This is a genomic window from Kaistella treverensis (assembly GCF_900114045.1).
GTDB lineage: Bacteria > Bacteroidota > Bacteroidia > Flavobacteriales > Weeksellaceae > Kaistella > Kaistella treverensis.
This window is the reverse complement of the sequence record NZ_FORQ01000001.1, coordinates 746,742-1,155,661: the sequence shown is the minus strand read 5'-3', so window position 1 is coordinate 1,155,661 and position 408,920 is coordinate 746,742. Positions and strand designations below refer to the sequence as shown.

Sequence of the window (408,920 nt, the reverse complement as noted above, 5' to 3'; positions counted from 1 at the left end):
CACTCAAGCCCATAACCCTGTAAAGTCTTTCCACACGCTTTTTGTTGATGGCATAGCCCATGTCCTTTTGGAGCCAGTTCGTCATTCTGGGAACGCCTTTCCAGGGACGGTTCAGGAACTCCTCATCGATCAGACGCATCAGATTTAGGTTCAGATTGCTTTGCGGAACTTTCCTGTAATAATGGGAGCTGCGCGAAATCTGCAACACTTCGCACTGCTTCTTGACGCTAAGTGCATTGGCCTTGTCAATATGAGCTTTACGGGCTCTGCGGGACTGTTTCATGACAAGGCTTTTTTTTAAAAATCGATCTCCATTTTCTGCTGACCGATCACTTTATAAAGCTTGTCCACATCCTCTTTTTTCTCTTCCGCAGGAGTTTCCTTGCCGAAAACATCGGCACCTTTCTGCAGGAATTCCTTCTTCCAGCTAGAAATCTGGTTGGGGTGCAGTTCGTGCTTGCGGGCAAGTTCCTGCACGGTGTAACGCTCGCTTAAAGCTTCCACCACTACTTTAAATTTGAATCCTGAATTGAATTTTCTTCGCTGTGACATATCGTAAATTTAATTGTTTTTTTTAACTAAACTTACTGTCCGATTTTCGGGGGTAACTATAAACGTCATCTGCAAGCATCAGTCTTTTATAGTTGTACTTTTTTATGTTTATGTACGTTCTATGTACGATTCCCTTATACTGCCTATGATTTCTATTATCAGGAAAGCTATATCACTCCACATTTTACCCCGAATAATATTCAAAATAAATTTGATTACTATCTAAGAAATTTGTGAATAGATCGAACGCAGTCTTCTGATCTTTTAACATCAACATTAGATGGGATTCCAAACTGTCATACGAAGTATTAAGGGCTTCACACAATGCTGATACATTTTTCACAGTTGCACATCTTTCATATTCGAAATTGGGACCTAGATCTTGTAAATCCATTCTAACTTCCGAATGACTAATCATAAGCCAAATGCACCTTCCGAAGTTATCCTTATAAATTTCCAAATGAGTGGTTTTAATAATTTTTATATAGACTTTATTGCTACCAACTTAATTAACTCTTCCTTAGAAATGCCTAAAACTACACTCCAGGAAATGTAATTAAGTTCAAATCTTTCATCTTCTTTTAGCAACCTAAAGAGTGAAATTATATCATTTCGATAGTCTTTGGCTACAAAGTGAGGGTATAGTTTGTACAAGTAAGGTTTATCCAGTCTCAGTTTCATGAGTGACTCCCAAAATGTATATGATATTTCCGATTTTCTACAAGTTGGAGGGATATCTTCTTCTTCGAAACCCATATCATTTACTTCAAAATAATAAAAAGGAGTACGAGACTCTTTATTCTCTGAAAAAATTGAGATAGAACCACCCTCACCACCGACCTCAAAAACCTTAAGTCGATCTTCGATCTTCGATTTTTCAAATTGTATAAGAGCTTCTTCATCTACGATATTTCCTTGTCCATATGCTATTTTTTCAAAGCATTTAGGACAGTCATATTCTACAATAGCTGAGTCCATGAAAACTTCACCCAGGCCAAGCTCGGAACCTAAACCCTTCCATCCACAGTTTTCGCATGTAAAATCCTTGTCTTTGTAATTGTATAAATCTATTTGCATGTGAAACGTTTACTTTTAACCGCCTTAAAACTCAACTACTAATATAGTTAATAACAGTTAAATAACATCGACTGTTAGACATAGTAAGTAAGAGATTATAACATTTAGTAGATCGTATAATTCATTCTCATATTTGATTACAATTCTCACTTTTTAGAACAGGATGGGTAAAGCTTATAATCATTACAGTTAGGTAATAAATTGAATAAAACATCCTGTGCAATAAGCTATGTTGACATGGTTTGAGGTATGCAACCGCATATAATGATGCTATAATATGACAATTTTAAATGGTAACAGTTAACAACGATCTTGATAGTGGTGCAAATTAACAGTTGGTCTTTTCAAGTATCTCTCCCAAAACTATTGTAAAATTGCAGTTATCGGAAGTTAACATCTCAGCATTTCCATCGTCCACCTCAATAACCACCTCTTTTACTTCAACAATCATCTGAGGTGCAGCCTTGGTGTATCCCAGTTGGAATTTAACGGTTTCGTACTGTCTGCATCCTACAAATGCTCCATCTTTTATAATACCCAACCGACTTATGTTGTGATCCGTGAAAGCACGGTACTCTTCCGTCTTTTTTCCTTCAAGGATTTCATTAAACCATTCTTTCGCCAAAACCAAATACAGTTGCTTATTATCTTTCCCTTTGGAAGTTTTGGCTTTCATCTTTTTAGAAGTATCTTCTAAGTTTGGGGTACTATCTTTTTTTTTTACAAAAGTAACCTCGCATGCTTTGCAAAGTCTTTTTTCCTGCACATACTCATTAATATCAAACCAACCACCTGTCTTCTGCCAAATATCCAATCCCCGACCTAACACGATTTTCCATCCGTTATTTAAGTCGATGGAACGGTCATGAATGAAGTTATCGAATTCATAGGTAAATAAGATTCCAACGGATTCCAAGGACATCGTCATCTGCTCAAAAGCATCTTTCGAATCCTGAACAAAATCTTCATTATTTGTAGTGGTGAGATGAACCTTTACTTCTTCATCCTGGGTTTTTTTCTCAGCGATAAGTTTGAGTAGTTCCATAAGGTTTCTCAACTGATAAGGTAATCTTACGTATGGATCGGTGATCTTAATCTCCGTAGCACCAGCTAAATAATTCCCAAACAAATTGCTGTAGGAAATTCCTGTTTGATTATCCCTCAGTATTTTCTGTCCTTCGGTCAGCTCGATTTGCGGTTGTACCGTAAAACCTGTATTATCTGTAGATTCATTATTCTGAAATAAACTTGCAGATGGTTCAGGTGTTAAATGTTCCAACACTTCTAACGTATCCACCGTCACTACTGTACCTGATTCTTTAACTATATAACTGAAATCCACTTCCTCGAAAGTTTCATCCATGCTTTGAAGCTGAAGTTTTACCCGTTTCCTACACTCAATTGCAAATTCTAACAGTTCCCGAATTTCCTCTTCGGTATAAACCCCATCTGGGTAAATTACTTTTAATAATCCTCCAAGGGTTTTTGTAATACCGTCTTTATCCCGAGTTGTTATACTATTAGAAAGTTGGAAGTATTTTGAATATTCATTGTTACGGTCCTCTTTCCTGAGTTCCTTTAAAATTTCCGCCAAATAATCTACTATAAAACCATAATCGGAAGAAAACATCTCATTTCGGAGTTTCTGAATTTCCCACCCAGGTAAGTATGCATGAATTCTGTCTAAGAATGCGGTATCATAATAATCCTTGGGAAGTGCATCAAATAGGTTGGAATGTTTCAACATGTATGGAACACTATGATCAGTATTTCCAACAAAAACCATGGATGCAGATGCACCGTATACATTGGTTCCTCTTGAAAAAGATTTATTAGCCATGTAGTTCTTCATGATATCGACCAAACCACGATTGGTATTTTTCGATTTCCCTGCAAATTCATCATAAGCGACCACATCCCAATAACCTACCAATCCGATCTCTCCAGAACTGTTGTTCACAAATAGTTTGGCTGCGGTCACTTCTCCCCCAGAAATTAAAATTCCATGAGGGGAAAGTTCTGAAAAGATATGAGACTTCCCAGTACCTTTCGGTCCAAGTTCAATCAGATTATAATTGTTTTCAACAAAAGGAACAAGACGGGTTAACTGAAGCAGTTTAGATCTAAAGGTAAACTCCTCGGGATTCAGTCCCATCGTTTGTAGTAAAACATCAATCCACTCCTCCTTGGTGAAATGGGATCTACCTTCTTTGTATTCTTCGAGATTAATATTAGAAATTTGGATGGGTTTCAGTGATTCAATTACCCAAGGGGTAGAACCTTTCTCATCGGTAGAAACATATCCCAATGTAAGAATACACCAAACCCCATGGGTCAATAATTTTTGATATTGTGTCACCAACTCCCCCGAAATGGGAATTTTGTTAAGTCCTAAGTTAGCGAATGATGCTTCGTACTGATCCTTATTGTCATTTAATTTAACAGAAACCTTATCGATAATACGGTGTGACCCTTTTTCTTTTACAGTAGATTTCACGATCTGTGCTTCATCTCGGTGAACAAAATGTTTTGAGATTACTGACTTTACTGTTTCTACACCTTCTATAATCGTTTGATCATCATCAGTTGCACAGTATTGTCCCAGAAGATATTCCAAGACATACATGGGAACAATCGCATTACCCTTTACCAATTTGGTAAGGTCTTTACGAACTACTTTCCCTCCGAAATATTGATTTAATTTAATATCTAATTCCTTCATATCATCTGTGTATTAATCGTAGTTATTTAGTCGTCAAAATCGTTTGTAAAGGAAATGTTCAGAGTGTAATAGAACTCTTTATACAGTTTCCATTTAGTTGAACCGTCTACAGGTTCTTCAATGATGAGTTTTACGCGTTGGTTCTTGTATTTTCCACTTGCTTTTGAACTGAGTTGGAATCTGTGTTTTACTTCTCTTTGTCTTTCACTACCTTCTCCAATATCGAATTTAAATTTAAACTGATCACTCAGATCTTCTCCGTCCTCGGCCCGTATAACTGCTCGGATTGTTAGTGGTAAAACCTGATTACTTACCAAATCGGTCTGAATGAATGATACGGCCAACAGGTTGGTAGTGATCTTATCTGTTGATTTAATAATATCGATATCAACCTGAGTGGTGGTATCCTGTCTTCTTTTAGAAATCTTAATAACAGGTATTACAATCTCCTGTAAGGTAGAACCTCCGTGAACAAATCTTGATCCTGCACCTTTAACTCTTAATCTGTTTATCGATTTTGGAATCAGTACGTCAACTCCTTCCTGTAAACCAATGTTTTCTCCATTAAACTTCTTCGTAACCTCGTCATTGGACAGATTCTTACCAATAATAAACCTTCTGTTTTCCTTCCATATTTCTCCTGAATGCTTAGAGGTGCTGAAATCACTTTCATCAAGTTCATGATGTTGGTATATGAAGCCATGATCAGAAGTTATGAACATGTTATAGCCGTTCATATTGTTAATTTTTTTCAACATGTCCATCAAGAATACCATTTCTTCTTCAACGGCTTCAAAAACTTTGGTCTCTGAAACTTTATCATCTCCCGTTTTATCAATTCGGTTATGGTAAATATAAATGAGGTCATACTGTTTTACAAATTCCCTTCCTTCTTTTGCGGAATTCATTCTCATGAAATCTTCTGCTTTTATTGCAGTTGCACGGGACCCAGCATTAGTTTCGAGAACTTTTGTTCGGCTTTGCACTCCCTGTGTAGACATTCCGTCAGCAAAAACCGCATCGGTATCTTCCTGTATCGTCAATTTACGGTGGGGTAGCAGTGATGCCATTCCTAAATTTGTGTATGACGGTAAACTGGAAACCATGGGGGTTATCGTCGCTTCATAACGGTTTTCGGTTTGAAGTCTTCTTGTAAATTCTTCTGCACATTCGTATCGGAATGCATCTGAAATAATAACAAAAAGTCTTTGCTGTTTTTGAAAAGAAGATTTCAGGTGCGTATTATAAAACTGGGACTGAATATGAGGTGACTCCCATTTGGTCATTTTATCGATAACCGATTGCCAATTATTACCGTAAACCATCAACCAATCGTTAGAATACACTTTCTCGATCTTTGCAGAAAGTTCTGAAAGTACTTTATTTTGGTTGGTTTTTCTGTAACTCCAAACGAACTTTCGGTACGTTTGATCTACTTCATACAAACGCTTTGCATAATCTGCAACTCCCTCCGCAAAACTATCGTATTTGGAGTTTCCGTATTTGCGAATTAATGAGATCAGTTGTGCTGCATATAAGGTAGACTGATAGAAGTTTTCATATTCACGATACCAAAACTTATTTTCTCTTTCCTTCACAATCTGTCCTACTTTCTCAACTGAAATTTCTTCGATTGAAATTAAATGTACCAACTCATGAATGATCTTTAGGTCTATGAGTTTAAAGGAATCATCGCTCAGAATGTCTTCGATCTTTGCACTATTTAGTTTGGCTTCTACATCGGTATCCGCTGCAATTTGGTCAGAGATTTTCCCAAAATATTCGCGGAACTGGAAAGTGTCTTTCCAAAGCGATAATAAGAGTCGGGATTCTTTTGATAATTTGCTGTTCTGACCTAAAGTGAAATTGTTTGCAAACACCTCTAACAAAAAATCATAAATGGACGGTGTGCTGTTGAAATATTTATACTTCCTTTCTATTTCTTTCCAAAAGAACTCCTTTAGGTTGAACCTATCCAAATCTTTTTCGTATCGGTCACTCTGATCAATAAATGATGATGCAAAAGTATGGACAAACGTTGGGAGACTGATGTTCTCGGTGCCAAACAAAATAGCCAACATCTTATATTGGATGTTAAAGAAATCATCGTCTCTATCGATGTATTCCTTCAATTTTTGGCGCCTGTCTTTTGCTTTGAAGAATTCAAGATGATTGCCAACCAATTCTTTCAGGTGGTAACCCAATCCCATTTCCTGTAAGAACATCGCTTCCTGATCGGTTTGGAAAAGATAATGTGCAAGTTCCAAATCCAATAACCAATTCTCTTCATTTACAGGTCTTTTTGTATTGAAATACAGTAGGAACTTTTCTGTGGGGAACTGTTTAACCACGATATGCTTAACCTCGAATTCATTTCCCTGTACATGGATTTTCCTCACCTGTTCCAATGAAAGTTCATCGTACTGATCCATGAGTTCGTTGTTCTCATCGTACCAGAAGATGATGCGGTGTTTCCCGAAAAGTTTAATCAGTGCTTCTTCTATCTTGTTCATCGTATTTCCTCAGTATTTATCCAATCGAATTCACGTACTTTCTTCTTGGTTTTGACATCGTTAAGTCCTGCAACTTCTTTTATTGCTTTACCAAACTTATTATAGTTCACTAAAACTCCCTCATCCAAATCTAAAGGAATTCGGTCTATTGCAAGTGGACGTAAAATCTCCCTCTCATAATCCACCAGTTCCATAATGATGAGTTTATAACGGTCTTTTTCTTTCTGTGCTTTGGTCTGTTCTGCGGATGATCCTGATACAATCACATGATCCAAATGCTCAATTCTTGTATTGAGTTTTTCACGGTACTGAATTAGGTAACCGTTCAGGATTTTGTTTAAGGTATCAGGAGTGTATCGGTGCATGTAGATCAATACATTGAAAGACCCTTTTGGTGAAGAGAACATCCAATAAATCGGTCTTTTCTTATAACGTTTGATGTGATCGTTATAGAAATTCTTCACGAAATATTTACGGATATCGGTTTCCAAACATTCTTCTACAAATGAAAGGTTTTTATCAAAGTTCTCCTTCCCGAAACTTGCTTTTAGGAATGAGTAGAAACGGTTTACGATGTCATCTTCAAACCATTCGTCATCAAGAACAGGGATAATATTGTCCTCATCGGGAAGGTATGTGAGTTGTTCTTTGGAAAGTTCTACTTTTCTTAAATAATCTGCCAAAGTCTCTCCTTGATTGGCGAGGATTAACCCTTCTTTATCCAAAGAATACCTGCCAAACATACAACCTACGGCATAACTGAGGAATTGTGCAAAGACTTCTGTTTTATTGAAGACCAACTGATCGTTTACAATGGATGTTTCTTCTTTTAAAATGGTAACATCCTGCAACGGAACATCGGGTGTTAGTTCATCCTGTAAACCGTAGATTTCTATAAACTGACGGTTAAGTTCTTCTTCATTTTTGTGCAGTTGGAAGAATTTGTTTTTCCAATACTGTTGGTAAAGGTCGAAGGTCTCTTCCATATCTTGAGATTTTAAGCGGATGAGCTCGTTTTGTTGGAAATCCCAAGAGGTTTCACGGGAATCCCAATCTGTTTTAGAAGTCGAAATATTTTTAACACTATGATAATCAATAATCTCTTTATCTTTTAAATCGCTAAATAAGAGTGGAAAAGCCCGTAAAACTCCAGGTGAAAAATTTAAAGTTGGATTTAGTACTTTTAAGATATATGTTGAAATTTTTGAATTTAATAGTGCAATGGTATAATATTCATCTTCAACCTTGGGATAACAAGTAGGACCCGCATCTCCGATAATTGATCCTTCATTTAAAAGTCTTACCGAAAAGTCTGAGGATGATACTAAAGACCACGTAAGTGCAGAACGAAAGAAATAAGGAATATTCTTAACAGTACGCGTAAAGGATTTGTATAAGTATTTCGCATATTCTTTTACTTCAAAACCATCACGCTCCCAATTTATAATATACTCATTGTTTCCGTACCACTTCCTAAATCCACCTCCTTTATTATATGGAAACCACGATTCAGTTTTGCTTTTGGCATCTTGCACATTTTTTGAATTAAAATTAATATTGGAAAAATTGACCTCGTTCCAATATCGTAAAAACCTTCCATTATCATTTGTTGACATACCCAATCGTGGATCTGCATACTCGCCAAAATCATTTGCATTTTCAAAAACGCTAAGTGTTTTTTCACTCAACCAATACCCAATCGGACTTCCAGGAATTTTTTCAAAATCTTTTTGGTCAGCGGTGTACAACCAACTACAATCATGATTTTTTACCGCTTCAATTGTATTTTCTCTTTTCAATTCTGTGGACCCGAAATCCACCAATCTTAGATAAACCCCTTTTGCATCAACTAAATGATTCCAAAAAGTAAAGGACGCATTTTGTACGACTTCACCTCCAATTTCGGGGAAAGTTCTTGGTCCTAAATGAAGATTGGTATCAAAGAACGTTGTTGCTATTAGTTTTTTCCTCATGTTTTCATAACTGCTCAGGAACATCCAAGAATGTTGGTTAATCATTCCTAAAAATCCTTTCGGTAACAACATCCTCAAACCCGCTTCCATGAAACAAGCCATTAAATCGGCTTTAGAATCAGGATAATTGGTTTTCACAAAATCACTCAATACCTTATTCATATTTCCACCACCCATGTATGGTGGGTTATCTACGATACAATGGTATTTTCTGCTCAGCGGTAGAAGTTGGTTCACGGCAAGTTTCAAACGTTCCAACAGTTCTGCTTGAAATACATCTGCCTTCGGATAAACTGTTTCTATTTGTTTCAGCGCACCAAGTAGAAATTGGGTTGAAGATTTCGGAATGATTAAGGAACCGTAATTGGTGGCTTGTGCCAAGATCTTTAAATCATACTGAAATTCAGAAGATTTGTCGAGATAGGTGAAGGTTAATACACTTGTAAGTTCTTCTAAGGTAAACGATACATCCTGATATCTTAAAATATTGGGTTCTACCTGTTTTTTAAAGAATCTGCGGTGGTAACTCCTTGCTTTCATCATGAGTGCTATTCCCGCTAATTGGGAAGCACGTTCATCAATTTCGAAACCGTGCAGGTTTTTGGTGATGATCAGTTCAGGAATTTCGGTTGGGTTGTAACCTTCTTCTTCGTAAATCTTATAAAGTAAATCGAAACCGTACACCAAAATATGTCCGCTACCACACGCTTGATCTAACAAGGTTAAATCTTCAATGGAATTGAGTTTCAGATAGTCTTCAGATTTGGATGAAGGAGACTCGATATAATATTCCATGTGTTCACGGATCTTGGAATCAGGTCGGTTCTGTAACCATAGTTTTCCCACCGTATTCTGCACCATGTATTCCACAATCCAACGTGGCGTAAACAACTGTGTTGCCGCAGGAATATCTTCTTTTTTTACTGCTTTCTTGGATGCGAATACTTCATCTTTCTTCTCAGAAATATAGAACTGATAGAGCCACCCAATGATTTCTACTTCTTTACAGTCTATAGCAGTCATCCCATCCCGTACATCCTGAATAATAGATAACTCTGACGTTAAATCATCGGGAAGCAGTAATTCGGTGTAATCGTTAATCCTTTCAAAAAGGAAAGGAAATACAGCACTTAAATGGTTACAGGAAGCAATGAGAAGATCTCTGTATACTTCTCCCTGAGCATCTCTGCTGGGGATATTCCCATCTAAAATATCAAAGATCCTCTGGCGGTTTAGGTTTAAATCATCGGAAACATGACCCCTTTTTGCATCATCTAAAATCTCAGGTAAAGTGAAACCATCTTTGGGAGTAAGAACTTTAACTCCTGTGGGTTGGTAACCGTTTACATCCATAAACCTCAAAGCCATAAACCTGTTGAACCATGTATAGGAAACACGGTCTATAACTTCCTCCTTGGTCGATTTGGTAAGGATTTCCTTTAACTTATTTACCTGTTCGCTTTTCTCCCGAAGTTCTGGGGAATCGGTATTTAAGACAAACTCAAGTTTGGAACCGATCTGTTCCATGAGTTTTTTTCGGGTCTGCTGAGCGAATCTTTTTAACTGATTGGTGTTCATTTGATTAATGAAATTCTTTTATTCTCTTTAATTTTCTCTAAGAATGATTTGCGGATGGATTCCACATATTCATTTACATCCTGTTCCGTCTTCAGTTCATTTTTGGTAAAACCTGTTTTAATCGCAGAACTTTGGATGTAATGTGGGGTAACCATTGCAGGTTGTGGATCTTCACCAACGACGGGTGATATCACGGGTGCAGGGGTGGTGAGTCGAATCATTTCATTCAGCTGTCTGTTGTATACCTGATTTACCACCGTAGCAGTAGCGTTTCTCATATTTCCAATGTAACGTTGGGATCTGAGTTTAGTGATCTCCTCTTCAAACGGGGACAGGATTTTAACTTGTTCGGCTTCGGAAAGTAAGGTGAATTCTTCTTTTCCTTTTACATCTTCAATAATCTTCTGAACTTTATCTATGGATTTATTTCTCTCCTCATCGATTTGGTGCAATAATTTTTGAGTAAGATGTTCGTGAACTACCTTAGCATCACGCATGGTATTTCCTTTATACGGTTGTTTTTCATCCATCAAAGATTTGAGCTGGGAGAATTCATCACCTTCCACAAAATCCAAATTGGACAAATCACCTTTAAGAAAGTTCCGTACTTTCTCGTAAATTTTCAGTTGGTCTCCATTGATAAACCTTTTTATGGGTCCCAAAACATTTTCTTTGGTATCTAACAGTTCATCTTCAAAATCATTTAAATTAAGCAGAAAATAACTGTAATCTTTGTTTTTCAGTTTGTGTAATTTCTCCCTGAAATCTGAAAGTACTTCCACAAACGGAAGTTCTGTCTTACGTACTACCAATTCAGAAACCTCGGAATACATTTCGTTCAGTTTCATTTTGAACTCATTGGCAACCTCTTTGGGTTCGCTTTTAGAAGGGGCTTCATCAAATGCTTCCGAATAACACTGTTTCAGGTTCACTACCAACTTAGGATCGATAACCGCTTGTGGTTCCAACATCACGTTGGGATGTGTCGCAGAATTTAAAAGAGACTGTACCACTTCTGCATCCTCAAGAATATTGGAATCTTTTATGAGTTCCACCTTACCTCGTTGGTAAAGTTGTGCGGTTAAAGTCCATACCGCATTAGGGTACCATCCGTAAGGTTTTTTTGAGAAATAAAACCGAAGATCACTCAATGAAGTTCGGTCGGACTGACCTTTTCTTCTGTTGATGAAATTCAGGATCTCAGATTCTCCTTCTGCCATCGTGGTATCATCTGACTGAAAGAGACTGTCTTTTGTTCCAAAAACCACGGCTTTAAAAGTGTCCTCAGAAAATTGGACATTCCCCAGCATTCTTAGGTTTTTGTAAACCGTTTTTACCAAATTCTGAAATGCGTTCAGGACAAGGGTTTTCCCATCCGAAACATTTCCTTTCTGAATTTTTTCACCATTCAGATACACATCTGAATCCGCAAGTAATTTATTTCCCTGTAAACCTAAATTTTTTCTTCTCTCCACATTCTGCATGGCTTTATCATGAAGAATCCGCTTTATTTCTGACTTATTGGAAGTGGATTGGTTTTGTTTGTTGTATTTGTCGGTTTTCAGATACATCCTCAGATCCTTCATGAAAGTCGCGTTCGATGGTAATACGACTTTCATTCCCGTACTTCCCATGGTCTGTCCCTGAATGTGGGGTATATTGGAATAATCTGAATAGTTTTCAGTAATAATTTCGATGGCCAATTCTTTTTCCTTTCCTAATAAAATTCCGTCGATCTTACTTGTGAATTCGTAATCCTGTTTTGTATCGAAATATTTCAGTTTGCTGTCTCTGATGATCTCATCAAAGAAGATTTCCTTTAACAATTGGGTCACCTGTTGCTCATCGACCACAATGTCTTTAATCTCCTGTTCAATATCTTTTTCCTCGTCGGTTAGAAACTCATAGACTTCCCCGTTTCTTTGGATGTAACTCTGATTTTCTAAAAGATTTAATGCTTCATCAATATTCTTCTCATGCTGTTTCAAATCGATATCAATCTGATTGATCATCAGTACAGAGATATTTCTTTTGGTAGTTTTAAAATTCGCGTAGTATTTTACTAAAAATAAAGTCTTAAGTACTTTAATGGCAAATTCATTATCAAGATTCTTTTCAGCAAGTTGAATGGTATTCTGAATCTGTCCTTTGAGTTCATTCCTTAACCCATCAAACATCAGGTCGAAACTTACCAAAGTGTTTTGGTTTTCTTCTTCGATATTCTGTATTACCTGTTGAAAAACTCCCAGCATACTTCTTTCCCCCACCGATGCATGTCTTCCCTGAAAAGCATTATGAGTTGCAAGTGCAATCCTGCACTGTTGGAATAAATCGAACTGATAGGGAATAAACGGTAGTTTATTGGCAAAATCATTTTCTCCTTTGAACCCTTTAAACTGAACTCCTGAATCTGAAAAACTCAGCAAGGTATCGAGATGAGCATTTTCTTTTTTAAATGTTTCAACCAAGTGCTTTTGCGCATCAGGGGTCTTTTTCAGTAATCTCTTTTCAATTACTTCATCCACGTTTGCAGAAGTTAAAGGGACCTTGATTCCGAATCTTGCTTGGATCCGTGAAAAGTCATTCTGTTGACTTCTGTTCATATCACCAACAATTTTCTCCATATCCTCCTGCGAGGTAACCAAGATCCATGAATGTCCGTGAGTAACAGTTGCTAATGACTCAGCAATAGTTTGCAGGTTCAACATCAGCTTGGTATTTTCAGAAATAAACTGACCTACTTCATCTACAAAGAAATTTAGTCTGAAACCTGAGGGTTTGGTTTTTATGTAATCGTGTACTTTGTGAGCAAAATCTTCAATGGACTGTTTCTGTTTGCTTTCCAATACATCTAATATATCATTATAGTCGGACGGATCAGTGCCGAAAATCCCACCTAATACTTCCGCGGTAGTCTTGGTTACGCGAGGGTCAAAATAATCAATTCTCGCTGTGTCCCAGTCTGTTCCAAGAATGTCATTGAATTTAGATTTAAACTCGGTGTACTTATTCTGTTTGTCTAACCACATTTCAAACTCAGCAACATGGGGTTGGAAACCATAATAACCAACATGGTCATAGAAAACCTTGTAAAATACTTTTAAAATCGCTGATGGATCGTCCTTCGTCGTAATTTGTGCTTGTTGGTCAATATTAAAAAGAACGGATTCAGATGGAATTCTTGTGGATGCAAGGATGTCACCTTTCAACATACTGTCATCTTCAATTTTCTCGGCAAACAACTCCCCACTTTTATAGCCATCGAATTCCTTGTTCTCCAAGACGTAAGAAAGTATTTTCAGGAGGTGTGATTTACCACTACCAAAGAATCCTGAAATCCAAACTCCATTTGAACCTCGGTAACTTGTATAGTTACTGAACATATCACCAATTTTCTTTGCGATCTCCTTGGTGACAACGTATTCCATTACTTCGGTTGAAACATTATCTCTATCGTCTGCTTTAATTACCGTCTCAATAGGACGGTTGATATTCTTCTCAAAAAAATTTTTAATGATCATGGTTTGTGCTTATTACGTCTATGTTAAATGCGCGGTAGTAATTATCGTCTTTCATCATACCGAAAAGATTCAGTGAGTTTCCATTGTACTCCCCAGGAAAGAAGATAACGGTGGGTGAGTCTTTAGCGATATTCTGTAAATTATTCAAAATGTTATGGGATCTGATGTAAGGAAATACCAACCCAATACCTGTGAGGAAATAGACATTTGATGGATTTTGGTCAATGATATCTTTGATCTTTGGGGTAAGAATTAGATGGATGTTGAGCGTTGATTGTAAAGCGTTTTGAAACTTCTCTTTAGTTTTTGATTTTTCTATTTCAAACATTCTTTCCATACCTCCCTTGGACTCTAAAATATCGCAGACAATATCATAGAGGTTAATTTCCAATACAGAAACCCCTGTATTCCCCAGCTTATTTTTCAAAAGTTTAATAGAACTATTTACCTCATTTTCCTCAATTGGATTGTATGCGCTGATAAAAAAAGGAATTTCACCACCCAATGCTTCCTTTTTTAGAAATTTAGATGATGAAATGAGATGGTATAAATGTGTAAATTTTTTCGTTATGTCTTCCATTCTTTTAGTTTATTTGGTCAATATCTGAATCCGACATGAAGAAAATTCTCAACCAATTGGGATTGTCTCTTTTTACAGATTCTAAGACCTTGCAATCTAGGAATTGAGGTTGAATTTTTTTACTTCTAATATTATCAATAATTCCAGCTTGTTCAAAGATTTTAAACATTACTTGCTTAATTTTCTTCTGTGTTGAATCTGTCAGTTCTTCCAGTTCATCATGGGATGACATTTTTCCTCTAAAAAAACTGAGGTAGTCGGTATCCGTTATTTGGTAATCATATACCAACAGTTTGTTCCTAAGCACGTCTAATGTAAAGTCTTTGATAAATCCGTAGGTCTTACATACCGCAAGAAAAGAGAGGTGCTTTTGCGTTGATAAGTCTCCATCAACTAATAAATCCATTTCTTCAGAAGTTAAATTTCGAAGTCGCTTATTAATCTCGGCAAAATATTTCTTACCAGTCGTGGTTTTTCCATTTCCTAAAATACTGACATAATCAAAATCTGCATTACCAATTATTGCTTCAGCAACTAGTCCCATCCCATTGAGCAGCAATGAGGACGTGGTGAAAGAAAAATCGTATCTATCTGTTCTCAACATCAACCTATTCTAACAAACATTAATCTGTAAATATACAAAATGAAGGTGTTCGAAGAATGAAAAAAATAGTGCTGGGGTTTCTAAATTTTTCTTGGGTAAACTTCTATAGTTTACGATATATTAGGTCAGAGTCCGATGTATGATACACGGAAATCACTTCCCCAAAACACCCTTTTATGGTAGACTTTAGAGGATTTGAGGTGATGTAAGACGAAAATATTAGACATGACTACAAAGAATTGTAAATGATGGAATTTTCACTATTAGAATAATTCTTCTAGGTGGCAAAAGACTTTCTAATTCAACCTAAATAAAAAAACTTATAGAAAGGAAAAGTTGCGTATATTTGAGAGTAAGTGGCAATTTTACTGCATCTCAATCGATTTAAACCTATACCAAGAAATTAGTGAAAAAAATAAAATTCTATTTAATTCTGTTTTTTAAAAATGAAAAACTTGTTGGTTTCTGCGAAATACTAATTTTTATAATAGTAATAATTACAGCAATTATTTGGTGGAAAGATGATTCTCCAGGATTAGAACCTTTTACGATAATACTAAGTGCAATCGGTCTTATAATAGATGTAACGAAAAGAATAATAACCAAGCCAAAATTCCCAAAACTGACTTTTACGGAATATTCATCAAATACTAGTCGAGAATCTATTTTTTTTATTGGTGCAACTCTGACTAGTTTAAAAGACGCAAAAAAAGCAGCACGAGAAAATAATAAAGGAATATTTTTAGTAATATATGATAAAGAGCACAAAACAAATAGCCAACTAAACTATTCTTTAGGCTGTTTTACCTCTTATGAATTAACAAAAAGACTAATTAACGAGAATTTTATTCAAATTATATTACCATCAGATGAACCTGCAATCCAAAAATATATTCCCGATAACTACCATATGGAAAATTGTCTTTTAGTGGTTTTGGATAGGCAAGATAGAGTAATACGTAGCGAAGGTGTTTATGCAAATTCAGATGAGGGTTTAAAGAGGATAAGAGAGGATATTTCAAAACTTCAATAAAAACTGCCACTAACAAGGGTTTTGGCGCAATGGCGGGTTAAGGCTAAAACTTAAAGTTTCGTCTTTCTATTCCGCAAAAGCCAAATTACATTGACTTTTTTTCTTAAATTTATTCAAATAATTATCTTTTGCTTACCGTGTCGCTAAATTGAAAACTTTTCGCTTCAATTTCCGCCACTGACGCCAATCCCTGAAACGTTAGATGCAATTAATCAAAAATGGTAGATATAAATCCACAGTTTACAAATGAACAAATCAAGAAGTTTACAACTGAAAATGAATTTATGTCTGCTAAAGTTGAACTTCATAAAAACACGATATCTCTTCTACATCAAATAATTCATTATAAATATTTTGATGAGAATAAAATTTCGAAAAAATTAACAAGAGATGAAGCTATTTTAGGAGGTAATTTGATTCGTTTAGCCAAATTAAATACTTCTTTAGTACAAAATACATGTCAAAATAAATTAGAGATTTGTTTTATATTGAATAGATGCATTTATGAAAATCAAATAAATATTTTATATTTTCTGCGAAATGGGGAAGAGAACAATTATAAAAATTATGTGAAAAACTCTTTAATAACTGAAAAGGAGTTTTATAAAAATATTCAAGAAAATATTACAAAGCGAGATGGCCAAGAACTCCCAATCGAAAAAAGAATGAAAATATCAATTGAAAATTCATTTGAAATTTCCGATATCGAAATGGAAGAACTGAATAAAAGTTCAAATTGGAAAAATCTAAAAAAAAGATTAGAGAAAATTAGTATTTCTGACGACGTGAGTCAAACATATAATATATTTTATGGATTATCTAGTCATTCAATTCATGGAAATTGGCAAGATTTGATTCAACATCACATAATTCAAGATGATGATGAAACTTTTACTCTGAATTATGATTGGAATTCACCAAGAGCAAATTTACTTGAAGCTGTAATACTTTTTAATTTAATAGTTAGTAAAGATTTTGCTAATAAAAAACTTCAAGAACCTGCAAAAACTGAAATTATTGAGAGTTATAATATTTTGGATGAATATCAAGATTTCTTAGGGTTACAATATGATAACTTCCGAGAATTTTAACTGCAGCTTACAGTGTATTTGCAAAAAATGGGATTGAATTTTTCCTTTGAAGATTTAGTTTTAATATTCGCAAAAATGCTTTTCATATTTTAATTTTTAGTAATTTAGAAATCTGCAAAAGCATTTTGCTCCAGGCGGTTTTTCTTTCCACTTTTGGTTTGCAGTATCCCGTTCTTCGCAAATACTTTTTCGTTATCTGTAATTGTGCCAAGAAACTTCCACAATGAATTTAAAGAAAGAAGAACTTTTCGAACTATTTATTAATTCTCTTGATAATTCTTATAACCTTTATGAATCTGCAAAAAAAATATTAGATAGTACAAAAATTGAAAAGCATGTAAGTTTAGGATTGGCAGAACTTGCATTAGAAGAATTGGGGAAATCTTACTCATGCTTAGCATATTATTCGGAATCAAGTACATTAAAAGACTGGAAAGATTTCTGGAAGGAATGGAAAAATCATGATTTAAAAGCTCATAGAGCATTTTTTTATGAATTTTTTAATATGTTAAGAATCGACCAGGTAGGTGATAATTTGAACTTTCCAACAAATAAAGATAAGTTTTCAAAGGAAAAAGAATACAGTTTTTATGTTGACATCGATAAATCAAATAGGAAAATTTACATTCCAAAACAAGAAATTTCCGAAATCGAATGTAATAGACGTATTTATAGCCTATTAGGTTTATTTAATTCTGCATTATACATAAAGGATTGGTTTAACGAAAATAAGAATGAAGATTTTAGAAATGCAATTTCAAACTTTGCTTTTAGGACAATAAGTACAGCAATGCATCAACAAGATGTAAATAATGTACTTTCTGAAATGAAAACAGAAAACAAAGATTATAATTTAGGATTAGAAAAAATTTATAAATCGTTTAATCGCATAGAAGAATAACAACTACAGCTAACAGTGTATTTGCAAAAAACGGGGTTGAAGTTTTCCTTTGAGAATATAGTTTCTAATAATCGCAAAAATGCCTTTTATCTTTCTTTTTTTATAATTTAAAAAGCTGAAAAAGCATTTTGCTCCAGGCGGTTTTCTTTACTATTTTTGGTTTGCAGTAGCCCATTCTTCGCAAATACCTTTTCGTTAGTGGCAAGCAAACGAAGGTGCCTAAACAAGCTAATATGGAACTTTTAACAACAATACAGAAAGAAAAATTTTTGAGCATTTCGGGAGTGGAATTTACTTTCAAACGATTAAACGGACAATTTACTACACCGTATCCATACAATAATAGAGAATGGGACTTGTCGCCTTGGATTTTCACTTACGTTATTGATGAAAATACAGGCGATTTAATTTGCGAACTTGCACATAGAATGACAAACAATAGAATTTACGGTTGGGACAAACTTGGAAATGAGCTGTCTGAAAAAATCTTACATAGATATTTTAAACCACACTTTTAAGAATGAAAAAAACCTCAACAATAACAAAAATAAAATCTGCACTTTTCGGTGTTGCTGTTGGCGATGCATTGGGCGTTCCTGTTGAATTTAAGAGTAGACAAACGCTTGCACAAGATCCTGTAACAAGTATGACTGGTTATGGAACATACAATGTACCATTAGGAACTTGGTCAGATGACAGTTCGCTAACATTTTGCCTTGCAGAGGCATTGACACAAGATTTTGACGTGAATGTAATCGGACAAAACTTTGTGAAATGGAAACACGAAAATTATTGGACACCACACGGACACGTTTTCGATATAGGCATTGCAACAAGCCACGCGATCTCACGACTTACAAAAGGCGAAAAACCAGAGTTAGCAGGCGGTTTTGACGAAACCGACAATGGCAATGGTTCGCTTATGCGAGTTTTACCTTTGCTTTTTTATTTGCTTGACAAACCCATTAACGAACGTTACGACATTACAAAAAAAGTTTCGTCAATTACTCACGGACATATTCGTTCCGTAATTGCCTGCTTCTACTATCTTGAGTTTGCACATCAAATTTTAGCGGGCAAAAACAAATTTGAGATTTTTAAAAACTTGCAGATTGAAATTTCAACTCATTTAACAAGCCTTGGAATTAATCCGACTGAAATTGCAAAGTTTGACAGATTACTAAAAGGCCACATTACCAAACTTCATGAAGACGAAATTCAAAGCAGTGGTTACGTTTTGCATACACTTGAAGCAAGTATTTGGTGTTTACTGACAACAGACAATTACAAAGAGGCAGTTTTGAAAGCAGTAAATTTAGGTGACGACACAGACACAACAGGTGCTGTAACAGGCGGACTTGCAGGACTTCTATATGGACTTGATTACATTCCTAAAAAATGGTTACAACAATTAGCAAAATATAACGAAATTGAAAGCTTGGCGAAACGACTTAACCAAAAAATAGCCAGCCACTAACGGTGGTTTGGTTCCATGGCGGGTAACTTGATTAATTAAACATTCTCCCTCGAATCACCATCTGTGGTGGATTGACAGTTTTAAGTTCCGCAATCCGCTACATAGACAATCGCCAAAATGGTATCTGCAACAAAACGAACTTAATTAATGACGAATAATTACTGTTTTTAATACTGACTCTATTCTTTATTTTCTTGTTAAACTCCAAGTAATGAGTATCCCGAATTTGGAATTGGAGATTCAATAATTATTGGAGGTCAGACAAATATTAAATAATTTCCTATAAAAAAAATAGTGAGTTTTTGCACGATTTCTTGCACGACATATTTGTAAACAATGTTAAACACCGATAAATGAGCGTAATAAACTTTGTTTGAAATTTTACAAGTGTTTGATTGATAAGGGTATGTTATGTTTCATATATCCTTTGAAAATCCATGTGTCCCTGGTTCGATTCCTGGAGAGACCACTTTCAATGATAAGCGTTCAGTTTTTAACTGGACGCTTTTTTTTGAATTAAATTTGTCTAACGGCAGCTTTTCGATTTCGAAAAATTTGCCGTTTTAACCCCCATATTTTTCGGTGCAATCCATATTTCAAAATCCGCCGCTATTGGGCATTTTTTTTAGTTTCATTAAATTTACAGAAATAGCGATAATTTTACGTGTGAATTTATTTGCTGCTATTTACGTAAAAAATGCGATTATCTTAAATATGATTTTCCGCGGCAAGCAAATTGAAGCTTCGATTCCAACCAAATTATTTTCAATGGAACACCAACATACCTACGATTCCAAAGGCCGACAAATCTGCTGTACCGAAGAAGAAAAAATCTACAAAAAAGCCGGTGCAGAGGAGCTTTTGGATGAAAAAACAATTCCCACACACACCGACCACGACGGGCATGATCATGATGGGCACGACCACAGCGCAACAGGAGAAAGTAGGTGGCAAATGTTTTTACCGAGTATTATTTCGCTTGTTTTGCTTTTAATCGCGCTGTATTTCGACCATTTTTTAAAACCTTATTGGTTCAGCGATTGGGTAAGAATTGCGTGGTATGTTGGCGCTTATCTGCCGGTGGGATTGCCGGTGCTGAAAGAAGCTTGGCGCAGTATTTTACTGGGCGGATTTTTTTCGGAGTTTTTCCTGATGAGTTTGGCGACACTCGGTGCTTTTGCAATCGGCGAATATCCCGAAGGTGTTGCGGTGATGCTCTTTTATTCCGTTGGTGAAGTTTTCCAAACACTTGCGGTTTCCCGCGCGCAGGCAAACATTAAAACGTTGCTTGATCAGCGTCCAGACGAAGTTACCGTCTTACGAAACAATAAACCGGAAATTGTTAAAGCTGAAAAAGTAGAAATTAATGAAATTATTCAGCTGAAACCTGGTGAAAAATTAGGTTTAGATGGTGAACTGCTTTCGGATAAAGCAGCTTTTAATACCGCAGCTTTAACAGGTGAAAGTAAACCCGACACCAAGCTGAAAGGCGAAACCGTACTCGCCGGAATGATTAACCTCAATACCGTGGTGGAGGTGAAAGTTACCACCGCCTACACCGACAGCAAACTCAGCAAAATTCTGGAAATGGTGCAAAATGCCACCAGCAAAAAAGCTCCAACAGAACTTTTTATCCGAAAGTTTGCTAAAATTTATACGCCGATTGTGGTCTTTTTAGCCATCGGAATTACCTTATTTCCTTACTTTTTTGTCGAAAATTATATTTTCTCTGACTGGCTATATCGCGCCTTGATTTTTCTGGTGATTTCCTGCCCGTGTGCGCTCGTGATCAGCATTCCGCTCGGTTATTTTGGTGGAATTGGCGCTGCCAGTAAAAACGGAATTTTATTTAAGGGCAGTAATTTTTTAGATGTTCTTGCCAACATCCAGAACGTGGTGATTGATAAAACCGGAACAATGACCGAAGGTGTTTTTAAAGTTCAGGAGATGAAATTTGATCCGTTTTTTGACCAGGCCGAAATTTTAGAAATGGTCTATGCGGTGGAAAGCAAAAGCACACATCCGGTCGCGACTGCAATTCACGAATACGTTGGTGAAGTGAACACCGATTTAAATGTCGAAAACATTGAAGAAATTCCCGGTCACGGCTTAAAAGCTAAAATAAAGGGTAAAGAATTGCTCATCGGAAATTTTAAACTGCTCGATAAATTCGACATAAAATACGACAGCGATATTAACGAAATCGCTTACACTTTAATTGCTGTTGCTTACGGTGGAAAATACGTTGGCTATTTAACGGTTGCGGACAGTATTAAAGAAGATGCGCAGCTAACCATTGACAAACTGAAATCTTTAGGTGTAAAAACCACCATGTTAAGCGGTGATAAAAATTCTGTGGTGCAGTTTGTGGCGAAAGAACTCGGAATTGAAAATGCTTTCGGCGATCTTCTGCCCGAAGACAAAGTGCAGAAAATAGAGGAAATAAAGGCGAAAAATCAAAGCGTAGCATTTGTAGGCGATGGTGTAAATGATGCGCCAGTGGTTGCTTTAAGCGATGTGGGCTTGGCGATGGGCGGTCTAGGTAGCGATGCTACCGTAGAAACCGCTGATGTCGTTATTCAGGATGATAGGCCCAGCAAAATTCCAATGGCCATCAACATCGGAAAACAAACCCGCAAAATTGTCTGGCAGAATATTTTCCTCGCCTTTGCGGTTAAAGCAGTGGTGCTGATATTGGGAGCCGGCGGCCTGGCAACGATGTGGGAAGCAGTTTTCGCGGATGTCGGCGTGGCTTTGTTGGCAATCTTAAATGCAGTTCGAATTCAGCGGATGAAATTTTAGCCGCTGTTTGGCCCTTTTTTTAAATTCTTTCTAGTTCGTCGCCGGAAATCTGGGTTTTAAAAGTTCCGTAATTCACTGAAACCTTACCGTTTTTCTCGATTTTTTCTATTGTGCCGACACTTGTAGAACCCGGAATTCGCACGCGTTGTCCAACTTTCATCCACACCGCGCGCTCTTTTTGGCGTTTATCTTCGAGCTTTTCGGTCGCGGCAACAATTTTTTCCTGTACGTCGGTCTTTTTCAGCTGCTGCGTAATTTTTCGTTTTACAATCTGCAGTTTTTTATTTTCATCTTTGTCAGAACCTAATTTGCGGAACTTTTCCTGCTCCAGAATTTTCACAAAGTCCGCAACCACCAGTTTCCGAGATTTTCCTTTCACATAAGAATCGATAAAACCTTCAATTTTATTACCGAACTGCAGTTTTCGGTGTTCATCTTCGTAAAGTTTCTGAAAATTATAGAGTTTTTGCTGAAGCTGCTCATTCAGTTTCTCCAGATTTTCTTTTTTATTTTGCGTAGAATCTCTTTTTTCGGCTAAATCGGTCTTAATTTTTTCAACCTCAAATTTTTCCTGCTGTAATTTTACAATGGTTTTGTCCAGGTTTACAATATCGTGTTCCACTTTTTTCTTCGCCGATTCAATGATGAATTTCGGGATTTTGTTCTTCTCCGCCACTTCGAAAGTAAATGAACTTCCGGCTTGGCCAACTTCCAGTTTATAAAGTGGTTCCAGAGAGTTTTCATCGAAAAGCATCGCAGCGTTTGTCGCGTGTGGGAGCTGTTCGATGACCAGTTTAATATTGGTATAATGCGTGGTAATGATGGAAAAACTTTTCTTCTCATAGAAAAATTCCAGAAAACTTTCCGCTAAAGCGCCGCCTAATTCCGGATCGGAACCTGTGCCAAATTCATCTATGAGCAAAAGTGTTTTGGAATTCGCTTCTTTGATGATTTTCGCCATTTTTTTCAGGCGCGAGGAATATGTTGAAAGATGATTTTCAATGGATTGGTTGTCGCCAATGTCCGTCATCAGCTTCTCGAAGAAGAACATTTCGGATCTCGGATGAACCGGCACCAAAATTCCGCTCTGGATCATCAGCTGCAATAATCCGACGGTTTTCAGCGTAATGGATTTTCCGCCGGCATTCGGTCCGGAAATACATAAAATCCGGTTTTGTTCGGTTAAAGTTAACGTCTGCGAAAATATTTTTTTCTTTTCAACTTGGTTTCTAATTAAAAGCAAAGGATGGAAAGCATTTACCAAGCGCATCGTGCGGTGACGGTTTATCTTTGGTAAAACTCCACCGATTTTCTCCGCAAATTTTGCTTTTGCGCGCGTGAGATCAAGATCGAAAATATAAGTTTGATATTCTGCAAGCTGTGGTGCAAATTCCGAAATTTCTGCCGTTAACTTCCGTAAAATTTTATCGACTTCTTTTTTTTCTTCCTCAATGTCTTCGCGTAGTTTGAACTGATGTTTCACTACTGATTCCGGCTGAATGTAAGTGATTGAACCGGTTTTGGAAATTCCCAGAACGCGTCCCGGAATGCGTTTTTTGTAACCGGATTTTACGGCTAAAACCCGCTGATCGTCCATAATGCTTTCGCGGATGTCATCCAGATAATCGGTGGAAGAAAGCGCCGTAAGTGCGCGGTTAAAGTTTTCCTGAATGGCTTTTCTCGCAATCGAAATTTCGGCACGCAAGCTTTTTAAAATTGGTGATGAATCACTTTTCACTTCACCAAAACGGTTGAAAACCTTATCGATTTTTTCAACGATTTCCTTGCGGTATTCTAAATTTTTGACATCATTTTTCAAATGGGAAAAAAGTTGCTCGTAAGCAGGGAAAAATTTCTGCAGCCGCGCAATTTGCTCGGTCAGGCTTTTAATTTTTAAAAAAGAGGCGTTTTCAAGCCGAAAATTTTCAATCACCATCAGCTTGAGTTCCGCTTCAATATCTTCATATTCATTGAAAGGGATCGCGTTGTCACTTTCAAAACTGGCGAGATATTCCGCTGTTTTTTTGAGTGAAAGCTCGGCTTCTTCAAGCTCAAAAGGCTTAATCGCTTCAATTCTTTCAGCGATTTTTTTCGAGTACGCAAACGGCGAAATTTCCGCTAAAAGTTCCGGAAATTCTAGTTCGTCTAAATCATCTTTTTGTATATGCACACGCAAATTTAAAGAGATATTTTGATATTGTGCTAATTTTGTAGTTTCGGAGTTGGAAACCAAACGCGCTAAATCATAGATTAGTTTTCAACTTTATTTTTTACCAATCAAAAATACAGCACCATGACCTGGACCGAAGTTCTTGCCCCGATAAAAAATTCCGAATATTTCGAAAATCTCTGGCAAAATGTGAAAACGCAGTATAATTCTGCTAAAGTTTTTCCGCCAAGAAAAGAGATTTTCCGCGCTTTGGATCTCACACCTTTCGATGAGGTAAAAGTGGTAATTATCGGTCAGGACCCGTATCATAATGATAATCAGGCAAATGGATTGAGTTTTTCTGTTTCCGAAGAAGTTTCGGCACCGCCGTCACTGAAAAATATTTTCACCGAACTGAAGTCAGATTTAGGTATTGAACGACAAAAAACCGATCTCGAAGATTGGGCAAGGCAAGGTGTTTTGCTTTTAAATTCCTCGCTTACAGTGCGTGCGCATTCACCAAATTCACACAAAGATTTGGGTTGGGAAAAGTTCACCAATTTTATCATTAAAGAGATTTCGGAAAAAAAAGAAAACGTGGTTTTTATTTTGTGGGGCGCTTTTGCGCAGAAAAAAGAGGAATTAATCGATACTTCAAAACATTTTATAATAAAATCTGCGCATCCTTCGCCATTTTCTGTACACCGTGGTTTTTACGGCAGCAAACCTTTTTCGAAAGTTAATAACTATTTAAAATCGAAAAATATCAAGCCAATTTCGTGGTAAGTTATTTTGAAAAATTTGGCCTATTTTGCCCCGATTTTTTCTATTTGAAGTTTAATTTTATAATGAAGTTTCAAAGCTTCAAAATTTTTCGCTGAAGTGGTTTTGGGTGAAACTTCAACCAAAGAAATTAGATATCCATTAAATTGTTTTGAATTGGAAAACCCTTTTTTCGCGTCATTTATGGTGCTTAATTCCAATGTTACGGGTCGCGTGTAAGTTCCGGTAAGTTCAATTTCAGCTTTTGCATTTCCCTGCCAAATGCATTTCACATCTTTCGGGCAGCGGCTGTCTTCCAGCATTTTTTTAAAGGTGATATTCATTTCAAATTCTTTGAAAAACCGGTTCTCACCTTCATTTAAATAAATAAAAGCGGAATCTTTCACAGCAAAGTTTTCAGAAAAATTGGCGGAATTTTCGGCATTTTTTTTAGAATTACCGAACTGCGCCGAATCAGTTTTTAGCTGCTTTTCGGGCAGATTTTCTTGATTTTCCGAAGTGGTTTTGGTTTGCTTTTCACAGGTTTGAGCCGACAAAAGCGTCATTAAACCAAAGGCAATTTTGAGGAACATTTCTTTAGTTTTTGTAAATATCAATTACCACCACCAAAAGCATTGCCACACCAACGATGAAATTAAAACCTGTGCCGTAAATAAACCCGATTAATGCGCCTTTTGTACTGTTAAAAGCTTTCTTTTTGTCTGTAGAATCGTGCAGCAGTTCACCGATAAAAACGCCCAGAAACATTCCGATTAGAAAACCAAACGGGATGGGAATAAAAAACATTCCGACTAAAGTTCCAACAATCGATCCAACGCTGCCCCAACGCGTTCCACCATACTTTCTATTCGTTCGTGCTGGAATTACGTAATTCAAAACCGCGGAAAGCGCTGTAAGCACGACAAAAATCCAGATGTAAACCATGGAAATCGGTGCATCGGTCCCGAATTTATAAATTAATAGTCCGCATAAACTGAGAAAAAGTCCTGGTAAAACCGGTAAAAAAGTTCCAATAATCCCGAGAACCAATAAAATAATACTCACAAGCGTGATTAATGCAGCATCCATGATAACTAAATTTTGTTAAATGTACTTATAAATCAGGGAAAGACAAACGGATTTCTTATTTTTGCTGCAATGAACAAAGAACTGGCGGACACTAAAGACTTTTTGCAGAATATAAGCGACTATATTCATTTTTTTGTACGGGAAAATGTGCCTGATACTTTTGTTTTGCTTTCGCAGATTTTCCTGAAATTTCTCTTTTTTCTCGCCATTATTTATGTGGTTGATTTCCTGATTAAACTGGTCATCAACACCATTTTCAAGCTCTTCTTTGATAAGGAAAAATATCCGGTTTTAAAGTCCATTTATTCCGCGAGAATCACCAATTCCCTCGCGCATATTGGCGCTTTGCTCTTTGGGAGTTACGCGCTTTTTTCAATTTTTTACCGGCACCCGAAAAGCCATATTTTTCTGGAAAGACTCATTGGACTTCTGATTGTCATCGTCATCGCGCAACTTTTGCTGCGTGGTGTAACGGCGACCAGGAATTATTTCATTATCAAAAAAGATTATTACAAAATCATCGCCCTAAATGCGGTTTCGCAAACCATTAACATTTTCGGAATTTTCGTATGTTCTGTGATCGCAATTAGTGTAATGTTCGGCATCAGCGGTTCCGCAATTGTCGGAAGTTTGGGAGCAATTACTGCGGTTTTGGTTTTGGTTTTCCGCGATACTATTTTGGGTTTTGTGACTGGAATTCACGTTGCAACTTCCAAAAATTTAAAAGTCGGTGACTGGATCGGAATTCCAAAGTATAATATGGAAGGGACGATTGTGGACCTTAATCTTTTGACTACGAAAATTGAAAATTTCGACAAAACAATTTCCACCATTCCTACTTATGATTTTTTAACCACAGAAATCAAAAATCTTCAGGTAATGTCGGAAAGCAATACTCGACGAATTAAACGTTCCATTATTTTTAACATTAAATCTTTTAAATTTTTAGATGAAGAAGCGCTTGCGCGGCTTTCAAAAATTAATTTGATAAAAGATTATCTGCATGAAATGTCCGAGGAAATTAAAAAAGAAAGAAATCCGCTTGAAAATTCCGACCTGCTCATCAACGGACGACAGCTCACCAACATCGGAGTTTTCCGCGTTTATGCTTTAAATTTCCTTAAAAACAATAAGCGAGTTGACCAGAACGGAACTTTGATGGTTCGTCAGCTGGAAAATACGCCACAGGGAATGCCGCTGGAAATTTACTGTTTCACCAACGATTCTGCGTGGGAATCTTACGAAGCGATAATGGCGGATATTTTCGACCATCTGATGGTAGCTTCAAAGGATTTCGATCTCGAAATCATGCAGTTTACAAAAATCTAATTCAATGACAAAACTCAGTGTAAATATCAATAAAATCGCAACGCTCCGAAATGCGCGCGGCGGCGATTTGCCAAGTGTCACCGAAGCTGCCGTGAAGCTGCAGGAATTCGGTGCGCAGGGAATTACCATTCATCCGCGACCTGATCAGCGGCATATCACGCGAAAAGATGTGTATGATTTGAAACCTTTGGTACACACGGAATTCAATATTGAAGGAAACCCGCACCGTCCGTTCATCGATATGGTTCTGGAAATTAAACCGGAGCAGGTAACTTTGGTTCCCGATGGTGATGATGCAATTACGTCGAACGCCGGTTGGGATTGCCAAAAACATTTAGGTTTTTTGAAAAATGTGATTTCAGAATTTAAAAATGCCGGTATCAGAACTTCGGTTTTTTTAGATCCGAACCCGGAAATTGTAAAGTTTGCCGCAGAAACCGGAACCGACCGGATTGAACTTTATACCGAAGCCTACGCTAAAAATTATAATGCAAATAAAGAAGACGCGATAAAATCTTACATTGAAACCGCGGTTGAAGCTGAAAAATTTGGGCTCGGAATAAATGCCGGCCACGATTTAAGCTTAGAAAATTTGAAATATTTTGCCGAAAATGTGCCGAATTTATTGGAAGTTTCCATTGGGCACGCGCTGATTTCGGAAGCACTTTATATGGGACTGGAAAATACCGTTCAGGCTTATCTGAAAAGACTTGCGCGTTGGTAATTCAGAAAAAAAGGTCGTTTTAAGCCGGAATTTTTATCGGTGCTAAACATCAATATTTAACGTAATTTTGAACTATATAATTTTTCATGGAAATTCTACACTCAAAAATATATGGACAGGAAAAAGCCGGAATTCCGCTTCTGGTTTTTCACGGTTTGTTCGGAATGCTGGATAACTGGGGAAGTTTTGGTAAGGAAATGGGCGAATTTCTCCCGGTTCATCTGCTGGATTTGCGCAACCACGGAAAAAGTTTTCATTCACCGCAAATGTCACACGACGATTTAGCGCACGACATCTTGCATTATATGGAATTTCACGGCCTCGAAAAAATCAATCTTTTGGGACATTCGCTCGGGGGAAAAGCGGTAATGCAGTTTGCTATTAAATATCCGGTGAAAGTTAATAAATTAATCGTGGTAGATATTTCGCCAAAAGCATATCCGCCGCATCATCAGGGCATTTTAAAGGCGCTGGAAAGTGTAGATTTCTCCACCGCGACATCCAGACAACAGGTTGAAGACGTGCTCTCGCAATATATTCCGGAAAAGTCGGTGATTTTATTTTTAACCAAAAACCTTTACTGGACCGATGATAAAAAACTGGACTGGCGTTTTAATTTAAAAACCCTGTCTGAAAAATATGAGGAATTTGTTTCGAATGCGATAAAATTCGGTGTTTTCAGCGGCGAAACTTTATTTATTTCCGGTGAAAAATCACAGTATATTTTGCCGCAGGACGAATTTCAGATCAAACAGCAGTTTCCTAATTCCAGCGTGGCAACCATTAAAAACGCGGGTCATTGGGTGCAGGCAGAAAACCCGACGGACTTTAATGAAGTGGTGAAAAATTTCCTGTTAAAAGCCTGAATTTTTCCAAATTTCTGAATCAACTTCTTTAATTAAAATATGGTTTTAGTCACAGGCGCAACAGGAATTCTCGGCCGCGTTATCGTTTTAGATTTGCTGAAACGCGGTAAAAAAGTGCGGGCAACCAAACGCGCAACGAGCAATTTAAAGGAAGTTGAAAATTCTTACCGTTTTTACACCGAAAATCCAAAAGAATATTTCGACCAGGTCGAATGGTTGGATGTGGATTTCGAAGATATTTTGTCGCTTCAAAACGCGTTGACTGGCATTACGGAAGTTTACCATTGCGCAGCAAAAGTAAGTTTTCATCCGAAGGACCGCCGCGCGATGTACCACACCAATATTGCTGGCACCAGAAACTTACTTTTCGCGATTGAAACTTCTACGGTGAAAAAGTTGTGCTTCGTAAGTTCCACCGCGGTGTTAGACGGCGTTAATGAAAAAGGTGAAGTCACTGAGGATGCCAACTATAATCCGAAAGTTGATCATTCGCCGTACGCACGCTCCAAGCATTTTTCTGAAATGGAAGTCTGGCGTGCATCTGCCGAAGGTTTAAACACAGTAATTCTCAATCCCGGCGTCATTATCGGCAGCGGAAACTGGGAAGCGAGTAGTGGTGAAATGTTCAGCGCTTTAGCAAAATATCCTTACGCCATGAGTGGAAGTTCGGCGTATGTTGATGTTCGCGATGTTGCTGAAATTGCTGTGAAACTGATGGAAAAAGAAGTTTTCGATGAAAGATTTATCGTCATTTCATCGACAGAAAGACTGTTGGAAGTTTCAAACTTTGTGCGGCAAAAACTCCGCAAATCAAAAGCGAAGCTTATACCAGATTATATTCTTAAAATCGGCTATTTTTTGAACATTATTTTAGGTTGGCTTTTTCCGAAACTTCGTATGCTGAATAAAGTGAACTTGGAAACTGTAACGTCGCATCACGTGGTTTCCAGCGAAAAAATAAAAAAAGAACTCAATTACAAATTTATACCGGTTTTCGAAAGTCTCAACTTTCACCTGAAAAACTATATCTCTGATCACCCGTCATTATGAATATTGCAGAATTTTTAAACTCAAATAGCGAAAAATACCCTACAAAATCCGCAATCGGCTTTAAGAAAAAAGATAAGTGGATGGAAATTTCCTGGCCGGTTTTCCGCCGTTCCGTTTTCAAAACAGGGAATGCTTTGCTGAACGCCGGAATTGCAGAAGGTGACCTTGTCGCCATTTACTCTGATAATTCGGCGGAATGGATCACTTTTGACCTTGCTATTTTATCCATTGGCGCTATCACAGTGCCGATTTATTCTACCAATAATAAAGAACAAGCGCAATATATTTTGGAAGAATCGGAATGCAAAATAATTTTGGTAGGAAATCAGGAACAATACGATGCAGCTTTTGAAATTTTAGAAAATAGCCGCTTTTTGCAGCAAATAATTGTGGCAAAAAAATCAATCTGGATTAAAAAAGAAACCAGCCAGTATCTGGAAGATTTCATTAAAAAAAGTACGGACGAGCTTGAAATTTCACCGAAAAATAATGAAGATTTAGCCACCATAATTTACACTTCCGGCACCACCGGCGTTCCGAAAGGCGTCATGATTACGCACGGAAATTTTCACCAGTCGGTGAAAGCGCATTTTGATTTTTTCAAATTTACAAATTTCGAAAATGAAACTTCACTGGCCTTTTTACCGCTCACGCACATCTTTGAGCGCAGCTGGACTTTGCTCGCATTATCAGGCGGTGCAAAGGTTTATTTCCTGGAAAATACCAAATTAATCGCCAGTGCTTTATCGGAAATAAAACCAACAATTATGTGTGCCGTGCCGCGGTTTTACCAAAAAATTTACGCCGGCGTCCACGAAATGGCAAATTCCAGTTCCGCGACGAAAAAGAAAATTTTTAACTGGGCGCTGGAAACAGGAAGTCAGGTTGCAGAGCTGAAAAGATTGGATCAGAATATTCCGTTTTCGCTTCAAATAAAAAATTCGCTAGCGGGAATGCTTGTTTTTAATAAAATTAAAAACAAAATGGGCGGAAACCTTTGGTTTATGCCGTGTGGCGGCGCTTCGGTTTCGCCGGAGGTCACGCGCTTTTTCGATGCAATTGGAATTCACATCACGGTCGGTTACGGACTTACCGAAACTACCGCGACTTTGACGGCTTTTCCGTTTAAACATTACGTTCACGGTTCCGCTGGAATTCCGCTGGGCGACACTAAAATTAAAATTGGTGAAAACGATGAAATTTTAGCAAAAGGCAGCGGAATAATGAAAGGCTATTATAAAAAACCTGAGGAAACAGCAGAAGTTTTCACCGAAGACGGCTGGTTCCGAACAGGTGACGCTGGTAAATTTGACGAAGCCGGAAATCTGTATATTACGGACCGCATCAAGGATTTAATGAAAACCTCGAACGGAAAATATGTCGCTCCGCAACCGATTGAAAACCTTCTTTCAAACAACAACTACATCAACCAGGTAATGGTGATTGCAGAAGGAAAACCGTACGTTACGGCGATGATTATCCCAAATTTTGAAGCTTTAAAAGACCAGCTTTCCAAAATGAATATCCCTTTTACGACTTGGAAAGAAATTGTAAATCTTGAAAAAATTAAGGAGTTTTACAGCCAAAAAATTGAAGAGATTCAGCAGAATCTGTCCGGTTTTGAAAAAATCAAAAAATTCGTCTTAATGTCGTCAGAATTTGAGATTACGACGGGCGAAATTACACCGACGCTAAAAGTGAAGAGAAATGTTGTGATGCAGAAATATGCAGATTTAGTAGATAAAATGTATAATTCTTCGGCACATTAAGGCCTTTTTTTTAAAATGTTAAAACGCAAAAAATGAGTGAATTTACCGGTAAAAAATCTTTTGAAATCAGTGACCAAAAAGTTACCGAAAGCTGCCCGTCCAATATTGCTTTAATTAAATATTGGGGCAAATACGAAAACCAGATTCCGGCAAATCCGAGCATTTCCTACACTTTGCAAATATGTAAAACGAATACGGAAATGGAGTTTTTTGCGGATGAAAAATTTTCGGTAGAAACTTATCTTGCCGGAAAAGAAGAACCAAAATTCGCGGAGAAAATCGAGAATTATTTTAAAAAAATCGAGGAATATTTACCCTGGATTTTAAAAGGAAAATATATCATTAAAACTGAAAATACATTTCCGCACAGCTCCGGAATTGCAAGTTCGGCTTCAGGTTTTGGCGCTATTGCGAAATGTCTGTTGCGTTTGGATGATTCCTTTTCCGGTTGTAATGACCCGAAATTCTCCTTGAAAAAAGCCAGTTTTTTAGCAAGACTTGGCAGTGGAAGTGCGTGCCGAAGTCTTTATAATGGTTTGGTGGTTTGGGGCGAAACTGTGGAAGTTGACGGAAGTTCGGATCTTTTTGCGACTCCATATCCAAGCGAGAAAATTCACGAAATTTTCCGAAGTTTTAATGATTGGGTTTTGCTCATTCACGAAGGCGAAAAATCCGTAAGTTCCAGTGTTGGTCACGGTTTGATGAATACAAATCCGTACGCGGAAAGACGTTTTCAGGAAGCCCACGAAAGTTTTTCAAAACTGAAAAATATCCTCAAATCAGGCGATATAAATAGTTTTATTAAACTGGTGGAACACGAAGCGCTGACACTTCACGCCATGATGATGGTGAGCGATCCGGCCTTTATTTTAATGAAAACCGGAACTTTAGCTGTTATCAATAAAATCTGGGATTTCCGGAAAAAAACTGGTTTACCGCTCTTTTTTACGCTTGATGCAGGTGCGAATGTCCACCTTTTGTTTCCGGCAAACGAGAAAGAGGATGTACTTCAAGAATTTATTATCAAAGAATTGCTGCAACACACGCAAAATAACGGTGTTGTAAAAGATGTGATGAAGTTTTAGCAGTATTATTTTTTCTGCGCCAAACGGCTCATCGTGTGAAGAACGTAAATCACGATAATTCCCAGAATTGCCGCAGATATAGAAAGGATGAATTTTGAATTTTCTTCATGCCAGAAACCAAGATTCCATTCCATTCTGTACAGGTTGAAACTTATAAAAATTACAAAAAGCGCTAAGAATATTTTATAAAAGAGTTGCATTTTTCCTGATTAAAATTTAACGTACGTTGAAAAAAGTTGGGCGAAATTTGCGGTAAATAATTTTATGGAAATTGCCAGCAAAATAATACCAAAAACCTTCTGTAAAACCTGCAAAGTACCGTCTCCCAATTTGTTTTCGAGCCAGTTTGCTGATTTCAGTACCAAATATACGAAAATTGTGTTGAGAATGATGCCTGCAATAATGTTGATATCGTGATACTCCGCGCGAAGTGAAAGCGTTGTAGTTAATGTTCCGGCGCCCGCAATCAAGGGAAATGCGATGGGCACAATCGAAGCAGATTTTGACTCCGCATTTTTCTGGATTTCAATTCCTAAAATCATTTCAATTGCGATGATAAAAATGACGAAAGCACCTGCGATCGCGAAGGAATTCACGTCAACACCGATTAGTTTTAAAATATTATTCCCGATAAACAGAAACGCAATCATTAGAATTCCGGCAACTATCGTTGCACGTTCCGCTTCAATTTTGCCGAATTTCTTTTTCAGACCCACGATTATTGGTACGGAACCAACTATATCAATGACAGCAAAAAGAATCATGGTCGCGGTGAGCGTTTCTTTCACAGAGAAAAATTCAAACATTTTCTGGTTTTATTAATTTCGCAAAAATATAAAAAATAAATGATTATTTGTTAATGTCTGAAAATATTGTTTTGATGGCTTCAAACAACTCCTGAATTTCTTCGTCTGAACGAATTGGTGAATATTTTTCCATCTGAATACGCTCTGAAAGATTGCGGTATTTTTCCGTAAAATATGAGCCTTTCGCTGCTTCCAGCTGACTTCTGAAAGCTTTGTCGTCGGTTACACCATAAATCGCCATTGCCTCGCGCAACAGCTCTTCGTAGGTTGAAAAGAAGGTTGAATAATCTTTGCGATCTTTTAGAATTTTTAAATATTGTATATTTTCTTCGAGGTGATTGACCATTTTTTTGCGAATCACCTCTTCGGTTTCAGCAATCGAAGAAATTGGCTGTAAAACGGGTGTTTTTTTCAGTTTCTTCTTTTCGTTTTTTCTGATGACAAGGAAAAACAGCATGGCGAAAGTGCTGAGCAAAGCCAGGTTGCCGGCAACAATTTTCCAGTTGATATTTTCTTTCTCCTGAACCTTTAAATGTTTGGTCTGCAAAACCGGTGTGTTTACCGTTTCCAAGACATTGTTCGTGTAATCATTTACTTTTTCTAAAGTAGATTTTGCTTCCGCAATTTGCTGCGGCGTTTTAACATCAAGTTCGAGTTGCTGAACGCCCAAATCGGTGTAGGTTTGAAGCGCAGGATCGAAGAATGAAAAATCTTCAAATTTTACCCGTATTAAGCCGGTTTTTTTCGGAACTACCACATATTCGGAACTTACAAAACCGGTAAGACCTTTTTCTTTGGCCGATGATTGCACGGTGATTTTCGGTTCGTAGAAGATATAATCCGGTGACTGCTCCAGTTTCGGCAAAACCAATGATTCTATATTTCCTTTTCCGGAAACTTTCAAAACAATACTGAGTGGTTTATCGATTTCCAAAAGCTGATCACCATTTTTTCTGCTGAGTTCCACGGCAAAGTTGCCCACCGCATTTTTATAGGTTTCCGGCATTCCAGCAGGAAGTTTTTTCACCTTAATCTTCACCGGATTTGATGAAATTGTTACCGGTGTAGATTTTGGGGAAAAAGAGGCCGAAATGGGCATGATTTCTACCGCGCCGGCTTCTTTCGGGAAAATCATGAACACGCCGATTACCTGTGAGGCAATACCTTCGCGCGATTCAATCTCCGATTTTGCAAATGAAACCGGTTTGATGTTCATGTTTCTTTGCGAACTCGGGTGTATTCTGCCGACTTTCCTGAAGTTGTTGTAATTCCGGCTGTAAGCGCGCAATACCGCGGTTACCGGTTGGTTTTTATAGACTTCTTTATCCTGAACTTCTAGGTTAAGGTAAAGATCATCACTATCGTTATTGTCCGCGACAGTCTGGCTGCGTTCGCTATCTTTTACGGTAACATCGAAAGGTTCGGTTTTGTAGATTTTTCCATTTACCGTTACGAGTACGGAACCGATTTTCACTTTACCGGCATGCTTTGGCGCCAAAACCCACTGATAAACCAGCTGATCGATGATTGTTCCTTTCTGACGATCAAGTTCAATGATATTGCGTTCCGAGGCGCTGCCGATGATGTCAAATTTCGAAAGATCGGGCGCCTGCAGCGGAGTTTCCTGCTCCATATTTTCACCACTGATTTCCAAAAGCACCGTCAGCTTAAAACGCTGATTCACTTTCAGGTCTTTCACTTCCGAAATCGCCAGTTTTACCTGACCATAGCCAAGTACCGCGAGAAAGAGAAATAATATGTGGGGGATTTTTTTATGCATTACCAATCCTTCTCATTGCTTTGCGGCATCGAATAGGAGTTTTTATTTAGAATTCTTTTGGCGGTTTCGCGTTCCTTGTTGCCAACGCGGTTTAGAATTGCGTCTTCTAAATCTTTTGGCATTTTACCAGAGTTTTCGCCTTTTCCTTTGTTTTCATCTTTTCCGTCGCCTTCACCTTTTCCTTGCTGGCCGGCACCTTCCTGTTTCTCTGGCTGATCGCCTTTTTCGTTACCCTTGTTTTGATCTTTATTTTTGTCGTCACCGCCGCCACCGGATTGGTTTTTCTGATTTTTTTGCTGCTGCTTTTCCTTTTCTTTCAGCATTGCAATTTCATAATTCTTCCGGATGATTTCGTTGTAAGGATCCTGTTTCAGGGATTGTTTGTAGAGTTCTGCAGCTTTTTTGGTGTTGTCCTGCTGCATATAACTGTTGCCAAGATTGTACAGCGCCGCACTTTTGTCGGGTAAAGTGGTGGCTAATTTTTCTGCTTTTTCAAACTCTGCCTGCGCTTCTTCGTACATTTTTCTTTTGTACAAAGCGTTGCCAAGGTTATAATGAGCGGTAAATTCTTTTTCATTAAGTTTTGCAGCCTCCATGTACTTGCTGGACGCCGATTCATAATTTTGTTGGTCAAATTCCTGATTACCCTTGTATACGAGCGTATTGTAGTTTTCCTGTGCTGAAAGAAAGACCGCGCCGAACGTAAACAAAAGGAGTGCAAAAAGTAAATTTAAATTCATCACTGCAAAAATATTCCTTTATATGTTAAAGTGCACGAGACGAATTGTTAAATTTGGGTTAAATAATGAGAAATCAAGGTGTTTCACCTAAATATTAAATTCGCCGCGCGGATTGAAAAGAAATATCAGCAGAAAAAAGAAGACTGAAACGGCCAGAAAATATTGGTAATAATGAATGGCGTTATTCGATTTTACAAAGCTTTCAGATGAGTTTGCAGAAGCCTTCAAACCATCGATGATTTGCGACGTTGCGCTTTCCAGATTATTACCATCAACGTAAGTACCGCCGGTGGATTCAGCAATATTTTTCAGGGCTAAAGTCTGCCTTTTTGAAATCACGGTTTGTCCCGTAATATCTGTTTTATAGCCCATGAGCTGCCCGAAAACATATTCCGGAATTGGTGCGCCTTCTTCAGAACCAACCCCCACGGTGATTACCGAAATTCCTTCATTTCTTGCCAGTTTAACGGCAGATTTTTCATTTCCTTCATTATCCTCCCCGTCGCTTAGCAGGATTACTTTTCGCGCGCCGGGCGGAATATTTTTAAATTTTTCAACCACGCGCTGCATTCCCTGCAAAAAATCGGTGCCCTGTGTTTTGATGATGCTGGTTTCCACACCGCCGAGATAGGTTTCTACCGCTGTAAAATCCGTAGTTAAAGGCATAATTGAAGTTGCATCACCGGCGAAAACCACAATTCCAACTTTGTCGTTGGTCATTTTATTCATCGTGTTTACGATGATGTTTTTTGCTTCTTCGAGGCGGTTCGGCGCGATGTCCTGCGCGTTCATGGAATTGGAAACATCGAGCATAAAAATGACGTTATTCATTTTCTGCTTGCTTTTCACTTCCTCGGAACCGCTTAAAACATCGACGATTGAAATGATGAGAAATAAAGTTCCAAGCAGGTAAAAGATCGGCAGCCACATTGAAAAAGCACTTTTTTTGGTAAAAAGTTCCTGCTGAAAACGTGCGACTGCAAAAACTGCTTTGCGGCGGTTTTTCCATTTTACGTACTGAAACATAATGATTCCCAGCAGCGGCAAAAGCAACAGCAAAAGTAAATACCAGTTATTTCCTAAAGTCCAGTTCATTTAAGTATTTCGCAATAAAAAGCTTTTTCTAAAATGAAAAAATAAGCCGTTTGAGGGCGAATTTTTGATGTTTTTATTTAAGTTGAAAAATACGCCGTTTTATGGCTGAATTTTCAGATTTTTCTAAAATTAAAAAATATGCCTTTTTAGGGGCGAATTTTGGTTTTGGTTAAAGTCAAAAAAAATGCCGAAAGAACGGTAAATTTTTCTTCTAGCCCCGATTGCAGCGGCATCCCCGCCGCGGCGGGATACAGCGGAAAGCGGGTTAAAATCTTCGGGAGATGCGAAAACTGTCTTGCTCCTAAAAATTACCATCTTTCAGCTTAAAAATTTATAAAAAACCCAACGCATCAGCGCGTCTAAAACCAGCGTCGCCAAAGCAATCCAAAGGAAAATTCGGAAATATTCCTGGTAATTGTAGAGTTTTGTCATTTTCAAATCAGATTTTTCCAGCTGATTAATTTCGTCGTAAACGTCCTCCAAACTTTTGTTGGACGTTGCGCGGAAATATTTTCCACCGGTTGTCTTCGCAATTTCGCGTAATACCGGTTCATCAATTTTCACTTCTTCTTCGGTAAAAACCAGATCGCCAAAAATATCAGTTCGCGTCGGCATTAGCGCGTATCCATTCGTTCCGATTCCAATCGAATACACTTTGATGTCGTTGCTTCGCGCAAGCTCCGAACCAACTTGCGTTGGCATCGCATTTTCGATGGTGTTCACGCCATCTGTCATCAAAATAATAATTTTCGACTTCGCTTTGCTGTCTTTAAGATGGCTGACGGCGACCGAAAGTCCTTCGCCAATTGCTGTTCCGGGCTGAAGTTCAAGCGGATTCAGCTGGTCCAGTTCATCCATCACCACGGAATGGTCCGAAGTTACGGGAACTTTGGTAAAAGCCTCGCCGGAATAAATCACCAAACCAATACGGTCGCCAGGTCTTTGGGTCACAAATTTTTTCGCAATTTTCTGCAGCGCGGTAAGTCGGTCCGGTTCCAGATCTTTCGCCAGCATACTCAGCGAAACGTCTACGGACAGCATAATATCAATTCCTTGACTTTCATCCTGATTTTGCGAAATGGTGAAGGAACGCGGCCGTGCCAAAGCGATAATCAGCGCAGAAAGTATAATATATTTCGAGATTTTCAGCAGAAATAAAACGAACAAAATTCCCTTGTTTTCCTGCATATTTTCTGTCGACGGAACCGTAATTCCTGTTGGCGCTTTTTTGCGCCAGTCCCGCAGAAAGAGTGGAATAAAAACTGCAAAAAGCAGTAAAAACCACGGGCTGTAAAATTCGAAATTCAGAAAATCAAAAGTCATAATTTTTTATTTACACGCCGTTTCGCAGTTGCTCGGTTTCTAAATCTTTGGTTGATGTTTTCACGAAATTCCGTAAACGGTCAAAATCTTCCTGCATATCTTTCTGGTCCGGGAAAATTTTTGCAAATTTTACTAAATCACCGCGTAAAAAAATGTCTTCCACGATTTTTTCGTTTTCCGGTGAAATGGCGTTGTTGACTTTCAGCACATCGATGAGATCGTCGGTGAGCAAAACATCAGCAGGAATTTTATATTGTTTGGTGATGAAATTTCGGGAAATATCCAATAATTCCACATAAAAAAGCCGGTAATTTCCACTTTCGATATATTTCTTTTTTTTCAGCTGGTCCAGCTGTTTGAGAGTTTGGTTCGTCATCACCGCGGGTGAAGATTTTTGCCGTTTCGCATATTTTACGATCTGATAAATCACAAAGATCAGCGCCAGAAGAATCAGCGCGCCTAAAATATACCATTTGTAAAGTTCCCAATAATCACGGACATCCAGATTTACTTCTTTGTTTTTCATGATGTCATTAATTACATCGCCTTTCTGCGCGGTGTTTATAACCTCAACTTCGTAGGGAATGGTGTGGTATAATTTGCCGCCGATTTTAAAATCAAGCGCGGGAATGGTGAATTTCCCTTCTTCGAAAACAGCAAATTCTATAATTCGATCGTAGGTTTCAGCTTTTTTATCAATGCTGTCTTTAATTTCTTCAAAATGGAAAGGCAGCAGCTCATTTTGAGGTGCAGCCTGCACGTCTTTAGCCTGTAAATCGGTAATCTGAATGCGTAAAATCCCGGGTTCGCCCAAAGCCAGCGTTTGCTTGTCAAGCTTTGAGCTGAGTGTTTGTGAAAAGGTAAAAACACTGCTAAAAATAAACAGCAGAATGGCTAAATTTTTCAAAATTATCTTTTTCTAAAATATTGGTACAGCGATTTCGCGTAATCGTCGCCGGTACTGATGTTGAGTAACGCTGCGGAGGAACTTTCGAAATCTTCGGTGAGTTGATTTAGTTTTTGCTTTTGTTTTTCAGCAAATTCATAACGCCAGCGCGCGCTGGAAGTATTTGCCCAAATTTGCTGACCGGTTTCGGCATTTTTAAAAAGCGCATAACCTACATCAGGAATTTCTACATCTTTAGAATCGAAAACGCGCAAGCCCAAAAGCTGATGTTTTCTAGCCGCTACACGAAGCATCTTTAAATCATAAGCATCTTCAAAATCTGAAAAAAGAAAAATTAAAGACCTTTTTTTGAAAATCGTCATCATATATTCCAGGGCAGATTCCAGTTTTGCTTGGGCAGGAACGTAATCTACGCTCAGCAAAGTGCTGATAATCGCCAGAATATGTTTCCGGCCTTTTTGCGGCGGAATCACTTTGTAAACTTTGTCGGCGTATAAAATCAAGCCGACTTTATCATTATTTCCGGCAGCGGAAAAACCGACGCTTGCGGCGATTTCTGCTACAAATTCTCTTTTCAGCTGCGTTTGCGTTCCGTAATCCATGGAGGCGGAAATATCCACCAAAAGCATCATCGTCAACTCGCGTTCTTCTTCCATCACTTTGACGAAAGGTTCGCGGAAGCGCGCAGTTTTATTCCAGTCGATGCGGCGGATTTCGTCACCAAACTGGTATGGCCGGACTTCTGAAAACGTCATTCCCTGACCTTTAAACGCGCTGTGGTATTGACCCATCAAAGTAGCCTCGGACTTTTTCTTCGTCCGGATTTCGATCTGTTTTACTTTTTTGATAATGTCTTTAATTTCCATTGCAATTGGAGCGCAAGTATTTTCGAAATTTTTTGCCGTTTTAAGGGCAAATTTTTTGGTTTTAATAATAGATCTTATGGTGCCTGAATTTTTCCGAGTATTTTGTCAATAATTTGGTCTGACGTAATTTCCTCAGCTTCAGCTTCGAAACTTAAACCGATACGGTGACGCAAAACGTCTTTCGCGATTTCTTTCACATCTTCCGGAATTACAAAAGCGCGATTTTTCAAAAATGCCATGGCACGCGCTGCAATTGATAGATTGATGGAAGCCCGCGGTGAGGCACCGAAACTGATATAATTTTTCAAATCTCCGAGACCGTATTTATCCGGGAAGCGTGTGGCGAAAACCATATCGAGAATATATTTTTCAATTTTTTCGTCGAGGTAAATCTGGTTGATGAGTTTTTTAGCTTCGGTGATATGATCCAGGGAAATCACGGGATTGATGACTGGCTGATGCGAGCTTGCAACCATCTTCATAATCTGTCTTTCTGCTTCGAAATCCGGATAAGTGATGGTGCATTTCAGCATAAACCGGTCGCTTTGGGCTTCCGGCAAAAGATAAGTTCCTTCCTGATCAATCGGGTTTTGTGTAGCTAAAACCAGAAATGGTTTTGGTAAAGGCATGGTTTCATCACCGATGGTTACCTGCTTTTCCTGCATGGCTTCCAAGAGCGCCGACTGTACTTTTGAAGGCGCACGGTTAATCTCATCAGCCAACACGAAATTCGCAAAAATTGGCCCTTTTTTGATGGAAAAATCGTTGTCTTTTATGCTGTAAATCATCGTTCCCACTACATCCGCGGGCAAAAGATCCGGCGTGAACTGAATGCGGGAAAAATTTCCGTGTACCGCATCAGACAAAGTTTTAATCGCTAAAGTTTTTGCCAAACCAGGAACACCTTCAAGCAAAACGTGGCCGTTGCCCAGAAGACCGATCAGAAGGCGATCTACCATATATTCCTGTCCGATAATTGCTTTGTTGATTTCCTGCCTTAAAAGCGAAAAAAAGTAATTTTGTTCTCTTACTTTTTCTGTTAACAATCTGATATCTTCTGCTTGATTGAGTTCTGACATAGAGGTGTGCGGTTTAAAGTGTAAATTTCCAATATTTACGCACACCAATCAACACAATTAATGCCAACGAAGCGTTAAAGTTTGTTAATGTTCCCTGCCAAAGCGACTTACAATAATTTTTCAGATTTTGAATTCACCAAAAATTTGCCCGTTTAGCGGCAAATAAATTTGATTTTGATAGAAGGTAACAACCTCGATAAAGCGCGGAAAGTCTTGTCATTTTCAGTTAATTACTCTACTTTTGAGATTCTAAAAATTATGGCAAAATGAATTATCATTTTCAGGCACACCGGCAAGTTCGCTTGAATCTGCTGGAAATCCTGCGCGAAACTTCGCAGCGGGATCTGGTGCTGATCCCGGACGGTTTTAATAATAACATTTACTGGAACATTGCGCACGTGGTGGCTACGCAGCAGCTGCTGTGCTATTATCTGAGCGGAAATCCGTTTCGGATTGATAAATACTGGATTGAAACCTACAAAAAAGGAACTTTACCCAACCTCAACGTTCAACAATCGGAAGTTGACGATTTGGCGTATTTGCTGACGGAAACATCGAAAATTTTAATTAAAGATTACGACGCGGATTTCTTTTCAGATTATACGCCTTATACCACGAGTTTTGGCCTGGATCTGAAAAATATTCAGGATGCAATTATTTTTAACAATATGCACGAAAGCCAGCATCTGGGCTATGTGATGGCGCAAAAACGCGCGATAATAGGAGAACAGTTTTAGATTCGTAAATTTGCCGCAGTAAAAAAGCAAAAAAATGCCTTTTCAGCAACGAAAAAATAAATGAAAGAAGATTTTATATTTGGCCTGCGACCGGTCATTGAAGCTATTGAAGCAGGAAAAACAGTAGATAAAGTGTTTTTGCAAAATGCTTTGCAAGGTCCTATTTATGCGGAATTAAAAGCCTTGCTCACGAAGCATAAAATTCGCCCGAACTACGTTCCGGTTGAAAAATTAAACCGTTTTACCCGGAAAAATCACCAGGGTGTGGTGGCTTTTATTTCTGATGTGCCATTTCATTCCATTGAAAATGTTTTACCAGAAATTTTTGAGGCCGGAAAGACTCCTTTTTTGCTGATTCTTGATCGGCTGACGGATGTTCGAAACTTTGGTGCAATTTGTCGGACTGCCGAATGTGCTGGCGTAGACGCGGTAATTATTCCGGAAAAGGGTGGTGCGCCGCTAAATTCGGACGCGATAAAAACTTCAGCGGGAGCAATTTATAACCTTAAAATTTGTAAGGAAAAAAATCTGGCGCATGCGGTGGATTTTTTACAGCAATCTGGAGTGCAGGTTTTTTCTGCGACCGAAAAAGCGCAGAAGTTGATTTATGATGTAGATTTTACGCAGCCTTGCGCGCTGGTGATGGGGAACGAAGAAACCGGAATTTCAAAAGAAGTTTTACACCATTCCAATGAAAAAATTAAACTTCCAATAGCTGGTAAAACACAGTCGCTGAACGTTTCTGTGGCGTGTGGTGCTATTTTATATGAAGCTTTACGCCAGAAAATGACTTCCGGACTTTAGCGAAAAGCTTTAAAAATTTTAGGCTTTAAATTTGCAAACAGGTTTACTGAAAACGATTGTTATCTTTAATTGAAAAGAAAGCGGTATGCAGAAAAATACCTTAATAAAAAGTGACGTACGCAGTCACATTCAAAATATAATTATTCAGAAAATCGAGAAGCTCGAGCGTTTCATGGAATTTACTCTGGAAGCGAGCCGCGAGATAAAAAAAACTCCGAAATACGATTCGATACGCGAGGAAATGCAGGAGGAGATTTACCAGATGCAAAAGCAAATGGCTTCGCTGAACCATCTTCGGCGAAATCTCGGAAAAGTGCTGAACACACCAACCGAGCGCGTTCAGGTTGGTTCCATAGTTTTCACCAACAAAGCGCGGTTTTATATTTCGGTGTCGCTGGGTGAATTCTTTTTTGAAGGCGACCGTTTTTATGCGATTTCTGAAGAAAGCCCGATGGCGAAAACAATGTTTGGAAAAAAGCCGGGCGATGCATTTGTCCTAAATAATATCAGCCAGGTCATTGAACAGATCTGGTAAAAATTTCCCTCTCTTTACATGAAAAATTCCGAAATTCTAAAAACCATCATTGAAAACCGAAAAAGCATTTTTCCAAAATCTTACAGCGGTGGTAACATCGAAAAAAATATTTTGGAGGAAATTTTAAACTCAGCCAAGCTTGCACCCAGCCACAAGCGCACGAAGCCCGGCCGTTTCAAGGTTTTTGAAGGTGAGGAAAAATTAGAACTCGCAAGAAAAATGGCTGCTATTTACAAGGAAAGTACACCTGAAAACCTGTTTTTGGAAAAAAAATATAATGACATCAGCCTGAAAGCCGAGCAGGCGAGTGCTGTTGTCGTTATCAATGCGAATTTCAGCGGACTCGTACCAGAATGGGAAGAAGTTGCTTCTGTAGCGATGGGTGTGCAAAATATGTACTTGTCCGCAACAGCGCACGGAATCGGCTGTTATTGGAGTACACCGAAAATCATTAATTATCTTTCAGATTATCTGAATTTGGAAGAAAACCAGAAATGTCTGGGATTATTTTATCTGGGAAATTTGCCGGAAATAGCGGAAGAAAATTTTCTCTAAAACGCTAAACCTCAAAACAAAAAAAAGAGCCTTAAAAAGCTCTTTTTTTTGTTTTTCTATTTTAATTATTTAAAAGCATTGCGGCTTCTTTTGCGGCGTAAGTGAAAATCATATCGGCACCGGCGCGTTTAATGCACGTTAAACTTTCGATAATTGCTTTGTCATTATCCAGCCAGCCGTTTTGTGCAGCAGCTTTCAACATGGCATATTCGCCACTGACGTTATATACTGCAATTGGCAGATCAATCATTTCACGAACTTTTGAAACGATGTCTAAATATGGTATTCCCGGTTTAATCATAATGATATCGGCTCCTTCCGCGACGTCTTTTAAAACTTCATCTAAAGCTTCACGAGAATTATGGAAATCCATCTGATAGGTTTTTTTATCTTTTGGAATATCCTGATTTTCTTTCGGTGCAGAATCCAGTGCGGTACGGAAAGGCCCGTAAAAAGAGCTCGCATATTTAGCAGCGTAGCTTAAAATTCCTACATCGGTAAATCCGTTTTCTTCAAGTCCCGTGCGGATTGCCGAAACACGACCGTCCATCATATCGCTAGGCGCCATAATATCAGCACCAGCTTCGGCAAGTGAAACGGACATTTTTACAAGCGCGCCATTGGTAGCGTCATTATCAATTTTTCCTTTGGTGATAATTCCGTCGTGGCCGTACATCGAATAAGGATCCAAAGCAACGTCAGGCATCACAACCATTTCCGGCACGGCGTCTTTAATCGCTTTGATGGTATTTTGCATCAATCCGTTTGGGTTCCAGGCTTCTTTTCCGGAATTGTCCTTTAAATCTTCGGAAACTTTCATATATAAATTGACGCCTTTAATGCCTAAAGAAAAAAGTTCGCGGCATTCCTGAACGGTCAGGTCAATTGAGCGCCGGAAAATTCCCGGCATTGCGGAAATTGGTTCCTGTTTTTGTGAACCTTCCATTACAAAAATTGGCATTACAAAATCGTTTGTCGTAAGTACGGTTTCCTGTACAAGTGCGCGCAAAGCAGGTGTGGTACGTAGTCTTCTATTTCTGGAGTTGATTATCATAAGGTTGGAATAATAATTGATTTATCGCTTGCAAATTTAACTATAGTTTGCTGAAAATGTGTAGATTTAAGTTGAATTTCATACTTTTGTATAATAATTAGGTTAAAAAAGAAATAATAGGTGAAAAAATTTTTATATTTTGTAATGTTTATAGGCGTTTTAGCAGTAGGTACAAATTCAGTATTTGCGCAGTCTGCTGACCGAAGCCTGGCAACACATCAGAAGACCGATGAAGGAGTTTTGGTAGTATATCCAAATCCGGCGCGTGATTTTTTGATGGTGAAAACCAATGACACTTCCCTTCAGATAAAAACGGTAACCTTTTATTCTATTTTAGGAATGCAGGTAGCAGAATTTCAGGTGAACAAAAACGCGGAAGAAATCCGCCTGGACCGTTTGCGTCCCGGAAAATATCTGATGAGATATGTTTTGAGTGACAATACGCAGAAAGTGATGCAAATAGTAAAACAATAAAATCAAAACCTTGGAAATATTTTTCAAGGTTTTTTTTATCTAGTTTTAAGCCGTTTTTCGGGCTTAATTTTCCTATTTTTGTAATAATGGAAGCACGAGAAAAAATAGTGATTGTCGGCGGTGGCTTTGCGGGGCTACAGTTGGCCAGAACTTTAAATAATAAAAGAAAAAAAGTAATGGTCATCGATAAGGTGAACCATCACATGTTTCAGCCGCTATTTTATCAGGTTGCCTGTGGACGTATTGAACCAAGCAATATTTCTTTCCCGTTCCGGAAAATTTTTCAGCGTTCACATAATATTCAGTACCGGCTTGCAGATGTACAGCAGATTATTCCGGAACAAAATAAAATCATTACTGCAGATTCCGAATTTACTTATGATAAACTGGTGCTTGCCACCGGCTGTAAAACCAATTATTTCGGCAATCAAAAAATGGAAAAGCTTACGTTTGGGATGAAAACCACTCAGGAAGCAATTTCCATCAGAAATCACGTGCTGTTGACCTTCGAAAAACTCATCAGCGAACGACGCCGTACCGATGACGGAAACTGGAATATCGTTATTGTGGGCAGTGGACCAACCGGAGTAGAACTGGCCGGAGCTTTTGCTGAAATGAAAAAAGAAATTCTGCCCCGGGATTATCCGCATATGAATTTCAGCGATCTGAAAATTATTCTAATAAGTTCCACCGAAACTCCTTTGCAAACGATGAGCGAGGAAGCCCAGCAAAAAGCCGATGAATACCTGAAGGAACTTGGTGTAATTTTTATGCGCGATGAAATGGTTACCGATTATAACGGTGATTTCGTTTCAACAGAAAGCGGCAAAACCATTCCAGCAAATAACGTGATTTGGGCCGCCGGAGTTACCGGAAATATTATTGCCGGCATCAATCCTGAAAATATCATTAGAAACCGTTTTGTGACCGACCGTTATAACCGTGTGAAAGGTTACGACAATATTTTTGCAATTGGCGACATCGCACATATGGAAACGCCGAAATACCCTGCGGCGCATCCACAGGTGGCTAATGTAGCCATCAACCAGGGGAAAAATCTGGGACGGAATATTTTGAAAAAAAACCTCAAAGAGTGGGAAGAATTTGAGTATATCGACCGCGGAAGCATGGCAACCATCGGGAAACATCGCGCCGTTGTAGATTTACCGAATCTTAAATTTCAAGGCCTTTTAGCCTGGTATTTCTGGATGTTTCTGCACTTGATGTTAATTTTGAGTGTTCGCAACAAAGTCGCCATATTTCTAAACTGGATGTGGAGCTATTTTAACAAAGATTCCTCATTGCGACTCATCATTATTCCAACCAAAAAGAACAATACCGAACAATGAGAATAGATATTGTAAGCGTATTGCCGGAACTGATGCAGAGTCCGTTTGAAACTTCCATCCTGAAACGCGCTGTCGATAAAGGATTGGTAGAAGTACATTTTCATCATTTGCGAGAATGGGGAATTGGAAAACATCGGCAGATTGATGATGAACCTTACGGCGGCGGTGCCGGAATGGTGATGATGATTGAACCTTTGGATGCGTGCCTCTCTGAACTTAAATCTCAGCGTGAATACGATGAGGTAATTTATCTGACCCCGGACGGCGAAACTTTAAACCAAAGAATCTCAAATACTTTATCCATCCAAAAAAATCTGATTTTTCTGTGTGGTCATTACAAAGGAATTGATCAGCGCGTGCGCGAACTGCATATCACCAAAGAAATTTCCATTGGCGATTTTGTGCTTACGGGCGGCGAATTGGCGGCTTGCGTGCTTGCGGATTCTGTAATCAGGTTGCTGCCCGGAGTTTTGAATGATGAACAATCTGCCCTTACCGACAGTTTTCAGGACGGTTTACTTTCACCACCGATTTACACCCGGCCTGCGGAATACAAAGGTTTAAAAGTGCCCGAAATTTTGCTGAGCGGAAATTCAAAAAAAATCGCAGACTGGCACTACGAAGAAGCATTGAGAATTACCCACGAAAAACGCCCCGACCTCCTGGACGAGTAAGCCAGTTTCATTTTAGATTTTTTACCCCTTATAACGCCTTTTTTTTATGATGTTACGCACCGCTGACACCGAAATTGTCGCTTTCTATAATGTGGAAAATCTGTTCACTCCGGATCCGCCGCCAAAACACAAGCGCGACCCGACGCCATCAGGACTTCAGAACTGGGACGAACGAAAATACCAAAATAAGCTTTTCAAGATAGCCGGCGTTTTTCACATGATTGAAGAACGTGAAGGTGTACTGCCGATGCTCATCGGGCTATCGGAAATCCAGGGCAGAAAACCTCTGGAAGATTTGATCGCGCTGCCGCCTTTTAAATCGAAATATGGCACTGTGCATTATAATTCCATGGATGAGCGCGGTGTGGATGTTGGACTTTTATACGACAAAGAAAAAATTGAAATTATTTCTTCGGAGCCGCTTTCTTATTTTTTCACGGTTAAAACGGCAGATTTTGAGTATTTTGATACCACACGTGATGTTTTACTTTGCAAAGTAAAGTACCAAAATGTGGAGCTGAATGTTTTTGTACTCCATTTGCCTTCGAAACGAGAAAAAGATGTCAACAAATCACGAAGACAATATATTTTGAATGACCTTAAACAGAAAATTGAAGAAATTTCTGAAGCATCCAATGCACCGGTTTTGATTATGGGTGATTTCAACGAAAACCCCGATGAGGAAATGATTGCCGATTTTACTTATGATAAAGATTATGATAAGTCGCTGATTAATCCTTTTCTGCAATTATACCAAAACGAAAAATTTTCTACATTTCATTATAAAAGTGGCTTACTTTTTGACCAAATGATGCTAACGCGACATTTTCTGGATGAAAAATTCCCTTTAACTGTAAAAGATGCGAAAGTTTTTAACCACGAAAAATTGCAGAACTGGCATCAGAAATTTTCCGGCAGACCGTTTAGAACTTATTCCGGGACAAGATATTTAGGAGGATATAGTGATCATTTTCCTATTTTAATTACCTTTAATGCCAAAATGTAATCGCTAATAATAATCTATTATGGTACCCAAATATATAAAACATGAAAAATGCGGTCAGTACACAATATCATTTAGATAATATAGATAAGGAAATCATCTATATGTTGATGGACAATGCCAAAACTTCGCTTGCGCATATATCAAAAAATGTCGGAATCTCTACAACTGCTGTGCATCAGCGCATAAAAAAACTGGAACAGGCGGGCGTTATAGAAAATTCTATTTCATTTCTAAATCCACGGAAAATCGGCTTTAATGTTGTTTCCTACATCGGCGTTTTTCTGGAGCAGCCAAGTCATTACCACGACGCGGTAAAAGCTTTGCAGGACGTAAATGAAGTCGTAGAAGCACATTACACCACCGGAAATTATACCATTTTCCTGAAGGTTTTATGTCGCGACAACGATCATTTGATGCAGATATTAAACAAACTTCAAAAATTAAAAGGCGTTACGCGCACCGAGACTTTTATCTCGCTGGAGCAAAGTATCAGCCGACAATTACGGGTTTAAACGGGCTTTTTTTACGATTTACAAAGTATGCTTTTTCGGGCATACTTTTTTGATTTTAACACAGTCTATATTATTGAAGATAAATGGTTAATTTTGCTGAATATAAATCACCACAAATATTTTCTAATTTAATATATATTTCATGCAGAAAACATTAGAAAAAAATGCTGCTCAAACCACGGAAAATTCCACTTTGGCAAGAAACGAAGGTTTGCCTTTCAATACCAAATATTTCGATTTCATCAATATTAACCGAAGCGCTATTGAACGTCGCGTATCAACGTTGACGGGCCGTCGCAGCGTAAAAAAAGAATTTCAGGCAGCCTGGTTGCTCAAGGCGATTTCAATGATCGACCTTACAACTTTAGCTGGCGACGACACGCGCGGAAACGTTTTGAGACTTTGCGAAAAAGCGAAAAATCCGGTGCGTAAGGATATTTTAAAAAGTTTGAACATGCAGGACGCCAACCTTACAACAGGCGCAGTCTGCGTTTACCATACCTTAATTCCGTTTGCGAAAGAAGCTTTAAAAGGAACTTCAATTCCAATTGCGGCAGTTTCTACCGGCTTCCCGGCCGGAAAAATTTCGCTGGAGGAAAAGCTGACGGAAATTAAAAAATCAGTTGCTGCAGGCGCAAAAGAAATCGACATTGTAATTTCCCGCGACTTGGTTTTAGAATCCAAATGGCAGGAACTGTATAACGAAATTCGCCTGTGTCGCGAAGCCTGCGGCGAAGCGCACATGAAAACAATTCTGGCCACGGGCGAAATCCCAACCTACACCAAAGTCGCCAAAGCCTCCTGGGTTGCCATGATGGCGGGTTCAGATTTTATCAAAACCTCCACCGGAAAAGAATCTGTTAACGCAACCCTAGCGGTCAGTTTAGTGATGATTCGCTGCATCCGAGATTATTACGAGCTTACCGGCTGCAAAATCGGTTACAAACCGGCGGGCGGAATTCAAAAAGCAAAACAGGCTTTGGATTATTTAATTTTAATAAAAGAAGAATTGGGCAACGACTGGCTGACGCCGGAACTTTTCCGTTTTGGCGCAAGTTCGCTCCTTGGCGACATCGAAAGACAGCTGGAACATTACGTAACTGGTAGATACAGTGCAAGTTTCCGTCATCCGATGGCGTAAATTTTTTGGGCGCCTTTTTCCGCCCTCCACTCCCGCTTTTTTTGCTCCATTGCATTTCGCAAAAAAGAGCTTCGTTCAGGTCGGGGCGCGGCTGGCAAACTAAAAAAAATTTTAAATTAAGTTTTATTTTTTTCGCGGCTAAAACACCATTTTTTTGCTTTTTGCAAAACTGGAAAAAACAGAACTTTCGTGGTCAATAATTGTTAGACATCACATCAAATCAATATAATGGAAATCAAAGAAATATACGACACCATGACTTACGGTCCCGCTCCGGAAACTACCGCTCCCGCGGTGGAATTTTTAGAAAATCACGACAGAACATTCGATCTTTTCATCGGTGGTGAGTGGGTGAAACCGCATTCCAAAAAATATATGGATTCCAACAATCCATCAAATAAAGAATTTTTAGCAAAAATCGCTGAAGCCGACGAAACCGACGTCGACAAAGCCGTGATGGCAGCCAACAGCGCGCTTTCAGAATGGGTAGCAATGGGTGGTTTTGAACGTGCGAAATATCTGTACGCAATAGCGCGTCAGATTCAGAAACATTCACGCCTTTTTGCGGTTTTAGAAACTTTGGACAACGGAAAACCAATCCGCGAAACCCGCGATATCGATATTCCAATCGTTGCAAGACATTTTTATCACCACGCAGGTTGGGCAAAACTCATGGATGCTGAATTCCGCGATTATCAGGAAGTTGGGGTCATCGGACAAATCATCCCGTGGAATTTCCCTTTAATGATGCTTTCCTGGAAAGTGGCGCCGGCTTTGGCCATGGGAAATACCATTGTTTTAAAACCTGCAGAATATACGTCATTAACCGCACTTTTATTTGCTGAAATCTGTGAAAAAGTTGGGCTTCCAAAAGGTGTTGTAAATATCGTAACAGGTCGCGGAACCGTTGCCGGAAATGCGTTGGTAAATCATAAAGATATACAAAAAGTCGCCTTCACCGGTTCCACCAAAGTTGGAAAAATTCTAAGAACAAATATTGCAGGAAGCGGGAAAAAAATTTCCCTCGAATTGGGCGGAAAATCTCCTTTTATCGTTTTCGAAGATGCAGATTTAGATTCAGCGATTGAAGGAATTGTGGACGCAATTTGGTTTAATCAGGGTCAGGTTTGCTGTGCAGGTTCAAGATTATTGGTTCAGGAATCTGTTTCTGAAAAATTCTACAAAAAACTGCGCGCACGCATGGAAACTTTGCGCATCGGCGATCCGCTGGATAAAGCCGTTGATATGGGTTCCATTGTTGATCCAATTCAGTTGAAAATCATAAAAGATTTGGTAAATATCGGCATCGAAGAAGGTTGCACCATTTACCAACCAAAAAACGCACTGCCGGAAAACGGTTGGTTTTATCCGCCAACTTTATTCACCGACGTGCCGACAAGCGCGGTGATTGCACAGGAAGAAATTTTCGGGCCGGTTTTGGTCGCGATGACTTTCCGTTCACACTCCGAAGCATTGGCGTTGGCAAACAATACAAAATATGGTTTGGCGGCGAGTGTCTGGACAGAAAATATCAATTTAGCTTTAGACATTGCACCGAAAATTAAAGCCGGAAGCGTTTGGATCAACTGTACAAATCAGTTTGATGCAGCGGCAGGTTTTGGTGGTTATAGAGAATCTGGTTTCGGTCGCGAAGGCGGAAAAGAAGGTTTATATGAATATCTGAAACCAAAAGTGGAAGCCGAATTTACTTCAGCACCGGTTTTGCCAAAAGCTGAAAAGCAAAAAAACAGTATAAAAGCAGCCAATATTTTAGCGGATATCGACCGTACTACGAAAATGTACATCGGTGGAAAGCAGGCGCGCCCGGACGGAGGTTACAGCACGGAAATCACCAATTCTTTCGGTGAATATATCGGTGAAGTTTCCGAAGGAAACAGAAAAGACATCCGAAACGCGGTTGAAGCTGCGCATGCTGAAAAATCGTGGGGCGGAATGACCGGTCACGCAAGAGCGCAAGTTCTTTATTATATCGCAGAAAATTTGGCCATTCGGGAGGAAGAATTTGCAGAAAGAATTGTAGAAATGACCAACCAATCTTTGGAATCCGCGCAGGATGAGGTTGAAAAATCAATCGAAAGAATCTATACTTACGCGGCTTACGCCGATAAATACGATGGTGCAGCACATTCCACTGTTCAAAGAATGGTTACACTTGCAATGCCGGAAGCAATCGGTGTGATGGGAATTATCTGTCCTGAAGAAAATCCGCTTTTAGGATTTATTTCTACGGTGATTCCGGCAATCGCGATGGGAAATAGAGTGGTGGTGATTCCTTCGGAAAAAAATCCGTTTTCAGCAACCGATTTTTATCAAATCCTCGAAACTTCTGATGTTCCTGCCGGAACGGTAAATATTGTTACCGGTCCGAAAGACGATTTAGCCAATGAACTTGCGAAACATTATAACGTGGAGGGAATTTGGTATTTCGGAACCGCGGAAGGAAGTAAAAACATCGAATTATTATCTACTGAGTCGATGAAAAGATCCTGGGTGAATTTCGGAAAATACCGAAACTGGCTGAATCCGAAACACGGCGAAGGACAGGAATTTCTGAGACACGCAACGGAAATCAAAAATATCTGGATTCCGTACGGCGCTTAAAAAATCAAAAAAAATGCCCAAATAGCCACGAATTTTTTCGTGGCTTTTTCATGCTAAAAAATCTATTTTTGCAAACCATGACCGAACGAAAACTGAACAAAAAAATTACCCGCAAAATTCATAAAAAGCGCAAAAGACATTTTCTGTTGCGTCGCGAAATCCTGCTTTTGTGTCTGGTTTTGGCGCTGTTCGGCACCGGTTTTTATTTAAAGGAAAAAATTTCTTTTTACTACGCTTTACATTTCAATAAATTTGAACATAAAAAGCTCTCAAATACCGAAAAAGAAGAAGCGCGCATCAACCGAATTATCGGTGACAATGCAGATAAAACTTTCGGTATTGATGTTTCTCATTATCAAAGAAAAGAAGACATCGCGTGGGACAGTTTAAGCATCGGAAACCGCGCCATTCCGCTGGAATTTGTGGTTTTACGCGCCACCATGGGAAATCGTTCAGCAGATAAACATTTCGATGAGTTCTGGACTTTAGCTAAAAAGCACAATCTGGTTCGTGGCGCGTATCATTTTTACCGCGCGGATGAAGATCCGGTTTTGCAGGCGAATAATTTCCTCGAAAACGTAAAGTTGGAATCCGGTGATTTGCCGCCGATTTTGGATATTGAAAAAATTCCGCGTCGGAAATCCACCAAAAAACTCATCGAAGATTTAAAAATCTGGTGCCGGATTGTAGAAGAAGCCTACGGTGAAAAACCGATAATTTACACGTATTATCATTATCACAAAGATTTTCTAAAGGGTGAATTTGACGATTATCCGCTTTGGCTCGCGAACTACAATGATGTTCCCCGACCGTCGCCGGACGCCGAGTGGCGTATCTGGCAGTTTACCGAAAACGGAATTGTGTACGGCATCAATACCAAAGTTGACCTGAATGTTTATAACGGAAGTTTGTGGTCGCTGAAAAGGCTGACTTTAGACTAATAAAAAAAGATGCTTTTTACGGCATCTTTTTTAATTTTATTTCAAGTGAAATTATTTTGTTTTATCAAGCAAAGCTTGCGTGTCTGCAAAATCATCACCACTTTTTTTCGCTAATTCGATGGCTTTGGTTGCCCAAGTTTTCGCGTTTTCTTTTTGTCCCAATTTGAAGTAAAGGTTTGCCAAAGTATCCGAATTCGCGTAACCTTCTTTGATTTTTACCGACTGTTTTGCCCAGTTTAAAGCCTTTTCTAAAGCTGCTTTATCTGTGGCGTTTTCGAAGAAATTCCAGGCGATAGAATTCAGTTCGTCTGATGTAAAAGCAGTCGAAGTTCCGTCGCCGTAATATTCCAGCGCAAGTTTCTGGTAAGTTGCTTTATCCTTTTGAAGCGAAGCCACTCTCATTCTGGTTTTCAGCAAAAGTGGTCGCAAAGCTTCTTCCGACATGGTTTTTCGGGCTTCCGCAACGTATTTTTTCTCATCGAAAGTTTTGGTCGCTTTATCATACGAATTATTAAAAAGTGCACTTTGCGCAAGGCTTTTAAGCAACTGCGTATATTTTTCTTCCGGCATCATTTTCAAAAGCTCAGCTTTTCGGGAAATAAACTGCGGAAAAAGCGGAGAATTTGAATCGGGAGTTAAAGCAAAAAGGTACGAAAAATCTTCCTGCGAAAGTGGCTCTTTTTTCTGATTGTAATAAATAACAGCGGCTTTTGTAGCTAAATCAGCATCCGAAAAAGCGAAAACCTTAATGAAATTCATCAAAAATTCCGGACTTTTTTCACCCGCTTCAAAACGTTTCTTCAGCGCGCCCAACTGTTTTGCAGGATCAATCGCATCTTTACCTACCAAGATAAATTCTGGTGCAGGAAAGTAAGAAGTCACGCGGTGAATTAATTCACCATCGCCATTCAGAAAAAGATAAGTCGGGTAAGCACGAACATTGTATTTTTTCGCAATATCGATGCCTTCACCTTTTTCCATATCGATTTTGGAATTAATGAAGTTCGCGTTGTAAAATTCGCCCACCGTTGGCTCCGGAAATACGTTTTTCGCCATGAGTTTACATGGGCCGCACCAGGTGGTAAAAGCGTCCACAAAAAGCAGTTTGTTTTCTTTTTTTGCGATGGCCAAAAGCTCCGCGAAAGTTTTATTTTCCTCGAATTTCATTCCCTGACCGAAGGTGATGATGCTAAAAAAAAGCAGTAAAATGAGCGATATTTTTTTCATTTTTTAAAATAATTTTGTGTGTCAAATTTAAACAAATTCGTGGATATAGCTGTCTATCATGCTTTTCATTAAATTCAATAGCGCGCGAAAAAAACCGCTTCTTTTGAAGCGGCTTGTAAAACATAAAAAATTGCCATTTTACGAGGCAAAATCTTCCATTGTACGCAGTGCAACCAATGCGCGGTCCACCGAATCTTTCTGTTTACGTACCATTTCGCGCACGTCCTGTGGCAAATTGGTATCGTTCAAAACTTCACCGTATTCTTCTGAAAATGTTTCTTCACCACGGATGCATTCTTCATAAATCGCTTGGTCGCCGGTGGCAAAAGCACTTCTAATCGCAATCCACGTTCGGTGAAGATCACCAGCTAAACTTGTTCCTTTGTCCGGCTCGCCGCCATATTTTGCAATCAGTTCTTTAATTTTATGCCCGAAATCGTATCTGTTTTTGGCCTGGCTTTCGAAATAAGATTTCAAAGCGCGGTGGTCAATTTTTTCTGCCGCTTCTTTGTAGCCTTTTTCGGCGTCGTAATTTTTGGTTAATAAATCGTTCAGCTCGCTGACTACTTTGTCGTTTTCCATTTTAAATTTTTTTGATGTTAATTCTGTTTCAGCAACAGAAAATATTCCATTACGCTGATTATCACCAGATTTAACAGAGTTTAACGCCCAAATATTTTTTCAGTACGTTTTCAAAAATTTATATTTTCTAAAAATTTGCCTCAAAAGCAGCTGATTTTTTTGGAACGCATTTCCCGCCAAAATTCAGTACTTTTGCACCTTCAAAAACCCTTCTTTTCTTTTATAATGAATTATATTTCAGCAGAAAACCTCACAAAATCCTTCGGAGTTAAAAAACTTTTTACCAACATTACTTTCCATATTAACGAAGGTGATAAAATTGCAATTGTTGCTAAAAACGGTTCCGGAAAATCTACTTTGCTCAAAATTTTGATGGGCAAAGAAATCGCGGATTCTGGTACAGTTGTCATCAACAAAGATATTCAGGTGGTTTTATTCGATCAGGAAATTGATTTTGAAGGCGAGCTGAATGTGGAAGAGTTTATGATGACTTTGGATTCTGCACCAATTATGGCGCTGAAAAATTACCATCATGCCTTGGTTTCGGAAGATCCCGATGATATGGATAAAGCGCTGAATGAAATGGAAAATCACGAAGCCTGGGATTTGGAAAATGAAATGAGCCAGATTTTGTCCCAACTGAAAATCACCGATTTGACCTCGAAAATGAAAACGCTTTCCGGCGGGCAAATCAAGCGCGTTGCGCTGGCAAAACTTCTCGTGGAAACCCGCGCGCAGCACCGCCACACTTTGCTGATTATGGACGAACCAACCAATCACCTCGACGTGGATATGGTGGAGTGGCTCGAAAATTATCTTTCAAAAGCGATGGTGACTTTGCTTCTCGTAACTCACGACCGCTATTTTTTGGACGCTGTTTGCGACAAAATTTGGGAAATGGAAGATTACAATCTTTACGTTCACAACGGCAGCTACGGCACTTATCTGGAAAACAAAATCATCCGTGAAGAAAACCTGAATTCTACTATCGATAAAGCGCAAAACCTTTACCGTAAAGAGTTGGAATGGATGCGCCGACAGCCAAAAGCGCGCACCACAAAATCGAAATCACGACAGGACGATTTTTACGAAACCGAAAAAGTTGCCAAAACAGATACCAGAAAAGAAAAACTGGAACTGGATTTTGAAATGAAACGTCTGGGCCAAAAAATTCTGGAATTGCATCATATTTCGAAAAGTTTCGGCGATAAATTGTTGCTGAAAGATTTTTCTTACCAGTTTCAGCGCGGTGAAAAAGTGGGGATTGTAGGTAAAAACGGCGCCGGAAAATCTACGCTTTTAAATATTATACAAGGTTTGGAACCGTATGATTCGGGTTCCATCGAAACGGGTGAAACTATAAAATTCGGTTATTTTTCGCAGAAAGGTTTGGTTTACAAGGAAGATCAGCGCGTCATTGATTTTATTAAAGATATATCTGAAAATTTCCCGCTGGCGAATGGCAGAACCATTTCTGCCTCGCAGTTTTTGCGTCTTTTTTTGTTTGATGACCAAACGCAGTATTCGCCGATTTCAAAATTGTCCGGCGGTGAAAAAAGACGTCTGCATTTGATGTACGTTTTGTACCAAAATCCGAACTTTTTAATTTTCGATGAGCCGACGAATGATTTGGATTTACCTACATTGACGGTTTTAGAAAATTTCCTTTTGCAGTTTCAGGGCAGTTTAATTATCGTTTCCCACGACCGATATTTTATGGACCGAATTGTGGATCACGTTTTAGCCTTCGAAGGTGACGGAATCATCAAAGATTTTGTCGGCAACTTCTCGGAATATCGCGAAAAAAAGGCTTTAGAGCAGTCAAAAAAAGTTTCAGCGCCAGCGCCAGAAGCTCCGAAAAAAGTTGAAGCTGTAAAACCGGTTCAAACTTCTGCGACCAAAAAACTTTCCTTTAAAGAACAGCAGGAGTTGAAAGAAATTGAAAAGGAAATGCCGAAACTGGAGAAAAACCGCGCGGAAATCCTGGAAAATCTGAACAATGAAACCGATTATGAAAAAATTGCGGTGTACTCTAAAGATTTGGAAACGATTGCGGAAAAACTGCAGGATTTAGAAATGCGCTGGTTAGAACTTCAGGACTAAAATTTCCACCAAATTATGCGCGACAACCAAAAACTGGAAGCCAAATACGGTTTATTTACCGCCATTTCTATGGTGATCGGACAGGTTATTGGATCCGGAATTTTCTTTAAAGTTGATGATGTACTTTCTGCAACGCAAGGCAATGTTTTAGCCGGATTTCTGGGCTTTACCATTGTCGGCATCAGCGTTGTTTTCGCCGGAATTTCCATGGCAAATTATGCCGAAATTCTGCCCAAAGAAGGCGGAATTTTAAGCTACGTCACTTACCGTTTCGGCAACACCGCCGCCTATTTTGTCGGTTGGATGTATATGAGTCTGTTTTATCCCGCGCTGACCGCCGTTCTGTTCACGGTTTCTGGGATTTATATTGCGCATTTGCTGGCAGATTTTTTCAATTTTACTCCCACGACGCTGCATTTCGCGCTGATTGGTTTCGTAAATTTGGTCATCTTTTTCTGTATTAATATTTTCCGGCCACGAAGCAGCGGAATTTTTCAGCAAATGACAACAGTGCTGAAGGTTTTACCGTTAATTTTCATAGCGTCGCTCGGTATTTTAAGCTTGGTAAAAGGCGATGTAAGCCAGGTAAACACATTTACGCAAATCGGGAACGGTGTGCAGAATCAATCATTTTTGCTCTTGGTAGCGGCGAGTTTTATCCCCATTTCCTTTGCTTTTGATGGTTGGTATATCGCAACGCAGATTTCGGGTGAGATTAAAAATTCGAGCAAAAACCTTCCGAAAGCTTTAATAATAGGAACCATTTCGGTAATGGTGATTTATATATCTTATTATCTCGGAATTGTTTTCCGCATGAGCGGTGAAGAAATCATCGCCCTGAAAGATACTTATATCACCGAATTTGCAAGGAAAATTGCTTCAAATTCCGGAGCTTTAATTATGCAGCTTTTCATTATTATTTCGGTTTTGGGAACTTCAAACGGTTTGCTTCTCGCGACAATTCGCGTTCCTTATCAGTTTTCGAATTTAGAGAAATCCAAAAAATTCCTGAATTTGACTAAAATTGATGAAAAAACAAAAATGCCGGTGAACAGTGCAATTTTTGGGACTTTAATCATTCTGGTTTACATCCTTATTTATTATATCACGAACACGGTTCCATTTTTCACATCGAAAAATTTTGACATTTCCGCAATACCCATCATTTTTATTTACCTGGTGAACGGTGCTTTGTTTATTGGTTTGTTTCAACTTTTCAACAGGAAACTTTTTTCGCGTAATTCATTAATGAAAAAAATAATGGCCGTAATCGCGGTCTTCGGAATTGCCATTGTTTTGTTCGGAACCGCGAGTGCGCCGAACGGAATTATGTATTTCATCATCAACATTTCCTTCCTGCTTTTTGGCTTTATTTTCCTGAAAAAAAACTGATAAATATCAGCTAAAAATAAAACCAGCTTCATTTTCAGGAATTTAAACAAATTTCTTTATTTAGAATAATTCAAAATAGACTTGCTTGTTTTAGTGGAATCGCTTACTTTTGCAGCGTTATTTTAATTCAGTCTAAATAAAAACGTCCATGAAAAAACAGAAAATTTCTCTCGGAATGTTATTGATTGCTGCAACGATGAGTGGGCAGATGAAATATGATTTTGAGAGTGACACGATCAGAATTCAGCAAATTGAAGATGTAAACCTTCATAAAACCGGAAATCCCAATAAAGCACGCCCTCTTTCGTCGAAGTCAAATCTGACGATCATGGAAAATCCGCAGCCGGTGGCGATTGTAACGCATGAAGTAATTGAGCAGCAGCAAGCAAAACAGCTGAGCGACGTTCTGCAAAATGTAAACGGTCTTTATATTACGTCTTCGCGCGGAAATTCACAGGACAGTTTTGGTGGACGTGGTTTTGTTTTCGGGAACGACAATATTTTTAAAAACGGTTCGCGTGTAAACAGCGGTGTTTTCCCTGAAGTTTCCGGTTTGGAAAGAGTGGAAGTTTTGAAAGGCGGCAACGCAATGCTTTACGGAAATGTGGGCGCTGGTGGTGTGGTGAACTTAATAACAAAAAAACCAAAATTTGATAAAGGCGGCAGTGTAAGTTTCAGCGCAGGAAGCTGGAACAGCTATAAACCAACCGTCGATTTTTACGGTCCGTTAAGCGAAAAAATTGCGTTCCGTGTGAACGGTTCTTTTGAAACGGCTGAGAGTTTCCGCGATGTGGTAGAATCGGAAAAATATTATTTCAATCCGTCTTTTGTTTTTAATATCGGTGAAAAGTCGCAGATTTTGGTTGAAGCAGATTATCTGAAAAATGAATTCACGCCTGATTTCGGTATCGGTTCCATTACCAACAAAGACGGTTCCTACGCGATGAATAATTTATTGCCGCGCAACGCTTTTCTTGGTGCAGACTGGCAAAACCAAACGGTAGAACAGGCAACAACCGGAATTACATTTAATCATCAGTTTAATGATTTCTGGACTTTAAATGCGGTCGCGTCTTACCAAAACTACACGAAAGATTATTTTTCTTCCGAAAGAATTCAGTGGAGCTATGACAATACTGACCGTTTAAGCTGGAAAAGACCAATCAATAAAACCTACGCGGAGCAAAACTACACCAGTTTGCAGCTGAATTTAAATGGTGAAGTGAAAACCGGCAATGTTAACCATAAGATTTTGGTGGGAACAGATGGCGATTACGGAACCAATGATTCTTACACTTTCAAACTTTCGCAGTCACTTTATGGAACTAACGGTAATGCTGATGGAACCATTTACTTAGATGATCCGTCAAGCTGGGCATCGGGCGCTGTTCCAAACTCGGAAAGAAAAGACCGCAACAGAATTCCGACTCAAAGATTTGGTATTTATGCGCAGGATTACATCGAACTTACGGAACAATTTAAAGTTTTGGCGGGTTTGAGATGGTCTTATGTGGAAAACAAAGATTCTGAAAAGAAAAACTTTGCCAACAATTCAGTTACGATTTCCGAAGGAACGGTAGACCGCGCTTTTTCGCCAAAAGCAGGTTTGGTTTATATGCCGACAGACAATCTTTCGCTTTTCGCGACTTACACCAATTCTTTCAGTCCAAATACCGGCCGCGACATCGATGACAATTCTTTGAAACCTTCGCTCATCGACCAGTTTGAGTTGGGCATGAAAAAGAATTTCTGGAATAATGCGGTGGCAATTAACCTGTCACTTTACCAGATTGAAAATAAAAACTTTTACCAAACCGCGGAATTTAAAGCTGACGGAACGGTGAATTCCGATTCCAGCATTAAAGAATTTGCCGGAAAAATGCGCAGCCGCGGCGTGGAGCTGGATATTACGGGAAATCCGTACGCGAATCTGTCATTGATTGGTGGATTTTCCTACAACCATTCGGTTTACCTTGATACACCTGCCGATTTCGGTTATGTAGAAAACCAAAGATTGGTGAGAACTCCAGCGACAACCGCAAATGCTTCCGTTTTCTATACTTTCAATCAGTATGTGAAAGGCCTGAAAATCGGTGCGAGCGCGTATTTCGTGGGTGATCGAATTGCAGGCTGGAATGACACTAAAGAAACGCTGGATGATCGCGGTGGCGCCAGCAGATTGCTGAAAGTTGACGATTATGTGACGGCAGCTTTATCCGTTGGGTACGACTGGAAGAAATTTTCGGTTTTAGGAAAAATAGGTAACCTTTTCGACACGGTGAATTATAACTACCACGAAAACTATTCGGTGAACCCAATTACACCACGAAATTTTTACGTGACGTTTAACTACAAATTCTAGCCTTTCACAATTTTGCAACCTGAAAAATAAAACAGTGGAGAACCACTTTTCCGCTGTTTTTAAAAAAAGGAAAGCGAGATAAAAAATTAACGGGTTTTTGCCCGTTTTTTCCCATTTTAAAAAAAACAAAAAAAACAGAAAACTATGGCAGCAATTAAGGACACCAAATCATTTATGCGGATTACGCACCGCTATTTAGGCTATTTCGCGGCGGGAATTATGGCGGTTTACGCGCTCAGCGGCGTTTTGCTCATTTACCGCGACACCAATTTCCTGAAAAAGGAAAATAAAACCGAAATCGTGTTGAAACCCAACATGACCGAAAAAGAACTCGCGAAGGAAATCAAAATGCGGAACGTGGAATTTAAACCCGGTGAAGGAGATCTGAAAACCTTCGAGCAGGGAACTTACAACCAAAAAACCGGCGAAGCAAAATACACGAAAATGGAGCTGCCATATGTTTTGGAAAAATTCAACCAGCTGCATAAATCCACGTCTACACACCGTTACGCGACGCTGAACGCGGTTTTCGGTTTTGTGCTGTTTTTCTTTGTGATTTCCTCTTTTTGGATGTTTAATTTCAAGTCAAAGGCATTTCGCCGCGGAATGATTTACGCCGGAATCGGTTTTGTGGTGGCGGTTATTATGGTGTTTTTCCAGTAAGGATGAAGTATGAACGTTGAGTGCTTTTGAAATTAAAAAATTTGCTGTTTGAACGGCAAATTTTTTCGTTTTGGAATTTAGAACTGCTTTTTGGTGAAGTTGAAAAAAAAGCTGCTTTTTGGGCATTTTTTTTCGTTTTGGAGTTTGGGATTGTTTTGGTAAAATCGAAAAAAATGTTGTTTTAAGAGTGAATTTTTTCATTTTGAAATCTGGATTTGGGAACGGGAAGTGGAAGGAGCGTAAATCTCTAGCCCTGGTTGAACGGCGTGTTTGAGCTCTCCCGAGCGCGCGGGAAAAGCGCGCGCGGGAAGCGAGTAGTGAAAGCAGGTTCCCGGCTCCTGAAAAACTTGGTATTTTTAGTGGCAAATAATCAGCGTGTGAAGATGTTGCATTGAGAAAAATGATTATCTTTGCAGCCTTATAATTAATCGGGACGAGTTCCCACAAATTCAAACATTTATGTCAGTAAAAATTAGATTACAAAGACACGGTAAAAAAGGGAAGCCTTTTTTCCACATCGTAGTTGCCGATGCAAGAGCAAGTAGAGATGGTAAATTCATCGAAAAAATCGGGACTTACAACCCAGTAACCAACCCAGCGGTAATTGACCTGAATGTTGATGCTGCCGTAAAATGGTTAAACAACGGTGCGCAACCAACAGATACTGCGCGCGCAATCCTTTCTTACAAAGGCGTACTTTACAAAAAACACTTATTAGGTGGTGTTGCTAAAGGTGCTTTCGACCAGGCAACTGCAGATGAAAAATTTGCAACTTGGTTAGCAGGTAAAGAACAACAGGTTCTTGGTAAAAAAGACGGTTTGAGCAAAGCGAAAGATGAAGCTAAAAAAGCTGCTCTGGAAGCTGAAGCTAAAGTAAACCAAGGTAGACTGGATGCTGCTGCGAAAATAGAGGCTGACGCAAAAGCGGAAGCTGACGCTAAATTAGCAGAAGAAAAAGCTGCTGAAGACGCAAAAATCGCTGAAGCTAAAGCTGCTGAACAAGCTGCAAACGCGCCAGCGGAAGAGGCTGCAGAAGAGAAAACAGCAGTGGAAACTGTTGCAGAAACTTTAGGCGGAGCAGCAGCTGTAGTTGCAGGTGCTATTGATACCGTAAAAGAAACTGTAGCAAATGTTACTGAAAAATTAGCCGGAAGCGACGAAGCAACTGAAGAAGGTGCTGACGAAGCAAAAGCTTAATAAATTTCTTATAGAATATGGAGGCGTCAAATTTTTTTTGACGCCTCTGTTATTTTAAAACCTTTTATATTTGCAGTATGAAAAAAGAAGATTGCTATTTTCTCGGAAAAATCACGCGCAGACATGGCTTGCATGGCAATGTATTTCTAAAATTAGATACAGACCAACCTGAGATGTACAATAAACTGGATTCTATTTTTGTGGATATCAACGGTTTGCTGGTTCCTTTTTTTGTGGCAAAACAAGCGTGGAGCAAAGGTGAAACGCTGATTATTTCCTTTAAAAATTCTACCGAAACTTTGGTGGATCAGGTTGTGGGGAAAGACGTTTACATGCCGCTTTCCGGTTTACCGAAACTGACGGGAAATAAATTTTATTACCACGAAGTAGTTGGTTTTGAAATCCGTGAAGAAGACGGCAAATCCTGCGGAATAATAGAGTCGGTTAATGATCAGACGGGTCAGCATTATTTTATGCTGAATTATGGCGGAAAACAAGTTGTTATACCAATTATTAAAGACTGGATTCTGGAACTGAATCGTGAAGAAAAATATCTTAAAATGGCGTTGCCGGAAGGTTTGATGGATGTTTTCCTGGTGCCTTCCAAAAAAGATGAATAAAAATTGCCTGCTTTTCGGGCAATTTTTTTGAAAACTTATAGTAAAGATTTAAAGGCAATTTTTTTGCCTTTTTTTGACCATTTTTTTTCAGATTTTGTGAAACTGATTTGCTAAAAAATTTTTAACAGCAAATTTTAGTAAAGTCTAAAAGCAAAAAAATTCCGGTGAAAAACACCGAAATTCTTAGAAAAATATTAATAACCTAAAGCAAAAATTACGCCAATTTTTAGTAAGTTTGCATAGACTGAGATTTGGCGAAGCACAAAATTTCGGTAAAACACTAAAAAAAACGACTTCCACGAAAATGAGAACGACGATAAAAGAACTATTAGGAAATTATAAAAAACAGTTGCACCACGACATTACGATTCAAGGCTGGGTTCGGGCGTTCCGCTCCAACCGCTTTATTGCTTTGAATGACGGTTCAACCATAAATAATCTCCAGATTGTCGTAGATTTTGAAAAATTCGACGAAAACCTGCTGAAAAACATTACCAATGCAGCTTCGCTGAAAATTGTTGGTGAAGTGGTAGAAAGTCAGGGAGCAGGACAAACCATTGAAATAATCGCGAAAAAAATACAGATTTTAGGCGATAATTTTACGGAGGAGCGTGACAAAACCATTCTTCAGCCAAAGAAACATTCATTGGAAATATTGCGTGAGCAGGCGCATTTGCGTTTCCGTACCAATCTTTTCGGAGCGGTTTTCCGTGTGCGCAGCTCGGTGAGTTTTGCAATTCATCAGTTCTTTCACCAAAATCAGTTCTTCTACATGAATACGCCGATTATTACGGGCGCTGATGCAGAAGGTGCAGGTGAAATGTTCAGCGTAACGAATTTCGATTTAAATGAAATCCCGCGCGATGAAAATTCGGAAATTGATTTTTCTCAGGATTTTTTCGGTAAAAAAACCAATCTTACGGTTTCCGGACAGTTAAGCGTAGAAACAGCGATGATGGGTCTTGGCAGGGTTTATACTTTCGGGCCGACTTTCCGTGCAGAAAATTCCAACACGGCGCGTCACCTTGCGGAATTCTGGATGGTGGAACCCGAAGTTGCATTTAATAATTTAGAAGATAATATCGATTTAGCGGAAGATTTCTTGAAATATGTTATCGGCTATGTTCTGGAAAACTGCAAAGATGATCTGGACTTTTTAGATAAAAGATTTACTGAAGAGCAAAAGCAGAAACCGGAAAAAGACCGCGCAGCAGAAGGTTTAATTGAGAAACTGACCAACGTAATCCAAAAAAGATTTAAACGCGTTTCTTATACGGAAGCCATTGATATTCTGAGAAATTCCAAAGAAAATAAAAAAGGCAAATTCCAATTCCCGATTGAGGAATGGGGCGCCGATTTGCAAAGCGAGCACGAGCGTTATCTGGTAGAAAAACATTTCGACAGTCCGGTGGTTTTGTTTGATTATCCGAAAGAAATCAAAGCATTTTACATGAAACTGAACGAAGACGGAAAAACCGTTGCCGCGATGGATGTTTTATTCCCTGGAATTGGCGAAATCATCGGCGGTTCACAACGTGAAGACCAGCTGAGTATTCTGCAGAGCAAAATGAAAGATATGAACGTGGACGAAGAGGAATTGTGGTGGTATTTAGACACCAGAAAATTCGGTTCGGTTCCGCACGCAGGTTTCGGTTTGGGATTGGAAAGACTTGTATTATTTGTTACCGGGATGACGAACATCCGTGATGTAATCCCTTTCCCGCGCACACCTCACAATGCGGAATTCTAAGTAAATTTCCGTACATTGAGGAACACATCAAAATAAAAAACACAGAGATCTTAATATGTTAAAGCAAAATCTTCAAATGCGACTTGGCCAGAAACTGGCCCCTCAACAAATTCAGTTAATGAAGCTGATTCAGCTGCATACGCTGGAATTTGAAGAGGAACTGGAGCGCGAACTGGAAGAAAATCCCGCGCTGGAAAAAGTGCAGGAAGAAAATAAAGAGGAAGAATTTTCCTCAGAAGAAAGTTTCGAAGAAGAGGGCACCGAAAGCATTGATACTGATTTCGATGTAAACGATTATATTTTCGATGATGAGCCGGCTTACAAAACTACGGCGAGCAACTATTCGGCGGACGATGAAGAATTCGATAACCAGTCGCTTTTAACGGAAGGGCAGTCGCTGTACGATTATCTTTTAGAGCAAATCCGCTTATCGAATATCGAAAATGAAGACCTGCTTATCGCTGAATATATTATCGGAAACCTGGATAACGACGGATATCTGCGCAGAGAACTGAAAAAGGTAGTAGATGATTTAGCGTTCTCGCAAGGCGTTTTTACCACGGTAGAAAATGTGCAGGAAATTCTGGAAAATTATGTTCAGAAGCTTGATCCGCCGGGCGTGGGTGCCAGAAATTTGCAGGAATGTCTTTTGCTGCAGATCGAGAAAAAAGTTTCTGCTGATAAAGCCGTGAGTTTAGCCGGAAATATTCTGAGAAACCAGTTTGACGCGCTTACCAACAAGCACTACAACAAGATCATCCAGAAATACGATATTGAAGAGGAAGATTTAAAAGACGCTTTGGAAGTAATTTCTAAACTTTCGCCAAAAGTGGGCGGAAATTTCGATACGCAGACGATTACCATTAATAATGAAATTATTCCGGATTTCCTTATCACGGTGAAAGACAATGGTGCGAAAGGAATAGAAGTGATTCCCTCACTGAACAGTAAAAATGCGCCTTCACTTCGAGTTTCTGATGAATATAAAGATATTTTGACAACGTATTCTCACGATAAAAAATCGCCGGAACATAAGCAGGCGGCGCTTTTCATCAAGCAAAAACTCGACGCTGCAAAATGGTATATCGATGCGATTAATCAGCGCCAGAATACGTTGTTGCAAACCATTTCAGCCATCGTAAAACTTCAGAAAGATTATTTCATAACGGCTGATGACAAATCCTTGAAACCGATGATTCTAAAAGATGTTGCGGATATTACAGGATTTGATATTTCCACCATTTCCCGTGTGGTAAAAAGCAAATATGCGGATACACCAAATGGAATTGTCTATCTGAAAAGTCTCTTTTCCGATTCCTTGACAAACGATGATGGTGAAGAAGTTTCTACAAAAGAAATCAAAACGCATTTAATGGACGTCATCAACAGCGAAAATAAGCGCAAACCGCTTACCGACGACGCGTTGGTTGGTTTGTTGAAAGAAAAAGGCTACAATATCGCCAGACGGACTATCGCGAAATACCGCGAACAGCTTAATATTCCAGTAGCGCGATTGAGAAAAGAATTGTAAAATTCAAAACAAAAAAAAAGGCTTAAAAAGAGGGGAATTTTTATAAATTCTCCTCTTCTATTTTTCGGAGCTGATCGAGATTCTTGCCAAGCCGTTTCAAAATAAAACCGTACACCACCTGGTAATAAACCCAGATCAGCATCACACTAATTCCCACAGTCACAAGCAATCCGGTGAAAAACCCGACAAGCGTTGAATTTGTAAGTTCAATATTTTGCTGTGAAAACACCGAAAAAATATAGATTCCTAAAATCAGCGAAAAGACAATTAGCAGAACGATATTTGCGAGAATGAAGAGCTGAACTGTTTTCTTGAATCTGATGATTTGCAGAATGAGTTTTTTCAGGTTCGATTCCACATTTATTTTGCGGTAATTCTGGTAGAAAAAGTAAATGAAAGCGGCGGTCATCGAAAGACTTACAATTTTCAAGACCAGATAAATCTGCGTCAGCGTATTCTTAAAATCCTCCGAATTATCAATGCCCAGTTTCCCCAAAACATTGGTTAAATCTGCTGTTTCTTCACCCAAATAAGTGTAATATAAATTGACGCCGAAAATAAGGATAAACTCTACGATGCTGATCCACAAAATGTATTTCACGTAATTACGCGACGATTTATTCAGCATCAGTTCAATTTCGCTGGTATTGTATTTTGGCTGAACAGGTTCCTGCTGCCAGGTTTTTTTAAAATCGTCTAAATCAAATTCAGGCATGTTTCTCCATTAGTTGTTTTAAAGTTTTCTTCAGCCGGTTCATTTTCACCCGCGCATTTACCTCGGTAATTCCTAAGTTTTCTGCAATATCGCGGTACGGCAAATCGTCCAGATACATGGTGATGATCGCGCGTTCCACATTCGGCAGCATTTTTATGACTTTATAAAGTGTAGAAATATGCTGTTGTTTTTCATCGTCCGCTTCCACATAATTGCTGTGATGGTAATCGAGCAGTTCATCCGTTTGCGGCGATTTGGTTTTCTTACGAAAAAGGGTAATTGCGGTGTTCAGCGCTACGCGGTACATCCAGGTGGAAATCTTCGATTGTCCTTTGAATGAGTCGTAGGAACGCCAGAGTTGTAACACGATTTCCTGAAAAAGATCCTGTTCGTCCTCAAGAGTATTGGTGTAAAGTCGGGAAACCTTAATAATCAAACCTTGATTATCCTTGATAAGTTTCGCGAATTCTTTCTCTTTAAGGCTCAAATTTTCGGTATTTTTAGAAAAAACGAAGATAATTTTTTTTAGCCGAAATTTAAAGTAAATAGTAAGATTTCATTTGTTTAATTGAAAGGTGAGAAAACCATTTTTCAGCATCTTACTTCTAATTTATTATATTTGCTGCATGATTCTACGCGGAGAAAATTTGATTAAAGAATACGGTCCAAAAAAAGTTGTAAAAGGCGTTTCTGTGGAAGTGGCACAGGGTGAAATCGTAGGATTACTGGGACCTAACGGTGCCGGCAAAACCACCAGTTTCTATATGATTGTCGGTTTGGTAAAACCTACGTCGGGGCGCATTTTTCTCGATAATCAGGAAATTACCAATGATGCCATGTACCGTCGCGCGCAGAAAGGAATCGGATATCTTGCGCAGGAAGCTTCGGTTTTCCGGAAACTTTCCGTCGAAGACAATATTCTCGGTGTTTTGCAGCTTACCAATCTTTCGCGCCGCGAACAGCAAATGAAATGCGATGAATTGATTGAAGAATTTTCGCTTCAGCATGTGCGGAAAAACCGCGGCGACTTACTTTCGGGAGGTGAAAGAAGAAGAACCGAAATCGCGCGCTGTCTCGCGACAAGCCCTAATTTTATCCTGCTTGATGAGCCTTTTGCTGGTGTTGACCCAATTGCGGTGGAAGATATCCAAAAAATTGTGCGCAGTTTGGTCGATAAAAATATCGGAATTTTAATCACCGATCACAATGTGCAGCAAACGCTGGCCATCACACATAAAACCTATATCATGTTCGAAGGGCGAATTTTAAAAGAAGGACTTCCGCACGAATTGGCAAATGATCCGCAGGTTCGGGAAGCGTATTTAGGTGAAAATTTTGTCTACCAGGATATTTTGAATAAGCCGAAAAAGCGCGAATTTGTGTATAATATCTGGGCCGGAAATTTCGATTCGAAAAACCAGTTCCAAAGTTTTGTAGATGATGAATTCGGAAATGTTGAGAATCTCCGACTGATGTACGGTTTTGAAGACATCAGTTTTGCCTCGCTTGCCAACTCCGAAATTGAGCATATTTTCACAGAAGTTATCGATAAAACCGCGAATAATTCCTACCTTTTTCAGAAGAAAGAAATCACCTCGATGTATACTTTGGAACAGGCAGAAGCGGAATCGAAATCACGCAGCAAACCTGAACTTCATTATCTGACGAGCTTCCTTTTCCAGTCTTAAATTTTTGAAAAAAAAGCCTGTTTAAGGCCGAAAAAATGTAACAGGGAAGGTGGTCAGGTTTTTGTTGCGTACGAGTTTTCTGAATTTTCTCTCAAATTATGCCGAAACCTTTTAACCGAACCATCACACTTTACAATATCTATCAGCAACTGCTGCCTTTCATCAAACCGTATCGTCTGATGATGTACGGCACGCTTTTCCTCACTTTTATCGGTGCTTTGCTGGCGCAGGTCAATCCACTGGTTTTAAAATATACGGTGGACGAAGTTACGGCGTTAACGCAGCTTCCAGATCCGATGTCCGAAGGAATTCATATTTTGGTCGTTATTTCTGCTATTTTATTAGGAAAAGAATTATTGAATATTTTCATCCAGTTCGGTCAGAAATTTTACGGTGAAAAAATCCGAATTAATACGAGTTCGGTTTTAGCACAAACGGCAATTGATGAAATTTTAACCTACAGCGTCGCTTTTTTCAATGATGAAAATCACGAATCCGGAAAACTACAAATCAGGATTGACCGCGGAATTGAAAGCCTTACGAAACTCGTCCAGAATTTTTTCATCGATATTTTGCCCTTATTTTCAAATGCGATTATCGCGCTGGTCATCATGTACATGCAGAATGTATACGTCGGTTTGGTTTCCACCATTGTTGTACCTATTTATTTTGCCATCAGTTCATTGCAGGCGAAAAAACTTTCAGGTGTGCGGCGCCAGCTTCGCAACCAGCGCGAAAAGAAAAATTCCGGACTTTTAAATCTCATCAATTCCATTATGGTGATTAAAAGTTTTGTCCGCGAGAAATTCGAAGGTAAAAAGCAATACGATCTTCAGATGCAGCTGATGGAAAGCCAGCTCTTCACGAGGCGCACCAATTTTATTTACGATGGTTTAAAGACATTTATCGAGCAGTTTGGCGTTGTTTTAATTATTTTGCTCACAGTTTATCTGGTTTTGGATCAGCAAATGACAATCGGTGCGATTATGCTGCACATTCTTTTATTTAATAATGTTTCAGCGCCAATCCGCCAGCTGCACCGCATTTATGACGATATGAATGACGCGATGATATACGCCGAAGGTTATTTTGATATTTTAAATGCGGATGATGAAACCGAACCAACCGGAACGGTGGTCGAAGAAAATTTAAAAGGCAAATTCGAGCTGAAAAATGTAGATTTTACTTATCCGAACGGAAGCAAAGCGCTCGACAATGTTTCGCTCACCATCGAAGACGGGAAAACTACGGCGCTTGTGGGCTTAAGCGGCGCCGGAAAATCTACGGTAATCAATCTTTTATGTAAATTTTACCTGCCAGATGCCGGAAAAATTCTGCTTGACGGCATTAATTTAAACGAATTTGAAAATACAGCACTGCGCGATGATATTGGTTTGGTGCTTCAAAAAAACCATATTTTTCAGGGAAGCATCGAAGATAACATCCGCTACGGAAATATGAACGCGACTTTTGAGGAAATTGAAACCGCCGCGAAAAAAGCGTATTTACACGACCAGATTATCGAACTTCCAAATAAATATGAGCACGATGCGACACAGCTTTCCGGTGGACAACAACAAAGGATTGCCATTGCGCGTTTGTTTTTGAAAGATCCACCGATTATTTTTCTGGATGAACCAACGGCAAGTTTGGACGCAATCGCGACAGAACAGATTAAAAACTCACTGGACGCCATAAAAAAAGGCCGCACCGTGGTGATTATTTCGCACTCTTTGTCGCAGATTTTAGATTCTGATAAAATCTACGTGATGAAAAAAGGAAAAATGGTGGAAAGCGGTACGCACAGCGAACTCGTGAGTTTGCGCGGCACATACCGCGAGATTTTTGATGCTTCGGCGCGAAGTCTTAATTTAGATAAATTGCTGAATTCTTTCAGCGAAAATTAATTTTTAAAAAAGTAATATGAAAAAATATCTGGTACTGATTGCTGCCTCAGCTTTTGCAATTTCCTGTTCAAAAGTGGAAGAAACTATTAGCGAAAAAATCACCCAAACAACCGACAGAATTAATGAAACGGCGCAAAATAAAGTGAAGGAAACTGTTCAGAAAACTTTAGATTCGTCGATTTCTTCAATGACGAACGCGGAAAATGCCGAGTTTAATGAAGTTTTCCCCACCGGCGATCCTTCGATGATTTCGGAATTTAAAGGTAAGAGAATTACTTTTCCGAACGGTTCGCCGGCTTTTCTTTTTAAATATAAAGCTGACAGGGATTCGCTTTTGACATTTCTTGAAAATCAGGAAACGGAAAATGAAGAAAATTCCGATAAAAAAGCCCGAAAAATTGATGGACAAAGTTTTATCGATAAACTCACTTTGGTTGAAAAATTTCTACCGGCAAATACCTTTAATATGGATTGGCTGCAAGACATTAAAAATGATAAAAACGTCGAATTTTACAAACTGAAAAGATTGCCAAACAAAAGCACGATTATTTATAATCCCGCGACGCAGCAGGTTTATCAGTTTGTGGAAGTTTCAAAATAAATGGAAATGTCAGAAAAATTGGTTCAAAATACCGTCAATTTTGTCAAAAAAAAATTAAACGGTGCGGAAGCTGGTCACGATTGGTTTCACATTGAAAGAGTTTGGAATCTTTCAAAAAAAATAGCTGAAACAGAAAACTGCAATAGGGAAGTGGTGGAACTCGCTGCGCTTTTGCACGACATTGCAGATCCAAAATTTCACGACGGTGATGAAGATCTTGCACTAAAAATTTCGCGGGAATTTCTGGAAAAAGAAGAGGTTTCCGAGGAAATTATTGAGCAGGTTTTATTTATCATTAAAAATATATCTTTCAAAAATCGGCACGAATTGCCGGATATTTTTCCAATTGAACTGCAAATTGTTCAGGATGCTGATCGCCTCGATGCGATTGGCGCCATTGGAATTGCGCGCACTTTCAATTTTGGCGGCTTCAAAAATAATCTGATGTATCATCCGGAAATTCCACCGGCAATTGGTCAAAGCAAAGAAGAATATAAAAAATCAAACGGCACGACCATCAATCATTTTTATGAAAAACTGCTGCTGCTGAAAGATTTGATGAACACCGAAAAAGGAAAAAAAATGGCCGAAGAGCGGCATATTTTTATGCTCGGTTTTCTGGAGCAGTTTTACCGGGAGTGGAATGCGGTTTAATTGTGAAATGAACTTTTACAGCGCTGAAACCTAATTTTATTTATCTTTACGCCATGTTTTATTTCTTCGTTTTTCTTGCGATTGCGCTCTCTGTGGCTTTGTTTTTTTCTGTCATAAGAGACGGGCGTTTCCGTACCTGGGCAAAAGCGTACCGAATTGTAATTTCTGCGATAACCGCGGGCGTTTTTGTTTTTCTGTTTTTCCAGAAAAGCACCTATCAGTTCCGGGAAAATTCCGTTACGCTTCAACTCATTAATAAATTGCCGTTTCCGCTGGATTTTTATCTGATTAAAATAAACAACACGGCAGACGAAGACGCAAGATACGAAACCAAACACATCGGAAAAATCCGCGATAATTTTTACCGGATTGATTATCTTATGATGCAGGATTCCAATGAATACTGGATTGCCGGTTATATGGGCGCGAAAAAACTTGTTTATTTTTCACAGCATATGGTTCCAAATAAAAACGAAGACCAAATCATTGAAGTCCAAAATTACATCATTCAAAGCGCAAAATTTGCAGATACAGCAAATCTTAAAATTGAAGAACTGAAATTAGACAATATCAAAACTGCAATTTGGATTACTTTAGATTTGCTTTTATTATTTTTAAATTTCGCGCTTTTGGTTCGGAAACAGAAACAAAAAATTCCGACCGTTTTGGCCGGAATTTCCTGATTTATTTTGCCTGCTGTTCTTTCAGCGCTTCCTTGTCTTTGTCCGAAGGATTCCAGACTTTCACCTCATCGTTTTTGGTGATTCCGGAAAGGATCTGAACATTAATTCCGTCGCTCGCACCGAGTTTTACATTCACTTTTTTGAATTTTCCGTCGGGCTGTTTTACTTCAACGAAAGGATTGTCGCGGCCGTTTATTTTTTCATACTGGATTAAAGATTCATCCAAAAGCAAAGCGTTTTTCTTTGAACTTAAAATAATTTCGCCGTTTGCCGAAAAACCTGCTCGGATATATTCATTGGTTTTGTTGAAAACATCGCCTTCAATCGGGAATTTTATGGTTCCTGCTTCTTCAGTTCCTTTTGGCGCGATCATGGTTACGCGGCCCGGGAAAGTTTTGTTTTGTAAAGCACCGATTACGATATTCATTTCCATGCCTTCTTTCAGTTTTCCGGCTTGCGCTTCATCGATGGTTCCTTCAAAAATTAAGGAGTTCAAATCGGCAATGGAACAAATGGTACTTCCTGCGTTAAAAGAATTCGCTTCAATAACCTGACTTCCGACTTTTACGGGAACTTCTAAAACTGTACCGTTTGCTTTGGAACGGATTTGTGTTGTCGCCAAACCTGCCAATTCCGGAGTGGCGCCGGTTTTCGCAATCTGAAGGTTTTTCTGTGCGGTCTGTCTTTGTTGCTGCGCGTTGCGCAGCACCTGTTGCGTAGATTGCAGTTGCTGTTGCGCCGCGATATATTCCTGTTTAGAAATTACGCCCTGCGTGTACAGCTGCTGTTGCATTGCGAACTGTTTTTGCTGTTGCGCAACATTAATCTGTGCGTTGCTGATCTGCAAATTAGCATTATTGATTTCCTGCGTTGCAGCGTTTACATTCTGAATGCTCGGTACAATTCTGATTGTCGCAACGAGTTGTCCCGCAGTAACTTTGTCACCTTCAGTCACAAAAATTTTGTCGATAATACCCGAAATATTTGGTTTGATTTCAATTTCCTCGCGCGGAACAATTTTTCCGGTTGCCAAAACTTTTTCGTCCATGTCCTGAACAACTGCTTTTTTGGTAAGAAACTGTTCACTTTTTGTGGAATTTGAATTGATGAGGTACCCGACCCCTTTTGCAAGTGCAAATAAAAGTACAAGGCCGAGAACGATGTAAATTATTTTTTTTGCGGTGAATTTCTTCTTCATATAATTAGTGCTAATGGTTATTAATTTTATTCTGAGCGTAAAGCTTCGATAGGTTTTATTTTTACGGCGCGCTGCGCAGGGATCATACCGATGACCAAACCAAGGAAAACCATTACCGCCATCGCGGCGAAGACTTCACCATAATTTACGGTTGGGTTGTAGAACGGAAATTCGTCCTGTCCTTCGGTTACGCCATTTAAAATCATCAGCAGGAAAATTCCGAAAATAAAGCCCAATAAGCCGGAAGTAATTGTGATGACGACACTTTCCAACAAAATCTGGTTCCGAACTTCTGCGGGTTTCGCACCTAAAGCGCGGCGAATACCAATTTCTTTGGTTCTTTCTTTTACCGTAATCAGCAAGATATTTGAAATCGCGATGACGCCGGCTAAAATGGTTAAAGTTCCCACGACGATGGTTAAAAGCTGCATTCCGGTTAAAAACCCGGTGAGTTTTCCGAAAAGTTTCCCGAGGTTAAAACTTCCGTACGCGTTGGTGTCGTCCGGTGAAACATGGTATTTAGCTTTAAGCTCGTCTTTTACCGTGTTTTCAAGCACATTCAGGTCAACATTATCTTTACCGACAATCGCGAAAAAACCAACTTTATCACCATTATTATACATTTTGGTAAAAGTGGTGAACGGGATGTAAGCGGAATCATCGCTGCCCATATTTCCGCCTTGTTGCTGCACGCGGAAAACGCCGATAACATTAAAAAACAAACCTTTTACGGTAACTGTTTTACCAATCGGGTTTTCATTTTTCTTGGCATCGAAGAAGTTTTTGTAAATGGCTTCGCCGATGACGATGACATTTTTATTTTGATTAATGTCGGCATCATTAATATATCGTCCGAAAATGAGCTTTTTTTCCGAAATTTTATTTCCGACAGGAAAATCACCGTTTAAAGTGTAGGTCTCATTTTTTCCGTTTCGTGAAAAAAGCTCGCCCGGGCTGCCAAAATTTCCGCGCGAAGTCTGTGGCGATATATAATCGATGTCGTGGATTCTTTGCTTTAAAACTTCGATGTCCGGTAAATGCAGATCCATTTTACGGCCTTTTGGAAAACCATCGTACGGAATTGTAGTATTTTGCGCCCACAAAAAAATAGAGTTGGTGGCGAAACCTGCGAAAGCTTTATCGAAACCGTTTTCCATGCCTTTTGCGGCGCCCAGAAGCGCAACAAACAGAAACATGCCCCAGCCCACACCAATCATGGTGAGAAAAGTCCGAAGTTTATTATTCCGCAGCGAATGATAAATTTCTTGCCAGGTATCTATTTTAAAAATGATATTCATCTTTCGGTTTTAGCTGAAAATTGTTTGAGGTACACTTTATAATTTTAAAAAAAATGGTCTTTTAGCGGCTTATTTTTTAATTAAATTTTATTCGGTTCGCAGCGCTTCAATCGGTTTTATTTTACTGGCTTTGAAGGCCGGAACGAATCCTGAAATAAGGCCGGCAATTACCAGACAGAAGAATGCGACGATAATTAAACCCCAGCCAACACTCGGATCTTTAATAAAATATTTTTCTAAACTGTCACCAATTAAAGTTAATGTTAAAACACCCAGCGCCACACCGATAATCCCGGAAATTACCGTGATCACCACACTTTCCTGAATAATTAAAGCAACTATTGCGCGCGGTTTTGCTCCGATCGCTTTTCGGACACCGATTTCTTTTGTCCTTTCTTTCACTATATAAACCATGATATTGCTGATGCCGATAATTCCCGCTAAAAGTGTCCCAAGGCCGATGAAGCCGACAATTAAAGTAATAATTAAAAGAAACTGAAAGGTCTTTTCAAGGTTTTGTGCATTGTTGCTTACACGGAGCGCATTTTCGTCATCCGGCGAAATTTTCAGGTCTTTTTTGAGCTTTTTTTCCAGATTATCGCTGTAGGCAATGGCGTCTTTCGGCGTCATTGTCGGTTCGTAGGTGATGTAAATGCGGCTAAGTGTGTCGGAACCTTTCTTCAGTTGCTGCAATGTGGAAATCGGGATGCTGATCATCCTTTCGTCCATATCGCCGCCGTCATCGGAAAAAACGCCGATTACTTTGAACATTGTTCCATTTAAATCTAAATCCTGCCCAATCGGCGAACCGTTTTTAATTAAATCCCGTTGGACCATGCGTCCGATAACCGCCACTTTTTGCTGTAAATCTATATCGCGCGCGGTGATAAATCTGCCGTCCAGAAGTTTTCGGTTTTCAATAAAAGGTTCGTCGGTATCCGAACCGTTAACCTGATAAGAACCGCTTTCTCTGCCGTACTTTACCAGCATGCTGGTGGTGTAGCGTGCAGAGGCGTGTTCTATTTTTTTTGGGTCTTCTTTGGTGATATTATCGTAATCTTTATTTTGTAAAACAACCTGTCGGTCTGTTTGTAAACCGTCAAAAGCAATGGTGGTTTTGCCGGTAGAAATCGAAATAAGATTGGTTGCATCGCGTGCAAAACCTTCGGTAAAGGCGTTTTTCAAACCATTTCCGATGCCGAAAAGCACGATAAAAATAAACAAACCCAGCGCGACCGTAAAGCCCGAAAGAACTGTTCGCAGAACATTACTGCGAATCGATTCAAAAATTTCTCTCCAGCGGTCAAGGTCAAACATAAGTTTTATAAAAATTTGGGTTTAGAGCAGGATATTTTTTTAAGCTAAAACTCTTTGGGTGATAAATTCATCACTTTCGATAATTCCGTCTTTCAGGATCACGTTTCTTTTGGTTTCTGCAGCAACGTCCGGTTCGTGTGTCACCACAATCACGGTTTTTCCTTCGCGATTAATTTCCTGCAAAAGTTTCATAATATCGTAAGTAGTTTTGGAATCTAAAGCTCCTGTTGGTTCATCGGCAAGAATCACTTTCGGATTGGTGATCAGCGCACGCGCGATTGCAACACGCTGTTTCTGACCACCGGAAAGTTCATTCGGTAAATGCGTAGCCCAATCAGCAAGACCAACTTTTGCAAGATATTCTAAAGCGCGCTCATTTCTTTCTTTTCGCGGTACATTTTGATAGTAGAGTGGAAGCGCCACATTTTCCAGCGCGGTTTTGTAACCAATTAAATTAAAAGACTGGAAAATAAAACCCAAAAATTTGCTGCGGTATTCTGCAGCTTTCACTTCATTAAGATGTTCGATGGGAATACCATCCAGCTCATAAATCCCGGAATCTTTTTCGTCTAAAATCCCGATAATATTCAGCAAAGTAGATTTTCCGGAGCCGGAACTTCCCATAATAGAAACGAATTCGCCTTCATCAATACTCAGGTTGATACCTTTCAGCACGTGAAGTTTACTTTTACCGGTGTCATACGATTTGTTGAGATCCTTAATTACTAACATTTAGCTTGCTGGATTTATTTATTATAATAAGTGTTAAAATTATTTGCTTTGTTACAACATTACGGCGCATTATTTGTTACGAGGATTTATAAATTTGAAAGGGGGGATAATTTGAAAAAAATTAGCTCAAAACGCGGCAAAAAAATTCCGTACCGAGTTGTTTTTTTTTACAAAAAAATTTCGGCGATTATCTTTTAGCGTTTAATTTCTTAATTAATTGCGAACCAAATGCTTAGGGATTCTATTGGATGTCCCGTTATGAAATTAATTGTAAATCAGACCTAATTCTGTATTAATACTGCGATTTAAAATTTAAATACAATACGAAGCTTTTAAGATTTTCTGCACTTTTTGTTTGAATTAATTTTTTTAATAAATTATAGGTTTATGTGGATTTTTAAAGCTAAAAAACACTCCGTTTGATTTTTTTTGTTTCACAATATATATTATATTTACCGGGTCAAACTATTTTACAGATAAATGACACTATACATACACACGATGAAATTAAAAAACAACTTCTTTAATTTAAAAACACACACTTATGAAATTTAAATTTTTATTTTTTCTATTTTTAGCGATGGCTGGTTTTGTTTCAGCACAGACGGCAGCTCCGGCGCCGCAGCTTGGCGATTTTAAATCAGTTGCTAACGGTGCCTGGACCGACCCTACAACCTGGCAGATATATAACGGTTCGACTTGGGAAAATACCATAACCGAGTATCCTGGAAAAAGTACAACATCAGCGACTCCGGCAACGTACAGCGTTTTCGTCGAGCCGGGAACCAATGTAAGCGTCTCCGGAGATCAGATTTATTATTTTGGTAATCTTTACATTCTTGCTGATCCTGCTCCAAGTGCCACAAATGCACTTACTGCATCTTACGGCAAAGTCTCTTTGGCCGCCAATGGGTCATCATTAAGTCTATTAGGCAATAATCAGGACCTCGTTATTCTTGGAGGTATTTTGGATTTTCAAGGGGTCAATACCGAACTAAAACTGAAAAGAGGCAACAGCATCGTTTTACAATATTACAATGGCGCTGCTTGTGGAACTGGTACCAACCTTTTGCAACCTGAAACTGCAGCTGCAGGCGCAACCGGAAACAAAAAAATTATTTTCGTTGACGGAACTTCCGAGTATGATTACGCGGTAAGCGGGGGTGCTGGAAATTCAGATTACAATTTTTCTGATTTAAACTGTAACGGTGGTACTGTTAGCCCTGTTCCGGCAGCCACTTTAAATCCAGTTTGTGCAGGAAAAACTACAATTCTTTCCACAACACTTGCAGGTTTTATATCCGCAGCTGATTTACTTTTACCTAAAACCTATATCTGGAGTTTGGTGAGTGGTCCTACAGGATACACCTTTGCACCAGTAACTTTAACAACAGCGGCAGATCTTAGCCTTACATTTACAGCACCAGGAACGTATGTTTTCAATGTTGAGCTAGTTTATCTTAATGTGTTGGGAATTGAAATATCTGCGAGCCAAACCATTACTATCGAAGTATTGGCGGCTGGTAACGCATTATGTGGCGGCTGTTTTAAAGATCCAGTGACTGATGCGGTAAAAAATCCTTCAATTCACGGTATCACTTCCTTAAAAAGAGCAGGGGTTAGAAACCCAGATAACTGGCCTATGGTTAGAGAAAGCGCTTATACGGTATTGGAATCAAATTCAAAAGGATTTGTTATTAACAGATTGACAACTACACAGCTGAATGCCATTGCAACTGCAGGCAACGCGGTGGATGGTATGATGGCTTATGACACCACTGAAAAATGTCTTAAGCTTTACGTAGTAGATCTTGTAAATCCGGCAAACACTGGCTGGTCTTGTTTCAACACACCTGCTTGTCCTAATTAATAACTTTTCACTTTAAACACACTTATTATGAATAAATTATTCACATCAATATTGATGACCGCCATACCAGTTATTGCATTTTCACAGGTAGTAATTGAGCCGGGACCAAAGACCGCACCTACCAACGCTTCAGTTTCTTTGGAATTTGGTGACCACCAAAATAAGGGACTTGTAATTCCGTATGTAACGGCAAGTAATGCACAGACACCGATCTCTGATGGAACTTTCATTATGGATCCTTCCGACAATATTATGAAATTCCGTGAAAACGGTACGTGGAGAGACCTTACCGGTCCGGCTACAAAAACCAACGCGGTAGATGTTTCTATCCAGGTGGGTAAAGATGAAAACGAAAGAGCCAAAACCGTAATCGGAAAAGAAAATATTAATGACAATACCCGCGGTATTTTAATTCTTACCGATACTGATAAAGCCATGATTTTGCCAAGAGTAGCGCTTCCGCATCTGAATATTAAAAATCCTGCTGCCGGAATGATGGCTTACGACACCGTAAACAAGCAGCTAGCAGTTTTCAACGGTACCCAGTGGACGTTCTGGCAAGCAACACGCTAGTAAAAATTTGCCGCTATTTGAGCATTTTATTTTAAAAATAGCTTTAAACTAAATTCCCAATTTTTATTGGGGATTTTTTTTGTCCTAAATGTGGTTTAATTGAAAACAAAATATTCAGCTGTTTAACCGAAATTCACCATTGCTGCTTAAAAGTTGCCCGATCTGTTTAGCAAGAAAAGCCCTGAATTGGTCGATATTTTTATTATTCCCATTCAAAGCCTTTGGTAGCGCGCTGTGTGTGTGAATGTGGAAAACTTTTCCGCCAAATAAGGCACTTATCTGGTGCCGCGCCTTTCGATATCAGATTGCATTTTCTATTTTTGTAAAGATCGCAGCCCTCGCCTCACGCACGTTTTTTACGCTGCGCTTCTGCATTAAATCATTAAAAATTAACAATTTACACACTTCGGTTTTGTAAAACCGGCTGAAAAATAAACGATATTATGGGAATTTTTGACAAAAGAATAGGATATAAACCGTTTGAATATCCGGAAATTCTACAGTTTGTAGAAGCCATCAACAAATCCTTCTGGGTACATTCCGAGGTGGATTTTACGGCTGATGTGCAGGATTTCCAGTCACAGCTGGAACCGCACGAAAAAAATGCCATTAAAAACGCGCTTTTAGCCATCGCGCAGATTGAGGTGTCGGTAAAAACCTTTTGGGGAAATCTTTATAACCACATGCCGAAACCCGAACTGAACGGTTTGGGCGCTACGTTTGCGGAATGCGAGTTCCGCCATTCGGAGGCGTATTCGCGTTTGCTGGAAGTTTTGGGCTATAACGATTCCTTCACCCACGTTGTGGAAATTCCTGCCATCAAAAAAAGAATCGATTTTCTTTCCAATGTTTTGCGCCACGCGAATTCCACCACGCCGAAAGAGTACGTTTCCTCGCTTTTGCTTTTCAGTATCCTCATCGAGAATGTTTCGCTTTTCTCGCAGTTTGCCATCATTTTGTCGTTTACGCGCTTTAAAGGTTACATGAAAAATGTTTCCAACATCATCGCCTGGACTTCCGTGGACGAGCAGATTCACGCCAACGCCGGCATTTACCTCATAAACAAAATCCGCCAGGAACAGCCGGACTTATTGACAGATTCCGATATCGAAGATATTTACACCTTGGTGGATCATTCCATCGATGTGGAAGAAGAAATTTTGGACTGGATTTTTGAGATGGGTGAAATCGATAATGTTTCCAAAGAAAATCTTTTGAACTTCATGAAGTTCCGTGTCGACGACAGTTTGAAGAAAATCAATATGGCGACGCGCTACAACATTTCTCCCGAACAATACCGCCCGATGGTGTGGTTTGAAGAAGAAGTTTTCGCCAATTCCATGGACGATTTCTTCGCCAAAAGACCGGTAGATTACACGAAACACGACAAAAGTATTACCGAGAACGATTTGTTTTAGGTTGATTTGGGCGCCTTTTCCGCCTTCCGTTCCCGCTTCCGCCGCGGCGGAGAGCTCCACTCAAGTCGGGGCGCGGTGGCCGCAAAAAATAACCTGCTAAAACGGCAAATTTTTGAGAAATAGAAAAGCGCGAGCGACAATGTTTTCAATACTGTCGCAACATGTATTAGAAAAATCGAAAAATTCGCTGCTAAAACGGCTAATTTTAAGAAAGTGGAAAAAGCGAAAATTTCCCGCTTCTAAAAAGAAAAAAAGACATCGTACTTTGTACATTATACATTTTACAGAAAAAAATTATGGAAGAACAAGCTAAAATCTGGTGGCTGAATGAAGAATCGGAGCAAATGCTCAACCGCGGCTATTTGCTGAAAGGCGAAACCGTAGACGGCGCCATCCTGCGAATTACCACAGCAGCAGCCAAAAGACTTTATAAACCCGAATTACAACCCGCTTTCGAGGAGATGATCCGTAAAGGTTGGATCAGCTTTTCCTCCCCGGTTTGGGCAAATATGGGAACAGAAAGAGGTTTGCCGATTTCCTGTTTCAACGTGCATGTGCCCGATAATATCGAAGGAATTACGCATAAACTCGGCGAAGTCATCATGCAGACCAAAATCGGTGGCGGAACTTCCGGCTATTTCGGTGAGCTCCGCAACCGCGGAACGGCCGTTACCGACAACGGAAAATCTTCCGGCGCGGTTTCGTTTATGAAGTTGTACGACACCGCAATGGACGTTGTTTCACAAGGCGGCGTGCGACGCGGAGCTTTTGCGGCATATTTGGACATCGACCACGGTGATATCGAAGAATTTCTTTCCATTAAAGATATCGGAAGTCCGATCCAGAATTTGTTTACCGGAATTTGCGTGCCCGACTACTGGATGCAGGACATGATTGATGGCGATATGGACAAGCGCAAAATCTGGGCGCGCGTGCTGGAAAGTCGCGCACAGAAAGGTTTGCCCTATATTTTCTTCACCGATAACGTGAACCGGAACAAACCGCAGGTTTACAAAGATCTGGGCATGCCGGTAAATGCAAGCAATTTATGTTCGGAAATCATGTTGCCTTCAAGCGCAGAAGAATCGTTTATCTGCTGTCTTTCATCAATGAACCTTGAATTATACGACGAATGGAAAGATACCAACGCGGTAAAACTTGCCATTTACTTTTTAGACGCTGTTTTGTCGGAATTTATAGAAAAAACCGAAGGAAATTATTACCTCACCGGAGCGCGGAATTTTGCGCTGCGCCACAGAGCGCTTGGTTTGGGCGTTTTGGGTTACCATTCTTACCTTCAGAAAAATATGATTCCGTTTGAAAGTTTTGAAGCAACACAGTTCAACGCGCGCGCTTTCCGACAAATCAAGGAACAGTCTGTGCTCGCATCACAGGAATTGGCAAATATTTACGGCGAACCAGAATTGCTGAAAGGTTACGGCTTGCGAAATACAACCACAATGGCCATCGCGCCTACGACTTCAAGCTCTGCGATTTTAGGTCAAACCTCGCCAGGAATTGAGCCGTTTGCGTCCAATTATTACAAAGCCGGGTTGGCGAAAGGTAACTTCATGCGCAAAAATAAATACCTCGCAACTTTGCTTCAGGAAAAAGGCATCGATAATGAAGACACCTGGCGCACGATTATGCTGAATCACGGTTCCGTGCAAAACCTGACGGAATTAAGCGACGAAGAAAAAGCAGTTTTCAAAACCTTCCGCGAAATTTCGCCGATGGAAATTATTTCCCAAGCTGCACAGCGCCAACAATACATCGATCAGGCGCAGTCGCTGAATCTGCAGATTCCATCCACAATGCCGGTAAAAGATGTAAATTATCTCTACATCGAAGCCTGGAAAAAAGGTGTAAAATCACTGTATTATCAACGAAGTTCTTCCGTTTCAAAAGAACTGATGGTGAATTTTGTAACCTGCTCAAGTTGCGAAGCTTAAATAGAGGCAAGAATCAAGAGTCCATAAAAAAGATAAAAAACCGCGGAAAATTCTGCGGTTTTTATTTGAAAAATTACTTGCTCAAAGGGCAAATTTTTCAGATTTAAATTTAATTAGAAAAATTCCGGGGTATTTGGCTGTTTTTTTCGGTTTTTAATTAAATTTAAATTGGAGAAAATGATTTTTGACTTTAAAAAATTAACGCTTAAAACGGCAAATTTTTCTGATTTGGATTTTAGTTAAAAAAATTCCCTGTTCTTTTGAGGTTTTTTTGGTTTTGAATTAAATTTAAACAGGTAAATTTTTTTCTTTAAATTAAAAAAATTCTCCCTTAAAAAGGCAAATTTTCTAATTTGGATAACTGGAAAAATTTCACATCTGCTGAGCGGAAACTTTTTTCCGAAATTTATACATCTTTAGCACCGAAAAATATCTCAAATTTTATTTAAAAATAATAAAGGACACTATTGTCTTTTATTAAATTATTTTCTACATTTGTAAAAAGGAAAAAGTTTATGTTTTCAAAATCTTGCGAATACGGAATTCGGGCTTCAATTTATGTTGCCAAAAATTCACTCAAAAATCGAAAAGTAAGCTTAATTGATGTTGCAAAACATACCGATTCTCCGCCAGCTTTTATGGCGAAAATTTTACAGAAACTCACCCGGACAGAAATAATTTCTTCTTTTAAAGGTCCGACCGGTGGTTTTTCGATTGCCTTGGAAGATTTAGAAAAAATTTCGCTTTTGAACATCGTTTTGGCGATGGACGGAGATGGAATTTTCGAGGACTGCACGCTGGGCCTCAGAAAATGTGATGTTGAAAAGCCCTGCCCGCTGCACTTTAAATTTAGACAGATTCGCGACGAGATGCGCGAAACTTTAGAGTCTACCTCGCTGAGGTCTTTAGCAGAACAGGTTTCCGATGGAATCACCTTTCTGAAGCGCTAAATTTTTTTACTGAAATAAAGGTTCTTTTTACCGTTAATAATTCTATATGAATAATTCAATTTTTGGTGAATCGGGGATTCAAATTACCCTGGTGCTTATTCTGCTTCCAGTCCTCGTGGCCCTGCTGATCGCGATTGTGAAGACCTACAGCACCTATAAAGACCTGAAAGCAAGGCGAAAACTGGGTGAATTTCAGAGAAAAATCCGAAATCTTTCGCCTGAAGAACTGCAGTTTTACGAGGAGCGCCAAAAAGCCCAGGCTTATCAGGTGCCGGAAAATGAACTGTCCGGCAGCAATCCGCCGTCCGACACGAAAGGCATTATCCACAACGTAAATAAAGTTGAGGAACTTCGCGTGATACCGGCAAAGAAAAGCTACGTTCCACAAAAATACATTTCCGAACCGCTGGCAAAACTAATTCTGTACTTCCTCGGCTTTGCTATTTTTTGGTTGCTTTTTGCAACGACTGTTGGAGAATATCTCGGAATTAAATTCGTAGCGCCGGATGCCGATCATCTAAGCTGGCTCAGTTTCGGGCGGCTTCGCCCGGTTCACACCAATATGGTTTTCTGGGGTTGGGCATCTTTTGCGATGGTGGGGCTGGCATATTATGTAATTCCGCGTGTAAGCAATACGGGTATTCACAGCTTAAAACTGGGCTGGTATTCCTTGTTTTTTATGAGCGCCGCGGTTATTACCGGGACCGTTTCACTGATGGCCGGCATAAATAACGGTGGCGGTGAATACCGCGAATACATCTGGCCTTTTATGCTGCTTTTTGCCATCGGAATCGTGCTTTCCCTCTATAACTGGCTGATGACCATCGCAAAGAGGACGACGAAGGAAATTTACGTTTCCAACTGGTATATTATTTCCGCCACGATGTTTGTGATTGTGATTTTGCTTGTTGGATATCTTCCGTTCTGGCAGGACGGCCTCGCGGAAACCATTATTCAGGGATATTATATGCACCAGGGCGTAGGCATGTGGTTTATGTTTCTGACTTTGGGTTTAATGTATTACTTTTTGCCACAGCAACTTAATAAACCTATTTATTCTTACAGTTTGGGAATTTTAGCTTTCTGGACGCAGATTTTATTTTATACTTTAATTGGTAGCCACCACTTTATTTTCAGTGCGATTCCGTGGTGGATGCAAACCGTTGCAATTGTGGCCAGTGTGGGAATGGTGATTCCGGTGGTTGCTGGTACCGCGAATTTCCTTTTGACCTTTAATGGCGCCTGGTACCAGTTGAAAACCAGCTATACGCTGCCATTTTACCTTATTGGAATCATCTTTTATTTTACAGGTTCTATGCAGGGAACGGTGGAGGCTTTCCGTTTTACCAACCTGGTCTGGCACTTCACCGATTTTACCGTTGCGCATTCCCACCTGACGATGTACGGTATAATCACTTTTATGTTGTGGGCATTTACCTATACCCTGGTACCGAGAATCACCGGAAAAGAACCACCAAAACTGATGGTCGGTGTTCATTTTTGGCTGGCATTAATTGGTTTACTGTTCTACACTTGGTCCCTGATGATTGGTTCTACCGCCCGCGGGCTAATGTGGATAGACAGTAAACCATTCATTGAAAGTGTGAAAATGACGGCTCCGTACTGGTTATGGCGTGCGATCGGTGGAACCATGATGTGGATCTCGCACTTTGTATTCGCCTATAATTTCTATAAAATGGTCAATAATCGCGAGGAAATTAGAATCCCGACCACGCCGGCGGAAATTTTAGAAGCCAAGCGACAATTTAAAAACACCGAAAATATTCCCACCAAATAAAAAGAAAATGGAATTTTATAATAATCATAAAATGCTCTTCTGGTCCGCGCTGGTTTTCTTTTTGTTTCTCACGTTACAGATCGCAATTCTACCGGCAATTACTAACCAAACCGTTTATAAACCGTTGCCCGATGCCAAGCCGCTCACGAAAATGGAAAAAGCCGGAAAAGCGGTGTATGTAGAAAACGGCTGTATTGCCTGTCATACACAGCAGGTGCGAGAAGTGGAAATGGATAAAGTTTTTGGTGCGAGACCAAGTATTCCCGCGGATTATGCACAAAACCACCGAATGGATGTTTGGCGAAATACACCAAATTTATTGGGTTCCGAACGTACCGGCCCGGATTTAACCGCAATCGGTGAAAGACAACCCAGTTCAGATTGGCATTTGCTACATTTATATCAGCCGCGCGCCGTGGTGAAAGAATCCATCATGCCATCGTATGCTTTTTTGTTTGAAGAAAAAGATTACCTGCAAAAAGGTGACATAGAAGTAAAAGTACCGCCGGAATTTTTAAAAGATAAGTTTAAAAAAATTGTAGCTACCCCAAAAGCGCTTCAATTGGTGGCGTATTTACAGAGTTTAAAACAAACCAAATTACCGGAAGGTGTAAAACCACCGGATTTCCTGTATAAAAAAGAAGTAAAAAAATCTACCGCTGGCGGTGGCGCAGCTGATTTACCGGACGGTGCCGAACTTTTCACCGCAAACTGCGCAAGCTGTCATCAGGCTAATGGTGAAGGTTTACCTGGCGCATTTCCACCGCTTAAAGGAAGTCCGATTGTTGGCGGCGATGATATCGCGGTTTATGTGAACATCATCATGCTGGGTTACACCGGCAGACCTGGCTACGGACCGATGCCAGCAGTGGGAAAAAATGCCAATTTTACACCGGAAATGGTGATGGCCATTATGAATCACGAAAGAAGCTCCTGGGGAAATAACGCAAAACCGGTAACGCTGGATCAGGTTAAAGCTGTGATGAGCCAGATGAAATAACTGAAAGTTAATATAAAGCATTAACAATGAAAAATTTTAAAAATACAGCAATTCTTATTTTCCTGTTTGCCGTCAACTTTGCGTTTGCCTGCGAAGCATGTAAATTGCAGCAACCGGCGGTGACACGCGATTTTACACATGGCGTGGGTCCGCGCGGGCAGTTTGACTGGATTATCGTAGCGGTTATCGCAATTATCGCGGTGTACACCTTGATTTTTTCGGTTAAATATTTGGTGAGACCTGGTGAAAAAGAAGCGGATCACATCAAAAATTCGATTTTAAACTAACTTCAAAAAAAGCAGCTATGACCAAAGATAAAAGTTCAGTTGTTCTCTTCCTAGATGACGAAGTTACGCCTTTGGCAGAGCTTGAAACGCCCATTGTTTTTGATTTTGACACCACCAAACTCACCGATGGCGAACATGTTCTCAAAATTATAAGCAAGTCTACGCAAGGTCGGGAAGGTATACGGAAAATTCATTTCACAGTGAAAAACGGGCCGTCCGTCAGTGTTGAAGGTTTGAAAGACAAAGATATTGTAGACGGCGTTTTGCCTTTGATGATTAATGCGTACGACAAAGGAAACCAGAAAAGTTTTATGATTGAAGGCAGTGAAACACCGCAAACCATTCCGGTTTGGATTTGGATTATCATCATTCTTTTTGTGGGTTGGGCGGCGTATTACGGCATTACCTATTTCTACCGGATGACATAAATTCTACCTGCTAAATGACCATTTTTTTCGCAAAAAAAAGCGGCTTCAAATTTATTTGAAGCCGCTTTTAATTAAATATTTTTAAGCAAGAAACTCAATTTCCTTGTCTTTGAAATTGCTGTTTTCTACTAAATCCTGCATGCTCGACATAATTTTTTTCCGCAGTTTTGCCAGATTTCTGATGTTTTCATCTTCGCTGTAGTCGAAAATATTGTCTTCAAAAGAGAAAGTGTCGCCTTCTTTAAATTCAATTTTATTGTCTTTAAATTCTTTCAGCAACATTAAATTTGTCATCGTCTCCAGAAGATCATATTCTGTTTTAGCCAGTTTTTTCAGCGATTTTAAAACCTGTTTTTTATATTTTTTTTTAGTTTTCATACGTGGGTGCTATATTCCTGCAAGGTAAGATTTTATAATAAAACTTCAAATCAAATTCCAAATAATTCGCCGCGGCGCCTTTTACAATTCGCTATCTTTGCTTCTTTATGAAAAACAAAGATCTTTTTAGCCTGATTTCTCTTGCTGCCAATAAAAATCAAAAGGCGCAAACACAGCTCATCAACTTATTTTGGGTAGATGTTTTCAGCTTTGTCATGAAAAAAGTGCAGGACGAACATGTCGCTGATGAAATCACCGTCTCTGTTTTTTCAAAAGTTTTGTCCAAACTTGATTTGTATGATCCCAATTTTCAGTTTAAAACCTGGATTTTAACCATCGCGCAAAATACCATCATCGATTATTGGCGCAAAAAATCCCGTGAAAACGAGGACAGCACCGATAATTTTGAAGGTTTTAAAAATCAGCTTGCTTTATCACCGGAAGAACTGCTGATCTCAGAAGAAGATCAGAAACAGATTTTGGCTTCAATCCAAAGCTTGGATGCTAATTATCAGGACATTATACAACTAAGGTTTTTTGAAGAAAAAAGCATCAAAGAAATTTCGGAAGAGCTGAATATTACCGTAGCAAACACAAAAATCCGCATTATGCGCGCGAAAAAACTGCTCGCCGCTTTGCTGAAAAATAATTCCTTCGAAGAATAGGAGAGGCAATTTCTTAATTCGTAAATTTGCTTTTTACATTTTAATAATGATTGAAAATCTTACCGATACAACCACTCAAAAACCAAAATGGATACGTGTAAAACTTCCGACCGGAAAAAATTACCGCGAACTCCGAACGTTAGTTGACAAATATAAACTCAACACCATTTGCCAAAGCGGAAGCTGCCCGAATATGGGCGAATGCTGGGGCGAAGGCACCGCGACTTTCATGATTTTAGGAAATATCTGCACCAGAAGTTGTGGATTTTGTGGTGTGAAAACCGGAAAACCACTCGATGTAAACTGGGAAGAACCCGAAAAAGTCGCGCGCTCCATTAAATTAATGAAAATCAAACACGCGGTTTTAACTTCGGTTGACCGTGATGATTTAAAAGATATGGGTTCCATTCTTTGGGCTGAAACGGTGAACGCCGTGCGCAGAATTTCGCCGGGAACAACGATGGAAACATTAATTCCGGATTTTCAGGGAATTACGAAACATATCGATCGATTGCTTGAAGTCCGTCCGGAAGTGATTTCCCACAATATGGAAACCGTAAAAAGGTTAACGCGTGAAGTGCGGATTCAGGCGAAATATGAACGAAGCCTTGAAGTGCTTTCTTATTTAAAGTCTGCCGGACAAAACCGCACAAAAACCGGATTAATGCTCGGTTTAGGTGAAGAAAATTCAGAGGTTTTTCAAACGATTGAAGACATTAGAAAAGCAAACGTCGATGTAATTACCATCGGACAATATTTGCAGCCGACGAAAAAACATTTGCCGGTGAAGAAATTTGTGACGCCGGAAAAATTCCAGCAATATGGTGATTTCGCGCGAAGTTTAGGTTTCCGTCATGTGGAAAGTTCACCGTTGGTTCGCAGTTCTTATAAAGCGGAAAAGCACATTCATTAAAAATTTAAAAAACGAAAAAAAAGCGCCTTTTAGGTCGTTTTTTTTGGTTATAGAATTGAATCCCGCGCAACGAATTTTTTGTACTTTTAGCCATAAAATATGACTATGAAAACTCCCAAAATTTTAGCGGTTTTAGCGCTTTTAATTTCGTTTGCCTCCTGTACAGAAAAGCCGCTGCAAACTGATAATAAGGCGATAACTTCGGAACAGATAAACGGTAATATTAAAACAGAAGAACTGAAAACGGAAATTAATGGCGTGACGCACCGTTCTTTTGCCGCTTATAATCCTGATCTTGAAGGTAAGTTGCCCGTGGTTTTCGTACTTCCGGAATGGTGGGGATTAAATGATTATATTAAAAACCGGGTTAAACAGCTCGCAGGTTTAGGCTATTATGCTGTTGGAGTGGATTATTACGGCGACCAGAAAGTGGTAGATACGCCGGAAGAAGCTCAGAAGCTTTCATCGCATTTTTACAATATTCCTATTGATGCTCGCAGAATGTTTGATGCCGCAAAACATCAGGTAAGTCTCGCGGAAAAATCCGATTACTCCAAAATGGCAATAATTGGTTACTGTTTTGGTGGTGCACAGGCGCTTAACATGGCGCGGCTATCAGACGATTTCAAAGGCGTAGTAAGCTTCCATGGTAATTTGGAAACCGGAATTCGTGCTAAAAATAACAAAGTAAAATATTTGGTGATGAACGGTGCTGCCGATTCCATGGTTTCCGAAAAGGAAATTGCAGCCTTTAAAAACGAAATGGACAGCGCTAAAATTGACTATAAATTTGTGAATTATCCCAATGCCCTTCACGCTTTTACAAATCCGGGCGCTACCGCACTTGGTAAAAAGTTCAATATTCCGATCGCTTACAATAAAGATGCTGATGAAAAATCCTGGAACGAAATGAAGGTTTTTCTGAAAAATATTTTTAAATAAAATTTGCCGTTTTAGCAGCGAAAAGAATTCCCTTTCAAATTTGAAAGGGAATTTTTATTTTCAGAATTAATCTTTAAAATATTTTCGGAGCTTCCAGGCCATTTTTTCGTGCGCCTGCATTAGACCTGTTAAGAAATCTGCGGTTCCTGCGTCTTTATATTCTTCCTCGCATTTATCGATATTTTCTCTTAAACCTTTTACAATAGTTTCGTGGTCTGCCACCAATTCTTTTAGCATTCCCTGCGTGTTCGGCACGGCGCCGGGAGTTTCATTTAAATCAGATAGCTCTGCAAATTCGCTGGTTGTACCAATTGCAACTCCTCCCAAAGTGCTGATTCTTTCCGCAACTTCATCTACGGCAAGTGCTACCGCGTCGTACTGCGCTTCAAAAAGCATGTGTAATTCCATAAAATTATCTCCTGATAAATTCCAGTGAAATTTTCGGAGCTTAATATAAATCATATTGCCATTGGCAAGCACTTTATTTAAAACTTGGTAAACTTCGGTTAAATTTTTTTTCGTAATTCCTAAATCTGGTGTCATTATTTTATTTTTTTAATTATACATGTAAATTTCCTTCTCTGCCGTCATCATTATCGGTTTTCTTGCCGGTAATAGCTGCTGTGGCAAAATGAAGCATGGAAACAAATTTTCCCACTTTTGGTTCCCAGTAATAAGTTTCCTCCGGTGTCACGCGGATCACCGAAACATTTGGGTCATCTTTTCCGTCGAACCACGCATTCGCCATCGACGTCCATTTCTCTTCGATGGTATTTCTATCCTGATAAATAAAAGCTTTTCCGAGAATCGAAAGATATTCCGAGTCGCTGTTATTCATAAAATACAGCTGTACGCGGTTATCTTCTTTAATTTCAAAATTCTTGTGACTTTGGTCGCTGCTCAGAAACCAGAGATTTCCTTCCTCGTCGGTTTCTTTTAAGCTCATCGGTCTCGATGCGTTCGGAATGGTATCCAGATCGGTACAAAACATGCAGATTCTCGCGCTTTCCGAGAGTTTCTTTAAAGTTTCAATTGCTTCTTTTTGCGTTAAATTTTCAAGTGACATCGGCTTAATTTTTTTAATGTTAAAATTAAATCACCATTTTTCGGGTGATTTCGCGCTATCTAGTATTCAAATATTAAACCACCAACTTACTTTCAGCTGTTTCGAAGGGTTAAACTTTTCTTAATTAAACGGTAGAAAAATTCAATAGCAGCTGAAAATTTCAGCGGCGTAATATTTGTTGGGAAGCTTTGAAATTGAAAAATTCTGGCCTAAAAGCAGGTGTTTTCTCACTTTAAAAAATCAATATGAAAAATTTAAAAAAAATCGCACTTCCGCTCGCGGCGGGACTTGTTACATTAGCTTTACTTAACTCCTGTTCGGTCGGAATTCCGAAAGGCGCCACGGCAGTTCAAAATTTTAATGCCGATAAATACCTCGGAAAATGGTATGAGATTGCGCGTTTCGATTTCCGTTTTGAAAAAAACATGAACAATACCACCGCGCAGTATTCCAAAAAAGACAACGGTCATATAAAAGTGGTGAACCGCGGTTTCAATTATGTGAAAAATAAATGGAACGAAAGCGAAGGTGAAGCCAGATTTGTGGAAAATGAAAATATTGCGAGGCTGAAAGTTTCATTTTTTAAACCGATTTGGGCGGGTTATAACGTGATCGACATTGATGAAGATTACAAATACGCGTTGGTGGCCGGAAATAACTTGGATTATTTGTGGATTTTGTCGCGCGAAAAAACAATCCCGGAAGCTTATAAACAGCGCTTTTTAGAAAAAGCAAAAAAAATAGGTTTTAAGACCGAAAATTTAATTTGGGTGGAACACGACAAATAAAAGTGAAGGAAAATAAGTTTTTATTTTCCTTTTTTTATGCTAAAAAATTCCGTGCTAAATGAGCATTTTTTTTGAAAATAGCAAAGGGATTTTCAGTAAATTTAAAGTCTAAAATTTTCTATGAAAGCTGTTCTCATTACCATCGGCGACGAAATCCTTTCCGGAAACACCGTTGATACCAATTCTAATTTTATCGCTGCAGAACTGAAGAAAATCGGAATTCCTGTTGTACAAATTTTCACCATTTCTGATGAAATTTCTGCCATTAAAAACACCTTAAAATCTGCTTTTGAAATTGGTGACGTAATCATCACCACTGGCGGTCTCGGTCCGACGAAAGACGACAAAACCAAAATTGCTTTTAAAGAGTTTTTCAACGATGAACTAGTTTTGGATGCTGAAACTTTTGAACATTTGCGCAAGCTTTTCGAAAAGAGAAACCGCACGCATCTTCTGGAATTAAATAAACCGCAAGCCGAAGTTTTAAGCAAAGCCGAAATTTTCCAAAACGAACACGGCACCGCGCCTTGCCAGATGATTCAGGAAAACGGCAAAACCGTATTTTCCCTGCCCGGCGTTCCGTTCGAGGTGAAACCTTTGATAAAAGAGAAAATTATCCCCTTTTTGGCCGAAAAATTTGGTTTGAACCACATCGTCACGCACACGGTTTCGGTGGTCGGCATTCCGGAAAGTTTACTTTCCGAACAGATCGAAAGTTGGGAACTCGCCTTGCCAAAGGAAATTTCCTTGTCTTACTTGCCTGTCGGAAACCGCATTAAACTGCGGCTCACCACACACGGAAAAAATCAGCAGGAATTAGACGAAAAAATTCTGATTGAAATTGAAAAATTAAAACCGCTCATCGGCGAAAATGTAATTTCCTGGGATGGCGACGATATTGTGGAGATTTTAAAGGAAATTTTAACCGAAAAAAATCTTACCATTTCCACGGCGGAAAGTTTTACCGGCGGCGAATTATCGAAATTGCTCACTTCAATTTCCGGCAGTTCCACTTATTTTTTGGGCGGAATCGTTGCCTATGATTACCAGAAAAAAATTGAAATTTTAGGCGTTTCAGCGAAAACAATTCAGATAAAAACCGTAGTTTCCGCAGAAGTTGCGCAGGAAATGTCCGCCGGTGCGCAAAAACTTTTTAAAACCCAAATCGCACTTTCTACAACGGGTGTTGCTGGCCCAAATTCTGATGAATTTAATACTGAAGTTGGGACCGCTTTTTATTCCATCCGCGTGAATGATTTTGAAAAAACCTCGCGCATTTATTTGCCGCATTTTGAGCGAAATGATTTCGCGAAGTTTGTTTCCCAAAGAGTTTTACAGGATTTGGTGGAGGTTTTAATTAAAGAAAAGTACTGATTATTGAAATCTAAAATATGCCGTAAAAAGCTGTTTTTTTTTAGAAATTTCCCATAAATAAAAATGTTGTGTTATAATTAAATGTATATATTTAGTTATCCAGAATATTTATAAGAAACCATGTCAAAAACTATAATAATTTCTTTAATAACTAGTTTTTTAGGAAGTGGATTAATATCGTTTTTTTTAAGAACTTATTTTACTGAAAGAATAAAAAAAATCTATTCAGAGAAAATAGAGAATTTAAAAGGCCAAATTAATCTAACAAATTCTATTGTAGAAAAAACAATAAATTCTCTCGAAAGCGCAAATCAAATTACACAGCAAGAAAGAGTTTTAGCAATAAAAGAATATTGGAACAACTTTTTAATTTTAAAAAACTTGGCTTCTGATATAACATATTTTGACAGAATCCTTCTAGAAGATGAATTCAAAAGTATTTTTACACCTAATTGGAATGGTAACCAAATTATACCAAATACCCTTAAAAAAATTGCTGACTCAGAAATATTTAATAAATATTCTATCTTAGAAAAGGACACTGAAAAGTTAAGACCTTTTTTAAGTGAAAATTTATGGGTGAATTTTCTTTACCTTAAAACTTTTAATGGAAGAATTGTTTATATTTATAGTATTGGTAGCGTAGACTATGAAACTAAATATTGGAAATCAGACAAAGCTTTAAGGAAAATAGCCGAAGATTCGCTACTGAAAAATGAATTTGAAACCGTAATGAATACTAAAATTGGTTCTGCAAGTTTATATCAAAATCTTATTGAACAAAAAATTTTAAACGAAATTAATAAAATTCTTACGGGGCATTATACATCAAATGAAAGTTTAAATAAAGCATTGGAATTAAACAAACTACTTAATAATGATGTGATATAAGGAGGCTACCTTTTATTTTTTATTGTAATTTTAATGAGGAATCGCAAACTTGTAATCAGACTTATTTTTTTTAAAAAATGTCAAAAAAAGCAGCAAAAATTTAATTAAAATTCCTGCCCTCACATCTCAAAAATCAAATCCTCTGTAAAAGCAATACAGTCAAAATCCTGGCAAGAGGTCGTATCTAAACCTGTAAATTTGCTGAACGCCGGTAAAATCAGCTGGTTTTCGGAAACGCGAAAACAAGGCAAACGCACCGATTTTCGCCTTTCCAGCTGCACCGTGACACCAGGATGCAAATGCCCGGAAACCGAAAACTGGTTTTCCATATCTTCCGGAACGTGAATAAAGGTGAAAGGCGCCGCGTACAGCGCATCGTCGATGATGGTAATTTCCAGATCCTGTAAAAAATCAGCGCGGCGAATGTCGTGATTTCCTTTAATCAAAGTTATTTCTAGATTTTGGTGAAGATTTCGCCAGTTTTCGAAAATTTTAAAATCCGCATTTTTCCCCGAATGTAAAAAATCGCCGACAACAATAAGCTTTTTAACCTCGAAGTTTTGAACCAGAAAATCAAGTCTTTCCAAATCATCCACCAAAATATCCGACGGAACGGGAATTCCGTTTTTCCGGAAGTATGCGGACTTTCCTAAATGTAAATCGCTGATGATTAAAGCGTTGTTTTCAACCCAAAAAAGCGCGCGGAGATTCGTAAAAATAAGCTGTTGGTTCTGGACGGTTTTTTCTAAAGTCTGCAGGGTCATTTTTTCATTTTCTTTTTCATGGCTTCCATTTTCATCCGTAAAATGCGGGCTTTCAAATCTTCACTGCTCAAACTTTGGCGCAGACTGTCAACTTTTATTGGGAAACTTAAGGGTGTAAAGTTATTTGAATTTTTGATAATAATTTCACTTTCGTGGATTCTGCGGAAGGCTTCCACCAAACGCGCTTCATCAATCTGCTGAAAGAAAACTTCAGAATATGCCTGTTTGAGCAGCAAATTTTCCGGATCGTAATCTTCTAAAACATTAAAAATCAAACCCGAAGAAGATTGCAGATTTTTATTGTTTTTTTGCTGTCCCGGATAGGTGCGGATGACCATTCCGGAAATCACGGCGATATCACGGAATTTCCGCCGCGCCATTTCCGTGGAATTTACGGACGCCATCACGTCGCGGATGAGATTTTCTTTTGAAAGTATGTCGTGAATATTGTCTTCGTCCAGCGGAATTTCAAGTTTCGAAAATAATTCAAAACCGTAATCGTTCATCGCAATGGAAAAAGAAATGGGCGAAATGCGGGAAATGCGGTAGGCAATTAAAGCGGACATCACTTCGTGAATGAGGCGCCCTTCGAAAGGATACATAAATAAATGGTGGCCTTCGCGGGTTTTTATGCGTTCCACCAAAAATTCTGTTTCGCTCGGAATATGCGAATTTTCCTGCTGGCTCACTAAAAGCGGATGCAAAAACTTCAGCTCTTCTTCCGCTGATTTTGCATTCAGTGATTCTGATAACTTTTGCCGCAAAAAGCCGCTTAAATATGAAGACAAGGGCAATCTTCCGCCGAGATAACTCGGCACAATTCCTTTTCCGGTGGTATTACGGACGAAAACCGTCATTTCTTTCACGTGGGAAACTTCCAAAACGCGGCCGGCTAAAGTAAACTTGTCGTTTTTTTTCAGCTTTGAAATGAAATATTCTTCAATCATGCCGACATATCCGCCGCCAAAAAATTTCACTTTTAGCATGGAATCGCTTACAATCGCACCAATATTCATGCGGTGCAACATCGCAATTCGTCGCGAAGTGACTTTGTACAAACCATTTTCGATGACGACTTTGTGATATTCTTCGTAGTTTTTCAGCTTTCCACCAACGGTGATAAAAGTCAAAACCCAGTTCCATTCTTCGGGGCTTAAATCTTTGAATGCGTTGGTTTGCGTAATCTGTTTAAAGGTTTCTTTTTCCTCAAAACCGTCGCCGACGGCCAAAGTCAAAACAAATTGCAGTAAAACATCGTAGCATAAAACGAAAGGTTCCCGCGGTTCGATTTTATTCTGTTTTACGGCTTCTTTCAACGCTGCAACTTCGATGAGTTCTAAAGAATGCGTCGGCACAAAATAGATTTTCGAGGTTTCAAAAGGCGAGTGTCCGCTGCGTCCCGCGCGCTGTAAAAACCTGGCAATTCCTTTGCTGGAACCAATTTGAATGACCGTATCTACGGGCTTAAAATCCACACCCAAATCCAAAGACGAGGTTGAAATTACAGCTTTTAAATAACCGGAAGACAGGTTTTCTTCAATCCAAATTCGGATATCTTTATCGACAGAACTGTGGTGAATCGCAATTTGCCCCGCAAAATCGGGGTGCGTGGCGAGCAAAACCTGATACCACATTTCCGCCTGGCTGCGCGTGTTGGTGAAAACCAAAGTGGTGTTGCTCTCCAGAATAATCGGGATAATTTTTTCCACCAGCCGCGTGCCCAGATGTCCCGCCCAGGGTAAAACTTCGACATCTTCAGGAAAAACCGATTTAATTTCGATTTTCTTTTTTTCTTTCGCGACAACTTTTGTCTTTTTTAAATCGTAGGGAATTAAAACTTCCATCGCTTCGTCCAGATTTCCAATAGTGGCAGTAATTCCCCAAATGCGTAATTTTTTCTGGTAGCTTAAAATTCGGGAAACCGCAAGTTCTGTCATCACGCCGCGCTTGGAACTCAGCAGTTCATGCCACTCATCAACGACGACGCATTGGAGATTTTTAAAGAATTTTTGATTTTGTTTCTGGGCCAAAAGTAAATGCAGACTTTCCGGTGTGATGATGAGAATGTCCGGCATTTTTTTGGTCTGTTTCGCACGCATTGCCGCCGAAGTATCGCCATTTCTTACCGCTACTTCCCAATCGAGACCGATTTCCTCCAGCGCTTCGCTCATGGCTTTTGCGATGTCTTTTGCCAGCGCGCGAAGTGGCGTGATCCAAAGGAGTTTCAAGCCGGTTTTGTAATTTTCCGGATGGTTCATGAAGTCTATGACGACGGCTAAAAACACCGAAAAAGTTTTACCAAAACCCGTGGGCGCCACGACCATTCCTGAATAATTGTTTGAAAATTTAAACCACGTTTCCGACTGAAAACCGAAAGGTTCCCGGTTCTGTGCATCCATCCAGTTTTTGATGATTTGGAAACCTGTAGAATTTCTGAATTTTTCGGTCATTTAGCGCCTAAAATTTCTATAATTAATGGTGATTGTATTTAGGTAATCAGCTTTTTTATTTCTTCGATGTCATCGATTTCCTCCGCGGTTTTATCGCGTCGCCAGCGGACAATTCGCGGAAATCGCAAGGCGACGCCGCTTTTATGGCGACTGCTGAAACCAATGCCTTCAAAAGCGATTTCGAAAACAAGTTCAGGTTTAACCGTCCGCACCGGCCCGAATTTTTCAATCGCATTTTTGTTGACGAATTTACTGACTTCCATTATTTCTTTGTCCGTCAAGCCGGAATATGCTTTGGCAATCGTAACCAGTTTGTCCTCGTTTTTTACCGCAAAAGTGTAATCGGTGTAATAGCTGCTGCGGCGGCCGGAACCTTTTTGCGCGTAAATCAAAACCGCATCGATGGTGAGCGGACTGACCTTCCATTTCCACCAATCGCCTTTTTTTCTGCCGGCGTGGTAATGCGAATTGATCTCCTTCAGCATGAGTCCTTCGGAATTGTTGTCGCGCGAATTCTCCCGCACTTCTGCTACATTTTCCCAGCTTTCGACAGGAATAATTTCCGAGATTTTTATCCTTTCTGCCGGCGAATTTTCTATTAAACCTTCCAAAAGCAAGCGTCTTTCCGACAAAGGTTTTTCCCGCAAATCTTCATATTCAAGTTCCAAAATATCATACACGAAAATATGAACTGGTAGTTCTTCGAGCATTTTTTTTGGAATGGTTTTGCGGTTTAGTCGTTTTTGTAATTCATTAAAATTCAAAACTTTGTCGTCTTTAACAACCAAAATTTCACCATCGATCACAAAATTTCCGCTGACTTCCATTAACGCTGAAGCGATTTCCGGAAACTGTTCAGTGACCAGTTCTTCGCCTCGGGACCAGATGAAAACTTCGTCATTTCTTTTAATAAACTGGCCGCGGATTCCGTCCCATTTATATTCAGCCAGCCAGAGGTTACGGTCGCCCAAATCTTCAACTTTTTTTTCAAGCGGGTAGGCGAGACAGAACGGATACGGTTTGGATTCGTTGGGATTGATGTTGGTGCCCTGAATAAGATTTTCGAAATTTTCCTCTTCCATTTTCCATTTTCCCATAATGGAATGCATCAAAATATTGCCGTCAACACCGGAAAATTTAGAGAGCGCATTGATAAGCAGTTTTTTCGAAACACCGATGCGAAAGCTGCCCCCGATTAATTTATTGAAAATGAACCGCTCCACGTGGTTCAAGCCGTTCCAGGATTCGATAACGTATTTTTTCTTTTCCTCTTCTGTAAAATCTTTGAGCGCGATAAGTTCGGTCATCCATTGTGTTAAAGATTTTTCGATGGTGTTTTCAGCATTGGGAAGAATCAGCGACAGCGTTTCACCTAAATCACCGACCGAAGAATAAGATTCCACAAAAAGCCATTCTGGAAGTCCGGTGATTTCTAGCGCCCACTGTTTTAAAAGATTGGTGTTTACAGGTCTTTTCGGACGTTTACCGGTGAAAAGTGCCAAAAACCACAACTTATCATTTTCATTGGCAACTTCCAGATAATTTACCATCGCATAAATTTTTGCGGTGGTTTTATTGGTGCTGTCAAGCGCATTGATGAGATTGGCGAAATCTTTCATTTAGTTTTCAAGGAGTTCTTTTTCGGCAATTTCTTCGTCACCGAAAATGGTTTGGAGTTCCACGGCATTAATGCCGATTTCATTTAAATATTTCGAAAAAACAGCAGTTTGGCCGTGTGTAACATATACTTTTTCAGCTTCGGTTGCTTTTACGGTTTCTAATAATCCGGTCCAATCGGCGTGATCGGAAATCGCAAAACCTGCGTCCGCAGAGCGCCAGCGTCGGGATCCGCGCACCTGCATCCAACCGGAACAAATAGCTGTCGCACGGTTTGGAATTTTCTTGATGACATTGGAATCGAAAAGCGCGGGCGGCAAAATAACGATTTCACCATCAACATGTTTTATGCTTTCCTGGAAATCAAGTGTTTCATAAGCCGGTAAATCGATGCCCACGGATTCCATGCCTTCATTCAATTTTCCGATGGAACGGTGCACAAAAATTTTACCCGAACCTTCGATGGATTTCATAATTCGCTGCGCTTTTCCCAAAGAATATCCAATAAATACCGAAGTTTTTCCGTTTTCGCGGTTTTGCTGAATCCAGGATTGCATCAATTCCGCGTATTCCTGCGGTTTCAGCCAGTTATAAATTGGCAGTCCAAAAGTGCTTTCGGTGATGAATTCATGGCATTTTACGAGTTCAAAAGGTGTCGATAAGCCGTCGTCATCGGTTTTATAATCGCCGGAAAAAACAATGATATAACCTTTGTATTCCATTTTCACCTGTGCAGAACCCACGATATGTCCGGCGGGAAAAAGCGAAACCTTTACGCCGTTAATATCAATTTCTTCACCATATTGCACAGTTTGAATTTCAATATCTTCACCAATACGGTGCTTTAAAATTGGTTTTGTAAAGCGGTGACAAAGATATTTTTTCATTCCCCAACGCGCGTGGTCGCCGTGCCCGTGAGAGATCACCGCCAAATCCACAGGTTTCCAGGGATCGATGTAAAATTTACCTGGAACGCAGTAAATGCCTTTGTCGGTAACTTTGATGAAGGTTTTGGATTTCATAAAAAATTCGGGCTTATTTGGGGACATTTTCGGTATTCAAAAATTGCACCTTTCTAAGCGGGAGCAATTTTTTAAAATAAAGAATTTTGCTTTTAGAGCAGCTAAAATTTAGATTTCATTTTGAAATAAATTATCTTTGAAACCGTTGATTTAATAAAGTTAAATATTATGAAAAAAGTGGTAATTGGTTTAATGCTGGGAGTTTTTCAACTTTCGTTTGGACAGTTCAGCAGAAATGTGGGTGAGTTTTCATCTTTGAAAGTGTATGGTAAAATCGATGTGGTTTTGGTGCCGTCTTCGGAAAGTAAGGTTGAAAGTACAGCCAGTGACAGCGAGATTGAAACTATCAATAAAAACGGTGAGCTCAGAATCCGCATGACGCCATCAAAAATCCTTCAGGGCGACAAAGTTGCGGTAACTGTTTTTTACGAAAATCTAAATGACATTCAGGCCAACCTTTCTTCAACGGTAAGTTCGCCAGAAACTACAAAAGCTAAAATGCTTAGACTAAGTTCTAACGAAGGTTCGAAAATCGTTTTGAATGTAGCTACCGGCAAATTGAATATTAAAACCAATTCGGGCGGTGAAATAAATGTGACCGGACGTGCAGATTATCAGGATATTATCGTAAATTCGGGTGGGAAATACCACGGCCAGTCGCTGGAATCCGAAAGCGCAACCGTTACCGCGAACGCCGGCGGAATTGCTGAAGTTTTCGCCACAGAAACAGTGGATGCAACCACGCGTGCCGGCGGAATCATTGATGTTTACGGCGATCCTGCAGACCGGAAGTATAAAAATGTAATCGGCGGAAAAGTTAACTTCAAATAAAAAAAAATTAGCCGTTAAAACCGGCTTTTTTTTGGTTTTCAGTTTTTGAAAAATCAGTAACAAAAACGGTCTTTTTTTTGATATTAGCTATTTCAAAAAAACTACCGCTTAAACAGGGTATTTTTTCATTTTAAGCTTACCACTAAAACACTTTTATTAACCATATAAAGTTTTACCTATGAAAAATATTAACATTGGTATTCTGGCGTTTGCCGGAATCATTGCCCTGAATTGCGCGCCAGCAGCAGTTACTCCACCGGAACCGCCGGTTGCAGCTACAGAAACCGTAAAGGATGTTGAAGATGTTGGTCTGGATCTTTCGACCATCGATAATTCTGTGCGGCCGCAGGACGATTTTTATAATTTCGTGAACGGAAGTTGGATGAAAACCGCGAAAATCCCGGCAGATAAATCTACGTGGGGAAGTTTCAACAAACTGGCGGAAGATACCGACAACAATTCGATGACCATTTTGAATTCATTGCTTAAAGATGAATATCCGGCTGGCAGCGAAGGCAAAAAAATCCAGGATTTGTACGGAACTTACATGGATATGACCAAACGGAATGCCGACGGTATTGCGCCGGTCAAAATGGATTTAGCAAAAATCGATGCAATTAAAACCGTTGCTGATTTACAAAAATACCTCATTGAAGCAACTAAAAACGGTGAAAACCCGTTCTATTCCTGGGGCGTATTTTCAGATTTGAAAAACTCAAAAATGAATGCGGTTTATCTCGGCGAAGGTTCTTTAGGTCTCGGCCGTGATTATTACCAAAAAGTAAATCCAAAAAACACCGAAACTTTAGCAGAATACCAAAAATATGTGGCTACGATGCTGAACGCTTTAGGCTATGAAAATACGGCGGTAACTGCGGAAAATATCGTGAATTTCGAAAAAAGCATGGCGCAAACCTACTTGACCAACGAGCAGATTCGCGACGCTACTTTGCAGTATAATCCACGCACCATGCCGGAGCTTTCCAAAATGGTAAAAAATGTAAACCTGCCGAAATATTTGGATGCTGTAGGTGTGGATACCAACCGCGTAATTATCGGCGAACTGAAATATTACCAGAATCTCGATAGGTTTTTGAATGCGAAAAATCTTCCGGTCATCAAAGATTATATGAAGTTTCACCTGCTTTCCGGCAGTGCAAGCTATCTGTCCGAGAATCTGGACAATATGAAATTTAATTTCTACGGTAAATATTTACGTGGCCAGGACGAGCAACGCGCTTTAAACAAAAGAGGTTTCGAACTCATTGATGGTTCTCTGGGAGAAGCTTTCGGAAAACTTTACGTTGAAAAATATTTCCCTGCCGAAGCCAAAACCCAAATGGTTGACCTCATTGGATATTTGAAAAAAAGCTTTGCCTCTCACATTACCAATCTAGATTGGATGTCGCCGGTAACTAAAGAAAAAGCCCTCAATAAGCTCAATAAATTTACCGTAAAAGTTGCATATCCGGACACCTGGAAAGATTATTCCAAGTTGACGGTAAATTCCGTGAAAGACGGCGGAACACTATACAGAAACCTTCAGAATATTTCGGCGTGGCAATACGACAGAAATCTTGAGAAAGTTGGAAAACCGGTAGACCGCACAGAATGGGGAATGACGCCGCAAACTGTGAATGCGTATTATAACCCCGTAAACAACGAAATTGTTTTCCCAGCTGCAATTTTACAGCCGCCTTTCTTTAATCCGAAAGCTGATGCTGCTGTAAATTTTGGAGGAATTGGTGCTGTAATCGGTCACGAAATTACACATGGTTTCGATGATTCCGGTTCCCAGTTCGATGCCGACGGAAACCTTGTGGACTGGTGGACGCCAGCTGACAAAGCCAATTTCCAGAAAGCAACCAAAGCGCTTGCTGCACAATACGATAAGTTCGAACCGGTAAAAGGAACTTTCGTGAATGGAACTTTTACAAATGGTGAAAATATCGCCGATTTAGGCGGAGTAAATATCGCTTACGATGCGCTTCAAATGTATTTGAAAGATCACGGAAATCCGGGATTAATCAGCGGTTACACGCAAGATCAGCGCTTTTTCATGAGCTGGGCAACCGTTTGGAGAACGCTTCAAAAAGAAGCTGCGCTCATCAACCAAATCAAAACCAATGAACACTCACCGGGTCTTTACCGCGCTTTTGGGCCGCTCGTAAACACCGATGCTTTCTACAAAGCTTTCAACGTAAAAGAAGGCGACAAACTGTACAAAAAGCCGGAAGACCGCGTAAAAATCTGGTAGCCAAAACCGAATTTTTTGCCTTTAAATCACCCAGTTTTTTTGGGTGATTTTTTTTTGGGCGTATCCTTCTCTCGGGAATTTCCCTCGTTCAGGCCGGGCTTTCCGCTATATCCCCCGGCGGCGCGCCAGCGCCGCCGGGGGATGCCGCTGCAATCCCTTACGCAACAATTCGCCTCAAAAGTTATTCATTACATTTAAAATATTTATTATCTTTGAGAATACCAAAAATTTATCAATTAAAAAATCCTATGAAAAAAATTTCAATAACAGTACTCGCATTTTCCGGACTTGTTTTCCTTAATTCGTGTACTACAACCAAAACCGCTGAGGTGGAAACTGCTCCGGCTGCGGTAGAAATCACACCGATTAAGGAAGAAGGGCTTAACCTTTCTTACATGGATTCCACCGTTCGCCCGCAGGATGATTTCTTCAGCTATGTGAACGGAAACTGGATGAAAACTGCTGCCATTCCTTCCGATAAATCAAGCTGGGGAAGTTTCAACGCACTTCGTGAAGACGTAGATAACGCCTCGCTCGAAATTCTGAACAAAATCCTCACCGATAATTTTCCGGCTGGTTCCGAAGGACAAAAAATCCAGAACCTGTACGGAACTTTTATGGATTGGGATAAAAGAAATGCAGACGGCATTAATCCTATAAAAAGTGATTTGCAGAAAATCGAAAATATTAAAACTGTTGGCGATCTGCAGAATTACCTGACGCAAGCTACAAAGACCGGTGACAATCCGTTTTATGCGTGGCGTGTAGGCGCAGACATGAAAAATTCCGTGATGAACGCGGTTTATTTGGGTGGTGCATCCTTAGGTTTAGGCCGCGATTATTACCAAAAACAAAACGACGCCAACACCAAAACTTTAGCGGAATATCAAAATTATTTAACCCAGATTTTCCAAACCATTGGTTATAAAGATGCAGGACAGTCGGCGCAAAAAGTGGTTGATTTTGAGAAAAAACTCGCGCAGGATTTATTGACCAACGAGCAAAATCGTGATGCGAATCTTCGTTACAATCCGAAAACAATTCCGGAATTATCAAAATTGGTTTCAAACATCAATTTGCCAAAATATTTGACCGACGCGGGTGTTAACACCGATAAAGTAATCGTTAGTGAGCTGAAATATTACCAGAATATGGATTCCTGGATGAACGCGAAAAACCTTCCGCTCATCAAAGATTATATGAAAGCGCGCTTGGTTTCTTCCAACGCCGGAAATTTGAACAAAGAACTTGATGATTTGAACTTCAATTTCTATTCAAAATATCTTCAGGGTCAGCAGGAGCAAAGACCGATGAATAAAAGAGGTTTAGGTGTCATCAATGGTATTTTGGGCGAAGCTTTCGGTAAATTGTATGTAGAAAAATATTTCCCGGCAGAAGCTAAAGCGCAGATGGAAACCTACATCGATTATCTGAAAAAATCTTTCGCGCAACATATCGCGGAAAACGACTGGATGTCACCGGAAACTAAAGAAAAAGCCCAGGAAAAACTCTCCAAGTTCACGGTTAAAATTGCATATCCGGACACCTGGAAAGATTATTCGAAATTATCGCTTTCGAGCCCTGCGAATGGTGGAACGTACTACAAAAACCTGCAGAACATCACCGAGTGGCAGTATGCTAAAAATTTGGATAAAATCGGGAAACCGGTGGACAAAACCGAATGGGGAATGTCACCACAAACCGTAAACGCATACTACAGCGGCTCTAACAACGAAATCGTATTCCCGGCTGCAATTTTGCAACCGCCGTTCTTTAATTTTAAAGCAGATCCGGCTGTTAATTTTGGTGGAATTGGTGCTGTTATCGGTCACGAAATTTCTCACGGTTTTGATGATTCCGGTTCCAGATTCGATGGCGACGGAAACTTAAATAACTGGTGGACAGAAGCTGACCGTAAAAACTTCGATGCGAAAGTTGGGCAACTTGCTGCGCAATACGATAAATATGAACCTGTAAAAGGCAGTTTCATCAATGGAAAATTTACCAGCGGTGAAAATATCGGTGATTTAGGTGGAGTAGCTGTGGCGTACACCGCGCTTCAAATGTACCTGAAAGATCACGGAAATCCTGGATTGATCAGTGGATTAACTCAGGATCAGAGATTTTTCATGAGTTGGGCAACCGTTTGGAGAACGAAATCTACAGAGCAATATATGGTGAATCAGGTGAAAACCGATCCGCACTCGCCGGGCTATTTCCGTGCCTTTGCGCCGTTGGTGAATCAGGATTCCTTCTACAAAGCTTTCGATGTGAAACCGGGCGACAAATTGTACAAAGCACCGGAAGAAAGAATTAAAATTTGGTAATCTGAATTTTAAATAAAATCAAACCTCTCAATTTTTTGGGAGGTTTTTTTTACCGCCTGTTTGGGTGTTTTTTTTCAAAATTCTAACAAAACCGATTTATTGGAAATTGCCTAATTTTATTTGAATATTTTAAATCTAAAAATTTGCCGTTAAAAACAGCTTTTTTTTAAAATTTAAAACCAAAAATAGATGATGGAAATTAAAATCGACAGAAATATTATCATTCAAAATCCGGAAACAAAAGATTTTTTAGCTGATGCTTATTATCCCGAAACGCAGGAAAAACTTCCGCTGGTACTTTTTGTTCACGGGTACAAAGGTTATAAAGATTGGGGCGCCTGGGATTTGATGGCGAAAAATTTCGCCCTAAACGGATATTTTTTTGTGAAATTTAATTTTTCGCATAACGGAACAACTTTAGAAGATCCACTGAATTTCGGTGATCTTGAAAGTTTTGGCCAGAATAATTTCACCAAAGAACTTTCAGATTATAACGCGGTTTTAAGCCATTTTTACGATAATCCGAAAATCGATAAAGAAAAAATTGCCATCATCGGGCACAGCCGCGGCGGCGGAATTTCGGTTATTGAGGCTTTTGAAGACGTCCGTGTAAAAGTGCTTATTGCGCTCGCCGGCGTCAGCCATTTTGGTTACCGTTTTCCGACGGGGGAAAGATTGGAAAACTGGAAAAAAGAAGGCGTCATGTTCTCCGAAAATGCACGCACACACCAACAAATGCCTCATTATTATCAGTTTTTTGAGGATTATAAAGCAAATGAAGAACGCTTTAATATTCAGTACGCTGCGCAGCATTTAGAAAAGCCGTTTTTAATTATCCAGGGAACAAACGACGATGCGGTGAAAGACAAAGAAGCGACTTTGCTTCACGAATGGTGTAAAACTTCGGAGATTGAAATGATTGATGGTGCAAACCATACTTTCGGTGCGAAGGAACCCTGGACCGAAAAAACGCTGCCGGAAGATTTAGAAAAAGCCACTGATTTAGCCGTCAATTTTTTAAAAAAACATCTGTAATTTAAACCGATGTGAACGAAATTTAATATTTCGCAACCAACAGAATTTTATAATTTTGTAAGCTTAACACGTTTTCTATGATGCTACTCTCGGTTTTGGAATTTCCCGATTTTGCGCAGCCGCAAATCTGGATCAGTTTATTGACACTTACTTTCCTGGAAATTATTCTGGGCGTTGATAACATTATTTTTATTTCGATAATTTCGGATAAATTGCCAAAAGAACGGCAAAAATTTGCGCGAAATCTCGGTTTGGCTTTCGCGATGCTGTTCCGCGTGGCTCTTTTGCTCATGATAAACTGGATTATCGGTCTAAAAGAACCGGTTCTTACACTTGATTTCTTTAATGAACCGGGCACAGATTTGCCTCTCGCGCTGAGTTGGAAAGACATCATTCTTTTGGTCGGTGGTATTTTCCTGATTGCGAAAAGTACTTTTGAAATCCACGGCAAAATGCAGATTGAAGACGATCATCACAAACCAAAATCCGCCGCGTCTTCGCTCATGGCGATGGTCATTATTCAGATTATTTTGATCGATATGGTTTTCTCGCTGGATTCAATTTTAACAGCCATTGGTTTGGTGGATAACGTCGTGCTGATGATTATTGCTGTAGTTATTTCCATTGGAATTATGATGGCATTTGCCGGCCCGATTTCTACGATTATCAATAAATATCCGAGTTTGCAGATGCTTGCTTTGTCCTTCCTCGTTGTGATTGGAGTGATGTTAGTGGCAGAAGGAATTCATCAGCATGTTAGCAAAAACATTATTTATTCGTGTCTTGCTTTCAGCTTGCTGGTTGAAGTGCTGAATATCAAATTCCGCAATAATCAAAGACGGAAAGCGCTGAAACTCAACCCGGATTTGAATGACGACTTAAGTATAAAAGATTAAAAAAAACACCAAAAAAGCCGCGAATATTTGCGGCTTTTTTGATTTTGGAAACAGATTGTTTTTTACCTGCTCAAACGCGTAATTTTTCCCAGGCTTCTTCTATTCTGTGCTGATGAAGCAGTTCTTTCGCCTCAGCGTGAATTTTTTCATTTGAACTAAATTTTCCTTCCGGTAAAATTTCCGTATTCGCCAGCATTCCCAGATCATTTCCCGTAAATATTTTTGAATATTTAATTTCGTCCGGCAACAAATCAAAGCCAATTCCTTTTGTAACCAAAGGTTTCGGAACTTCGAAGAGATTGTTTTCATTGTTTCGGGAATACCAGTTTCCTCCTAAACGTGCCACCAGATCCAGTTTTTTTTGGTCCAGATTTCCTTCGTTATTTAAATATTCCTCACGTACGTGAATTTTTACAATTTCGCAGATGACCAAATTTCCTGCGCCACCTTCGGTACCCAAATGTTTTATTTCCAAAACTTTACATTCCAGATTTACGGGACACTCTTCGATGAGGTTTGGTTTCACCAAATCCGCTTTTTTCATCGTAAGACCTGCTTTTACAAACTCATTCAACTCTTTCTCATATTCGGTAGATGCCAGCGAAACTTGTTGTACGATTTTATAATTCACAATGCCGATGACCACTTCCGGAACTTCCAGAACATTTTCCAAAGTATGTTTCGTGGTATTGTCGCGCACACGGCGCGCGGGTGAAAAAATCACGACCGGCGGATTGGAGCTGAACATATTAAAAAAGCTGAACGGACTTAAATTAACATTTCCGTCTTTGTCAATTGTTGATGCCAAAGCAATCGGGCGCGGCGCAATAGCCGTTTGCAAAAGCGTCTGGAGTTGAAAATTATTGAGTTCGTGGGGGGAAATTGTTTTCATATATAATTCTCTATTTGAAGGCTTATTTTTATTAAAACTTAAAAATTTGCCCTTTTAGCGGCATTTTTTTTTGCTTTTAATTATTTCGCAGGTAAAACCTTCCCCCTAACTTCACCGAAACCAACACGAACACCATCTTTTTCCGCGTGACCGCGCATTATGATCGTATCAAAATCTTCGATGAAACTTCGCTGTGAACCGTCGGACAGAATAATCGGTTCTGTACCTCTCCAAGTGAGTTCCAGCATGGAACCGAAAGAACCTTTTTCAGTGCCCGAAATTGTTCCCGAAGCATAGAGATCACCAACTTCCACATTGCAGCCATTTACGGTGTGATGCGCCAGTTGCTGCGCCATATTCCAATACATGAATTTATAGTTGCTGCGTGAAATTAAATTTTCGCTGCCGTTTTCCGGTTTCAAAAAAACTTCCAGCTGAATGTCTAAATTTTGCTTGCCTTCAAATTTCAAATAATCCAAAACTTCAGGTTCCTGTTTTGGTGACTCAATTCTGAACGGTTCCAGAGCTTCTAAAGTGACAACCCAAGGCGAAATCGAAGAACAGAAATTTTTGCCTAAAAACGGTCCTAAAGGAACATATTCCCAGCTTTGGATGTCGCGCGCCGACCAGTCATTAAATATAACCATTCCGAAAATCGCGTCGTTCGCGTCAGCGGTAGAAATGCTGTCGCCCATTTCGGTGTTTTTATTCACCACAAAGCCGATTTCCAGCTCGAAATCCAACTGTTTACACGGCCCGAAAACCGGTGTATCTGTTCCCGCAGGTTTCATCTGACCTTTAGGTCTGTAGAAATCCGTTCCCGAAACTACAATCGAAGAAGCGCGTCCGTGATATCCGACCGGCAAATGTTTCCAGTTTGGTAAAAGCGCATTTTCTTCACCGCGGAACATTTTGCCAACGTTGCTCGCATGTTCGATGCTGCTGTAAAAATCGGTATAATTCGGCACGTGAAGCGGCATCATCATTTGCACCTTATCGAAGCTGTAGAAACATTCCTCCACAGTTTTTTGGTCTTCCGAAAGCGGAGAATTTTCAAGCAAAAGTTCCTGAAGTTTCAGACGAACAGCATTCGTCACAGGTTTTCCAAGCTCGATAAATTCGTTGAGCGTGTAAGCTTCAAAAACATTTTCATTTAACCCGTCGATATCACCGAAAAATCCGTAATCGTACATCGTCGCCAGATCTAAAACCATATCGCCAATCCGCGAACAGCACGCAATGTATTCTTCATTGAAAATACCGACACCAAACGGAATATTATGAATTGAAAAATCCGAATTTTCGGGATAAGAGATAAAAGATTTCATAGAATGGTATTTAAAATAAAGGTTCAAATTCTGCGACTGGCGCTGCCTTGAACCTTTTATGAATAATTATTGAATTTATTTTTTGTTGATAGACGTTTCGTCAATCCAGCGTTCTCGGGTGTTGATATCCAGCAGGTAAAGTATTTTTTTCTGCTGGGTCATCAGGAAGGTTTTTGTCACAGGAACCGGCATTTTTTTACCCTCGAGCAAATTTGCGCGCACCGAAACTATATTGTGTTTGGAGCGTACGACATCGCCGCTGAAAACATTTGAAGTGCTTTCGCCCGTGCTTTTATCATCGAAAATTTCGATATAAGTTGCTGAATTTCCTTTGATGACAATAAAAGACCGTTCTGTATGATCGTCGAAATCTTTAACTAAAACGAATTTTTTATCGTCGATGCTGATGTTTGTTAAATTTTGGTTGATTCCGCGGCGCTCTTCCAGGCGGTCTAAAATCGCGTTCACCGAACCGTATTGCGCGCGAAGTCCCAGCGCTGTGAAAAAAAACAGGGCAAAAACGAGAGATTTTTTCATTTTAACTGATTATAAATTTCCGCGTCTTTCCTGTTCTTTTTCTAAAGCTTCAAACAACGCTTTGAAATTTCCGGCACCGAAACTTTGTGCACCGTGTCTTTCAATGATTTCGAAGAAAAGCGTTGGGCGGTCTTCCACGGGTTTTGTGAAAATCTGCAACAGATAACCTTCTTCATCACAATCTATTAAAATTCCCAAATCAGAAAGGGTTTTTAGATCTTCGTCGATGGTGCCAACACGTTCCGGAACCATTTCGTAATAAGAATTCGGCGGAGCCGGCAAAAATTCAATTCCGCGCGCTTTAAGCTCCGTTACGGTTTTTACAATGTCTTTTGTCGCCACAGCGATGTGCTGAACGCCTTCACCTTCGTAGAAATCCAAGTATTCTTCCACCTGAGATTTTCTTTTACCTTCAGCTGGTTCATTAATCGGGAATTTTGCAAAACCATTTCCGTTGCTCATCACTTTACTCATTAAAGCCGAATATTCAGTGTTGATTTGCTTGTCATCAAAACTCAAAATATTTACAAATCCCATCACTTTTTCATACCATTCCACGGTGGGAATCATGCGGTCCCAGCCCACATTTCCCACACAGTGATCCACGTATAAAAGTCCGACTTCGGTTGGATTGTAAACGCTTTCCCATTTTTGGAAGCCCGGCATAAAATCACCTTTATAATTTTTCCTTTCGATGAACATGTGAACGGTCTCACCGTACGTATAAATCCCGGACATGCGAACTTCGCCGTATTCATCGGTTAAAGTTTGAGGTTCCAGATAAGGTTTTGCGCCTCGTTTGATGGTTTCTTCGTAAGCTGAATAAGCATCATCCACCCAAAGTGCTAAAATTTTAACCCCATCGCCGTGCTTTTTTTGATGTTCGCAAATCAGTGAATCGGAACTTAATCCGGAAGTTAAAACCAACCGGATTTTTCCCTGTTGCACGACGTACGAAGCGCGGTCGCGAACGCCGGTTTCCGGACCTGCATAAGCAACGGATTGAAAACCAAAAGCGGTTTTATAGAAATGTGCTGCCTGTTTGGCATTTCCTACGTAAAATTCAATATAATCGGTACCATTGATGGGCAAAAAGTTTTCAGCTTGAGCTATTTTTTCTGCGAAAGTAAGTGTTGACATTGTTCTGTTTTTTTGATATGCCAAATTACAAAAATTTTCAGGAGTATGGGAAATTCAAAAAAATGGTCAAATAAGGCGGGAAAAATTTAAAAAGAAAAATTACCCGAAATAGCAGGTAATTTTTTGAATCCAAAAAAAATCCCGAAAATAATTTCGGGAAAATTTGCCTTTTCACAGGCATTTAAATCTTTCAAAAGTCGCTTTTTCAAGCATTTCGCGATCATCGGGATGCGAAATTTCAATTAAAGCTTTCGCGCGCTGTCTCAGGCTTTTTCCGTACAGATACGCAACTCCGAATTCCGTGGCAACATAATGAATATGACCTCTGGTCGTGACTACGCCGGCGCCGGGTTTCAGGAAAGGTACAATTCTCGGAACACCTTTTTTGGTTCGCGACGAAATGGCGATAATAGGTTTTCCGCCTTCGGAAAGTGCAGCGCCACGCATGAAATCCATTTGCCCGCCAATTCCGCTGAACTGGTAAGTTCCTATGGAATCTGCGCAAACCTGGCCGGTTAAATCAATTTCAATAGCGGAATTTATCGCAACCATTTTCTTGTTTTTCATGATGTTGATCGGATAATTCACGTGTTCCACATCCATGAATGCAAACGAAGGATTATCGTCGATGTAATCGTATAACTTTCGGGTTCCAAAAGCGAAACTCGTAATGGTTCGGTTAGAATGCGTGCCTTTGTATTTGTTTGTAATGACGTCGTTTGCTACCAAATCTACAATTCCGTCGCTGATCATTTCGGTGTGAATTCCCAAATCTTTGTGGTTGTGAAGACATTTTAAAACCGCATCCGGAATGGTTCCGATTCCCATTTGCAAAGTGGAGCGGTCATCGATGAGTTGCGCCACATTGTTCCCAATCAGCATTTCGCATTCACCGACTTTTGCGCCATAATCTACGGTGAGCAATTCTTCTTCATGCCACACCATTTTATCGATTTTAGAATGGTGAATCATCCCGTCGCCGTGCGTTCTTGGAAGTCTCGGATTCACCTGCGCAATAATGGTTTTTGCATTATCTACAGCACTTCTGGCGACATCTACCGAAGTTCCAAGCGTGCAGTAACCATGCGCATCCGGTGGTGAAACCGTAACCATGGCAACATCTAACGGTAAAATTCCGCATTTAAAAAGCGTTGGAATCTCACTCAAAAAAACCGGAACAAAATCACCACGTTCCGAGTTTACCGCTTCACGAACCGGTGTAGAAACGAAAAGTGAATTGATGTAAAAACTGTCTTTATATTGCGGTTTTGCAATTTCAACATTTCCCTGCTGCGTTATGGAAACAAACTCTACGTCGCGCAAACGACCGGCTTGTCGCGCCAATTCATCAATTAAGAGATTCGGCGTGCAGGCGCTGCCGTGGGAAAAAATTCGATCGCCACTTTTGATGACGGAAACGGCCTCTTCGGCGCTGATATACTCAACCATAATTTTATTTTTATGTCATTTAAATACTTCCCAAAAGTAAATATTTACCTCGGGCTTTTAAATGAGGAAAGTCATTTTTCGCCAATTAAAACATGATATTTATTCCTGACTGCGGTCATGCAGGAAATTATCCTCAGTTTCCAACCAAGATGTTTTGTAAGACGGATCTTCAACTTTCAACGCTTCTTCCGTAATCTGGAATGGTCGGAAAGGATCAACCATCACCGCATATTCTTCAGTGAATTTTTTGCCAATGCTTCGTTCCATCGCGCCAGGATGCGGACCGTGAACAATACCGCCGGGATGAAGCGTGAAATCCATTAAATCGATGTGATTGCGGCTCATAAAATCGCCTTCGGTGTAAAAAAGAACCTCGTCCGAATCGATATTTGAATGATTATACGGCGCCGGAATCGCTTGCGGATGATAATCATACATTCGCGCCACGAAAGAGCAAACCACAAAATTATGCGCTTCGAAATTCTGGTGCGTTGGCGGTGGAAGGTGAACCCGACCGGTAATCGGTTCGAAATTTTTGATATTGAATTTATAAGGATAAAAGTAGCCGTCCCAGCCAACAACGTCAAACGGATGCGTCGCGTAAACGAAGTCCCAGAGCTGATTTTCTTTCTTTACTTTAATTAAAAATTCACCTTTTTCGTCGATTGGTTCCATGAAAGTTGGCGCTACAATGTCGCGTTCGCAGAAAGGAGAATGTTCCAGCAGCTGACCGAATTCATTGCGGTATCTTTTCGGTGTATAAATCGGCGAATGACTTTCAATAAACAAAAGCACGTTTTTTTCGTCATTAAAATCTATTGAATAAATAGTTCCGCGCGGAATAATAAGATAATCACCAACGGAAAAATCGAGATTTCCGACAAAAGTTCTGAGTGTTCCGCTGCCTTCGTGAATGAAAAGCAATTCGTCGCATTCAGCATTTTTATAGAAGTAATCGGTGCTTTTTTTTGGTTTTGCCAAACCAAGTTTCAGATCATTATTTATCAGCAAAACTTTTCTGCTTTCCAGAAAATCGTTTTCCGGCGTAATATTCATGCCTTTAAACATGCGCGGCGTCACGTTTTTAGCAACCGCGATTTTCGGCGTTACATCTTTCGGTTCGCTGATGGATTTTATCTGCGTAGGACGGTGAATATGGTAAAGAAGCGAGGAAATACCGTGAAAACCTTCGGTGCCAAAAAGCTGCTCATAGTAGAACTTATCATCCTCCGATTTGAAAACAGTATGCCTTTTCTGTGGAATTTTCCCCGATTGATGATATCTCATTTTCGTAAATTTTATTACGTAAATTTAATCAAAATTTCAGACTTCGGGAAGCTCGTAAATTTTTTAAGACGGATTAAATTCCATCACCGCTTCATAAAATTCTTCTTCCATAATACCGAATTGCTGTGCGAGCAGTTGAAGTCCGGCTAAATTTTCAGCTAAAAATCTGTCGTTTTTCGGAAATGGTAAAAAACCCATTGAAGTCTTAAATGAAAAATTTTCACCGTCATTTTTGATTTCGGTTTCAGCGAATTCCAGTTTTCTGAAAAATGTAATCTGAGTTTCGTTTTCAGAGTTCAAAACATCAGGGAAAATTAAAACTCCGCCGGAAGTCATGCTATTGCAAAGCAAATCCAATTCTTCCTGACTGATTTCAGACGTCGCAAGGGAAATATTCGGTTTATAATTTTCGAAAAAATTAGCCTCTGAAGCAGCTAAAATTACAAAATCTTCACTCGGGATTTCTTCAGTTTCAACCGAAGAAATAAGGTCGAAATTTTTACCGTGAAAATTAAGAATATGTAAAAAAAACGGGGTTAAAACGGCATTTTTTGTGAAAATAAGCACGCGCGTTTTGTTATGGAATTTGCTGAACATCAATTAAACCGTGCTATTTTTTAAGATTATCGTTGATGATGTCGTGGAAAACCACCACAACACTGTCCCAGCGCGCTTTATCTTTCGGCATGATGTTCGACGCGTCGCTTTTGCTGCCGGAATTATCACCTTTTTTTACGTTAATCGTGGTTGAAATATTGTCGTAAAGTTTATTATAATCTTCCTGAATGGTGCGGAAATTATTTGTTGCAAGTGCTTTTTCAATTCGGTGAAGTTCGCGATTTGTAATACGGAAATCTTTTTTCACCTTTTGGTTTTGACCTTCGAATGAGTAATGAACTTTATGGCCTTTGATGAGTAAATTTTCATAAATCGGCGATAAACCGCCACTTCGCGCGTAGCTGTAATCGAAATCGCGGTATTTGTTTGGCGAAGCACACGCCGTTAAAAATAAAAATGTAAGGACAAAAAATAAGTTTTTCATAAGTTTTATTTAAATTTTAACTTCTGCTTTTTTTGTTTTCAATTCTTCATCATATTCGTGCAGCAAATTGAAATCTTCGGTTTGTTCGATGCCAATCATGATTTTATTTAAAATAGTCTGCGCATCATCTTTGTCATAATCAATATCCAAAGCAGGTTTAAAAACCATCGTCGGTTTTACGCCCGTAACTTTCACCCGCAAACCTTTTTTATCAAAAGCGCGGCGGAAACCATTAATTTTTATCGGAATTACAATAGGTTTTTGGTTTTTTACCAATTTCGCCGTTCCTTTTCTGCCCTGCGCAAATGCCGAAGTCGTGCCTTGCGGAAAAGTAATCACCCAGCCGTTGTCCAGCGCTTTCATAATATTTTCAACTTCGGTTAAATCCACCATTCGGTTTACATTTTGGCCTTCGGCGCGCCAGGTTCTTTTTACCGTTACAGCACCTGCAAGCTTGAAAATTTTGGTCATAAAACCTTTGTTCATGGTTTCTTCAGCTGCAACATAATAAATGTCAACTTTTGGATTCAGCAGATAAATTGGATTTTTGATAGAATTTAAATAACCATTATTTACTGCACAAAAAGCCTGGTACATTGCGGCAACATCGGCGAAATAAGTCTGGTGATTGGAAACAAAAAGAACGTTAGAGTCGGGAAGATCCACTAAATTTTCGGTCCCGGAAATTTTTAGCTTATTAAAACCATTAAATCTTCGGTAGGATACCATCCCCAAAACAAAAATTATCAGTCGTTTTAGGAAATACAGATTGCCAAAAGCATCTGTGAAAATATTTTTCTTCGCCATTATCTAATAAACATAGGGTGCGAATTTACAAATTTTTCAATAATTGGCTAAATTCACTCAGGATCATCGACGTTGCGCCCCAAATAATATAACCGTTGAAATTGATGACCGGAACTTCCACGCCGCGCGACGTTGGTAACACCATCATTTCCGGTGCATCTTTTAAACTTAAAATAGAAGAAACGGGAAATTCAATAAGCTCAACAGCTTCACTTTCCTGCAGGAAAAACTCCGGATTTTTCTTGGTGTACGAAACGAAAGCTTTTACATAAAAGTTGCTCGGCGGAATGTAAATCGGTGAAAGTTCGCGGATAATGCGGATGTAATGTTCATCAATTCCAACTTCTTCCGAGGTCTCGCGTTTTGCTGTTGCCGCATAATCCACATCGAAATCTTCTTTTTTACCGCCCGGCAGAGAAATTTGGCCGCTGTGGCGGTCGCGTTCATTTTCGCTGCGTACGATGAGCGGCAAAAACCACTCATTATTCTTTAAATAAAGCATGATATTTACGGCTGCAAACTTCGGATTTCTGGTTAAAATTTCTTCGTAAGAATAAAGCGGGCGGTACGGCGGAGAATAAATTTCATGCGCGGCATCGCCGCGAAGTGTGGCTTCCTGAATTTGGGTCAGCAGATTTCTACCAAATGTTCTCATGGAAACAAATTTACAAAATCGCGCTCTGAAAGTGTTTTAAAATAAAGTTAAATTTCGGTGCTCAGCTATTTTCAAATTTTAGTTTAAGTTTTTGCTGAATAAAAATTCCGACCTAAAAGCACCAATTTTTCTGTTTTTCTAAAACCAAAAAAAATGCTGAAATAACGCCGAATTTTTCGTTTTTAAATTTTGGAAAAAAATATGCTCTTAAAGCAAGTATTTTGTCGATTTTAAATTTTTAAAAAAATTTCGGGCTAAAGCACCCAATTTTTCTCTTTTAAAAAAAGGGAAAAAATGCTTAAAAAGCTGCCAATTTTTTTGGTTGGATAAAAACATAAAACCAATAATTTCGTCTGTTTTTTTAAAATGGTTACTTTTGCACAGCTTAAAGAAAAATTTGGAAACCCACGATCTTATTTTCAATCCGCAGGATATTGCAGAAACGCTCAGCGAGCTTCGCGCTGATGAGCGCCTGATTGCGTTTTTGAAAGTTCCGAAAGAGTATAAAGCTGATGTTTTCTCACATCTTGACCCGGATTTCCAGGAAGAAACCATCCGCGGCATTGGCAGTGATGAGGTTTCTGAAATTCTGAACGCGATGTCGCCCGACGACCGGACCGCACTTTTCGAAGATTTTCCGGATGAGCTCATCAAATATTCCATCAATCACCTGAATCCGCAGGAAAGACGCGTCGCACTGAAACTTTTGGGCTACGACGCTGATTCTATCGCGCGACTGATGACGCCGTATTATATTCAAATCCGGAAAGAATGGACGGTAAAACGGTGTTTTCAGCAAATTAAAAAACTCGGCAAAAAAGTAGAAACCATGAACCATCTTTATGTGGTTGATGAGCGAAACCGCCTGATAGACGATATTATGATCGGTTCGCTGCTTTTGGCGGAAGAAGACACGCTGATTTCGGAGATTACTGACAATCATTTTGTCGCGATTACGACGACTACTTCAAAAGAAGATGCGGTACCTTATTTCGAAAAATATGACCGTTCTGCCTTGCCGATTGTCACTGAAAACGGAGTTTTGGTCGGAATCGTAACCATCGATGATATTTTAGACCAAATTGAGTCGCAGAACACCGAGGACATTCAAAAATTCGGTGGTATGGAAGCACTAGATGATCCATACCGGCAAACACACTGGTTTGAAATGATCAGAAAAAGAGGTTTCTGGCTTATTCTTTTATTTTTCTTCCAGCTTTTAACGGCTTCAGCAATGGGTTATTTTGAAGATGAAATTCAGAAAGCAGTTGTACTCACTTTATTTGTTCCACTAATTATTTCAAGTGGCGGAAATACCGGTTCCCAGGCCGCTACGCTGATTATCCGCGCAATGGCACTTCAGGAAATTACTGTAAAAGATTGGTGGCTCGTTATTAAAAAAGAATTGGTCACAGGAATGGTGCTGGGTGGGATTTTAGGTATTTTCGGCTTTTTCAGAATTATGCTTTGGCAATATGCAGGCTGGTTTGATTATGGTCAGCATTGGGCATTTATTGCGTTAAGCGTCGGTATTTCGCTGTCGATGATTGTAATGTGGGGAACACTTTCAGGCTCGATGGTTCCTTTTATTTTGAAGAGATTTAATCTTGATCCCGCTACTTCTTCGGCACCTTTTGTGGCCACTTTGGTTGATGTTACTGGTCTGGTGATTTATTTTACAGTCGCAGGTTTGCTTTTGAGTGGCAGACTTCTTTAAAAAAATTCAATGAAAATTATTTCGCTCGTACCGAGTATTACCGAAACACTTTTTGATTTTGAACTGACTTCAAACGAAATTATTGGTCGCACTAAATTCTGCATTCATCCGGAAAATTTGGTGAAGGAAGTTGAAGTTATTGGCGGCACCAAAAATCTGAATATTGAAAAAATCCGTGCTTTAAACCCCGAATTAATTATAGCAAATAAAGAAGAAAACGAAAAACTTCAGGTGGAAGAACTCAGCAAAAATTTTAAGGTTTGGGTCACCGATATTCAAAATTTAGAAGACAATTCCATGTTTATTACTGACCTCGGTAAATTGCTAAAAAAGCCCGATTTAGCACGGAATTTCAATGAAAGCATTGACGGGATTTTTTCTGAAATTAAAGTCGAAACACCGAAAAAAGTGGCGTATCTCATTTGGAAAAATCCGTATATGACGATAGGTTCGGATACTTTTATTCATGACGTTATAAGCAAAATCGGTTTCCAGAATATTTTTTCTGCGCAGAAAAGATATCCGGTGATTTCGCTTTCAGATTTTCATGAGGCTGAATATATTTTTCTTTCGACAGAGCCGTATCCATTTAAGCAAAAACACATTGAAGAATTTCAAGCAGAATTTCCTTCGAAAAAAATCACTTTGGTGGACGGCGAAGCTTTCTCCTGGTTCGGAACACATTTGACGAAAAAAAGCGAATATTTGCAGCGTTTAGCAAAGTTATAAAATGAAAAAAAGCCCGTTATAACAGGCTTTTTTTTGATTTTGTCTAAAAATTAAATTCCAACCATTTCCGCTTTTATTTTTTCCTGAAGTCCAGAGCTTGCGATCACCAAAGGCAATCGAACAAAGTTTTTCAAAATTCCCATTTCAGCCAAAATGGTTTTAATTCCGGCCGGATTTCCTTCTGCAAAAATCAATCTAGTAATTTCTACCAACTTATTGTGGATTTCGTAGGCTTCTTTCACTTTTCCGTCGAAAGCCAGCTGAACCATGGTGGAAAATTCTTTCGGATACGCCTGTCCAATTACCGAAATTACACCGTCGCCGCCCGCTAAAGTTACGGGAAGCGTATATTCATCGTCACCGGAAACCAAACTGAAATTCTCCGGTTTTTGTCTTAAAATATCAAAATATTGGTTGATGCTCGGCGCAGCTTCTTTAATCATAAAAAGATTCGGGAATTCTTTTGCTAATCTTACGGTTGTAGAAGCTTCGACATTTTGGCCGGTGCGCGACGGAACATTATAAATGATGATTTGTTTACCTGTTTCTGCTAGTGCTTTATAATGCTGATAAAGACCTTCCTGATTCGGTCTGTTGTAATATGGTGAGACCGAAAGAATTGCGTCGAAAGCCGATAAATCGGTTTCTTCAATTTGTTTTTTTACTTCGAGCGTATTATTTCCGCCAATTCCTAAAACGAGCGGCAAGCGCTTGTCATTCACTTTTATAATGTGCTCAATGACGGTTTTTTTCTCATTTTCCGAAAGGGTTGCGGCTTCGGCAGTGGTGCCCAAAACTACCAGATAATTGGTGCCGTTTTCGATGTTGAATTCCACCAACTTCGTCAGTGAATCCAAATCAACCGATAAATCTTCATTAAACGGTGTTACCAGCGCCACACCAAGACCTTTTAATTTGCTCATTTTTCTTGAATTAATCTTCCAAAATTACAAAATTTTAGGTGAGATTTAGGGAAAATCCTGGAGAACTTTATATTCATATCTCTATATTTGTAACTCTTATTTTAAGATTATGAAAAGTAAATTTCTACTGGCGGGTTTTGTTGCCGTAACGCTGATTTCCTGCCGGGCGCCGCTGGCTGTGGCGAAAGTTGAAACCCAAGAAAATATTTCGGTTGCGAAAAATCTGCCGGAAGACCAGACTTTCAAGAAAACCATTGAGCCTTATAAAATGGAGCTGGAAGGTAAAATGAATACCAAACTTTCTCACACCGCTGTCGATCTTACCAAATCTGGTGACAACAGCAATTTGGGAAATCTTTTAGCCGATTACACCTTTGAAGGTGCTGATGTGTGGGCAAAAAACAACGGCATTCCGGGTGGAATTGATGGCGCAGTGATTAACATCGGCGGCATCAGAACCACGATCGCGAAAGGCGATATCATTACGAGACAGATTTATGAGGTGATGCCTTTTGAAAATGAAGTCATGATTATGAAAATGAAAGGCGCTGATATGCAGGGACTTTTCGATTATTATCTGAAAACGCAGAAAAACAATCCAGTTTCGCACATCGTTATTGAAACCGATGGTGATAAAATAGTAAAACAGCTGATTAACGGCGAAAAAATAGATCCGGCGAAAACGTATTATATCGCGACCTCCGATTATCTTGCTTTGGGCGGTGATAATATGGATTACTTTAAAAAAGGTGAAATGATTTCCACCGGAATTAAATTACGCGATTTATTTCTGGAAAAATTTAAAGCAAATCCGGAAGTTACCGTTCCAACGGATGTGCGCCTGAACTTTAAAAATAAAAAAGATACCACTGATGAATAGGAAACAGTTTCTGAAAACCGCAGGTGGCGGGGCTTTAGCACTTTCTTTGGCGCCAAACCTTTTGATGGCGGAGAATTTCGATATATTGAAATCAGCGTCAGAATATCAGTTGACGATTTTGCATACCAACGATCAGCACAGCAGAATTGAACCGTTTGATTCATCATATACCCGAAATCCAAACCAGGGTGGTTTTGCGCGCCGTGCAGCATTAATTCAAAAAATCCGGAGCGAAGAAAGCAACGTGCTTTTGCTGGATTCCGGCGATACTTTTCAGGGCACGCCGTACTTCAACTTTTTCGGTGGTGAACTGGAATTTAAGTTGATGTCCATGATGGGCTATGATGCTTCAACAATGGGAAACCACGATTTCGATAACGGTTTGGCGGGTTTTAAAAAAGTCCGTCCGGTTGCGAAATTTCCGTTCATATGTTCAAACTATGATTTTTCGAATACCATTTTAGACGGTGAAACAGAAAAGTATAAATTATTCAATAAAAATGGCATTAAGGTCGGAATTTTTGGTGTCGGGATCGAACTTGCCGGTCTGGTAGGTAAAAAAGATTACGGCGAAACGGAATATTTAAATCCGATAGAAATTGCGCAGCATTATTCGGAATTTTTACGGAACGAAAAAAAATGCGATCTGGTTATTTGCCTTTCGCATCTCGGTTACGAATATAAAGACAATCCAAAGGTTTCCGATAAAGTTCTTGCGGCAAATACCGACGGGATTGATTTGATTTTAGGCGGTCACACGCACACCTTTCTGCCGGAACCCCAAGCTTTCCAAAACAGAAAAGGTAAAAATGTGCTCGTAAATCAGGTGGGCTGGGCAGGTTTGCTTTTGGGAAAAATCGATTTTTATTTTGACAGAAATAAAACGGTAAAAAATATTTCGTGGCAAAATCAGATTATTGACGAAAAGATAATGGTCTGAACATGAAAAAATTCCTTCCGTTTTTGCTGTTTTTTTGGATTTTATATTTTCCGGCGCAGAAAATTTCTTCGGGCAAATGGAGCGATTTATTTTCCTACAATAATGTTTTGGTCATTCGCGAAGACGCCGGAAAATTAATAGCCGCCACCAAAAACGGAATATTTTTTTATACGCCTGCAACGGGCGAAATTTCAAAATTATCAAAAGCAAACGGACTTCACGAAGTGAAAATTTCCGCTTTTGATTATAACGCCGAAACCAAAACCGGTTTAGTCGGATACGAAAACGGTTCTTTGGATGTCATTTCACCCGATGGAATTACGTATGTGGTGGACATTCCAATTGCCACGGGTTATTCGGGTGATAAAAAAATCAATCACATTTCCATTTCGGGAAACCTGGCGGTGATTTCTGTTGGATATGGCGTTTCCATTTTCCGGCTGGATAGAAAAGAATTTGGCGACACGGCATTTTTTACCAATTCAGTCGGTGTTTACGAACCTGCGCGCGAAGCCGTCATTAAAGAAAATATGGTTTTTGCAGTGACGCCAAACGGTTTAAAAAAGCACGCCATCGATGTCACTTTTCCCATTTACCGCGAATGGACAATGGTTTCAAGCGGAGATTTCACGCAAATTTCAAGTGGAAACACCACAGTTTTTAGCTCCAAAAACAGGGTTTTTTTTGGAAATGGAAATTCATTTTCAGCGCTCGCAGGAAGTTTTAATGATATTCGTGACGTACAAGTTACAGATCAAAATATCATCGTTACCGATCAAACGAAAGTTTTGATTTACAGTTTGTCCGGAAGTTTGGTAAAATCTTTCGATGCTAAAGAACAGCTCAATACCGCTATTTTTTCGCAGTCAAAAATCTTCGCAGGAACACAGGTTTCCGGTATCTTAACCGAATCCGGCGAAGTTTTGAAACCCGACGGTCCGTACAGCAACACTTCGTATAAAATCGATTTGGTTGATGACCAGATCGTAATTTCCAGCGGAGGCCGTGAAGGTTATAACGAACCTATTTACCGGAATCTTGGCTATTACCATTTTAATGGAAAAGAATGGATTTATCCCGATTTTTTCAAAACTTTTCAAGGTGCGCTGAATGTTTTGGATGCGGTAATAAATCCGGCCAAAAAAGAAGAGATTTTTTTTGTAAATTATACCTTTGAAGCCGGTAAAAAAGGCATCTACCGTATGGTTGATGACGTTCTTAAAAATAAATATATCACCGAAGACGCCTTTTACAAGCGCATTGGCGGACTTACTTTCGATGATAATAACCAGCTTTTCGCGTCCACTTCTGAACAGGCCGGCAAGTTTGGCTTTTACCATTATGATGCCGGTGCAGACCAGTTTAACCTGACGACCGTAGTTTCCGGCGGAGATACGCAAAAACCGTTTGCAGAAGATGGGATACTCTACCTTTTCTCGCCATATTTCGACATCCGCGGCGGACTGGTAATTTATGATTATAACAATACACCTGCAGTGCGCGGTGATGATCGTTTTACCGTGATTCGCAAAGAAAATAATCTGCCCGCAAGTGGTGTGGTTTCCGCAGCTTTGGACAAAAATGATGATTTGTGGATCGGCACCAGAATCGGTTTGCGTGTACTTCAAAACCCAAAAAGCGCAATTGGCGAGGCATCTCCACAAGCTGAACCGATTATCATCGAAGAAAATGGTGTGGGTGAAGAACTCTTCCGCGATACCCAGATTTTGCAAATTGAAGTGGATTCCGGAAACCAGAAATGGATTTCGGCGGACGGCGGCGGTGTTTTTTATTTAAGCGCAAACGGTGAAAAAACCTTGCAGCATTTTACACGTGAAAATTCGCCGTTGCCCACAAATGATGTTACCGATATAAAAGTTGATAAAGCTACCGGAAAGGTTTATTTCGTGACCGTGGAAGGAGTTGTCGTCTATCAGGGCGATGTGGTGAACGTGAACGATAATTTCGCTGATGTTTTGGTTTATCCGAATCCTGTGGTTTATTCGCAACACAAAAGAAATGTAAAAATCCGCGGTTTGGCGGCAAAAACCAATATCAGAATTACCGATACGGCTGGAAATCTTGTGCATCAGGCAGTTGCGCGCGGCGGATTTTACGAATGGAATTTGCTGAATCACCGCGGTGCGCGCGTAGCTTCCGGAATATATTTCGTTTTGATGACCAATGAAGACGGAACCGACACCGCCACCGCGAAAATTGCTGTTGTAAATTAATGCAGATCATCAAAGGTTTTTTGCTGTCTTACGTAAAATATGGCGACAGCGACGCTATTTTACACTGCTTTACAGAGGAAGCAGGTTTCCAGAGTTTTTTTGCAAAAGGTTTGTACACCGCAAAGAATAAGAAAAAACCCTATTTATTTCCCCTTAATTACCTCTTTTTTTCGGTTCCTAAAAAAGCCGTCGAAAGCCGGATTTCCCGCGTTTCAAAACTCGAAGCCGGAACCGATTCATACGATTTTCAAAATGTTGCCGCGAGTTCGGTTTTATTTTTTACCGCAGATTTTCTGCATCAGGTTTTGCGCGAAGAAGGCCGGAATGAAGTGCTTTTCGAGGAAATGATTATCGTTAGAAATCAATTTGTTGAACAAAATTTTGACGCCTATTTGGCCTTTATTTTTAAATTTTTAATGATTTCCGGCGTAGCGCCTTTAAAAGGAAATGACAAATTTTTGAATCCTGAAAGCGGAATTTTTGAAGCTGAAATGTCGCATTCTTTTTTCAATGAAAATATTTCGGAAATTTGGTTGAAATTTTTAGCAGCGTCGGAAATTTATGCCGTTAAATTGTCAAAAAAAGACAAAACAGCTTTTCTAGATTCGCTGATGATTTACTGCCAGTTTCACATCACCAATTTCTACATTCCGAATTCTTTAGCTGTGGTCCGGGAAATTTTCGAGTAAAGGTAAAACCAAAAAAAAGCCCCAAAAAAGGAGCTTTTTTTTAAATTTTTAATCAATTTATCTTGTTGCCGGTGCAGGTATTGATTTGTAAACCTGGAAGTTAAAGATAAAACTTCGGTCTTTAAAACCAATTCCGGTGTAGTTGTAATGTGCATCACGCGCGAAAGCTGCACGTGAAGGAACGATGATTACACCCTGTAAATTGTAGTTGCTTTCAATATCAAGGTTAAAGGCTTTGAATTTTTGAATCGCTTCGCGGAAACCTTCAATTTCATAAAAACTTCTCTGCTTTTGTAAGTCGTCTTTCGCGGCATTTCTCACCGATTCTTTCGCGTAGTAATAAAGCGGGTCAATTTCCGGAGTTCCGGTACCGGCGATGGTATTTTTGAAAGGAAAACCGGAGGTAAATTCAATTTTATTGTCGGTATTTGTGGCCAGGTAAGTCATCGTATTGTGCATGAGATGCAAAATATCGGTGTCACCAATTGCGGTTCCCGGTTCAGGTTGAGCGCCCTGGCGAACAACGTAAATCACACCCGATGGAAGTGTAACAGGATTTAAATCGGCAAGTTTTACATTGGTTTTATCGGTATCAGGAAGAAACTGAATGTTACCTTTGGCATCCAGATAATGGGTTTGCAAAAAGGTAGCAGCAGCTTTGTCATCATAACTATTTTGAGTTTCTATACTTACTTCCGGCTGCGCAACAATTTCATCTTTTCGGCAAGAATTAAAGGTTACAAAAGCGACAGCGAGGTATAAGAATGTTTTTTTCATATTTAATATTATGATTAAATTGCTAAAATTTTTAATCCAGCAAAAGTATAAATAAAATATGAGAATCGATAAGTTTTTATGGTGTGTCCGTTTTTACAAGACCAGAAGCATTGCTGCCGATGAGATTAAGAAAAACCGCGTTTCCATCGGGAACCAAACGGTGAAATCGTCACGTGAAGTGAAAGAAGGCGACCTTATAAAAATCCGGAAAAACCAGATCGATTATCAAATAAAAGTTACGCAAATTCCGAAAAGCAGATTGGGCGCGAAACTGGTGCCGCTGCACATTGAAGACAAAACCGACAAGGAACAATACGACATCCTGAAACAGCGAAATCTTAGTCAGGAACATTACCGAAATAAAGGTGAAGGCCGACCGACTAAAAAAGACCGTCGTGATATTGAAGATTTTGTAGATGACGGTTCGCACGGCAATATGGAAGATGGTGACTGGGATTTGTTTTTCAGCGAAGTCAACGATTAAGAAATTTGAAAAATTTGGGCGATTTCGCGGCAAATTTCGTCCGGCGATTTGTTATCGGTGATCACGGTATGTTTTGCCTGCGAATAAAATTCCTGTCTTTCAAAAAGATGCTGCCCGACGAATTCAGGAAGTTGTTTGTCGGGAATTTTTGCTATTAAAGGTCTTTTCTGTTTTTGTTTAAGCAAACGTTCGGTAAGAATCCGCACGGAAGTTCGAAGGTAAACGCTGGTACTTTTTTCATTTATTAATGAAATGTTGTTGTAATAAGCCGGTGTGCCACCGCCGACGCTCAAAATGCAGTCGGTTTCGGTGTTTAAAATTTCATCTAAAATAGCGCGTTCCTGTTTTCTAAAGAAAATTTCCCCTTTTTTCTCGAAAATTTCTGCAATTGGCATATTGTGGCGCGCAATAATCTCTCTGTCAAGGTCAATTAATTTCAGGTTCATTTTGTCGCTCAAAAGTTTGGAAATGTGTGATTTGCCGCTTCCCATGTATCCAATCAAAGAAATTATCATCTTTTTATTTTATACAAAGTACCTAAAATATTTTGAGATTTTAAAAAAAGAAGTATCTTTGCACCACTTTAAAACGAGAATATAATTCTGCAGTTTTAATGGTGACCGACTCGGTAGCTCAGCTGGTAGAGCAATACACTTTTAATGTATGGGTCCTGGGTTCGAATCCCAGCCGGGTCACAAGTAAAAAAATTCCGTAAGTTTTACGGATTTTTTTTGCCTGCGTGGTGAAATTGGTAGACACGCCATCTTGAGGGGGTGGTTTCCTATGGATGTGCTGGTTCGAGTCCAGTCGCAGGCACTGCCAGAATTATAGATTTTAATTATAGGTTTTAGATGGTCAGTAATTTAAAATTTAGAATCTAAAATTTAAATTTAAACCGACTCGGTAGCTCAGCTGGTAGAGCAATACACTTTTAATGTATGGGTCCTGGGTTCGAATCCCAGCCGGGTCACTAATTACTTGCTGAAAGTAATTTTTTTCATATTAATATTTTGTGATTTGGTGTTCAAAAGTCTTCCCAACAGGAAGACTTTTGATGTTTTAATCCAAATGTAAATTATCGATGAGGCGCACATCGTTTACCAAAACAACGATGAAAGCGCGGTAATTATGACCTTTGTAGAAAAAGTCGGTTTCTTTCAGCGTCTCTTCGTCGGCAATAACAAAATATTCAAGCGTCATCCCGCGCTGGTCTTCAAAAATATCTTTTACTCTTTTGTTTATTTCCGGAACGGTTAAAATCCGGAACCAATCATTTACTTTTTTTAAAGTTTCATAAATAACTTTTGAAGCTTCATGCTGTGGCGGACTTAAGCGCATATTCCGCGAGCTCATCGCCAGGCCGCTTTTTTCACGAAAAATAGGAACGCCGTGAATTTTAACTGGAAGCTGAAGCTTTTGCACCAACTTTTCGATAATCGCTAACTGCTGATAATCTTTTTCACCAAAATACCCATTATCCGGCTGTACCTGTCGTAAAAGTTCTTCAACCACTGTTCCGACACCATTAAAATGACCGGGACGCGATTTTCCTTCCATTTCATTTTCCAAACCGTCGAAATCATAGGATTTACTTTTTAAACCGTCTGGGTAAATATCTTCGGTTTCCGGCAAATAAACCGCATCAACTTCACCTGTTTGTTCAAGCAGTTTCAGGTCGCGTTCAATCGTTCGCGGATACTTTTCTAAATCCTGTGGATTATTGAATTGCGTGGGATTTACAAAAATTGACGCAATAATGAGGTCATTTTCTTTTTTTGCGCGGGAGTAAAGGCTGAGATGACCTTGGTGAAGTGCGCCCATCGTGGGTGCAAAGCCAATTTTTTTTCCCATTTCTTTCTGCCTTTCAATAAAGTCGGTAAAAGGTTTTTTAGCGGTAAATATTTCCATACATCGTGTGATTATCCTTGTAAAAATAACAATTCTGTATAAAATTTGCGGCTAATTTTTACAAATTATTTATCAATAGCAGCAATAAAGCCCTATTGAGACTAATATTATGTTAAATAGAGTAATATTAGTTTAAATTTTGTAAATTTGCGCGGTAGAATTTTCTGCTGTAAAATTAGAAGAACGATTGAATTTATGCCGAACCAAAAGATTTTGTATGTCACCACGGAAATGTTCCCATATCAGGAAGATAGCAATATGGCGACAATGGTGAGTAAGATGGCGCTCAAAATGCATCAGGAGGGAAATGATGTGCGGGTGTTTATGCCAAGATTTGGCCAGATCAGCGAAAGAAAGTTTCAGCTGCATGAAGTAATCCGTCTTTCGGGGATGAACATTATTATTAATGATTTAGACCAGCCTTTAATTATCAAAGTGGCGTCGCTTCCCGGCGAAAGGCTGCAGGTTTATTTCATTGATAATGAGGAATATTTTAAGCGAAAGCAATTCTACATCGATGAAACCGGAGCGGCTTTCCCGGACAATGATGAGCGCGCGATATTTTTTGCCCGTGGCGTCATTGAAACCATCAAAAAACTCAACTGGGTTCCGGATGTTATTCACCTGAACGGCTGGATGGCTTCATTTATTCCGGTTTATTTAAAGAGTTTTTACAAAAATGACTCTTATTTCAACGATACCAAACTTGTTCTGTCGGTTTACAATGAGGAAAACCTGCCTCTTTCGGAATCTGTAGAAGAAAAAATGAAATTCGACAATATTACCGGTTTATCTGCGTTTAAAAATCCAAATTTTCATAATTTCGTGATCGAAAGTATGAACATAGTAGACGTTGTGGTAAAAGGTGATGAGTTTCTGCAGGACGATCTGGAAGCAGGTTTTGAAAAATCTACTTCTACGAAGTCGGAATATCTTGAGCCTGAAGCAATTCTTAATATATACTAATCAATTTTTATTTAATGATAGGAAATTTTCAACAGATATTCAGAGCTGCTGCTGTTTTAGCGCTCGGAAGTGTAATATTGTGGAGTTGTGAGCCGGATCCTGATCAATTGGGATCTCAGTTTTTTGAGAACGGTGCTGAAGCCGCACAAAAAAGCTATCCGCTAATTGCCTACACTGTTAATAATAATGATACCATCCGCACAGACGGTTCCCGTTTGCAAAGCGCAACTTTAGGAGCTTTTTATGAACCGCAGTTCGGACTTCAAAAATCATCTTTCGTAACCCAAATCCGTTTAAGCAGCACAAATCCCGATTTTGGTGCAAACGCAGTTTTAGATTCTGCGGTTTTGGTTTTAAAACCCGCTTATGCTGCAGATTCTGTAACAACTACGACGCTTGAAGATTATGTTTTCCCGGACGGAGATGTTGCCGCTAAGAAAGTGGTGAATACTTATCCTGTGACTAAATATGGCAAAGCGAAAAGACCGCTGAATATTAAAGTTGAAGAAGTAACCGAATTTTTAGGTGCCAATGACCAGCAAATCCGATCGAACCGAAATGTCGCTACCGGCGAAGTTTTAGGTACGCAGGTCTTTGACGGTTCAATTTCTTCGGTAAAAGTGACCAAAGACGCCGATAATTCAGTATTATTCGAAAGAACTCCTTCGATTAGAGTTCCTTTGGATAACGCTTTTTTCCAAAATAAAATCATCAACAAAGCGAAATCACCGGAACTTGCTGATGTTGCTTCATTTATCCGATATATTAAAGGTATAAAAGTATCTGTGACGGAAAATGACGGTTATATCTTTAATTTCGATCCGAATACCGTGGAAATTAATTTGTATTATAAAAACGATAAAGTGGAAGGATCTACTACGACAAGACCACAATCTGTTTTTGTTCTAAATGCCGGCGCCGGAAATACACATTTTAACCAAATAACTACTGATCATACCGGAACGCCATCTGCGGCCGCTGTTGCAGTGGGCGATACCATTACCGGTGCTGCCAAAGTATACGCGCAGGGTATGGGCGGACCTGGTATTGGCTTAAAAGTTCCGGAAGAAACAATTGCTTCTGTTAGAACGATGTACGAAAAAGATAAAATCGGAATTATTGCCGCTAAAATGAGGATTTTTACCGATTTGGAAACCTGGAACAATAATTATAAAAAACCGCTAAGTTTTGTGGTAAAACAAAAAGTAAACAAGGTAGACTTAAATACTTACCTGGTTGATCTCAGTGCTTTGTATACTACCGGTATTTATAACCTGGTGAAAGCTTATGACCTGGAAAAAAATCCGGCGTATTATGACGTCGGAATTACGCAAACCTTTAAAAATATTATTGAAAAAGGTGAGACGACCGGTGCACATTTCATTCTAAACGTTGGTGCTTATTCGATTGATGCGGGTGGAAATCTACTGGGAACATTAAATGCAGCTCAGGGACCGCAGAACTTTACGACCAGAGGCTTCACGCCGAACCGTGCTGTATTTGTTGGTACTGATCCGGGAAATGAAAATAGCGCAAAATTGATATTAACGTACGGTAAAAAGTAAAAAAAAATTTATTAAAATATGTGTGGAATTGTAGGATATACTGGCTTTCAGGATGCATATGAAGTAGTCATCAACGGGCTGCGGAGATTAGAATATAGAGGATACGACAGCGCAGGAATTGTGCTTGACGGTGATAGTTCAACTTTTGATGTTGCTAAAACAAAAGGTAAGGTTGACGACTTAGTAGCGATTTCAAAAAATCTTTCTGGAAAAGCACACGTCGGCATGGGCCACACGCGCTGGGCGACACACGGTGTCCCGAGCGACAGTAACTCACATCCACATTTATCCAATAATGGTAAAATTGCATTGGTTCATAACGGAATCATCGAAAATTATGATACCATTAAAACAATGCTTATCGAAAAAGGTTTTTCATTTCAATCTGAAACTGATACCGAAGTATTGGTAAATCTTATCGAATACGTAATGGATGTCAATAAAGATTTTGATTTTCCAACAGCGGTGCGTTATGCTTTAAATGAAGTGTACGGCGCATATGCGATTACGGTAATGCACGACGATTTCCCGGGACTTTTGGTAGTGGCAAGACTGGGCTCACCATTAGCAATTGGTTTGGGAACCAATGAATATTTCATAGCATCAGATGCTTCACCTTTTGTTGAATTTACCAAAGAAGCTGTTTATCTGGAAGAAGGTCATATGGCAACAATTTCATTAGAAAGTGGTGTTGACATTAGAAATATTAAAGACAATGTGAAAATCACTCCCGAAGTTCAACAGCTAAAATTAAGTTTGGAGCAGATTGAAAAAGGAGGATATGAGCATTTCATGCTAAAAGAAATTTTCGAACAGCCAAAATCCATCCATGATACTTTAAGAGGTAGATTGTTGGTAGAAGAGGGAATTATTAAAATGGCCGGTATCTGGGATAATTTAGAAAGATTAAACCAAGCTCAAAAAATCACCATTATAGCGTGCGGAACTTCCTGGCATGCAGGTCTCATCGGTGAATATCTAATTGAAGAATTTGCAAGAATTCCGGTTGAGGTAGAGTATGCTTCCGAATTTAGATATAGAAATCCAATCATTAGCGAAAAAGATATTGTAATTGCCATTTCCCAGTCTGGTGAAACAGCTGATACAATGGCCGCTATTAAAATGGCGAAAGAAAAAGGAGCTTTTGTATATGGAATTTGTAACGTGGTAGATTCCTCAATTTCACGTGTAACTGATGCTGGTTCTTATACTCACGCTGGTCCTGAAATTGGTGTTGCATCCACAAAAGCTTTTACCGCACAATTAACGGTACTTTCATTAATCGCTTTAAAATTAGGTAAACACAACGGAAAACTGAGCAATCAGGAATTTATGCGTTTGATTACCGAGCTTGAAAGTCTTCCGAAAAAAGTTCAGGAAGTTTTGGAAAGCACAAATGAAAAGGTGAAAGAAATTGCAAAAAACTTTGTTGAAGCACAGAATTTCCTTTATTTAGGTAGAGGTTACAATTTTCCTGCAGCATTAGAGGGAGCTTTGAAATTAAAAGAGATTTCATACATCCACGCGGAAGGATATCCGGCTGCTGAAATGAAACACGGCCCTATCGCATTGATTGATGAAAACATGCCAATAGTAATTATTGCTCCTAAGCAAGGGCACTATGATAAAATTGTGAGCAATGTTCAGGAAATTAAGGCAAGAAAAGGGCAGGTTATCGCGTTAGTGAACAAAGGTGATACACAGGTTAGCTCCGTTGCAGATTATGTGATTGAGTTTCCGGAAACCTCGGAATGTTTCTCGCCGATCATTGCCTCCATCCCACTACAGTTGCTTTCTTACTATATAGCAGTCTATCGCGGAGCAAATGTAGATCAGCCAAGAAACCTTGCAAAATCCGTTACTGTAGAGTAAAGTTGACCTGTTTATAAAATATTACCAACAATTTTGCGTTTTTCAAAAAAAGCCTAGTTGTTTTTTCTAAAAAATTATATATTTACCGCTTAATTTCAATTATAGAATGAAAAGAGTATTTCTAATATTACTAACAGCATCCGCTGTTATGTCTTGCTCCAGAGGAGGTGGTTCATCATCCGGGAAACCAGGATCTAAAGGTGAACTGATTGCGAAAAAAAGAGGAAAAACGTTCACCGCAGAACGTCCTTATGGAATGGTAGCAATTCCGGCTGGATCCTTCGTAATGGGACTGGCAGATCAAGATTTTACCAACACTCCGGAAAAGGCTCCGCTAAAAACCGTTACAGTTTCCTCGTTCTTTATGGATGAAAGCGAAATTACCAACGGTCAGTATAAAGTTTTTGTAGATTATGTGCGCGATTCAATCGCAAGAACACTTCTTGCTGAAGCAGCCGGCGACGGAAGCGGCGGTGGAAATGGAACATCTATCGCAGATTACGCATATTCTTCAAAAAAAGCCGGTGAAAATAAAAATGCTTATCAGGAATTCATGGAGTCGCAAGGAGGTCGTGACGGGTATGATGATTCTAAAAAACTAGATTGGGGCGTTCCACTAAAATGGAATACCAATGACTATCCTGATGCCCAATATGCTGAGATTTTAGAATCAATGTATATTCCACAAGCGGAAAGAATTAATAACGAAAGAATTATTGATACCCGTAAATTGCAGTATTCTTATCAATGGGAAGATATGGCACAAGCGGTAAAAGATAATTCCCGAGGAGCAAATTACCTGAAAAAAGAAAGTATTGCGGTATATCCAGATACTACAGTTTGGATCAATGACTTCAGCTATGCTTATAACGAGCCATTGTATGATGGTTATTTCTGGCACAAGTCCTATAAAGATTATCCGGTTGTTGGCGTAACTTGGGATCAGGCGCGTGCTTTCTGTAACTTCCGTTCTAAACTGAAATCTGACTATAACGAATCTTTAAAAAGAAAAAAACAAAAACCAATGGCATTTAGACTTCCTACGGAAGCAGAGTGGGAATATGCTGCCAGAGGTGGTAAAGAAAATGCGACTTATCCTTGGGGTGGCCCATACTTACAGGATGACAGAGGATGTTACCTTGCAAACTTCAAACCGAAACGCGGTAATTATTTAGAAGACGAAAAGAAAGGGTACACCTATACTGCGCCAGTAAAAACTTTCCCAAGAAATGGATACGGTTTATACGATATGGCAGGAAACGTGGCAGAATGGACGGAGTCACCATACAATAACTCTACTTACCAGTTTGCATCTACTTTAAATCCGTATTTATCAGGACAGGCAGCTAAAGAACCTAGAAAATCAGTTAGAGGTGGGTCATGGAAAGATGTTGGTTATTTATTAATGACTGGTTACAGAGATTATGAAAGAAAAGATTCTGCAAGAAGTTTCATCGGATTCCGTACTGTTCAGGATATTCCTGAAGGCTCTGTAAAGTTCAAAAAAAGAACCAGATAAGAACAAGAAAACTAAATATTAAAAAAATAAACTCTACACCACATGTTTAAAACTAAAGAAGCAACGTACAATTTTATCTACTCAATTGGAGCAGCAATCGTAATTCTTGGAGCACTTTTCAAGATGACTCACTGGAGCATTGGGCCGCTTACAGGAAACGTAACCTTAGCAATCGGTTTGATTACTGAAGCTATAATCTTTACCATCTTTGCATTTGATGCACCAAAATCTGAAGAATCGTACGCATGGGAAAACGTTTATCCGGAATTGTTAGATTCTCATGCTTCACCTAATCCTAAACATTCCACTTTAGGAATTCAGGAAGCTGAAGTGAAAGAATTGGAAGTTTCTTTGTCTGAAAAATTAGACAAAATGTTAGCTGATGCTAAATTAGATGTTAGCTTATTTGACCGCTTGAGAACAGGTATCGATAAATTCTCCAGTTCTGTAGATCAAATTAACCAAACAGTTGACGTAACAGGTTCTACTCAAAAATATAATGACCAGTTAATGCTTGCTGCAAGTCACCTTGAAAGCATGAACGCACTTTATTCACTGCAGTTGGAGCACGGAAAAACGCAGGCTGAATACAGCAAAAAATATGTAGAAGATATGCAGCGATCTGCAGCTCATTCTGCTAAATTTAACGAAGAATTATCCGGATTAACTTCTAACCTTAATAATCTGAACAGAGTTTACGGCGGAATGCTAAGCGCGATGAAATCTTAATTTCCTTACCATAATTTGAAATTTATTACTATTAACAAAATTTACTAAAAAATGGCACAAGGAAAACAGACTCCTCGTCAGAAGATGATTAACTTGATGTACTTGGTTTTCATTGCAATGCTTGCAATGCAGATCGATCAAGAAATCATCAGATCATATAAAGACACCACCGGCTCTCTGGAAGAAACCAGAACGCTAACAGAAAATAACAACTCAATTTTTAAGCAAACTTTAGAAGCTAAAGCTAAAAATACACCTGACACCTTCCAGGCTCCTTTAGAAAGATACAGAGGCTTAGAAGAAAAAGCGAATGACTTGGTTCAATCAATAGAAGGTTTGAAAGCGAGATTAAGCAAGGACGCAGAATACAATCCAGCTTTGGAAATTCAGGAAAGTTTTGCATCATTGAATAACACAGAACCTTCAACCAGCCTTTTCTTCCAAAATGGAGATGAAAATATCGCCTCAAAAGAAGCGATTGCTTTAAAGCAAAAAATTGAAGCTTTTAAGAAATATATTACTGATAATTTCGGCTCAAATAATTTGATGAAGGAAATGGTTGCTCGTACCAACAAGCAAATGGTTTCTGAATTTGACAAGCCTCGTAACGGGAAAAACTGGTTGCAATACAAATTTTATAACCAACCTTTGATCGCTGCTTTATCAAACTTAGAAGTTATTCAGTCTTCCGCTCGTGGAATTCAGGGTGATGCGCTTTCTATCATGTTACAGGAAAAAATTGATGCTGATATTAAATTTGATGCCTATACAGCAATTGTTTCTGCACCAACTATTGTTATTCAGGGTGAACCGGCTCAAGGTAGAGTTGCTATAGGAAACTATTCCAGCAACGTTCCGGGACTTGCTATGCCTGGTTTAACTGTTCAAAACGGACAGGGTGTTAGAAATCTTGACACAGGATCTTTAGGTGATAAAAATTTCAGCGGAACCATTTCCTTTAAAGATGTAAACGGTAAAGTAATTCCGCTTACTTACAACCATACTTATAAAGTAATCGCTGGTGCGCAGGAACTTAAAGCACAGAAAGGCGCAATCGTAACTGCGGACAAAATGAATGTTCTTTATAGGGGTTTACCAAATCCAATTTCAGGATCGATTTTAGGTGCTGATATGTCTGGAATCTCGTTATCTGCTGCGGGAGCTTCGGTTAGTGGAGGTGGCGGAAAATGGACCGTAACACCAGGTGGAGGAAGTACAGTTACTTTGACAATCTCCGGTCGTGATCCAAAAGGTGGCGTGATTTCTCAGGCTTTCCCTTTCAGAATTAAAAATGTACCACCGCCAGTTGGTGAAATCCAGGGTAAATCTGTCGTTTCAATGCCAGCCTCTTCGATTCCAAATCAACGTGTCACAGCTGACATGCCGGATTTCGATTTCCCTGTTAGCTTTACTGTAAACAGCTTTATGTTTAAAGTTCCAGGAAAAGCGGCAATGCTCGTAAATGGAAACTCTATGAGTTCTGTCGCAAGTTTGACAAAAAACCTTAGAAATGGAGATATTGCGTATGTCTTTAATATTAAAGCTACAGCAACTGGACTTGGTGACCAGGCTTTAAAACAAATACCACCGGTTGTAATAAATGTACAGTAATTTCGTTACAGATATTATAGCTGTTAAATTTTAAATATTTTAAAATGAAAAAAATTATATTCGTAGTAGTTGCATTCAGTTTCGTCACTGTCAGCGCACAAACTACGAAAAATACGAAAACTACTACACAAACGGAAACTAAAGCAGAGCCTGTTGAGCCTGCAGCAGGTGCGGAAGTGCAGGATTCCATTAATTTGGAAGAAGTACCGTCGTCGATGTCAATTCTCAATGCAAAGTCTCCGGAAGCCTTTAGAAAATATCGTGATTTAAATATGATCAAAAAAGGTGATTCTGTAGTTTCAAATTTGAAAGAACCACTTAAATATGGGTTTATCGAAGATAAAGACATCTTAAAAAGTATGGTGGTTTGGGAAATCATTGATATGAACGATAAAATTAATCAGCCTTTCTACCACAATGGTGATGGTTTGATTTCTAATAACCGCTCATTATATCAGCTTTTGTTTGATGCAATCAATGATGGCCGTATCACAGAGGTTTATGATGACGAGCTTTTTATGACGCGTTTGGCACCGGATGCCATCCAATCCCGTATCAAAAATGCGGTAATGAGTGATGCCGGTATCGACCGTTTGAACGAAGCTGGTGCTTTAACTGAAGAGGAACAAAAAGAATATACCAACGTTTACGAAACTAAAAGTGAAAATGTAAAGGTTTTGAAAATCAAGGGAATGTGGTATATTGACCGTCGCGACAGCCAGATGAAATATCGTCTTTTAGGTATCGCAGCGATGGGTCAGGATCCGGCTACAATGGGACAATATGGACCAGACGGCCAGCCTTTAGCTTCAAAAGATGAGCTTATCGATCTTTTCTGGGTGTATTATCCGGATGCTCGTGAAGTTTTGGCAAACGCTGTGGTTTTCAACAATAAAAACCTGGCTTCTGACATTACTTTTGATGATTTATTGAATGCCAGACGTTTTTCTACCGTAATCTACAAATCAGATAACGGTTTAGGAAACGGTGTTATTAAGGATTATATTCCTAATGATGCTGATGCTCAGCTGGAAGAAAGCGAAAGAATCAAAGCGCAAATCCTGCAAATGGAAAGCGATATGTGGAATTATTAATATTTTCCGCTTATATTATAAAAACCTGAGTACTTTTGCTCAGGTTTTTTCGTGTAAATTCCTAACTTGAAAAATGGTTTTTTAAAATAATTATGCAGAAAGAGGTAGATTATATTATTGTGGGCGACGGTTACGCGGCGCTGTTTTTCGCGCACCAGCTCATGAAACATCAGAAAACTTTTGTCTTGTTTTCGGATTCAGAAAAAAGTGCTTCGCAGATTTCAGCCGGAATTATTAATCCGGTTGTTTTAAAGAAATTCACTACATTTTGGCTGGCAGCTGAACAGATTGAATTTCTATCAAAAACTTTAAATGAAATTGAAAATTTTACCGGCAAAAACTACCAAATTTCTGAAAATATCCACCGCATTTTTCACGATGAAAAAGAAAAGGAACTCTGGCTTTCCAAGTCCGAAACCGAAGAATTAGCTCCTTTTTTAGCCAAAGATTTTGAAAACCTGGATACTGTTTTAAATCCTTTCGGTACCGGCGCTGTGAAAAATTCTGCACGCTTAAATGTTGAAGATTTCTTCACTGACTTCAATAGCTATTTCAAAAAAAATGGTCATTTAAAGGCGGAAAAATTTAACTACTCGGAGCTGCACGATTTAACATACAAAGAAATTACCTGCAAGAACATCGTTTTTTGCGAAGGTATGGGCGTCACGCAAAATCCCTTTTTTAATGATATTCCGGTAATTCCAAATAAAGGTCACCATTTAAAGGTCAAGCTTTCCGTTAAGCCAAAAAACGAATATACAATTAAGAAAAAACACTTCCTTTTTCCGCTAAATAATGGTCTGCATTACTACGGCGGAACATACGATCCGCTTGAGCGCGAAAACGAAATTGATGATTTTGCCACGCAGCAACTTATCGATGGATTGTCAGAATTTTATCCGCATTCATTTGAAGTGGTGGAAATAAATTACGGTTTCCGTCCAACGGTGAAAGACCGCCGTCCAATACTTGGCAGTCACGCGGATTTTCCGAATTATTTCATTTTTAATGGTTTGGGCGCGCGTGGAATTCTTAATGGCTGCTATTTCGCCGAAGAACTTTTTCAGCACATCGAAAATGGTAAAGAACTGATGAAAGAAGTTGATTTAAAACGTTTTGAAAACAAAAAATTCATCCGTCTTTAAAACAGAAAAATTTCCGCTTAAAACACCATATTTTTTACGAATAGCAACTTTGAGTGGCAAAATCCGGTCATTGGCTGAATGTTTGTTTCATTTCTTCATCTTGTAAGATTCTTTCACGTTGGTGAAATTTCTAAAAAAAAAGCCCGTTTTCCTTGCTTTTTTTCTTACAAAATTTAATTCTGAAGAAAAACCAATGAAATGGAGACCCCGAATTTAATTCAAAAAAGCATTGATACCGTTAGAGTTTTAGCTGCTGATGCGGTACAAAAAGCAAACTCCGGACATCCCGGAACTCCAATGGCATTGGCTCCCCTCGGCCATATTTTGTGGTCGGAAGTCATGCGCTACAATCCAAAAAATCCACACTGGCCCAATCGCGATCGCTTCGTGCTTTCCTGCGGCCACGCCTGCATGTTGCAATATGCTTTTTTACATTTGACAGGTTACGAAATTTCACTAGATGACATTAAAAATTTCCGTCAACTTCACAGCATTACGCCCGGCCACCCGGAATACGGCCTGACACCAGGAATTGAAGTCACAACCGGACCGCTGGGACAAGGTTTTGCGAATGGTGTTGGAATGGCAGTCGCGCAGCAATACATGGCGGCACGCTACAATCAACCTGATTTTGAAATTTTCGATTATAAAATTTACGCCATCTGCAGCGACGGTGATATTATGGAAGGCGTAACCGCAGAAGCTGCTTCGCTCGCGGGACATCTAGGCTTGGGAAATATGATTTATTTCTACGACAACAATAACATCACGATCGAGGGCGATACCGATTTGGCTTTTGATGAAGATGTTTCGAAAAGATTTGAAGCCTACGGCTGGCATGTTCAAAATGTTTCAGACATTAAAGATTTACAGGCGCTTCGTGACGCAATTGATAAAGCAAAAAATGAAACCGAGCGGCCGTCTTTAATCAACGTCCGAAGTGTTATCGGTTATGGAAGTCCAAACAAACACAACACTGCCGCTGCGCACGGTTCTCCGCTAGGCGAAGACGAAGTGCGTTTGGTGAAAGAAAATTTCGGTTTTGACCCCGATAAAAGTTTTGTAATTCCACCCGAAGTGGCAGAATTTTACCGTAAAGCAGGTGAAAAATCCGCACAACACGAAGAGAACTGGAACGAACTGTATCAAAATTATAAGAACAGTCATCCCGAATTAGCCAAAGAATACGAAGATATTACCGCTGGAAAATTACCGGCTGATTGGCACAAAAATCTTCCGGTTTTTGAAGCGGGCGAAGAAATGGCGACCAGAAAAGCTTCAGGAAAAACCTTAAATGCTATTGCGCAGTATTTACCGCAGCTCATCGGTGGTTCCGCAGATTTAGCGCCATCTACAGACACCAATCTAAAGGATTTTAAATCTTTTTCCGCGAAAAATCCAGACGGAAGAAACTTCCATTTTGGTATTCGAGAACATGCGATGGGAGCTGTTTTAAATGGAATGGCACTCAGCAATTATTTAATTCCGTACGGCGCTACATTTTTAATTTTTTCAGATTATATGCGGCCGCCGCTTCGTTTAGCCTCGATTATGGATATCTGCCCGATTATGGTTTTCACGCACGACAGCATTGGTTTGGGCGAAGACGGCACAACCCATCAACCGATCGAGCAGCTTATCGGCCTGCGAACCGTTCCCGGAATGACAGTCATCCGTCCGGCCGACGCGAATGAAACCGCACAGGCTTGGCGCGTCGCCATCGAACATACCGACGGACAGGTTTGTATCGTCCTAACGCGCCAGGGAATTCCGATAATCGATCAGCAAAAATTTACCAGCGCAAGCGAATTGGAGAAAGGTGCTTATATTCTTTCTGATTGCGATGGTGAACCCGAGATCATTTTAATTGCTTCGGGTTCCGAAGTGCATTTGATCTTAGAAGCGCAGGTAAATTTAAAAAATGAAAATATCCGTGCACGTGTTGTCAGCATGCCGAGCTGGAATTTGTTCGATAAACAACCAGCAGACTACCGCGAAAAAATATTCCCGAAAAATATCAGAAAACGCCTTGCCGTAGAAGCCGGTTCACCTGTTGGCTGGATGAAATATACAACTGATAATGGCGATGTTATCGGAATTGAAAAGTTTGGTGAATCAGCACCGGCGGATGAGCTCTTTGCTGAATATGGTTTCACGGTAGAAAACGTGGTTAAAAAAGCACGGGATCTCCTGCAAAAAAATTAGCAGCTATTTGGGCATTTTTTCTCGAAATAGCTTTTAATCAAATAAAATTCGACACTTTTAAAATAGAAAAATAAGCTGCTTTTAAGGGAAATTTTTCGATTTTAAATTTATTATTATACAGAATTCACGATAAAGACAAAACCCAAAAAAAAGGCCGTTTTAAGGCGGAATTTTTTAGAAGGAAAACCTAAGCAATTCAATTTAATTCTTTAAAATTATGTCACAAGAAAATACTTCTCAAAGCGCCTTCGGAATGATTGGTCTCGGCACCATGGGCTCCAATCTTTTACAGAATATCGCCGATCACGGCTATTTCTGTTCGGGTTACGACATCAAAAAAGAACAGGTTCAGGAGCTGAATGATTTAAAATCTGATCATATTAAAGGTTATACTGATCTAAAAGATTTTGCTGACAGTTTGAAAAGTCCGAAAATAGTGATGATGTTGGTTCCGGCAGGCGAAATCGTAGACAATGTAATTAATGATTTACTCGGCGTTTTATCACCCGGCGACATTATTATTGATGGTGGAAATTCGCATTATACAGATACGGAAAAAAGGTACAATGAGCTCGAAGAAAAAGGCTATCATTTTGTGGGAATGGGCGTTTCCGGCGGTGAAGAAGGTGCCCGACGCGGTCCGAGTATGATGCCCGGCGGCGATAAAGAAGCGTACAAATATCTGCAACCAATTTTAGAAAAAATTGCGGCGCAGGTAAATGGCGAACCAACGGTCGCCTTTATGGGCAAAGGTTCTGCAGGACATTTTGTGAAAATGGTGCACAACGGAATTGAATACGCGATTATGCAGCTGATTTCGGAAACCTACGCAATTATGAAAGACGGGCTGGAAATGCATAACGACGAGATTTATAAAGTTTATAAAAGCTGGAATGAAGGCCGACTAAAATCTTATCTAGTTGAAATTACTGCCGATATATTTTCTTACCGAAACGAAGGCGAAGAAAATATTTTGCTGGACAGCATCCGCGATCAGGCAAAAGCAAAAGGTACGGGAAAATGGACGTCGCAGGCCGCAATGGACTTGCATCTTCCAACTCCAATAATCGATGTTTCGGTGTCCACGCGCGACCTTTCAAGCAAAAAAGATTTGCGTGTTGAAGCCTCGAAAATTTATCCCGACCAAACTGCCAGCGCTTACGGAAAAAGCCCGGAAGAATACGCCACAAAGCTTGAAAATGCTTTTTATTTCGCCATGGTTTCTGCGTATGCTCAGGGAATGCATTTGATGTATGCGGCAAACGAGGAATTTGATTATGACCTAAATTTAGATGTAATTGCGAAGATTTGGCGCGGCGGCTGCATCATCCGTTCCGAATTTTTAGAGGATATTTATTCGGCTTACAATAAAAATTCCGAGCTAAAGCATTTGCTGCTGGATAAGCAAATTGCACAAAGTGTTTCGATGAACATAACCGCCGCGCGAAACGTGGTCTCCGACGCGGTTTTAAATGGAATTGCTACTCCGGCTTTTTCGGCGGCCCTCAGCTATTTTGATAATTTCCGTTCCGAAACCATGCCGACCAATTTAATTCAGGCGCAACGCGATTTTTTCGGTTCCCACACTTACGAACTTAAAGCTAAAGAAGGCGTTTTTCATACCAAATGGATTATGGAAAATATCAAAGAATAACTGGTAAAAACTGTAAATCTTTTAACATTTAATAATGCTTAATACCTCCAATAAAACTACAGCGCCTACAATCTTCATTATCTTTGGCGGAACGGGCGACCTTACGAAGCGTAAAATTATGCCCGCGCTTTACAACCTTTTTTTAGCGAACTGGCTGCCCGAAAATTTCGCCATTATTGGTTCTTCATCCTCGAAAATGACTGCTGAAAAATATCAGCAGGAATTATTGGAGGCTGTAAATGAATTTTCGCGAAGCGGAAAAACCAAAAAAGAAGACTGGGCGAAATTTGCTTCGCACATTGGTTTTCAGGATGCTGATCTTACCAATGCCGGCGCTTTCAAACCGTTTGGAAAAATTATTGAGCAATACAAAAAAGAGTGGAACCAAACTCCGTCGCTCATTTATTACTGTGCGGTCGCGCCCCATTTTTTCTGCACAATTGCAGAAAATATCAGCAAAGCAAAACTGGAAAATAACCCTGAAACAACCCGAATAATTATCGAAAAACCTTTCGGCACCAATTTGGAATCCGCGAAGGAACTCAACCGGAAATTACTGAAGATTTTTGAGGAAAAACAAATTTACCGCATCGATCATTATCTGGGAAAAGAAGTGGTGCAGAATATTATGGCGTTTCGTTTTGCAAACTCTATTATGGAGCCGCTTTGGAACCGCAATCATGTGGAACATGTGCAGATTTCGGTGACGGAGCAAATCGGCATCGGAACGCGTGGTAAATATTTCGAAGGAGCCGGCATTCTGCGTGATATGATTCAAAACCACTTGTTGCAGCTTTTATGTATCATCGCCATGGAACCGCCGACCAGTTTTAAAGCAAATGAAGTGCGCGACCGAAAAGTTGACGTTTTGAAAGCCATGCGGAAAATAGAAAGCGGAAAAATAGAAAGTATGGCGGTGCGTGGACAGTACAGTGCGGGTTGGGTGGAAGGTGAAGAAGTTTTAGGTTATCGCGAGGAAGAAAACGTAGACCCTAATTCCAATACCGAAACCTATGCGGCGCTGAAACTTCACATCGATAACTGGCGCTGGCAAGGCGTTCCGTTTTACCTCAGAACCGGCAAAAGGTTATTTAAATCGGCTTCGGTTATTACCATTCAGTTTAAAGAAATTCCGCACAATATCTTCGTTTCCGCAGACTCCGGTGTGCCGAAGCAAAACCGTTTGGTCATCAGCATTCAACCCGATATGGCGATTCGTTTTCAGCTTCAAAGCAAAGTGCCCGGACTTGAAATGAATTTAAATACCGTTGATGTTGTTTTTGATTATGCAGACAACAAAAAGTCTGATTCTCCTGAAGCTTATGAAACGCTTTTGCTGGATGCAATTGTTGGTGATCAGACTTTATTTATGCGCGCCGATCAGGTGGAAGCTGCGTGGGAACTGATCATGCCAATTTTGAATTATTGGGAGAAAAACAACGCGCAAAACTTTCCGAATTATTCCGCAGATTCCTGGGGGCCGGAAAATGCCGAAGCGCTTATCGCAAAAGACGGCTATCATTGGTTTAGTTTACCAGACAGCAATAAAAAGAAGTAAAAAAATGAATATTAAGATTTTTAAAAATGTTGAGGAATTGAATATTTCTTTAGCAGAAAAAATTTGCGAAGTCGCGGAATTTGCCATTAAAAACCGTGGCGAATTTACGTTTGTGCTTTCCGGCGGCGATTCTCCAAAAAAATTGTATCAGCAGTTGGCTTCCGAATCTTATAAAGATCGGATTGACTGGAGCAAAACCTATTTTTTCTTCGGTGATGAACGTTTTGTGCCCGAAGGTGATGCGCAGCGAAATTCGCTAATGATAAAAAATTTGCTCTTGGAGCCGCTAAAAATCCCGACGTCGCAGATTTATGATTTTGATACTTCCGGCACACCGGAAGAAGCAGCGGAAAAATACAACGCTGCGATTGCAACGCATTTTCAGGATAGTCCGATTGATTTTGATTTCAACCTTTTAGGTTTAGGTTCAAATGCTCACACCGCATCATTATTTCCGCACACCGACGTTTTAGCTGAAAATGAAGCTGCCGTAAAATCTGTTTATGTGGAAGAAGTTGGCATGCATCGAATCACGATGACGGCGCCGCTCATCAATCAATCCCGAAATATTGTGTTTATCGTTTTCGGCTCCGACAAAGCCGATGCTGTATATCATGTTTTGGAAGACAAAAACGCTTCCGCAGAATTGTATCCGGCGAGGCTGATTTCTACCGACGAAAATAAAACAGTATGGTATTTAGATGAAGCCGCCGCCGCGAAACTTTCGGAAAAAAAGAAAAATTCGGGGTTTTAAGGCGAAATTTTTTGGAAATATGTAAAACAAAAAAAAGGAACGTAAAAGTTCCTTTTTTTTTATTTTCTTAGATGGTAGAGAGGATGGGATTCGAACCCACGATACAGTTACCCGTATACTACCTTTCCAGGGTAGCTCCTTCAACCACTCGGACACCTCTCTGATTGAAGACTGCAAAAATAGCGTATTTAATTGAATTCCAAAACCGAAATCCTTAATTTTTCAAACTTTAATTTGCCGTCACTTCACCACACAGGTTTTTTGCAAAATTCTCCGCAAATGTGCCGGTATATTTTGGGTTGTCCAAAAGGTGCATTGCTTTAGTAATAGCGCTTTCCGCCGTAATATCGTTTCCGCTGATCGCACCGATTTCCGCGAAAATATTGGAGTTCGAATATTTTCCAAAACTTATTCCGCCCGAAACGCACTGCGAAATAACCACGATCTCAGTTCCGTTTTTGCGTAAATTCTGCAGAATTTCCTTTGTTTTTTCAGTATTGAAAATCGTCCCGGATCCAAAAACCTGCAGCACCAAAACTTTAACGTTCGGAATTTCCACAAAATGATTCAGGTGCATTCCGGGAAAAATCCGCCAGAACAAAACGTTCTGCGAAGTATGCGCATCCACCGAAAATTCAGCATCCGAAGGCGCGCGCCACAAATATTCCTTTTCAACATTAAGGTGCACACCGGAAATTCCCAACTGCGCATAATTTGGCGACTGAAAAGCATCGAAATGTTCGGCGGAATATTTCAAAGTTCGGTTTCCACGCAGCAGTTTGTACTCAAAATAAACCGCAACTTCCTGTATTACAGCTTCGTCGTTTTCATACAGACTCGCATAATACAGGCTCGTCAGCAAATTTTCTTTAGCATCCGTGCGCAAATCACCAATTGGTAGCTGCGAGCCGGTAAAAATCACGGGTTTGCGAAGATTTTTCAGCATAAAACTCAGCGCCGATGCACTGTACGCCATCGTATCTGTACCGTGCAGAATTAAAAAACCGTCGTAATTCTCATAATTTTTCCCGATGTAATTGGCAATAATTTTCCATTCCTTCGGGCCCATGTCCGAGGAATCCAGCGGCTTGCGAAACGGGTAAACCGAAACTTCGCATTCCAGCATATTGATTTCCGGAAGTTTCTCGAAAATATTTCCAAAATCAAACGCCTGCAAACTGCCCGTCGCGTAATTTTTTTCCATGCCGATGGTTCCGCCGGTATAAATCAGCAGTACTTTTCTTTTCATATTTTCAAAAATACATTATTTGCCGCAATTTGGCTAATTTTTTAGATCTACATAAACGTTCTAGAACAGCAGTTTTTTTATTTCTTTATGGCGCCTTTTTCCGTCTTCCGTTCCCGCTTCCGCCGCGGCGGAGAGCTCCACTCAAGCCGGGGCGCAGATTCACCGCGTAAACGCTGTACGCAATAAGCAAAAGGCTTTTAGCATACAGCCTGCCGCTTACGGCCTAAAGCTAAACCATATAAAATTCCTACTTTTGCTCACTATGAAAAACCAGGAAATCTTCCAGTATTTGCAGCAGTTTCTTACCGAAGAACGCCTGCAGAAAATCAATCAGTTTGCGCCGGAAAGTTCCGATTTTGTCTTGCCGGTGATGGAAGATATTTTCCAGTTCCGGAATGCTGCAGCAATTGTTCGTTCTGTGGAAGCGTGCGGATTTCATAAAATTGTGGCCATGGAAAGCGAAAATATTTTCAACCCAAATTTGCGCGTCACCAAAGGCGCTGAAACCTGGGTCGAGGTTGAAAAACTTCCGCACACTTTAGAATCCATTTCGTCAATTAAAAAGCGCGGATACAAAATTGTGGCGGTTTCACCCGAAAAAAACGCCACGCTTTTGCCCGATTTTTCAATTTCAGAACCTGTCGCTTTGGTTTTCGGCACCGAAAAGGAAGGCGTTACAGCCGAAATCTTAGATTTCGCCGACGAAACTTTAGCAATCCCGATGTATGGTTTTACGCGCAGTTTCAATGTTTCCGTGGCGGCATCGATTTGCATGTATGAACTCAAGCAAAAGTTGCTGAAATCGGGTATCGATTATAAACTTTCGAAAGAAAAAATGTGGCAGATGAAAGTTCGTTGGGCAGTAAATTCGCTCCAAAGCGGCGAACAGATTTTAGCAAAATACCTAAGAGAAAATCCGTAAAAATTCCCGGCTAAACCGGCATATTTTTTAGTTTTAAAAAAAAGAAAAATTTGCCATTTTAACAGCAAATTTTTTAATTTAACAAGACCAGTAAAATTTCCTGCTGAACAGATGTTTTTTTAGTTTTTAGAAAAAAGAAAAATTCCCTCTTTAAACAGGAAATTTTCAAATTTCCTCAATTTCAAATTCTCAAATTCTCAAATTCCCCCATCACCACATCAACCATTTTCACATCAACCCGTAATTCCACGCGGCTACAAAAATTCCGGCGGTTTCGGTTCTCAGTCTTTGGTTTCCCAGCGATACGGCTTTCACACCTTTTTCAGCTAATTGTGATATTTCGTTGTCGGAAAAATCACCTTCCGGACCGATCAGAAAAATTACCTGCTCTAAAGGCAAAATTTTCTGTAATTCTATACGTTCCAGATTCTCATTACAGTGCGCAACAAAAGCTTTTTCCGCGTCAATTTCTTTAATAAAATCCGAGAATTTGGTCAAATCATTTATCACCGGAAAATGAAACCTCAGACTTTGCTTCGAAGCAGAAATGCTTTGTTTCCGTAGCTTTTCGATGTTCAGATTTTTACGCTCGGTTTTTTCAGTCTGCAAAATGGTAATTTCAGAAATTCCCATTTCGGTTGCTTTTTCTACGAAAAATTCAATGCGGTCGATATTTTTTGTAGGCGCTATTGCAATGTGTAATTTTGGCGAGAATTCGGGCAAATTTTGCTGGATTTCCAGAACGTCAAGCAAAACCTTTTTTCCTTCTAAAACCAGATTTCCTTTCGCCAGATTTCCTTTTCCATCCGTCACGAAAATCTGTTCGCCGGAGCACATGCGCAAAACTTTCAGGATGTGTGTTTGCTCCTCTTCATTAATTTTAACCTCAGGAAAAATTTCACCAAAAAAAAGCTTCATTAAAAATTTTTTTTAAAATTTTCTTCGATATCATATCTCGCCGTGGCGGAAACCGAAAGGTCCGCAAATTCACCACGATCATATTTCAGTTTCGCCACCATTGCTATCATCGCGGCATTATCGGTGGTGTATTCAAATTTCGGGATGTAAATATTCCAGCCCAGTTTTTCAGCATTTTTCAGCATCGCTTCTCGCAAACCGGAGTTTGCGGAAACTCCTCCTGCAATCGCAACTTCTTTAATTCCGAAATCTGCTGCAGCTTTTTCAAGCTTTTGCATCAGAATTTCAACGATCGATCTTTGCACCGAAGCACATAAATTTTCTAGATTTTCGGTGATAAAAGCGGGATTTTTTTTGATTTCTTTTTGGATGAAATAAAGCACCGAGGTTTTGATTCCGCTGAAGGAATAATTATAAGCGTCGAGTTTTGGTTTATTAAAATTAAAACTGCTTCCGTCGCCTTTTTTTGCTAATTTATCGATAATTGGTCCGGCCGGATAATCGAGACCAAAAATTTTCCCAATTTTGTCGAAAGCTTCGCCGGCAGCGTCATCAATGGTTTTCCCGATGATTTCCATATCAAAATAATCTTTCACCAAAACAATCATGGTGTGACCACCGGAAACCGTTAAACATAAAAATGGAAACGCTGGTGGTTTAGGATTTGCATCGTCAATAAAATGTGCTAAAATGTGCGCCTGCAAGTGGTTAACTTCAATTAGCGGGACGTTGAGTCCCATCGCCAAAGATTTAGCAAAAGAAGTTCCCACGAGCAGCGAACCGAGAAGTCCGGGACCGCGTGTGAAGCCTACGGCGGAAATTTCATTTTGTTGTATATTTGCTTTGATGAACGCTTGATTTACCACCGGAATAATGTTCTGCTGATGTGCGCGCGAAGCCAGTTCCGGAACTACGCCGCCGTATTCCATATGGATTTTCTGGTTGGCAGCAATATTGGAGAGGATTTTATTACCTTTGAGAACAGCTGCAGAGGTATCGTCGCAAGAAGATTCTATACCTAAAATTATTGAGTCACTCATACAATGGCAAATTTAGAGAATAATAACGATAACGAAGATAAAAAATCGGTCGCGGAAAACCTTGGTGACTCGGTGCAGAAAGGGGTGGAAAATGTGCAGAACACGGTAAAAGAAACCGTGAAAGGCGCAGCCAACCTGGCATCTGACGCCATTAACAAACCGGGAGAAACTGCGGGAGAATTTGTGCATCAGGCCGCGAAAGATGTTACGAGCTACACTTGGTGGGCGAAACTATTGCTGATTCTTTTCTGGACGGCGCTTTTTCTCGTGGCTTCTTTCATTGTCATCGTAAGTTTACCGGCAACAAAAAACTGGGCAGCTCAGAAAGTGATTGAGAAACTGAACAGAGACATGAAATCGCAGATGTCTTTTGAAAGTGTAGATGTAAATTATTTCGGCGATATCCATATTCACAACGTTGCAATCAAGGATTATAAAGGTTTTAAATTTCTGAAAGCTGAAGAACTGTATGCAGATTCCGACTGGTTTAAAATTCTGAGCAATTCCAGAAACTTACAGTTTCAGTCTCTTTCGCTGAAAAAGATGGATTTGAAAGTTATTACCTATAAAAATGACAGTATTTCAAATTTTATCCGTTTTGTAGATTTATTTAACACGCCTTCGCCAACAACTCCTAAAGAGCCTTTTCAGCTAAAATCCAGGATTTTTGTTTCTGACTCCAAAATATCTATTTATTCAGAAAATCATGAAAACCCCGAAGAAGGGCAATGGTTAAAAGCTGAAAATGTAAACCTGGTTATTCCGGAACTTCGGGTAAACGGTTCTAATGTTTTTGCGCAGGTTAACAGTCTGAGATTCACTGCGGAACGCTATGGAAAAAAGCATTTTGTAGATACTTTTTCAGCAGATTTTTCGCTTACCGATGACTTTCTTTCACTGAAAGATATGACCTTCAATACGGATCATTCGCTGTTACAGGGCGATTTAAAATTAAGCCTTAATAATGGCACTTTTTCCGATTTTACCGATAAAGTGCGCTGGGACATGACTTTGATGCAGGGCAGCCAGCTCAGCGGTTACGATATCAGCTATTTTGTAACCGATTGGGATAATTACAAACCAATCAATGTTTCCGGGAATATGACCGGACCGCTGAATAAGTTTTATCTGGATAATTTCCTGGTGAGAAATCCGTCGGTGAACATCAAAACCAAAACAATGAAAGTTACCAATATTTTAAAAGGCAACTTTCAGATCGAAACCAATACACTTTCTACAGATTTCACTTACAAAGATTTAAAAGCCATGATGCCGACTTTTATTTCTTCGAAAATGAAAAACTTTGCTGATGATTTCGGACGCTTGAAATTCGACGGCGCCGCGCGGGTAAATCCAAAACAGGTTTATGTTCCGAACGGACGCTTGATTACTGGAATTGGTCAGGCAAAAATCAACAACTTTTATCTGGATGATTACAGCACAGACCTACCAAAATACCGTGGTTATGCCGAAGTTAATGATTTGAATACTTCGGTAATTACCAAAAATAAGCAAGTAGGTTTAATCAGCGGAAAATTCAATGTGCAGGGACAAAGTTTTGATGTTAATACAATGAAACTCCGCACGAGATCGCAAATTTCTAAGATTGAAATTATGGATAAATTCGTGCACAATGTTTACCTCGAAGGCGTTTTGGACAACAAAAAATATAACGGAATCATCAATGTAAACGACGCGCAGGCAAAGGCGCAGGTAAAAGGTTTGATTGATTTCAGCACTTCAAAACTTTATGCTGATATCAACGCAAATATTGATTATTTAAACCTGAATTTTTTCACCGGCGCGAAGGGAACACAAGCCGTGAGTGGAAAAGTGGATGGTACACTTTCAATGACCAACATTAACGACCTTACTTTGGACGCGGAACTTGCAAATGTAAATTTTGCCACAAACAGCCAGAAATTTCACATTCCGAATGCCACGGTTAAAGCCTTTTTCGAAAATGGAAACCGCATTGTTTCCGTGGATGCACCGGGCGCTGTAAACGGCAGAATTGCTGGCAAATTTAATTTGGGTGATTTGGCCGGAATGGTCCAAAACGGTATAGGTAAAATTTTGGTCGGTCCGGCGCCGCGCAAAATTTATCGCGGTCAGCACTTTACAATGGATTTTGATGTGGAGCAAAACCTCGTAAATTATTTTATGCCGGATCTTCGGATTCCAAAAGGTGCTAGTGTAAACGGTTCTTTTGATGGAAATTCGAACAATTTGGTTTTGAATGTTGACGCGTCGCAGCTGAAGTATCTGATGACCAAAAAAGAAGATATTACGGCGGCAGACCAGGCTTTGGCGAAAGCAAATCCTGACTATAAAATTACCGAACGTGACAAAACTACCCGTGACAGCGCAATGATTGATGATCTAATGATCAGAATCAATACAGCAAATCTGGACGAGCAGATTTATGCAAAAATCAACCGGATTGAATACAACCAGAATATTTTGAAGGACATCACGTTAAGCGGACGCAACGAAAATAACCGTGTGTTACACATTGCCACTAACTTCAAACACGGCACACCGGAACAGGAAATTAAAGATGAACTTAAAGATTACGCCATCAACATCAACCAAACCACGGACGGGGCGGGCGATTACGTTTTCCGTTTTGAACCTACAAGTGTTACCTTCAACAATGTGGCCTGGAATATCGATACAGATCCGGCGTTAAATCATTCTATTACTTATAGAAAGAAAACCGGCGATTTCCTCATCCAGAATCTTCGTATTTATTCCGATACAAGTGAGTTGTTTTTAGAGAAATCTATATTCAAATCTGCTAAAGATTTTTCTGCTGAAGGCGAAGTCCGCAATTTAGATATTGCAAAAGTGATGGCGCTCATTCAAAACGAAAATACGCTCGATTTGAAAGGCGTTGCCAACGGAACTTTCAATATAAAGATGGATAAAAACAATCTGGAGCCGTTAATAAACATGGATATCAATGATATTTTCATGAACGGAAAAGCCATGGGCAAAATTCAGATTGAAACAAAAAACAGCGCAATTCCGAATGTTTTTGATGTTGATGTAAGAGTTCAGTCCGCTACCGGAAGTCTGATTGGTGCGAATGATCTGCATCTTACTGGAACTATTAATAATAACACCGCTTCACCAACGTTGGATTTGGTTGCAAAAATGAACGATTTTGATGTGGCTTTCGCACAACAGTTTGTAACCGGAATATTCTCAAATCTACGCGGAAAAGCTTTTGGTGATTTAAAAATTAGTGGAAGTTTGAACGACGTCGATTATAGCGGAGATATTGCACTGAAAAAATTCGGGCTAAAACTGGATTTTACCGGTGTAGATTATTCGCTGGATGACACCGTGATTTCACTTTCCAAAGGTTTGGCAATTTTAAATGACATTGGTATTAGCGACGGCAGAAGCAATTCTAAAGGTTCGATTTCTGGAGCGATTCAGTTTGAGACGCTGTCTTCAATGGGTGTCAACTTAGTTTTACGTGCAGACAATCTCATGCTTTTGAACACCACGCAAAAAGATTACGATTTATTCTGGGGTCGCGTTTACGGAACGGGAACGCTCTACGTCGACGGACCAGTCTCTGCTTTAAATATTTCAACACCGGAAATGCGCGCGCTTAATAATTCGGTGTTTACATTTAATTCAAATTCTACCTCGAATGTTGAAGAATTTAAAATGCTGCGCTTTCTAAAACGCGACGACAACGGTGAAATTTCGGTAGAGAAAAAGAAAAAAACAAGCGCCAATATGAATGTTGATTTCAGTTTGGCGGTTGATAAAGGAACCACGGTAAACGTTTTGGTCGGCGACGATATCGGTGACATCAGCGTCCGTGGAAATTCTGAAAGGTTGCGTTTTATAATGAGCCGAACCGGTGCCATTTCGATGAACGGAAATTATTTCGTGGACAGCGGAACTTTCGTTTCCAAAGCGATTCTGAACAGAACTTTCCACATTACAAAAGGAAGTTCAATCCGGTGGGATGGTGATCCAATAGCGCCGCAACTTGACATTGATGCAACCTATCTGCGAACCGTTACAAACGCCGGTCAGTATCTGAATATGGGAAGTCTGCAGCCTATTAATGTCTTGCTTTCTACCAAAATTACACAAACCTTAAACAATCCGAAAATTGTGCTTGGCGTTTCTGCGCAGGATGTCTCATCAAATCTTAAAGAGACACTTGCGGAAAAAATGAGCAATGAGGACGAAAAAATTATTCAGTTCGGCTCTGTTTTGGTGATGAACAGCTTTAACGTTGGCAATTCCGCATTTGATATTAACTTAGGAAATACGTTGGAAACTTCGGGCTATAATATGCTTTTCAAGCAACTCGGTTCAGTTTTAAATACCATCAGTAACGAATTTCAGGTAGACTTAAATTATCTGAAAGGGGACGCAGGTTCCAACACAGGCGACCGCGCCAATGCAAGTGTAAGTTTTGCACTTTCACCGCGCGTTACGGTAAAAACAGGTTTAGGAATACCAATTTCGAAATCCGAAAATACCGGTTCAGATTATCTCTCCGGAGAAGGCATCATCGAGTATGACTGGTCTAAGAAAAACGACGGTTCACGTCTGCTGCGTGCTTATTCCAAACCTACCAACATCGGTCTGAACGGTACGGCTGCAGCAAATGCCGGTGCTAATCAAAGCTATGGTGTGGGTGTGGTGTACAGCAAAAGCTTCAACACTATCTTTAAAAGAAAGAAAAAGGAGAAAAGTCCACAGTCTGGAAAATCCGGTGCCAAAACAGAATCCGTTAAAATCGATACAATTAAATAAAGATATTACGGGGTATAATCAATTTTTAGTTAAAATTTATTAATGTTTCAATAAATTTTTTCAGTTTCATATTTTGTTGTAAATTTGCAGAACTATTACCAATGTACTTCTAAAATTATCAATACAAAAATATGAACTACCAACTAGACGAAATAGATAAAAAAATTCTGGATTTTTTAGTGGAAAATACCAGAATGCCTTTTACAGAAATCGCCAAACAAATGGACGTTTCTGCAGGGACTATTCACGTGCGTGTTAAAAAAATGGAAGATGCGGGCATTATCTTAGGCTCGTCGCTGAACATCGATTACGGGAAATTGGATTACCATTTTACCGCTTATATCGGTATTCTTTTGACAAAATCTAACCGTACACAGGAAGTTTTAAAAGAACTTACCACCATTCCGAACGTTACTGAAGCAAGTGTTATTTCCGGTAAATACAATATTTTCTGCAAAATCCGCGCGAAAAATACCGAGGATGCGAAGAGAATCATTTACCAGATCGATGACATTCAGGACGTAATGCGAACTGAAAGTATGATTTCAATGGAAGAATTTATTTCAGATAAAAACAGACTCATCGAGGCCGTTTCTATCTAATCTTTAATTTGAATCAACAATATTCAAAACTTTTGATTTCTTATCAAAAGTTTTTTTATTTTTACCATTATGAACGAAAATTTTGCGGACGAATCTCCGAAAAAAGATCTCGCTTTTGTTTTAGCACTTGCCGCGCTTCTTCTTTTCACGGTGATGGGAATCGGTATTGATTTTGATGAATTTTCTCAACATCAGCAAATCAATATTCCAACCGGCTATTTCTATTTTATTTTTCTGGTGGATGCTCTCATGATTTTGGCGGTTATTTTCATCTTTTTTTACAGAAAATTTGCGGTTATATTATTTCCCGTCGCGCTGATCACGCACTTTTTGGCGCACAACTATTTTCTGTCTACGTTTCTGTACACAGACGTCACCAACATGTTTTTGTACTGCACGCTGGGACTGTTCGTGATTATTCCGAAGTGGCAGTTTTTCAAATAATTTAATTTAAATCCAATGTTTTCCAAAGCGTGCGAATATGCAATTAAAGCGACCATTTACATCGCACAGAAAAGCCTGCAGGACCATCGTGTAAATGTTAAAGAGGTTGCAAGCGCTGTAGATGCTCCCGAAGCTTTTACCGCGAAAATTTTACAGCAGTTGTGCCGCGAAAATATTTTAAGTTCAAACCGAGGAAAGCAGGGCGGTTTTATTTTTGATGTTGCAAAGCAGAAAGAAACCAAGATTTATGACGTCGTTCGCATTTTCGATGGTGAGGGTATTTTCACCGAATGCGCGCTCGGTTTACACAAATGTTCTTCGGTTAATCCGTGTCCAGTACACAACGATTTCAAACCAGTGCGGGAAAATCTTGCGGCTATGACACAGAAATATTCTTTTTATGATCTCGCGCTTCGCACCGAAAACGGTCTGGCCTGGCTAAAGTAATTTCGGAAAAATATGGCCAAATAGCGGCGAAAAAATCAAAATAAAAAAAAATTAATATTAAATAAGATAAATTTGTCCGAATTAAAATTAATGTTTACATTTGTACCATAATTTTAAACAATACGCGATGTTAACGACAGAAAAGACAATTGGCGAAATGGTTGCGGAAGATTTCCGCGCAGCACAGGTTTTCAGAAAATACAAAATAGATTTCTGCTGCAAAGGAAACAGAACCATCGAAGAAGCTTGTGAAAACAAGAAATATCTTGCGGAAGATATTTACAAAGATTTAGAAAAAGTATCAGAAGCAAAAGCTGATAATATAGATTTCAATTCCTGGCCGCTGGATCTGCTTGCGGATTATGTAGAAAAAACACACCATAGATATGTTGAAGAAAATTCTACGGTGCTAATTCAATATCTAAATAAATTATGCAAAGTGCATGGCGACAGACACCCGGAATTATTTGAAATCACCAAATTATTTACTGAAAGTGCCCAGGAACTGGCAGCACATATGAAAAAAGAAGAACTCATCCTTTTCCCTTTCATTAAGAAAATGGTAGCTGCAAAAGCAAGCGGTGAACTTTTGGTAACACCTCATTTCGGAACGGTAGAAAATCCGGTTGCAATGATGAAAGACGAACACACAACCGAAGGTGAACGTTTTGTGAAAATTGCAGAACTTACCAATAATTACCAGTTCCCGGACGATGCATGTGGAACTTACCAGGTAACTTACAGAATGTTGGATGATTTCGAACAGGATCTTCATAAACACATTCATCTGGAAAACAATATCCTTTTCCCTAAAGCAATTGCTTTGGAAAAAACTTTCTAACTAAATTTTCTGTTTTTTTTTGAGATCCATTTCAGCTTTTTGAAGTGGATTTCTTTTTTTTAAGGCGTCTTGAGCTTAAATAAAAATCGTAAGTGTAAACATTGTACGGCAAAATCAGTTTTGCAACGATGAACGAAATGAAACAGCAGACCAAAATCGGTAAAAAAAGCTGATAGCCGCTGGGTAAAAGATTGTAGATTAAAACCACCGAAGTAAACGGCGCGTACAGTGACGCTGATAGAGTTGCCGCGGCACCAATTAAAGCAAAATTAAGCGGAATTAAATCCATATTTAAAGTAGAAACTTCAACTCCGGTTGAACCAGCGAAGATTACGGTGAGAAATCCATTGATAAAATGCGATGGAATTTTGAAAAGCGGCAAATGATCTTTTCGCTGATCCAATATTTTATAAATTTCGGTAATTCCTTTATTTCTGCGGTTTCAGAAGACATATTTCCGAAGGTAATACGACAGTCGGTAAAATTATAAACAGAAAACGGTAAGAATTACTGACTTTTTGAAATAAAAAATGTTCGAAAAGCTCAGTGAGATGTTTCAGCGAAAATGCCAGCAACGCTGAAGGTAAAGCCACCAAAACAGAAGCTAAAATAAGTTTGAAATAATTTTGGGAGACGATTTTTGTTCTTTCCAAGGTGAAATGTAAAATTAAAAAAGTTGCCGTTTTAGCACGGTTTTTTTGCTTTTGCCGATGAAAGGCGGTAATGAAAATTTAAGAAAACTTTAATAAAATGCAGAAAATTTATGAATTTACTAAAAGCAGACGTTGATTAGAAGTTCTCAGTGTAAATTTTTCACTGCTATTTGGGCACTTTTTGACGATTTTCCAAAACCGAAAAATTTGCCCTTTAACGGCTATTTTTTCAATTTTAAAACCGCTTAATTTTCTTGTTCCGGCGTATAAACCAGCTTTCCATCTGCAATTCTCGCGGGAGAAGTGTACGGATGTTCAGTTGCTTTTCCTTCCGACATAATGTGAAGCACAGTCCAGCCTTGGGATTTAAAACAATCCGAAACCATGGATCGGTGACAGCGCCACCAAACGGCCTCGGAACACATCATTGCAGTAGGTTTTTCTGCGGCAAAATCTTTTAAAGTTTCAGCACCAACTTCAAAAAATTTGGTTTCCATATAATCTGCGTAGGCCTGGAAAGATTTATTCCGCCACGTTGTATTTTTTGAAGTCGCAGATAATTTTCGCCTGCCGCCTAAATTTTCAAGGTAAACATATTGAATTCCATATTCCTCCAAAGTTCTTTTAAGTTCGTCCTGATCAAACTGCGGAAACTTTCGCGAACCCGGCATCTTTCGGATGTCTGCTAAAACTTTTATGTTGAATGACTGCAGCAGCGCCAGAAATTCTTCAAAACTTCTGGTAGAATGACCAATGGTGTAAACGGTGTTTTTCCCGGTACTATCTTTTTCCAAAACTCAAAACAATTAAACTCAGTTAAATTTACCGAATTTTAAATTAAAATTTTTCCTCCTTTTAACGGCAAATTTTTCAAAAAAAATCCACCGGGAAATCGGTGGAAATTTGGCGTTAAAACGATGTTTTTTTAGAATAATGCAACTTGCAGAAAAGCACCGAAATTATTTTCGTTGTGTTTCAGCGGACCGTAATATTCCATATTGGCGCCGAGACCGAAAGTAAATTCTTTATGCGTTACACCGGCGCGCGCACGGAGATAGCTTCGCGCATGCAAATCTGCGGAAACCGCGTGCACATATGTTCCCTGAAGCCGCGAGTAAAAGCGCCAGTTTTCATTGATTTCCGGTTTGTATTCTACAATTCCCAGCGTTTCAAAAGTCGCATTTTTGCTGAGGTCCACGCGCGGCATTGCAATCACCAGCCATTCCGGATTCGCGTAAGTGTAAATAATGGCCGCAGACGGACGGATTCCGCCGGGCGTGCTTTGGAAGCCGGCACCAACTCTTACATTTTTAAAAACATCCACGGTTACTTTTCCCAAAACCATAAGGTCGGAAAGCTGTTCTTGGTTCCAGTCGGAATTGAAATCGGTGACGCTGAAAAAACCGAATTTCGGTGCGCTTTTTATTTTTTTATCGATGATGGTCTGGAAAGAAATTCCGCGCGTTCCCGGCATTACTTCCACATTCACAGGTGGATTTTGAAAAGCTGCCGGTTCGGTTTCCTGCGCCGAAAGATTTGTGGCGAAGATTAATGAAAAAGCAGCAAATGAAATTTTCAGCGAACGTTGTAGTTTGTTAGTCATTGTTTTGGATTTAGACTAACGAAAATATCTCAATTACACGCTGAATTGTAGGAGTTTTGTTATGATTTGTAGGATTTTTCGGTTTTAAAGATTATTCAAATAATATTAACATAAAAGCTAAAACTAAAAAAAACACGCCTAAAGACGTGTTTTTTTTTCAAAATTATTTTGATGAAATTATTTCGCCATAATTCTTTTTACAGCAGCCTGTACCGTGTCAGAATCAATTTCATATTTTTTCATGAGTTCTGCCGGTGTTGCAGATTCTCCGAATGTATCATTTACCGCCACAAATTCCTGAAGAGTCGGTCTTTTTCGCGAAAGCATTCCGGCAACTGATTCACCTAAACCGCCGATGTAGTTGTGTTCTTCTGCTGTTACAATTCTGCCGGTCTTTTCCACTGATTTTAGAATAATTTCTTCATCCAAAGGTTTGATTGTGTGAATATTGATGACTTCACACGAAATTCCTTCTTTTGCCAGTTCTTCGGCAGCAACCAATGATTCCCAAACCAAATGTCCGGTAGCCACGATCGTTACGTCGGTTCCTTCTTGTAAAAGAATTCCTTTTCCGATTTCAAACTGCATATCTTCCGGAATGAAAACCGGAACAACCGGACGACCAAATCTTAAGTAAACCGGACCTTCAAAATCTGCAATCGCTAAAGTTGCTGCTTTGGTCTGGTTATAATCGCAAGTGTTGATGACGGTCATGCCCGGAAGCATTTTCATCATGCCGATGTCTTCCAAAACCTGGTGTGTAGCGCCATCTTCACCTAAAGTTAAACCGGCGTGGGAAGCGCAGATTTTTACATTTTTGTTTGAATAAGCAATCGACTGGCGAATCTGGTCATACACTCTGGAAGTGGAAAAATTAGCGAAAGTTCCTGTAAACGGAATTTTCCCGCTGATGGTTAAACCCGCGGCGATTCCCATCATATTTGCTTCGGCGATGCCGACCTGAAAAAATCTTTCCGGTGCTTTTTCGATGAATTTTTCCATTTTCAAAGAACCGATGAGGTCTGCGCAAAGTGCAACCACATTCGGGTTGGTGTCTGCTAATTCTGCAAGGCCGGCTCCGAAGCCGCTGCGTGTATCTTTTTTATCTAATATTTCGTATTTCATTTTTTTTGATGCTGTATGCTGTAAGCTTTACGCTGTAGCAAAGTTTTGTAAAAAATTGATGAGCTTAGAGCATAGTGCTTAAAGCGTATGTCTAAATTAATAATCCGCCGGCGCTTCTAAATATAGCTGTTTGAAGGCAGTATCAAGTTGCTCGTCATTCGGCGCTTTGCCGTGCCACGCGTGCGTACCGATCATATAATCTACGCCAAATCCCATCTCGGTGTGCAGGATGATTGCGACAGGTTTGCCGTGCCCGGTTTCTGCTTTTGCGCGCTCCAGAATGGAAATTACGGTTTCGAGATCATTGCCGTTTTTTTCTTCTAAAACCTTCCAGCCAAAAGCTTCCAGTTTTGCACGTAAATCTCCTAAATCCAAGACATCATCGGTATCGCCATCAATCTGGCGACCGTTGTAATCAATCGTTGTAATGATATTATCAACCTTTTTCGCGGCTGCGAACATGAAAGCTTCCCAATTTTGACCTTCCTGCAACTCGCCGTCGCCTTGAAGTGTGTAAACCAAACTTTTATCGCCGTCTAATTTTTTACCTAAAGCTGCGCCAATTGCGACCGACAAACCCTGGCCCAAAGAGCCGGAAGCCACACGAACGCCAGGTAAACCTTCGTGCGTAGTGGGGTGACCTTGCAGGCGGGAATCCATCTTTCTGAAAGTTTTGAGCTCTTCAACCGGGAAAAAGCCAAAACGCGCCAAGGTGGAGTAGAAAACCGGCGAGATGTGCCCGTTGGAAAGGAAGAATAGGTCTTCGTTTTTACCTGCCATGTTGAAGGGCAGTTGGTAGTTCATCACCTTGCCGTATAGCGCGGTAAAATATTCGGTACAGCCCAAACTTCCACCGGGATGGCCGGAATTTACGGCGTGCACCATGCGCAAAATATCTCTTCGGATTTGTGTAGTAAGAGATTTCAGCTCTTCGATCGATTTACTCATTTTTTAGATTTGTTTGCCTGCGAATTTACGAATTTTTGGTGGCTCGGGAAAATGAAAAATTCCGGACTGCAAGCCCGGAATTTTTTAAGATATTCAATTTAAAGTTTGCTTTCTTACAAAGAAAGATTATTTTTTCCTAATCAGCCACAATCCGATAAAAGTGAGTAATCCATTGATAATCAGCAATTCCAAACCGATTTTAAATTCACCAAAAATATTTTCCTGGAACTTGTCGATGAAATACGAAATCACCGGCGCCGCGACACACACATACGGAACGAGTTTATCCTGAACTTTAAATTTCGTGAAAATCCCAAAAGCAAATAAACCAAGAAGCGGCCCGTATGTAAAGCCGGCAAGTTTCAGGATCAAACCGATCATTGAATTATCATTGATTATTTTAAAAATAATCACCATAATTAAAAATGCTACGGCAACGATCAGGTGAACTCTTTTCCGAAATTTTTCCTGCTCTTTGGGAGAAATTTTTCGTTCTTTCAAACCGAAAATATCAATACACAACGAAGAAGTCAGCGCAGTCATGGCACCATCCGCGCTTGGGAATAAAGCGGAAATCAAAGCGATGATAAAAATAATTGAGATAAACGGCGGCATATGGTTCAACGCAATATCCGGGAAAAGCTGGTCGCCCGCGCTTGTAACGTGTTCCGTATTTCCGTAAAGGTGCAAAAGTCCGCCCATAAAAAGGAAAAGCGAAATCACGCCCACCAAAATAAAGCCTAAAACAACCATATTTTTCTGCGAATCTTTCAGCCGCGTTACCGACAGCGATTTCTGCATCATTTCCTGATCAATTCCGGTCATGGTGATGGTGATAAATGCACCGGCCAAAATCTGTTTAATGAAAAAAGCTTTGCTGTTGCCGTCTGTATTAAAAACCTCGGTATAGCCCAGTTTATTCATCTGCGAAATACTTTCGGTAAAGCTCAAATCCAAATGATTCAGCATGTAGACTGAGCATATAATCAGTCCCAAAAGCATACACGTTGTCTGCAAAGTATCGGTCCATACGATAGTTTTCACGCCGCCTTCGTAGGTGTACAGGATTATCATTCCCAAAATCACCAGGGTGGTCACAATAAACGGCACACCCAAACTGTCGAGGATGGAAAATTGCAGGATATTCACCACCAGGTAAAGCCGCGCGGTAGCGCCCACAAGCCGCGAAACAATAAAAATCCACGCACCGGATTTATACGAAATTTGACCCATTCTTTCCTGCAGATAACCGTAAATTGAAGTCAGTTTCAGGCGGTAATACAGCGGCAAAAGCACGTACGCAATCACGATATAACCAATCAGATAGCCGATGGTAATCTGCAGATAATGAAATTTATCCGCGCCCACCGCGCCGGGCACCGAAACGAAAGTCACGCCCGAAAGCGACGTTCCGATCATTCCGAAAGCCACCAGCATCCAGTTGCTCTTGCGGTTTCCAATAAAAAAACTCTCGTTGTTACTGCCTTTTCCGGTGCGGTACGCAACCCAAAGTAAAATTGCAAAATAGGCGATAATGATACTCAGCAGCACATACGGATTCATAAAGTTATTTTTTTAAGCTGCACAAATATAGTTTTTTTGGGCAATTTGGGCGCCTTTTGAAATTTTCGGGTTATTGATTTCTTATTTTTTTGGGGCGCCTTTTTGACGTTGTCGAATGGTGGATTTCTTATTTTTTTTATGGCGCCATTTCCGCCCTCCGCTCCCGCTTTTTTTGCTTTACTGTGTTTCGCAAAAAAGAGCTCCGCTCAGGTCGGGGCGCGGGGAAGCGTTAATTCATAAATTTTTTCTTTTAAGATTATTTACTTCCAGTCAAAAATTTTTCATTTTAAATTCCAAAAATACCGGCCTTTCCGGGCAAATTTTTCGTTTTAGAAAACCAAAAAACTTTCTATTTTTATTGCTTTAAATCGAAAAAATATCGAGCTTTAACGCCATGATTTTTGGTTTTAAGAAAACCAAAAACCTTTCAGCTTTACCGAAAGGTTTTCATTGATATAAATCGAAAAAATATGCTGCTAAAACAGCATATTTTTACGCCAGCACATCCTGTAATTCCGCATTTTTCTGGATGGTTGCATTGGCATACTGGCACGCCGGAATCACTTTTTTATTGTTTTTACGCGCATACTCAACGCCGGCATAAACAAGTTCTTTAGCTAGACCTTGTCCGCTGAATTCTTCACCAACTTCCGTATGATTGATGATGAAGCGATCTTCACCATCCCAGGTGTACGTCATTTCACCCGCTTTTTTTCCATCGCTGTAAATTTCGAAAATTCCGTTTGTTTCGTTGTTCTGGTGCTTAATTTCTGCCATTTTTTAATGTTTTAAATTTAATCTGCAAATCTTTAGCAAGAAGTCCGCCGAAAAATTTTTCATTTTGAATGAACTTCAGCAAAAACGGGAAAATTTGCCACTTTTTCCCGCTTTTTTTTCAATTAAGATTTTCTGGGTGCCCACTGGTCGTACGGCGTCATATCAAAATTGAAAACGTCCATCATGTCCAGTCCAAGCGCTTTTGCTACGCCTTCGCCGTATTCGGGATCCGCTTTGTAGCAATGTCTGATGTGTCGAATCTGAATGAATTTTTCTGCCTGACCAACGTTCGCGGCGGTATTATTAAACAGTGCTTCTTCTTTGCCGTCAGCTTTAATAATTCTGAAAAGGTCGCCAGGTTGGGTAAAATAATCTTCGTCATCATCCCGGAAATTATGCGCATAAGCGTCGCCGTATAATTCCAAAGGCGGCTCTTTCGCAACCGGTTGTTCCTGCCATTCACCGTAACTATTTGGTTCATAATGTTTCGTGCCGCCGTAATTTCCGTCAACGCGCATCTGGCCGTCGCGGTGAAAAGCGTGATACGGACAACGCGGCTTGTTCACCGGGATTTGATAGTGATTCACACCTAAACGATAGCGTTGCGCATCACCGTAGGAAAATAAACGGCCCTGCAGCATTTTGTCCGGTGAAAAACCAATTCCGGGAACAATATTCGTCGGGTTAAAGGCGGCCTGTTCCACATCAGCGAAATAGTTTTCAGCATTTTTGTTTAGTTCAAATTCACCAACTTCAATTAATGGAAAATCTTTTTTTGACCAGACTTTCGTCAAGTCAAACGGATGGAAACGGTAGGTTTTTGCCTGCTCTTCGGTCATAATTTGTATAAACATTTTCCATTTCGGAAAATTTCCCTGTTCAATATTTTCAAAAAGGTCACGCTGTGCAGATTCGCGGTCAGTTCCGATAATATTTATTGCTTCTTCTTCGGTTAAATTTTCAATTCCCTGTCGCGTTCTGAAATGAAATTTCACCCAATGTCTTTCGTTCGCATGGTTGATGAAACTGTACGTGTGGCTGCCGAAACCGTGCATGTGCCTGTAACCATTTGGAATTCCGCGGTCGCTCATCACGATCGTTACCTGGTGCAAAGATTCCGGAAGCAAAGTCCAGAAATCCCAGTTGTTATTTGCGCTGCGCAAATTGGTTTTCGGGTCGCGTTTTACGGCGTGGTTCAAATCCGGAAATTTCATCGGATCGCGGAAAAAGAAAACCGGTGTATTATTTCCCACCATATCCCAGATGCCTTCATCGGTATAAAATTTCAGCGCAAAGCCACGGATGTCTCTTTCTGCATCGGCAGCGCCGCGCTCGCCGGCAACGGTAGAAAAGCGCGCAAACATTTCGGTTTTTTTGCCAATTTCGCTGAAAATGTGAGCTTTAGTGTATTGGGTGATATCATGAGTTACGGTAAATGTTCCGAAAGCGCCGGAACCTTTTGCGTGCATTCTCCGTTCTGGAATAACTTCGCGGTCAAAGTTTGCCATCTTTTCCAGAAACCAGAAATCCTGCATCAACATTGGTCCGCGTGGCCCCGCAGTCTGTACATTTTGATTGTCCGGCACCGGCGCACCGGTCTGTCTGGTGAGTTTCTTTTTGTCTTCCATGATTATTATTTTTTTGATATTTTAAAGTTACAAATTATAACTCTTCGGTGTTATCTATAAAATCTAATGCAGCGATTTTGCTTGACTTTTTAATATTGAAAAAAAAATTTGCCGCTAAAAGAGCAAATTTTTCTTTTTTACTTCGATAATTTTCCGTTCAAAATCGCTTTTGGCAACGGTACGAATTCTTCTTCATCACCTGGAACTAAAGGAAATGCATGATGGTTTTGCTCGTGCCAGTTTATTTTAGCCGTTTCAAGTACCGATTTTTCAGAATTCACGAAATTCCAGAAAATAAAGCGTTCTTCTTCGAAAGGTTCACCACCGAAAAGATAAACCGTAGCATTTTCACCGATTTCAAATTCGCACAAAGTGGCATTTTTCGCGATGATGAGTTGCTTACCACCAAAAGTGTTTCCTTCAATCGTTACATTTCCGTCTAAGACATACATCGCGACTTCACCGAACAAATCCTGTCCAATATTTATTTTTTGCCTTTCCACACTTTTAATTTCCAGGAAAAATAATTTTGAATGCACTGGAACCGGTGAGTTTTTACCAAAAAGTTCACCTGCAATAAGCTTAAACTGAAGATTTCCGTCTTTCCAAACGGGAATGTCGTCCGATTCGGTATGGTGAAAAGTTGGCTCACTTTGCTCCAAATTTTTCGGTAAACCCACCCAGATTTGAAAACCGTGCAGATTTTTTTCAGTATTTCTTAGGTATTCCGGTGTTCTCTCGGAATGTACCACTCCTTTTCCGGCGGTCATCCAGTTTACAGCGCCGGGTTTTATTTCTATGTCGCTGCCCAGCGAATCTTTATGCTGAATTGAGCCTTCAAAAAGATAGGTTAAAGTTGAAAGCCCGATATGCGGATGCGGTGGAACGTCAAGATTTTGAAAATCTTTCAGCGCCGCCGGTCCCATGTGATCGATAAAAACAAATGGACCAACCGCTCTTTTTTCACGAAACGGCAAAAGTCTTCCTACCAAAAAATTGCCGATATCTGCCGCTTTTTCTTCAATTATTAATCCGATGTTTGACATGATTTTCAGGATTTGGAGTTAAAAATTTGCAAAGAAAATTATCCGTTCACTTCCAATCGTCGCTTCACTTCCGGAATTACTCTTGTACCGAATAGTTCAATGGATTTCATGGTCATTTCATGCGGCACAAAGCCTAAACTCGCCTGCGCAAAAAATCTTGTAAAACCGAAAAGTCGGTATTCATACAGTATTTTTTCCACCACCTGTTCTACGCTGCCAACCATTAAAGAACCTTCCGGCGCACGCATATACTCAAATTGGTCGCGCGACATCGGTTGCCAGCCACGGCTTCTGCCGACACGGTCCATCATCTGTGCGTAATATGGGAAGAAATCGTCTGCTGCTTTTTCGCCATCTTCACCGATAAACATATGATTGTTAATTCCGACCTGTAAATCTTCCGGTTTTACGCCGTTTTCCAATGCTGACTTTTTGTAAAGCTCAATAAAAGGTGTGAACTGTCGCGGCATTCCACCGATTATGGCGAGCATTAAAGGCAAATGTAATTTTGCAGCGCGAACAGCTGAAGCTGGAGTTCCCCCAGCCGCTAACCAAACCGGAATTTCACCATTCAAAGCTCGCGGATACACGCCTAAACCATTTATTGGCGCGCGAAGCTTTCCGCTCCAGTTTACTTTTTCTGAGCGATTTATTTGGAGCAAAAGATCGAGTTTTTCTTCAAATAGCTGGTCATAATCATTCAAATCAAAACCAAATAACGGAAATGATTCGATAAAAGAGCCGCGTCCCGCCATAATTTCTGCGCGTCCGCTGGAAATGGCGTCCACCGTTGCAAATTGCTGATAAACGCGCACCGGATCTTCGGAACTTAAAACCGTCACCGCGCTGGAAAGTTTGATGTTTTTGGTAATCGCTGCGGCTGCTGCGAGCACTGTTGTGGGCGACGAAACTGCGTAATCGGGGCGGTGATGTTCGCCAATCCCGAAAACATCGATACCGAGCTCGTCTGCGAGCTTTATTTCTTCCAAAAGATCCTGTATGCGCTGATGCGCATTAATTCCTTTTCCGGGAACAGTTTCCGGCGCCGCGTCGGCGAAAGTCATTAAACCAAATTCTATTTTTTTCATTTCTGTGTTTTAAATTAATAAGCCGCCGTGAAAATCTGGCGGTTAAACTTCTTATTTTCAAGCTCGTCCACAATTGCAATCGCCAAATCCTGCACGGAATGACGCGAGCGGCCTTCAGCATCAAAAACGGGTGAATCGTTTCCAAGTCGGTATTTACCAGTTTTCGTTTGTTCCGGGCTGAACATATTCATTTCCAAAGCAGGACTAAAAAATTCCCAATCTAAAGTGGTGTTTTTTGATAGATTTTCTACATAATATTTTTTCGCTGCGCTGGCTCCGGCATAAATTTCTTTCGGAAAATCCGGACCGTCCACGATATAATTGCCGTCGATTTTCAAAGTTCCGGCACCGCCAATAACAATAAGTTTTTTCACTCCGGAATTTTCTACGGCATTTTGAATAGATTGTGCGCCTTTTAAATAATCTTCATGAATATTAGGATTGGTCCAACCGGGATTATAAGCGCTGATTACCGCGTCGCTGCCTTTCAAAGCCTCGGTTAAATCTTCCTTGTTGAAAATATCCACATTTTGCTTTTGCAGATTTTCGTTGTTAATGGTTATTTTATCGGTATTTCGCGCGAGCGCTTTCACTTCATAATGTCGGTCTAAAAGTTCGTTAAGCAGTGCGTTTCCGACAAAACCGGTAGCGCCAATCACGGATATTTTCATTTGATAAGATTTTTTGGATTGATATTTACTTTAAATTTAATTATAAATAAAGCAGCGAAAAATTTTCGTTGCTGTTTTAACAAAATTTTAATCTTCGAGGTAGCCGAATTTTCCGGTGTTAAAGTCATCGAAAGCCTGCATGATTTCAGCTTTGGAATTCATTACAAACGGTCCGTGCGGCACAATGGTTTCATGTAAAGGTTCGCCGCTAAGAATTAAAATAATAGAATCTTCCGTCGCTTCGATGCTGAATTCGTCACCTTCATTTTCGAACAGAACAAAATGGTCGGTCGGCACATTTTCTTGCCCGTTTACGAGCATATTTCCTTCAATTACCAAAGCTCCGGTATTAAAATTTGCAGGAAAACTGAAGTTCGCTTTACCGCCTTTTTTCAATTTGGCGTTCATCAAGTTCACCGGCGTAAAAGTGGTTGCCGGGCCTTTTTTACCATTGAAATCTCCGGCGATTACTTCTACAAAACCGTTTTCACCCAAATGGACAATTTTCATTTCAGAATTTTTAATCGCCTGGTATTTCGGTTTGCTCATTTTATCTTTTGCGGGAAGGTTCACCCAAAGCTGAACCATTTGGAAAATTCCGCCTTCTTTCGCCCATTCGGTTTCATGAAATTCTTTGTGAAGAACTCCGGAAGCTGCGGTCATCCACTGGACGTCGCCTTCACCGATGATTCCGCCGCCGCCGCCGCTGTCACCATGTTCTACGCGGCCTTGGTACGCGATCGTCACGGTTTCAAAACCGCGGTGCGGATGCACGCCAACGCCACGCGGTGTGGAAGTCGGCCCGAAATGATATTTGGAATTATAATCGAGCATTAGAAAAGGATCCATCCTTTGCATATCCAAACGGAAACCGCTCGGAATGAAGTTGTGAACCCGGAAGCCGTCGCCCACAAAATGCGGAGTTTTCGGCTGAACTACAACTTCTACTTTTTTTGTTGACATCTTTTGTTTTTTAATAATACAAATTTACGTCACCAAATAGTCCTGCACATTGATTTAGGATAAGTAAAAAAAACCGCCTGATAGCGGCGAATTTTTAATAAACTTTATGCTTGAGCTCTCATGTTTTCGCCGTCGCTGGAATGCAGACGCCTAAAAACGAGACCCGTGAAAATCGTAAGGAATCCAACGGTGAAAAAGGTGTAGCGGAAAGCCAGGTGAATGACGCCGTTTGTAATTGAAGTGTTGTTTTCAAAAACCTTTAAAACTATCAAACCGATGGCAATCCCGAAACCTACAGCAAGCTGCTGATTCACCGCCAACAAAGAGTTTCCGCTGCTCGTGTGCGAATCGCGCAAATCGGCGATGGCAATGGTATTCATCGCCGTAAATTGTATGGAATTGAAAAATCCCAAGATAGCGATAATCGGTATGAACCAGTAAATATTCGTATTAATTCCCGGAATTCCCAAACTTGCGATGAGTAAACCAATGATAAAAGTGTTGCCCATCAAAGTGCGGCGATATCCGAAATAGTTCAAAATTTTAATGACAAATGATTTTCCGATCATGGCCGTTAAAGCCATAGGAGCGACTATCCAACCGGAAATCACGGCACTTTCTCCGTACGCGATTTGAATCATTAATGGCAATAAAAGTGGAATGGCACTGATGCCTAAGCGCGTCGCGAGATTCCCTAAAATCCCGACGCGAAAAGTTCTAACTTGAAATAAATTGAGCGGAAAAATCGGGTTTTCTGTCTTTTTTGCATGAACGTAATAGTAGTAGATCATGAGGAAACCTAAAATGAAAATCAGCAGCACAGGCGTGGTATTTTGCACATTTCCAAAAAGCTCCAATGAAATGGAAAGCAAGAGTGAAGCTGAAGCGAAAATCAAAAACCCTTTTAAATCAAAAGTGATTTCCGAAGAGCGGTAATCCGGCATATACTTTAAACTCAGGATAATTCCGAGTAAACCAAAAGGAATATTGATGAGGAAAATCCAGTGCCAGGAAAGATAATCCACCATATAACCACCGACAAGCGGCCCCAGAATTGGCCCGATCAAAGCGGGAATAATGGCAAAATTCATGGCTTTTACCAGCTCATTTTTTTCAAAAGATTTTATCAAAGCGAGTCTGCCGACCGGCGTCATCAAACTTCCGCCGATTCCCTGAATCACGCGCGAAAAAACGAGCTGATTCAAATTCTGCGACATCGCACAGAAAATTGAACCCAAACTGAAAATTACCAACGAGGTGATAAAAATTTTGCGTGTGCCGAATTTATCCGCGAGAAAACCGCTAACCGGCATAAAAAGCGCAAGTGTAAGCACATAGCTAATTATCGCATTCTGCATATTCAGCGGCGATTCATTCAAGTCTGTAGCGATGGACGGTAAAGAAGTGTTTAAGATGGTAGAATCCAGCATCTGCATAAAAATGGATGTAGCCAGAATGAGCGGGAGGAATCTTTTAATGGTTTCGGGGCTCGCAGCAGTAGAAGAATTCATTCAAAATAGTTATTGAGCAATGGATATGCAAAGGTAATCATCTAGTGACGATGGACCATTCCCAACAAAAAGCCCGCCGAAATTTCCGGCAGGTTTAACTAAATATGAACTGTTAATAAGAATCCTCGTGGACTGAAATCACCGCTCTGCCACTTGGATCGTTCATTTTCTTAAAGGCGTCATCCCACTCTAGCGCAATCGGTGTAGAACATGCCACCGATGGCACTGACGGAACGGTTGCTGCTGCTGTTTCGCTCGGAAAATGTTCTTCGAAAATCGCGCGGTATCGGTATTCTTCTTTGTTTTGTGGCGTGTTCAGATGGAAACGGAATTTTGAATTTGCCATCATATCATCAGACACTTCATTTTCAGCTGACTCTTTTAAAGAATCAATCCATGAATAACCCACGCCATCGGAAAACTGTTCTTTTTGCCGCCATGCAATAGATTCCGGAAGTAAATCTTCGAAAGCTTTCCTCAAAATCCATTTCTCCATTTTTCCTTCCGCTTTGCTGGTCATTTTATCTTTTGGATTTACGGTCATCGCAACATCCATAAATTCCTTATCGAGGAAAGGTACGCGTCCCTCGATTCCCCAACTCATCAAAGCTTTATTGGCGCGCAAACAATCGTAAAGATGTAGTTTCCCCAACTTTCTTACTGTTTCGTCATGGAATTCTTTTGGATTCGGAGCTTTATGAAAATACAGGTAGCCACCGAAAAGTTCATCAGAGCCTTCGCCGGAAAGCACCATTTTTATTCCCATTGATTTAATGACTCTTGCCAACAAATACATGGGCGTAGATGCACGAACCGTTGTCACATCATAAGTTTCCAGATGATAAATAACGTCTCGAACAGCGTCCAATCCCTCCTGAACGGTGAAATGAACTTCATGATGAATGGAACCAATATGATCTGCTGCTTTTTGAGCTGCAATTAAATCCGGCGAACCTTTTAAGCCGACGGCAAAGCTGTGAAGCCTGGGATACCAAGCTTCCTGGACATCGCCGCTTTCAATTCTGTTTCTTGCATATTTTGCCGTTACTGCGGCGATAATTGAAGAATCCAAACCGCCGGAAAGTAAGACGCCATACGGAACATCACTCATCAGCTGACGGTGCACGGCCGCTTCCAGACTTTTTCTAATGGCGGAAATTTCGGTTACATTGTCTTTTACATTATCAAAATCTTGCCACTCGCGGTGATACCACTTCTGCATTTCGTAACCATCTTTGCTGTAAAGAAAATGTCCCGGTAAAAAAGTTTCTATTTTTTTACAAATACCTTCCAGCGCTTTAAGCTCAGAAGCGACGTAATAATTTCCGCTTTTGTCCCAGCCCTGATAAAGCGGACAGATTCCCATGTGGTCACGGCCAACAAAATACACGTCATTTTCCGTATCATAGAGAGCAAAGGCAAAAATTCCGTTGAGTTTCTCCAGAAAATCTTTTCCGTCTCTTTGATATAAAGCCAGGATGACTTCACAATCAGAATGGGTTAAGAATTCGTAATCGGGGAATTCAGCGCGAAGTTCCTGATGGTTGTAGATTTCGCCGTTCACCGCCAGAACAATTTTTCCATCTTTGGTGAAAAGTGGCTGCTTTCCGGAAGTAGGATCTACAATCGCCAATCTTTCATGTGAAAAAATTACTTTTTCGTCCTGAAAAATTCCGCTCCAGTCGGGGCCGCGGTGACGGATTCTCTTAGACATTTCTAAAATTTGAGGACGAAGAGCGTCCGTTTTTTGTTTAGCATCAAACACGCATACAATTCCGCACATAATTATATTATATTTTTCCAATATTTATCAGAAGCTGATTATTGATTTAAATTTTAATTCAAAAGTATAATTAAAGTTTATGAATATGAAGAAAAATATTAAATAAGCGAATATTTTACTTAAATAAAATTTTAAAAAGAAAAAATTTAATTTAAAACGGATATTCTCCGCTCTCTGATTGAAAAAATTTTGAAGGACAGATTCGTAATTGATCAAAAACATATTTTAAGAATACTAGGTTTTCGTTCAAGTTTCGCGTTTTCTGAAAAAACCGCAGAATACCGCCTTTTTTTTAGCAGTTAAGCGCAGTCAAACAGGAACCAGCTCAGGGAGAAAGCGAAATCCATATTTTTCCAAAAAAAAAGCCATCTCAAAATGAAATGGCTTCTGTTAGGTTGAAAAAGTTTTACGCTGTCCTTTCGATGAGCGCCATGTAAAAACCGTCGAAACCTTCGCTCGGCATTACTTTTTCTTCTTTTAATAGTTTGTAACCTGGGTTGTTTTTCAGGAAATTTTCAACCTGTTCGTTGTTTTCACTCGGTAAGATAGAGCAGGTAGCGTAGATCATTTTGCCGCCTTTTTTCAAAATTTTGGCATAATCCTGCAGTATTTTTTCCTGTTCCTTTCTAATGCGGTCGATGAATTCCTGATCGATTTTCCACTTGGAATCTGGGTTTCTTTTCAGCACTCCGAGGCCGGAACACGGCGCGTCAATCAGCAAACGGTCGGCTTTTTCATGCAGTCTTTTAATGACTTTATTATCGTCGATGAAACGCGTTTCAATATTGTGCGCACCGGCACGTTTCGCTCGGCGTTTCAGCTCCGCAAGTTTCCATTCGTAAATATCGAGGGCGATAATCTGCCCTTTATTTTTCATCAAAGCCGCGAGATGCAGCGTTTTCCCGCCCGCGCCGGCGCAAATATCCACCACACGCATGCCTTCTTTTACGTCCAGCAATTCACCGATTTTTTGGGACGAAGCATCCTGAACTTCAAACAGACCGTCTTTAAAAGCTGAGGTCAAAAAGACGTTTTTCTTTTGCTCCAGCTGAATAGCGTCCGGATAATTAGCAATCTGGAAACTTTCTACGTTTTCGTCGCGAAGGTCAGAAACCAGCTCGCGAGCAGTAGTTTTCAGCGTATTTACACGAAGAATCGTCGGCGCCTGTTCGTTCAGCGCTTCCATTTCGCGTTCCCAGTTTTTGCCGAGTTCTTTTTCCAGTGTTTCCGCCAGCCATTCCGGAATGGAATATTGGATGGCTTTAGTCGGAACCGTATTTTTCTTCAGTTTATTGATGATGTCGGCGGTTTTGATACCGTCGAATTCCTCAAATTTTTTGTAATGCGTTTTCGTCCAAAGGCAATATGCCAGGATCATTTTATAAATATTGTTAGGTTTCACGCCTTCGCCCATGTAATATTCCAGGCGTTTTTTCCAGCGGATGATGTCGTAGAAAATTTGGGCGACCACTTTTCGGTCTTCGCTGCCCCATTGTTTGTGACCTTTCAGCAATCTTTCGATGACTTTATCGGCATATTTGCGGTCTTCGAAAAAAGTTTCCTGCAGCGCGTCATGAATTCCGATCAATAAGTTTCTGTGTATGAGTTCCATATAGGATTTTTTAAGTTTAATTTAACCTCGAACCTTCGGGAAAAATTTTTTGCAAAAATACGGTATTTTAGCCGATAATTTTTGCAGATGTTTGGGCGCATTTTTGGCTCCATCGAATGGCATTAATTTAAAATTTTTTTTGGGCGCCTATTTCCGTCTTCCGTTCCCGCTTTTTTGCTCCACTGCGTTCCGCAAAAAGAGCTCCACTCAAGCCGGGGCGCGAGATTTCGCACCACTTGCAGTTTTCCGCTTCTTGTAACCTTTTCAGAATAGTGATATATTTGTAAAAAATTATTACCATGAGCGAGCCCGTTATTTGCCCGAAATGCCAATCAGAATTTACCTACGAAGATTCCGGAAAAATAGTGTGTTCCCAGTGTTTCCATGAATGGACGCCCGGAGAAACAGCAGATGAAGACAAAATTTTAGATGCCAACGGCAACGAACTACAAAATGGCGATAGCGTAGTGGTAATCAAAGATCTTCCCGTAAAAGGCGCTCCAAAGCCGGTAAAATCCGGTACGAAAGTGAAGAATATCAGATTGCGACCAGATTCCGATCATAATATCGACTGTAAAATTGATGGTTTTGGCTCAATGGCGCTGAAATCAGAATTTGTGAGAAAGGCATAAAAAAAGGAAAAATTTGGACAGGGTTCCGTTTCAAAGACTTAGTTGTACAGAAATGCACTAATTTCGTCCCAGGGCAGAAAGAGAATTAACCAAAAATTTCCTTACGTTTTCGAATAACAAAGCTAAGAAGAATTTAAATAATAACGAAAAAAAAAGGCGCTTATTGCACCTTTTTTTTGTTTTTACCGGTTTGGTTTTTCGAAGGCTATTTTCACTAAACCATTGAGTTTCTCCCGCGAGTAAACCGTCAGTTTTTTATCTTTTAAAATTACTTTATTCCAGTAATGGCTGCCGGCGAAACGGCTTTCTAAAACTTCCGCTTCCGCACCGTTTTCCGAAATGAGAATTTCCTGCGGATACCAGAAATTTTTTCCGAGCTTAAAGGCTGTTTTTTCTTCATTTGAAAAAACATTCACTTCACCGAAAAGTTCCGCCACATATTGGTTGTACGGACGCATGTAAGTTTCCTTCGCGTCATCATTTTGAATGAGTCGTCCTTCTTTTAAAACAATGATCTGGTCCAACCACGGAATAACTTCCTGAATTTCGTGCGTGGAAATAATCAGCGAAATTTTTTTGTCTTTCACATAATTGAAGAGTTTTTCCCGCAGCTGAATTTTCCGTGAAAAATCCAGGTTGCTGAAAGGTTCATCCAGTAAAAGAAGTTTCGGCATCACTGATAGGGCGCGCGCAATTGCCACGCGTTGCTGCTGGCCGCCGCTCAGATATTTCGGTAAAACATCGCGGTATTCCAGCAGACCTACAACATCCAGAAGTTCCTCGACGCGCTGCTTTTTTTCGTCGAGATTTATGTTTGAAATAAATTTTCCCACATTTTCCGAAACGGTGGAATAGGGCATCAAATCATAATTTTGCGCCACGAGTTTCATATCCTGCTCGCCGGGCACCAGATTTTTTTTCGGTCCCGCAATGGGTTTTCCATCGAAAATAATTTCACCTTCCTCCCAATCGAGCAGGCCGTAGATCAAATTCAGCAAAGTAGATTTTCCGCAGCCGCTTTCACCCGCGAGCGCAATAATTTTTCCTTCTTCAACCCGTAAGTTGAAATTTTGGAATAATTTCTGATCCGCGTGGTGAGAGAAAAATAATCGCCTAATTTCTAATAGCATATTGCAAAAATAGCATATTTGAGCAAAATACGTTAAAATTTCATAATTTTGCGTCAACAATTTAAAAACACAAACTTTACGATGAAGACATTAAAATTAGCCGCACTTTCAGCATTTTTCGGCGCTTTTCTTTTAACCGCCTGTGCAAAGGACAAACCAGTTACCAGCGAAACTACCGAAGTCAGCACAAAAACCGACGGCGTTGCGTACACCATCGACACCTTAAACAGCCGCGTGGAGTGGAAAGGTTACAAAGTTTTGAAATCTGACCAGACCAGCCATTTCGGAACCATAAAATTTGAAAGCGGACAGCTCACCGTACACGACGGCAAACTGGAAAGCGGAAGTTTTGTAGCTGATATGAATTCTTTAACGTCGGTTGATCTAAAAGATGACGTTGAAAATCTGAACAAACTTAACGGTCATCTTAAAAGCGGCGACTTTTTCGAAACTGAAAAATTTCCAACCTCGTCTTATGAAATTACCAAAGTTACTGCGCAGGACCAGGGCGATTATAATACTTTGCTGGACGGAAATTTAACCCTCAAAGGCATTACCAAACCTGTTGCATTTCAGGCAAATGTTTCAGTGAAAGAAGGCGTCGTAACGATTGCGACAGAGCCGAAAGATATTAAAAGAGAAGATTTCGGCGTGAAGTTTCAACTGCCGGTTGCCAATGGTTTAATTAAAGATGAGGTAAATCTTCAGATTTTAATTAAAGCCAACGAGAAAAAATAGTTCGTTTTACCTTAAAATAAAATCCGCGCCAAAAATTTTTTGGAGCGGATTTTTTCTGGACTAAAAGCACAGATTTTTATAATTTACCGTTTACGATTTCGTAGCTGGCAGCGGGTTTGCCTTTTTCGCTTCCTCAAAAACCGAAAGCGGAATGTGGCAATATCCACTTGGATTTTTCACCAAATAATCCTGGTGATAATCTTCAGCTTTATAGAAGTTTTGTAGCGGAATAGTTTCCACAACCACAGGTTTATCGTAGTTTTTCGCCAGTTTAGCAACTTCTGTTTTTACAATTTCTGCAGCTTCTTCATCGGTGGTATAAATTCCGGTTCTATAGTTATCGCCGATATCATTTCCTTGTCTGTCAATCGTTGTTGGATCAATAGATTTAAAGAAAATATTGATTAAAAGCGGCAAATTTACTTCATCAGCATCGTATTTTACTTTAACAGCTTCAGCAAAACCGGTGGTATGACTTACCACCTGCTCATAGGTTGGATTATCAATTTTTCCGTTCGCGTAACCAACTTCTGTTGCTACAACGCCTCTTATGAGCTGAAAAAGATGTTCGGTTCCCCAGAAACATCCGCCTGCAAAGTAAATCTCTTTAATGTTTTTCCCTTCCATATTTATCTCATTTTTTTTGTTGTTATTTTCTGCTGTCTGAACTTTGGCTTTAGAGCAAGAAAAATTGGTCGCCGCAAAAATGCCGACACCAAAAATAAAAGCCAGAAGTGTTGTAATATTTTTCATTGTTTTGTTTGTGTTTTTTCCTTCGTTTGTTTCCTTTGTGCAAATATGAGGCAGAATTCTTAATTATTAAAACGGAATTTTCTATGACCGTCATTTCATTAAATAAAATTTACTTCATTGTCATCTACGAAAAATTCCGTGCTAAAGATTACTTTTTTTAGGTTTTTCTAAAAGCTGAAGCATTTAAAAGCTGCGGTAATTTTCAAAAAACAATATTCCCGAATCACTTCAAAAATCCGTAAATTTGCGAACTTATCATTAAGCCAAACCTCATGACTTCACAAGAAATAAGACACAAATTTTTAGAATTTTTTAACGAAAAAGGCCATTTAATTGTTCCTTCCGCGCCGATCGTCCTGAAAGACGACCCGACTTTGATGTTTTCAAACTCCGGAATGACGCAATTTAAGGACTATTTTTTAGGATACAAAACGCCGAAAGCCCCGAGAATTGCAGATACGCAAAAATGCTTACGCGTTTCCGGTAAACACAACGATCTCGATGATGTTGGCCGCGACACTTATCACCACACCATGTTTGAAATGTTGGGCAACTGGTCTTTTGGTGATTATTTTAAAAAAGAAGCCATTGATTTTGCGTGGGAATTATTGACACAGGTTTATAAGATTCCGAAGGAAAATTTATATGTAACGATTTTTGAAGGCGACACTTCAGAAAATTTAGATCGTGATAATGATGCTTACAATTTCTGGAAAGCGCACATTTCTGAAGATCGAATTATTAACGGTAATAAAAAAGATAATTTCTGGGAAATGGGCGAGAGCGGACCGTGTGGGCCGTGTTCCGAAATTCATGTTGATATTAGATCTGAAGAGGAAAAAGCAAAAATTTCCGGTTTGGAGCTCGTAAATAATGACCATCCGCAAGTGGTGGAAGTCTGGAATCTGGTTTTCATGGAATATAACCGAAAAGCCGATGGCAGTCTGGAAAAATTACCGGCGCGCCACGTAGACACCGGAATGGGTTTCGAAAGATTGTGTATGGCTTTGCAGGGAAAAACTTCGAACTATGACACCGATGTTTTCACACCATTAATTAAAAAAGTGGAGGAAATATCCGGTAAAAAATACACCGGAATTTTAGACGACGAAAAAGATATAGCCATCCGCGTTTTGGTTGATCATATCCGTGCGGTTTCGTTCGCGATTGCCGACGGTCAGCTACCTTCAAATGGTGGTGCGGGTTATGTAATTCGCAGGATTTTGCGTCGCGCGATTTCATATTCTTATCGTTTTTTAGGCATTAAAGAGCCATTTTTATTTGAATTGGTCTCGGTTTTACGCGCTGAAATGGGAGATTTTTTTCCGGAATTGGTGAAACAGGAAAAGTTGGTAACTGAAGTTATTAAAGAAGAAGAAACTTCATTTTTGAAAACCATCGAACATGGTTTAAAAAGAATTGATTTAATCATCACCGAAACCTTGTCTAAAAACGAAAAAACCTTGCCCGGCGCAGCAGTTTTCGAACTGTACGATACGTATGGTTTTCCGGCGGATTTATCCCGAATTATTGCGGAAGAAAAGCAGTTGACCGTGGATGAAAAAGGTTTCGATGAGGAAATGGAAAAGCAAAAGCAACGTTCCAAAAAATCATCGGCGCAGAAAGTTTACGACTGGGTTGTGCTTGAAGAAAAAGCTGAAACTTTTGTTGGTTACGACCAAATAGAAACTGAAACATACATTACGCGTTACCGGAAAGTTGAAAATAAGGACGGCGAATTTTACCAGATTGTGCTGTCAAAATCGCCTTTTTATCCGGAAGGTGGCGGACAGATCGGCGATAAAGGAATTCTGATTCCGAGCTATACCGAAGGTTTTGATATTGCGAATCCGAGCGTTTTTAATATTACGGATTGTAGCGAAATCATCGAAGTTTTAGAAACAAAAAAAGAAAATAATCTTATTATTTCCTTAATTAAAAATTTACCAAAAGACGCGGGCGCGGTTTTTTACGCCAAAGTAAATGATTCCGAACGGCGAAATTCTCAGGCAAATCACTCGGTAACACACCTTTTACACGAGGCGCTGCGCGAAGTTCTCGGAACACACGTGGAGCAAAAAGGTTCGTTTGTGAGCCCGGAATATCTGCGTTTTGATTTCTCGCATTTTTCTAAAATTTCCGAAGAAGATTTGAAATTGGTGGAAGATAAAGTCAACCAGAAAATTAAACAAAATATAGCTTTGCAGGAATTTCGTGAAATTCCGATGACGGAAGCGATTGACAAAGGTGCAATGGCGCTTTTTGGTGAAAAGTACGGCGACAAAGTGCGTATGATTCAGTTCGGTTCTTCAAAAGAATTATGTGGTGGGACACACGTAAAATCTACGGGTGAAATCGGTCATTTTAAAATTCAGAATGAAAGCTCTACCGCCGCGGGAATCAGAAGAATTGAAGCGATTTCGGGTGATAAATCCGCAGAATATTTTAGTGGTTTAGAAAATGAAATCAAGGAAATTTCCGGTTTATTGAAATCAAAAGATTTAGCAAAATCTGTTCAGAAACTTATTGAGGAAAATTCAGCTTTAAAAGCGGAGCTTGAAACATTTAAAAAAGAAAGAGCCAAAGGCGAAACCGCAAACTGGAAAAACGATTTTGTAGAAAAAGGCGATAAAAAACTGTTGGTGAAAAAAGTTTCTTTAGACGCGGCGAGCGTAAAAAATATCGTTTTCCAACTTAAAAAAGATACACCAAATTCTGTAATCGTCATCATTTCAGATGCAGACCAAAAACCGCTGATTACCGTTGGTGTTTCCGCGGATTTGGAAGCGAAGTATAATGCGGGAAATGTCGTGAAGGATCTGGCGAAAGAAATCCAAGGCGGCGGCGGTGGAAATCCGGGCTTTGCAACTGCCGGCGGAAAAAATCTTGAAGGCATTGAAAACGCCTACCAGAAAGCACTGCAATTATAAAAAAAATTAGCCTTTTAAACGGCAAATTTTTCTGATTTATAAAAAACAAAAATCCCGAATAATCGGGATTTTTTGTTTTTTCATCTGTGTTTTTTAAGTCATCTTTTTTCGATCATTTGCGTCTTTGATCATCTGTGTTTTTGAATCATCTGTGTTTTTGAATCATCTTTTATAGAGCGTGTGTTTTTTTATTTATTGCTGTTTCCCCGTGCAACCAGCGCGATGATAACGATTAAAACAAGAGCACCAATTACCCAAACTAACGGATTGCTCATCCAGTCCCCACCAGCCATTCCACCATCGGTATTCACATCTACCTTTAGGTCAGGTGCGGTTTCCTGAGCTTTAACTAAAATTACAGCAAAGTTTGCCATTATTGCTAATGCAAGCATCTGAATCTTGGTGAATAAATTGGAACGTGTCATCTGTTTTATGTTTTTAATGTTGTTACAACCTCATATTCTAAAATCGTACCAAAATTAACAGTTACACATTTTTTTCTTAAAATGATCTTAATTAATAAAGCATTCCATCAGGTAATCGTCCATCACAAAACCGTTTCCAATATCGAAAACGCCTTCCTCATAGATTTTAAATCCTTGTGATTCGTAGATTTCTATAGCAGGATTGCTTTTGTTTACATTTAAAATGATGCGCGTATCACCATTTTGCTGAACCTGCAATTTTAAAAACTGAAGTGTTTTTTTTCCCAAACCTTTTCCTTTAAATTCCTCAAGCAAATAAATTCGGTGCAGTTTGGTCGTTTTTTCTTCATATTGATATTCAAAACCGATGAAGCCCGCATTTTCGTTTCCGACTGAAATCAAGTAATAAACGTAATTTGGATTTTGAAGCTGTCGCGAAATTTCTTCTGCGGAATACATTTCCCGCAACATATAAAAAATTTGTTCTTTGGACAGGATATTTTTGTAAGCAGAATTCCAGGATTTCTCCGCCAATTCCTGGATAAGCGGAATGTCTTCAGCAGTTGCTTTTTTAAAGGTGCACATTTTAAACCGATTTTAGGAAAGTTCGATAAGCGTAATTTCCGGTTCAATCCCGACACGGCCTGGATAACCGATGACACCAAAACCGCGGTTCACGTAAAGGAATTTGCCGTTGCTTTCATACAGATCCGCCCATTTTTTATAGCGGTATTGCACCGGCGACCAACGCACGTTTTTCAGGTCGATACCGAACTGCATGCCATGCGTGTGCCCGGAAAGTGTTAACTGAACATTTGACGGATGGTTTTTCACCACTGCATCAAAATGCGTAGGATCGTGGCTCATTAAAATTTTTGCCGCTTCTAAGGGGATATATTTCGAAGCTTTATCCAAATCACCGTATTGCGGAAATGGTTTTTCGCCCCAATTTTCTACCCCTAAAATGAACAGTTTTTCTCCGTTTCTATCAATGATGCGGTGTTCATTTCGCAACATTTCAAAACCTGCTTTTTTCTGTAAAGCAATTAATTTCGGAACATTCTGGGCTTTTTCCTGTGCGGAATTCCAGTCACCGTAATCGCCGTAATCGTGATTTCCGAGAATTGAAAATTTTCCGTCTTTCGCCTGAATACTGGAAAATAACGGCACAAAAGGCTCAAATTCCGTAGAATAATTATTCACCATATCTCCGGTGAAAAGCACCAGATCGGCTTTTTGGTCATTAATTAAATCAAAAGCATGCTTTAGTTTTTCCGGATGAAAAAAACTTCCGGCATGCACATCGGAAATCTGCACAATTCGATAACCTTTAAAGCTTTGCGGTAAACCTTTGATTTTAATTTTTACTTTCCTGACGGTGTGGCGGTATTTTCCGAAAATAATTCCGTCAAGAAAAAGTAACGATAAAACCGCGGCGCTGCCCAGTCCGAGCACGCTGATAAAAGTCCGACGTTCGGGAAGAAAAGTATCACCGGAAATGAATTTTTGCGAAAAGAAGAAAAATCCCCGCACCAAATCTTCCAAAAATAGGAAAAACAAAACGAATAATTTCGGCAGGAAAAATACCAAAAATACCGATGCCACCAACTGTACGCGGTGATGATCACGGTCTGTTCTCTTAAAGTTCAGTACTTCGTAAATGAAAAACAAATAGACCGCGATGGTCACCACCCAATAACCCACGCGAATCCACTGGTTGTTGGTAATGGTTTTAAATGCCTGGTAAACGTAAAATTCCAGCGCAAATAAAATTCCGGTAAAAATTAATATATTTTTCTGCATTTTTTTCAAGAAAAAAGCACAAAATCTATTTTGTGCTTTCTGTATTTTTTAGTTATAATTTTATGGAAACCTGTATACCAGCGCGTTTATATTCATGCCGGCGCCTACAGAAGCAAAAACCACATTGTCTTTCGACTTAAAGTTGTGCGGTGCCATTTTTCCTTTTTGTATGAGATCAAACATAGTAGGAATCGTTGCAACCGAAGAATTTCCAAATTGCTGAATTGTCATGGGAGCGATGTCATGGTCGTAATCGGTAATTCCATATAGTTTATAAAGTCGTGAAATCATCGCATAATCCATTTTCGCATTTGCCTGGTGAATCAGGATTTTATTAATATCAGCGATGTCTAAATTCGCTTTTTCAATCGTTTCTTTTACTGCGACCGGAACATTTTTCAAGGCATATTCGTAAATTTTTCGCCCATTCATGCGGATATAAAGTGGCCGTTGATCCTCATCTTTTTTTAGCGACGGCGCATAATCCAAATAGAGCAGCTCGTCCTGATTATCACAAATTGAAGAGTCTGCAATAATTCCCACATTTTCTTCATCAGTTGCTTTCACTACGACTGCGCCGGCACCGTCGGCAAAAATCATTTTATTGCGGTCAAAAGGATCGGTTACGCGGCTTAAAGTTTCAGAACCTACCACGAGAATCAGTTTGGCTTTTTTCGCTTTAATCAACGTGTCAGCCAAAATCAAAGCTTCTACCCAACCCGGACAGCCGAAAACCATATCATAATTTACGGTCTTTCTGTTTTTAATACCAAGTTTGTTTTTTAGTCGCGATGACATTGAAGGCACAAAATTAGGCGCTCCGTCTTTATTTACTTCTCCGTAATTACTTGCGTAAATAATATAATCGAGTTCTTCCTGATCAATATTAGCGTCTTCGATTGCTGCTACTGCGGCGCGGTGTCCTAAATCTGAATTAAATTCGTCATCTTCCAAATACCGCCGGTTTTCAATTTCCGTAATCTCAATGAACTTCTGTATAATTTCTTCGTTAGGTTTCTCAATCTTTTCTCCTTCGTCGGTATAGAAAACGGAATCCATGAAATAATCTTTACCGATGATCTTTGTAGGAAGGTAACTTCCAGAGCCTATAATGATTGTGTTGGGCATATGTAAATGAAAAATTTAAGGCAAAGTTAACAATTAATATTGTATCGCCGAGAAACAAAATTATTATTAAATTTGTGAAACTTTTTGACCAGAATACAGTTATGAAAATCAGTCCCTCAACCAAAGGTTTAATTTTTTCGCTTCTTACCGTTTTGGTGGCTTTTGGGATTTATTTTCTCTTTTTGGCGAAAAAAAATTATTATCTGGTTGACAATCCTACGGAAAATACCTTCTATTTTAAAATTAATAACGGCGACGAAAAAATAATTTCCGCAGGCCAGAAAGTAGAAGTAGATTTAAATAAGGGCAAAAACAATATTAAAGTTTTTGATGCTCAGAAAAAAGTGCTGTACGATTCCGGTTTTGTGGTGAATAAAGACCGCGGATTGCTGAATATCGCGCATCAGGATTATTATATTAATGAGCAGTTTTACGGCTACGGCTTAAACCGAGATTCGCTGATTGCTGCCAGAAAACCCACGGAAATAGACGGAAAATTGTACGTAAACACTCCGCAGCGGTTTAATAAGCTTTATACGGACCAATTTTACTATAATATTGATGAAGATTACGATAAAGTGATAAAAAATGTCCAAAAAGTGGAGTCGCGCACCAAAATTTTCCGGAAAGAAGATTTCCTGAAATACTACAAAGAATATTATCAATTTTAATCAGATACCTTGAAACAAGTTACGCCTTATAATACAGAAGCCGGCAAAAAGAAAGAAGTCGAAGATATGTTCGACAATATTGCGCCAAAATATGATTTGCTGAATCACGTACTCTCGATGAAAATTGATGTTCTGTGGCGGAATACCTTGGTGAAATGGATGAATAAAGACCAGCCAAAACTTGTTTTGGATGTCGCAACAGGCACGGGAGATCTTGCCATTGCAGTGCAACGAGGCACTGGTGCAATAGTTACCGGCCTCGATCTTTCCCAGCAAATGCTGAACGTGGGAATTGAAAAAATCAAGAAAATCAATCTGGATAATCAAATTGATATGATGAAAGGCGATGCGGAAAATTTGCCTTTTGAAGATAATAAATTTGACGCCGTTTCCGTTGCTTTTGGAGTGCGGAATTTTGAAAATCTCGAAATTGGTCTTGCTGAACTGAAAAGAGTAGTGAAGGAGCAAAAAAGCGTTTACATCCTGGAATTTTCAAAGGTTGAAGGTTTTTTAGGCCCTTTTTACATGTTTTATTTCAAAAATATTTTGCCGCAAATTGGCAAGCTAGTTTCCAAAGATAATCGCGCTTATACTTATTTGCCGGATTCTGTGAACGCTTTTCCTTTCGGTGAAAAAATGAAGAATATCCTGCTAAAAGTTGGTTTCCAGAAAGTGGAATACAAGAAATTAAGCCTGGGTATTGCAACAATTTATAAAGCAACCAAATAGTATGTGGAACAAACTCTTTAAAATCAATATCATCGCGGCGCTGCTTTTCGGCACGCTGTACGAGGCGCAGATGTTCCGCAACAAAAACCGCATGGACAATCTGGAAGGTTTTGATAATCAGAAATTCAGCTATGGTTTTTTCCTTGCAGGAAATAATTTTGACTACAAATTGGTTCTTGATCCGACATTTGGGATGGACGGAAACAAAAGTTTGGTTCAGTCAAAACCAACCTATAGTTTTGGTGCAGGGTTAATTGGAAAATTCAGATTAAGTGAAAATTTCGATTTACGGATAGAACCAGGTTTGCAGTTTGTAGAACGCGAACTCTATTTCGATACCAAATCTAACAACGACCAATACGCTGCCGGGACTCCAGCAAATCCAGCTTTCACACCTGTTACTTTGTCCGATGCTGATAAACTGCGAAAAATTAAATCCACCTATGTGGACATTCCGATTTTGCTTGAAGTGCACGGTGACCGCTGGTACAATTCTCGACCTTACGCCGCAGCAGGTGTAAATTACATGCTAAACTTACAGTCGAATACAAACAGCGAAGACGATAACCAACAGGGAATTTTCCGTACCACAAGCGGCAATTTTGCTTGGTCAGCAGAAGTTGGTATCCAATTCTATTTCAGCAGGTTTAAACTAACTCCGGGTTTCCGCGGCACATTTATGGTTAACAACGAGCTGGTAGCCGACAATCCGACCACGCCGCCCTATTGGACAGATGCTTTGGCAAGTGTAAAAACGCGCGCCTTGATGTTTGTTTTAAAATTTGAATAAGAAATTTCAAAAAATATCAAAAGGGAAAATCTGCGGGTTTTCCCTTTTTTTTATTTCAAAATTTCAAAATTAGTTCCGGAGAAATCCGCTAATCCATTTATTTTTTTATATTTTTGCTCCAGAGTTAGAATAAATTAACCTGAAAAATGCTTAGTGATTTAGAAAATAATTTTTCGTTGCTGGAGAAAAAAATCTTTGCTGTAAGTAAGAATTTTCAAAACCTTAACGAGAAATATAAAGAGCTGAATCATGAGCACCAGGAGCTGAAGGAACGTTACGAAGAGGAAAGGAAAAAAAGTCAGGTTTTAGCAGAAGAACAGAAAAATATTAAACTTTATTCCGCAATTTCCGGTAATCCCGATCACAACAGATTGATGAAAAACCACATCAACCGCTTGATCAAGGAAGTGGATTACTGTATTGCAGAACTTCAAAATACCGGTTTGTAATGGATGTACGAAGAATTACAATAACAATCGCCGGCAGAAGTTATCCGCTGAATGTGCCTTCTTCCGAGGAAGAAATCCTGCGAAAAGTAGGAAAGCAAATCGACGGAATGATTAAAGATTTTGAAAAGAATTTTGACGTTAGAGATAAACAGGATGCCCTGGCAATGTGTGCCCTACGTTTGGGAACCAACGCCCAGGTCGCCGAACTCAATAACGATAAAAATATAAATGCTTCCGTGGAGCGGTTGAAAAACATCAACCAAATCCTGGAAGAGCTGGAAAAGTAGATTTTTCTTTTCCGCAAAAAACTGCCTACAATAGTTCTAACACATTACAGGTAAACTCAACGCTAAACAATTACCGGACAAAAGTTCACTTAATGGCGCGCCGACTTGCTCGGATTACAAAAAGTGAAAATCAGTTCAAATCGTGTTGATTAGGAGTTTACTCTATATCATTGAATTGTTGTAGGCTTTTTTATTTTAAAACCAAAAAATTCGGCCTTAAAACAGCAGATTTTTTACAATTAAAGAAATTAAAACTATTAAAAATTAAACATATATGACAACAACAATCGCTATTATTATAGGCATTGTTTGTCTGGCAATAGGAGCGCTTTTGGGATATTCATTCTCTAAAAGCTCCCTGAATTCCAAGGCAAAATTCATCATCGACGATGCTAAAAAAAATGCAGACAACCTTTTGGAAAAAGCTACCGTGCAGGCAGAATCCATTAAAAAAGAAAAACATCTGCAGGCAAAAGAAAAATTCATGGAGCTGAAATCGCAGCACGACGCCGACATCAACGCTCGCGAAAAAAAGATGCAGGATGCGGAAAAAAGAGTAAAAGACAAGGAGCAGAAACTGAATGATGAACTGAGCAAAACCGGAAAACTTGAAAAAGATCTGGATCGCCAAATCGCCGATTACAGCAAAAAGAACGAAATTATCGACAGAAAGCAGCAGGAATTAGATGCTGTTACCGCTCAAAAAGTGGAAATTTTAGAAAGAATTTCCGGCTATTCCGCCGAAGATGCAAAAAACGAATTGGTAGAAGCTTTAAAAGCGGAAGCCAAAACTAAAGCGCAGGCGCACGTACAGAATATCATGGCAGAAGCGCAGCTTAATGCGAAGCAGGAAGCAAAAAAAATCGTCATCCAGACCATTCAGAGAATTGGTACAGAGCAGGCGATCGAAAATTCGGTTTCTGTATTTAATATTGAATCCGATGAAGTTAAAGGTAGAATTATCGGCCGTGAAGGTCGGAATATTCGTGCTTTAGAAGCTGCAACTGGTGTTGAAATTATTGTTGATGACACGCCGGAAGCCATTTTGCTTTCATGTTTTGATCCTGTCCGTCGTGAAATCGCGAGACTTTCTTTGCACCGTTTGGTGACCGACGGACGAATCCACCCGGCGAGAATAGAAGAGGTGGTGGACAAAACCAAAAGACAAATTGAAGAAGAAATCATCGAAGTTGGTAAAAGAACCGTTATCGATTTGGGAGTACACGGTCTTCATCCGGAATTGGTGAAAATCGTCGGTCGCATGAAATACCGTTCGTCTTACGGACAGAATTTATTACAGCACTCGCGCGAGGTGGCAAACATCGCCGCTACAATGGCTGCAGAACTTGGTTTAAATGTAAAACTCGCAAAAAGAGCCGGTTTGTTACACGATATTGGCAAGGTTCCGGAACAGGAATCCGAATTGCCGCACGCCCTTTTAGGAATGCAGTGGGCGGAGAAATTTGGTGAAAACCCGGAAGTGATTAACGCCATTGGTGCTCACCATGATGAAGTTGAAATGACATCATTGCTTTCACCGATTATTCAGGTTGCTGATGCGATTTCTGGTGCAAGACCGGGCGCCAGACGTCAGGTTTTGGAATCTTACATCCAAAGACTGAAAGATTTGGAAGCTGCAGCTTTAAGCTTTGATGGCGTTTCCAGCGCGTACGCGATTCAGGCCGGCCGCGAACTTCGCGTCATGGTAGAAAGTGGAAAAGTGAACGACGATCAGTCGGCGCAGCTTTCCTACGACATTTCCGAAAAAATTCAAAATGAACTTACCTATCCGGGTCAGGTGCGCGTTACCGTAATTCGCGAAACCAGAGCGGTAAATATTGCCAGGTAAAAAGGCATTTTTTCCTAAAATATAAAAACTCCTTTCAAAATTTTGAAAGGAGTTTTTTTTAGAAAATTCTAAGCTAAAAGAAGCTTTTTTTTTGTTTTTTCTAAAGAGATTTAAAATAGATTGCTAAAAAATTCCGCGTTAAAAGCAGCTTTTTTTTGCTTTTACTCAAAAAACGGTTTCATCTCTTCTTCGATGTTTTTACGTAAATCCATCAATTTCACCGCGTATTTTTCCATTTGCTTTTCCTGCTCGGTTTGTGGCGCAAACTTCGAAACTTCCATCGAATTTCCTTCGTCATCCACCGCCACAAAAACAATAATGCAGTGCGTTTTCTTTTCGAATTCCTTCCGCTTAATATTCCGCGAAAAAACGTTAATCGCAATGTGCATGCTGGTTCTTCCGGTATAGATGACTTCAGCTTCCACTTTCACAATATGCCCGATTTTTATGGGCGAATAAAACCGGATTCCACCCACGTAAACCGTGACGCAATAGCTGGAACTCCACGAACTCGCGCATGCGTAACCCGCTTGGTCAATCCATTTCATCACGCTGCCGCCGTGCACATTTCCACCGTAATTCACATCGCTCGGCTCTGAAATAAATTGAAAAACTGTTTTGGTATTCATTGGAAAATTTTAATAATTAAATTTAAGCCTTTTTAATCAGGAATTTAAGCAGGAAAGTTTCTGAAAATTACCTGCTAATGAGCCGGATTTTCTATTTTTGTCTATATGAAGAAAGTTTTTTACTTGAAAACCTGCGGAACCTGCACCAAAATTTTAGCAAAATTCGATCTTACAGATTGGGAACTTCGCGAAATCAAAAAAGATCCGATTACAGCAGAAGAATTGGAACAAATGTATGCGCAAACTCAATCTTACGAAGCACTTTTCAGCAAAAGATCAACCCAAATAAAAGCCAGAAATATCGAGGTAAATTCTTTAAAAGAAAATGATTTCAAAAATCTTATTCTCGATCATTATTCCTTTCTAAAACGTCCGGTTTTCCTTACCGATGTTCAAATTTTCATCGGTAATGAAAAGAAAAATATAGAAAACCTGGAAAATTTTTTCGGCGCTAAATGATGAGATTTTTCCTTTTTATCTTATTCTCTGTTCAGCTGTCCGCGCAAACGGTGTACAAAACGCCAAGCGGCGCGAAATACCATTTAGCCTCCTGCCGAATGGTGAAAAATGTCTCGTCTTCACTTCCTTTAGAAAAGGCACTGAAAATCGGACTTCAGCCCTGCAAAATTTGTGATCCGCCCTTTCGCGCGGTTTCCGGCATTATGTTAAAACCAAAAAAAAGGCTGGAGTAAATTCTGCCAACCAATGTATAGAACGCACAAAACCGGCGCGCGCTATAAGCGGAAAACGCGGATAGGAAACGATTTCCGTTTCCAGCATTTACCGAAAAATTAAAAAAATGCTGTTTAATTAATGATTTTTCTTTTCCAGCATATTGTAAACGCCGATCGTAACCAACGCTCCGAAAAGGTAATAACCAGTCGTCATCCACTTTTTCTGGTCGGTGTTTGTGGCTTTATTATTTCCTAAAAAGTGTTCTGCCAAACCAATAGTTCCGGCTGCACCTAAAAGCCCGGTTCCTACGGTTTTACCAATGATTTCCGAAGTATTTGTGGAAGTTGCTAAAGTTGAAAATAACATGGCGTTCGACAGAATATTCCCACCCATCGCCGCGGCGTAAACTTTCTCGTCATCGGCGTCGTAAATATCCAGATTGTCCATGGATTCTTCCACCATTTTTTCACCGACCTGGTCTAAATCCGGTGCATTATCCATGTTTTTTTTGAAAATTTGGTGAACTGCTGTAAGTGCTAAAGAACCGGCCAAACCGGCGATACTTCTGTTAAGTGCTGACATAATTTTATTATTTTTAATTGTCGGGAAAACAGCGAAAAAGATGCCACACAAAAAAAGCAGCTGACGAATCACCTGCTTTTTTAATCTATAAATCGAAAAATTTTAGACAAACGGTGTTTTTACTACTTTTGCCCGCACATTTTTATTGCGGATTTGGATGAAAATATCCGAATCAACTTTATTGTGTCCGGTCGCTACGTACGCCAAACCAATTCCGATGTTTTTCATCGGGCTCATGGTTCCGGAAGTTACTTTTCCGATTTCATTTCCTTCGGAATCTACAACTAAATAATCATGTCTTGCGATCGCTCTTTCCTGCATTTCAAAACCTACGAGTTTTCTTTTAATTCCTTCCTCTTTTTGTTTCGCAAAATATTCTTTGTCCACAAAATCCTTATCAAATTTGGTGATCCAGCCTAAACCTGCTTCGAGTGGGGAAGTGGTATCATCAACGTCATTTCCATACAGGCAAAAACCTTTTTCAAGTCTTAGTGTATCACGTGAAGCCAGTCCGCACGGCAACAAACCGAATTCTTCACCCGCTTCCACAATTGCTTCCCACAGTTTCACAGCGTCTTCATTTTGGAAATAAATTTCAAAACCGCCGCTTCCGGTGTATCCTGTATTCGAAATAATGACATCAGAAACGCCCGCAATTTTTCCAACCGTAAAATGGTAATACGGAATTTCCGAAAGGTTTATATCTGTAATTTTTTGCAGCGTTTCAGTCGCTTTCGGGCCTTGTATTGCCAACAAAGACATTTCATCCGACGCATTCGTCAGTTTTGCCCCGAATTTTTCATTGTATTTCGAGATATGCTCCCAGTCTTTGTTGATATTCGAAGCGTTCACCACCACAAAATATTTTTCAGCGTTCATGCGGTAAACGATCAAATCGTCCACAATTCCGCCATTTCCGTTCGGCATGCAGGTATATTGCGCTTTCCCGTCTTCCAGCGCGTCTACATTATTGGTTCCCACAAACTGAAGCAAATCTTTCGCGGTTGGTCCTTCCACAAAAAACTGGCCCATATGCGACACATCAAAAATTCCGACTTTTTCGCGTACCGCAAAATGTTCCTGCGTAACACCGGTATATTGCACCGGCATTTCAAAACCGGCAAAAGGCACCATTTTCGCGCCCAGAGAAACATGTTTTTCAAACAAAGGAGTTCTTTTCATATATTTTTATTTTTTCAGGAGCAACCTGAGTTTAGCATCTTTTGAAGATTGTAACCCGCTGTCCGCTTTATCTCTTTGGCGCTGTCGCGCCCGCAGAGGATGCCGCTTCCATCGGGGCTGGAAGTTCTGTCCGTCATCTTTCCGAACGGCAAAAACCTTTTTTTATAAGTGGTGTTTATATTCCTGAAGAATTATTTTAAACCATTCCGTAAAATGCTCTGGGTTGGCTTTCATTTCTTCATCCAACTTTTCCATGGAAATATAGCGGACTTCAGAAACTTCATCTTCATTCAGCTGAAATTCACCGTTATAAATTCCGGTAAAAACGTGGTCGAGTTCGTGTTCGAATAAATTTCCGCCCACATCCGCTTTATAAATAAAATGGAATTTCGGCGTTAATTCAGCCATAATTCCCAGTTCTTCCTTTAAACGCCGCTGTGCAGCATTCAGATAACTTTCCCCAGCCCGCGGATGCGAACATACGGCATTGGTCCACTGGTTCGGCGAATGGTATTTTCCCGCAGCGCGTCGCTGCAGCAAAACTTCACCTTTGTCGTTAAACAAAAAAACCGAAAAAGCACGGTGTAAAATTCCGTTTTCGTGTGCCTGCATTTTATTCATGACGCCTAGAATTTCGTCCTTTTCAGAAACTAAAACCACTTGTTCTTCCATATCACACAAATTTAAGTTTTAAAAATTAGGTACTCAAATTTTTGTGAAATTTTAATAACCCAACCATTAAAAATCACCGGTTACAAGTAATGTTATCTTACGTTTTCTGGCAGATTTTATGGCATCCATTTGCGGAATTTTAGATTTATATGCCTGTGAACCAACGAAAATTTGTAATTTTGCTCCTTAAAATTCAAGCGATGGAATTAGAATATAAAGACCATTTAAGCCCGATGTTGAAGGGCGATATCAAGAACTATCTTATTGATATCGACGGCACCATAACCGATGATGTACCCAATGAAGAGCCGGAAAGAATGGTGGATTGCGAGCCCTATCCGGATGCGCTGGAAACCATTAACCGCTGGTACGACCAGGGGCATATCATCTGCTTTTTTACATCGCGTACAGAGAACCTGAAGCAGATTACCATCGACTGGTTAGATAAACACGGGTTTAAATATCACAGCGTTTTGTGCGGAAAACCGCGCGGCGGAAATTATCACTGGATCGATAACCATTTGGTCAGAGCAACAAGATACAAAGGAAAATTCACCGATTTGGTTGAAAAACAGGTCACCATTGAAGTATTTAATGATTAAGGAAGAATGAAGATTTTAGCAAACGACGGATTAGACCAATCAGGGATCGATGCCCTAACCGAAAAGGGTTTCGAGGTAATTACTACTAAGATTCCCCAGGAATTGTTAGTGGATTACATCAACGAAAATAATATCAGAACAGTTTTAGTAAGAAGCGCGACACAGATTCGCAAAGATTTAATCGATGCATGTCCGTCGATCGAAATTATCGGTCGTGGTGGTGTAGGAATGGATAATATTGATGTGGATTATGCACGATCGAAAAATATTCACGTAATCAACACGCCGTCAGCATCATCTGAATCTGTGGCGGAATTGGTATTTGCTCATTTGTTTTCCGGTGCTAGGTTTTTGCCGGATTCTAACCGCAAAATGCCCGTAATAGGCGATTCCGAATTCGCGAAACTCAAAAAATGTTACGAAAAAGGAATTGAACTCCGCGGTAAAACCATAGGCATCATCGGAATGGGAAGAATCGGCCAGGAAGTGGCAAGAATAGCCCTCGGTTTAGGGATGCGTGTAATCGCGGCAGACAGTAATGTAGGCAGAGCAAGTATTAAAGTTAAGTTTTACAATAATCAGTTCATTAATGTTGATATTGAAACCGAGCCGCTTGAAGGAGTTTTAAAACATGCTGATTTTATCACCCTTCACGTTCCCGCGCAAAAAGATGGCTACATGATTGGTGAAGAGGCATTTGCGCTCATGAAAGAAGGCGTAGCTATCGTCAACTGTTCCCGAGGTGGAGTTATTGACGAAGAAGCTCTGGTTGCAGCATTGAATTCCGGTAAAGTTGCGTTCGCAGGGCTGGATGTTTTTATGAACGAACCCACTCCGTCAAAAGAGATTCTAAATCATCCGAAAATCTCCCTTACTCCGCATACGGGAGCTTCGACTGTAGAGGCGCAGGACAGAATTGGACTGTCGCTGGCTGAACAGATTTGCAGCATTTTGCAGGTATATTAGGAAAAAATATGTTTTAACAAATAATGAAACACGCTTTACGGCGTGTTTTTTTAGTATTCAATACAGGTAGCAAAAACAAAAACCCGGAAGATTCCGGGTTTAGTTTTTTATAATGATACAGTTATTTATTCTTCAAAAGGTCGCGGATTTCTGCAAGCAAAACTTCTTCATTGCTAGGTCCTGCTGGAGCTTCTACTGCAGGTTTGTTTACTTTATTCACCGCTTTGATCAGCATGAATAATACCATGGCAATAATTAGGAAACTGATGATTGCAGAGAGAAAATTTCCGTATTTCACCCCATTCCAAGTCAATTCCGAAATATTTTTCAAGTTTGCCGCTTCCAAAGCAGGGTTAAGCAATAGTGGAGTGATAACATCATCTACAAATGAAGTGATAATTTTACCAAAAGCACCGCCAATTATAACGGCAACAGCCAAATCCACTACATTTCCTTTAAATGCAAATTCTTTAAATTCCTGTACAATTCCCATAATATTAGTTTTTAATTTAATAATTTAATCAAATTTAGAAATTTGCTTTAAATAACCCCAATTTTTTTTGATTTATTATGCTGATATTTCAGCAGTTGGATATTTTGTAAATTTATAATCCAAATTACCTGATATGAATATTTTTTCAGCACGCGAAATCTACGAATGGGAAAAATTTACGATAAAAAAAGGTAATATTTCCGCACTTCAGCTCATGGAAAAAGCTGCGAAATGTTGCTGTAACTGGATCACCGACCGGTTTTCTACCACTTCAGAAATGCTAATTTTTTGTGGCGCCGGAAATAATGCCGGCGACGGTTTTGCGCTCGCGCGGCTGCTTTACCAAACCGGATTTAATATCAAAATTTTCACCGACAGCTCGAAAAAATTCACCGAAGAAGCCGAAATAAATTTCCAGCGCTGCAAAGAAATTTCTGGTATTGAAATTCAGGATTTTTCGGCCTTAAAGCAGCTAAAAAATACTGAGAGCGCAGTTATAATCGATGCGCTTTTTGGTTTGGGAATTAACCGTGCTATTCAAGGTCCGGTCGCGGAAGTCATTTCTTTTTTGAATGAATTGCCTGGAACCAAAATCGCGCTTGATTTGCCTTCGGGCCTATTTGCTGAAGAAATTTCGGCTGAAAATGCCGTAATTTTTCAGGCCGATTACACCTTGACTTTTCAGGTGCTGAAAAAAGCGATGTTGCATCCCGAAAGCGCGCCATTTTGTGGCGAAATCCACATTATGGATATCGGTTTAAACCCGGATTATTGTCTTGAAAACCCAACTTTAGAAAATACAGTTGATGAAAATTTAATTCAACAAATTTATAAACCACGGAAAAATTTCAGCCACAAAGGAAATTTTGGAAAATCACTGCTTATAGCCGGAAGTTTTGGTAAAATTGGTGCCGCTGTTTTAGCAACAAAAGCTGCTTTAAAAGCCGGTTCAGGTTTAACTTTCATTCTTGCGCCAAATTGCGGTTATGAAATTCTGCAAATTTCTTGTCCGGAAGCGATGTTTATTTCGGGCGGTGAAAAGTCAGTTGAAAATATTGTGAGTGATGATGAATACAGTATTGGAATTGGTCCCGGACTTGGTACTGCTAAAGCAACCGATATAGGACTTTTGAACTTTCTGAAAAGCTATTCAAAATCGCTTATTGTGGACGCTGATGCTTTAAATATTCTGGCTAAAAACGCCGAAAATTTTCAGTTTATACCGAGAAATTCCATTATCACGCCGCACCCGAAGGAGTTTGAAAGGCTTTTTGGTAAAACTGAAAATTCATTTGAGCGCACAACATTAGCTCAAAAAAAAGCCGCTGAACTGGGTATTTTTATCGTTTTAAAAAATCATCACACCCAAATTATTTCACCGGCTGGCGAAGTTTTTTATAATCTTACCGGAAATTCCGGCATGGCAAAAGGCGGCAGTGGTGACGCGCTTCTCGGGATTTTAACCGCACTGGTAGCGCAAAATTATTCACCGCTAAATGCCGCAATTTTTGGTGTTTGGCTTCACGGAAAAGCGGGCGATTTCGCGGCAGAAAAATATTCAAAAGAAGCCACGCTGCCTTCCGATCTTATCGATGAACTTGGAAATTGCTTTAAATATTTAGAAAAAAAATCCTCTCAGCAAAACTGAGAGGATTTTAATATTTTAAATTAAAATTTAATCTGGTTTAGAATTTTCTTCTACAGTAATCATTCGCTTTTTAGACGTCAGCATGATGACAAAACCGGCAATCATAAACGGTATTGATAAAACCTGCCCCGTATTCAAACCAGCAAACTGGATGAATTCATCGCCTTGTGGTTCTTTCAGAAATTCCACAAAAAACCGAATTGCCCACAACAAAATGAAAAACACGCCAAATAACCAGCCTTGCTGATATTTCTTGTTGGTGTAGCGGTATAAAATCCAAAGCAAAATGAAAAGCAGAAAATAACCGCCCGCTTCGAAAAGTTGGGTAGGATAGCGCGGTACAATTGCGCCATATTCGGAGCTTTGCTGTGGAAACAAAACTGCGAATGGTGAATTTTCCGGCGCCGGTTTTCCAATGATTTCAGAATTAAAGAAATTTCCGATTCTTACAAAAGCACCGCCCAAAGCTACCGGAATCCCGATTCTGTCGTACACCCAAAACGGATTTTTATGAATGATTTTATAAGCGTAATAAAGTGTCGTGAAAATTAAAGCAATGGTTGCGCCGTGACTTGCTAAACCGGAAAATCCTGTAAATTCAAGCTGCGGTTTTGTGCGGATTGGCAGAAATACAGACCAGAAATCCTGCTGAAAAAGTTCCGGCTGGTAAAAAATGACGTGTCCGATTCTCGCTCCGAAAATGGTTCCAATTAATGTCCACGTAAAAAGCGGCTCTACATATTTTACATTCACTCCGTCAATCTTGTAGATTTTCGTCATCAGCATATAGCCCAGACCGAAAGCTAAAATAAACATCAAACTGTAATAATGGAGTGTGATTGGTCCCAGATGAATTCCGGTGGAAGGATCCCAGGTCGTGTATAAAAATGTGAGCATAATATTTTGGTTTTTTTAAGGTAAAAAGAGGCTATTTTTTGCTTCTTGGCGGAACAGGATCGTAACCTTCGCCGCCCCACGGATGGCAGCGGCCGATTCTTTTGGAGCCGAGCCACAATCCTTTAAAAGGTCCGTGTATGCGCAGCGCTTCAATCATGTAAGAGGAGCATGTTGGCGTATATCTGCAGCTGTTCGGCAGAAGAGGCGAGATCACCATCTGATAAACACGGATAAGAAAAATAAGAGGAAAATTGATGATTTTATTCAACATGCGTTGCAAAAATAACTAAATAGTTTAAATTTGTTCCAAGTTTCCGAGGAAACTTCTGTTTTTCAAATTTCCCAGTTTCACATTTCAATTTTTAGGTTTTGGATTCCAACACGCCGCTTGCCGAAAAACTGCGCCCGAAAACTTTAGATCAGGTTTTGGGACAGGATCACCTGACCGGAAAAAACGGCCCGATACGGAAAATGCTGGAAAATGATACCTTAAAATCGCTTATTTTCTGGGGTCCGCCCGGAACCGGAAAAACTTCTTTAGCAGAAATTATTTCAGAAACTTCCGGACGGAAATTTTACAAACTTTCTGCGGTTTCCAGCGGTGTAAAAGACATCAGGGAAATCATCGAAGAAGCTAAAAAGCAAAATCTTTTTTCAGGCAAATCGCCTATTTTATTCATCGATGAAATTCACCGCTTCAACAAGTCGCAGCAGGATTCGCTTTTGCACGCGGTGGAAAAAGGTTGGGTGGTTTTGATGGGCGCTACGACCGAAAATCCTAGTTTTGAAGTAGTTTCTGCCTTGCTTTCGCGCTCGCAGGTTTATATTTTAAAAGCTTTAGACTACGAAAAACTGGAAGAACTCATCGGAATTTCTTTGAAAAGATATAACGAGGAAGAATCGACACATTTTGAAATTGAAGATTACGAAGCTTTCATCCAGTATTCCGGTGGCGATGCGCGGAAACTTATAAACGCGGTTGAAAATGTGTTGAATCAGTTTAAAAATTCGGCTAAATCATCGATAAAAAACGAAGATGTGCTGTCGGTTTTACAAGAAACGATGGCGCTTTACGACAAAAATGGCGAGCAGCATTATGACATTATTTCCGCTTTTATAAAATCAATGCGCGGATCTGATCCCAACGGAGCGGTTTACTGGCTCGCGCGGATGTTGGTCGGTGGTGAAGATATTAAATTTATTGCCCGAAGAATGGTGATTTTAGCTGCGGAAGATATCGGGTTGGCTAATCCAAACGCTTTGGTCATGGCGAACAATTGTTTTCAGGCAATCAATGTTATCGGAAATCCTGAAGCAAGAATTATTCTGAGTGAAACGGCGGTTTATTTGGCAGTTTCACCAAAAAGCAATTCTACTTATGTCGCGATAAATGATGCGATTGCAAAAGTTAAGAAAACCGGAAATCTGCCGGTTCCACTGCATCTGCGAAACGCGCCAACGAAACTGATGAAAGATTTGAATTACGGTAAAAATTACGATTATGCACATTCGCACGAGGGAAATTTTGTGGATTTAGAGTTTCTTCCAGACGAATTGAAAGGCACCAGTTTTTACACACCAGGAAAAAATTCTACAGAAAATAAAATTGCCGAACAGTTGAAACAGAAATGGAAAGATAAATATTAGAAAAAAGCCGTTAAAACCGGCTTTTTTTGTGTTTTACCAGAATGGGAAAAAACAGCTTTTTAGCTGCCAATTTTCTTAAAATGAAAAAATATGATGTTTAAGCAGCCAAAAAAAATCTGCGCCGGCGGCACAGATTCTTAAACAATAAAAAATAATTTAGTATAAAAGTGTTTTATAATTCGTTGATTGAATTCGCGGAAACCGACATTTCCGGCATCGCATAAATTTGAGATTTTGCACGCATTTCCACCATTTTCTTGATGTTATTTAGATCTTTCGCTTCTTCGATGGTCATATCTTTAAATTCATAAATTTTGACCGCTTTATTTTTTTTGAAAGAATCCTGAACATTTGCAAATTCCTCTTCGTTGCGCACTTCTACGCTGGTAATAAGATTGTCATTTGAAGCAGAAACTTCTCGTTCTGCGGTTCCCAACAATTTTTTCCAGAAATTTCCTCTCGCGCCGGCAGTATGTTTCGCTGCGCTTTTGTAAATAAGGTAATTCTGGTTTTTGATTCCTGACTTTTCTAAACCTTCGGCCACGTCTTTAATGTTTTCCGGACTTGGAAAAAGACCAACAATCGTGTAATTCATAATAAAAATATTTGTGTTATTAAATTCTATGCAAATATACTTTCAATTTATTCCGAAAAAGAAGTTTTGTAGTAAATTAACGTAAAGTTGATAAAAATCAGCTAATTAATTATTAATGTCATAATCGAAACCCACTGATTGCTATTATTTAAAATTGAGTTTTTGATTACCTTTACAGCTTAACTTAAAGCTTTATTCAATGAACGTCCTGCTTGCTTCAACTTCTACACTTTTCGGTGGCAATTATCTGGAATATCTAAAACCGGAAATTTTACGTCTTTTTGCCGGAATTTCTGAGATTATATTTATACCGTTCGCAAGACCGGGCGGAATTTCGCATGAAGAATACACGGCAAAAGCCGCGGATTTTTTTAAAATATTAAATATTGAAGTAAAAGGTTTGCACGAATTTGATGACCAAATTTCAGCCTTAAATAATGCGAAAGGATTTTTTACCGGTGGAGGAAATACTTTTCTTTTGGTGAAAATGCTGCATGAAAAAGGTTTAATGCAGGTTTTAAAGCAAAATGTGGAAAGCGGAAAACCGTATCTCGGCACGAGTGCCGGCTCGAATATCGCTGGCCTGAATATGAAAACCACGAACGATATGCCGATTGTGTATCCGCCGGGTTTTGACTGTATGGGCTTGGTGAATTTTAATTTGAATCCGCATTATCTGGATCCAAATCCGGATTTGAGACACAACGGAGAAACGCGCGAAACACGGATTAAAGAATTTCTGACGCAAAACGACACGAAAGTAGTCGGACTTCGCGAAGGAAACTGGATTCGAAAAATTGGTGAAAAAACCACCGTTGAAGGCGGAGAAAAAACGCGGATTTTCGAAAAAGGAAAAGAACCGTACGAAATTGAACCGGGAACAGCGCTTTAGTCAGTATTCCATTTTTTCAGAAGTAGATCCATTAAGAAATCGGGGCATGAAATGACTTTATTTTTTTCAGCATCGAGGAAAAACAAAGTGGTTTTGGCTTCGGTAATCCTCTCTTTAGATTCATTATAAATTTCATAATCAAACTCAATTTTTACACCGGGAATTTTTGTGATGTAGGTATGAATTTCGAGAAGTTGGTCGTAGCGCGCGGGTTTCAAATATTTAACAGAAAATTGTGATACCGGAAGCCAGATTCCGCGCTGTTCTATGGCTTCATATGGCATGCCTAGTTCCCGAAAAAGCTCCACGCGAGCGACTTCAAAATACTGCGCGTAGTTGCCATAATAGACGTATTTCATCGGGTCGGTTTCGGCGTAACGTACTCGTATTGAGTGAGTTGTATGTATCATTTAATGTTAAGAATTGTTCATACAAATATATTTCTAAATAACCAATAGAACAAAAATTTTTTTTTGAATTTTAAATATGAGATATTTGTCTTCCCACCAAATCTAACAACCGGAGGGAAAATTGCTTTAACAAAATGGACGAAAATTTAACACTTATTTGGGAAAAGTGTCTGCAGTTTATGAGGGACAACCTCAACGCCGCGGAGAATCATACCGACCTGAAAAAACTCGAGAGTTCTTTTGATTTACTGTTCGATAATATTCGACCTGTTTCGCTTGTTAGCAATAATCTTACCCTTTTGGTTCCGAGTGACTTTTACAAGGAATATATTGAAGATAATTATTTGTCTTTACTTTCTGCAGCGCTGAAAAAAAACATCGGAAAAGGCGTTAAATTATGGTATTCTGTCATGGAAAATAAACCAACGGGACAGGAAAAGGCCATTACTTTAAATGTTAAAGGAAAAAGTGTTTCCACACCCAAAATGCAGGAAACTTTGCCACCGTCATTTTCAGCGAACCTGATTAATCCGTTTGTGGTTCCGGGAATGAAGAAAATCAATATTGATTCTAACCTGAAAGCTGATTTTTCTTTCGATAATTATGTGGAAGGTGAAAGCAATAAATTTGCATCTACCGTTGCAAAATCTATTGCAAAAAGACCGGGCGCAACCGCTTTCAATCCGCTGTTTTTATACGGTGGTTACGGTGTTGGAAAAACGCATCTGGGCCACGCAGTTGGTTTGGAAGTAAAAAACGCGTATCCTGAAAAAGTGGTATTGTATCTCTCTTCGGAGAAATTTATCCAGCAATTTGTGTCTGCGGCGAAAGCGCACAAGCAAACAGAATTTGCGAATTTCTACCAAATGGTCGACGTTTTAATAATTGATGATATCCAGTTTCTATCCGGTAAAAAATCTACACAGGACAGCTTTTTCCATATTTTCGATTATTTACATCAAAATGGAAAGCAAATCATTCTAACTTCCGACAAGGCGCCGGTTGATATTTTAGACATCCAAGACCGAATTGTTTCCCGTTTCAAATGGGGACTTTCTGCGGAAATAAAATCTCCGGATTTCGACACGCGCAGAAAAATTATCGTTGATAAACTCAGCCGCGACGGAATTATCCTTACCGAAGATATGCTGGATTTTCTGGCTTCGGAGGTGAAAACCAATGTTCGTGAGCTTATCGGCGTCATCAATTCAGTTATCGCGTATTCCACGATTTATAAATCGGAACTTTCACTGGAATTGCTGAAAGAAACCATCAACAAGATTGCGGCGAACCAGAAAAAAGTCATCAACATTCCTTATATTCAGGAAGTTGTATGTGAATATTTCGGTATTCAGCGCGAGCAGCTACTGTCTAAAACCCGAAAAAGAGAAATTGCTTTGCCGCGACAGTTGGCGATGTATTTTGCTAAAGAATTCACCAACGCAACCTTCAATAAGATTGGTGAAGAAATGGGCGGAAAAGACCATTCAACCGTGATGTACGCGTGCGACACAATTAAAGATGTTTCGAAAATTGATAAAGAAGTTAAAAAATACGTTAAGGAATTAACGGAAAAAATCAAACAATAAATTGGTTATTAAACGCAGCATAACAAAGGGATTTTTTAAAATTCCTTTTTTTATTTGTATTTTGTCATTAATAAATATAATATGAAAATTTTAATGGTCTGCCTCGGAAATATTTGCAGAAGCCCACTGGCAGAAGGAATTTTACAGGCTAAATTACACGAGGATTTTACGGTAGATTCCGCCGGAACAATTGATATGCATGAAGGCGAAATGCCGGATCACCGCTCCATCGAGATTGCGGCAAAATATAATATTGATATTTGTGAGCAGAAATCACGTCCGTTCACCTACGAGGATTTTCAAATCTTCGACCGCATTTACTGCATGGATAAAAAAAACTTAGCCGACGTTTTAGCCTTAGCCAAAACAGAAAACGACCGAAATAAAGTTTCGCTGCTTGCGGAAAACCTGGAAGTTCCCGATCCGTATTGGGGCGATATGAAAGATTTCGATGAGGTTTTTCAGCTTTTAGAAAAGGCGTGTGAGAAAATTGCGAAAGATTTAAAAATCAAAAAAAAGGGCAAAAAAGCGGCAAATTTTTAAAAATTACTGCGCACCAATTTAATTATCAAAAAATATGCTTTTCCTAATTCCGGCTTATTTATCAGAAAATTCACCGCTCGATTATTTTGCGCCCGCGGTGAAAGAATATATTTTAAAAACGGATTATTTTTTTGTAGAAAATGAAAAAACTGCCCGAAAAGTGGTCAAATTTTTTGCGCCGGAAAAAAAGCAGGCAGACTTAAAATTATCTTTGCTGGACAAAAACACCGAACGAAAAGATCTGCAGGAAGCGCAGATGTTGATGAAAAAAGGTCAGGATTTTGGTTTGCTTTCGGAAGCTGGTTTGCCGTGTCTCGCCGATCCGGGAAATGTAATGGTGCAATGGTGTCACGAAAATAACGTAAAAGTAGTTCCGATAAACGGACCGTCATCAATTGTTATGGCGCTGATTTCCAGTGGATTCAATGGTCAGGAATTTACTTTTAACGGTTATTTACCAATTGATAAATCCGAAAAAAAATCTCAAATAAAACGGCTGGAAAATCAGGTAAACCAAACAGGTTTTACTCAGATTTTTATGGAAACGCCGTACCGCAATAACCAGCTTTTCGACGATTTGTGCAAGTTTCTAGCACCGACAACCAAACTCTGCGTCGCAGCAAATGTTAACGATCCGGAAGCTGAATTCATCCGTACTCTAACCATCAAAGACTGGCAAAAAAATAAGCCGGAACTACATAAAATCCCGGCGGTTTTCGTGCTTGGAAAATAACCTTGCAGACAATTAACAAGCATTAACAGCTAATTAGCACCATTGTTGTTACACTTTGCGAAAATAAATTATTATGTCAGAAAGAAGATTAGCAGGAATCTGGATGGATACTCAAAACGCAATTGTTGTAAAAAATCACGACATTGAAAGCGCTTACAAGTTTTTTCTATGCGATCCCGTGAAAAGAGACGTTCAGGGCGGCAACTCGAGCGAGAAAAATGCAAATAATGTTGAGCAGACGAATACAATGAAGTTTTTTAAAGAACTTGAAAGTTTAATTACCAACACCGAAGAGCTTTATTTAACAGGAACGGGTGATATTCAGGAGCAGTTCAAACATCATTTAGCAGACACGGCACAGTTTAAAAACTTAAAAGTTACACTGGATACCGCGCAGCAAATGAGCCCGGAACAGGTTCTGGAAACCGTGAAAAAGCATTACGGCGAATAAGCCAAATGAAAACTAAAAGGTCAGAAATTTCTGACCTTTTTTTATTTTTTGAAGTGGTAAGAATAACCATCAGCAACGTCGTCTGCTAAATACATATCGGTATCCGTAATTTCGGAAACGATGTAATCGTGGTAATTAACCAGCCTTAAAAACTGTTTTTCGCGGTGATCGGTATCGGTAATATCATCCTCCGAACGGTACGTTCCCTCTTTCACAACTTTTCCGTTTTCGGTAACGGAATACAGATAATCTTCCGTGAGCGTTAACGAACGCGCAATTCCAGTGTTTTCTGGTGTGGATTTTTCGTTGGAAATTCCACCAGTAGCAGAAACCCATTCCCACACGCCGATGAATTTTTCGTTTTCCGCTTCCTCCTCACGTGTGCCACAGGAAATAAAAAGGAAAAATAAAAGCATAAAAATTCCCGCCTTTTTTGCCATTTTTTTTGGTTTTAATTTATCGTTCAAATTTAAGTCTTTTAAAAAAAGCTTCAGTCATTTTTACAACTGTTAAAAATCAACCTGATTCAAGTCATTAATATTTCAAATGAAATTTTTTCAAAACAAAGTGCAGAAGCCAAATCGGCCCGACGAGCAGGAACTGTAAATCTTTCAAAAAGCTCGGCTTTTTACCCTCGATTTTATGGCCGTAAAACTGACCAATCCAGGAAAGCACGAAAACCGCCAAGTAAACCATCCAGGAATTTTCGCCGAAAGTAATGTTGATGAAATAAATGAAATGTTCGAACAGCAGCATAATTAAAATCATGAGCAAAGCAATGCGCCAGGACAGCCGGAAGTAAAATATGGAAACCAAAAATATTGCGACAAGCGACACGATGCTGATGGCGCCGAAATGTCTGAGAAAAAAATGCGGCGAAGGAATTATCGAAAAAAAGCCCAATATTGCCCAGAAAATCAGCGGTACACAAATCCAATGAATGAGTTTATTGGTGTGGTTTTGATGGCTTTGCGCGTATTCCGCGAAGAGAATGTCGATTTTTCTCATATTTTTTTCATGTTTAATAAACTAAAATACTCAAACTTTTCGAAAGATTTTCCGGTTTCGGTAACTTTTAATATTTGCTTAATTTTGGGGAAATTAAAAATGGAATGAAAGATTTAATGGGGCAGGCCATCTGGGATTTTTACCACGGTCAAAATCCCGAAAACATCCTCACGGAAACGTCAATTTCTGAAATTGACGATTTGCCGGTGGAATATCTTTTTCGCGATTTTGAGGAGATGAATGACATCGAACAGAAAGCGCTGGAGCTCGCGCGCGGAAAAGTTTTGGATATCGGTTCCGGCGCCGGCTCGCACAGTTTGTATCTTCAAAATATTAAAAAATTGCCCGTTTTAGCCGTGGATTTTTCTCCGAAATCGGTAGAAGTTTCAAAACTCCGCGGCGTAAAAAATGCAGTTTGCGCTGATATTCTGGAATTTTCGGATGAAACTTTCGACACGATTTTATTGCTGATGAACGGCACGGGAATTTTTCAGAGTTTAGAAAAAATAGATGCTTACCTCGAAAAATTATATTCTTTATTAAATGATGACGGTCAGGTTTTGATCGACAGCACAGACATTATTTATATGTACGACCTCGATGAAGATGGCGGCGTGATGGTACCGGCGGGACATTATTACGGCGAAGTCGATTATTTTATGCATTACAAACTGGATACTGAAAAACCGATGAAATGGCTTTATCTGGATTTCGAAACCTTTAGAAGAGCCGCTGAAAACAACGGTTTTAGCATTGAAAAAATCCTTCAGGAAGAGGATTCTTATTTAGCAAGACTGACAAAAAAATAGAAGACGTTTCGAAAAAAAAAGTAAAAAAGCCACGAATTTTTCATTGGTGGCTTTTGTATATACAACTTTTGCTGATTGTTTTTTTTATCCGATTTCTACGCCGTTTTCAACTTTTATTTCAGGTGTTACAAAAACCAGTTTTCCTTCGGAATTGTTGGTTAAAAGTAACATTCCCTGAGATTCAATTCCGCGGATTTTTCGCGGTGCGAGATTTAACAAAATCATCACTTGTTTACCCACGCATTCTTCCGGTGTGAAACTTTCGGCAACGCCTGAAACTACAGTTCTTACGTCAACTCCGGTGTCTACGGAAAACTTCAATAATTTATCTGCTTTTTCTACTTTTTCTGCGGTTAAAATTGTGGCAGTTCTAAGGTCGATTTTTGTAAAATCATCAAACTGAATTTCGTCTTTCATCGGGCTGGCTTTTGGATTGGTTTTTTTATTGGATTGTTTGGTGTTTTCTAATTTCTGAATCTGAAACTCTATCGTTTCATCTTCGATTTTAGAAAATAATAATTCTGCCGGATTTAGCTGATGTCCGGTTTTTAACAGCACTTTGTGGGTTTCAATTTCCTGCCAATTTATTTGCGGCATATTGAACATTTTTTGCAGTTTTTCCGCACTGAATGGTAAAAATGGTTCGCAGATCTGTGCTAAACCCGCCGCGATTTGTGCGGCAACAAATAACGAATTTGCCGCTTTTTCCGGGTGAACTTTGATGGTTTTCCACGGTTCTTCAATCTGTAAATATTGGTTTCCAAACCGTGCTAAATTCATCATCGAAGCCAAAGCATTTCGGAATTCAAAATTTTCAAGGAAAGTTTCTACTTCGGTCGCGGCTTTGCTGATTTCGTTCAGTTCCGAAGCATTTTCATCACCGGCAGGCACAATTCCGTTGTAATATTTATGAATTAAAACCGCAACGCGGTTGATGAAATTTCCAAAAATTCCGACCAATTCGGAGTTATTTTTTGTTTGAAAATCTTTCCAGGTGAAATTATTGTCTTTCGTTTCCGGCGCTGAAGAAAGCAGCGCGTAACGCAAAACATCCTGCTGACCTGGAAATTCTTCCACATATTCGTGCGCCCAAACCGCCCAGTTTCTTGACGTGGAAATTTTGTCGTTTTCTAAATTTAAAAATTCAAAAGCTGGAACATTTGTCGGCATTTTGTAGTCGCCGTGCGCTTTCATCATCGCCGGGAAAATAATGCAGTGGAAAACGATATTGTCTTTACCGATAAAATGAATGAGGTCGGAATTTTCGCTTTGCCAGAAATCCTGCCAGTTTTTGCCGGTTTTTTCTGCCCATTCCTGGGTAAAAGAAATGTAGCCTATAGGCGCATCAAACCAAACGTAAAGCACTTTACCATCTGCGTTTGGAAGCGGAACGGGCACGCCCCAGTTCAGGTCGCGGGTCATGGCGCGTGGTTTCAATCCATCGGTTAACCAGGATTTTACCTGTCCGTAAACATTGGGTTTCCAATCATTTTTATGACCTTCAATAATCCATTCATTCAGAAAATCTTCGTAATCATTTAAAGGTAGATACCAGTTTTTGGTTTCCTTTAAAATGGGAACATTTCCGCTTAACATGGATTTTGGATTGATCAGCTCCGAAGGTGAAAGGGTAGAGCCACATTTTTCGCACTGGTCGCCGTAGGCATTTTCGTTTCCGCAATTCGGGCAGGTTCCTACGATGTAGCGGTCGGCAAGGAATTCGTTGGCCTGCTCATCGAAATATTGCTCCGAAGTTTCTTCTAAAAATTTATCCTTATTATATAGCGTAGTGAAAAAATCCTGACTCACCTGCTTATGTTTCGGCGAAGTGGTGCGGGAATATTCATCAAATGAAATTCCTAAATTCGAAAATGATTTTTTGATGATTTCGTGGTATTTATCGACAATATCCTGCGGTGTAACGCCTTCTTTTTTTGCCCGGATGGTAATGGGAATCCCGTGTTCATCGGAACCGCAAATAAAAGCAACGTCTTTTCCCAGTCTTCTGTTAAATCTGGCGTAAACATCGGCCGGAATATAAACGCCGGCGAGGTGCCCAATATGCACCGGGCCGTTGGCGTAGGGCAGCGCAGCCGTAATCATCTTTCTATCTGACATAATCTTCGGTCTAAATTTCTGCAAAGATAGGTGATATGCCAGGGATTTAAAAAATATGCAGCTAAAATCTGAGATTTTTAAAAATAAGCCGTTTTAGCCGCTAAAATTGCTAAACGTCTGTTTGATTTTATGTTAATTTTGGAGAAAATTGTAGCGTTCCGTTATATTCACAAATGAGTGGTTTTTATGTGTTTACCGTTTGTGTAGAAATAAGCTTGATGATTCTTATCAGCAATAATTAACAATTTGCATTAATTATTTATGATATCTCAAAAAAAAGCTAAATTGCATCGCTCCTTTAAGAGGACAATGTGAATTTTTGATTATAAACCTCAAATTTTATTTTCGTGAGAAACTATACTAAAGTTTTAAAGATTGCTCCCGCTTTTTTATTGGCCGGATCAATATTGCAGGCACAGACTACCGATAGTGTAAAAACTGCTGAGATCGAGCAGGTAGTGCTGATTGGTTACGGTAAGCAGAAGAAAGAAGATCTTACGGGATCCATAGCTTCTATTACTTCCAAGGATTTTAACCCAGGTTCTACATCTGCCGATCAGCTGATCCAAGGTAAAGCGCCGGGTGTGACTGTAACAGGGAACGGTGGTAATCCGGGTTCTGGTGCGACCATTCGAATTCGAGGTGGTGCGTCTTTAACAGCAAGTAACGATCCATTAATCGTAATTGATGGCATCCCAATGGATTTCAGTGGGGTTAGTGGAGCGTCCAACGCGCTGGCTTTAATCAACCCGAATGATATTGAGTCATTTGACGTTTTAAAAGATGCTTCCGCTGCGGCAATCTATGGTAACAGAGCTTCCAATGGTGTTATCCTTATCACCACGAAGAGAGGTTCTGCAGGTAGAGTGAAAGTGAACTTTTCTACGACAGGTTCGGTTTCTACGAAAATGGGAAATCAGGATGTACTTACCGCGAACCAGTTTCGTGCTTTCGTACAGGAAAATGCTTCCCAGGGTTATATTGATAAATTAGGAAGTGCTAATACCAATTGGCAAGACCTTATTTATCAGGAAGCTTGGGGAACGGACAACAACGTGGCGATTTCCGGAGGAATAAAAAAATTACCGTACCGTTTGTCATTAGGCTACACCGAACAGAACGGTATCGTACGTACTAATGAATTCCGAAGAACTTCTGCATCATTAAACCTGACGCCGAAATTTTTTGACAATCATTTAAGCGTAACTGCGAACTTAAAAGGTTCCATGACAGAAAACCGTTTTCCTGCGGGTGTAATTGGAGCAGCACAGTTTTTTGATCCTACGCAGCCAGTTTATGACTACACTGCACAAGGTGATAAAGTGAACAATTATTGGGAATGGTTCTTAAATCCGGACAATGTGAACGTGAACGCAACCAGAAACCCCCTGGCTTCATTATATGGCAGACGTGACGTTTCTACTGTTTTCCGCGGTATCGGTAACTTACATTTAGATTATAAACTGCACTTCCTTCCAGACTTGCACTTAAATGTAATCGGTGGTTATGATCACCAGAAAGGAAACGGCGCCGTTACACAGTATCCTGGTTATGCCGGAATGTTGGCATCTGGAGATGTAAGTACAAGAAACGAGTACACCCAGGAAAAAACCAATAAATTATTGGAAACTTATTTGAATTACGTAAAAATGCTTACGCCAATCAATACCCAGATTGATTTATTGGCAGGTTATTCTTACCAGGAGTTTCATAATAAAGTTCCTTCCAGTACTACTGTTTACGGAAATCCGGATCGTATTTCCACTCCAAGCAACGCTTACGAAAGCAATTTGGTTTTATTAGGTTTCTATGGTAGAGGTATTTTCTCCATCGCAGACAAATATATCCTGACAGGATCAGTAAGAAGAGATGCTTCTTCCAGATTCTATAACGGTGTTGATTTGAAAAACAACTGGGGAACGTTCTACGCCGCGTCCGGAGCATGGAAAATTATCAATGAAGATTTCTTGAAAGATTCCAATGTTTTTTCTGATTTGAAACTTCGCGCAGGTTGGGGTGAAACAGGACAGCAGGAAGTAGGTGGACCGTATAATTCATTTGCATCTTACAACGTTTCTGAACCTACGGCGCAATACGGTTTTGGTGACCAGTTTTATTTCATGTACCGACCAACGCAGTACAACCCGAATTTAACATGGGAAACTACTGAAACTATTAACGCAGGTTTGGATTTTGGCTTTTGGAATAACAGAATTTCCGGATCTTTTGATTGGTTTAAGAAAAACACCAAAGATCTTTTAGCACAAGTTCAGGTGCCAGCAGGTGAATTCAGCAATAAAAACATCAAAAACATCGGTGAGATGGAAACTGATGGTCTTGAATTCCTAATTAACGTAACTCCTATCAAAAATGAAAATACCAGATGGGATTTCAGTTTCAACGTTGCGCATTACAACCCAAAAGTAACCAGCTTTAATGATGTTGCGGAAGGTTATGTAATTCAGCAGGGTGGAATTTCCGGTGGTGTTGGTAATACCGTTCAAGCACACAGCGTGGGTTATACGCCTTTCAGCTTTTACGTATTTCAACAAACGTATGATAACAACGGTAAACCTTTAGAAGGAGTTTACGTTGATAGAAATGGAGACGGAAAAATTACCGCTTCTGGCGACAAATATTTCTACCAGTCTACAACTCCTGATGCTACATTCGGTTTCTCTACAAAATTTGCCTATAAAAACTGGGATTTTTCCACAGCTTTACGCGCGGTTTTAGGAAACTATGTGTATAACAACTTTGCGTCACAATCAAACGTTCAAAGTATCGCAACTAATGATTATTTACAGAATGTTTCAACAACAACTGTAAATTACGGTTTTGGAACTCCACAATATTGGAGCGATGCTTTTGTAGAAGATGCTTCATTCTTGAGAATGGATAACCTTACTTTAGGTTACAACTTCGGTTCTGTTTTCGGGCAAAACAGCAATCTTAGAGTGTATGGTATGGCGCAGAATGTATTTGTAGTAACAGATTATTCAGGTGTTGATCCGGAAATTTTTGGAAATATTGATAACGGCTTTTATCAAAGACCAAAAGTATATTCATTAGGATTAAACTTTCAATTTTAATAATTAAGAAAAATGAAAAATTTCAGTTTAAAAAATATTTCTATAGCGTTAGCTATTTTTGGAGCATCGTTTACGGTGAGCTCCTGTATAGATGACTTAAGACAGGAGCCGATTACGGAAGTTACTGCAGCAAGTCTCTACAAAAACTTTGATAATTACAAAGGACTTTTGGCAAAACTTTACGGTGGTTTAGCTGTGGGTGGTCAGTCTGGTGGTGATGGAAACGGTGATATCGCTGATATTGATGGCGGTTTCTCAAACTACATGCGATTGCTTTATATTATGCAAACAATTACTACTGATGAAGCGGTAATCGGTTGGAATGACGGTACTTTACATGAATTCCACAAAATGATCTGGACTCCAACGAATGAGTTTAATAATGCAATGTATTATAGACTTTACACGGAAATCGCTTTCACAAACGAGTTTATAAAAAATACAACTGATGAAATGCTTAGTCAAAACGGTATTTCCGGTGCTAACTTGGATGAAGCAAAAGCAATGAGAGCTGAAGCAAGATTCCTGCGTGCACAGTCTTATTATCACTTGCTAGACCTTTACGGAAATGTACCTTTTGTTGACGAGACAACTTTTGGCACTTTACCAACGCAGATGTCAAGAAAAGATCTTTTCGCTTATGTTGAAAAAGAATTAAAAGCTGCTGAAGAAGATTTAAAAGCTCCAAAAACTAACGAATATGGTCGTCTTGACAAAGCAGCTGCCTGGACATTGCTTGCTAGATTATATTTGAATGCAAAAGTGTACACCGGTACAGAAAGAAATGCTGAGGTAATTACGTACACAGAAAAAGTAATTAATGCAGGATATAAATTGAATGACAAATACGCAAACTTATTTTTAGCGGATAATAATGTAAATAACCCGGAAAATATTTTTTCAGTCGTATATGACGGTTTAAAAACACAAACCAACGGTGGAACGACATTTATGGTTCACGCTGCGGTAGGTGGAACTATGAAACCTGCTGATTTTGGGATCAACGGCGGTTGGGGCGGTCTTAGAACGACTAAAGCTTTCGTTCAGAAATTTGAAGCAAGTGATCTTAGAGGCCGTTTTTATACAGATGGTCAGTCATTGGAAATCAATGATTTAGGAAGCTTTAATGACGGTTATGCTTTCATTAAATACAAAAACGTAAAAAGTAACGGAACACCAGGTGCACACGACAACTGGGTAGAAGCTGATTTATCACTTTACCGTTTAGCAGACGTTTATTTGATGTATGCTGAAGCAGTTTTAAGAGGCGGTGGCGGTAACATGGCAACAGCCGTTTCTTATGTAAATGCGCTTCGTAAAAGAGCAAATGCATCTCCGGTAACTTTCATCGATCTAAACTTTATCTTAGATGAAAGATCACGTGAACTATCTTGGGAAAACACACGCAGAACCGACCTTATCAGATTTGGTAAATTTACCTCAGCTGCTTATTTGTGGCCTTGGAAAGGTAATGCTAAAGACGGTATTGCAGTAGGTGAATACCGTAACCTGTTCCCAATCCCGAACAACGATTTGGTGGTTAACCCGAACTTGGTTCAAAACCCTGGTTATTAATATTATAATTTAGAAACAATGAAAAATAATATCTTTAAAAATATTTTTTTAGCACTGATGGTGATCTTAGGTCTGGCTTCTTGTCAGGACCGGGATATCATTACCATCGACAATAGTACGTCGGCTACAGTGATGGATCTTTCTACAAACAGTCTTTTCCTGGATAAAAACTTCCCGGCAAACCCGGCACTTACAGTTACCTGGAAACCGGCTTCTTACACGGTACCGACGGAAATCAGCTATAAAATTGAAGCGTCTGCAGATGATAAGTTTACAAAACCTGTAACTTTAGCTACGGTAGCAAGTTCCGAGAGATCTGCTACATTTACTACACTTCAGATGAACGATGCTTCGGCGGCACTGGGTTTTAAACCAAGTGAAGAAGCAAACATGTTTATGCGTGTTATTTCATACGTAGGATCAGCAGAATCTTTAGCTACAGTTTCAAATGTAACTTCGCTGAAAATTACACCATATGTATTAACTTACCCAAGCTTTTATATCGTTGGTGCGGCTTCTTATGTAGGTTGGACACCAGAAAAAGCACAGGTTTTACACAAAAGCGATAATCTGTCTTACATCTATACTTACCTGCAAGGTGGAGAGAAATTTAGATTTTTAGGACAATTGGCTTGGGACGGTAAAAACTACGCGTTGAATACTGCGGCTACAAAAGCATCCAACCAATATTTCAACCAGTGGAGCAGCAACCTTTCGGTTCCGGCAGATGATGATGAAAATATTCAGTTTACCGGCGATACAGGTATCTACAAAATTGTAATCAATGCCTCTCAAGGCGTTCAGACAATTGATGTAAAACCATCTGCAATTCCAGCTTTTGACTTCCCAGAAATTTATCTGGTAGGTAACATCGCTGGAAATGGTTGGAAACCTGAAAGTGCTGTAGCAATGACTACGGTAGGAGACGGAGTATACGAATACACCACCACACTTGGTGCTGATACTGAATTTAAAATTTTAGGTCAGCAATCTTGGGGTGATCTTGATTGGGGTAATATTTCCGGTGACGGAAATACAGGTTTCCTCGGTCCAAAAGGTGACAATGGAAACATTAAATTCGTAGGTGATGGCGGTTCTTATAAAATTACTGTGAACCTAAAAGCAGGAATCTATACCATCGTGAAGCTTTCTTAAAATCAAATTTTAATTAAACAAAAATGAAAAATATTTTAAAATTATTAAGCCTGCTTCTCCTGCCTTTACTTTTGGTAAATGCGTGTAGAGAAGATGCGGACCGCAACTGGACCTCGCCAGAGCCGTCTTTCAAATTACATGACACTACTTTGGGCAGCAACGTTCTGTACCCAACTATGGAAAACAATCCATTTGTTTTAAGCTGGGACGATGCAGTTTCCGGAAGTGGATCTTATACCGTTTATCTTTCTTCAACAGCGGATTTTAAGAGCAAGGTTGAGCTTGGAAAATCTGAGACCAATTCTTTAAAATCAAGCATTGGTGCTTTAAATGAAGCAATGCTGAAAGCAGGTTTAAATCCTTATTCTTCTGAAACAGCATATGTACGCGTTGAAAGAGGAACCGAAGTTTCAAACACGGTTACTTTCGCAGTAACTACCTATCCGGAAGACGGCCCGATGATTGTAAATCCAGCTGCAGGTTCTTCCTTGGTTTTAGATGAAAACGCTCCGGATGCTACTGCAACTACAATTAAATGGAACGATTACACAAAATATGGTGTAAAAGTGACTTATTTAGTAGAAATGGCTGCAGCAAATTCTGACGTTTATTTCCCGCTTGGAACGGTAGAAAATGCTAAAGAATTAGCACTTACAAACCTTGCAATGGATCAGGCAGTTTTGAAAACCGGTGCGGTTGCAAACGTAGCAAGTGATGTAAAAGTTCGTGTTACAGCAACTTCATCTTCAATTGGTGGAACCATCGTTAAAACTTCAGATGTTGTAACCTTTAAAGTTACACCTTACCAATTGGAATCTTTCATGTACGTTCCAGGTGCTTACCAGAATTGGGATCCTGCAACTGCTGTGGCCATCCGTTCTGCAACAAGCAACGGCGTTTATGTAGGCTATATTAATTTTACTGCTCCAAACTCAGCATTTAAAATTACACCTGAAAGAAACTGGACAAACAGTTATGGTTCTACAGGCGGGAACAACCTTACCTATAATGATGGAAATGATTTAGTTGCACCAAACGTAGGTTGGCAAAAACTTACTGTTGATCTTAACGAGATGACTTACGAACTAACTCCTTATTCTTGGGGAATTATTGGTAGCGCAAGCCCTGGCGGTTGGGATAACGACACCGATATGGTTTTCAACAGCACCACTCAGAAATGGGAAATTGAGAACATTGCACTAACCGTTGGTGAAATCAAATTCAGATTGAACAACGCTTGGACAGTAGATTACGGAGACAATGGAAATGATGGAACTTTAGAGAGAGGTGCTGCCAACATCCCGATTACGGAAGCTGGTAACTACAAAATTACTTTCGACGAAGAAAATCAGTTGTGGACTAAAACAAAATTGTAAAAAAACCACCAAATAAGACCGAAAAAAAACTGTTGCTTTTAGCAGCAGTTTTTTTTATGCTTTTAAAAGATAAAGAAGCCCGAAAAATTGGCGGTTCATAACATTTTCTCTAAATTTATTGATTCGTAAAATCATTTTGAAATCGCCAATATTAAACCTCTAACAAGCAAAAAAAATCCAGACAGGCGATTCCATAAGCCATAAAAAAGACAATTACTTCTTATGAAAAATATAAAAATCTCCGCATTTTTCCTTTTGCTCGGGACGCTCGGGCTGAATGCGCAATCTCTGAAATCACCCGACGGAAAATTTGAAATGAACTTTCAGCTGAAAGCCGGTGTGCCTTATTATGATCTGAAATATCAGGGAAAAACCGTGGTTGAAGATTCCAAATTAGGTTTAAGACTTTTGCGCGATGGAAATATTCAGTTCGCCTCCGAAATTGAAAATAAAGACCAGAAAGGGAAAAATCTTGACACTGGTTTTACCAAAACTGCTGAAAAATTCGATACCAAAAATGAAACCTGGGATCCGATTATGGGCGAAAAAAAGTCTTACCTTAATCATTATAACGAACTGGCGGTTACGTTAAACCAGGCGGAGAATGACCGATATATTGTCGTAAAATTCCGATTATTCAATGACGGTTTAGGATTTAGATATGAATTCCCGCAGCAGAAAAATCTGAATTATTTCATTATCAAAGAAGAAGATTCCGAGATCGATCTGCCAACTGATATGAAAGCCTGGTGGCTCGCCGGAGATTATGATTCTCAGGAATACCAAACTCAAACCAGCAATTTATCCGAAATTCCGGCGAAATGGCCAACTTCTTACGACGGTAATGCATCGCAAACTTTAATTAAAAACGCGGTTCAGACGCCATTAATGTTGAAAAAAGAAGGAAAAGATCAGTTATACATTAATATCGCGGAAGCTGCAGTTATCAATTATCCGGCTTCAAATCTGGAACTGGACGCGGAAAATTTTAAATTTAAAACACATCTTACACCAGACGCGCAGGGGGCAAAAGGATATATTCAAACTCCGGCGGTTTCCCCGTGGCGAACCATCATCGTTTCTCCAAAAGCGGAAGAAGTTTTAGCATCCAAAATGCTTTTTAACCTCAATGAACCTACGGAGTACAAAGACACTTCTTACATTCACCCGACCAAATATATGGGCGTTTGGTGGGAAATGATTATCGGAAAATCACAATGGGCTTATTCTACGGCGAACAATGTTCACATCGGCAAAACCGATTTCACCAAACTGACTCCAAATGGAAACCACGCTGCCAACAATACCAAAGTCAAAGAATACATCGATTTTGCTTCCGCAAACGGTTTCGATGCACTTTTGATTGAAGGCTGGAACACCGGCTGGGAAGACTGGTTCGGTCACAGCAAAGAATTCGTTTTCGATTTCATCACGCCATATCCGGATTTTGATATTAAAATGCTCAACGACTACGCGCATTCAAAAAACATCAGATTAATGATGCACCACGAGACTTCGGGTTCTGCCACGAATTACGAACGATGGGCAGACGAAGCGTTTAAATTGATGAACAAATATGGCTACGAATCGGTGAAAACAGGCTATGTCGGCAATATTATTCCGCGCGGCGAGCACCATTATTCACAATGGACGATCAATCATTACCGCAGAATCGCCGAAAAAGCCAACAATTATAAAATCATGGTCAATTCACACGAATCCGTGCGTCCGTCAGGTTTAAGCCGAACTTATCCGAACTGGATCGCGGCGGAAGCTGCGCGCGGAACAGAATTCGAAGCTTTTGGCGGAAATAACCCGGATCACCAGACGATTTTACCGTTCACAAGATTTATCGGCGGACCAATGGACTACACGCCAGGAATTTTCCAAACCAAGCTTGATTATTACTTCCCCGGCGACACGCGTTTCGTGAAAACCACCTTGGCGAAGCAGCTTGCGCTCTATGTCGTGATGTATTCACCGTTGCAGATGGCGGCTGATTTACCTGAAAATTACGCGAAACATATGGACGCTTTTCAGTTCATCAAAGATGTTGCGGTGGATTGGGATGACACCAAAATTTTAGCCGCTGAACCGGGAGATTTTATCCATACAGCTAGAAAAGCAAAAGGAAAAGACGAGTGGTATGTGGGCGGAATTACCGATGAAAACGCGCGCAATTTCACCGTAGATTTTTCTTTCCTTCCGAAAGGCAAAAAATACGAAGCTACCGTGTATGCAGACGGTGACACAGCAGATTACATCAACAATCCGCAGTCTTATAAAATTTACAAAAAAACCGTAACGAGCAAAACCAAAATTCCGGTAAAACTCGCGCGCAGTGGCGGTTACGCCATTTCGGTAAAACCAAAAAATTAGTGCTTTTAAGCGCGAAAATTTCAGCTCCTAAAAATCTCAAAAAATTAGCCGCTTTTTGGACGTTTTTTTTGAGTTTGTCGAAAAACAATATCAGTTTTTTCAGGAGCTTTTTCCCGCTTTCCGCTGTATCTTTTGCTCCGCTCCGCGTCGCAAAAGGATGCCGCTGCAATCGGGGCTAATGACAAATCGGTGAACATTGGCGCTCGCTTCGCTCGCGCCCCAAAAATTATTACAATGAAGAAAATCGCATTTTTTTGCCTCTTTATCTCGGTATTTTCCTTTGCCCAAATCCAAAAGGTAGAACCCGCATTTTGGTGGAAAGGCATGAAAAATCCCGAACTCCAGATTATGGTGTACGGGAAAGACATTTCCAAATATTCGGTCGATTTATCCGATAAAATTTCCATCAAAGACCTTACGAAAACCGAAAATCCAAACTACGTTTTCATTACGGTAAACACGGATGAGATTAATTCGCCTACCTTTAAAATCAATTTTAAAGACAAGAATAAAACCGTTTATTCCTACACTTACGAACTGAAAAGCCGCAAACCCAATTCCGCGGAGCGAAATTCTTTTACTTCGAAAGATGTCATGTATCTGATCATGCCGGATCGCTTTGCCAACGGCGATGAGAAAAACGATTCTCAGAAAAATCTCACAGATAAATTGAATAGAAATGCACCCAACGGTCGTCATGGCGGAGATTTACGTGGCATCATCAATAATTTGGATTATTTGCAAAATCTAGGTGTTACGGCGCTTTGGCTCACGCCCGCGAATGAAGACAACGAAAAACAAACTTCCTATCATGGCTACGCGCAAACCGATTTATACAAAATCGACGGCCGTTACGGAACCAATGAAGAATATCTGGAACTTTCCCGTGAACTTCAGAAGCGCGGCATGATGCTTATTCAGGATTATGTCACGAATCACTGGGGAATTTCGCACTGGCTTATTCAGGATTTGCCGACTAAAGACTGGATTCATCAGTTCCCGGATGGTGAAGGTAAATACGGTTTCAAAAGATCGAATTACCGAACAACTTCGCAGTTCGACACCAATGTTGCGGAAATCGACAAAAAAGAAGCTTTAAACGGTTGGTTTGATACCACCATGCCGGATTTAAATCAAAGCAATCCTTTGGTTTTGAAATATTTAACGCAAAACGCTATTTGGTGGATTGAATACGCAGAACTCGGCGGAATGCGCGTAGATACCTACCCCTACAATGATAAAACTGGGATGGCAAAATGGGCGAAAGCAATCACCGATGAATATCCGAAATTTAATATCGTCGGCGAAGCCTGGATGTACAATCCCGCACATATTTCTTACTGGCAAAAAGACTCAAAAATTGCCGAAATAGACGGTTATAATTCCAATCTGCCGTCTGTTATGGATTTTACGTTGTACACCGATTTGCCAGGCGCGCTGAAGGAAGAGGAAAGTTGGGACAAAGGAATGATTAAAATCTACAATTCGTTCGGCAACGATTTTCTTTATCCTGACATTAATAATATTTTGGTTTTCTTCGAAAATCACGATACCGAAAGGTTTAATGAAATTTTCAACGGCGACGCGCGCTATTACAAAATGGCACTGTCGCTGATTTCCACCGTGCGCGGAATACCTCAGATTTATTACGGTTCCGAAATCGGAATGCGTGGTGAAAAATCCAAAGGTGATGCCGACATCCGCCGCGATTTCCCAGGTGGCTGGAAAGGTGATCAACAAAATGCTTTCGATCCGAAAACGCAAACTGCAGAACAAAAAGAATTTCACGACTACACCCAAAAACTTTTGAACTGGCGGAAAAATAAAGACGTCATCCACATCGGAAAAACCAAACATTATATGCCAAAAGAAAAGGTGTATGTTTATTTCCGCTATAATGACAAAGAAAAAGTAATGGTGGTCATTAATAACAATGAAAAAGACCAGACTTTTGCTTTAAACCGTTTCGCAAAATCATTAAACGGAGTTTCCTCTGGAACCGATGTAATTTCCGGAAAAAAACACCCAATTAGCAGCGAAAAAAAATTAACGGTTTCTCAGAAATCTTCTTTAATTTTAGAACTGAAATAATTTCCAAAAAAATGCCCATTTAACAATGAAAAAATATACTACCCTCGGAATCCTGTTGCTTGTCTTCGGATTTTCTATTTCCTTATCAGCCCAGACAAAAGGTTTCTATGAAAATGTGCAGAAGAAAAATGTTTCTAAAGTTTTAGATGATTTAAACACTTTCGCCGCCACCACGGATTACGAAAAATATTTCGACCTCTACGCGGAGGAATCAACATTTAATGGTACCGACGCCACAGAAATATGGAATAAAAAAGAATTTATGGTTTGGGCAAAACCTTACTTTGACAAAGGAAAAGCCTGGAATTTTACTTCGTTAAAAAGAAATATCACTTTCAGCGCCGACGGAAAATATGCCTGGTTTGATGAACTTTTGGATACGCAGATGAAAATTTGCCGCGGCTCCGGCGTTCTGGAAAAAATCGGTGGAAAATGGAAAATCCGCCAGTACGTGTTATCCATGACCGTTCCTAATGACGTTAATGATCAGGTAACCGCAATAAAAGCGCCCATCGAAGACGCTTTAATGACCGAATTGAAAAAATAATCTGATTTAAATTATACCAATATTAATAAAAAAAATATGGCTAAAAGAATAAAACCCAATCTCAGTCTGGCTCAGATCATCAACATGAGTATGGGATTTCTCGGCATCCAGATGGCTTTCGGATTGCAAAATGGGAACGCCAGTAGAATTCTCGCGAACTTCGGTGCTGATGTCCACGAACTTTCCTGGTTTTGGCTCGTGGCACCAATCACCGGACTTTTGGTTCAACCGATTATCGGGCATATGGGCGACAATACCTGGAGTCCGCTTGGGCGTAGAAAACCGTATTTTTTAATTGGTGCCGTGCTTTGCGCCGTTGGTCTTGTATTTTTACCTAATGCCGCTTCCGTAACAGCTATGATGGGCGCCAGCGTTTTGCTTTTGGCGGTGATTTTCCTTGCGATGATGGATGCTTCAATTAATGTGGCGATGGAACCTTTTCGCGCTTTGGTGGGCGACATGTTGCCGAAACATCAGGGAACTCTGGGTTTCAGCGTACAGACGATTTTAATTGGAATTGGTGCCGTAATCGGTTCTGAAATGCCAAACTGGCTTACCAAAATGGGCGTTTCAAATGTGGCGCCGGAAGGTTATGTGGCCGATAACGTGATCTACGCGTTTTACGTAGGCGCGGCGGTCTTAATTATTTCAATTTTATATACAGTTTTGAGCACGCGAGAATATTCTCCACAGGAATTTGCCGATTTTTCTGATGACGAACCAAACCTTGAAAAGTCAAAATTCTCTGATATATTCAAAGATTTTGCGAAAATTCCTCCTTTAATGAAAAAATTAGGTGCAGTGCAGTTTTTCTCCTGGTTCGCATTGTTCACCATGTGGGTTTTCACCACAAGTGCTTTGGCGACGCATCATTTCGGACTTGCTCCGGACGATACCAAATCTTTAGAATTCAATAAAGCAGGTGATTTAACCGGACATTTATTCGGTTTGTATAATTTATTTGCGATTCCGTTTGCATTTTTGCTGACACCAATTGCAAAAGCGATCGGTAAAAAACAGACGCATGCTTTGGCTTTATTTTGCGGAGGTTTGGGACTGATTTCCATGTTTTTTATTAAAGACACGAACATGCTTTGGATTTCCATGGTCGGTCTTGGTTTTGCGTGGGCGAGTATTTTAGCGATGCCATACGCAATGCTGATTGACGCAATTCCTTTAAGAAAAATGGGGGTTTATATGGGAATTTTTAATTTTTTCATCGTAATTCCGCAGATCATTAACGGGATTTTTGGTGGACCGATCGTGAAAAATCTCTTCGGAAATATGGCAATTGAATATGTGGTTGTTGGTGGCGTCTGTATGCTGATTGCAGCGGCCGTAACCATGTTTTTAATCAAAAATGATCCCGATGAATCGCCGCAGGAATTGCAGGAAGAAATTCAGCAGGTTCACTTTTAAAATACAGTAGATATAGATAGTAAGGAACGGGCTTTTGTCCGTTTTTTATTTGCGTTTTAAGGAAATGTAGTTGGATTAAAAAGCAGTTTGTTTTTCCATGATAAAATCTATTTTACTTCTTCTCTCAAGACGCGACTTCAATTGGCAACATTTAATTCCTTAGAAATAGTAAATAAAAAAAGCGAACAAAAAATGCCCGCTTTAGTGTAGATTTAAATTTCTTACGGTCCCTCTGGTTCCTCCGTAACTGTAGATTCTTTTTTGCATTTAGCAGAACAGTTCGAACAGCTACAATTCCCTCCGAATATTTCTGCATTGCATCCGTGTGCACATTGAGTTGATGTGCATTTACAAGTTTTCCTTTCACTAATCAATGCTGTTTCATCACCGTTTGTAGAGAATATATGCGCTATACTTATTCCGTTTGTTGTTTTTGCCTGTAATACATAAATAGGCTTATCAGCGTCTTTTTCATTCTTTTCCGATTGTGTTAGTTTTCTTAACCTAATATCAGATAATTTTTGGTTTTTTTCAAGTCCAGCATCTCTGCCTATTCTGTTAATTATTTCACCGCCAGAGATGTCTTTATTTAAATCAGATTTTACAGTAAACCGATTTGAAAGCGGATTTGAAGTATCAATCTTTGTAAATGCTGTCACTCTTGCTTCGCAAGAAAATAACATCATTATCAATAATAATGTTGATGAGAAACTTAAAAGTGTTTTCATAATAAATTATTTAATTGATTCTTATAGTAAAAATATCAAAAAAATCTTTATGAATGTCCAAAACTGAATAAACGTGCTTTTTTTTTAGCAATTTTTTATATTTGTTTAAAAAAATTAAAATTTTAAATTTATTTTCAGCATATCAAATGTTGTTTAAGGCAGTATATTTTAAAAAAAATTATTATTATAAATAGCCTTTCTTTTAAACTGAAAATTTCTTATCTTATATCAATGACTGGGAAAGTCTGATATTTTAAATTTGTAGTATTAAATGATCAAACGCAACAAAATGACAACAGTATACCACAAAGCAGATTCCCGCGGTTTTGCGGATCACGGCTGGTTAAAATCTTACCATACTTTCAGTTTTGCCAATTATTACAATCCGGAACGCATGAATTTTGGTGCTTTGCGGGTTTTAAATGACGATCAGGTCGCTTCTGGAATGGGTTTCGGCGCGCATCCGCACCGCGATATGGAAATAATTTCCATTCCGCTCGAAGGAGATTTGGAACATAAAGATTCCATGGGAACTTCTGCCGTCATCCGTAACGGTGAAATTCAGGTGATGAGCGCCGGAACCGGAGTTCAGCACAGCGAGTACAACAAAAATAAAGATGAATTGGTGAAATTTCTGCAGATTTGGGTAATTCCGAACAAGATGAATGTGACGCCGCGTTACGACCAAATCAGCATTAAAGAAAATGAAAAGATGAATGAATTTCAGCAGATTCTTTCACCAAATGCTGATGACGACGGCGTTTGGATTCATCAGGATGCGTGGTTTAATTTGGGGAAATTCGACCAAATAACCGCCAAAAAATATGATTTGCACAAAAAAGGCAACGGTGTTTATATTTTTATTTTAAAAGGTTCCGCGAAAGTTGGCGATCAGGTTTTAGAAACACGAGACGGTTTCGGAATTTGGGAAACCGAAAATTTCACCATTGAAGCCGGAGAAAATTCCGAAATTTTAATGATGGAAGTTCCGATGAATTAAAAATCAAAAAGAAGAGCAAAAAAGCAGGAAATTTTTCCTGCTTTTTTTATTTTGATAATGATATATTATTTTTTTATCAGCGCAAATGCCTTGCTGCCAATTTTAAAAACAGGAATGGCGATTAAGCCGCCAATAATTCCGGCCAAAGATTCTCTCGCAATAGAATTCCAGTTTGGTAAAAAATGATCATGAACCCACTCAATATAATGAACGAAAATTCCGCCTGCGACCAAAATTAATGCGACAGTACCCACCACGCCCAGGCCTTTAATAACCCACGGCAAAGCATTCACCAGAAAATTTCCCACTGAAACCAATACGCCACTTTCTGTTTTCGATTTTTTAATAAGTCGATAGCCCGCATCGTCCATACGCACAATGAGTGCAACAATGCCGTAGACCCCTACTGTTGCGATTATCGCTACAATAGAAACGGTTACAATTTCCACAAGCAGCGGATTGAATTGTGATTTTAAGGCCTCGTAACCATCTTTCGCAGACGCTAAAGAAATAATTACGATTTCCAGTGAAAGTATGAAATCTGTCGTAACGGCGGACTTTATTTTTGATTTTTCAAGCTCAGCGGCATTTTCGTCGCTTTTTGTTGCTTCTTCAATTACTTCGTGTCCTTTTTTGCCACGGTGAAAAACATATTCAATAATTTTTTCAATGCCTTCATACGCCAGATAAAATCCGCCAAAAATCAGAATAATGTTGATTGCCGGCTCATAAAGCCATTGCAACAAAAATACCACGGGAACGATGATGAGTTTGTTAATGAAGGATCCCTGCATAATTTTCATCAACACCGGAATTTCACGAGATTCCAGAAAACCCGTTGCCTTTTCCGCATTCACTGCAAGGTCATCACCCAAAATCCCCGCAGTTTTTTGAGTTGCTATTTTTGCGGTGACCGCCACGTCGTCCATTAATGCTGCTATATCATCTAATATTGCGAAAAATCCTGAAGCCATAAAATTTATTTGAAGCAAAAATAGAGAATTTTATAAGCATTTCTTTAAAATTATTTTCCGCGCAGCAACATTAATAAAAAATTGTGAGCCGAAATTTCATCATCGATTTAAAAATCATTATTTTCGCAAAACCAAATTTTTAGAAGTGAAAGCGCCTCAATTTTATTCACCAAAAGAAATAAACCAAAGTTTTGGAGAGAAAATTGACGCTGAAAAATAATGAAAAGCCGACGGTCAGACTGACTTTCGGCTTTTTTATTTCCGTAACTTTATAGTACATTATTTAAAAAAGCAACCATGAGCAATACCTATAAATCTGCCGGTGTAGACAAAGAAGAAGGCTACAAGACCGTAGATAAAATTAAATCTGCTGTCGCAGAAACGCACAACCCGAATGTTTTAAATAATTTGGGAAGCTTCGGTGCTTTTTATGAAATTGCAGGTTACAAAAATCCGGTTTTGGTCAGCGGAACGGATGGAGTAGGAACGAAACTTAAAGTCGCACTCGATTCTAAAAAATATGATTCAATCGGCGTTGATTGTTTTGCTATGTGCGCGAACGATATCATCTGCCACGGCGCAAAACCTTTATTTTTCCTTGATTATTTAGCCTGCGGAAAACTTGATGCTGATATTGCGGCAGAAATTGTGATGGGAATGGTGAAAGCTTGCAAAGACAACAATTGCGCGCTGATTGGTGGTGAAACCGCGGAAATGCCCGGAATGTACAAACCTGGTGATTACGATGTCGCCGGTTTTTGCGTTGGAATTGTAGAAAAAAACCATATTATCGATGGTTCTAAAATAAAGAAAGGCTGTAAAATTATCGCCTTGCCGAGTTCCGGTTTCCATTCCAACGGATTTTCTTTGGTGAGAAAAATTTTCCCGGATTTTAATGAAGAATTTGAAGGAAAACCACTTTACGAAACGCTTTTGGAACCGACAAGATTGTATTTTCAACCCATTCATAAAATTTTGGAAGAGGTGAGATTGGCCGGAATTGCGCACATCACCGGCGGTGGAATTATTGAAAATATTCCCCGAATTATCCCCGAAAATTTGTGCGCCACAATTGAAACTTCGAAAATTAGAATTCCGTCCGTAATGTTGGAACTGGAAAAAAGAGGAAATATTGAGCGAATGGAAATGTACGGAACGTTCAATATGGGTGTCGGAATGGTGGTTGTGGTTGATCCGGAACACGCCGGAAAAGTCATGAACTTGGTGGAAGATGCGTACGAAATTGGCGAAATCACCGAAGGACCGGAAAAAATCCAACTGATTTAAAAAATTGAAAATTTTTAGCCCTTTAAACGGCAAATTTTTATGTTTTGTAAAATGAAAAAGATTGTTGTTTTAGTTTCCGGTGGCGGCACCAATTTGCAGCGAATTATCGACTGCGTTGAAAGTGGCGAAATTGCTGACGCACAAATCAGTTTGGTGGTTGCAGACCGCGACTGCTACGGTTTAGAAAGAGCAAAAAAACATCAAATTAAGGCCGAAAAAATTCCGCGTGGGAAAAATTTCTCCCAGGAATTGATAAGTATTTTGCCAAAAAACACCGACTTGATCGTGCTTGCAGGTTTTTTGTCCATTTTACCGGCAGAATTTTGCAATTCATTTTCCGGAAAAATTATCAATATTCATCCGGCATTGCTGCCAAAATTTGGTGGAAAGGGAATGTGGGGAAATCACGTGCACGAAGCGGTTTTAAAAGCCGGTGAAATAGAAAGTGGTGCGACGGTGCATTACGTTACAGCCGGCATCGATGAAGGCGAAATTATTCTTCAGAAATCATTCGAAATTTCCACGGAGGAAACTTTAGAATCTTTAGTAAAGAGAATCCACGAGGTTGAATTTGAGATTTATCCGGAGGCGATAAATTTAGCTTTAGGAAACAAATGAGAAACTAAAAATTTGGCTCAAAAAGGGCCGAAAATTTAAAAATAACCGTTGGTGAAAGAACGGAATCTAATAAAAAGTAAAAAAGAAAGAAAATGTTAAAAAAACGAGCGCTGATCTCCGTTTCCGATAAATCCGGACTCATTGATTTTGCAAAATTTTTGGAAGTCAATAACTACGAACTGATTTCCACAGGCGGAACTTTTAAACATTTAAAAGATGCGGGTTTAAGCCCGATTCAAATTGATGAAGTCACCAATTTGCCCGAAATGTTAGACGGTCGCGTGAAAACGTTGCACCCGAAAGTTCACGGCGGTTTGCTCGCAGTTCGCGACAACGAGGAGCACATGAGCACTGTTGCGGAGCACAATATTTCGCTGATTGACATGGTAGTGGTAAATCTTTATCCATTTTTTGCACACGCAAATACCGATATTTCTTTGGAAGAAAAAGTAGAATTTATCGACATCGGCGGACCTTCCATGTTAAGGTCGGGTGCGAAGAATTTCCAGTCAGTTGCCGTAATTACCAATGTAGAAGATTATGCTTTGGTTCAAAGTGAAATGGAACAAAACGGCGACACGTCTCTAGAAACCCGGAAAAAATTAGCCGGAAAAGTTTTCAACATGACGTCAGCATACGACGCGGCGATTTCGCAAATGCTTTTAGATGAAGAATATCCGCAGTATCTGAACGCTTCTTATCAAAAAGTTTCTGATCTTCGATATGGTGAGAATCCTCATCAAAGCGCAGCTTACTACGTTTCAACCACAGAAAACGGCGCCATGAAAGATTTCGAAATTTTAGGCGGTAAAGAGCTGTCTTTTAACAATCTGCGCGATATGGATTTATGCTGGAAAGTCGTAAATGAATTCCAGAATGAAATGGCGTGCTGCGCGGTGAAACATTCCACGCCTTGTGGTGTAGCGATCGGAAATACTGCAGTAGAAACCTATACCAAAACTTTTGAATGTGATCCGGTTTCAATTTTTGGCGGCATTATCGGCATGAATTTTACCGTTGATTTGGCGACTGCAGAAGAACTCAACAAAACGTTCCTGGAAATTGTAATGGCGCCTAATTTTGATGATGATGCGCTGGAACTTTTAAAAAAGAAAAAAAATCTGCGGATTATCAAGATAAAAAATCCGGTTTCCGACACGCAAACCTGGGTGAAAATAGATGGCGGAATGTTGGTTCAGGCAACCGACAGCCAATTTTCCGAAGATATTAAAACGGTCACGACTTCGCAGCCAACATCAGAACAGGAAAAAGCGCTTTTGTTTGCACAACGCGTTGTAAAATACGTAAAATCAAATGCCATCGTGGTTTCAAACGGTTTTCAGGCATTGGGAATCGGCGGCGGTCAGGTGAACCGAATTTGGGCAACGCAACACGCTGTAGAACGAGCCAAAGAGAAATTCGGCGGTGATCTGGTTTTAGCTTCCGATGCTTTCTTCCCTTTCCGCGATGTGGTGGATTTTTGCGCGAAAGAAGGCATTAAAGCCATCATTCAGCCGGGTGGAAGTATGCGCGATGAGGAAAGCATCCAGGCATCGGATGAATACGGAATTCCGATGATGCTTACAGGTATGCGCCATTTTCTGCATTGATTTTGCTATAGTCCAGAAAACAGTGATTTTTTAGGCAAGTTTGAAAATGATTTTCAAATTCCTAAATTTGTTAAATTCAAAAAAAACAATCAAATAAAATGAAAATACTAATCGTAGGAAACGGCGCCAGAGAATCTGCCATCGCGATGAAGCTGAAAAGCGACCGAAGAATTTCTAAAATGTATTTCGCAAAAGGGAACGCGACTACAGACTTACTGGGACAAAACGTGTATGAAGACAGCATTGAAGGCTTACGCGATTTCGCCATCAAAGAAAGAATAGATCTTACGATTGTAGGGCCGGAAGCGCCTTTAGTTGCAGGAATTGTAGATGAATTTAAAAAGCACAACCTGAAAATTTTCGGACCGCGCAAAAGAACGGCGGAGCTTGAAGGTAGTAAGGCATTTTCGAAAAAATTCATGCAAACGCACAACATCAAAACTGCGAAAGCTGTAGTTTTTGATGCGTACCAAAGCGCGATCAATTATGTTCGTGAACAGCAATTCCCGATTGTCATCAAAGCCAGCGGACTTGCTGGTGGTAAAGGCGTGGTGATCGCCGACGATTTGGCAGAAGCAGAATCTACGATTCACAAATTTATGATCGAAAGAATTTACGGGGACGCCGGAATTCAGTTGGTTATTGAGGAATATCTGAGAGGTTTTGAAACTTCAATTATCGCTTTTTCAAATGGTACAAAACTTTTCCCGTGTATTCCCGTAAAAGATTATAAAAAAGCTGGAAACGGCGATATGGGTCCAAACACCGGCGGAATGGGAAGTGTGGCGCCAAGTCCGGAATTTACCGAAGAACATCAGCGTGATTTTGAGGAAAATATTTTAAAGCCAACTTTAGAAGGTCTGCATTCTTACAAAATCAATTTCAAAGGATTTATTTTCTTCGGCCTCATGGTTACCGGGAACGGAACTTATCTGCTGGAGTACAACATGCGTCTCGGCGATCCGGAAACACAGGTGATTATGGCGTTGTTGGAAAATAATCTCTACGATGTGATTATGGATTGTCTGGAAGGCAACGACATCGAACTAAAATTCCGTGACGAAAAAGCAGTGTGTCTCGTGATGTGTTCCGGCGGATATCCGCGCCAGATCGAAACCGGTTTTGAGATCAGAAACATCGATAAAATTTCGCACAGCGAAGTTTTATTTGCCGGCGCGCAAATGCGTGGCAACAAAACAGTAACTAGCGGTGGCCGCGTTTTAAGCTTGGTGGCGACCGGCGAAACCTACGACGAAGCGTGCAAGAAAGTATATGCAGATGCGAACATCATCCATTACGATTACGAATATTACCGCGAAGACATCGGTAAGTTTTAAAAAAAAGGCGTGGTTTTTCCACGTCTTTTTTTAGAATTTTTCAGGAGCCGGGAACCTGCTTTCAGCTCTATCTTTTGCTCTGCTTTGCGCCGCAAAAGGATGCCGCTTCAATCAGGGCTAAAAAATTCGCAGCTAAAAGCGCAGGTTTTTTAAAAATGCCAAAACAGCCATTTCACAAAAAAATGGCAAAATAACAGCAAATAAAATTATTTTTCGAATTTCAATATTATGCAAAACGGAATCATCATCCTTGACTTTGGATCACAATATAATCAACTCATCGGCCGGCGAATTCGCGAGCTTGGCGTTTATTCAGAAGTGCTGCCTTTCAATACACCTTTACAGGAAATCCTCGAGCGCGAACCATCCGGAATTATCCTTTCCGGCGGACCAAGTTCCGTGAATGTAGAAAACGCTAATTTAGTCGACAAAGCCTTATTCGAGCAAAATATTCCCGTTTTGGGAATTTGCTACGGCATGCAGCTTACGACGCATTTGCTTGGCGGAACCGTAAAAAAAGGCGTGAAGGGCGAGTACGGCAAAGCAAAACTTCAAATCCAGAAATCCAACCGTTTACTTTCAGGTGTCGGCAGATTTTCCACTGTTTGGATGAGCCATTTCGATGAGGTGGAAACCGTGCCACCAGGATTTGTCATCAACGGAACTACGGACGTAATTTCCGCCATTTCCGATGAAACTAAAAAAATATATTGTGTACAGTTCCACCCCGAAGTTTCGCACACCGAGGAAGGTTGGCGTATGATCGAAAACTTTGTTTTCAATATTTGCGAAGCACCAAAGAACTGGAAACTTACCAATTATATCGATACCGCAATTGCCCATATTAAAGAAACCGTTGGTCATCAAAAAGTAATTTTGGGACTTTCTGGCGGTGTAGATTCTTCTGTAGCGGCGGTCCTAATTCACCGCGCTATTGGCGATCAGCTTCAGTGTATTTTTGTGGATACCGGACTTTTACGCAAAGACGAAGGTAGAAAAGTGATGGAAAACTACGGCGAACATTTCAACCTGAAAATTGATATGGTAGATGCTGCTGACCGGTTTTTAGCAAAACTTGCAGGCGTTTCCGATCCAGAAGAAAAACGTAAAATCATCGGTAATGAATTTGTTGCCGTCTTCGATGAAGAATCGCATAAATTCGAAGGTGCAAAATTTTTAGCGCAAGGCACCATTTACCCGGATGTTATTGAAAGTCAGTCGGTGAAAGGTCCTTCCGCGGTTATAAAATCGCATCATAACGTAGGCGGACTTCCTGAACATATGAAAATGCAACTTTTGGAACCGCTGCGCGAACTTTTTAAAGATGAGGTTCGCAAAGTAGGTGAGGAGCTCGGAATTCCACATCATTTGGTTCATCGTCATCCGTTTCCGGGACCAGGTTTGGGAATCAGGATTTTGGGCGCTGTAGACGCAGAAAAAGTGAGAATTCTACAGGAAGCCGATGATATTTTTATCGAAGAATTATATAAAAATAAACTCTACGATACCGTTTCTCAGGCCTTTGTAGTTTTACTTCCGGTAAAATCTGTCGGTGTAATGGGCGACGAGCGTACTTATGAATTCACCGCTGTGGTACGCTCCGCAAACACGACCGACTTTATGACGGCAACATGGAGCCGTTTGCCGTACGAATTTTTAGATACTATTTCAAACCGAATTATAAACGAAGTTCGCGGCATCAATCGCGTTACTTACGACATTTCCAGCAAACCGCCGGCAACGATTGAATGGGAATAATTTTCAGAAAAAAACATCAAAAAAGGGGTTAATTTATTTTAATTCCTTTTTTTTCTAAGCGAATTTCAGAGAAAGGTTTTTCAAACTTTAAAGTGTCGGAATATTGGTAATTTTTTACCAGGTTTTTTGGGAAATTGAATTCCACTTTAAAAGGAACTTTTTCATATGAATTTCCAAGCAAAACCGCCACGGAATCGCCTTTCCAAACTGCATCTTCAATCCGGAACGACGGTCCATAAAACGCGATTTGTCTGGCTTCTTTTTTCTTTATATCCACCAAAACAATTTGCTGGTCGGCTTCAAAGCCGGCGTAACCATCAGGAGAAATAATCCAGTGATAGCTATCAATATCGAGGTAATTATCTTTGCTTTCATTAAAAATAAAAAAGGGCGCATAGATTTCATTGAAACCTTTTTGATTCAAAATTTTAACCGACGTTTCACCGTAGGATAATGGTGAAGTTTGTTGAAGTGTAAATTTTTCGGCTGAAAATGCCGGATTTTTTTCTTTATAATATTTAAACCAGTCGGTTAATTCTAAAAAATTCTGGGTTTTTTTGTCAGATTTTTCCGTTTTTAAAGCTGTTGCAGAAGTTTCGGTATTTTGAGATTTTTCCTGCTTTTCGCAGGAAATAAATACCAAAAAGAGTAACAGAATATAACCTTTCATTCCTCCAAATTACGAAATATTCTAATCCTGTCAAAAAAACTATCTTTGCAAAATGGAAAAAATGACTTTTGCCGATTTTAATCTTCCGGAAAAAATCCTTGATGTTTTAGCAGATTCCAATCTGTTTGAACCAACACCGATTCAGCAGAAAACCATAAGCCCTATTCTGTCGGGCCGCGATGTCATGGGAATTGCGCAAACCGGAACCGGAAAAACTTTGGCTTATCTTCTTCCTGTTCTGAAAACCTGGAAATATAACAAAACCGGAAACCCTACGGTTTTAATTCTGGTTCCTACGCGCGAACTTGTGGTTCAGGTTGCCGGCGTGGTGGAAAATTTAACACAAAATCTGACCACAAGAGTGATCGGAATTTACGGTGGTAAAAATATTAAAACCCAAAAACTGCTTTTTGCCGACGGTTGCGATATTTTAGTCGGAACGCCGGGCCGCGTAATGGATTTAGCGATTGACAATGCCATTTCGCTGAAAGAAGTCAATAAACTGATCATCGATGAGTTTGATGAAATGCTGAATTTGGGTTTCAAAGCGCAGCTGACGCATATTTTCGAGATGATGAAAGAGAAAAGACAGAATATTCTTTTTTCCGCAACCATGACTGAAGCTGTAGATGCCTTGCTTTATGAATATTTTTCGAGCCCGGTGGAAATTTCCTTAGCAAAATCCGGAACACCATTACAAAAAATCGAGCAAATTGGCTATAAAGTTGAAAATTTCAATACCAAAATTAATTTGCTACAACATCTTTTAGAAACGAATGACGATCTTTCTAAAGTATTGATTTTCTGCAATAACAAAAAAAATGCAGATTATCTTTTCACAAAAATTGATGAATTATTTCCGGGTGAATTTGATGTCATCCACTCTAATAAATCGCAGAATTACCGTTTAAACGCGATGCGCAGTTTTGAATCGCAAAAAGTGCGCGGTTTGATCACGACGGATATTATGGCGCGTGGTCTGGATATTTCAGATATTACGCACGTCATTAATTTTGAAATTCCGGAGGTTCCGGAGCAATATATTCACCGTATTGGCCGTACAGGTCGTGCGGATAAAAATGGTATCGCGATTTCATTCGTCACTAAAAAAGAAGAGGATTTATTGTTTGATATCGAATTTTTAATGGATCGCGCGGTGAAAATGATCGATTTCCCAGCCGAAGTGAAAATAAATCCAGTGAAAATTGCTTCAGAAAAAGATGAAGTGGTGATGAAAAATGCACACACCGTGAAACTTGAAGATGGCGGCGGCGCATTTCACGAGAAAAAAGACAAAAATAAAAAGGAAAACTGGGGCGGACCTCATGCCAGAAAAGCTCCGAAAAAAATTGGTGCAAACCGCGCGCAGGAAAAAGCAAAATCCAAAGCCAAAAGAAAAAAATAAGCTTTTGATTTTGGATTTCAGTTCAGATTATTTCCAGAAAATATCGTCGTAATCGGGTTCTTTCAGTTCGGGATAATTCATCGCCAAAAGATTTTGCAGCTGCTCGTAGGTTGCCTGTCTTTCGATTTCAGGGAAAATTTCGCGCTCTTCAGTTCGGATGTGAAGTTCCAGCAAAGCCCGAAATTTTTCAATTTCTTCCGGTGTGGAAAAACCTTCATCAATCATTTTATGGAAAGTCTGGTGTTGCGACATCGCTTCTTTAATCATCGGATGGTCTTCGCCCAAAACTTTAAAAATAGAATCTTCTTCTTCCGCAAAATGTGGTTTTAAATTCTGCTGATAAAAAAGCTGGATATATTTTTCCATTCTTTCCACGGAAATTTCTCTTTTCAAACCTTCTTTCAGTTTCCAGCAAAGCAGTAAGCCAAAATGGTGATCGCGGCTGAGTTGTACCAACGCTTCGTGTCTTTTCATAAACTTTTATTTTTGTAATTTTAAAAAATTCCGGGTTAAAACGGCATTTTTTTAGAAAAAATTGGTTAAAATGCACCGAATTTTTTTGCTTTAAAAATGAAATTTGAAAAAAATGGTCAAATAGCAGGGAATTTTTCAGGTGTTTAAATTTACCAAAATTTTGATGAACACGGGAATTTTAAACCAAATAAAAATCACTTCATAGAATTTTAAACAAAAAAAACGGCCTTAATTGACCGTTTTTTTTGCTTTTGTAATCTCAGAATTAATATCTGTAATATTCCGGTTTGAAAGGACCGTCAACCGTAACTCCGATATATTTTGCCTGTTCTTCGGTTAAAGTTTCCAATTCAACACCCAATTTTTTCAGGTGTAAAGCCGCAACTTTTTCATCCAAATGTTTTGGCAAAGTGTAAACTGCATTTTCGTAAGCATCGTTGTTTGTCCACAATTCGATCTGTGCCAAAGTTTGGTTGGTGAAAGAGTTACTCATCACAAAACTTGGGTGACCGGTGGCACAACCTAAGTTTACCAATCGGCCTTCAGCCAAAATGATGATTTCTTTACCGTCGATGTTGTACACGTCAACCTGCGGTTTTACTTCGTATTTGGTATCGCCGTAATTTTTGTTCAACCACGCCATATCAAGCTCGTTATCGAAGTGGCCGATGTTACAAACGATGGTTTTATCTTTCATTTTTTTGAAATGCTCTGCCTGAACGATATTGTAATTTCCGGTGGTGGTAATCACGATGTCAGCAGTTCCAACTACGGTGTCGAGTTTTTTAACTTCATAACCTTCCATCGCAGCCTGTAAAGCACAAATCGGATCAATTTCGGTAACGGTAACAATTGAACCAGCGCCACGGAAAGAAGCCGCAGTACCTTTACCAACATCACCGTAACCACAAACTACAACTCTTTTTCCCGCCAACATGGTGTCGGTAGCGCGTCGAATTGCGTCAACTGCAGATTCTCTACAGCCGTATTTGTTGTCGAACTTCGATTTGGTTACGGAATCATTCACGTTGATTGCCGGCATTACCAAAGTTCCGTTTTTCATTCTTTCGTAAAGTCTGTGTACTCCGGTTGTGGTTTCCTCGGAAAGTCCTTTAATTTCAGCGGTTAATTCCGGATATTTATCGAAAACCAAGTTGGTTAAATCTCCACCGTCATCTAAAATAAGGTTTAATGGTTTTCTGTCTTCACCGAAAAATACGGTTTGTTCGATACACCATTCAAATTCTTCTTCGGTCATACCTTTCCACGCGTAAACCGGAATTCCGGCTGCTGCGATTGCTGCTGCTGCGTGATCCTGAGTGGAAAAAATATTACATGAAGACCAAGTAACATCAGCGCCCAAAGCGACCAAAGTTTCGATTAAAACCGCAGTTTGGATGGTCATGTGAAGACAGCCCGCAATTCTGGCGCCTTTCAGCGGCTGGGTTGGACCGTACTCTTCGCGAATCGCCATCAATCCTGGCATTTCTGCTTCTGCAAGGTGTATTTCTTTTCTGCCGTATTCGGCTAATGAAATGTCCTTAACTTTATAAGGAATGTATTGTGTTGTGCTTTCCATCTAATTGAAATAATTTTTGCAAATTTACGAACTAAATCCTCCACTACAAAATATGCCGCTGTACCGAGATTTTTCCGATGAAAAGGCAATTGTACTGCTTTGGAAATTCAACGAAAAAGAATCACTTGATCCGCATTTGCTTCTTGAAAAAGAAAATTTTGAAAAAGTAAAAGATTATCATCCGATAAAACTGAAAGAACTTTTGCTGGTACGTAAAATTTTGAAATCCATTTTGCCTGATCACCAAATTTTGTACAAAGACCGCGAGCCTTTTCTGCAGCCGGCAGATTATGAAATTTCTGTAACGCATTCTTTTCCGTACGCGGCGCTTGCTATTTCTAAAGAAAAAATCGGAATCGATATCGAGCCATTTAACGATAAAATCAAACGGATCAAGCACAAATTTATTTATGAAGAGGAAACGCACTTCATTGAAAAAGAAAAAGAAACGGCTTATTTAACCGTGATTTGGTCTTTAAAGGAAAGTCTGTACAAAATCCATCATTCCAATTACTGGTCATTGAAAAAACATTACGAGGTGAAACCTTTCAGCCTGGATTTTCCGTACAATATCCAGTGCCGCGTGCATGATGACAAAGTTTCTGATTTATTTGAAGCCCGGGTGGAGTTTTACGAAAATTACTGCATCACAATCGTGGTCTGAGGTTCAATGTCAAGCTTTTCAACAACTTTCCGTTGTTCTTTTGCTACGTCGTAGATGAGTTCCAGGATTTCTTTCAGGTTTTTTAATTCGGTTAAATGCGTGATTCTGCCGGGATCCCGGCGGTCAAAAAATTCGTTCTCCTGAAGCTCTTTTTTTCGGTTTTCCAAAAGATTTTCTACCGTGTCGTTCGGGTCTAATTTGCTTTCTTCCAGAATGGTTTTGTCAGCACTTTTCTGTTCCAGCAAAAGATTTATTCTGCGGAGTTCTGCGGAAATTTTTAAATCCCAGCCTTCAAAATCGATTTCTGAATAGTTTTTTGCCGTTTCGGAATATTGGGAAAAAGATGCGATATAGGCGGTAATAAGATGCGAAGTGATGACGAACTGATGAAGTTGCTCCAGTTTTTTCTGCTGGTTTTTCGGGTCGGAAATCATGCGCTGAAAGTTGTCCGACAGATTTGCCAAATCAATCATCGCATATTTTCGCGAAAGTTTGTAATCCTGAACGTCGATTTTTTCATTTAGAAAATAAGCCATTGCTGCTGAAAAGTATTTTTGGTTGCTTTTCGCCGATCTTTTCATAAAATCCAGATTTTTGGTATGTTCCCAAACCGGAAGCACAAAATAGGAAACCAGGTAGGCAACAATTCCAGCTATTACAGTATCCAGAATCCGGTCTTTAAAAATGGCATTGAGATTTCCAGGTTTCAAAATATTAAAAGCGAGAAACACGTAAATCGTCATAAAAAATACGGCCCAGGAATATTTGGTTTTCAAAAATGTAAAACACAAAATCATCGCCAATAGAAAAAGGAAAAAAAGCGCGTTTTGATTTGGAATAAAATAAAGGATGCCATAAGCCACCACCGCGCCCGCTACAGTTCCGTACAACCTCAGTAGATTTCGGTGTTTGGTTGTTGCGTAAGCAGGGCGCAAAATCGCTACGATGGTAATAAAAACCCAATACGAATGCCCGATGCCAAGAAACTCAAGCTGTGAAATAAAATAACCGATGACCAACGCAACCGTCACGCGAACAGCATGCCGGAAATGCGAAGATTTCAGTGAAATGTTCGCAAGCAAAACTTTGATGTTCAGTTTTTCTTCCTTAGTGACAAATTTTTGATAATCCAAGCCGGTTGAAAGACTTTTTGCAAGTTTTATGTCCTGGCTGAAAACTCTGTAGATGGTTTTGATATCGTCCGAAATTCCGGTAATTCTGTTCAAAATCAAGCGCAGCGTCATAAAATCCTCCAGCGTCTCGGGATTAAGTTTGCTGTTGCGCAGGTTGAAATATTCGTTGTAAATATTTTCAAGCAATTCATCGATATTTCGCAAAGGTTTTGCGCGCGCGCCGCTCTGTAAAGCGATTCCGATATTGCTCATTTCCTCGGAAAGTTTTTCGAGATATTCACCTAGAGAAAAAAGGAAACCCGAAGCGCCGAAATTTTCCTGAACCTTTCTGTAATCGCTTTCAGAAGTCATCAACTTTTCGTGTAAATCAATGGAATTCAGAAACATCAGCATCAACAAGCGGCTTGTTGTGGTGGATTCGTTGACGATTTTCCGGGTTTTAAAAACGGTTTCGCGCGTTTCTTCCTGAAGGTTTTTAATGGAAATCTGCTGTGAAATTATTTGGGCGTAAAGCTGGTCGTAATTTGGATCTTTCAGATAAAATTTTGATTTTAAAGAAAGATATTTTGCCAACTCCAGGTAATTTTCGCCGATCATCTGGCCGGCTAATTTGTAGGGCTGAATTTTAGAAACCAACAGAAAAATGAGAAAATAGCACACGGAACCCGCCAAAAAAATCAGCGAACTTTTAACGATATTTTCACCGGTTAAATGTCCGTCAATAAAAATCCCAAGCACCACAAGTGAGAGCGCGCCGACTGCTGCAAGCCGCTGCCCGTACACACCAATCATGGTAAAAAAGATTCCGAAAATGATGATTTCAGGGTAAATGAGAATGGGAAAATTTTTAATTAAACCCGCAATAACCGAGACAATAAAGAATGAGATAATTGCCAAAATTAGGGCATTTCTGCGGCGAATAAATGGTCCCGCCTGATCGGTTAATCCTACAAAACTCGTAGCGAGGGGAAACAGAAAATATTCTTTTAATAAACCGAAATGCGCCAAAATAAGACTTGGTAGAACTATAGCAAAAGAAATTCGTACTGCCGAGTAAATTGACTGGCTTGTGGCAAATTTTTTTAGTTCCGTGGCGTAGTTCATAACACAAATTTAAACTTTTAAGTCCTAAAAAAAGCCCCATTTTCTGGAGCTTTTCTATTTTAAATATTAATTTTTAGAAATCTGAATTTGCGGATGGTTCGCCAATATTCCACGTGAGACCAAATCTTAACGTATTGTCAAGTGCGGAATTTACTTTGGAAGTGTTGATGAGGTAAGACATATCCAAACCGAAAGACTGGTATTTCAAACCGATACCAACAGTAGCATACTGTCGGCCGCCCTGTTCCGGACTTTCCTGAAAATAGCCGGTGCGCAGAGCGAATGCATTGTCATATTCGTATTCCAAAGCGCCGCTGATCATGGTGCTTTTTGGGTTGCTGAAGGAATTACCGATGCCTTCGATAACACCAACATTCGGAACGTTTCCGCTTTCATCCGGTCCGGGAACAAGCAATTTTGAAGCTTCTACGCTTAAACCAACACGGTTTAAATCATCGATATAAACATCGTAACCCGCACCTAATCTCGCCATGGTCGGCAGGTAAGACCTGGATTCTTCATCACCGGTATAGTCGAGTCGGGGACCTAAATTCTGAATCGCAAAACCACCCCGTGCGCGGCCTTCATAATCACCAAAAGATTGATGTTTACGACCCTCGTAGTAGCCGGAGACATCTACCGCAAAAGAATTTGCAGGTTTCAGGGTGTTGTCGGAACCAATTCCGCCGGATAAATCGGAGCGGATGTATCGTCCGGTAACCGCCATTGAATAGGTGTCGGATAATTTCAATCCATAAGCCAAATCGAATGAAAATTCATTAGGCTTAATTGTTCCGCCCTGCTGAATTTCACCACCAACATAGCTTGTTAAGTCCACCGAACCCATATTGAAATAGTAAATACTTGCTGAAATGGTAGAGCGTTCTTCTTCACCCAAAAACTGGTGATATGCGCCATACAAAAGAAATACGTCGTTGGTAAGTTTATTCAGATAAGGGGTGTACGTAAACCCGACTGCAGACGTTGTTTTGCTGAAGGGATATTTTGCGGCATTCCAGAACTGCGAAAAAGCATCACTTGTTGTAGCAACACCCTGATCTCCCATACCACCCGCGCGCGCGTCCGGCGAAATGCGGAGGAATGGTGCACCGGTAAGCACCGGCTGAATTCTGCTGATTTGCTGCCCGAAAGTCAGCATTCCCATCCCCAATCCCAAGGTTAGGAAAGCTTTTGTAATTATTTTCATATAGTTTATTTTTTTAAATGTCTTTTTTACTTCAATAAAACCATTTTTTCTACCGCGGTGGCGCTGCCCTTACATTTGTCCTGGTTTTGGCTCCGCGCGAAAATTTTAAATATATAAGTTCCTTTTCCTACCGCATCACCAAAATCATCTCTGCCGTCCCATTCAATTGCCGTTCTTGGTGTTCTGAAACCCTGTAAAAACGGTTCTGCGGTCACCACGTTACTCAAAGTTCGGACCAACTTGCCGGTTATGGTGTAAATCTGCACATTAACATCTAAAAGATCGTCGCAATTATGCTCAAACTGAACATATGTTTTGTTAGTGAAAGGATTAGGCCAATTTAAGAGTTTGTTAACAATTAATTTCTGCTCGGCTTCGTCGTTAACTATAAAGTTTAACGTAGTGGTGGTGGAATTATTGTTGATGTCCCAGACTTTAAACGTAAGTTGATGATTTCCGGGTTCCAAATTACGGAAAGGATAACTCACATTTCCTTTCTGATAATCCGAAAGTGACGGGTTTGTGCAGCCATTGCCATCACCGGAAAAATAAAAATCATTTAAAACCACTGTTTCGATAATTTTTCCGTCCAAAATTACCGTTACATCATGGCCAATTCCTGCGCCGGTTGAATTTATTCCGGTATTATCGGTAATGCACGCTAAGAAAAGCGGGTTTTGGTCGGTAATTCCGCCATCGGCGAAATTGGTATTGTTCATGAATAATTGGACTTTCGGAGGATCCTGATCATTAATGCTCGCCGGATTAATTCCACCGATTTTCTGAGTTTGATTTTCAAAAACATCGAATTGTTTGTTGTCTGCATACACCAACATTCTGCCGTTTCCGTCTTCATAGTTAATGTCTTTCGGCACATAAAATTCGACGCTAAAAGCACCATTTTTTGCGATTCCCGAAGATTTCACAATCGGGCTGCCTTCTTCGGTATAGGTCAGAACCGGTGTTAAAAGCGGGCTGCCATCGTTGTTCAGTGTTTTCTTTTGAAGCTTTTTGTCGAAAATATTTACCGCCACTCTGCCATTGAAATTGGTGTCGATACTTCCGTCAGCTTTTTTGATATGTCCGTTAACTTTTACAAAATCCAGCGCGCGGATTTTATCTTTCACTGGCGAATCTATATTATCGATAGCGATTAACCTTTCCGGGCGGCTTAATTTTGACGCAGGATCACCCAAAAAATTTACTTTTAAATGGTCGGATGACGGTCCTTTTTCAATTTTCGCCTGTAAAAAAGAATCACCTAAATTTAAAAAATCATCGTTTTTAAGCTCGAAAATATGTTTGGTGAAGATGGTGGTGAATTCTTCACCGTAGTTTACACCAATCGCGCGGCTCGAGGTAATCATGGTAGCCGCGCCACCACGCTTTAATTTTATCACCTGTTCACCGGCAGAAAAAGTTCCGGGATCATCCCAAAGCGTAAACTCGCACGTGATGGTAGAAACCAAAGGAAAGCGCGAATACACATTATTGAAGTTGCTGAAATTCTGGATTTGATCGATGGTTAAAACGCGTTCCTGCGCCCAACCATTAATCCCGCCATGACCAAAATAGAAGAGATAAAGACTGTTCCCGACATCATTTGAAATGGCTTGGTTTACCTGCGGATAACGCTGACCGCCCGCGGAATTTTCAGCGGGAAAAGCATCGAGATATAATTTCCGGACATTATATTCACTTCGCTGGCCTTTTTCAAAAACATTTACCAAAGAAGCATTCATGGTGTTGTGAAACGGTGTGCCATTGTCCGCGTCGTCATCAACCACGAAATCAAGTTTCATGCGCCATTCACCAAACGGCGTGGACTGTCCCGGCAGAGCATTTTTATAAGCTAAAGTTTTGTCGATAAGAAGCTGTGCTTCGGCAACATTTGCGGCAGGCAAGCGTCCGATCGGTAAATCAGGAAGCGTTGACGACAGGGAAGTAGAAGTTGTGGACTGCGGGCTTGTCATCACGAAATAATCATCCGTAACGAAAGAATCGGAATAATTTCCGCTTTCTTCACTTTGATGACTTGGAACGATATCAGATCCCGGATAAGTTTTTCCTCGGAAATCATAGGAAGTATCGCCGAGGAGAAAAACATATTTCAGTTTTTTTCCAGTGTTCAGCTTTGTTACAAAATCGCGGATACCTGTAATGTCTTTGCTTCCGCTGCTGAACTCATTGTAAACCTTATTTATATCAACCACCGCAACATTATATTGTCCTTCGTAAGTTTTTGCTAAACGCTGCGCCTGCGCAGTCATTTCCGGCACAGTTAGCATCAAATAATCGTTATTCTGAAGATTTGTTAAATCCTGGTTTTCAATCTTTCCGACAAAAAAAGGGCTAAATGCCTCGGAATTTTTGAAAGCTACAAACTCATTCGAAAACTGGTGATTGTTGGCGGTGTAGGCAAAATTAAAATTTGAACCCGCGCTTTTGTTTGTTTTTTTAACCGCATTGGTCAGGTCCGAAACATCCCAGATTTGATCTAAAGCCCCTGCATCGGTGAGGTTGAAGGTATATTTTTTTGCACTTCCGGCTTCAATATCGAAGCTGCGGAAATTCATTTGGGTATTGTTAAATTTTAAATCTTCCTTATACTGAACTTCAGCATAGTCGAAATAAAATTTACCATTTGGATTGCTGGAAGTGTCGGGTGTATAATTGAAAGTAAGCTGGTTTCCCTGCAGGTTTGTTACTGTTCCGGAATAAATTATCGGCGCAAACTGCCTTCTGTCACTGGAAGAAAGCGAAAACGAACGCTCATTTTGGTTATTGATGTTGATGGAAATTTTATTTCCGGGTGATTGAAAACCGATAACACGACTGCGGTATTTAATTACGTCGGTCGGCTGAATCAATGAATTGGTAGTGAAGCTCACTGATTTGTTACCGGTAAAAGCATCGCCAGTCCAGATGCGCCCGATTTTCATCAGGTTGAATTTTTCTTCGTTGAGGTATTGGAAAGCATCATAACGCGTAATTGTTTCACCGCCCAATTCTTCATCTGAAATCTGAATTCTTTTGCCGACGCCTTTGTCAAAATTAATATAATAATAGGCGAAATCTTCGTAAATATTAATAACGTTCGCGGAAGCATCGGTGCGGGTTTCAATGCGTTTGTTTGCATTGTAAGCGGTGTTCGGTGAGGTTTTATAGAGGTTAAAACCGTGCGGTCCCTGTGCATAAAAAAGCGCGTAATCTTCTTCGTTCCAGACGCCATCGGTTTCGCCTACAACCTGAATTGCGTTTTCCTGAAGTCGGTCATATCGGAAATCGCGGTTGTTTTCTGGCAACATCACACCGCCGTTACCGTAAATCCGGAAATTTTTAAGATTAAAAGAGGAAATATTTATACCGTTGTCACGCAGAAATTTCGAAGTTATTTTAAATATACCCGATTTATCAACCTTGATTTTATAGAACGTGCCGGATTTCAGCGGGTTTTCCGAATTTAAAAAATTTGCCGATGTAACGGCATATTTTTCACTGTTGGCTTCCTCAGTAATTTGAAAAGAAGTCAGGCGGTAAATATTTCCATTTTCATATTTTAACGTTTCTACCCGAAAATTTGTAGTTTTTTCCTGAGAATATGGATTGGTGTAATTGCTGATATCAGATTTATTTTCAGTTGGTAAGCTGTAAAACTGAATGTCGAATAAATCTTTACTGGAAATTTTTTCCCAGGAAAAATTGGTGATTTTTTTCGTTGTTTCGGTAAAAGGCTGCGACAGCCGATAGGCAATGCTTGCATTTTCATAAGAAAAGCCTTTATCGGTAAAAAAGGGAACGGTAAATTTTTCGCTGCCGTAATCTAAAATTGTACTTCCCACCCAAGATATTTTAACCGTTTGTGAAAAAATTGCAGCATTCCACAGAAAGATTAGAAATAGAGTTAAAAAGCGTTTCATCAGCTGTTTGTTTACCTGCTACAAATTAAACAAAAAATTATAAATAGCGTGGTGATGCAATAAAATTAATTTGTTTGCGTTTTCCAAAAAAAAAGCAATTGAGAATTTGATTTTTTAAATAATTTCTATTTCTTTGTGCATTGATAAATTTAAAAAGGACTATGAACAAAATAAAGTTGTTTTCATTAATGGCGATGACTTCTACCATGCTTTTAGTAAGCTGCGGAGGCGGTAATACTAAAAAAGGCGGTGGGACTAAACGTTTTACAAGTAAAACTGGCTGGAAACCGAACGATCAAAAAGGTTGGTTTTTCACAGGCAAACAACAAAAGCAGAAAGGATGGCCCGGAATGGTTTATGTGGAAGGTGGTACCTTTACCATGGGCTTGGTAAAAGATGATGTAATGCATGACTGGAACAATACTCCAAAAAGAATGCAGGTTAGTTCTTTCTTCCTAGGTGAAACCGAAATTACGAATTACGAATACCGCGAATATACTACATGGCTGAAATTTGTTTTTCCACCATCTGATCCGAGTTACAAAGATATTTACGCAGGAGCTTTACCTGATACTTTGGTTTGGAATAATGAACTTTCCCGTAATGATTTTGCGGAAACTTATTTCCGTTCACCTGAATTTGACTACTATCCTGTAGTAGGGGTTTCATGGTTACAAGCTTCACGATATTGTGATTGGTTAACTGACCGTGCTGCAGAAAAAACTTTGATGGATCAAGGTGTTATTTCAAAAGATTTGTACCTAAACGATGCAAATAACCAAGGTGCATCTGCTTTCAATATTGATAAATTCAAAAGCAGCGATCCAGAAATGGATGCTTACCTGAACCAGGAAAGATTGAAACAGAAAACCGGTATTAAAACCAGCAACGAGCGAATTTTAGCCGCGAATAGAAATGCAAATGCAAGTATTGTAACAAAATTCCGTTTACCAACAGAAGTTGAGTGGGAATTTGCCGCTCTTGGAATGCAAAAAGAAAGAGAATATAACCTTTATACCAACAAACAGCCTGAAATTCAAAAATTGAAAGGTAAAAAAGGTAGAAATAAAGGAATGTATCTTGAAAATTTCAAACAGGGACGTGGTGATTATTCAGGCGTTGCTGGCTGGAAAAACGACGGTTCGCCAACAACTGCTGACGTTAAACAATATCCTTCAAATAACTTAGGTATTTACGGCATGTTCGGTAACGTTTCTGAATGGACTGCCGACGTGTACAGACCAATTATCGACGAGGAAGCGAGTGACTTCAATTATTTCCGAGGAAATGTAACGCGCGAAGTAGTGAAAAATGAAGACGGTTCCATCAAAAAAATCGAAGACGTGAAATTCGATACTTTAGCTGACGGCCGTTTGATTTACAAAGGTTTGCCTGGCCAATTTGAAAGAGAAGTTGTTGCGGACAGCAAAAACTATAGAGACGGTGATTTCCAATCTTCATTGGACGCTGGCTACGGTAGAGAAGAAGACAGTTCTACTATTGGTTATAATATGTACAACTCGAAACAGAAAAGATTCTTTGTTGATGACCGTGGTCGTGTTATCGTAGAAAAAGACGATAAAATGAGAACTACACGCGTTTCTAACGATGTACGTGTTGTAAAAGGTGGCTCATGGTTGGATGCAGCTTACTGGCTTGATCCGGGACAAAGAAGATACCGCGATGAAGCAAAAGCGTACGGTTGGATTGGTTTCCGCGTAGCGCAGGATGCTAAATCAAATTCTAAAGGAAGAACAAAACGATAATAATTTGTTTATTTTATATAAAATCCCTCTTTTACAGAGGGATTTTTTTATTTTTGTGCCCTATGAATGCAGCCACCTTTTACCCGCTATTTTTACAGTGCAACAAAGTAACAATCGACAGCAGAAATATCGAGCTAAATGACCTCTTTTTTGCTTTTTCCGGGGAAACCTACAATGCGGCGCTAAAGGCAGAAGAAAGCATTCAAAAAGGCGCGCTAGCGGTAATTGTGGAAGATGAAAAATATGCAGATCCGGAAAAAAATATTTTCCACGTTCCGTCCACGCTGCAGTTTTTACAGGAATTGGCAGTTTACCACAGAAACCAGCTTAAAATTCCAATCATCGGATTAACCGGCAGCAACGGGAAAACCACGACTAAAGAGCTTATTCACGCAGTGCTTTCTCAAAAGTTCAAAGTGCAATACACTTCGGGAAATCTCAACAATCACATCGGTGTTCCATTAACGATTTTATCAATAAAACCGGAGCATGAAGTGGCGGTAATTGAAATGGGCGCAAATCATCAAAAGGAAATTGAGTTTCTGTGTACTTTGGCGCAGCCGAATATCGGTTACATTACCAATTTTGGCAAAGCACATTTGGAAGGTTTTGGCGGTTTTGAAGGTGTAATTAAAGGAAAATCTGAATTATATTCCTATTTAAAAGCTGAAAAACAAACCATTCTTGTCAACGAAAAAGATGCTTTACAGGCGGAAAAAACCGCTGATTATGAAACAAAAATTACTTTCGGTTTAGAAGCGTCCGATTACTATTTCGAACCTTATTCCTCGAACAATTTTGTCGGTTTTAAATATGGTGAAAACACGCTGCTTTCCAAACTTACCGGCGATTATAACTTTACAAACTTATGCGCGGCGGTAGCTTTAGGTTTTCATTTCGGAGTAAATTTAGACCACATAAAAACGGCAATTGAAAATTATACACCGACCAACATGCGGTCTCAAATCGTAGAGAAAAACGGTAAAATTTTAGTTTTAGACACCTACAACGCGAACCCAAGTTCGATGGTGGAATCGCTGAAAAACTTTGCGAAATTCAATGGTACTAAAACGATAATAATCGGCGATATGTTGGAATTAGGTGAAGAATCAACCTCGGAACACAGCAAAATTTTAGCCTTCGCGGAAAGTCTTGATTTTGATGAAATTATTACCGTCGGGCCGATATTTCAAAGTGTAAATAGAACTGTTAACGCGTACGTAAACGCAGCAGAATTAAGTGAAAACGTAAAAAAAGCCCCAATTAGCTCGGAAAATATTTTGCTAAAAGGTTCGCGCGGAATTGCGTTAGAAAAAGTGCTGAATTTTATCGTTTAATTTAAACTCCAGTATTGATTTAAAATCAGTTTGATATTCTGGAAGGTATTTCCCAGAACCGTACTTTTTATTTCCTCTTCGTTTTTCCAGCAGACTTCAGAAATGCCTTCTTCAGTTTGTGGAACAGGTTCTGCCTCGCCTACATATTCTACCAAAAACCAATACGTTGTTTTCAGAATACGGTCGCCATTTCGTTCAGTATAAATGTGAAAAGTGGTGTTGAGAAATTCTTCTAAAATAAGTTCCTTCAGGCCGGTTTCTTCTTCAATTTCGCGCAATGCGGCCTGTTCAAGCGATTCACCTTTTTCGATTTTGCCTTTCGCCAAATCCCATTTTCCGAGTCGTCGGATAAACAGAATTTCCTTTTTGCTGTTGTGAACAATACCGCCGGCGGCTTCAATTACCTTGAACATATGCGTAAAATCTTCCCAGATTTCCTCAATCTCGTCGCCGTAAATATTCAGTTCCGGACATGAGGTATTTTCCAGCAGATCCACCGCAATCTCAAGGGTAGCAAAGCCCTCAAATCTTAACTTTTTTTCAATATCACCGGGATATTTACTAATCGTTAATTTTTTTTCATTCACAAAAACTTTATACATTTGTAGGGCTTTAATAATACAAAAATATAAAAATGAATTTAGAAGGACGTAAGATAATTGTAAATAAATCTGCCGCCGAACTGGTGCAAATGTTAAAAAATCCAGAGGATTACCGCAGCTTAATGCCGGAGACTTTGCAGAATTTTGAAGCGCGTGGAGACGGCTTTAAATTCGGTCTGAAAGGCATGCCGGAAATTGCTTTGAAAATTGATGAGGTGAGTGAAAAGCAGGTTGTTTTAAAATCCGCCAGTTCCAGCCTGGATTTTTCTTTAACCGGCGTAATGAACCCGATCAATGAAAACCAAACCGAAGTTCAACTTTTATTTGAAGGAAAATTTAATCCTTTTATCAAAATGATGGTGGAAAAACCTTTGAACAATTTCCTCGGAACTTTAACCGACAATCTGGAAAAACTTTAAAAATCCCATTGAAAAACCTCAAAAAATAATCTGTTTTTTTGAGGTTTTTTTTTAATTTGTATAGTTTGAAAAAGCTTCTTCCAGGCTTGAATATTTTCCTTTAAACTCGTCGATCGACGAATCCTGGATGATTTTTCCCTGGTGAATCAGAATGACGCGCGAGCAAAGTGCTTCTACTTCCTGCATAATATGCGTGGACAAAATCACCGTTTTTTCCTGTCCGATTTCTTTAATAACGTTTCTGATCTCAATGATTTGATTCGGATCCAAACCGTTTGTTGGTTCATCTAAAATCAGCAAATCCGGTGAATGCAAAATCGCCTGCGCAAGACCAACTCTTTGTTTAAAACCTTTGGAAAGCTGCGAAATTTTCTTTGATTTTTCGGGTGTAATTCCCACCAAATCGATAACTTCATCAATTCGGTCAGCACTTATTTTATGAATATCCGCCACGAAAGCCAGATATTCTTTAATGTACATATCGTTATAAAGCGGATTATTTTCCGGCAAAAAGCCCATGTTTTTTTTCACCTCAATTTCCTTTTCGGTGATATCAGTTCCATTGAATAAAATCTGTCCTTCATCAATTTTTAAAGCACCTACGATGGATTTCATTAAAGTTGATTTTCCGGCACCGTTTGGGCCTAAAAGTCCAATGATTTCAGTGGTATTGATATTAATATTGATATTTTTCAGCGCGGTTTGGTCGCCAAATTTTTTAGTCAGATTGATGATTTCTAAAGACATGGAAGGTGAATGATTTGGTGCAAATTTAGGAAATCCCGCGCAGTAAATTAATGCAGGATGATTTTAAATTTTTTGCCTAAATAGCGGCAAATTTTTCTGGAATAGTGGGAGAGGTTTAAAACAAAAAAGACCGAGAAATATCTCAGTCTTTTTGTGAGCGCGACAGGATTCGAACCTGTGACCGTCTGCTTAGAAGGCAGATGCTCTATCCAGCTGAGCTACGCACCCTAACATTGTGTTTCGTAAAGTTGAAAATTTGCCGCTAAAACGGGTATTTTTTCATTTTCACTACATACCCAAAACTGGGTGATTTCAAACTCCGTCTTGGGAAAACTGAGTTTTAAAAAAAGAAAACACCTTCGTGCTTTCTATAAAGTCGGGGCGGCAGGATTCGAACCTGCGACCTCCTGGTCCCAAACCAGGCGCGATGACCGGACTACGCTACGCCCCGAGTAATTTTTTTGGCAGTTGTTGCGGAGAGTAAGGGATTCGAACCCTTGGTACCGTTTCCAGTACGCATGTTTAGCAAACATGTCCTTTCGGCCTCTCAGGCAACTCTCCTTTGCAATTTTTTAAAGAGCTTCTTTTCTGTAATTGCGAGTGCAAATATAAAAGAGTTTTAGTAATAATCCAAAGATTTTTCCTAAAAAATATTCGTATTTTTACCTCTAAATTCAAATTATAAAGAAATTTATGCGTAATTCGTTAGCTTTCATATCCTTAGGTTTTTTAATAATTTCGTGTGGAACACAAAAAACTCCACAGAATGTTCAAACAAAGCCCACATTACCCAAATTCGCACCGGCAAAGACCGCAGAAGCGCCGCCAAGACCAAAAATTCACCGCGAGAGTGGTGAAGATTTTTTTCGGGATAATATCGCTGATATCACTAAAAATGATAATACCATCAGTTACGGTTCCATCGTTTCGGCAGAACCGCAACGCTATAAAGTGGTGAAGACTTTTTTCCCTGCTATAGCACAGAATTTTCGCCAAAAATATATCATCTTACATTATACGGCTTTAGACGAGGATAAATCAGTTACGGTGCTAACCCAGCAAAGTGTAAGCGCACATTACCTGGTTAATGACCAGAACGACCGCGAAATTTACCAGTTGGTGGACGAAAATAAACGCGCATACCACGCCGGAATCAGCGCCTGGAGAAACGATAAAAGTTTAAACGATACCTCGATTGGTATTGAAATCGTAAACAGTGGTTATAAAGTGGATTCTTCCGGAACTAAAGTGTTTCCTGATTTTTCGCCGTCACAGGTTCAGAAAATTGCAGCTTTGGTAAAAGATATCGCCACGCGTTATATGATTCCGCCGACTAATATTTTAGCACATTCCGATATTGCACCGACCAGAAAGTCCGATCCGGGACCGAAATTTCCATGGAAACAGCTTTACGAAGAACATCAGATCGGAATGTGGTATGATGAAGGAGCAAAGCAGGTTTTTTACGACACCGCGGTTTTAGAAGATTATGCGCTGCAGATGACGGTTCCGTCTTTTGTTTTTAAAATTCAAACGGCGCTGAAAAATTTCGGTTACGATATTTTACCAAACGGAACGTATGATGACGCCACGAAAAAAACCGTGGAAGCTTTCCAGTACCATTTCCGTCCGCAGAATTATAATGGTTTAATGGATGCTGAAACCTGGGCGATCCTGCAGGCTTTAAACCAAAAATATCCGGTTAAATAACCCTTTTTTTGCAAATTTCTGAAGCTTAAAAGCGGCAGAATAAATACAATTTTAATAAAAAAAGAAAATTAAAACTTTTCAAAAATTATGGAAGATTTCAGAATAGAAAGTGATTTGTTAGGTCCTTTAAATGTTCCTGTTAGCGCCTATTACGGAGTGCAAACGCAGCGCGCAATTGAGAACTTCAAGATTTCCGGCCAAAAACTTTCTTCGTATCCTCATATGATCAACGCCTTGGCTGCGGTGAAAAAAGCTGCCGCAAAAACCAATTACGAACTGGGCTTGCTGGACGAAAATTTGTACCTCGCCATCGCCGAAACCTGCGACGAAATTATTTCCGGCAATCTGCACGAAGAATTCCCGATTGATATGATTCAGGGCGGCGCCGGAACTTCGGTGAATATGAACGCCAATGAAGTCATCGCAAACCGCGTCATCGAAAAATTAGGCCACCAGAAAGGCGAGTACAGCTACTGTTCACCGAACGACCACATCAATCTTTCACAGTCAACCAACGATGCTTACCCAACGGCGCTGAAAATGGCTTTGCTGGCGATGAATGCCGAACTGGTGAAAAAACTGGTAAAAATCGTTGCGGCTTTCCGTGAAAAAGGAAAAGAATTTTCTTCCGTCATTAAAATGGGACGAACACAGCTGCAGGATGCGGTTCCGATGAGTTTAGGTCAGGAATTTGAAGCCTTTGCAGCAACTTTAGAAGAAGATATTTCAAAACTGAATAACAACGCCAATCTTTTCGTTGAAATTAATATGGGCGCAACGGCAATCGGTACGGGACTTAACGCGCCGGTCGGTTACGCGAATCTGTGTGCTAAAAACTTGGCTCAAATCACCGGTCGCGCCATAGTTTCTGCCCCGAATTTGGTTGAAGCTACTCCGGATACCGGTTCTTACGTCATTTATTCTTCCGCGTTGAAGAGATTGGCCGTCAAACTTTCGAAGATTTGCAACGATTTGCGTTTACTTTCTTCCGGCCCAAGAGCAGGTTTTTTTGAAATTAACTTGCCGCCGATGCAGCCCGGTTCTTCAATTATGCCCGGAAAAGTTAATCCAGTTATTCCGGAAGTTGTGAATCAAGTGTGTTACAAAGTAATCGGAAATGATCTTACTGTAACTTTCGCGGCAGAAGCCGGACAATTGCAATTAAATGTAATGGAACCTGTGCTTTCACATTCCATTATGGAAAGCATCAATTTCCTTGGAAATGCTTTGGATACGCTGCGCGAAAAATGCATCACCGGAATCACCGCAAATAAAGATGTCTGCTTAAATATGGTGCGAAATTCTATTGGAATTGTTACTGCTTTAAATCCTTATATCGGCTATAAAAACTCCACCGAAATTGCCAAAGAAGCTTTGGAAACGGGTAGAAGCGTGTATGATTTGGTACTGGAACGCGGCATTCTTTCCGAAGAAAGAATTAACGAGATTTTAGATCCGGAAAATATGCTGAGACCGCATTTACCGATGTAAAATTTCTTTTATCATAAAAAGCGCGCCGCATTTGTTTCACCAAAAAATGACAACAAATACAGCGCGTTTTTTGGTTTTAAAAAATCAAAAAATTACCGCTTATTTAGCCCAAAATTTTAATTTTTAAAATAAGCAGAAATAAAATTAACGAAAACAACTTATGTTTGAAAACAGCAACAGCACACCGGAATATAAAACCATAAAATTAACCGATAAAGCAGGTAATTTTTACGAAACGGTTAGCAACGATAAAAACGGTGTACGCATTTATACTTTAAAAAATGGTTTGAAGGTTTTTCTCGCGAAAAATGACGACGCACCGAAAATCCAAACCTATATTCCCGTGCGTACCGGCAGCAATAACGATCCTGCGGACAATACCGGTTTGGCGCATTACCTGGAACATATGATGTTTAAAGGAACATCGAAACTAGCGAGCGCCGACTGGGAAAAGGAAAAACCGCTTTTGGATGAAATCGCGGCACTTTACGAGCAGCATAAAGCTGAAAATGATCCCGAAAAAAAGAAAGTCATCTACCGTAAAATCGATGAAATTTCACAGCAAGCCAGCAAATATGCTATTGCGAATGAATATGACAAAGCCATTTCTTCGCTTGGTGCTTCGGGAACAAACGCACATACGTGGCTTGACGAAACGGTTTATAAAAATAATATCCCGAGTAACGAGCTGGAAAAATGGCTGAAAGTTGAAAAAGAGCGTTTTTCCGAACTTACCTTGCGTTTGTTTCACACCGAACTGGAATCGGTTTATGAAGAGTTTAACCGCGCACAAGACAATGACGCGCGACTGGTAAACTACGAAATGATGGACGCGCTGTTCCCAAATCATCCGAACGGGCAGCAAACTACCATTGGGAAACCTGAACATCTGAAAAACCCGTCGATGCGCGCAATTCACAAATATTTTGATGAATATTATGTGCCCAATAATTACGCAATGGTTTTGGTCGGAGATTTAGATTTCGAAAAATCAATTGCGCTCATCGATCAATATTTCGGGAGTTTCGAATATAAAGAATTGCCGAAAAAAGAAAAAATAGAAGAAGATCCGCTCACCGAAGTTGTAGAAAGAGTGGTGAAAAGTCCGTCCGCGGAACGGCTGCATCTCGCGTGGCGCAGCGATTCCGCAGGAACCGAAAATTCGCGGTTAGCGAACATGGTCGCGAATATTTTAAGCAATTCTGGTGAAACCGGTTTAATTGACATCAACATCAACCAAAGTCAAAAAGCGCTGCGCGCGATGGCTTTCGATATGGCTTTTAAAAATTACGGCAGCTTTTCGCTGATTATTGTTCCGAAAAATGACCAGACTTTAGACGAAGCAAAACAGCTTTTGCTGGACCAGATCGAGTTGGTTAAAAAAGGTGATTTCGAAGATTGGCTGATTCCGGCGATCATCAACGACATGAAAATCCAGCGCATGAAAATGTTTGAAACCGCCGACGGTCTTGCAACTGCTTTGTACGGAATTTACATCAACGACACGACTTGGGAAGAAGAACTGAACGAAATCAACGAATACGAGCAGATTACAAAAGCGCAAATCGTGGATTTTGCCAAGGAATTTTTTCTTGATAATTATGTGGTCATTAGAAAAGAAAAAGGCATTAATGACAAATTAGTGCGCGTTGAAAATCCCGGAATTACGCCGATAAAGCTGAACCGCGATGTTCAGTCTGATTTCCTTAAAGAACTTCTTCAGGAAAAATCTGCGGAAATTGAGCCGAATTTTATTGATTATAACGCTTCAATTTTAACTGAAAAAATAGGTGACAAAACGGTAAGTTTTGTAAAAAACAAATACAACAATATCGCGCAGGTGCATTTTATTTTTCCGTTTGGCAGCGATCACGATAAAAAATTGGTTTTAGCGACGCAGGTTTTACAGTATCTGGGAACTCAAAATTTAAGTGCTGAAGCGCTTAAAGAAGAGTTTTTCAAACTGGGAATCAGCAATGATTTCCGAACATCGAAAGATCAGCTTCAAATTTCTTTAAGTGGTTTGGAAGAAAATATGGCGGCGGGAATCGAACTTTTAAAAAACTGGCTGCAAAACGCGAAACCTGATCAGGAGGTTTATGAAAAAAATGTTGAAACCATTTTGGAAAGCCGCCAGGTTGCGAAAAAAAATAAAGACCGCATTATGACCGCGCTGAGTAATTACGCGAAATACGGTAAAAATTCGCGCTTTTCGGATGTTTTATCCGAAGCTGAATTGAGAGCGATAGATTCAGTGGAAATGACCGAAAAAATGAAGAATTTGCTTAAAATGCCGTACGAAATTTTCTTCTATGGTGAAGATTTTTCGAACTTTAAAGAGTACGTTCAACCGTTTGTGGAAAAAGCAGCTTTGCCAATTCCGGAAAGAAAAATTTATCCGGAACCGCCGACAGAAAATAAAGTGTATTTCACGAGCTACGACATGGTTCAAACCGAAATCAGTAGGGTTGCAAAAGGCCCGAACGTGAACATCCGAAACTTTGGAAAAGTAAATGTTTTTAATGAATATTTTGGCCGCGGTCTCTCATCAATCGTTTTTCAGGAAATTCGCGAAAGCAAAAGTTTAGCGTATTCCGCTTATGTTTCCTATTCCGCGAACGGCGAGCTGAATCATCCGGATTATATCACCACTTACATCGGAACACAAGCCGATAAATTGGCGGAAGCGGTGAACGCGATGGAAGAATTAATGGCAGATTTACCACAAATTCCGGCGCAGTTTCAAAACGCAAAAAATTCTGCTTTAAAGCAAATTGGTGCAGGAAGAATTAACCGGACGAATATATTTTTTAACCGTTTAAACCTGAAAAAATTAGGAATTGACTATGATATCCGGAAAGATATGTATCAGGAAATTCAGAATTTAACTCTCGAAGATTTGACGGGTTTTTATAATACCCAAATGAAACCGCTGCAATACAATACCGCTATTTTAGGTAAAAAGGAAAATCTGGATTTTACGGCATTGAAAGGTTTAGGTGATTTTCAAGAGCTAACTTTGGAAGAAATTTTCGGGTATTAGAATAAAAAAATTAGCCGTTAAAAGCGGCTTTTTTTCAAAATTATAAAATGGGTGATTTCACTTGAAAACTTTGGGCGTTTTACGCTGGAGCCGTAACTTTTATTTTGCCGAAGTTTGTAAGGCAGTAGAGTTATCTTTTTAGATATTGCACAAAAAACACAAACTGATAGTGATGAAAACCCCGATTCCGGATTATTTTCCGGAATTTTTTTTGCCAAAATCTGGTCATTTAAGGCCGAAAAAAAACCTCGAAGAAAAACTTCGAGGTTTTATTAAAATGTGGAAACGGTTTATTTTACAATTTTCATTTCCTTTAAAAGCCATTTGGCATCAGCGTATTTATCTACGATGAACAGAATATATTTGGTGTCAACCATAATATTTCGGCTGAAACGGGGGTCGAAATTAATGTCACTCATCGTTCCTTCCCATTGTCTGTCGAAATTCAGTCCGATTAAATTTCCGTTCGCATCAAGCGCCGGACTTCCGGAATTTCCACCGGTTGTATGGTTTGTCGCGGTAAAGTTCACCGGAACATCGCCGGTTTTGTCTTTGTAAACGCCATAGTCTTTCGCGTTGTATAAATTCACCAACTTTTTCGGTACGTCAAATTCATAATCTCCAGGCACATATTTTTCCATCACACCTTCAAGATGCGTCTGGTAGCCGTAGTATACTGCGTCTCTCGGGTTCGAACCTTTCACCTGACCGTAAGTTACACGCAAAGTAGAGTTCGCATCCGGAAAGAATTTTCGGTCTTTGTCGGTTGCCATTTGCTGCGTCATAAACTTCGTTTGCAAGGCATCGATTTTTGTCTGAAGTTCCGCGTATTTTCCGTCAGTTGTCGTCATATAAGCTTCGCGCATTGCAGAGGCCCACTGGATAATCGGATCATTTTTCAGATTTTTAATAAGCTCTTTCGGGTTTTCAAATACCTTATCGATGTTCGAAATTGTAGTCGCACCGTTAATGCTTCCGCGTCCCGTAACCACCGAGTTTTTAGACCAACCTTCCACGATTTCGAGATTTCGGTTGACATCTTTTAGCTGGCTGAAATTATTCGGAAGGAATTTTTCCGGAGTTTTTGCCGCATAAAGCGCCAATAATTCTGCAGTTACTTTAGCATCGAGCTCGCCGCTGTAATCTTTGTAAATATTCGTTAATCTGTTTTTGAAAGCAGTCATCGCCTGATCCGTCATTTTTCCTGCTTCATACGTTTGAATGAAATTCAGGAAATGATTCGCCAATGCCAAAGTTTCCGCATTTCGCGTAACTTCAGAATAATAAGCGCGGTTCAAAGCGTACGGCGCTTGCTCGGTGTACAATTGGTTCAGCTGATCGATGGTGGATTTAATCTGAGGATTTTTCGCGATCAACGATTGTTCATATTTCTGTTTTTTACCAACCGCGTCAGATTTTTTCAAACCTTCCACTTCACCAATCCATTTTTTCCAGTAATTGGCTACAGAGGCGTATTTTGAAGCATATTTAATGCGCGTTTCGTTGTCGGTACGCATTTTTTCATTCAGCGTTTTCAGCGCAACTTCGCGAACGGAAATCATTGCAGGATCAATTTCGGTCATGATTTTTTCTACCGCAATTGCCGGTAAATATTCGGTCGTTCTGCCCGGAAAGCCAAAAACGAAAGTAAAGTCGTTTTCCTGCTTGTCTTTAATGGAAACCGGCAGGAAATATTTCGGTTTGTACGGAATGTTGTCTTTGGAATATTCCGCAGGTTTGTTGTTTTTGTCGGCGTAAATTCGGAACATCGAAAAATCTCCGGTATGTCTTGGCCAAACCCAGTTATCGGTGTCGGAACCAAATTTACCAATGGAGCTTGGCGGCGCGCCTACCAAACGGATATCTTTGTAAGTTTCAATGATATACGCGTAATATTTATTTCCGTAATACACCGGTTTTATGACCACTTTTTGCCACGGTTCCAGCTTAAAACCAGCTTTTACTTTTTCGAGATTTTTATTGATGAGGTCTTCCGAAGCTTTTCCTTCAAGATTTTGCGTTCCTGCCAAAACCTGTCCTGTAACTTCTTTAATGTCCGCAATAAAATCTACAGTTACGCCCGGATTTGGTAATTCACCGTTCATATCTTTAGCCCAGAAACCGTCGGTCAAATAATCGTGTTCTACCGAAGAATGCTTTTGAATTTGACCGTAACCACAGTGGTGATTGGTTAAAAGCAAACCTTGTGGTGAAATAATTTCGGCGGTACAACCTCCATTAAACTGCACAACGGCATCTTTAATACTCGGTTTTGAAGGATCGAAAATATCTTTAGCAGAAATTTTCATTCCTAAATCTTTCATTTCCTTCTCATTAAGCTCCGTCGGAATCCACATTCCACCGTACTGTTGCGCAAAAGCCATCACAGCCGGAAAAAGTATTGCCGAAAGCAAAATATTTTTTCTATTCATTATTAAAAATTTCCCTAAAAATAAGAAATTTATATTTCACAGAAAATACCTGCTTTTTGCCCTAAATTTTCGGTTTTGCAAAACCAAAAAAAAACACCGTTTTAAGCCGGAATTTTTTTAGTGTAAATCTTTTGCACAATAATTGGTGCTTCACTAAAATAAAAAAAACCATCATTTAACACCGAAAAAAACATGGCAGAACTTTTATCGCAGCTTGTTTGGCTTTTTGTGCTTGCAATTCCCATCGCGTGTGTCGCGTGGACCGTTACCCATGAAGAAATTTTCCGTGAACCGCGGGAATTTTGCGTGGAAAAATCGAAAAATTCCGACACGCTTTTAAAAAGGAAATTCTTTTACCTTTTCACCTGCGAATATTGCTTCAGCCATTATGTGACGGCAATTTTTCTGATTATTACCAAATATCAACTTCTGTTTGATGACTGGCGCGGTTACCTCATTTCTTTTTTCGCACTTGTGCTGGTCGCCAATTTGTACATGACGCTTTTCGGCTTGTTGAGACAGAATTTAAAAGCTGAAAAAATTGAAGCTAAACTGAAGGATAACGAGTGGCGCGAGGTGAAAGAAGAGAAAAATCTGTAAACGAGCGAGGTTAAAATTTCGCTTTTTTTGCTCAAAAAGCTCCTTTTTTTTAGATATATTTGATGGTGCAATTAATGTTGTACCAAAAAGCTCCTGTTTCAGCTGAAAATAACCTTTCAAAATTCTTTTGTCATGGAAAATGTACTTCCTTATTCCCTGTTCACCGATGATGATATTTATCTTTTTAGGGAAGGAACGCATTACCGTTTGTATGAAAAATTTGGGTCACATTCTGTAAATGTCGATGGTGTTGAAGGCGTATATTTTGCTGTGTGGGCGCCATTTGCGAAAGAGGTTTCGGTAATCGGCGATTTTAATGAATGGAACTCTGAAACGCACCGTTTGTTTCCGCGCTGGGACAGTTCCGGCATTTGGGAAGGTTTTATCAAAGGTTTGAACTGGGGTGATACTTACAAATACGGTATTCGCACCAAAGATGATATTTTGCTGGAAAAAGGCGATCCTTTTGCGCTGAGCTGGGAACAAAATGTTCAGGCAAGCTCGCTGATTTCAACCACTTATTTCGACTGGACTGATAAAAACTGGCTTAAAAACCGCGCTGAAAAAAATTCTTTAGAAGCGCCGATTTCGGTTTACGAAATGCATTTAGCCTCCTGGATGCGCGGCACCGACGATCCCGACCGGTTTTTCAGCTATCGTGAAATTGCGGAAAGACTGGTGCCCTACATCAAAAAAATGGGTTTTACGCACGTAGAATTTATGCCGGTGATGGAGTATCCGTATGATCCGAGCTGGGGATATCAGGTGACCGGTTTTTTTGCGGCAACTTCGCGTTTCGGTTCGCCGCAGGATTTAATGTTTTTAATTAACGAACTGCACCGCAACGATATCGGTGTTTTTCTGGATTGGGTTCCGTCTCATTTTCCGGGTGATGCCAATGGTCTTCATTTTTTCGACGGCACTTTTTTGTACGAACACGAAGATCCGCGAAAAGGTTTTCATCCTGACTGGAAATCTTATATTTTTAATTACGGGCGGCCTGAAGTAAAATCTTTCCTCATCAGCAACGCCATGTTTTGGCTTGACCGTTATCACGCTGATGGTCTGCGTGTAGATGCTGTTACGTCAATGCTTTATCTGGACTATTCCCGAAATGAAGGTGAGTGGGAACCTAATATATACGGTGGAAATATCAACCTGGAAGCGAAAGCTTTTCTGCAGGATTTCAATAAAGCTGTGTACGGCGCTTATCCCGATATAATGACCATTGCGGAAGAAAGTTCAGATTTCCCGATGCTTACAAAACCTGTGCACGACGGTGGCGTTGGTTTCGGTATGAAATGGATGATGGGTTGGATGCATGACGCGCTGGATTATTTTAAGGAAGAACCGTCGAACCGGAAATATGAGCATAATAAACTTACTTTTGGCTCGGTTTATATTTTCAATGAAAATTACATGATGCCGCTTTCCCACGATGAAGTCGTGCACGGCAAAGCAAGTTTGATTTACAAAATGCCCGGCGACGAATGGCAAAAATTTGCCAATTTACGGGCGTTATTTTTACATATGTTCACCAATCCGGGAGCAAAACTGCTCTTTATGGGAAATGAATTTGCTCAAACGGGCGAATGGAAATTCCGAAACAGTTTAGATTGGCATTTGCTGGAATATCCGCTGCACAAAGGAATGCAGACTTTGGTTAACGACCTCAATCACCTTTACCGCACCGAAACTGCTCTTTATGAAAACAATTTTTCACCCGAAGGTTTCGAATGGGTAGAAGCCAATGACGACAACAATTCCGTTTATATTTATTTGCGAAAAGCGAAAGCGGAAGCTGAGGTCATGATGGTTGTACTAAATCTTAAACCACATGTTTATCCGTACAAAATCGGTATAAATGAAGGAACAAACTGGGAAGTCGTGTTGAATTCTGATGATGAAAAATACGGCGGAAGCGGCGTGCAGGCAACCATTTTAGACGAAATGGATGATGAATGGATGTTCAGACCAAATTCTATAATTTTAGAATTACCGCCTTTGGCCGGTGTTATTTTAAAGCAAATTTTACCTGCTAAAACAGCAGGAAATCCGGAATTGGATAAACCGGAAAAAAACTGATTTTAGACGTCAAAAAAAATTCAGCTTGTACTTTTATGAAGATTTTCCACCTCTCTATCGAATGTTATCCCGTTGCCAAAGTTGGAGGTCTGGCAGATGTGGTGGGAGCTTTACCGAAATATCAGAATCAAATTGAAGATGTGGAAGCAAGCGTCATCATGCCGTGGTACAACAAACCTTTTGCGCACGAAAATCAGTTTGAAACGGTTTTTACCGGTTGGATTCATGAATATGACCAGACTTTGGAGGTTAATATCCTGAAAGAAAAATCCAAAGTTTTAGGTTTTGATCTTTATCTCGTAAAAATTCCTGGGCTTTTAGACCGTGACAATCCGTACGGTTATTGGGATGAAAGTCAGCAGTTTCTGGCTTTTCAGCACGGTGTTTTGCATTGGCTGTCACAGATGAAAATCCGGCCGGATGTTTTGCATTGCCACGATTACCACACGGGTCTGGTGCCTTTTATGGTGGAACATTGCCCGGAATTTTCGTTTTTAAAAGGTATAAAAACCATCGGAACCATTCACAATGGCGAATATCAAGGTCAGATGACCTGGGAAATGGCAAAGTTTTTTCCGTGGTTTGACGGTACAAAACGTGGCTTGCTCGATTGGGATGGTTTGCTAAATCCTTTGGCGACGATGATTAAATGTTGCCATGCTTTCAACGCGGTTTCTGTTGGTTATCTGGCGGAACTTTACCATAATTTCCGCGGTTTAGAAACTCTTGTTCAGCACGAACACGCCAAAGCTTTTGGTATTATTAATGGCATCGACACCGAAGTTTGGGATCCCCAGACCGATGCTTTTCTGGATTTTAATTACGGAAAACAAACTGCCGCACACGGAAAATTTCAAAATAAAAAAGCGCTGTGCGAAGAATATGGTTTAAATCCCGACTTGCCGCTTATTTCCTTTATCGGGCGTTTTGCCATTGAAAAGGGAGCAGATCTTTTACCTGAAATTGTGCGAAAAAGTATTCAGGAAACTTTCGGTGCGGTGAACATCATGATTCTCGGTTCCGGCGATAAAAATATCGAACATCAGCTTTCCGGATTGTCTTATCATTTCTCGAATTTCGCGCTGGAATTGGGTTATAAAGAATCTCTGTCACACTTAATTTACGCTTCCTCCGACTTTCTTTTGATGCCGTCACGCGTAGAACCGTGCGGACTCAACCAAATGTATGCAATGCGCTACGGAACGGTGCCGATTGTGCGTTACACCGGCGGTTTACGCGACACTGTAGAAGATGTTTCCACTGGCGGCAGCGGCTTGAATTTTACTGAAGCCAACGCCGATTCTGCTGTGCATGCCGTTCACCGCGCGCTGCATATTTATTACCAGAAAGATTTCATGAAAAACCTCGTACAGTCTAATATGAACTTCGATTTTTCTTGGGAAAAATCTGCTGAGAAGTATTTGGAAATGTATAAAATTTAGGCAATTTAACGGCGAATTTTTGTTAAATAAAAATCGGGAAAAAAGCCCGAAATAACCCGGAAAAAAGGCTTTTCAAAAAAGTTGTGGTACCAAAATTGCAAATCCGAAAGCTAAAATTTGATAATGCACGTGACTTCTTTAAAAAACTACCTTAAATATTCCCTTTTTTTTCTCCTTCTTTCCATCATTTGGCACTGTGAAAAAGATACCGTTTCTACGAAAGATATTGCTGTAAACACCGATTCCATAGCTGCTGCTGAAAAAGCAGAATTCATCAAAGATTCCATCAAAAAAAATAAAATCACTTACACAACTTTCATTTTTCCCGAAAAAAAGAAAGATTCGGCTATGGAAGTTTTTACCGAGAAATTTTCTAAAGACGAGCAATACCTTATTTTAGCGCTGAACCGCCTTGACACCAAAAATAAATGGCGCGCCGATACTCTTTCAATTCCGGATAAATTCGACAAAACGCTGATGATTTACTCGCCGTTTCCACTCACTTTAGAAATTTTGAAAAAAGTGGATAAAATGGTGCTGTTTTCTTATCCGATTCAGGCGTACGCGCTTTACGAATTCGGAAATCTTATAAAATGGGGACCCACAAGTTTAGGTAAAAAAACGGCGCAGACAAAACGTGGTTTGATGTTCGCGAACTGGAAAAAAGAACTCGCTATTTCTACTGTGGACAGCGAATGGAAGTTGCCTTATAACTTTAACATTCATAATCGTCTCGGCATCGGCTGGCACGAATATGATTTGCCCGGCTTTCCGGCGTCGCATTCGTGTTTGAGATTGCTTCGGGAAGATGCGAAATTTCTTTATAATTGGGCCGATCCCTGGAGATTAACCGATAATGGTGAAACGGTAAAAACCAACGGAACGCCTGTAATTGTTTTTGGTGATTATGCCTGGGGCAAAAGAAAACCGTGGAAATACCTGGAAAACGAACCGAAACTTACCGATATTTCAGCTGAAGAATTAACTGAAATTATTGAACCTCATCTAGAAAAAATTCTCGAAGAACAGCAAAAACGGTTAGGTTTTAAAAATTCTCAGGAAACTTCCTCTTCCGGAATTTCATAATCTTCAAACTTCCTGATGGATTCTTCTGCAAAACTGCGAAGTTGTTCCATTTCATATTTTGCCTGAAATTTACCGATTCTGGCGGCTAAAAAAGTAAGTCCGAGACATGCCAGCATTACAAATGAAACCGGCAGTGCCCAAGTGAAATCACTGCTTTTAATCTGCTTTTCTACATACCAAAGCGTAATTGCGATCATCCATAAAATTCCGAAAATGAAATTCAGGAACATAAAAAATGTCCAAACCGCTGAAGTCGGTCCGAAAATTCCGCGCACCAAAGTTTTATTTTCCTCCGGATCGATTTCGGTTCTTAGCGCCAGACACGGTTTCCAGTAGTGGTTATTGGTGCTTTTCACGGTGATAATCGCGGACTCGTTATTTACATTTCCTTCAAAACGATCTGCATTTTCCTTCAAAAATTTTTTCAGATAAACTGTATATTGCTCGCGAGAGATGTCGGTAAAAATTTTAAATCGCGGACGCGAACGTATTTGGTCAATGACGCTTTGCTCTATTTTCATTCGTGGTAAGGTATTGGATCAACTAAAATTATGGTGAAATTCATTTTTTCGCCCGCGCGTTCTATTTCCAGGTTCACCTTTGTACCATCTTCTTCTTTAAAAAAGCTGTTAATTTTTTCGAGGTTTAAATCGCCAACTTTTTTCTTATTTATAGAGATCAGCTGGTCATTTTTCCGGATTCCGGCCACAAAACATGGGGAATCAGGACGACAGCCGGCGACCGAAAATTTCGGCTTTAAAACAAATTTATATTTGAAACCTTCGGAACGATCCAGCACAAGAATACCTTCAGTTGTTGTGGTCTCGCGTTTTGTTTCCACATTTACAAGGTCTTTCTGCCATTCCATGCCGTCGTGCTGAACATCGAGTCCGCTGCTATTGAAGAGAAACGGATCATTAAAATGGGTATTTTTTCTCAGAAAAACACGCTTGCCCGGATAATCAAAAATTATGGTAAACCGGCGGAGAATATCGTTGCCAATAGAACCTTTGCGGTCGGGAACCAGTTTTAAACTTTGAATTGAATATTCATCCGGCATAGCGGTCAAAGGTTTTTTAAAAACGAAATTGCCCAGGCTAATTTCATGAATCCGGCTGCGTTTACCGAAAATATCACCATTAAAGCCGCGTCCGAGATAATCATCAATATTCGGGCGGTTATACTCGAAATTTTTGATAAGCTTCGGAAAAAGCCAGACTGCATCGCTATTTCCTAAATCCAAAAGCATTTTAGATGAGGCTTTTTTTGAATTCATTTCAACATCAGCCATAAGATATGGTTTCGAAATTTCGATTGAAATAGGAAATTCAGCGAATTTTTTCAGCCTTTTTTCGAAGGTTTTTTCGTCGTTATAAACCGTGATTTTTTTGCTGATGTAATTGATTTCGACCCCATGATCTTTAAAAAAATGATAACCCATAATTCCATTCACCGGAATGCCGACATGTGAAGAAAAATTGATGCTTTCATCGAGAATAATAAAAATAGCGTGGTTATAATCGGTAAAATCTTTCCCGATGCGCACCAGATTATTTTCCGAGCTTAAACCAACAATTTTTCCAGTTCCGCCAAGGCCGGAAAATGTTGTCTTTTCAACATCATTAAAGTTTACTTCTTTGCTGTCCAGACTGAAAAGTATGGTTTCCTTAACACCCGAATCCAGAAGAAATGTAAGATCCACACCATTAATATTCACCGGAATAAAAATGAGGTTATTGATAAGCTGAAAAGAAATCACCGTTTTTTTTGGATTTTTAATTTCAAAATTGCCTTGGCAAAATGAAATAGAAAACAGAAAAAGAAACAGCATGCTGAAAAATTTCATCTAATGAAGATACGATTTTCCTATAAAATTGATAATTTTTTACTTGAATTTTTACAATGTCACGGCAAAATTTAACTTAAATTTGTGAAATGCAATACGAAGTTCAAACAGAAAAATTCCGCCAGTTAGTGGCAAATAAATTCCAGATTTATAACTCGCTTTTCATGAGTTTGCCTTACGACAAAATGTCTAATATCGGTATGTTGCTGCCGTTTTTATACGAGGAAAGCAAAGCCGGTTATGAGGCGGAAAAAAGTCCTGAAGAAATTGTAGAAGAATTTTTCCACAAACACACCGATTTGAAGACTGAAGAGCAGAAAACTGAACTGCTTTTCAAAATTATACAGTACGTTGAAAGACAGGTTGTTTTGTACGACAGCATTGAGGACGCGGCTTTTCCACAACTTCATTCTGAAAGCGACGCCGGAACAATTTTGCAGCTGCACGAACGCGCTTTGCAGGAACATCAGCTCGGCGCGACGCGACAAAAGCTTGCTGATTTTGCTGTAAAAGTGGTGTTCACCGCGCACCCGACGCAGTTTTATCCAAATTCGGTTCAAAGAATTCTCCACGATTTGCGATTTGCGATTACCCATGATTCGGTGAGCGAAATCGATGTGCTGCTGCAGCAACTTGGCAAAACGCCGTTTTTAAATATCGAAAAACCAACACCGCTGGACGAAGCGCTGAGTATTATTTTTTACCTGCGTTACGTTTATTACGACACGATTGGCGAACTTTTCAAAAAGATAAAAAATGCCTTTGGAACGCCCAATTTTTCACCGGCGCCAGATTTAATTCAAATGGGTTTTTGGCCCGGCGGCGACCGCGACGGCAATCCGTTTGTGACGGCAGAAATCACCCAAAAAGTGGCTCACGAGCTGCATATTTCTATTTTAAAATCTTATTATGCACACTTGAAAAAGCTGCGCCGACGGCTGAGTTTCCGCGGTGTTTCGGAGGTTTTAGATGGATTAAGCGATGATTTATACGCCGCTATTTTTGCAGGAAAATCCACCGTTACCGGCGCACATATTTTAGCTAAAATAGAAGAAGCTGAAAAAATTCTGATAGAAAAGCACAACGGACTTTTTAAAAATATTTTAGATGATTTTAAAGACCGGGTGAAAATTTTCGGAACGCATTTCGCGACTTTGGATATCCGCCAGGACAGCAGAATTCATCAGGAAATCATCGATGAGATTTTAGCAAAAAAAGCCGGTTTTAGCGGCGAAAATTTTAGCTCCGAAGAAAAGCTGAATTGGCTGTTGACCACAGATTGCGTGCTGAATCCGGACGATTTCGAAGGTTTGACCAAAGACACGCTCCAGAACGTTTGCAATATTAAAGAAGTCCAGCAGAAAAACGGTGAGCGCGGTTTGCATCGCTATATCATTTCAAACTCCGAACACATTAAAGATGTGCTGAATGTTTTCGCACTTTTCCGCCTTTGCGGTTATAAAGATGAGGAAATCAACATCGATATCGTTCCGCTTTTTGAAACGATGGACGGTCTGGACGCCGCAGAAAATATCATGAAAAAATTGTATGAACTTCCGGTTTATAAAGGTCACCTCGAAAAGCGCGGAAAAACCCAGACGATTATGCTTGGTTTTTCCGACGGAACCAAAGATGGCGGCTACCTGAAAGCCAACTGGGAAATCTATGAAACCAAGGAACAGCTCACCAAAATTTCCGACGATTTCGGTGTTAAAGTGGTTTTCTTTGACGGTCGTGGCGGTCCGCCGGCGCGTGGTGGCGGCAAGACGCATGATTTCTATGCTTCGCAGGGAAAAACCATCGCGAATCACCAGATTGAACTCACCATTCAGGGGCAAACAATTACGAGTGTTTTCGGCAATAAAGATCAGGCGAAATATAATTTTGAACAGCTTTTAACCGCCGGAATTGAAAATGATGTTTTTAAAAATTCTAAAAAAGATTTGAATCAAAACGAGCGAAAACTCATCGAAGAACTTGCGGAAATAAGTTTCAAAAAATATTCGGATCTGAAAGCGCATCCGCGGTTTGTGCCGTATTTGCAGGAAATGAGCACACTGGAATATTACGGAAAAACCAATATCGGCAGCCGTCCAACGAAACGCGGCGCAGGCGGAGCTTTAAAATTTGAAGATTTGCGCGCCATTCCATTTGTAGGTTCGTGGAGCCAGCTTAAACAAAATGTTCCCGGATTTTTCGGGTTTGGTTTTGCATTGAATGAGCTGAAAGACGCCGGCAGATTTCAGGAAGTTAAAGATTTATACAAAGGCTCCGATTTCTTCAAAACCCTGGTTTTAAACTCGATGATGAGCATGAATAAATCGTATTTTCCGCTGACTTCATACATGAAGAAAAACGAAAAATTTGGTGAATTTTGGGCGATAATTTTTGAAGAATATAAACTTTCGGAAAAGCTGATGCTGGAACTGACGGATTTTCAGACTTTAATGGAAGAAGAGCCATTGTCACGCTTATCGGTGAAAATGCGCGAAAAAATTGTGTTGCCGCTTTTGAGCATTCAGCAATATGCTTTAATTAAAATTCAGAAAGAAGAAGGCAACCGCGAAGCTTACGAAAAACTCGTCATGCGATCGCTTTTTGGAAATATCAATGCGAGCAGAAATTCAGCATAAAAAAAGACCTTCAGCGATGAAGGTCCTATGTTTATTGTTTAATCAGCTTTTCAACGTACTGGTTTTTGTCGGTTTCCACCTGTAGGAAATAAAGTCCAGGCGGGAGCTGCTCAATATTATTAAATTTTTCCTGCTTAAAGCCGTGAATTTTTCTACCGGTAACATCATATAAATTTACAGATTTAATTATTTCATCGGTTTTAATGGTAAAAGTTTTCACCACCGGATTTGGATAAATCTGAAGTTTGCCTTTATCATTTCCATCCACGGTTGAAAGTGCTGCTTGCAGCGTTTTGGAAAAGTTTAATATTCCATAACCCATTTGGGGTGTAGAATCAGGATAAAGTGATGCATTTTCCCGCAAAAGCTGGCTGATTTCGTCAACTTTTTTTTGTGGTAGCGCCTGCAAAAGACACGCAATTCCACCCGCTGCCAACGGTGCCGAAAATGAGGTGCCGCTGCTTGAAACTACCGAGTTGTCATAGCCCATATACGTTGCCGTTCCGCGAGCGCTGGCATCTGGTTTTACATGGCCTAAAGCATTCGGTCCGAAAGAGGAAAACGAGGAACTCGTACCGCTTTCCGTAACCGCACCTACGGAGAAAACTTTTTCGTTATCAGCTGGTGTGATGATGTAATGCCACGGCTGCAGCGCTTCATTTCCGGCGCTTGCGACCACGAAAATTCCTTTTTCTGTTGCGATTTGTGCCGTGCGAGCAATGAACGAGGTTTTACCGTCCATATCGGAATAAACAAGATTATAGCGTGGATCATCAAATTCATAATAACCGAGCGAAGTCGAAATAATATCAACGCCTTTACGGTCAGCTTCTTCAGCGGCTTCCGTCCAGTACAGTTGCTCTTCCGGGACTTCATTATCAGCATCTTCGGTTGCGTAAAGGTAAAAATCCGCATCCGGCGCGGAACCTACAAATTGGTTTTCAACATAAGCGGCAACTACGCCCAAAACATAAGAGCCGTGATTGTTCAAAGTGTTGCTGTAGATAAAATTATTTTTACCGACAAAGTTGTAGCCGCCTTTAATCTGGCCGTTATTGCGAAGTCTGGCGTATACCGAACCTGTATCAACCTGTGGAAATCCGGTGTCGATCACCGCAATCGTGATACCTTTTCCCGTATAGCCGGAAATATGAAGTGGCCGTAAATTAACCTGGTTAATCTGCGCCAAGCCTACCCCATAATTGAAATCGGTTTTAGCTGTGGCTTTTTTGAATTCCGCGAATTTATCTACTTTTTGCGCGATTAATTTCGCGGGCGCAGGATGTTTGATAAAGCTTTCGACAGACTGTACGTAGCTTTCCGCTTTTAAAGTTTCAATCTGCTCCGGCGTCGCGTGCAGTGCCACACCGTTCATCCATTTCGAATAATCCTTCACCGTGAAGCCCAAATCGGTGATGTTTTTAATATAAGCCGCTTCAATTGGCGCGTCCTGATCGTTCAGCGGAATGCTTAAACGTGCGCGCCGGTCCAAAGATTTCTGCGAAAGTTCGGAAGTCGGATTTGCGTAAAACGCGGCTTTATTCGGTTTGTCTTTAAAATAAACAAAAACAAACTCGCTTTGCGCAGCCACCAAACTGAAAGTCAGCAGGATAAAAACCGATAGTGTTTTTTTCATATAATGTGTTTAAGGAATAAAATTAAAGAAAAGTTCGTATTTCCTCCTATTTTATTTTTAAATAAAAATTGGCTGCTGTTTGAGCATTTTTTTGGAGTTTTTCTTTTAGTATTTCTAAAAATTTGGTGCTTTAAGGGCATTTTTTTCTTTTTTGGCTAAATACGATTTAGCTAAAATTTTTGCTTCCGTTTTAAAAAGCTTGGGAATATTAAGCTGAGGTTTACTTTTTTTGAAAATTTAATTTTGCTAAATTTGAGGAAAATTTTTTATGAAAAAAATTCAAATGGTTGACCTTCAAAGTCAATATTATAAGATAAAATCCGAGGTTGATAACGCAATTTTAAATGTAATTGATTCCGCTGCTTTTATCAACGGCCCAGAAGTCAAATTTTTCCAGTCTGAATTAGAACACTATCTCGATATAAAACATGTCATTCCGTGTGCGAACGGAACAGACGCGCTTCAAATCGCGCTTATGGCGCTGAAGTTAGAAGAAGGTGATGAAATTATCACCGCAGATTTCACTTTTGCCGCCACCGTGGAGGTGATTCACCTGCTTAAATTAAAAGCAGTTTTGGTGGATGTAGATTACGGTACATTCACCATGGATACAGAGAAATTAAAAGCTGCTATTACGGATAAAACCAAAGCTGTTATTCCGGTGCACCTGTTTGGGCAATGCGCGAATATGGAAGAAATCCTGAAAATTGCCAAAGAGCACAATCTTGCAGTGATTGAAGACAACGCGCAGGCTATTGGTGCTGACTTCACTTTTTCCGACGGAACGGTAAAAAAATCCGGCACGATGGGAACTTTGGGAACAACTTCCTTTTTTCCCTCGAAAAATTTAGGTTGCTACGGCGACGGCGGCGCAATTATGACCAACGATGATGATTTAGCGCACCAAATCCGCGGTATTGTAAACCACGGAATGTACGAGAGATATTACCACGATGAAGTTGGTGTAAATTCTCGCTTAGACAGCATACAGGCGACGGTTTTACGAAAAAAACTACCGCTTTTGGACAGTTATAATGAAGCAAGGAGAAAAGCTGCTGATTTTTATGACGAAGCTTTTTCGGGCCACGAAAATATTTTGACGCCTGAAAGAGCCGCTTATTCCACGCACGTTTTTCACCAATATACTTTAAGAATTCTAAACGGAAAGCGCAACGAACTGCAGCAGTTTCTGAGCGAAAAGGAAATCCCTGCCATGATTTATTATCCCGTGGCTTTGCGCAAACAAAAAGCCTATTTTCAGGAAAGCGACGATGCTGATTTTGAAAACACCGATAAATTGCTGGAAGAAGTAATTTCTTTGCCGATGCATACGGAGCTTGATGAAGTACAGCTGAAATATATTTCGGAAGCCGTTTTAGAATTTATGAATAAAGATTAAACACATTTTATGAAAACAATATTAGTTACGGGCGGGCTCGGTTACATCGGGTCACACACGGTTGTTGAGCTTTTACAGAATAATTTTGAAGTCATCATCGTCGATGATTTATCGAATTCTGAAAAATTTATTTTGGAAAATATTGCCGAAGTAGCCGGCAAAAAACCGATTTTCTATCCTTTCGATTTAAAAAGAAAAGAGCTTCTGGCGCAACTTTTTGATGCTCATCAAATTGACGGCTGTATCAACTTCGCAGCTTTTAAAGCAGTTGGTGAAAGTCAGGAAAAACCTTTGGATTATTACGAAAATAACCTGTTTTCACTCATCAATATTTTGCAGGAGTTCAAAGCCAGAAATATTTCAAATTTTATTTTCAGCTCATCGTGCACGGTTTACGGCCAGGCGGATGAGCAGCCGATTGATGAAAATACGCCGCTGAAAATGCCGGAATCTTCGTACGGAAAAACGAAGCAAATGGGCGAAGAAATTTTGAAAGATTTTGCCGTCGCGTACAAAAAGAAAGTTTCATTGCTGCGTTATTTTAATCCAATTGGGTCGCACCCAACGTCGCTTTTAGGCGAATTGCCAATTGGTGTTCCGAACAATTTGGTTCCTTATGTTACGCAAACCGCGTCCGGAATCCGCGAAAAACTGTCGATTTGGGGAAATGATTATCCAACCGAAGACGGCACCGCGATCCGCGATTATATTTACGTGGTAGATTTAGCGAAAGCGCATGTGAAAGCTTTGCAAAAGCTTTTAGCGGAAACCGAAGAAACGGTGATTGATATTTACAATCTGGGAACAGGAAAAGGTTCTTCGGTTTTGGAAGTCGTGAACGCTTTTGAAACGGCTAATGATGTAAAAGTTCCGTATCAGATTTGTGAGCGTCGCGCCGGCGACATTACCATCGCATATGCGAATGCTGATAAAGCTGAACGTGAACTTGGCTGGAAAGCCGAAACCACTTTGGAAGAAGCCTTACGAACAACGTGGGAATGGCAGAAGTATCTCGAAACAAGAATTTAATATTAAAAAATGCCGTTTTAGCGGCATTTTTTTTGAATTTGTATAATAGAAAATTGGCGGTAAAAACAGTGTTTTTTTATTATTTAAATAAAATGAAAAAAAATGCCATTTTACCAGCTTTTTTTTACGGTCGTAAGTAATTCTTTGATCATTTTATCAATAAAAATACTTTGATTGTCCTGCAATTCTTTTTCGGCGTCGCCGGTAATTTTTTTCGACAGAATTATTTTCGAATCCTGTGAGATCGCGATGTAGGCGTAACAACTTGACACATTTTCTTCCGGAACAGGCCGCGCAAAACCCGTGATGCTGTAACCAAGCTCGGCGTTGAATTTTTCCGCGACTTCAAGCGCCATTTGCTCGGCAATTTCTTTGGAAACCGCGTTGTTTTCTTCCGCGATAATCGGATTGATGTTCAGCTGTTTCGCTTTTTGTCCAACGTTATACACCGTCATTCCGCCCTGAAAAAAAGACATCGCCTGTTCTGCTTGCGATAGTGTATTCTGCAGAAGTCCGGCGGTGCAACTTTCCGCTACCGCAATGGTGAGTTTTTGGTCGCGCAGCACTTGTGACAATTCGTTTAATACTTTCTGGTCGGCAGTTTTCATTTCTTAAAAATTAGTTAAGCTTTTTAAATCTTGAAGTAATATGCTGTGGTTTGCCCAATTATTGCTGCAAAAGTTTTTTACAATTATGGTTCCAAATCCATGGTTGCGCCGTAAAAAATCACACCTAAATCCAAATAAATTATGAATCAGGCAGGAAATACCAAAAGCTTCTGGGAAAATCATATCAGCCCGGAAAACACCGATGTTGACAACCAAAAATTTGATGTAATCATCATCGGCGCCGGAATTACGGGAATTACTTTAGCTAATGAATTACAGCAAAATGGCAAAAAGTGCTTAATCATTGAAAAAGAGCATCCTGGTTTCGGAACGACCGGCAGAACTACGGCGCATATCAATAATTTTTTCGATTCTTCCTACGATGATGTCATCAGCAATTTCGGTGAAGACAATGCAAAAGTTTTAGCAGACGCGGCGAAGGAAACCGTGAAATACATCAAGCGAAATGTACAGAAATATGGCATTGCCTGCGAATTTGCCGAAGTAGATTTTTACCTTTTCAGCAGTGAAGAAAATCAGAATAAAAAGCTTGAGGACATTCTGGAAGCACACCAAAAAGTTGGTATCGAAACAAAACCTACGCAGAATATTCCCTTTAACCTTCCGTTTGTAAAAGCAGTTGAAATCCACGGTCAGGCGCAGTTTCATCCTTTAAAATACATCAGAGCTCTTTTGAAAGAATATGAGAAAAAAGGTGGAAAAATTTTAAACCAAACTCAGGTTAAGGATTGTACAGAAGAAAACGACGTTGTAAAAGTGGACACTTCAGACGGAAAAACCTTTGAAGCAAAATCGGTGGTTTGGGCGACACATCACGCCACGGGTGACAGTCGCTTTAATCTGCTTGTAGCACCATACCGAAGTTATGCGATGAGCGCGAAGCTTTCCGGTCCGCCAAGCAAATTAGCGCAAACAGCCGACCTGGAAGAGCCATATCATTACCTGCGATACCACAAATCCGACAACCAATATTATTTGATTGCGGGCGGATTCGACCATAAAACCGGTGAAGAACCGGATACCGAAAACCGTTTTGAAGAACTTGAAAAGTATGTGCGCGACCGCATAAAATTTGAGCATATTGAAAACCAATGGTCGGCGCAATATTATGTTCCGGCGGACGGTTTGCCGTACATCGGGAAAATGCCGGGCGAAGAAAACATTTACCTGTGCACCGGCTATAACGGAAACGGAATGACCTTCGGAACAATGGTTTCATTAATTATCCCGGATTTAATAAATGGTGTAGAAACTGACCTTTCAAAAATGCTGTCTCCGTCGCGCATTAAACCTGTCGCGAGCGCGAAGCAGGTAATTAAAGAAAACGTAGACACCGTTTCCAACCTTATAAAAGACCGTTTTAACCCTGATGAAATTTCAGATTTAAATCAAATTCCGAACGACGAAGGAAAACTCGCAGATGTTGATGGTGACGCGTGTGCTGTATATCGCGATAAAAGTGGCTCACTGCATTTCTTCGATGCGAAATGTACGCACATGGGCTGCCACGTGCAATGGAACCCAAGCGAAAAGTCTTGGGATTGCCCGTGCCACGGCTCACGTTTCGACGCGCTGGGAAAAGTGCTGATTGGTCCGGCGCTGAAAGATTTAGAACAGATAAATGCGGCACACGATAAAAATCATAAATAGCTGAATTTTAACCTACATCAACGTCCAACCATTTATATAGCGGTAAATTTGAGTAAATCTTAAAACAATTTATTATGAAAAAGTTACAGGATAAAGTCGCAATTATTACAGGCGCCGGATCTGGAATTGGAAAAGCAACCGCATTGCTTTTCGCGAAAGAAGGTGCAAAAGTGACGGTGAGTGACATTAACGAAGAGCACGGAAATGAAGTGGTGGATATGATAAAGAAAGAAGGTGGTGAAGCACTTTTTGTAAAAGCAGATTCTGCTAATATCGAAGATCACAAACGATTGGTTAAAGAAACGGTAGAAAAATTTGGTGGTTTGCATATCGCGGTAAATAACGCCGGAATTGGTGGTGAAAGTAATAAAGTCGGAGATATGTCAACCGAAGGTTGGGAAAAAGTAATTTCGATCAACTTATCCGGAGTTTTCTACGGCATGAAATATCAGATTCCCGAAATTCTGAAATCCGGGAAAGGAAGTATCATTAATATTTCTTCCATTTTGGGGCAAGCTGGTTTCGGTAGTTCTGCCGGTTATGTTGCCGCGAAGCATGGCGTTGTAGGTTTAACGAAAACTGCGGCGTGGGATTATGGTAAAGATAATTTGCGTGTAAACGCTATTGGGCCAGGATTTATTTACACCGGATTGGTCAGTGAAGAAACCATGGGTAAAGAGGCGCTGAATATGCTGGAAGGCAAACACGCTTTCGGGCGCTTGGGACAACCGGAAGAAATTGCAAATATGTGTCTTTTCTTAGCTTCAGATGACGCTTCGTTTGTGACGGGAAGTTATTACGCGGTGGACGGCGGTTACCTCGCTGTTTAAAAAACCTTTTAGAAAATTGAAAAATCAGGCTGTTTATGCCTGATTTTTTTTGGCTTATTGAGTTCAACTAATATTTAAAAAAGAAAAAAATGCTGTTTTAGGAGGAATTTTTTGAAAATTTTAAAACAGAAAAATTCCGTGCTTTAGCAGCAAATTTTTGAAAAATTTAAAACAAAAAAAAATGCCCTTTTAACGCCTAAAAAAAGTCCCGCAAAAAGCGGGACTTTAATTTTAATTTAATTCATCAATTACATTGGTGGACCTTGTTCTTCGTCGCCGCTGGAATTGCTGTTGATGTCTTTTTTACGTTTCGGACCTTCCACTTTATCACCCTGTTTAAAGCGGTAGCTCAGTGAAATGCTGAACTGGCGCGGCTGCCACTGCATAAAGCTGTACTGCGAATACGTTGGCGTGGTGGTTAAATTCTCACGCGTTCTGGTGTTGAAAATATCCTGAATGTTGAAAGAAATTGTTCCGTCTCCTTTCCAAATGGTTTGGCTTGCACCAAGATTCACAGCATACATCGGCTCTCTGGTTTGCGAAACTGTATTTTCGGCACCGCGGTAGAAACCCTGGATCTGGAAACTTGTAGTTTTTGTTGGTTTAAAAGTACTTGTCAAACGGAATCTGGTAGAAAATCCGTCTCCGGAGAAATCGAAATCTTCATAAGAACCTTCGTTTTTATATCCGTAAAGATCTGCACTCGCCATCAATTTCCACCATTTGAACGGATCAAAAGTCGCATTGATGTCTACACCATATTGTGTTTCTGTACCAGCGTTTACCGGCATTGTGTAAATCACTGTATTTCCGTCTGCGTTCAGGCCGCTGTATTGGTAGAAGTTAACTTCGTCCTCAGACTTTTTGTAATATAAAGTTGGGTTAAAAGTAACTTTGCTTTTCGATAAGCTGTAACCTAATTCGAAAGAGTTTTCGTAAGTCGGGTTCAAATCCGGATTTCCGCTGAATAAGTTTCTGTTGTTATTATACGACATAAACGGAATTAGGAAAAACGAGCGCGGACGGTTGATTCTTCGGGAATAATTTAAAAGCAACTGATTGTTTTTGTTTAAATCATAACTTAAAAATGCACTAGGGAAGAATTTAAGATAATTCTTATCAACACTGATTTTTTCAGCATCGCTTACACGCTGGAAATCTACGCTGATGTCCGTATTTTCAGCTCTTAAACCCAATTGATAACCGAAATTATTGATTTTGCTTTTGAACTGTGCGTAACCCGCAAGCACGTTTTCGTTATAAGAAGTGGTGCTGGTGAAATTTGGTAAAATTTCTACCGGACCGTTATTTCTGCTCTCGTCTACGAAGTAATCGTAATCGTTTTTATTTGCATCGAAACGCGCGCCCGCTTCAATTTTAGATGATTCACCAATCGGCAATTCATAATCTGCTTTTGCTAAATATTTGGTGTTTTCCGAAGTGGTAAGAATATTATTAAAACTACTTGTAACAACATCAAATTCGTTATCATAACCGTTTTCTGTAATGTAAGATGTTCCGTCGCTTTTGCTTTTCTGATAACTTCCCGCCAAAGAGATTGCCTGACCGTTATCGTCAATTTTTAAGTCATAACCCAAATCACCCTGGAAAGAGTTGTTTACGCTGGTTCCGGTATTTAATCTGTTGGTAAACTGTTCCTCAATAGTGTAGGGCACGTTTGGATAAGTTGCACTGTTACGGTCTTTTTTAATAACGCTGTCGAAGTAATTGGTTTCGCCCGTAGATTCATTATTGAAAGTTCGAAACATTACCGACGCATTTAGCGAAGATTTGTCGGTTAAATCAACCACAAATCCTGTCGTTACGTTGTAATTTTTATTTTCACCATCGTTGCTTCCGCGCTGAATGGATTTCATTGAAAAACCGTCGTTCAATCCTGCAGGGTCGAGGAAAGAATTAAATTCGGAATTATTTTGAGATTTATTTCGGCTGTAGCCGCCACCACCATTGATGTAATACGTCCAGGCGCCTTTTCTCCAGCTTAAATTGGTATTCAAACGCGTTGTCGGCAAATAACCAACAGTTCCTTCAACACTACCGTTAAAACCGACTTTTTTGGATTTTTTCAGAATGATATTCAGGATTCCCGCAGTTCCGCTCGCTTCGTATTTTGACGACGGATTTGTAATTACCTCAATTCTTTCGATCTGGTCTGCTGGGATAGACTGTAATGCGTTCGCACCGTCATCAATTCCTAACATTGAGGAAGGTTTTCCGTTGATCAAAAATCTGATATTGGAATTTCCACGCATGGAAACGGTTCCGTCTGTATCCACATCCACGGAAGGAACGTTTGCTAAAACATCCTGAAGATTTCCACCTTTTGCTACGATGTCCAAAGATGGATCATACACTTTTTTATCGATTTCCACGCGGTAAGCTTTGGTAGCCTGCGCGGTAATTACGACACCCTGAATGTCTGAAGTTTTGGTATTGGTGATGGAAGCTTCCGGCTGCACGGTAAAGTTTCCGAGGTTGCCCGATGTAGAAATTTGCTTGTTAAGCGTTGATTTTTTAAAATCGATAGCTTCAACGATAATGTCGTAGTTTCCGGGAGTTAAAGCGATTTGGAAAGCGCCCTGTTCATCTGCCAAAGTGGCATCGCTGAACATTTTGTTCGCTTTGTTGCTGAAAGTTACTGATGCGTAAGGCACTGCCGCGTTTTGCGGTCCTACTACTTTTCCGCTTACGTTTATTTTTTCCTGTGCAAAAGCTAAACTTGCTGCACCTAAAACGAAAGCTAGTCCTAAAGTTCGTTTCTTAATGATGGATGAAATCTCAATCCTGTTCCTCATAATATTAGTTTATCCTTGTACTGATTACTTATTTCTATAAAAGTTAAAATAAATGTTTGTTTGAAAATTATCAAATTCAAAAAAAAACGGCTTAAAACACCGAAATTTTTCATTTTTTAAAATTATCTGATGTTTTTAGAATTCAACCACTGTTGATAATCCTTCGCGTTTTTTGCGTGTTCGGTGTCACTTGCGGTGAAGCGGTGAAAACCAAGCCTGTCAGGATCTGCCGCCATGAAGATAAAATCATTTTTTTCAGCATTCAAAACCGCGTCTACCGAATTTTTATCGACCATACAAATTGGCCCCGGCGGAATGCCTGCTGAAAAATAAGTGTTGTATGGCGAAGCTTCGCGCAAATGCTTATATAAAACCCTTTTTATCGGAGTTCCTTCGAAATTATTCGCCTTGTTTACCGCGTAAATTACCGTCGGATCACTTTGCAGTTTCATACCTTTTCGGTGGCGGTTCAAATATAATCCTGCAACCGTTTTCATTTCATCTGGTTTACCGCCAGTTTCTTTATAAACCAGCGATGCGAGCGCATAAATCTGGTCTCTGCTTAAACCGAGTTGCTGTTCTTTTGCTTTTCTTTCCGGAGTCCAAAAGTCGTTATATTCATCCTCGAATTTTTTAAAAAAATCGTCCGGCGTAACGGTCCAGAAAAAGTTGTACGTATCGATAAAGAAATATTTTTTCAAATCTTCGGCGTTTTTTAAACCTTTGTCTGCCGCTATTTTATTTAAATCTTCGGCAAATCGTAAGGAATCCAGTTCCGTTTTTTTAGCCACTTTTCCGATCATTTGGTAAACCGTAAAAAAATCCCCAATCCGGAAGGAATTTTCTGTTTGGTTCCCGGCTTTAATCATATTTACCAAATGCGTATTATCTGTTCCGGCTTCAATTTTATATCGTCCGGCCTGGAAAAAGCGGTCCATATTTTTGCTTTTGGCAACTTCCTCGAAATCTTCTTTATTCTTCAGGAAAGGCGAAATTGAATCTAAAATCGATTCAAAATTTGCGCTGTGCGGAATTAATACATAGCCTTCTTTTGCCACATTATTGCCGTAAAATTTCTGGTAATATTTGTAGCCGAAAAAACCGCCGACCACCAAAAGCAGAATTGCAATAATTGAAATAATTCGCGCGTTTTGTTTCATTTTTTGTTGATATCTTATAAATCGAATTTTCCTTTAAAAACCTGTTTTGCAGGACCTTCGAGCCAAATATTTTTAAAGCCTTCACCGTCACGTTCCGCATAAACTTTCAGGTTTCCACCCAAAACTTTCACTTTCACCGAGGGCAATTTTTTATCTTTCAGAAAAACCAAGGCTGCGGCTGTCGCGCCTGTTCCACAGCTGAAAGTTTCATCTTCCACGCCGCGCTCATAGGTTCGGATAAAAATTTCGTTTTCCGCAATTTTTTCCACGAAATTCACATTAATTCCATCCTCACAATAAGACGCTGAATTTCGGATTTTGTTACCCTTTTCGAAAACTTTATAATCTTTTAACATTTCTACAAACGTCACGAAATGGGGCGAACCTGTATTTAGCTCAAAATCAGCATCAATTTTTTTAATGGAATCCACATCGATCATTTTAAGTTTAACAGTTCCGTTGTGAATTTCGGCTTCATGTAAACCATCGATGGCAGTAAAAGTGGTGTGATTCTCGAAAATATCCAGAAAATGTGCGAAAGCCACGAGACAGCGGCCGCCGTTTCCGCACATGGTGCTTTCATTTCCGTCGGAGTTGTAATACACCATTTTGAAATCCGCTTTGGGATCGTTTTCAAGCAGAATAAGTCCGTCGCCACCGATGCCGAAGCGTCGGTCGCAGAGATTTTCAATGATTTCGCGCTCTTTCGGGAATTGAAGATCGCGGTTATCGATCATGACAAAGTCATTTCCGGTGCCCTGATATTTAAAAAATTCGATGGTATTTTGCATAAAAATTATGGTTTTTAGCCCGAAATTTTGGGATTGCAAAGATACTCAATTCTTTATCAAAAGCCGAGCAGACGCATAGATTTCGTCAGTTGGCGTGATTGGCTTTAGGAGCCTTTTTCCATTCGATCAGGCCGGCGATGGCCATCACTGTAAAAACTACGTACTGAATAGAAGTGATTCCCAAACCTTTGTAAATCATCATCGGAATGCAGATAATGTCGCCGATGATCCAGAAAATCCAGTTTTCGATTTTGCGTTTTGCCATCAGCCACATTCCGACGAGGAAGATTGCCGTAGTGAAAACATCCAGCCAGTTCGCCCAATCTAAATGATATAAACCAAGTTCCACGTTTTGCATTGAAAATTCGTTGTCGATAAAAGGCTTGTAATAATAAACCAAAGTGACGAGAATTAAACTCAGCGCAAATAAAATTCCGGCAAAAAACCAGTCTTTTTTTGTTGCCCAGGAAACTTCGACATGGATGTGGTCTTCCGAACTTTTAGACCAAAGAATCCAGCCGTAGATGCTCATCACGGTGTAATAGAAATTGATCATCATGTCGCCCAGCAAACCGAATTTGAACAGAATATAAACGTATAAAACCGTAGAAATTATCCCAGTCGGATAAACCCAGATATTTTTCTTTATCGAAAAATATACACTTAGAACTCCGAAAATTGTCGCAATAGCTTCAAGCGCGATCTGAAAATTATCGTAGGATTCGTAAGGTTTTAGGAAGAGTTCGTAGAAGTTCATGACTTCAAAGATAAGTTTTTAGAAAAATAAATTTCAACTTACGAACAGAATTCTAAATAGCTATAAAAGAAAAAAATGCCGTTTTAGCGGCATATTTTTATTTGAAAAAGAACGCGTCATTTTTTTCGGCGCATTTTGGGCATATTTTTATATTTTCTGGTTTAAACTTGCCCAACCGCCGCCATTGTGCACATCCGTAAAACCATTTTTCTGAAGGATGGTCTTCGCTGAAGCACTTCGCATTCCGGAAGCGCAACACGTGATAATGGTTTTACTTTTATCCTTTAGTTTGCCCAAATTATTTTCCAGCTGATCCACCGGAATATTCACCGAACCTTTGATGTGACCGCCCGCGTATTCACCTTTGCTGCGCACGTCTACGATTGTTGCACCGTTTTTTACCAGTTCGGCAAAATCGGTTTTACTGAAACCGAAAAAATTATTAATTGCATCTAACATTTTTTAAATTTTAATTGATTGATGATGCAAAAGTAAACTGCTGAAACTGCGCGTACCGTAATCTACATCACAGAAGCTTAATTTTACTCCGCGAAAGCTGTAGAATTTTCTCTTTTTCCATTTGCTTTAAAACGCGGCTCGTTGCTTCGCGCGTAATGCCGAGTTCGTCCGCCAGCTGCTGATGCGTCACCGAAATTTCTTTGGAATTATAAAGCTGCGCTTTCTGTCTAATGAGGTGCAGCAAACGCGTATCTGCTTTCTGAAAGGCCACGGAATTCACCACATCCAGCAATTCTTCAAAACGCTTCTGATACAAATCGAAAATAAATGCCGTCCAAGCCGGATATTTTTTCACCCATTCTTTGGCTTTGTCTGTCGGAATCAGCATGATGTCTGCGTCTTCTTCCACAATCGCTGTGATTTTTGAAGTTTCATTTTTCATTCCGGCCAGAATTGAAACGATGCAACTTTCGCCCGGCGTTAAATAATAAAGCAAAATTTCTCTGCCGTCTTCTTCGCTTCGGATGACTTTGATGCTGCCCGAAAACACCACCGGAATACTTTTGATATAAGCATCCATATTTACGATGGTTTCGCCGGCGGTAAAATGTTTCAGGTTTCCCGATGCTTCGATTTCCTTTACCAATTCTTCTTCAAAAATATCTTTTAAAATCATCCAATAAAGTTAACCAATTTTCAAAAGCAGCTTTTACCATTAAATCTTTTAAGTTTTAAAATGAAAAATGCGCAAATTCATTCTTTATCATGAAAGTCAGCTTTTTACTACTTTCAGTTGGCGATTGTAAAAGTTTTTTGAGGTAAAAACGTTAATAATTACTAAATTTTTATATTTTTGGAAATCTTAAACAAATAAAAAATGTCAAATCTTTGGAAAACGAAATCCCTCAGTCAGCTTTTAGAAACTGCCGAAGAATCAGAAAAAGGTCTTAAGAGAACGCTCAGCGCGACTTCTCTTGTAGCTTTAGGAATCGGTGCAATTATCGGAGCCGGACTGTTTTCTCTTACCGGAATCGCCGCTGCAGATAATGCTGGTCCTGCGGTAACTTATTCTTTTATTTTAGCTGCGCTAGGTTGTGCGTTTGCAGGTTTATGTTACGCTGAATTTGCCTCCATGATTCCGATCGCGGGTAGCGCATACACGTACTCCTACGCAACAATGGGTGAATTTATCGCCTGGATTATCGGTTGGGATTTGGTGCTGGAATATGCCTTGGGCGCCGCTACGGTAGCCGCTTCGTGGTCACAATATGTGGCGAAATTCCTCTTGACATTTGGCATCGAGTTACCAAATTCAGTTCTACATGGTCCCTGGGATGAAACTCCAGGTTATGTAAATTTACCTGCGATTTTAATTATTTGCCTACTTTCATTGCTTCTAATTAGAGGTACTAAAGAATCTGCATTTATCAATAACGTTCTCGTAATCCTAAAAGTAACCGTAGTTCTTGTGTTTATCGCACTTGGTTGGGGTTTCATCAATCCCGAAAATCATACGCCATTCATTCCAGTGAATCAAGGTGAAGTTTTGATGAATCAAGGTCAAATGGGCTTTTTTGAGTTTTTCAACAGTGAATATTTCGGGCACTACGGCTGGAGCGGAATTTTACGCGGTGCTGGAGTTGTATTTTTTGCTTTCATCGGTTTTGATGCGGTAAGTACGGCTGCGCAGGAAGCAAAAAACCCACAGAAAGGAATGCCAATCGGTATCATTGGTTCCCTGATCATCTGTACCATTTTATATGTCTTGTTTTCATACGTTTTGACAGGTCTAGAAAACTATCTGAATTTCAAAGGTGATGCAAGTCCGGTAACTACTGCGTTTGCTAAAACTGGTTATACTTTCCTTAATTCAGCATTAACCATCGCGATTATTGCGGGCTACACTTCGGTAATGTTGGTGATGCTGATGGGCCAAAGCCGCGTTTTCTACAGTATGAGTATCGACGGTTTGTTGCCAAAATTCTTCAGCGATGTTAGTGAAAAAAGACACACCCCATGGAAAACCAACGTTATTTTCATGATTTTCGTGAGTTTGTTCGCGGGATTTGTGCCGGTTTCCGATCTGGGTCACATGGTAAGTATCGGAACTTTGTTTGCGTTTGCTTTGGTTTGTATTGGCGTGATCGTGATGAGAAAAACGAATCCGAATGCCGTGCGTGGTTTCCGCGTTCCTTTTGTTCCGTTTTTACCCATTCTCGGCGTTATCATCTGCGTCGCTTTGATGGCAGGTTTACCGATCGAAAGCTGGGAGCGTTTGGGAATTTGGCTCTTGCTCGGCTTGATAATCTATTTTGTTTACAGTAGAAAGCATTCGAAAATGAATCAAAAATAAAATAAGATCCCGCCTTTTTAGCGGGATTTTTTAAAAATAATCAACAATGAAAAAATTTTTGCTGTGTATTTTTGCTTTTTTAAATATGTGGAGTTTCGCTCAAAAAGTTGAAATTCAAACTTTGTTAAATGACAATATTTCCATTCGTGCTTTAGAAATCTGGGATGGAAAAGTTTGGTATTCCGGAACGGATTCAAAATTTGGTTATGTAAATCTATGCGATTCAACCGACAAAAAACAGGTGAAATTGTTCGAAAAAAATCTGCAGTTCCGGACTTTAGCTCAAAACCAAACGCATTTTTACGCCATCAATATTGAAAGTCCGGCGTACTTTTTTAAAATCGATAAGAAAACAATGCAGTCGGAAATCATCTACACCGATTCTGCAAAAAATGCCTTCTACGACGCCTTATTTTTTAATGGTGAAAATTTTTTCAGCTTTAGCGATCCCGAAGAAAATTTAAAGTTAAAACTGGCAAAATTTTCAGATCACAATAAGTTCGAAATAAATTTTCTTCACGATGAGGTTAAACTTAAAAAAGGCGAAGCCGCTTTTGCTGCAAGCAATACAAACATTGCCGGCTTTAATAATGCAATTTGGATTGCGACCGGCGGCATTGCTTCAAGGACTTTAAAACTAAACCTTACAACGGGAAAAATTCAAATTTTTGAAACGCCGTTCGTTCAGGGAACTTCTTCGCAGGGAATTTATTCCATCGATTTCTTAGATGAAAATTTTGGAATTGCTGTAGGCGGCGATTATATGAAACAAGCGGAAAACATCAACAATATCGCTACAACTAAAAACGGCGGAAAAACCTGGCAAATTCAGGCTTCCGGAAAAAATGGCGGCTACAAAACCTGCGTGAAATTCCGCCCGAATTCCAACGGAAAAGACATCATCGCCGTCGGCGACCTAAACATCGAATTTTCTGAGGATTACGGCAAAACGTGGAAAACCATTTCCGAAGAAAAAGGCCTGTACGTCTGCGATTGGATTGATGAAAATAACCTCGTTTTTGCCGGTAAAAACCGCATTATTAAAATGAAAATCAACACGAAAACTAAATAAATTCTTTTCCAAAATTTATTTTAAACCTGACTAAACTCATTATCGCGCGGTAGAACTTTCGGTGTTTCCTTTCAGCATCGTTAACTTATTTTGTACTTTTGCACAGTGAAATTTCAAAACGAAATTCCGAAATAAAATCTACTTCCGATGAATTCTTTAATCGACAAATATAATATTCCCGGCCCGCGCTACACCTCTTATCCAACCGTTCCTTTTTGGGACGACGCGAGTTTTACCGGCGATTTGTGGCAAAAATCTGTAATTAAAACCTTTAATGAAACCAACGATACCGAAGGTATTTCGCTCTATATTCACCTGCCGTTTTGCGAGCAGTTATGCACTTTTTGTGCTTGCCACAAGCGAATCACGAAACAGCATTCCGTAGAAACGCCGTATCTGGAATCGGTTTTAAAGGAATGGGATTTATATTTAAAAGTATTCGGCAGAACACCGAAAATTAAAGAACTTCACCTCGGCGGCGGCACACCGACATTTTTCTCTCCCGCAAACCTGAGAATTTTGCTTGAAGGTATTTTTGCAAAAGCAGAAATCGCTGAGCATCCGGAATTTTCTTTTGAAGGTCACCCGAATAATACAACGCGGGAACATTTACAGACTTTATATGATCTCGGTTTCCGCCGCGCAAGTTTTGGCGTGCAGGATTATGACCCGACAGTTCAGAAAGCCATCAACAGAATCCAGCCTTTTGAAAATGTAAAAAATGTGACCGAAATGGCCCGAGAAATTGGCTACAGAAGCATTTCTCATGATTTGGTTTTCGGTTTGCCTTTCCACACCTGGGAAAAAATGGAATTCACCATCCGCAAAACTTTAGAGCTGAAGCCAGACCGTTTGGCGTTTTATTCTTACGCGCACGTGCCGTGGATTAAAGGCGTTGGGCAAAGAGGTTTCGATGAAAATGATTTGCCAAGCGGCGAAGAAAAACGTAAACTATATACCAACGGTAAAAAATTGCTCGAAGAATTGGGCTACATTGAAGTGGGAATGGACCATTTCGCTTTGCCGCACGATGACCTTTACCAATCCATGATTTCAGGCGAAATTCACCGGAATTTCATGGGTTACACTTCCAGCAAAACCAAACTGATGGTTGGTCTGGGGATGTCCGCGATTTCCGATTCCTGGTACGCCTTTGCGCAAAGCAATAAAACCGTTGAAGAATACCAGAAACTCGTGGAAGAAGGCATTATTCCTGTGGTGAAAGGTCATGTTTTAAATGAAGAAGATTTAATTATCAGAAAACATATTTTGAACTTGATGTGCCGTCTGGAAACTTCCTGGGATTTGCAGAACAGCTTCCCCGAAATTGAAAATTCCTTGAAAGCCTTAGAAGAAATGGAAGCCGACGGTTTGGTGGAAATTTCTGAAAATTCCATTAAAATTACCGAAAGAGGCCGCGCTTTCACCAGAAATGTCGCGATGACTTTTGATCTTCGCATGCTTCGGAATAAACCCGAAACCCGAATATTTTCAATGACGATTTAAAATAAAAGCGGCTGAAAAGTCGCTTTTTTAATTTGATTATTTTTAAACGCCTCGTTTTCCTTTATATTTACTAAAAATTTGCCCAAATAACGCCCAAAAAATGTCATCAGAAAAAAATATAACTGAAAAAGCACGCCTTCACCCGCGAAATAAAAACCGCGAAAAATATGATCTGGAAGCTTTGCTTAAAGTTCAGCCCGACTTGGAAAAGCATATAAAGCCCAATAAATACGGCGAAAATTCATTGGATTTCGCAAATCCCGCCGCGGTGAAACTTTTAAATAAAGCGCTGCTTCATCATTATTACGGCATTGAAAAGTGGGATTTTCCGGATGAAAACCTCACACCACCAATTCCTGGCCGCGCAGATTATATCCATTTTATGGCAGATTTGCTTTCGCAAAGCAATTTCGGAACGATGCCGGAAGGTGAAAAAATCACCTGTCTTGATATCGGTGTTGGTGCCAGCGCAGTTTACCCGATCATCGGTGTTGCCGAATATGGATGGAATTTTATCGGTTCAGATATTGACGAAAAATCCCTCGATTCAGCCCAGAAAATTGTGGACGAAAATCCAAAGCTGAAAGATAAAATCACTCTTCGGTTTCAGAAAGATTCGCATCAGATTTTTAAAGGCATTATCGAAAATGAAGAAAAAATCGATTTGACTTTCTGCAATCCGCCATTTCACGCGTCGAATGAAGATGCTGAAAAAGGCTCGCGCCGAAAAGTGCAAAATTTGGTCAAAAAGCAGGTAAAAAAAGCAGAGCTAAATTTTTCCGGACTTCAGAGCGAGCTGATTTACGACGGTGGCGAAGCGGCTTTCATCCACAAAATGATGGCCGAGAGTAAGGAATTTTCGGAAAACTGCTATTGGTTTTCGACTTTGGTTTCGAAACAATCGAATTTGAAGGGAATTTATAAAACTTTAAATGACTTTGAAGTCACTGGACTGAAAACCATTCCGCTCGGCACCGGCAATAAATCCAGCCGCATTATCGCCTGGACTTTTCTTACCAAAGAAGATCAGAAAAAATGGCGCGAGACGCGCTGGCGTACAAAATAAATTGGCGGCTAAATGGGTGTTTTTTTCAAAATAAATTATTGATGAACACCGACGAAATTTTATTAAAACTAACTGAGATAAATAAAACCAGACAACTGCCGAAATTGAGCGCTCGGAAATGTTTAATAACGTTTCGATCTACGCCAATCATTTTATCGAAGGACTTTCTATGGTAAAAGCTTTTCGGGATAATGACGTCGATTCGCTAAAAGATGTCTGGAAAAAGTGAAATAAATTTTTAAATTTATCATCAGCAAATCAAAAAAAATATGCCCCTAAAGCGGCATATTTTTTCATATTAGAATGAGAGAAATTTAATTAAAAAAAATTCGCTGTTAAAGGGCCAAATTTTTATTATTCTTCTTGTTGAACTTTATTTTTGGTTGCTGCATTTACAAGTAAAAATCCGAGTGCGACACCTACAACGGTCATCATTAAAGTCTGCGTTTTTTTCGATGGTAATTTTACCGCCATTTCACCGTAAATCCGGTGCGGATCTTTCGAGGGTCGCCGCACATTTCCATCGGTATTGGTATTTGCGTCGGGTTTCATATTGAGACGCAAAAGCGCCGATGCTGTATTGATGATGGTTTCCGGAAAAAAGCTATACATAATTTTCGCCATTTTCGCATAACCGTCGGTGATAATGCTTTTTTGCGGATTTTTTGCTGCTTCCACCATTTGCGCTGCCAGCTGTCGAGGATCTACGGAAAAAGGTGGAATTTTAAAATTGAGGCCGCTGTATTTTGCGGAGTGCATATTTCCGGTAGAACGCTGGATTCCGGCATATAAACCGACGATGTGGATATTTGGTTCATTGGAAAGTTCGCCCTGCAGACCTTCCACCATTCCGCGGATACCGAATTTTGTGGTGGAATATGCGGTAGAATAGGGAGCCGGCATCCAACCGCCGATGGAAACATTATTAATTAAAACACCTTCGCCCTGCTTTTTAAAAATCGGAATGACGGCGTGTGCGCCGTGAACAAAACCCAGAAGATTGGTTTTAATGACCTGATCGGTGGTTTCAATCGGGATTTCTTCGAATTTTCCGCTTGCCATTACTCCGGCATTATTCACCCAAACATCAATTCTGCCATTGAACTGCAAAGCTTTTTCAGCTAAATTCTGAACCTGCGACGCGTCTGAAACATCAGTTTGAACACCGAGAGCGACAACGCCCAAATCGTGGCAGAGCGAAACTGTTTCATCTAATCCCTGCTTTCCGCGCGCGCCGATGACGACGTTGCAACCTTCCAGAGCGAAAGCTTCTGCAGCTGCGCGACCGATGCCGCTGGTGCCGCCTGTAATAACCACCGTTTTGCCGTGTAAAGCGCCGTAACTGATGTCTTTATCTTTCATAATACCGGGTTTTTGTTTGCAAAAGAGGCATCAATTTTTATGCAACTTTCTGTTTTTCAGCTTTCGGAGGTTTTATTATTAAACTTAAACGCGAAAAAATTGGGCGTTAAAACGGTAAAATTTTCAGATTTAGGTGTTTTAAAAATTTAAAATAAATACCATTATAGCAGGAAATTTTTAGCTGATGGAATTTAAATCTGAAAATAGTTCTACTTCCAGATCGGAAAAATTTGCCCAAACACCGGCAAATTTTTCTGGTTTTATACTTTAAAATTAACAGGTACAAGTTTATATTTTAATTTCGAAAGGAAATTGTTAAAACATTCTTAATTATATTGAAAATCATTATATTTGCCGACTATAATTTTAATGTTGTAAACTATTAACAATGCAAGGAAAAGGACTTATTACGCTGGTTGCGATTATTCTGGGACTTATTTGTCTAAATGAATTGTTACCAACATGGTATGCTGGTAAAATCGAAAGGCAGGCAACTGCACTGGCTGGCGGTGACCCTGTAAAATATCAGAAAGAAATGGCTCGTCTTTCTAAAGACACGCTGAACCTGGGTTTTACAAAATTGTATTATTCGCGGGCGAAAGAAAGAGAAATGAAGCTGGGTCTGGATTTGAAAGGTGGTATTAACGTGCTGTTGGAAATTAACCAAAGAGATTTGGTTAATGATTTAACACAATACTCTACCAATCCAATTCTTCTGGAAGCCCTTGACAGAACGGAAAAAGCGCAGAAAAATTCAACCAAAAATTATATCGATAATTTCTTTATTGAGTTTGATGCGGTAAATAAAGAAAAAGGTACCAACCTGAAACTGGCAGACCCGGAAATTTTCGGGAACACCAATCTTACCGAAATTAAATACAACTCTACCGACGAAGAGGTGAAAAATGTCGTACGAAATAAAATCAGCGCCTCTGAAAGTGCTGCTTACGAAGTTATCCGTACGCGTATCGACAAAATGGGTGTTACACAGCCAAATGTGCAGCGTGTGCCGGGAACCGGAAGAATTTCCGTGGAAATGCCGGGAAGTACAGATATAGACCGTGTAAAGAAAATGCTGGCAACCTCAGCGAAACTTCAGTTCTGGGAAGTACAGACTATTCAGGAAACTATTCCGTATTTACAGCAATTATCAACTGTAGTTCCGCTAAAAGCAGATTCTATTGGCGTGGCGAAAAATACGGATTTGATGAGTATGCTTCAGCTGAATTCTTTGCGTTCCAGCGGAGTTGGTAACGTAAAATTATCTGATACTGCGGCTGTAAACAAAATTTTAAATTCTACAGTTGCGAAAGAACTTCGTCCGGCAAACATTAAGTATACCCAGTTTATGTGGGGCTATAAACCGGAATCTAACGATCCCAATAATTTAACGCTGTACGCGATTCGTGGTAATATCAATCAGAAAGCTCCGGTTGACGGTGCTGTAGAATCTGCGCGTGTAAACTACGACGAAATGGGTAGAGTAGTTGTGGATATGCAGATGGACTCCAAAGGATCTAAAGACTGGAAAGCAATGACCGCGAAAAACGTAAACAAATCTGTTGCGGTTACGCTGGATAATGTGGTGTACACCGCACCGAATGTAGTGAACGAAATTCCGAACGGAAGAACCCAAATTTCCGGAAACTTTTCTCAGGAAGAAGCTCAGGATTTGGTGAATGTTTTAGATGCCGGGAAACTTCCTGCGAGCGCGAAAGTGGTTCAGGCAGAGGTGGTCGGGCCATCACTTGGAGCAGAATCCGTAAGTGCGGGAATGTATTCATTCATCATCGCTTTCCTTATTATTATTTTATATATGTTGTTCTACTACGGTGGAGCCGGTGTTTACGCGATTATTGCCATTTCCTTTAACCTGTTCTACCTGATGGGAATTATGGATTCAGTAGATGCCACGCTCACACTTCCTGGTATCGCAGGTATCGTGCTTTCCATGGCGATGTCCATAGATGCGAACGTAATTGTATATGAAAGAACCAAGGAGGAACTCTTTGCCGGAAAAAATATTCGTGAAGCTTATAATGAAGGTTTCAAATCCTCGCTTTCTGCGATTATCGACGGTAATATTACCTCACTGCTTACTGCGGTGGTTCTCTATATTTTCGGAACCGGACCTATTCAGGGATTTGCGGTTACATTAGGAATCGGTATTATCCTTTCGATGTTTACGTGTGTACTTCTTACACGAGTTCTTATTTTCAGCAGATTGGAAAAAGGAAAAACACTTTCAGTTTGGACTAAATTCAGTAAGAATATTTTTAGAAACTCATGGTTCGATTTCATTGGAAAAAGAAAATACGCTTATATTTTCTCCGGAATTCTAACGATAGTCTGTTTAGTTTCTATTTTCACGCAAGGGTTTAAATTTGGAGTAGATTTTCAGGGCGGAAGAAGTTATGTAGTACGATTTGTGGATCCGGTGGTGGCTGATGAGGCCGCTGTAAATTTAGAAAAACAATTTGTAGACGCAGAAGGGCAGAGAAATGCAGTCGACGTTAAAACATACGGAAACAGCAGCCAGCTGAAAATTACAACCGATTACAGGATTGATGAGGAGAGCCTCGAAGCTGATCAGGATGTAGAACGTAAACTCTTCGCTGGTCTCAAACCTTATCTCCCGACCAATGCAAAGCTTAGCGAATTCAAAGATTCGGGTAGTAATTATGGAATTATCAACTCAGTGAAAGTAGGACCGACGGTGGCAGATGATATTAAATCAGGCGGAGTAATTGCTTTGCTGGTCGCACTTGCCGGTATTTTCCTTTACATTCTTTTGCGATTCAAAAGATGGCAGTTTTCTACAGGAGCTATTGCATCTTTACTTCATGATGCCATCATAATTTTAGGAGTTTACTCACTTTTGAAAAACGTGATGCCATTCAATATGGAGATCAATCAGGATTTTATTGCAGCGATCTTAACCGTACTAGGTTATTCCATCAATGATACTGTAATTATCTTCGACAGAATCCGGGAATATTTAGGTGAGAAAAAAGCGGTTACTCTTGAAGGTTTGTTTAATGATTCCATCTCGAGTACATTAGGTAGAACCTTTAACACCGCCTTTATGACCTTCCTCGTTATTCTCGCTATTTTTGTCTTTGGTGGAGAAAATTTAAGAGGCTTTATGTTTGCGCTTCTGATCGGAGTCGGCTTTGGTACCTATTCCACCTGGTTTATTGCTTCTGCTGTATCTTATGATCTGCTTAAGAAAAAGGGTGTGGAAGGAACCAAGAAAAGTCTTATCGCTGAAAAGCCTGTAGTGGTAGAAACTGGCGAGTAATCTTAAATTTATTATATCTGAAGTCCTTCATCCGAAGGACTTTTTTTGCTTAAATAGCAGCCTATTTTTTCAAAAAAAAGCGATATTTACTTCCGCAATGCAAAAAAAACAGAAATCTGCCGCTGTCGGTTTTATATTTATCACCCTGATTATCGATATCACAGGGTGGGGAATTGTCATTCCGGTCGTTCCGAAACTCATCCAGGAGCTCATTCATAATTCCGATCTCAGCGTTGCGTCGCAATATGGAGGTTGGTTAAGTTTTGCTTATGCGGGGACGCAGTTTATTTTTGCTTCAATTTTAGGCGGACTCAGCGATAAATTCGGCCGACGACCGATTATTTTATTTTCGCTGCTCGGATTTTCAATAAATTTTTTAATTCAGGCTTTGGCACCTACGATTTTTTGGCTGTTTGTAGGCCGTATTTTTTCGGGTGTCACCGGCGCCAGTATTACAACAGCGAGTGCTTATATTGCTGATGTTTCCACCGAAAAAGACCGCGCAAAAAATTTCGGGTTAATTGGTGCAGCTTTCGGTATTGGCTTTATTGTTGGGCCGGTGATAGGCGGTATTCTTGGCCAATATGGCGCTCGTGTGCCGTTTTATGCAGCTTCCATTTTATGTTTAGTAAATTTCCTCTACGGCTGGTTTATTTTGCCCGAAAGTTTAGAAAAAAAAGACCGGCGCGAGTTCAACTGGCGACGTGCAAACCCCGTTGGTTCGCTTCTGCAGCTGCGGAAACATCCGGAAATTCTCGGCTTAATTCTAACCTTGGTTTTTGTTTATATCGCCGGACACGCCGTGCAAACCAACTGGACTTTCTTCACCATGTATAAATTCGGCTGGACGGAGAAAATAGTGGGGCTTTCTCTCGGAGCAGTTGGTGTAATGGCGGCGCTGGTTCAGGGTTATTTAATTCGTTTCATTCAGCCGAAACTGGGCAATGAGCGAACGATAATTTACGGCTTGTCGCTTTACGCGGTGGGAATGATACTTTTTGCTTTTGCCAGTGAAAGTTGGATGATGTTTGCATTTTTAGTTCCGTATGGTTTGGGTGGAATTGCAGGCCCGGCGCTACAGTCCGTTATTTCAGCACAGGTACCGAAAAACGAACAGGGCGAATTGCAGGGTGCTTTGGCAAGTTTAATCAGTTTTACCGCTATTATCGGTCCGCCTTTGATGACGAATATTTTCTATTATTTCACGCACGACGATGCGCCATTTAAATTCGCCGGCGCTCCGTTTTTCCTCGGATTTATATTAATGTCCATAAGCGCTGTGATGGTTTATTATTTATTTGAAAGCAGAAAAAAGCTTTAAACAGCGGCAAATAAATTTCATTTTTTAAAAACTGAAAGCTTGGTTTTCCCGTAAATTATTTAAAATTAAAAGCCTTAATTTTTGCAATAAAATTTAAAAATGAAATCAGATCTCATAATCTTTTGTAATTTTACGCCATGGAATTAAGCTTAGGTGAAATGCTTATGATTGCGCTGGCGATCGTTGTATTATTTGGTCCCGATAAATTGCCGCAAATCGCGCGCGATCTTGGTCAGGGAGTTCGGAAAATGCGCGGCGCCGTGGAAGACGTGAAAACTGAAATTTTAAAGGAAACCGATAATCCTGTAGCCGAAATTAAGCGCGAGATCGATAAAGTTAAAAAAGCCGCTCAGGATTACAATCCAATGGCCGATTTACCGAAAGATTATGCAGTTCCCGCAGAACCGAAAGTTAATCTTGCTGACGACGATTCCCACGACGGACCGGTAAGCCGCTAAAATGTACGAGCTTATTCAGCAAGATAGAAATCTGTTCCTGGAACTCAATAATTTGGGTTCCGCTTCTTTCGACCAGTTTTGGATTATGATGTCTGCCACCTGGATTTGGGTTCCGCTTTACGTCATATTTTTCTACCTTTTAATTAAAAATTTTTCCGTCCGAAATCTCATATTTATTTTAATTTTCGTCGCACTTGGCGTTACGGTTTCCGATCAGCTGGCGGGAGTTTTCAAATCCGGGATTGGGCGTTTGCGGCCGTGTCACGATCCGTCATTTACAGGTTTAATGCGCGCTGTAAAATGTGGCGGAAAATTCGGTTTTTATTCAAGCCACGCGTCAAACACTTTTTTCATCGCTACTGTGATGAGTTTTCTACTTTCGAAAAAAATGCCCGTTTTGCCCTATATTTTATTCTTTTGGGCAGCCATGGTTTCTTTCAGCAGAATTTATTTGGGCGTACATTTCCCGATGGATATTTTAATGGGCGCCGCGGTTGGTTTCCTGCTGGGCGGTTTTTTCAGCACACTTTGTTTTAAAGTCATTCACCGCCAGAAATCGGTTTAAAAAAATACCTGCTATAACTGCAAATTTTTTCACTTTAGCTTAAATTTTCTCCGCAAGGTTAGACCATTCTATCTTTTTCCTATCTTTGCTTTTATGTCAGAAAATAACGATAAAAGGCTTTTCCTCATTGATGCTTACGCCATGATTTTTCGCGGCTATTACGCGCTGATACGCAGTCCGCGTATAACAAGCAAAGGTCAGGATACTTCCGCAATTTTTGGTTTTACCAATTCTTTAATTGAACTTATCCGGCGCGAAAGACCTTCGCATTTAGCCGTGGTTTTTGATGTTGGTCAGGCAAGTGTCCGCACCAATGATTTTGCCGAATATAAAGCCAACCGAAACGAAACGCCGGAAGCCATAAAAACCGCGATTCCATATATTCACCGCATTCTCGAAGCCATGCATGTGCCGATTCTTGGTCTGGAAGGTTATGAAGCAGATGACGTCATCGGAACCATAGCCTGCAAAGCTGAAAAAGAAGGTTATCAGATCTTTATGGTAACGCCGGATAAAGATTTTGCACAATGCGTTACCGAAAATATTAAAATCTATAAACCGGGTTTAAAAGGCGCGGAATTTGAAATTCTGGGCGTTGAAGAAGTAAAAGCGAAATACGAAATCGAAGATCCGAAACAGGTCATCGATTTTCTCGCGATGATGGGCGACGCCGTTGATAATATTCCCGGTTTGGAAGGTGTTGGTGAGAAAACGGCTAAAAAATTCCTGAAAGAATACGGCAGCATCGAAAATCTTCTCGCAAATACGGCAGATTTAAAGGGTAAAATTAGAGAAAAAGTTGAAAATTCTGCGGAACGCGGTATTCTTTCCAAAAAATTAGCTACCATTATTTGCGACGCGCCCATTGATTTTCATGAAGAGCAGTACGATCTGGAAGAACCTGATTTTGAAAAGGTTAAAGAGGTTTTCGACGAAATAGAATTTCGGCGTTTATACGAAAATCTTTACCGCGCTTTTGCTCCAAAAACCGAATTTGAAACGCAAAGTTTCACTCCAGTTCAGGCAAAAACGCAAAAAAGTGGAGAACAGTCCATGCAGCTGGATTTATTCGCGAATTTCGAAGAACTGAACCAGGCGATGACCACCAAAGATACGGTTGCGGACAACGACCATTTATACCAATATATTAATTTGGAAAAAGGGCAGTATTTGCTCGCAAAAAATTTGCTGGCACAAAAAGCAGTTGCTTTCGATGTTGAAATTTCCTCGCTGAACGAAATGGAAGCAGAAATCATCGGCATAAGTTTTTCCTACCGAAAAGGTCTTGCTTATTACGTTCCGCTTTCGAAAAACCGCGACGAAGCGTTGGAAACTTTGGAAATTTTCCGGCCTTTCTTCGAAAAAGAAGACATTGTAAAAATCGCGCACCATCTGAAAGAAGATTATAAAATTCTGGAACTGTACGGAGTTTCGGTGAAAGGCGCTATTTTCGATACGATGATTGCGCATTACCTGCTGAATCCGGACGGGCGCCACACCATGGATTATCTGGCCGAAATGTTCCTGAATTACAAACCGATTTCGTTGGAGTCTTTAATCGGAAAAAAAGGTAAAAATCAGGGAAGTTTCGATTCGCTTTCAATTGAAGAACAAACACAGTACGCTGCTGAAGATGCTGATCTGACCTTTCAGCTTTACCAACTTTTCGCACCACAGCTTAAAAAAGAAAATCTTGAAGATTTATTTTTTAAAGTGGAAATGCCTTTGATGAAAGTCCTGGCGGATATGGAACTTGCGGGAATTTCACTCGATAAAGATTGGCTGGAGCAGGAAAGTAAAGACCTTGAAAACGATTTGCGAATCCTCGAAAAAACGATTTTTGAAATGTCGGGTGAAGAATTTAACATGAACTCACCGAAACAGTTGGGCGAAGTTTTATTCGAAAAAATGCAGCTTGACCCGAAAGCTAAAAAAACAAAATCCGGACAGTATGCGACCTCGGAAGATATTTTGCAAAAACTTGCCGTGAAGCACGAAATAATTCCACATATTTTAGAACACCGAACTTACCAGAAATTAAAATCCACTTATGTCGATGCTTTGCCTTTGCAAATTGACAAAGATGATAACCGGGTACACACCAATTTTTCGCAGACGACTGCAGCGACTGGACGTTTGGCAAGTGTAAACCCGAATCTCCAGAACATTCCGATCCGGACGGTGCGCGGACAGCAAATTCGTGGCGCTTTTGTCGCCAATCCAGGTCATAAAATCATCGCAGCGGATTATTCCCAAATCGAATTGCGCTTAATTGCAGCGATTTCCGAGGAAGAAAATATGATTAAAGCCTTCCAGGACGGTGAAGATATTCATGCTTCAACTGCATCAAAATTATTTGGTGTTCCGCTCGAAGAAGTTACAAAAGCCCAGCGTTCGCAGGCGAAAACGGTGAATTTCGGAATTCTGTACGGTCAGGGCGCTTTTGCTTTGGCGGAACAAACCGGACTTTCACGCAAGGAAGCCAAGGAAATGATAGAATCATATTTTGAAACTTATCCGAACTTAAAAAAATACATGGGCGGACAGGTTGTAAAAGCGCAGGAAATGGGTTATGTGGAAACGATTCTGAATCGTAAACGACATTTAAAAGACATCAATTCCGCTAATTTTGTGGTAAAAGCACACGCTGAAAGAAATGCGGTGAACGCGCCAATTCAGGGAAGCGCTGCCGATGTCATTAAATTAGCGATGATTAAAATCCACGAAGAGCTGAAGAATCAAAATCTGAAAACCAGAATGTTACTTCAGGTTCACGATGAGCTTGTTTTTGAAGCGCCGGAAGACGAGCTGGAAACCGTGACGGCTTTAATTAAAAACGAAATGGAAAACGCCTACCAAACCAGCGTGCCGCTTTTGGTGGAAGTTGGCGTGGGCGATAATTGGCTGGAAGCACATTAAAATTGAATTTTCGGGCTTAAAACACGGAATTTTTTGATTATAAAAGTAAATAAATTCTTCAAATTTAAATTCTGAAATTATGAAAGCAGTAGTTCTTTATGAAAATCCGGAGTCCACAATGGAGCAGTTTATGGAAGCTTTTCCGCGGCATCAGGCGGTGGAAGATGAGTTTGTAAATGCCGAAAAAGTCCTCGGCATCGGTGTTTTTACAAATCCGGGTGAAGGTGCCATGGCGATTTTCGTAGACAGAAATTCTTCTGAAGAATTTGTAAGCCGCGACCCTTTCGCTGCGGAAGGTCATTACACCAAAGTCACCATCAGAGAGTGGGACGACGAAATGGCGAAGTAAATGAGATTCCTGATTGTAATTCCCACGCACAACGAAGAGAAAAATATTCTTTTCACCCTGAAATCACTGGAAAAACAGATTTTCCGGGATTTTTTCTGCGTGGTCGTGAACGACGGTTCCACCGACAAAACGCGAGAAATCGTGCAGGAATTTATTCAGCAAAAGAAGAATTTTAAGCTTTTAAATTTAGAAAAATCACAACACGAACCCGGCGCAAAAGTAGTCCGAACTTTCAACAAAGGTTTAGAGAGCGTAGATTTAAATACATTCGATATCATCTGTAAGTTCGACGCGGATATTATTTTTCCTGCTGATTATTTACAGAAAATACAGAAGGTTTATGAAACAAATCCGAAAGCCGGAATGGTTTCCGGAATCGTTAAAATTAAAAAAGCGGTTTTCGAACTCGCCTTAGCTTTTGATTTTAAAGATGAAAAACATCAGTGGAAATTTGAAAATCTGTCTTCAAAAAATCATGTCCGCGGACCGATAAAATCCTATCGGAAAGAATGTTTTCAGCAAATGAACGGTTTGCGACCGGTGTTAGGTTGGGATAATATCGATGTGATGCTCGCGAAAAAAAACGGCTGGGAAACTTTTACAATCAAAGATTTGTGGGTGAAACATTTGCGACCAACGGCATTTCAGTATAAAAACCAAAAAGCTGAAAAACTGGGCGAATATTTCTACAATATTGGTTTAAATTTGCCTTTGACCATAATTTCTTCCGGAAAATCAGCTTATAAGAACAAATCGCTTTCCGAATTTTTCACCACTTTAAATTCTTTTTTAAAGCAAAAAGGAAAAAAAAGCCTCTCGGAGGAGGAAATAAAATACATCAGAAAATTACGTTGGAATCAAATATTTCAAAGAAAATAAAAATGAAAAAAATTATATCTTTTAGCGCGGTATTTTTTTCGCTGCTGTTTTCAGCACAAAAAAATGCAGATTTAATCATTACAAACGCGAAAATTTATACTGTAAACGACAAGTTTGATATCGCGGAAGCCATGGCGATTTCAAACGGAAAAATCCTTGCTGTCGGTAAATCTGCAGAAATTTTAAAGAATTATAAATCAGCAAAAACACAGGATTTACGAGGAAAAATTGTATTCCCGGGTTTAATTGATGCGCACTGTCATTTTACTGGTTTTGCGACTGATAAATGGAAAAGCCAGCTATGGGGCACAAAATCCTGGGACGAAATCGTTGGCAGAATCACGGAATATGCTAAAACTGCACCACGAGAATGGATTTACGGTCGCGGTTGGGACCAGAATGACTGGGCGGTGAAAGAATTTCCAACCAAAGAAAAACTCGATCAGTTATTTCCCGATCGTCCGGTTTTCCTGAAAAGAATTGACGGACACGCAGCTGTAGTAAACCAAAAAGCTTTGGATATTGCCGGAGTAACCACAAAAACCAAAATTTCCGGCGGAGAAATTGAGCAAAAAAGCGGCAAATTAACCGGAATTTTAGTTGATAATGCGATGGATTTGGTGGAAAAACACATTCCGAAAATCGAAGATGAAATGGCGATCCAGTATTTTTCTGAGTTGCAGAAAGAGTGCTTTTCCTATGGTTTAACTTCGGTGCACGATTGCGGTATTACCGAAAAAACTTTGGAGCTTTTAGAAAAGGCGCAGTCGCAAAACGCCTTGCAGATGAAGGTTTTTGCTTTGCTGGAAGATAATCCGGCGTACTATGACCGATGGGTTAAAAAAGGACGTTACACGAATAAAAATGTCACAGTTGGTGGCTTTAAAGTGTATTCCGACGGCGCGCTGGGTTCGCGTGGCGCCTGTTTAATCCACGATTATTCCGACAAAAAAGGTTGGAAAGGATTTCTTTTAAGTGATGAACAACATTTCCGCGATTTGGCTAAAAAACTAAAAAACAGCAATCTGCAAATGGCTACCCATGCAATTGGAGATTCCGCAAACCGCGTAATTCTGCAGATTTATGGTGAAGTTTTGGGCGTTAAAAATGACCGAAGATGGAGAATCGAGCACGCGCAGATTGTCGATAAAAAGGATTTCGAGTTGTTCGGAAATTATTCCGTAATTCCGTCTGTACAGCCAACGCACGCGACTTCCGATATGTATTGGGCGGAAGACCGATTAGGAAAAGAAAGGTTGAAATTTTCTTACGCGTATGAAGATTTATTGAAACAAAACGGCTGGCTGCCGCTCGGTACCGATTTTCCTGTGGAAGAAATCAATCCACTGAAAACTTTTTATTCGGCGGTGGCGCGTAAAGATTCACAGCATTTTCCCGCGAACGGTTTTCAACCTGAAAACGCTTTGACACGTGAGCAAGCACTGCGCGGCATGACGATCTGGGCGGCAAAAGCAGCTTTTCAGGAGAATGAAATCGGAAGTCTGGAAGTTGGTAAATCAGCGGATTTTATCATTATGGATCAGGATTTAATGACTGTTCCGGAGGTTAAAATTTTAGATACCAAAGTTCTGGAAACTTTCAGCAACGGTAAAAAAATTTTCTAAAAGGTTTGAAAAAAATCGCTTATATCGAGCTTGATACACACGCCGAAATTGCAGGTAATTTTCTGGAATTAATGAAAAATTCATCGCAGTTTTCGGTGGATTTTTACTTTTCCGAAAAAATTTTCAAGCAAATTGGCAAGAACGATCCGCATATTTTTGTCGTTAAAAATGGTGGGCTTTTACAACGTTTAAAAGAGAAAAAGTACGATTTGGTCATCATCGGAACGGTACATCGGTATTTTAATTTGTTTAATGAAATTTCAGCGAAATTTAATACAGCAATCATTGTTCATAATGTAAATTTTTCCAGAATTTCGAAGTTTCAGCTCATTCAGAATATTTTTAAAAAAGACTTCAAATACCGCCTAAAATTAGCATTTAAAGAAGACTTGCTTTTCGCACCGCAGGTTTTTAAAAATGCAGAAAAATTGCTGGTTTTGGACCAAAATCTAAAATCGAAAAATATGGTCTTTTTGCCGGTTTTTTTTACAGAAAAATATGCTAAAAAAGAAACGAATATTTTTACCATCGTTGTTCCGGGCGCGGTTTCGCAGGCAAGACGTGACTATAAAAAAATACTGAGCGCATTGTCCAAATTTTCGAAAAATAACCCGCAAAGAAAGCTCAAAATTGTTTTTCTTGGAAAGGCGCAAGATGAAGAATTGCTTTGGCTGCAAAGCTTTGAGAAAACCAAATCAAAAAATATTTCAATTCAATATTTTACCGAAAAAGTTCCGCAGCATATTTTTGATGAATGGATGCAAAAAGCGGATGTTTTATGGTGCCCAATTCAGCGTGAAACGGAATTTTTTAGCAATCATGAAATCTACGGCGAAACAAAAATGAGCGGAAATATTGGTGATGCGATAAAATTTGGAAAAGTAGCTTTTTTCCCCGAGAATTTTTCTTCGGCGTACGAATTCATTAAAAACGAAGATTCGCTGGAGAAAATTTTAGCCTTTAAAACGGCAAATTTTTTCGATTTTCAAAGAGAATTCAACCGCGAAAAAGTGGCCGCGGAACTGGAAAAAGTCTTACATTCTTTAATTTAAATTCTAGAATTTAAATAAGCTTCGGAAAAACCTTGTATTCAGATATTCCTCCAACGGGAAAATTTTCATCACGTGATTAGCGCCGAAAATCACGAGTAAAACAAATCCCGGTTTGTAAATTAAATTCAGGAAATTGCTGTTCGTGTCCGGCAAAATAATCGCTACGGTACTCGCTAAAGTGCAGATAATAAAAACGTACATCATTTCGATGGTTAGCGGAAAAACCTTGAATTTTACGAAATTGAAATAAATTTTGATCAGGTTGAACAAGGTGAGCGAAATGCCCGTTGCCATTGCGATTCCGATGATTCCTAATTCGGTTTTTGTGAGGAAAAGGTAGTTTAAAACAATGGTGGTAATCGCTAAAAACAGCATCACCACAATGTTGAAACGATAGTATTTCGAGAGCGAAATGATATGTCCGTTGAAGCCGGTAGCAAGATCGAAAACCATCGCGAAACCTAAAATCCAAACGACAGGTTCGGCCTGACGAAGCTGCTCGCCGTTTTTGATAAAGTTGCTTAAATACGGGAAGCCAACGAGAATACATGCAAATAAAACCGCACCTAAAAAGAACAAAGTCAGCGACGTTTTTTTATGAAAACGGTCGAGTTCCTCGAAATCATTGTCGGAAATATTTTTATTGATAATCGGCGCTGAAATATTGAAAATTCCCATTTGCGGAATCATGATAAAAGACAAAATGGAGAGAATAATGCTGTAAACGCCGTTCTCTTCGAAGTTTAAAAATTCGCCGATCATGAAATTATCAACGCGGAAAGCGATGTAATTTCCGATGTTTCCGAGAAATCCGTAGAAACTGTAATTCAGGATTTCTTTCCACAAATTGTCTTTCCGAACATAATCTGTGCTAAAATCCGGTGAAAATTTTTCGAGCTTATTGGCGTAAAAAAAATAGCCGACAAAAGACAGAATAAACATTCCGATGAAAAATCCGTACGCACCTTTTTCGGACATTCCCAAAAAGAAAAAGAGCACAAAAGCACCTAAATTAGCGATTTTGGGAAAAAGATTTTCGAAAATATTCGGAACAGCAATCCGCTTAAAATTGGTGATATATTTATTGAAAACCGCGGAAAGCGCCATTATTAAAATGAGCGGCAAAATGAGCCGTTTCATCTTCCAAAGTTCCAGCGTTTTAAAACCAGGGAAAAATTGGAAAAAAAGAAAGAAAAAGAGGCTAAAAATTAGAAAGTTAATTACAATCCCGACGAGCGAAAGTGAGAGCAAATTTAGATTTTTACCCGCTTTTTTAGCCTGCAGAAAAAATTTAACATTTGAGAAAGAAAGTCCGAAAACCACGACGGGTAAAAGCATTTCTGCGGTCGGCATAATGTAGCGTAGTTTTCCGTAAAATTCCATGTCATACGGAAAAACGAAAATCGCGGAAATGGTTCCGAGTAAAAAACCGAAATATCCAATCAAAGAATATTTAAATCCTTGCCTCGCAACTACGCTCATCGTTTCATTCTATTTTGAGTGGTGAAATTGCCTAGGAGCAGCGCTTTTGCGATGAATTTTTGGTGAGAACCAAATGTTATTAAACTGAAAAAAAATGTTTGCGGCATTAACTGGATTTTCAAAAGCAAAAAACAAATATAGTAAAATATGTTAAATATTTGTTAAAATGGAAGACTTGCCACAGAATATTTCGTGGTTACGGGCAATTACTTTATTTTTAAAGATTGGAAAAATACCTGCTAAAATGCCACTTTTTCTTATTTAAACGTTAAAAAAATACAATGAAAAAATATTTATTTTTACTGCTGATTGGCCTTTTAAGTTCATGTTCTGCGCTGAAAAATACCAGCGAAAAACCGTTTGTCTGGGAAGGCGCCAATGTATATTTTCTGCTGACCGACCGTTTTAAAAATGGAAATCCGGACAATGATGTGAATTTTAATCGCACAGAAAAAGCTGCGGTTTTACGCGGTTTTGAGGGAGGAGATTTACGCGGAATTATCCAGAAAATTGATGAAAATTACTTTACTGACTTAGGTGTAAACGCCATTTGGATGACGCCGCTTGTGGAGCAAATTCACGGTGCGACAGATGAGGGAACGGGAAAAACGTACGGTTTTCACGGCTATTGGGCAAAAGACTGGACCGCGCTTGATCCGAATTTCGGTACAAAAGCAGATTTGCAGGAATTAGTGGAAAAAGCGCATAAAAAAGGTATTCGAATTGTTTTAGATGCCGTCATCAACCACACCGGACCGGTAACAACAGTTGACGCGGCTTACCCAAATTCCTGGGTTCGAACTTCGCCAACCTGTACCTACAATAATTATCAAAATACGACGGCCTGTACTTTGGTCGCCAACCTTCCGGATATTTTAACCGAATCTGACCAACCGGTGGAATTGCCGCAAATGTTGGTGGAAAAATGGAAAAAAGAGGGGAGATATGAGGCAGAAATGAAATCGCTTGACGAATTTTTTGCGCGCACCGGTTATCCGCGTGGCCCAAAATATTATATTATGAAATGGCTGGCGGATTATGTGGAAGACTACGGAATCGACGGTTATCGCGTAGATACAGTGAAACACACCAACGAAGATGTTTGGAAAGATTTCCAGAAAGTTTGTCAGGAAGCTTTTGATATTTACAAAAGAAAAAATCCGGAAAAAGTGCTGGATAACAACTTATTTTTCACCGTTGGCGAAGTTTACGGCTACGGAATTTCCCAAAAGCAGGATTATAATTTTGGTGATAAAAAAGTGAATTATTATCAAAACGGCTTTAAATCTTTAATTAATTTTGATTTTAAAGGCGACGCCAATAAACCGTACGAAGAACTTTTTTCGAATTATTCAAATTTGCTGAACGGCGATCTGAACGGAAAAACAGTCATGAATTACCTTACTTCGCATGACGACGGTTCGCCTTTCGATAAAGATCGAAAAAGAACCTTCGAAGCAGCCACAAAACTGATTTTAACACCGGGAATTTCCCAAATTTATTATGGTGATGAAAGCGCACGCGATTTAACAATTGAAGGCGCCGAAGGCGACGCTACTTTGAGAAGCAATATGAACTGGAATGATTTGCAAAATAATGCGGCGACGCAAAAACTCGAAGAACATTACCAGAAATTAGGGAAATTCCGGGCGGATCATCCGGCGGTGGGCGCGGGCGTTCACAAAAATTTAGAAAATAACGCGCAGTATTGGTTTTCCAGAAGTTTTACGAAAGACAATTTCACCGATAAAGTTGTAGTTGGATTGGATTTGCCAAAAGGTGAAAAAATGGTGAATTTGGGCGGAATTTTTCCTGCGGGAACCAAATTACGCGATGCGTATTCCGGAGAAACGACGGTAGTTTCGAAAGATAATTCCGCAAAAATCAGCAGCGATTCTACCATCGTTTTATTTGAAAAAATATAAAATAATTAAAAACTAAAAAGCTTTTAGAAAAACATAAAATGAATTTAAAAATAACAGTCTTAACCTTGCTTTTTTCGGTTTCGCTTTTTGCTCAAAAAGTTCCGACCACAAGTAAAACCGAATTTTCAAAAGAAGCTTTAACGCAAAAAATTACCGCCTTAAACGGCAAAAAATTGCAGATTGCAGAAATCCTAAAAAAGCATGAAGGCCGGATTTTAATCATTGATTTTTGGGCAAGCTGGTGTCGTGACTGCATTTTGGCTTTGCCATCGACGAAAGTACTAAAGGAAGAAAATCCCGAAATTGATTTCGTTTATTTTTCGCTGGATCGTTCGCATGAGCAATGGAAACGCGGTTTAGAAAAGTACGAGATTATTGGCGAAGAAAATTATTGGTTTGATGAGGGCTGGAAAAATAATTTCAATAATTACATCGATTTGAATTGGGTGCCGCGTTTTATGGTCATTGACCAAACCGGAAAAATTGCAAAATATTACGCAATTAGCCCGAGTGATCCTGATATTCAGAAAAAAATTAACGAGTTAAAATAAATTAAAAGCGGAAATTTTGCCGCTTTTAATTTGGTATTTATTTAATAAAAATTCGGTGCTGTTTAGGCAGATTTTTTTGTTTTTCTAAAAACTTATTTTATTGAAAAGGTTCGCCAAGAAAATCATTTAAAGGTTTCATCGCTTTGTAAACTTTAGCAAAATCCTTTACAGCGCCGGTTTTCATCAAAACTTCATCGGAAACCGGATGACTTACGGTGAAACTTTTCAGTTTCAGAAATTCGGCCATCGGATGGTCTTTTTCAAAACCTGTAGGGATTCTTTTCAGTTTGCTTTCCACACTCAAGCCACGGAAATTATTTCGGAAAGTTTCTTCTTCCAGAATATTTTGAAAAATCTGGTCATTTAGCTCGATATTTTTTCTAATTTCTTTTAATACCGCAGATTCTGGTTGGTAAACCCCGCCGGCAAGAAAAGATTTTCCCGGCTCGATGTGTAAATAATAACCGGCTTTTTTACCTTTTCCCATTCCTAAACTGATGCCGAAATTGGTTTTGTATGGTTGTTTATTTTGTGAAAATCGCGTGTCGCGATAAATTCGGAACAAGGCTTTGTTCGCGTCAATTTTCAAGATGTCTTCATCAAATTCACCAATTTCCGTGATGAGTTCATCGACAAAATCAACCACGTTGTCTTTGGCTTTCAGGTAAAGTTCTTTATTTTCATTAAACCAGTCGCGGTTGTTATTTAGCTTTAATAAATTTAAAAAACTGAGGGTGGAACTTTTAAGCGATTTCATGATGAATTTTAATCTTTAAAATTAATAAAAAAAATAGCCGCTAAAACGCCCAATTTTTTCAATTATTGAAAATTGAAGAAAAGCGCGCTAATATTATCAATTTTAAAAACGTATCTTTGCACCCAATTTATAGACGATCTTTTACATGAATTTATTTACGGAGACCAATTTAAGTCCTGAAATCTTGAAGGCAATTGGCGAACTGGGCTTTGTAAGCCCAACAGAAATCCAAAAACAGACTATTCCTTTTATCTCTACAGATATACGCGATCTTATCGCACTTGCGCAGACGGGAACAGGCAAAACAGCAGCTTTTACGCTTCCGATTTTGGATATGATTGACGACGGGAGTCGCAAAATCCAATTATTGGTGCTTTGTCCAACCAGAGAACTTTGTTTGCAAATTACCAAAGACATTACTAATTATTCGAAATACATGCGAAACATCAAAACTACAGCGGTTTATGGTGGAAGCAGTATCACTGATCAGATCAGATCGTTGCGGGACAAACCACAAATCGTGGTGGGAACTCCGGGACGTGTTATCGATTTGATTAACAGAAAAGCACTTGATTTCTCGGAAATCAGATGGATGATTCTTGATGAAGCTGATGAAATGTTATCAATGGGTTTCAAAGATGATTTGGAAACAATCTTACGCGAAACACCTGACACAAAACAAACTTTCCTTTTCTCGGCAACGATGAACAGAGAAGTTGAAAGAATTTCTAAAAACTATTTGACCGATCCGCACCGTATTGTGGTAGGATCGTTGAATGAGGTGAAGAAAAACATCAAGCACGAATTTTACGTGGTTGGTTACAGAAACAAAAAAGAAGCTTTGAAAAGATTGATCGATGCAAATCCAAATCAATATTCAATTATCTTTTGCCGAACCAGAATGGAAACTCAGGAAGTCGCAGACTTTTTGATGCAGAACGGTTATGCTGCAGATGCGCTTCATGGTGATTTGTCACAGGCGCAGCGCGACACGGTGATGAAAAAATTCCGACTGAAAAACATCGATATTTTGGTGGCGACTGATGTTGCTGCGCGAGGTTTGGATGTGAATTCACTGACTCACGTAATTCACTTTTCGTTGCCTGATGATCCGGAGGTTTTCGTTCACCGAAGTGGTAGAACTGGCCGTGCCGGAAAAGATGGAATTTCAATTGCTTTGATTAAACCGGAAGAATCCAGAAAGTTAAAGCAGATTAAACAATCTACGAAAATTGAAATCGTAGAGAAGAAAATTCCGACCGGAAAAACGATCATCGAAGCACAGGTTGCCGGCGTTTTCGAAAAACTGTTTACCGAGCACGAAAATTTGGTAGAATTTGATAATGAATTAATCCCAGATTTATCTGCTTTTACCAAAGAGGAATTGGCACACCAGATGTTGCAGCTGCAGTTAAGAGATATGGCGCTTTATTATAAAGATAAAGACGATTTGCTTGAGATTAAATTCAACAGCGATGAGCGTGGCAGCGATAGAGGCCGTGACCGTGGCAGAGGAGACCGCGACGGAAGAGGCCGCGACCGCGATCGTGGTGGTGACAAAAGAGATGGTGGAAACCGTTTTTCTTCAAACAGAGACGGCGGAAGTCGTGAATTTAGCAGAGACCGTGATGGTGGAAACCGCGAATTCAAGGAAAGAAAGCCGCGAAAAAATAACGGTGATATGGTGCGTTTTTTCTTTAATCTCGGCAAAAGAGATCATTTGAAAAAAATCGATATGTTGGAGATTATTAATAAAGCAACAACAAAATCGAAAAAAAGACCCGATATCGGTGATATTGAAATCCTGGAAAAATTCTCCTTCTTTGAAGTAGAAAAATCTTATAAAGATGAAGTTTTGAAAGGTTTAGAAACGCAGAAATTTAAAGGTAAAGAGCTGCGCGCAGAAGAATCGAAATAATTTTCATTCATGATAATTACTAAAAAACCAGTTTGTTCAAGCAGCTGGTTTTTTTTGTTTTAAATTATAATATCAATGTTAAGGAAACTTAATATAAAAAGGCACATCGTATCAGTCTTTTTCCGAAATTTGCAAAACTAATCTCTAAACGAAATAAAATGGGAATCGGAAATATTTTTAAAATGTTCCAGCCAAAAGACAAAGTGTTTTTTGTACTCTTCGAAAAAGTAGCGGCAGAACTTGTTGCCATGTCAAAAGAATTTCATGAAAGTTTGCTGGATTTCGATATCAATGACGACACGATGTTGCAGCACATGAGCGATTACGAACACCGTATGGACGATTTAACCCACGAAATTTTCGTGCAGTTGGGCGAGAATTTCATCACGCCGTTTGACCGTGAAGATATCAGCCATTTGGCAAGCGGTTTAGATGATATTGCCGATTATATGTATGCATCAGCAAAATACATTTACCTTTATAAAGCGCCACTTGATCCGGCTTATACAGAATTTACACTTTTGATTTACAAATCGTGTCTAGAAGTTCAGAACGCAATTAAAAACCTAAATGATTTCAGAGATCCGAAAGCGGTGAAAGAGTCTTGTATTAAAATTAACTCCTTTGAAAACATCGCAGACGATGTCCTAAGCCAGGGAATTGTAAAATTGTTTGAAACCAATGATGCGATTACCATTATTAAAGTAAAATCTGTTTTTGAATATCTGGAAATAGTGACCGATAAAGCAGAGGATGTTGCAAATACGATTGACAGTATTTTAATTAAATACGCTTAGTCTATTCCCTAAATTTTAATAATAAAGAATGGATTTACCAATTCTACTTGTAATCATCATTGTTTTAGCTTTAATTTTTGATTACATCAATGGTTTTCACGATGCTGCGAATTCAATCGCGACCATCGTTTCAACCAAAGTTTTAACGCCGTTTCAGGCGGTTCTTTGGGCTGCAGTTTGGAACTTTGCTGCTTTTTTCCTGGCCGCTTATGTTATCGGTGAATTTAAAATAGGTAATACAATTGCGAAGTCGGTGAATGAAAATTTCATCAATCTTGAAGTTATTTTTTCCGGGCTAATTGCGGCAATTTTTTGGAATTTGCTAACCTGGTGGTTTGGCATTCCGTCTTCGTCTTCACATACGTTGATCGGTGGATTTCTCGGCGCAGCGCTTATGTTTGCGTTGGTTTCAGATTATGATGCGGTCGCGCTTGCCAATCCTGGTTTGGGATTTTGGGATAACCTGATGCTCGCATTTAAGCAGCTGTTTACCCAGAATGTGGTGAAATATGACAAAGTAATTCCGATTTTCCTCTTTATATTTTTAGCACCAATGATTGGTGGAGTCATATCGATTTTAATTACACTATTTATCGTAAATGTTTCTAAAAACGCGAGTCCACGTAAAGCGGACAACGTTTTCAAAAAGCTACAATTGGCATCTTCAGCACTTTTCAGCTTGGGACACGGTACCAATGACGCGCAAAAGGTAATGGGAATCATCGGTGCGGCGGTAATATACCACCACACGCAAACTTTGCAGGATCCGGCATATTTGAACTTAGACAGCACACACCAGTTTAATTATTTCGTAGAACATTATTTCTGGGTGCCTTTTACCTCCTTTTTAATGATTGCTTTGGGAACCATGAGCGGTGGTTGGAAAATCGTGAAAACTATGGGAACCAGAATTACCAAAGTTACGCCATTGGAAGGTGTTGCCGCGGAAACTGCGGGTGCAATTACGCTTTTCATTTCGGAACATTTCGGTATTCCGGTTTCTACAACGCACACCATTACCGGTTCAATTATCGGTGTTGGCGTTACAAAACGGGTTTCCGCAGTTCGCTGGGGAATTACCGTGAGCTTGCTTTGGGCGTGGATTTTAACCATTCCAATTTCAGCTTTCGTGGCAGGACTAACTTATCTGATCGTTACTTTCGTCAGCTAAAAATTTTAAATAAATGTTACAAGCCATTTCATCCGAAGTGGCTTTTTTGTTGGCATTTTAATAAGCAAAGAATTATTTTAAATTGTATTTTTGCACAAAGAAGAATTTTATGCAGTTTTTAGATGAATATCAGGCGATGGTCGCGAATGCTATTGAAAAATATATTTTCAAAGATAAACCTGAAGAGCTTTACGAACCGATGAATTATATCATTTCGCACGGTGGAAAAAGACTGCGTCCGATGATGGTTTTGATGGCGTGTGAAATGTTTGACGGCGACCTTAAAAAAGCGTTGAAACCTGCTTTAGCCATTGAATTTTTCCATAATTTCACTTTGATTCATGATGATATCATGGATGAAGCGCCACTGCGCCGCGGGAAACCAACCATTCACACTTTGCATGGAATAAACGTCGGAATTTTGTCCGGTGATGCATTAATGTTCAAAGCGCTGAAGTTTTTCGAAAATCTTGAACCGCATTTGTACAAAGCGTGTATGCGCGTTTTTATCCACACCGGATTGCTTCTGTGCGAAGGACAGCAATACGATATTAATTTTGAAACTCAGGAAGAGGTAACCTTCAACGATTATATCCGAATGATTACCTATAAAACCGGAATTTTAAGCGCGTCTTCGTTTGAAATCGGAGCACTAATCGCCGGTGCTGATTTTAAAGATGCAAAAGCTATTTTCAATTTCGGGAAACATGTTGGGATTGCTTTCCAGATTATGGATGATTATCTGGATGTTTTCGGAAATCAGGAACAAATCGGGAAACAGCACGCCGGTGATATTTACGAAAATAAAAAAACCGTTTTGTACCTTTTAGCGAAAGAACACGGAACCGAAGAAGAGCGAAAAGAGCTGGAATTCTGGTATTCGAAAAAAACCGATAATATTGATAAAGTTTACAGCGTTGAAAAGATTTTCCGTCGTACAAAAGTTGATGAAAAAGCCTTGCAGCTGATTCAAAAACACAATGAACTGGCGCAGGAATATTTAAATAAAATCAGCGTAAGTGATGCGAAGAAAAAACCGTTCATCGAACTGGCAAATTATCTTTTGCGCCGGGAAAGCTAAAATGTAAATTCAAAAAATTACCGCTTAAAACACCTAATTTTTAAGATTTAGCAAAATGAAATTCCGAACAGAAGTAGAAATTACAAATTCCAAAACCAAAATAGAAATTGAAGACCAGGTATTTTCCATAGGTTCCTGTTTTGCCACGGAAATCAGCGATTTGCTGCAGACCGGCCAAATTCAGACATTCAACAATCCGTTCGGGACAATTTTTAATTCGTTTTCAATAAATAATTCGGTAAAAAGACTGCATGACGCCCGATTTTATTCCGAAGAAGATTTAATCAGCTTCAATGAAGAAGTGATTTCGCTTGATCATCACACTTCGTTCAATTCGCGGTTTTTACACCAGACTTTACACAAAATAAATTCGCAGATTGAAGCCGGAAATCAATTTCTTCAAAACACAAATTGGGTGCTGATAACGTACGGAACTTCATTTATCTATGAATTTCTGCCGAAAAAAAAAATAGTTGCTAATTGCCACAAAATTCCCGGAAAATATTTCGAGAAAAGGTTGCTCACGCATCTGGAATTGACGGATTCTATTTACGAAACCATTGTGAATTTAAAAGATATCGCGAAGCCGAATGTTCAGATTTTATTTACGGTTTCGCCGGTTCGGCACACCAAAGACGGTTTGGCTGAAAACAGTTTAAGCAAAGCGAAACTCATCACCGCGATTCATGAAATTTTACCACAGTTTGAAAACTGCCATTACGTGCCGGTTTATGAGATTTTAATGGATGATTTGCGCGATTACCGTTTTTACAAAGAAGATTTGATTCACCCGAATACTCAAGCTATCAATTATATTTGGGAAAAATTCGGAAATGCTTATTTTTCTGATGAAACCATGGATTTTGTGGAAGAAAATTTCAAAATAAATAAAGCTTTAAGCCACAGAAATTCCGACGAAAAGAACCCAAAATACCAAGAATTTTTAGAAAAGCTCAATCAAAAAATTGCAATACAGCAAACTAAAGTGAAGCATAAGATTTTTTAAATTTTTGGCAGCTTATCCGCCTTCCACTCCCGCTTTTTTGTTCCGCTTTGCTACACAAAAAGAGCTCCGTTCAAGTCGGGCTGCAGTAAAACTACTATTATGATTGACACGCATACGCATTTATATTCCGAAGAATTCGATGAAGATCGAAACGAAATGATTGAAAGAGCTTTGAAAAAAGGTGTTTCTAAATTTTACCTGCCCGCGATCAATTCTGAAACTCACGAAAAAATGCTCAATTTAGAGGCAGAATTTCCGGGGCAGATTATTTCGATGATGGGACTTCACCCTTGTTACGTGAAAAGCGAAAATTGGGAAGAAGAACTGGAAGTTGTTTATAGATATCTGAACCTAAGAAAATTCGCCGCGATTGGTGAAATCGGTATTGATTTATATTGGGACAAAACCACGCTGGATGTTCAGGTAAAAGCCTTCGAGCAGCAGATCGACTGGGCAATTGAAAAAGATTTACCAATTGTCATCCACACGCGCGAAAGTTTTGCTGAAACTTTCGAAGTGCTAAATCGTAAAAAACACCCCAAATTGCGCGGAATTTTTCACTGCTTTTCCGGAACTCTGGAACAGGCAAAACAGGCAATTGACCTGAATTTTCTGCTCGGAATTGGTGGAGTAGTTACCTTTAAAAATGGAAAAATTGACCAGTTTCTAGGCGAAATTCCTGTACATAAAATTGTGCTCGAAACTGATTCGCCGTACTTGGCGCCAGTGCCGCACCGCGGAAAAAGAAACGAAAGTTCTTACCTCGATTTGGTTGTAGGAAAACTGGTGAATATTTACAACAAAGATTTCTCCGAAATTGACCGGATTACCACCGAAAACGCAGAAAAGTTGTTCGCATAAATTTCAGTTAAAATCAAAAAAAACCGGCTTTTAACAGGTAAAAAAGCCGGTTTTTATTTTTAAAAATTCTATCTGTTCCGCGTAAAATTGCTTTTGTTATTAGGCTTTTTACTGTGGCTGTTATTCGCCGGTGCCTGAGTTCTCGGACGGAAAGGTTTATTGTTGGAATCTCTTTTTTCTACCACCAAATTATCGGTGTGAAAAGGGTGATTTTTTTCCACCGGAATATTTTTTCCGATGAGTTTTTCTGTGTTTTTCAGGTTCAAAAGATCCAAACCATCAACAAAAGAAATGGAACTTCCTTCCGCGCCTGCTCTTCCGGTTCTGCCAATTCGGTGAACATAGGTTTCGGAAACATCGGATAATTCAAAGTTTACGACATATTTCAAGTCATCGATATCAATTCCGCGCGCGGCGATGTCGGTTGCTACCAAAATTCGGGTTTTCCCGGATTTAAAGTTGGTCAGTGCGTTTTGTCTTTGATTTTGCGATTTATTTCCGTGAATGGCTTCTGCAGAAATTTTATGACTTTGCAGTTTTCTGGCAATTTTATCCGCGCCGTGTTTTGTACGTGAAAAAACCAGAACAGATTCTTTAATATCCTGTTGAAGGATATGCGTTAAAAGTTCCAGCTTGTCATTTTTATCGACAAAATACACTTTCTGCTGAATGGTGTCTGCCGTTGCGGAAACCGGCGCAACTTCCACCTTCACAGGATTGGTCAGCATGGAGTTTGCGAGTTTACTAATTTCATCCGGAAAAGTTGCGGAGAAAAATAAAGTTTGTCTTTTTGGTGGAAGCAATTTAATAATGCGCTTTACATCGTGAACAAATCCCATGTCCAGCATTCTGTCGGCTTCGTCTAAAACAAAAACTTCAAGATGTTTTAATGAAATAATTCCCTGCGAAATAAAATCGAGCAATCTGCCAGGAGTAGCAACCAAAATATCAACGCCACGACGAAGCGCCGTTTCCTGAGCACCTTGTTTTACACCACCAAAAACTACCAGATGTCTCAATTTAAGATGTCTTCCGTAGGATTTAAAACTTTCGTCGATCTGTATTGCTAATTCGCGCGTTGGCGTAAGAATCAGCACTTTGATATTATTATTTTTTTGCTGCTTTTGCGCCAAATTTTGTAAAATCGGAATTGCAAATGCTGCAGTTTTTCCGGTTCCGGTTTGTGCGGTACCAAGCAGATCTTTGCCCTGTAAAATATGCGGAATTGATTTTTGCTGAATGGGTGTTGGTTGCGTGTAACCTTCTTCCTGAAGCGCTTTTGCGATAGGATCAATTAAGTTTAAGTCGGAAAAATTCAAATGAAATGTTTTTAATTAAAATGAAACTCGTGTCATTCTTTTTGTATGTGACGAAGAAAATGAAGTAAAAAACTTTTAGAGTTTTCAGTTCCGCAGGAAAGCGGATTCATTAAGAATGACTACGTCCATAAAAAATCCTTCCGCGAGGAAGGAATTTGGTGGTGCAAATATAGTTTAATTATTTTTAGCAGCGGTTATTTGGGAATTATTCAATTTTTGTCCAGGTTTGGCTGGTTCTTAAACTATCGAAAAACTCATACAACTTTTGCAGTTCCGGTGTGCCGTGCTTTCCATAATCTTCAATTTTTTTTACCGTTCCATCGGCGTAAGTAATGGTTAAATAAGCAGTTGGTAAATCGGTGACGTTTTTATTGCCGTAGAAATTTTTCAAATTTTTTGTCTTTAAAGCAGCGAATTTTTCCATTAATTCTGAATATTTTTCCGCATCAATTGTTCCTTTAAAATTTCCCTCGCTTTCCTGAGTTTCCGAATTTCGGGAGAAATTAAATCTTTCAGCCTCGAAAATTGCTGATCTGTCGGCATTAATTGTCATTTTATAAATCGGACAAAAACCGAAACACGCGCCGCTTTCATACTTAATGGTCATATATTCGGTATTTTTTCGCGAAGTACAGGTTGTTAAAAATAAAAGTGAAAGCAGACTGAATAGGTATTTCATAAAATTAGTTTTTGGTGGAAACTCAACTATTATTCCAAAAAAAAAAGACCTGCAAGATGCAGATCTGTATTTTTAAAAAAAATGCCGTTTTAGCCGTGTAATTTTTTCCAGATGGCGTCTTTCAGTTCCATCAAACCTTCCTGCGTGACCGCAGAAAAGAAAATCGGCTGTCTGTTTTCCGGAAATTCCTTTAAAATTTCGGTTTTCAATTCGTCATCAAGCAAATCAGCTTTTGAAACGGAAATGATATAATCTTTATCTACCAATTCCGGATTGTATTCTTTAAGCTCGTTTTCTAAAATTTTAAATTCCTGAAAATGATCTTCAGAATCAGCCGGAATTAAAAATAAAAGAATGGAATTTCGCTCGATATGTCGTAAAAAACGGTGTCCCAAACCTTTTCCTTCAGCCGCTCCTTCAATAATTCCCGGAATATCTGCCATTACGAAAGATTTGTAATTCCGGTAATCTACAATTCCTAAGTTTGGTGTTAAAGTGGTGAAGGCATAATCTGCAATCTTTGGTTTTGCTGCAGAAACCGCCGCTAGAAGGGTGGATTTTCCGGCATTCGGGAAGCCTACTAAACCTACATCAGCAAGAAGTTTAAGCTCGAAAGTCACATAACCTTCTTCGCCGGGCAATCCGGGTTGCGCGTAGCGAGGAGTTTGGTTTGTGGAGGATTTAAAATGCTCATTTCCTTTGCCGCCTTTACCGCCGTGCATGATGATAATTTCCTGCCCATGCTCCATGATTTCAGCAATTATTTCACCTTCTTCATTTTTTGCAATGGTTCCCAAAGGAACGTCGATGTAAACATCTTCACCATAAGCGCCGGTCAGTTGGTTTTTACTTCCATTCACGCCGCGTTCAGCTTTAATATGTCGGGTATAACGCAGCGGAAGTAAGGTCCACTCGTGGGAATCACCTCGTAGGATAATGTGACCGCCGCGGCCGCCATCTCCACCATCGGGACCGCCTTTTGGAACATATTTTTCCCGGTTAAGGTGTGCGGAACCTGCGCCGCCGTGACCACTTTTACAATGGATTTTTACGTAATCTACGAAATTTGACATTTTGTGTTTGTTTTCTAGCCGGACTAAATCTTTAAGTGAGATTTTAAATCCTTAATCCTGCACTGAGGATTTATTTTTCAGTTTTGCCACTTCGGCAAAAAGTTTTTCGGAAATTTCGGAAATATCACCAACTCCGTTTATTTCCACATATTTTCCCTGTTGTTTGTACAATTCTGCAACTTCGGCAGTTTTAGAATAATATTCGGCGATTCTGTTTGCGATGATTTCTTTGTTGGAATCATCTTTTCTACCGCTTGTTTCGCCTCTTTTTAGCAATCTTTCTACTAATATTTCATCATCTACAACCAGCGAAAGGCAAATATCGATGGAGCTGTTTAAGACGTCTTTTACAATGTTTTCAAGCGCTTCGGTTTGTGTTGCGGTGCGTGGGAAACCATCAAAAATATATCCTTCTGCGTCGCACGGTTTGTTTAATTCATCAATCAGCATGTCGATGGTTACCTGATCCGGAACAAGCTCACCTTTTTCAATATACGATTTTGCCAAGGTACCTAAAGCCGTATCATTTTTCATATTGTACCGGAAAAGATCGCCGGTTGAAATTTGCTTCAGGTTAAATTTTTCAATTAAATTCTGCGCTTGTGTGCCTTTTCCGCTTCCGGGAGGACCAAAGAGAACGATGTTTATCATTTTATCAGATTATATTAGTGATTGATTCTTCCTTCTGCCAATTGATATAAATCCGGAAGATTTCTACCCAATTCATCGTAATCTAATCCGTAACCAAGTACGAATTTGTTCGGAATTTCCTTCGCCACATAGTCGATTTTAAATTCCTTTTTATATACATCGGGTTTCAGCAAAAGCGTAGCAATACGTAAAGATTTTGGGCGCTGCGTATTTTTAAAATATTCAAATAAACTTTCAATCGTATTCCCCGTGTCCACAATATCTTCCATAAGGATGATGTGTCGGCCTTCAACTTCTTTGGTCAAATCCATTTTTTTGTAGACAATTCCGGTAGAAGTGGTGCCGGAGTATGAACTCATCTGGATAAAAGCGATTTCACACTTTCCCGGATAATGCTTTAGAAAATCGGAAAAAAACATGATTACACCGTTTAAAACTCCAATGAAAACTGGTGTTTCATCTTTGTAATCCTCGTAAACCTTTAAAGCGAGATCTTTAATGATGGTTTGTATTTCATCATGAGTAAGATAGGGTACGAATTCTTTATCGTGAACTTTTACTACTTTCATTTGATTTTTAAAGCGCAAATTTAGCGAATTTATTCGAAACGTAAGTTTTCTAAATGTATTCGATTACAGCGTTTCTGCCGAAATAGCGCTATTAAATTTGTTCACCTTTATTATTAAATCTATTTTTGTAGCAATCTAAAAAAAGTAAAAATATGGCAACTTACGTTGTGGTGGGTCTTCAGTATGGTGATGAAGGCAAGGGTAAAATTACGGACGTACTTTCGGCAAAATCCGATTACGTAGTGCGCTTCCAGGGTGGTGATAACGCGGGTCATACCGTCTACGCTGGCGAGGAAAAATTTGTTTTGCACCTGCTTCCTTCGGGAGTTTTACAGTGCCCGGGCAAATGCATCATCGCGAACGGAGTGGTGGTAAACCCGAAAGCTTTTATGCACGAAATTTCCCAGATTGAAGAGAAAGGAATGCGCACCGACCACGTTTTTATCAGCCGCAGAGCACACGTAATTATGCCTTACCATATTTTGCTTGATACTTACCGGGAAGAGGAAGAAGGCGGCACGCAAATCGGAACCACAAAAAAAGGAATCGGGCCGTGTTATGAAGATAAAATTGCGCGCGTCGGAATCCGGATGGTGGATTTGCTGAATCCTGAAGTTTTAGCCGAGAAAATCCGCAAAAACCTTAAAATTAAAAATTCGCTGTTCGAAAAATATTTCGAAAAACCAGGCATTGAGTTTGAAGAAATTTATAAAGAATTCCTGGAAATCGGGCAGAAATTAAAACACAGAATTGTAGATACCGAAGTTGAATTAAACCAAGCCATTCACGACGGTAAAAATATTTTATTCGAAGGCGCACAAGCTTTGATGCTTGATATTGATTTTGGAACTTATCCATACGTAACGTCGTCATCGCCGTCTACTGGCGGAGTTTGCACAGGCGCAGGTGTTCCGCCGACAAGCCTTCAGAACTTAATCGGTGTTGCAAAAGCTTATACAACACGCGTTGGTAACGGACCTTTTCCAACGGAACTGAATGATGAACTTGGAGAAAAAATGCGCAAAGTAGGGCAAGAATTTGGTGCAACTACTGGAAGACCAAGAAGAACTGGCTGGCTGGATTTGGTTTCATTAAAGCACGCGACAATGATTAACGGAATTAACAATCTTGTAATTACCAAACTCGATGTGCTTTCCGGGATTTCTTCTTTGAAAATCGCGACAAAATATAAAACCGAAGACGGAAAGATCATCGATTATTTCACTTCTTCCACCACAAAGCTTTATAATTACGAACCGATTTATGAAGAATTGGAAGGTTGGAATGAAGATATTTCCCACGCAAGAACTTACGATGAACTTCCAAACAACGCGAAAAAATATATCGAATTTATCGAGGATTATTTAGGAATCAATGTTTATTTGGTTTCCGTAGGCCCCGAAAGAAGTCAGAATATTATCCGAAAAGAATTATTTTAAGGTAAAAGCCACTTTTTTTTCGATTTTTCAATGTAAGCCACCAATTCCTGGTGGCTTTTTGCTGTTTTTTATTGAAATTATTTATTCGTTATGTATTGCTTTATTTTATTTAAAATTGGTAAAAAAGTGGTTTAAAATTTGATAAATATTTAGCAGTTAGTTTATATTTCAATAAATATAATAATTCGTAGTGTTTTTACAATTTTCTAAACCTTTTAAATTTTAAATGATGAAACCTCTACTTCAAAACCAGGAATTTCAGCTCGACGAAATCCTCTTCGAGAACAGAAACAAAGCGTACGGTGCTTATGTTTTAAGACATGACGCTGACCGGATTTTAACCAAAGCATTATTTTTAGGAATTGGGCTTTTTGCCGCATTCGCGATCACGCCGTTGGCCATCAACGCATTTTCTGCTCCCGCAGTGGAAAATATTCCGACAACAGCTCCGCCAACAATTTTAAAAAATGTTGACCGGGTGGACGATCCTGAAATTCAGCCGGTTAAACCCGAAATTAAAGTTCCCGTAAACACAGTAGATTCGCGCGTTGTGACACCCACTAGAAATGCAAAAGTTGAAACGGTAATGCCAAAGCAAACCGAAAAAGTTGATGCTGTTTTAGGAACTGAAAATATCAGCGGTAAAGCACCGGAAATTTCCTATCAGGCGCCGCCAACAACCACAATCGGTACTGCTTTTCCTGAAATTACTGTCCCAAAACCAGTTGATAATTCACCAAAAACGCAGGTTGATGTTCAGGCGGTTTTTAACGGTGGAATTGATGCTTTCCGCAACAAGGTCATCAACAATTTTGATACTTCGGTGATGGAAGGAACGGGCGAAGTTGTGCGAACAACCGTGGTTTTCATCGTTGAAAAAGACGGTACCATCAGCGAAGTAAAAGCAACCGGACCAAACGCAGATTTTAACCGCGCCGCAGAAAAAACCATCCGTTCCGTGAAAGGAAAATGGACACCGGCAAAAATAAAAGGCGACAATGTGAGAAGCTTTTTTAATTTTCCAATCTCCATGCAGTTTGAATAAATTCCGGGCTAAAACGGCATTTTTTTACTTATCCACAAAAGATTAACTTTTGTGGATAATTATTTGGTGCTGTAACGTGCTTTTTTACAGGATTTTAACTTTATCATCAGCATTGTCATTTCTTTAAAAATGATAAAAAAGTGTACTTTTGGAAATTAAATTTTTATAATGGCGAAAATCATCGGAGTTGCTAATCAAAAAGGTGGTGTAGGTAAAACCACCACGGCGGTAAATCTTGCAGCAGCATTGGGCGTTTTAGAGAAGAAAATATTGCTCATTGATGCAGATCCGCAGGCGAATGCAACCTCAGGTTTGGGTATTGATGAGGCAAATTTTTCCACCTACAATTTACTGGAACATAGCGCAGATGCGCAGCAATGCATTCAGAAAACGGCTTCGCCGAATTTGGATATCATTCCGTCACACATCGATTTGGTGGCAGCTGAAATAGAGCTGGTTGACCGCGAAAACCGCGAATATATGCTTCGTAAAGCATTGAATACAATTCGCAATCAGTACGATTATATTATTATCGACTGTGCACCGAGTTTAGGTCTCATTACAGTAAACGCTTTAACAGCGGCTGATTCGGTGATTATTCCGATTCAATGTGAATATTTTGCATTGGAAGGTTTAGGAAAACTGCTGAATACGATTAAAAATGTTCAGAAAATTCACAACAAAGATTTGGATATTGAAGGTCTATTGCTGACGATGTTCGATTCGCGCCTGCGACTTTCAAATCAGGTGGTGGAAGAAGTTCACCTGCATTTTCCCGAAATGGTTTTCGAAACAATTATCAGCCGAAATGTGCGTTTAAGTGAAGCACCGAGTTTTGGTGAAAGTATTTTGAACTACGATGCCGAAAGTAAAGGCGCGATTCAGTATTTGCAACTTGCCGAAGAGGTTTTGCTTAAAAACACAAAAAATTAATGAATTTGTAACCAAATTTGTACATTGGATTTTGCTTGACAGCAAAACTCCGGAAAAAACTCCATCATGAAAGATAAAAAAAGAGCAATGGGCCGCGGTTTAGGTGCAATTTTAAGCGCCGAATCAAAAGCCTCTGTAAATTCAGCGACAGACGAAGGTGCAGATAAATTTGTTGGAAATATTATGGAAGTTGCGTTGGATGATATCGATCCCAATGCTGCGCAGCCACGAACTTATTTCGATGAAAAAGCTTTAAATGATTTAGCACAATCCATCAAAAACTTAGGTTTAATTCAGCCGATAACGCTTCGGAAAGAAGGCAGCCGCTTTATCATTATTTCCGGTGAAAGACGTTTCCGCGCCAGTAAATTGGCTGGTTTAACCAGTGTTCCCGCGTATATCCGTTTGGTGAATGACCAGGAATTGCTCGAAATGGCTTTGGTGGAAAATATCCAACGAGAAGACTTGGACGCGATTGAAATTGCGTTGACTTACCAACGTTTGCTTGAAGAAATCGGTCTTACGCAGGAATCCTTAAGCCACCGAATTGGTAAGGAAAGAAGCACCATCACCAATTCCATCAGATTACTAAGACTTTCACCAGACATTCAAAACGCGATTCGCAGCGGCGAAATTTCTGCTGGACACGGTCGGGCGCTTGTCAGCATTGAAGATGCGGAACATCAGCAAAATTTATTTAAAAAAATAATTTTAGGAAACTTAAGTGTCCGTCAAACCGAACAGGAAGCGGCAAATCTGAAAAATCCGAAAACAGCAAATCAGAAAAAAACGGCCGTTTTGCCCAATATTTATAAAAAGGCAGAAAAAAATCTCGCTGATATTTTAGACGTTAAAGTGGAAATTAAAACCGCTTCAAACGGCAAAAAAGGTAAGATCGTCCTCGATTTTAAAAACGAAGAACAGTTGGAACAAATTCTTTCACACTTTAATTAATGCATAAAAACTTTGCTTTTTTCTGTTTTTTATTTTCCACAATGCTTTTCGCGCAGATAAGCCCGAAGGATACCATTCGGGTAGAAAATTATCCAACCGATTCGGTTTCTACGGTGAAAAAACCAAGCGAAATCCAAGTATATTCAGACATTAAAGCAGCGAACGCGTCGACAAAGACCATGAAATTCAACCCGACGCGCGCCGGCTTGTATTCTGCAGTTTTACCTGGTTTAGGGCAATATTACAACAGAAAATACTGGAAAATCCCGATTGTATGGGGCGCAATTGGTACGGGAGTAGGAATTACGATGTGGAATCAAAAACAATATACGCGGTACCGAAATGCTTTTGTAGCCGAATTAAACGGCCAAAAGCACGAGTTTTCAGATATCCCGGGTGTTACAAAAGAGGTTTTGGGCCGCACGCAGGACCGGGTAAAAAGACAGCGAGATTACGCCATTGCCATCACCAGTCTTTTATATGTTTTAAATATCGTAGATGCTGTCGTGGATGCGCATCTTTATGAAGGTAGAAAAGATCCGGATCTGGCGGTAAAACCTACGGTGATTTTCGATGAATTCGGAAAAAACGCCTCCAACGCTGGTCTTAGTTTGAGTTATAATTTTTAAAGATCTTTTTGATATAAAATCATGAAAATAGCATTAGTTGGATACGGAAAAATGGGCAAAATCATTGGAGAAATTGCCGAAAAAAAAGGGCATGAAGTTGTCGCGCGCCTGAATGAGACACCGACGGTTGAAAATCTGAATAATCCGGATGTCGTGATTGAATTTTCGAATCCTGAAGTTGCTTTTGAAAATATAAAGATTTGCCTTGAAAACCAGATTCCAGTAGTTTGCGGAACCACCGGCTGGCTGGACCGCAAAAGCGAAGTTGAGGAAATTGCAAAGCAAAATAACACCGCTTTTTTATACGGTTCAAATTTTTCCTTGGGGGTTAATTTATTTTTCGCTTTAAATGAAAAATTAGCTGCTTTAATGAAAGATTTTTCGGAATATCAGGTCCAAATGGAAGAAATTCATCATACCCAGAAAAAAGATGCGCCAAGCGGCACCGCGATCACTTTAGCTGAAGGAATAATCAAAAATGATTCGCGCTTCAATAGCTGGAAACTGGAAGAAACTGAAAATAAAGAACTCGGCATTTTCGCCCTTCGCGAAGACGATGTTCCGGGCACACACAGCATTTTTTACCGAAGTGAAGTGGATGAAATTGAAATCAAACATACGGCTTACAACCGAAACGGTTTTGCTGTTGGCGCAGTAATCGCCGCTGAATGGATTATCGGTAAAACCGGAAATTTTTCAATGCAGGATGTACTTTTCAGCAAGTAGATTTGCTTTCTGTAACAATATATAGCTTTTCTAAACTAATAGCGTAAGCAAAACAATATGAATTACTTTCTTACTTATTTAATCTATGTGGTTATCCTTTCCGTTTTAATGGGGATTTCTACGTGGAAGCTTTTCAAAAAAATGGGTTACAATCCGCTTTTTTCTTTTGTTCCGTTTTACAATTATTATATCGTACAAAAAGAAACCGGTCACCCGAAATGGTGGGTGGCGCTTGCATATTTACCGATCGTCGGACCGATAATGATGACAGTTTTCCACTTGTTCTTAATGAAACATTTCGGTAAGTCAAGTTTCGTACAAAAATTATTGACGGTTATTTTGCCATTTTTTTACATGGCGTACGTAAACTATTTCGAGAAACCGGAGGTTGAAACTGAAGATGATTTATATTTAACAACTGAAGAAAAAGAAGACAAGAAAAAGGAAACTTTTGTTGGTTCCATCACTTTTGCGGTGGTTTTCGCAACGGTAATTCATGTTTTCGCTACGCAGCCTTTCGGTATTCCGACAGGTTCTATGGAAAGAACGTTAATGGTTGGTGATTTCCTTTTTGTAAATAAATGGACCTACGGTTTCCGCATGCCGATGCGTCCTTTAGCAATAGCGTTTTTGCAGGGAACCATTATGGATACAGGCGAAAAAGGTAATCCGAAAGATGATCCAAAATCTTACGTTGAAGCTGTAAAATTACCTTACCAAAGAATTTTTCAGTTTAAAAAGCCACAGCGAAATGACATTGTGGTTTTCAACTATCCGCGGGATTCCGTGCACGTCGCCACAGACCGAAAGGATCCGTATGTGAAAAGATGTGTGGCCGTTGCGGGCGACGTATTGGAAATGCGCGCCGGTAGACTTTTTGTGAATGGAAAACCTGAAGTGGTTTTAGGTGATCAGCAAAAACAGCATAAATATATCGCAACTACAGGAAGTCAGCTGGATATTCCGGCTTTGTATAAAATTTATGGTTTTCTGCCGGTGCAGGAAATTCAGACCGAAAGCGGCTTTATTTATGATTTTCAGGGACTTACGGATAAAACTGCTAAAGAAATTGGTGAGCTTCCGCAAATTATCGATTTAAAAGAACATATCTGGGACAAAGATTCAGCTGCAATTTCTTATAAAATTAATGCTGAACGCGATGCCTACACCAAAAATATCGACACTACACAATCTATTTTCCCGATTAACAAAAAATGGAATCAGGACTGGTACGGTCCGCTCAGAATTCCGAAAAAAGGTGATGTTGTACAGTTGAATCAGGAAACTTTGCCCGAATACCGCTGGATAATTTCCGAATATGAACATCATCATTTGGAAAATAAAAATGGTAAAGTTTATATCGACGGAAAAGAAACCACACAATATACCATCGAACAAGATTATTATATGATGATCGGTGACAACCGTGATGCCTCTTTGGACGCGCGTTTTTTTGGTTTCGTACCGGAAGAAAATATCGTGGGTTCGCCCATGTTCACCTGGTTAAGTGTGGAAGGACTTTTCGCGGATAACAGTTCTACTTACCAACCAGCTGGAAAAACCATTCGTTGGGACCGCATGTTTAAAGCTACAAATACCGGGGAAGCAGAAAAAACTTCCTATTGGTGGGTCGCCGCGCTGCTGCTGCTCGTGTTCTTTGGCTGGGATTACATCATCAAACTCTTCAAGAAAAAAGATACAGAACAATAAGATTAAAGCGCGTTTATTCGCGCTTTTTTTACCATAATTTTACAAAATGAAAATTTTATTACCCATATTTTATTTGCCGCCAGTTTCCTGGTTCAGTGTTTTTTTAGCGCCGGAAAATGAAATTATTTTTGAACAGTTTGAGAATTTTCCGAAACAGACTTTCCGTAACCGTACAAATATTTACGGTGCAAACGGCAAATTATCTTTAATCATTCCGATGAATCATAATGGCACTCGCGTGATTAAAGATATTGAAGTTTCAACGCGGGAAAAATGGCAAAAACTGCACTGGAAGTCGGTAAAAACTGCTTATCAAACCACACCGTATTTTGAATTTTATGAAGATCAGCTTGAAGAAATCTACACTTTTAAGACAAAATCGCTGCAGGAATTTAACTTACACGCGCTGAAAGTCATCCAAAAGATTCTGAAAACTGAAAAAAAATATACTTTTAGCTCGGAATATTTTGCTGAACCGGATGCCGTGGATTATCGCAATCACTTTTCAGCAAAACAGGCTTCAGAGCAGGTTTTTGAAGAATACTTCCAGTCATTTTCAGATAAATACGGCTTTCTTCCGGATCTTTCAATTCTGGATTTAATTTGTAACAAAGGTCCGGAATCTCTTACTTATATTAAAAATCAACATAAATCAATCATATGAAAAAAATACTTATTGCGGCGTACTTCATGACAGGTTTCGCCACTTTCGCACAAACAACGGAGACCCCTTTGGATCCGATGAAGGACCAAAAATTAATGACCTGGTATCATGAGGATTTCGGTTCTTCCAATGTTTATGGTGTGAATACACAGAACGCTTATAAATATCTGGAATCTAAAGGTTTGAAGCCAAAACCTGTTATTGTTGGTGTTCTGGACAGCGGGGTGGAAGTGGATCATCCGGGTTTGATAAAAAATATGTGGAAAAACCCAAATGAAGTTCCGAATAACGGTAAAGATGATGACAAAAACGGTTACATCGATGATGTTTATGGCTGGAATTTCAGCGGCGGAAAAAACGGTGATATCGACGTAGATAATATGGAAGTAACGCGCGTGGTGAAAAAATATCAGTCAGTTTTCGAAGGTCCTGACTCTGCTAAAAATAAAGAAAATCAGGCTAAAATGCCGGAAATTTTTGACATGTATATGAAGTCAAAACAGATTTTTACCAAAAAAAGCATTGACGCAAAACAAAACTACGAAACTTATAAAAGAATCAGTGATAATATTCCGGCCATCATTTCAATGTTGAACGGACAGAATTTATCTCCCGTCGCAGTTGCCGCATTAAAGCCAACAACACCGGAACAGGCTATGGCGGTTTCGGTTTTAAGTCAAGTTGTGCGTGATCCCGAAATTACCGGAAAATCACCTGCTGAAGTTCAGACTTTTTTAACTTCTCAGATGAAAGAAGCTTTGGATTATTATGGTCCGCAGGCAACAAAACAGTATAATTTAGACTATGATCCGCGTGCTGAAATTGTGGGCGATAAATACGACGATTACTCTGAAAGATATTATGGCAATAATCATTTCGAAGGTCCGGACGCTACGCACGGCACCCACGTCGCCGGTATCATCGCCGGCTTGCCAAACGGTGAACATGTACAATATGGTGTAGGTTATAAAACTGCAAAAATTATGACCGTTCGCGCAGTGCCGGATGGTGATGAGCGTGATAAAGATGTTGCAAATGCCATTCGATATGCGGTAGATAACGGTGCTAAAATTTTAAATATGAGTTTCGGAAAACCTGTGTCACCCGGGAGAGATGTAGTGTGGGATGCTTTTAAATATGCCGAAGACAAAGGTGTTTTGCTTGTAAAAGCCGCAGGAAATGAAAATGAAAATATCGCAGAAAATGTGTATTTTCCTACGAATTATAAAAAAGCAACAGACGAGAAACCGTTCATCAATAATATGATTGTGGTAGGTGCGTCAACAAACGATAACGAGTTTTTGCGTGCAGATTTCTCTAACTACAACCAGAAGATGGTAAATGTTTTTGCACCAGGTTCAAAAATTTATTCAACCGTTCCGGATGGTAAATATGATTATTTGCAGGGAACGTCAATGGCTTCACCTGTAGTTGCTGGCGCAGCTTCAATTTTAATGGCTTATATGCCGAATCTTACGCCGGCGCAAGTGATTGAATCATTGGTGAAAACCAGCAACAAGTCATCGGTAAACGCAATGATTAATTCTAACGAAAATAACAGATTTGATTTAATTTCTGAATCTGGTGGTGTGATCGATGTTCGCAAGGCTGCAGAATATGCTTATACGCATTTCTATAAGCCAATGCCAACGAAAATAATTCCGGCTCAAAACAAAAGAGCGAAGGTGAAGAAATAAAAATTCCGAGCTTAAATTACCAAAAAATCCGATTCGTCGGATTTTTTTGCTTATCTAATAATGGCACGGTTTTTTGTAGTTAGAAAGCACAATTAATTTTACACTATGAAAAATTTACTATTAGCCGGAATATTTGGAGCAGCTCTTACTGTTTCCTGTTCCACTGCAAAAACCGCACAGGCAAACCGTGCAGAGTTTATGAATTTGAAAGGAGATTGGGAAATAACCAGCGTTAATTACGATAACAACTATAAAGTAAAACCATTTGATGAAAATGCTGATGCCCAATGTTTCGTTGGCAGCCACTGGACTTTAGTTCCTAATAACTGGACCGGAACGTATATGATTAACGGAGGTGCAGATTGCCCGAGTGTTATTCAGCCTATCAAATTTGAAGTGGTAAACGGCAACGAATTTAAATTTAAAAAACTGGTAGAAGGTTCAAAAGCGAAAGAAGTAGTTTCGGGATATTCTTTGAATTTAATAAACCAAACCGATAATCAGTTCAGTCTGGAACAAAGTGTTCCTGCAGACGGACAAAATGTAAGAATCGTTTACAACTTCGAAAGAACTTCAGCGAAATAATCTATAAAAATACAATTATGAATCTTTTTAATAAAACAAATATTGCAGCGTTATTCATCTCAACATCTTTAATGATGACCAGTTGTGACACTGTAAAAAACGCAAATAATCAACAGAAAGGTACCGTAATCGGAACAGCTGCAGGTGCAGTAATCGGAGGTATTATCGGTAATAATGTAGGAAAAGGTAAAAATGCACCCGTAGGAGCAGTTCTTGGTGGTATAGTTGGTGGAGTTGCCGGTAACGTAATCGGCGGAAAAATGGACAAACAGGCCAAAGAAATTAAAGAAACTTTACCTGGTGCCGAAGTAGAAAGAGTTGGCGAAGGTATTAAAGTAACCATGAAAGAAAATATGGTGAACTTTGGTTTCGATTCTTCTACGCTTTCATCCGCTGCACAGATGAACCTTGATAAACTAGCTGAAGTGCTGAAAAATAACCCGGATACCAACATTAATATCTATGGTTATACAGACAGCAAAGGTACAGACAGCTATAACCTTTCACTTTCCGATCGAAGAGCAGCTGCTGTAAAATCGTATTTGGTTTCCAAAGGTCTTGATGCATCCCGAATGATTACCATGGGACGCGGCGAGCAGGAACCTGTTGCTACTAACGACACTGAAGAAGGAAGAGCTCAGAACAGACGTGTTGAATTTGCAATTACCGCAAATGAAAACATGATTAATGACGCTAAAACAGCAAATTAAACCTTAAAAATAGATCATTTTTAAATCCGCTTCGGCGGATTTTTTTATTATAAAATCACTATTTTCGCAACTGATTCTATCTGAATGAATAAATATCTAAAACTGCTGCGCGTGGAGCAATGGGTGAAAAACCTTTTTGTTTTCGCACCTTTGTTTTTTTCCGGAAATATTACCAACCTAGAGCTTTTAATTAAAAGCATTTTTGCTTTTATTACCTTTTCTTTTGTTGCCAGCAGTATTTATATCATCAATGATTATTCGGATATTGAGTCAGACCGCAAACATCCCGAGAAAAAAAACCGTCCGCTCGCGAGCGGAACCATTTCCAAAGCCACCGCAAAGGTTTTTTTGGTAATTTTACTTGCACTCGTTGTAATAACGATTTTCACATTGCAAACGTTATTCGCTACAGATTATTGGCAGTTTGCGGTGATTATATTATTTTACTTTGTAATGAATCTCGCGTACACTTTCAAGCTGAAGCACGTCGCAATCGTTGATGTCTGCATCATTGCGGTTGGATTTGTTTTGCGAGTTCTTGCCGGCGGTTATGCCAGCGGAATTTTAATCTCACAATGGGCAATTTTGCTGACTTTTGTATTAGCCCTGGTTTTGGCCCTGGGAAAACGACGTGGCGAACTTGTTAATGCTCAGGTTTCCGGCCGAACCAGAAAATCGCTGGACGGTTACAATGTTCAGTTTGCAGACATCGCGCTTTCGATAAGTTGTGCGCTTGCGATTGTGTGTTATTTAATGTTTACCTTGTCGCCAGAAGTGCAGCAGCGCTTTCATCCGCGCGTTTTTTATACCGTTTTCTTTGTGGTTTTTGCGTTTTTACGTTATCTTCAGCAAACTTTGGTGTACAATAAAACCGAATCTCCGACCAAAATTATCTACAAAGACCGTTATATTCAGGTGACATTGGTTTTTTGGCTCGCGGCATTTTTACTTCAAATTTATTTTAAATAAATAATTACAGATGAAACCGAATTTCAAGCGACAGGTATCGAATTGGGGTAATTTTCCCGTGGTGGAAAAAGAAATGCGGAGCGAAGATTCTTTAGCAAAAATTCAGGAATTTGTGCGGAATAACCACGAAATTATCGCGCGTGGAAACGGCCGCTGCTACGGCGATGCAGCTTTGGCTGAAAATATTTTTTCCACTAAAAGGTTAAATAAATTTATAAGTTTTGATCGTTTGAACGGCATTATTGAATGCGAAGCCGGTGTTCTACTTTCCGAAGTTTTAGAAGTTATCATTCCGCAGGGTTATTTTCTGTATGTAACGCCCGGAACCAAATTTATCACCATCGGTGGTGCGATTGCGTCCGATGTTCACGGAAAAAATCATCACGCAGAAGGATGCTTTTCGGAATATGTTCTGGAATTTTCATTATTAAATGAAAACGGTGAAGTTCTGAATTGCTCGCGCAGCGAAAATGCTGATAAATTTTGGGCTACCATAGGTGGAATGGGACTTTCCGGAATTATTCTTTCCGCGAAATTCAAACTGAAAAATATTGAAACTGCTTACATCCGCCAGGAAAGTATAAAAGCGGAGAATCTCGATGAAATTTTCCAGCTTTTTGATGAAAGCGAATCCTGGACATACAACGTCGCCTGGATTGATTGCCTGCAAACCGGTGAAAATTTAGGCCGCAGTATTTTAATCCGCGGCGAACACGCTTTTAAACAGGAACTGCCGAAAAATCTTCAAAAAAATCCTTTAAAGCTCGAAAAAAAAATATCCCCTAAAATCCCCTTTTTTTTCCCGGGTTTCGTTTTGAATAATCTCACGGTGAAACTGTTTAATTTCTTCTACTTCAGAAGACAAAGGCCGAAGGTGGTGAAAAATTTCGTGCATTATGAGGCGTTTTTCTATCCTCTGGATGTGGTGACGGATTGGAACCGCATTTATGGTAAAAACGGATTTATCCAATACCAACTTGTTTTACCCAAAGAAACCGGCAAAGAAGGCATGAAAATAATTCTTGAAACCATCGCAGAAAGTGGAAACGGCTCTTTTCTGGCGGTACTGAAACTTTTCGGAAAGCAAAATAAAGATGCTTACAATTCGTTCCCGATCGAAGGTTACACTTTGGCGCTGGATTTTAAAATGAATGCAAAACTGAAAAATCAGGTCGAAAAGCTCGATAAAATTGTGGAAAGTTATGGCGGCAGAATTTACCTCACCAAAGATTCCATGAGCAAGCCGTCCCTTGTAAATTATCTGAAAAACGTGAATAATTCGAAGTTTGTGTCACTTCAGTCGAAAAGAATTCACAATGGTTAAAAGCGGAAAATTTGCCCAAAAAGCCGTTAATTTTTTAAAAATGAAAAGAAAGATATGATTGTTTTAGGAAGCAATTCCGACGTTGCGCAGGCCTTCGTAGAAAAGTTGCTAAATTCGGATGAAAAGCACTCCAAAATCTTTCTGTTTACCTCTAACCGCGAAACCACGGAAAAATTCGCGAAACACCTTGAAGTAAAATACGTTCAGCAATCTGAAATTATCGAACTTGATTTGCTTCAGCCAATAGATTATTCAATTTTTGAAAATATCAATTCGAACCTGCTTTTCTGTGCCACCGGATTTTTAGGTTTAGGAACCGAAGAAGGTCTTTACGACAACCGAAATACGCAAAATATCATCGATATCAATTACGCAAAATTAATTCCGGTTTTAAATTATTTTGCTGATAAAATGGAAAGAAAACGTTCCGGAATGATGATCGTGCTTTCCTCGGTTGCGGGCGATCGCGGCAGGCAAAGCAATTTTATTTACGGCAGCGCAAAAGCTGGTTTGACGGCGTATCTCAGCGGTCTGCGAAATTATCTGCACTCTAAAAAAGTGCACGTTTTAACTGTAAAACCCGGTTTTATGGCGACAAAAATGACCGAAGGACTTCCGCTGAATCCGAAATTAACTGCAACACCAAAACAAGCTGCCGACGCAATTTATAAAGCGTATAAAAACGGTCGAAATACTGCTTATGTTTTGCCGGTCTGGGGTTTAATAATGTTGGTTATCAGAAATATACCGGAATTTATTTTTAAGAAATTAAAGCTTTAAAATGAAAAAATTATACTGTTTTGATTTCGACGGAACGTTAACTTACAAAGACACCATGTTTTTGTTTTTGAAATTTTACAATTCAAACAAATTTTACGTTCAGTTTGCGAAACATATTCCGCTTTTTATTTTGTTAAAATTAAATTTAATGGACGCTGAAAAGGTGAAAAAAAGTTTTATTTCATCGGTTTTAAAAGGTGAAAGCCGAAAAAATATCGAGCTAAAAAGCCAAATTTTCTTCGATTTATTTCACGGAAAAATTCTGCGCGAACACGCGTTGGAATTCATTAAAAATATAGACAGATCACAAACGGAAAGTTTTTTAGTTACGGCTTCGCTGGACATTTGGGTAAAACCTTTTGCTGATTATTTAAAAATGAATTTACTTGCCACACAAGGCGAATTTATCGATGAGAAATTCACCGGAAATTTTCTCGGAAAAAACTGTAATGGTGACGAAAAGGTAAATCGGATAAAAATGGCTATTTCGGGCCGAAAATTTGACAAAATAATTGCCTTCGGCGATACCGAAGCGGACCGGCCCATGTTGAACTGGTCAGATGAAGGTCATTATAAATTTTTTCATTAAATTTAACCTCCGAAAAATATATTAAGAAAAAGGCTCAATGAATAAGATTTATTTGGATAATGCGGCTACAACACCGCTTTCCGAGGAAGTTATAGATACGATGGTGGCGGTATTGAAAACCAATTACGGCAACCCGTCTTCCACGCACAGTTTCGGTCAGGAGGCGAAAATTCTCTTGGAAAATGTCCGCCGGGAAGTTGCAAATTATCTGCACGTTTCGCCGGCAGAAATTATTTTCACCTCGTGTGGAACCGAGTCGAACAATATGATTATCAAATCGTGCGTCAATCATTTGGGTGTGGAGCGCATCATCACCTCACCGCTCGAACATAAATGTGTCGCGGAAACGGTGCTCGATATGAAGAAGAGAAAAGGTGTTGAAGTAGTTTATCTCCGCCCGGACAACAAAGGTGATATCAGTTTAAATGATTTAACCGAAGCGCTTCAGAAATCTGATAAGAAAACGCTGGTTTCGCTGATGCACGCAAATAACGAGATCGGTAATTTGCTGGATATTAAAAAAGTTGCGGAAATTTGCAAAGAAAATAATGCGCTTTTCCATTCAGATACCGTACAGTCTATGGCGCATATGGAGCTTGATTTTTCCGATATTAAAGTAGATTTTGCTTCTTGCAGCGCGCATAAATTTCACGGTCCGAAAGGCAGCGGATTTGCGTTTGTGCGAAAGTCTTCAGGTTTAAAAGGAATTATCACCGGTGGCCCGCAAGAAAGAAGCTTGCGGGCAGGCACTGAAAATGTGTGCGGAATTGCCGGTCTTGGCAAAGCGCTGGAACTGTCGGTGAACAATATGGAAGAATATTCCAGCCACATCAAAGAAATTAAAAAATATGCGATTGAGCAGCTTCAGCAAAAAATCGAGGGTGTAATATTCAACGGCAGAAGCGCCGAAATGGACGCGAGTTTATATACGGTTTTAAGCGTACTTTTACCTTTCAAAGATCCGATGATCGGTTTGAAGCTCGACATGAAAGGAATCGCAATTTCGCAGGGAAGCGCGTGTTCTTCGGGAGCTTCAAAACCTTCCATGGTGATGATGATGATTTTGGATGAAGAAGAAATGAATAATACAACTCCGCTCAGAGTTTCCTTCAGTCATTTGACGACGAAAAAGGAGATTGATGCTTTGGTTGCGGCGCTTCAAGGCATCGCGGAAAATTTCAAAATAGAAAATCATGATATTGAACATAGATAGGGACATCGTGCAATTAAAGGGAAAATTGTAAATTTGTCTTTCGAAATAACTTAAAATATAATAAAAATGGCATTAGAGATTACAGATCAATCGTTCAAAGAAACGGTATTGAATTCAGATAAACCGGTGTTGGTAGATTTTTGGGCAGTTTGGTGCGGACCGTGTCGAATGCTGGGACCAATTATTGAAGAAGTTGCTACAGATTTTGAAGGTAGAGCAATCGTTGGAAAAGTTGATGTAGATAACAATCAGCAGGTTTCTGTGGATTACGGAATTAGAAATATCCCAACTGTTTTGATCTTTAAAAATGGTGAAGTAGTGGACAAAATCGTGGGTGTAGCCTCAAAAGAAGTAATCACCGAGAAATTATCTGCACATTTATAGAAAATAAGAACCTTGAAAATGAGTGCTTTCCTAATAAGGGAAGCATTTTCTTTTAAAAATATTTGTAGGCTGTTATAAAAAGTGTATTTTTGCACTCACCAAAAAGGAAGAAGTTCTTTTTATTCTAAAGATCCGGTAGTTCAGCTGGTTAGAATGCCGCCCTGTCACGGCGGAGGTCGCGGGTTCGAATCCCGTCCGGATCGCAAAAAGTTTACAATTACTTTTCAAAAAATTGATCCGGTAGTTCAGCTGGTTAGAATGCCGCCCTGTCACGGCGGAGGTCGCGGGTTCGAATCCCGTCCGGATCGCGAAAATCTCTCAATTTATTGGGAGATTTTTTTGTTTTAAAAAGTTTTCTGAATTTTGATATTTCTTCCTGCTATTTGGGCAAATTTTTCCGTTTTTATTTTTTTCCACTTTCTACTAAAACCGTTTTGAAAATTCCATAAAAATTTGCTGCTTTTCAGGCATTTTTTTTAGTTTTAAATTTTTTTAGCTTCAAACGATTTTATTTTAAAATTCATCGAAAAAAATACAGTGCTGTTTAGGTGAATTTTTCCCTTTTGAAATTTGCAACACTTTGTTTCAGAAATTACATTTTAAATTGTTTTGAAAAATAACGGCCTAAATGAGCAGATTTTTTCATTTGGCAACATGCGTTAAATTTTCTTAAAGCCCGATTATTCCGCGGTTTTTATTTGTAATTCTTGCCAAAATTGACTAATATTGTTAGCAATCACACCATCTAACTAAAAAGTCTTCTATGAAACCCAGTGTAATATCGATAGTTCTCGGCGGCGGTAGGGGAAGCCGATTGTTTCCGCTCACCAATACCCGGTCAAAACCCGCGGTGCCCATCGCAGGAAAGTACCGCCTGGTGGATATCCCGATTTCCAATTGCCTGAATTCTGGGTTCAACCGTATTTTGGTGCTTACGCAGTTTAATTCGGCTTCGCTTAATTCGCACATCAAAAACTCTTTTCACTTTGATATTTTCAGCAAAGGTTTTGTTGATATTTTAGCAGCTGAACAGAATGTGGAAAATGACCAGTGGTACCAAGGAACTGCCGATGCGGTGCGCCAGTCCATGAAACATCTGGATAAATATGAATATGATTATATTTTAATTCTTTCCGGCGATCAGTTGTATCAAATGGATTTTCGTGAAATGATCGATTTTCACTGCCATAATAAAGCAGATATCACCATTGCAACAATTCCGGTAAACGGGCAGGACGCGACAGGTTTTGGTATTTTAAAATCTGATGATGACGGAAATATCACCTCTTTCATTGAAAAACCAAGTGAAGATGTGCTTCACGAATGGAAATCTGAAGTTTCTGAAGAAAATAAGATAAAAGGCAAGGAATATCTGGCTTCGATGGGAATTTATGTTTTCAGCAAAGCCGTTCTTAAAACCATGTTTGAACGTGATCCCGGCGACGATTTTGGTGGTGAACTTATTCCGAACGGCATCGGGACGTATAAAACTTTAAGCTTTCAGTATGAAGGTTACTGGACAGATATCGGAACTATACAGTCTTTCTTCGAGGCAAATTTAAATCTAACCAGAAATTTCCCTGATTTTAATTTATTCAGCAACAGACCCATTTATACACGCGCGCGAATGTTGCCGCCGTCGAAAATTCTGGGTTCGTACGTAAGTAAAGCTATTTTTGGTGACGGCTGTATCGTAATGGCCGATAAAATCGAAAATTCAATTGTTGGAAACCGAAGTCGAATTGATAAAGGAAGCACTTTAGTAAATACCTATATGATGGGCGCGGATTTTTATCAGGACACCAAAGAAATTGTGCAGAACGATGAGAACGGGAGTCCAAATGTTGGTGTGGGAAAATACTGCTACATTGAAAAAGCAATTTTAGATAAAAACTGCCGAATCGGTGATAATGCGCGGATTATTGGCGGTAATCATCTACAGGACGGTGATTTCGAAACGCATTCTATTAAAGATGGAATTGTGGTGGTTAAAAAAAATGCGGTTATTAATCCGGGAGTGCAAATTCCATAAAAATTTTTAAATAAAATTGAACGGCGGTAATTTTATCGCCGTTTTTTTTCTGCGTACGTTTTATGTATTTTTGCGCCATGCGCTGGATAAAAATTGCTCTTTTCCTTATTTTGCTTTTAGGTATCGTTTATTCGGTGCTGATGTTTTTCGCTCCTGAGAACAAAAGTTTTACCGTAGAAAAGGAAATTAATTATCCCGTAGAAAAAGTCTTCCCTCAGTTCAATAATCTTCAAAATTTTGCCCTTTGGAACAGCTATTTTTCTGATAATAAAAATCTGTCGTTGGAGTTTTTTACGCCTTATGACGGAAAGGGAAGTTCTTTTACGTTTCACGATCCAAAAGACGAAGACGTCAGCGGCGAACTTTTCATCAGATATTCAAACCCACATAAAACTTTAAAATTTCAGCTTTATGAAGGCAAAAAAAATACGCCTTACCAGCTGAATTTTAAATTTGTGCCTTTGGGCAACAAAACGAAAATCACCTGGTTCATCCACACTCCAAAACAATCATTTCTTAAACGTTCACTGAATTTAATTTCGGAAGATGTCTGGCTGGAATCTGTCGATAAAAGCATGACCAATTTATCGAATTTACTTGGCAAAAAAATCCAGAAAGAAGCGCAGCGCGAAAACCTGAAATTCGACACCATTACCGAAGAAAATCAGGAAAGCCTGATTTTGGTCGGGATCAATGTTTCCACCAAAAACAGCAGAGATGGTTTTTTCAAGAATATCGTTGTTAATCACAACAAGGTTTTAAACTTTGTGAAGATGGATTTAGGTAAAAAAGATGACGAGTTTGGCGAACCAGTTTTAATTGCGACTCCGGAATATTATAAAGATAAAGAGGTTTCTTATTTTTATGGCGTTCCGTTGCCGAAAAAAGAGCCTGTTTCGGACAATAATTTTACTTTCAGAACTTTAAATTCTACGCGGACATTTGTTACTTATTATCGCGGAAGTTACGCCGGGCGCGTGAAATCTATACAGCAACTCGTCAATAAAGCAAAAAAAGACACCTTACGTAACGGAACGTTACAGGAGACTTTTTTAGAAGAGCCAAATTCCGCTTCGGAAGTGGTGCTGAAATTATCTTTGCCGGTCTATAAATAAAAGCGCCGCGCGCCTTTTTATCTGCGGATTGCCTTCGGTACTTCACTTATTTTTGTTAATTTTGTTCTTTAAATAAAAACCAACAGTTAATTTGTAAATAATGGACAAATTTTCATTCCTAAACGCTGTACACTCGCAGTTAATAGAAGACTTATATCAACAATATTTAAAATATCCCGACTCGGTGGAGCCCTCCTGGAAAGCATTTTTCCAGGGATTTGATTTTGCACTGGAAGGTTACGGGGAAGATATGATAGCCGATTCGGCGGAAAAGGCAGTTTCTGCTCCGGTTCAGATGGCAAACCAGGCGGCGGCAAATGGTAAGATTCCGAATGAAATCGAAAAAGAGTTTAAAGTTTTAAACCTCATTGAAGGTTACCGTCATCGTGGTCATTTATTTACGCACACCAATCCTGTCCGCGAGAGAAGACAGTACGAACCAACTTTAGCTATTGAAAATTTTGGTCTGTCAAAAGCAGATTTAGGAACGAAGTTTAATTCTGCAAAAGAAATCGGTCTTCCAACTGCGGTTACTTTACAGGAAATTATCGACCATTTAGAGCAAATTTATTGCAAATCCATTGGTGTGGAATATATGCACATCAATAACGTTGAAGAGCGCAAATTTATCCGTGAGTTTTTGCAGGTGAATAAAAACCGTCCGCAATTAAATGCCGGTGAAAAGACTGAAATTCTGGAAAAATTAAACCAGGCTGTCGCTTTTGAAAATTATCTGCACACCAAATTTGTGGGTCAGAAAAGATTTTCACTTGAAGGTGGCGAATCATTAATTCCGGCACTTGATCAGTTAATCACAAGATCTTCTCAGCATGGCGTGGACGAAGTGGTTTTGGGAATGGCTCACAGAGGCCGTTTGAATGTGCTGACGAATATTTTTGGAAAATCCTACAAACAGATTTTTTCCGAGTTTGAAGGCAAAGAATTTGAAGAAGACGTATTCTCCGGCGACGTAAAATACCACTTAGGTTCTTCGAAAAAAATTAAAACCGCAAACGGCGAAGAGGTTGCAATTAATTTAACACCAAATCCGTCACATCTTGAAACGGTTGGTGCGTTGGTTGAAGGAATTTGCCGCGCAAAAGTTGATAATAAATATAAAGATTTCGCGAAAGTTTTACCGATCGTCATTCATGGTGACGGCGCTATTGCGGGTCAGGGAATTGTGTATGAAGTTGCGCAGATGATGACTTTGGAAGGTTACAGAACCGGCGGAACGGTGCATATCGTTGTAAATAACCAGGTTTCGTTCACCACCAACTATTTGGATGCAAGATCATCAACGTACTGTACCGATATTGCAAAAGTTACAGAATCTCCTGTGATGCATGTAAACGCAGACGATGTGGAAGCTGTGGTTCATTCGATGAGGTTTGCGGCAGATTTCCGGGCGAAATTTGGTAAAGACGTATATATCGATCTTTTAGGCTATAGAAAATACGGTCATAATGAAGGTGATGAGCCAAGATTTACCCAGCCACATTTGTATAAATTAATTTCAAAACATCCAAATCCAAGAGAGATTTACAAAGAGCAGCTAATCAGCGAAGGTATTGTTTCAAAAGAAATTCTTACCAAAATGGAATCGCAGTTTAAAGAACTTTTGGATGCAGATTTTGATGCTTCGAAGGAAATTGAAAAAAATACCATGGACCTCTTTATGGCTGATGACTGGAAGCAATATCCAACTTCGGTAAAAGGTGCAATGGTGGCGAAAATTGATACCACATTTGATATTTCCAAGTTAAAAGAATTGGCGGTTCAAATGTCCACTTTACCAAAAGATAAAAAATTCATCAGCAAAGTTTCGCGGCTGTTTGAAAACAGGTTGAAAGCTATTGAAGCTGATAATTTGGATTGGGCACTTGCGGAATGGTTGGCGTACGCTACTTTGCTAGCCGAAGGTAACAACGTACGAATTTCCGGTGAAGATGTAGAAAGAGGAACTTTTTCTCACCGTCACGCTTTAATCAAAACTGAAGATGCCGAAGAAGAATATATTCCGCTTCGTCACATTTCCGAAAACAGATTTGATATTTACAACTCGCACCTTTCAGAATATGGAGTTTTAGGCTTTGATTATGGTTATGCGATGGCGTCACCTAACACGTTAACGGTTTGGGAAGCACAGTTTGGTGATTTTATGAACGGAGCGCAGATTATTATCGACCAATATTTGGTTGCTGCCGAAGAAAAATGGAAAATTCAGGCTGGTTTGGTCATGCTTTTACCACATGGTTTTGAAGGTCAGGGTGCAGAGCACTCGTCCGCGAGACTGGAAAGATTTTTGACACTTTGTGCAAACGATAATATTGTGGTGGCAAATGCCACGACACCGGCAAACTATTTCCACCTTTTGCGTCGACAAATGAAATGGAATTTCCGCAAACCACTTGTGGTAATGTCTCCGAAATCCTTGTTGCGTCACCCGAAAGTAATTTCAAACTTTGAAGAATTGGCAACCGGTCATTTCCAGCCGATCATCGATGATGCGACTATCGACGCAGCTAAAGTGGAAAAATTAGTGCTTTGTTCCGGTAAAATTTACTACGAACTTTTGGCTAAAAAAGAGGAATTAAACTGCGAAAATATTGCATTGGTAAGATTAGAACAGCTTTATCCTTTACAGAATGATCAGATTGAAGAAATTCTAAATAAATACAGCTCCAGAAAGCAATTGCTTTGGGTTCAGGAAGAACCGGAAAATATGGGCGCTTGGAGCTATATTTTACGTAATTTCCGAAACACTGGAATCGATGTTATAGCACCGGTTCAAAGCGGTACGCCGGCGCCGGGAAGTCATAAAATGTTCGAAAGAAACCAAAATGACGTGATAAACCGAGTTTTCGGCCGTCAGGATGCACCCGCGAAAAGGCCTGTAACTGCTTAATTTAGAAAAAAGTTACTTCAATAAATCATTTTAAATAAACTAAAAAAAATATATCCGATGTCAATATTAGAAATGAAAGTTCCATCTCCGGGAGAATCAATCACAGAAGTTGAAATCGCGACGTGGTTAGTTAAAGACGGCGATTATGTAGAAAAAGACCAACCCATCGCAGAAGTAGATTCTGATAAAGCTACGCTGGAACTTCCGGCCGAAGAAAGCGGTATTATCACCCTTAAAGCCGAAGAAGGTGAAGTGGTAGCAGTTGGTCAGGTTGTTTGTCTGATTGACCGTGATGGTGCTAAACCTGCGGATTCGGCGCCAGAAAAAACCGAAGCTAAAGCTGAAGAACCTGCGAAAGAAGCACCGAAAGCAGAAGCTCCAAAAACGGAAGCTCCAAAGGCTGAAGAAAAACCGGCAGCTACTTATGCAACAGGAACTCCAAGCCCGGCGGCAAAAAAAATATTGGACGAAAAAGGCGTAAAAGCTGATCAGGTAAACGGTTCCGGAAAAGATGGAAGAATCACCAAGCAAGATGCGGAAACTGCATCAGTTCCGGCAATGGGTTCTGCAGATTCTACTTCAGGTTCCAGAGCAAGCAGCACAACCAAACTTTCAGTTTTAAGAAGAAAAGTGGCGGCACGTTTGGTTTCAGTAAAAAATGAAACTGCAATGCTGACAACTTTCAACGAGGTTGATATGACGGAAATTTTCCGCCTTAGAAAGCAATATAAAGAAGAATTTGCACAAAAGCACGGCATCGGTTTAGGCTTTATGTCATTCTTTACAAAAGCGGTTACACGCGCTTTGCAAATGTATCCTGATGTAAATGCATCTATCGATGGAGATTTCAAAATTAATTACGATTTCTGTGATATCTCAATCGCGGTTTCCGGACCAAAAGGTTTAATGGTGCCGGTGTTGAGAAATGCCGAAACCATGTCTTTCCGTGGAGTTGAAAATAATATTAAAAACCTTGCGGAAAAAGTTCGCGACGGTAAAATTACTATTGATGAAATGACCGGCGGTACATTTACAATCACCAACGGTGGAGTATTTGGTTCCATGTTATCAACCCCAATTATCAACCCGCCACAATCTGCGATCTTAGGAATGCACAACATCATTCAAAGACCGGTTGCTGTAGACGGACAGGTTGTTATCCGCCCGATGATGTACGTGGCAATGTCTTATGACCACAGAATTATCGACGGCCGCGAGTCTGTTGGCTTTCTGGTTGCAGTGAAAGAAGCAATCGACAATCCGGTACAATTCTTAATGGATGGAGACGAGAAAAGAGGTCTCGAACTTTAAGATTTTAAAATATTTTTTCTAAATATATAAATCCCGTCTATAAAGGCGGGATTTTTGTATAATCTGAATCTAAATTTTTGCCATGTTTTCTACTATATCTTTTGACATAAAGGTTTCTGTTTTTCCTCAATATGATATAAAGAACAGCTTTCCTTCTGAAAACCGCTTTGTTTTCCGGTATAACATTACAATCGAAAACCTCGGCAAAGAGCCAATACAGCTGCTTCGCCGAAAATGGTTAATTTACGATCTGGGTTTTGGATTTACGGAAGTGGCAGGCGAGGGCGTCATCGGTTTAACTCCCGAAATTCTGCCTGGCGAAGATTTCACCTACTTTTCCAATGTCATGCTGCGCTCCGGCGTAGGAAATATGAGCGGAATTTACTACTGTAAAAATCTCGCAAATAATGAAGAGTTGGAAATCGTGGTTCCAAAATTCAGTCTTGTAGCTGATGTTCTGACCAATTAAAAATAAAAATTAGCCGTTATTTCGCTATAAAATCTTCAAATTCTTTTTCATCACATCGTGAACTTCATCGTTTCTCGTCAACATTAATTGGTTGAAAGCCAACAAAGAAATTTTAGCACAAACTTCTGCGTCATCGCCCGCGCGGTGATGGTTGAACGAAAGGTTATGCTGTTCCGCTAAACTTTTTAGCCCATATTTTGGCAGATTTTTCCAGGATTTTTTAGCTAAAGAAATACTGCATAAGTAGGTAAGTTTAGGTTTAAAGAAGCCATAATGGTCCAGACAGCTTCGCAAAACTCCAGCGTCAAAACCGGCGTTATGAGCGATCATTAAGTTTCCGTACATGAGATCCTGTGCTTCGTGCCAAATGTCCTCGAAAGTCGGTGCGTCTTTTACTTCTTCCGGACGAATGCCGTGAACATCGATATTTCTTGGGTGAAAATAAGGGAAACTCGGCGGTTTGATAAGCCAGGTTTTGGTGGAAACTATTTCGCCGTCTTCTACAACGCAAATGCCCATTTCGCAGGCAGAATTACGCTCGTGAGTGGCGGTTTCAAAATCGATGGCGCAAAAATTAAGCATGTAGATAAGCGTATTTTTCTATTAATTTCATTCGGAATTTTTCTTTGAAATTATTTTGTTGATGAAGTTTTAGAAATCAGGATTTTATCCACGCGTTGCTTGTCCTTACTGATGATTTCCAGCTCCAGATCGTCAACTTCAATTTTATCACCAACTTCGGGCGAGCCGCCGCGTTCATTCAGAAAGAAGCCTACGAGAGTGGTGTAATTATCTTTATTATCGAACTGATAATCGAGGTCAAAATATTTCAGGAATTCAACCAGCGGAAATTGCGCATCAGCAATCCAGGAATTTTCATTTTTCTTTACAATTCGGTAATCGAAGTTTTCGGATGTCGCCGTATTTCCAACCAAAGCGTCCAGAACATCATGCATTGTGGCGATTCCCAAAGTATTTCCGTATTCGTCGATAACAATTCCGTGGTGATTTTTTTCTTTTTTAAATATTTCCAGCACTCTGTAAGCGTAAGAATTTTCATTAAGGAAAATCGGCTGCCGCAGCAATTTTTTAAGCTGGAAATTTTGCGCATCCGCAACCGGAAAAATATCTTTCATCGTCACAATACCGATAATGTCATCCAAATTATTTCCGCTTGTAACCGGATAAAAATTGTGTTTTTCTTTCGTTATTTTTGCTAAAATTGATTCCAGATTTTCTTCGATGCTGAAAAAAGTAATCGCAGTTCTGTGCGTCATCAGTGTGTTGATTTTCCGGTCGCCAAGCTCAAAAACGCGTTCAACAATATTGTGCTCAATTTTGTCGATCTGACCTTCCATCGCGCTTTCGCGAACGATAGATTTTATTTCTTCCTCGGTTACAATGCTGTCCGATTTGCTGTCGATTCCGAAAAGTTTCAAAAATATGTTATTGGAAGTAGTCAATAACCAAACAAACGGCGACGTTATTTTGGACAGAATATCCATGGGTTTTGCAAGCGTCGTGATGATTTTTTCAGGAAAAGTCATCGCAATTCTTTTCGGCAGCAGTTCACCTAATAAAATCGATAAATAGGTGATGAAAATTACGATTCCAACGGTTGCTAAAGGTTTTGAATATGGTGCTAAAAAAGAAAACTGATCAAGGAATCCTTTAAAATCATTGGTTAGCGTATCGCCGGAATACACGCCAAGCAAAATCCCGATTAAGGTAATTCCAATTTGAACGGTCGATAAAAATTTGGTTGGATTTTCGCCTAGCTGAAGCGCTTTTTTCGCACCGGCGCTGCCTTTTCGTTCCGCGCTTTCGAGCTTGAATTTCCGCGAAGAAACCAACGACATTTCCGACATCGCGAAGATACCGTTCAGCAGAATAAGTAAAATAATGATGAGTAATTCCATTCAAATTTTTAATTATCACAAAGATAATTTTTTTGATTTTATTAAATTTTGGTTGGATAATTAGCTTTTAATTTTTGAAAAATGGAATCTCTAACATTTTTCCGTGCTAAATGACCAATTTTTTCAAAAAGAAAATCTTGTTGGAAACAAAACAGAAAAATTCCGTGCTGTTTGGGCGAATTTTTCCGATTTAGCTTTTAAGGAAATTTTTAAAAACCAACCATTTAGCCTGATAAAATTCCGAAATCTGGTTTTTTTGGCGTCTTTTCAATGTTCCGGGAACTTGCGCATAAAATGAAAAATGTGCCCGAATAACCGCCAGAAAATGCGGAAAACCATTTTTTAAACCGAAATAAATTCCCGCAAAACCATCCAAAACAAATCGGAAAAATAAAATCCAGAACGCTTTGGGAAACGGTAGGTTTTTCAGCAACATCGATAAATTATTACGGACATTCAGAAAAGTTTTTTGTGCGCTCTGCTTATTTAATGTTCCGCCTCCCACGTGATAAACCGTGGATTTACCGGTGTAATACACTTTTTTTTCTGAATTTTTCAAGCGCCAGCACAAATCAATTTCTTCCTGATGTGCGAAAAACCTTTCATCAAAACCCTTTTGAGCCCAAAAATCAGCGGAACGGATAAAAAAACAGCAGCCCGACGCCCAGAAAATTTCGGTTTCATCGTCGTACTGACCTTCGTCTTTTTCGATGTTTTCAAAAACGCGCCCGCGGCAATACGGAAACCCGAGATTGTCGATCAAGCCGCCGCCGGCACCCGCAAATTCGAAATAATCGCGCCGGTTAAAATCTAAAATTTTCGGCTGTATAGCGGCAATTTTTTCATTTTTTGCAAAAAGCTCGAGAACCGGCTGCAGCCAGTTTTCGGTAACTTCAACATCCGAATTCAGCAAGCAGTAAAATTCGTGCTTAATCTGTTTTAAACCGTTATTATAGCCGCCGGCAAAACCATGGTTTTCGGTATTTAAAATAACTGAAACCTCCGGAAATTCAGCTTTTAAAAATTCGACAGAATCGTCGGTAGAATTATTGTCGATGACGTACAAATCGGCGCCGGCAGAATGCTGAATGACGTTGGACAGAAATTGTTCTAACCAGGATTTTCCGTTCCAGTTTAAGATGACGATTGCTAAATTCAATTTTTTAAAATTTTCGGGGCAATTCAGGCATTTTTTCCCATTTCTTTTATAGCGTGCTGATATTTCCAGCGCCGGTGCGACCACAGATAATTATCCGGTCTTTTTTCGATGGTATTTTCAAGCAGATTGTAGAATTTTTTCACCACTTCGTGTTCCACGAATTTTTCGCCGTCGGGATAAATGCGGTAATAGTTAATCTGATAAAATCCTCTTTTCACTTTTTTCATTTCACAGAAAACAAACGCAAGATCCATCCGAGTGGAAAGTTTATCGTAACCGACGAAAGCGGGTGTTTTTTGGTTTAGAAAATTCAAACCGTACGTCACTTCCGAATGATGCGGAGTTTGATCGGCAACAAACATATAAATGGAATTACCGTCATTTGGATTTCGAAAAATATGTCTAATGACCTCTTTTGCTTCCAATGCGGTGTTTCCAAACCGATTTCGCAAATTTTTCATTTGCTCTTCCCAAAAACCACTATTCACTTTTCTGTACACCGGAAAACTGTTTTTTTGCGGAACGATCAGCGCCAGCGTATTGTACCATTCCCAGTTAAAAATATGTCCGGAAAGCAGAATTACATTTTTATTTTCGGCCATCGCCTCTTTAAAAATATCCTGATTGAGGTGCTGAACCCGGACGCGCAGTTCCGTAGCAGAAATGGTAAAAGTCTTGAATGTTTCTACAATATAATCGCAGAAATTGATATAAAATTGTTTCTGAATTTTTTTGAGCTCTTCGGCAGATTTTTTCGGGAACGAGTTTTGCAGATTGGTTAAAACCACTTTTTTTCTGTACCCGATGATGTGAAAACTGAGCAGAAACAATACATCGGAAACGACGTAAAGTACGCGCAGTGGCAAGCGGGAAAAAAGTAAAATAATCTGGAAAATAAACTTCATAGTGGAGTGCAAATTTAATGATAATAAAGTTTATCCTTTAACCAAAATTTGGTATTTTGCAGAGATTAATAATTATCAATTTACGATGAAAAAACAAACTTTAAGAAGTCTTCTGCTTTCCGGACTTTTGATTTCCGGAATTGCATGTTCTCAAAAAAGTGAAAAAACAGCAGTAACAGAAACTTCTAAAGACACCGTTACGCAAACTTCCGCCGATTCTGCGACAGCTCCTGTAGATAGTGTAGCGTTGAAAGAAGCGAAAAAGAAAGCGGCAGCAGCAGAAATTGCAAAACTTCCGAAACCATATAATGATAAAGAAAATGCCGAGGCGAAAATTGCAGAGCTTGTAAAACAGGCAAAAGCTGAAAATAAAAATGTAATGATACAGGCCGGCGGAAACTGGTGTATCTGGTGTTTACGTTTTAACAATTATGTGCAAACCACGCCGGAACTGAAGCAGGTTGTTGACAAAAACTATATTTATTACCACCTGAATTATTCGCCGGAAAACAAAAACGAAAAAGTTTTTGCTAAATATGACAATCCGGGAGCAAAATATGGTTATCCGGTTTTCATTGTTCTGGACCAGAACGGGAAAATGATTCATACGCAGGACAGCGCGGTTTTGGAAGAAGGAAAAGGCTACAGCCTGGAAAAGGTGAAAGCGTTTTTTGAAAAATGGGCGCCAAAAGCTTCCTAAATATTAAAAATCCCGCCAATTATGACGGTTTTTTTTTATAACAATTTTTTAATCCATTCCAGTTTTTTCGCTGTGTACGGCGGATATTTCAGGTCTGGTTCTCCCCATGTTGCACGCGACAAAACTGCTTTTTTATGTGAAAAGGCGTCGAAACCATATTTGCCGTGATAATTTCCCATTCCGGAATTTCCTACGCCGCCAAACGGCAAATGGTCGTTGCTTAAATGCATCACCACATCATTAATACAGCCGCCTCCAAAAGAAATTTTGGAGACAAACTGCTCTTTTTCCTCGGAATTATCGGTAAACAGATAGGCTGAAAGTGGTTTTTCATAAGCAGCAATCTGGCTTAAGGCATCATTGAAATTTTTGAAAGTCAGCACGGGAAGAATGGGTCCGAAAATTTCTTCCTGCATCACGGCATCGTCCCAGGTTACATTATCTAAAATTGTCGGCTCGATATATCTTTTTTCGGGGATGGAACTTCCGCCGAGGTAAACTTTATTTCTGTCAATTAAATTAATTAAGCGTTCGAAATTTCTGTCGTTGATGATTTGAGTGTAATGTTCAGAATCGGGTTGGTAATTAAACTTTTGGATATAAGATTTTAAGGAATCCAAAAAGCTGTCTTTCACTTTTCCATCAACGAGAATATAATCAGGCGCAACACAGGTTTGTCCGGCATTCAGGAACTTGCCCCAGACAATTCTTTTTGCTGCAACTTCGAAATCTGCCGAACCTGTTACAATTGCCGGACTTTTTCCACCTAATTCTAGCGTTACCGGTGTTAAATGCTTCGCCGCAGCTTCGTAAACGATCTGACCAACACGCGGACTGCCGGTAAAAAATATTTTATCGAATTTCAGTTTCAAAATTTCAGTAGTTTCCGCTACACCGCCTTCAGCAACGAAGAGAAATTCCTTCGGAAAATTTTCATTGATAATTTTTGCCATCGCTTTCATGGTATTTTCCGCAATTTCGCTTGGCTTCACAATGCAGGTATTTCCGGCGGCAATAGCTGCAACAAGCGGCGATAATGAAAGCTGATACGGATAATTCCAAGCGCCGATCACCAGACAGTTTCCGAGCGGTTCTGAATAAATTTTGCTTGAACCGAACTGATTCGCAAGATTGGTTTTCGCGCCGGTGGGCCGCATCAACGATTTTAAATTTCCAAGGAAATAATCAATGTCTTTTAAAACGAACGAAATTTCGGTAGTTAAAGTATCAAATTTCGACTTTCCGAAATCAGCGTAAATCGCTTCGTAAAGCAAATCATCATTTTTTACGAGCAAATCGCGCAGTTTTTCCAGATTTCTCTTCCGGAATTTATATGCTTTGGTTTGCTGGGAATTGAAAAATTCTTTCTGTTCCGCTAAAATATCTTGAAAATTCATTACTTTTAATTTCTGTTTATAACAAATTTACCTCAAAAAAATTACATCACCGGCAAATGGATTTCACCAACAAAATCGTACTCATAACCGGCGCTTGCTCCGGAATCGGAAAAATTATGGCGAGAAAATCGCTTGAACGAGGCTGTAAAAAATTGGTAATTTGGGACATCAGCGAAGAAGGTTTAAGCAAAACCAAAGAGGAATTTGCTAAAATCGGTGGTGAAATTTTCACGTACCAAATAGATCTTTCAAATTTGGACAGCATTAAAATCCAGGCGCAGCGCGTTCGAAACGACGTTGGCGCCGTTGATGTTCTCATCAATAACGCGGGAATTGTGGTAGGAAAATATTTTCATGAACATACGCACGATCAGGTTCAGAAAAGCATGTCGGTTAACACCAATGCTTTAATGCATACCACTTTGGAATTTTTACCCGGAATGATGGGTAATAATTCTGGTGCAATCTGCAATATTGCGTCATCCGCCGGTTTAATTTCAAACCCGAGAATGTCGGTTTACGCGGCATCAAAATGGGCAGTAATTGGCTGGGGCGATAGTTTGCGTCTGGAGATGAATCAGTTAAACAAAAATATTTCGGTAACCACCATCATGCCGTTTTTCATTAATACCGGAATGTTCGATGGTGTAAAATCAAAACTTTTACCGATTTTAGAACCTGAAAAAACCTCCGAAAAAATAATTTCCGCAATCGAAACAGAAACCAAAATGCTGGCGATGCCGCTTCCGTATTGGTTTATCCGTTTTTCGCAGGGCATTTTACCAATTCCGACTTTTGACTGGGTAATGGAAAACGTTTTCGGAATTTACGACACGATGAAGGAATTTACCGGGCGCAAATAAGTTTTAAGGCTCGGATTTTTTCCTTAAATTTGTGCCAGTAAAAGTAAAAAGAAAGAATGAATTCCTACAAAAATCCTCTCGAGGAACGCTATTCAAGCGAGGAAATGCTTTATAATTTCTCTCCCAACAACAAATTTCGGAACTGGCGAAAACTTTGGATTGCTCTGGCTGAAATCGAAAAAGATTTAGGCCTCGACATTTCCGACGAGCAAATCATTCAACTTAAAGAAAACGCAGAAGAAATAAATTACGAAAAAGCCGCAGAATACGAGAAAAAATTTCGTCATGATGTGATGGCACACGTTCACACGTACGGCGACGCGGCACCTTTGGCAAAAGGAATTATTCACCTCGGCGCGACTTCCGCTTTTGTTGGCGATAATACGGATTTGATCCAGATTCGCGACGGACTTTTGTTACTTCGGAAACAAATGGTCAACGTGATGAAAAATCTTTCGGATTTCGCGCTTCAGTACAAAGATTTACCAACTTTAGGTTTTACACATTACCAGCCGGCGCAACTTACGACCGTGGGAAAACGTGCAACCTTGTGGTTGCAATCTTTGCTTTTGGACTTTGAAGAACTTGAATTTTTCCTTGAAACTTTAAGATTTCGAGGTGTGAAAGGAACTACCGGAACAGCGGCGAGTTTTCTGGAGCTTTTCGACGGAGATTATTCCAAAGTAAAACATCTGGATAAGGAACTTTCAAAGCGTTTTGGTTTTGACAAAGTTTTCGGTGTTTCAGGCCAAACTTACGACCGAAAAATTGATGCGAAAGTGGTAGCGTTGCTGTCGAATATAGCACAGTCCGCCCATAAATTTACCAATGATTTACGGCTTTTACAGAATTTAAAAGAAATTGAAGAGCCTTTCGAGAAAAACCAAATCGGTTCTTCGGCGATGGCTTATAAAAGAAATCCAATGCGATCTGAACGGATTGGTGCTTTGGCAAAATTCGTGATGTCTTTATCTACAAGTTCGGCTATGGTTGCTTCTACACAATGGTTTGAAAGAACTTTGGACGACTCAGCCAACAAGAGATTAACCATTCCACAAGCATTTCTCGCGGTGGACGCGATTCTGATGATTTGGAACAATATTATAAACGGAATTGTGGTGTATGAAAACCGCATCAAGAAGCATATTATGGAAGAACTTCCGTTTATGGCGACGGAATATATCATTATGGAAGAAGTGAAAGCCGGCGGCGACCGTCAGGAAATTCACGAAACCATCCGTGTGCATTCGATGGAAGCTTCGAAAAAAGTGAAGGAGGAAGGCAAAGAAAATGATTTGCTGGAAAGAATTTTAAATGATGACACGCTGAAGTTGGACAAAACGAAATTGATGGAAGTGCTGGACCCGAAAAGGTTCATCGGTTTTGCGCCAATTCAGACGGAAGAATTCATTGAAAATGAAGTTACTCCGATTCTGGAGAAGTACGGCGACCTTATCGGGCTAAAGGCCGACCTTAAAGTTTAAAAAATACGCAGTCTTTTGGCTGCTTTTTTTTTATAATTTTATTGGAAATTTGCCCAAAAAGCGCCCAAAAAATTAGTAAAGACAAATTCCTGTTATAAAAAGTAAAAATGAAAAAAAGAATCTTCGTAGAAAAAAAAGGAATTTTCGATGTTGAAAGTCCTTTGATTTTTAATGAAATTAAAAATATTGTCTCGACGGTTGAAAATGTAAAAGTTTATAATATTTACGATGTTTTCGGCGTGAACGATGATGAATTTTCTAAAGTGGTCACCAACACTTTTGTTGACCCGGTGACCGATATTCTGCACGAAGAAAATCCTGCAAAAAATACCTTTTTTGCCACGGAATTTTTGCCCGGACAGTATGACCAACGCGCAGATTCGGCGCAGCAATGCATCGCATTATTGACTGGAAATGAGAACGGTAAAGTACGAAGCGGCAAACTCATCGAACTTTTTGGTGTTTTTGATTCAGAGGTTGAAAAAATCAAAGATCATTTGATTAATAAAGTTGAATCCCAGCTTAAAGATTTATCGAAACTGGAAATTCCAAAGGAAGAAACGCCGGATCCGGTTTTGGTTCACGAAGGATTCATCAATTTTTCTGCCGCGGAATTGGCAAATTTTTACCAAAATCATGGTTTTGCTTTAGGTATTGATGATTTAGAATTTATCCAGAATTATTTCAAATCAGAAAGCAGAAATCCGACTGAAACGGAACTAAAAGTTCTCGATACGTATTGGAGCGACCATTGCCGACATACCACTTTTGAAACTGAACTTACTGATATTCAGTTTAATGGTGAATTTAAATCGACTTTAGAAAATATTTTTAATGATTATTTAAAAAAGAGAAAATTTTTAGGTCGGGAAGCAAAACCGATTTCATTAATGGATTTGGCGACCGTTTGCGCGCGCTATTTCCGTAAGACAGGAAAACTGGAAAATCTGGTCGTTTCTGAGGAGATAAATGCGTGCACCATTGAAATCGAGGCTAAATTCGACGGTAAAAAAGAACCGTGGTATTTGCTTTTTAAAAACGAAACACATAATCATCCGACTGAAATTGAGCCTTTTGGTGGTGCTTCCACGTGTTTGGGCGGCGCCATCCGCGATCCGTTGTCCGGCCGTGCCTTCGTTTATCAAGCGATGCGTCTTTCCGGCGCAGCTGATGTTTTGGAACCGATTTCTGAAACTTTACCCGGAAAACTTCCGCAAAGAACAATCACGAAACAGGCCGCAAACGGCTATTCTTCCTACGGAAACCAGATTGGTTTAGCCACAACTTTGGTTAATGAAATTTACCACTACGGCTATAAAGCAAAAAGAATGGAAGTTGGTTTTGTCGTGGGTGCGGTGAAAAAAGACTGGGTGAAAAGAGAAGAACCAAAATGCGGTGATCTCGTAATTTTGCTTGGTGGTGCAACCGGAAGAGACGGCGTGGGCGGCGCGAGCGGAAGTTCTAAAGTTCAGGACGAAACGTCGATTCACACCTTGTCAACCGAAGTTCAGAAAGGAAATGCGGTTGAAGAAAGAAAAATTCAAAGACTTTTTCGAAATCCGGAAGTAACCGGATTAATTAAAAAATCGAATGATTTTGGTGCAGGCGGTGTGTCCGTGGCAATTGGTGAAATTGCTGATTCACTGGAAATTAACCTTGATATTCTGCCTTTAAAATATGAAGGTTTAAACGGAACTGAACTCGCTATTTCGGAATCTCAGGAGCGAATGGCGGTCGTCATTGAAGCTGCCGACAAAGAAAAGTTCATCAGTTTTTGTGAAAAAGAAAATATTAAAGCAGTTGAAGTTGCAAAAGTAACCGATTCTGGCAGGATGCAGATGTTTTGGCAAAACCAAAAAATTGTTGATTTAAGCAGGAAATTTTTAGATACCAACGGCTGCGCGAAAAGACAACATGCTGAAGTTTCGCATTTGAAACCGGTTGAAAATAAAAATTTGGCCTTTAATGAGGCAAATTTCTTTAAAATACTTTCAGGCAAAAATGTGGCTTCGCAAAAAGGTTTGGCGGAAATGTTCGATGCTTCTGTGGGCGGAACAACCGTTGCGATGCCGTTTGGCGGAATGCATCAGCTGACCGAAATGGAAGGAAGCGTGCAAACTTTGCCGGTTTTAAATGCGAAAAACGTAGAAACCGTGTCGCTGGCAAGCTGGGGTTTTGATGCTGATATTTCCGCACAAAATTCTTTGGTGGGCGCTGCAAATGCCGTGGTAGAAAGTGTTGCTAAAATTGTGGCCATGGGCGGCGATTATAAAAATATTAGATTAAGCTTTCAGGAATATTTCGAGAAACTCGGAAATAACCCGGAAAAGTGGGGTAAACCGTTGGCATCGTTGCTTGGAGCTTATGATGCGCAGATGAATTTTGAACTGGCTGCAATCGGTGGAAAAGATTCGATGAGTGGAAGTTTTCAGGATATTCATGTGCCGCCAACTTTGATTTCGTTTGCGTGTGCAAATGGTGACAAGAAAAATATCATCTCGCCGGAGTTCAAAAAAGCGGGTAACAAACTGTATTTATTTCAGCATATGCCGCAGGAAAATGGTATGCCGAATTATGGGGATTTAAAACAGATTTTCGATTTTATTTTTGAAAATATTAAGTCGAAAAAAATCGTTTCGGTAAAGACGGTTAAGGAAGGTGGAGTTGCGGTGGCTTTAGCAAAAATGAGTTTTGGAAACCATCTTGGAGCTGAAATGAATGTTGCTGAGGAATTACTTTTAACCAAAAATATTGGCAGTCTAATCATAGAAAGTTCTGAAAATTTACAAAGTGATTTACTTAAAGTTATTGGTGAAGTTTCAAATAATGAAAATTTGATAATCAATAGTTTAAGTTTTAATATCAATAAATTACTTGAGGTTTGGACCGGAACTTTTGAAGAACTTTTTCCGACTACAGAAAAAGGAAAACTTGTAGTTGAAATTGAAGAGAAACTAAATTCTGTTCAGTCGAGAACGATTCATATTTTAAAACACAATTTAGCTGCACCGAAAGTTTTTGCACCTATTTTTCCGGGAACAAATTGTGAATACGAAACTCAAAATGCTTTCAGAAAAGAAGGTGCGGAGGTTTCATCTTTGCCCCTAATTAATCTTAATCACCAGCTTTTAAATGAAAGTTTGGAGGCGTGGATTTCGGAAATTAATCAAGCACAGATTTTGGTTTTGTCGGGCGGTTTTTCTGCGGGTGATGAACCGGACGGCTCAGCGAAATTCATCGTAAATGTTTTGAAAAACGAGAAGATGAAAAATGCCGTACACCAATTATTGGAACGCGACGGAATGATTCTCGGGATTTGTAACGGTTTTCAGGCTTTGGTGAAATCCGGTTTGCTGCCGTATGGTGAAATCAGGGATTTAAATGCCGATTCACCAACTTTAGCACACAACGCAATCGGTCGCCATATTTCGCAAATGGTGGATGTGAGAGTAACTAATGATGATTCACCGTGGTTGAAGGGCATGAAAGATCAGGTTTTTACCATTCCGATTTCGCATGGTGAAGGACGCTTTATGGCTTCGGAAGCGGTGATTAGAGAATTGTATGAAAATGGCCAGATTGCTACACAATATATCGATCATGCGGAAAATATTGCGCATGGTATGCCGTTTAATCCAAATAATTCGCTTTTCGGAATTGAAGGAATTACCTCTAAATCGGGCAAAATTTTTGGTAGAATGGGGCATCCGGAGCGTTTTTCTGAAGGATTGATGAAAAATATTCCGAGTGCCAATTACCACAACATTTTTAAAAATGGGGTGGAATATTTTAAATAGTTTTAATTTTGTTATTAGTTATTTTGCTTATAATTACAATTTATTAGTAATTTAGCTTATATTTTAAAAGCTCATCCAGTTAAAAATTATTAGGTAAAAACCTTATATTTTCAGTTTATTAGGAGAATTGCTTATATTTGTCTTATGATTGCAATTATTACCGGTGACATCATTAATTCCCAAATGTCCGATTCGGAACTTTGGCTGCCCAAACTGAAAGATTTGATGGCAAGCTGGTCCGAAAGCCCCGAAAATTGGGAAATTTACCGCGGCGATGAATTTCAGCTGAAATGCAGCGTGGACGAAGTTTTCCGCAAAGCACTATTGCTAAAATCACTCATCAGAACTTTTGAAAATCTGGATGTCCGCCTTGCAATCGGTATTGGAAATGAGGTTTTTCTTTCTGAAAAAATTACAGAATCCAACGGTTCTGCGTATGTAAATTCCGGAAGGTTGCTCACGGAAATAAAATCGCAGGGAAAAACACTCGCAATACAAACCGAAAACGACAAAGTTAACCGCGATCTGAATATTTTGTTCAAATGGGCGGCAATCGATTTTGACAACTGGACAGCCGCAACCGCAGAAATCATCCATCAACTTTTAGTGAATCCCGCGCTTACACAGGACGAACTCGCCAAAGCGCTGAATATCACGCAATCATCAGTCAGCCAGCGGCTTAAAAGGGCGAACTTCGATTTGCTACAGGAAACCGACCAATTCTTTCGAAAGAAAATCGCCGAACTATAAATGATTTTTATTCCCCTCATATTGGCACATTTAATAGGAGATTTTATTCTTCAGCCCAATTCTTGGGTAGCCGATAAAGAACGGAAAAAAGGGCAAAGCATTTATCTTTACCTCCACGTAATTATACACGCCTTTCTCACTTATATTTTGCTCTGGGATAGGGATTTATGGTGGATTGCTTTAATTATCGGTGTTTCGCATTTGCTTATCGATTGGGCAAAACTTCAGTTTCAAAATTCAAAAACCAAAAGAAACTGGTTTTTTATCGATCAGGCCGCGCATATTTTGGTAATTGCGATATTATCCATTACTTATTTTCCGTTTTTTAGATGGGAAGACTTTATAAATTCCCGAAATTTGGGCTTAATAACGGCGATAATTTTTCTCACCGTACCAGCTTCAATATTTATAAAAACCATCATTTCCATTTGGACGCCGGTACCGGTGGAGCACAGCAAATTACAGACGGAATCGCTGGTGAACGCCGGAAAATACATCGGAATTTTAGAAAGACTGCTCGTTTTTGTTTTTATTCTTGTGGATCATTGGGAAGGCGTCGGTTTTATGATCGCGGCGAAATCAGTCTTCAGATTCAGCGATTTGGCAGAAGCAAAACAGAGAAAACTCACCGAATATGTGCTGATTGGAACCTTGTTAAGTTTCGGAATAGCAATTTTAACGGGTATATGGGTTAAAATTTAAAAAAAATAAAATCTAATAAAAAGTAAAAATGACAAAAGGAGCAATGCTTTATGAAGGAAAGGCAAAGCAGGTTTTTGAAACAGATAATCCCAACGAGGTAATTGTTCGTTTTAAAGATGATGCCACCGCTTTCAATGCACAGAAAAAAGGAAATGTGGACCTTAAAGGTGAAATGAACAATGCCATAACGACATTGATTTTCGAATACCTCAACAAAAAAGGAATTCCTACGCATTTCATCCGGAAAATTGATGAAAGAGAACAGCTGGTGAAAAAAGTGCACATCATTCCTTTGGAAATGGTGGTGCGTAATTATTCTGCCGGAAGCATGGCGCAGCGTCTTGGCGTTGCTGAAGGCATCAAATCGCCGGTTACCATTTTTGATATCTGCTATAAAAAAGATGAGCTCGGTGATCCGCTGATTAATGATCACCACGCGGTTTTTCTAGGTGCTGCCACTTATGAAGAACTTGATGAAATGTATGAATTGACCTCTGATATCAATGATATTCTGATTGAACTTTTTGATGGAATGAATATTATTTTGGTCGATTTCAAGATTGAATTAGGGAAAGATTCCTCCGGCAAAATAATTTTAGCCGACGAAATTTCTCCCGATACTTGCAGACTTTGGGACAAGGACACCATGAAAAAACTGGATAAAGACCGTTTCAGACGCGATCTGGGTGAAGTTACCGAAGCCTATGTGGAAATTTACGAACGATTAAAAAAAGTTCTTAACAAATAAAAATACCTTACTCCCTCTCCAGTGGAGAGGGTTGGGGTGAGGACAAAAATGAAAGATATACACCAGCACAGAGAAGATTATTTAAACCATTTTAAAGACCATGTCTACGAGCGGAATATCTTAAAAAAAGAAGATCCGTTCGATGCTCCGCAGGAGGAATGCGGAATTTTCGGGCTTTATTCCGATAATGATGTCGATACTTTTTCGCTTTCGCAGTTTGGGCTTTTCGCGCTGCAACACCGCGGTCAGGAAGCGTGCGGAATTTCTGTGATGAATCACGGCAAAATTTTCAATATTAAAGACGAAGGTTTGGTGCTCGATGTCTACAAAGACATCCGCCACCCGGAAACTTTTATGGGAAATTCTGCCATCGGGCACACCAGATATACGACCGCCGGCGACAAAAAGAAATATAATTTTCAGCCATTTTTCGCCAAAAACGAATATGATCAGATTATTCTTTCTATTGCGCACAACGGTAATCTCACCAATGCTTACGAGCTGAAAAAAGAACTGGAAGCTGAAGGTGTTGTTTTCAAGGCGACTTCCGATTCCGAAGTTATTTTAAGATTAATCCAGAAAAACCTGGATTTAGGTTTACGTGCAGCAATTAAAACCACAATGGAAAAAATTGAAGGCGCTTATTCCGTTGTCGGTATGACACGGAATAAGTTTTTTGCTTTCCGTGATTTTCACGGGATTCGCCCGCTGGTTTTAGGTGCAATTGATGAGAAAACTTATGTTGTAGCTTCTGAATCTGTAGCTTTAGACGCCGTCGGAGCGCAGTACGTGAGAGATATTTTACCGGGAGAAATTGTGTATACCAACGAAAACGAAACCGGTTTGCACAGCTTTTTGGTGAAGGAAAACTGCGAAAAAAGAATCTGCGCTTTTGAATATATTTATTTTGCGCGACCCGATTCGGTAATGGAAGGTATTAATGTTCACGAAATCCGGGAAAGATCCGGAGCTAAAATTTGGGAACAGGCACCGGTTGAGGCAGATATTGTCATCGGCGTACCGGATTCCGGTGTTCCTGCGGCAATCGGTTTTTCAATCGCATCGGGAATTCCATTCCGTCCGGTATTGATTAAAAACCGGTACATCGGCAGAAGCTTTATCGTTCCCACGCAGGAAATGCGCGAGCGGATTGTTAACCTGAAATTAAATCCAATTATTTCTGAAATTAAAGGCAAACGCGTCGTCATAATTGATGATTCAATCGTTCGTGGCACGACTTCCAAACGTTTGGTTAAAATTCTGAAAGAAGCAGGGGTAAAAGAGATTCATTTCCGAAGCGTTTCACCACCGATTATAGCCCCATGTTATTTGGGAATTGATACACCTTCGAAAGACGATTTGATTTCAGCCAATATGAGTGTAGAAGAATTGCGACAGTATTTAGGCGTTGATACGCTGGAATTTTTGAGCATGGAGAATCTAAAAATAATTTTGGGTAGCTCTAACCATTGTTTTGGTTGCTTTACCGAAGTTTATCCGGTTCCGGCAGGCCCGGTTCCTGATTATACAGACGAATAAAATGCAGAAAGGTTGGAAATTATTTCCAACCTTTTCTTTGATATATATGGAGTGTTTTTTCTTAGAACTTGTAAGCCAAACCTACTTGGAATACGTTGTTTTTCACAGCGTCACCACTTGCTCTGTCTTTCATAATGTCTGTTAAACCTGCAACATATCTCGCAGTTAAACCTACTTGCGGAGTGAAATAATACCCGGCACCTAAACCAATACCTGCGTTAAATGAGTTGAAATTATCTTTGTCTAACTCGCTTTTCACACTGTTTTGAGTTGTACCATTTTCAGTATTTTTTCTCTTATCTCTCGCGCTAACTAATAATCCGAATTCCGGACCAGCTTCTAGATAGAATGATGGAGTTGCGTTATACTGGAACATTACTGGTAATGCAACATAATCTAAATGTCTTGCGTACTCTGTTCTGTAAGTTGTGTTATTCACATCAAATTCATTTACAGTAACTTTAGATCCCAAGTTGTTATAAATTAACTCCGGCTGAATGCTGAAATTTTCTGCAATTGGCGCATTCATAAAAATACCTGCGTTATAGCCTATTTTTGATCCCTGGTCACTTAAGTCAGCATCTTTTGATAAAGATGAAACGTTCATACCCGCTTTAATACCAAATTGTTGTGCAAATGTTAATGAACTAACTACTACTGCTGCACTTAAAAATAACTTTTTCATAATCTTAAATTTTCGAATTAATTTTTTGATTTTGATAATAAAGATTTTAGTTTTAAATTTTAAAAAGTTTAAAATTTTTCTGCTTAAAAATCTTCATCACCATTTCATTTTTTTAAATTGTTTTACGCCAGAGTATTGACAAACGCTGTGCCAAAAATTGCAAATTTCCTTCAAAATTAAACGTATGTTTAAAATAACAATTATGTAAGTATTTGATATTCAAATACTTATAGATGTAATTTTAACATTTCCGGGACTGGTAATTGATGTTATCTAAATGAAAAATTTGCTGCTTTTTAGCCCAAATTTTTATAAAAATTCAAAGCTTGGAGAATATTTTCCGGCAAAACCGACACGTCAAAAGTGGATTTCCCGATCGAAGTTACTAATGAAAATTTAATGCTTCCAGCAGCATTTTTTTTGTCATTCTTCATTAAATCCACAATTTCGTTGTCAGTAAACTGCGCAATTGAAATTATTGGGAAAAACTTCAGAATTCCAGCTATAATTTCTTCGGTTTCTTCTGCAGATAAAAGGTTTTGAAGAAAAGAAAGCTGCGTTTCGCAGATCATTCCAAGCGCTACCGCTTCGCCGTGAAGAATTGGCGTGCTGTTTTTCAGGAAAAGACTTTCCAGCGCGTGGCCGATGGTATGACCGAAGTTTAAGGTTTTGCGGATATTCTCTTCGCGAAAATCTTGCTGAACTACATTTTCCTTAATCTTCATCGATGTTTCAATAAAAGGGAAAATATTTTCTGGCTGCAATTCGGGCAAATTTTTCAGATCCTGCCAATGCTTTTTATCTGCTATCAAACCATGTTTTAGCATTTCCGCAAAACCGCTGCACAATTGCGCAAAAGGTAAAGTTTTCAGAAAATCAGGATAGACAAAAATTTCTTCCCGCTCTGCAAAAGTTCCGATGATATTTTTTAAAAACTGATGATCGATACCGGTTTTACCGCCGATCGAAGCATCGCACATTCCCAAAAGCGTCGTTGGGATATTGATAAATTTGATTCCTCTTTTGTACGTTGAAGCCACAAAACCGCCCATATCGGTAATTACGCCGCCGCCGAGATTAATCATTAGCGCTTTGCGGTCGGTTTTAAATTCCGTCAGGATTTCCCACAGCTGGGCGGCGGTTTCCAGCGTTTTCATTTCTTCGCCGGCTTCGATTTCAATGATTTCGAACGGAATTTCGGTCTCAAGGTTTCCCAACAGAATCGGCAGGCAAAATTCGTGTGTATTTTCGTCCACCAAAATCAAAAGCTGCGTTGGATTTAATTTCTGAATAAAAGTGTTTAGCTGAGTGAAATTTTCGTCTAAAATAGAAATCATTTTTACCTGAATTTTATCACAAAATTAAACTTTAATTTAGTTTAGCAATTCACCGAGTATTGTTAAATTTGTTTCAATTAAAAATCAATATGAGCATTTTCGATAATACCCAAATTGCCTTTGCCGACAGAACCGACGCCCAGCTGAAAAAAGCCTACTGGATGTTCAAAGCTATTGAACAGCCTGCTGTAACCAACATGGGAATCTCTGTGCTGAATTTTACCGTAAAAAACAATGTTCCTTTTGTAAACACCATTGTGCGAAATACGCTCTTCGAGCAGTTTTGCGGTGGTGAAACTCGCGAGGAAAGCATGAAGGTGGTAAAACAAATGTTCAAGCATCACGTCGGCAGTATTTTCGATTATGCAATTGAAGGAAAAGCGGAAGAAGCGGTTTTTGATCACACTTGTGAAGAAATCAAGGAAAATATCAAATTTGCCGAAGGAAATCCAGCTATTCCGTTTGTGGTTTTTAAGCCTACAGGTTTTGGCCGTATTGAAATTTATGAAGAAGTTGGTAAAAATGTAGAACTCACCACTTCTCAGAAAGAGGAGTGGGCGAGAGTTGTCCGAAGATACACTGAGGTTTGCCAGATGGCTTACGACCGAAATGTTGTTTTGATGATCGATGCTGAAGAAACCTGGATGCAGGATTCTACCGACCAGCTCGTGACCGATATGATGGAAAAATTCAACAAAGAAAAAGCCATCGTCTGGAACACGCTGCAAATGTACCGTACCGGCAGACTGGAATATCTTGAAGAAGATTTGCGTAAAGCAAAAGAGAAAAATTACTTTTTAGGTTACAAGTTCGTGCGCGGTGCTTATATGGAAAAAGAGCGTGAGCGCGCGGCAGAAATGAATTATCCGGATCCAATTCAGCCAACAAAACAGGCGACAGACGATAATTACAATGCTTCCATCGATTTTGTTTTAAATAATTTAGACGTTGTATCCGGCTTTTTTGGCACACACAACGAAAAATCTACCGAATTGGTGATGGACAAGATGAAAGCTGCCGGTTTGCCAAATGATCATAGACAGATTAATTTCGGCCAGCTTTACGGCATGAGCGACAATATTACCTATTACCTTGGCTCAGAAAAATACAATGTTTCGAAATATTTGCCATACGGGCCGGTGAAAGATGTGGTGCCCTATTTAACACGTCGTGCGCAGGAAAATACCTCCGTTGCCGGACAAACCGGACGCGAACTCGCACTCATCGCAAAAGAACTGAAAAGACGAAAAAATAAATAAATTTACTTTTCCAAAATGAAAAAAAAGCGGGTTTTAGCCCGTTTTTTTTGCTTTTAATTAATGAATTTTTGCCGTAAATAATTCTTAAATTTGTAATTCACTGAAGTTGAAGTTTCAAAATTCTTTACTGTCACTTGAAATTTGCCCAGATCATTTTACCGCTTAATCTGAAAGGAACTTTTACCTATAAAGTTCCCGATGAGCTTGTGGAGGTGGTACAGCCGGGAATGCGCGTGCTGGTTCCGTTCGGTGGCAAAAAAATCTACACGGGCATTATTCAGAAAATTCATGCGGACAGACCGGAAAATTTCGAACCGAAAGAGCTCATCAATATTCTGGATGAATCGGCGATTTTACCGCCTGAACAGCTGAAATTTTGGTCCTGGCTTTCGGAATATTATTTGTGCAATATCGGCGAAATTTACCGTTTTGCTTTTCCGGCTTCATTAAAACTTGAAAGCGAAACCTATTTAAAATTAAAGCCGAATACGGCCATAGATTTTCAGAATCTGGATGTAAACGAAATGTATCTCATTCAGGCGCTGGAAGTGCGTCAGCTCATTAACCTCACCGAGATTGAAGCTTTTATCCCAAAGCGAGATATCGTAAAAACCATCAAATCGCTCATTGATATTCAATATATTGAGATCGATGAAAAAATTGCGGAAAAGTACAAAGCAAAAGAAGTTTCATTTGTAAAAATCAATAGCGAAAAAGTGGCGATGAACGATTTGCCGCAAATTTTGCTAAAACTGAAAAAATCGCCCAAACAGCAGGAACTTTTTCTGACCATTCTGGAATTGGAAACCGAAAATTCTGAAAAACTCATCAGGAAATCACAGCTTTTTGAAGACGGAAATTACGCGCATGCGCAGCTGAAAGGTTTAATTGAAAAAGAGCTGGTCATCGAATATGTTTTGCAAAAGGACCGTTTGCAGGGTTTTGAAGGTGAAGTTGAAGATTTGGAAACGCTTTCTGAAACGCAGCTCAAAGCAAAAGCCGATATCGACGAAGCTTTTGCGGAAGGTAAAAATGTCCTGCTTCACGGCGTGACCTCTTCGGGAAAAACGCACATTTATGCCGAAAAAATTGAAGAAACCGTTGCAGCTGGTAAAAATGCGCTTTTACTGCTGCCCGAAATTTCGCTTACCAAGCAAATCGTACAGCGGCTTGAAAAAAAATACGGGCAAAAATTGGGCTTTTATCACCAAAAACTCACCGATTTCGAACGTGTAGAAGTCTGGCAAAAAATTAAAAACAACGAGATTTCGGTTTTAATCGGAACACGAAGCGCACTTTTTCTTCCCTTTCAGAATTTAGGCTTAATCGTTGTCGATGAAGAACACGATTCCGCTTACAAACCGAAAGAAGTTTCACCGTATTTTAATGCTAAAGATTCTGCGCAGATTTTAGCCGATTTTTATAATGCGAAAGTCATTTTAGGTTCCGCGACACCGTCAGTGGAAACGTATTATGCTGCTCAGAAAGGAATTTTAAAATATGTTCATTTAAAAGAGCGTTTTGGCGCGGTGAAAGTCCCGACTTTTGAGCTGATTAATTTTAAAGAAGCACAAGACTCCAAAAATACAGTCGGAAATTTCTCTTTTAAACTCATTGAAGAAATCCGTTCGCAGGTAGAGAATGAAAAGCAAACCATGATTCTCCATAACCGCCGCGGCTACGCGAATGTGGTGGAATGTGAATCTTGCGGTTACGTAAATTATTGCTCAAACTGCGATGTGGTGATGACTTACCATAAGTTTTCGAATGAGATGAAATGTCATTATTGCGGCCAGAAAGCGGCTAAACCGCGCACCTGCCCGAAATGTAATTCGGAAAAGCTGAATGTGCGTGGCGTAGGTGTGGAACAAATTCATGAAGAAATTTCGAATATTTTTCCCGAAGCTGAAATCGACCGGATGGATGTTGATTCCATGCGCCGAAAGTTTGCCTACGAAAAACTCTACGAAAAACTGGAAACCGGGGAAACAGATATTTTGGTAGGAACTCAAATGATTTCCAAAGGTCTCGATTTCGATAATATCGAACTTGTCGCGATTCCAAAAGCAGATTCTATGCTTTATGTCCAGGATTTCCGTGCTGAAGAACGCGCGTATCAACTTATCACGCAGGTTTCCGGCCGTGCCGGAAGATTGTCTGGCGAAGGAAAAGTGCTGATTCAGACTTTTAATCCCGAACATTCGGTTTTCAAGATGTTGCAGGAAAATGATTCAGCAAATCTGTATGAACATTTGCTTACGGAACGCCGAAAATTTAATTATCCGCCTTTCGTAAAGCTGATTATGATTGAGCTGAAGCACCGCCGCGAAGACAAAGTGGACCGTGCTTCGCAGTTTTTAGGTTCGGTTTTGCGGAAATATTTACCGGAAGAATGCATTCTTGGTCCGGAAAAAGCACCGATTGGAAAACTGAATTTAATGTATCAATACCAAATTCTTTTAAAATTGCCGCGCGGTAAGAAATATGAGGAATTTAAAAATTTAGTGTTAAAAAGTCTGGAGGAATTTGCTGAAATTAAGGCTTATCACTCTGTCAAAAAGCTGATATTTGTTGACTTTTAACAAATTTTAACAGAAAATCGGTTCTTTTACAATTCCTAATTCATTGTTAATCAACAATATTTTATATTTTTGAGCGTTCCTAAAATGACTTTTCAAAAGCTGCTTTTGACAAGTCATTAAAACTCGATAATCAAATAATTTTTTAAATGATTAACCTTAAAAAAACGCTGGTTTCATCCGCTCTCGCAATTTCTGCAATTGCTTTCGGACAGGGAACCTTTACTTCTTCCAATTATCCGCAATCTTACGACAACCTAAACGCCAATACGTCCGCTGAAAAACTTTTAACCGCAAAGGAGCTCGTCGATATTAAAATTAATTCGATGATGAATGACCCGGTTTTAAGAAATGCTGACTGGGGTTTTGTTGTCTACGACCCAAAAACAAAAAAAATCGTAAGTTCTTACAACGAAAACGCTTCTTTAATTCCGGCTTCTACCACAAAATTGCTGACCACTGATACCGCTATGGGCTTGCTTGGTGAAAAATTCCGTTGGGTAACACAACTGGAATATTCCGGTACCATCGATGAGGCAGGTGTTCTGGAAGGAAATCTTTACGTGGTTGGCAGTGGTGATCCGTCGCTTGGCACCAATAAAGCCGGCGCTTATTCTTACCGCGAAATCGTTGCCGATTTTATTGGGGCGATGTCTGCAAAAGGAATTAAAAAAGTCAACGGAAATATTATTATCCAGACGGCTTTATTTAAATTAAATAAAACCCAAAATCTCCCGGAAAATATCGTTTGGTTAGAAAACGGCAGCTATTATCTCCCGGTTGGTACCACGAAAGAAATAAATCCGCAAAATGAGCGGCTCATCGCAAAACAGGCAAATCCTTTTGCTGAAAATAAAAACTACTATTACATTTCACCATACATTGGTAAAATGGTGTACGCCGATAAGTTTGATGGCGGTTATTTAACCACAAAGTTACCAGATGCACCCGCATATTTAGCAAATACTTTAAGAACTACAATGCTGAAAAGCGGCATTGGCATCAGCGGAAAAGTCGTTACAAAGATGGCTGATCCGGAACCGGAAAGCAGAAATCTCCTAACCGCATACCAATCTCCAACTTTAGCTGAAATCGTGATGTACACCAATCAGCACAGCGATAATGCTTTGGCAGAAGCAACTTTGCGGATGGTTGGTTTCCAGAAATTCGGTGACCAAACTTTGGAAAGTGGTAGAAATGCCGTGATGACGCATTTAAGAAGTGTTCACTTCGATGTTGAAGGCTTGAATTATTACGACGGAAGCGGGCTTTCCCGCAGTAACGTGGTGACGCCAATTTCACAGGTGAAATTTCTAACCAACTTGATGGGCGAGAAATACTACAGGTCGTATTTCGATTCCTTGCCGATTGCCGGACAAACCGGAACATTGAAAAAAATGTTTTATTCCGTGGGAAATGGGCAAATTTTTGCAAAAACTGGAACTTTAAATAAAGTGAAAACGCTCGCCGGATATATGAAAACCAATTCGGGTAAAACATTGGTTTTCTCATTATTAATTAACAATTATGCAGGTTCGGTGGACCAGGTTAAAACCAAGATGGAACAAATCCTGGAACCGGCTTTAAGTCTGTAAATCAAAAAAATACGTGCAAAAACCTCCCAATAATAATTGGGAGGTTTTTTTTATCTTTATATAAAATACACCGATGAAAAAACTTTATTTTTTTGCGCTCATTTTCATATTTAATTTGAATTTTGCGCAGACAGCAAATTTTGCTTTGCAAAACCTCAGCAAAAATGAAGCTGACCAATATTCGAAGATGATTAATTATAATGTAAATCCAAATACATTAAATTATAATCTCGTATATCAGCGGCTGGAACTCGATTTGGATCCAGCCGTGCGTTATGTAAGCGGAACTGTCACCAGCCATTTTGTTCCGACCGAAAATATTTCCTCTATTTATTTCGATTTTTCCAATACGCTGACGGTTTCGGAAGTGAGATACCACGGCGTAAATCTGAAGTTTACGCAGCTGCCAACCAAAGAAATTAAAGTAGATTTTTTAGCTGCTATTTCGGCTAAAATTTCCGATTCTCTGTCGATAACGTATTCAGGTGTTCCGGATACTTCTGGAAGTGCCGGCGATGCTTTTACCGTTTCACTTCAAAGCGGAACGCCAGTTTTATACACGCTTTCCGAACCTTATGGCGCGCAGGAATGGCTTCCGACAAAGCAAAGCATGAATGACAAGATTGAAAAGGTCGACCTTAAAATCACAACGCCAAATCAGTACAGCGTTGCGTCCAACGGAAAATTATTTTCCGAAAAGCTTACGGGCGGCAAAAAACTCACCTTCTGGCAAACAAATTATCCAATTCCAGCTTACCTTATCGCGCTGGGAATTACCAATTATACCAAGTTTAATGACACGATGGGAAGTCCGCCATTTCCGTTTGTGAATTATGTTTATCCGTCCACAGCCGCGAATTCTACGGCGATGAGCAATATCAACTGGACCAAAGACATGATGAACGTTTATGAAGAATATTTTGGCGCTTATCCGTACCGAAACGAAAAATACGGTCATATGCAGTTCGGTTGGGGCGGCGGAATGGAACACGCAACGATGTCGTCCATGGGATCATTTCAGAAGTCGCTGATTGCGCATGAACTTGCACACCAGTGGTTTGGTGACAAAGTGACGTGTGGCAGGTGGAATGACATTTGGCTCAACGAAGGTTTTGCGACTTTCGGCGCGCAACTCGCTAACGAAAAATTATTGATGACCAGCGACCAGTTCCGAAGTTTTTTAACTTCCGAAATCAATTATATTACTAGCGCTCCCAACGGAAGTGTGTATGTGCCAGAAAGTGATTTGGGCAATGTTAACCGAATTTTCGACAGCCGATTAAGCTATTCCAAAGGAGGTTTTGTGTTGCGGATGTTGAAATGGATTTTAGGTGAAGAAGTTTTCTATCAGGCACTGAAAGATTATCATAGTCAACCCAATTTGGCTTACCATTACGCGGTTACCGAAGATTTTAAAAACTCATTATTAAAATCTACCGGGAAAGATTTCACCGGGTTTTTTCAGGACTGGATTTACGGTGAAGGTTATCCATCCTATCAAATTAAATGGAACCAAACTTCCGATAAAAACCTTCGTTTTAAAATTGGTCAAACGCAAAGTCATTCATCCGTCAGTTTTTTTGAGCTGCCTTTACCTATAAAAATTACCGGCTCTTTGGGCGAAATTTTGGAGGATTCTTTGGACAATCAGTTTAATGATCAAACCTTCAGCATTCCGGTGAATTTCACGGTCGCCTCCGTTCAGTTCAATTCGGAAAAGCAAATTGTGGAAGCTAACTCGACTGTTATTAAAGACGCTTCAATTCTTGCTGCGAGTGATTTTCCTAAAGTAGCAGTAACGATTTACCCAAATCCCGTATCAGAACATCTTTCAGTTGCAGGTGTGAAAGAAGTACAGAAATACGAAATTTATAGTGTGGACGGGCGGTTAATTAAAAGCGGCACATATAACCCCGGAAAATATATTGATGTCAGTTCACTCACGGAAGGAGTCTACTTATTAAATATTGAAAATCAAAATATCAAATTTATTAGGAATTAAATTAAAGTCTTCAGAAATGAAGACTTTTTTTATAGTCAGAAGTGAGGCAAATTCTTGATAAAGGGTGTTTTCGCGGTACTTCACAAAAGTATTTTATTATAATTTTACGTTTGAAAACTGCAAAAATTTTCACGATTTATAAAATTTATTGATGTTGAAATACTAATTAAACATTTTAAAGCCATGGAAAAACTACACAACCTGATCGCTTTTATTTTGATCATTACTTTTAGCACAGCAGCTAATGCACAGAGCGAAATTGAAAATGTAAAAAAACTAAATTCTGCTTTTGATAAGGCCTCGCTAAGCGGAGATTTACAATTTTTTGAGAATACCTTGGCTCCCGATTTTGTTTCTTATCAGCCGGACGGATCCAAAGTTACCCGTGCACAAGTTCTTGAACGTATCAAGATGGAAAAAGAAAAACCATCTTATAAATTACTGAATGTTAGGAGCGAAGATGTAAATGTTAAAATGGATGGTAATCTGGCGTTTGTGACTGGCCTTTGGAATTCTTCAACTTCCGGTCTTGAAGCAGATGCATCACCACATAATGATACTGGATTTTACACCGCAGCATTTGAAAACAGAGACGGCAAATGGATGTTAATTTCAGATCATTCGACCGAAAAAGCTCATACACCCGAAGAATTAATGCCGTCCCTTCAAATAGCTAGTAACGATTTTGAGAAGGCAATAGCGACACAGGATTCCAAGTTATTTGATTCTTTACTGTCCGATGAATTTACCTCGGTTAATGAAAATGGTAAAATGAGGTCTAAAGCAGAAGAAATCGCACAGTTTAAATCTCCCGAATTGAAAATAACTTCCGTAAAATCCGAGGAAAAAAAATTCCGAATTCATCGCAGTACCGCTGTAGAAACGGGAGTCTTTAATGTATCAGGAACATTCAAAGGCAAACCTTTTACTGAAAAAGGACGTTATACCTCTACCTGGTTCTATCATAATGGTAAATGGGTACTCGCAAGTGATCATACAAGTCTTATAAACTAGTGTGGTAAATCCAATCTTAATAAAACTCCAAAATGATACAGTCGCGAAAACAATTTATTAACACAGTATCGTGGGCTTTCGTGGGCTTTTTCGTTCCTGAAAATTTGCAGTCGGCCACCGATCAAAATGAACCGGTAATTGTACATGCAGATGAAGGGGAAACTTATTGGATTGGGCGACGCAATTCTCCATTAACCATAAAAATTTCGCGACAAAAAAATAAAAACAAAGCTGTATCTTTCTGCACCGAGGATATTGCGCCAGGCGAAGGCATTCCGGTTCACAAGCATTTGAATGAGGACGAGTTAATTTTTATACATGCAGGGGAAGGGATTTTGACCGTGGACTATAAAGAAATCCCGGTCAGAAAGGGTACTGTAGCTTTAGTTCCGAAAAATTGCTGGCATAGTATTAATAATACTGGTAGTCAAATCTTCATCATGGCTTTTAGTTACACTCCCGCAGGCTTTGAAGGTTATTTTAGAGAATTTGGATCACCCGCCGGTACACCATGGCAGCCAAAATCTCAGGAACAATATGAAAAAATTAATAAAAAGTGGGGCATCGTGTATAGATAGGTTGAAAAATATTTTGTATATCATAAACAGCCCTCAATTCATATGATTTTGAGGGCATTTTTTTCTTAAATTAGCCCTTGAAAAATTTTAAGTATGATATCTACACAATTTCTGGAAACGCTGCAAAATGAATTGCAAAATATAAAAAAGGACGGCTTGTTTAAAACCGAGCGCATCATCACTTCGCAACAATCTGCGGTAATCGAAGCCAACGGCAAAACTTTGCTGAATTTCTGCGCCAACAATTATCTCGGACTTTCCAACAATAAAGAAGTGATGCAGGCGTCGAAAGATATGGTGGACAGTCACGGTTACGGCATGTCGTCGGTGCGATTTATCTGTGGAACTCAGGATATTCATAAAGAGCTGGAAGCTAAAATTTCTAAATTTTTGGGTCTTGAAGACACCATTTTATACGCGGCGTGTTTTGATGCGAACGGCGGAGTTTTCGAACCGTTATTTACCGAACAAGACGCGATTATTTCTGATGAGCTGAACCACGCTTCGATAATAGATGGTGTGCGTTTATGCAAAGCCGCGCGCTACCGCTACAGAAACAACAATATGGAAGATTTGGAAGCGCAGTTGAAAGCAGCTTCCGAAAAAAATCACCGCTTTAAAATCATCGTTACCGACGGCGTATTTTCGATGGACGGAATTGTAGCCGATTTAAAAGGCGTTTGCGATCTTGCAGACAAATACGGTTGTCTCGTGATGGTTGATGATTCGCATTCCACCGGATTTATAGGTAAAACCGGCCGCGGTACACATGAAGCCAACGACGTGATGGGCAGAGTAGATATCATCACCTCAACTTTAGGAAAAGCTTTGGGTGGTGCTTTGGGCGGATTTACATCCGGAAAAAAAGAAATTATCGATATGTTGCGCCAGCGTTCGCGCCCTTATTTGTTTTCGAACTCATTAGCTCCCGGAATTGTAGGTGCAGCGATTAAAGTTTTGGATATGATTTCCGATGATACTTCGCTTCGCGATAAAGTCATGGAAAATGCGGAATATTTCCGGACTGAAATGAAAGCCAAAGGTTTTGATATTCCGGATGGCGATGCAGCAATTGTTCCCGTAATGCTTTACGACGCGCCTTTAGCACAGAAAATGGCGGAAAAACTAATGGATGAAGGCATTTATGTAATCGGATTTTTCTTTCCGGTTGTGCCTCGCGACAAAGCAAGAATTCGTGTGCAGCTTTCCGCAGCGCATACCAGAGAACAACTGGACAAAGCGATTGCAGCTTTTGAAAAAGTTGGGAAGGAGCTCGAAGTTATTTAGTTTGAATTAAAGTCATAAAATAAAACCTTCATTTTTTGAGGGTTTTTTATGGTTTTTTTTGAAATTTTCTGAAACGGAAAGTTTTTTCAAAGCTGAAAATTTTGACTATGTTAGCGCAATAAAATCAAAATTTAATGTTCAGCAAACACGAAGCACAGCAGCTGCGAAAAGAATTCTGGATTGCTTTTGGCAAAAGTTTTCCAAGAAAATGGATTTTGTATGATACAAAAATCAAGGATTTTTCCTTTAAATTTTATGCAGATAACAAAAAAGCTGAAGTCTCGCTGGATATTGAAATGAAAGATGAACTTTTCCGGAATGCCTATTTCGAAAAATTCTGGTCGTTGGAAGCTTTGCTTGAAGAGCGTTTAGGCGAAGTGCAGAAAGACGAATTTTACACGTTGGAAAACGGCAAAATTATCGCGCGTTTTTGGGTGACCAAAGAAAATGTTTCGATTCTGAATAAAAACACCTGGCAAGCTATTTTCGAATTTTTCGTGGATAAAATGGCAGGTTTTGAAGAAATTTATTACGAATACGAAGATTTCATCAAAGACATTTAAACAGAATTTTATTCAAAAGTTCTTTTTCGCCACCAATAAAAAATTCCGCCTAAAAAGGCAATAATTCCTAAAGGTAAAAGCAAATTCAGCCATTGCCAATAGGATTTTTCTTCATCGATAATATTCCGGTCCAGCAGGCGCGCTTCGATGTCGCGGTTGCGTAATTCCATTAAATTGGCGTCATCAAGCAAAAAATCAAGCGCATTTCGCAAAAACTGCGCATTGCCATAGGTTTGCTTCGTAAGCATATCTTCACCCAGCGGCAAAGGATTTCCTTTGTACATTTGGTTTCGGCCAACGTCGCCGTCAGAAATTACAATCATTTTATTTTCCGGGCTTTCTGACCTAAAATTCGGAAAATTGTTTCGTTCACTTCTCGCGGAATAAGCAGATTTAAATTTACCTTCCAAACTCACCGCAAAAATTTTCGGCGTTGTTGGTCTTTCAAATTCACTTAAAGAATCGGTGCGAACAATTTCACCAAGCGCAACATAATTCGGAACCTGTTTCACCGTAGTGCGTTCGCTGGATTCAAACAGAACATTTGTCTTGATATTTGGTCTTCCAAGCGTATCAATTGCGGTGGGAAATTCAAACTTTACAGGATTGATATTTTTGGTGATCGGATTTTTGGTTTCAGCAATTCCCAAAGCGAAATATGGCCACAAAAAGCTGCTGTATTGCGGATTTCCGGCAACTTCACCGGAAACAATCCGAATCAGCGCCGATTTCTTAAAATCTTTAACCAAAGCAGAATTGATCCGGATTCCGTAATTGAAAAAGAAATCCGTCATATTGATGTCGCTCGGGTATGCCATAATTTTTTTAGCCTGAAAAAGCGTGTCCATTTCAGCATTTACGGCATCAATCATCCAAAGCGTTTTTCCGCCGTTCATGATATATTGGTCTAAAAGCACTTTTTCACCTTCGGTAAAAGCTTTTCGCGGCTTTGCGATAACCAGCGCGTCCATATTTTTCAGCACTGGCAAATCTGCGTAGGTGAGTTCGGTTTTATTTTGTGGAATAATCGGCCCTGCGTTGTAATTTTCCAGCGCAATCTCCATAAAGCCTGAAAATTGGTCTGGCCGCAATTCATCTTGATTTATCAGTACACCAACATTCTTTTTGCTTTCGGTGGTTAAACTTTTAATGGTGGAAATGAAATTATATTCCAGATTTTCCACCGAACGCGTCAGCTGTTCATCAGCATTAATGCCCGATTGTGTGATGATTAGCGGAATAGAAGTGCCGTGCGAATTATATTTCAGCGCAGCGTACGGAAACATCACGATTTCGGAAATTTTCCCATCTTTCATGTCCGGGAGAATAGAAGGCTGCATGCCCATCGCGAGCAAGGTGTCTTTCGACATTTTTGTTTTGATGGGATCGATGAAGCGGAAATCGATTTTCGGATTTATTTTCCGAAACTCTTCGAGCATAAAGCGCGTTTCATTTTGAATCTGGCGAAAACTTGCCGGAAAGTCGCCTTCTAAATAAACGTCGATTTTCAGCGGATTTTTTACCGATTCTAGAACTTTCACCGTGGAATCTGATAAGGTGTATCTTTTTTCCTGCGTAAGATCTATACGTAATCCCAAATAATTGAGCAGAATAAAAACCGGGAGAATAATTACTAACGCTTTATAATATGTATTTTTAGTATCAAAATTCTTCATTGTCTACTTCTTTTTGTTTACAAAATAAACTGCCAATAAAATGCTCAGACTGATTACCAGAAAAAAGTAAGCGACATCTTTAAAATCAATTAATCCTCTCGTGAAAGACAGAAAATGTTTGTAAAAACCGACGTTAGACAGGTAATAATCTGCGGCGCCCAGTAGTTTATAACTCGCCAGCTGTTCAATCCCAAAATAAAGCAGAAAAGACAAAATCACGCCGAGCAAATACGCCATTATCTGGTTCGGAGAAATAGCTGAAGCAAAAGTTCCGACGGAAGCAAACGCGCCAATCAGCAAAATTGTGCCGAAATAGCTGCCAAAAGTTGCGCCCATATCAATATTACCTTCGGTGATACCCAAAACGTACACCGTGTACAGGTAAATGATTGAAGGAATTAAGCATAAAATTCCGAGAACCCAAACTGCGAAAAATTTGCCCAATATAAGGTCAGAAATTTTCAAAGGTTGAGAAAAAAGCCAGCTTAAAGTTCCGGACTGTTCTTCTTCAGCTAAAGTTTTCATCGAAAGTGCCGGAATTATTAATAGCATTAACCACGGAACCAGCACAAAATAACTTTGTAAAGTCGCGGTACCAATATCGAAAATATTGAAATCGTTTTCGAAAAAAAACAGAAATAAAGTGCCGATTAAACTGAACGCCGCGATGATAATCCACGCACTCCAGTTTCCAAAATACGTCCAAAGTTCTTTTTTAAATATTGCAAACATATGCAGTAAGCTTTAGCTTAATTAGATTTTTTTTTGTTTACCAGTTTCACTGTCATCATGATGCTTCCGACCAAAACGACAAAACCGAGAATTAATTGCCACCAATATTCAATCACCATCGATTTTAAAATAACCGTAAAAACCACCAAAAAAAGAATAAATGTCGCTATTTCATTCGCCTGACGAAGCTTTATATTCGCCATCGGGAAATTTTCGCCGTTCAGTGATTTCATTTGTAGCACTTTTTTCCAGCACCAAAAATGATAAGCCGCTAAACCGAGCAAAAAGGTAAGTTTAAGGTGAAACCACGGCGTTTTCATTAAACCGAAATTCAAAAAAATTAATGCAAGTCCCGAAGCCAGCATGATGACACCCGCCGGAACGGTGATGATGTTCCACAAACGCGTCGTCATAAAAACATATTGCTGGCGAAGAATTGCTTTTTTTTGGTTTTCAAATTCGTCGGTGTCCTTATAATATACAAAAAGCCGGACGAGATAAAAAATCCCGGCAAAATAACTCACCATAAAAATGATATGTACAGCTTTGAGTATGGTATATAACATGGAAAAATTTGAGCACAAAGATAATATATATCTGAGGAATAAAGAACTTCCTAATCTTTATTAAAATCGAAAAAATTTGCCTTTATAACGGCAAATTTTTCGGTTTTATATTTATTAAAAAAACAGCCAAACAAGGCGGAATTTTTAGCTGCTATTTTAGTTCTGAAATTCCACAAAGATTTTTTCACCTACCTGAAGACCGAACAAAGTACGGGCGCCATTATCGCGGTTTCCTTTATAGATCGTGAGTTCCAGCAAACCGGCATCATTGAAAACGGCGGCAGCACGACCGTGAAATTCATTTTCTTTGCTCCAGTCGTAGACAATATCGGTATAGCGCGTATGAATTTTCGGCAGTGCGAGATTGCGGAATTTAACCATGAAATTATCATAGCCGACACTGCATTTTTCGAAAAATTTCCGGTTAATGTTTGATACCACATTTCCGAAATTATCCACATACAGAATTTCGCCCACCACAATTCCTTCGCTTTCATTAAAAACTGCGTGAGGAAAAGAAAGCTGTTTCGGGTTTTTAAACTTGCGTCCGATAACTTCCGGCAAACCACCGTTTTGAAGGTGAACTGCAACCGGCGCGAAAATATCGGTAGAGGTGAAGTGAATATCATCTTCGTAGCCGCTGTTAAAGGTTATTTCATACACCGAATCGGGTTTAACATCGTAAAAAATCAAACTTAAAATTCCATTGTCCGCGGCAATGAAATAATGGTCGCCGGATTTGTATAAAATAAACTTGCGTTGCGGCGTATGAAAACTATCCACCGAGATAATATGCACGGTGCCTTTCGGAAAAAAAGGATAAGCGTTCCTTACGATATACGCGGTCTGCAGCAGGTTATAAGCCTGGATTTCATGGGTGATGTCTACAATGTTAACATCTGGTTTCAGAGTTAGGATTTTACCTTTCACCGCGGCCACGCGATGGTCAACCAGTCCATAATCGGAGGTAAAAGTGATAACTGCCATGTATGTTTTTTGGGATTCACAAATTTAGTTTAAATATAATATTTTAGGCACCATTGTGGATAAGTAACAATTTTATTTAAAATAAAAATGATACTTTTATTAAAAATTTATTCAAAATTCTATTTATATGTTTGAACTCAGCTACGAAATTACCGGAGTAGATTCTAAAAATTTTTACGGCGTAAACAACCAATATTTTAATTTGCTGAAATCGCAGTTTCCTACTTTAAAAATTACCGGCCGAGACCACTCAATTTTTGCAAAAGGAAATCAGGCCACGTTGGACATTTTCCGCCTGAAACTCGATGATATCGTCAGCTTTTTGGCTCAAAACCATTCCATGACTTTAAAAGATGTTGAGGGAATTCTGAACTTCAAAGACGAAGAGGAAAAACAGCTGGTATTTGACCAGGATTTTATTGTAAAAGGCGTAAACGGCAAAATAATAAAAGCCAAAACCACCAATCTGAAAAAACTGGTGAAAGTTTCGGAAACCAAAGACATGGTTTTTGCAATCGGGCCCGCAGGAACCGGAAAAACCTACACCAGTGTCGCGCTCGCGGTGAAAGCTTTGCGCGATAAGGAAGTAAAACGAATTATTCTGACTCGTCCGGCGGTAGAAGCTGGTGAAAGTTTGGGTTTCTTGCCAGGCGACCTCAAAGAAAAGCTCGATCCGTATTTACAGCCGCTTTACGATGCGCTGCGTGATATGATACCGCATGAAAAACTGGAAGGTTTTATGGAAAAGCGAGTGATTGAAGTGGCGCCGCTTGCCTTCATGCGTGGCCGAACTTTGGACGAAGCTTTTGTAATCCTGGATGAAGCGCAGAATACCACGCATTCTCAAATGAAAATGTTTTTAACGAGAATGGGAATGAACGCAAAATTCATTATCACCGGCGACCCAAGTCAGGTGGATTTACCGATGCGGCAAAAATCCGGCTTAAAAGAATCCATGAGGATTTTGAAAGATGTGAACGAAATCGGTTTTGTACACTTAACCGAAGAAGATGTGGTGCGTCATCCGGTAGTCCGGAAAATCATTAATGCTTACGGAAAAGAAGAAGCGCGGCAGCGGGAAGAGTAAGATTTTAATTTGAAAATTTGGGAATTTGGGAATTTTGAAAAAAAAGGATAAAAAGCAGCAAATTTTTCCAATTTTCTTTTTCAAAATTTTATCGAATTAAAGTAGAAAATTTCATTTTGAAAAACTGAATTTTTTGCCGTTTTAACACGGAATTTTTTTCGTAATGTTAGTTGGTTTTCGTCCTCAAATTAAAAATGATATTTTTGAGGAAAATTAATTATTTATGAAAAAAGTATTACTTGCTTTTGCCATCATTTTTTGTGGATTGGCGAATGCGCAGGTGAAATTCGGGATTAACGGAGGTTTTTCTTCGGCGACGGTTTCCGATGATTTTGAGGATCTCAGCGCAGGATATTACGCCGGCGTATTTACAGAATTTGGTATTCGTGGTTTTGCGACGATGCAGCCCGCGCTGAATTATGTAAGGTTTAATGACGATTCTTTCGTGCAGATTCCCGTGATGGCGAAATTTTATTTTCTACCAAAAATCAATGTACAGGTAGGGCCGCAGTTTGCCTTTCGTCTCGGTGATGTTCCCGACACGATAAACAAAACAAATTTTGGAGTTGCGTTCGGACTTGGCGCGGATATCATTTCAGGTTTGCTAATTGAAGCGCGTTACTCTTTTCAGCTGAACAACGCATTTAAAAGTCCGGCAAGCGGGCAGAAACTTCATTTCAATCTTTTTAATGTAGGTTTAGGTTTAAGACTTTAATTTAAATATTTAAACAAAGAAATCCCGAATTTAGCAATTCGGGATTTTTATATGTTTTTAGCTCGGAATTTTTTCTGAAAGCTATTTTCCGAAAAGATTTCCACCCATTCCAGGCATTTTCGGCATTCCTTTGCTCATCATTTCCATCATCTGTTTTCCTTGTGGTCCCTGCATCATCTTCATCATTTTGCCCATCTGTTCAAATTGTTTCATCAAAGCATTGACGTCTTCAATTTTTCTTCCCGCGCCTCTCGCAATACGGTTTTTTCTTTGGGTATTGATGATTGACGGTCGGCGTCTTTCTTCCGGTGTCATGGAATGAATAATTGCTTCGATGTGTTTGAATGCATCGTCCTGAATATCAACATCTTTCATCGCTTTTCCAACTCCGGGAATCATTCCCATCAAGTCTTTCATATTACCCATTTTTTTGATCTGATTGATTTGCTTGAGGAAATCATCAAAACCAAATTCATTTTTGGCAATCTTTTTATGAAGTTTTTTTGCTTCTTCTTCGTCGAACTGCTCCTGCGCGCGTTCTACAAGGGAAACCACGTCGCCCATTCCGAGGATTCGGTCTGCCATCCTTTCCGGATAAAACACATCCAGCGCTTCCATTTTTTCGCCGGTAGAAATGAATTTTATTGGCTTTTCTACCACCGAACGGATGGTTAATGCAGCACCACCACGCGTATCACCATCTAACTTGGTGAGGACAACACCATCGAAATTCAAAGCTTCGTTGAAAGCTTTTGCAGTATTCACAGCATCCTGCCCGGTCATGGAATCTACCACAAAAAGCGTTTCATCTGGTTTGATGAAATAATGAACCGATTTAATCTCGTTCATCATTTGCTCATCAATCGCCAAACGACCTGCCGTATCCACGATCACGACATCGTGATTATTTTCTTTGGCAAATTTTACGGCGTTTTCCGCAATTGAAGAGGGATTTAAAGCGCCTTCTTCGGTGTAAACAGGAATTCCAACCTGCGATCCTAAGACTTTCAGCTGCTCAATCGCGGCCGGGCGATAAACATCACACGCTACCAAAAGCGGCTTTTTATTGCGTTTTTGTTTCAGATAATTTGCCAGTTTCCCGGAAAAAGTGGTCTTACCGGAACCTTGTAAACCGGCGATCAAAATGACGCTGGGTTTTCCGGAAAGATTGATGCCTTCCTGTGTGGAACCCATCAGTTCCACCAATTCGGTATGAACGATTTTGGTCATCAACTGTCCCGGCGTTAAACTGGTCAAAACATTTTGACCCAAAGCTTGGTCCTGAACTCTTTTCGTCAGGTCTTTAGCAACTTTGTAGTTAACATCGGCATCTACAAGCGCGCGACGAATTTCCTTTACCGTTTCGGCAACGTTAATTTCGGTGATTTTTCCGCGCCCGGAAATATTATGAAGCGCTTTATCTAATTTATCCTGTAAACTGTTGAACATAATTTATCTTTAAGAATTGCAAAAATAAGGATTTTCGTTCAATTATGGTAAAGTTGCTTATTTTTGGACCATGAATATTACGGAATTTATATTTTTAATTATTTCTGCTGCGATTCTTAATGTCGCGGTTTTCTTTCTGTTCAAAAAATTCATTTTCCGCATGGAAAATCCTGCGATGAAATTTTTGGGACTTAATATTATCAAAGATTTGATTTGGGTGGTTTTTTGGCTGAGCAGACTGCAAAATACTACGGAGAGTTTTTTGGCGGTAATCGGGGTGTTTTTGGTGATGTCTATTTTCCTTTATTTTAAAGTAATACAGATGCTGAACAGGTCATAATTTTTTCCTGATAAAAATCAATTTTTAGTATTGGTAGGTTTTAATTAATTCAATATATTTGCAAACCGATAAATTTGACTTATGAACAAGAGAATTTCTTCTTTATTTTTGGTTTTATTTCTAACGCTTTCAGGTGTTTCTACTTTTGCACAGCAGCCGGCAGAAGCACACGGAGCGGAAACTTTGGAACAGAAAATTCAGGAAGATAATAAGGAATTCAATGCCAAAGATATGATCATGAGCCATATTAGCGATGCTAATGAATGGCACCTGTGGACGTTGAATGAAGGAACGCCGGACGAAAAACACGTTTCTATTCCGCTACCGGTAATCATTAAAGATAAAAACGGTATTCACACTTTTATGTCAAGCGCTATTGCACACGGTCATGAGCACGACGGTTACACTTTGGATCACGGAATTGTAAAATCTACCCAAGGTTTAGAGCAAGCTAAATTATTTTCGGTTTTAAGCGGAAAACATACTTCAGAAAATGCTTTTTACGATTTTTCAATTACAAAAAACGTAGCAGCGATTTTTATTTCAGTTCTTTTCATGTTGTTGATTTTTGTCGGAATGGCGAGAGGTTATGCTAAATCTTTGGTGCCGAGTGGTGCTGGTAGATTTATGGAGCCTTTAATTATTTTCATCCGTGATGAAGTTGCAATCCCAAACATCGGTGCTAAAAAATACAAGAAATACATGCCTTATTTATTGACGGTATTTTTCTTTATCTGGATTAACAACATGTTTGGTTTGATTCCGTTTGCACCGTTTGGCTATAACTTAACCGGAAATATTGCAACCACAGCCGTTTTAGCAATCATCACGCTTTTAATTACTATTTTCAGCGCGAACAAAGATTACTGGAAGCACATTTTTATGCCGCCAGTTCCGTTATTGCTGTATCCGATTATGGTTCCGATTGAAATCATCGGAGTTTTCACAAAACCATTTGCCTTGATGATGCGTCTCTTTGCGAACATTACTGCGGGTCACATTATGATTTTGGCGATTATGTCTTTGATCTTTATTTTTAAAACGCCGTTGTTAGGTTTTGCTTCCGTTCCACTGGGATTGTTTATTTCTATTCTGGAATTGTTGGTAGCAGCTTTACAGGCATATATTTTTACGGTTCTTTCGGCATTATTTATCGGAATTGCCGTGCAGGAGCACGAGCACGAAGGAGCACATTAATTTTAGAAACATTTTTTTAACCTATATATATTTTTATTATGGAAGAGATTTCACAAGGGGTAGGACTTATTTACGTAGGAATCGGTTTAGCAGTATTAGGCGTAGGTCTAGGTATTGGTAAAATCGGTGGACACGCAATGGATGCTATCGCAAGACAACCGGAGCAAGCAGGTAAAATCCAGGGAGCAATGCTTATTGCTGCTGGTCTTATCGAGGGTGCTGGTTTGATCGCGATTATCTTCGGAGCGTTCGTAAAATAAGAAACCTCAAAAACAAATTCTTAGCAGCGCGGTTGGCTCTGCTAAGGATTTTTTAAAATTCCATATAGAAAAAAATTAAAAAATTACAATTATGATAGAACCGGGAATAGGCTTATTGTTTTGGATGACTTTAACCTTCTTAATCCTTTTACTGATATTGGCGAAATTTGCATGGAAACCAATTTTAGGTGCTATTAATGAAAGAGAAGTTACGATTGTAGATTCACTAAACCAGGCTAAATTAGCGCGTCAGGAAGTTGAAAACCTAAAAGCTGAAAACGATATCATCATCCGCGAAGCGAAAGTTGAGCGTGATCAGATCTTGAAAGAAGCAAGAGAAATCAAAGACCGTATTGTAGGTGAAGCAAAAGATGCTGCGAAAAATGAAGGTGATAAAATGATTGAAGCAGCGAGACAAACCATTCAGGCAGAAAAATCTGCTGCGGTTGCCGACATTAAAAACCAAATCGGTACTTTATCTGTTAACATCGCCGAATCTATCTTAAAAAAGAATTTGGATAATGACAGCGCACAGGATGACTTGGTAGCAAATATCCTTAATACTTCTAACTTAAACTAAAATGGTTACCAGTAAAGTAGCAAAAAGATATGCTCAGGGTCTCCTGAATTTCACGCAGGAAAGCGGCATTACTGCTTCTGTCTTGCCGGAAATGAAAGATCTTGTAAATACCATTGAGAAATCACGCGAGTTGCAGAACTTTTTCGGTTCTCCAATCGTGGATTTGAAAAAAAAGGTCAGTATAGCCCGGGAAATTTTTAAAGATTTTTCTCCGGTTACGCGCAATCTTTTGGAGATGGTGATTAAGCACGGCCGGGAAGCTCATTTGCGTAATATCGGGCAGGAATTCATCAATAAAGTGGAAGATATGAACGGTGTACAGAGAATTACTTTGACATCGGCGACAGCACTTTCACAGGAAAATATTCAAAATATTTTGAAATCCACTGATTTAGTGAATCATCAAAATCAGTTTGAGGTAAAATCCATCATCAACCCAGAAATTTTAGGAGGATATATTTTACGCGTTGGTGACCAGCAGGTTGATGCATCGGTAAAATCGAAATTGAACCGACTGAAAAAAGAATTTCAATTAAACTAAAAGACAAAAAAAACCATAAAATGGCAGAAATAAATCCGGCAGAAGTATCTGCAATTCTTAAACAACAGCTCGCCAACTTCGAGACACAATCAAATGTAGAAGAAGTAGGTACCGTATTGACAATCGGTGACGGTATTGCCTTGGTGTACGGTCTGGAAAACGTACAGTACGGGGAATTGGTAAAATTCCAGAGTGGTGTGGAAGGTATCGTTTTGAATCTTGCAGAAGACAATGTAGGTGTCGCTCTTTTGGGTGAATCTAAATTGGTAAAAGAAGGTGACACCGTGAACAGAACCAACAGAATCTCTTCGATCAACGTAGGTGAAGGAATGTTGGGTAGAGTAGTTGACACCCTTGGTAACCCTATCGATGGTAAAGGACCAATTGCTGGTGAAACTTACGAGATGCCTTTAGAAAGAAAAGCTCCGGGTGTAATTTTCCGTCAGCCGGTAACTGAGCCATTGCAAACAGGTATCGTAGCGATTGATTCCATGATTCCGGTTGGTAGAGGACAGAGAGAGCTGATTATTGGTGACCGTCAGACCGGGAAAACCGTAGTAGCGATCGATACTATCATCAATCAAAGAGAATTTTATGATGCAGGTGAACCTGTATTCTGTATTTATGTAGCGATTGGCCAAAAAGGTTCAACCGTTGCGCAAATCGTTAAAACTTTAGAAGATAAAGGTGCTTTAGCGTATACTGTGATTGTTGCGGCTAACGCTTCTGATCCAGCTCCAATGCAGGTTTACGCGCCGATGGCGGGTGCTGCAATTGGTGAGTTTTTCCGTGACACTGGTAGACCGGCTTTGATTATTTATGATGATTTATCAAAACAAGCGGTAGCATACCGTGAGCTTTCATTATTGTTAAGAAGACCACCAGGCCGTGAAGCTTATCCAGGTGACGTTTTCTACCTTCATTCCAGACTATTGGAAAGAGCTGCAAAAGTCATTAAAGATGATAAAATTGCTGCTCAGATGAATGATTTACCAGATTCTTTGAAACCTTTGGTTAAAGGTGGTGGTTCGTTAACTGCTTTACCGATTATTGAAACTCAGGCTGGTGACGTTTCCGCATATATTCCAACCAACGTAATTTCGATTACCGACGGTCAGATTTTCCTGGAAACCGATTTATTTAACTCTGGTGTTCGCCCGGCGATCAACGTAGGTATTTCAGTATCTCGTGTGGGTGGTAACGCGCAGATTAAATCAATGAAAAAAGTTTCCGGAACCCTGAAATTAGACCAGGCACAATATAAAGAACTTGAAGCGTTCGCGAAATTCGGTTCTGACCTTGATGCTTCTACGCAAGCTGTAATTTCAAAAGGTGAACGAAACGTGGAAATCCTGAAGCAGCCTGTAAACTCTCCACTTCCTGTGGACAGTCAGGTAGCAATGATTTACGCCGGAACGGAAAATTTATTGAGAAATATTCCTATTCATAAAGTTAAAGAATTCCAGAAAGAATACGTGGAATTTTTAAGATCCAAACATCCTGAAACTATGGCAGCTATAAAAGCTGGTAAAATCGACAACGATATTACAGGAGTTTTGAAACAGGCAGCTACAGAATTGGCTTCAAAATATAATTAATTTTAGTTGATGGTTTTTGGTTGATAGTTGACGGAATTTTTCTAAAGCTAACAGCCAACAACCGACAACCAACAACTATAGTTTATGGCAAACTTAAAGGAAATACGCGGCAGGATTACTTCAATCTCTTCCACGATGCAAATTACAAGTGCAATGAAAATGGTTTCTGCAGCAAAGCTGAAGAAAGCCACTGATGCCATTGTAATGTTGCGCCCTTACTCGGAAAAACTTCAGGAAATCATTGAGAATGTAAGTTCTACAACAGATCTTGAAGGTGTTTCTACCTACACCGAAGTACGCGAAGTTAAAAGAGTACTTTATATCGTAGTGACTTCTAACAAAGGCTTGGCTGGTGCTTTTAACTCTTCTGTGATTAAGCAGCTGAACCAGAATTTGGCAAATACTGCAGAAGAAGTTGAGATCCTTACCGTTGGTAAAAAAGTTTTTGATGCCGTTCGTCGCAGCCGAAAAGTGTACGACAACCAAAGCGGTATTTTCGACGGTATGTCTTTCGAGGTAGTTTCTAATTTTGTGGAAAATGTGATGCGCGATTATCGTGAAGGGCACTTCGACAAAGTGTATGTGATTTATAACAAATTCATCAACGCAGCAACACAGGAAGTACAGACTGAGCAGATTTTGCCAATCAAGATGCCGGAGATAAAAGAGGCTTTAAACACCGATTATATTTTCGAGAAAAATGCTAAAGAAATTCTTGACGTTTTAATGCCAAAATCCATTAAAACCCAAATTTACAAAGCGGTTTTAGATTCTATAGCATCAGAGCACGGCGCGCGTATGACGGCGATGCACAAAGCAACTGATAACGCAGAAGCGCTTAGAAACGAGCTGAAAATATTTTACAATAAAGCGCGACAGGCAGCAATTACCAATGAAATTTTGGAAATTGTTGGTGGTGCAGAAGCATTGAAGAATTCGTAAAAAATCCCCTGCTTTAAATGCAAAAATTTAAGAACATCTATTCATTTAGATGTTCTTTTTTCTTTCTACTCAAAATTTATTTACAGCATAATATCTAAATCGTTATTCGCAAAAAAACGTATCTTTGTAGCAATATTTTTTAAATTTCTAAATGGATTCGGACATACTCAAGCTGTTATTAGCTGTATTCTTAGTATTACTCAATGGTTTTTTCGTAGCCGCAGAATTCTCAATTGTTAAAGTTCGTTATTCCCAAATTCAGCTGAAAGCCGCCGAAGGTCATTCCATGGCAAAGCAGGCGGAACACATTATCAAACATCTGGACGAATACCTTTCTGCCACGCAGCTGGGGATTACTTTAGCCTCTCTTGCTTTAGGTTGGGTGGGAGAGAGCGCCATGCATCACGTCATTGAAAATATGTTCCATTATTTTGATATCGCGGTGCCAGCAGCGACTGTTACTACCATTTCATTGGTCATCAGTTTCCTCTTAATTACGGTAATGCATATTGTTTTTGGTGAATTAATTCCGAAATCCATCGCGATTCGTAAATCAGAAGCTACGTCGATGGCGATTGCCATGCCGTTGCGTATTTTTTACACGATTTTCAAACCGTTCATCTGGACGATGAATAAAATGTCGAACGGCGTTTTACGTTTAATGAAAATTCATCCCGCATCCGATCAGGAAATTCACTCTACCGAAGAATTGCAGCTTTTGGTAAAACAGTCCGCAGATTCCGGCGAAATTGAAGAGGAAAACTACGAAATCATCAAAAATGCTTTTGATTTTACAGATCATTCCGCGAAACAGATTATGGTGCCGCGCCAAAATATTTCGTCTATCGATTTAGACGAACCGGTTGAAGATATTATTTCGGTAATTATGGATGGCGGTTATTCCAGACTTCCGGTGTACCGCGATTCCATCGATAATATTATTGGGATTTTTTACGCCAAGGAAATTATCCGCGAATATGTAAAAAGCAAAGGTAATATCACGCACGCTGATTTGGAAAATTTAATGCGCGACGCATTCTTTGTCGTGGGCAGCAAGAAAATTTCTGATTTATTGAAGGTTTTCCAGCAAAAAAAGCAGCATTTAGCCGTGGTTATTGATGAATTTGGTGGTACCGAAGGAATTGTAACCTTGGAAGATATTTTAGAAGAATTGGTGGGCGAAATTCAGGATGAGGAAGACGACGAGGAAAAAATCGTCGATAAGGTCGGAGAAAATGTTTTCTGGGTAAAAGCTACGCAGCCTTTGGACGAAATCAACGAAAAACTGCCGAAGATGTTCCCGCTTTCTGAAGATGGTGAGTATAACACCTTGGCGGGTTATATTTTACATGAACTGGAAGATATTCCGGGCGAAAACCAGGAATTTGTTATCAACCATTATCAGATAAAAATTCTGAAAATGCAGAATAAAAGTGTAGATTTGGTCGAATTGGTCTATGAAGAACCCAATATTTTAAGCGACCTGGAAAACGAGATGGGCGAAATTTAATTTAAAAAATACCAGTTTTTAAAATTAAAAAAATGAAAAGGAAAATGTACGAACCAAAAAATATCAGAGATTACGAAAATCCACAGCGCGAGTACGAAGAAGAAGTTGCGCTCCTCGAAAGAGAAGACGAAGTTTACAAACTCGTTTTGTGGAATGACGATGTCAATACTTTCGATTATGTCATCGAAGCTTTAGTCGAAATTTGCGAACACACGCTGGAGCAAGCCGAACAGTGCACAATTCTCGTGCATTACAAAGGCAAATGCACGGTGAAAACGGGAAGTTTGGAAAAACTCAAACCCATGCACGAAAAATTATTAGCACGAAGTTTAACTTCAGAAATTGTTTAAACCAAAGTTTCGGATTTCGAAACTTTTATTTTATATAAAAATATGAGTCCTGTTTTATTAATCATCATCGCGGCAACCGCGCTTATCAGCTATTACGCGTTCAGCAACCAAAGTATTTTCGAAAAATACAAGTTTAATGTCGGCGCCATCAAACGCGACAAAGAATATATTCGCTTGCTTTCCGCAGGATTTCTTCATGCAGATTTAATGCACCTTTTGTTCAATATGATGACGCTCTATTTCTTCGGGCCTATCGTTATTGAAGTTTTCGGAACTGTTGGCTTTTTATTGGTCTATTTCGGGTCTATTTTACTTGGAAATATTTTCTCGCTTTATCTGTACCAAAACCAATCGTGGTATTCTGCGATTGGCGCGAGCGGAGGAGTTTCCGGGATTTTATTTGCTTCAATTGCGATGATTCCTGATCTCGGATTGTACCTGTTTTTCATCCCAATCGCGATTCCGGGTTATATTTTCGGTACACTGTATTTTGCCTATTCGGTGTATATGATGCTGAATCCGCGACAGCACGACAATATCGGCCACGCGGCGCATTTGGGTGGTGCATTTTTCGGCTTGGTTTACGCGATTTTGGTGCAGCCGGAGCGTGCGTTACATAATATTTTGTTCTTAGGAATTATGTCGCTTCCGCTGCTGTATATGGCGTATCAGGTTTTCGTGAAAAAGAAAATCGGGTAGTTTAGGAGCAACAAGGTTTTCGCACCTCCCGAAGATTACACCCGCTTTCCGCTGTATCTTTTTTTCGTCCTTAGTCCTCAAAAAAGGATGCCGCTGCAATCGGGGCTAGAATTCCACATTTTTTCCCCTTGAAAAGTCCAAAAATTCAGAAAACAACCTTAATTACACCAAAAAAATTTGCCGCTTTAGCGGCAAATTTTTTGGTTTTTTATAACCATTAACCCTTAGTTTCAGCTTTCAACTCTCAACTCTCAACTCTCAACTGTCAACTGTCTTCCTTCCCCAGACAAATCTTTCATTCCCCGAAATATCTTTTACAAGTTCCACTTCACTCAAAACATCAGTAAAAAGTTCCGAGGTTTCTTTACCAAGCTTTTGGTTGATTTCCAGAAAAACCATTGCATTTGCGCTTAGATTTTTTCGGCAGTCTTTTGCTATTTTTTCATAAAAAACCAAAGCATTTGAAGTCGGCGAAAAAAGCGCCATTTTGGGTTCAAACTCTTTTACGGACGCTGCGATTTCGTCCTCTTCCTCAATACCAATGTATGGTGGATTGGAAATTATAATGTCGTAAGCTTCCGTTAAATTTTCCTCCAGATAATTTTGGTGCATAAAATTGATTTCAACATTATGGAAATCTGCATTTTTTCGAGCAATTTTCAACGCATTTTTTGAAAAATCCAGCGCGGAAATTTCGGCTTCCGGAAAATGTTTTTTCAGCATAATCGGAATAATTCCGCTGCCGGTGCCAATATCCAAAACCGAAAAATTTGGCCTTTTAGCACCGAATTTTTTTATTTTTCCAATCGCGAGTTCCAGCAACTCTTCAGTTTCCGGCCTCGGAATCAACACATTTTCATCCACAAAAAACTTCAACCCAAAAAATTCCGCTTCGCCCAAAATCTGCTGATACGGTTTACCACTTCTAAGCTCCGAAATAGCTCTTTCAAATAGGGCAGTTTGCGGTGCTGAAAGCTTAAGCTGCTTTTGTGCGCGTTGCTGAATCGTATTTAATTCCAAAAATTTTTCAGTAAAAACTTCGAACAAAATTTTGCTTTCAGCTTCGGAATATTGCCCGGAAATTTCTTTTATAAAATAGGTTTTCAGTTTTTCCAGCGTCATTTTCTGCGGTTTTTATTTTTTTAAATATAATTTCTTTTTTGCTGAAAACCAAAGCTATTTCCGGAATTCCATATTCATTTTTTAACACTCTTTTTTGCTCATAAACTGCTTCTTTTGAAAAATAATTTCAGTATTTTTGAAAAAATTGAGAGATTGAAAATGAAGAGATACCTGATGATCGCTTTTTCCGCCGCGGTGTTGGTTTCGTGCGGTTCCGCAAAACCTACGGTGGTAAAAAGAGAAGCACCAACAAAAACCGTAAAGCGTGCTGAAAACCTCAAAGTGCTGGAATCTTACTATTCCGGAAAAAACTCAGCTTTAGTAAGCGAATTAATTAAAGATGCCCATAAATATCTGGGCGCGCCGTACAAATATGCGGGAAATACCTCTTCTGGTTTCGACTGTTCGGGTTTGGTAGTCAAAGTTTTCGATGAAAACAAGTTAGATTTGCCACGCCGCTCCGAAGACCAGTCCAAAAAAGGCGTTGAAATCAAAATCAAAGAAGCAAAACCCGGCGATCTTGTATTTTTCGCAACTTCCGGCGGCAGCCGCGTAACACACGTGGGCATCGTAAATGATATCGGCCGCGACGGCGAAGTGAAATTTATTCATGCTTCAACTTCCAAAGGCGTCATTATTTCTTCGCTTAACGAAAAATATTGGAACAACGCTTACCTTTTCGCGCGCAGAGTTTTGTAAATTTGCCGCTTGAAAATCTTTATAAAATAAATAAAAACTGATGTTACAGCAAACCATAGAAAATATCTGGGATAACCGGGAATTGCTTCAAAATGAAGACAGCCAAAAATCCATCCGCGAAGTCATTCGCCAGCTTGATTTGGGCGAACTCCGCGTAGCGGAACCAACTGAAAACGGTTGGAAAGTAAACGAATGGGTGAAAAAAGCCGTCGTAATGTACTTTCCGATTCAGAAAATGGAAACCATTGAAGTTGGCCCGTTTGAGTTTCACGATAAAATGCCTTTAAAAAGAAATTATGCTGAAAAAGGCGTGCGCGTTGTGCCGCATGCAGTGGCGCGTGAAGGTGCATACATCGCGTCTGGTGTAATTTTAATGCCATCTTACGTGAATATCGGCGCTTATGTGGACTCCGGAACCATGGTAGATACGTGGGCAACTGTTGGAAGCTGCGCGCAGATCGGTAAAGATGTACATTTAAGCGGTGGAGTAGGCATTGGCGGTGTTTTAGAACCGTTGCAGGCCGCTCCCGTAATCATCGAAGATAACGTTTTCGTAGGTTCGCGCTGCATCGTTGTGGAAGGCGTTCACGTGGAAAAAGAAGCGGTTTTAGGCGCAAATGTTGTGCTTACCGCTTCCACAAAAATAATCGACGTCACAGGCGAAACGCCGGTGGAAATTAAAGGCCGCGTGCCGGCGCGTTCTGTGGTTATTCCGGGCAGTTATACGAAACAATTCCCGGCAGGTGAATTTCAGGTGCCTTGCGCGCTGATCATCGGACAAAGAAAGGAATCTACTGACAAAAAAACATCCTTGAACGACGCTTTGAGAGAAAATAACGTCGCTGTTTAAAATAGAATTTTTTTTAAAAAAAATAGCTGGTAAAATCCCATTTTTTTTGGGATTTTTTTTTAAAAAAATTATAATTTAATTAAATAGAATTTCAAAAAAAGCTACTTTTAAAGTCAAATTTTTTATTTTCTAAAATTAAAGTATCAGAAAATCAGCAGGTTATAAATAAAATAAAATTGTTTCTTGCGAGTTAAAATTTTTATTAGATATCTTTGCAGAGTTAAAAAGCATGAAAAATACATTCACTTCAATCCATCATCATCATCTCATCCAAAAGACGAGTTGATTAATTGTGGTCGAAAGTGACTAAAAAAATAATAAAAACCGTCTGAACAAAGACGGTTTTTTTTATGCAAAATTGAAAACATTTGTTCAGGCACCAATTTCCAGATTGATATGAGCAAATTAAAAATCGCAATTCAAAAAAGTGGACGCTTAAGCGAAAAATCTCTTGAACTTTTAAAAGAATGTGGAATAAAATTTCCCGATTTTAAAAGCAAACTTAAAAATTCTGCTACCAACTTTCCCTTAGAAATCCTTTTTCTACGCGACGATGATATTCCCAAATATGTGGAACAGGGAATAGTAGATATCGGCATCATCGGCGAAAACGAAGTGCTGGAACAGGACAAAAATGTGATAGTCGTCCGAAAACTTGGTTTTGCAAATTGCCGCCTTTCGCTCGCCATTCCAAAAGAAACGGACTATAGCAACCTTAGTTTTTTCAAAGGTAAAAAGATTGCGACTTCTTATCCGACCATTGTCAGAAATTATTTTGAAAATAAAAATATTTTTGCTGAAATCGTGGAAATATCCGGAAGTGTAGAAATTGCTCCGAGCATCGGTTTGGCAGATACTATCGCAGATTTGGTGAGTTCCGGCAGCACACTTTTACACAACGGTCTGAAAGAAGTAGAAGAAATTCTGCGTAGCGAAGCCGTTTTAATTTCCAACGAAAATTTGCCTGCAGAAAGCGAAATAATTCTGGAATCATTTCTGTTTCGGATTCAGGCGGTGGTTAATTCGCGCGAAAATAAATACATTTTGCTTAATGCACCAAATGAATCGCTTGATCAAATCATTAACATTTTACCCGGCATGAAATCGCCTACCGTTTTGCCACTGGCGGAATCTGGGTGGAGCAGCGTTCACTCCGTAGTGCGCGAAAATGAGTTTTGGCGAATTATCGATGAGCTGAAAAAGTGCGGTGCTGAAGGAATTTTGGTTATTCCAATCGAAAAAATGGTTTTGTAAATTCAGCAATTATGAAAAATATACTGAAATACCCGGCAAAAAATACGTGGGAAACTCTTTTACAGCGGCCTGTTCTTGAGAAAGCTAACTTGCGAAATACCGTTCAGGAAATTTTCAGTGAAGTTAGAAATGCTGGTGATTTTGCCTTAAAAAAATACTCCGAAAAATTCGATCAGGTAAACCTGGAAAATTTGGCCGTTTCACCGGAAGAAATTGAATTTGTGACAAAAGAGGTTTCCGATGAATTGAAGAATGCAATTGCGCAGGCAAAGGAAAATATTTTTAAATTTCACTTTCCCCAAAGGGAAAAATCCGTAGAAATCGAAACGACAGAAGGGGTGGTTTGCTGGCGCGAATCCCGACCGATTGAAAAAGTTGGTTTGTATATTCCAGGCGGCACGGCGCCGCTATTTTCAACGGTTTTGATGTTGGCTATTCCCGCGCAAATCGCGGGCTGCAAAGAAATAATTTTGTGTACGCCACCGCAAAAAGACGGCACCGTCAATCCTGCTATTTTGTATGCGGCGAATTTATGTGGAGTTACAAAAATCTTTAAAGTGGGCGGCGCGCAGGCAATCGCTGCACTGACTTTCGGCACCGAAAGCATCCCCAAAGTTGACAAAATTTTCGGTCCGGGAAACCAGTTTGTAACGCAGGCAAAACAGTTGTCAACGGAATACAACGTTGCAGTCGATTTGCCGGCCGGTCCAAGTGAAGTTTTGTTGATTGCCGATGAACGTGCAAATCCAGCATTTTGCGCGGCCGACTTGCTGTCCCAAGCGGAACACGGTGCTGATTCTCAGGTTGTTTTTCTGACCACAAATGAGCAAATTTTAGAAAAAACTCTAAAAGAAATCGAAAATCAATTGCTGAAACTCCCAAGAATGGAAATCGCAAAAATTGCCCTGAATAGCAGCCAATTTATTTTGGCGAAGTCCGTGGAAGAAGCAATTGAAATCAGCAATTTTTACGCGCCGGAACACTTAATTTTAGCTGTTGAAAATCCACGGAATTACGTTTCCAAAATTACAAATGCAGGTTCGGTTTTTCTTGGAAATTATACACCGGAAGCGGCCGGAGATTACGCGAGCGGAACCAACCACACTTTGCCGACGAATGGTTTTGCGAAAAATTACAGCGGCGTTTCGCTGGACAGTTTTGTGAAAAAAATGACGGTTCAGGAAATTTCGAAAAAGGGAATCCAAAACATCGGAAAAACCATCGAAATTATGGCAGATGCGGAAGGTTTAGTAGCACACAAAAATGCAGTTTCACTGCGCTTAAAATCACTTGAAAATGGAATTTAATTTAGAAAAATTGGTGCGACCACATCTAGCAAGTTTAAAATCTTACCAGACTTTGCGCGATTTTTACATGCGCGAAAAAATGACCTTTTTAGATGCTAATGAAAATCCATATGGTGAATTCAACCGTTACCCGACCGGAAATCCCCTGGAATTAAAGAATAGATTAGCTGGAATAAATGGCGTTAAAGCCGCAAATTTATTTTTAGGAAACGGAAGCGACGAACTTATAGATCTCATTCAGCGGCTGTTCTGCGAACCTGGGAAAGATGCTATTTTGGTGATGAGTCCGAGTTTTGTGATGTATGAGATTTATGCGAAAATGAATAATCTGAAGGTTGAAAAACTCGATTTAAATTCAGATTTTCAGCTGGAAAAAAATACTTTTTTGGAAAAAAATGCTCAAAGAGCAGCCAAAATTTTATTTCTGTGTTCGCCGAACAATCCAACCGGAAATGCTATTGAAAATCTGGAATTTTACATTCAAAACTTTAATGGAATTGTGGTTGTTGATGAAGCTTATATTGAATTTTCAGCACAGGATTCAGCTGTGAAACTTTTAGCAAAATATCCAAATTTAATCGTTCTGAAAACTTTGTCAAAAGCTTATGGAATGGCGGGTTTGCGCATCGGAATCGGAATTGCGTCTGAAGAAATTGCAGATTTTTTCAACCGTTTTAAACCGCCGTACAACATCAATTCAGAAAGTCAAAAACTTGCTTTAGAGCAGCTAAAAAAATCGGTGCAAATTGAGGAAAAAATTTCAAAAATTCTGGCTGAAAAAGTGCGCTTGAAAAATGGTTTAAATCAAATATCAGAAATTACAATAGTTTACACTTCGGAGGCCAATTTTTTTCTGATCGAATTTAAAGATGCTGAAAAAGCGTATCAAGTTTTACTTGAAAATAAAATTCTGACAAGCTTAAGACATCCGGCTTTAAAAAATTGTCTTCGCATCAGCGTCGGAACAGCTGAAGAAAATTCCAAATTACTAAATGTTTTAGCACAAATTTAATTATGAAAAAAGTATTATTCATCGACCGCGACGGCACATTGATTATTGAACCGCCGACAGATTTTCAGGTAGATTCTTTAGAAAAACTGGAATTTTACCCAAAAGTCATCCAGAATTTAGCAAAAATCGTAACTGAACTGGATTATGAACTGGTGATGGTGACCAACCAGGATGGTTTGGGAACTGAATCTTTTCCGGAAGAAAATTTCAGCCTTCCACACAAAAAAATGCTGAAAACTTTAGAAAATGAAAATATTTTTTTTTCAGACATTTTAATCGATAAAAGTCTTGAATCGGAAAACTCTCCAAACCGGAAACCGCGCACCGGAATGCTTCAAAAATACATATATGGAAATTATGATTTGGAAAATTCCTACGTCATTGGTGACCGAAAAACGGATGTTGAGCTGGCGAAAAATTTAGGAACAAAATCCATTTTTATTGGTGAAGAAATACTTGAAGATGCTACTTTAACTACGAAAAGCTGGGACGAAATTTATCAATATTTAAAGCAAATTCCACGTAAAGCAAAAGTTCAGCGAAAAACCAAAGAAACAGAAATTTCAGTGGAACTTAATCTCGACGGTAGCGGAAAATCGCGCATCAATACAGGTTTGGCTTTTTTCGATCACATGTTGGAACAGATTTCAAAGCACGGTAATTTCGATTTAGAAATCACAGTAAAAGGCGATTTAGAAGTTGATGAACATCACACTATTGAAGATACAGCTTTGGTTTTGGGAACATGTTTCGCGGAAGCTTTAGGTTCCAAAAAAGGAATTGAACGCTATGCTTTTGCCTTACCGATGGACGACTGTCTGGCGCAAGTGGCGCTGGATTTTAGCGGACGCAACTGGCTTGTTTGGAACGTGGATTTTAAACGTGAAAAAATTGGTAATGTGCCTACTGAAATGTTTTTTCATTTTTTCAAATCCTTTTCCGACACCGCAAAATGTAACCTGAACATTCAGTGTGAAGGAGAAAATGAACATCACAAAATAGAATCAATTTTCAAAGCTTTTGCTAAAGTTCTGCGAGATGCCGTAAAGCAAAATCAAAATAATTTCTCCATACCAAGCACAAAAGGAACCTTATGATTGCAATTATTGACTATGTCGCCGGAAATGTAAAATCTGTACAAAATGCCGTAGAAAAACTGGGTTTTGAAACCATCATCACTTCAGATTTTGAGGAAATTAAAAACGCTGAAAAAGTTATTTTTCCTGGTGTTGGCGAAGCTTCCACGGCGATGAAATATTTGAAAAACTTGAAACTGGACGAATTAATTCCGAGCTTAAAGCAGCCTTTTTTGGGAATTTGTCTCGGCCAGCAGTTGCTTTGTAATTTTTCGGAAGAAGGAAACACCAAATGTCTTGGTATTTTCGATGTGGAAGTAAAACAATTCCCCGCGACGGACATCGTTCCGCATATGGGCTGGAATAATTTGCAGCAGATGAACGGTGAATTATTAGCTGGAATTTCCGCCGAGGATAACTTTTATTTCGTGCACAGCTATTACTGTGAAATCGGGGAAAGCACGACATCGATTTGTGATTATATTTTGCCTTTCAGCGCGACTTTGCAAAAAGATAATTTTTACGGAACGCAGTTTCACCCGGAAAAATCCGGGGTTTTAGGGGCGAAAATTTTAGAAAATTTTTTAAAACTATAATTCAGGAACCTCAAAATCACAAAAAAATGGTGAAATCTTGTCGAAATAAAGTACGCAAAAAAGATTGGCGTTAATTAAACTTTTTTGCTCTTGTGATTTACTTTAAGAATAGCAGACTATTGTGCCTTTTGTGGTATAAATAAATAAAATGAAAATAATTCCAGCTATAGATATTATCGACGGAAAATGTGTGCGCCTCTCGAAAGGCGATTACGAAACGAAGAAAATCTATCATGAAAATCCGCTCGACATTGCAAAAGAATTTGAAGCCAACGGAATTCAATATTTACATGTCGTTGATCTCGACGGTGCGAAAGCGAAGACTATTAAAAACCTGAAAACGCTTGAAATTTTGGCTGCTAAAACGGCATTAATTATCGATTTCGGCGGTGGAATAAAATCAAGACAGGATTTAAAAAACGCTTTTAGTGCCGGCGCAAGTCAGGTTACGGTTGGAAGTATTGCCGTAGAAAATCCGGAAATTTGTGCCGAATGGCTAGGAGAATTTGGCGCTGAAAAATTAATCTTAGGCGCCGACTGTTTAGATCGAAAAGTTAAAATTTCCGGTTGGCTTACAGAGTCAGATTTGGACGTTTTAGATTTTATAAAGGATTATCAGAAGAACGGAATTCAGTCGGTAATCTGCACCGATATTTCCAAAGATGGAATGTTGCAAGGGCCGTCTTTTGAGCTTTATACGGAGATTTTAAAACAAACTAAAATTGATTTAATCGCAAGCGGCGGGATTTCATCCATCAAAGATTTGGAAGAATTGAAAAATATCGGCTGTTCCGGTGCAATCATTGGAAAAGCTTTATACGAAGGAAATATTTCCTTAAAAGAACTCCAAAAATTTTTATAAATGCTTAAAAAAAGAATTATTCCGTGTCTGGATATCAAAGACGGGAAAACGGTGAAAGGAGTTCAGTTTGAAGATCTAAGGATTGCCGGCGATCCCGTAGAACTCGCAAAAAAATATGTGAAAGACGGCGCTGATGAATTGGTTTTTCTGGATATCACCGCGACAATCGAAGGTAGAAAAACGATGATTGAACTGGTGGAAAAACTCAGTTTAGAAATCAATATTCCGTTTACAATTGGCGGTGGAATTTCATCTGTTCAGGATGTAGAAGCTTTATTAAAAGCCGGTGCAGATAAAGTTTCGCTCAATTCCGCGGCGGTTCGTCGGCCAGAACTGATTCGGGAAATCGCGCAGCAATTCGGTAATCAATGCGTTGTGGTTGCCATTGATACGAAAAATATTGCGGGTGAAGATTACGTATTTATCAGCGGCGGCAAAATCAAAACCGGCTGGAAAACTTTAGACTGGGTAAAAACCTTAACAGAACTTGGTGCGGGTGAAATTTTACTCACTTCCATGGATTTCGACGGAACGAAAAATGGTTTCGATATCCGAATGCTTCAAAATGTTTCAGAGATTTGTCCGCTTCCGATCATCGCTTCGGGAGGTGCGGGAAATATGGCACATTTTACTGAACTTTTTACGCAGACAAATGTTACCGGCGGTTTGGCAGCCAGCATTTTCCACTTTAACGAAATCACGATTTCTGACTTGAAAAGCAATTTAAAAATGAACAAAATAAATGTAAGATGAACTTAGATTTTGAAAAAGGAAACGGTTTAGTTCCGGCAATCATCCAGGACAGCCGCACGCAGCAGGTTTTAATGTTGGGTTATATGAACGAAGAAGCGCTGGAACTTACAAAAAACGAAGGAAGAGTTAACTTTTTCAGCCGCACTAAAAACCGGATTTGGCTTAAAGGTGAAACATCGGAAAATTATCTTTTCGTAGAAAGCATTGCGGAAGATTGCGATTCCGATGCGCTTTTAATTCAGGTAAAACCGGCGGGAAATGTGTGTCATACCGGAAGTTTCAGCTGCTTTGGTGAAAAAAATTCCAAAGGTTTTCTGTATGAATTAGAAGAAAAAATTTCGGGTAGAATCGACCAAAAATCCGAAAATTCCTACACCTACGATTTGTTTCAGCGCGGCATCAACAAAGTGGCGCAGAAAGTAGGAGAGGAAGCCGTGGAACTTGTGATAGAAGCAAAAGACGATAATGCAGAGCTTTTTAAAAATGAAGCTGCCGATCTCATGTATCACTTTTTAATTTTGTTGAAAGCAAAATCATTTTCGCTAAGCGATATTGAAGAAGTTTTGCTTGCTCGTGATAAAAAATAAAAAAATAGCCGTTTTTTGCCCAAAAAAAAGAAATCCCGCATCATAAGATGCGGGATTATAATTGATAACAAAAATTTTACATTTATTTTACTTGATCTACAATTGCTTTGAACGCTTCAGGGTGATTCATTGCTAAATCAGCTAAAACTTTTCTGTTCAATTCAATATTGTTAGATTTTAGAGCGCCCATAAACTGGGAGTAAGACATCCCGTGTTCTCTTGCACCCGCGTTGATACGCGTGATCCAAAGGCTTCGGAAGCTTCTTTTCTTTTCTTTTCTACCGCGGTAAGCATATTGCATTGCTTTTTGCACGGCGTTTTTCGCTACGGTCCAAACATTTTTTCTTCTACCGAAAAAACCTTTCGCCAGCTTAATTACTTTTTTTCTGCGAGCTCGGGAAGCTACGGCATTTACTGATCTTGGCATAATTTACATTTGTTTTTTTGAAAAGGGCGTTCGCCGTGGCGAAACTTTTTTGCACCGTTTCAGGGTTAAAATTTTTGAATTTCTGGAATCCTTATAAACCGGTTGATTTATAAAAACTACTTTAAAGCTAATTGGCGTAAAACACTTTTTTTGTCCACTTCAGCCACGTAAGAAGTTTGCGTAAGATTTCTCTTTTGCTTGGTTTCTTTTTTGGTCAAGATGTGGCTTTTGAAAGCACCTTTTCTTTTAATTTTACCGGTTCCGGTAAGCTTAAAACGCTTTTTAGCACCTGATTTAGTTTTTAATTTTGGCATTTCTTGCTGCTTTTATATTGTTATCAATTTCTTTCTGTCGCGCGCAGAAAGCACCTTGAGGGGAATTTCCACGTTTTTCAGACTGCAAAAGTACGAAATTCCGTGCAAATACGAAAAGATATTTGGTTTAAATATCTGCGGGTTTTGGGCGTGTCCGTTGGTCGCTCATTATGGCGCTCGCTGCGCTCGCGCCACCATTCGCTCCCGCCGGCCGGGCTTTCCGCTCATACTCCTCGGTCTGGCGCGGCCTTTAGGCCGCGCCGGACCTGCGGGGTAACCCCTGCTATCCCTCACGCGGGTCAATTACAACGAATTTATCTAAATCTAAATTTTTTTTAAATCCTCAACGTACTCCGATTCAGCCATTTCATAAAAAATCATAAAGTTTAAAACTTTGCGCTATGGCGGTCTTGCTTTTGATGCGGATTTCACCATACACCAAAAAAATATACGAATATGTTAGCAATGAACTTTCGCGGCCCATACCGCGTGCGTGCCGACCGCAATATGCCCGAGCCGCAAATCGAACATCCGGAAGACGCAATTGTCAAGGTTTTAAGATCCTGCATTTGCGGCTCCGATCTGCATTTATACCATGGCCTTGTTCCCGATACCCGTGTGGGGAGTACTTTCGGCCATGAATTTATTGGCGAAGTAGTAGAAATTGGTTCTGGCGTACAGAAATTAAAGGTAGGAGATAAAGTCATGGTGCCTTTTAATATTTCTTGCGGAAAATGTGCCTTTTGCAAACAGGAACTCTATGGCAACTGCCACGAATCGAATCCTATGGCTACAGCAGTCGGAGGAATTTTCGGATATTCACACACCGCTGGAGGATATCAGGGCGGACAAGCAGAATATGCCAGGGTTCCTTATGCCGATGTCGGTCCAACTGTAATTCCGGACTGGATGGATCCTGATGATGCCGTTCTCTTGACCGACGTGGTGCCGACAGGGTATCAGGCGGCGGAAATGGCGGGAATCCAGAAAGGAGATACAGTGGTGGTCTTCGGTGCCGGACCAATTGGGATTATGGCTGCAAAATCTGCCTGGCTTTTTGGTGCCGGACGGGTTATCGTAATTGATCATATTGAAGAAAGACTGGAGTTTGTCGCCAGATATGCGCAGTGCGAAGCCTACAATTTCAACAGCATTGGCGATCCCGTGGTTTTCATCAAGACACAAACCGAATCGCTCGGTGCGGATGTCTGTATTGATGCTGTGGGCTGTGAGGCAAAAGGTAACACGATGAACACGCTTTTGGGAATTAAACTGATGTTGCAGGGAGGTTCTACTACAGCACTTCACTGGGCAATAAACTCCGTTAAAAAAGGTGGAATCGTTTCCATAGTAGGAGTTTACGGACCTATCGATGCGCTGGTTCCCATTGGAAATGTAGTCAACAAAGGCATTACCATTCGCGCCAATCAGACAGCCGTGAAACGTCATCTTCCAAAACTGATCGAACATGTGAAAAACGGCATCATTAATCCGAAGGAAATTATTACACATCGGATACCGCTTGAAGAAATGGCGGATGCTTACCATATATTTTCGAACAAGCTAGATGGCTGTATTAAAACTGTTTTAATTCCGCCTACAGCTTAAGAAGTGTTTAAAATTAAAAATATCACAACATGCATACAGATGAAACCAAGCCTTCAGACTTTAAAAAAAGTCAACCGGCAGATCATAGTCATATAAAAGGTTGGGGCATAGATGCCGACCCGCAGAACGATCCCACCTATCCCATTAAAAAGCGGACGAACGAAGAACATCAAGGCTACGCGTGGGATCGGCCCGTGCAGCAAGAAACCGATGTTGAAATCCTGAAATCCGTGGAAAGACCAAACTTAACTGCAGTTTTTGGTACCGCAGCACCGCCACATGGTGTGGCCGGGAAAATCCGGGAATATGCTTTCAAGTACAGTGAATCCAGCTACGGCAGATGGCTTCCGCTTATGTTGGCGGACCGGGTTGGAGTAGTGGAAGGCATTATCGACGATTTCACGAAAGGTCATATTCCGAACGTTGCGGCCGAATTGGGCTGGCCCGGTAAATGGAAACACAACAAGAAAGGTTTTATTTTAAAAATCGCGGTCGCAGCTGCGGTAACAGCAGTTGCCGTAAGTGTCCTGAGCTCGAATAAAGACAAAAACGACTGATAGATTAATAAAACATATTTCTAAATTAAAAGAGACTTCTTGAAGTCTCTTTTTTTTGTATTTGGGCGTGTCCGTTGGTCATTCATTATCGCGCTCGCTGCGCTCGCGCGACCATTCACTTCCGCCGGCCGGGCTATTCGCTCATACTCCTCGGTCCGGCGCGGCCTTTAGGCCGCGCTGGACCTGCGGGGTAGCCGCTGCTATCCCTAACTCGGGATGCGATTTGTATTAACATTCTTGTTAACAATTTGTTAAAATTGCTTATATTTGAGAGTACACCAAAATTAAAAAATACCACAACATAGTGCCAGGAAAATACCAAAACAAAATTTCAGAATTTTTAAAAGCAGACAATGAAACTGTTGTTGGTCATTTAGCTATTGGCGTTAGAAATCAGCAGCTATTATTAACTGCAAGAGATTCTTGGTCTCATCAAGTGACATTTTTACAAGAAGCCTTGCAATATCTCCCGGAGGACTGGTATATAATTCTAGAATATCCAATTCCAAGACGATCGAAACGCATTGACGTTATACTTTTGGCTAACGAATTAATTTTCGTAATTGAATTTAAAGACAAAGAAACAAGATATACACCTGACGCTGTTAGTCAAGTTGAAGACTATTCTTTAGATCTTAGAGATTTTCATAAACAATCATCCTCACGTACTCTAATACCAATTCTTTGGGCCTCTCATGCGAACGAAAAATTAAATCAATTTTTTGACAACGGTGACTTTGTGAAACCAACATTGTTTTCAAATACACAGAATTTACATGTAACAATAAAATTCGCATTTGAGTTCTATACAGATCAAACCAATACGAAGCTAGATCCTCTTGGTTGGAACAATAGTGAATATCTGCCTACTCCTACTATCATAGAAGCAGCTCAACATCTATTTTCTAGACAAGATGTAAGGGAAATTTCTCGTTCACACGCCGGTTCAGAAAATTTAACTGATACCACAAATGCGATATTAAAAGCAATTATAGAAGCTCAAGAGAAAGATGAAAAAATCATATGTTTTATTACAGGTGTTCCTGGTGCAGGAAAAACTTTGGCAGGTTTAAATATAGTTCACAACGTTGAAAATCATTCCGGAAAAGGAGTTTTCCTTTCTGGAAACGGACCATTAGTAAAGGTATTAACGGAAGCATTAGCGAGAGATAATTCAAAAAGAAATCAGATTCCGTTGGTCCAATCAAGGAGAGAAATTGCTTTCGTTCAGAACGTTCATCAGTTTCTTGACTTCTACCACAATAATGACCAGATACCACAAGACAAAATTACTTTATTTGACGAAGCTCAAAGAGCTTGGAACGCGGAACATTCAAAAAGAAAATTTGACAGAAACTTTTCAGAAGCAGAAATGTTGTTCAACATAATGAATAGAAATGAAGGTTGGGCTGTTATTGTTGCGTTAATAGGAAGTGGGCAGGAGATTAATACCGGAGAAGCAGGACTCGCAGAATGGGGAAAAACAATAAATGAAAAGTTTCCAAATTGGAAAATTTACATTTCACCAGAACTTAAAGATGGAACATCAAATATTGCGAACTATAAGCTTTTCGAAATTGTACCGCCTAATCTTTCCATAACAGAATTGCCAGAACTACATTTAAAAGTTTCTATTCGATCATATAAAGCAGAAAAACTTTCTGAATGGGTCGTAGCGTTGTTAGAAGATGAACCTTTAACAGCGAAGGAGCTTTTACAAAATCATTTAAAAGACTATCCAATTTTCTTAACTCGCAATCTTGAAACAGCAAGAAAGTTTTTAAGAAATAAAAATCGAGGACACAGACGTACTGGTATAGTAGCAAGTTCTGGTGCCAGACGTTTAAAGCCTTTTGGGCTAGATGTAACCGCAGACATTGATGTTGCAAACTGGTTTCTAAATCCTAAAGAAGATGTTCGTTCATCTTGCTTCTTAGAATTGCCAGCAACTGAATTTGCGGTGCAAGGTTTGGAACTTGACTGGGTTTGTCTTTGCTGGGGAGATGACTTTAGGAAAATAGATATGGGTTGGTCTTTTCACGCATTTAAAGGTACTAAATGGCAACTTGAAAGACAAGATGAAAGAAAGCAGCTTATTAAAAACAAGTATCGTGTTCTATTAACACGTGGGCGAGAAGGTTTAATATTATTCATTCCAGAAGGTTCGGATACGGACCATACGAGACCACATGAAAATTACGACACAACATATGAATATTTAAAACGTACCGGAATAAAAGAACTTTAAAATAATGAAAAAATGCCCCAAATAACCCTCAAAAAAGTCACCTTAAATAACCTCCAAGAATTGCAGGAAATCAGCCGGCAAACTTTTGAGGAAACTTTTGCAGAGCAAAATTCTGCAGAAGATATGCAGAAATATTTAGCGGAAGCCTTAAGCACGTCGCGCTTGACAGCGGAACTTTCAGAGGAGAATTCAGAATTTTATTTCGCGCTAAGCGGCACAAAAATTACCGGCTATATCAAGCTAAATTCCGGAAATTCCCAAACAGAGCTTCAACACGAAAATTCCCTCGAAATTGAAAGGATTTATGTCTTAAAAGAATTTTTGGGTAAAAAAGTCGGACAAATTTTATTCAACCACGCGATGCAGATTGCAAAAGAAAAAAAGGTCGGTTTTGTCTGGCTCGGCGTCTGGGAAAAAAATGAGCGCGCTATTAATTTTTACCTCAAAAACGGCTTCGAAAAATTCGGTGAGCACAGCTTTTTCCTTGGCACCGACGAACAGACCGATATTATGATGAAATTGCAAATCACTCACGATATATAAAAAGAAATAATGGCGCGTGCGATTTTTTTGTATTTTTAATTATCTGAAATTTTAAATTCAAAAAAAACCGATGAAAAGAAGCGATTTTTTAAAAAACTCAGCTTTGGCCGCGCTTGGTGTCACCACGATATTTGCCACAAACTCCTTTACCGAAAAAAAAGCCGGTTCTAGCCCGGAAAAAATCATGGAGGAATCTAACGATAATTTTGAACTGGATGAAATCACGATTGCTGAACTTCAGGAAAAAATGGCAAAAGGAATGTACACTTCGGCGCAAATTACCCAACTTTACCTGAACCGGATTGAAGCAATTGATAAAAACGGCCCGATACTAAATTCAATTATAGAAATAAATCCAGACGCTTTAAACATTGCAAAAGTGATGGATAAAGAAAGAAAAGAAGGTAAAATACGCGGTCCGCTGCACGGTATTCCGGTTGTCATCAAAGACAATATTGATACGGCAGACAAAATGATGACAACGGCTGGCGCGCTTGCAATGGTCGGAAATTATGCCAAGAAAGATGCTTTTATTGTAACGCAGCTCCGAAATGCCGGCGCTGTAATTATTGCGAAAACGAATTTAAGCGAATGGGCAAATTTTCGCTCCACGAATTCGTCTTCTGGTTGGAGCAGCAGGGGCGCGCAAACCAAAAATCCTTATATTTTAGATCACTCGCCGTGCGGCTCAAGCGCAGGTTCGGGTTCTGCAGTTGCTGCAAATCTGTGTGCAATTGCAGTCGGCACAGAAACCGATGGTTCAATAACCTGCCCGGCTTCGATAAACGGTGGAGTAGGAATAAAACCGACCGTTGGTTTAGTTAGCCGCTCGGGAATAATCCCAATTTCCCACACTCAGGATACCGCAGGTCCGATGACACGCAACGTGGCAGATGCAGCTATTTTGCTGGAAGTTTTAGCAGGTGTTGACGACGCTGATGCCGTGACCAAAGAAAGCCGCGGTCAAAATACCGGCTACACGAAATTTTTAACAAAAGATGGCCTGAAAGGAAAAAGAATTGGCGTAGAAAAGAAAAAAATTACCAATCAGTTTTTGAATGAATTACAGCAAAAAGCAATGGAAGTTCTGAAAAATCAGGGCGCAACGATTGTGGAGCTCGAATATGTCGACAGGATCAATAAACTCGGAAATGATGAATTTGAAGTTTTGAAATATGAGTTTAAAGACGGTGTGAATGATTATCTTTCGAATGCGAACGCTAAAATGAAAAGTCTGGCCGATGTCATTAAATTCAATAAAGAAAATGAAGACACCGCGATGCCGACTTTTAAACAGGAATTGCTGGAACAGAGTGAAGCTAAAAAAGATTTGAAAGATCCGGTCTACCTAAAAGCGGTAAAAAACAGCCACGAAGGCGCGAAAAAAATTATTGACACTGCAATGAAGAAATATAACCTCGACGCTTTCGCCGGTTTAACAATGGGACCTGCCTGCAGCATCGATGTGATTTACGGCGATAAATGGGGTGAAGTTTCGCTCACCGCACCGGCTGCAATGAGCGGTTATCCACACATTTCCGTGCCGTGTGGTAAAGTGTATGATTTGCCAGTTGGTTTATCCTTTTTCAGCGGCGCTTACCGCGAAGGTGAAATTATCGCGATGGCCTACGCTTTTGAACAGGCGACGAAACACCGTGTAAAACCGGAATTTAAAAAAGCTTTTTTAGCTTAATTATTAATGATTAATGGTTATTGCTAATTAAAAATGATTCAAGAAAGAAACTTGATTTATGAATGAATGAGATGTTTATGAAAGTAAATCACAAAAAAAAGAGGCAAAAAAGCCTCTTTTTTTTATTTTTTAATTTGTACTGTGTAATCATCAAATTAATAAATCATCACATCAGCATATCAACCTATTTTGCTGGTTTTTTCGGGCTCATCATCATAATCATTCTTTTACCTTCTAATTTCGGCAATTGATCAACTTTTCCAACGTGCTCCAGTTCCTGCGCTAATTTTAAAAGCAAAATCTCGCCCTGGTCTTTGAATATAATTGAACGTCCTTTAAAGAAAACGTAAGTTTTCAGTTTGGAACCTTCTTCTAAGAATTTTTCAGCATGTTTCTTTTTGAATTCGTAATCGTGCTCATCAGTCTGTGGACCAAACCGAATTTCTTTTACGACAACTTTTACCTGCTTGGCTTTAAGCTCTTTCTGCTTTTTTTTCTGCTCGTACAGGAACTTTTTATAATCCAGGATTCTGGAGATAAAAGGTTCTGCTTTATCTGAAATAACCACCAAATCCAAGTCCTGATCTTTTGCTATTTCTAGAGCTTTTTCTAGCGGATAAACGCCGGGTTCCACATTATCACCTACCAAACGTACTTCTCTTGCACGGATTTTTTGATTAATCTGGTGCAAATCTTCTTGAACACGTCTCTGTGGACCTCTACCTCTGTAATGAAATTTTTGTGCTATGGTGTCTATTTTAATTGGTTAATTTCTGAAATTTTTTTAAATTTTTGCTTCTTTTTTGAAGTAATTAATGAAGTCCTCCACGCTCATAGCGCCCAGGTCGCCTTCGCCACGTCTTCTAACAGAAACTGTGCCGTTCAGTTCTTCATTTTCACCAACTATAAGCATGAAAGGCAGTTTGTTAATTTCTGCATCCCGGATTTTTTTGCCGGTTTTTTCATTGCGCTCGTCAATCAAGCCACAAATATCGTGATTTTCCAGCAATTGTGAAACTTTTTTTGCATAATCCACATATTTTTCGCTGATCGGTAAAATAGTGAATTGGTCTGGTGCCAACCATAATGGGAAATCACCCGCCGTATTCTCCAAAAGGATTGCGATGAAGCGTTCCATAGAACCGAATGGCGCTCTGTGAATCATCACCGGTCTGTGTTTTTCGTTATCGCTGCCGTTGTACCACAAATCAAATCTTTCCGGTAAATTGTAATCCACCTGAATGGTTCCAAGCTGCCACTTTCTGCCTAGCGCATCTTTCACCATAAAGTCGAGTTTCGGTCCGTAGAAAGCTGCTTCGCCGGTTTCGATAACATAGTTCAAACCTTTTTTCTGTGCTGCCTGAATAATGGCGTCTTCTGCTTTTTTCCAGTTTTCATCGCTGCCGATGTATTTTTCTTTATTTTCCGGATCACGTAGGGAAACCTGAGTTACAAAATCTTCAAAACCTAAAGATTTAAAAACATAAAGCGTTAAATCGATCACGTTTTCAAATTCCGCCAATAACTGATCCGGAGTACAGAAAATATGCGCATCGTCCTGAGTAAAACCACGGACTCGTGTCAAACCATGAAGTTCGCCGGATTGTTCGTAGCGGTAAACTGTTCCAAATTCCGCAAAACGTTTTGGTAAATCTTTATAAGACCATTGTCCGACTTTGTAAATTTCGCAGTGGTGCGGGCAATTCATAGGTTTCAGCATGAATTCTTCACCTTCGTTTGGTGTTTTGATTGGCTGAAAACTGTCTGCGCCATATTTGTCCCAGTGACCTGAAGTCACATATAATTCTTTCGCACCGATGTGTGGTGTCATCACAAATTCGTAACCGGATTTTTTCTGCGCTGCAGAAAGAAATTCTTCCAGTTTTTTTCTTAACGCAGTTCCTTTTGGTAACCAAAGTGGTAAACCTGCGCCAACCTTTTCAGAAAACGCAAAAATTCCGAGCTCTTTGCCCAGTTTTCTGTGATCTCGACGTTTTGCTTCTTCTAATCTTTCAAGAAACTCTGTTAAATCCTTTTGTTTCGGAAAGGTGATTCCGTAAACTCTGGTGAGCTGTTTGTTTTTTTCGTCGCCTCGCCAGTATGCGCCGGCAGCGTTCAATATTTTTGCAGCTTTTACAATTCCGGTGGCAGGGATGTGGCCGCCACGACATAAATCGGTGAAGTTATCGTGAGTTACAAAAGTAATTTCACCGTCGTTCAGGTTGCTGATCAATTCCGTTTTGTACAAATTGTCGGCATATTCTTTTAAAGCATCTGCTTTTGAAACCGGATATAAACTGAAAGTTGAATTTTTCTTGGCATTTTCGAGCATTTTTTTCTCGATTTTCTCAAAGTCTTTTTCCGACAAAGTTTCGTCGCCGAAATCTACATCGTAATAAAAACCTTGTGCAATTGCCGGTCCGATGGTAAGTTTCGCGTTCGGATAAAACTCCGTAATTGCCTGCGCCAAAAGGTGCGCAGAAGAATGCCAGAAGGCTTTTTTTCCCAAATCATCATTCCAGGTAAGAAGTTGAATCGTAGAATCTGTGGTTATCGGCGTGGTGATTTCTACCTGCGTTCCGTCTACAATTGCGGAAATGGTATTTCTGGCCAAACCTTCACTGATTGATTTTGCTACGTCCAGCGGCGTTACCGCGCTGTCAAATTCTTTGATGCTTCCGTCCGGAAGAGTGATTTTTATCATTTTTTTAGGGAAAAATTTAGCAGCAAAAATACGAAATTTTCGGGATTATTTTTGGTATTCGCACAGCTTTTCGAAGAAGCGGAAAATAAACTTCTAGCCCCGATTGAACGGCGTGTCTGAGCTCTCCCGATTCATCGGGAAGCGAGTAGTGAAAGCGGGTTGAAATGGTGAAGGAATGCAAAATCGTGTTGCTCCTAAAAAAAAAAGACCTCAAAATTTTGAGGCCTTTTTAATGGTTTTTTTCGTTTTTAATTTTCGTTTCCCTGAGAATCCATGTCGTTTTCCATGCCGTCGTAGGTTTTGGTGTACGTACGGTTTTCATCGATGAAGTAGAGATTATTTTTTGCTTTGCTGATGATTCTGGCGCGTTCTCTTTCGCTTAAATCTGCACTGGAAGTCCGCGCTTCATCCTGATAGCGGTCTTTGGTAAATTCATTTACGTCAATCGCGCCATTTTCGTTCATAATGTCGCGCGCTCTTTCGGCTTTGTCCATATCATCCGCGTACACGGTAACGATATTGCTTTTGGTGCCGGCGTAGCTGTATTTTTGTCTTTCATCATCGTCGTCACCGAAAAGCCAGTCCCAAAAACCCGAAGTATTTTTGTCTTCAGTGAAGTTGTATGTGGCGGAGGGATTATCGTGGTCGCCGATGGTGGAGTAGCGCGAAACCTTGTAATTATCCTGGGTGAAACCGGAATTATTGAGTTTGTTTGCCGCCTGATCGGCATCTTCATTGGTCGGGAACATTCCCACAACGGTGTATGACATAATTTTGATTTTTGCGTTAAAAATTTGTGATTTGGTAACTAACGTGCATCAAAAATCGTGACAAGGCGCTCAATTAGCGGAAACTTTAGAAGTTTTTAACAACTGCAGAAATATTTTTTAGCTGCTTTACGGGCATTTTTTTTCGTTTTCAAAAAATCAAAATTTGGGGCGTTTTAGCGCCGTTTTTTTTGAATTGAGGAATGTTTAAAATTTTAAAATGAAAAAATTAGCTGCTTTAACGGCTTTTTTTAAAACTAAATTTTTGGCTGTTAAAAGCACAAAAAAAGCGAAAATTACTTTTCGCGATTTTTTTCAGTATTGTCGGTTTTTCCGTCCGGATTTAATTTTGAACCTTCTTTGACTTCTTTTTTTACTGTTTCTTCAGATTTTACTTTATCGGAAGATGCGGGAATATTCGGGAAGTCCTGGTTTTGTTTTTTAACGTCGGATTCAATTGTTTTTTTGGTTTCGTCGTGGTGCATTGTTTTGTTTTTAGGTTTTGCTGAGATCAAGTTGACCGGTTTGGTCTTCGATGGTGTAGTTCAAAGCCTTTGCCAAAACAAAGATTTGCTCCAGATTTTCTAAAAGTTGTTTCCGGCCTTCTGCGCGCAAGCGGTTTTGGTTGACGGTTTTGTAGGCGTTTTCTTTTGCAGATTTGGTGACTTTCTGAAAATCTTTGTCTGTAAAACGGTCAAAAAAAGAATCGTCCATGGACTGAATTTCCACGCTTGGAATAATACGGATTTCAGCAGTTGGCAATTCTTCAATTATTAGTTTTTTGTTGACCGAATCTACTTTTACCTTCATTTTGTTCAGATCATAAGAAACCTGCGCGTTGGTTTTGGTAAAAGTGATGAGCTCTTTTTCCGCGGCCGGGAAAATGGAGCTGCCCAAAATCTGTGAAGTGATTTTGGTTTTCTGCATACTGGAAAAATCCTGCTCCATAACGACCATTTTGTTCATTTTCCGAATTTGGTTCGTGATGATGTAATAATCATTCTGCACTTTGTCTTCCACTTTTTTGGTCATGGTATTCCACACCAAAAATAGGAGTAGCATCAGCGCCGCGCCGCCCAGAAAGAAGAAAAGTGGTTGGTTTTTTCTCAATTTATTTTAAAATGTCGGTTATTGAGGTGTTGTCTTTTTTGATGATTGCGAGCAAATCTCTTTCGAGGTAGCCGGTGCTTGGTCTTTCAATAATTCTGCCAATTTCTTTGCCGTATTTTTTCACGATGATCGTTGGCACACGCTGGATGTTGTACGGCCCTTCTTCACCGCTTGGTGATTCATATTTTCGGTTCACGGCAATCATCGTCAGTTTTGAATCCGGAAAACCTGTGGCTTCCAGAATTTTGAAAAAACGCGGAACTTCGCGGTGACTGTCGCTACACCAGGTTCCCATGACCAAAACCATATTGTAAGAATTAAGTTTTTCTTTTTTTAGTTCCGCCACGGTTTTTTGGTCGAGCTGGTATTCGTCGTGCTCGAAATTATACCACTGGCTGTAAGGTTCTTTCAACAATTGGTCTTTTGACTGGTGTCCTAAAAGCATTTTACCGTCATTTGTGGTTTCTACTTCGCGATTGATCACTACTTTTTGCGAATCACAAGATTGAAAAGTCAGGATGCAGGTAGCGGCTGTAAGTATAATTTTGGTAAATTTTTTCATATAATATTTCTGTTTTTTTAATTTTCTAAAACCGACTGTAAATCTGCCGGCGAATAATATTTGTTTTTCAAAACTTTGTGATCTGCGCTGCGGTGAACATTAATTTTTTCACCGGAATTTTGCGCATACGCAGTTTCACCTTTTTCTTTGTAAAACTGAATGGTTTCTTCCGCTTCACTTTCGCTGTTACAAGCTTTCGAAATATTCGAACGGTGAACTTCGTTAAATAACGGAACAAATTTTTCGCCCAAACCAAATTCCAAAACCGCGCCGCTTAATACGTATTGAAGGTCGCAAAGCGCATCCGCAATTTCCACTAAATTATTTTCGGCAATTGCCTCCTTCAGCTCGTTTAGTTCTTCCTGCAACAATGAAATTCTTAGTTCGCATCTTTCCGGGCTTGGGATTTGTGGTGCATCTAAAATCGGTGCGTTAAAAGTCCGGTGAAATTCAGCAACCTGGTTCAGTGAATCTATTTTTTCCATTCAATAATTTTAAACAAATATAAACAACGAAGTCGATAATGTGAGAGGTGAACAATAATTTTTTAGCTGCTATTTCAGCCTTTTTTTTCATTTTACTGATTTTATAAAACAAAAAAAACACCGATAAATCGATGTTTTTTTCAGTTTTTCATTTTCCTTATTTTGAAATCTCGCGGCCGATAACCAGTCTTTGGATTTCGGAAGTTCCTTCACCAATTGTACATAATTTGGAATCTCTGTAATATTTTTCTGCCGGGAAATCTTTTGTATAACCGTATCCACCGAAAATCTGCACCGCGTTGTTTGCGATTCTCACACACGCTTCAGAAGCGTACAATTTTGCCATCGCGCCTTCCTTCGTCATCGGTTTTTTTGCGTTTTTAAGGTCAGAAGCTCTTCGGATCAAAAGTTCCGCCGCGTCAATTTCGGTCGCCATATCTGCAAGCATGAAGTTGATCGCCTGGAACTGGTTAATCGCTTTCCCGAACTGATGTCTTTCCAACGAATATTTTAAAGCCGCTTTGTAAGCACCTCTTGCAGTTCCTAAACTTAACGCCGCAATAGAAATTCTACCACCGTCCAGAATTTTCATCGCTTGTTTGAATCCGGAACCTACTTCGCCCAAACGGTTTGCATCCGGAACGCGAACATTATCAAAAATAAGCTCAGCGGTTTCCGAGGCGCGCATTCCTAATTTATTTTCTTTTTTTCCGGAAGTAAATCCGGCCATTCCTTTTTCTAAAACAAAAGCGGTGGAATTATTTTTTGCGCCTTTTTCGCCTGTTCTTGTCATTACCACGGCAATATCACCGGAAATCGCGTGTGTGATAAAGTTTTTCGCACCGTTGATAATCCAGTCGTTGCCGTCTTTAACAGCAGTTGTGCTCATTCCGCCGGAATCCGAACCAGTGTTGTGTTCTGTAAGTCCCCACGCGCCGATTACTTTTCCGGACGCTAATTGTGGCAACCATCGGTGTCTTTGCTCTTCGTTTCCAAACTCATAAATATGGTTTGTACACAATGAATTGTGCGCCGCAACCGACAAACCGATTGATGGGTCAACCTGCGAAATTTCGTCCAAAATCGTTACATATTCGTGATAACCTAAACCAGAACCGCCGTATTCTTCAGGTATTACGATTCCCATAAAGCCCATATCGCCGAGCTGATGGAATAAGTCTACCGGAAAAGTCTGGCTTTCATCCCAATCCATAATATTCGGACGGATGTTTTTTTCTGCAAAATCCCGCGCGGTTTCTGCAATCATATCAAGGTTGTGAGTTATCTCGCTATTCATAAATTATATTTGCTCCCAAAGATAAATAAAATGAACAAAGCATTAAAATATTTCTACAGCTGCGACCAGTTTATTTTTTCGGCCTTAAAACACCTAATTTTTTGCTTTTAAATTTTTAAAGTAAAAGTTATTTCAGATAAAGCCTCATCTTTTTTTCAGCGTCAGCTTTTAGGTTCAGGCTTTTAAAAATTTTCTTTTCATCTTTTGATGAAATGCGGTAATAAACAATTTTATCGGCGTAATATCTGAAGTACGGATGACTTTTCAGCCATTCTTCCGGCGCGTCGAGGAGCGAAAACCGTTCTACATTTTCTGTGTTTAAAGGTGCTATTTCCACCAGTTTCTTTGCTAAATTTTTATCAATATTATAAGTTTCCAAAATCTGATTTTTTGCCATAAAACCGCCCAATTTTTTTCTGAAACCTAAAAAGCTTGCGGCGCTTCTTTCATCAAAACCAAATTCTATAAGCTGGTTAAAGGTAATTTGGTTTAAATCTGTTTTGCTGAAATCGGTTGGATTTGTGGCAAATTTTTGTAAATTGTTTTCCGTGCGGTTTGCAGAATTTTCGGTGGTGTTTGAGGCAAATTTTCTCTCTTTTATATTTTCAGGGTTTAAAACGATAAACGGTTTCAAAGCTTCAAATTTTTCAGGTGAAATCACAAAACAGCGCGCGATGTCTTCTAAATTTTTAAAACTGCCTTTCAGATTCCGGTCGCGGTAATTTATAATAACCTGCGCTTGTTTTTCCGAAAAACCAAGATTTTTCCAACCGACCAGATCGGTGATATTCGGGTCGAAAGGTTCATAACTGATATCCTTTTTTTCTGCTTTAAAATCTTTAGAAATGAAATTTTTTGATGTTGCAGCTTCCGCCGATGATTTTTCCGGTAAAAGCAGATATGGCGCGAGTTTTTGAAAATTTTCCGCGCTGATTACAAAACATTCACCAAATTTTTCTTTGCTCTGAAAACTTCCGCCGAGATAATTTTTATATTTTAAAATGGAAGTTGCCTGCTTTTCCGAAAATCCTAAATTCACAAAATCAGCAGCAGAGTAGTGGTCGGGATTAAATTTTCCGGGTATTTTGAGCGTTTTTTTATTAGAAAATGAATTGTCGGAATAAGCAAAATTTGGACGGTCGCTATTGTAATTGCTTACAAAGCGCGCAGATTTTTGGTGTCCGGAAACTTCGTCGGGCAGCAAAATATACGGTTCCAGCTCCGAGAATTTTTCCTCCGAAATCACGTAGCATTTCTGAAGTTCTGATTTAGACTGAAAATTTCCGCCTAAAACCGACTTATATTTCAAAATG

General features: G+C 39.6%; 359 protein-coding genes, 9 tRNA genes and 2 pseudogenes (1 of these 370 only partly in view). 226 read left to right on the top strand and 144 right to left on the bottom strand.

All coding sequences use genetic code 11. The features are described 5' to 3' along the window. From BMZ55_RS05435 to BMZ55_RS05390, 9 genes are all read right to left on the bottom strand, one after another. Positions 1 to 208 (bottom strand): IS3 family transposase (locus tag BMZ55_RS05435; RefSeq protein ID WP_177179780.1); only part of this gene is annotated, 208 nt, incomplete at its 3' end. Positions 209 to 297: 89 nt separating this feature from the next. Further along, positions 298 to 552 carry a transposase gene (locus BMZ55_RS05430; RefSeq protein ID WP_089819315.1) on the bottom strand — a complete coding sequence of 85 codons (255 nt, stop codon included), beginning with the start codon at positions 550 to 552 and terminating at the stop codon, positions 298 to 300. A gap of 480 nt (positions 553 to 1,032) precedes the next feature. After that, on the bottom strand, positions 1,033 to 1,629 hold the full coding sequence (locus BMZ55_RS05420; RefSeq protein ID WP_089819311.1) for a hypothetical protein: 597 nt from the start codon (positions 1,627 to 1,629) through the stop codon (positions 1,033 to 1,035). Positions 1,630 to 1,957: 328 nt separating this feature from the next. After that, positions 1,958 to 4,351 carry a BREX system Lon protease-like protein BrxL gene (brxL, locus tag BMZ55_RS05415; protein WP_089819309.1) on the bottom strand — a complete coding sequence of 798 codons (2,394 nt, stop codon included), beginning with the start codon at positions 4,349 to 4,351 and terminating at the stop codon, positions 1,958 to 1,960. Positions 4,352 to 4,377: 26 nt separating this feature from the next. Then, entirely contained in the window at positions 4,378 to 6,864 is a 2,487-nt protein-coding gene (gene pglZ, locus BMZ55_RS05410; RefSeq protein ID WP_089819307.1) for a BREX-1 system phosphatase PglZ type A, read from the bottom strand. Next, a complete protein-coding gene (gene pglX, locus BMZ55_RS05405; RefSeq protein WP_089819305.1) occupies positions 6,861 to 10,415 on the bottom strand; it encodes a BREX-1 system adenine-specific DNA-methyltransferase PglX in 3,555 nt (1,184 codons plus the stop codon). Before pglX ends, pglZ begins: the two co-directional genes overlap by 4 nt. Next, a complete protein-coding gene (gene brxC, locus BMZ55_RS05400; RefSeq protein WP_089819303.1) occupies positions 10,412 to 13,936 on the bottom strand; it encodes a BREX system P-loop protein BrxC in 3,525 nt (1,174 codons plus the stop codon). The genes pglX and brxC overlap by 4 nt, the downstream gene beginning before the upstream one ends. Further along, entirely contained in the window at positions 13,926 to 14,516 is a 591-nt protein-coding gene (locus BMZ55_RS05395) for a DUF1788 domain-containing protein (protein ID WP_089819301.1), read from the bottom strand. Before BMZ55_RS05395 ends, brxC begins: the two co-directional genes overlap by 11 nt. A gap of 4 nt (positions 14,517 to 14,520) precedes the next feature. Further along, positions 14,521 to 15,120, bottom strand: a complete 600-nt coding sequence (locus tag BMZ55_RS05390) for a DUF1819 family protein (RefSeq protein WP_089819299.1) — start codon at positions 15,118 to 15,120, stop codon at positions 14,521 to 14,523. Positions 15,121 to 15,526: 406 nt separating this feature from the next. Here BMZ55_RS05390 and BMZ55_RS05385 point away from each other — a divergent pair, with 406 nt between their 5' ends. The 6 genes from BMZ55_RS05385 to BMZ55_RS05360 all read left to right on the top strand — a co-directional run bounded on the left by BMZ55_RS05385 (position 15,527) and on the right by BMZ55_RS05360 (position 22,424). Next, entirely contained in the window at positions 15,527 to 16,153 is a 627-nt protein-coding gene (locus tag BMZ55_RS05385) for a hypothetical protein (protein WP_089819297.1), read from the top strand. 218 nt (positions 16,154 to 16,371) lie between these two features. Beyond that, on the top strand, positions 16,372 to 17,244 hold the full coding sequence (locus BMZ55_RS05380; protein WP_089819295.1) for a DUF5677 domain-containing protein: 873 nt from the start codon (positions 16,372 to 16,374) through the stop codon (positions 17,242 to 17,244). Between the two features lie 223 nt (positions 17,245 to 17,467). Next, the gene (locus BMZ55_RS05375) at positions 17,468 to 18,145 is read left to right on the top strand and encodes an AbiV family abortive infection protein (RefSeq protein ID WP_089819293.1); all 678 of its coding nucleotides are present in this window, start codon (positions 17,468 to 17,470) and stop codon (positions 18,143 to 18,145) included. A 233-nt stretch (positions 18,146 to 18,378) separates the two neighbouring features. Further along, complete coding sequence (locus tag BMZ55_RS05370; protein WP_177179779.1) at positions 18,379 to 18,663, top strand: hypothetical protein; 285 nt, start codon at positions 18,379 to 18,381, stop codon at positions 18,661 to 18,663. A 2-nt stretch (positions 18,664 to 18,665) separates the two neighbouring features. Beyond that, complete coding sequence (locus BMZ55_RS05365; protein ID WP_089819289.1) at positions 18,666 to 19,622, top strand: ADP-ribosylglycohydrolase family protein; 957 nt, start codon at positions 18,666 to 18,668, stop codon at positions 19,620 to 19,622. Between the two features lie 768 nt (positions 19,623 to 20,390). Further along, positions 20,391 to 22,424: a heavy metal translocating P-type ATPase gene (locus BMZ55_RS05360; protein ID WP_089819444.1), complete on the top strand. Its 2,034-nt coding sequence runs from the start codon at positions 20,391 to 20,393 to the stop codon at positions 22,422 to 22,424. A gap of 19 nt (positions 22,425 to 22,443) precedes the next feature. On the opposite strand, the gene BMZ55_RS05355 is transcribed toward BMZ55_RS05360, so the two are convergent. Further along, positions 22,444 to 24,594 (bottom strand): endonuclease MutS2, encoded by a 2,151-nt coding sequence (locus BMZ55_RS05355; RefSeq protein WP_089819442.1) that lies wholly within the window; start codon positions 24,592 to 24,594, stop codon positions 22,444 to 22,446. A gap of 123 nt (positions 24,595 to 24,717) precedes the next feature. Between BMZ55_RS05355 and BMZ55_RS05350 the strand changes: the two genes are divergently transcribed. Beyond that, positions 24,718 to 25,359 carry a uracil-DNA glycosylase gene (locus BMZ55_RS05350; protein ID WP_089819287.1) on the top strand — a complete coding sequence of 214 codons (642 nt, stop codon included), beginning with the start codon at positions 24,718 to 24,720 and terminating at the stop codon, positions 25,357 to 25,359. A gap of 20 nt (positions 25,360 to 25,379) precedes the next feature. Here the strand turns inward: BMZ55_RS05350 and BMZ55_RS05345 are convergent, their stop codons facing one another. Both BMZ55_RS05345 and BMZ55_RS05340 read right to left on the bottom strand, forming a co-directional pair. Further along, a complete protein-coding gene (locus BMZ55_RS05345) occupies positions 25,380 to 25,928 on the bottom strand; it encodes a hypothetical protein (protein WP_089819285.1) in 549 nt (182 codons plus the stop codon). Between the two features lie 4 nt (positions 25,929 to 25,932). Next, complete coding sequence (locus tag BMZ55_RS05340) at positions 25,933 to 26,424, bottom strand: DUF456 domain-containing protein (protein ID WP_039343375.1); 492 nt, start codon at positions 26,422 to 26,424, stop codon at positions 25,933 to 25,935. A 69-nt stretch (positions 26,425 to 26,493) separates the two neighbouring features. Here BMZ55_RS05340 and BMZ55_RS05335 point away from each other — a divergent pair, with 69 nt between their 5' ends. The 6 genes from BMZ55_RS05335 (at position 26,494) to BMZ55_RS05310 (ending at position 33,247) form a co-directional block, all read left to right on the top strand. After that, positions 26,494 to 27,753: a mechanosensitive ion channel family protein gene (locus BMZ55_RS05335; RefSeq protein WP_089819283.1), complete on the top strand. Its 1,260-nt coding sequence runs from the start codon at positions 26,494 to 26,496 to the stop codon at positions 27,751 to 27,753. 4 nt (positions 27,754 to 27,757) lie between these two features. Continuing rightward, positions 27,758 to 28,477, top strand: coding sequence for a pyridoxine 5'-phosphate synthase (locus BMZ55_RS05330; RefSeq protein WP_089819281.1), 720 nt, complete (start codon positions 27,758 to 27,760; stop codon positions 28,475 to 28,477). Between the two features lie 86 nt (positions 28,478 to 28,563). Next, positions 28,564 to 29,343 carry an alpha/beta fold hydrolase gene (locus BMZ55_RS05325; protein ID WP_089819279.1) on the top strand — a complete coding sequence of 260 codons (780 nt, stop codon included), beginning with the start codon at positions 28,564 to 28,566 and terminating at the stop codon, positions 29,341 to 29,343. A gap of 39 nt (positions 29,344 to 29,382) precedes the next feature. Continuing rightward, positions 29,383 to 30,393 (top strand): NAD-dependent epimerase/dehydratase family protein, encoded by a 1,011-nt coding sequence (locus tag BMZ55_RS05320; RefSeq protein WP_089819277.1) that lies wholly within the window; start codon positions 29,383 to 29,385, stop codon positions 30,391 to 30,393. Beyond that, positions 30,390 to 32,162, top strand: coding sequence for an AMP-dependent synthetase/ligase (locus BMZ55_RS05315; protein ID WP_089819275.1), 1,773 nt, complete (start codon positions 30,390 to 30,392; stop codon positions 32,160 to 32,162). Before BMZ55_RS05320 ends, BMZ55_RS05315 begins: the two co-directional genes overlap by 4 nt. Positions 32,163 to 32,194: 32 nt before the next feature. Then, positions 32,195 to 33,247 (top strand): diphosphomevalonate decarboxylase, encoded by a 1,053-nt coding sequence (locus tag BMZ55_RS05310; RefSeq protein ID WP_089819273.1) that lies wholly within the window; start codon positions 32,195 to 32,197, stop codon positions 33,245 to 33,247. 5 nt (positions 33,248 to 33,252) lie between these two features. Here the strand turns inward: BMZ55_RS05310 and BMZ55_RS05305 are convergent, their stop codons facing one another. The 9 genes from BMZ55_RS05305 to BMZ55_RS05260 all read right to left on the bottom strand — a co-directional run bounded on the left by BMZ55_RS05305 (position 33,253) and on the right by BMZ55_RS05260 (position 41,843). Beyond that, entirely contained in the window at positions 33,253 to 33,381 is a 129-nt protein-coding gene (locus BMZ55_RS05305; RefSeq protein ID WP_316930473.1) for a hypothetical protein, read from the bottom strand. A 75-nt stretch (positions 33,382 to 33,456) separates the two neighbouring features. Then, on the bottom strand, positions 33,457 to 34,053 hold the full coding sequence (locus BMZ55_RS05300) for a MarC family protein (RefSeq protein WP_089819269.1): 597 nt from the start codon (positions 34,051 to 34,053) through the stop codon (positions 33,457 to 33,459). A gap of 43 nt (positions 34,054 to 34,096) precedes the next feature. Continuing rightward, positions 34,097 to 35,833, bottom strand: coding sequence for a BatD family protein (locus BMZ55_RS05295; RefSeq protein ID WP_089819267.1), 1,737 nt, complete (start codon positions 35,831 to 35,833; stop codon positions 34,097 to 34,099). Beyond that, complete coding sequence (locus BMZ55_RS05290; RefSeq protein WP_089819265.1) at positions 35,833 to 36,573, bottom strand: tetratricopeptide repeat protein; 741 nt, start codon at positions 36,571 to 36,573, stop codon at positions 35,833 to 35,835. The genes BMZ55_RS05295 and BMZ55_RS05290 overlap by 1 nt, the downstream gene beginning before the upstream one ends. An 87-nt stretch (positions 36,574 to 36,660) precedes the next feature. Continuing rightward, positions 36,661 to 37,668 carry a vWA domain-containing protein gene (locus BMZ55_RS05285; RefSeq protein WP_089819263.1) on the bottom strand — a complete coding sequence of 336 codons (1,008 nt, stop codon included), beginning with the start codon at positions 37,666 to 37,668 and terminating at the stop codon, positions 36,661 to 36,663. A 318-nt stretch (positions 37,669 to 37,986) separates the two neighbouring features. Next, complete coding sequence (locus BMZ55_RS05275; RefSeq protein ID WP_089819259.1) at positions 37,987 to 38,991, bottom strand: vWA domain-containing protein; 1,005 nt, start codon at positions 38,989 to 38,991, stop codon at positions 37,987 to 37,989. Between the two features lie 10 nt (positions 38,992 to 39,001). Next, a complete protein-coding gene (locus BMZ55_RS05270; RefSeq protein WP_089819257.1) occupies positions 39,002 to 39,901 on the bottom strand; it encodes a BatD family protein in 900 nt (299 codons plus the stop codon). After that, complete coding sequence (locus BMZ55_RS05265; RefSeq protein ID WP_089819255.1) at positions 39,901 to 40,764, bottom strand: DUF58 domain-containing protein; 864 nt, start codon at positions 40,762 to 40,764, stop codon at positions 39,901 to 39,903. The genes BMZ55_RS05270 and BMZ55_RS05265 overlap by 1 nt, the downstream gene beginning before the upstream one ends. 74 nt (positions 40,765 to 40,838) lie before the next feature. Next, positions 40,839 to 41,843, bottom strand: coding sequence for an AAA family ATPase (locus BMZ55_RS05260; protein WP_089819254.1), 1,005 nt, complete (start codon positions 41,841 to 41,843; stop codon positions 40,839 to 40,841). A gap of 266 nt (positions 41,844 to 42,109) precedes the next feature. On the opposite strand from BMZ55_RS05260, the gene BMZ55_RS05255 reads away from it, so the two are divergent. From BMZ55_RS05255 to BMZ55_RS05240, 4 genes are all read left to right on the top strand, one after another. Beyond that, entirely contained in the window at positions 42,110 to 42,580 is a 471-nt protein-coding gene (locus tag BMZ55_RS05255) for a DinB family protein (protein ID WP_039343421.1), read from the top strand. A 60-nt stretch (positions 42,581 to 42,640) separates the two neighbouring features. Then, positions 42,641 to 43,384: a 23S rRNA (guanosine(2251)-2'-O)-methyltransferase RlmB gene (rlmB, locus tag BMZ55_RS05250; protein WP_039343422.1), complete on the top strand. Its 744-nt coding sequence runs from the start codon at positions 42,641 to 42,643 to the stop codon at positions 43,382 to 43,384. A gap of 85 nt (positions 43,385 to 43,469) precedes the next feature. After that, complete coding sequence (locus tag BMZ55_RS05245; RefSeq protein WP_089819252.1) at positions 43,470 to 43,919, top strand: GreA/GreB family elongation factor; 450 nt, start codon at positions 43,470 to 43,472, stop codon at positions 43,917 to 43,919. An 18-nt stretch (positions 43,920 to 43,937) separates the two neighbouring features. After that, positions 43,938 to 44,474 carry a nitroreductase family protein gene (locus BMZ55_RS05240; RefSeq protein ID WP_089819249.1) on the top strand — a complete coding sequence of 179 codons (537 nt, stop codon included), beginning with the start codon at positions 43,938 to 43,940 and terminating at the stop codon, positions 44,472 to 44,474. A 61-nt stretch (positions 44,475 to 44,535) separates the two neighbouring features. Here BMZ55_RS05240 and hemB read toward each other — a convergent pair whose 3' ends face one another. Continuing rightward, positions 44,536 to 45,528 (bottom strand): porphobilinogen synthase, encoded by a 993-nt coding sequence (hemB, locus tag BMZ55_RS05235; protein WP_089819247.1) that lies wholly within the window; start codon positions 45,526 to 45,528, stop codon positions 44,536 to 44,538. Positions 45,529 to 45,648: 120 nt separating this feature from the next. Between hemB and BMZ55_RS05230 the strand changes: the two genes are divergently transcribed. From BMZ55_RS05230 to BMZ55_RS05190, 8 genes are all read left to right on the top strand, one after another. Next, positions 45,649 to 46,002 (top strand): T9SS type A sorting domain-containing protein, encoded by a 354-nt coding sequence (locus BMZ55_RS05230; protein WP_233701887.1) that lies wholly within the window; start codon positions 45,649 to 45,651, stop codon positions 46,000 to 46,002. A gap of 86 nt (positions 46,003 to 46,088) precedes the next feature. Then, a complete protein-coding gene (locus BMZ55_RS05225; RefSeq protein WP_089819245.1) occupies positions 46,089 to 47,351 on the top strand; it encodes an NAD(P)/FAD-dependent oxidoreductase in 1,263 nt (420 codons plus the stop codon). Beyond that, positions 47,348 to 48,025, top strand: coding sequence for a tRNA (guanosine(37)-N1)-methyltransferase TrmD (gene trmD / locus BMZ55_RS05220; protein ID WP_089819243.1), 678 nt, complete (start codon positions 47,348 to 47,350; stop codon positions 48,023 to 48,025). The genes BMZ55_RS05225 and trmD overlap by 4 nt, the downstream gene beginning before the upstream one ends. 46 nt (positions 48,026 to 48,071) lie before the next feature. Beyond that, complete coding sequence (locus BMZ55_RS05215) at positions 48,072 to 49,031, top strand: endonuclease/exonuclease/phosphatase family protein (RefSeq protein WP_233701886.1); 960 nt, start codon at positions 48,072 to 48,074, stop codon at positions 49,029 to 49,031. Between the two features lie 41 nt (positions 49,032 to 49,072). After that, positions 49,073 to 49,543, top strand: a complete 471-nt coding sequence (locus BMZ55_RS05210; protein WP_039343443.1) for an Lrp/AsnC ligand binding domain-containing protein — start codon at positions 49,073 to 49,075, stop codon at positions 49,541 to 49,543. A 142-nt stretch (positions 49,544 to 49,685) separates the two neighbouring features. Next, the gene (gene deoC, locus BMZ55_RS05205) at positions 49,686 to 50,684 is read left to right on the top strand and encodes a deoxyribose-phosphate aldolase (RefSeq protein WP_089819239.1); all 999 of its coding nucleotides are present in this window, start codon (positions 49,686 to 49,688) and stop codon (positions 50,682 to 50,684) included. A 228-nt stretch (positions 50,685 to 50,912) separates the two neighbouring features. Next, entirely contained in the window at positions 50,913 to 53,306 is a 2,394-nt protein-coding gene (locus BMZ55_RS05195; protein ID WP_089819235.1) for an aldehyde dehydrogenase family protein, read from the top strand. A gap of 77 nt (positions 53,307 to 53,383) precedes the next feature. Continuing rightward, positions 53,384 to 54,247: a glycoside hydrolase family 25 protein gene (locus BMZ55_RS05190; protein ID WP_089819233.1), complete on the top strand. Its 864-nt coding sequence runs from the start codon at positions 53,384 to 53,386 to the stop codon at positions 54,245 to 54,247. Between the two features lie 51 nt (positions 54,248 to 54,298). Here BMZ55_RS05190 and BMZ55_RS05185 read toward each other — a convergent pair whose 3' ends face one another. Both BMZ55_RS05185 and BMZ55_RS05180 read right to left on the bottom strand, forming a co-directional pair. Next, positions 54,299 to 55,474 carry a thioredoxin family protein gene (locus BMZ55_RS05185; RefSeq protein WP_089819231.1) on the bottom strand — a complete coding sequence of 392 codons (1,176 nt, stop codon included), beginning with the start codon at positions 55,472 to 55,474 and terminating at the stop codon, positions 54,299 to 54,301. 138 nt (positions 55,475 to 55,612) lie between these two features. Beyond that, a complete protein-coding gene (locus BMZ55_RS05180) occupies positions 55,613 to 56,056 on the bottom strand; it encodes a ferritin-like domain-containing protein (RefSeq protein WP_089819229.1) in 444 nt (147 codons plus the stop codon). A 225-nt stretch (positions 56,057 to 56,281) separates the two neighbouring features. On the opposite strand from BMZ55_RS05180, the gene BMZ55_RS05175 reads away from it, so the two are divergent. The 8 genes and pseudogenes from BMZ55_RS05175 (at position 56,282) to rpoN (ending at position 67,674) form a co-directional block, all read left to right on the top strand. Then, positions 56,282 to 58,159, top strand: coding sequence for an ABC-F family ATP-binding cassette domain-containing protein (locus BMZ55_RS05175; RefSeq protein ID WP_089819438.1), 1,878 nt, complete (start codon positions 56,282 to 56,284; stop codon positions 58,157 to 58,159). 15 nt (positions 58,160 to 58,174) lie between these two features. Then, the gene (locus BMZ55_RS05170) at positions 58,175 to 59,551 is read left to right on the top strand and encodes an APC family permease (RefSeq protein ID WP_089819227.1); all 1,377 of its coding nucleotides are present in this window, start codon (positions 58,175 to 58,177) and stop codon (positions 59,549 to 59,551) included. A gap of 148 nt (positions 59,552 to 59,699) precedes the next feature. Further along, positions 59,700 to 61,913: a TonB-dependent siderophore receptor gene (locus BMZ55_RS05165; RefSeq protein ID WP_089819225.1), complete on the top strand. Its 2,214-nt coding sequence runs from the start codon at positions 59,700 to 59,702 to the stop codon at positions 61,911 to 61,913. A gap of 144 nt (positions 61,914 to 62,057) precedes the next feature. After that, the gene (locus BMZ55_RS05160) at positions 62,058 to 62,576 is read left to right on the top strand and encodes a hypothetical protein (protein WP_089819223.1); all 519 of its coding nucleotides are present in this window, start codon (positions 62,058 to 62,060) and stop codon (positions 62,574 to 62,576) included. Between the two features lie 459 nt (positions 62,577 to 63,035). Beyond that, positions 63,036 to 63,620: pseudogene (locus tag BMZ55_RS05155) on the top strand (30S ribosomal protein S16); the annotation flags it as partial. Positions 63,621 to 63,850: 230 nt separating this feature from the next. Continuing rightward, positions 63,851 to 64,393 (top strand): ribosome maturation factor RimM, encoded by a 543-nt coding sequence (gene rimM, locus BMZ55_RS05150; protein WP_089819218.1) that lies wholly within the window; start codon positions 63,851 to 63,853, stop codon positions 64,391 to 64,393. 304 nt (positions 64,394 to 64,697) lie between these two features. Beyond that, positions 64,698 to 66,143 carry an asparagine--tRNA ligase gene (gene asnS, locus BMZ55_RS05145; RefSeq protein ID WP_089819436.1) on the top strand — a complete coding sequence of 482 codons (1,446 nt, stop codon included), beginning with the start codon at positions 64,698 to 64,700 and terminating at the stop codon, positions 66,141 to 66,143. Positions 66,144 to 66,198: 55 nt separating this feature from the next. Then, a complete protein-coding gene (gene rpoN, locus BMZ55_RS05140; RefSeq protein ID WP_039343474.1) occupies positions 66,199 to 67,674 on the top strand; it encodes an RNA polymerase factor sigma-54 in 1,476 nt (491 codons plus the stop codon). Between the two features lie 40 nt (positions 67,675 to 67,714). Here the strand turns inward: rpoN and BMZ55_RS05135 are convergent, their stop codons facing one another. Both BMZ55_RS05135 and BMZ55_RS05130 read right to left on the bottom strand, forming a co-directional pair. Further along, complete coding sequence (locus BMZ55_RS05135) at positions 67,715 to 68,389, bottom strand: beta-carotene 15,15'-monooxygenase (RefSeq protein ID WP_089819217.1); 675 nt, start codon at positions 68,387 to 68,389, stop codon at positions 67,715 to 67,717. Then, a complete protein-coding gene (locus BMZ55_RS05130; RefSeq protein ID WP_039343480.1) occupies positions 68,382 to 68,876 on the bottom strand; it encodes an RNA polymerase sigma factor in 495 nt (164 codons plus the stop codon). The genes BMZ55_RS05135 and BMZ55_RS05130 overlap by 8 nt, the downstream gene beginning before the upstream one ends. 139 nt (positions 68,877 to 69,015) lie before the next feature. On the opposite strand from BMZ55_RS05130, the pseudogene lptB reads away from it, so the two are divergent. The 5 genes and pseudogenes from lptB to BMZ55_RS05105 all read left to right on the top strand — a co-directional run. Then, positions 69,016 to 69,741, top strand: a pseudogene (lptB, locus tag BMZ55_RS05125) (LPS export ABC transporter ATP-binding protein); the annotation flags it as partial. Between the two features lie 515 nt (positions 69,742 to 70,256). After that, positions 70,257 to 71,984, top strand: coding sequence for an ABC transporter ATP-binding protein (locus tag BMZ55_RS05120; RefSeq protein WP_089819434.1), 1,728 nt, complete (start codon positions 70,257 to 70,259; stop codon positions 71,982 to 71,984). 16 nt (positions 71,985 to 72,000) lie between these two features. Then, the gene (locus BMZ55_RS05115; protein WP_089819213.1) at positions 72,001 to 72,585 is read left to right on the top strand and encodes a hypothetical protein; all 585 of its coding nucleotides are present in this window, start codon (positions 72,001 to 72,003) and stop codon (positions 72,583 to 72,585) included. Continuing rightward, on the top strand, positions 72,586 to 73,239 hold the full coding sequence (locus tag BMZ55_RS05110) for an HD domain-containing protein (RefSeq protein WP_394332624.1): 654 nt from the start codon (positions 72,586 to 72,588) through the stop codon (positions 73,237 to 73,239). 53 nt (positions 73,240 to 73,292) lie between these two features. Further along, entirely contained in the window at positions 73,293 to 73,922 is a 630-nt protein-coding gene (locus BMZ55_RS05105; protein WP_089819212.1) for a hypothetical protein, read from the top strand. Between the two features lies 1 nt (position 73,923). Here BMZ55_RS05105 and BMZ55_RS05100 read toward each other — a convergent pair whose 3' ends face one another. The 4 genes from BMZ55_RS05100 to BMZ55_RS05085 all read right to left on the bottom strand — a co-directional run bounded on the left by BMZ55_RS05100 (position 73,924) and on the right by BMZ55_RS05085 (position 78,467). Continuing rightward, positions 73,924 to 75,120, bottom strand: a complete 1,197-nt coding sequence (locus BMZ55_RS05100; protein WP_089819210.1) for an efflux RND transporter periplasmic adaptor subunit — start codon at positions 75,118 to 75,120, stop codon at positions 73,924 to 73,926. A gap of 26 nt (positions 75,121 to 75,146) precedes the next feature. After that, positions 75,147 to 76,418 carry an ABC transporter permease gene (locus BMZ55_RS05095; RefSeq protein WP_089819209.1) on the bottom strand — a complete coding sequence of 424 codons (1,272 nt, stop codon included), beginning with the start codon at positions 76,416 to 76,418 and terminating at the stop codon, positions 75,147 to 75,149. A gap of 87 nt (positions 76,419 to 76,505) precedes the next feature. Continuing rightward, positions 76,506 to 77,735: an ABC transporter permease gene (locus BMZ55_RS05090; RefSeq protein WP_089819208.1), complete on the bottom strand. Its 1,230-nt coding sequence runs from the start codon at positions 77,733 to 77,735 to the stop codon at positions 76,506 to 76,508. Positions 77,736 to 77,774: 39 nt separating this feature from the next. Further along, positions 77,775 to 78,467 (bottom strand): ABC transporter ATP-binding protein, encoded by a 693-nt coding sequence (locus BMZ55_RS05085; RefSeq protein ID WP_039343491.1) that lies wholly within the window; start codon positions 78,465 to 78,467, stop codon positions 77,775 to 77,777. Between the two features lie 544 nt (positions 78,468 to 79,011). On the opposite strand from BMZ55_RS05085, the gene BMZ55_RS05080 reads away from it, so the two are divergent. The 9 genes from BMZ55_RS05080 (at position 79,012) to BMZ55_RS05040 (ending at position 88,743) form a co-directional block, all read left to right on the top strand. Continuing rightward, on the top strand, positions 79,012 to 80,337 hold the full coding sequence (locus tag BMZ55_RS05080; protein WP_143068746.1) for a hypothetical protein: 1,326 nt from the start codon (positions 79,012 to 79,014) through the stop codon (positions 80,335 to 80,337). A gap of 27 nt (positions 80,338 to 80,364) precedes the next feature. Next, complete coding sequence (locus BMZ55_RS05075) at positions 80,365 to 80,910, top strand: hypothetical protein (protein ID WP_039343495.1); 546 nt, start codon at positions 80,365 to 80,367, stop codon at positions 80,908 to 80,910. Positions 80,911 to 81,353: 443 nt separating this feature from the next. Next, positions 81,354 to 82,328 (top strand): ribonucleotide-diphosphate reductase subunit beta, encoded by a 975-nt coding sequence (locus tag BMZ55_RS05070; protein WP_089819204.1) that lies wholly within the window; start codon positions 81,354 to 81,356, stop codon positions 82,326 to 82,328. 296 nt (positions 82,329 to 82,624) lie between these two features. Continuing rightward, positions 82,625 to 84,280, top strand: a complete 1,656-nt coding sequence (locus BMZ55_RS05065; RefSeq protein WP_089819202.1) for a ribonucleoside-diphosphate reductase subunit alpha — start codon at positions 82,625 to 82,627, stop codon at positions 84,278 to 84,280. A 515-nt stretch (positions 84,281 to 84,795) separates the two neighbouring features. Then, positions 84,796 to 85,230, top strand: a complete 435-nt coding sequence (locus BMZ55_RS05060; RefSeq protein ID WP_089819200.1) for an RrF2 family transcriptional regulator — start codon at positions 84,796 to 84,798, stop codon at positions 85,228 to 85,230. A 46-nt stretch (positions 85,231 to 85,276) separates the two neighbouring features. Continuing rightward, a complete protein-coding gene (locus tag BMZ55_RS05055) occupies positions 85,277 to 87,028 on the top strand; it encodes a cbb3-type cytochrome c oxidase subunit I (RefSeq protein WP_089819198.1) in 1,752 nt (583 codons plus the stop codon). A gap of 7 nt (positions 87,029 to 87,035) precedes the next feature. Further along, positions 87,036 to 88,028, top strand: coding sequence for a cytochrome c (locus BMZ55_RS05050; protein WP_089819196.1), 993 nt, complete (start codon positions 87,036 to 87,038; stop codon positions 88,026 to 88,028). Between the two features lie 26 nt (positions 88,029 to 88,054). Next, entirely contained in the window at positions 88,055 to 88,315 is a 261-nt protein-coding gene (locus BMZ55_RS05045; protein WP_089819194.1) for a hypothetical protein, read from the top strand. A gap of 17 nt (positions 88,316 to 88,332) precedes the next feature. Then, the gene (locus BMZ55_RS05040) at positions 88,333 to 88,743 is read left to right on the top strand and encodes a cytochrome C (RefSeq protein WP_089819192.1); all 411 of its coding nucleotides are present in this window, start codon (positions 88,333 to 88,335) and stop codon (positions 88,741 to 88,743) included. Positions 88,744 to 88,824: 81 nt separating this feature from the next. Here BMZ55_RS05040 and BMZ55_RS05035 read toward each other — a convergent pair whose 3' ends face one another. After that, positions 88,825 to 89,121, bottom strand: a complete 297-nt coding sequence (locus BMZ55_RS05035) for a hypothetical protein (protein ID WP_089819190.1) — start codon at positions 89,119 to 89,121, stop codon at positions 88,825 to 88,827. A gap of 107 nt (positions 89,122 to 89,228) precedes the next feature. Between BMZ55_RS05035 and BMZ55_RS05030 the strand changes: the two genes are divergently transcribed. The 3 genes from BMZ55_RS05030 to BMZ55_RS05020 all read left to right on the top strand — a co-directional run bounded on the left by BMZ55_RS05030 (position 89,229) and on the right by BMZ55_RS05020 (position 91,641). Next, entirely contained in the window at positions 89,229 to 89,786 is a 558-nt protein-coding gene (locus BMZ55_RS05030; RefSeq protein ID WP_089819188.1) for an RNA polymerase sigma factor, read from the top strand. A gap of 46 nt (positions 89,787 to 89,832) precedes the next feature. Further along, positions 89,833 to 90,699 carry a lipoyl synthase gene (gene lipA / locus BMZ55_RS05025; RefSeq protein ID WP_177179777.1) on the top strand — a complete coding sequence of 289 codons (867 nt, stop codon included), beginning with the start codon at positions 89,833 to 89,835 and terminating at the stop codon, positions 90,697 to 90,699. A 105-nt stretch (positions 90,700 to 90,804) separates the two neighbouring features. Then, the gene (locus BMZ55_RS05020; RefSeq protein WP_089819186.1) at positions 90,805 to 91,641 is read left to right on the top strand and encodes a dienelactone hydrolase family protein; all 837 of its coding nucleotides are present in this window, start codon (positions 90,805 to 90,807) and stop codon (positions 91,639 to 91,641) included. A gap of 66 nt (positions 91,642 to 91,707) precedes the next feature. On the opposite strand, the gene BMZ55_RS05015 is transcribed toward BMZ55_RS05020, so the two are convergent. Both BMZ55_RS05015 and BMZ55_RS05010 read right to left on the bottom strand, forming a co-directional pair. Further along, on the bottom strand, positions 91,708 to 92,184 hold the full coding sequence (locus BMZ55_RS05015) for a Dps family protein (protein ID WP_039343523.1): 477 nt from the start codon (positions 92,182 to 92,184) through the stop codon (positions 91,708 to 91,710). A 16-nt stretch (positions 92,185 to 92,200) separates the two neighbouring features. Continuing rightward, positions 92,201 to 92,707, bottom strand: coding sequence for a pyridoxamine 5'-phosphate oxidase family protein (locus BMZ55_RS05010; protein ID WP_089819184.1), 507 nt, complete (start codon positions 92,705 to 92,707; stop codon positions 92,201 to 92,203). A gap of 245 nt (positions 92,708 to 92,952) precedes the next feature. Here BMZ55_RS05010 and BMZ55_RS05005 point away from each other — a divergent pair, with 245 nt between their 5' ends. The 3 genes from BMZ55_RS05005 to BMZ55_RS04995 all read left to right on the top strand — a co-directional run bounded on the left by BMZ55_RS05005 (position 92,953) and on the right by BMZ55_RS04995 (position 95,760). Further along, the gene (locus BMZ55_RS05005; protein WP_089819182.1) at positions 92,953 to 93,495 is read left to right on the top strand and encodes a lipocalin family protein; all 543 of its coding nucleotides are present in this window, start codon (positions 92,953 to 92,955) and stop codon (positions 93,493 to 93,495) included. Between the two features lie 120 nt (positions 93,496 to 93,615). Beyond that, complete coding sequence (locus BMZ55_RS05000) at positions 93,616 to 94,869, top strand: CinA family nicotinamide mononucleotide deamidase-related protein (protein ID WP_089819180.1); 1,254 nt, start codon at positions 93,616 to 93,618, stop codon at positions 94,867 to 94,869. 120 nt (positions 94,870 to 94,989) lie between these two features. After that, positions 94,990 to 95,760 (top strand): hypothetical protein, encoded by a 771-nt coding sequence (locus tag BMZ55_RS04995; protein WP_089819178.1) that lies wholly within the window; start codon positions 94,990 to 94,992, stop codon positions 95,758 to 95,760. A gap of 119 nt (positions 95,761 to 95,879) precedes the next feature. Here BMZ55_RS04995 and pdeM read toward each other — a convergent pair whose 3' ends face one another. Genes pdeM through BMZ55_RS04975 form a run of 4 tightly spaced genes read right to left on the bottom strand, consistent with a single transcriptional unit; the run spans position 95,880 to position 101,613 of the window. Then, positions 95,880 to 96,524 carry a ligase-associated DNA damage response endonuclease PdeM gene (gene pdeM / locus BMZ55_RS04990; protein WP_089819176.1) on the bottom strand — a complete coding sequence of 215 codons (645 nt, stop codon included), beginning with the start codon at positions 96,522 to 96,524 and terminating at the stop codon, positions 95,880 to 95,882. Beyond that, positions 96,521 to 98,974 (bottom strand): ligase-associated DNA damage response DEXH box helicase, encoded by a 2,454-nt coding sequence (locus BMZ55_RS04985; RefSeq protein WP_089819173.1) that lies wholly within the window; start codon positions 98,972 to 98,974, stop codon positions 96,521 to 96,523. Before BMZ55_RS04985 ends, pdeM begins: the two co-directional genes overlap by 4 nt. A gap of 38 nt (positions 98,975 to 99,012) precedes the next feature. Continuing rightward, positions 99,013 to 100,593 (bottom strand): ATP-dependent DNA ligase, encoded by a 1,581-nt coding sequence (locus BMZ55_RS04980; RefSeq protein WP_089819171.1) that lies wholly within the window; start codon positions 100,591 to 100,593, stop codon positions 99,013 to 99,015. Then, positions 100,594 to 101,613: a ligase-associated DNA damage response exonuclease gene (locus tag BMZ55_RS04975; RefSeq protein ID WP_089819428.1), complete on the bottom strand. Its 1,020-nt coding sequence runs from the start codon at positions 101,611 to 101,613 to the stop codon at positions 100,594 to 100,596. Positions 101,614 to 101,781: 168 nt separating this feature from the next. Between BMZ55_RS04975 and BMZ55_RS04970 the strand changes: the two genes are divergently transcribed. The 5 genes from BMZ55_RS04970 (at position 101,782) to BMZ55_RS04950 (ending at position 108,959) form a co-directional block, all read left to right on the top strand. Further along, on the top strand, positions 101,782 to 102,444 hold the full coding sequence (locus BMZ55_RS04970; RefSeq protein ID WP_089819169.1) for a head GIN domain-containing protein: 663 nt from the start codon (positions 101,782 to 101,784) through the stop codon (positions 102,442 to 102,444). Positions 102,445 to 102,622: 178 nt separating this feature from the next. Continuing rightward, the gene (locus BMZ55_RS04965) at positions 102,623 to 104,701 is read left to right on the top strand and encodes a M13 family metallopeptidase (RefSeq protein ID WP_089819167.1); all 2,079 of its coding nucleotides are present in this window, start codon (positions 102,623 to 102,625) and stop codon (positions 104,699 to 104,701) included. A 248-nt stretch (positions 104,702 to 104,949) separates the two neighbouring features. After that, on the top strand, positions 104,950 to 107,028 hold the full coding sequence (locus tag BMZ55_RS04960) for a M13 family metallopeptidase (RefSeq protein ID WP_089819166.1): 2,079 nt from the start codon (positions 104,950 to 104,952) through the stop codon (positions 107,026 to 107,028). A gap of 189 nt (positions 107,029 to 107,217) precedes the next feature. Then, the gene (locus BMZ55_RS04955) at positions 107,218 to 108,063 is read left to right on the top strand and encodes an alpha/beta hydrolase family protein (RefSeq protein WP_317041314.1); all 846 of its coding nucleotides are present in this window, start codon (positions 107,218 to 107,220) and stop codon (positions 108,061 to 108,063) included. 77 nt (positions 108,064 to 108,140) lie between these two features. Next, positions 108,141 to 108,959 carry a TerC family protein gene (locus BMZ55_RS04950; RefSeq protein ID WP_089819164.1) on the top strand — a complete coding sequence of 273 codons (819 nt, stop codon included), beginning with the start codon at positions 108,141 to 108,143 and terminating at the stop codon, positions 108,957 to 108,959. Positions 108,960 to 109,029: 70 nt separating this feature from the next. Here the strand turns inward: BMZ55_RS04950 and BMZ55_RS04945 are convergent, their stop codons facing one another. From BMZ55_RS04945 to BMZ55_RS04900, 10 genes are all read right to left on the bottom strand, one after another. After that, positions 109,030 to 109,851 carry a flavin reductase family protein gene (locus tag BMZ55_RS04945; protein ID WP_089819162.1) on the bottom strand — a complete coding sequence of 274 codons (822 nt, stop codon included), beginning with the start codon at positions 109,849 to 109,851 and terminating at the stop codon, positions 109,030 to 109,032. 80 nt (positions 109,852 to 109,931) lie between these two features. Then, positions 109,932 to 111,179: a fumarylacetoacetase gene (fahA, locus tag BMZ55_RS04940; protein WP_089819160.1), complete on the bottom strand. Its 1,248-nt coding sequence runs from the start codon at positions 111,177 to 111,179 to the stop codon at positions 109,932 to 109,934. Positions 111,180 to 111,254: 75 nt separating this feature from the next. Continuing rightward, positions 111,255 to 111,716, bottom strand: coding sequence for a hypothetical protein (locus BMZ55_RS04935; RefSeq protein ID WP_089819158.1), 462 nt, complete (start codon positions 111,714 to 111,716; stop codon positions 111,255 to 111,257). 9 nt (positions 111,717 to 111,725) lie between these two features. After that, complete coding sequence (gene hppD / locus BMZ55_RS04930; protein WP_089819156.1) at positions 111,726 to 112,856, bottom strand: 4-hydroxyphenylpyruvate dioxygenase; 1,131 nt, start codon at positions 112,854 to 112,856, stop codon at positions 111,726 to 111,728. A 171-nt stretch (positions 112,857 to 113,027) separates the two neighbouring features. Then, positions 113,028 to 114,305: an acetyl-CoA hydrolase/transferase family protein gene (locus BMZ55_RS04925; protein ID WP_089819154.1), complete on the bottom strand. Its 1,278-nt coding sequence runs from the start codon at positions 114,303 to 114,305 to the stop codon at positions 113,028 to 113,030. Positions 114,306 to 114,404: 99 nt separating this feature from the next. After that, a complete protein-coding gene (locus BMZ55_RS04920; RefSeq protein ID WP_089819152.1) occupies positions 114,405 to 115,592 on the bottom strand; it encodes a homogentisate 1,2-dioxygenase in 1,188 nt (395 codons plus the stop codon). A gap of 63 nt (positions 115,593 to 115,655) precedes the next feature. Beyond that, complete coding sequence (locus BMZ55_RS04915) at positions 115,656 to 116,189, bottom strand: hypothetical protein (RefSeq protein ID WP_089819150.1); 534 nt, start codon at positions 116,187 to 116,189, stop codon at positions 115,656 to 115,658. A 13-nt stretch (positions 116,190 to 116,202) separates the two neighbouring features. Next, entirely contained in the window at positions 116,203 to 116,634 is a 432-nt protein-coding gene (locus BMZ55_RS04910) for a hypothetical protein (protein ID WP_089819148.1), read from the bottom strand. A 9-nt stretch (positions 116,635 to 116,643) separates the two neighbouring features. Beyond that, a complete protein-coding gene (locus BMZ55_RS04905; RefSeq protein ID WP_039343591.1) occupies positions 116,644 to 117,441 on the bottom strand; it encodes a lysophospholipid acyltransferase family protein in 798 nt (265 codons plus the stop codon). Between the two features lie 25 nt (positions 117,442 to 117,466). After that, complete coding sequence (locus tag BMZ55_RS04900) at positions 117,467 to 118,096, bottom strand: NUDIX hydrolase (protein ID WP_039343592.1); 630 nt, start codon at positions 118,094 to 118,096, stop codon at positions 117,467 to 117,469. Between the two features lie 397 nt (positions 118,097 to 118,493). Between BMZ55_RS04900 and mgtE the strand changes: the two genes are divergently transcribed. Together mgtE and BMZ55_RS04890 are read left to right on the top strand one after the other, a co-directional pair. Further along, positions 118,494 to 119,813 (top strand): magnesium transporter, encoded by a 1,320-nt coding sequence (mgtE, locus tag BMZ55_RS04895; RefSeq protein ID WP_039343597.1) that lies wholly within the window; start codon positions 118,494 to 118,496, stop codon positions 119,811 to 119,813. A gap of 9 nt (positions 119,814 to 119,822) precedes the next feature. Then, complete coding sequence (locus BMZ55_RS04890) at positions 119,823 to 120,542, top strand: ABC transporter substrate-binding protein (protein WP_089819146.1); 720 nt, start codon at positions 119,823 to 119,825, stop codon at positions 120,540 to 120,542. A 50-nt stretch (positions 120,543 to 120,592) separates the two neighbouring features. On the opposite strand, the gene dapA is transcribed toward BMZ55_RS04890, so the two are convergent. Next, on the bottom strand, positions 120,593 to 121,465 hold the full coding sequence (gene dapA / locus BMZ55_RS04885; protein ID WP_089819144.1) for a 4-hydroxy-tetrahydrodipicolinate synthase: 873 nt from the start codon (positions 121,463 to 121,465) through the stop codon (positions 120,593 to 120,595). Between the two features lie 109 nt (positions 121,466 to 121,574). Here dapA and BMZ55_RS04880 point away from each other — a divergent pair, with 109 nt between their 5' ends. Genes BMZ55_RS04880 through recO form a run of 4 tightly spaced genes read left to right on the top strand, consistent with a single transcriptional unit; the run spans position 121,575 to position 126,208 of the window. Then, positions 121,575 to 122,345: a 5'-nucleotidase C-terminal domain-containing protein gene (locus tag BMZ55_RS04880; RefSeq protein ID WP_089819142.1), complete on the top strand. Its 771-nt coding sequence runs from the start codon at positions 121,575 to 121,577 to the stop codon at positions 122,343 to 122,345. Next, the gene (locus BMZ55_RS04875) at positions 122,338 to 123,285 is read left to right on the top strand and encodes a bifunctional metallophosphatase/5'-nucleotidase (RefSeq protein WP_089819140.1); all 948 of its coding nucleotides are present in this window, start codon (positions 122,338 to 122,340) and stop codon (positions 123,283 to 123,285) included. The genes BMZ55_RS04880 and BMZ55_RS04875 overlap by 8 nt, the downstream gene beginning before the upstream one ends. A gap of 2 nt (positions 123,286 to 123,287) precedes the next feature. Next, complete coding sequence (gene porZ / locus BMZ55_RS04870; RefSeq protein ID WP_089819138.1) at positions 123,288 to 125,519, top strand: type IX secretion system anionic LPS delivery protein PorZ; 2,232 nt, start codon at positions 123,288 to 123,290, stop codon at positions 125,517 to 125,519. Then, positions 125,519 to 126,208, top strand: a complete 690-nt coding sequence (gene recO, locus BMZ55_RS04865) for a DNA repair protein RecO (RefSeq protein ID WP_089819136.1) — start codon at positions 125,519 to 125,521, stop codon at positions 126,206 to 126,208. The genes porZ and recO overlap by 1 nt, the downstream gene beginning before the upstream one ends. Positions 126,209 to 126,265: 57 nt before the next feature. On the opposite strand, the gene BMZ55_RS04860 is transcribed toward recO, so the two are convergent. Beyond that, entirely contained in the window at positions 126,266 to 126,985 is a 720-nt protein-coding gene (locus BMZ55_RS04860; RefSeq protein WP_089819134.1) for a hypothetical protein, read from the bottom strand. 58 nt (positions 126,986 to 127,043) lie between these two features. On the opposite strand from BMZ55_RS04860, the gene BMZ55_RS04855 reads away from it, so the two are divergent. Next, on the top strand, positions 127,044 to 127,469 hold the full coding sequence (locus BMZ55_RS04855; protein WP_089819132.1) for an RNA-binding S4 domain-containing protein: 426 nt from the start codon (positions 127,044 to 127,046) through the stop codon (positions 127,467 to 127,469). On the opposite strand, the gene BMZ55_RS04850 is transcribed toward BMZ55_RS04855, so the two are convergent. After that, positions 127,466 to 127,984 (bottom strand): shikimate kinase, encoded by a 519-nt coding sequence (locus BMZ55_RS04850; RefSeq protein ID WP_089819130.1) that lies wholly within the window; start codon positions 127,982 to 127,984, stop codon positions 127,466 to 127,468. The genes BMZ55_RS04855 and BMZ55_RS04850 overlap by 4 nt on opposite strands. Before the next feature lie 107 nt (positions 127,985 to 128,091). Here BMZ55_RS04850 and BMZ55_RS04845 point away from each other — a divergent pair. The 3 genes from BMZ55_RS04845 to BMZ55_RS04835 all read left to right on the top strand — a co-directional run bounded on the left by BMZ55_RS04845 (position 128,092) and on the right by BMZ55_RS04835 (position 128,439). After that, a tRNA-Lys gene (locus BMZ55_RS04845) sits at positions 128,092 to 128,164 on the top strand. Positions 128,165 to 128,202: 38 nt separating this feature from the next. Next, positions 128,203 to 128,285 (top strand) — tRNA-Leu (locus BMZ55_RS04840). 81 nt (positions 128,286 to 128,366) lie between these two features. After that, positions 128,367 to 128,439: transfer RNA gene (locus BMZ55_RS04835), tRNA-Lys, on the top strand. A gap of 89 nt (positions 128,440 to 128,528) precedes the next feature. On the opposite strand, the gene panC is transcribed toward BMZ55_RS04835, so the two are convergent. Beyond that, a complete protein-coding gene (panC, locus tag BMZ55_RS04830) occupies positions 128,529 to 129,377 on the bottom strand; it encodes a pantoate--beta-alanine ligase (protein WP_089819128.1) in 849 nt (282 codons plus the stop codon). A gap of 195 nt (positions 129,378 to 129,572) precedes the next feature. On the opposite strand from panC, the gene BMZ55_RS04825 reads away from it, so the two are divergent. The 12 genes from BMZ55_RS04825 (at position 129,573) to pgl (ending at position 146,049) form a co-directional block, all read left to right on the top strand. Next, the gene (locus BMZ55_RS04825; RefSeq protein WP_039343616.1) at positions 129,573 to 130,343 is read left to right on the top strand and encodes a glycogen/starch synthase; all 771 of its coding nucleotides are present in this window, start codon (positions 129,573 to 129,575) and stop codon (positions 130,341 to 130,343) included. A 14-nt stretch (positions 130,344 to 130,357) separates the two neighbouring features. Next, positions 130,358 to 131,908 (top strand): DUF4270 family protein, encoded by a 1,551-nt coding sequence (locus BMZ55_RS04820; RefSeq protein ID WP_089819126.1) that lies wholly within the window; start codon positions 130,358 to 130,360, stop codon positions 131,906 to 131,908. 18 nt (positions 131,909 to 131,926) lie between these two features. Then, positions 131,927 to 133,780, top strand: coding sequence for a glutamine--fructose-6-phosphate transaminase (isomerizing) (glmS, locus tag BMZ55_RS04815; RefSeq protein WP_089819124.1), 1,854 nt, complete (start codon positions 131,927 to 131,929; stop codon positions 133,778 to 133,780). Between the two features lie 106 nt (positions 133,781 to 133,886). Continuing rightward, the gene (gene porK / locus BMZ55_RS04810) at positions 133,887 to 135,299 is read left to right on the top strand and encodes a T9SS ring complex lipoprotein PorK/GldK (protein ID WP_039343619.1); all 1,413 of its coding nucleotides are present in this window, start codon (positions 133,887 to 133,889) and stop codon (positions 135,297 to 135,299) included. 42 nt (positions 135,300 to 135,341) lie between these two features. Beyond that, complete coding sequence (porL, locus tag BMZ55_RS04805) at positions 135,342 to 136,028, top strand: type IX secretion system motor protein PorL/GldL (protein ID WP_039343620.1); 687 nt, start codon at positions 135,342 to 135,344, stop codon at positions 136,026 to 136,028. Positions 136,029 to 136,079: 51 nt separating this feature from the next. Next, on the top strand, positions 136,080 to 137,639 hold the full coding sequence (gene porM, locus BMZ55_RS04800) for a type IX secretion system motor protein PorM/GldM (RefSeq protein WP_089819122.1): 1,560 nt from the start codon (positions 136,080 to 136,082) through the stop codon (positions 137,637 to 137,639). 215 nt (positions 137,640 to 137,854) lie between these two features. Further along, complete coding sequence (porN, locus tag BMZ55_RS04795; RefSeq protein WP_317041315.1) at positions 137,855 to 138,733, top strand: type IX secretion system ring subunit PorN/GldN; 879 nt, start codon at positions 137,855 to 137,857, stop codon at positions 138,731 to 138,733. A gap of 92 nt (positions 138,734 to 138,825) precedes the next feature. Beyond that, the gene (locus BMZ55_RS04790) at positions 138,826 to 139,878 is read left to right on the top strand and encodes an NAD(P)/FAD-dependent oxidoreductase (RefSeq protein ID WP_089819118.1); all 1,053 of its coding nucleotides are present in this window, start codon (positions 138,826 to 138,828) and stop codon (positions 139,876 to 139,878) included. A gap of 198 nt (positions 139,879 to 140,076) precedes the next feature. Continuing rightward, positions 140,077 to 142,083, top strand: a complete 2,007-nt coding sequence (gene tkt / locus BMZ55_RS04785) for a transketolase (protein WP_089819116.1) — start codon at positions 140,077 to 140,079, stop codon at positions 142,081 to 142,083. Positions 142,084 to 142,300: 217 nt separating this feature from the next. After that, positions 142,301 to 143,737, top strand: coding sequence for an NADP-dependent phosphogluconate dehydrogenase (gndA, locus tag BMZ55_RS04780; protein ID WP_089819114.1), 1,437 nt, complete (start codon positions 142,301 to 142,303; stop codon positions 143,735 to 143,737). Positions 143,738 to 143,771: 34 nt separating this feature from the next. Continuing rightward, positions 143,772 to 145,295: a glucose-6-phosphate dehydrogenase gene (gene zwf, locus BMZ55_RS04775; RefSeq protein ID WP_089819112.1), complete on the top strand. Its 1,524-nt coding sequence runs from the start codon at positions 143,772 to 143,774 to the stop codon at positions 145,293 to 145,295. Positions 145,296 to 145,299: 4 nt separating this feature from the next. Beyond that, complete coding sequence (gene pgl, locus BMZ55_RS04770) at positions 145,300 to 146,049, top strand: 6-phosphogluconolactonase (RefSeq protein WP_177179776.1); 750 nt, start codon at positions 145,300 to 145,302, stop codon at positions 146,047 to 146,049. 72 nt (positions 146,050 to 146,121) lie between these two features. On the opposite strand, the gene BMZ55_RS04765 is transcribed toward pgl, so the two are convergent. Together BMZ55_RS04765 and BMZ55_RS04760 are read right to left on the bottom strand one after the other, a co-directional pair. Beyond that, a tRNA-Ser gene (locus BMZ55_RS04765) sits at positions 146,122 to 146,211 on the bottom strand. Positions 146,212 to 146,278: 67 nt separating this feature from the next. After that, a complete protein-coding gene (locus BMZ55_RS04760; RefSeq protein ID WP_089819107.1) occupies positions 146,279 to 147,298 on the bottom strand; it encodes an asparaginase in 1,020 nt (339 codons plus the stop codon). A 262-nt stretch (positions 147,299 to 147,560) separates the two neighbouring features. Between BMZ55_RS04760 and BMZ55_RS04755 the strand changes: the two genes are divergently transcribed. Continuing rightward, complete coding sequence (locus BMZ55_RS04755) at positions 147,561 to 148,220, top strand: TrmH family RNA methyltransferase (protein ID WP_089819105.1); 660 nt, start codon at positions 147,561 to 147,563, stop codon at positions 148,218 to 148,220. Positions 148,221 to 148,448: 228 nt separating this feature from the next. Here the strand turns inward: BMZ55_RS04755 and BMZ55_RS04750 are convergent, their stop codons facing one another. Together BMZ55_RS04750 and tsaD are read right to left on the bottom strand one after the other, a co-directional pair. After that, positions 148,449 to 149,138: an RsmE family RNA methyltransferase gene (locus BMZ55_RS04750; RefSeq protein ID WP_089819103.1), complete on the bottom strand. Its 690-nt coding sequence runs from the start codon at positions 149,136 to 149,138 to the stop codon at positions 148,449 to 148,451. Continuing rightward, the gene (gene tsaD / locus BMZ55_RS04745) at positions 149,138 to 150,178 is read right to left on the bottom strand and encodes a tRNA (adenosine(37)-N6)-threonylcarbamoyltransferase complex transferase subunit TsaD (protein WP_089819101.1); all 1,041 of its coding nucleotides are present in this window, start codon (positions 150,176 to 150,178) and stop codon (positions 149,138 to 149,140) included. Before tsaD ends, BMZ55_RS04750 begins: the two co-directional genes overlap by 1 nt. 3 nt (positions 150,179 to 150,181) lie before the next feature. Between tsaD and BMZ55_RS04740 the strand changes: the two genes are divergently transcribed. The 5 genes from BMZ55_RS04740 (at position 150,182) to ric (ending at position 157,306) form a co-directional block, all read left to right on the top strand. Next, on the top strand, positions 150,182 to 154,972 hold the full coding sequence (locus BMZ55_RS04740; protein WP_089819098.1) for a translocation/assembly module TamB domain-containing protein: 4,791 nt from the start codon (positions 150,182 to 150,184) through the stop codon (positions 154,970 to 154,972). Between the two features lie 131 nt (positions 154,973 to 155,103). Continuing rightward, positions 155,104 to 155,574, top strand: a complete 471-nt coding sequence (locus BMZ55_RS04735) for an Lrp/AsnC family transcriptional regulator (RefSeq protein ID WP_039343650.1) — start codon at positions 155,104 to 155,106, stop codon at positions 155,572 to 155,574. 69 nt (positions 155,575 to 155,643) lie between these two features. Next, complete coding sequence (locus BMZ55_RS04730; RefSeq protein ID WP_039343653.1) at positions 155,644 to 156,018, top strand: hypothetical protein; 375 nt, start codon at positions 155,644 to 155,646, stop codon at positions 156,016 to 156,018. Positions 156,019 to 156,033: 15 nt separating this feature from the next. Then, positions 156,034 to 156,465 carry an RrF2 family transcriptional regulator gene (locus BMZ55_RS04725; RefSeq protein ID WP_089819096.1) on the top strand — a complete coding sequence of 144 codons (432 nt, stop codon included), beginning with the start codon at positions 156,034 to 156,036 and terminating at the stop codon, positions 156,463 to 156,465. 127 nt (positions 156,466 to 156,592) lie between these two features. Next, the gene (ric, locus tag BMZ55_RS04720; RefSeq protein ID WP_039343666.1) at positions 156,593 to 157,306 is read left to right on the top strand and encodes an iron-sulfur cluster repair di-iron protein; all 714 of its coding nucleotides are present in this window, start codon (positions 156,593 to 156,595) and stop codon (positions 157,304 to 157,306) included. A 31-nt stretch (positions 157,307 to 157,337) separates the two neighbouring features. Here the strand turns inward: ric and BMZ55_RS11445 are convergent, their stop codons facing one another. From BMZ55_RS11445 to BMZ55_RS04640, 15 genes are all read right to left on the bottom strand, one after another. Then, positions 157,338 to 157,709 carry a chloride channel protein gene (locus BMZ55_RS11445; protein ID WP_233701882.1) on the bottom strand — a complete coding sequence of 124 codons (372 nt, stop codon included), beginning with the start codon at positions 157,707 to 157,709 and terminating at the stop codon, positions 157,338 to 157,340. A 495-nt stretch (positions 157,710 to 158,204) separates the two neighbouring features. Beyond that, entirely contained in the window at positions 158,205 to 158,753 is a 549-nt protein-coding gene (locus tag BMZ55_RS04710; protein WP_089819094.1) for a DUF488 domain-containing protein, read from the bottom strand. Between the two features lie 131 nt (positions 158,754 to 158,884). After that, entirely contained in the window at positions 158,885 to 159,562 is a 678-nt protein-coding gene (locus BMZ55_RS04705) for a hypothetical protein (RefSeq protein WP_233701880.1), read from the bottom strand. A gap of 177 nt (positions 159,563 to 159,739) precedes the next feature. After that, a complete protein-coding gene (locus tag BMZ55_RS04700; RefSeq protein WP_089819092.1) occupies positions 159,740 to 160,687 on the bottom strand; it encodes a transketolase family protein in 948 nt (315 codons plus the stop codon). A gap of 96 nt (positions 160,688 to 160,783) precedes the next feature. Further along, positions 160,784 to 161,635: a transketolase gene (locus tag BMZ55_RS04695; protein ID WP_089819091.1), complete on the bottom strand. Its 852-nt coding sequence runs from the start codon at positions 161,633 to 161,635 to the stop codon at positions 160,784 to 160,786. A gap of 126 nt (positions 161,636 to 161,761) precedes the next feature. After that, positions 161,762 to 163,198: a sodium:solute symporter gene (locus tag BMZ55_RS04690; RefSeq protein ID WP_089819089.1), complete on the bottom strand. Its 1,437-nt coding sequence runs from the start codon at positions 163,196 to 163,198 to the stop codon at positions 161,762 to 161,764. A gap of 492 nt (positions 163,199 to 163,690) precedes the next feature. Further along, on the bottom strand, positions 163,691 to 163,975 hold the full coding sequence (locus BMZ55_RS04680; RefSeq protein ID WP_089819085.1) for a GNAT family N-acetyltransferase: 285 nt from the start codon (positions 163,973 to 163,975) through the stop codon (positions 163,691 to 163,693). Positions 163,976 to 164,097: 122 nt separating this feature from the next. Beyond that, positions 164,098 to 165,603 (bottom strand): catalase, encoded by a 1,506-nt coding sequence (locus BMZ55_RS04675; protein ID WP_089819083.1) that lies wholly within the window; start codon positions 165,601 to 165,603, stop codon positions 164,098 to 164,100. 137 nt (positions 165,604 to 165,740) lie between these two features. After that, a complete protein-coding gene (locus tag BMZ55_RS04670; protein WP_089819081.1) occupies positions 165,741 to 166,649 on the bottom strand; it encodes a pirin family protein in 909 nt (302 codons plus the stop codon). Positions 166,650 to 166,687: 38 nt separating this feature from the next. Then, entirely contained in the window at positions 166,688 to 167,737 is a 1,050-nt protein-coding gene (locus BMZ55_RS04665) for an LLM class flavin-dependent oxidoreductase (protein WP_089819079.1), read from the bottom strand. A gap of 14 nt (positions 167,738 to 167,751) precedes the next feature. Next, positions 167,752 to 168,408 (bottom strand): NAD(P)-dependent oxidoreductase, encoded by a 657-nt coding sequence (locus BMZ55_RS04660; RefSeq protein ID WP_089819077.1) that lies wholly within the window; start codon positions 168,406 to 168,408, stop codon positions 167,752 to 167,754. Positions 168,409 to 168,495: 87 nt separating this feature from the next. Then, complete coding sequence (locus tag BMZ55_RS04655; protein ID WP_089819075.1) at positions 168,496 to 169,371, bottom strand: pirin family protein; 876 nt, start codon at positions 169,369 to 169,371, stop codon at positions 168,496 to 168,498. 104 nt (positions 169,372 to 169,475) lie between these two features. After that, the gene (locus tag BMZ55_RS04650; protein WP_089819073.1) at positions 169,476 to 170,882 is read right to left on the bottom strand and encodes an MFS transporter; all 1,407 of its coding nucleotides are present in this window, start codon (positions 170,880 to 170,882) and stop codon (positions 169,476 to 169,478) included. Positions 170,883 to 170,994: 112 nt separating this feature from the next. Next, entirely contained in the window at positions 170,995 to 172,665 is a 1,671-nt protein-coding gene (asnB, locus tag BMZ55_RS04645; RefSeq protein WP_089819071.1) for an asparagine synthase B, read from the bottom strand. A gap of 406 nt (positions 172,666 to 173,071) precedes the next feature. Then, positions 173,072 to 174,277 carry an RsmB/NOP family class I SAM-dependent RNA methyltransferase gene (locus BMZ55_RS04640; protein WP_089819069.1) on the bottom strand — a complete coding sequence of 402 codons (1,206 nt, stop codon included), beginning with the start codon at positions 174,275 to 174,277 and terminating at the stop codon, positions 173,072 to 173,074. Positions 174,278 to 174,576: 299 nt separating this feature from the next. Between BMZ55_RS04640 and BMZ55_RS04635 the strand changes: the two genes are divergently transcribed. Next, positions 174,577 to 174,909 carry a zinc ribbon domain-containing protein YjdM gene (locus BMZ55_RS04635; protein ID WP_089819067.1) on the top strand — a complete coding sequence of 111 codons (333 nt, stop codon included), beginning with the start codon at positions 174,577 to 174,579 and terminating at the stop codon, positions 174,907 to 174,909. Between the two features lie 182 nt (positions 174,910 to 175,091). Here the strand turns inward: BMZ55_RS04635 and BMZ55_RS04630 are convergent, their stop codons facing one another. Continuing rightward, positions 175,092 to 176,039 (bottom strand): ABC transporter ATP-binding protein, encoded by a 948-nt coding sequence (locus BMZ55_RS04630; RefSeq protein WP_089819065.1) that lies wholly within the window; start codon positions 176,037 to 176,039, stop codon positions 175,092 to 175,094. 81 nt (positions 176,040 to 176,120) lie between these two features. Here BMZ55_RS04630 and BMZ55_RS04625 point away from each other — a divergent pair, with 81 nt between their 5' ends. Then, positions 176,121 to 176,777 carry a YceI family protein gene (locus BMZ55_RS04625; RefSeq protein ID WP_089819064.1) on the top strand — a complete coding sequence of 219 codons (657 nt, stop codon included), beginning with the start codon at positions 176,121 to 176,123 and terminating at the stop codon, positions 176,775 to 176,777. Positions 176,778 to 176,867: 90 nt separating this feature from the next. Here the strand turns inward: BMZ55_RS04625 and msrA are convergent, their stop codons facing one another. Next, positions 176,868 to 177,530: a peptide-methionine (S)-S-oxide reductase MsrA gene (gene msrA, locus BMZ55_RS04620; protein WP_089819062.1), complete on the bottom strand. Its 663-nt coding sequence runs from the start codon at positions 177,528 to 177,530 to the stop codon at positions 176,868 to 176,870. 272 nt (positions 177,531 to 177,802) lie between these two features. Here msrA and alaS point away from each other — a divergent pair, with 272 nt between their 5' ends. After that, entirely contained in the window at positions 177,803 to 180,460 is a 2,658-nt protein-coding gene (gene alaS, locus BMZ55_RS04615) for an alanine--tRNA ligase (protein WP_089819060.1), read from the top strand. 188 nt (positions 180,461 to 180,648) lie between these two features. Here the strand turns inward: alaS and BMZ55_RS04610 are convergent, their stop codons facing one another. The 4 genes from BMZ55_RS04610 to BMZ55_RS04595 all read right to left on the bottom strand — a co-directional run bounded on the left by BMZ55_RS04610 (position 180,649) and on the right by BMZ55_RS04595 (position 183,816). Next, positions 180,649 to 180,885, bottom strand: coding sequence for a hypothetical protein (locus BMZ55_RS04610; RefSeq protein ID WP_039343723.1), 237 nt, complete (start codon positions 180,883 to 180,885; stop codon positions 180,649 to 180,651). 87 nt (positions 180,886 to 180,972) lie between these two features. Next, the gene (locus BMZ55_RS04605) at positions 180,973 to 181,470 is read right to left on the bottom strand and encodes a GNAT family N-acetyltransferase (protein WP_089819056.1); all 498 of its coding nucleotides are present in this window, start codon (positions 181,468 to 181,470) and stop codon (positions 180,973 to 180,975) included. A 12-nt stretch (positions 181,471 to 181,482) separates the two neighbouring features. Beyond that, positions 181,483 to 182,688, bottom strand: coding sequence for a metallophosphoesterase (locus BMZ55_RS04600; protein WP_089819054.1), 1,206 nt, complete (start codon positions 182,686 to 182,688; stop codon positions 181,483 to 181,485). 60 nt (positions 182,689 to 182,748) lie between these two features. Further along, complete coding sequence (locus tag BMZ55_RS04595; RefSeq protein WP_089819052.1) at positions 182,749 to 183,816, bottom strand: 3-oxoacyl-ACP synthase III family protein; 1,068 nt, start codon at positions 183,814 to 183,816, stop codon at positions 182,749 to 182,751. 101 nt (positions 183,817 to 183,917) lie between these two features. On the opposite strand from BMZ55_RS04595, the gene BMZ55_RS04590 reads away from it, so the two are divergent. The 6 genes from BMZ55_RS04590 to rny all read left to right on the top strand — a co-directional run bounded on the left by BMZ55_RS04590 (position 183,918) and on the right by rny (position 188,591). Then, positions 183,918 to 184,487: a hypothetical protein gene (locus BMZ55_RS04590; RefSeq protein ID WP_089819051.1), complete on the top strand. Its 570-nt coding sequence runs from the start codon at positions 183,918 to 183,920 to the stop codon at positions 184,485 to 184,487. A 9-nt stretch (positions 184,488 to 184,496) separates the two neighbouring features. Next, positions 184,497 to 185,216 carry a bifunctional demethylmenaquinone methyltransferase/2-methoxy-6-polyprenyl-1,4-benzoquinol methylase UbiE gene (gene ubiE, locus BMZ55_RS04585; protein ID WP_089819048.1) on the top strand — a complete coding sequence of 240 codons (720 nt, stop codon included), beginning with the start codon at positions 184,497 to 184,499 and terminating at the stop codon, positions 185,214 to 185,216. Between the two features lies 1 nt (position 185,217). Further along, positions 185,218 to 186,006: a type IX secretion/gliding motility protein PorT/SprT gene (porT, locus tag BMZ55_RS04580; RefSeq protein WP_089819046.1), complete on the top strand. Its 789-nt coding sequence runs from the start codon at positions 185,218 to 185,220 to the stop codon at positions 186,004 to 186,006. 146 nt (positions 186,007 to 186,152) lie between these two features. Continuing rightward, positions 186,153 to 186,455, top strand: a complete 303-nt coding sequence (locus BMZ55_RS04575) for a hypothetical protein (protein WP_089819044.1) — start codon at positions 186,153 to 186,155, stop codon at positions 186,453 to 186,455. Beyond that, entirely contained in the window at positions 186,455 to 186,742 is a 288-nt protein-coding gene (locus tag BMZ55_RS04570) for a cell division protein ZapA (RefSeq protein WP_039343735.1), read from the top strand. The genes BMZ55_RS04575 and BMZ55_RS04570 overlap by 1 nt, the downstream gene beginning before the upstream one ends. Before the next feature lie 274 nt (positions 186,743 to 187,016). Then, on the top strand, positions 187,017 to 188,591 hold the full coding sequence (gene rny / locus BMZ55_RS04565) for a ribonuclease Y (protein ID WP_089819043.1): 1,575 nt from the start codon (positions 187,017 to 187,019) through the stop codon (positions 188,589 to 188,591). A gap of 161 nt (positions 188,592 to 188,752) precedes the next feature. Here the strand turns inward: rny and BMZ55_RS04560 are convergent, their stop codons facing one another. Then, a complete protein-coding gene (locus BMZ55_RS04560; protein ID WP_089819041.1) occupies positions 188,753 to 189,220 on the bottom strand; it encodes an acyl-CoA thioesterase in 468 nt (155 codons plus the stop codon). Between the two features lie 105 nt (positions 189,221 to 189,325). Here BMZ55_RS04560 and BMZ55_RS04555 point away from each other — a divergent pair, with 105 nt between their 5' ends. Both BMZ55_RS04555 and BMZ55_RS04550 read left to right on the top strand, forming a co-directional pair. Continuing rightward, complete coding sequence (locus tag BMZ55_RS04555; RefSeq protein ID WP_089819039.1) at positions 189,326 to 189,679, top strand: arsenate reductase family protein; 354 nt, start codon at positions 189,326 to 189,328, stop codon at positions 189,677 to 189,679. After that, positions 189,676 to 189,912 carry a hypothetical protein gene (locus BMZ55_RS04550; protein WP_143068745.1) on the top strand — a complete coding sequence of 79 codons (237 nt, stop codon included), beginning with the start codon at positions 189,676 to 189,678 and terminating at the stop codon, positions 189,910 to 189,912. Before BMZ55_RS04555 ends, BMZ55_RS04550 begins: the two co-directional genes overlap by 4 nt. 118 nt (positions 189,913 to 190,030) lie before the next feature. On the opposite strand, the gene BMZ55_RS04545 is transcribed toward BMZ55_RS04550, so the two are convergent. From BMZ55_RS04545 to idi, 3 genes are all read right to left on the bottom strand, one after another. Further along, positions 190,031 to 190,477, bottom strand: a complete 447-nt coding sequence (locus BMZ55_RS04545) for a hypothetical protein (RefSeq protein WP_143068744.1) — start codon at positions 190,475 to 190,477, stop codon at positions 190,031 to 190,033. 102 nt (positions 190,478 to 190,579) lie between these two features. Further along, positions 190,580 to 191,659, bottom strand: a complete 1,080-nt coding sequence (gene gcvT / locus BMZ55_RS04540) for a glycine cleavage system aminomethyltransferase GcvT (RefSeq protein WP_089819034.1) — start codon at positions 191,657 to 191,659, stop codon at positions 190,580 to 190,582. Positions 191,660 to 191,821: 162 nt separating this feature from the next. Beyond that, positions 191,822 to 192,331, bottom strand: coding sequence for an isopentenyl-diphosphate Delta-isomerase (gene idi, locus BMZ55_RS04535; protein WP_089819033.1), 510 nt, complete (start codon positions 192,329 to 192,331; stop codon positions 191,822 to 191,824). Positions 192,332 to 192,531: 200 nt separating this feature from the next. Here idi and BMZ55_RS04530 point away from each other — a divergent pair, with 200 nt between their 5' ends. Beyond that, positions 192,532 to 192,933, top strand: a complete 402-nt coding sequence (locus BMZ55_RS04530) for an LNS2 domain-containing protein (RefSeq protein WP_039345765.1) — start codon at positions 192,532 to 192,534, stop codon at positions 192,931 to 192,933. A gap of 6 nt (positions 192,934 to 192,939) precedes the next feature. Beyond that, the gene (locus BMZ55_RS04525; protein ID WP_089819031.1) at positions 192,940 to 193,899 is read left to right on the top strand and encodes a D-2-hydroxyacid dehydrogenase; all 960 of its coding nucleotides are present in this window, start codon (positions 192,940 to 192,942) and stop codon (positions 193,897 to 193,899) included. 121 nt (positions 193,900 to 194,020) lie between these two features. Here BMZ55_RS04525 and mscL read toward each other — a convergent pair whose 3' ends face one another. Then, positions 194,021 to 194,392 (bottom strand): large conductance mechanosensitive channel protein MscL, encoded by a 372-nt coding sequence (gene mscL, locus BMZ55_RS04520; RefSeq protein ID WP_089819029.1) that lies wholly within the window; start codon positions 194,390 to 194,392, stop codon positions 194,021 to 194,023. Positions 194,393 to 194,525: 133 nt separating this feature from the next. Here mscL and BMZ55_RS04515 point away from each other — a divergent pair, with 133 nt between their 5' ends. Beyond that, positions 194,526 to 196,040, top strand: a complete 1,515-nt coding sequence (locus BMZ55_RS04515) for an NAD(P)H-hydrate dehydratase (RefSeq protein WP_089819028.1) — start codon at positions 194,526 to 194,528, stop codon at positions 196,038 to 196,040. Positions 196,041 to 196,067: 27 nt separating this feature from the next. Here BMZ55_RS04515 and lgt read toward each other — a convergent pair whose 3' ends face one another. Both lgt and yidD read right to left on the bottom strand, forming a co-directional pair. Beyond that, positions 196,068 to 196,937 carry a prolipoprotein diacylglyceryl transferase gene (lgt, locus tag BMZ55_RS04510; RefSeq protein WP_089819026.1) on the bottom strand — a complete coding sequence of 290 codons (870 nt, stop codon included), beginning with the start codon at positions 196,935 to 196,937 and terminating at the stop codon, positions 196,068 to 196,070. 31 nt (positions 196,938 to 196,968) lie between these two features. Next, the gene (gene yidD, locus BMZ55_RS04505) at positions 196,969 to 197,208 is read right to left on the bottom strand and encodes a membrane protein insertion efficiency factor YidD (RefSeq protein ID WP_089819024.1); all 240 of its coding nucleotides are present in this window, start codon (positions 197,206 to 197,208) and stop codon (positions 196,969 to 196,971) included. 98 nt (positions 197,209 to 197,306) lie between these two features. Here yidD and BMZ55_RS04500 point away from each other — a divergent pair, with 98 nt between their 5' ends. Next, complete coding sequence (locus BMZ55_RS04500) at positions 197,307 to 198,584, top strand: replication-associated recombination protein A (protein WP_089819022.1); 1,278 nt, start codon at positions 197,307 to 197,309, stop codon at positions 198,582 to 198,584. Between the two features lie 172 nt (positions 198,585 to 198,756). Here BMZ55_RS04500 and BMZ55_RS04495 read toward each other — a convergent pair whose 3' ends face one another. Continuing rightward, positions 198,757 to 199,179, bottom strand: coding sequence for a hypothetical protein (locus BMZ55_RS04495; RefSeq protein ID WP_089819020.1), 423 nt, complete (start codon positions 199,177 to 199,179; stop codon positions 198,757 to 198,759). Positions 199,180 to 199,378: 199 nt separating this feature from the next. Between BMZ55_RS04495 and pepE the strand changes: the two genes are divergently transcribed. Next, a complete protein-coding gene (pepE, locus tag BMZ55_RS04490; RefSeq protein ID WP_089819018.1) occupies positions 199,379 to 200,071 on the top strand; it encodes a dipeptidase PepE in 693 nt (230 codons plus the stop codon). Here pepE and BMZ55_RS04485 read toward each other — a convergent pair. Then, positions 200,068 to 200,481, bottom strand: coding sequence for an acyl-CoA thioesterase (locus BMZ55_RS04485; RefSeq protein ID WP_089819016.1), 414 nt, complete (start codon positions 200,479 to 200,481; stop codon positions 200,068 to 200,070). The two genes, pepE and BMZ55_RS04485, sit on opposite strands and share 4 nt — an antisense overlap. A 134-nt stretch (positions 200,482 to 200,615) precedes the next feature. Between BMZ55_RS04485 and dnaA the strand changes: the two genes are divergently transcribed. The 4 genes from dnaA to BMZ55_RS04465 all read left to right on the top strand — a co-directional run bounded on the left by dnaA (position 200,616) and on the right by BMZ55_RS04465 (position 203,797). Further along, positions 200,616 to 202,070: a chromosomal replication initiator protein DnaA gene (gene dnaA, locus BMZ55_RS04480; RefSeq protein WP_089819013.1), complete on the top strand. Its 1,455-nt coding sequence runs from the start codon at positions 200,616 to 200,618 to the stop codon at positions 202,068 to 202,070. 81 nt (positions 202,071 to 202,151) lie between these two features. After that, positions 202,152 to 202,613 (top strand): low molecular weight protein-tyrosine-phosphatase, encoded by a 462-nt coding sequence (locus tag BMZ55_RS04475; protein WP_089819011.1) that lies wholly within the window; start codon positions 202,152 to 202,154, stop codon positions 202,611 to 202,613. 34 nt (positions 202,614 to 202,647) lie between these two features. Further along, a complete protein-coding gene (locus BMZ55_RS04470; RefSeq protein WP_089819009.1) occupies positions 202,648 to 203,346 on the top strand; it encodes an SAM-dependent methyltransferase in 699 nt (232 codons plus the stop codon). 73 nt (positions 203,347 to 203,419) lie between these two features. Next, positions 203,420 to 203,797, top strand: coding sequence for a hypothetical protein (locus BMZ55_RS04465; RefSeq protein ID WP_089819007.1), 378 nt, complete (start codon positions 203,420 to 203,422; stop codon positions 203,795 to 203,797). A gap of 41 nt (positions 203,798 to 203,838) precedes the next feature. Here the strand turns inward: BMZ55_RS04465 and BMZ55_RS04460 are convergent, their stop codons facing one another. Both BMZ55_RS04460 and BMZ55_RS04455 read right to left on the bottom strand, forming a co-directional pair. Then, positions 203,839 to 204,237, bottom strand: coding sequence for a hypothetical protein (locus BMZ55_RS04460; RefSeq protein ID WP_143068743.1), 399 nt, complete (start codon positions 204,235 to 204,237; stop codon positions 203,839 to 203,841). A gap of 94 nt (positions 204,238 to 204,331) precedes the next feature. Continuing rightward, a complete protein-coding gene (locus BMZ55_RS04455) occupies positions 204,332 to 204,805 on the bottom strand; it encodes an Mpo1 family 2-hydroxy fatty acid dioxygenase (protein WP_089819003.1) in 474 nt (157 codons plus the stop codon). 104 nt (positions 204,806 to 204,909) lie between these two features. Between BMZ55_RS04455 and BMZ55_RS04450 the strand changes: the two genes are divergently transcribed. Continuing rightward, entirely contained in the window at positions 204,910 to 205,614 is a 705-nt protein-coding gene (locus BMZ55_RS04450; RefSeq protein ID WP_089819001.1) for a class I SAM-dependent methyltransferase, read from the top strand. Between the two features lie 84 nt (positions 205,615 to 205,698). Here the strand turns inward: BMZ55_RS04450 and metG are convergent, their stop codons facing one another. Beyond that, entirely contained in the window at positions 205,699 to 207,732 is a 2,034-nt protein-coding gene (gene metG / locus BMZ55_RS04445; RefSeq protein ID WP_089818999.1) for a methionine--tRNA ligase, read from the bottom strand. Positions 207,733 to 208,079: 347 nt separating this feature from the next. Here metG and BMZ55_RS04440 point away from each other — a divergent pair, with 347 nt between their 5' ends. The 8 genes from BMZ55_RS04440 (at position 208,080) to BMZ55_RS04405 (ending at position 221,366) form a co-directional block, all read left to right on the top strand. Continuing rightward, on the top strand, positions 208,080 to 210,824 hold the full coding sequence (locus BMZ55_RS04440) for a SusC/RagA family TonB-linked outer membrane protein (RefSeq protein ID WP_089818997.1): 2,745 nt from the start codon (positions 208,080 to 208,082) through the stop codon (positions 210,822 to 210,824). Positions 210,825 to 210,836: 12 nt separating this feature from the next. Further along, positions 210,837 to 212,399 carry a RagB/SusD family nutrient uptake outer membrane protein gene (locus BMZ55_RS04435; protein ID WP_089818996.1) on the top strand — a complete coding sequence of 521 codons (1,563 nt, stop codon included), beginning with the start codon at positions 210,837 to 210,839 and terminating at the stop codon, positions 212,397 to 212,399. Between the two features lie 18 nt (positions 212,400 to 212,417). Further along, positions 212,418 to 213,554, top strand: a complete 1,137-nt coding sequence (locus tag BMZ55_RS04430; RefSeq protein ID WP_089818994.1) for a SusE domain-containing protein — start codon at positions 212,418 to 212,420, stop codon at positions 213,552 to 213,554. A 23-nt stretch (positions 213,555 to 213,577) separates the two neighbouring features. After that, the gene (locus tag BMZ55_RS04425) at positions 213,578 to 214,930 is read left to right on the top strand and encodes a SusE domain-containing protein (RefSeq protein ID WP_089818992.1); all 1,353 of its coding nucleotides are present in this window, start codon (positions 213,578 to 213,580) and stop codon (positions 214,928 to 214,930) included. Positions 214,931 to 215,152: 222 nt separating this feature from the next. Next, a complete protein-coding gene (locus BMZ55_RS04420; RefSeq protein ID WP_089818990.1) occupies positions 215,153 to 217,309 on the top strand; it encodes a glycoside hydrolase family 97 protein in 2,157 nt (718 codons plus the stop codon). A gap of 234 nt (positions 217,310 to 217,543) precedes the next feature. Further along, positions 217,544 to 219,400: a glycoside hydrolase family 13 protein gene (locus BMZ55_RS04415; RefSeq protein WP_089818988.1), complete on the top strand. Its 1,857-nt coding sequence runs from the start codon at positions 217,544 to 217,546 to the stop codon at positions 219,398 to 219,400. Positions 219,401 to 219,425: 25 nt separating this feature from the next. Beyond that, entirely contained in the window at positions 219,426 to 219,947 is a 522-nt protein-coding gene (locus tag BMZ55_RS04410) for a nuclear transport factor 2 family protein (RefSeq protein WP_089818986.1), read from the top strand. A gap of 36 nt (positions 219,948 to 219,983) precedes the next feature. Beyond that, on the top strand, positions 219,984 to 221,366 hold the full coding sequence (locus BMZ55_RS04405; protein WP_089818984.1) for an MFS transporter: 1,383 nt from the start codon (positions 219,984 to 219,986) through the stop codon (positions 221,364 to 221,366). Positions 221,367 to 221,587: 221 nt separating this feature from the next. Here the strand turns inward: BMZ55_RS04405 and BMZ55_RS04400 are convergent, their stop codons facing one another. After that, positions 221,588 to 222,094, bottom strand: a complete 507-nt coding sequence (locus BMZ55_RS04400; RefSeq protein WP_143068742.1) for a hypothetical protein — start codon at positions 222,092 to 222,094, stop codon at positions 221,588 to 221,590. 289 nt (positions 222,095 to 222,383) lie between these two features. On the opposite strand from BMZ55_RS04400, the gene BMZ55_RS04395 reads away from it, so the two are divergent. After that, positions 222,384 to 223,094 (top strand): pirin family protein, encoded by a 711-nt coding sequence (locus BMZ55_RS04395; RefSeq protein ID WP_089819422.1) that lies wholly within the window; start codon positions 222,384 to 222,386, stop codon positions 223,092 to 223,094. A gap of 65 nt (positions 223,095 to 223,159) precedes the next feature. Here BMZ55_RS04395 and BMZ55_RS04390 read toward each other — a convergent pair whose 3' ends face one another. Further along, positions 223,160 to 224,068: a DUF808 family protein gene (locus BMZ55_RS04390; protein WP_089818979.1), complete on the bottom strand. Its 909-nt coding sequence runs from the start codon at positions 224,066 to 224,068 to the stop codon at positions 223,160 to 223,162. 297 nt (positions 224,069 to 224,365) lie between these two features. Here BMZ55_RS04390 and purM point away from each other — a divergent pair, with 297 nt between their 5' ends. The 5 genes from purM (at position 224,366) to guaA (ending at position 230,678) form a co-directional block, all read left to right on the top strand. Beyond that, positions 224,366 to 225,355 (top strand): phosphoribosylformylglycinamidine cyclo-ligase, encoded by a 990-nt coding sequence (purM, locus tag BMZ55_RS04385; protein ID WP_089818977.1) that lies wholly within the window; start codon positions 224,366 to 224,368, stop codon positions 225,353 to 225,355. 51 nt (positions 225,356 to 225,406) lie between these two features. After that, a complete protein-coding gene (gene purN, locus BMZ55_RS04380) occupies positions 225,407 to 225,973 on the top strand; it encodes a phosphoribosylglycinamide formyltransferase (protein ID WP_089818975.1) in 567 nt (188 codons plus the stop codon). A gap of 92 nt (positions 225,974 to 226,065) precedes the next feature. Then, positions 226,066 to 227,583 (top strand): bifunctional phosphoribosylaminoimidazolecarboxamide formyltransferase/IMP cyclohydrolase, encoded by a 1,518-nt coding sequence (gene purH / locus BMZ55_RS04375; protein ID WP_089818973.1) that lies wholly within the window; start codon positions 226,066 to 226,068, stop codon positions 227,581 to 227,583. Positions 227,584 to 227,681: 98 nt separating this feature from the next. After that, complete coding sequence (purD, locus tag BMZ55_RS04370) at positions 227,682 to 228,920, top strand: phosphoribosylamine--glycine ligase (protein WP_089818971.1); 1,239 nt, start codon at positions 227,682 to 227,684, stop codon at positions 228,918 to 228,920. A gap of 228 nt (positions 228,921 to 229,148) precedes the next feature. Next, positions 229,149 to 230,678, top strand: coding sequence for a glutamine-hydrolyzing GMP synthase (guaA, locus tag BMZ55_RS04365; RefSeq protein ID WP_089818969.1), 1,530 nt, complete (start codon positions 229,149 to 229,151; stop codon positions 230,676 to 230,678). Between the two features lie 28 nt (positions 230,679 to 230,706). Here the strand turns inward: guaA and BMZ55_RS04360 are convergent, their stop codons facing one another. Beyond that, on the bottom strand, positions 230,707 to 231,348 hold the full coding sequence (locus BMZ55_RS04360; RefSeq protein ID WP_089818967.1) for a hypothetical protein: 642 nt from the start codon (positions 231,346 to 231,348) through the stop codon (positions 230,707 to 230,709). Positions 231,349 to 231,400: 52 nt separating this feature from the next. Here BMZ55_RS04360 and BMZ55_RS04355 point away from each other — a divergent pair, with 52 nt between their 5' ends. Then, positions 231,401 to 232,753, top strand: coding sequence for a DEAD/DEAH box helicase (locus tag BMZ55_RS04355; protein ID WP_089818965.1), 1,353 nt, complete (start codon positions 231,401 to 231,403; stop codon positions 232,751 to 232,753). Positions 232,754 to 232,780: 27 nt separating this feature from the next. Here the strand turns inward: BMZ55_RS04355 and BMZ55_RS04350 are convergent, their stop codons facing one another. Together BMZ55_RS04350 and ahcY are read right to left on the bottom strand one after the other, a co-directional pair. Next, complete coding sequence (locus BMZ55_RS04350) at positions 232,781 to 233,227, bottom strand: hemerythrin domain-containing protein (protein ID WP_089818963.1); 447 nt, start codon at positions 233,225 to 233,227, stop codon at positions 232,781 to 232,783. 265 nt (positions 233,228 to 233,492) lie between these two features. Next, entirely contained in the window at positions 233,493 to 234,806 is a 1,314-nt protein-coding gene (gene ahcY / locus BMZ55_RS04345) for an adenosylhomocysteinase (RefSeq protein WP_089818961.1), read from the bottom strand. Between the two features lie 52 nt (positions 234,807 to 234,858). Between ahcY and BMZ55_RS04340 the strand changes: the two genes are divergently transcribed. Continuing rightward, positions 234,859 to 235,470 (top strand): 4'-phosphopantetheinyl transferase family protein, encoded by a 612-nt coding sequence (locus tag BMZ55_RS04340; RefSeq protein ID WP_089818959.1) that lies wholly within the window; start codon positions 234,859 to 234,861, stop codon positions 235,468 to 235,470. Here BMZ55_RS04340 and BMZ55_RS04335 read toward each other — a convergent pair. The 3 genes from BMZ55_RS04335 to porU form a co-directional block, all read right to left on the bottom strand. Next, entirely contained in the window at positions 235,446 to 237,707 is a 2,262-nt protein-coding gene (locus BMZ55_RS04335) for an FUSC family protein (RefSeq protein ID WP_089818957.1), read from the bottom strand. The two genes, BMZ55_RS04340 and BMZ55_RS04335, sit on opposite strands and share 25 nt — an antisense overlap. Before the next feature lie 73 nt (positions 237,708 to 237,780). Next, positions 237,781 to 238,914 carry a type IX secretion system outer membrane channel protein PorV gene (gene porV, locus BMZ55_RS04330; RefSeq protein WP_089818955.1) on the bottom strand — a complete coding sequence of 378 codons (1,134 nt, stop codon included), beginning with the start codon at positions 238,912 to 238,914 and terminating at the stop codon, positions 237,781 to 237,783. A 26-nt stretch (positions 238,915 to 238,940) separates the two neighbouring features. Next, the gene (porU, locus tag BMZ55_RS04325; protein WP_089818953.1) at positions 238,941 to 242,834 is read right to left on the bottom strand and encodes a type IX secretion system sortase PorU; all 3,894 of its coding nucleotides are present in this window, start codon (positions 242,832 to 242,834) and stop codon (positions 238,941 to 238,943) included. Positions 242,835 to 242,995: 161 nt separating this feature from the next. On the opposite strand from porU, the gene gldJ reads away from it, so the two are divergent. Together gldJ and BMZ55_RS04315 are read left to right on the top strand one after the other, a co-directional pair. Next, entirely contained in the window at positions 242,996 to 244,600 is a 1,605-nt protein-coding gene (gene gldJ, locus BMZ55_RS04320) for a gliding motility lipoprotein GldJ (RefSeq protein WP_039343845.1), read from the top strand. A gap of 62 nt (positions 244,601 to 244,662) precedes the next feature. Next, a complete protein-coding gene (locus BMZ55_RS04315; protein WP_089818951.1) occupies positions 244,663 to 245,937 on the top strand; it encodes a UDP-N-acetylmuramoyl-tripeptide--D-alanyl-D-alanine ligase in 1,275 nt (424 codons plus the stop codon). On the opposite strand, the gene BMZ55_RS04310 is transcribed toward BMZ55_RS04315, so the two are convergent. Continuing rightward, positions 245,934 to 246,539, bottom strand: a complete 606-nt coding sequence (locus tag BMZ55_RS04310) for an NUDIX hydrolase (protein ID WP_089818949.1) — start codon at positions 246,537 to 246,539, stop codon at positions 245,934 to 245,936. The two genes, BMZ55_RS04315 and BMZ55_RS04310, sit on opposite strands and share 4 nt — an antisense overlap. Before the next feature lie 32 nt (positions 246,540 to 246,571). Here BMZ55_RS04310 and BMZ55_RS04305 point away from each other — a divergent pair, with 32 nt between their 5' ends. Next, the gene (locus tag BMZ55_RS04305; RefSeq protein WP_039343848.1) at positions 246,572 to 246,958 is read left to right on the top strand and encodes a hypothetical protein; all 387 of its coding nucleotides are present in this window, start codon (positions 246,572 to 246,574) and stop codon (positions 246,956 to 246,958) included. 51 nt (positions 246,959 to 247,009) lie between these two features. Here BMZ55_RS04305 and BMZ55_RS04300 read toward each other — a convergent pair whose 3' ends face one another. From BMZ55_RS04300 to BMZ55_RS04285, 4 genes are all read right to left on the bottom strand, one after another. Beyond that, the gene (locus BMZ55_RS04300) at positions 247,010 to 247,705 is read right to left on the bottom strand and encodes an ABC transporter ATP-binding protein (protein WP_089818947.1); all 696 of its coding nucleotides are present in this window, start codon (positions 247,703 to 247,705) and stop codon (positions 247,010 to 247,012) included. Between the two features lie 154 nt (positions 247,706 to 247,859). Then, positions 247,860 to 247,933 (bottom strand) — tRNA-Arg (locus tag BMZ55_RS04295). Positions 247,934 to 248,081: 148 nt separating this feature from the next. After that, positions 248,082 to 248,156 (bottom strand) — tRNA-Pro (locus tag BMZ55_RS04290). Between the two features lie 23 nt (positions 248,157 to 248,179). After that, positions 248,180 to 248,266, bottom strand: a tRNA-Ser gene (locus BMZ55_RS04285). Positions 248,267 to 248,398: 132 nt separating this feature from the next. On the opposite strand from BMZ55_RS04285, the gene BMZ55_RS04280 reads away from it, so the two are divergent. The 3 genes from BMZ55_RS04280 (at position 248,399) to BMZ55_RS04270 (ending at position 253,949) form a co-directional block, all read left to right on the top strand. Further along, positions 248,399 to 249,415 carry an N-acetylmuramoyl-L-alanine amidase gene (locus BMZ55_RS04280; RefSeq protein ID WP_089818945.1) on the top strand — a complete coding sequence of 339 codons (1,017 nt, stop codon included), beginning with the start codon at positions 248,399 to 248,401 and terminating at the stop codon, positions 249,413 to 249,415. 87 nt (positions 249,416 to 249,502) lie between these two features. Beyond that, the gene (gene aspA, locus BMZ55_RS04275; RefSeq protein ID WP_089818943.1) at positions 249,503 to 250,906 is read left to right on the top strand and encodes an aspartate ammonia-lyase; all 1,404 of its coding nucleotides are present in this window, start codon (positions 249,503 to 249,505) and stop codon (positions 250,904 to 250,906) included. A gap of 160 nt (positions 250,907 to 251,066) precedes the next feature. Further along, positions 251,067 to 253,949, top strand: a complete 2,883-nt coding sequence (locus BMZ55_RS04270) for a M16 family metallopeptidase (protein ID WP_089818941.1) — start codon at positions 251,067 to 251,069, stop codon at positions 253,947 to 253,949. Positions 253,950 to 254,239: 290 nt separating this feature from the next. Here the strand turns inward: BMZ55_RS04270 and BMZ55_RS04265 are convergent, their stop codons facing one another. Continuing rightward, complete coding sequence (locus tag BMZ55_RS04265) at positions 254,240 to 256,381, bottom strand: S46 family peptidase (RefSeq protein ID WP_089818939.1); 2,142 nt, start codon at positions 256,379 to 256,381, stop codon at positions 254,240 to 254,242. Between the two features lie 192 nt (positions 256,382 to 256,573). Between BMZ55_RS04265 and BMZ55_RS04260 the strand changes: the two genes are divergently transcribed. From BMZ55_RS04260 to BMZ55_RS04245, 4 genes are all read left to right on the top strand, one after another. Then, positions 256,574 to 256,981: a hypothetical protein gene (locus tag BMZ55_RS04260; protein WP_089818937.1), complete on the top strand. Its 408-nt coding sequence runs from the start codon at positions 256,574 to 256,576 to the stop codon at positions 256,979 to 256,981. Between the two features lie 132 nt (positions 256,982 to 257,113). Continuing rightward, entirely contained in the window at positions 257,114 to 259,066 is a 1,953-nt protein-coding gene (glgB, locus tag BMZ55_RS04255) for a 1,4-alpha-glucan branching protein GlgB (protein ID WP_089818935.1), read from the top strand. Positions 259,067 to 259,101: 35 nt separating this feature from the next. Further along, positions 259,102 to 260,508 (top strand): glycogen synthase, encoded by a 1,407-nt coding sequence (locus tag BMZ55_RS04250; protein WP_089818934.1) that lies wholly within the window; start codon positions 259,102 to 259,104, stop codon positions 260,506 to 260,508. A gap of 129 nt (positions 260,509 to 260,637) precedes the next feature. Further along, positions 260,638 to 261,594 (top strand): L,D-transpeptidase, encoded by a 957-nt coding sequence (locus BMZ55_RS04245; protein ID WP_233701878.1) that lies wholly within the window; start codon positions 260,638 to 260,640, stop codon positions 261,592 to 261,594. Here BMZ55_RS04245 and BMZ55_RS04240 read toward each other — a convergent pair. Together BMZ55_RS04240 and BMZ55_RS04235 are read right to left on the bottom strand one after the other, a co-directional pair. Continuing rightward, on the bottom strand, positions 261,564 to 262,115 hold the full coding sequence (locus BMZ55_RS04240) for a hypothetical protein (protein ID WP_089818930.1): 552 nt from the start codon (positions 262,113 to 262,115) through the stop codon (positions 261,564 to 261,566). The two genes, BMZ55_RS04245 and BMZ55_RS04240, sit on opposite strands and share 31 nt — an antisense overlap. Next, positions 262,112 to 263,440, bottom strand: a complete 1,329-nt coding sequence (locus tag BMZ55_RS04235) for an aspartyl protease family protein (protein ID WP_089818928.1) — start codon at positions 263,438 to 263,440, stop codon at positions 262,112 to 262,114. Before BMZ55_RS04235 ends, BMZ55_RS04240 begins: the two co-directional genes overlap by 4 nt. Before the next feature lie 89 nt (positions 263,441 to 263,529). On the opposite strand from BMZ55_RS04235, the gene BMZ55_RS04230 reads away from it, so the two are divergent. Further along, positions 263,530 to 266,073, top strand: a complete 2,544-nt coding sequence (locus BMZ55_RS04230; RefSeq protein WP_089818926.1) for a phosphoenolpyruvate carboxylase — start codon at positions 263,530 to 263,532, stop codon at positions 266,071 to 266,073. A gap of 31 nt (positions 266,074 to 266,104) precedes the next feature. Here BMZ55_RS04230 and BMZ55_RS04225 read toward each other — a convergent pair whose 3' ends face one another. Then, positions 266,105 to 267,709: a S8 family peptidase gene (locus tag BMZ55_RS04225; RefSeq protein ID WP_089818924.1), complete on the bottom strand. Its 1,605-nt coding sequence runs from the start codon at positions 267,707 to 267,709 to the stop codon at positions 266,105 to 266,107. A gap of 268 nt (positions 267,710 to 267,977) precedes the next feature. On the opposite strand from BMZ55_RS04225, the gene BMZ55_RS04220 reads away from it, so the two are divergent. Both BMZ55_RS04220 and galE read left to right on the top strand, forming a co-directional pair. Then, positions 267,978 to 269,108: a DegT/DnrJ/EryC1/StrS family aminotransferase gene (locus tag BMZ55_RS04220; RefSeq protein ID WP_089818922.1), complete on the top strand. Its 1,131-nt coding sequence runs from the start codon at positions 267,978 to 267,980 to the stop codon at positions 269,106 to 269,108. A gap of 9 nt (positions 269,109 to 269,117) precedes the next feature. After that, the gene (galE, locus tag BMZ55_RS04215) at positions 269,118 to 270,137 is read left to right on the top strand and encodes a UDP-glucose 4-epimerase GalE (RefSeq protein ID WP_089818920.1); all 1,020 of its coding nucleotides are present in this window, start codon (positions 269,118 to 269,120) and stop codon (positions 270,135 to 270,137) included. A gap of 110 nt (positions 270,138 to 270,247) precedes the next feature. Here the strand turns inward: galE and BMZ55_RS04210 are convergent, their stop codons facing one another. Further along, positions 270,248 to 270,745, bottom strand: a complete 498-nt coding sequence (locus BMZ55_RS04210) for a CinA family protein (protein WP_089818918.1) — start codon at positions 270,743 to 270,745, stop codon at positions 270,248 to 270,250. Between the two features lie 141 nt (positions 270,746 to 270,886). On the opposite strand from BMZ55_RS04210, the gene BMZ55_RS04205 reads away from it, so the two are divergent. Continuing rightward, on the top strand, positions 270,887 to 272,416 hold the full coding sequence (locus BMZ55_RS04205) for an FAD-dependent oxidoreductase (RefSeq protein WP_089818915.1): 1,530 nt from the start codon (positions 270,887 to 270,889) through the stop codon (positions 272,414 to 272,416). Between the two features lie 74 nt (positions 272,417 to 272,490). Continuing rightward, positions 272,491 to 273,246, top strand: coding sequence for an SDR family NAD(P)-dependent oxidoreductase (locus tag BMZ55_RS04200; protein ID WP_089818913.1), 756 nt, complete (start codon positions 272,491 to 272,493; stop codon positions 273,244 to 273,246). Between the two features lie 248 nt (positions 273,247 to 273,494). Here BMZ55_RS04200 and BMZ55_RS04195 read toward each other — a convergent pair whose 3' ends face one another. From BMZ55_RS04195 to BMZ55_RS04170, 6 genes are all read right to left on the bottom strand, one after another. After that, entirely contained in the window at positions 273,495 to 276,062 is a 2,568-nt protein-coding gene (locus tag BMZ55_RS04195; RefSeq protein WP_089818911.1) for a TonB-dependent receptor, read from the bottom strand. A 122-nt stretch (positions 276,063 to 276,184) separates the two neighbouring features. Beyond that, the gene (gene mltG / locus BMZ55_RS04190; RefSeq protein WP_089818909.1) at positions 276,185 to 277,222 is read right to left on the bottom strand and encodes an endolytic transglycosylase MltG; all 1,038 of its coding nucleotides are present in this window, start codon (positions 277,220 to 277,222) and stop codon (positions 276,185 to 276,187) included. 14 nt (positions 277,223 to 277,236) lie between these two features. After that, entirely contained in the window at positions 277,237 to 278,013 is a 777-nt protein-coding gene (gene dapF / locus BMZ55_RS04185; RefSeq protein ID WP_089818907.1) for a diaminopimelate epimerase, read from the bottom strand. Between the two features lie 85 nt (positions 278,014 to 278,098). Then, positions 278,099 to 278,770 carry a nicotinamide riboside transporter PnuC gene (pnuC, locus tag BMZ55_RS04180; RefSeq protein ID WP_089818905.1) on the bottom strand — a complete coding sequence of 224 codons (672 nt, stop codon included), beginning with the start codon at positions 278,768 to 278,770 and terminating at the stop codon, positions 278,099 to 278,101. Between the two features lie 147 nt (positions 278,771 to 278,917). Further along, positions 278,918 to 279,229 carry a rhodanese-like domain-containing protein gene (locus BMZ55_RS04175; protein ID WP_089818903.1) on the bottom strand — a complete coding sequence of 104 codons (312 nt, stop codon included), beginning with the start codon at positions 279,227 to 279,229 and terminating at the stop codon, positions 278,918 to 278,920. A gap of 67 nt (positions 279,230 to 279,296) precedes the next feature. Then, positions 279,297 to 279,905, bottom strand: a complete 609-nt coding sequence (locus BMZ55_RS04170; protein WP_089818901.1) for a Crp/Fnr family transcriptional regulator — start codon at positions 279,903 to 279,905, stop codon at positions 279,297 to 279,299. A 201-nt stretch (positions 279,906 to 280,106) separates the two neighbouring features. Here BMZ55_RS04170 and BMZ55_RS04165 point away from each other — a divergent pair, with 201 nt between their 5' ends. The 4 genes from BMZ55_RS04165 to rlmF all read left to right on the top strand — a co-directional run bounded on the left by BMZ55_RS04165 (position 280,107) and on the right by rlmF (position 285,226). Further along, positions 280,107 to 281,582, top strand: a complete 1,476-nt coding sequence (locus BMZ55_RS04165) for an amino acid permease (protein WP_089818899.1) — start codon at positions 280,107 to 280,109, stop codon at positions 281,580 to 281,582. A 46-nt stretch (positions 281,583 to 281,628) separates the two neighbouring features. Then, the gene (locus BMZ55_RS04160) at positions 281,629 to 282,654 is read left to right on the top strand and encodes a WD40/YVTN/BNR-like repeat-containing protein (RefSeq protein WP_089818897.1); all 1,026 of its coding nucleotides are present in this window, start codon (positions 281,629 to 281,631) and stop codon (positions 282,652 to 282,654) included. A 147-nt stretch (positions 282,655 to 282,801) separates the two neighbouring features. Next, complete coding sequence (gene hemN, locus BMZ55_RS04155; RefSeq protein ID WP_089818895.1) at positions 282,802 to 284,160, top strand: oxygen-independent coproporphyrinogen III oxidase; 1,359 nt, start codon at positions 282,802 to 282,804, stop codon at positions 284,158 to 284,160. Between the two features lie 100 nt (positions 284,161 to 284,260). Beyond that, the gene (rlmF, locus tag BMZ55_RS04150; RefSeq protein ID WP_089818893.1) at positions 284,261 to 285,226 is read left to right on the top strand and encodes a 23S rRNA (adenine(1618)-N(6))-methyltransferase RlmF; all 966 of its coding nucleotides are present in this window, start codon (positions 284,261 to 284,263) and stop codon (positions 285,224 to 285,226) included. 354 nt (positions 285,227 to 285,580) lie between these two features. On the opposite strand, the gene BMZ55_RS04145 is transcribed toward rlmF, so the two are convergent. Next, positions 285,581 to 286,588 (bottom strand): SDR family oxidoreductase, encoded by a 1,008-nt coding sequence (locus BMZ55_RS04145; RefSeq protein ID WP_089818890.1) that lies wholly within the window; start codon positions 286,586 to 286,588, stop codon positions 285,581 to 285,583. A gap of 388 nt (positions 286,589 to 286,976) precedes the next feature. Here BMZ55_RS04145 and secD point away from each other — a divergent pair, with 388 nt between their 5' ends. The 9 genes from secD to BMZ55_RS04100 all read left to right on the top strand — a co-directional run bounded on the left by secD (position 286,977) and on the right by BMZ55_RS04100 (position 299,057). Next, a complete protein-coding gene (gene secD / locus BMZ55_RS04140; protein WP_089818888.1) occupies positions 286,977 to 289,889 on the top strand; it encodes a protein translocase subunit SecD in 2,913 nt (970 codons plus the stop codon). Between the two features lie 97 nt (positions 289,890 to 289,986). Next, positions 289,987 to 291,210 carry a TCR/Tet family MFS transporter gene (locus BMZ55_RS04135; RefSeq protein WP_089818886.1) on the top strand — a complete coding sequence of 408 codons (1,224 nt, stop codon included), beginning with the start codon at positions 289,987 to 289,989 and terminating at the stop codon, positions 291,208 to 291,210. 137 nt (positions 291,211 to 291,347) lie between these two features. Further along, positions 291,348 to 291,668, top strand: coding sequence for a Sec-independent protein translocase subunit TatA/TatB (locus tag BMZ55_RS04130; RefSeq protein ID WP_089818883.1), 321 nt, complete (start codon positions 291,348 to 291,350; stop codon positions 291,666 to 291,668). 1 nt (position 291,669) lies between these two features. Next, positions 291,670 to 292,233 (top strand): phosphatase PAP2 family protein, encoded by a 564-nt coding sequence (locus BMZ55_RS04125; protein ID WP_089818881.1) that lies wholly within the window; start codon positions 291,670 to 291,672, stop codon positions 292,231 to 292,233. A 93-nt stretch (positions 292,234 to 292,326) separates the two neighbouring features. Beyond that, the gene (gene polA, locus BMZ55_RS04120) at positions 292,327 to 295,152 is read left to right on the top strand and encodes a DNA polymerase I (protein ID WP_089818879.1); all 2,826 of its coding nucleotides are present in this window, start codon (positions 292,327 to 292,329) and stop codon (positions 295,150 to 295,152) included. A gap of 79 nt (positions 295,153 to 295,231) precedes the next feature. After that, positions 295,232 to 295,501 (top strand): YciI family protein, encoded by a 270-nt coding sequence (locus tag BMZ55_RS04115; protein WP_089818877.1) that lies wholly within the window; start codon positions 295,232 to 295,234, stop codon positions 295,499 to 295,501. After that, positions 295,502 to 296,380, top strand: a complete 879-nt coding sequence (locus tag BMZ55_RS04110) for a glycosyltransferase family 2 protein (protein ID WP_089818875.1) — start codon at positions 295,502 to 295,504, stop codon at positions 296,378 to 296,380. Between the two features lie 2 nt (positions 296,381 to 296,382). Then, the gene (locus BMZ55_RS04105) at positions 296,383 to 298,005 is read left to right on the top strand and encodes an amidohydrolase (protein WP_089818873.1); all 1,623 of its coding nucleotides are present in this window, start codon (positions 296,383 to 296,385) and stop codon (positions 298,003 to 298,005) included. A 5-nt stretch (positions 298,006 to 298,010) separates the two neighbouring features. Beyond that, positions 298,011 to 299,057, top strand: coding sequence for a hypothetical protein (locus BMZ55_RS04100; protein ID WP_089818871.1), 1,047 nt, complete (start codon positions 298,011 to 298,013; stop codon positions 299,055 to 299,057). A gap of 3 nt (positions 299,058 to 299,060) precedes the next feature. Here BMZ55_RS04100 and BMZ55_RS04095 read toward each other — a convergent pair whose 3' ends face one another. Then, complete coding sequence (locus BMZ55_RS04095) at positions 299,061 to 300,539, bottom strand: lipopolysaccharide biosynthesis protein (protein ID WP_089818870.1); 1,479 nt, start codon at positions 300,537 to 300,539, stop codon at positions 299,061 to 299,063. Between the two features lie 281 nt (positions 300,540 to 300,820). Between BMZ55_RS04095 and BMZ55_RS04090 the strand changes: the two genes are divergently transcribed. Together BMZ55_RS04090 and BMZ55_RS04085 are read left to right on the top strand one after the other, a co-directional pair. Then, positions 300,821 to 302,464, top strand: coding sequence for an alpha-amylase family glycosyl hydrolase (locus BMZ55_RS04090; RefSeq protein ID WP_089818868.1), 1,644 nt, complete (start codon positions 300,821 to 300,823; stop codon positions 302,462 to 302,464). A gap of 38 nt (positions 302,465 to 302,502) precedes the next feature. Continuing rightward, entirely contained in the window at positions 302,503 to 303,015 is a 513-nt protein-coding gene (locus BMZ55_RS04085) for a TlpA family protein disulfide reductase (RefSeq protein ID WP_089818866.1), read from the top strand. Between the two features lie 97 nt (positions 303,016 to 303,112). Here BMZ55_RS04085 and BMZ55_RS04080 read toward each other — a convergent pair whose 3' ends face one another. Then, entirely contained in the window at positions 303,113 to 303,772 is a 660-nt protein-coding gene (locus BMZ55_RS04080) for a DUF2461 domain-containing protein (protein ID WP_089818864.1), read from the bottom strand. Between the two features lie 145 nt (positions 303,773 to 303,917). Here BMZ55_RS04080 and BMZ55_RS04075 point away from each other — a divergent pair, with 145 nt between their 5' ends. From BMZ55_RS04075 to BMZ55_RS04050, 6 genes are all read left to right on the top strand, one after another. Beyond that, positions 303,918 to 305,690, top strand: a complete 1,773-nt coding sequence (locus BMZ55_RS04075) for a DEAD/DEAH box helicase (protein WP_089818862.1) — start codon at positions 303,918 to 303,920, stop codon at positions 305,688 to 305,690. A gap of 158 nt (positions 305,691 to 305,848) precedes the next feature. Continuing rightward, positions 305,849 to 306,487, top strand: a complete 639-nt coding sequence (locus BMZ55_RS04070; RefSeq protein ID WP_039343926.1) for a DUF47 domain-containing protein — start codon at positions 305,849 to 305,851, stop codon at positions 306,485 to 306,487. Positions 306,488 to 306,515: 28 nt separating this feature from the next. After that, positions 306,516 to 307,658, top strand: a complete 1,143-nt coding sequence (locus BMZ55_RS04065) for an inorganic phosphate transporter (protein ID WP_089818860.1) — start codon at positions 306,516 to 306,518, stop codon at positions 307,656 to 307,658. Between the two features lie 109 nt (positions 307,659 to 307,767). Continuing rightward, positions 307,768 to 308,739, top strand: a complete 972-nt coding sequence (locus tag BMZ55_RS04060; protein WP_089818858.1) for a polyprenyl synthetase family protein — start codon at positions 307,768 to 307,770, stop codon at positions 308,737 to 308,739. Positions 308,740 to 308,794: 55 nt separating this feature from the next. After that, positions 308,795 to 309,745, top strand: coding sequence for a GSCFA domain-containing protein (locus BMZ55_RS04055; protein ID WP_089818856.1), 951 nt, complete (start codon positions 308,795 to 308,797; stop codon positions 309,743 to 309,745). 99 nt (positions 309,746 to 309,844) lie between these two features. Further along, entirely contained in the window at positions 309,845 to 310,606 is a 762-nt protein-coding gene (locus BMZ55_RS04050; protein WP_089818855.1) for a TatD family hydrolase, read from the top strand. 68 nt (positions 310,607 to 310,674) lie between these two features. On the opposite strand, the gene BMZ55_RS04045 is transcribed toward BMZ55_RS04050, so the two are convergent. From BMZ55_RS04045 to hpt, 5 genes are all read right to left on the bottom strand, one after another. After that, entirely contained in the window at positions 310,675 to 311,925 is a 1,251-nt protein-coding gene (locus BMZ55_RS04045; protein WP_089818853.1) for a DEAD/DEAH box helicase, read from the bottom strand. 205 nt (positions 311,926 to 312,130) lie between these two features. Continuing rightward, positions 312,131 to 312,604 carry a DUF6438 domain-containing protein gene (locus tag BMZ55_RS04040; protein ID WP_089818851.1) on the bottom strand — a complete coding sequence of 158 codons (474 nt, stop codon included), beginning with the start codon at positions 312,602 to 312,604 and terminating at the stop codon, positions 312,131 to 312,133. Positions 312,605 to 312,693: 89 nt separating this feature from the next. Further along, positions 312,694 to 313,677: a GTPase ObgE gene (obgE, locus tag BMZ55_RS04035; protein ID WP_039343943.1), complete on the bottom strand. Its 984-nt coding sequence runs from the start codon at positions 313,675 to 313,677 to the stop codon at positions 312,694 to 312,696. A 51-nt stretch (positions 313,678 to 313,728) separates the two neighbouring features. Further along, positions 313,729 to 314,328 (bottom strand): adenylate kinase, encoded by a 600-nt coding sequence (locus tag BMZ55_RS04030; RefSeq protein WP_089818849.1) that lies wholly within the window; start codon positions 314,326 to 314,328, stop codon positions 313,729 to 313,731. Positions 314,329 to 314,342: 14 nt separating this feature from the next. After that, positions 314,343 to 314,897: a hypoxanthine phosphoribosyltransferase gene (gene hpt, locus BMZ55_RS04025; protein ID WP_089818847.1), complete on the bottom strand. Its 555-nt coding sequence runs from the start codon at positions 314,895 to 314,897 to the stop codon at positions 314,343 to 314,345. Positions 314,898 to 315,049: 152 nt separating this feature from the next. Between hpt and BMZ55_RS04020 the strand changes: the two genes are divergently transcribed. From BMZ55_RS04020 to apaG, 24 genes are all read left to right on the top strand, one after another. Beyond that, positions 315,050 to 316,336, top strand: a complete 1,287-nt coding sequence (locus tag BMZ55_RS04020) for an adenylosuccinate synthase (RefSeq protein WP_089818845.1) — start codon at positions 315,050 to 315,052, stop codon at positions 316,334 to 316,336. 226 nt (positions 316,337 to 316,562) lie between these two features. Then, positions 316,563 to 317,381, top strand: coding sequence for an energy transducer TonB (locus BMZ55_RS04015; protein ID WP_089818843.1), 819 nt, complete (start codon positions 316,563 to 316,565; stop codon positions 317,379 to 317,381). 168 nt (positions 317,382 to 317,549) lie between these two features. After that, entirely contained in the window at positions 317,550 to 318,314 is a 765-nt protein-coding gene (locus BMZ55_RS04010; protein WP_089818841.1) for a ParA family protein, read from the top strand. 66 nt (positions 318,315 to 318,380) lie between these two features. Then, positions 318,381 to 319,268 carry a ParB/RepB/Spo0J family partition protein gene (locus BMZ55_RS04005; protein ID WP_089818839.1) on the top strand — a complete coding sequence of 296 codons (888 nt, stop codon included), beginning with the start codon at positions 318,381 to 318,383 and terminating at the stop codon, positions 319,266 to 319,268. Then, a complete protein-coding gene (locus BMZ55_RS04000) occupies positions 319,268 to 319,897 on the top strand; it encodes a DUF5683 domain-containing protein (RefSeq protein WP_089818837.1) in 630 nt (209 codons plus the stop codon). The genes BMZ55_RS04005 and BMZ55_RS04000 overlap by 1 nt, the downstream gene beginning before the upstream one ends. Positions 319,898 to 319,918: 21 nt before the next feature. Then, on the top strand, positions 319,919 to 320,623 hold the full coding sequence (gene dapB / locus BMZ55_RS03995) for a 4-hydroxy-tetrahydrodipicolinate reductase (RefSeq protein WP_089818835.1): 705 nt from the start codon (positions 319,919 to 319,921) through the stop codon (positions 320,621 to 320,623). A 57-nt stretch (positions 320,624 to 320,680) separates the two neighbouring features. Further along, positions 320,681 to 322,333, top strand: a complete 1,653-nt coding sequence (lepB, locus tag BMZ55_RS03990; RefSeq protein ID WP_089818833.1) for a signal peptidase I — start codon at positions 320,681 to 320,683, stop codon at positions 322,331 to 322,333. A 46-nt stretch (positions 322,334 to 322,379) separates the two neighbouring features. After that, complete coding sequence (locus BMZ55_RS03985; RefSeq protein ID WP_089818831.1) at positions 322,380 to 322,997, top strand: WbqC family protein; 618 nt, start codon at positions 322,380 to 322,382, stop codon at positions 322,995 to 322,997. Further along, positions 322,994 to 324,694, top strand: coding sequence for a S8 family serine peptidase (locus tag BMZ55_RS03980; RefSeq protein ID WP_089818829.1), 1,701 nt, complete (start codon positions 322,994 to 322,996; stop codon positions 324,692 to 324,694). Before BMZ55_RS03985 ends, BMZ55_RS03980 begins: the two co-directional genes overlap by 4 nt. Before the next feature lie 105 nt (positions 324,695 to 324,799). Continuing rightward, entirely contained in the window at positions 324,800 to 325,279 is a 480-nt protein-coding gene (locus BMZ55_RS03975; protein ID WP_039343961.1) for a lipocalin family protein, read from the top strand. 17 nt (positions 325,280 to 325,296) lie between these two features. Beyond that, positions 325,297 to 325,989: a YiaD family glycine zipper/OmpA-like lipoprotein gene (locus BMZ55_RS03970; RefSeq protein WP_089818827.1), complete on the top strand. Its 693-nt coding sequence runs from the start codon at positions 325,297 to 325,299 to the stop codon at positions 325,987 to 325,989. An 84-nt stretch (positions 325,990 to 326,073) separates the two neighbouring features. Beyond that, on the top strand, positions 326,074 to 326,958 hold the full coding sequence (locus BMZ55_RS03965) for a decaprenyl-phosphate phosphoribosyltransferase (RefSeq protein ID WP_089818826.1): 885 nt from the start codon (positions 326,074 to 326,076) through the stop codon (positions 326,956 to 326,958). 10 nt (positions 326,959 to 326,968) lie between these two features. Continuing rightward, entirely contained in the window at positions 326,969 to 328,282 is a 1,314-nt protein-coding gene (locus tag BMZ55_RS03960; protein WP_089818824.1) for an FAD-binding oxidoreductase, read from the top strand. Positions 328,283 to 328,336: 54 nt separating this feature from the next. Then, positions 328,337 to 329,062, top strand: a complete 726-nt coding sequence (locus tag BMZ55_RS03955; RefSeq protein ID WP_089818822.1) for an SDR family NAD(P)-dependent oxidoreductase — start codon at positions 328,337 to 328,339, stop codon at positions 329,060 to 329,062. Position 329,063: 1 nt separating this feature from the next. Beyond that, positions 329,064 to 329,651: an HAD family hydrolase gene (locus BMZ55_RS03950; protein WP_089818820.1), complete on the top strand. Its 588-nt coding sequence runs from the start codon at positions 329,064 to 329,066 to the stop codon at positions 329,649 to 329,651. 37 nt (positions 329,652 to 329,688) lie between these two features. Then, on the top strand, positions 329,689 to 330,864 hold the full coding sequence (locus tag BMZ55_RS03945) for a cysteine desulfurase family protein (protein WP_089818818.1): 1,176 nt from the start codon (positions 329,689 to 329,691) through the stop codon (positions 330,862 to 330,864). Between the two features lie 66 nt (positions 330,865 to 330,930). Next, complete coding sequence (gene trxA, locus BMZ55_RS03940; RefSeq protein ID WP_089818816.1) at positions 330,931 to 331,248, top strand: thioredoxin; 318 nt, start codon at positions 330,931 to 330,933, stop codon at positions 331,246 to 331,248. Positions 331,249 to 331,377: 129 nt separating this feature from the next. Beyond that, positions 331,378 to 331,451: transfer RNA gene (locus BMZ55_RS03935), tRNA-Asp, on the top strand. A 31-nt stretch (positions 331,452 to 331,482) separates the two neighbouring features. Then, positions 331,483 to 331,556, top strand: a tRNA-Asp gene (locus tag BMZ55_RS03930). Between the two features lie 455 nt (positions 331,557 to 332,011). After that, a complete protein-coding gene (locus BMZ55_RS03925; RefSeq protein WP_089818814.1) occupies positions 332,012 to 333,280 on the top strand; it encodes a glucose-1-phosphate adenylyltransferase in 1,269 nt (422 codons plus the stop codon). Between the two features lie 77 nt (positions 333,281 to 333,357). Continuing rightward, on the top strand, positions 333,358 to 334,395 hold the full coding sequence (locus tag BMZ55_RS03920) for an SRPBCC family protein (protein WP_089818812.1): 1,038 nt from the start codon (positions 333,358 to 333,360) through the stop codon (positions 334,393 to 334,395). Positions 334,396 to 334,495: 100 nt separating this feature from the next. After that, positions 334,496 to 337,303, top strand: a complete 2,808-nt coding sequence (locus BMZ55_RS03915; RefSeq protein WP_089818810.1) for a 2-oxoglutarate dehydrogenase E1 component — start codon at positions 334,496 to 334,498, stop codon at positions 337,301 to 337,303. A gap of 57 nt (positions 337,304 to 337,360) precedes the next feature. Continuing rightward, positions 337,361 to 338,614: a 2-oxoglutarate dehydrogenase complex dihydrolipoyllysine-residue succinyltransferase gene (odhB, locus tag BMZ55_RS03910; protein WP_089818808.1), complete on the top strand. Its 1,254-nt coding sequence runs from the start codon at positions 337,361 to 337,363 to the stop codon at positions 338,612 to 338,614. 82 nt (positions 338,615 to 338,696) lie between these two features. Next, complete coding sequence (gene apaG / locus BMZ55_RS03905; RefSeq protein ID WP_089818806.1) at positions 338,697 to 339,083, top strand: Co2+/Mg2+ efflux protein ApaG; 387 nt, start codon at positions 338,697 to 338,699, stop codon at positions 339,081 to 339,083. Positions 339,084 to 339,107: 24 nt separating this feature from the next. Here the strand turns inward: apaG and BMZ55_RS03900 are convergent, their stop codons facing one another. From BMZ55_RS03900 to BMZ55_RS03885, 4 genes are all read right to left on the bottom strand, one after another. Next, positions 339,108 to 339,665 carry a 3'-5' exonuclease gene (locus tag BMZ55_RS03900; RefSeq protein ID WP_089818804.1) on the bottom strand — a complete coding sequence of 186 codons (558 nt, stop codon included), beginning with the start codon at positions 339,663 to 339,665 and terminating at the stop codon, positions 339,108 to 339,110. Between the two features lie 50 nt (positions 339,666 to 339,715). Next, positions 339,716 to 341,002: a hemolysin family protein gene (locus BMZ55_RS03895; protein ID WP_089818803.1), complete on the bottom strand. Its 1,287-nt coding sequence runs from the start codon at positions 341,000 to 341,002 to the stop codon at positions 339,716 to 339,718. 190 nt (positions 341,003 to 341,192) lie between these two features. Beyond that, positions 341,193 to 342,161 (bottom strand): glycosyltransferase family 2 protein, encoded by a 969-nt coding sequence (locus BMZ55_RS03890; protein ID WP_089818801.1) that lies wholly within the window; start codon positions 342,159 to 342,161, stop codon positions 341,193 to 341,195. 23 nt (positions 342,162 to 342,184) lie between these two features. After that, complete coding sequence (locus BMZ55_RS03885) at positions 342,185 to 343,066, bottom strand: lysophospholipid acyltransferase family protein (RefSeq protein WP_089818799.1); 882 nt, start codon at positions 343,064 to 343,066, stop codon at positions 342,185 to 342,187. An 85-nt stretch (positions 343,067 to 343,151) separates the two neighbouring features. Here BMZ55_RS03885 and BMZ55_RS03880 point away from each other — a divergent pair, with 85 nt between their 5' ends. Next, positions 343,152 to 343,766, top strand: coding sequence for a thioredoxin family protein (locus BMZ55_RS03880; protein ID WP_089818796.1), 615 nt, complete (start codon positions 343,152 to 343,154; stop codon positions 343,764 to 343,766). A 35-nt stretch (positions 343,767 to 343,801) separates the two neighbouring features. On the opposite strand, the gene BMZ55_RS03875 is transcribed toward BMZ55_RS03880, so the two are convergent. Continuing rightward, positions 343,802 to 345,163, bottom strand: coding sequence for an aldehyde dehydrogenase (locus tag BMZ55_RS03875; RefSeq protein WP_089818794.1), 1,362 nt, complete (start codon positions 345,161 to 345,163; stop codon positions 343,802 to 343,804). Between the two features lie 56 nt (positions 345,164 to 345,219). Here BMZ55_RS03875 and BMZ55_RS03870 point away from each other — a divergent pair, with 56 nt between their 5' ends. From BMZ55_RS03870 to purF, 7 genes are all read left to right on the top strand, one after another. Beyond that, a complete protein-coding gene (locus tag BMZ55_RS03870; protein WP_089818792.1) occupies positions 345,220 to 346,026 on the top strand; it encodes an SDR family oxidoreductase in 807 nt (268 codons plus the stop codon). Positions 346,027 to 346,082: 56 nt separating this feature from the next. Continuing rightward, a complete protein-coding gene (purB, locus tag BMZ55_RS03865) occupies positions 346,083 to 347,510 on the top strand; it encodes an adenylosuccinate lyase (protein ID WP_089818790.1) in 1,428 nt (475 codons plus the stop codon). A 107-nt stretch (positions 347,511 to 347,617) separates the two neighbouring features. After that, the gene (locus BMZ55_RS03860) at positions 347,618 to 351,307 is read left to right on the top strand and encodes a phosphoribosylformylglycinamidine synthase (protein WP_089818789.1); all 3,690 of its coding nucleotides are present in this window, start codon (positions 347,618 to 347,620) and stop codon (positions 351,305 to 351,307) included. Between the two features lie 144 nt (positions 351,308 to 351,451). Continuing rightward, positions 351,452 to 352,057 carry a SatD family protein gene (locus tag BMZ55_RS03855; protein WP_089818787.1) on the top strand — a complete coding sequence of 202 codons (606 nt, stop codon included), beginning with the start codon at positions 351,452 to 351,454 and terminating at the stop codon, positions 352,055 to 352,057. After that, positions 352,058 to 352,759: a DUF3307 domain-containing protein gene (locus BMZ55_RS03850; protein WP_089818785.1), complete on the top strand. Its 702-nt coding sequence runs from the start codon at positions 352,058 to 352,060 to the stop codon at positions 352,757 to 352,759. A gap of 28 nt (positions 352,760 to 352,787) precedes the next feature. Then, on the top strand, positions 352,788 to 353,507 hold the full coding sequence (gene purC, locus BMZ55_RS03845) for a phosphoribosylaminoimidazolesuccinocarboxamide synthase (protein WP_089818783.1): 720 nt from the start codon (positions 352,788 to 352,790) through the stop codon (positions 353,505 to 353,507). Positions 353,508 to 353,555: 48 nt separating this feature from the next. Beyond that, positions 353,556 to 355,046, top strand: coding sequence for an amidophosphoribosyltransferase (gene purF / locus BMZ55_RS03840; RefSeq protein ID WP_089818781.1), 1,491 nt, complete (start codon positions 353,556 to 353,558; stop codon positions 355,044 to 355,046). Positions 355,047 to 355,107: 61 nt separating this feature from the next. On the opposite strand, the gene BMZ55_RS03835 is transcribed toward purF, so the two are convergent. Together BMZ55_RS03835 and aroB are read right to left on the bottom strand one after the other, a co-directional pair. Next, complete coding sequence (locus tag BMZ55_RS03835) at positions 355,108 to 355,731, bottom strand: porin family protein (RefSeq protein WP_089818779.1); 624 nt, start codon at positions 355,729 to 355,731, stop codon at positions 355,108 to 355,110. A gap of 296 nt (positions 355,732 to 356,027) precedes the next feature. Then, positions 356,028 to 357,068 (bottom strand): 3-dehydroquinate synthase, encoded by a 1,041-nt coding sequence (gene aroB / locus BMZ55_RS03830; protein WP_089818778.1) that lies wholly within the window; start codon positions 357,066 to 357,068, stop codon positions 356,028 to 356,030. A gap of 89 nt (positions 357,069 to 357,157) precedes the next feature. On the opposite strand from aroB, the gene BMZ55_RS03825 reads away from it, so the two are divergent. The 8 genes from BMZ55_RS03825 (at position 357,158) to BMZ55_RS03790 (ending at position 367,945) form a co-directional block, all read left to right on the top strand. Beyond that, positions 357,158 to 358,327: a proline dehydrogenase family protein gene (locus tag BMZ55_RS03825; protein WP_089818775.1), complete on the top strand. Its 1,170-nt coding sequence runs from the start codon at positions 357,158 to 357,160 to the stop codon at positions 358,325 to 358,327. Positions 358,328 to 358,461: 134 nt separating this feature from the next. Further along, complete coding sequence (gene priA, locus BMZ55_RS03820; RefSeq protein ID WP_089818773.1) at positions 358,462 to 360,909, top strand: replication restart helicase PriA; 2,448 nt, start codon at positions 358,462 to 358,464, stop codon at positions 360,907 to 360,909. Between the two features lie 146 nt (positions 360,910 to 361,055). After that, on the top strand, positions 361,056 to 362,501 hold the full coding sequence (gene dacB / locus BMZ55_RS03815; RefSeq protein WP_089818771.1) for a D-alanyl-D-alanine carboxypeptidase/D-alanyl-D-alanine endopeptidase: 1,446 nt from the start codon (positions 361,056 to 361,058) through the stop codon (positions 362,499 to 362,501). 73 nt (positions 362,502 to 362,574) lie between these two features. Further along, complete coding sequence (locus BMZ55_RS03810) at positions 362,575 to 364,503, top strand: M1 family metallopeptidase (RefSeq protein ID WP_089818769.1); 1,929 nt, start codon at positions 362,575 to 362,577, stop codon at positions 364,501 to 364,503. A 183-nt stretch (positions 364,504 to 364,686) separates the two neighbouring features. Continuing rightward, positions 364,687 to 365,517: a nuclear transport factor 2 family protein gene (locus BMZ55_RS03805; RefSeq protein WP_089818767.1), complete on the top strand. Its 831-nt coding sequence runs from the start codon at positions 364,687 to 364,689 to the stop codon at positions 365,515 to 365,517. Between the two features lie 32 nt (positions 365,518 to 365,549). Continuing rightward, positions 365,550 to 366,095 carry a cupin domain-containing protein gene (locus BMZ55_RS03800; protein ID WP_089818765.1) on the top strand — a complete coding sequence of 182 codons (546 nt, stop codon included), beginning with the start codon at positions 365,550 to 365,552 and terminating at the stop codon, positions 366,093 to 366,095. 93 nt (positions 366,096 to 366,188) lie between these two features. After that, complete coding sequence (gene kbl, locus BMZ55_RS03795) at positions 366,189 to 367,382, top strand: glycine C-acetyltransferase (RefSeq protein WP_089818763.1); 1,194 nt, start codon at positions 366,189 to 366,191, stop codon at positions 367,380 to 367,382. A gap of 134 nt (positions 367,383 to 367,516) precedes the next feature. Next, complete coding sequence (locus BMZ55_RS03790) at positions 367,517 to 367,945, top strand: DUF4268 domain-containing protein (protein ID WP_089818761.1); 429 nt, start codon at positions 367,517 to 367,519, stop codon at positions 367,943 to 367,945. A gap of 8 nt (positions 367,946 to 367,953) precedes the next feature. Here the strand turns inward: BMZ55_RS03790 and gldG are convergent, their stop codons facing one another. The 4 genes from gldG to BMZ55_RS03770 form a co-directional block, all read right to left on the bottom strand. Further along, the gene (gene gldG / locus BMZ55_RS03785; RefSeq protein WP_089818759.1) at positions 367,954 to 369,621 is read right to left on the bottom strand and encodes a gliding motility-associated ABC transporter substrate-binding protein GldG; all 1,668 of its coding nucleotides are present in this window, start codon (positions 369,619 to 369,621) and stop codon (positions 367,954 to 367,956) included. A gap of 3 nt (positions 369,622 to 369,624) precedes the next feature. Further along, positions 369,625 to 370,353 (bottom strand): ABC transporter permease subunit, encoded by a 729-nt coding sequence (locus BMZ55_RS03780; protein WP_089818757.1) that lies wholly within the window; start codon positions 370,351 to 370,353, stop codon positions 369,625 to 369,627. Positions 370,354 to 370,370: 17 nt separating this feature from the next. Beyond that, entirely contained in the window at positions 370,371 to 370,919 is a 549-nt protein-coding gene (locus tag BMZ55_RS03775) for a CopD family protein (protein WP_089818755.1), read from the bottom strand. Between the two features lie 156 nt (positions 370,920 to 371,075). Then, the gene (locus BMZ55_RS03770; protein WP_089818753.1) at positions 371,076 to 371,906 is read right to left on the bottom strand and encodes an SAM hydrolase/SAM-dependent halogenase family protein; all 831 of its coding nucleotides are present in this window, start codon (positions 371,904 to 371,906) and stop codon (positions 371,076 to 371,078) included. Between the two features lie 127 nt (positions 371,907 to 372,033). Between BMZ55_RS03770 and BMZ55_RS03765 the strand changes: the two genes are divergently transcribed. Together BMZ55_RS03765 and BMZ55_RS03760 are read left to right on the top strand one after the other, a co-directional pair. Beyond that, a complete protein-coding gene (locus BMZ55_RS03765) occupies positions 372,034 to 372,993 on the top strand; it encodes a PhoH family protein (RefSeq protein WP_039344031.1) in 960 nt (319 codons plus the stop codon). 223 nt (positions 372,994 to 373,216) lie between these two features. Beyond that, the gene (locus BMZ55_RS03760; RefSeq protein WP_089818751.1) at positions 373,217 to 373,708 is read left to right on the top strand and encodes a porin family protein; all 492 of its coding nucleotides are present in this window, start codon (positions 373,217 to 373,219) and stop codon (positions 373,706 to 373,708) included. An 81-nt stretch (positions 373,709 to 373,789) separates the two neighbouring features. Here the strand turns inward: BMZ55_RS03760 and ffh are convergent, their stop codons facing one another. Then, entirely contained in the window at positions 373,790 to 375,157 is a 1,368-nt protein-coding gene (ffh, locus tag BMZ55_RS03755; RefSeq protein WP_089818749.1) for a signal recognition particle protein, read from the bottom strand. A 70-nt stretch (positions 375,158 to 375,227) separates the two neighbouring features. Between ffh and BMZ55_RS03750 the strand changes: the two genes are divergently transcribed. The 10 genes from BMZ55_RS03750 (at position 375,228) to BMZ55_RS03705 (ending at position 383,174) form a co-directional block, all read left to right on the top strand. Next, a complete protein-coding gene (locus BMZ55_RS03750) occupies positions 375,228 to 375,497 on the top strand; it encodes a hypothetical protein (RefSeq protein WP_089818747.1) in 270 nt (89 codons plus the stop codon). 81 nt (positions 375,498 to 375,578) lie between these two features. Continuing rightward, complete coding sequence (gene atpB, locus BMZ55_RS03745) at positions 375,579 to 376,694, top strand: F0F1 ATP synthase subunit A (protein ID WP_089818745.1); 1,116 nt, start codon at positions 375,579 to 375,581, stop codon at positions 376,692 to 376,694. A 38-nt stretch (positions 376,695 to 376,732) separates the two neighbouring features. Continuing rightward, positions 376,733 to 376,954 (top strand): ATP synthase F0 subunit C, encoded by a 222-nt coding sequence (locus BMZ55_RS03740; protein WP_052252138.1) that lies wholly within the window; start codon positions 376,733 to 376,735, stop codon positions 376,952 to 376,954. Between the two features lie 91 nt (positions 376,955 to 377,045). Then, a complete protein-coding gene (gene atpF, locus BMZ55_RS03735; protein WP_039344041.1) occupies positions 377,046 to 377,534 on the top strand; it encodes a F0F1 ATP synthase subunit B in 489 nt (162 codons plus the stop codon). 1 nt (position 377,535) lies between these two features. Next, positions 377,536 to 378,075, top strand: a complete 540-nt coding sequence (gene atpH / locus BMZ55_RS03730) for an ATP synthase F1 subunit delta (RefSeq protein ID WP_039344044.1) — start codon at positions 377,536 to 377,538, stop codon at positions 378,073 to 378,075. A gap of 20 nt (positions 378,076 to 378,095) precedes the next feature. Then, the gene (gene atpA / locus BMZ55_RS03725) at positions 378,096 to 379,673 is read left to right on the top strand and encodes a F0F1 ATP synthase subunit alpha (RefSeq protein WP_039344046.1); all 1,578 of its coding nucleotides are present in this window, start codon (positions 378,096 to 378,098) and stop codon (positions 379,671 to 379,673) included. An 84-nt stretch (positions 379,674 to 379,757) separates the two neighbouring features. Continuing rightward, positions 379,758 to 380,615, top strand: coding sequence for an ATP synthase F1 subunit gamma (gene atpG / locus BMZ55_RS03720; RefSeq protein ID WP_089818743.1), 858 nt, complete (start codon positions 379,758 to 379,760; stop codon positions 380,613 to 380,615). Positions 380,616 to 380,766: 151 nt separating this feature from the next. Next, complete coding sequence (locus BMZ55_RS03715; RefSeq protein ID WP_089818741.1) at positions 380,767 to 382,125, top strand: hemolysin family protein; 1,359 nt, start codon at positions 380,767 to 380,769, stop codon at positions 382,123 to 382,125. 32 nt (positions 382,126 to 382,157) lie between these two features. Continuing rightward, on the top strand, positions 382,158 to 382,475 hold the full coding sequence (locus tag BMZ55_RS03710) for an ATP-dependent Clp protease adaptor ClpS (protein ID WP_084060870.1): 318 nt from the start codon (positions 382,158 to 382,160) through the stop codon (positions 382,473 to 382,475). A 42-nt stretch (positions 382,476 to 382,517) separates the two neighbouring features. After that, on the top strand, positions 382,518 to 383,174 hold the full coding sequence (locus BMZ55_RS03705) for a rhomboid family intramembrane serine protease (protein ID WP_089818739.1): 657 nt from the start codon (positions 382,518 to 382,520) through the stop codon (positions 383,172 to 383,174). Positions 383,175 to 383,432: 258 nt separating this feature from the next. Here BMZ55_RS03705 and prmC read toward each other — a convergent pair whose 3' ends face one another. Next, entirely contained in the window at positions 383,433 to 384,296 is an 864-nt protein-coding gene (gene prmC, locus BMZ55_RS03700) for a peptide chain release factor N(5)-glutamine methyltransferase (protein WP_089818737.1), read from the bottom strand. A 159-nt stretch (positions 384,297 to 384,455) separates the two neighbouring features. Here prmC and BMZ55_RS03695 point away from each other — a divergent pair, with 159 nt between their 5' ends. The 10 genes from BMZ55_RS03695 to hisIE all read left to right on the top strand — a co-directional run bounded on the left by BMZ55_RS03695 (position 384,456) and on the right by hisIE (position 393,292). Continuing rightward, positions 384,456 to 384,995 carry a C40 family peptidase gene (locus BMZ55_RS03695; RefSeq protein ID WP_089819420.1) on the top strand — a complete coding sequence of 180 codons (540 nt, stop codon included), beginning with the start codon at positions 384,456 to 384,458 and terminating at the stop codon, positions 384,993 to 384,995. A gap of 37 nt (positions 384,996 to 385,032) precedes the next feature. Then, positions 385,033 to 385,845 carry a 2,3,4,5-tetrahydropyridine-2,6-dicarboxylate N-succinyltransferase gene (locus BMZ55_RS03690; protein ID WP_089818735.1) on the top strand — a complete coding sequence of 271 codons (813 nt, stop codon included), beginning with the start codon at positions 385,033 to 385,035 and terminating at the stop codon, positions 385,843 to 385,845. Positions 385,846 to 386,241: 396 nt separating this feature from the next. Then, on the top strand, positions 386,242 to 387,099 hold the full coding sequence (gene hisG / locus BMZ55_RS03685) for an ATP phosphoribosyltransferase (RefSeq protein WP_089818733.1): 858 nt from the start codon (positions 386,242 to 386,244) through the stop codon (positions 387,097 to 387,099). Positions 387,100 to 387,110: 11 nt separating this feature from the next. Then, positions 387,111 to 388,406 carry a histidinol dehydrogenase gene (gene hisD / locus BMZ55_RS03680; protein ID WP_089818732.1) on the top strand — a complete coding sequence of 432 codons (1,296 nt, stop codon included), beginning with the start codon at positions 387,111 to 387,113 and terminating at the stop codon, positions 388,404 to 388,406. Further along, the gene (gene hisC, locus BMZ55_RS03675) at positions 388,396 to 389,418 is read left to right on the top strand and encodes a histidinol-phosphate transaminase (RefSeq protein WP_089818730.1); all 1,023 of its coding nucleotides are present in this window, start codon (positions 388,396 to 388,398) and stop codon (positions 389,416 to 389,418) included. Before hisD ends, hisC begins: the two co-directional genes overlap by 11 nt. A gap of 2 nt (positions 389,419 to 389,420) precedes the next feature. Further along, entirely contained in the window at positions 389,421 to 390,515 is a 1,095-nt protein-coding gene (gene hisB / locus BMZ55_RS03670; RefSeq protein WP_089818728.1) for a bifunctional histidinol-phosphatase/imidazoleglycerol-phosphate dehydratase HisB, read from the top strand. Continuing rightward, positions 390,512 to 391,090 (top strand): imidazole glycerol phosphate synthase subunit HisH, encoded by a 579-nt coding sequence (hisH, locus tag BMZ55_RS03665; protein ID WP_089818726.1) that lies wholly within the window; start codon positions 390,512 to 390,514, stop codon positions 391,088 to 391,090. Before hisB ends, hisH begins: the two co-directional genes overlap by 4 nt. Positions 391,091 to 391,238: 148 nt before the next feature. Beyond that, positions 391,239 to 391,952 carry a 1-(5-phosphoribosyl)-5-[(5-phosphoribosylamino)methylideneamino]imidazole-4-carboxamide isomerase gene (gene hisA, locus BMZ55_RS03660; protein ID WP_089818724.1) on the top strand — a complete coding sequence of 238 codons (714 nt, stop codon included), beginning with the start codon at positions 391,239 to 391,241 and terminating at the stop codon, positions 391,950 to 391,952. Beyond that, positions 391,953 to 392,705, top strand: a complete 753-nt coding sequence (hisF, locus tag BMZ55_RS03655) for an imidazole glycerol phosphate synthase subunit HisF (protein WP_089818723.1) — start codon at positions 391,953 to 391,955, stop codon at positions 392,703 to 392,705. Further along, positions 392,702 to 393,292 (top strand): bifunctional phosphoribosyl-AMP cyclohydrolase/phosphoribosyl-ATP diphosphatase HisIE, encoded by a 591-nt coding sequence (gene hisIE / locus BMZ55_RS03650; RefSeq protein WP_089818721.1) that lies wholly within the window; start codon positions 392,702 to 392,704, stop codon positions 393,290 to 393,292. The genes hisF and hisIE overlap by 4 nt, the downstream gene beginning before the upstream one ends. 82 nt (positions 393,293 to 393,374) lie before the next feature. On the opposite strand, the gene rplT is transcribed toward hisIE, so the two are convergent. Next, positions 393,375 to 393,719 carry a 50S ribosomal protein L20 gene (gene rplT / locus BMZ55_RS03645; RefSeq protein WP_089818719.1) on the bottom strand — a complete coding sequence of 115 codons (345 nt, stop codon included), beginning with the start codon at positions 393,717 to 393,719 and terminating at the stop codon, positions 393,375 to 393,377. A 116-nt stretch (positions 393,720 to 393,835) separates the two neighbouring features. After that, positions 393,836 to 394,033: a 50S ribosomal protein L35 gene (rpmI, locus tag BMZ55_RS03640; protein ID WP_027377392.1), complete on the bottom strand. Its 198-nt coding sequence runs from the start codon at positions 394,031 to 394,033 to the stop codon at positions 393,836 to 393,838. Positions 394,034 to 394,489: 456 nt separating this feature from the next. On the opposite strand from rpmI, the gene BMZ55_RS03635 reads away from it, so the two are divergent. The 5 genes from BMZ55_RS03635 to BMZ55_RS03615 all read left to right on the top strand — a co-directional run bounded on the left by BMZ55_RS03635 (position 394,490) and on the right by BMZ55_RS03615 (position 400,682). After that, the gene (locus BMZ55_RS03635) at positions 394,490 to 395,641 is read left to right on the top strand and encodes a zinc-dependent alcohol dehydrogenase (RefSeq protein WP_089818717.1); all 1,152 of its coding nucleotides are present in this window, start codon (positions 394,490 to 394,492) and stop codon (positions 395,639 to 395,641) included. 29 nt (positions 395,642 to 395,670) lie between these two features. Next, on the top strand, positions 395,671 to 396,198 hold the full coding sequence (locus tag BMZ55_RS03630) for a hypothetical protein (protein ID WP_089818714.1): 528 nt from the start codon (positions 395,671 to 395,673) through the stop codon (positions 396,196 to 396,198). 304 nt (positions 396,199 to 396,502) lie between these two features. Next, the gene (locus BMZ55_RS03625) at positions 396,503 to 398,446 is read left to right on the top strand and encodes a DUF2075 domain-containing protein (protein ID WP_177179775.1); all 1,944 of its coding nucleotides are present in this window, start codon (positions 396,503 to 396,505) and stop codon (positions 398,444 to 398,446) included. 12 nt (positions 398,447 to 398,458) lie between these two features. Beyond that, positions 398,459 to 398,989, top strand: coding sequence for a GNAT family N-acetyltransferase (locus BMZ55_RS03620; RefSeq protein ID WP_089818711.1), 531 nt, complete (start codon positions 398,459 to 398,461; stop codon positions 398,987 to 398,989). A 70-nt stretch (positions 398,990 to 399,059) separates the two neighbouring features. Continuing rightward, on the top strand, positions 399,060 to 400,682 hold the full coding sequence (locus BMZ55_RS03615) for an amidase (protein ID WP_089818709.1): 1,623 nt from the start codon (positions 399,060 to 399,062) through the stop codon (positions 400,680 to 400,682). 184 nt (positions 400,683 to 400,866) lie between these two features. Here the strand turns inward: BMZ55_RS03615 and infC are convergent, their stop codons facing one another. From infC to BMZ55_RS03570, 9 genes are all read right to left on the bottom strand, one after another. Further along, entirely contained in the window at positions 400,867 to 401,373 is a 507-nt protein-coding gene (gene infC / locus BMZ55_RS03610) for a translation initiation factor IF-3 (RefSeq protein WP_039344085.1), read from the bottom strand. Between the two features lie 93 nt (positions 401,374 to 401,466). Next, positions 401,467 to 403,386 (bottom strand): threonine--tRNA ligase, encoded by a 1,920-nt coding sequence (gene thrS, locus BMZ55_RS03605; protein WP_089818707.1) that lies wholly within the window; start codon positions 403,384 to 403,386, stop codon positions 401,467 to 401,469. Between the two features lie 248 nt (positions 403,387 to 403,634). Then, positions 403,635 to 404,156 carry a hypothetical protein gene (locus tag BMZ55_RS03600; protein WP_089818705.1) on the bottom strand — a complete coding sequence of 174 codons (522 nt, stop codon included), beginning with the start codon at positions 404,154 to 404,156 and terminating at the stop codon, positions 403,635 to 403,637. A 293-nt stretch (positions 404,157 to 404,449) separates the two neighbouring features. Next, the gene (locus BMZ55_RS03595) at positions 404,450 to 404,638 is read right to left on the bottom strand and encodes a hypothetical protein (protein WP_143068741.1); all 189 of its coding nucleotides are present in this window, start codon (positions 404,636 to 404,638) and stop codon (positions 404,450 to 404,452) included. Positions 404,639 to 404,648: 10 nt separating this feature from the next. Further along, positions 404,649 to 405,215, bottom strand: coding sequence for a DUF4230 domain-containing protein (locus BMZ55_RS03590; protein ID WP_089819418.1), 567 nt, complete (start codon positions 405,213 to 405,215; stop codon positions 404,649 to 404,651). Between the two features lie 49 nt (positions 405,216 to 405,264). Then, positions 405,265 to 405,825: a TlpA family protein disulfide reductase gene (locus BMZ55_RS03585; protein WP_089818701.1), complete on the bottom strand. Its 561-nt coding sequence runs from the start codon at positions 405,823 to 405,825 to the stop codon at positions 405,265 to 405,267. 17 nt (positions 405,826 to 405,842) lie between these two features. Then, on the bottom strand, positions 405,843 to 406,310 hold the full coding sequence (locus BMZ55_RS03580) for a pyrophosphohydrolase domain-containing protein (protein WP_089818699.1): 468 nt from the start codon (positions 406,308 to 406,310) through the stop codon (positions 405,843 to 405,845). 157 nt (positions 406,311 to 406,467) lie between these two features. Next, entirely contained in the window at positions 406,468 to 407,607 is a 1,140-nt protein-coding gene (locus BMZ55_RS03575; protein ID WP_039344100.1) for an acyl-CoA dehydrogenase family protein, read from the bottom strand. A 127-nt stretch (positions 407,608 to 407,734) separates the two neighbouring features. Next, on the bottom strand, positions 407,735 to 408,920 hold the 3' portion of the coding sequence (locus BMZ55_RS03570) for a ComEA family DNA-binding protein (protein WP_089818698.1). Its footprint extends 239 nt past the window's final position; only the last 1,186 of its 1,425 coding nucleotides appear in the window; its start codon lies off the right edge, out of view; its stop codon occupies positions 407,735 to 407,737.

Bases quoted from the DNA above. Each gene is read 5' to 3' on its own strand.
- hisH (WP_089818726.1), top strand. From the start codon at position 390,512: ATGATTGCAATTATTGACTATGTCGCCGGAAATGTAAAATCTGTACAA.
- BMZ55_RS03595 (WP_143068741.1), bottom strand. From the start codon at position 404,638: ATGCACCACGACGAAACCAAAAAAACAATTGAATCCGACGTTAAAAAA.
- pdeM (WP_089819176.1), bottom strand. From the start codon at position 96,524: ATGACCCTGCAGACTTTAGAAAAAACCGTCCAGAACCAACAGCTTATT.
- BMZ55_RS04640 (WP_089819069.1), bottom strand. From the start codon at position 174,277: ATGGAACTCATACACAGAAACTTATTGATCGGAATTCATGACGCGCTG.
- BMZ55_RS05285 (WP_089819263.1), bottom strand. From the start codon at position 37,668: ATGAACTGGACTTTAGGAAATAACTGGTATTTACTTTTGCTGTTGCTT.
- purB (WP_089818790.1), top strand. From the start codon at position 346,083: ATGAATTCCTACAAAAATCCTCTCGAGGAACGCTATTCAAGCGAGGAA.
- BMZ55_RS03710 (WP_084060870.1), top strand. From the start codon at position 382,158: ATGAAAAGGAAAATGTACGAACCAAAAAATATCAGAGATTACGAAAAT.
- kbl (WP_089818763.1), top strand. From the start codon at position 366,189: ATGATATCTACACAATTTCTGGAAACGCTGCAAAATGAATTGCAAAAT.
- atpH (WP_039344044.1), top strand. From the start codon at position 377,536: ATGGTTACCAGTAAAGTAGCAAAAAGATATGCTCAGGGTCTCCTGAAT.
- BMZ55_RS04050 (WP_089818855.1), top strand. From the start codon at position 309,845: ATGATTGACACGCATACGCATTTATATTCCGAAGAATTCGATGAAGAT.
- BMZ55_RS05105 (WP_089819212.1), top strand. From the start codon at position 73,293: ATGTTTTATTTCTTCGTTTTTCTTGCGATTGCGCTCTCTGTGGCTTTG.
- BMZ55_RS03775 (WP_089818755.1), bottom strand. From the start codon at position 370,919: ATGTTATATACCATACTCAAAGCTGTACATATCATTTTTATGGTGAGT.
- BMZ55_RS04630 (WP_089819065.1), bottom strand. From the start codon at position 176,039: ATGCTATTAGAAATTAGGCGATTATTTTTCTCTCACCACGCGGATCAG.
- BMZ55_RS05070 (WP_089819204.1), top strand. From the start codon at position 81,354: ATGGGAATTTTTGACAAAAGAATAGGATATAAACCGTTTGAATATCCG.
- guaA (WP_089818969.1), top strand. From the start codon at position 229,149: ATGCAAAACGGAATCATCATCCTTGACTTTGGATCACAATATAATCAA.
- BMZ55_RS04855 (WP_089819132.1), top strand. From the start codon at position 127,044: ATGAGAATCGATAAGTTTTTATGGTGTGTCCGTTTTTACAAGACCAGA.
- BMZ55_RS05320 (WP_089819277.1), top strand. From the start codon at position 29,383: ATGGTTTTAGTCACAGGCGCAACAGGAATTCTCGGCCGCGTTATCGTT.
- BMZ55_RS05095 (WP_089819209.1), bottom strand. From the start codon at position 76,418: ATGAATATCATTTTTAAAATAGATACCTGGCAAGAAATTTATCATTCG.
- BMZ55_RS03800 (WP_089818765.1), top strand. From the start codon at position 365,550: ATGATACAGTCGCGAAAACAATTTATTAACACAGTATCGTGGGCTTTC.
- BMZ55_RS03875 (WP_089818794.1), bottom strand. From the start codon at position 345,163: ATGAATTTTCAAGATATTTTAGCGGAACAGAAAGAATTTTTCAATTCC.
- BMZ55_RS04405 (WP_089818984.1), top strand. From the start codon at position 219,984: ATGGCTAAAAGAATAAAACCCAATCTCAGTCTGGCTCAGATCATCAAC.
- BMZ55_RS03805 (WP_089818767.1), top strand. From the start codon at position 364,687: ATGGAAAAACTACACAACCTGATCGCTTTTATTTTGATCATTACTTTT.
- BMZ55_RS04360 (WP_089818967.1), bottom strand. From the start codon at position 231,348: ATGAAAGGTTATATTCTGTTACTCTTTTTGGTATTTATTTCCTGCGAA.
- aroB (WP_089818778.1), bottom strand. From the start codon at position 357,068: ATGATTTCTATTTTAGACGAAAATTTCACTCAGCTAAACACTTTTATT.
- BMZ55_RS05350 (WP_089819287.1), top strand. From the start codon at position 24,718: ATGACCTGGACCGAAGTTCTTGCCCCGATAAAAAATTCCGAATATTTC.
- BMZ55_RS05360 (WP_089819444.1), top strand. From the start codon at position 20,391: ATGGAACACCAACATACCTACGATTCCAAAGGCCGACAAATCTGCTGT.
- BMZ55_RS04790 (WP_089819118.1), top strand. From the start codon at position 138,826: ATGCAGAAAGAGGTAGATTATATTATTGTGGGCGACGGTTACGCGGCG.
- BMZ55_RS04165 (WP_089818899.1), top strand. From the start codon at position 280,107: ATGTCAAATCTTTGGAAAACGAAATCCCTCAGTCAGCTTTTAGAAACT.
- BMZ55_RS05210 (WP_039343443.1), top strand. From the start codon at position 49,073: ATGAAAAATGCGGTCAGTACACAATATCATTTAGATAATATAGATAAG.
- BMZ55_RS03860 (WP_089818789.1), top strand. From the start codon at position 347,618: ATGAAAAAAAGAATCTTCGTAGAAAAAAAAGGAATTTTCGATGTTGAA.
- pepE (WP_089819018.1), top strand. From the start codon at position 199,379: ATGAACGTCCTGCTTGCTTCAACTTCTACACTTTTCGGTGGCAATTAT.
- BMZ55_RS03955 (WP_089818822.1), top strand. From the start codon at position 328,337: ATGATTGTTTTAGGAAGCAATTCCGACGTTGCGCAGGCCTTCGTAGAA.
- rplT (WP_089818719.1), bottom strand. From the start codon at position 393,719: ATGCCAAGATCAGTAAATGCCGTAGCTTCCCGAGCTCGCAGAAAAAAA.
- BMZ55_RS04675 (WP_089819083.1), bottom strand. From the start codon at position 165,603: ATGGAAGACAAAAAGAAACTCACCAGACAGACCGGTGCGCCGGTGCCG.
- BMZ55_RS04570 (WP_039343735.1), top strand. From the start codon at position 186,455: ATGGATGTACGAAGAATTACAATAACAATCGCCGGCAGAAGTTATCCG.
- BMZ55_RS05275 (WP_089819259.1), bottom strand. From the start codon at position 38,991: ATGACTTTTGATTTTCTGAATTTCGAATTTTACAGCCCGTGGTTTTTA.
- BMZ55_RS04635 (WP_089819067.1), top strand. From the start codon at position 174,577: ATGAGCGAGCCCGTTATTTGCCCGAAATGCCAATCAGAATTTACCTAC.
- BMZ55_RS03855 (WP_089818787.1), top strand. From the start codon at position 351,452: ATGATTGCAATTATTACCGGTGACATCATTAATTCCCAAATGTCCGAT.
- dacB (WP_089818771.1), top strand. From the start codon at position 361,056: ATGATTAACCTTAAAAAAACGCTGGTTTCATCCGCTCTCGCAATTTCT.
- BMZ55_RS03900 (WP_089818804.1), bottom strand. From the start codon at position 339,665: ATGCTTAATTTTTGCGCCATCGATTTTGAAACCGCCACTCACGAGCGT.
- BMZ55_RS03770 (WP_089818753.1), bottom strand. From the start codon at position 371,906: ATGGCAGTTATCACTTTTACCTCCGATTATGGACTGGTTGACCATCGC.
- trmD (WP_089819243.1), top strand. From the start codon at position 47,348: ATGAGAATAGATATTGTAAGCGTATTGCCGGAACTGATGCAGAGTCCG.
- asnB (WP_089819071.1), bottom strand. From the start codon at position 172,665: ATGTGCGGAATTGTATGCGTGTTTGATGCTAAACAAAAAACGGACGCT.
- BMZ55_RS04575 (WP_089819044.1), top strand. From the start codon at position 186,153: ATGCTTAGTGATTTAGAAAATAATTTTTCGTTGCTGGAGAAAAAAATC.
- dapF (WP_089818907.1), bottom strand. From the start codon at position 278,013: ATGCAAAATACCATCGAATTTTTTAAATATCAGGGCACCGGAAATGAC.
- BMZ55_RS05115 (WP_089819213.1), top strand. From the start codon at position 72,001: ATGAAAAAATATCTGGTACTGATTGCTGCCTCAGCTTTTGCAATTTCC.
- BMZ55_RS05060 (WP_089819200.1), top strand. From the start codon at position 84,796: ATGTTTTCAAAATCTTGCGAATACGGAATTCGGGCTTCAATTTATGTT.
- thrS (WP_089818707.1), bottom strand. From the start codon at position 403,386: ATGATAAAAATCACTCTTCCGGACGGAAGCATCAAAGAATTTGACAGC.
- BMZ55_RS05295 (WP_089819267.1), bottom strand. From the start codon at position 35,833: ATGCATAAAAAAATCCCCCACATATTATTTCTCTTTCTCGCGGTACTT.
- BMZ55_RS04610 (WP_039343723.1), bottom strand. From the start codon at position 180,885: ATGACACGTTCCAATTTATTCACCAAGATTCAGATGCTTGCATTAGCA.
- hisC (WP_089818730.1), top strand. From the start codon at position 388,396: ATGGAATTTAATTTAGAAAAATTGGTGCGACCACATCTAGCAAGTTTA.
- BMZ55_RS04175 (WP_089818903.1), bottom strand. From the start codon at position 279,229: ATGTTAGATGCAATTAATAATTTTTTCGGTTTCAGTAAAACCGATTTT.
- BMZ55_RS04235 (WP_089818928.1), bottom strand. From the start codon at position 263,440: ATGAAATTTTTCAGCATGCTGTTTCTTTTTCTGTTTTCTATTTCATTT.
- BMZ55_RS05030 (WP_089819188.1), top strand. From the start codon at position 89,229: ATGAAAAACAAAGATCTTTTTAGCCTGATTTCTCTTGCTGCCAATAAA.
- BMZ55_RS04955 (WP_317041314.1), top strand. From the start codon at position 107,218: ATGATGGAAATTAAAATCGACAGAAATATTATCATTCAAAATCCGGAA.
- pglX (WP_089819305.1), bottom strand. From the start codon at position 10,415: ATGAACACCAATCAGTTAAAAAGATTCGCTCAGCAGACCCGAAAAAAA.
- BMZ55_RS04070 (WP_039343926.1), top strand. From the start codon at position 305,849: ATGGGAATCGGAAATATTTTTAAAATGTTCCAGCCAAAAGACAAAGTG.
- BMZ55_RS03620 (WP_089818711.1), top strand. From the start codon at position 398,459: ATGCCCCAAATAACCCTCAAAAAAGTCACCTTAAATAACCTCCAAGAA.
- BMZ55_RS04280 (WP_089818945.1), top strand. From the start codon at position 248,399: ATGCGTAATTCGTTAGCTTTCATATCCTTAGGTTTTTTAATAATTTCG.
- BMZ55_RS04230 (WP_089818926.1), top strand. From the start codon at position 263,530: ATGCAATACGAAGTTCAAACAGAAAAATTCCGCCAGTTAGTGGCAAAT.
- BMZ55_RS04515 (WP_089819028.1), top strand. From the start codon at position 194,526: ATGAATATTTTTTCAGCACGCGAAATCTACGAATGGGAAAAATTTACG.
- BMZ55_RS04225 (WP_089818924.1), bottom strand. From the start codon at position 267,709: ATGAAAAAAACACTATCGGTTTTTATCCTGCTGACTTTCAGTTTGGTG.
- BMZ55_RS04310 (WP_089818949.1), bottom strand. From the start codon at position 246,539: ATGTATAAAGTTTTTGTGAATGAAAAAAAATTAACGATTAGTAAATAT.
- BMZ55_RS04425 (WP_089818992.1), top strand. From the start codon at position 213,578: ATGAAAAATATTTTAAAATTATTAAGCCTGCTTCTCCTGCCTTTACTT.
- BMZ55_RS04905 (WP_039343591.1), bottom strand. From the start codon at position 117,441: ATGGCGAAGAAAAATATTTTCACAGATGCTTTTGGCAATCTGTATTTC.
- BMZ55_RS05000 (WP_089819180.1), top strand. From the start codon at position 93,616: ATGAAAGCTGTTCTCATTACCATCGGCGACGAAATCCTTTCCGGAAAC.
- BMZ55_RS04160 (WP_089818897.1), top strand. From the start codon at position 281,629: ATGAAAAAATTTTTGCTGTGTATTTTTGCTTTTTTAAATATGTGGAGT.
- odhB (WP_089818808.1), top strand. From the start codon at position 337,361: ATGTCAATATTAGAAATGAAAGTTCCATCTCCGGGAGAATCAATCACA.
- BMZ55_RS04560 (WP_089819041.1), bottom strand. From the start codon at position 189,220: ATGAATACCAAAACAGTTTTTCAATTTATTTCAGAGCCGAGCGATGTG.
- BMZ55_RS04315 (WP_089818951.1), top strand. From the start codon at position 244,663: ATGAATGCAGCCACCTTTTACCCGCTATTTTTACAGTGCAACAAAGTA.
- BMZ55_RS04270 (WP_089818941.1), top strand. From the start codon at position 251,067: ATGTTTGAAAACAGCAACAGCACACCGGAATATAAAACCATAAAATTA.
- mltG (WP_089818909.1), bottom strand. From the start codon at position 277,222: ATGAAACAAAACGCGCGAATTATTTCAATTATTGCAATTCTGCTTTTG.
- BMZ55_RS05335 (WP_089819283.1), top strand. From the start codon at position 26,494: ATGAACAAAGAACTGGCGGACACTAAAGACTTTTTGCAGAATATAAGC.
- BMZ55_RS05245 (WP_089819252.1), top strand. From the start codon at position 43,470: ATGCAGAAAAATACCTTAATAAAAAGTGACGTACGCAGTCACATTCAA.
- BMZ55_RS04145 (WP_089818890.1), bottom strand. From the start codon at position 286,588: ATGAAAGATAAAGACATCAGTTACGGCGCTTTACACGGCAAAACGGTG.
- brxL (WP_089819309.1), bottom strand. From the start codon at position 4,351: ATGAAGGAATTAGATATTAAATTAAATCAATATTTCGGAGGGAAAGTA.
- BMZ55_RS04195 (WP_089818911.1), bottom strand. From the start codon at position 276,062: ATGAGGAACAGGATTGAGATTTCATCCATCATTAAGAAACGAACTTTA.
- BMZ55_RS04015 (WP_089818843.1), top strand. From the start codon at position 316,563: ATGATGAAACCTCTACTTCAAAACCAGGAATTTCAGCTCGACGAAATC.
- BMZ55_RS04975 (WP_089819428.1), bottom strand. From the start codon at position 101,613: ATGAAATCCAAAACCTTCATCAAAGTTACCGACAAAGGCATTTACTGC.
- hisA (WP_089818724.1), top strand. From the start codon at position 391,239: ATGAAAATAATTCCAGCTATAGATATTATCGACGGAAAATGTGTGCGC.
- BMZ55_RS05170 (WP_089819227.1), top strand. From the start codon at position 58,175: ATGCGCGACAACCAAAAACTGGAAGCCAAATACGGTTTATTTACCGCC.
- atpF (WP_039344041.1), top strand. From the start codon at position 377,046: ATGATAGAACCGGGAATAGGCTTATTGTTTTGGATGACTTTAACCTTC.
- ric (WP_039343666.1), top strand. From the start codon at position 156,593: ATGTTAACGACAGAAAAGACAATTGGCGAAATGGTTGCGGAAGATTTC.
- BMZ55_RS05290 (WP_089819265.1), bottom strand. From the start codon at position 36,573: ATGAATTTAAATTTACTTTTTGCACTCCTTTTGTTTACGTTCGGCGCG.
- BMZ55_RS03765 (WP_039344031.1), top strand. From the start codon at position 372,034: ATGTTTGAACTCAGCTACGAAATTACCGGAGTAGATTCTAAAAATTTT.
- BMZ55_RS03925 (WP_089818814.1), top strand. From the start codon at position 332,012: ATGAAACCCAGTGTAATATCGATAGTTCTCGGCGGCGGTAGGGGAAGC.
- BMZ55_RS05315 (WP_089819275.1), top strand. From the start codon at position 30,390: ATGAATATTGCAGAATTTTTAAACTCAAATAGCGAAAAATACCCTACA.
- BMZ55_RS05300 (WP_089819269.1), bottom strand. From the start codon at position 34,053: ATGTTTGAATTTTTCTCTGTGAAAGAAACGCTCACCGCGACCATGATT.
- ahcY (WP_089818961.1), bottom strand. From the start codon at position 234,806: ATGGAAAGCACAACACAATACATTCCTTATAAAGTTAAGGACATTTCA.
- BMZ55_RS04530 (WP_039345765.1), top strand. From the start codon at position 192,532: ATGGAATTAGAATATAAAGACCATTTAAGCCCGATGTTGAAGGGCGAT.
- BMZ55_RS04550 (WP_143068745.1), top strand. From the start codon at position 189,676: ATGATGAGATTTTTCCTTTTTATCTTATTCTCTGTTCAGCTGTCCGCG.
- BMZ55_RS04980 (WP_089819171.1), bottom strand. From the start codon at position 100,593: ATGAAAGATTTCGCCAATCTCATCAATGCGCTTGACAGCACCAATAAA.
- pgl (WP_177179776.1), top strand. From the start codon at position 145,300: ATGAATATTAAGATTTTTAAAAATGTTGAGGAATTGAATATTTCTTTA.
- BMZ55_RS04900 (WP_039343592.1), bottom strand. From the start codon at position 118,096: ATGAGAACATTTGGTAGAAATCTGCTGACCCAAATTCAGGAAGCCACA.
- glmS (WP_089819124.1), top strand. From the start codon at position 131,927: ATGTGTGGAATTGTAGGATATACTGGCTTTCAGGATGCATATGAAGTA.
- obgE (WP_039343943.1), bottom strand. From the start codon at position 313,677: ATGTCAAATTTCGTAGATTACGTAAAAATCCATTGTAAAAGTGGTCAC.
- BMZ55_RS05255 (WP_039343421.1), top strand. From the start codon at position 42,110: ATGAATTATCATTTTCAGGCACACCGGCAAGTTCGCTTGAATCTGCTG.
- hemN (WP_089818895.1), top strand. From the start codon at position 282,802: ATGAATTCTTTAATCGACAAATATAATATTCCCGGCCCGCGCTACACC.
- BMZ55_RS04925 (WP_089819154.1), bottom strand. From the start codon at position 114,305: ATGGTTGAGTATATCAGCGCCGAAGAGGCCGTTTCCGTCATCAAAAGT.
- porN (WP_317041315.1), top strand. From the start codon at position 137,855: ATGTCAATTCTCAATGCAAAGTCTCCGGAAGCCTTTAGAAAATATCGT.
- hisG (WP_089818733.1), top strand. From the start codon at position 386,242: ATGAGCAAATTAAAAATCGCAATTCAAAAAAGTGGACGCTTAAGCGAA.
- tsaD (WP_089819101.1), bottom strand. From the start codon at position 150,178: ATGAGTGACTCAATAATTTTAGGTATAGAATCTTCTTGCGACGATACC.
- gldJ (WP_039343845.1), top strand. From the start codon at position 242,996: ATGAACAAAATAAAGTTGTTTTCATTAATGGCGATGACTTCTACCATG.
- dnaA (WP_089819013.1), top strand. From the start codon at position 200,616: ATGGACGAAAATTTAACACTTATTTGGGAAAAGTGTCTGCAGTTTATG.
- BMZ55_RS04660 (WP_089819077.1), bottom strand. From the start codon at position 168,408: ATGAAAATATCCGTGATTGGCGCTACCGGTTTTGTCGGAAACGCACTG.
- porT (WP_089819046.1), top strand. From the start codon at position 185,218: ATGTGGAACAAACTCTTTAAAATCAATATCATCGCGGCGCTGCTTTTC.
- porU (WP_089818953.1), bottom strand. From the start codon at position 242,834: ATGAAACGCTTTTTAACTCTATTTCTAATCTTTCTGTGGAATGCTGCA.
- BMZ55_RS04750 (WP_089819103.1), bottom strand. From the start codon at position 149,138: ATGAAGCTTTTTTTTGGTGAAATTTTTCCTGAGGTTAAAATTAATGAA.
- BMZ55_RS04985 (WP_089819173.1), bottom strand. From the start codon at position 98,974: ATGACCGAAAAATTCAGAAATTCTACAGGTTTCCAAATCATCAAAAAC.
- BMZ55_RS04170 (WP_089818901.1), bottom strand. From the start codon at position 279,905: ATGATTTTAAAAGATATTTTTGAAGAAGAATTGGTAAAGGAAATCGAA.
- BMZ55_RS05190 (WP_089819233.1), top strand. From the start codon at position 53,384: ATGACCGAACGAAAACTGAACAAAAAAATTACCCGCAAAATTCATAAA.
- BMZ55_RS05310 (WP_089819273.1), top strand. From the start codon at position 32,195: ATGAGTGAATTTACCGGTAAAAAATCTTTTGAAATCAGTGACCAAAAA.
- BMZ55_RS04850 (WP_089819130.1), bottom strand. From the start codon at position 127,984: ATGATAATTTCTTTGATTGGATACATGGGAAGCGGCAAATCACACATT.
- BMZ55_RS04115 (WP_089818877.1), top strand. From the start codon at position 295,232: ATGAAAGCAGTAGTTCTTTATGAAAATCCGGAGTCCACAATGGAGCAG.
- apaG (WP_089818806.1), top strand. From the start codon at position 338,697: ATGTTTTCTACTATATCTTTTGACATAAAGGTTTCTGTTTTTCCTCAA.
- BMZ55_RS04005 (WP_089818839.1), top strand. From the start codon at position 318,381: ATGAAAGATAAAAAAAGAGCAATGGGCCGCGGTTTAGGTGCAATTTTA.
- idi (WP_089819033.1), bottom strand. From the start codon at position 192,331: ATGGAAGAACAAGTGGTTTTAGTTTCTGAAAAGGACGAAATTCTAGGC.
- hisIE (WP_089818721.1), top strand. From the start codon at position 392,702: ATGAACTTAGATTTTGAAAAAGGAAACGGTTTAGTTCCGGCAATCATC.
- BMZ55_RS04700 (WP_089819092.1), bottom strand. From the start codon at position 160,687: ATGAAATACGAAATATTAGATAAAAAAGATACACGCAGCGGCTTCGGA.
- rny (WP_089819043.1), top strand. From the start codon at position 187,017: ATGACAACAACAATCGCTATTATTATAGGCATTGTTTGTCTGGCAATA.
- BMZ55_RS03880 (WP_089818796.1), top strand. From the start codon at position 343,152: ATGAAAAAACAAACTTTAAGAAGTCTTCTGCTTTCCGGACTTTTGATT.
- lepB (WP_089818833.1), top strand. From the start codon at position 320,681: ATGAATTACTTTCTTACTTATTTAATCTATGTGGTTATCCTTTCCGTT.
- BMZ55_RS03575 (WP_039344100.1), bottom strand. From the start codon at position 407,607: ATGAATAGCGAGATAACTCACAACCTTGATATGATTGCAGAAACCGCG.
- BMZ55_RS04305 (WP_039343848.1), top strand. From the start codon at position 246,572: ATGAATTTAGAAGGACGTAAGATAATTGTAAATAAATCTGCCGCCGAA.
- BMZ55_RS05040 (WP_089819192.1), top strand. From the start codon at position 88,333: ATGACCAAAGATAAAAGTTCAGTTGTTCTCTTCCTAGATGACGAAGTT.
- secD (WP_089818888.1), top strand. From the start codon at position 286,977: ATGCAAGGAAAAGGACTTATTACGCTGGTTGCGATTATTCTGGGACTT.
- BMZ55_RS04055 (WP_089818856.1), top strand. From the start codon at position 308,795: ATGAAATTCCGAACAGAAGTAGAAATTACAAATTCCAAAACCAAAATA.
- BMZ55_RS05430 (WP_089819315.1), bottom strand. From the start codon at position 552: ATGTCACAGCGAAGAAAATTCAATTCAGGATTCAAATTTAAAGTAGTG.
- BMZ55_RS04395 (WP_089819422.1), top strand. From the start codon at position 222,384: ATGACAACAGTATACCACAAAGCAGATTCCCGCGGTTTTGCGGATCAC.
- BMZ55_RS05185 (WP_089819231.1), bottom strand. From the start codon at position 55,474: ATGAAAAAAATATCGCTCATTTTACTGCTTTTTTTTAGCATCATCACC.
- ffh (WP_089818749.1), bottom strand. From the start codon at position 375,157: ATGTTCAACAGTTTACAGGATAAATTAGATAAAGCGCTTCATAATATT.
- BMZ55_RS04435 (WP_089818996.1), top strand. From the start codon at position 210,837: ATGAAAAATTTCAGTTTAAAAAATATTTCTATAGCGTTAGCTATTTTT.
- BMZ55_RS05195 (WP_089819235.1), top strand. From the start codon at position 50,913: ATGGAAATCAAAGAAATATACGACACCATGACTTACGGTCCCGCTCCG.
- dapA (WP_089819144.1), bottom strand. From the start codon at position 121,465: ATGAGCAAATTAAAAGGTCTTGGTGTGGCGCTGGTAACACCGTTTAAT.
- BMZ55_RS04020 (WP_089818845.1), top strand. From the start codon at position 315,050: ATGGCAACTTACGTTGTGGTGGGTCTTCAGTATGGTGATGAAGGCAAG.
- BMZ55_RS03635 (WP_089818717.1), top strand. From the start codon at position 394,490: ATGTTAGCAATGAACTTTCGCGGCCCATACCGCGTGCGTGCCGACCGC.
- porL (WP_039343620.1), top strand. From the start codon at position 135,342: ATGTTTAAAACTAAAGAAGCAACGTACAATTTTATCTACTCAATTGGA.
- BMZ55_RS04340 (WP_089818959.1), top strand. From the start codon at position 234,859: ATGCCGCTGTACCGAGATTTTTCCGATGAAAAGGCAATTGTACTGCTT.
- BMZ55_RS03760 (WP_089818751.1), top strand. From the start codon at position 373,217: ATGAAAAAAGTATTACTTGCTTTTGCCATCATTTTTTGTGGATTGGCG.
- BMZ55_RS05175 (WP_089819438.1), top strand. From the start codon at position 56,282: ATGAATTATATTTCAGCAGAAAACCTCACAAAATCCTTCGGAGTTAAA.
- BMZ55_RS04495 (WP_089819020.1), bottom strand. From the start codon at position 199,179: ATGAATTACACGATTGTTGGTCTTTTTCCAAGTCCGGAAAACATTAAA.
- BMZ55_RS05225 (WP_089819245.1), top strand. From the start codon at position 46,089: ATGGAAGCACGAGAAAAAATAGTGATTGTCGGCGGTGGCTTTGCGGGG.
- BMZ55_RS04755 (WP_089819105.1), top strand. From the start codon at position 147,561: ATGAAAAACCAGGAAATCTTCCAGTATTTGCAGCAGTTTCTTACCGAA.
- BMZ55_RS03780 (WP_089818757.1), bottom strand. From the start codon at position 370,353: ATGTTTGCAATATTTAAAAAAGAACTTTGGACGTATTTTGGAAACTGG.
- BMZ55_RS04705 (WP_233701880.1), bottom strand. From the start codon at position 159,562: ATGACTAACAAACTACAACGTTCGCTGAAAATTTCATTTGCTGCTTTT.
- porZ (WP_089819138.1), top strand. From the start codon at position 123,288: ATGAAAAAATTCCTTCCGTTTTTGCTGTTTTTTTGGATTTTATATTTT.
- BMZ55_RS05015 (WP_039343523.1), bottom strand. From the start codon at position 92,184: ATGACACCAGATTTAGGAATTACGAAAAAAAATTTAACCGAAGTTTAC.
- rimM (WP_089819218.1), top strand. From the start codon at position 63,851: ATGAAAAAAGAAGATTGCTATTTTCTCGGAAAAATCACGCGCAGACAT.
- BMZ55_RS04485 (WP_089819016.1), bottom strand. From the start codon at position 200,481: ATGATACATACAACTCACTCAATACGAGTACGTTACGCCGAAACCGAC.
- BMZ55_RS03630 (WP_089818714.1), top strand. From the start codon at position 395,671: ATGCATACAGATGAAACCAAGCCTTCAGACTTTAAAAAAAGTCAACCG.
- BMZ55_RS04730 (WP_039343653.1), top strand. From the start codon at position 155,644: ATGAACGAAAATTTTGCGGACGAATCTCCGAAAAAAGATCTCGCTTTT.
- BMZ55_RS05330 (WP_089819281.1), top strand. From the start codon at position 27,758: ATGACAAAACTCAGTGTAAATATCAATAAAATCGCAACGCTCCGAAAT.
- BMZ55_RS03835 (WP_089818779.1), bottom strand. From the start codon at position 355,731: ATGAAAAAGTTATTTTTAAGTGCAGCAGTAGTAGTTAGTTCATTAACA.
- BMZ55_RS04410 (WP_089818986.1), top strand. From the start codon at position 219,426: ATGAAAAAATATACTACCCTCGGAATCCTGTTGCTTGTCTTCGGATTT.
- hpt (WP_089818847.1), bottom strand. From the start codon at position 314,897: ATGAAAGTAGTAAAAGTTCACGATAAAGAATTCGTACCCTATCTTACT.
- BMZ55_RS05390 (WP_089819299.1), bottom strand. From the start codon at position 15,120: ATGTTGAGAACAGATAGATACGATTTTTCTTTCACCACGTCCTCATTG.
- BMZ55_RS05260 (WP_089819254.1), bottom strand. From the start codon at position 41,843: ATGTCAGAACTCAATCAAGCAGAAGATATCAGATTGTTAACAGAAAAA.
- atpA (WP_039344046.1), top strand. From the start codon at position 378,096: ATGGCAGAAATAAATCCGGCAGAAGTATCTGCAATTCTTAAACAACAG.
- BMZ55_RS04760 (WP_089819107.1), bottom strand. From the start codon at position 147,298: ATGAAAAGAAAAGTACTGCTGATTTATACCGGCGGAACCATCGGCATG.
- BMZ55_RS04475 (WP_089819011.1), top strand. From the start codon at position 202,152: ATGAAAATTTTAATGGTCTGCCTCGGAAATATTTGCAGAAGCCCACTG.
- atpG (WP_089818743.1), top strand. From the start codon at position 379,758: ATGGCAAACTTAAAGGAAATACGCGGCAGGATTACTTCAATCTCTTCC.
- BMZ55_RS04600 (WP_089819054.1), bottom strand. From the start codon at position 182,688: ATGCAGAAAAATATATTAATTTTTACCGGAATTTTATTTGCGCTGGAA.
- BMZ55_RS03825 (WP_089818775.1), top strand. From the start codon at position 357,158: ATGAGCATTTTCGATAATACCCAAATTGCCTTTGCCGACAGAACCGAC.
- BMZ55_RS05055 (WP_089819198.1), top strand. From the start codon at position 85,277: ATGAATAATTCAATTTTTGGTGAATCGGGGATTCAAATTACCCTGGTG.
- BMZ55_RS04000 (WP_089818837.1), top strand. From the start codon at position 319,268: ATGCATAAAAACTTTGCTTTTTTCTGTTTTTTATTTTCCACAATGCTT.
- BMZ55_RS04820 (WP_089819126.1), top strand. From the start codon at position 130,358: ATGATAGGAAATTTTCAACAGATATTCAGAGCTGCTGCTGTTTTAGCG.
- BMZ55_RS04200 (WP_089818913.1), top strand. From the start codon at position 272,491: ATGAAAAAGTTACAGGATAAAGTCGCAATTATTACAGGCGCCGGATCT.
- pglZ (WP_089819307.1), bottom strand. From the start codon at position 6,864: ATGAACAAGATAGAAGAAGCACTGATTAAACTTTTCGGGAAACACCGC.
- BMZ55_RS05325 (WP_089819279.1), top strand. From the start codon at position 28,564: ATGGAAATTCTACACTCAAAAATATATGGACAGGAAAAAGCCGGAATT.
- BMZ55_RS04595 (WP_089819052.1), bottom strand. From the start codon at position 183,816: ATGCCCAACACAATCATTATAGGCTCTGGAAGTTACCTTCCTACAAAG.
- BMZ55_RS04890 (WP_089819146.1), top strand. From the start codon at position 119,823: ATGAAAATTATTTCGCTCGTACCGAGTATTACCGAAACACTTTTTGAT.
- BMZ55_RS05370 (WP_177179779.1), top strand. From the start codon at position 18,379: ATGGAACTTTTAACAACAATACAGAAAGAAAAATTTTTGAGCATTTCG.
- BMZ55_RS04250 (WP_089818934.1), top strand. From the start codon at position 259,102: ATGAAGATTTTCCACCTCTCTATCGAATGTTATCCCGTTGCCAAAGTT.
- BMZ55_RS03980 (WP_089818829.1), top strand. From the start codon at position 322,994: ATGAAAAAAATACTTATTGCGGCGTACTTCATGACAGGTTTCGCCACT.
- BMZ55_RS04040 (WP_089818851.1), bottom strand. From the start codon at position 312,604: ATGAAATACCTATTCAGTCTGCTTTCACTTTTATTTTTAACAACCTGT.
- BMZ55_RS05020 (WP_089819186.1), top strand. From the start codon at position 90,805: ATGAAAACTCCCAAAATTTTAGCGGTTTTAGCGCTTTTAATTTCGTTT.
- BMZ55_RS04110 (WP_089818875.1), top strand. From the start codon at position 295,502: ATGAGATTCCTGATTGTAATTCCCACGCACAACGAAGAGAAAAATATT.
- BMZ55_RS03895 (WP_089818803.1), bottom strand. From the start codon at position 341,002: ATGGAATTACTCATCATTATTTTACTTATTCTGCTGAACGGTATCTTC.
- BMZ55_RS03950 (WP_089818820.1), top strand. From the start codon at position 329,064: ATGAAAAAATTATACTGTTTTGATTTCGACGGAACGTTAACTTACAAA.
- BMZ55_RS04085 (WP_089818866.1), top strand. From the start codon at position 302,503: ATGAATTTAAAAATAACAGTCTTAACCTTGCTTTTTTCGGTTTCGCTT.
- BMZ55_RS03945 (WP_089818818.1), top strand. From the start codon at position 329,689: ATGAATAAGATTTATTTGGATAATGCGGCTACAACACCGCTTTCCGAG.
- BMZ55_RS04880 (WP_089819142.1), top strand. From the start codon at position 121,575: ATGAAAAGTAAATTTCTACTGGCGGGTTTTGTTGCCGTAACGCTGATT.
- recO (WP_089819136.1), top strand. From the start codon at position 125,519: ATGCAGATCATCAAAGGTTTTTTGCTGTCTTACGTAAAATATGGCGAC.
- BMZ55_RS04625 (WP_089819064.1), top strand. From the start codon at position 176,121: ATGAAGACATTAAAATTAGCCGCACTTTCAGCATTTTTCGGCGCTTTT.
- BMZ55_RS04945 (WP_089819162.1), bottom strand. From the start codon at position 109,851: ATGAAAACAATTTCCCCCCACGAACTCAATAATTTTCAACTCCAGACG.
- BMZ55_RS04825 (WP_039343616.1), top strand. From the start codon at position 129,573: ATGCCGAACCAAAAGATTTTGTATGTCACCACGGAAATGTTCCCATAT.
- BMZ55_RS04010 (WP_089818841.1), top strand. From the start codon at position 317,550: ATGGCGAAAATCATCGGAGTTGCTAATCAAAAAGGTGGTGTAGGTAAA.
- BMZ55_RS03580 (WP_089818699.1), bottom strand. From the start codon at position 406,310: ATGGAAAAAATAGATTCACTGAACCAGGTTGCTGAATTTCACCGGACT.
- BMZ55_RS03590 (WP_089819418.1), bottom strand. From the start codon at position 405,215: ATGCTACTCCTATTTTTGGTGTGGAATACCATGACCAAAAAAGTGGAA.
- BMZ55_RS05050 (WP_089819196.1), top strand. From the start codon at position 87,036: ATGGAATTTTATAATAATCATAAAATGCTCTTCTGGTCCGCGCTGGTT.
- BMZ55_RS04670 (WP_089819081.1), bottom strand. From the start codon at position 166,649: ATGTCAAACATCGGATTAATAATTGAAGAAAAAGCGGCAGATATCGGC.
- BMZ55_RS05005 (WP_089819182.1), top strand. From the start codon at position 92,953: ATGAAAAATTTAAAAAAAATCGCACTTCCGCTCGCGGCGGGACTTGTT.
- purD (WP_089818971.1), top strand. From the start codon at position 227,682: ATGAAAATACTAATCGTAGGAAACGGCGCCAGAGAATCTGCCATCGCG.
- BMZ55_RS04935 (WP_089819158.1), bottom strand. From the start codon at position 111,716: ATGAAAAAATCTCTCGTTTTTGCCCTGTTTTTTTTCACAGCGCTGGGA.
- porV (WP_089818955.1), bottom strand. From the start codon at position 238,914: ATGAAAATAATTACAAAAGCTTTCCTAACCTTGGGATTGGGGATGGGA.
- BMZ55_RS05080 (WP_143068746.1), top strand. From the start codon at position 79,012: ATGAAATTTAAATTTTTATTTTTTCTATTTTTAGCGATGGCTGGTTTT.
- BMZ55_RS03885 (WP_089818799.1), bottom strand. From the start codon at position 343,066: ATGAAGTTTATTTTCCAGATTATTTTACTTTTTTCCCGCTTGCCACTG.
- hisD (WP_089818732.1), top strand. From the start codon at position 387,111: ATGAAAAATATACTGAAATACCCGGCAAAAAATACGTGGGAAACTCTT.
- prmC (WP_089818737.1), bottom strand. From the start codon at position 384,296: ATGACGCTGGAAAAACTGAAAACCTATTTTATAAAAGAAATTTCCGGG.
- BMZ55_RS05075 (WP_039343495.1), top strand. From the start codon at position 80,365: ATGAATAAATTATTCACATCAATATTGATGACCGCCATACCAGTTATT.
- BMZ55_RS05085 (WP_039343491.1), bottom strand. From the start codon at position 78,467: ATGTTAGTAATTAAGGATCTCAACAAATCGTATGACACCGGTAAAAGT.
- BMZ55_RS04105 (WP_089818873.1), top strand. From the start codon at position 296,383: ATGAAAAAAATTATATCTTTTAGCGCGGTATTTTTTTCGCTGCTGTTT.
- asnS (WP_089819436.1), top strand. From the start codon at position 64,698: ATGAGAACGACGATAAAAGAACTATTAGGAAATTATAAAAAACAGTTG.
- galE (WP_089818920.1), top strand. From the start codon at position 269,118: ATGAAAACAATATTAGTTACGGGCGGGCTCGGTTACATCGGGTCACAC.
- fahA (WP_089819160.1), bottom strand. From the start codon at position 111,179: ATGAAATCTTTTATCTCTTATCCCGAAAATTCGGATTTTTCAATTCAT.
- BMZ55_RS03740 (WP_052252138.1), top strand. From the start codon at position 376,733: ATGGAAGAGATTTCACAAGGGGTAGGACTTATTTACGTAGGAATCGGT.
- BMZ55_RS04740 (WP_089819098.1), top strand. From the start codon at position 150,182: ATGGCAAATTTAGAGAATAATAACGATAACGAAGATAAAAAATCGGTC.
- BMZ55_RS04335 (WP_089818957.1), bottom strand. From the start codon at position 237,707: ATGAACTACGCCACGGAACTAAAAAAATTTGCCACAAGCCAGTCAATT.
- BMZ55_RS05380 (WP_089819295.1), top strand. From the start codon at position 16,372: ATGGTAGATATAAATCCACAGTTTACAAATGAACAAATCAAGAAGTTT.
- BMZ55_RS03965 (WP_089818826.1), top strand. From the start codon at position 326,074: ATGAATAAATATCTAAAACTGCTGCGCGTGGAGCAATGGGTGAAAAAC.
- alaS (WP_089819060.1), top strand. From the start codon at position 177,803: ATGACTTCACAAGAAATAAGACACAAATTTTTAGAATTTTTTAACGAA.
- BMZ55_RS04415 (WP_089818988.1), top strand. From the start codon at position 217,544: ATGAAGAAAATCGCATTTTTTTGCCTCTTTATCTCGGTATTTTCCTTT.
- tkt (WP_089819116.1), top strand. From the start codon at position 140,077: ATGGAGACCCCGAATTTAATTCAAAAAAGCATTGATACCGTTAGAGTT.
- BMZ55_RS05065 (WP_089819202.1), top strand. From the start codon at position 82,625: ATGGAAGAACAAGCTAAAATCTGGTGGCTGAATGAAGAATCGGAGCAA.
- BMZ55_RS03600 (WP_089818705.1), bottom strand. From the start codon at position 404,156: ATGTCATACACCGTTGTGGGAATGTTCCCGACCAATGAAGATGCCGAT.
- brxC (WP_089819303.1), bottom strand. From the start codon at position 13,936: ATGATCATTAAAAATTTTTTTGAGAAGAATATCAACCGTCCTATTGAG.
- BMZ55_RS04970 (WP_089819169.1), top strand. From the start codon at position 101,782: ATGAAAAAAGTGGTAATTGGTTTAATGCTGGGAGTTTTTCAACTTTCG.
- BMZ55_RS05135 (WP_089819217.1), bottom strand. From the start codon at position 68,389: ATGCCTGAATTTGATTTAGACGATTTTAAAAAAACCTGGCAGCAGGAA.
- hisF (WP_089818723.1), top strand. From the start codon at position 391,953: ATGCTTAAAAAAAGAATTATTCCGTGTCTGGATATCAAAGACGGGAAA.
- BMZ55_RS04060 (WP_089818858.1), top strand. From the start codon at position 307,768: ATGCAGTTTTTAGATGAATATCAGGCGATGGTCGCGAATGCTATTGAA.
- BMZ55_RS03615 (WP_089818709.1), top strand. From the start codon at position 399,060: ATGAAAAGAAGCGATTTTTTAAAAAACTCAGCTTTGGCCGCGCTTGGT.
- BMZ55_RS04125 (WP_089818881.1), top strand. From the start codon at position 291,670: ATGTACGAGCTTATTCAGCAAGATAGAAATCTGTTCCTGGAACTCAAT.
- lipA (WP_177179777.1), top strand. From the start codon at position 89,833: ATGATTGAAAATCTTACCGATACAACCACTCAAAAACCAAAATGGATA.
- BMZ55_RS04135 (WP_089818886.1), top strand. From the start codon at position 289,987: ATGCAAAAAAAACAGAAATCTGCCGCTGTCGGTTTTATATTTATCACC.
- BMZ55_RS03920 (WP_089818812.1), top strand. From the start codon at position 333,358: ATGCGCTGGATAAAAATTGCTCTTTTCCTTATTTTGCTTTTAGGTATC.
- BMZ55_RS03850 (WP_089818785.1), top strand. From the start codon at position 352,058: ATGATTTTTATTCCCCTCATATTGGCACATTTAATAGGAGATTTTATT.
- atpB (WP_089818745.1), top strand. From the start codon at position 375,579: ATGAACAAGAGAATTTCTTCTTTATTTTTGGTTTTATTTCTAACGCTT.
- hemB (WP_089819247.1), bottom strand. From the start codon at position 45,528: ATGATAATCAACTCCAGAAATAGAAGACTACGTACCACACCTGCTTTG.
- BMZ55_RS04205 (WP_089818915.1), top strand. From the start codon at position 270,887: ATGAATCAGGCAGGAAATACCAAAAGCTTCTGGGAAAATCATATCAGC.
- zwf (WP_089819112.1), top strand. From the start codon at position 143,772: ATGCTTAATACCTCCAATAAAACTACAGCGCCTACAATCTTCATTATC.
- BMZ55_RS05110 (WP_394332624.1), top strand. From the start codon at position 72,586: ATGGAAATGTCAGAAAAATTGGTTCAAAATACCGTCAATTTTGTCAAA.
- BMZ55_RS03790 (WP_089818761.1), top strand. From the start codon at position 367,517: ATGTTCAGCAAACACGAAGCACAGCAGCTGCGAAAAGAATTCTGGATT.
- BMZ55_RS05010 (WP_089819184.1), bottom strand. From the start codon at position 92,707: ATGTCACTTGAAAATTTAACGCAAAAAGAAGCAATTGAAACTTTAAAG.
- BMZ55_RS04605 (WP_089819056.1), bottom strand. From the start codon at position 181,470: ATGTGCACCTTTAAAAAAGCAACTGCTGAAGACATTCCGCTTATCCAG.
- BMZ55_RS04400 (WP_143068742.1), bottom strand. From the start codon at position 222,094: ATGAAAACACTTTTAAGTTTCTCATCAACATTATTATTGATAATGATG.
- purC (WP_089818783.1), top strand. From the start codon at position 352,788: ATGACAAAAGGAGCAATGCTTTATGAAGGAAAGGCAAAGCAGGTTTTT.
- BMZ55_RS04065 (WP_089818860.1), top strand. From the start codon at position 306,516: ATGGATTTACCAATTCTACTTGTAATCATCATTGTTTTAGCTTTAATT.
- BMZ55_RS04690 (WP_089819089.1), bottom strand. From the start codon at position 163,198: ATGAATCCGTATGTGCTGCTGAGTATCATTATCGCCTATTTTGCAATT.
- BMZ55_RS04030 (WP_089818849.1), bottom strand. From the start codon at position 314,328: ATGATAAACATCGTTCTCTTTGGTCCTCCCGGAAGCGGAAAAGGCACA.
- purF (WP_089818781.1), top strand. From the start codon at position 353,556: ATGAAAGATATACACCAGCACAGAGAAGATTATTTAAACCATTTTAAA.
- BMZ55_RS03695 (WP_089819420.1), top strand. From the start codon at position 384,456: ATGAAGAGATACCTGATGATCGCTTTTTCCGCCGCGGTGTTGGTTTCG.
- BMZ55_RS04915 (WP_089819150.1), bottom strand. From the start codon at position 116,189: ATGTTCAGCAAATTCCATAACAAAACGCGCGTGCTTATTTTCACAAAA.
- BMZ55_RS05090 (WP_089819208.1), bottom strand. From the start codon at position 77,735: ATGTTTGACCTTGACCGCTGGAGAGAAATTTTTGAATCGATTCGCAGT.
- msrA (WP_089819062.1), bottom strand. From the start codon at position 177,530: ATGAAAAATATTACAACACTTCTGGCTTTTATTTTTGGTGTCGGCATT.
- purM (WP_089818977.1), top strand. From the start codon at position 224,366: ATGAGCAATACCTATAAATCTGCCGGTGTAGACAAAGAAGAAGGCTAC.
- BMZ55_RS04455 (WP_089819003.1), bottom strand. From the start codon at position 204,805: ATGAGAAAAATCGACATTCTCTTCGCGGAATACGCGCAAAGCCATCAA.
- gndA (WP_089819114.1), top strand. From the start codon at position 142,301: ATGTCACAAGAAAATACTTCTCAAAGCGCCTTCGGAATGATTGGTCTC.
- metG (WP_089818999.1), bottom strand. From the start codon at position 207,732: ATGTCAGATAGAAAGATGATTACGGCTGCGCTGCCCTACGCCAACGGC.
- purH (WP_089818973.1), top strand. From the start codon at position 226,066: ATGTTAAAAAAACGAGCGCTGATCTCCGTTTCCGATAAATCCGGACTC.
- pnuC (WP_089818905.1), bottom strand. From the start codon at position 278,770: ATGAACTTCTACGAACTCTTCCTAAAACCTTACGAATCCTACGATAAT.
- BMZ55_RS03715 (WP_089818741.1), top strand. From the start codon at position 380,767: ATGGATTCGGACATACTCAAGCTGTTATTAGCTGTATTCTTAGTATTA.
- BMZ55_RS04210 (WP_089818918.1), bottom strand. From the start codon at position 270,745: ATGAAAACTGCCGACCAGAAAGTATTAAACGAATTGTCACAAGTGCTG.
- BMZ55_RS05365 (WP_089819289.1), top strand. From the start codon at position 18,666: ATGAAAAAAACCTCAACAATAACAAAAATAAAATCTGCACTTTTCGGT.
- rlmF (WP_089818893.1), top strand. From the start codon at position 284,261: ATGTCATCAGAAAAAAATATAACTGAAAAAGCACGCCTTCACCCGCGA.
- rlmB (WP_039343422.1), top strand. From the start codon at position 42,641: ATGAAAGAAGATTTTATATTTGGCCTGCGACCGGTCATTGAAGCTATT.
- BMZ55_RS03970 (WP_089818827.1), top strand. From the start codon at position 325,297: ATGAATCTTTTTAATAAAACAAATATTGCAGCGTTATTCATCTCAACA.
- aspA (WP_089818943.1), top strand. From the start codon at position 249,503: ATGGAAGATTTCAGAATAGAAAGTGATTTGTTAGGTCCTTTAAATGTT.
- glgB (WP_089818935.1), top strand. From the start codon at position 257,114: ATGGAAAATGTACTTCCTTATTCCCTGTTCACCGATGATGATATTTAT.
- BMZ55_RS05165 (WP_089819225.1), top strand. From the start codon at position 59,700: ATGAAAAAACAGAAAATTTCTCTCGGAATGTTATTGATTGCTGCAACG.
- BMZ55_RS03985 (WP_089818831.1), top strand. From the start codon at position 322,380: ATGAAAATTTTATTACCCATATTTTATTTGCCGCCAGTTTCCTGGTTC.
- gldG (WP_089818759.1), bottom strand. From the start codon at position 369,621: ATGAAGAATTTTGATACTAAAAATACATATTATAAAGCGTTAGTAATT.
- BMZ55_RS05375 (WP_089819293.1), top strand. From the start codon at position 17,468: ATGAATTTAAAGAAAGAAGAACTTTTCGAACTATTTATTAATTCTCTT.
- panC (WP_089819128.1), bottom strand. From the start codon at position 129,377: ATGGAAATATTTACCGCTAAAAAACCTTTTACCGACTTTATTGAAAGG.
- BMZ55_RS04095 (WP_089818870.1), bottom strand. From the start codon at position 300,539: ATGAGCGTAGTTGCGAGGCAAGGATTTAAATATTCTTTGATTGGATAT.
- BMZ55_RS04555 (WP_089819039.1), top strand. From the start codon at position 189,326: ATGAAGAAAGTTTTTTACTTGAAAACCTGCGGAACCTGCACCAAAATT.
- BMZ55_RS03750 (WP_089818747.1), top strand. From the start codon at position 375,228: ATGAATATTACGGAATTTATATTTTTAATTATTTCTGCTGCGATTCTT.
- BMZ55_RS04350 (WP_089818963.1), bottom strand. From the start codon at position 233,227: ATGAAAAGACACGAAGCGTTGGTACAACTCAGCCGCGATCACCATTTT.
- BMZ55_RS04910 (WP_089819148.1), bottom strand. From the start codon at position 116,634: ATGAAAAACTTATTTTTTGTCCTTACATTTTTATTTTTAACGGCGTGT.
- BMZ55_RS04655 (WP_089819075.1), bottom strand. From the start codon at position 169,371: ATGTCAACAAAAAAAGTAGAAGTTGTAGTTCAGCCGAAAACTCCGCAT.
- BMZ55_RS04465 (WP_089819007.1), top strand. From the start codon at position 203,420: ATGTCAGAAAGAAGATTAGCAGGAATCTGGATGGATACTCAAAACGCA.
- hppD (WP_089819156.1), bottom strand. From the start codon at position 112,856: ATGTCAACACTTACTTTCGCAGAAAAAATAGCTCAAGCTGAAAACTTT.
- BMZ55_RS04470 (WP_089819009.1), top strand. From the start codon at position 202,648: ATGCTTTTCCTAATTCCGGCTTATTTATCAGAAAATTCACCGCTCGAT.
- deoC (WP_089819239.1), top strand. From the start codon at position 49,686: ATGCAGAAAACATTAGAAAAAAATGCTGCTCAAACCACGGAAAATTCC.
- BMZ55_RS04920 (WP_089819152.1), bottom strand. From the start codon at position 115,592: ATGAGATATCATCAATCGGGGAAAATTCCACAGAAAAGGCATACTGTT.
- BMZ55_RS05305 (WP_316930473.1), bottom strand. From the start codon at position 33,381: ATGGAATGGAATCTTGGTTTCTGGCATGAAGAAAATTCAAAATTCATC.
- BMZ55_RS04860 (WP_089819134.1), bottom strand. From the start codon at position 126,985: ATGAAAAAAACATTCTTATACCTCGCTGTCGCTTTTGTAACCTTTAAT.
- BMZ55_RS04090 (WP_089818868.1), top strand. From the start codon at position 300,821: ATGAAAAAATATTTATTTTTACTGCTGATTGGCCTTTTAAGTTCATGT.
- BMZ55_RS04665 (WP_089819079.1), bottom strand. From the start codon at position 167,737: ATGAAAAAAATAGAATTTGGTTTAATGACTTTCGCCGACGCGGCGCCG.
- BMZ55_RS04355 (WP_089818965.1), top strand. From the start codon at position 231,401: ATGGAAAAAATGACTTTTGCCGATTTTAATCTTCCGGAAAAAATCCTT.
- BMZ55_RS05215 (WP_233701886.1), top strand. From the start codon at position 48,072: ATGATGTTACGCACCGCTGACACCGAAATTGTCGCTTTCTATAATGTG.
- BMZ55_RS03975 (WP_039343961.1), top strand. From the start codon at position 324,800: ATGAAAAATTTACTATTAGCCGGAATATTTGGAGCAGCTCTTACTGTT.
- purN (WP_089818975.1), top strand. From the start codon at position 225,407: ATGAAAAAGATTGTTGTTTTAGTTTCCGGTGGCGGCACCAATTTGCAG.
- BMZ55_RS05340 (WP_039343375.1), bottom strand. From the start codon at position 26,424: ATGGATGCTGCATTAATCACGCTTGTGAGTATTATTTTATTGGTTCTC.
- BMZ55_RS04695 (WP_089819091.1), bottom strand. From the start codon at position 161,635: ATGAGTAAATCGATCGAAGAGCTGAAATCTCTTACTACACAAATCCGA.
- BMZ55_RS04875 (WP_089819140.1), top strand. From the start codon at position 122,338: ATGAATAGGAAACAGTTTCTGAAAACCGCAGGTGGCGGGGCTTTAGCA.
- BMZ55_RS04460 (WP_143068743.1), bottom strand. From the start codon at position 204,237: ATGGCAAAAAAGGCGGGAATTTTTATGCTTTTATTTTTCCTTTTTATT.
- BMZ55_RS05345 (WP_089819285.1), bottom strand. From the start codon at position 25,928: ATGTTCCTCAAAATTGCCTTTGGTTTAATGACGCTTTTGTCGGCTCAA.
- BMZ55_RS05265 (WP_089819255.1), bottom strand. From the start codon at position 40,764: ATGGAAATTAAAGACATTATCAAAAAAGTAAAACAGATCGAAATCCGG.
- BMZ55_RS05160 (WP_089819223.1), top strand. From the start codon at position 62,058: ATGGCAGCAATTAAGGACACCAAATCATTTATGCGGATTACGCACCGC.
- BMZ55_RS05120 (WP_089819434.1), top strand. From the start codon at position 70,257: ATGATGTACGGCACGCTTTTCCTCACTTTTATCGGTGCTTTGCTGGCG.
- BMZ55_RS04650 (WP_089819073.1), bottom strand. From the start codon at position 170,882: ATGAATTCTTCTACTGCTGCGAGCCCCGAAACCATTAAAAGATTCCTC.
- BMZ55_RS04735 (WP_039343650.1), top strand. From the start codon at position 155,104: ATGAACTACCAACTAGACGAAATAGATAAAAAAATTCTGGATTTTTTA.
- trxA (WP_089818816.1), top strand. From the start codon at position 330,931: ATGGCATTAGAGATTACAGATCAATCGTTCAAAGAAACGGTATTGAAT.
- BMZ55_RS05395 (WP_089819301.1), bottom strand. From the start codon at position 14,516: ATGGAAGACATAACGAAAAAATTTACACATTTATACCATCTCATTTCA.
- BMZ55_RS03915 (WP_089818810.1), top strand. From the start codon at position 334,496: ATGGACAAATTTTCATTCCTAAACGCTGTACACTCGCAGTTAATAGAA.
- BMZ55_RS05045 (WP_089819194.1), top strand. From the start codon at position 88,055: ATGAAAAATTTTAAAAATACAGCAATTCTTATTTTCCTGTTTGCCGTC.
- hisB (WP_089818728.1), top strand. From the start codon at position 389,421: ATGAAAAAAGTATTATTCATCGACCGCGACGGCACATTGATTATTGAA.
- BMZ55_RS05240 (WP_089819249.1), top strand. From the start codon at position 43,938: ATGAAAAATTCCGAAATTCTAAAAACCATCATTGAAAACCGAAAAAGC.
- BMZ55_RS03810 (WP_089818769.1), top strand. From the start codon at position 362,575: ATGAAAAAACTTTATTTTTTTGCGCTCATTTTCATATTTAATTTGAAT.
- mscL (WP_089819029.1), bottom strand. From the start codon at position 194,392: ATGGGAATTGTACAGGAATTTAAAGAATTTGCATTTAAAGGAAATGTA.
- BMZ55_RS04220 (WP_089818922.1), top strand. From the start codon at position 267,978: ATGAAAAAAATTCAAATGGTTGACCTTCAAAGTCAATATTATAAGATA.
- BMZ55_RS05180 (WP_089819229.1), bottom strand. From the start codon at position 56,056: ATGGAAAACGACAAAGTAGTCAGCGAGCTGAACGATTTATTAACCAAA.
- BMZ55_RS04545 (WP_143068744.1), bottom strand. From the start codon at position 190,477: ATGTCAGCACTTAACAGAAGTATCGCCGGTTTGGCCGGTTCTTTAGCA.
- BMZ55_RS04420 (WP_089818990.1), top strand. From the start codon at position 215,153: ATGAAAAATATAAAAATCTCCGCATTTTTCCTTTTGCTCGGGACGCTC.
- BMZ55_RS03960 (WP_089818824.1), top strand. From the start codon at position 326,969: ATGAAACCGAATTTCAAGCGACAGGTATCGAATTGGGGTAATTTTCCC.
- BMZ55_RS04450 (WP_089819001.1), top strand. From the start codon at position 204,910: ATGAAAGATTTAATGGGGCAGGCCATCTGGGATTTTTACCACGGTCAA.
- yidD (WP_089819024.1), bottom strand. From the start codon at position 197,208: ATGTTGAATAAAATCATCAATTTTCCTCTTATTTTTCTTATCCGTGTT.
- BMZ55_RS04075 (WP_089818862.1), top strand. From the start codon at position 303,918: ATGAATTTATTTACGGAGACCAATTTAAGTCCTGAAATCTTGAAGGCA.
- dapB (WP_089818835.1), top strand. From the start codon at position 319,919: ATGAAAATAGCATTAGTTGGATACGGAAAAATGGGCAAAATCATTGGA.
- BMZ55_RS04130 (WP_089818883.1), top strand. From the start codon at position 291,348: ATGGAATTAAGCTTAGGTGAAATGCTTATGATTGCGCTGGCGATCGTT.
- rpmI (WP_027377392.1), bottom strand. From the start codon at position 394,033: ATGCCAAAATTAAAAACTAAATCAGGTGCTAAAAAGCGTTTTAAGCTT.
- BMZ55_RS03870 (WP_089818792.1), top strand. From the start codon at position 345,220: ATGGATTTCACCAACAAAATCGTACTCATAACCGGCGCTTGCTCCGGA.
- BMZ55_RS04725 (WP_089819096.1), top strand. From the start codon at position 156,034: ATGTTTTCCAAAGCGTGCGAATATGCAATTAAAGCGACCATTTACATC.
- porK (WP_039343619.1), top strand. From the start codon at position 133,887: ATGAAAAGAGTATTTCTAATATTACTAACAGCATCCGCTGTTATGTCT.
- BMZ55_RS04525 (WP_089819031.1), top strand. From the start codon at position 192,940: ATGAAGATTTTAGCAAACGACGGATTAGACCAATCAGGGATCGATGCC.
- BMZ55_RS04080 (WP_089818864.1), bottom strand. From the start codon at position 303,772: ATGAAATCGCTTAAAAGTTCCACCCTCAGTTTTTTAAATTTATTAAAG.
- BMZ55_RS04260 (WP_089818937.1), top strand. From the start codon at position 256,574: ATGGCAGAACTTTTATCGCAGCTTGTTTGGCTTTTTGTGCTTGCAATT.
- BMZ55_RS04390 (WP_089818979.1), bottom strand. From the start codon at position 224,068: ATGGCTTCAGGATTTTTCGCAATATTAGATGATATAGCAGCATTAATG.
- BMZ55_RS04590 (WP_089819051.1), top strand. From the start codon at position 183,918: ATGAAAATCAGTCCCTCAACCAAAGGTTTAATTTTTTCGCTTCTTACC.
- polA (WP_089818879.1), top strand. From the start codon at position 292,327: ATGTCAGAAAATAACGATAAAAGGCTTTTCCTCATTGATGCTTACGCC.
- BMZ55_RS05035 (WP_089819190.1), bottom strand. From the start codon at position 89,121: ATGAAAACTAAAAAAAAATATAAAAAACAGGTTTTAAAATCGCTGAAA.
- BMZ55_RS03705 (WP_089818739.1), top strand. From the start codon at position 382,518: ATGAGTCCTGTTTTATTAATCATCATCGCGGCAACCGCGCTTATCAGC.
- BMZ55_RS05100 (WP_089819210.1), bottom strand. From the start codon at position 75,120: ATGAAGAAGAAATTCACCGCAAAAAAAATAATTTACATCGTTCTCGGC.
- lgt (WP_089819026.1), bottom strand. From the start codon at position 196,937: ATGCTCACATTTTTATACACGACCTGGGATCCTTCCACCGGAATTCAT.
- BMZ55_RS04265 (WP_089818939.1), bottom strand. From the start codon at position 256,381: ATGAATAGAAAAAATATTTTGCTTTCGGCAATACTTTTTCCGGCTGTG.
- BMZ55_RS03585 (WP_089818701.1), bottom strand. From the start codon at position 405,825: ATGAAAAAATTTACCAAAATTATACTTACAGCCGCTACCTGCATCCTG.
- porM (WP_089819122.1), top strand. From the start codon at position 136,080: ATGGCACAAGGAAAACAGACTCCTCGTCAGAAGATGATTAACTTGATG.
- gcvT (WP_089819034.1), bottom strand. From the start codon at position 191,659: ATGAAAAGAACTCCTTTGTTTGAAAAACATGTTTCTCTGGGCGCGAAA.
- rpoN (WP_039343474.1), top strand. From the start codon at position 66,199: ATGTTAAAGCAAAATCTTCAAATGCGACTTGGCCAGAAACTGGCCCCT.
- BMZ55_RS05420 (WP_089819311.1), bottom strand. From the start codon at position 1,629: ATGCAAATAGATTTATACAATTACAAAGACAAGGATTTTACATGCGAA.
- BMZ55_RS04995 (WP_089819178.1), top strand. From the start codon at position 94,990: ATGTCAAAAACTATAATAATTTCTTTAATAACTAGTTTTTTAGGAAGT.
- BMZ55_RS04430 (WP_089818994.1), top strand. From the start codon at position 212,418: ATGAAAAATAATATCTTTAAAAATATTTTTTTAGCACTGATGGTGATC.
- BMZ55_RS04960 (WP_089819166.1), top strand. From the start codon at position 104,950: ATGAAAAAAATTTCAATAACAGTACTCGCATTTTCCGGACTTGTTTTC.
- BMZ55_RS04965 (WP_089819167.1), top strand. From the start codon at position 102,623: ATGAAAAATATTAACATTGGTATTCTGGCGTTTGCCGGAATCATTGCC.
- BMZ55_RS04300 (WP_089818947.1), bottom strand. From the start codon at position 247,705: ATGTCTTTAGAAATCATCAATCTGACTAAAAAATTTGGCGACCAAACC.
- BMZ55_RS04240 (WP_089818930.1), bottom strand. From the start codon at position 262,115: ATGAAAATAGAGCAAAGCGTCATTGACCAAATACGTTCGCGTCCGCGA.
- BMZ55_RS04680 (WP_089819085.1), bottom strand. From the start codon at position 163,975: ATGGCAGAAATTAAGCACCAGAACAACGAAACAAACGGAATTTTCGAA.
- BMZ55_RS04950 (WP_089819164.1), top strand. From the start codon at position 108,141: ATGATGCTACTCTCGGTTTTGGAATTTCCCGATTTTGCGCAGCCGCAA.